At 61.0% G+C, this 454,222-nt stretch carries 429 protein-coding genes, 2 tRNA genes, 3 pseudogenes and 2 riboswitches (2 of these 436 cut by a window edge); of the genes and pseudogenes, 201 read left to right on the top strand and 233 right to left on the bottom strand.

The window, feature by feature from the left end:
- The 3 genes from PYR65_RS09895 to PYR65_RS09885 form a co-directional block, all read right to left on the bottom strand.
- Window positions 1–1,285, bottom strand: partial view of a glutamine synthetase family protein gene (locus tag PYR65_RS09895; RefSeq protein ID WP_276120843.1) — the 5' portion only. 86 nt of this gene lie to the left of the window's left edge; the window shows 1,285 of its 1,371 coding nt (coding positions 1–1,285); the start codon lies at window positions 1,283–1,285; its stop codon lies beyond the left edge, outside the window.
- A 102-nt stretch (window positions 1,286–1,387) separates the two neighbouring features.
- Window positions 1,388–2,935, bottom strand: coding sequence for an amino acid permease (locus PYR65_RS09890; RefSeq protein WP_276120842.1), 1,548 nt, complete (start codon window positions 2,933–2,935; stop codon window positions 1,388–1,390).
- 113 nt (window positions 2,936–3,048) lie between these two features.
- Window positions 3,049–3,816 carry an N-formylglutamate amidohydrolase gene (locus PYR65_RS09885; RefSeq protein WP_276120841.1) on the bottom strand — a complete coding sequence of 256 codons (768 nt, stop codon included), beginning with the start codon at window positions 3,814–3,816 and terminating at the stop codon, window positions 3,049–3,051.
- 291 nt (window positions 3,817–4,107) lie between these two features.
- Here PYR65_RS09885 and PYR65_RS09880 point away from each other — a divergent pair, with 291 nt between their 5' ends.
- The 6 genes from PYR65_RS09880 (at window position 4,108) to PYR65_RS09855 (ending at window position 9,977) form a co-directional block, all read left to right on the top strand.
- A complete protein-coding gene (locus PYR65_RS09880) occupies window positions 4,108–4,965 on the top strand; it encodes a MurR/RpiR family transcriptional regulator (RefSeq protein WP_060638771.1) in 858 nt (285 codons plus the stop codon).
- Between the two features lie 240 nt (window positions 4,966–5,205).
- Window positions 5,206–6,312 (top strand): ABC transporter substrate-binding protein, encoded by a 1,107-nt coding sequence (locus tag PYR65_RS09875; protein ID WP_060638770.1) that lies wholly within the window; start codon window positions 5,206–5,208, stop codon window positions 6,310–6,312.
- A gap of 75 nt (window positions 6,313–6,387) precedes the next feature.
- Window positions 6,388–7,260: an ABC transporter permease gene (locus PYR65_RS09870; protein ID WP_060638769.1), complete on the top strand. Its 873-nt coding sequence runs from the start codon at window positions 6,388–6,390 to the stop codon at window positions 7,258–7,260.
- Entirely contained in the window at window positions 7,257–8,042 is a 786-nt protein-coding gene (locus PYR65_RS09865) for an ABC transporter permease (protein ID WP_060638768.1), read from the top strand. Before PYR65_RS09870 ends, PYR65_RS09865 begins: the two co-directional genes overlap by 4 nt.
- 14 nt (window positions 8,043–8,056) lie before the next feature.
- Window positions 8,057–9,121, top strand: coding sequence for an ABC transporter ATP-binding protein (locus tag PYR65_RS09860; RefSeq protein ID WP_060638767.1), 1,065 nt, complete (start codon window positions 8,057–8,059; stop codon window positions 9,119–9,121).
- A gap of 122 nt (window positions 9,122–9,243) precedes the next feature.
- Window positions 9,244–9,408: riboswitch (FMN riboswitch) on the top strand.
- Window positions 9,409–9,503: 95 nt separating this feature from the next.
- The gene (locus PYR65_RS09855) at window positions 9,504–9,977 is read left to right on the top strand and encodes a 6,7-dimethyl-8-ribityllumazine synthase (RefSeq protein WP_276121026.1); all 474 of its coding nucleotides are present in this window, start codon (window positions 9,504–9,506) and stop codon (window positions 9,975–9,977) included.
- A 45-nt stretch (window positions 9,978–10,022) separates the two neighbouring features.
- On the opposite strand, the gene PYR65_RS09850 is transcribed toward PYR65_RS09855, so the two are convergent.
- The 6 genes from PYR65_RS09850 to PYR65_RS09825 all read right to left on the bottom strand — a co-directional run bounded on the left by PYR65_RS09850 (window position 10,023) and on the right by PYR65_RS09825 (window position 17,673).
- A complete protein-coding gene (locus tag PYR65_RS09850; protein WP_276120840.1) occupies window positions 10,023–10,400 on the bottom strand; it encodes a hypothetical protein in 378 nt (125 codons plus the stop codon).
- A gap of 135 nt (window positions 10,401–10,535) precedes the next feature.
- On the bottom strand, window positions 10,536–12,197 hold the full coding sequence (locus PYR65_RS09845; RefSeq protein ID WP_060638765.1) for a urocanate hydratase: 1,662 nt from the start codon (window positions 12,195–12,197) through the stop codon (window positions 10,536–10,538).
- Window positions 12,198–12,391: 194 nt separating this feature from the next.
- Window positions 12,392–13,480, bottom strand: coding sequence for a DUF917 domain-containing protein (locus tag PYR65_RS09840; RefSeq protein WP_276120839.1), 1,089 nt, complete (start codon window positions 13,478–13,480; stop codon window positions 12,392–12,394).
- Entirely contained in the window at window positions 13,480–14,748 is a 1,269-nt protein-coding gene (locus PYR65_RS09835; protein ID WP_276120838.1) for a Zn-dependent hydrolase, read from the bottom strand. The genes PYR65_RS09840 and PYR65_RS09835 overlap by 1 nt, the downstream gene beginning before the upstream one ends.
- Entirely contained in the window at window positions 14,748–16,127 is a 1,380-nt protein-coding gene (locus tag PYR65_RS09830) for a dihydroorotase (protein ID WP_276120837.1), read from the bottom strand. The genes PYR65_RS09835 and PYR65_RS09830 overlap by 1 nt, the downstream gene beginning before the upstream one ends.
- A 7-nt stretch (window positions 16,128–16,134) precedes the next feature.
- Window positions 16,135–17,673: an aromatic amino acid lyase gene (locus PYR65_RS09825; protein WP_276120836.1), complete on the bottom strand. Its 1,539-nt coding sequence runs from the start codon at window positions 17,671–17,673 to the stop codon at window positions 16,135–16,137.
- 138 nt (window positions 17,674–17,811) lie between these two features.
- Between PYR65_RS09825 and PYR65_RS09820 the strand changes: the two genes are divergently transcribed.
- Window positions 17,812–19,182, top strand: a complete 1,371-nt coding sequence (locus PYR65_RS09820) for a LysR family transcriptional regulator (RefSeq protein WP_276120835.1) — start codon at window positions 17,812–17,814, stop codon at window positions 19,180–19,182.
- An 83-nt stretch (window positions 19,183–19,265) separates the two neighbouring features.
- On the opposite strand, the gene PYR65_RS09815 is transcribed toward PYR65_RS09820, so the two are convergent.
- Complete coding sequence (locus tag PYR65_RS09815) at window positions 19,266–20,237, bottom strand: GlxA family transcriptional regulator (RefSeq protein ID WP_276120834.1); 972 nt, start codon at window positions 20,235–20,237, stop codon at window positions 19,266–19,268.
- A gap of 111 nt (window positions 20,238–20,348) precedes the next feature.
- Between PYR65_RS09815 and PYR65_RS09810 the strand changes: the two genes are divergently transcribed.
- The 9 genes from PYR65_RS09810 to PYR65_RS09770 all read left to right on the top strand — a co-directional run bounded on the left by PYR65_RS09810 (window position 20,349) and on the right by PYR65_RS09770 (window position 32,916).
- Window positions 20,349–21,251 (top strand): BKACE family enzyme, encoded by a 903-nt coding sequence (locus PYR65_RS09810; RefSeq protein ID WP_276120833.1) that lies wholly within the window; start codon window positions 20,349–20,351, stop codon window positions 21,249–21,251.
- A 284-nt stretch (window positions 21,252–21,535) separates the two neighbouring features.
- A complete protein-coding gene (locus PYR65_RS09805) occupies window positions 21,536–23,026 on the top strand; it encodes a carnitine 3-dehydrogenase (RefSeq protein WP_276120832.1) in 1,491 nt (496 codons plus the stop codon).
- A gap of 170 nt (window positions 23,027–23,196) precedes the next feature.
- Window positions 23,197–24,357, top strand: a complete 1,161-nt coding sequence (locus PYR65_RS09800; protein ID WP_060638756.1) for an acyl-CoA dehydrogenase family protein — start codon at window positions 23,197–23,199, stop codon at window positions 24,355–24,357.
- A gap of 241 nt (window positions 24,358–24,598) precedes the next feature.
- Window positions 24,599–26,653, top strand: a complete 2,055-nt coding sequence (locus PYR65_RS09795; RefSeq protein ID WP_276120831.1) for an acetate--CoA ligase family protein — start codon at window positions 24,599–24,601, stop codon at window positions 26,651–26,653.
- Window positions 26,654–26,658: 5 nt separating this feature from the next.
- The gene (locus tag PYR65_RS09790) at window positions 26,659–27,441 is read left to right on the top strand and encodes a carnitinyl-CoA dehydratase (RefSeq protein ID WP_060638754.1); all 783 of its coding nucleotides are present in this window, start codon (window positions 26,659–26,661) and stop codon (window positions 27,439–27,441) included.
- Between the two features lie 313 nt (window positions 27,442–27,754).
- A complete protein-coding gene (locus PYR65_RS09785; RefSeq protein WP_060638753.1) occupies window positions 27,755–29,344 on the top strand; it encodes an ABC transporter substrate-binding protein in 1,590 nt (529 codons plus the stop codon).
- 92 nt (window positions 29,345–29,436) lie between these two features.
- Entirely contained in the window at window positions 29,437–30,450 is a 1,014-nt protein-coding gene (locus PYR65_RS09780) for an ABC transporter permease (protein ID WP_276121025.1), read from the top strand.
- Window positions 30,447–31,274: an ABC transporter permease gene (locus tag PYR65_RS09775; RefSeq protein WP_060638751.1), complete on the top strand. Its 828-nt coding sequence runs from the start codon at window positions 30,447–30,449 to the stop codon at window positions 31,272–31,274. The genes PYR65_RS09780 and PYR65_RS09775 overlap by 4 nt, the downstream gene beginning before the upstream one ends.
- Window positions 31,267–32,916 (top strand): ABC transporter ATP-binding protein, encoded by a 1,650-nt coding sequence (locus PYR65_RS09770; protein ID WP_276120830.1) that lies wholly within the window; start codon window positions 31,267–31,269, stop codon window positions 32,914–32,916. The genes PYR65_RS09775 and PYR65_RS09770 overlap by 8 nt, the downstream gene beginning before the upstream one ends.
- Window positions 32,917–32,976: 60 nt before the next feature.
- Here PYR65_RS09770 and PYR65_RS09765 read toward each other — a convergent pair whose 3' ends face one another.
- Both PYR65_RS09765 and PYR65_RS09760 read right to left on the bottom strand, forming a co-directional pair.
- On the bottom strand, window positions 32,977–33,318 hold the full coding sequence (locus PYR65_RS09765; protein WP_276120829.1) for a PAAR domain-containing protein: 342 nt from the start codon (window positions 33,316–33,318) through the stop codon (window positions 32,977–32,979).
- A 63-nt stretch (window positions 33,319–33,381) separates the two neighbouring features.
- Window positions 33,382–34,167, bottom strand: a complete 786-nt coding sequence (locus PYR65_RS09760) for a helix-turn-helix domain-containing protein (RefSeq protein ID WP_407951321.1) — start codon at window positions 34,165–34,167, stop codon at window positions 33,382–33,384.
- A 135-nt stretch (window positions 34,168–34,302) separates the two neighbouring features.
- Between PYR65_RS09760 and PYR65_RS09755 the strand changes: the two genes are divergently transcribed.
- Both PYR65_RS09755 and PYR65_RS09750 read left to right on the top strand, forming a co-directional pair.
- On the top strand, window positions 34,303–35,892 hold the full coding sequence (locus tag PYR65_RS09755) for an ABC transporter substrate-binding protein (RefSeq protein WP_276120827.1): 1,590 nt from the start codon (window positions 34,303–34,305) through the stop codon (window positions 35,890–35,892).
- A gap of 26 nt (window positions 35,893–35,918) precedes the next feature.
- The gene (locus tag PYR65_RS09750) at window positions 35,919–37,922 is read left to right on the top strand and encodes a CocE/NonD family hydrolase (RefSeq protein ID WP_276121024.1); all 2,004 of its coding nucleotides are present in this window, start codon (window positions 35,919–35,921) and stop codon (window positions 37,920–37,922) included.
- Here the strand turns inward: PYR65_RS09750 and PYR65_RS09745 are convergent.
- Window positions 37,915–38,319, bottom strand: a complete 405-nt coding sequence (locus tag PYR65_RS09745; RefSeq protein WP_276120826.1) for an ACT domain-containing protein — start codon at window positions 38,317–38,319, stop codon at window positions 37,915–37,917. The genes PYR65_RS09750 and PYR65_RS09745 overlap by 8 nt on opposite strands.
- 295 nt (window positions 38,320–38,614) lie before the next feature.
- Here PYR65_RS09745 and msrA point away from each other — a divergent pair, with 295 nt between their 5' ends.
- Window positions 38,615–39,259: a peptide-methionine (S)-S-oxide reductase MsrA gene (msrA, locus tag PYR65_RS09740; protein WP_276121023.1), complete on the top strand. Its 645-nt coding sequence runs from the start codon at window positions 38,615–38,617 to the stop codon at window positions 39,257–39,259.
- On the opposite strand, the gene PYR65_RS09735 is transcribed toward msrA, so the two are convergent.
- Window positions 39,260–40,177 (bottom strand): alpha/beta hydrolase, encoded by a 918-nt coding sequence (locus tag PYR65_RS09735; RefSeq protein WP_276120825.1) that lies wholly within the window; start codon window positions 40,175–40,177, stop codon window positions 39,260–39,262.
- A gap of 69 nt (window positions 40,178–40,246) precedes the next feature.
- Between PYR65_RS09735 and lepB the strand changes: the two genes are divergently transcribed.
- The 10 genes from lepB (at window position 40,247) to PYR65_RS09685 (ending at window position 52,074) form a co-directional block, all read left to right on the top strand.
- Window positions 40,247–40,975, top strand: a complete 729-nt coding sequence (gene lepB, locus PYR65_RS09730) for a signal peptidase I (protein ID WP_276120824.1) — start codon at window positions 40,247–40,249, stop codon at window positions 40,973–40,975.
- Window positions 40,976–41,025: 50 nt separating this feature from the next.
- Window positions 41,026–41,937, top strand: coding sequence for a LysR family transcriptional regulator (locus PYR65_RS09725; protein WP_060638743.1), 912 nt, complete (start codon window positions 41,026–41,028; stop codon window positions 41,935–41,937).
- Between the two features lie 130 nt (window positions 41,938–42,067).
- Complete coding sequence (locus tag PYR65_RS09720) at window positions 42,068–43,228, top strand: ABC transporter substrate-binding protein (protein ID WP_060638742.1); 1,161 nt, start codon at window positions 42,068–42,070, stop codon at window positions 43,226–43,228.
- 170 nt (window positions 43,229–43,398) lie between these two features.
- On the top strand, window positions 43,399–44,397 hold the full coding sequence (locus tag PYR65_RS09715; RefSeq protein ID WP_276120823.1) for an ABC transporter ATP-binding protein: 999 nt from the start codon (window positions 43,399–43,401) through the stop codon (window positions 44,395–44,397).
- On the top strand, window positions 44,394–45,347 hold the full coding sequence (locus PYR65_RS09710) for an ABC transporter permease (RefSeq protein ID WP_276120822.1): 954 nt from the start codon (window positions 44,394–44,396) through the stop codon (window positions 45,345–45,347). The genes PYR65_RS09715 and PYR65_RS09710 overlap by 4 nt, the downstream gene beginning before the upstream one ends.
- Window positions 45,337–46,152: an ABC transporter permease gene (locus PYR65_RS09705; protein WP_060638739.1), complete on the top strand. Its 816-nt coding sequence runs from the start codon at window positions 45,337–45,339 to the stop codon at window positions 46,150–46,152. The genes PYR65_RS09710 and PYR65_RS09705 overlap by 11 nt, the downstream gene beginning before the upstream one ends.
- 190 nt (window positions 46,153–46,342) lie before the next feature.
- Window positions 46,343–47,770 (top strand): gamma-aminobutyraldehyde dehydrogenase, encoded by a 1,428-nt coding sequence (locus tag PYR65_RS09700; RefSeq protein ID WP_276120821.1) that lies wholly within the window; start codon window positions 46,343–46,345, stop codon window positions 47,768–47,770.
- Window positions 47,771–48,012: 242 nt separating this feature from the next.
- Window positions 48,013–50,196 carry a TonB-dependent siderophore receptor gene (locus tag PYR65_RS09695; RefSeq protein ID WP_276120820.1) on the top strand — a complete coding sequence of 728 codons (2,184 nt, stop codon included), beginning with the start codon at window positions 48,013–48,015 and terminating at the stop codon, window positions 50,194–50,196.
- A gap of 100 nt (window positions 50,197–50,296) precedes the next feature.
- Entirely contained in the window at window positions 50,297–50,965 is a 669-nt protein-coding gene (gene fhuF, locus PYR65_RS09690; protein ID WP_276121022.1) for a siderophore-iron reductase FhuF, read from the top strand.
- Complete coding sequence (locus PYR65_RS09685) at window positions 50,962–52,074, top strand: ABC transporter substrate-binding protein (protein WP_276120819.1); 1,113 nt, start codon at window positions 50,962–50,964, stop codon at window positions 52,072–52,074. Before fhuF ends, PYR65_RS09685 begins: the two co-directional genes overlap by 4 nt.
- 50 nt (window positions 52,075–52,124) lie before the next feature.
- Here PYR65_RS09685 and PYR65_RS09680 read toward each other — a convergent pair whose 3' ends face one another.
- The gene (locus PYR65_RS09680; protein ID WP_276120818.1) at window positions 52,125–52,625 is read right to left on the bottom strand and encodes a YciE/YciF ferroxidase family protein; all 501 of its coding nucleotides are present in this window, start codon (window positions 52,623–52,625) and stop codon (window positions 52,125–52,127) included.
- Between the two features lie 152 nt (window positions 52,626–52,777).
- Between PYR65_RS09680 and PYR65_RS09675 the strand changes: the two genes are divergently transcribed.
- Window positions 52,778–53,305: a hypothetical protein gene (locus PYR65_RS09675; protein WP_060638733.1), complete on the top strand. Its 528-nt coding sequence runs from the start codon at window positions 52,778–52,780 to the stop codon at window positions 53,303–53,305.
- Window positions 53,306–53,322: 17 nt separating this feature from the next.
- On the opposite strand, the gene PYR65_RS09670 is transcribed toward PYR65_RS09675, so the two are convergent.
- The 3 genes from PYR65_RS09670 to PYR65_RS09660 all read right to left on the bottom strand — a co-directional run bounded on the left by PYR65_RS09670 (window position 53,323) and on the right by PYR65_RS09660 (window position 59,802).
- Window positions 53,323–54,552 (bottom strand): aromatic ring-hydroxylating oxygenase subunit alpha, encoded by a 1,230-nt coding sequence (locus tag PYR65_RS09670; RefSeq protein ID WP_276120817.1) that lies wholly within the window; start codon window positions 54,550–54,552, stop codon window positions 53,323–53,325.
- Between the two features lie 358 nt (window positions 54,553–54,910).
- Window positions 54,911–57,358, bottom strand: a complete 2,448-nt coding sequence (locus PYR65_RS09665; RefSeq protein ID WP_276120816.1) for a GcvT family protein — start codon at window positions 57,356–57,358, stop codon at window positions 54,911–54,913.
- Window positions 57,355–59,802 (bottom strand): GcvT family protein, encoded by a 2,448-nt coding sequence (locus PYR65_RS09660; RefSeq protein WP_276120815.1) that lies wholly within the window; start codon window positions 59,800–59,802, stop codon window positions 57,355–57,357. Before PYR65_RS09660 ends, PYR65_RS09665 begins: the two co-directional genes overlap by 4 nt.
- A gap of 267 nt (window positions 59,803–60,069) precedes the next feature.
- Between PYR65_RS09660 and PYR65_RS09655 the strand changes: the two genes are divergently transcribed.
- Window positions 60,070–60,924, top strand: a complete 855-nt coding sequence (locus PYR65_RS09655; RefSeq protein ID WP_276120814.1) for a LysR family transcriptional regulator — start codon at window positions 60,070–60,072, stop codon at window positions 60,922–60,924.
- A gap of 15 nt (window positions 60,925–60,939) precedes the next feature.
- Here the strand turns inward: PYR65_RS09655 and PYR65_RS09650 are convergent, their stop codons facing one another.
- On the bottom strand, window positions 60,940–62,706 hold the full coding sequence (locus PYR65_RS09650) for a bifunctional diguanylate cyclase/phosphodiesterase (protein WP_276120813.1): 1,767 nt from the start codon (window positions 62,704–62,706) through the stop codon (window positions 60,940–60,942).
- A 265-nt stretch (window positions 62,707–62,971) separates the two neighbouring features.
- A riboswitch (cobalamin riboswitch) is annotated at window positions 62,972–63,241 on the top strand.
- 48 nt (window positions 63,242–63,289) lie between these two features.
- Between PYR65_RS09650 and PYR65_RS09645 the strand changes: the two genes are divergently transcribed.
- Window positions 63,290–63,466 (top strand): CbtB domain-containing protein, encoded by a 177-nt coding sequence (locus PYR65_RS09645; protein ID WP_082546776.1) that lies wholly within the window; start codon window positions 63,290–63,292, stop codon window positions 63,464–63,466.
- 192 nt (window positions 63,467–63,658) lie between these two features.
- Entirely contained in the window at window positions 63,659–64,435 is a 777-nt protein-coding gene (locus PYR65_RS09640) for a CbtA family protein (RefSeq protein ID WP_276120812.1), read from the top strand.
- A gap of 43 nt (window positions 64,436–64,478) precedes the next feature.
- On the opposite strand, the gene PYR65_RS09635 is transcribed toward PYR65_RS09640, so the two are convergent.
- Entirely contained in the window at window positions 64,479–65,330 is an 852-nt protein-coding gene (locus PYR65_RS09635) for a (2Fe-2S)-binding protein (RefSeq protein ID WP_276120811.1), read from the bottom strand.
- Window positions 65,331–65,412: 82 nt separating this feature from the next.
- The gene (locus PYR65_RS09630) at window positions 65,413–66,702 is read right to left on the bottom strand and encodes a glucoamylase family protein (protein ID WP_276120810.1); all 1,290 of its coding nucleotides are present in this window, start codon (window positions 66,700–66,702) and stop codon (window positions 65,413–65,415) included.
- Between the two features lie 151 nt (window positions 66,703–66,853).
- Between PYR65_RS09630 and PYR65_RS09625 the strand changes: the two genes are divergently transcribed.
- Window positions 66,854–67,645, top strand: a complete 792-nt coding sequence (locus tag PYR65_RS09625; RefSeq protein ID WP_276120809.1) for a DUF1194 domain-containing protein — start codon at window positions 66,854–66,856, stop codon at window positions 67,643–67,645.
- A 205-nt stretch (window positions 67,646–67,850) separates the two neighbouring features.
- Window positions 67,851–69,053, top strand: a complete 1,203-nt coding sequence (locus tag PYR65_RS09620; protein WP_276120808.1) for an aromatic ring-hydroxylating oxygenase subunit alpha — start codon at window positions 67,851–67,853, stop codon at window positions 69,051–69,053.
- A gap of 82 nt (window positions 69,054–69,135) precedes the next feature.
- Here PYR65_RS09620 and PYR65_RS09615 read toward each other — a convergent pair whose 3' ends face one another.
- Window positions 69,136–70,548, bottom strand: a complete 1,413-nt coding sequence (locus PYR65_RS09615; RefSeq protein WP_276120807.1) for an aminotransferase — start codon at window positions 70,546–70,548, stop codon at window positions 69,136–69,138.
- 217 nt (window positions 70,549–70,765) lie between these two features.
- On the opposite strand from PYR65_RS09615, the gene PYR65_RS09610 reads away from it, so the two are divergent.
- The 3 genes from PYR65_RS09610 to PYR65_RS09600 are packed head-to-tail and all read left to right on the top strand — an operon-like array spanning window position 70,766 to window position 73,621.
- Window positions 70,766–71,719: an ABC transporter permease gene (locus PYR65_RS09610; protein ID WP_407951292.1), complete on the top strand. Its 954-nt coding sequence runs from the start codon at window positions 70,766–70,768 to the stop codon at window positions 71,717–71,719.
- On the top strand, window positions 71,716–72,540 hold the full coding sequence (locus PYR65_RS09605) for an ABC transporter permease (RefSeq protein WP_276120806.1): 825 nt from the start codon (window positions 71,716–71,718) through the stop codon (window positions 72,538–72,540). Before PYR65_RS09610 ends, PYR65_RS09605 begins: the two co-directional genes overlap by 4 nt.
- Window positions 72,541–72,547: 7 nt before the next feature.
- Entirely contained in the window at window positions 72,548–73,621 is a 1,074-nt protein-coding gene (locus tag PYR65_RS09600) for an ABC transporter ATP-binding protein (RefSeq protein ID WP_276121021.1), read from the top strand.
- Here the strand turns inward: PYR65_RS09600 and PYR65_RS09595 are convergent.
- The 3 genes from PYR65_RS09595 to PYR65_RS09585 are packed head-to-tail and all read right to left on the bottom strand — an operon-like array spanning window position 73,585 to window position 76,650.
- Window positions 73,585–74,883 (bottom strand): flavin monoamine oxidase family protein, encoded by a 1,299-nt coding sequence (locus tag PYR65_RS09595; RefSeq protein WP_276120805.1) that lies wholly within the window; start codon window positions 74,881–74,883, stop codon window positions 73,585–73,587. The genes PYR65_RS09600 and PYR65_RS09595 overlap by 37 nt on opposite strands.
- Window positions 74,880–75,962 carry an extracellular solute-binding protein gene (locus tag PYR65_RS09590; RefSeq protein WP_407951291.1) on the bottom strand — a complete coding sequence of 361 codons (1,083 nt, stop codon included), beginning with the start codon at window positions 75,960–75,962 and terminating at the stop codon, window positions 74,880–74,882. Before PYR65_RS09590 ends, PYR65_RS09595 begins: the two co-directional genes overlap by 4 nt.
- Before the next feature lie 31 nt (window positions 75,963–75,993).
- Window positions 75,994–76,650: a TetR family transcriptional regulator C-terminal domain-containing protein gene (locus PYR65_RS09585; RefSeq protein WP_276121019.1), complete on the bottom strand. Its 657-nt coding sequence runs from the start codon at window positions 76,648–76,650 to the stop codon at window positions 75,994–75,996.
- A 430-nt stretch (window positions 76,651–77,080) separates the two neighbouring features.
- Here PYR65_RS09585 and PYR65_RS09580 point away from each other — a divergent pair, with 430 nt between their 5' ends.
- From PYR65_RS09580 to PYR65_RS09535, 10 genes are all read left to right on the top strand, one after another.
- Window positions 77,081–78,700 (top strand): phytoene desaturase family protein, encoded by a 1,620-nt coding sequence (locus tag PYR65_RS09580; RefSeq protein ID WP_276120804.1) that lies wholly within the window; start codon window positions 77,081–77,083, stop codon window positions 78,698–78,700.
- A complete protein-coding gene (locus PYR65_RS09575; protein ID WP_276120803.1) occupies window positions 78,687–80,282 on the top strand; it encodes a phytoene desaturase family protein in 1,596 nt (531 codons plus the stop codon). The genes PYR65_RS09580 and PYR65_RS09575 overlap by 14 nt, the downstream gene beginning before the upstream one ends.
- Window positions 80,279–81,499, top strand: a complete 1,221-nt coding sequence (locus PYR65_RS09570) for an aminomethyltransferase family protein (protein WP_407951290.1) — start codon at window positions 80,279–80,281, stop codon at window positions 81,497–81,499. The genes PYR65_RS09575 and PYR65_RS09570 overlap by 4 nt, the downstream gene beginning before the upstream one ends.
- Before the next feature lie 10 nt (window positions 81,500–81,509).
- Window positions 81,510–81,746 (top strand): hypothetical protein, encoded by a 237-nt coding sequence (locus PYR65_RS09565; protein WP_276120802.1) that lies wholly within the window; start codon window positions 81,510–81,512, stop codon window positions 81,744–81,746.
- Window positions 81,747–81,876: 130 nt separating this feature from the next.
- Window positions 81,877–82,125 (top strand): DUF982 domain-containing protein, encoded by a 249-nt coding sequence (locus PYR65_RS09560; RefSeq protein ID WP_200953602.1) that lies wholly within the window; start codon window positions 81,877–81,879, stop codon window positions 82,123–82,125.
- A gap of 281 nt (window positions 82,126–82,406) precedes the next feature.
- The gene (locus PYR65_RS09555; RefSeq protein ID WP_060638713.1) at window positions 82,407–83,540 is read left to right on the top strand and encodes an aminomethyltransferase family protein; all 1,134 of its coding nucleotides are present in this window, start codon (window positions 82,407–82,409) and stop codon (window positions 83,538–83,540) included.
- 4 nt (window positions 83,541–83,544) lie between these two features.
- Complete coding sequence (locus PYR65_RS09550; protein ID WP_276120801.1) at window positions 83,545–84,150, top strand: dimethylamine monooxygenase subunit DmmA family protein; 606 nt, start codon at window positions 83,545–83,547, stop codon at window positions 84,148–84,150.
- On the top strand, window positions 84,147–85,112 hold the full coding sequence (locus PYR65_RS09545; protein WP_276120800.1) for a PDR/VanB family oxidoreductase: 966 nt from the start codon (window positions 84,147–84,149) through the stop codon (window positions 85,110–85,112). Before PYR65_RS09550 ends, PYR65_RS09545 begins: the two co-directional genes overlap by 4 nt.
- 33 nt (window positions 85,113–85,145) lie before the next feature.
- On the top strand, window positions 85,146–86,186 hold the full coding sequence (locus PYR65_RS09540; protein WP_276120799.1) for a heme-dependent oxidative N-demethylase family protein: 1,041 nt from the start codon (window positions 85,146–85,148) through the stop codon (window positions 86,184–86,186).
- A 191-nt stretch (window positions 86,187–86,377) separates the two neighbouring features.
- Window positions 86,378–87,715, top strand: coding sequence for an NAD(P)-binding domain-containing protein (locus PYR65_RS09535; protein WP_276120798.1), 1,338 nt, complete (start codon window positions 86,378–86,380; stop codon window positions 87,713–87,715).
- A 40-nt stretch (window positions 87,716–87,755) separates the two neighbouring features.
- Here PYR65_RS09535 and PYR65_RS09530 read toward each other — a convergent pair whose 3' ends face one another.
- The 3 genes from PYR65_RS09530 to PYR65_RS09520 all read right to left on the bottom strand — a co-directional run bounded on the left by PYR65_RS09530 (window position 87,756) and on the right by PYR65_RS09520 (window position 90,929).
- Window positions 87,756–88,175 carry a type II toxin-antitoxin system MqsA family antitoxin gene (locus tag PYR65_RS09530; RefSeq protein WP_276120797.1) on the bottom strand — a complete coding sequence of 140 codons (420 nt, stop codon included), beginning with the start codon at window positions 88,173–88,175 and terminating at the stop codon, window positions 87,756–87,758.
- Window positions 88,175–88,483 carry a type II toxin-antitoxin system MqsR family toxin gene (locus PYR65_RS09525; RefSeq protein ID WP_276120796.1) on the bottom strand — a complete coding sequence of 103 codons (309 nt, stop codon included), beginning with the start codon at window positions 88,481–88,483 and terminating at the stop codon, window positions 88,175–88,177. The genes PYR65_RS09530 and PYR65_RS09525 overlap by 1 nt, the downstream gene beginning before the upstream one ends.
- A gap of 76 nt (window positions 88,484–88,559) precedes the next feature.
- Window positions 88,560–90,929, bottom strand: coding sequence for a DUF1989 domain-containing protein (locus tag PYR65_RS09520; protein ID WP_407951289.1), 2,370 nt, complete (start codon window positions 90,927–90,929; stop codon window positions 88,560–88,562).
- A 292-nt stretch (window positions 90,930–91,221) separates the two neighbouring features.
- Here PYR65_RS09520 and PYR65_RS09515 point away from each other — a divergent pair, with 292 nt between their 5' ends.
- Both PYR65_RS09515 and PYR65_RS09510 read left to right on the top strand, forming a co-directional pair.
- On the top strand, window positions 91,222–93,009 hold the full coding sequence (locus PYR65_RS09515; protein ID WP_276120795.1) for an APC family permease: 1,788 nt from the start codon (window positions 91,222–91,224) through the stop codon (window positions 93,007–93,009).
- A gap of 169 nt (window positions 93,010–93,178) precedes the next feature.
- Window positions 93,179–93,835, top strand: a complete 657-nt coding sequence (locus tag PYR65_RS09510) for a sulfite oxidase-like oxidoreductase (RefSeq protein WP_276120794.1) — start codon at window positions 93,179–93,181, stop codon at window positions 93,833–93,835.
- A 30-nt stretch (window positions 93,836–93,865) separates the two neighbouring features.
- On the opposite strand, the gene PYR65_RS09505 is transcribed toward PYR65_RS09510, so the two are convergent.
- A complete protein-coding gene (locus PYR65_RS09505; RefSeq protein WP_276120793.1) occupies window positions 93,866–95,851 on the bottom strand; it encodes an adenylate/guanylate cyclase domain-containing protein in 1,986 nt (661 codons plus the stop codon).
- 105 nt (window positions 95,852–95,956) lie between these two features.
- Complete coding sequence (gene pcaQ / locus PYR65_RS09500; RefSeq protein ID WP_276120792.1) at window positions 95,957–96,904, bottom strand: pca operon transcription factor PcaQ; 948 nt, start codon at window positions 96,902–96,904, stop codon at window positions 95,957–95,959.
- 93 nt (window positions 96,905–96,997) lie between these two features.
- On the opposite strand from pcaQ, the gene pcaD reads away from it, so the two are divergent.
- From pcaD to PYR65_RS09475, 5 genes are read left to right on the top strand one after another with little or no spacing between them, the layout of a single operon-like run.
- Window positions 96,998–97,810 (top strand): 3-oxoadipate enol-lactonase, encoded by an 813-nt coding sequence (pcaD, locus tag PYR65_RS09495; protein ID WP_276120791.1) that lies wholly within the window; start codon window positions 96,998–97,000, stop codon window positions 97,808–97,810.
- Window positions 97,803–98,207 carry a 4-carboxymuconolactone decarboxylase gene (pcaC, locus tag PYR65_RS09490; protein ID WP_060638699.1) on the top strand — a complete coding sequence of 135 codons (405 nt, stop codon included), beginning with the start codon at window positions 97,803–97,805 and terminating at the stop codon, window positions 98,205–98,207. Before pcaD ends, pcaC begins: the two co-directional genes overlap by 8 nt.
- 11 nt (window positions 98,208–98,218) lie before the next feature.
- Entirely contained in the window at window positions 98,219–98,968 is a 750-nt protein-coding gene (pcaH, locus tag PYR65_RS09485) for a protocatechuate 3,4-dioxygenase subunit beta (RefSeq protein WP_276120790.1), read from the top strand.
- Complete coding sequence (gene pcaG, locus PYR65_RS09480) at window positions 98,968–99,582, top strand: protocatechuate 3,4-dioxygenase subunit alpha (RefSeq protein WP_276120789.1); 615 nt, start codon at window positions 98,968–98,970, stop codon at window positions 99,580–99,582. Before pcaH ends, pcaG begins: the two co-directional genes overlap by 1 nt.
- Before the next feature lie 60 nt (window positions 99,583–99,642).
- A complete protein-coding gene (locus PYR65_RS09475; protein ID WP_276120788.1) occupies window positions 99,643–100,713 on the top strand; it encodes a 3-carboxy-cis,cis-muconate cycloisomerase in 1,071 nt (356 codons plus the stop codon).
- A gap of 193 nt (window positions 100,714–100,906) precedes the next feature.
- Here the strand turns inward: PYR65_RS09475 and PYR65_RS09470 are convergent, their stop codons facing one another.
- From PYR65_RS09470 to uxaC, 8 genes are all read right to left on the bottom strand, one after another.
- On the bottom strand, window positions 100,907–102,823 hold the full coding sequence (locus PYR65_RS09470; RefSeq protein WP_276120787.1) for a DEAD/DEAH box helicase: 1,917 nt from the start codon (window positions 102,821–102,823) through the stop codon (window positions 100,907–100,909).
- A gap of 264 nt (window positions 102,824–103,087) precedes the next feature.
- A complete protein-coding gene (locus PYR65_RS09465; protein WP_276121016.1) occupies window positions 103,088–104,449 on the bottom strand; it encodes a Tad domain-containing protein in 1,362 nt (453 codons plus the stop codon).
- A 386-nt stretch (window positions 104,450–104,835) separates the two neighbouring features.
- Window positions 104,836–106,296 (bottom strand): mannitol dehydrogenase family protein, encoded by a 1,461-nt coding sequence (locus PYR65_RS09460; protein WP_276120786.1) that lies wholly within the window; start codon window positions 106,294–106,296, stop codon window positions 104,836–104,838.
- Window positions 106,293–107,135, bottom strand: a complete 843-nt coding sequence (locus tag PYR65_RS09455; RefSeq protein WP_276120785.1) for an ABC transporter permease — start codon at window positions 107,133–107,135, stop codon at window positions 106,293–106,295. Before PYR65_RS09455 ends, PYR65_RS09460 begins: the two co-directional genes overlap by 4 nt.
- 52 nt (window positions 107,136–107,187) lie before the next feature.
- Window positions 107,188–108,066 carry an ABC transporter permease gene (locus PYR65_RS09450; protein WP_276120784.1) on the bottom strand — a complete coding sequence of 293 codons (879 nt, stop codon included), beginning with the start codon at window positions 108,064–108,066 and terminating at the stop codon, window positions 107,188–107,190.
- A complete protein-coding gene (locus tag PYR65_RS09445) occupies window positions 108,063–109,163 on the bottom strand; it encodes an ABC transporter ATP-binding protein (RefSeq protein ID WP_276120783.1) in 1,101 nt (366 codons plus the stop codon). Before PYR65_RS09445 ends, PYR65_RS09450 begins: the two co-directional genes overlap by 4 nt.
- 168 nt (window positions 109,164–109,331) lie before the next feature.
- On the bottom strand, window positions 109,332–110,507 hold the full coding sequence (locus PYR65_RS09440; protein WP_276120782.1) for an ABC transporter substrate-binding protein: 1,176 nt from the start codon (window positions 110,505–110,507) through the stop codon (window positions 109,332–109,334).
- A 59-nt stretch (window positions 110,508–110,566) separates the two neighbouring features.
- On the bottom strand, window positions 110,567–111,967 hold the full coding sequence (gene uxaC / locus PYR65_RS09435; protein ID WP_276120781.1) for a glucuronate isomerase: 1,401 nt from the start codon (window positions 111,965–111,967) through the stop codon (window positions 110,567–110,569).
- 90 nt (window positions 111,968–112,057) lie between these two features.
- On the opposite strand from uxaC, the gene PYR65_RS09430 reads away from it, so the two are divergent.
- The 3 genes from PYR65_RS09430 (at window position 112,058) to PYR65_RS09420 (ending at window position 115,056) form a co-directional block, all read left to right on the top strand.
- Window positions 112,058–112,780, top strand: coding sequence for a GntR family transcriptional regulator (locus tag PYR65_RS09430; RefSeq protein ID WP_276120780.1), 723 nt, complete (start codon window positions 112,058–112,060; stop codon window positions 112,778–112,780).
- Between the two features lie 39 nt (window positions 112,781–112,819).
- Window positions 112,820–114,007, top strand: coding sequence for a mannonate dehydratase (gene uxuA, locus PYR65_RS09425; protein ID WP_276120779.1), 1,188 nt, complete (start codon window positions 112,820–112,822; stop codon window positions 114,005–114,007).
- Between the two features lie 194 nt (window positions 114,008–114,201).
- The gene (locus tag PYR65_RS09420; RefSeq protein ID WP_276120778.1) at window positions 114,202–115,056 is read left to right on the top strand and encodes a DUF4238 domain-containing protein; all 855 of its coding nucleotides are present in this window, start codon (window positions 114,202–114,204) and stop codon (window positions 115,054–115,056) included.
- Window positions 115,057–115,146: 90 nt separating this feature from the next.
- On the opposite strand, the gene PYR65_RS09415 is transcribed toward PYR65_RS09420, so the two are convergent.
- Window positions 115,147–115,222: transfer RNA gene (locus tag PYR65_RS09415), tRNA-Ile, on the bottom strand.
- A gap of 158 nt (window positions 115,223–115,380) precedes the next feature.
- Between PYR65_RS09415 and PYR65_RS09410 the strand changes: the two genes are divergently transcribed.
- Complete coding sequence (locus PYR65_RS09410) at window positions 115,381–116,130, top strand: SIMPL domain-containing protein (protein WP_276120777.1); 750 nt, start codon at window positions 115,381–115,383, stop codon at window positions 116,128–116,130.
- Window positions 116,131–116,353: 223 nt separating this feature from the next.
- Here the strand turns inward: PYR65_RS09410 and PYR65_RS09405 are convergent, their stop codons facing one another.
- The 10 genes from PYR65_RS09405 to PYR65_RS09360 all read right to left on the bottom strand — a co-directional run bounded on the left by PYR65_RS09405 (window position 116,354) and on the right by PYR65_RS09360 (window position 124,492).
- Entirely contained in the window at window positions 116,354–116,740 is a 387-nt protein-coding gene (locus PYR65_RS09405; protein WP_276120776.1) for a hypothetical protein, read from the bottom strand.
- Window positions 116,741–116,942: 202 nt separating this feature from the next.
- Window positions 116,943–117,347 (bottom strand): nuclear transport factor 2 family protein, encoded by a 405-nt coding sequence (locus PYR65_RS09400; RefSeq protein ID WP_276120775.1) that lies wholly within the window; start codon window positions 117,345–117,347, stop codon window positions 116,943–116,945.
- A gap of 204 nt (window positions 117,348–117,551) precedes the next feature.
- On the bottom strand, window positions 117,552–117,974 hold the full coding sequence (locus tag PYR65_RS09395; protein ID WP_276120774.1) for a secondary thiamine-phosphate synthase enzyme YjbQ: 423 nt from the start codon (window positions 117,972–117,974) through the stop codon (window positions 117,552–117,554).
- Between the two features lie 37 nt (window positions 117,975–118,011).
- Entirely contained in the window at window positions 118,012–118,365 is a 354-nt protein-coding gene (locus PYR65_RS09390) for a DUF1428 domain-containing protein (protein ID WP_060638884.1), read from the bottom strand.
- 10 nt (window positions 118,366–118,375) lie between these two features.
- Window positions 118,376–118,861 (bottom strand): hypothetical protein, encoded by a 486-nt coding sequence (locus tag PYR65_RS09385; protein ID WP_276120773.1) that lies wholly within the window; start codon window positions 118,859–118,861, stop codon window positions 118,376–118,378.
- Window positions 118,862–119,809: 948 nt separating this feature from the next.
- Complete coding sequence (locus tag PYR65_RS09380; RefSeq protein ID WP_276120772.1) at window positions 119,810–120,568, bottom strand: hypothetical protein; 759 nt, start codon at window positions 120,566–120,568, stop codon at window positions 119,810–119,812.
- Window positions 120,569–121,093: 525 nt separating this feature from the next.
- On the bottom strand, window positions 121,094–122,335 hold the full coding sequence (locus PYR65_RS09375) for a GGDEF domain-containing protein (RefSeq protein WP_276120771.1): 1,242 nt from the start codon (window positions 122,333–122,335) through the stop codon (window positions 121,094–121,096).
- A gap of 235 nt (window positions 122,336–122,570) precedes the next feature.
- Window positions 122,571–123,383 carry a siderophore-interacting protein gene (locus PYR65_RS09370; protein WP_276120770.1) on the bottom strand — a complete coding sequence of 271 codons (813 nt, stop codon included), beginning with the start codon at window positions 123,381–123,383 and terminating at the stop codon, window positions 122,571–122,573.
- Between the two features lie 25 nt (window positions 123,384–123,408).
- Complete coding sequence (locus tag PYR65_RS09365; protein ID WP_276120769.1) at window positions 123,409–124,050, bottom strand: PadR family transcriptional regulator; 642 nt, start codon at window positions 124,048–124,050, stop codon at window positions 123,409–123,411.
- A 118-nt stretch (window positions 124,051–124,168) separates the two neighbouring features.
- Complete coding sequence (locus tag PYR65_RS09360) at window positions 124,169–124,492, bottom strand: ArsR/SmtB family transcription factor (protein ID WP_276120768.1); 324 nt, start codon at window positions 124,490–124,492, stop codon at window positions 124,169–124,171.
- A 56-nt stretch (window positions 124,493–124,548) separates the two neighbouring features.
- Here PYR65_RS09360 and PYR65_RS09355 point away from each other — a divergent pair, with 56 nt between their 5' ends.
- The gene (locus PYR65_RS09355) at window positions 124,549–125,010 is read left to right on the top strand and encodes an SRPBCC family protein (RefSeq protein WP_276120767.1); all 462 of its coding nucleotides are present in this window, start codon (window positions 124,549–124,551) and stop codon (window positions 125,008–125,010) included.
- A 20-nt stretch (window positions 125,011–125,030) separates the two neighbouring features.
- Here the strand turns inward: PYR65_RS09355 and PYR65_RS09350 are convergent, their stop codons facing one another.
- The 6 genes from PYR65_RS09350 to PYR65_RS09325 all read right to left on the bottom strand — a co-directional run bounded on the left by PYR65_RS09350 (window position 125,031) and on the right by PYR65_RS09325 (window position 131,500).
- Window positions 125,031–126,281, bottom strand: a complete 1,251-nt coding sequence (locus PYR65_RS09350) for a DUF930 domain-containing protein (protein WP_276120766.1) — start codon at window positions 126,279–126,281, stop codon at window positions 125,031–125,033.
- 615 nt (window positions 126,282–126,896) lie between these two features.
- Window positions 126,897–127,283, bottom strand: coding sequence for a DUF427 domain-containing protein (locus tag PYR65_RS09345; RefSeq protein WP_276121015.1), 387 nt, complete (start codon window positions 127,281–127,283; stop codon window positions 126,897–126,899).
- An 83-nt stretch (window positions 127,284–127,366) separates the two neighbouring features.
- Complete coding sequence (locus PYR65_RS09340; RefSeq protein WP_276120765.1) at window positions 127,367–127,660, bottom strand: GYD domain-containing protein; 294 nt, start codon at window positions 127,658–127,660, stop codon at window positions 127,367–127,369.
- Between the two features lie 209 nt (window positions 127,661–127,869).
- Window positions 127,870–129,921 (bottom strand): RNA polymerase sigma factor RpoD, encoded by a 2,052-nt coding sequence (gene rpoD / locus PYR65_RS09335; protein WP_060640702.1) that lies wholly within the window; start codon window positions 129,919–129,921, stop codon window positions 127,870–127,872.
- Window positions 129,922–130,372: 451 nt separating this feature from the next.
- Entirely contained in the window at window positions 130,373–130,717 is a 345-nt protein-coding gene (locus PYR65_RS09330) for a GFA family protein (protein ID WP_276120764.1), read from the bottom strand.
- A gap of 93 nt (window positions 130,718–130,810) precedes the next feature.
- The gene (locus tag PYR65_RS09325) at window positions 130,811–131,500 is read right to left on the bottom strand and encodes a L,D-transpeptidase family protein (protein WP_082546925.1); all 690 of its coding nucleotides are present in this window, start codon (window positions 131,498–131,500) and stop codon (window positions 130,811–130,813) included.
- A gap of 278 nt (window positions 131,501–131,778) precedes the next feature.
- Between PYR65_RS09325 and PYR65_RS09320 the strand changes: the two genes are divergently transcribed.
- Together PYR65_RS09320 and PYR65_RS09315 are read left to right on the top strand one after the other, a co-directional pair.
- Complete coding sequence (locus tag PYR65_RS09320; protein ID WP_276120763.1) at window positions 131,779–132,273, top strand: invasion associated locus B family protein; 495 nt, start codon at window positions 131,779–131,781, stop codon at window positions 132,271–132,273.
- Between the two features lie 4 nt (window positions 132,274–132,277).
- Complete coding sequence (locus tag PYR65_RS09315; protein ID WP_276120762.1) at window positions 132,278–132,883, top strand: SH3 domain-containing protein; 606 nt, start codon at window positions 132,278–132,280, stop codon at window positions 132,881–132,883.
- Window positions 132,884–132,944: 61 nt separating this feature from the next.
- On the opposite strand, the gene tdh is transcribed toward PYR65_RS09315, so the two are convergent.
- Together tdh and PYR65_RS09305 are read right to left on the bottom strand one after the other, a co-directional pair.
- Window positions 132,945–133,979: an L-threonine 3-dehydrogenase gene (gene tdh / locus PYR65_RS09310; RefSeq protein ID WP_276120761.1), complete on the bottom strand. Its 1,035-nt coding sequence runs from the start codon at window positions 133,977–133,979 to the stop codon at window positions 132,945–132,947.
- A gap of 189 nt (window positions 133,980–134,168) precedes the next feature.
- The gene (locus PYR65_RS09305) at window positions 134,169–135,356 is read right to left on the bottom strand and encodes a glycine C-acetyltransferase (RefSeq protein WP_276120760.1); all 1,188 of its coding nucleotides are present in this window, start codon (window positions 135,354–135,356) and stop codon (window positions 134,169–134,171) included.
- A gap of 339 nt (window positions 135,357–135,695) precedes the next feature.
- Here PYR65_RS09305 and PYR65_RS09300 point away from each other — a divergent pair, with 339 nt between their 5' ends.
- The 3 genes and pseudogenes from PYR65_RS09300 (at window position 135,696) to PYR65_RS09290 (ending at window position 138,103) form a co-directional block, all read left to right on the top strand.
- A complete protein-coding gene (locus PYR65_RS09300) occupies window positions 135,696–136,103 on the top strand; it encodes a lysozyme inhibitor LprI family protein (protein WP_276120759.1) in 408 nt (135 codons plus the stop codon).
- Window positions 136,104–136,217: 114 nt separating this feature from the next.
- Window positions 136,218–136,988 carry an SDR family oxidoreductase gene (locus tag PYR65_RS09295; protein WP_276120758.1) on the top strand — a complete coding sequence of 257 codons (771 nt, stop codon included), beginning with the start codon at window positions 136,218–136,220 and terminating at the stop codon, window positions 136,986–136,988.
- Between the two features lie 89 nt (window positions 136,989–137,077).
- Window positions 137,078–138,103: pseudogene (locus PYR65_RS09290) on the top strand (IS5 family transposase).
- 313 nt (window positions 138,104–138,416) lie between these two features.
- On the opposite strand, the gene recQ reads toward PYR65_RS09290, so the two are convergent.
- Entirely contained in the window at window positions 138,417–140,279 is a 1,863-nt protein-coding gene (recQ, locus tag PYR65_RS09285) for a DNA helicase RecQ (protein WP_276120757.1), read from the bottom strand.
- A 153-nt stretch (window positions 140,280–140,432) separates the two neighbouring features.
- Window positions 140,433–142,460 (bottom strand): DNA primase, encoded by a 2,028-nt coding sequence (gene dnaG, locus PYR65_RS09280; RefSeq protein WP_276120756.1) that lies wholly within the window; start codon window positions 142,458–142,460, stop codon window positions 140,433–140,435.
- A 155-nt stretch (window positions 142,461–142,615) separates the two neighbouring features.
- Here dnaG and PYR65_RS09275 point away from each other — a divergent pair, with 155 nt between their 5' ends.
- Window positions 142,616–142,906 (top strand): BrnT family toxin, encoded by a 291-nt coding sequence (locus PYR65_RS09275; protein WP_060638992.1) that lies wholly within the window; start codon window positions 142,616–142,618, stop codon window positions 142,904–142,906.
- A complete protein-coding gene (locus PYR65_RS09270) occupies window positions 142,869–143,204 on the top strand; it encodes a BrnA antitoxin family protein (RefSeq protein ID WP_060638969.1) in 336 nt (111 codons plus the stop codon). Before PYR65_RS09275 ends, PYR65_RS09270 begins: the two co-directional genes overlap by 38 nt.
- A gap of 89 nt (window positions 143,205–143,293) precedes the next feature.
- Here PYR65_RS09270 and PYR65_RS09265 read toward each other — a convergent pair whose 3' ends face one another.
- The gene (locus PYR65_RS09265; protein WP_276121014.1) at window positions 143,294–143,752 is read right to left on the bottom strand and encodes a GatB/YqeY domain-containing protein; all 459 of its coding nucleotides are present in this window, start codon (window positions 143,750–143,752) and stop codon (window positions 143,294–143,296) included.
- A 283-nt stretch (window positions 143,753–144,035) separates the two neighbouring features.
- Between PYR65_RS09265 and carA the strand changes: the two genes are divergently transcribed.
- Window positions 144,036–145,241, top strand: coding sequence for a glutamine-hydrolyzing carbamoyl-phosphate synthase small subunit (gene carA, locus PYR65_RS09260; protein ID WP_276120755.1), 1,206 nt, complete (start codon window positions 144,036–144,038; stop codon window positions 145,239–145,241).
- Between the two features lie 105 nt (window positions 145,242–145,346).
- On the opposite strand, the gene PYR65_RS09255 is transcribed toward carA, so the two are convergent.
- The 7 genes from PYR65_RS09255 to ypfJ form a co-directional block, all read right to left on the bottom strand.
- Window positions 145,347–145,901 (bottom strand): chloramphenicol phosphotransferase CPT family protein, encoded by a 555-nt coding sequence (locus tag PYR65_RS09255; protein WP_276120754.1) that lies wholly within the window; start codon window positions 145,899–145,901, stop codon window positions 145,347–145,349.
- Between the two features lie 35 nt (window positions 145,902–145,936).
- Window positions 145,937–146,494 carry a GNAT family N-acetyltransferase gene (locus PYR65_RS09250; RefSeq protein WP_276120753.1) on the bottom strand — a complete coding sequence of 186 codons (558 nt, stop codon included), beginning with the start codon at window positions 146,492–146,494 and terminating at the stop codon, window positions 145,937–145,939.
- A gap of 20 nt (window positions 146,495–146,514) precedes the next feature.
- Complete coding sequence (locus PYR65_RS09245; RefSeq protein WP_276120752.1) at window positions 146,515–147,918, bottom strand: MATE family efflux transporter; 1,404 nt, start codon at window positions 147,916–147,918, stop codon at window positions 146,515–146,517.
- Window positions 147,919–148,086: 168 nt separating this feature from the next.
- Window positions 148,087–149,343, bottom strand: coding sequence for a TCR/Tet family MFS transporter (locus PYR65_RS09240; protein WP_060638965.1), 1,257 nt, complete (start codon window positions 149,341–149,343; stop codon window positions 148,087–148,089).
- Between the two features lie 405 nt (window positions 149,344–149,748).
- Window positions 149,749–150,093, bottom strand: coding sequence for a hypothetical protein (locus PYR65_RS09235; protein WP_276120751.1), 345 nt, complete (start codon window positions 150,091–150,093; stop codon window positions 149,749–149,751).
- Window positions 150,094–150,145: 52 nt separating this feature from the next.
- Complete coding sequence (locus tag PYR65_RS09230; RefSeq protein WP_276120750.1) at window positions 150,146–150,478, bottom strand: hypothetical protein; 333 nt, start codon at window positions 150,476–150,478, stop codon at window positions 150,146–150,148.
- Window positions 150,479–150,652: 174 nt separating this feature from the next.
- Window positions 150,653–151,588, bottom strand: a complete 936-nt coding sequence (gene ypfJ, locus PYR65_RS09225) for a KPN_02809 family neutral zinc metallopeptidase (RefSeq protein WP_060638962.1) — start codon at window positions 151,586–151,588, stop codon at window positions 150,653–150,655.
- Window positions 151,589–151,773: 185 nt separating this feature from the next.
- Between ypfJ and PYR65_RS09220 the strand changes: the two genes are divergently transcribed.
- The 3 genes from PYR65_RS09220 to PYR65_RS09210 all read left to right on the top strand — a co-directional run bounded on the left by PYR65_RS09220 (window position 151,774) and on the right by PYR65_RS09210 (window position 157,005).
- Complete coding sequence (locus PYR65_RS09220) at window positions 151,774–152,802, top strand: zinc-dependent alcohol dehydrogenase family protein (protein ID WP_276120749.1); 1,029 nt, start codon at window positions 151,774–151,776, stop codon at window positions 152,800–152,802.
- Window positions 152,803–153,065: 263 nt separating this feature from the next.
- Entirely contained in the window at window positions 153,066–156,551 is a 3,486-nt protein-coding gene (gene carB, locus PYR65_RS09215) for a carbamoyl-phosphate synthase large subunit (RefSeq protein ID WP_060638960.1), read from the top strand.
- Window positions 156,552–156,810: 259 nt separating this feature from the next.
- Window positions 156,811–157,005 carry a DUF2283 domain-containing protein gene (locus PYR65_RS09210; protein WP_276120748.1) on the top strand — a complete coding sequence of 65 codons (195 nt, stop codon included), beginning with the start codon at window positions 156,811–156,813 and terminating at the stop codon, window positions 157,003–157,005.
- Window positions 157,006–157,049: 44 nt separating this feature from the next.
- On the opposite strand, the gene PYR65_RS09205 is transcribed toward PYR65_RS09210, so the two are convergent.
- Together PYR65_RS09205 and PYR65_RS09200 are read right to left on the bottom strand one after the other, a co-directional pair.
- A complete protein-coding gene (locus PYR65_RS09205; protein WP_276121013.1) occupies window positions 157,050–158,423 on the bottom strand; it encodes an MFS transporter in 1,374 nt (457 codons plus the stop codon).
- Between the two features lie 190 nt (window positions 158,424–158,613).
- The gene (locus tag PYR65_RS09200) at window positions 158,614–159,249 is read right to left on the bottom strand and encodes an NAD(P)H-dependent oxidoreductase (protein WP_276120747.1); all 636 of its coding nucleotides are present in this window, start codon (window positions 159,247–159,249) and stop codon (window positions 158,614–158,616) included.
- A 79-nt stretch (window positions 159,250–159,328) separates the two neighbouring features.
- On the opposite strand from PYR65_RS09200, the gene PYR65_RS09195 reads away from it, so the two are divergent.
- On the top strand, window positions 159,329–159,940 hold the full coding sequence (locus PYR65_RS09195) for a TetR/AcrR family transcriptional regulator (protein WP_276120746.1): 612 nt from the start codon (window positions 159,329–159,331) through the stop codon (window positions 159,938–159,940).
- Here the strand turns inward: PYR65_RS09195 and PYR65_RS09190 are convergent.
- Both PYR65_RS09190 and PYR65_RS09185 read right to left on the bottom strand, forming a co-directional pair.
- A complete protein-coding gene (locus PYR65_RS09190) occupies window positions 159,934–160,914 on the bottom strand; it encodes an SDR family oxidoreductase (RefSeq protein WP_276120745.1) in 981 nt (326 codons plus the stop codon). The two genes, PYR65_RS09195 and PYR65_RS09190, sit on opposite strands and share 7 nt — an antisense overlap.
- Window positions 160,915–160,951: 37 nt before the next feature.
- Entirely contained in the window at window positions 160,952–161,305 is a 354-nt protein-coding gene (locus PYR65_RS09185) for a hypothetical protein (protein WP_060638988.1), read from the bottom strand.
- Between the two features lie 301 nt (window positions 161,306–161,606).
- Here PYR65_RS09185 and greA point away from each other — a divergent pair, with 301 nt between their 5' ends.
- Together greA and PYR65_RS09175 are read left to right on the top strand one after the other, a co-directional pair.
- Entirely contained in the window at window positions 161,607–162,083 is a 477-nt protein-coding gene (greA, locus tag PYR65_RS09180) for a transcription elongation factor GreA (RefSeq protein ID WP_037098620.1), read from the top strand.
- 90 nt (window positions 162,084–162,173) lie between these two features.
- Window positions 162,174–163,235, top strand: a complete 1,062-nt coding sequence (locus PYR65_RS09175) for a glycosyltransferase family 4 protein (protein WP_276120744.1) — start codon at window positions 162,174–162,176, stop codon at window positions 163,233–163,235.
- Window positions 163,236–163,264: 29 nt separating this feature from the next.
- On the opposite strand, the gene PYR65_RS09170 is transcribed toward PYR65_RS09175, so the two are convergent.
- Complete coding sequence (locus PYR65_RS09170; RefSeq protein WP_081927807.1) at window positions 163,265–163,735, bottom strand: Lrp/AsnC family transcriptional regulator; 471 nt, start codon at window positions 163,733–163,735, stop codon at window positions 163,265–163,267.
- 324 nt (window positions 163,736–164,059) lie between these two features.
- Here PYR65_RS09170 and trxB point away from each other — a divergent pair, with 324 nt between their 5' ends.
- The 7 genes from trxB to PYR65_RS09135 all read left to right on the top strand — a co-directional run bounded on the left by trxB (window position 164,060) and on the right by PYR65_RS09135 (window position 170,759).
- Window positions 164,060–165,034, top strand: a complete 975-nt coding sequence (trxB, locus tag PYR65_RS09165; RefSeq protein ID WP_276120743.1) for a thioredoxin-disulfide reductase — start codon at window positions 164,060–164,062, stop codon at window positions 165,032–165,034.
- 113 nt (window positions 165,035–165,147) lie between these two features.
- Window positions 165,148–166,044 (top strand): LysR family transcriptional regulator VtlR, encoded by an 897-nt coding sequence (locus PYR65_RS09160; protein WP_060638987.1) that lies wholly within the window; start codon window positions 165,148–165,150, stop codon window positions 166,042–166,044.
- A gap of 636 nt (window positions 166,045–166,680) precedes the next feature.
- Window positions 166,681–166,974 carry an ArsR/SmtB family transcription factor gene (locus PYR65_RS09155; protein WP_060638986.1) on the top strand — a complete coding sequence of 98 codons (294 nt, stop codon included), beginning with the start codon at window positions 166,681–166,683 and terminating at the stop codon, window positions 166,972–166,974.
- Between the two features lie 62 nt (window positions 166,975–167,036).
- Window positions 167,037–168,161 (top strand): alkene reductase, encoded by a 1,125-nt coding sequence (locus PYR65_RS09150; RefSeq protein ID WP_276120742.1) that lies wholly within the window; start codon window positions 167,037–167,039, stop codon window positions 168,159–168,161.
- 206 nt (window positions 168,162–168,367) lie between these two features.
- The gene (locus PYR65_RS09145; RefSeq protein WP_276120741.1) at window positions 168,368–169,168 is read left to right on the top strand and encodes an aminoglycoside phosphotransferase family protein; all 801 of its coding nucleotides are present in this window, start codon (window positions 168,368–168,370) and stop codon (window positions 169,166–169,168) included.
- Between the two features lie 82 nt (window positions 169,169–169,250).
- On the top strand, window positions 169,251–169,754 hold the full coding sequence (locus PYR65_RS09140; protein ID WP_276120740.1) for a GNAT family N-acetyltransferase: 504 nt from the start codon (window positions 169,251–169,253) through the stop codon (window positions 169,752–169,754).
- A 63-nt stretch (window positions 169,755–169,817) separates the two neighbouring features.
- Window positions 169,818–170,759, top strand: a complete 942-nt coding sequence (locus PYR65_RS09135; protein ID WP_276120739.1) for a lytic transglycosylase domain-containing protein — start codon at window positions 169,818–169,820, stop codon at window positions 170,757–170,759.
- Between the two features lie 16 nt (window positions 170,760–170,775).
- Here the strand turns inward: PYR65_RS09135 and PYR65_RS09130 are convergent, their stop codons facing one another.
- Entirely contained in the window at window positions 170,776–171,804 is a 1,029-nt protein-coding gene (locus PYR65_RS09130) for an NAD(P)H-binding protein (protein WP_276120738.1), read from the bottom strand.
- Window positions 171,805–171,894: 90 nt separating this feature from the next.
- Here PYR65_RS09130 and PYR65_RS09125 point away from each other — a divergent pair, with 90 nt between their 5' ends.
- A complete protein-coding gene (locus PYR65_RS09125) occupies window positions 171,895–172,788 on the top strand; it encodes a LysR family transcriptional regulator (protein ID WP_276120737.1) in 894 nt (297 codons plus the stop codon).
- Here the strand turns inward: PYR65_RS09125 and PYR65_RS09120 are convergent.
- Complete coding sequence (locus PYR65_RS09120; protein WP_276120736.1) at window positions 172,773–173,972, bottom strand: MFS transporter; 1,200 nt, start codon at window positions 173,970–173,972, stop codon at window positions 172,773–172,775. The genes PYR65_RS09125 and PYR65_RS09120 overlap by 16 nt on opposite strands.
- 193 nt (window positions 173,973–174,165) lie before the next feature.
- A complete protein-coding gene (locus PYR65_RS09115) occupies window positions 174,166–175,368 on the bottom strand; it encodes a pyridoxal phosphate-dependent aminotransferase (RefSeq protein WP_060638985.1) in 1,203 nt (400 codons plus the stop codon).
- A 462-nt stretch (window positions 175,369–175,830) separates the two neighbouring features.
- Between PYR65_RS09115 and PYR65_RS09110 the strand changes: the two genes are divergently transcribed.
- The 5 genes from PYR65_RS09110 (at window position 175,831) to PYR65_RS09090 (ending at window position 181,607) form a co-directional block, all read left to right on the top strand.
- Window positions 175,831–178,206, top strand: coding sequence for a marine proteobacterial sortase target protein (locus tag PYR65_RS09110; RefSeq protein WP_276120735.1), 2,376 nt, complete (start codon window positions 175,831–175,833; stop codon window positions 178,204–178,206).
- Window positions 178,196–178,915, top strand: a complete 720-nt coding sequence (locus PYR65_RS09105) for a class GN sortase (RefSeq protein WP_407951288.1) — start codon at window positions 178,196–178,198, stop codon at window positions 178,913–178,915. The genes PYR65_RS09110 and PYR65_RS09105 overlap by 11 nt, the downstream gene beginning before the upstream one ends.
- A 90-nt stretch (window positions 178,916–179,005) precedes the next feature.
- Complete coding sequence (locus tag PYR65_RS09100) at window positions 179,006–180,154, top strand: PQQ-dependent sugar dehydrogenase (protein WP_276120734.1); 1,149 nt, start codon at window positions 179,006–179,008, stop codon at window positions 180,152–180,154.
- Between the two features lie 646 nt (window positions 180,155–180,800).
- Window positions 180,801–181,016, top strand: a complete 216-nt coding sequence (locus tag PYR65_RS09095) for a cold-shock protein (protein WP_060638944.1) — start codon at window positions 180,801–180,803, stop codon at window positions 181,014–181,016.
- A gap of 144 nt (window positions 181,017–181,160) precedes the next feature.
- On the top strand, window positions 181,161–181,607 hold the full coding sequence (locus PYR65_RS09090) for a BA14K family protein (RefSeq protein WP_276120733.1): 447 nt from the start codon (window positions 181,161–181,163) through the stop codon (window positions 181,605–181,607).
- A 60-nt stretch (window positions 181,608–181,667) separates the two neighbouring features.
- On the opposite strand, the gene PYR65_RS09085 is transcribed toward PYR65_RS09090, so the two are convergent.
- A complete protein-coding gene (locus tag PYR65_RS09085; protein ID WP_276120732.1) occupies window positions 181,668–182,309 on the bottom strand; it encodes an MBL fold metallo-hydrolase in 642 nt (213 codons plus the stop codon).
- Window positions 182,310–182,417: 108 nt separating this feature from the next.
- Entirely contained in the window at window positions 182,418–182,582 is a 165-nt protein-coding gene (locus PYR65_RS09080) for a hypothetical protein (protein WP_276120731.1), read from the bottom strand.
- Between the two features lie 319 nt (window positions 182,583–182,901).
- Here PYR65_RS09080 and PYR65_RS09075 point away from each other — a divergent pair, with 319 nt between their 5' ends.
- On the top strand, window positions 182,902–183,171 hold the full coding sequence (locus tag PYR65_RS09075) for a hypothetical protein (RefSeq protein ID WP_060638941.1): 270 nt from the start codon (window positions 182,902–182,904) through the stop codon (window positions 183,169–183,171).
- Window positions 183,172–183,273: 102 nt separating this feature from the next.
- Here PYR65_RS09075 and PYR65_RS09070 read toward each other — a convergent pair whose 3' ends face one another.
- On the bottom strand, window positions 183,274–184,164 hold the full coding sequence (locus PYR65_RS09070; RefSeq protein ID WP_276120730.1) for a branched-chain amino acid aminotransferase: 891 nt from the start codon (window positions 184,162–184,164) through the stop codon (window positions 183,274–183,276).
- Window positions 184,165–184,470: 306 nt separating this feature from the next.
- Here PYR65_RS09070 and PYR65_RS09065 point away from each other — a divergent pair, with 306 nt between their 5' ends.
- From PYR65_RS09065 to PYR65_RS09055, 3 genes are read left to right on the top strand one after another with little or no spacing between them, the layout of a single operon-like run.
- Entirely contained in the window at window positions 184,471–184,920 is a 450-nt protein-coding gene (locus PYR65_RS09065) for a MarR family winged helix-turn-helix transcriptional regulator (protein ID WP_060638983.1), read from the top strand.
- A 45-nt stretch (window positions 184,921–184,965) separates the two neighbouring features.
- Window positions 184,966–185,667: a response regulator gene (locus PYR65_RS09060; RefSeq protein WP_060638939.1), complete on the top strand. Its 702-nt coding sequence runs from the start codon at window positions 184,966–184,968 to the stop codon at window positions 185,665–185,667.
- 27 nt (window positions 185,668–185,694) lie between these two features.
- A complete protein-coding gene (locus PYR65_RS09055) occupies window positions 185,695–187,074 on the top strand; it encodes an ATP-binding protein (RefSeq protein ID WP_060638938.1) in 1,380 nt (459 codons plus the stop codon).
- A gap of 156 nt (window positions 187,075–187,230) precedes the next feature.
- Here the strand turns inward: PYR65_RS09055 and PYR65_RS09050 are convergent, their stop codons facing one another.
- From PYR65_RS09050 to PYR65_RS09035, 4 genes are all read right to left on the bottom strand, one after another.
- Window positions 187,231–187,572, bottom strand: a complete 342-nt coding sequence (locus tag PYR65_RS09050; RefSeq protein WP_060638937.1) for a tRNA-binding protein — start codon at window positions 187,570–187,572, stop codon at window positions 187,231–187,233.
- 15 nt (window positions 187,573–187,587) lie between these two features.
- Window positions 187,588–188,406, bottom strand: coding sequence for a pyrroline-5-carboxylate reductase (proC, locus tag PYR65_RS09045; protein ID WP_276120729.1), 819 nt, complete (start codon window positions 188,404–188,406; stop codon window positions 187,588–187,590).
- 2 nt (window positions 188,407–188,408) lie between these two features.
- Window positions 188,409–188,909 (bottom strand): type III secretion system chaperone family protein, encoded by a 501-nt coding sequence (locus tag PYR65_RS09040; RefSeq protein ID WP_037098689.1) that lies wholly within the window; start codon window positions 188,907–188,909, stop codon window positions 188,409–188,411.
- Between the two features lie 435 nt (window positions 188,910–189,344).
- Window positions 189,345–189,605 carry an accessory factor UbiK family protein gene (locus tag PYR65_RS09035; RefSeq protein ID WP_060638935.1) on the bottom strand — a complete coding sequence of 87 codons (261 nt, stop codon included), beginning with the start codon at window positions 189,603–189,605 and terminating at the stop codon, window positions 189,345–189,347.
- Window positions 189,606–189,795: 190 nt separating this feature from the next.
- Here PYR65_RS09035 and lgt point away from each other — a divergent pair, with 190 nt between their 5' ends.
- The 6 genes from lgt to PYR65_RS09005 all read left to right on the top strand — a co-directional run bounded on the left by lgt (window position 189,796) and on the right by PYR65_RS09005 (window position 196,074).
- On the top strand, window positions 189,796–190,641 hold the full coding sequence (lgt, locus tag PYR65_RS09030) for a prolipoprotein diacylglyceryl transferase (protein WP_060638934.1): 846 nt from the start codon (window positions 189,796–189,798) through the stop codon (window positions 190,639–190,641).
- A 12-nt stretch (window positions 190,642–190,653) separates the two neighbouring features.
- Window positions 190,654–191,748, top strand: a complete 1,095-nt coding sequence (locus PYR65_RS09025) for a class I SAM-dependent methyltransferase (RefSeq protein ID WP_276120728.1) — start codon at window positions 190,654–190,656, stop codon at window positions 191,746–191,748.
- A gap of 169 nt (window positions 191,749–191,917) precedes the next feature.
- A complete protein-coding gene (gene pgeF, locus PYR65_RS09020; protein ID WP_276121011.1) occupies window positions 191,918–192,712 on the top strand; it encodes a peptidoglycan editing factor PgeF in 795 nt (264 codons plus the stop codon).
- A 1-nt stretch (window position 192,713) separates the two neighbouring features.
- A complete protein-coding gene (locus tag PYR65_RS09015; RefSeq protein WP_276120727.1) occupies window positions 192,714–193,865 on the top strand; it encodes a M24 family metallopeptidase in 1,152 nt (383 codons plus the stop codon).
- Window positions 193,866–193,952: 87 nt separating this feature from the next.
- The gene (locus PYR65_RS09010) at window positions 193,953–194,831 is read left to right on the top strand and encodes a hypothetical protein (RefSeq protein ID WP_276120726.1); all 879 of its coding nucleotides are present in this window, start codon (window positions 193,953–193,955) and stop codon (window positions 194,829–194,831) included.
- Window positions 194,832–195,141: 310 nt separating this feature from the next.
- On the top strand, window positions 195,142–196,074 hold the full coding sequence (locus PYR65_RS09005) for a ribose-phosphate pyrophosphokinase (RefSeq protein WP_060638931.1): 933 nt from the start codon (window positions 195,142–195,144) through the stop codon (window positions 196,072–196,074).
- A gap of 47 nt (window positions 196,075–196,121) precedes the next feature.
- On the opposite strand, the gene PYR65_RS09000 is transcribed toward PYR65_RS09005, so the two are convergent.
- From PYR65_RS09000 to PYR65_RS08990, 3 genes are all read right to left on the bottom strand, one after another.
- Complete coding sequence (locus tag PYR65_RS09000; protein ID WP_060638930.1) at window positions 196,122–196,508, bottom strand: DUF779 domain-containing protein; 387 nt, start codon at window positions 196,506–196,508, stop codon at window positions 196,122–196,124.
- A 217-nt stretch (window positions 196,509–196,725) separates the two neighbouring features.
- A complete protein-coding gene (gene adh / locus PYR65_RS08995; protein ID WP_276120725.1) occupies window positions 196,726–198,234 on the bottom strand; it encodes an aldehyde dehydrogenase in 1,509 nt (502 codons plus the stop codon).
- A 179-nt stretch (window positions 198,235–198,413) separates the two neighbouring features.
- Window positions 198,414–199,361: a helix-turn-helix domain-containing protein gene (locus tag PYR65_RS08990; RefSeq protein WP_276120724.1), complete on the bottom strand. Its 948-nt coding sequence runs from the start codon at window positions 199,359–199,361 to the stop codon at window positions 198,414–198,416.
- A 213-nt stretch (window positions 199,362–199,574) separates the two neighbouring features.
- On the opposite strand from PYR65_RS08990, the gene PYR65_RS08985 reads away from it, so the two are divergent.
- Window positions 199,575–200,759 carry a benzoate/H(+) symporter BenE family transporter gene (locus PYR65_RS08985; protein WP_276120723.1) on the top strand — a complete coding sequence of 395 codons (1,185 nt, stop codon included), beginning with the start codon at window positions 199,575–199,577 and terminating at the stop codon, window positions 200,757–200,759.
- 6 nt (window positions 200,760–200,765) lie between these two features.
- Here the strand turns inward: PYR65_RS08985 and PYR65_RS08980 are convergent, their stop codons facing one another.
- On the bottom strand, window positions 200,766–202,859 hold the full coding sequence (locus tag PYR65_RS08980; RefSeq protein WP_276120722.1) for a putative bifunctional diguanylate cyclase/phosphodiesterase: 2,094 nt from the start codon (window positions 202,857–202,859) through the stop codon (window positions 200,766–200,768).
- Between the two features lie 343 nt (window positions 202,860–203,202).
- Between PYR65_RS08980 and PYR65_RS08975 the strand changes: the two genes are divergently transcribed.
- The 5 genes from PYR65_RS08975 to PYR65_RS08955 all read left to right on the top strand — a co-directional run bounded on the left by PYR65_RS08975 (window position 203,203) and on the right by PYR65_RS08955 (window position 208,506).
- Window positions 203,203–203,814 (top strand): 50S ribosomal protein L25/general stress protein Ctc, encoded by a 612-nt coding sequence (locus tag PYR65_RS08975; protein WP_276120721.1) that lies wholly within the window; start codon window positions 203,203–203,205, stop codon window positions 203,812–203,814.
- 235 nt (window positions 203,815–204,049) lie between these two features.
- The gene (locus tag PYR65_RS08970; protein ID WP_276120720.1) at window positions 204,050–206,431 is read left to right on the top strand and encodes a putative bifunctional diguanylate cyclase/phosphodiesterase; all 2,382 of its coding nucleotides are present in this window, start codon (window positions 204,050–204,052) and stop codon (window positions 206,429–206,431) included.
- Between the two features lie 22 nt (window positions 206,432–206,453).
- Window positions 206,454–207,194, top strand: coding sequence for a substrate-binding periplasmic protein (locus PYR65_RS08965; RefSeq protein ID WP_276120719.1), 741 nt, complete (start codon window positions 206,454–206,456; stop codon window positions 207,192–207,194).
- Between the two features lie 117 nt (window positions 207,195–207,311).
- Complete coding sequence (gene pth, locus PYR65_RS08960; protein ID WP_276120718.1) at window positions 207,312–208,040, top strand: aminoacyl-tRNA hydrolase; 729 nt, start codon at window positions 207,312–207,314, stop codon at window positions 208,038–208,040.
- Window positions 208,041–208,044: 4 nt separating this feature from the next.
- Window positions 208,045–208,506 carry a GNAT family N-acetyltransferase gene (locus tag PYR65_RS08955; protein WP_276120717.1) on the top strand — a complete coding sequence of 154 codons (462 nt, stop codon included), beginning with the start codon at window positions 208,045–208,047 and terminating at the stop codon, window positions 208,504–208,506.
- A 37-nt stretch (window positions 208,507–208,543) separates the two neighbouring features.
- Here the strand turns inward: PYR65_RS08955 and clpS are convergent, their stop codons facing one another.
- Window positions 208,544–208,855: an ATP-dependent Clp protease adapter ClpS gene (gene clpS / locus PYR65_RS08950; protein ID WP_060638925.1), complete on the bottom strand. Its 312-nt coding sequence runs from the start codon at window positions 208,853–208,855 to the stop codon at window positions 208,544–208,546.
- A gap of 189 nt (window positions 208,856–209,044) precedes the next feature.
- Between clpS and ychF the strand changes: the two genes are divergently transcribed.
- The 4 genes from ychF to PYR65_RS08930 all read left to right on the top strand — a co-directional run bounded on the left by ychF (window position 209,045) and on the right by PYR65_RS08930 (window position 212,780).
- Window positions 209,045–210,148, top strand: coding sequence for a redox-regulated ATPase YchF (gene ychF / locus PYR65_RS08945; protein WP_276121010.1), 1,104 nt, complete (start codon window positions 209,045–209,047; stop codon window positions 210,146–210,148).
- A 178-nt stretch (window positions 210,149–210,326) separates the two neighbouring features.
- Window positions 210,327–211,775, top strand: a complete 1,449-nt coding sequence (locus tag PYR65_RS08940) for a hypothetical protein (RefSeq protein WP_276120716.1) — start codon at window positions 210,327–210,329, stop codon at window positions 211,773–211,775.
- A gap of 85 nt (window positions 211,776–211,860) precedes the next feature.
- Entirely contained in the window at window positions 211,861–212,316 is a 456-nt protein-coding gene (locus PYR65_RS08935) for a MaoC family dehydratase (RefSeq protein ID WP_276120715.1), read from the top strand.
- Entirely contained in the window at window positions 212,313–212,780 is a 468-nt protein-coding gene (locus PYR65_RS08930; protein ID WP_060638922.1) for a MaoC family dehydratase, read from the top strand. Before PYR65_RS08935 ends, PYR65_RS08930 begins: the two co-directional genes overlap by 4 nt.
- 114 nt (window positions 212,781–212,894) lie before the next feature.
- Here the strand turns inward: PYR65_RS08930 and PYR65_RS08925 are convergent, their stop codons facing one another.
- Together PYR65_RS08925 and PYR65_RS08920 are read right to left on the bottom strand one after the other, a co-directional pair.
- Window positions 212,895–213,440, bottom strand: a complete 546-nt coding sequence (locus PYR65_RS08925) for an adenine phosphoribosyltransferase (protein ID WP_060638974.1) — start codon at window positions 213,438–213,440, stop codon at window positions 212,895–212,897.
- A gap of 143 nt (window positions 213,441–213,583) precedes the next feature.
- On the bottom strand, window positions 213,584–213,994 hold the full coding sequence (locus tag PYR65_RS08920) for a DUF4168 domain-containing protein (protein ID WP_060638921.1): 411 nt from the start codon (window positions 213,992–213,994) through the stop codon (window positions 213,584–213,586).
- A gap of 291 nt (window positions 213,995–214,285) precedes the next feature.
- Between PYR65_RS08920 and PYR65_RS08915 the strand changes: the two genes are divergently transcribed.
- Complete coding sequence (locus PYR65_RS08915; protein WP_276120714.1) at window positions 214,286–214,471, top strand: DUF1059 domain-containing protein; 186 nt, start codon at window positions 214,286–214,288, stop codon at window positions 214,469–214,471.
- 1 nt (window position 214,472) lies between these two features.
- On the opposite strand, the gene PYR65_RS08910 is transcribed toward PYR65_RS08915, so the two are convergent.
- From PYR65_RS08910 to PYR65_RS08900, 3 genes are read right to left on the bottom strand one after another with little or no spacing between them, the layout of a single operon-like run.
- Window positions 214,473–215,723, bottom strand: coding sequence for a CCA tRNA nucleotidyltransferase (locus tag PYR65_RS08910; protein ID WP_276120713.1), 1,251 nt, complete (start codon window positions 215,721–215,723; stop codon window positions 214,473–214,475).
- Window positions 215,720–216,352 carry a CoA pyrophosphatase gene (locus PYR65_RS08905; RefSeq protein WP_276120712.1) on the bottom strand — a complete coding sequence of 211 codons (633 nt, stop codon included), beginning with the start codon at window positions 216,350–216,352 and terminating at the stop codon, window positions 215,720–215,722. The genes PYR65_RS08910 and PYR65_RS08905 overlap by 4 nt, the downstream gene beginning before the upstream one ends.
- Window positions 216,349–216,972 (bottom strand): DUF1285 domain-containing protein, encoded by a 624-nt coding sequence (locus PYR65_RS08900; RefSeq protein ID WP_276120711.1) that lies wholly within the window; start codon window positions 216,970–216,972, stop codon window positions 216,349–216,351. Before PYR65_RS08900 ends, PYR65_RS08905 begins: the two co-directional genes overlap by 4 nt.
- 167 nt (window positions 216,973–217,139) lie before the next feature.
- Between PYR65_RS08900 and PYR65_RS08895 the strand changes: the two genes are divergently transcribed.
- Genes PYR65_RS08895 through PYR65_RS08880 form a run of 4 tightly spaced genes read left to right on the top strand, consistent with a single transcriptional unit; the run spans window position 217,140 to window position 223,961 of the window.
- Window positions 217,140–218,153: an AAA family ATPase gene (locus PYR65_RS08895; RefSeq protein ID WP_276120710.1), complete on the top strand. Its 1,014-nt coding sequence runs from the start codon at window positions 217,140–217,142 to the stop codon at window positions 218,151–218,153.
- Between the two features lie 3 nt (window positions 218,154–218,156).
- Window positions 218,157–219,077, top strand: a complete 921-nt coding sequence (locus PYR65_RS08890; RefSeq protein WP_060638916.1) for a DUF58 domain-containing protein — start codon at window positions 218,157–218,159, stop codon at window positions 219,075–219,077.
- Entirely contained in the window at window positions 219,074–221,881 is a 2,808-nt protein-coding gene (locus PYR65_RS08885) for a DUF4159 domain-containing protein (RefSeq protein ID WP_276120709.1), read from the top strand. Before PYR65_RS08890 ends, PYR65_RS08885 begins: the two co-directional genes overlap by 4 nt.
- A gap of 10 nt (window positions 221,882–221,891) precedes the next feature.
- Window positions 221,892–223,961, top strand: a complete 2,070-nt coding sequence (locus PYR65_RS08880) for a hypothetical protein (protein WP_276120708.1) — start codon at window positions 221,892–221,894, stop codon at window positions 223,959–223,961.
- Window positions 223,962–224,207: 246 nt separating this feature from the next.
- On the opposite strand, the gene PYR65_RS08875 is transcribed toward PYR65_RS08880, so the two are convergent.
- A complete protein-coding gene (locus PYR65_RS08875) occupies window positions 224,208–225,380 on the bottom strand; it encodes a glycoside hydrolase family 5 protein (protein WP_276120707.1) in 1,173 nt (390 codons plus the stop codon).
- A gap of 98 nt (window positions 225,381–225,478) precedes the next feature.
- A complete protein-coding gene (locus tag PYR65_RS08870) occupies window positions 225,479–225,979 on the bottom strand; it encodes a GNAT family N-acetyltransferase (protein ID WP_276120706.1) in 501 nt (166 codons plus the stop codon).
- A 274-nt stretch (window positions 225,980–226,253) separates the two neighbouring features.
- Here PYR65_RS08870 and PYR65_RS08865 point away from each other — a divergent pair, with 274 nt between their 5' ends.
- Window positions 226,254–227,237 carry a glutathione S-transferase family protein gene (locus tag PYR65_RS08865; RefSeq protein ID WP_276120705.1) on the top strand — a complete coding sequence of 328 codons (984 nt, stop codon included), beginning with the start codon at window positions 226,254–226,256 and terminating at the stop codon, window positions 227,235–227,237.
- Here PYR65_RS08865 and PYR65_RS08860 read toward each other — a convergent pair whose 3' ends face one another.
- Window positions 227,238–227,726 carry an NUDIX domain-containing protein gene (locus PYR65_RS08860; RefSeq protein WP_276120704.1) on the bottom strand — a complete coding sequence of 163 codons (489 nt, stop codon included), beginning with the start codon at window positions 227,724–227,726 and terminating at the stop codon, window positions 227,238–227,240.
- A gap of 88 nt (window positions 227,727–227,814) precedes the next feature.
- Here PYR65_RS08860 and PYR65_RS08855 point away from each other — a divergent pair, with 88 nt between their 5' ends.
- The 4 genes from PYR65_RS08855 to PYR65_RS08840 all read left to right on the top strand — a co-directional run bounded on the left by PYR65_RS08855 (window position 227,815) and on the right by PYR65_RS08840 (window position 230,988).
- Complete coding sequence (locus tag PYR65_RS08855) at window positions 227,815–228,717, top strand: metallophosphoesterase family protein (protein ID WP_276120703.1); 903 nt, start codon at window positions 227,815–227,817, stop codon at window positions 228,715–228,717.
- Between the two features lie 165 nt (window positions 228,718–228,882).
- Window positions 228,883–229,434, top strand: coding sequence for a tetratricopeptide repeat protein (locus PYR65_RS08850; protein ID WP_407951287.1), 552 nt, complete (start codon window positions 228,883–228,885; stop codon window positions 229,432–229,434).
- Window positions 229,435–229,632: 198 nt separating this feature from the next.
- Window positions 229,633–230,151: an RNA polymerase sigma factor gene (locus tag PYR65_RS08845; protein ID WP_060638908.1), complete on the top strand. Its 519-nt coding sequence runs from the start codon at window positions 229,633–229,635 to the stop codon at window positions 230,149–230,151.
- Between the two features lie 3 nt (window positions 230,152–230,154).
- Complete coding sequence (locus tag PYR65_RS08840) at window positions 230,155–230,988, top strand: anti-sigma factor family protein (RefSeq protein ID WP_276120702.1); 834 nt, start codon at window positions 230,155–230,157, stop codon at window positions 230,986–230,988.
- Between the two features lie 96 nt (window positions 230,989–231,084).
- On the opposite strand, the gene leuA is transcribed toward PYR65_RS08840, so the two are convergent.
- Both leuA and PYR65_RS08830 read right to left on the bottom strand, forming a co-directional pair.
- Complete coding sequence (leuA, locus tag PYR65_RS08835; protein ID WP_276120701.1) at window positions 231,085–232,794, bottom strand: 2-isopropylmalate synthase; 1,710 nt, start codon at window positions 232,792–232,794, stop codon at window positions 231,085–231,087.
- A 161-nt stretch (window positions 232,795–232,955) separates the two neighbouring features.
- A complete protein-coding gene (locus PYR65_RS08830; RefSeq protein ID WP_276120700.1) occupies window positions 232,956–233,081 on the bottom strand; it encodes a hypothetical protein in 126 nt (41 codons plus the stop codon).
- A gap of 97 nt (window positions 233,082–233,178) precedes the next feature.
- Between PYR65_RS08830 and PYR65_RS08825 the strand changes: the two genes are divergently transcribed.
- Both PYR65_RS08825 and PYR65_RS08820 read left to right on the top strand, forming a co-directional pair.
- Window positions 233,179–233,454: a type II toxin-antitoxin system Phd/YefM family antitoxin gene (locus tag PYR65_RS08825; protein ID WP_276120699.1), complete on the top strand. Its 276-nt coding sequence runs from the start codon at window positions 233,179–233,181 to the stop codon at window positions 233,452–233,454.
- Window positions 233,455–233,456: 2 nt separating this feature from the next.
- Window positions 233,457–233,852, top strand: a complete 396-nt coding sequence (locus tag PYR65_RS08820; protein WP_276120698.1) for a type II toxin-antitoxin system VapC family toxin — start codon at window positions 233,457–233,459, stop codon at window positions 233,850–233,852.
- A gap of 54 nt (window positions 233,853–233,906) precedes the next feature.
- Here PYR65_RS08820 and PYR65_RS08815 read toward each other — a convergent pair whose 3' ends face one another.
- Window positions 233,907–234,488, bottom strand: a complete 582-nt coding sequence (locus tag PYR65_RS08815) for an ATP-dependent Clp protease proteolytic subunit (protein WP_060637084.1) — start codon at window positions 234,486–234,488, stop codon at window positions 233,907–233,909.
- Between the two features lie 257 nt (window positions 234,489–234,745).
- Between PYR65_RS08815 and PYR65_RS08810 the strand changes: the two genes are divergently transcribed.
- Window positions 234,746–235,324, top strand: coding sequence for a HupE/UreJ family protein (locus PYR65_RS08810; protein WP_276120697.1), 579 nt, complete (start codon window positions 234,746–234,748; stop codon window positions 235,322–235,324).
- 43 nt (window positions 235,325–235,367) lie between these two features.
- Here the strand turns inward: PYR65_RS08810 and queF are convergent, their stop codons facing one another.
- From queF to PYR65_RS08780, 6 genes are all read right to left on the bottom strand, one after another.
- Entirely contained in the window at window positions 235,368–235,832 is a 465-nt protein-coding gene (queF, locus tag PYR65_RS08805; RefSeq protein ID WP_060637058.1) for a preQ(1) synthase, read from the bottom strand.
- A complete protein-coding gene (locus tag PYR65_RS08800; protein ID WP_060637057.1) occupies window positions 235,829–236,752 on the bottom strand; it encodes a cation diffusion facilitator family transporter in 924 nt (307 codons plus the stop codon). The genes queF and PYR65_RS08800 overlap by 4 nt, the downstream gene beginning before the upstream one ends.
- A 79-nt stretch (window positions 236,753–236,831) precedes the next feature.
- The gene (locus tag PYR65_RS08795; RefSeq protein ID WP_276120696.1) at window positions 236,832–239,021 is read right to left on the bottom strand and encodes an anthranilate synthase; all 2,190 of its coding nucleotides are present in this window, start codon (window positions 239,019–239,021) and stop codon (window positions 236,832–236,834) included.
- Between the two features lie 245 nt (window positions 239,022–239,266).
- A complete protein-coding gene (locus PYR65_RS08790) occupies window positions 239,267–240,010 on the bottom strand; it encodes an SDR family NAD(P)-dependent oxidoreductase (protein WP_276120695.1) in 744 nt (247 codons plus the stop codon).
- A gap of 335 nt (window positions 240,011–240,345) precedes the next feature.
- Window positions 240,346–240,780: a MarR family winged helix-turn-helix transcriptional regulator gene (locus PYR65_RS08785; protein ID WP_276120694.1), complete on the bottom strand. Its 435-nt coding sequence runs from the start codon at window positions 240,778–240,780 to the stop codon at window positions 240,346–240,348.
- A gap of 111 nt (window positions 240,781–240,891) precedes the next feature.
- Window positions 240,892–243,129, bottom strand: a complete 2,238-nt coding sequence (locus tag PYR65_RS08780; RefSeq protein ID WP_276120693.1) for a TonB-dependent hemoglobin/transferrin/lactoferrin family receptor — start codon at window positions 243,127–243,129, stop codon at window positions 240,892–240,894.
- A gap of 302 nt (window positions 243,130–243,431) precedes the next feature.
- Between PYR65_RS08780 and PYR65_RS08775 the strand changes: the two genes are divergently transcribed.
- Window positions 243,432–244,391, top strand: coding sequence for an extensin-like domain-containing protein (locus PYR65_RS08775; RefSeq protein WP_276120692.1), 960 nt, complete (start codon window positions 243,432–243,434; stop codon window positions 244,389–244,391).
- 117 nt (window positions 244,392–244,508) lie between these two features.
- On the top strand, window positions 244,509–245,018 hold the full coding sequence (locus PYR65_RS08770; RefSeq protein WP_060637051.1) for a DUF1993 domain-containing protein: 510 nt from the start codon (window positions 244,509–244,511) through the stop codon (window positions 245,016–245,018).
- A gap of 59 nt (window positions 245,019–245,077) precedes the next feature.
- Here PYR65_RS08770 and PYR65_RS08765 read toward each other — a convergent pair whose 3' ends face one another.
- The 10 genes from PYR65_RS08765 to PYR65_RS08720 all read right to left on the bottom strand — a co-directional run bounded on the left by PYR65_RS08765 (window position 245,078) and on the right by PYR65_RS08720 (window position 255,548).
- The gene (locus tag PYR65_RS08765) at window positions 245,078–246,757 is read right to left on the bottom strand and encodes a formate--tetrahydrofolate ligase (protein WP_276120691.1); all 1,680 of its coding nucleotides are present in this window, start codon (window positions 246,755–246,757) and stop codon (window positions 245,078–245,080) included.
- A gap of 183 nt (window positions 246,758–246,940) precedes the next feature.
- Window positions 246,941–248,068: a DUF2333 family protein gene (locus PYR65_RS08760; protein ID WP_276120690.1), complete on the bottom strand. Its 1,128-nt coding sequence runs from the start codon at window positions 248,066–248,068 to the stop codon at window positions 246,941–246,943.
- A complete protein-coding gene (locus PYR65_RS08755) occupies window positions 248,061–249,362 on the bottom strand; it encodes a DUF6638 family protein (RefSeq protein ID WP_276120689.1) in 1,302 nt (433 codons plus the stop codon). The genes PYR65_RS08760 and PYR65_RS08755 overlap by 8 nt, the downstream gene beginning before the upstream one ends.
- Before the next feature lie 30 nt (window positions 249,363–249,392).
- Complete coding sequence (locus PYR65_RS08750; RefSeq protein WP_407951286.1) at window positions 249,393–249,662, bottom strand: type II toxin-antitoxin system RelE family toxin; 270 nt, start codon at window positions 249,660–249,662, stop codon at window positions 249,393–249,395.
- A complete protein-coding gene (gene relB / locus PYR65_RS08745; RefSeq protein WP_276120688.1) occupies window positions 249,646–249,879 on the bottom strand; it encodes a type II toxin-antitoxin system RelB family antitoxin in 234 nt (77 codons plus the stop codon). Before relB ends, PYR65_RS08750 begins: the two co-directional genes overlap by 17 nt.
- 87 nt (window positions 249,880–249,966) lie before the next feature.
- Window positions 249,967–251,883: an AAA family ATPase gene (locus PYR65_RS08740; protein WP_276120687.1), complete on the bottom strand. Its 1,917-nt coding sequence runs from the start codon at window positions 251,881–251,883 to the stop codon at window positions 249,967–249,969.
- A gap of 3 nt (window positions 251,884–251,886) precedes the next feature.
- Window positions 251,887–253,035 (bottom strand): hypothetical protein, encoded by a 1,149-nt coding sequence (locus PYR65_RS08735; RefSeq protein WP_276120686.1) that lies wholly within the window; start codon window positions 253,033–253,035, stop codon window positions 251,887–251,889.
- Between the two features lie 196 nt (window positions 253,036–253,231).
- The gene (locus tag PYR65_RS08730; RefSeq protein ID WP_060637043.1) at window positions 253,232–254,320 is read right to left on the bottom strand and encodes a hypothetical protein; all 1,089 of its coding nucleotides are present in this window, start codon (window positions 254,318–254,320) and stop codon (window positions 253,232–253,234) included.
- Between the two features lie 166 nt (window positions 254,321–254,486).
- Window positions 254,487–254,894, bottom strand: coding sequence for a c-type cytochrome (locus PYR65_RS08725; protein WP_276120685.1), 408 nt, complete (start codon window positions 254,892–254,894; stop codon window positions 254,487–254,489).
- A 72-nt stretch (window positions 254,895–254,966) separates the two neighbouring features.
- Window positions 254,967–255,548, bottom strand: coding sequence for a thymidine kinase (locus tag PYR65_RS08720; protein WP_276120684.1), 582 nt, complete (start codon window positions 255,546–255,548; stop codon window positions 254,967–254,969).
- Between the two features lie 242 nt (window positions 255,549–255,790).
- Between PYR65_RS08720 and PYR65_RS08715 the strand changes: the two genes are divergently transcribed.
- The 6 genes from PYR65_RS08715 (at window position 255,791) to PYR65_RS08690 (ending at window position 261,243) form a co-directional block, all read left to right on the top strand.
- Window positions 255,791–256,738 carry a choline ABC transporter substrate-binding protein gene (locus tag PYR65_RS08715; protein ID WP_060637041.1) on the top strand — a complete coding sequence of 316 codons (948 nt, stop codon included), beginning with the start codon at window positions 255,791–255,793 and terminating at the stop codon, window positions 256,736–256,738.
- Window positions 256,739–256,850: 112 nt separating this feature from the next.
- Window positions 256,851–257,702 (top strand): choline ABC transporter permease subunit, encoded by an 852-nt coding sequence (gene choW / locus PYR65_RS08710; RefSeq protein WP_060637040.1) that lies wholly within the window; start codon window positions 256,851–256,853, stop codon window positions 257,700–257,702.
- Complete coding sequence (gene choV, locus PYR65_RS08705) at window positions 257,699–258,748, top strand: choline ABC transporter ATP-binding protein (protein ID WP_276120683.1); 1,050 nt, start codon at window positions 257,699–257,701, stop codon at window positions 258,746–258,748. The genes choW and choV overlap by 4 nt, the downstream gene beginning before the upstream one ends.
- Before the next feature lie 81 nt (window positions 258,749–258,829).
- Entirely contained in the window at window positions 258,830–259,573 is a 744-nt protein-coding gene (locus PYR65_RS08700; RefSeq protein WP_276120682.1) for a HugZ family pyridoxamine 5'-phosphate oxidase, read from the top strand.
- A 120-nt stretch (window positions 259,574–259,693) separates the two neighbouring features.
- Entirely contained in the window at window positions 259,694–260,035 is a 342-nt protein-coding gene (locus PYR65_RS08695) for an ArsR/SmtB family transcription factor (protein WP_060637037.1), read from the top strand.
- A 134-nt stretch (window positions 260,036–260,169) separates the two neighbouring features.
- Window positions 260,170–261,243, top strand: a complete 1,074-nt coding sequence (locus PYR65_RS08690; RefSeq protein ID WP_276120681.1) for a Gfo/Idh/MocA family protein — start codon at window positions 260,170–260,172, stop codon at window positions 261,241–261,243.
- Here PYR65_RS08690 and PYR65_RS08685 read toward each other — a convergent pair.
- Window positions 261,238–262,383 carry a Gfo/Idh/MocA family protein gene (locus tag PYR65_RS08685; protein ID WP_276120680.1) on the bottom strand — a complete coding sequence of 382 codons (1,146 nt, stop codon included), beginning with the start codon at window positions 262,381–262,383 and terminating at the stop codon, window positions 261,238–261,240. The genes PYR65_RS08690 and PYR65_RS08685 overlap by 6 nt on opposite strands.
- Window positions 262,380–264,707 (bottom strand): glycoside hydrolase family 9 protein, encoded by a 2,328-nt coding sequence (locus PYR65_RS08680; RefSeq protein WP_276120679.1) that lies wholly within the window; start codon window positions 264,705–264,707, stop codon window positions 262,380–262,382. Before PYR65_RS08680 ends, PYR65_RS08685 begins: the two co-directional genes overlap by 4 nt.
- Before the next feature lie 251 nt (window positions 264,708–264,958).
- Between PYR65_RS08680 and PYR65_RS08675 the strand changes: the two genes are divergently transcribed.
- The 3 genes from PYR65_RS08675 (at window position 264,959) to ade (ending at window position 269,563) form a co-directional block, all read left to right on the top strand.
- Complete coding sequence (locus tag PYR65_RS08675) at window positions 264,959–266,287, top strand: aspartate aminotransferase family protein (RefSeq protein WP_276120678.1); 1,329 nt, start codon at window positions 264,959–264,961, stop codon at window positions 266,285–266,287.
- Window positions 266,288–266,569: 282 nt separating this feature from the next.
- Complete coding sequence (locus tag PYR65_RS08670) at window positions 266,570–267,676, top strand: branched-chain amino acid ABC transporter substrate-binding protein (protein ID WP_060637033.1); 1,107 nt, start codon at window positions 266,570–266,572, stop codon at window positions 267,674–267,676.
- A gap of 189 nt (window positions 267,677–267,865) precedes the next feature.
- Window positions 267,866–269,563: an adenine deaminase gene (gene ade / locus PYR65_RS08665; protein ID WP_276120677.1), complete on the top strand. Its 1,698-nt coding sequence runs from the start codon at window positions 267,866–267,868 to the stop codon at window positions 269,561–269,563.
- A 16-nt stretch (window positions 269,564–269,579) separates the two neighbouring features.
- Here ade and PYR65_RS08660 read toward each other — a convergent pair whose 3' ends face one another.
- The 3 genes from PYR65_RS08660 to bglA all read right to left on the bottom strand — a co-directional run bounded on the left by PYR65_RS08660 (window position 269,580) and on the right by bglA (window position 271,855).
- On the bottom strand, window positions 269,580–269,876 hold the full coding sequence (locus PYR65_RS08660) for a type II toxin-antitoxin system RelE/ParE family toxin (RefSeq protein WP_276120676.1): 297 nt from the start codon (window positions 269,874–269,876) through the stop codon (window positions 269,580–269,582).
- A complete protein-coding gene (locus PYR65_RS08655) occupies window positions 269,866–270,132 on the bottom strand; it encodes a type II toxin-antitoxin system ParD family antitoxin (RefSeq protein WP_276120675.1) in 267 nt (88 codons plus the stop codon). The genes PYR65_RS08660 and PYR65_RS08655 overlap by 11 nt, the downstream gene beginning before the upstream one ends.
- Before the next feature lie 79 nt (window positions 270,133–270,211).
- Window positions 270,212–271,855, bottom strand: coding sequence for a beta-galactosidase BglA (gene bglA / locus PYR65_RS08650; protein WP_276120674.1), 1,644 nt, complete (start codon window positions 271,853–271,855; stop codon window positions 270,212–270,214).
- Here bglA and PYR65_RS08645 point away from each other — a divergent pair.
- The 5 genes from PYR65_RS08645 to PYR65_RS08625 all read left to right on the top strand — a co-directional run bounded on the left by PYR65_RS08645 (window position 271,849) and on the right by PYR65_RS08625 (window position 274,658).
- The gene (locus PYR65_RS08645) at window positions 271,849–272,013 is read left to right on the top strand and encodes a hypothetical protein (protein WP_276120673.1); all 165 of its coding nucleotides are present in this window, start codon (window positions 271,849–271,851) and stop codon (window positions 272,011–272,013) included. The genes bglA and PYR65_RS08645 overlap by 7 nt on opposite strands.
- On the top strand, window positions 272,010–273,020 hold the full coding sequence (locus PYR65_RS08640) for an Ldh family oxidoreductase (protein ID WP_276120672.1): 1,011 nt from the start codon (window positions 272,010–272,012) through the stop codon (window positions 273,018–273,020). Before PYR65_RS08645 ends, PYR65_RS08640 begins: the two co-directional genes overlap by 4 nt.
- 13 nt (window positions 273,021–273,033) lie before the next feature.
- Entirely contained in the window at window positions 273,034–273,954 is a 921-nt protein-coding gene (locus tag PYR65_RS08635; protein ID WP_276120671.1) for a sugar kinase, read from the top strand.
- A gap of 63 nt (window positions 273,955–274,017) precedes the next feature.
- Complete coding sequence (locus PYR65_RS08630; protein WP_060637027.1) at window positions 274,018–274,272, top strand: type II toxin-antitoxin system Phd/YefM family antitoxin; 255 nt, start codon at window positions 274,018–274,020, stop codon at window positions 274,270–274,272.
- A gap of 35 nt (window positions 274,273–274,307) precedes the next feature.
- Complete coding sequence (locus tag PYR65_RS08625; protein ID WP_276120670.1) at window positions 274,308–274,658, top strand: type II toxin-antitoxin system VapC family toxin; 351 nt, start codon at window positions 274,308–274,310, stop codon at window positions 274,656–274,658.
- Window positions 274,659–274,677: 19 nt separating this feature from the next.
- Here the strand turns inward: PYR65_RS08625 and der are convergent, their stop codons facing one another.
- From der to PYR65_RS08610, 3 genes are all read right to left on the bottom strand, one after another.
- Entirely contained in the window at window positions 274,678–276,099 is a 1,422-nt protein-coding gene (gene der, locus PYR65_RS08620) for a ribosome biogenesis GTPase Der (protein ID WP_060637025.1), read from the bottom strand.
- 68 nt (window positions 276,100–276,167) lie between these two features.
- Window positions 276,168–276,839: a tetratricopeptide repeat protein gene (locus PYR65_RS08615; protein WP_276120669.1), complete on the bottom strand. Its 672-nt coding sequence runs from the start codon at window positions 276,837–276,839 to the stop codon at window positions 276,168–276,170.
- 118 nt (window positions 276,840–276,957) lie between these two features.
- Window positions 276,958–277,545, bottom strand: a complete 588-nt coding sequence (locus tag PYR65_RS08610) for an NnrU family protein (RefSeq protein WP_276120668.1) — start codon at window positions 277,543–277,545, stop codon at window positions 276,958–276,960.
- 134 nt (window positions 277,546–277,679) lie between these two features.
- Here PYR65_RS08610 and PYR65_RS08605 point away from each other — a divergent pair, with 134 nt between their 5' ends.
- Window positions 277,680–278,687: a polysaccharide deacetylase family protein gene (locus PYR65_RS08605; RefSeq protein WP_276120667.1), complete on the top strand. Its 1,008-nt coding sequence runs from the start codon at window positions 277,680–277,682 to the stop codon at window positions 278,685–278,687.
- A 13-nt stretch (window positions 278,688–278,700) separates the two neighbouring features.
- On the opposite strand, the gene bacA is transcribed toward PYR65_RS08605, so the two are convergent.
- The 7 genes from bacA to glpK form a co-directional block, all read right to left on the bottom strand.
- Window positions 278,701–279,972, bottom strand: a complete 1,272-nt coding sequence (gene bacA / locus PYR65_RS08600) for a bacteroid development protein BacA (protein WP_060637021.1) — start codon at window positions 279,970–279,972, stop codon at window positions 278,701–278,703.
- A gap of 117 nt (window positions 279,973–280,089) precedes the next feature.
- Complete coding sequence (locus PYR65_RS08595) at window positions 280,090–281,289, bottom strand: MFS transporter (protein ID WP_276120666.1); 1,200 nt, start codon at window positions 281,287–281,289, stop codon at window positions 280,090–280,092.
- Window positions 281,290–281,372: 83 nt separating this feature from the next.
- Window positions 281,373–282,122, bottom strand: coding sequence for a type I methionyl aminopeptidase (gene map / locus PYR65_RS08590; protein ID WP_276120665.1), 750 nt, complete (start codon window positions 282,120–282,122; stop codon window positions 281,373–281,375).
- Between the two features lie 78 nt (window positions 282,123–282,200).
- The gene (locus PYR65_RS08585) at window positions 282,201–283,259 is read right to left on the bottom strand and encodes an LLM class flavin-dependent oxidoreductase (RefSeq protein ID WP_276120664.1); all 1,059 of its coding nucleotides are present in this window, start codon (window positions 283,257–283,259) and stop codon (window positions 282,201–282,203) included.
- A gap of 116 nt (window positions 283,260–283,375) precedes the next feature.
- The gene (locus PYR65_RS08580; protein WP_276120663.1) at window positions 283,376–283,798 is read right to left on the bottom strand and encodes a type II toxin-antitoxin system VapC family toxin; all 423 of its coding nucleotides are present in this window, start codon (window positions 283,796–283,798) and stop codon (window positions 283,376–283,378) included.
- Window positions 283,795–284,100, bottom strand: a complete 306-nt coding sequence (locus PYR65_RS08575) for a type II toxin-antitoxin system Phd/YefM family antitoxin (protein ID WP_060637017.1) — start codon at window positions 284,098–284,100, stop codon at window positions 283,795–283,797. The genes PYR65_RS08580 and PYR65_RS08575 overlap by 4 nt, the downstream gene beginning before the upstream one ends.
- Window positions 284,101–284,157: 57 nt before the next feature.
- On the bottom strand, window positions 284,158–285,651 hold the full coding sequence (gene glpK / locus PYR65_RS08570) for a glycerol kinase GlpK (RefSeq protein ID WP_276120662.1): 1,494 nt from the start codon (window positions 285,649–285,651) through the stop codon (window positions 284,158–284,160).
- Between the two features lie 217 nt (window positions 285,652–285,868).
- On the opposite strand from glpK, the gene xdhA reads away from it, so the two are divergent.
- The 3 genes from xdhA (at window position 285,869) to xdhC (ending at window position 290,675) form a co-directional block, all read left to right on the top strand.
- Window positions 285,869–287,344, top strand: coding sequence for a xanthine dehydrogenase small subunit (gene xdhA / locus PYR65_RS08565; RefSeq protein ID WP_276120661.1), 1,476 nt, complete (start codon window positions 285,869–285,871; stop codon window positions 287,342–287,344).
- 169 nt (window positions 287,345–287,513) lie between these two features.
- Window positions 287,514–289,856 (top strand): xanthine dehydrogenase molybdopterin binding subunit, encoded by a 2,343-nt coding sequence (xdhB, locus tag PYR65_RS08560; RefSeq protein ID WP_276121007.1) that lies wholly within the window; start codon window positions 287,514–287,516, stop codon window positions 289,854–289,856.
- Between the two features lie 24 nt (window positions 289,857–289,880).
- Window positions 289,881–290,675 (top strand): xanthine dehydrogenase accessory protein XdhC, encoded by a 795-nt coding sequence (gene xdhC / locus PYR65_RS08555; protein ID WP_407951319.1) that lies wholly within the window; start codon window positions 289,881–289,883, stop codon window positions 290,673–290,675.
- A gap of 4 nt (window positions 290,676–290,679) precedes the next feature.
- Here xdhC and PYR65_RS08550 read toward each other — a convergent pair whose 3' ends face one another.
- Window positions 290,680–291,264 carry a TetR/AcrR family transcriptional regulator gene (locus tag PYR65_RS08550; protein ID WP_276120659.1) on the bottom strand — a complete coding sequence of 195 codons (585 nt, stop codon included), beginning with the start codon at window positions 291,262–291,264 and terminating at the stop codon, window positions 290,680–290,682.
- An 83-nt stretch (window positions 291,265–291,347) separates the two neighbouring features.
- Between PYR65_RS08550 and PYR65_RS08545 the strand changes: the two genes are divergently transcribed.
- Window positions 291,348–292,316, top strand: coding sequence for an alpha/beta hydrolase family protein (locus PYR65_RS08545; protein ID WP_276120658.1), 969 nt, complete (start codon window positions 291,348–291,350; stop codon window positions 292,314–292,316).
- A gap of 46 nt (window positions 292,317–292,362) precedes the next feature.
- A complete protein-coding gene (locus PYR65_RS08540) occupies window positions 292,363–292,656 on the top strand; it encodes a putative quinol monooxygenase (protein ID WP_276120657.1) in 294 nt (97 codons plus the stop codon).
- A 46-nt stretch (window positions 292,657–292,702) separates the two neighbouring features.
- Here PYR65_RS08540 and PYR65_RS08535 read toward each other — a convergent pair whose 3' ends face one another.
- Complete coding sequence (locus tag PYR65_RS08535; RefSeq protein ID WP_276120656.1) at window positions 292,703–292,987, bottom strand: hypothetical protein; 285 nt, start codon at window positions 292,985–292,987, stop codon at window positions 292,703–292,705.
- Window positions 292,988–293,006: 19 nt separating this feature from the next.
- Here PYR65_RS08535 and PYR65_RS08530 point away from each other — a divergent pair, with 19 nt between their 5' ends.
- From PYR65_RS08530 to PYR65_RS08505, 6 genes are all read left to right on the top strand, one after another.
- The gene (locus PYR65_RS08530; RefSeq protein ID WP_276120655.1) at window positions 293,007–293,915 is read left to right on the top strand and encodes a LysR substrate-binding domain-containing protein; all 909 of its coding nucleotides are present in this window, start codon (window positions 293,007–293,009) and stop codon (window positions 293,913–293,915) included.
- Window positions 293,916–293,997: 82 nt separating this feature from the next.
- Window positions 293,998–295,236 carry a urate hydroxylase PuuD gene (gene puuD / locus PYR65_RS08525; RefSeq protein WP_276120654.1) on the top strand — a complete coding sequence of 413 codons (1,239 nt, stop codon included), beginning with the start codon at window positions 293,998–294,000 and terminating at the stop codon, window positions 295,234–295,236.
- Window positions 295,233–296,555 carry a guanine deaminase gene (guaD, locus tag PYR65_RS08520; RefSeq protein WP_276120653.1) on the top strand — a complete coding sequence of 441 codons (1,323 nt, stop codon included), beginning with the start codon at window positions 295,233–295,235 and terminating at the stop codon, window positions 296,553–296,555. The genes puuD and guaD overlap by 4 nt, the downstream gene beginning before the upstream one ends.
- 23 nt (window positions 296,556–296,578) lie before the next feature.
- Window positions 296,579–296,734, top strand: a complete 156-nt coding sequence (locus PYR65_RS08515; RefSeq protein WP_328518507.1) for a type II toxin-antitoxin system HigB family toxin — start codon at window positions 296,579–296,581, stop codon at window positions 296,732–296,734.
- On the top strand, window positions 296,727–297,137 hold the full coding sequence (locus PYR65_RS08510) for a hypothetical protein (protein WP_276120652.1): 411 nt from the start codon (window positions 296,727–296,729) through the stop codon (window positions 297,135–297,137). The genes PYR65_RS08515 and PYR65_RS08510 overlap by 8 nt, the downstream gene beginning before the upstream one ends.
- 103 nt (window positions 297,138–297,240) lie before the next feature.
- Window positions 297,241–298,377, top strand: coding sequence for an alpha-hydroxy acid oxidase (locus PYR65_RS08505; RefSeq protein ID WP_276120651.1), 1,137 nt, complete (start codon window positions 297,241–297,243; stop codon window positions 298,375–298,377).
- Here the strand turns inward: PYR65_RS08505 and PYR65_RS08500 are convergent, their stop codons facing one another.
- The 7 genes from PYR65_RS08500 to PYR65_RS08470 all read right to left on the bottom strand — a co-directional run bounded on the left by PYR65_RS08500 (window position 298,378) and on the right by PYR65_RS08470 (window position 302,291).
- Window positions 298,378–298,635, bottom strand: coding sequence for a Txe/YoeB family addiction module toxin (locus PYR65_RS08500; RefSeq protein WP_276120650.1), 258 nt, complete (start codon window positions 298,633–298,635; stop codon window positions 298,378–298,380).
- Between the two features lie 27 nt (window positions 298,636–298,662).
- Entirely contained in the window at window positions 298,663–298,947 is a 285-nt protein-coding gene (locus tag PYR65_RS08495; protein ID WP_276120649.1) for a type II toxin-antitoxin system Phd/YefM family antitoxin, read from the bottom strand.
- Window positions 298,948–299,017: 70 nt separating this feature from the next.
- A complete protein-coding gene (gene uraH, locus PYR65_RS08490; protein ID WP_276120648.1) occupies window positions 299,018–299,380 on the bottom strand; it encodes a hydroxyisourate hydrolase in 363 nt (120 codons plus the stop codon).
- 16 nt (window positions 299,381–299,396) lie between these two features.
- Window positions 299,397–299,894 carry an ureidoglycolate lyase gene (locus PYR65_RS08485; protein WP_276121005.1) on the bottom strand — a complete coding sequence of 166 codons (498 nt, stop codon included), beginning with the start codon at window positions 299,892–299,894 and terminating at the stop codon, window positions 299,397–299,399.
- Between the two features lie 36 nt (window positions 299,895–299,930).
- A complete protein-coding gene (gene uraD / locus PYR65_RS08480) occupies window positions 299,931–300,434 on the bottom strand; it encodes a 2-oxo-4-hydroxy-4-carboxy-5-ureidoimidazoline decarboxylase (protein ID WP_276120647.1) in 504 nt (167 codons plus the stop codon).
- On the bottom strand, window positions 300,434–301,363 hold the full coding sequence (gene puuE, locus PYR65_RS08475) for an allantoinase PuuE (RefSeq protein WP_276120646.1): 930 nt from the start codon (window positions 301,361–301,363) through the stop codon (window positions 300,434–300,436). Before puuE ends, uraD begins: the two co-directional genes overlap by 1 nt.
- A gap of 124 nt (window positions 301,364–301,487) precedes the next feature.
- Window positions 301,488–302,291 (bottom strand): DUF1045 domain-containing protein, encoded by an 804-nt coding sequence (locus tag PYR65_RS08470; protein ID WP_276120645.1) that lies wholly within the window; start codon window positions 302,289–302,291, stop codon window positions 301,488–301,490.
- A 202-nt stretch (window positions 302,292–302,493) separates the two neighbouring features.
- Here PYR65_RS08470 and PYR65_RS08465 point away from each other — a divergent pair, with 202 nt between their 5' ends.
- Window positions 302,494–302,883, top strand: coding sequence for a PRC-barrel domain-containing protein (locus tag PYR65_RS08465; RefSeq protein ID WP_060636998.1), 390 nt, complete (start codon window positions 302,494–302,496; stop codon window positions 302,881–302,883).
- 333 nt (window positions 302,884–303,216) lie between these two features.
- Here the strand turns inward: PYR65_RS08465 and PYR65_RS08460 are convergent, their stop codons facing one another.
- Window positions 303,217–304,359 carry an NAD(P)/FAD-dependent oxidoreductase gene (locus PYR65_RS08460; protein WP_276120644.1) on the bottom strand — a complete coding sequence of 381 codons (1,143 nt, stop codon included), beginning with the start codon at window positions 304,357–304,359 and terminating at the stop codon, window positions 303,217–303,219.
- 38 nt (window positions 304,360–304,397) lie between these two features.
- Here PYR65_RS08460 and mnmD point away from each other — a divergent pair, with 38 nt between their 5' ends.
- The 3 genes from mnmD to PYR65_RS08445 all read left to right on the top strand — a co-directional run bounded on the left by mnmD (window position 304,398) and on the right by PYR65_RS08445 (window position 307,261).
- Window positions 304,398–305,150 carry a tRNA (5-methylaminomethyl-2-thiouridine)(34)-methyltransferase MnmD gene (gene mnmD, locus PYR65_RS08455; RefSeq protein WP_276120643.1) on the top strand — a complete coding sequence of 251 codons (753 nt, stop codon included), beginning with the start codon at window positions 304,398–304,400 and terminating at the stop codon, window positions 305,148–305,150.
- 110 nt (window positions 305,151–305,260) lie between these two features.
- On the top strand, window positions 305,261–306,847 hold the full coding sequence (locus tag PYR65_RS08450; protein WP_276120642.1) for a trimethylamine methyltransferase family protein: 1,587 nt from the start codon (window positions 305,261–305,263) through the stop codon (window positions 306,845–306,847).
- A 114-nt stretch (window positions 306,848–306,961) separates the two neighbouring features.
- Entirely contained in the window at window positions 306,962–307,261 is a 300-nt protein-coding gene (locus tag PYR65_RS08445; protein WP_060636994.1) for a hypothetical protein, read from the top strand.
- Between the two features lie 50 nt (window positions 307,262–307,311).
- On the opposite strand, the gene PYR65_RS08440 is transcribed toward PYR65_RS08445, so the two are convergent.
- Window positions 307,312–307,758 carry a host attachment protein gene (locus PYR65_RS08440; RefSeq protein WP_060637077.1) on the bottom strand — a complete coding sequence of 149 codons (447 nt, stop codon included), beginning with the start codon at window positions 307,756–307,758 and terminating at the stop codon, window positions 307,312–307,314.
- Between the two features lie 245 nt (window positions 307,759–308,003).
- Here PYR65_RS08440 and PYR65_RS08435 point away from each other — a divergent pair, with 245 nt between their 5' ends.
- On the top strand, window positions 308,004–309,104 hold the full coding sequence (locus tag PYR65_RS08435) for a DNA alkylation repair protein (protein ID WP_276120641.1): 1,101 nt from the start codon (window positions 308,004–308,006) through the stop codon (window positions 309,102–309,104).
- 304 nt (window positions 309,105–309,408) lie between these two features.
- Complete coding sequence (locus PYR65_RS08430; RefSeq protein WP_276121004.1) at window positions 309,409–310,959, top strand: DEAD/DEAH box helicase; 1,551 nt, start codon at window positions 309,409–309,411, stop codon at window positions 310,957–310,959.
- A 146-nt stretch (window positions 310,960–311,105) separates the two neighbouring features.
- Here the strand turns inward: PYR65_RS08430 and PYR65_RS08425 are convergent, their stop codons facing one another.
- Complete coding sequence (locus PYR65_RS08425) at window positions 311,106–311,996, bottom strand: DMT family transporter (RefSeq protein ID WP_276120640.1); 891 nt, start codon at window positions 311,994–311,996, stop codon at window positions 311,106–311,108.
- A 362-nt stretch (window positions 311,997–312,358) separates the two neighbouring features.
- On the opposite strand from PYR65_RS08425, the gene PYR65_RS08420 reads away from it, so the two are divergent.
- Genes PYR65_RS08420 through PYR65_RS08410 form a run of 3 tightly spaced genes read left to right on the top strand, consistent with a single transcriptional unit; the run spans window position 312,359 to window position 315,547 of the window.
- Window positions 312,359–313,753 (top strand): circularly permuted type 2 ATP-grasp protein, encoded by a 1,395-nt coding sequence (locus PYR65_RS08420; protein WP_082546658.1) that lies wholly within the window; start codon window positions 312,359–312,361, stop codon window positions 313,751–313,753.
- Between the two features lie 6 nt (window positions 313,754–313,759).
- The gene (locus PYR65_RS08415; protein WP_060636991.1) at window positions 313,760–314,698 is read left to right on the top strand and encodes an alpha-E domain-containing protein; all 939 of its coding nucleotides are present in this window, start codon (window positions 313,760–313,762) and stop codon (window positions 314,696–314,698) included.
- Window positions 314,699–314,719: 21 nt separating this feature from the next.
- Window positions 314,720–315,547, top strand: a complete 828-nt coding sequence (locus PYR65_RS08410; RefSeq protein WP_276120639.1) for a transglutaminase family protein — start codon at window positions 314,720–314,722, stop codon at window positions 315,545–315,547.
- Window positions 315,548–315,638: 91 nt separating this feature from the next.
- Here PYR65_RS08410 and PYR65_RS08405 read toward each other — a convergent pair whose 3' ends face one another.
- The 9 genes from PYR65_RS08405 to chvE form a co-directional block, all read right to left on the bottom strand.
- The gene (locus PYR65_RS08405; protein ID WP_276120638.1) at window positions 315,639–316,373 is read right to left on the bottom strand and encodes a hypothetical protein; all 735 of its coding nucleotides are present in this window, start codon (window positions 316,371–316,373) and stop codon (window positions 315,639–315,641) included.
- A gap of 356 nt (window positions 316,374–316,729) precedes the next feature.
- Entirely contained in the window at window positions 316,730–317,143 is a 414-nt protein-coding gene (locus PYR65_RS08400; protein WP_328518506.1) for a type II toxin-antitoxin system VapC family toxin, read from the bottom strand.
- Window positions 317,140–317,385 carry a type II toxin-antitoxin system Phd/YefM family antitoxin gene (locus tag PYR65_RS08395; protein WP_276120636.1) on the bottom strand — a complete coding sequence of 82 codons (246 nt, stop codon included), beginning with the start codon at window positions 317,383–317,385 and terminating at the stop codon, window positions 317,140–317,142. The genes PYR65_RS08400 and PYR65_RS08395 overlap by 4 nt, the downstream gene beginning before the upstream one ends.
- Before the next feature lie 122 nt (window positions 317,386–317,507).
- Window positions 317,508–319,247, bottom strand: a complete 1,740-nt coding sequence (gene araD, locus PYR65_RS08390; protein WP_276120635.1) for an L-arabinonate dehydratase — start codon at window positions 319,245–319,247, stop codon at window positions 317,508–317,510.
- A 74-nt stretch (window positions 319,248–319,321) separates the two neighbouring features.
- Window positions 319,322–320,755: an aldehyde dehydrogenase family protein gene (locus PYR65_RS08385; RefSeq protein WP_276120634.1), complete on the bottom strand. Its 1,434-nt coding sequence runs from the start codon at window positions 320,753–320,755 to the stop codon at window positions 319,322–319,324.
- A gap of 66 nt (window positions 320,756–320,821) precedes the next feature.
- The gene (gene araD1, locus PYR65_RS08380) at window positions 320,822–321,814 is read right to left on the bottom strand and encodes an AraD1 family protein (RefSeq protein ID WP_276120633.1); all 993 of its coding nucleotides are present in this window, start codon (window positions 321,812–321,814) and stop codon (window positions 320,822–320,824) included.
- A 231-nt stretch (window positions 321,815–322,045) separates the two neighbouring features.
- Window positions 322,046–323,254 (bottom strand): multiple monosaccharide ABC transporter permease, encoded by a 1,209-nt coding sequence (mmsB, locus tag PYR65_RS08375; protein WP_276120632.1) that lies wholly within the window; start codon window positions 323,252–323,254, stop codon window positions 322,046–322,048.
- On the bottom strand, window positions 323,254–324,789 hold the full coding sequence (gene mmsA, locus PYR65_RS08370; RefSeq protein WP_060637073.1) for a multiple monosaccharide ABC transporter ATP-binding protein: 1,536 nt from the start codon (window positions 324,787–324,789) through the stop codon (window positions 323,254–323,256). Before mmsA ends, mmsB begins: the two co-directional genes overlap by 1 nt.
- 120 nt (window positions 324,790–324,909) lie before the next feature.
- Complete coding sequence (gene chvE, locus PYR65_RS08365; RefSeq protein ID WP_060636984.1) at window positions 324,910–325,977, bottom strand: multiple monosaccharide ABC transporter substrate-binding protein; 1,068 nt, start codon at window positions 325,975–325,977, stop codon at window positions 324,910–324,912.
- 292 nt (window positions 325,978–326,269) lie between these two features.
- On the opposite strand from chvE, the gene PYR65_RS08360 reads away from it, so the two are divergent.
- Together PYR65_RS08360 and PYR65_RS08355 are read left to right on the top strand one after the other, a co-directional pair.
- Window positions 326,270–327,247: a LysR family transcriptional regulator gene (locus PYR65_RS08360; RefSeq protein WP_276120631.1), complete on the top strand. Its 978-nt coding sequence runs from the start codon at window positions 326,270–326,272 to the stop codon at window positions 327,245–327,247.
- A 53-nt stretch (window positions 327,248–327,300) separates the two neighbouring features.
- Window positions 327,301–327,768: a hypothetical protein gene (locus tag PYR65_RS08355; RefSeq protein ID WP_276120630.1), complete on the top strand. Its 468-nt coding sequence runs from the start codon at window positions 327,301–327,303 to the stop codon at window positions 327,766–327,768.
- A 3-nt stretch (window positions 327,769–327,771) separates the two neighbouring features.
- Here PYR65_RS08355 and PYR65_RS08350 read toward each other — a convergent pair whose 3' ends face one another.
- A complete protein-coding gene (locus PYR65_RS08350) occupies window positions 327,772–327,999 on the bottom strand; it encodes a hypothetical protein (RefSeq protein ID WP_060636981.1) in 228 nt (75 codons plus the stop codon).
- A gap of 377 nt (window positions 328,000–328,376) precedes the next feature.
- On the opposite strand from PYR65_RS08350, the gene iolG reads away from it, so the two are divergent.
- Window positions 328,377–329,372 (top strand): inositol 2-dehydrogenase, encoded by a 996-nt coding sequence (iolG, locus tag PYR65_RS08345; protein ID WP_060637072.1) that lies wholly within the window; start codon window positions 328,377–328,379, stop codon window positions 329,370–329,372.
- Between the two features lie 66 nt (window positions 329,373–329,438).
- Here the strand turns inward: iolG and PYR65_RS08340 are convergent, their stop codons facing one another.
- Window positions 329,439–330,674 carry an ROK family transcriptional regulator gene (locus tag PYR65_RS08340; protein WP_276120629.1) on the bottom strand — a complete coding sequence of 412 codons (1,236 nt, stop codon included), beginning with the start codon at window positions 330,672–330,674 and terminating at the stop codon, window positions 329,439–329,441.
- A gap of 228 nt (window positions 330,675–330,902) precedes the next feature.
- Between PYR65_RS08340 and xylF the strand changes: the two genes are divergently transcribed.
- The 3 genes from xylF (at window position 330,903) to PYR65_RS08325 (ending at window position 334,184) form a co-directional block, all read left to right on the top strand.
- Entirely contained in the window at window positions 330,903–331,940 is a 1,038-nt protein-coding gene (xylF, locus tag PYR65_RS08335; RefSeq protein ID WP_060636979.1) for a D-xylose ABC transporter substrate-binding protein, read from the top strand.
- A 130-nt stretch (window positions 331,941–332,070) separates the two neighbouring features.
- A complete protein-coding gene (locus tag PYR65_RS08330; protein WP_060636978.1) occupies window positions 332,071–333,384 on the top strand; it encodes a sugar ABC transporter permease in 1,314 nt (437 codons plus the stop codon).
- 14 nt (window positions 333,385–333,398) lie between these two features.
- Window positions 333,399–334,184, top strand: a complete 786-nt coding sequence (locus PYR65_RS08325; protein ID WP_060636977.1) for an ATP-binding cassette domain-containing protein — start codon at window positions 333,399–333,401, stop codon at window positions 334,182–334,184.
- 50 nt (window positions 334,185–334,234) lie between these two features.
- On the opposite strand, the gene PYR65_RS08320 is transcribed toward PYR65_RS08325, so the two are convergent.
- Window positions 334,235–335,782 (bottom strand): cryptochrome/photolyase family protein, encoded by a 1,548-nt coding sequence (locus PYR65_RS08320; protein ID WP_276120628.1) that lies wholly within the window; start codon window positions 335,780–335,782, stop codon window positions 334,235–334,237.
- Window positions 335,779–336,474 carry an SDR family NAD(P)-dependent oxidoreductase gene (locus PYR65_RS08315; RefSeq protein ID WP_276120627.1) on the bottom strand — a complete coding sequence of 232 codons (696 nt, stop codon included), beginning with the start codon at window positions 336,472–336,474 and terminating at the stop codon, window positions 335,779–335,781. Before PYR65_RS08315 ends, PYR65_RS08320 begins: the two co-directional genes overlap by 4 nt.
- Window positions 336,475–336,670: 196 nt before the next feature.
- On the opposite strand from PYR65_RS08315, the gene PYR65_RS08310 reads away from it, so the two are divergent.
- Window positions 336,671–336,747: transfer RNA gene (locus PYR65_RS08310), tRNA-Arg, on the top strand.
- A gap of 119 nt (window positions 336,748–336,866) precedes the next feature.
- Here the strand turns inward: PYR65_RS08310 and PYR65_RS08305 are convergent.
- From PYR65_RS08305 to PYR65_RS08280, 6 genes are read right to left on the bottom strand one after another with little or no spacing between them, the layout of a single operon-like run.
- Window positions 336,867–337,631 (bottom strand): ABC transporter ATP-binding protein, encoded by a 765-nt coding sequence (locus PYR65_RS08305; RefSeq protein ID WP_276120626.1) that lies wholly within the window; start codon window positions 337,629–337,631, stop codon window positions 336,867–336,869.
- On the bottom strand, window positions 337,628–338,461 hold the full coding sequence (locus tag PYR65_RS08300; protein ID WP_276120625.1) for an ABC transporter ATP-binding protein: 834 nt from the start codon (window positions 338,459–338,461) through the stop codon (window positions 337,628–337,630). The genes PYR65_RS08305 and PYR65_RS08300 overlap by 4 nt, the downstream gene beginning before the upstream one ends.
- Window positions 338,458–339,363: an ABC transporter permease gene (locus tag PYR65_RS08295; RefSeq protein ID WP_407951318.1), complete on the bottom strand. Its 906-nt coding sequence runs from the start codon at window positions 339,361–339,363 to the stop codon at window positions 338,458–338,460. The genes PYR65_RS08300 and PYR65_RS08295 overlap by 4 nt, the downstream gene beginning before the upstream one ends.
- A 26-nt stretch (window positions 339,364–339,389) precedes the next feature.
- A complete protein-coding gene (locus PYR65_RS08290) occupies window positions 339,390–340,457 on the bottom strand; it encodes an ABC transporter permease (protein ID WP_407951285.1) in 1,068 nt (355 codons plus the stop codon).
- A 14-nt stretch (window positions 340,458–340,471) separates the two neighbouring features.
- On the bottom strand, window positions 340,472–342,115 hold the full coding sequence (locus PYR65_RS08285; RefSeq protein WP_276120624.1) for an ABC transporter substrate-binding protein: 1,644 nt from the start codon (window positions 342,113–342,115) through the stop codon (window positions 340,472–340,474).
- Between the two features lie 50 nt (window positions 342,116–342,165).
- Entirely contained in the window at window positions 342,166–343,221 is a 1,056-nt protein-coding gene (locus PYR65_RS08280; protein WP_276120623.1) for a dipeptidase, read from the bottom strand.
- A 364-nt stretch (window positions 343,222–343,585) separates the two neighbouring features.
- Here PYR65_RS08280 and PYR65_RS08275 point away from each other — a divergent pair, with 364 nt between their 5' ends.
- Both PYR65_RS08275 and PYR65_RS08270 read left to right on the top strand, forming a co-directional pair.
- On the top strand, window positions 343,586–344,629 hold the full coding sequence (locus PYR65_RS08275) for an Lnb N-terminal periplasmic domain-containing protein (RefSeq protein WP_276120622.1): 1,044 nt from the start codon (window positions 343,586–343,588) through the stop codon (window positions 344,627–344,629).
- Between the two features lie 40 nt (window positions 344,630–344,669).
- Window positions 344,670–345,689 carry a substrate-binding domain-containing protein gene (locus PYR65_RS08270; protein WP_276120621.1) on the top strand — a complete coding sequence of 340 codons (1,020 nt, stop codon included), beginning with the start codon at window positions 344,670–344,672 and terminating at the stop codon, window positions 345,687–345,689.
- Here the strand turns inward: PYR65_RS08270 and PYR65_RS08265 are convergent.
- The 4 genes from PYR65_RS08265 to PYR65_RS08250 all read right to left on the bottom strand — a co-directional run bounded on the left by PYR65_RS08265 (window position 345,686) and on the right by PYR65_RS08250 (window position 348,566).
- A complete protein-coding gene (locus tag PYR65_RS08265) occupies window positions 345,686–346,729 on the bottom strand; it encodes a Gfo/Idh/MocA family protein (RefSeq protein WP_276121002.1) in 1,044 nt (347 codons plus the stop codon). The genes PYR65_RS08270 and PYR65_RS08265 overlap by 4 nt on opposite strands.
- Window positions 346,730–346,737: 8 nt before the next feature.
- Entirely contained in the window at window positions 346,738–347,523 is a 786-nt protein-coding gene (locus PYR65_RS08260; protein WP_276120620.1) for a ThuA domain-containing protein, read from the bottom strand.
- A 121-nt stretch (window positions 347,524–347,644) separates the two neighbouring features.
- Window positions 347,645–347,986, bottom strand: a complete 342-nt coding sequence (locus PYR65_RS08255) for a DMT family transporter (protein ID WP_276120619.1) — start codon at window positions 347,984–347,986, stop codon at window positions 347,645–347,647.
- 19 nt (window positions 347,987–348,005) lie between these two features.
- A complete protein-coding gene (locus PYR65_RS08250) occupies window positions 348,006–348,566 on the bottom strand; it encodes a TetR/AcrR family transcriptional regulator (protein ID WP_276120618.1) in 561 nt (186 codons plus the stop codon).
- Between the two features lie 154 nt (window positions 348,567–348,720).
- On the opposite strand from PYR65_RS08250, the gene PYR65_RS08245 reads away from it, so the two are divergent.
- Together PYR65_RS08245 and PYR65_RS08240 are read left to right on the top strand one after the other, a co-directional pair.
- The gene (locus tag PYR65_RS08245) at window positions 348,721–349,116 is read left to right on the top strand and encodes a group II truncated hemoglobin (protein WP_276120617.1); all 396 of its coding nucleotides are present in this window, start codon (window positions 348,721–348,723) and stop codon (window positions 349,114–349,116) included.
- A gap of 2 nt (window positions 349,117–349,118) precedes the next feature.
- Window positions 349,119–349,487, top strand: coding sequence for a DUF423 domain-containing protein (locus PYR65_RS08240; protein WP_276120616.1), 369 nt, complete (start codon window positions 349,119–349,121; stop codon window positions 349,485–349,487).
- Here the strand turns inward: PYR65_RS08240 and PYR65_RS08235 are convergent.
- The 5 genes from PYR65_RS08235 to PYR65_RS08215 form a co-directional block, all read right to left on the bottom strand.
- The gene (locus PYR65_RS08235) at window positions 349,484–349,798 is read right to left on the bottom strand and encodes an antibiotic biosynthesis monooxygenase family protein (RefSeq protein ID WP_276120615.1); all 315 of its coding nucleotides are present in this window, start codon (window positions 349,796–349,798) and stop codon (window positions 349,484–349,486) included. The genes PYR65_RS08240 and PYR65_RS08235 overlap by 4 nt on opposite strands.
- A gap of 11 nt (window positions 349,799–349,809) precedes the next feature.
- A complete protein-coding gene (locus PYR65_RS08230) occupies window positions 349,810–350,073 on the bottom strand; it encodes a hypothetical protein (protein WP_276120614.1) in 264 nt (87 codons plus the stop codon).
- Window positions 350,074–350,134: 61 nt separating this feature from the next.
- Complete coding sequence (locus PYR65_RS08225) at window positions 350,135–350,554, bottom strand: DUF2325 domain-containing protein (protein ID WP_276120613.1); 420 nt, start codon at window positions 350,552–350,554, stop codon at window positions 350,135–350,137.
- A 180-nt stretch (window positions 350,555–350,734) separates the two neighbouring features.
- Window positions 350,735–351,649: an energy transducer TonB gene (locus PYR65_RS08220; protein WP_276120612.1), complete on the bottom strand. Its 915-nt coding sequence runs from the start codon at window positions 351,647–351,649 to the stop codon at window positions 350,735–350,737.
- A gap of 25 nt (window positions 351,650–351,674) precedes the next feature.
- Entirely contained in the window at window positions 351,675–352,112 is a 438-nt protein-coding gene (locus tag PYR65_RS08215; protein ID WP_407951284.1) for a hypothetical protein, read from the bottom strand.
- 226 nt (window positions 352,113–352,338) lie between these two features.
- Here PYR65_RS08215 and hemP point away from each other — a divergent pair, with 226 nt between their 5' ends.
- The 5 genes from hemP to PYR65_RS08190 are packed head-to-tail and all read left to right on the top strand — an operon-like array spanning window position 352,339 to window position 356,451.
- On the top strand, window positions 352,339–352,512 hold the full coding sequence (hemP, locus tag PYR65_RS08210) for a hemin uptake protein HemP (protein WP_082546650.1): 174 nt from the start codon (window positions 352,339–352,341) through the stop codon (window positions 352,510–352,512).
- Window positions 352,513–352,520: 8 nt separating this feature from the next.
- Window positions 352,521–353,579: a hemin-degrading factor gene (locus PYR65_RS08205; protein ID WP_276120611.1), complete on the top strand. Its 1,059-nt coding sequence runs from the start codon at window positions 352,521–352,523 to the stop codon at window positions 353,577–353,579.
- 21 nt (window positions 353,580–353,600) lie between these two features.
- Complete coding sequence (locus PYR65_RS08200; protein WP_276120610.1) at window positions 353,601–354,551, top strand: heme/hemin ABC transporter substrate-binding protein; 951 nt, start codon at window positions 353,601–353,603, stop codon at window positions 354,549–354,551.
- Window positions 354,538–355,662: a FecCD family ABC transporter permease gene (locus PYR65_RS08195; RefSeq protein WP_276120609.1), complete on the top strand. Its 1,125-nt coding sequence runs from the start codon at window positions 354,538–354,540 to the stop codon at window positions 355,660–355,662. The genes PYR65_RS08200 and PYR65_RS08195 overlap by 14 nt, the downstream gene beginning before the upstream one ends.
- A gap of 3 nt (window positions 355,663–355,665) precedes the next feature.
- On the top strand, window positions 355,666–356,451 hold the full coding sequence (locus PYR65_RS08190; protein ID WP_276120608.1) for a heme ABC transporter ATP-binding protein: 786 nt from the start codon (window positions 355,666–355,668) through the stop codon (window positions 356,449–356,451).
- 12 nt (window positions 356,452–356,463) lie between these two features.
- Here PYR65_RS08190 and PYR65_RS08185 read toward each other — a convergent pair whose 3' ends face one another.
- Both PYR65_RS08185 and PYR65_RS08180 read right to left on the bottom strand, forming a co-directional pair.
- On the bottom strand, window positions 356,464–356,880 hold the full coding sequence (locus PYR65_RS08185) for a carboxymuconolactone decarboxylase family protein (protein WP_276120607.1): 417 nt from the start codon (window positions 356,878–356,880) through the stop codon (window positions 356,464–356,466).
- Window positions 356,816–357,244: a MerR family transcriptional regulator gene (locus tag PYR65_RS08180; RefSeq protein WP_276120606.1), complete on the bottom strand. Its 429-nt coding sequence runs from the start codon at window positions 357,242–357,244 to the stop codon at window positions 356,816–356,818. Before PYR65_RS08180 ends, PYR65_RS08185 begins: the two co-directional genes overlap by 65 nt.
- A 267-nt stretch (window positions 357,245–357,511) precedes the next feature.
- On the opposite strand from PYR65_RS08180, the gene PYR65_RS08175 reads away from it, so the two are divergent.
- Window positions 357,512–357,901 carry a DUF883 family protein gene (locus PYR65_RS08175; RefSeq protein WP_060636953.1) on the top strand — a complete coding sequence of 130 codons (390 nt, stop codon included), beginning with the start codon at window positions 357,512–357,514 and terminating at the stop codon, window positions 357,899–357,901.
- A 114-nt stretch (window positions 357,902–358,015) separates the two neighbouring features.
- Window positions 358,016–358,447 carry a hypothetical protein gene (locus PYR65_RS08170; protein WP_276120605.1) on the top strand — a complete coding sequence of 144 codons (432 nt, stop codon included), beginning with the start codon at window positions 358,016–358,018 and terminating at the stop codon, window positions 358,445–358,447.
- Window positions 358,448–358,475: 28 nt separating this feature from the next.
- Here PYR65_RS08170 and PYR65_RS08165 read toward each other — a convergent pair whose 3' ends face one another.
- The 3 genes from PYR65_RS08165 to PYR65_RS08155 form a co-directional block, all read right to left on the bottom strand.
- Window positions 358,476–359,981, bottom strand: a complete 1,506-nt coding sequence (locus PYR65_RS08165) for a sensor histidine kinase (protein ID WP_276120604.1) — start codon at window positions 359,979–359,981, stop codon at window positions 358,476–358,478.
- Between the two features lie 178 nt (window positions 359,982–360,159).
- Window positions 360,160–360,711: an RNA polymerase sigma factor gene (locus PYR65_RS08160; RefSeq protein ID WP_060637066.1), complete on the bottom strand. Its 552-nt coding sequence runs from the start codon at window positions 360,709–360,711 to the stop codon at window positions 360,160–360,162.
- Window positions 360,712–360,719: 8 nt separating this feature from the next.
- Complete coding sequence (locus tag PYR65_RS08155; protein ID WP_060636951.1) at window positions 360,720–360,911, bottom strand: NepR family anti-sigma factor; 192 nt, start codon at window positions 360,909–360,911, stop codon at window positions 360,720–360,722.
- Window positions 360,912–361,053: 142 nt separating this feature from the next.
- Between PYR65_RS08155 and PYR65_RS08150 the strand changes: the two genes are divergently transcribed.
- Window positions 361,054–361,848 (top strand): response regulator, encoded by a 795-nt coding sequence (locus PYR65_RS08150; RefSeq protein WP_060636950.1) that lies wholly within the window; start codon window positions 361,054–361,056, stop codon window positions 361,846–361,848.
- A gap of 257 nt (window positions 361,849–362,105) precedes the next feature.
- A complete protein-coding gene (locus tag PYR65_RS08145) occupies window positions 362,106–363,059 on the top strand; it encodes a sensor histidine kinase (RefSeq protein WP_407951317.1) in 954 nt (317 codons plus the stop codon).
- Window positions 363,060–363,317: 258 nt separating this feature from the next.
- On the opposite strand, the gene PYR65_RS08140 is transcribed toward PYR65_RS08145, so the two are convergent.
- From PYR65_RS08140 to PYR65_RS08100, 9 genes are all read right to left on the bottom strand, one after another.
- Window positions 363,318–364,898, bottom strand: coding sequence for an FGGY-family carbohydrate kinase (locus PYR65_RS08140; protein WP_276120602.1), 1,581 nt, complete (start codon window positions 364,896–364,898; stop codon window positions 363,318–363,320).
- Window positions 364,898–365,593, bottom strand: coding sequence for an HAD family hydrolase (locus PYR65_RS08135; protein ID WP_276120601.1), 696 nt, complete (start codon window positions 365,591–365,593; stop codon window positions 364,898–364,900). The genes PYR65_RS08140 and PYR65_RS08135 overlap by 1 nt, the downstream gene beginning before the upstream one ends.
- Window positions 365,594–365,668: 75 nt before the next feature.
- Window positions 365,669–367,153 (bottom strand): mannitol dehydrogenase family protein, encoded by a 1,485-nt coding sequence (locus PYR65_RS08130; protein WP_276120600.1) that lies wholly within the window; start codon window positions 367,151–367,153, stop codon window positions 365,669–365,671.
- A gap of 27 nt (window positions 367,154–367,180) precedes the next feature.
- On the bottom strand, window positions 367,181–367,954 hold the full coding sequence (locus PYR65_RS08125; RefSeq protein ID WP_276120599.1) for an L-iditol 2-dehydrogenase: 774 nt from the start codon (window positions 367,952–367,954) through the stop codon (window positions 367,181–367,183).
- Window positions 367,951–368,952: an ABC transporter ATP-binding protein gene (locus PYR65_RS08120; RefSeq protein ID WP_276120598.1), complete on the bottom strand. Its 1,002-nt coding sequence runs from the start codon at window positions 368,950–368,952 to the stop codon at window positions 367,951–367,953. Before PYR65_RS08120 ends, PYR65_RS08125 begins: the two co-directional genes overlap by 4 nt.
- A 48-nt stretch (window positions 368,953–369,000) precedes the next feature.
- Window positions 369,001–369,825 (bottom strand): carbohydrate ABC transporter permease, encoded by an 825-nt coding sequence (locus PYR65_RS08115; protein WP_276120597.1) that lies wholly within the window; start codon window positions 369,823–369,825, stop codon window positions 369,001–369,003.
- Between the two features lie 11 nt (window positions 369,826–369,836).
- Window positions 369,837–370,709: a carbohydrate ABC transporter permease gene (locus PYR65_RS08110; protein WP_276120596.1), complete on the bottom strand. Its 873-nt coding sequence runs from the start codon at window positions 370,707–370,709 to the stop codon at window positions 369,837–369,839.
- Between the two features lie 235 nt (window positions 370,710–370,944).
- Entirely contained in the window at window positions 370,945–372,255 is a 1,311-nt protein-coding gene (locus PYR65_RS08105) for an ABC transporter substrate-binding protein (protein ID WP_276120595.1), read from the bottom strand.
- Between the two features lie 153 nt (window positions 372,256–372,408).
- Window positions 372,409–373,362, bottom strand: coding sequence for a sugar-binding transcriptional regulator (locus PYR65_RS08100; protein ID WP_276120594.1), 954 nt, complete (start codon window positions 373,360–373,362; stop codon window positions 372,409–372,411).
- A 204-nt stretch (window positions 373,363–373,566) separates the two neighbouring features.
- Between PYR65_RS08100 and PYR65_RS08095 the strand changes: the two genes are divergently transcribed.
- The 3 genes from PYR65_RS08095 to PYR65_RS08085 all read left to right on the top strand — a co-directional run bounded on the left by PYR65_RS08095 (window position 373,567) and on the right by PYR65_RS08085 (window position 378,145).
- Window positions 373,567–374,928, top strand: a complete 1,362-nt coding sequence (locus PYR65_RS08095) for an NAD(P)-dependent oxidoreductase (protein ID WP_276120593.1) — start codon at window positions 373,567–373,569, stop codon at window positions 374,926–374,928.
- 15 nt (window positions 374,929–374,943) lie between these two features.
- On the top strand, window positions 374,944–376,257 hold the full coding sequence (preA, locus tag PYR65_RS08090) for an NAD-dependent dihydropyrimidine dehydrogenase subunit PreA (RefSeq protein ID WP_060639746.1): 1,314 nt from the start codon (window positions 374,944–374,946) through the stop codon (window positions 376,255–376,257).
- A gap of 220 nt (window positions 376,258–376,477) precedes the next feature.
- On the top strand, window positions 376,478–378,145 hold the full coding sequence (locus tag PYR65_RS08085; RefSeq protein ID WP_276120592.1) for an adenylate/guanylate cyclase domain-containing protein: 1,668 nt from the start codon (window positions 376,478–376,480) through the stop codon (window positions 378,143–378,145).
- A 50-nt stretch (window positions 378,146–378,195) separates the two neighbouring features.
- Here the strand turns inward: PYR65_RS08085 and PYR65_RS08080 are convergent, their stop codons facing one another.
- Window positions 378,196–378,846 carry a TetR family transcriptional regulator C-terminal domain-containing protein gene (locus tag PYR65_RS08080; protein WP_060639744.1) on the bottom strand — a complete coding sequence of 217 codons (651 nt, stop codon included), beginning with the start codon at window positions 378,844–378,846 and terminating at the stop codon, window positions 378,196–378,198.
- Window positions 378,847–379,151: 305 nt separating this feature from the next.
- Between PYR65_RS08080 and PYR65_RS08075 the strand changes: the two genes are divergently transcribed.
- From PYR65_RS08075 to PYR65_RS08020, 12 genes and pseudogenes are all read left to right on the top strand, one after another.
- Complete coding sequence (locus PYR65_RS08075; RefSeq protein WP_060639743.1) at window positions 379,152–380,405, top strand: Zn-dependent hydrolase; 1,254 nt, start codon at window positions 379,152–379,154, stop codon at window positions 380,403–380,405.
- Between the two features lie 18 nt (window positions 380,406–380,423).
- Window positions 380,424–380,989: pseudogene (locus PYR65_RS08070) on the top strand (endonuclease domain-containing protein); the annotation flags it as partial.
- Window positions 380,986–382,440, top strand: a complete 1,455-nt coding sequence (hydA, locus tag PYR65_RS08065) for a dihydropyrimidinase (protein ID WP_276120590.1) — start codon at window positions 380,986–380,988, stop codon at window positions 382,438–382,440. The pseudogene PYR65_RS08070 and the gene hydA, both read left to right, overlap by 4 nt.
- Complete coding sequence (locus PYR65_RS08060; protein ID WP_276120589.1) at window positions 382,437–382,910, top strand: hypothetical protein; 474 nt, start codon at window positions 382,437–382,439, stop codon at window positions 382,908–382,910. The genes hydA and PYR65_RS08060 overlap by 4 nt, the downstream gene beginning before the upstream one ends.
- A gap of 449 nt (window positions 382,911–383,359) precedes the next feature.
- On the top strand, window positions 383,360–384,151 hold the full coding sequence (locus tag PYR65_RS08055; protein ID WP_276120588.1) for an ABC transporter ATP-binding protein: 792 nt from the start codon (window positions 383,360–383,362) through the stop codon (window positions 384,149–384,151).
- 217 nt (window positions 384,152–384,368) lie between these two features.
- Entirely contained in the window at window positions 384,369–384,782 is a 414-nt protein-coding gene (locus PYR65_RS08050; protein WP_276120587.1) for an endonuclease domain-containing protein, read from the top strand.
- Window positions 384,779–385,114, top strand: a complete 336-nt coding sequence (locus PYR65_RS08045) for a hypothetical protein (RefSeq protein ID WP_060639738.1) — start codon at window positions 384,779–384,781, stop codon at window positions 385,112–385,114. Before PYR65_RS08050 ends, PYR65_RS08045 begins: the two co-directional genes overlap by 4 nt.
- A gap of 35 nt (window positions 385,115–385,149) precedes the next feature.
- On the top strand, window positions 385,150–386,001 hold the full coding sequence (locus PYR65_RS08040) for an ABC transporter permease (protein WP_407951316.1): 852 nt from the start codon (window positions 385,150–385,152) through the stop codon (window positions 385,999–386,001).
- Window positions 385,998–386,870 (top strand): ABC transporter permease, encoded by an 873-nt coding sequence (locus PYR65_RS08035; RefSeq protein ID WP_060639736.1) that lies wholly within the window; start codon window positions 385,998–386,000, stop codon window positions 386,868–386,870. Before PYR65_RS08040 ends, PYR65_RS08035 begins: the two co-directional genes overlap by 4 nt.
- An 82-nt stretch (window positions 386,871–386,952) precedes the next feature.
- Entirely contained in the window at window positions 386,953–387,945 is a 993-nt protein-coding gene (locus tag PYR65_RS08030) for an ABC transporter substrate-binding protein (protein ID WP_060639735.1), read from the top strand.
- Between the two features lie 354 nt (window positions 387,946–388,299).
- Window positions 388,300–389,493: an efflux RND transporter periplasmic adaptor subunit gene (locus PYR65_RS08025; protein WP_276120585.1), complete on the top strand. Its 1,194-nt coding sequence runs from the start codon at window positions 388,300–388,302 to the stop codon at window positions 389,491–389,493.
- A gap of 15 nt (window positions 389,494–389,508) precedes the next feature.
- Window positions 389,509–392,802, top strand: a complete 3,294-nt coding sequence (locus PYR65_RS08020) for an efflux RND transporter permease subunit (RefSeq protein ID WP_060639733.1) — start codon at window positions 389,509–389,511, stop codon at window positions 392,800–392,802.
- 346 nt (window positions 392,803–393,148) lie between these two features.
- Here the strand turns inward: PYR65_RS08020 and ureG are convergent, their stop codons facing one another.
- From ureG to urtA, 19 genes are all read right to left on the bottom strand, one after another.
- Window positions 393,149–393,760, bottom strand: coding sequence for an urease accessory protein UreG (ureG, locus tag PYR65_RS08015; protein ID WP_060639732.1), 612 nt, complete (start codon window positions 393,758–393,760; stop codon window positions 393,149–393,151).
- 38 nt (window positions 393,761–393,798) lie between these two features.
- The gene (locus PYR65_RS08010) at window positions 393,799–394,470 is read right to left on the bottom strand and encodes an urease accessory protein UreF (protein WP_276120584.1); all 672 of its coding nucleotides are present in this window, start codon (window positions 394,468–394,470) and stop codon (window positions 393,799–393,801) included.
- On the bottom strand, window positions 394,463–394,939 hold the full coding sequence (gene ureE, locus PYR65_RS08005) for an urease accessory protein UreE (RefSeq protein WP_276120583.1): 477 nt from the start codon (window positions 394,937–394,939) through the stop codon (window positions 394,463–394,465). The genes PYR65_RS08010 and ureE overlap by 8 nt, the downstream gene beginning before the upstream one ends.
- A gap of 106 nt (window positions 394,940–395,045) precedes the next feature.
- Window positions 395,046–395,585 carry a peroxiredoxin gene (locus tag PYR65_RS08000; protein WP_276121000.1) on the bottom strand — a complete coding sequence of 180 codons (540 nt, stop codon included), beginning with the start codon at window positions 395,583–395,585 and terminating at the stop codon, window positions 395,046–395,048.
- Between the two features lie 187 nt (window positions 395,586–395,772).
- Window positions 395,773–396,453, bottom strand: a complete 681-nt coding sequence (locus PYR65_RS07995; RefSeq protein WP_276120582.1) for a TIGR02117 family protein — start codon at window positions 396,451–396,453, stop codon at window positions 395,773–395,775.
- Between the two features lie 28 nt (window positions 396,454–396,481).
- Window positions 396,482–398,191 (bottom strand): urease subunit alpha, encoded by a 1,710-nt coding sequence (ureC, locus tag PYR65_RS07990; RefSeq protein ID WP_276120581.1) that lies wholly within the window; start codon window positions 398,189–398,191, stop codon window positions 396,482–396,484.
- A gap of 3 nt (window positions 398,192–398,194) precedes the next feature.
- Window positions 398,195–398,602 carry a PIN domain-containing protein gene (locus PYR65_RS07985; protein WP_276120580.1) on the bottom strand — a complete coding sequence of 136 codons (408 nt, stop codon included), beginning with the start codon at window positions 398,600–398,602 and terminating at the stop codon, window positions 398,195–398,197.
- Entirely contained in the window at window positions 398,589–398,852 is a 264-nt protein-coding gene (locus PYR65_RS07980; RefSeq protein ID WP_060639727.1) for an AbrB/MazE/SpoVT family DNA-binding domain-containing protein, read from the bottom strand. The genes PYR65_RS07985 and PYR65_RS07980 overlap by 14 nt, the downstream gene beginning before the upstream one ends.
- A gap of 10 nt (window positions 398,853–398,862) precedes the next feature.
- Window positions 398,863–399,528, bottom strand: a complete 666-nt coding sequence (locus PYR65_RS07975; protein WP_276120999.1) for a Urease operon accessory protein — start codon at window positions 399,526–399,528, stop codon at window positions 398,863–398,865.
- A 38-nt stretch (window positions 399,529–399,566) separates the two neighbouring features.
- Window positions 399,567–400,001: a lysozyme inhibitor LprI family protein gene (locus PYR65_RS07970; RefSeq protein ID WP_276120579.1), complete on the bottom strand. Its 435-nt coding sequence runs from the start codon at window positions 399,999–400,001 to the stop codon at window positions 399,567–399,569.
- Complete coding sequence (locus PYR65_RS07965; protein WP_276120578.1) at window positions 399,998–400,303, bottom strand: urease subunit beta; 306 nt, start codon at window positions 400,301–400,303, stop codon at window positions 399,998–400,000. Before PYR65_RS07965 ends, PYR65_RS07970 begins: the two co-directional genes overlap by 4 nt.
- A 17-nt stretch (window positions 400,304–400,320) precedes the next feature.
- Window positions 400,321–400,575: a DUF1272 domain-containing protein gene (locus PYR65_RS07960; RefSeq protein ID WP_276120577.1), complete on the bottom strand. Its 255-nt coding sequence runs from the start codon at window positions 400,573–400,575 to the stop codon at window positions 400,321–400,323.
- 10 nt (window positions 400,576–400,585) lie between these two features.
- A complete protein-coding gene (locus PYR65_RS07955; protein ID WP_037099076.1) occupies window positions 400,586–400,888 on the bottom strand; it encodes an urease subunit gamma in 303 nt (100 codons plus the stop codon).
- 25 nt (window positions 400,889–400,913) lie between these two features.
- Complete coding sequence (locus tag PYR65_RS07950) at window positions 400,914–401,744, bottom strand: urease accessory protein UreD (protein WP_276120576.1); 831 nt, start codon at window positions 401,742–401,744, stop codon at window positions 400,914–400,916.
- 12 nt (window positions 401,745–401,756) lie between these two features.
- The gene (gene urtE, locus PYR65_RS07945) at window positions 401,757–402,452 is read right to left on the bottom strand and encodes an urea ABC transporter ATP-binding subunit UrtE (RefSeq protein ID WP_060639723.1); all 696 of its coding nucleotides are present in this window, start codon (window positions 402,450–402,452) and stop codon (window positions 401,757–401,759) included.
- 185 nt (window positions 402,453–402,637) lie between these two features.
- Window positions 402,638–403,390: an urea ABC transporter ATP-binding protein UrtD gene (gene urtD / locus PYR65_RS07940; RefSeq protein ID WP_276120575.1), complete on the bottom strand. Its 753-nt coding sequence runs from the start codon at window positions 403,388–403,390 to the stop codon at window positions 402,638–402,640.
- Between the two features lie 5 nt (window positions 403,391–403,395).
- Entirely contained in the window at window positions 403,396–404,577 is a 1,182-nt protein-coding gene (gene urtC / locus PYR65_RS07935; protein WP_407951315.1) for an urea ABC transporter permease subunit UrtC, read from the bottom strand.
- Between the two features lie 8 nt (window positions 404,578–404,585).
- Window positions 404,586–406,193 (bottom strand): urea ABC transporter permease subunit UrtB, encoded by a 1,608-nt coding sequence (urtB, locus tag PYR65_RS07930; protein ID WP_276120573.1) that lies wholly within the window; start codon window positions 406,191–406,193, stop codon window positions 404,586–404,588.
- Window positions 406,194–406,528: 335 nt separating this feature from the next.
- Window positions 406,529–407,818, bottom strand: coding sequence for an urea ABC transporter substrate-binding protein (urtA, locus tag PYR65_RS07925; protein ID WP_060639719.1), 1,290 nt, complete (start codon window positions 407,816–407,818; stop codon window positions 406,529–406,531).
- A 315-nt stretch (window positions 407,819–408,133) separates the two neighbouring features.
- On the opposite strand from urtA, the gene PYR65_RS07920 reads away from it, so the two are divergent.
- Both PYR65_RS07920 and PYR65_RS07915 read left to right on the top strand, forming a co-directional pair.
- A complete protein-coding gene (locus PYR65_RS07920; RefSeq protein ID WP_276120572.1) occupies window positions 408,134–411,523 on the top strand; it encodes a hybrid sensor histidine kinase/response regulator in 3,390 nt (1,129 codons plus the stop codon).
- Window positions 411,471–412,439, top strand: a complete 969-nt coding sequence (locus PYR65_RS07915) for a response regulator (protein WP_407951283.1) — start codon at window positions 411,471–411,473, stop codon at window positions 412,437–412,439. Before PYR65_RS07920 ends, PYR65_RS07915 begins: the two co-directional genes overlap by 53 nt.
- A 239-nt stretch (window positions 412,440–412,678) precedes the next feature.
- Here PYR65_RS07915 and PYR65_RS07910 read toward each other — a convergent pair whose 3' ends face one another.
- From PYR65_RS07910 to PYR65_RS07860, 11 genes are all read right to left on the bottom strand, one after another.
- A complete protein-coding gene (locus tag PYR65_RS07910) occupies window positions 412,679–413,800 on the bottom strand; it encodes a branched-chain amino acid ABC transporter substrate-binding protein (RefSeq protein WP_060639716.1) in 1,122 nt (373 codons plus the stop codon).
- A 122-nt stretch (window positions 413,801–413,922) separates the two neighbouring features.
- Complete coding sequence (locus PYR65_RS07905) at window positions 413,923–414,267, bottom strand: DUF6867 family protein (protein WP_060639715.1); 345 nt, start codon at window positions 414,265–414,267, stop codon at window positions 413,923–413,925.
- A gap of 118 nt (window positions 414,268–414,385) precedes the next feature.
- Window positions 414,386–415,111, bottom strand: coding sequence for an ABC transporter ATP-binding protein (locus PYR65_RS07900; protein ID WP_060639714.1), 726 nt, complete (start codon window positions 415,109–415,111; stop codon window positions 414,386–414,388).
- On the bottom strand, window positions 415,108–415,995 hold the full coding sequence (locus PYR65_RS07895) for an ABC transporter ATP-binding protein (protein ID WP_060639713.1): 888 nt from the start codon (window positions 415,993–415,995) through the stop codon (window positions 415,108–415,110). The genes PYR65_RS07900 and PYR65_RS07895 overlap by 4 nt, the downstream gene beginning before the upstream one ends.
- 2 nt (window positions 415,996–415,997) lie before the next feature.
- On the bottom strand, window positions 415,998–417,383 hold the full coding sequence (gene livM / locus PYR65_RS07890; protein ID WP_276120570.1) for a high-affinity branched-chain amino acid ABC transporter permease LivM: 1,386 nt from the start codon (window positions 417,381–417,383) through the stop codon (window positions 415,998–416,000).
- A 4-nt stretch (window positions 417,384–417,387) separates the two neighbouring features.
- The gene (locus PYR65_RS07885; RefSeq protein WP_060639711.1) at window positions 417,388–418,290 is read right to left on the bottom strand and encodes a branched-chain amino acid ABC transporter permease; all 903 of its coding nucleotides are present in this window, start codon (window positions 418,288–418,290) and stop codon (window positions 417,388–417,390) included.
- Between the two features lie 309 nt (window positions 418,291–418,599).
- Entirely contained in the window at window positions 418,600–421,026 is a 2,427-nt protein-coding gene (locus tag PYR65_RS07880) for a GcvT family protein (protein ID WP_276120569.1), read from the bottom strand.
- A gap of 180 nt (window positions 421,027–421,206) precedes the next feature.
- Complete coding sequence (locus tag PYR65_RS07875) at window positions 421,207–421,767, bottom strand: sarcosine oxidase subunit gamma (RefSeq protein WP_276120568.1); 561 nt, start codon at window positions 421,765–421,767, stop codon at window positions 421,207–421,209.
- Between the two features lie 7 nt (window positions 421,768–421,774).
- Complete coding sequence (locus PYR65_RS07870; protein WP_276120567.1) at window positions 421,775–424,732, bottom strand: sarcosine oxidase subunit alpha family protein; 2,958 nt, start codon at window positions 424,730–424,732, stop codon at window positions 421,775–421,777.
- Complete coding sequence (locus PYR65_RS07865) at window positions 424,729–425,004, bottom strand: sarcosine oxidase subunit delta (protein ID WP_276120566.1); 276 nt, start codon at window positions 425,002–425,004, stop codon at window positions 424,729–424,731. Before PYR65_RS07865 ends, PYR65_RS07870 begins: the two co-directional genes overlap by 4 nt.
- An 8-nt stretch (window positions 425,005–425,012) precedes the next feature.
- Entirely contained in the window at window positions 425,013–426,263 is a 1,251-nt protein-coding gene (locus tag PYR65_RS07860) for a sarcosine oxidase subunit beta family protein (RefSeq protein WP_276120565.1), read from the bottom strand.
- A gap of 298 nt (window positions 426,264–426,561) precedes the next feature.
- Between PYR65_RS07860 and cysQ the strand changes: the two genes are divergently transcribed.
- Both cysQ and PYR65_RS07850 read left to right on the top strand, forming a co-directional pair.
- On the top strand, window positions 426,562–427,338 hold the full coding sequence (cysQ, locus tag PYR65_RS07855) for a 3'(2'),5'-bisphosphate nucleotidase CysQ (RefSeq protein ID WP_060639761.1): 777 nt from the start codon (window positions 426,562–426,564) through the stop codon (window positions 427,336–427,338).
- A gap of 153 nt (window positions 427,339–427,491) precedes the next feature.
- Window positions 427,492–428,523, top strand: coding sequence for a DUF2793 domain-containing protein (locus tag PYR65_RS07850; protein WP_276120564.1), 1,032 nt, complete (start codon window positions 427,492–427,494; stop codon window positions 428,521–428,523).
- A gap of 112 nt (window positions 428,524–428,635) precedes the next feature.
- Here the strand turns inward: PYR65_RS07850 and PYR65_RS07845 are convergent, their stop codons facing one another.
- The 5 genes from PYR65_RS07845 to PYR65_RS07825 all read right to left on the bottom strand — a co-directional run bounded on the left by PYR65_RS07845 (window position 428,636) and on the right by PYR65_RS07825 (window position 435,471).
- On the bottom strand, window positions 428,636–431,740 hold the full coding sequence (locus tag PYR65_RS07845; protein ID WP_276120563.1) for an efflux RND transporter permease subunit: 3,105 nt from the start codon (window positions 431,738–431,740) through the stop codon (window positions 428,636–428,638).
- Window positions 431,737–432,816: an efflux RND transporter periplasmic adaptor subunit gene (locus PYR65_RS07840; protein WP_276120562.1), complete on the bottom strand. Its 1,080-nt coding sequence runs from the start codon at window positions 432,814–432,816 to the stop codon at window positions 431,737–431,739. Before PYR65_RS07840 ends, PYR65_RS07845 begins: the two co-directional genes overlap by 4 nt.
- On the bottom strand, window positions 432,813–433,910 hold the full coding sequence (locus PYR65_RS07835; protein WP_276120561.1) for an efflux RND transporter periplasmic adaptor subunit: 1,098 nt from the start codon (window positions 433,908–433,910) through the stop codon (window positions 432,813–432,815). The genes PYR65_RS07840 and PYR65_RS07835 overlap by 4 nt, the downstream gene beginning before the upstream one ends.
- A gap of 265 nt (window positions 433,911–434,175) precedes the next feature.
- On the bottom strand, window positions 434,176–434,559 hold the full coding sequence (locus PYR65_RS07830; protein ID WP_276120560.1) for a response regulator: 384 nt from the start codon (window positions 434,557–434,559) through the stop codon (window positions 434,176–434,178).
- 156 nt (window positions 434,560–434,715) lie between these two features.
- Window positions 434,716–435,471, bottom strand: coding sequence for a Crp/Fnr family transcriptional regulator (locus tag PYR65_RS07825; RefSeq protein WP_060639699.1), 756 nt, complete (start codon window positions 435,469–435,471; stop codon window positions 434,716–434,718).
- A 191-nt stretch (window positions 435,472–435,662) separates the two neighbouring features.
- On the opposite strand from PYR65_RS07825, the gene PYR65_RS07820 reads away from it, so the two are divergent.
- The 3 genes and pseudogenes from PYR65_RS07820 to PYR65_RS07810 form a co-directional block, all read left to right on the top strand.
- Window positions 435,663–436,529: an SDR family NAD(P)-dependent oxidoreductase gene (locus PYR65_RS07820; RefSeq protein ID WP_276120559.1), complete on the top strand. Its 867-nt coding sequence runs from the start codon at window positions 435,663–435,665 to the stop codon at window positions 436,527–436,529.
- Between the two features lie 140 nt (window positions 436,530–436,669).
- Entirely contained in the window at window positions 436,670–438,226 is a 1,557-nt protein-coding gene (locus PYR65_RS07815) for a VOC family protein (RefSeq protein WP_276120558.1), read from the top strand.
- Window positions 438,227–438,474: 248 nt separating this feature from the next.
- Window positions 438,475–439,646: pseudogene (locus PYR65_RS07810) on the top strand (IS481 family transposase); the annotation flags it as partial.
- Window positions 439,647–439,748: 102 nt separating this feature from the next.
- On the opposite strand, the gene PYR65_RS07805 reads toward PYR65_RS07810, so the two are convergent.
- The 13 genes from PYR65_RS07805 to speB form a co-directional block, all read right to left on the bottom strand.
- Entirely contained in the window at window positions 439,749–440,306 is a 558-nt protein-coding gene (locus tag PYR65_RS07805; RefSeq protein ID WP_276120557.1) for an NADPH-dependent FMN reductase, read from the bottom strand.
- A 98-nt stretch (window positions 440,307–440,404) separates the two neighbouring features.
- Complete coding sequence (locus PYR65_RS07800; protein WP_276120556.1) at window positions 440,405–441,358, bottom strand: ring-cleaving dioxygenase; 954 nt, start codon at window positions 441,356–441,358, stop codon at window positions 440,405–440,407.
- A gap of 113 nt (window positions 441,359–441,471) precedes the next feature.
- Window positions 441,472–441,972 (bottom strand): DUF3833 family protein, encoded by a 501-nt coding sequence (locus PYR65_RS07795; RefSeq protein ID WP_276120555.1) that lies wholly within the window; start codon window positions 441,970–441,972, stop codon window positions 441,472–441,474.
- 116 nt (window positions 441,973–442,088) lie between these two features.
- Window positions 442,089–442,427, bottom strand: coding sequence for a GFA family protein (locus PYR65_RS07790; RefSeq protein ID WP_276120554.1), 339 nt, complete (start codon window positions 442,425–442,427; stop codon window positions 442,089–442,091).
- A gap of 54 nt (window positions 442,428–442,481) precedes the next feature.
- Complete coding sequence (locus PYR65_RS07785) at window positions 442,482–443,258, bottom strand: carbon-nitrogen hydrolase family protein (RefSeq protein ID WP_276120553.1); 777 nt, start codon at window positions 443,256–443,258, stop codon at window positions 442,482–442,484.
- Window positions 443,255–444,055, bottom strand: coding sequence for an ABC transporter permease (locus tag PYR65_RS07780; protein ID WP_276120552.1), 801 nt, complete (start codon window positions 444,053–444,055; stop codon window positions 443,255–443,257). The genes PYR65_RS07785 and PYR65_RS07780 overlap by 4 nt, the downstream gene beginning before the upstream one ends.
- Window positions 444,052–444,906, bottom strand: a complete 855-nt coding sequence (locus tag PYR65_RS07775) for an ABC transporter permease (protein ID WP_276120551.1) — start codon at window positions 444,904–444,906, stop codon at window positions 444,052–444,054. Before PYR65_RS07775 ends, PYR65_RS07780 begins: the two co-directional genes overlap by 4 nt.
- A complete protein-coding gene (locus PYR65_RS07770) occupies window positions 444,903–445,940 on the bottom strand; it encodes an ABC transporter ATP-binding protein (RefSeq protein WP_276120550.1) in 1,038 nt (345 codons plus the stop codon). Before PYR65_RS07770 ends, PYR65_RS07775 begins: the two co-directional genes overlap by 4 nt.
- Window positions 445,941–446,173: 233 nt before the next feature.
- The gene (locus PYR65_RS07765) at window positions 446,174–447,262 is read right to left on the bottom strand and encodes an ABC transporter substrate-binding protein (RefSeq protein WP_276120549.1); all 1,089 of its coding nucleotides are present in this window, start codon (window positions 447,260–447,262) and stop codon (window positions 446,174–446,176) included.
- A 94-nt stretch (window positions 447,263–447,356) separates the two neighbouring features.
- Complete coding sequence (locus PYR65_RS07760; RefSeq protein WP_276120548.1) at window positions 447,357–448,004, bottom strand: amino acid ABC transporter permease; 648 nt, start codon at window positions 448,002–448,004, stop codon at window positions 447,357–447,359.
- Entirely contained in the window at window positions 448,001–448,669 is a 669-nt protein-coding gene (locus PYR65_RS07755; protein ID WP_060639685.1) for an amino acid ABC transporter permease, read from the bottom strand. Before PYR65_RS07755 ends, PYR65_RS07760 begins: the two co-directional genes overlap by 4 nt.
- Window positions 448,670–448,673: 4 nt before the next feature.
- The gene (locus tag PYR65_RS07750; RefSeq protein WP_276120547.1) at window positions 448,674–449,480 is read right to left on the bottom strand and encodes a transporter substrate-binding domain-containing protein; all 807 of its coding nucleotides are present in this window, start codon (window positions 449,478–449,480) and stop codon (window positions 448,674–448,676) included.
- A 294-nt stretch (window positions 449,481–449,774) separates the two neighbouring features.
- Window positions 449,775–450,836: an agmatinase gene (gene speB, locus PYR65_RS07745; RefSeq protein WP_276120546.1), complete on the bottom strand. Its 1,062-nt coding sequence runs from the start codon at window positions 450,834–450,836 to the stop codon at window positions 449,775–449,777.
- A gap of 255 nt (window positions 450,837–451,091) precedes the next feature.
- Here speB and PYR65_RS07740 point away from each other — a divergent pair, with 255 nt between their 5' ends.
- Together PYR65_RS07740 and PYR65_RS07735 are read left to right on the top strand one after the other, a co-directional pair.
- Window positions 451,092–452,138 carry a LysR substrate-binding domain-containing protein gene (locus tag PYR65_RS07740; RefSeq protein WP_060639682.1) on the top strand — a complete coding sequence of 349 codons (1,047 nt, stop codon included), beginning with the start codon at window positions 451,092–451,094 and terminating at the stop codon, window positions 452,136–452,138.
- Window positions 452,139–452,186: 48 nt separating this feature from the next.
- Entirely contained in the window at window positions 452,187–453,365 is a 1,179-nt protein-coding gene (locus PYR65_RS07735; RefSeq protein ID WP_276120545.1) for an aminotransferase, read from the top strand.
- Between the two features lie 31 nt (window positions 453,366–453,396).
- Here PYR65_RS07735 and PYR65_RS07730 read toward each other — a convergent pair whose 3' ends face one another.
- Window positions 453,397–454,222, bottom strand: the 3' portion of a protein-coding gene (locus PYR65_RS07730; RefSeq protein WP_276120544.1) for a DMT family transporter. 83 nt of this gene lie beyond the right edge of the window; 826 of the gene's 909 nt are visible here — the last part of the coding sequence; its start codon lies beyond the right edge, outside the window — the gene reads right to left on this strand; it ends in the stop codon at window positions 453,397–453,399.

Below are 454,222 nucleotides of genomic sequence, written 5' to 3'. Positions count from 1 at the left end.
AGTGCTCGATGACATCCTCGCCGAATGCGTCGATCAGCATCGTCGAGCTGCGCATCACCGCCGTGGCGTCGCGCAGCGTTGCGGGAATTTCGCGGATATCCTTGCCGCCATAGGCATCGCCGACGAAAGCCGGTTCCAGTTCCATCTTGCCCTCGATCCCGGCAATACCCGCCGCAATCAGCGCTGCCATGGCGAGATACGGATTGATATCGGAGCCGCCGACGCGGCATTCGATGCGGATCGCCTTGGTGCCTTCGCCGCAAAGGCGGTATCCGGCCGTGCGGTTATCCTTTGACCAGACGGCCTTGGTGGGCGCGAAGGTGCCGGCCATGAAGCGCTTGTAGGAATTGATGTAGGGCGCAAGGAAATAGGTGATCTCGCTCGCATGCGTCAAAAGCCCGGCGACGTAATGGCGCATCGTCTCCGACATGCCGTGTTGTGCTTTTTTGTCGAAGAATTGCGGCACCTTGCCATCCGTGCTCCAGAGCGACTGATGGATATGCGAGGAGGAACCGGCGGCATTGTAGTTCCACTTGGCCAGGAAGGTGATCGCCTTGCCCTTGCTCCAGGCGATTTCCTTGCAGCCGTTCTTGATGATCACATGCCTGTCGGCCATGGTCAGCGCATCGGCATAGCGGACGTTGATTTCCTCCTGGCCGGCGGAGGCCTCGCCCTTGGAGTTTTCAACCGGAATGCCCGCCCCCTGCAGGCCGTTGCGGATCGCCCGCATTACATCTTCTTCCTTGGTCGTCTGGAAGATGTGGTAATCCTCGTTATAGCCGCTGGCGAGCTTAAGGTTGCGATAGCCGCTTTCGCGGGCAGTGTCATAGCTCTGGTCGAACAGGAAGAATTCGAGCTCGGTCGCCATATAGGCCTTGAGGCCCATGGCCTCCAGCCGGGCGATCTGGCGCTTCAGGATGGCGCGCGGCGAATGCGGCACTTCCTTGTGGGTGTGATGGTCGAGCATGTCGCAGAGAACCAGCGCCGTGCCTTCGAGCCATGGAATGCGGCGAAGCGTCGTCAGATCCGGCTTCATCGTATAGTCGCCGTAACCGCTCTCCCAGCTTGTCGATTTGTAGCCGTTGACCGTTTCCATCTCCAGATCGGTCGCAAGAAGATAGTTGCAGCTATGGGTCTCCTCCCAGGCGCTATCGACGAAGAACTGCGCGTGAAAACGCTTTCCCATCAGCCGTCCCTGCATATCGACCTGGCAGGCCAGAACCGTATCGATGCGGCCCTCGGCGACATCCTTCTTCAACTCTTCAAACGAATAGCTCGCGCTCATTGCAAAAATCCCGTGCTTGATCGTAACGCGGCCTTACCGGCTGCGTCTCGTGGACGTCCGGTGGAAGCCGCAGACACGCGGCTTCCACCTTGTCTTATTGGATCACTTCTGCCCAACGGCCTTTTCGGCCGCTGCAATTTCAGCGGAACGGCGCGCAACTTCGTCGCCGATCGGCGGGCCCTTGAAGCGGCGGCGTTCAAAGCCGAACCAGACGATACCGGTCAGGATCAGGAAGCCGACGGTGACATAAAGAGCCGGCGTATTTGGAGGCTGGACGCCGAGCACGAAGATCAGGATCATCGCCAGGATCGTCAGCACGGCAAACAGCTTGAAGACGCCCTCGCCGAGGTTCCACGGACCCATCTTGTCCCATTTCGACGTTCCCCAGGCAAAGAGGCCAAGCGTAATGGGGATCGCGAAGGAGAAGAACAGGAAGATGACGGTGCAGGACACGACGATCGTATAGACCGGCGTCTCGCCGATCGTGACCAGCGACGAGCCCCAGACGAACAGAACGGCGAGGATCGAGCCGGTCCAGATTGCGGCAACCGGGGTGCGGTAGGTCGGGCTGACCTTGGCCAGAGCCTTGGATGCCGGAAGACCGCCATCCCGCGAGAAGGCGAAGATCATGCGCGATACGGACGTCACCGTGGCCAGGCCGCACAGCCATTGGCTAACGAGGATGGCGAGGTAGAGAATGTCCTTCACGGTCGAATTGACCTGCGTGTCCATCGCCCAGAAGAATACGTTCCAGCCCTGCTTGGCGGCCTCGTCCATGCTGGGGAGCAGCAGAACGAAGCTGCACAGCATGATGTAGCCGAACAGAGCCGACCACAGAACCGACGAGATCATGCCGCGCGGAACCGAGGTTGCCGCCTTGACGGTTTCTTCCGACGTATGGGCGGAAGCATCGTAGCCGGTGATCGTGTAGATCGGCAGGAGCAGGCCAAGCAGGAACACCCACGTGCCGGATGTTGCCGGCCAGACATTGCCGCCGGCCTCGCCCGAATAGTTGGAAAAGGTGAACAGGCGGCCGAACTCGTAGGTGTCAGCGGCAGCCAGGCACACGACCGACAGCGCGATCGCGGTTGCAAAGATCAGATAGCCGGAAAAGTCCGTGAGCTTGGCCGTCAGGCCGATGCCCATATGGTTGACGATCGCCTGCGCGCCGGTAATGACCACCAGGAACAGGATACGGATGGTCGTCGTGTCTTCCAGGCCGAAATAGGGTGTGCCGAACGAGCCCATGAAGAAGTAATAGGTGCCGACATTGATGGCGCCGAGAACCGTAACGAGACCGAGCAGGTTGAACCAGGCGGTGACCCAGCCGGTGAAACGGTTGCCCAAAATGGAGCCCCAGTGATAGAGGCCGCCGGCGGTCGGATAGGCGGAGCTGATCTGCGCCATGCCGACGGCAAAGACGAGAGAAACGAAGCAGCCGAGCGGCCAGCCGATGCCGATCGCGGCACCGCCTGCCCCCGATGTCGCCTGCGCAAGCGAGTTGATGCCGCCCGACAGAATGCAGATGATCGAGAAGGAAACGGCAAAGTTCGAGAAGGAGCTCATGCGCCGTTCGAGTTCCTGCGCATAGCCCATCGAATGGAGGACCTTCATGTCCTCGTGTTTATCGGTATCTGAATAGTCTGACATGTTTATCCCCTGTATCAGCCAGCCTCCAGCGGTATTGCCGGATGCCGAAATGCCAGTTCGTCCATGGAATTCCATGGACCAGTCTCCGCGGACATGCCGCTCCCCAGGTCTTTTTATTGCGACAGTGCATCAAGGCTTTCGCCCAGGATGCCTGTCAGATAATCGGCCATGACCTTTTGGCCGATTTCATTTGTAACGAGATCATTGCGGATCTCGATCATTACGTTGAGCAGGCCATTCTTCAAGCCATGCTCGATCAGAGTATGCGTGACGCCATCGGCCGGTCCATAGGGCTCGTTACGGCGCACCACGTGGCCAGCGGTTTTTCCGGCAGCCGCCAGCATCGCATCCGCCAGCCGGCTATCTTCGTCATGCAGGATACCGATTTCGACGTCGCGCTGCTTGCCGTGATAAACCGGCGTGAACGTGTGCATCGTCACCAGGACCGGCGGGCGTCCATCAGCCTTTCGCGTGGCGATGAAATCTGACAGCGCGTTGGTGAACGGCACATAGAGTGCCTGCGTGCGGGATAGCCGCTCGGCAGCAGAGATCGCTGCATTACCGGGAATCTCAAAGATTTCGCTGACCGGCGGCATGGCGGCTTCGGCTTCCGGCGGCCGGTTGCAGTCATAGACGAGACGCGAAAAACGCTGATAGATCAACGCGGCATCCAGGCTGCGCACCAGAAGTTGCGACACGGCGAGCGCGCCCGGATCCCAGGCGATGTGGCTTTCGAGAGCGTCGTCTGAGAGCCCCAGTGAACCCATTTTTTCCGGAAGACGGCGCGAGGCGTGTTCGCAGACCAGCAGCACCGGGCTCAGCGCCTCCAGGTTTTCCACTGCGACCGGCGATCCATCCGCCTCTGTCAAAAGTCCCGTCAACTCCGGTCCCCTTCCGGTTGCCTGATCGGCACCACGCATGTCCAGATCGGGCTGGAAGCCCCTGAAATCATGTGTGGAAGCAAGAATCGGTCAGCCGGTACATTGTCTCGACACAGGCGTGACTGCCGATACTGAAAAGAATTCTTCACGTTTTGACCCATGTCAATCGGAATCTGAAACGATCTCTTCAAAAAATCAATTGACTCGAATTGTGACAGCGATGTTTACTCTGTCACAAAGCTGGCAGAGACCGGTTTAGGGGATGAAAATTTGACCAGTACCGCAGGCACCATGACGGTGTCGGATGTGATCAACGCCCACTTTGCCGTGCTCACCCGCGCGGAAAAGCAGTTGGCAGCGATGCTTCTCGACAACTATCCGGTTTCCGGACTCGGCAGCATCACGACTGTGGCCGAGAATGCCGGCGTATCGACGCCGACGGTCGCCCGCATGGTGCAGAAGATCGGCTTTCGCGGCTTTCCGGATTTTCAATCGCGTCTGCACCAGGAACTCGAAGCGACGATTTCCAATCCGATCAGCAAGCACGACCGTTGGGCCGCCAATGCGCCGGGCACGCATATTCTCAACCGCTTCGCCGATGCGACGATGAACAATATGCGCGCAACGCTGGCTCAGCTCGAAACCGCCGAATTCGACGGCGCCGCCGCGATGATTGCCGACCGCAAGCGCAACATCTATCTCGTCGGCGGCCGCATCACCCGCGCCCTTGCCGATTATTTCTTCACCCATCTCCAGGTCATCCGCTCCGGCGTCACCCAGATCGCCTCCAATTCCTCTTCTTGGCCGCATTATGTGCTCGACATGAAGAAGGGCGACGTCCTGATCATGTTCGACATCCGCCGTTACGAGCAGGAGATGGAAACGCTGTCGCGCATCGCCCGCGAGCGCGGCGTCGAGATCATCCTGTTCACCGACCAGTGGAGCTCGCCCATCGCCAAATCGGCGCGGCGCGTCTTTCGCATCCAGATCGAGGCGCCCTCGGCCTGGGACAGTTCGGTCGTCACCCTGTTTGCCGTCGAAGCGCTGATCGAGGCCGTGCAGAGTTCCATCTGGGACGAGACGCATGACCGCATGAAAACGCTGGAGGGACTGTTCGATTCAACGAGGCTTTTTCGAAAGCCGCTTTAGGAGGAGCAAGTGGGAGGAAACGTGGCGCCGGGCAACCGGTGCGGGGATGCAACGTTTTTCAATTCAATCGACAGACGAACACGCCGGCATCCGGCCGGAAGGAAATTTAGAAAATGAAATGAAGGTGTTCCGCCTGCGAACCTTCGGTCGCAAAGGAGACAACACCTGTCACATAAGCTTCATCGGACCCCAGTATCAGCTTCCTCGAAGTTGACTGATATAACCACAAGGAGAAGACCAGTGATTTCACATATGCGCCGCCTGCTCTCGCTTTCGACCGCCATGGTCATGGCATCGACTGCCATCGCTGCTGCCGAACCGAGCGCCGAACTGATCGCTGCTGCCAAGGCAGAAGGCACCCTGACGACGATCGCCCTGCCCCATTCGTGGTGCGGTTACGGCGATGTCATCGCCGGCTTCAAGGCCAAGTATCCCGAAATTACCATCAACGAACTCAACCCGGATGCCGGCTCGGGCGACGAAATCGAAGCGATCAAGGCCAACAAGGGCAATACCGGCGCACAGGCACCTGACGTGATCGACGTCGGCCTGTCCTTTGGCCCGTCGGCCAAGGCTGAAGGCCTGATCCAGCCTTACAAGGTTTCCACTTGGGACTCGATCCCCGATAGCGCCAAGGATGCCGAAGGCTACTGGTACGGCGATTATTACGGCGTTCTCTCCTTCCTCGTGAACAAGGACATCGTCAAGGAAGCGCCGAAGGATTGGGCCGACCTGCTGAAGCCAGAATTTGCCAATGCCGTTTCGCTTGCAGGCGATCCGCGCACGTCCAACCAGGCCATCTCCGGCGTTTATGCAGCCGGTCTTGCTGCCTCGGGCGGCGATGCCTCCAAGGCTGGAGACGCTGGTCTCAACTTCTTCAAGGACCTCAATGCCAAGGGCAATTTCGTTCCGGTCATCGGCAAGTCCGCTTCGCTGGCACAGGGTACGACCCCGATCATCGTTTCCTGGGACTATAATGCGCTGAGCTGGGGCAACAGCCTGAACGGCAACCCGCCATACGAAGTCGTCGTACCGGCAACCGGCGTTGTCGCCGGCGTCTACGTCCAGGCGATTTCGGCCTTCGCCCCGCATCCGAACGCTGCAAAGCTGTGGATGGAATATCTGTATTCCGACGAAGGTCAGCTCGGCTGGCTGAAGGGCTTCTGCCACCCGATCCGCTTCAACGATCTTGCCAAGAACAACAAGATCCCGAAGGAACTGCTCGACGCCCTGCCGCCGGCCGCTGCCTATGAAAAGGCCGTGTTCCCGACGCTCGCCGAACAGGATGCCTACAAGGAAGTCATCACCAAGGGCTGGGATACAGTCGTTGGCGCCAACGTCCAGTAAGACTGCCGTATCAAGGCCTTCCCGCGACCGCGCGGGAAGGCTATTTCTCAATTTTTCACACAAGACGGTTTCGCGATGAGCGCCAACAGGGCCATTGATTTGAAAAGGACGGCCATCGACTGGCTCGGCATAACGCCGTTCCTGTTGTTTGCCGTGATGTTCCTGATTGCCCCGACGCTCTATCTCGTCACCGGTGCATTCCTCAATCCGGCAGGCGAATTCACGTTTGAGAACATTGCCGGGCTCTTCACCGACAAGATTCTCGCCTCCTACTGGATTTCCATCAAGATCAGCCTGGCGTCCTCGATCGGCGGTGCCCTGATCGGCTTCTGGCTCGCCTGGGCGGTGGTGCTCGGCGGCCTGCCCTCGTGGATCCGCTCGTCGCTCCTGACATTCTCCGGCGTCGCCTCCAATTTTGCCGGCGTGCCGCTTGCCTTCGCCTTTCTGGCGACGCTTGGCCGCACCGGCCTTGTCACCATGATCCTGCGCGACTGGTTCGGCATCAATCTCTATGCGTCCGGCTTCAATCTCTTGAGCTTTCTCGGCCTGACACTGACCTATATGTATTTCCAGATCCCGCTGATGGTGCTGATCATCACCCCGGCGCTGGACGGCCTGAAGAAGGAATGGCGCGAAGCTGCCGAAATCCTCGGCGCCACCAACCGCCAATACTGGACCAAGGTCGCCCTGCCGATCCTGTTTCCGAGCATCCTCGGCACGACGCTGCTTCTGTTTGCCAACGCATTCGGCGCCATCGCCACCGCCTATTCGCTGACCGGCTCGACCTTCAACATCGTCCCGATCCAGCTCTACGCCCAGATCCGTGGCGACGTTTTGCACAATCCCAATCTCGGTTATGCCCTGGCGCTCGGGATGATCGTCATCACCGGTATTTCCAACCTCATCTATATCTTGCTCCGCATGCGCGCCGAACGGTGGCAAAAATGAAAACACAAAAAATCGGTGCCTGGCTCGCGATTTTCTTCGGTGCCTCCTATTTCATCGTACCGCTGATCGCCACGTTCGAATTCTCGCTGCGCATGCGCCGCGGCGAATATTCCTTCGATGCCTATCGCTCGGTCTTTTCCGACATCCAGTTCCGCGAATCCTTCAGCTATTCCATCGTCATGGCCATCCTGACGATCGTCTTCGGGGTGCTGCTCGTCGTACCGACCGCCTATTGGGTTCGCCTGCGCCTGCCGCAGATGCGCCCCGTGGTCGAGTTCATCACGCTGATGCCGCTGGTCATTCCCGCCATCGTCATCGTCTTCGGCTATCTCAGGCTCTACAATTCCTCGTCCTACATCCCGTTCACCGGCTCGACGCGCGGCACCGATGCGCTTTTGATGTTCTCGTTCATGACGCTGTCGCTGCCCTATATGTACCGTTCGGTCGATACGGCCATGCGCACCATCGACGTCGGCACGTTGACCGAGGCCGCCCAGAGCCTTGGTGCGTCCTGGCCGACCATCATGTTCAAGTGCATCTTTCCCAATGTCATGAGCGGCGTCCTCTCCGGCGCCTTCATCACCTTTGCCATCGTCATCGGCGAGTTCACCATGCCGTCGCTGCTCAACCGCCCGGCGTTCGGTCCCTACCTGCAGCTGATCGGCGCCAACCGCGCCTATGAGCCGCCGGCGCTCGCGGTCATTGCGTTCGCCATCACCTGGGGATGCATGGTTCTTCTGCAGCTCGTCTCCCGTTTCAGCAAATCGGCTTCCAAGCCCTGAGGTATTGATCGTCCATGTCCTTTCTCGAACTCTCAGGCATTCAAAAAAGCTTTGGCCCCGTGCAGGTGGTCAAGGATTTCGACATGGCCATCGAAAAGGGAGAATTCGTCTCCTTTCTCGGACCGTCAGGCTGCGGCAAGACGACGATCCTGCGCATGATCGCCGGCTTCGAGACGCCGTCCGCCGGAACGGTCGTTATCAACGGCCGCAACCAGAATGAGCTGAAGCCGAACCAGCGCAATATCGGCATGGTCTTCCAGGCCTATGCGCTGTTTCCCAACATGACCGTGCACGAGAATGTCGCCTTCGGCTTGAAGATCGCCGGCATGGAGAAAACCGCCGTCGATGCCCGCGTCAAGGAGATGCTCGGCCTCATCCATCTCGACCATCTGGCCGACCGCTATCCTTACCAGATGTCCGGCGGCCAGCAGCAGCGCGTGGCGCTCGCCCGTGCGCTGGCGCCCAAGCCGCAGGTCCTGTTGCTCGACGAGCCGCTGTCGGCGCTCGACGCCAAGATCCGCGTGTCGCTGCGCGAGGAAATCCGCATGATCCAGCAGCAGCTCGGCATCACCACGGTCTTCGTCACCCACGATCAGGAAGAGGCCCTGTCCATCTCCGACCGTATCGTCGTCATGAATGCCGGCCGCGCCGACCAGATCGGCACCCCGTTCGACATCTACAACAAGCCAGCCACCCGCTTCGTGGCCTCCTTCGTCGGCACGCTCAACCTGATCGAAGCCAAGGTCGTCGATCCCGCAACCAACCGGATCATCATCGGTGATCAGCAGATCACCTTGCGCGAACCGCTGGGTACAGTGGCCAAGGCCGGCGACAAGGTTTCGTTGGCGCTGCGCCCGGAAGCAGGATCGATCGCCGAAGGCGCCAAGGGCGACACGGCGCTGACCGGCACCGTTGCCTCCTCGAATTTCCTGGGCTCGGTCATCCGCACCCGCATGAAGGTCGGCGATGCCCTGATCTCGTTCGACATGTTCAACGCGCCGGGCCTGACGCCACCGGCCGTCGGCGAAATCGCCACATTGCGGTTCACCGCCAGCGACCTTTTGATCATCCGCGAATAGCGGCGACACCTGGAAAAATATGTTTCAGGCGACAGATTTTGAGAAAAAATCTGTCGCCTTTTGCGTTGCACGCGTCGCACAGCGCATTTGACGGCGGCGCACCAATCCTTATAGTTGGCCTCGCACGTTCTCAGGGCGGGGTGAAACTCCCCACCGGCGGTAACGGGAAGCAATTCCTGGAGCCCGCGAGCGCTTCCCAGCCGGATGCATGTATCTGGATGGGAAGGTCAGCAGATCCGGTTGAATTCCGGAGCCGACGGTTAAAGTCCGGATGAAAGAGAGCAAGCAGACCAAGTGGCACCTTGTTATGGGGAGCCTCCGCGCCTGCGTGTTCGCCCAAGGGGATCATTGAAAAATGGCAACCTTGAAAGGCCAGACTGACATGACAATCGCTTCCCATCCGACCCAGAAAATCGCCATCATCCGCGCGCGCTGGCACGCCGATATCGTCGATCAATGCGTCAATTCCTTCGTCGCCCATTGGCAAAAGCTTGGCGGCAACGCATCCGACGTCGAGATCTTCGACGTTCCCGGCGCACTCGAAATCCCGCTGCATGCCCAGACGCTCGCCAGGACCGGCCGCTTCTCGGCGATTATCGGCTCGGCCTTCGTCGTCGATGGCGGCATCTACCGCCATGATTTCGTCGCGGGAACGGTGCTTGACGGCATGATGCGCGTCCAGCTCGACACCGGCGTGCCCGTTTTGTCGACGGTGCTCACGCCGCACAATTTCCAGGAATCCGAACAGCATATCCGCTTCTTCACCGACCATTTCGTCGTCAAGGGCGTGGAAGCCGCCAATGCCTGCTCGCAGATCCTGGCCGCTCGTGCGCAATTGGCGCTGATCAACGCCTGACCCGGCTTGTTCGGAAGGGCAGGCTATCCTGCCCTTCCGCGACCGTCACTCATCCAGCCAATATTTCTGGGAACACCCGAATCGGCGCGCAACGCGATCGTTACGGATAGCCGCAGACGCCCGCTGTTGCTTGCGGGCGCCGGTGGATGCGCGGCCTGGAACGATGGTGTAGCCACTGCTTGCGAGCTGCAGCTTAAATTCGTCGAAATGGCGCTTGAATCCACGTTTCACCCGGCTCAACGGATATCGCCATCCGCTCCTGCAGGCGTTGATCAGAATGGCCGAGTAAAGCCGCGCACTGATCATCCGCGCATCGTCCTCAAAGATCACTTTGTGAGGAGCGACCGCGTCACCCGGCAAACTCCCCGGAACATGCGACAAGAGCAGAGCAAGTGCGATACATCCGCCCAATGTCGCCTTCACCGTACCCTCCCTCGCAGTCTCAAACCGGCCGCATCATGAGCCTGTCTAACCAGGGACAGAACGGTCAGCCGTAGCTGGAGTATAGGTCTTTATTTTAGAAAAACAAAATATACAGATCTGAAGAAGGCTCGGTCGCTAGTCGAGCGCGATATACCCGATCCCCTTCGTCTCGATCTCATCGGCCGATTCCTCATAACCGGCATCGGCATAGCGGATGACACCGAGCGATGTGTCGTTGGTCAGCGCATGGCTGAGCCGTTCCGCCCCACCTTCCGTGCCGTCGGCAATCACGGTGACGCCGCAGCTGGTCATGTAACCGGCATAGCCGCCGCCGCCGGAATGGACGACGACGAGATCGGCCATGGAAGAGCAGAGCAGCATGGCGTCGAGCAGCGGCCAGTCGGCAATGGCGTCGGAACCGTCCTTCATCCGCTCGGTCATGATATTCGGATGCGCCATGGCGCCCGCATCGAGATGGTCGCGGGAAAACGCGATCGGCCCCTTGAGGTCTCCGGACGCGACCAGCGCATTGACGGCGACCGCAAGCTGCGTGCGCTCGCCATGGCCAAGCCAGGCAATACGGGCGGGCAGTCCTTCGAACGGCACGTTTTCGCGCGCCAGCTTGATCCAGTTGGTGACGATCCTGTTATCGGGAAACATCTCCAGCAAGAGATCGTCGATGCGGGCGATATCGCTCTCCTCGCCCGACAGCGCCATCCAGCGGAAGGGCCCGATGGCACGCGCAAACAGCGGCCGCAGATAGGCCTCGGTAAAGATACGGATGTCGAACGCATTGGTGACGCCGCCCTCGCGCGCCTGGGTGCGGATCAGGTTGCCATTGTCGAAAACTTCCGAGCCCTTGGCCTGGAATTCGAGCATCGCCTTGACATGATCGACGATAGAGGCGCGGCTGGCGGCCATCAGTTGCCCCTGCCCGTCGACCCTCAGCCTCTTGACCTCCTCGATGCTCATGCCCTTCGGCACATAGCCATAGACGAGGTCATGGGCAGACGTCTGGTCGGTGACGATATCCGGCACGATGCCGCGCCTGGCGATTTCCGGATAAAGGGCCGCCGCATTGCCGACAAGGCCGATGGAGGTGGCGCGCTTTTCCCTGACGGCCTGGTCGATCATCGCCAGCGCGGTATCAAGATCTGGTGCCACATGTTCGAGATAGCCGATGTCCCTGCGCTTTTCAGCGCGTACCGGGTCGATATCGATGCAGAGGATCGCCGCCCCCGCCATGCGCCCGGCCAGCGGCTGCGCCCCGCCCATGCCGCCCAGCCCGGCCGTCAGGATGAACCGTCCGGCAAGATCGCCGCCGAACCGGTTTTCGGCGATGCGCATGAAGATTTCATAGGTGCCCTGGATGACGCCTTGGCTGCCGATATATTGCCACGCGCCCGCCGTCAGCCCGCCCCAGCAGATCAGCCCCTGCTTTTCCAGCTCGTAGAACACTTCGGCCTTTGCCCATTGGCCGACGATATTGCAATTGGCCATGATCACCAGCGGCGCCTTGGCATGGGTCTTGAGCAGCCCGACCGGCTTTCCGGACTGGATCACCAGCGTCTGGTCCTCGTCCATCTCAAGCAATGTCTTGACGATTGCCCTGTGGGAAGCCCAGTTGCGCGCCGCCTTTCCGAGCGCCGCATAGACGATCAGATTGTCCGGATCCTCGCCAACCGACAGCACATTTTCCAAAAGCCTGAGCAACGCCTCCTGCCGCCACCCCTTGGCGCGCAGCTCCGGCCCGCCGGGGATGGGGAAATTGGGGTGACGAGGGTTTGGTTTGGGCATGGTGTTGTCCTCTTTAAAGACTTTTCCGGGGAGGCTTCACCCCCCTCTGTCACTCCGTGACATCTCCCCCTCAAGGGGGAGATCATTCTTTTTCCCTACTCCTGTTTGTAGGGTGGCACCGACGATGCGGCCAATCTCCCCCCTTGAGGGGGAGATGTCCCGGAGGGAAAGAGGGGGGTGATGCCCCAAGCGCCTCAGCCCAATGCATACCGCGCCAATTCAATCCCCATCGCCTTCTCCACCGGAGGATAGACGCTCGGATCAAGCACGCTCGATGCCAGCGGAATGACCGACTTCGGCACATGCAGCACGAAGATCCGCATCCCCACCTGCAACTGCCCCACACTCAGCGGCTCGCCGTCTTCAGACAGCGTCGTGATGACGTCCGGGAAGGTCGCAAGCCGTGTGCCTGCGGCATCCTCGACGGCCATGTACTCGTTCATGACGTTAAGGACCGTTGCGTCATCACCCGTGCCGAGCGTCACCGTACCGATGTCGAAGGCTTCCCTGGTATAGACGACGGATTTGTCAGTGATGACGCCTTCCGAAAGGATCGTGCCGTTGGTGGTTTTGGCGATCGTGTCGATGATGGCGCTGCCGCCCTTGCCTTCCGCAGCGATGATCGCCTCGCCGAGCAAAAGCGCCAGCGAAATGCCGCCGAGCGCTGCATTCTTGCGGACATAGGACGCGCGCAGCGGATTGCGGCACGATGCGATGAAGCCGCCGGACATGTCGGACGCGGTGCGCAGGATCGGCGACACCTTGGCGGTTGCGCCGCGCACCACAAGCTCGATATAGCGGTTCTCGTCGCGATTGCCGCCGGCTGCCGTCTGGATCATCTGCTCGGGCGACCCCGCCATGCCGATCGATCCCATGTCGCCGGTCGGATGCGCCCGCATGTCGCCGACGGCATCGAGAACCTTGGTGCCGAGGATCGCCGAAGGCAGCCAGCCGTTCAGCGTCGAGGACTTGCCGTTCTGCCCGACCATCAGCGCGGAAACCTTTTCGCCCAAGGCCTCCTGCAGCAATTGCACCGCCTTGACATAATCGACCCCGCGCATTTCCCAAGGCGTCGTCGAGGCCGGCGCACCGATGGCGGCCGCCGTCGCCACCCATTCGTCATCGGAAAGCTCATCGATCGAGACCAGTTCCGGCTTGCCGATCGAGACCGCAGCATAACCCAGCATGCGGCCATGATCGGCCCAGCCGCCGCCGCCGGCCGCATAGACCGAGCCGCCCTTGACGGCCGCTTCGACGTCCTTTTCCGTGAGTATCCGGCCCATCACTGCTCTCCCTGTAGATCACTATCGAGTTTGCGCACAGCCTCGAACAGAACCGCAGCACCGAGCGCGATATCGTCGTTTTCAGCCCATTCGTCCGGCGTGTGCGAACGCCCGTCGCGGCAGGCGATGAAGATCATCGCGGCCTTGGAAATCCGCGCCATCCAGGCGGTGTCATGCCCGGCACCCGACGCCATGCGGCGGCGTCTTGCACCCACACGGTCGGATGCCTGTTCCAGATTGGCCATGACGAGCGGATCGGCGGGTGTTGGAAAATTATCAGAAATCAGTTTCGGCGACGCGATCGACACACCGGTCTCGCGCTGGATATCGACGGCGAGCTGATCGATCCCGGCGATGAACCGCTCCATGTCCGGCCGCAGCTCGGCACGCGCATCGATCAGGATGCGGGCGCGTGACGGCACGACATTGGCGGCATTCGGCTCGATGGAAAATTCCCCGACCGTCGCGGTAAAATGCCCCTCGCCCTTCGCATAGTCCGTGGCGAGCCGCTCGACCTCGCCAACCAAACGAGCCGCCGCCACCAGCGCATCGCGCCTGTGGCCCATCGGCGTGGTTCCGGCATGATCGGCCTGGCCGTCGAAGAGGATTTCGATGCGGGTAATCCCGGCAATCGCCGTGACGATGCCGATATCGCAGCGCTCCGTTTCAAGGACTGGCCCCTGCTCGATATGCAGCTCCAGAAAAGCCCGGATATCCGAGCGTTTTTGCCGCGCCAGCCGCGAGGGGTCGCCACCGGCATCGATAATCCCTTGCCGTAGCGTCAGCTCCTCGTGCGTCCGGCTCAGCCACCCATCCGGGAGCAATCCCGCAAGGCCACGGCTGCCGACGCAGGAGACGCCGAAAATCGACACTTCCTCGGCCAGGAAATCGACGATCTCCAGATCGTGATCGAGCCGGATACCGGCATCGTTCAAAGCCTGGGCAACTTCAAGCGCTGCGGCAACGCCGGCAATGCCGTCGAAACGGCCGCCTTCCGGCACCGTATCGGAATGCGATCCCAGCATGATCGTCCCGAGCGCCGACTTGCGCCCCTTGCGGCGGCCGATCAGGTTTCCCGAAGCATCAATCCGGGTTTCGAGCCCTGCAGCCCTGAGGCGCTGCTCCAGAAACGCGCGGCCGTTCAGAAACAGCGGCGTAAACGCCCGCCGCGTATAGGGCTTGTCCGGCTCGGTGATGCGGGCAAGGCCCTTGACGATATCGGCGATGCGCACGGGATCGACGGGAAGGTTGGTATCGGCAACAGCCATCAGACGGCCTCGCGCAGCGGCAGGCTGGCAAGCGGCCGGATGAATTGACCGCTGCCCGGCGCGGCCAGAACCGCCCTACCGTCGAAAACCTGCACGCCCCGGTTATAGGTCGCCGCCACCCGGAAGGGCAAACGGATGCCGTTATAGGGCGACCAGCCGACGACATTGTTGCCACTATCAGCTGCGTTGTAGTCATAGGGTTCGGCCGTCAGCACGGTGATATCCGCATCCTTGCCTTCCTCCAGCGAGCCCTTCTGGTGATCAAGGCGGAAATGGCGGGCGGGATTGAGCGACATCAGTTCGGCGGCACGCGTCAAGGAAATGCCGCGCTCGAGGAGCCCCTTGACGAACAGCGGGATCATCACCTCCAGCCCCGGAACACCGGATGCATTGGCGAGCATATCGGGATTGGTCTTGCGGTTTTCCGACCAGCTGACGTGATCGGTGGAAACCATGGTCACCTTGCCATCGGCCACATGGCGCCAGAGTTTTTCCACCTCGGCGCGCGGCCGGATCGGCGGATTGATCTTGGCCTTGCCACCCAGCCGCTTCACGTCGTTTTCCTCGTCGAGAACGAGATAGTGGATGCAGCATTCGATGGTGGCGCGAAAACCCTGGGCACGGTAGGCGCTGGCAATATCGTAGCCGCGCCCGACCGAGCAATGCACGACATGGGCCGGGCAGCCGGTCGCCGCCCCCGTCTCATAGATCTGGTTGGTGGCAAGCAGCTCCGTCAGCGGCGGACGCGACAGGCCATGGGCCCGGTAATCGGTGATACCCGCAGCCTTCACCTTGCCGATCGCAGCCCGCACCGCCTCGTCATCCTCATTGTGCACACCGGCCGCCAGCCCGGTCGGCGCGATCGCTGCAAAACAATCTTCCAAGAGCCCGGCCGGAATGCGCGGAAACCGTTTCGGGTCCGTTCCGAATGTGGAAAACTTGAAGGCGGCAACGCCGGCCTCGACCATTTCGCCGATCCGCGCCGGGCCTTCTTCCGGGTCGATCGTGCCGTAGAGCGCGAAATCAACGCGCGCCTGTTTCCCGGCGTGATCGATCTTGCGCCGGACGGCATCGGCCGAGCAGACCAGATCGCCTTCATCATAGGGCATATCGACAATGGTGGTGACTCCGCCTGCCGCAGCCGAACGCGTCGACCAGATGAAATCCTCCTGGTCCTTTTGCGACAGCGAATGCACCTGCGCATCGATGGCGCCGGGCAGGATCAGAGCGCTGCCGAGATCATGGCGCTCGCGTGCCTCAGGCATTGCGCCCTGCCCGACGAACGCCACCTTGCCTTCGCGCACGGCAACAAATCCGCCTTCGACGACGCGGTCGGCCAGAACCACCATGCCTTTCAAAACCAGATCGAAGTCGGACATCCGTGTCTCACTTTGCGAGCGCGAAGAAATCGTCAAATTCGGGCATGGGTGCTGCCGCCACGATCGCCTCCAGCAGGCGGCCGCAGGCAAATTCATGATGGAGATGCTCGATCTCCTTGGAAAGCGGCCGGTCCTTCAGGTAGATCGGGCTGACGGCCCGCACCCGCTCATAGGCAATCTGCGTAACGCCCTGCGGCGTATCGCCCAGAAGATCGACAGCCTGGGCCGACAGCATCGCCTCGATCGCCGCCATCTGCCGGAGATCGCGCACCTGCGTTTCCATGCGCTCGACGATCAGCGGCAGGAAGGTCGCCTCCTCCTCCAGCCCGCCGGCAACCACGATCGACTGCGCCGAAAGCGGCACCGCCAGCGACTGGACGCGCATGTAGAGTTCCACCACCAGCTTCATCAGCGGCCCAAGCCCGCTGGCAATCTCGCCCGGCGCGACCAGATTGACCGGCAGGTTTCGCCGCACACCATTGGAAAGCAGGATGCAACGGTTCAAGACATTGCGCGCCACATGCGAAAAGGCGATCTGCGCCGTCTCGATATAGAGCGTCGTGGTCAAGGGCAGCGAGGCGCCGGACGCATGTACCTGTCCGCCCAGCACCACCGGATTGTCATCCGACAGATAGGTCGCATCGACCAGCCGTTCGGCCGCCACCAGCAGCGTATCGACGGCGGCGCCGAAGACCTGCGCGGTCATGCGCAGGCTGAGCGGATCATGGATCGCCGTCGGCAGCGGCCAGTCGACGCAATCGGACTGGCCGTAAAGCCAGGACCCAACCAGCGCCTCGCCGCGCGTCCCCAAAGTCGCCGCCACCCGCCACGGATCGGCCGAGGCCCCGAGCGCCAGCGACGACATCAGCCCGGTGGTCATCAGCACGCGCACGGCCGAGGCTGCTTCGCGCAGCACGTCGGCAGCCGCCGCAAAGGCCGTTGCGTTGACGCTCAGCGCCGCCAGCGCGTCGCGCGGCAGCATGACGAAGGGTTGAAGCCCTGCACGTTGCAAAGCTTCGCCGGCGCTCAGCAGCTCGCCCTCGAAAAAGGCTTCGCCGGTGCCCGTCAAAACCGAGGCAACCTGCCCCATCAACCCGATATCGGCGCAGCCGATCGAGCCATGCCGGTGCACGGCGGGCACGACGCCGCGCTCCAAAAGCGCCAGGAACGCCTTGATAAGATCGACGCTGCAGCCGGTATGGCCGCCGAGCGCCGTGTTGATGCGGATGGCGATGGCCTTGCGCACGATGGACTTGGAAAACAGCGGGCCGGTGCCGAAATGATGGGCCTTGACCAGCGCCGTGTTGAATTCTGCGAGATCATCCACCGTCCACAGCCGGTCCTTCATCGAGCCGACGCCGGTATTGGCGCCGTAGACCGGCAGGCCCATGGCGATGCGATCGGCAATCACCTTATGCGCCACCTCCACCCGTTCGAACGACTGCTCGGCAACGGCGGGCACGAACAGTCCGGAGCCGATTCTCTCCAATGTGGAGAAATCCAGCGGATTGCCGTTGAGGACGATGGCTTTCACCGATGCATGCATGCTTTGACTCACCTTGTTGGCGCCATGCTATGCCCAATATCGAGCTTTGTGTTATATCCCAAAAATGAAACACAAGATGCCGGTAGCCGTACATTGCGGTCTCAGCCGTCATTTCCCCTGCAGGGATCAAAACCGCCCATGGACATTGCCACCCTTGCCCTTGTCCACGCGATCCTTGCAGAGCGCGGAATCCGGCGCGCCGCAAAGGCAAGCGGCAGGCCGCCCGCCAGCGTCAGCGCGGCACTGAAACGCTTCGAAGCCGCCATCGCCGTCCCGCTCGTGCGGCGCGAACGCGGCAATCTCGTGCCGACGCTGGAAGCGCAAAGCCGGATGGCCGACCTTGCGGCGGCGACCGAGGCGATCCAATCCCTCTTACAGCCCAGAACCCCATTGTGGCCCGAGGCCCATCGGCAGGCTCCCTCTTCTCCCCAGCGGGGAGAAGGTGGCCCGCAGGGCCGGATAAGGGGGACGGCAAACTCCGAACGCGCCGGAACACCCCCCTCATCGCCTCGCATTCGCCCGGCACTTCTTCCTGTCGTGGAGAAGACGGAGCCCATCGCCAACGCTCAGACTCCCTGTCCCTCGATCAGCCTCATCGCACTCGAACGCTTCATCGCTGTCGCCCGCAGCGGCAGCATTCGCGCCGCCGCCAAGGCATCGGCGACCGGCCAACCCCAACTGACGCGGCAGATGAACGACCTGGAACGCGACCTCGGATACACGCTGCTTGCCCGTTCGCCATCCGGCATCACCTGCACGGCGGAAGGACTGGCGGCGATCCCCACCGTCGAAAACCTGCTGGAGATCTGGCGCAGGCTGTCGCGCGCATCCGGCGACCGGTTCCGCCGCGCGGCCGCCACCTGGCGGTTCGGCTCGGTCATGCCGCTCGGGCCCGAAAGCGAGATCGCCCGCATGCTGGCGGCGCTGACCGCCAAGTGGCATCGCGCCCGCCCGCGCCAGCCGCTGTTCGTGTCCAGCACCACCGCCGACGAACTGATCGCCGGGCTGAAAAACCGCCGCTTCGACGTGGTGCTGCTCGATCTTGAAACCTTCCCGTCCGAGTTCGAAGGCAGCCTGATCTCACGCACGCCGCTGGCGCTAGCCGGTCATCCCGCGCTCTTTGCCAAACACGGCAACGACATCGCCGCATTGCTGCAATCGCATCCGATTGCCGTGCCCAGCCTGAAAAGCGGCCTGCGCCAGCAGGCAGCGCATTTCATCGAGGCGACGCTCACCGAACAGGAGCGCAACCGGCTGACATTGACGGAAGTCGATTCGATCCCGGTCATCCTCAATCTGGTGATGGACCACGGTTATCTTTCGGTCTTGCCGGAGAGCTCCGCCGCCCGCGTGCGAAATCCCCCTGCCATGCGCCGGCTGGGGGACAGCTATATGCAGAGCCTGTCGCTGGCATGGCAGAAGAACGCGCTTTCCCGGCAGGTGGCGGAAGCGATGCTCGGCATGATGCTTGCAGATGAGATATCCGGCAGCACCGATCCGCGCGATTGAATCACTTTGTGCACGGCGAACGCCAAATCCTTGACCGGACTCGCAAATCCACCACCCGTTGAATCAGCACATGAACTTGCGCCTCACCCTTTCAGCTTGACCCGCCTGCGCGTTTCGCTCGGGCTTTCGCGGTAATGGGCGCGATAGCTGCGCGAGAAGGCGGAAGACGAATTGAAGCCGGTGGCCGCAGCAATATCGGCAAAATCGGCCCGGGTCTCGATCACGTTGCGCCGGGCTGCATTCAGCCTGAGCGCCAGGTAATGGGCATGCGGCGCCACACCCATCGTCTCCTGAAACAGGTCCTGCAGATGGCGGGCGCTGACCCCCGCCCGGCGCGCAAGACGGCTGAGCGTGAGGGGCGCATCGACGGTCTCTTCCATCAGCTTCACCGCCGCCCCGACACGGGCATCGACGATCCGCATATTGCCGATGGCCGGCATCTGCAAAAGGTCGCCGCGCGTGCGCTCCTGCTCGTAGATGAACAGGCGCGACACTTCGAGCGCCAAAGAATAGCTGTGCTGGCGGCGGATCAGCTCCAGCATCAGGTCGAGTGTCGGCAAAGACCCGCCGGTGGTCATCCGCTTGCCATCGATGACGAAACGCTCGCGCACCATGTTGATCTGCGGATAGGCGGCGGCAAAATCCTCGAAATCCTCCCAGTGATTGGTGGCTGAAAAATTGTCGAGCAGACTGGTTTCCGCCAGAAACCAGCTGCCGGCCTCGATGCCCGCCATGACCTCGCGATGCCGGGCGGTTCGAGACAGGAGGATTTTCAGCTGCGTCGTCGCGTAAGCCCGCCAGTTATAGCTCGACAGCACAAACAGCGGCGCCGTCTCGTTTTGCGGCCGGAACGGCCCGGCAACCGGGATCGGGATGCCGCTTTTGGTCTCGATCGCCTGGCCGTCCGGGCTGAAGATCGCCCAGTCGTAGAGCGCTTTTCCGGCAATGCGGTTTGCGGCGCGAAGCGGCTCGATCACCGAGGCGACGAGGATCAGATTGGTCTCCGGCAACACCAGCAGATCGATATGCTGGGTCCCTTCGCTTGGCGCGAGCATTCGTTGATCTCCGGCCTATGGTTCCGAAAATGTATAATAAACATCCGCAAAAGGAAAGCAGAGCGGTCCTTCTTGGCTCGTAATGGCCACCAATAACAAGGGGAGGCTTTTATGCCACTGAGCATGAACCGCGACGTTTTCATCACCTGTGCAGTCACCGGCTCCGGCGATACCGCCGGCAAGTCGCCGCATGTGCCAAGATCGCCGAAACAGATCGCAGCCTCGGCCATCGATGCGGCCAAGGCCGGTGCCGCCATCGTGCATTGTCACGTGCGCGATCCCGAGACCGGCGCACCGAGCCGCCGCAACGACCTCTACAAGGAAGTGACCGACCTCATCCGCTCCGCCGATGTCGATGTGGTGCTCAACCTCACGGCCGGCATGGGCGGCGACATGATTTTCGGCAATGTGGAAAGCCCGCTGCCGCTCAATCCCAACGGCACCGACATGGCGGGCGCGACGGAGCGCGTTTCCCACATCGCCGAATGCCTGCCGGAAATCTGCACGCTCGATTGCGGCACGATGAACTTCTCGCTCGGCGACTACGTCATGACCAACACGCCCTCGATGCTGCGCGCCATGGCCAAGATGATGACCGATCTCGGCGTGCGCCCGGAAATCGAAGCCTTCGATACCGGCCATCTATGGTTTGCCAAGCAACTCGTTGAAGAAGGCCTGATCGAGGATCCGGTTTTGATCCAGCTCTGCATGGGCATTCCGTGGGGCGCGCCGGATGACCTCAACACCTTCATGGCGATGGTCAACAACGTGCCATCAAACTGGACCTTCTCGGCCTTCTCGATCGGCCGCAACGCCCTCGCCTATCCCGCCGCAGCCGTTCTCGCCGGCGGCAATGTCCGCGTCGGCCTGGAAGACAATCTCTACGTCGGCAAGGGCCAGCTCGCCACCAACGCCCAGCTCGTCGAAAAAGCCGTCGGCGTCATCGAAGGCATGGGCGCAAAGATCATCGGCCCGGCCGAAGTGCGTGAAAAGCTGAAGCTGACGAAGCGGTAGGAATTGCGTTTTGGGGGTGGGGTTTTACCCCTCACCAAGCGCGCCCAGGCACTCAGCTCCGCTTCGTGCGGGCTTGCTATCCTCTCCCGCAAGGGGAGAGGTAGGAACCGCGGCAACACCTTGCTTTACGGCGGACCGGGAGCTTGCGGCACGTTTCCTCTCCCCTTGCGGGAGAGGATAGTTCATCCCCGGGAGGCGCAGCCGATCGGCTGGATGAACTTGGTGAGGGGTATCACGCGCACCGCCCAATGACAGACCGAATTTTGAAAGAGGGTAGAACACCAATGACCAAAATCACCAAGGCAGCCTGTATCGGCGGCGGCGTTATCGGCGGGGCCTGGGCGGCGCGCTTTCTTCTGGCCGGCATCGACGTCAATATGTTCGATCCGCATCCGGAAGCCGAACGCATCGTCGGTGAAGTGCTCGCCAATGCCGAGCGCGCCTATGCCATGCTGACCATGGCGCCGCTGCCTGCAAAGGGAAAACTCACCTTCGTCAAAAGCGTTGAGGAAGCGGTTGAAGGTGCTGACTGGATTCAGGAAAGCGTGCCCGAGCGGGTCGATCTGAAGCGCAACGTCATCACCCAGATCGATGCCGCCGCCTCGCCAACAGCCCTGATCGGCTCGTCCACGTCGGGCATCATGCCGACGGACCTGCAGCGCGACATGAAGCATCCCGAGCGCATGTTCGTCGCCCATCCCTATAACCCGGTCTACCTGTTGCCGCTCGCCGAACTGGTCGGCGGCGAAAAGACCAGCAAGGCGACGCTGCAGGACGCAAAAGCCAAGCTTGCGCCGATCGGCATGAAGGGCGTCATCATCAACAAAGAGATCGAGGCGTTCGTCGGCGACCGTCTTCTCGAAGCCGTCTGGCGCGAAGGTCTGTGGCTGATCAAGGACGATATCTGCGATACCGAAACGCTCGACGACGTCATCCGTTATTCCTTCGGCATGCGCTGGGCGCAGATGGGCATGTTCGAAACGTACCGCATTGCCGGTGGCGAAGCCGGTATGCGCCATTTCCTCGCCCAGTTCGGCCCCTGCCTCTCCTGGCCCTGGACCAAGCTGATGGACGTTGTCGATCTCGACGACGAACTGGTCAACAAGATTGCCGGCCAGTCGGACGCGCAATCCGGCGCCCGCGGTATCCGCGATCTTGAGCGCATCCGCGACGAAAACCTCGTCGGCATCATGCATGCGCTGAAAAGCGGCGATGGCGGCAAGGGCTGGGGTGCAGGCAAACTGCTCGCCGATTTCGAAGACAGCCTCTGGGCCAACGCTGAAAAGCCGCAGACCGATCTGGGCGAGGCCAAGCCGATCCGCATCCTCGATACCAAGGTCAACGCCGCCTGGGTCGATTACAACGGCCACATGACCGAGCACCGCTACCTGCAGGTGTTCGGCGACACGTCCGACGGCATCCTGCGCCTGATCGGCGTCGATCTGGACTATGTCAAGAACGGCCACAGCTACTACACGGTCGAGACCCACATCCGCAATCTCGGCGAAGCCAAGCTGGGCGATGCCTTGTACTCGACCTGCCAGATCCTCTCCTATGACGAGAAGCGCCTGCACATCTTCTCGACCATCTACAACGCCGCCACCAACGAGGCAGTGGCGACAGCCGAACAGATGATGCTGCATGTCTCCTCCAAGGAGAGCAAGGCCGTGCCCGCCCCGGCTGCCGTGCTCGACCGGGTGAAGGCGATTGCGCAGGCGCATGCGGGACTGGCGAAGCCGGACGGTACCGGGCGCGCCGTGGGGCAGAAGCGGTAACCTTACTCTTCTCCCCAGCGGGGAGAAGTGCCGAACAAAGCGAGGCGATGAGGGGGTGGTGCCACAAACTCTCAGGGCGTGGCTCCCCCTCATCCGGCCCTCCGGGCCACCTTCTCCCCGCTGGGGAGAAGAGGCGGATACCCCAGAACAAGAATAAGAGGGAACACATCATGAATTTCGCACTGACCGAAGAACAGCAAATGATCGTCGATACCGTTCGCGGCTTCGTCGAGACCGAGATCTATCCGCATGAGAACGAGGTGGAGCGCACCGGCATCGTGCCGCAGGAACTCGGCCAGGAGATTGCGCAAAAGTGCAAGGATCTCGGCTTCTTCGCCTGCAACATGCCGGAGGAAGTGGGTGGCGCCGGGCTCGATCACCAGACCTTTACGCTGGTCGAGCGCGAGCTTGGCCGGGGCTCGATGGGCCTCACCGTGTTTTTCGGCCGTCCCTCCGGCATTCTCATGGCCTGCAACGATGAGCAGCGCGAGAAATACCTGATCCCGGCCGTCAAGGGCGAGAAATTCGATGCGCTTGCCATGACCGAGCCGGATGCCGGTTCCGACGTGCGCGGCATGAAATGTTTTGCCAAGCCCGATGGCGACGACTGGATCGTCAACGGCACCAAGCATTTCATTTCGCATGCCAATATCGCCGATTTCGTCATCGTCTTCATCGCTACCGGCGAGGAGGAAACGCCGCGCGGCCCGAAGAAGAAGATCACCTGCTTCCTCGTCGATCGCGGCACGCCGGGTTTTGAAATCCGCAACGGCTACGATTCGGTTTCCCATCGCGGCTACAAGAACTGCATCCTCTCGTTCGACGATTGCCGCCTGCCCTCGTCCGCCATTCTCGGCGAAGTGCACAAGGGTTTCGACATTGCCAATGACTGGCTCTACGCCACCCGCATCACCGTTGCCGCAACCTGCGTCGGCCGCGCCCGCCGGGTGTTCGACTATGCCCTGCCCTATGCCGCCGAGCGCAAACAGTTCGGCAAGCCGATCGGCGCCAACCAGGGCGTTTCCTTCAAGCTCGCCGACATGATCACCGAGATCGACGCCGCCGATTATCTGACGCTCGCAGCCGCCTGGCGGCTCGACCAGAAGCTTCCGGCCAACCGCGAGATTGCCTCCGCCAAGCTCTACGCCTCCGAAATGCTCGCCCGTGTCACCGACCAGGCAATCCAGATCTATGGCGGCATGGGATTGATGGACGACCTGCCGCTTGCCCGCTTCTGGCGCGATGCCCGCGTCGAGCGCATCTGGGACGGCACCTCGGAAATCCAGCGGCACATCATCAGCCGCGACCTCCTGCGGCCGCTGGGGGCATGAGGATGATCATATTTTCCATGTCTCCGTTTCAGACGACGCGGCAGCCTCCCTCTTCTCCCCAGCGGGGAGAAGGTGGCGCAACGCGCCGGATGAGGGGGGCGAAGCCATCGCCCTTTGCCGGGAATTATAACTCCCAGGCTCAATCCCCCGATTTCTGCGCTATGCGCTCCCCTCATCCGGCCCTCTCGGGCCACTTTCTCCCCGCTGGGGAGAAGAGGAACGGCATGTTCGGAGCAAGATCATGACCCGCAGCCTTGACCGCCTGATCCGGCCGCAATCCATCGCCGTTTTCGGCGGCAAGGAAGCGCGCCGGGTGATCGAACAATGCGACAAGATGGGCTTCACCGGCGATATCTGGCCGGTGCATCCCAAGCAGGACGACATCCTTGGCCGCCGCTGCTACCGCTCGGTGGCCGAACTGCCGCAAGCACCGGACGCATCCTTTGTCGGCGTCAACCGCCAGCTCACCGTCGAGATCATCCGCGGCCTGTCCGCCCGCGGTGCAGGCGGCGCCATCTGCTATGCCTCCGGGTTCCGCGAGGCCGTCAGCGAACTGGCCGATGGCAACGACCTGCAGGATGCGCTGGTTGCAGCCGCCGGTGACATGCCGATCGTCGGCCCCAATTGCTACGGCTTCATCAACGCGCTCGACGGCGCCCTGCTCTGGCCCGACCAGCATGGCATGCAGCGTGTCGAACGCGGCGTCGCCGTCCTCACCCAGTCCTCCAACATTGCCTGCAATATTTCCATGCAGATGCGTGGCCTGCCGCTTGCCTATATCATGACGGCGGGAAATCAGGCGCAGACGGGCTTGTCCGAACTGGCCATCGCCGCGCTCGAAGACCCGCGCGTCACCGCCGTCGGCCTGCATATCGAAGGCTTCGACAGTATCGAAGCGCTGCAACGCCTGGCAACGCGGGCACGCGAACTGAAAAAACCGGTTGTCACCCTCAAGGTCGGCAAATCCGAAGCCGCCCAGCTGGCGACCGTGTCGCATACGGCATCGCTGGCCGGCAACGACGCCGTGTCCGGTGCCCTCCTCGAGCGCCTCGGCATCGGCCGGGTCGATACGCTGCCGGAACTGTTGGAGACGCTGAAACTACTCCACCTGCATCCGCCGCTGAAAAACTATGACATCTCCTCGATGAGCTGCTCCGGCGGCGAGGCCTCGTTGATGGCGGATGCCGGAGTGAAGCGGAAGACGGTGTTCCGGGCGCTGAAGGACGAACAGCGCCAGCCCTTGCGCGAAAGCCTCGGCGACATGGTCACCATTGCCAATCCGCTTGATTACCACACCTTCGTCTGGGGCAATCTGGAAAAGCAGACGACGGCATTTACGGCAATGATGAAGGGCGATTATGCGCTCAACCTCATCGTTCTCGACTTCCCCCGCCAGGACCGGTGCGATGCCACCGACTGGAACAGCACCTGCGAGGCCGTCATCGCATCCGCCAACGCGACCGGCGCCGTTGCCGGCATCGTCGCAAGCCTCGGTGAAAACATGCCGGAGGAAACGGCGCTGTCGCTGATGTCAGCCGGTGTCGTTGCCTTTTCCGGCATCGACGAGGCGCTGGCGGCAGCCGAGATTTCGGCCGGCATCGGCGCCATCTGGGCAAAACCCATTCCGGCGCCTTTGTTGTCCGCACAGGTGAAAGACGGCGAAATCCTGACCATCACGGAGAACGAGGCGAAGGCCGAACTGGCGAAATTCGGCCTCGTGGTGCCCATGGGCAAGACAGCGCAAACTGCGCAGGAGGCCGCCGATGCAGCCGAGACGCTGGGATTTCCGGTGGTTCTCAAGGGCCTCGGCGTCGCTCACAAGACCGAGGCCGGTGCCGTCAGGCTCAATCTGGGCGACCGGCAGGCGGTTCTCGATGCGGCAGACGCCATGAAAGACGTCGCATCGGGCTATCTCGTCGAAAAAATGATTGCAAAACCCGTTGCGGAAATCATCGTCGGGGCGCTGCGCGATCCCGTGGCCGGCCTGGTGCTGACCATCGGCGCCGGTGGTATTCTGGTGGAATTGCTCGAAGATTCGGCGATTTTGACCCTTCCGACGACGCCCGAAGCCATTACCGGGGCGATTTCCGGCCTGAAAATCAAGAAACTGCTCGATGGCTATCGTGGCGGGCCGAAGGGCGACATTGACGCGTTGACGGCCTCTGTCGCTGCCGTCGCATCCTATGTCGCAGCAAACGCTACAATACTCGAAGAACTCGATATCAATCCTATCATGGTCTTGCCGCAAGGGTCTGGAACCGTTGCGGCCGATGCCCTGATCCGTCGGAGGAAATGACGCCTATGACCGGACCTATCCGAACGCGCCGCGAAGGCGGCATTCTCGAAGTCACCATCGACCGGCCGAAGGCCAACGCGATCGATCTGGTGACGAGCCGCATCATGGGCGAAATCTTTGCCGGTTTTCGCGACGACGACACGTTGCGCGTCGCCATCATCACCGGCGCGGGTGAAAAATTCTTCTGTCCGGGATGGGATCTGAAGGCGGCTGCCGGCGGCGACGCTGTCGATGGCGACTATGGCATTGGCGGCTTTGGCGGCCTGCAGGAACTGCGCGATCTCAACAAGCCGGTGATTGCAGCGATCAACGGCATCTGCTGCGGCGGCGGGCTGGAAATCGCGCTGTCCGCCGACATGATCCTGGCTGCCGAGCACGCGAGTTTTGCGCTGCCGGAAATCCGCTCGGGCACCGTTGCCGACGCTGCCTCGATCAAATTGCCCAAGCGTATCCCCTATCATATCGCCATGGACATGCTCTTTACCGGCCGCTGGCTGGATGCGGCGGAAGCCCATCGCTGGGGCTTCGTCAACGAGATCATCGCCGCTGACACATTGATGGAGCGCGCCTGGGAGCTCGCCCGTCTGCTCGAAAGCGGCCCGCCGCTGGTCTATGCTGCCATCAAGGAAGTGGTGCGCGCGGCCGAAGGCGAAGATTTCCAGACGACGATGAACAAGATCACCAAGCGCCAATTCAAGACGGTCGACATCCTCTATTCGAGCGACGACCAGCTGGAGGGCGCACGGGCCTTTTCGGAAAAGCGCGACCCGGTCTGGAAGGGAAAATAACGGCTGGGCACCGCGCAAAGGCAAAGGGAGAGCCGGAAGACAAGGTCGTTCGGCTCCCATCATAAGCCAGACTTATGAAAACTGAGCATTTTTTAGATGAATACAGACCCTCTCTCACGAGATACCATTAATTTTAACAGGGTTTTCGGCATCAGAAACACCCATTTTACGAAAGGCGCGATCGCGGCAAACCACGCCGCATAAGTGATGGCCTACCTGCCTTCAGGCATGCATTCTAGGAACACACGATCGGCAACGATTGAAAACAATAAAGAAAACGGCGCAAAGCCATTCAACAAAAAGGAACAGGGGAATGAGTGATTACAAGAACTACCTCGCCAATCAGGTCATGATGGGCAAGATGAACCGGCGTGAATTCATCGGCCGCACTGTGGCCGCCGGTGTCGCGCTCTCCAGCGCCAGCACCTTGTTTGCCTCAAGCGCTGCGGCGCAGGAGCCCAAGCGCGGCGGCCATCTCAAGCTTGGTCTCGAAGGCGCAGCCGCCACCGATTCGAAGGATCCGGCCAAGGCGCTCTCGCAGTTCATGTTCGTCGTCGGCCGCAACTGGGGCGACATGCTCGTCGAATCCGATCCGCTGACCGGCCAGCCCGTTGCAGCACTCGCCGAATCCTGGGAGCCGTCGGCAGATGCGTCCACCTGGACGTTCACGATCCGCAAGGGCGTGAAATTCCACGACGGCAAGGAACTGACCGTCGAGGATGTCATCAAGACCCTGCAGCGTCATACCGACGAGAAATCGGAATCGGGCGCTCTCGGCGTCATGAAATCGATCAAGGAAATCAAGGCTGACGGCGACAAGCTGGTGCTGGTGCTGACGGAAGGCAATGCCGACCTGCCGCTGCTCCTCACCGACTACCATCTCGTCATCCAGCCGAATGGCGGCCTCGACGATCCAAACGCAATGATCGGCACCGGCCCCTTCAAGGTCGCGAGCTTCGAGGCCGGCGTGCGCGCCACCTTCGAGCGCAACAAGGATGACTGGCGCCAGGACCGTGGCTACGTTGATTCCGTCGAGATGATTGCGATGAACGACGCGACAGCGCGTATCGCCGCCCTCTCCTCCGGCCAGGTGCATTACATCAACCGCGTCAGCCCGAAGACGGTCGATCTCCTGAAGCGGGCGCCGACCGTCGATATTCTCTCGACGTCGGGACGCGGTCACTACGTCTTCATCATGCATTGCAACACCGCACCGTTCGACAATAACGACCTGCGGCTCGCCTTGAAATATGCGATGGACCGCGAAGCGATGCTGGAAAAGGTGCTGGGCGGCTTCGGCAAGGTCGGCAACGACTTCCCGATCAACTCGACTTACGCCCTCTTCCCCGAAGGCATCGAGCAGCGCGCCTATGACCCTGACAAGGCCGCCTTCCATTACAAGAAGTCCGGCCATAGCGGTCAGGTTCTGCTGCGCACGTCGGATGTCGCCTTCCCGGGCGCCGTCGATGCGGCAGTGCTTTATCAGGAAAGCGCCAAGAAGGCCGGTATCGGCATCGAGGTGAAGCGTGAACCAGGCGACGGCTATTGGTCGAATGTCTGGAATGTCCAGCCGTTCTCGACCTCCTATTGGGGCGGCCGGCCGACCCAGGACCAGATGTACTCGACGGCTTACCTTTCAAGCGCCGACTGGAACGACACACGCTTCCTGCGTCCCGACTTCGACAAGGTTCTGCTCGAAGCCCGCTCCGAACTGGATGAGGCCAAGCGCAAGGAAATGTACCGCTCCATGGCCATGATGGTTCGCGACGAAGGCGGCCTGATCCTGCCGATGTTCAACGATTTCGTGAATGCCTCCTCCAAGAAGGTGAAGGGCTACGTCCACGATATCGGCAACGACATGTCGAACGGCTACGTTGCAACTCGCGTCTGGCTCGACGCCTGATGGCGGGCGGACCGGTCACGGGTCCGGCGCACACAACGGGACCTGCTGCGGGAGGCGAAGGCCTCTCGCAGCAGGCATCCGTTTCCGGAACCATGGTGACGCCCCCAACCGGGGCCGTCACCGGCACGTTCTGGCGCCGTTTCACCTTTCGCCGCCCTTTGGCGGCGCTCATCCTCCAACGGCTGGGTCTCAGCGTTGGTCTCCTTTTTGCCGTGTCGCTGATGATCTTCGGCGGCGTCGAAGCGCTGCCCGGTGACTTTGCCACGACCTATCTCGGTCAGTCGGCAACGCCGCAGGCCGTGGAAAACATCCGCAAGGATCTCGGCCTCGACCGTCCGGTGACGGAACGCTATGTCAGTTGGCTGGGCAACGCGTTGCAGGGCGATTTCGGGAAATCCTGGGCAAGCCGCAATTCCGTCAGCGAGCAGATCGGCAACCGGCTTGGCAACTCGCTGTTTCTCGCCTTCTTCGCCGCGATCATCTCGGTTCCGCTGGCGGTCGGGCTTGGCATGCTCGCCGTGCAATATCGAAACCGGCTGCCTGACAAGATCATCAACGTGATCTCGCTCGCGGCGATCTCGTTGCCCGAATTCTTTGTCGGCTATCTGCTGATCCTGTTCTTTGCGGTGCAGATGGGGGTCGCAACCTTCCCTGCCACCGTCTATGACGGCATGACCTTCGCCGAGCGGCTCTCGGCCATCGCGCTGCCGGTGGCAACGCTGGTGCTGGTCGTTCTCGCCCATATGATGCGCATGACCCGCGCCGCCATCCTCAACGTCATGGCATCCGCCTATGTCGAGACGGCGGAACTGAAGGGGCTCAGCGCCTTCCGCATCATTGCCAGGCACGCCGCTCCCAACGCCGTCGCTCCCGTCATCAATGTCATTGCACTCAACCTTGCCTATCTCGTGGTCGGTGTCGTCGTGGTGGAAGTGGTGTTCGTCTATCCGGGCATGGGCCAGTACATGGTCGATGCGGTCACGGTGCGCGACATGCCGGTGGTGCAGGCCTGCGGCCTGATCTTCGCCGCCTTCTACATTTTCCTCAACATGGCTGCGGATATTCTCGCCATCCTCGCCAATCCGAGATTGAGGCATCCACGATGAGATTGAGCTCCATTCCCCTCAGCGCCTGGGTCGGGCTGATCGGCATTGCCGTGGCCCTGTTCTGCGCCATTTTCGCGCCCTGGATCGCGCCGTTCGGCGAACGCGATGTCGTCGGCGATATCTGGCTTCCAATGGGCGGCGACTTCCTGCTCGGCACCGACAATCTCGGCCGGGACCTTTTGTCCCGCCTGATTTTTGGCGCGCGAACCACGATCTTTGTCGCCCTTGCGGCCACCGTCATCTCGTTTTCGCTCGGCATGCTCCTGTCGTTCACGGCAGCCGTCACCGGCGGCCTTGTCGACCAGATATTCTCGCGCTTCAACGACCTGATGATGGCAATCCCAACGCTGATCTTTGCGCTGGTCGTGCTCGCCGTGCTGCCGCAGCAGCTGTGGATCCTGATCCTCGTCATGGCCATCCTCGACAGTACCCGCGTCTTCCGCATCGGCCGGGCCGTGGCGCTGGATGTGGCGGTCATGGAATTCGTCGAGGCGGCGCGGCTTCGCGGCGAAGGCACGCGCTGGATCATCTTCCGGGAAATCCTGCCCAATACGCTCTCGCCGCTTCTGGCCGAATTCGGCCTGCGCTTTGCCTTTTCCATCCTGTTTCTCTCCACCCTCTCCTTCCTCGGCCTCGGCATCCAGCCGCCGGCCGCCGACTGGGGCGGCATGGTCAAGGACAACAAGGACGGCATCATCTTCGGCATCTCGGCAGCCCTTGTGCCGGGCGGCGCCATCGCCGGTCTTGCCATCTGCGTCAATCTTGTCGTCGATTGGCTGATGAAGCGTACCTCGAGCCTCAAGGGAGGGCGCGGCGATGCCTGAATCTTTGCCCAATAACGGTCTGCTGTCTGTCAAGAATCTCAAGATCGAAGCAACCAGCTATCCGCCGGGCGAGCCGCCCAAAACCGTGACCCTGGTCGAAAACGTCTCCTTCGATGTTGAGAAGGGCAAGGTGCTCGGCCTGATCGGCGAAAGCGGTGCAGGCAAGTCCACCATCGGCCTGTCTGCGCTCGCCTATGGCCGCGGCGGTGCCGCCATTACCGGCGGTCAGGTGCTGATCAACGGCAAGGACATCCTGACGCTTGGCCGCGACGGCGTGCGCACCATCCGCGGCTGCAAGGTCTGCTATGTCGCGCAATCGGCGGCAGCCGCCTTCAATCCGGCCCACAAGCTTGGCGAACAGGTGATCGAGGCGGCCCTGCGCCACAAGATCATGACCCGGCCGGAAGCGGAAAAGCGGGCGCTTTATCTGTTCCAGGTGCTCGGCCTGCCCAATCCCGAAACATTCGGCGACCGCTATCCGCATCAGGTCTCCGGTGGCCAGTTGCAACGCGCCATGACCGCCATGGCGCTCTGCCCCAACCCGGAACTGATCGTCTTCGACGAGCCGACCACGGCACTTGACGTCACCACCCAGATCGATGTGCTGGCCGCCATCAAGCACGCGATCGAGGAGACGCATACGGCGGCTCTTTACATCACCCATGACCTTGCCGTCGTCGCCCAGATTTCCGACGACATCATGGTGCTGCGCCACGGCAAGACCATCGAATACGGCACGACCAAGCAGATCATCGAGGCCCCCAACGAGGACTATACCCGCGCACTCGTCAGTGTCCGCCAGACCAAGCGCGAGGAGGCCCGTGACCAGACCAACACGCTTTTGAAGATCGAGCATATAAGCGCCGGTTACGCCAATGGCTTCAAGGTGCTGCACGACGTGTCCATGCATCTGCCCAAGGGCCAGACGCTGGCGATCGTCGGGGAAAGCGGCTCCGGCAAGTCGACGCTGGCGCGCGTCATCACCGGCCTCCTGCCGCCTTCAGAGGGCACAATCACCTTCGATGGCAAGGAGCTTCCAAAGGCGCTGAGAAGCCGCACCAAGGAAGAGCTGCGCCGGGTGCAGATGATCTACCAGATGGCCGACACCGCGATGAACCCGCGCCAGACGGTGCGCGACATCATCGGCCGTCCGATCTCCTTCTACTATGGCCTGCATGGGGCGAAGAAGACGGAGCGGGTGAAACAGCTGCTCGACCAGATCGAAATGGGCGACCGTTTCCTCGACCGCTATCCGGCCGAACTGTCGGGTGGCCAGAAGCAGCGCGTGGCGATCGCAAGGGCGCTGGCGGCAAAGCCGGAACTGATCCTGTGCGACGAGCCGACCTCCGCGCTCGACCCGCTGGTGGCTGAAGGCATCTTGAATCTGCTTCTGAGGCTTCAGGAGGAAACCGCTGTTTCCTATGTCTTTATCACCCATGACATCGCCATCGTCCGGGCGATTGCAGACTCCGTCGCCGTCATGCATCGCGGCAAGCTCGTGCGCTTCGGTCCGAAGTCGAAAGTGCTCTCGCCACCATTCGACGACTATACCGACCTGTTGTTGAAATCGGTTCCGGAGATGGAAATCGGCTGGTTGGAAAAAGTCCTGACCACCCGCCGGATGGCAAGCGCCGGCAACTGACGAAACGAAAACCGCCTTCCCTTCGCGCATCCGCGAAGGGAAGAAACGGCGATCAGCCGGTCATTTCGTGGTGCACCTGACATCGCCGAGCCGCTGCATCGGCTGGCCGTTCGCCGTTACCGTCATCTCGCCCTTGGCGGCGCAATCGGCTTTTTCAGACGATCCCGAACGAACGCGGACAAGCGGTTGCCCCTCGATCATAATACCTGGAACGACTTCGTAGAGATCAGCCGGGCAATTGACCACGTCCGACAACCTCAAAGCCGGCGCACCGCCGATGAAGACGCTGGACGCCCCCGATAGCGCGCAACCGGCCAGCGGCGAAGGTGGTGCATCTTCGGCAAGACCCGGCACAGCGGAAAAGCCAAGCAGCACCCATCCGGCAATAACGGCCCTCGACATCCTGATCTCCTCTCCACTTCGATCGCCCAAACTCTATGCTGAAACGCACGCCAATGCGAAGGCTTAGAAATTCTCCGGGACCGACAGGATGCTAAACGGCGGTGCTTCGAGATAGCCGCGCACGGTTGCCGGCAATTGCCGTGAATGTTCCGGCAGCACGCCGCAGCGGGACAAGACCTGCCGCTTGTCGGGATTGGTCCCCAGGTAGCGCCAGATGACACGCGAAGCATAAGGCAGGTTTTCCTTGCGCCACGAAACCCCCATCGTCACCCCGCGCAGATAGACCCGCTGGTGCACTTCGAACGGCACCAGGATGGTCTGCGACATCATCGGCTGCCGGCTGACGCTGCGCTCGGTGATGAAGATGCGGTTTCGCAGATAGGCCGCCAGCCCGATATATTTCGAATACTGCCGGATTTCATGGGCCGCGTCGCGGATGCGCTCGATCGATTTGACCTGAACCGAACCGTTGTCTTCCATCAGCCTTGCACAGGAACAGACGACCAGCCCAGGCCAGGAAGGCGAAAGATGGTAGGTCTGATAATAACCCAGATGCCTTCGAAGCGACGGCAGATCGCCAGGAAGCCCTTCCAGCAACAGTCCGCCATCGACCCTGCGCTGATCCGGGCGCGTCATGCGTGTCTGGAAGGCGGCCGCGGCCAGAAAGAAGTCCTGCGAACCGACGCCGAAGAAGGCGGCGATGCGGGAAAGATTGTGCGCCGATGGCCGCGCCTCGCCGGAAATATAGCGGTTGAACTGCTGGCGGTTGATGCCGATCTTCCGGCAGATCTGCGAAATCGATGGCCGCGTGGCGCAGGCAAAGCGCAGATTTTCGGTAAAGGCATCGATCTCGGGCAAGGGACAGCTCCATTAGCAAGTCACCCTAGCGTAAAGTCGCGTCAACCAGCGTCAAGTCGCGAAATTGTACAGTCCGCCATTCGCGCTACGCTTCCGGACGAAAACCAGCCTCAAAGGGAACAGCAAATGCGCGACGTCACCAAGAAGCCCGACAGCCTGATCGGCAGCAACGAGGTCAACCGCCGGACCTTCCTCGGCGGCACCGTGGCACTGGGCCTTGCGGCCGGTTTCTCCGGCACGCTGATCGCAGGCAAGGCGCGGGCTGAGGAGCCTAAACGCGGCGGCCACCTCAAGCTTGGCCTCAAGGGCGGCGCCACCACCGATTCTCTTGATCCGGCCACCTATAGCGGCTCCGTCCTGTTCACCATCGGCCATCTCTGGGGCGATACGCTGGTGGAGTCTGATCCGAAGACGGGTGCTGCACTTCCCTCCCTTGCCGAATCCTGGACGCCATCTCCCGATGCGTCGGTGTGGACGTTCAAGCTGCGCAGCGGCGTCACCTTCCATGATGGCAGCCCGCTGACCATGGCCGATGTCATCGCCACCCTGAAGCGCCATGCCGACGAAGGCTCGAAATCCGGTGCACTCGGCCTGATGCGCTCGATCAAGACGATCGAGGACAAGGGCGACGAACTCGTGCTGACGCTGACCGAGGGCAATGCCGACCTGCCGCTGATCTTGACCGACTACCACCTGATCATCCAGCCGGGCGGCGGCGTCAGCGATCCAACTTCCACGGTCGGCACCGGCCCCTACAAGCTGACCAGCTATGAAGCCGGCCTGCGCGCCACATTCGAAAAGAACGCTGCCGACTGGCGCTCCGATCGTGGTTTCGTCGATAGTGTCGAGATCATCGTGATGAACGACAACACCGCGCGCGTCGCGGCACTCGCCTCCGGCCAGGTGCATTTCATCAACAATATCGATCCGAAAACTGTGCCGATGCTGAAGCGCGCGCCCAAAGTCGAGATCCTCAAGACCGCAGGCAAGGGTTTCTACAGCTTCCTGATGCATTGCGACACCGCGCCCTTCGACAATAACGACCTGCGTCTGGCGCTGAAATACGCGATCGACCGCCAGGCCATTCTCGACCGCATCCTCGGCGGCTACGGCAAGATCGGCAACGACTATCCGGTCAACGAGAACTATGCGCTGGCCCCCGAGGGGATCGAACAGCGCGCTTACGATCCGGACAAGGCAGCCTTCCACTACAAGAAATCCGGCCATGACCGCCCGATCCCGCTGCGCACCTCCGACGCCGCCTTTGCCGGCGCCGTCGATGCCGCCGTGCTGTTTCAGGAAAGTGCCCGCAAAGCCGGTATCCAGATCGAGGTCCAGCGCGAGCCGGAAGACGGTTACTGGACGAATGTCTGGAACATCCAGCCGTTCTGCGCCTCCTACTGGGGCGGCCGTCCGACGCAGGATTCGCGCTACTCGACCTCCTACCTCTCGACGGCCGAATGGAACGATACCCGTTTCAAGCGCGAGGATTTCGACAAGCTTCTGCTGCAGGCACGCTCCGAGCTCGACGAAACCAAGCGCAAGGACCTTTACCACACCATGGCGCTGACGGTCCGGGACGAAGGCGGCCTGATCCTGCCGGTCTTCAACGATTATGTGAACGCCGCCTCCACATCGGTGAAGGGTTTCGTCCATGATATCGGCAACGACCTTTCGAACGGCTATGTGGCAAGCCGCGTCTGGTTCGACAATTAAAAAGCGGAATGACGAAAATGGATAGCATGTCGAAACGCAGCTTTACCCTGATCGAGAACGAGTGGATCACTCTGTCCGATGGCACCCGGCTTTCCGCCCGCATCTGGATGCCGGATGGCGCTGAGGCAAACCCGGTCCCCGCAGTTCTCGAATACCTGCCCTATCGCAAGCGCGGCGGCACCAATGCCCGCGACGAATCCACTTACCCGGTCTTTGCGGCCGCCGGAATTGCCGGCGTGCGTGTCGATATCCGTGGCTCCGGCGAAAGCGATGGCGTCATCGATGGCGAGTACACGCCGCGTGAACTGAGCGACGGTTGCGAGCTGATCGCCTGGATTGCCGCCCAGCCCTGGTCGAACGGCAATGTCGGCATGATGGGCATTTCCTGGGGCGGCTTCAACTGCCTGCAGGTCGCAGCCCTGAAGCCCCCGGCGCTGAAAGCGGTGATCTCGATTGCCTCCACCGTCGATCGCTACAATGACGACATCCACTACAAGAACGGCACGCATCTGTCCGCGCAGCTCTCCTGGGCTGCAACCATGCTTGCCTATCAGTCGCGCTCCCCCGACCCGGCGCTGGTCGGCGACAGATGGAAGGACATGTGGCTGGAGCGGCTGGAAAACGAGCCCTATTTCATGGAGGAATGGCTTGAGCACCAGCGCCGTGACGCCTTTTGGGAACATGGCTCGATCTGCGAGGATTTCGAAGGCTTTCCGGTTCCGGCCATGGTCATCGCCGGCTGGGCCGACGGGTACCGCAACACGCCGATGAAGGCATCCGAAGGTCTGGGCGGCAAGGTCAAGGCCTTGATCGGCCCCTGGGTGCACAAATATCCGCATTTCGCCTGGCCGAAACCGCGCGCCGATTTCCATGGCGAGGCGATTGCCTGGTGGAACCATTGGCTGCGCGGCGAAGAAACCGGCGCCGAGGCCCTGCCGCAGATGCGCGCCTTCATCCTCGACGGTCCGAAGCCAGCGTTGCGCCGCAATGCCGATCCCGGTTTCTGGGTGGCGAAGGATACGTGGTCGCAGCCGGACATGCAGACCTTCTATATCGACCAGTTCGGCAGCCTCAACGAGGGCATGCCGATCGCCGGCGCCCATGACCATAACGCCTATCTGAAATCGCCGCTCGACACGGGAACGGCGTCCGGCGAATGGTTTACGTTGAAGCCCGACGCCGAAATGGCCGGCGACCAGCGCATCGACGATGCCGGTTCGCTGACATTCGAAACCGCGCCGCTGACGCAGGCCCTCGATTATCTCGGCCAGCCGGTGCTGACGGTCGAACTCGCCTGCGATGCCGATTGGGCCAATCTTGCCGTCCGCCTTGTCGATATCCATCCGGATGGCAGCGCCACCCGCGTGACCTTCGGTGTTTTGAATCTTGCCCATCGCGACGGCAATGCCGAGCCGAAGCCGATGGAAAAGGGCAAGAAGACCACGGTCGAACTGGTGCTCGACGCCTGCGGTTACCGTTTCGGCGCCGGTCATCGCATCCGGCTGTCGCTCTCGACCGCCTACTGGCCGATGATCCTGCCCGCTCCGTCAGATCCGGGCCTGACGCTCGATCTTGCCTCGCTGGGGCTCGCCTTGCCCAAGCTTGGCGACCACAAGCGCATTACCATGCCGGAGCCTGCCAATCCCGATCCGCTGCCGAAATATATCGAGCACACGTCCGGCAGCACCAGCCGCCGGGTCGAGCGCGATATGACGACCGGCCAGACGCACTACCATATCTACGAGGATGGTGGCCTGACCGAACATCCCGATAGCGGTCTTGCCACGCAGGACATCCGCGACGAAACCTGGACGATCGCTGCGGACGATCCGCTGTCGATGACGGGCATCTCGACCTGGACCTGCATCGCCAAACGCGAAAACTGGTCGGTGAAGACCGTGTCGGTCTCGCGGATCGCCTGTACGGCAACCGAATGGCTGACCTCGGCGTCGGTGACAGCCTTCGAAGGGGAGACGCAGATCTTCGAAAAGACCTTCGAAGAAACGCGCGTGCCACGCGACTTCATGTGAGAACGGGGGCAGCCTCTGCCAGGGCTGCCAAGGCCCGTTCCGCATCGTCTGCAGGCACGAAAATGTGGTCGTGGTGATAGGCCGCGACCACATTGGCGCTGATGCCATGCCGCGTCAGCGCCACCGCAACCGCCGCCGTCAGCCCGACGGCCTCAAGCGCGGAATGGACCGTCAGCGTGATGCAGCGCATCACCGGGCCATAGCTGAGCCCGGCCTTGTCGGCTTCCGTCTTTTCGACAATCAGCGTCAGCCCTTCATCCTCGCGAAAGAAGCCAAGCGGCTTCAGCGAAAGCCACCCGGGCGCATCCGCCGGTACGCTGCAATAGACATATTCGCCCGCACGCAAATCCGGACGCATCTCGCGCAACAGCGTTTCCAGATCGGTAATACCGCTCATCCCCAACTCCCACCTCAATTCCATCGGATCACAAGCCCGTGTATCCCGCCGCAAAGCCTGTCACATTGGCGTTACGCACGCATTTGCGATTTGACCAGCCCGTGTCTGTTGGTCACAGTTTGCTCATAAAGCAAGGGCGCATATCGCTGCGATCGGCAGCGGATGTCTGTGACCAAAGCATCGATGGAGGATTACCATGCCGCAGCCTGAAAAAGACAGGATTTCGAACACGGCCAGACGGCCGTTCATTTTCGGGCTTGCCGGCGTGACGGCCATTGCCGCCGGCCTGTTTGCCATGTCCTCGACATTTAGCAATGCAGCCGAAGAAGCCGTGGTCATTCCGCCTCCGGCCATCGATGAGACAGCGGCCACCACTACCGAAAAAGCCGTGTTTGCGGGCGGCTGCTTCTGGGGCGTGCAAGGCGTGTTCCAGCATGTGAAGGGTGTCAAGAACGCCGTCTCCGGCTATTCCGGCGGCGCCAAGGATACCGCCATCTACGAAACCGTCAGCGGCGGCGATACGGGCCACGCCGAGGCCGTCGAAGTCACGTATAATCCGAAGATGGTCACCTATGGCCAGCTGCTACAGATCTATTTCTCGGTGGCGCATAACCCGACGCAGCTGAACTATCAGGGCCCCGACCACGGCACGCAATACCGCTCGGAAATCTTTGCGACCAACAGCGAGCAGAAGAAGATCGCTCAGAGCTATATCGCCCAGCTCGACAAGGCGAAGGTCTACGGCGAGCCCGTCGTGACCAAAGTGTCCGATATCAGCGCCTTCTACCCTGCCGAGGAATACCACCAGGATTTCCTGACGCTCAACCCGACCTATCCCTATATCGTCTACAACGACATGCCGAAGATCGAGAACCTCAAGGCGCTGTTCCCGACGGAGTTCAGCGCCAAGCCGGTCCTCGTCCTCAAGGCCAAGAGCTGATCAGAGCGTTCCGACAAGATCGCTGACAGCGCGGCACAACCGCACGAAACCGTCGCGCGCGCCCTCACTCATCTGACGGGCGCGCAACCATGCATGGATCATCTGCGGCTCGTCGCGATAGGTAACGTTAACACCGGCAGCGATCAGCCGCTGCGCATAGAGAGCGGCATCATCGCGCAGCGGATCAAAATGCGCCGATGTGATATAGGCAGGCGGCAGGCCGGAAAAATCGCCGGCCTTCAAGGGATGCGCAAACACGTTTTCCGCAGGCGCCTTCAGCACGTCCCGGTAATAGGCGACATCAGCCGTCGTCAGGCCCGGTGCCTCGGCCATCTCAATATAGGAGCCGGACACGAGATCGCCGCCCAGCCCCGGATAGATCAGCACTTGCCCGGCAATGCCCGTGATGTCCTCAGCCCTTGCTTTCAGCGCCATGCCCGCAGCCAGGTTACCCCCGGCACTGTCACCCGCAACGACCAGCGGCCTCCCATCGGCCAGAAGCCATTGCAGCACCTTAAAACAGTCGTCGAACGCCGCCGGCCAGACATGCTCCGGCGCCAGCCGGTAGTCGATCGACACCAGCTCGGCCTTTGCCGCATGCGCAATCTCGGCGCAGATCGCATCATGGCTTTCCAGCGATCCAACGACAAAACCGCCGCCATGAATGTAGAAAATCCGCGTTTGCGTGGCGATAGCGGCGGGCCGGTACCGGCGCACCGGAATACGCCCGCCAACCGCCTCGTCCTGCCGCGTCAGTTTATCCGGCGATGGCGCATCGAACTCGGCGCAGAGCGCATCATACCAGGCACGCTGCTGCTCGATCGGCGCATCGACCGCATCGGCGGGATAGAAGGCCTCGCAACGGTGGTGGAAGGCGAGGATACCGCGTTCGGTGGGAATTTGGTTGTTCGTGCCCATCACTATACAACCATAAAACAGTTTGTTATTTGGGAGCGAAATGACGCAAGCTGACCCACTAGGTTTCCTATGTATCCAGAGTTAAGAAAAATCAGATACATCGCAACCGTACTTCTGATCATCCTCCTTACGCCTCCTCTTTTCGTCATTGGAATAGCGACTATCGCGGCGACCCCCGTGGTTCTCGCAGGAACGATCAGAACATTCATTGTTCAGCCATTCGCCATACCTGGAAGCTCGATGTTTCCAACGCTTGAAAAAGGCGACCGTCTGCTCGCGAACAAATTCGCCTACGGATATAAAAGGTTTTCCTATCCGTTCGATACAGGGCCGGAGTTTCGGACCTTCGGCGTTCAGCCCAAAAGGGGAGACGTTGTCATTTTTCGTTACCCGCCAGATCCGGCGATCGACTATGTCAAACGCATCATCGGTGAACCAGGGGATCGCATCCGGCTATTGGCAGGACGCCTTTACATTAATGACGAAATCGTACCCCGGGAAAAACGCGGCATCAACCCGGCGTTAGGAGATAGCGGCCAAAATCTTATCGAGTATTTGGAAACGCTTCCGGGCGGAAAAACGCATCCGATCACGGAAGTGTCTGATGACGAAGCATCTGATAACACTGACGAGTTCTTGGTTCCGCCAAAACACTATTTTATGATGGGAGATAACAGGGACAATAGTGCGGACAGCCGATATGATGTGGGCTTCGTACCGGAAGAAAACATCTATGCGAAAGCATCGCTCGTTTTTACCAACGACGACGACCCAAATCGAAGTGGCTGGATAAATTGATATCGTCAGGCCCTTGCGTGACCCGTTGAGATTGCGTTTGACTGGCAGCCATGGCCTTCACCCTCCGTCAGCTCCAGTATTTCATCGCCGTCGCCGAGCAGGGGTCCGTCACCCGGGCGGCGCAGAACCTGTCGATTTCGCAATCGTCGATCACCGAAGCGGTCAAGGAGCTGGAAACCGATCTGGGCGTGGAACTGTTCGAGCGCCATCCGCGCGGGCTGCACATCACCCATAACGGCCATCAGTTCCTGCGCCACGCAACCAAAATCCTCGCCGGTGTCTCCGATGCCCGCCGCTCGTTTTCGCAGGAGCGGGAGGAGCGCACCGGCGGCAAGCTCAATCTCGGCGTTACCTCGCTGGTTGCGGGTTATGTTCTCTCCGATCTCCTCGCCCGCTACCGCCGCGCCTGCCCCGGCGTCGAGGTCAGCGCCATCGAGGACAACGGCTCCTATCTCGAACATCTTCTGGTCGGCGGCGAACTGGATGTCGCCGTCATGGTCATTTCCAATCTGCGCGACCGCATGGCGCTGCAGGCGGAGATCATCGAGACCTCGCCCTACCGGCTCTGGCTGCCGCTCGGCCACCCACTGGTGTCGGCCGATATCATCTCTGTGGCCGATATCGCCAAGGAACCGCTGATCATGCTGACAGTGGATGAAATCGAGGAAAATACCGGCAAGCTTCTGACGGCACTGGGCGCCCGTCCGCATGTCGCCTTCCGCACACGGTCGGTGGAAGCGGTGCGCAGCCTGGTCGCCACCGGTGCCGGCATCGCGCTTTTGCCCGATCTGGTCTACCGGCCCTGGTCGCTGGAAGGCGACCGCATTGAAAGCCGCGACGTCTCCGGCGCCCTGCCCGTCGTCCAGGTCGGCATGGTCTGGCGCAAGGGTTCCGGCCTGCCGCAATCGGCCAAGGATTTCATCGGGGTCGCAGAGGCCCTTCGCAGCGGCCGTTCGCGGTGACCATCGCATGATATCGGAAAAACCGATAGCGACATTCTGATTAATGAATTTGCGAAAGCGGCGAAATCGAGGCACCTTTCCTTCCGGGAACACAACCGAAAAATTCGGATACCAAACCGGGAGACTGAAGATGAAGCAGATTCTGAAATCCTGCACCGCGCTCACCCTTGTCCTCGCTTTCGCCACCCACGCTTTCGCGCAGGAACCTCTGAAGGAACTCGGCAAGGGCGAAGGCGAACTGTCGATCGTCGCCTGGGCCGGCTATATCGAGCGCGGCGAGACCGACAAGGCCTATGACTGGGTCACCGGCTTTGAAAAACAGACCGGTTGCAAGGTCAGCGTCAAGACGGCGGCGACATCCGATGAAATGGTCGCGCTGATGAACGAAGGCGGTTTCGACCTCGTCACCGCATCCGGCGACGCCTCGCTGCGGCTGGTGGCCGGCAAGCGCGTCCAGCCGATCAACACCGACCTGATCCCGAGCTTCAAGACGGTCGATGAGCGCATGCAGTCGTCGCCCTGGTACACCGTCAACGGCGTGCATTACGGCGTGCCCTATGTCTGGGGCCCGAACGTGCTGATGTACAATACCGAAGCCTTCAAGGGCGAGGCGCCGAAGAGCTGGGACGTCGTGTTCAAGGAAATGACCCTGCCGGACGGCAAGTCCAACAAGGGCCGCGTCCAGGCCTATGACGGGCCGATCCATGTGGCCGACGCTGCCAACTACCTGATGTTCCACAACAAGGAACTCGCCATCAAGGACCCCTACGAGCTCAACGAAGATCAGTACAAAGCAGCGCTCGACGTGCTGCGCACCCAGCGCACGCTTGCCAGCCGCTATTGGCACGATGCGATGATCCAGATTGACGATTTCAAGAACGAAGGCGTCGTTGCGTCGGGCTCCTGGCCGTTCCAGGTCAACCTGCTGCAATCGGAAAAGCTGCCGATCGCCTCGACCATCCCCGAGGAAGGCGTCACCGGCTGGGCCGATACGACCATGCTGCATGCCGAAAGCGCCCATCCGAACTGCGCCTATATGTGGATGGAACATTCGCTGTCGCCGAAGGTGCAAGGCGATGTCTCCGCCTGGTTCGGCGCCAACCCGTCTGTCGCTGCCGCCTGCAAGGGCAACGAGCTTTTGACCGATGGCGGCTGCAAGGCCAACGGCTATGACGATTTCGCCAAGGTGAAGTTCTGGAAGACCCCAACCTCGAAATGCGCCAGTGAGAGCGAGTGCGTCCCCTATCACCGCTGGGTCTCCGACTATATCGGCGTCATCGGCGGACGTTGATTTCCACCTCCCCCTTGAGGGGGGAGGTCGCGCGAATGCGCGGGTGGGGTGACCCACCGCATCCACAAGGGATCACCCCACCCCGGAGCTACGCTCCGACCCTCCCCCTCAAGGGGAGGGTATTGAACCGCCATGCCCGGTTCGCCACACGCCAATTTCCGGAGTCCCCCATGACCGCCGCCGTCCTGTTCCAAAACGTCTCGCGCCATTTCGGTGCCGTCAAAGCGGTCGATGCGGTCGATCTTGAAATCGCGGCCGGCGAGTTCTTTGCGATGCTAGGGCCGTCCGGCTCCGGCAAGACCACCTGCCTGCGCCTGATGGCCGGGTTCGAGCAGCCGACCGGCGGCCATATCGAGATTTTTGGAGAAACCGCCGAAGGCGTGCCGCCCTACCGGCGCAGCGTCAACACGGTGTTCCAGGACTATGCCCTCTTCCCGCATCTCTCCATCCTCGACAATGTCGCCTATGGCCTGATGGTCAAGGGCGTCGGCAAGGCGGAACGCCGCAAGGCAGCCGAAGACGCGCTTGCCATGGTCAAGCTGCCCGGTTATGGCCAGCGCCGCCCGGGCCAGCTCTCCGGCGGCCAGCGCCAGCGTGTTGCGCTCGCCCGCGCGCTGGTCAACAAGCCCAAGGTGCTTCTGCTGGACGAGCCGCTCGGCGCGCTTGACCTCAAACTGCGCGAGCAGATGCAGGAGGAGCTGAAAACCCTGCAGAAATCGCTCGGCATCACCTTCGTTTTCGTCACCCACGATCAGGGCGAGGCACTCTCGATGGCCGACCGGATCGCCGTCTTCAACGACGGCCGGATCCAGCAGCTCGGCACCCCGGAAGATATCTACAAGCGGCCGCAGACCCGTTTCGTCGCCGATTTCGTCGGCTCGTCCAATGTGCTCTCCAGCGCGCTCTGCGCGCGGCTCGGGCTTCCGGCGAAAGCCGCCAGCCTGCGCCCGGAAGCCATCGTTATCGGCACCGCGTCTGCTGGACAGCTGACCCTGCCCGGCACCGTCACCGCCCGCAGTTTTTTGGGCGCGACCAACCGTGTCAGTGTCGATTGCAGCGGCGAAAAAATCATCGTCGCCAGCCCCGCCGCCCTGCCGGTTCCCGAGATCGGCACCGATGTGCAGCTCGGCTTTTCGCGCAATGACCTTCACCTGATGGAGGACGCATGAGCGCGCTCGTCACAACCGAAACCATTTTGCCGAACAGGCCCGGCCTGATGGGACGGCTGTCGGACTTCCTGTGGAAGCACCCGCAGGTGCTTCTCGCCATCCTGCTCGGCCCCCCGGTACTCTGGCTCGGCATCATCTATCTCGGCTCGCTGTTTGCCCTTCTGCTGCAGAGCTTTTTCTCGATCGATGATTTCTCCGGCCTGATCAATTACGAGTTCACGTTCGCCACCTACAGGCAGCTGCTGTCGGACGCCAATTTCGACATCATCGTCCGCACCGTGACGATGGCGGCCGTGGTCACGATTTTCTCGGCGCTGATCGCCTTCCCGATCGCCTATTATGCGGCCCGCTATGCCAAGGGAAAATGGAAGGCCGTCTTTTATCTCGGCATCATGCTGCCGCTCTGGTCGAGCTATCTGGTCAAGATCTACGCCTGGAAGCTGATCCTCGCCAAGGAAGGCATCCTCACCTGGGCCTTCACCAAGCTTCACCTGCTCTGGCTGCTCGACGGCTGGCTGTCGCTTCCCATCATCGGCGGCAATTCGCTTTCGGTGAGCTATACCGGCACCTTCCTGGTCTTCGTCTATGTCTGGATGCCCTTCATGATCCTGCCGATCCAGGCGGCACTCGAGCGCGTGCCCGGCAACCTGATCGAGGCTTCCTCCGACCTGGGAGGCACGCCGCAGCAGACCTTCCGCCACGTGCTGTTTCCGCTGGCGCTTCCCGGCATCGTCGCCGGCTCGATCTTCACCTTTTCGCTGACGCTGGGCGACTACATCATCCCGCAGATCGTCGGCTCGTCGCGGCTGTTCATCGGCCAGGCCGTCTATGCACAGCAGGGCACCGCCGGCAATATCCCGCTCGCCGCCGCCTTCACCGTCGTGCCGATCGTCATCATGGGCCTCTATCTCTTCATGGCCAAACGTATGGGAGCCTTCGATGCGCTCTGACCGCTCCACCTCCGCGCCGCTGCCCTTGAAGATCGCCGCCATCGGCGGCCTCGCCTTCCTGCATATCCCGATCCTGCTGATCTTCCTCTATGCCTTCACGACGGAAGAAAAGAGCTATCAGTTCCCGCCGCCCGGCCTGACGCTGCAATGGTTCGCCGTCACCTGGAACCGGCCGGATGTCTGGGCCGCTCTCACCCTGTCGGTCAAGGTCGCAACCATCGCCACGGCGATAGCGCTTGTCCTTGGCACGCTCTGTGCCGCCGCCGTCAGCCAGACCCGCTTCTTCGGCCGCGAGACCATTTCGCTGCTGGTCATCCTGCCGATCGCCCTTCCCGGCATCATCACCGGCATTGCGCTACGCTCGGCCTTTTCGATGGCCGATATTCCCTTCTCGTTCTGGACGATCGTGCTCGGCCACGCCACTTTCTGCATCGTCGTCGTCTACAACAATGCCGTTGCCCGCTTCCGGCGCGTGTCCGGTTCGCTGATCGAGGCGTCGATGGATCTCGGCGCCGACGGCTTCCAGACCTTCCGCCATATCATCCTGCCGAATATCGGCACCGCGCTTCTCGCCGGCGGCATGCTCGCCTTCGCGCTCTCTTTCGATGAAGTCATCGTCACCACCTTCACCGGCGGCCAGCAATCGACACTGCCGATCTGGATGCTCGAAGAACTCATCCGCCCGCGCCAAAGACCCGTCACCAACGTCGTCGCCATGGTGGTCATGCTCGTCACCTTCCTGCCCATCCTCGCCGCCTATTACCTGACGCGCGACGGGGATCAGATTGCGGGAGGGGGGAAATGAAGGAGTGATTAGGGGGTAGCGAATAGTCGGTAGTCGGTAGTCGGTAGTCGGTAGTGAACAAAGCAGCTTCACTGCACTTTTTCCTAATGCCTACTGCCTACTGCCTACTGCCTAATCACTACTCACTATTCGCTACTCACTATTCGCTAATCGCTACTCACCACTTCGATCCAAAACCGGAGAACAAAAAATGGACACCCAATTGCTGATCGGATCGACATTCGAGGCCGGAACGGAGGCCGAGGAGCTGATCCTCAATCCGCGTACCGGCGCCCGGATCATCGATCTTGCCGAAGCCTCGCAATCGCAGATCGAGCGCGCCGTCGATGCCGCCGAAAAGGCGTTTGTCACCTGGTCGATGACGACACCCGGCGAGCGCTCCGGCTATCTCCTGAAAATCGCCGATGCGATCGAGAAGGATGCCGATGCCTTTGCGGCGCTGGAAGCCTTGAACTGTGGCAAGCCGATCAATGCGGTGCGCAATGACGAACTGCCGGCCATCGTCGATTGCTGGCGCTTCTTTGCCGGCGCGATCCGCAACTTGCATGCGACGGTCGCCGGCGAATATCTGCCCGGCCATACCTCGATGATCCGCCGCGATCCCGTTGGCATTATCGGTTCGATCGCGCCATGGAACTATCCGCTGATGATGATGGCCTGGAAGCTGGCACCGGCGATTGCCGGGGGCAATACCGTCGTCTTCAAGCCGTCGGAACAGACGCCGCTGACAGCGTTGAAGATGGCCCGCCTGCTCGCCGATATCCTGCCGGAAGGCGTCGTCAACGTCGTCCTTGGGCGCGGCGACACGGTCGGCAACACGCTGATCAACCATCCGAAGATCGGCATGGTCTCGATCACCGGCGATATCGCCACCGGCAAGAAGGTGCTGCAGGCGGCTGCAAAAACCGTCAAGCGCACCCATCTGGAACTCGGCGGCAAGGCCCCGGTCATCGTCTACGACGACGCCGACCTCGAAGCCGTCGTCAACGGCATCCGCACCTTCGGCTATTACAATGCCGGCCAGGACTGCACCGCCGCCTGCCGCATCTACGCGCAGGACGGCATCTATGAAAAGCTGGTCGCCGACCTCACCTCCGCTGTCTCGACCATCAAGTACAATTTGGCTGATGACACGGAAAACGAAATCGGCCCGCTGATCTCCAAGCGCCAGCGCGACCGGGTGGCAAGCTTCGTCGAGCGCGCCACCGAGCAGAAACATATCGAGATCACCACAGGCGGTAATCCCGGCAGCAAGGACGGCTTCTTCTTCCAGCCGACCGTCGTTGCCGGCGCCACCCAGGAAGACGAGATCGTCCGCCGCGAAGTCTTCGGCCCGGTCGTCTCCGTCACCCGCTTCACCGAAAACGACCAGGCGGTCACCTGGGCCAATGACAGCGATTACGGCCTTGCCTCCTCCGTCTGGACCAAGGATATTTCCAAGGCGATGAAGGCGGCGTCGCGCCTGCAATATGGCTGTACCTGGATCAACACCCACTTCATGCTGACCAACGAGATGCCGCATGGCGGCGTCAAGCAGTCCGGCTATGGCAAGGATATGTCGATCTACGCCCTGGAGGACTACACGGCCGTGCGCCACGTGATGATCAATCACGGATAAGCACCTTCTGCGGGATAGGCGAGGCACAATAAAAGGTCGCGTTCATAACGCGGCCTTTTGCAATTTATGCGCTAACCAGCGGAAAGAATTCGATATTCCGCCGGAAAACGTTGCACAAATCCCACACCATTTAAAACATGAGTATTTTGCTCATAGATTCCGCTTTTCCGGCGACATAATCTTGATAGAACGGGTCATCTTATCGTCCGCCTATCCAGCCAGTCTACCAGAAAGTGCATGACATGCCTCTGCTTCGCCACGCCCGGTTCACCACTCGCCTTGCCCTTGCCGGCACCTCGCTGCTCGCGCTGTCGCTGACGGCTTTTGCCCAGGACGCAGCGCCAATCACGACGGGCACGGACGGCGCGACCGAGCTTGAGACCCTGACCGTCACCGGCGGCAGCGGCGGCGTCATCACCGCAGACGGCTATGTCGGCACCAGCAGCGCCACCGGCGCCAAGGTCGACACACCGTTCCTGCAGACACCGCAATCGATTTCGTCGGTTACGGAACAGCAGCTGAAGGATCGCAATCCGCAGACGCTGCTCGAAACGCTCGCGTACACACCGGGCTCGCGCGTCGGCGCCTACGGTTTCGATCCGCGGTTTGATTCCTTCACGGTGCGCGGTTTCGACGTGACCTATAACGGCATGTTCCGCGATAACCTGCGCCAGCCCGGCGCCAGCTCCTCGCTGTTCAAGAACGAACCCTATGGCCTGGAAGGCGTCTCGATCCTGCGCGGCCCCTCCTCGGCGCTCTATGGTGCATCGGGTGCCGGCGGCCTGTTCAACCTGATCACCAAGCGCCCGACCGAAGAACCGCTGCGCGAGCTTCAGCTGCAATACGGCACGAATAACCGCTACCAGGGCCAGTTCGATTTCTCCGGCCCGATCAACGAGACCGATCCGTTGTACTACCGCATGACCGGCCTTTTGCGCAGCGCCGATACCGAGCAGGTCAGCGTTCCCGACGACCGCGCCTATATCGCGCCCGCCTTTACCTGGAAGCCGGACGAAGACACCAAGCTTACCATCCTTGGTGAATATTCCCGCACCAAGACCGGCGGCTCGGCAGCCTATTACAATGACCCGACCGGCAAGGTCACCGACATTTTCGCCGGCAATCCCGACTTCAACGATTCGGTCCAGACACAGGCCCGCGTCGGCTACGAATTCGAGCACCGCCTCAACGACGTCTTCACCTTCCGGCAGAACCTGCGCGTCTCGACGCTCAACGTCGATGCCGACTGGGCCTTTGCCTATGCGCCGAACGCTATCGATCCAACCTTGCTCGACAGCAGCGCAGGAACATTCGACGAGCGCCTGAGCGCCATCGTCATCGACAACCAGATGGAGGCGAAGTTCGATACCGGCGCGCTCGATCACACCCTGCTCGCAGGCGTCGATTATACGAAATTGCGGTTCAAGTCCCTGGCTGGCACCGGCTTTACTCCGCCGCTCGACACCAACAATCCGACGCAGGGCCGCCCCACGGACCCCATTCCCTTCAGCGAGCGCGTCGTCCAGGACCAATGGCAGCTCGGCACCTATCTCCAGGACCAGATCCGCTACGATGCCTGGACGCTGACCGCCGGCGCCCGCTATGACTGGGTTTCGACCGACACGGACAATACCGATCTGACCACCGGTTTGACGGACCCGATCGCGCAGAAGGACAAGGCCTTTTCCGGCCGCATCGGCCTGACCTACGAGACCGATTTCGGCCTGGCGCCCTATATCAGCTATTCCACCGCGTTCTCGCCCAATGCCGGCTTCAACAAGGAAACAAACCAGCCGTTCAAGCCGACCGAAAGCCAGCAGGAAGAGATCGGCATCAAATATCTGCTGCCAAGCAGCAATACGATGATCACGGCCGCCCTCTTCAATATCGACCAGAAGAACAGCCTTTATTACGAGGTCGTCGATCTGCCGACAGGCCCGGAAAACATCCAGGTCCAGCGTGGCAAGGTGCGGTCGCGCGGCTTCGAGCTGGAGGCCAATACCAGCCTCGACAACGGTCTTTCGCTGATCGCGTCCTATACCTATACCGACATCAAGATCACCGAGGGCCCCGCCGATACGGTCGGCAACTATGTCTCTTCCGTGCCGCGTCACATGGCATCGCTCTGGGCAGACTATACGATGCCGGAGGACGGTCCTGCGGCCGGCCTCGGTTTTGGCGCCGGCGCCCGGTTCTTGGGCTCAAGCTACGGCAACGACCAGAACACGACGCGGAACGGCGCCCGCATCCTCTTCGATGCCGCCGCGCACTACGACTTTGCAGCCATCGACAAGAAATACGAGGGCCTGCGGCTGCAGGTCAACGCCACCAACGTCTTCGACAAGCGCGACACCGTATGCTCGGCCGGCTTCTGCTACCGCGACCAGGGCCGCGCCGTCATCGGCTCGCTGAAATACAGCTGGTGATCCGTTGAGCCTCTCCACCACCCACGACACGAACACCGCCTTCCGGCCATCTGGGCTGAAGGCGGTGTTTGCCGGTGAGCATGCCTGGTGCGGCGAAAAGATGATGCTGTCTTCGGAGCTGGAAGACGGCATTCCGCTTTCGGAGTTCTTCGGCTCCGGCGGTTTTTCCGCAGCCCTTGATACCTACGCGCGCACCCACGGCGGCACCGACCGGCGCGCCGTCGCTTCCATGTGGTCGCTCTATTATTTCTCGATGCTGACCATCCCCTATATCGTTGCGCGAAGGGCCGATCATGTTTTGCCGGTTGTTCCCGCCGAGATGACGATCGCCCTTGCCGAGGACGGGCTGCCGCGCGCCCTCGGTCTGGCCCGCGAAGGCGACTGGAGCGAGGGCGGGCAGGCCGATCTCCTGTCTTTCGTCATGCCGCTTATCAGCCAGCACCTCACCGAAATCGTTGCGCAACTGAAGGCGCTCGGCGGCATCGCGCCAAAACTCGCCTGGAACAACGCGGCCGTCTATCTCGACTATGCCTTCAACGCGACCGAACGGGAGCGCCCGGCAGATGGCGATGCCTGGGCCTCACGCGCGCTTTTTTCGCAAAGCCACCTGCCGGATGGAAGCGCCAACCCCTTTCTCGGCTGCCTGCGCCACGACGTCGAAGGCGAGGAAACCGTCTGCCGCCGCAAGGTCTGTTGCCTGCGCTACCTCTTGCCGGGTATTCCCAGCTGCGGCGAACTCTGCGCCCTGCCCGCCCAAAGAAAGCAATGATCGTGAAACGCCTTCTTCTCTTGACCCTCTGTCTGTTTCTGGCCTGCACCGCTATCTCGAACGCGCAGGAACGCTGGCCGCTGACGTTGACCGACGCGATCGGCCGGCAGGTGACGATCAAGGCAAAGCCCAAGGCCATCCTGCTTGGCAGCGGCTTCAACCTGGTGGCGCTATCGCTTATTCACCCCGATCCCGTCAGCCTGCTGGCCGGCTGGTCGGGAGACCTCAAGGGCGACAACCCGGAAATCTACAAGGATTTCGTCGGAAAGTTTCCAAGCCTTGCGCATGTGCCGATCATCGGCAATGGCACCGGCGACGGCCTGTCCTTCGAAACCATTCTGTCGCTGAAAGCCGATCTGGCCATCATGGCCAACTGGCAGGCCGATACCGATCTCGGCAAGCGCGCGATCGACTATCTCGAGAGCACCGGCGTTCCGGTCTTCGTCGTCGATTTCAACAGCGATCCCTTGAAGAACACGCCGGACAACATGCGCCTGCTCGGCAAGATCCTGGAGCGGGAAGAACAGGCAAACGCCTTTGCCGATTTCTATATAGAACACCTCAAGCGCATCACCGATCGCGTCGCCGCCAATCCGCAGCCCGGCCCGACCGTGCTGATGGACGCGTTCCCCAATCCGGACCGCTGCTGCTTTGCCTATGGCACAGGAGGCCTTGGCGAATTCATCGGCATCACCGGCAGCCGCAATATCGCGGACAAAAACCTGCCGCGCCAGGGCGGCATTGTCAGCAGCGAATATCTGATCGAGGCCGATCCGGAGGTCTATATTGCCACCGCCTCGCCGGGCGGTACCTACAGCGTCTTTTCCATCGGCCCCGGAGTTCCCACAGACGAGGCCCGCCGAACATTGGGCGAAGCCGTTAAAAATCCGGTTCTCGCCAACCTGTCGGGCGTCCAGAACGGACGGGTGCACGGCGTCTGGAATTTCTTCAATGCCGTACCGCTGAATATTCTGGCAGCGGAGGCCTTTGCCCACTGGCTACGGCCGGACATCTTTGCCGATATCGACCCGGATCAATCTTTGAAGGAAATCAACGCGCGCTTTGCGGCCGTTCCATTCCGGGGCTCCTACTGGATCAGCCTGAAATAGAATTGGCCGGAGACACGGTCTCCGGCCAATGTGATCATGAAACAATGGTGTTAGGCGGCTTTTTTCATCGCCGAAGCATTGACCGAGGCCTCTGCCAGTGCCGTCAGCGCGTGGTCTGTGGCGCCTTCCTGCTGCAGGGTCTCGTCGAGCAGCTTGACCGCATCGTTCAGGCCAAGCATGCCCGCCCAGGTCTTCAGCGTGCCGTAACGGGCCATTTCATAGTGTTCAACAGCCTGCGCCGTAGCCAGAAGGCCGGCATCAAGCGCTGGCGAACCCTTGAATTCTTCGAGGATTTCCTCGCCTTCCTCGACAATGCCGTCGATCGCCGGGCAGGTCTTGCCGACTGCGCGCTTGCCGAAAATTTCAAACACCTGCTGCAGGCGCTCGATCTGGCCTTCAGTTTCATCGCGGTGCTTTTCGAATGCTGCCTTCAGCTGCGGGCTCTGCGCGCCCTTGGCCATTTTCGGCAAGGTTTTCAGGATCTTGCGCTCAGCATAATAGACGTCCTTGAGCATATCATAGAACAGGTCTTGCAGGGCTTTCTCGGCCATTGGTTTCTTCCTTTTCCGCAATTGGAACATGTCGGGGGTGACGAGCAGGTAACGGGTTGGTGATGTGTTTGTTCCGCAACCTCGGCCGGATCGTCCCCGGCGCGCTTCCATCCCGTCAATGCCCTGTCTATATAGGGGACTGGAGGACTTTGATGATTTGGATATTTCCTGCGATTGCAGGCCTGCTGATCGTATATTTCGCCATGCGCTCATCGCGCTTCCGGCGTTTTGCCGAACCGGTGCTGAGCATACTCGTCGCTTTGGGGCTTGTTTCGGCCTTCGTGGTCTGGATGAAAGATGGCAGCGGCGACAGCAATGAGACCGACCCACCGCCGTTTACCCAGAGCCGTCCGGCCATCACACCGGAAGAGCTCGTCTTGGAAGGGCTGACATTCACCCGCAACCGCCCGGATACGAGCTACCGGGTCACCGGCACGATCGTCAACAGGAGCGCTGCCAATCTCACCAATTTCAACCTGACCGTCACGCTTCAGGATTGCCCCGGCAACGTCTGCACGACGGTCGGCGAAGACACGGCGCTGATCCTTGCCCGCGTTCCCGCCGGGCGGGAGCAGACGTTCGAAACCTTCTTCACCTTCCCCGCCCGCTTCGGTGTCGAACCCGCAGCGCCGAAATGGACGACGCAGATCTCCAATATCCGTGGCGTGGCAGCGCAGTAAACTGCGCCGCCGTTTTGTCAGGCCCGGCTGATCTCGTCGAGATACCAGTTGATATAGCGCAACTCGTTCTGCTCCATCGGGGCGATGGGGCCGGGCACGAAATAGTGCGAGCGCACGCCGCGCGACGTATGCTCGATGATCGACTTGTCCTCGTCGGTGGTCACCGTCCAGAGCCATTTCAGCTTTTCGAGGTCGTAATCGACGCCCTCTTCCGCCGCGCCATTGACCAGCCAGATCAGCTCCATCTCGCAGGCTTCCGGCCCCTTCGGAATGAAGCGGTAGATCATGCCGTGGTCGGGATAGCAGACAAGGAATGATGTGCCGCCGAGATGGACGGAGGTGACGCCGCCATCGAATTCGGTAAACCGGCCCATCAATGGCGCAAGCGGCGAACCGTCCTGGCTGCCGGTCTTGACGCCGTCATACAGGGCGTAGCGGAAGGCATGAATGGTTTCCTTGCCGTTTTCGGAGGTCTGCCAGTGATCGCCGGAACCAACCTGGATGCCGAGCGCGCAGGTCCGCTCCTCCATCGCCGCATTCAGCGCCTCGATCATGTGCAGCGGCTGTTCCAGCGCATGGGTCTGCGAATATTCCGGATGCGCCGGGCCGCAATGATAGCACTCGACATAATTTTCGACCGCCAGTTTCCAGTTGGCATCGACCGGATAGCTCTGCCGGTGGGCGACCTTGGCCTGTCCCCAGCCATATTGGCCGCAGGTGGCGTGCAGCAGGTTTTCGACCTCGGTGAAATCCAGCGGATTTTCCGCAAAGGAAATGAAGACGAGGCCTTCGACGACGCGCACATGCAGCTTCTTCAGTCCATGATCTTCCCGCTTGAAATCCTTCGGCATCAGCCGGGCGGCCTTGAGCGCCCCGTCATTGCCATAGGTCCAGGCATGATAGGGACAGACGAAAACACGGGCATTGCCCTTGTCCTTGGTACAGACCTCGGCGCCACGATGGCGGCAGACATTGAGGATGGCATGAACCGTCCCATCCGCATGCCGCGTCAGGATCACCTGCTCGGACGCCATGCGAAACACCTCGAAATCGTTCGGTTTCGGGATGACGCTCTCATGCGCGACGCAATGCCAATGGCGGCGGAAGACACGCTCCAGATCCCGCTCATAGATATCCTCGTCGCGGTAGAACGGCCGGGCGAGACCATGGCCGGGCTTGTGGGCAGCGACGAGCTGGTCGATGCGGTCGGCGGGCTTCTCGATCGTCTTTGTGTCTGGCGCGAGCATGGCTTTCATCTCCTTGAAAACATCCGGAAAAATCGCGTTCCGGCGCGCGCACTCAATTCTGGCGGAGCCGTATGGCTCCCTCTTCTCCCCAACGGGGAGAAGGTGGCCCGAAGGGCCGGATGAGGGGGAGCCACAAATCCGACATCTGCCGAACCGCCCCCTCATCGCCTCGTTTCACTCGGCACTTCTCCCCGCTGGGGAGAAGAGAAACCGCCCCTCACCCCAACCCTCTCCCCGCAAACGGGGAGAGGGAACGACGGAGGCTGCCGCATATCGCTTCTCCCCCGTTTACGGGGAGAAGGTGCCCGACAGGGCGGATGAGGGGCGCCTCTGGTTTGAGACCAGAGAGTGAGAAGGGCTAAACCCTCACCCGCTCCGACTTCGGATCATACATCGGCGCAAGCGACACATCCGCCTTCACCCGCGTCCCGGCAATCTCGATCTCGTAGGCCGAACCCAGCACATCCGCCTCGCTCTCGCCCTTGCACGGCACGTAGCCGAGCCCGATCGCACCGCCGAGATGGTGGCCGTAATTGCCAGAGGTGATCGTGCCGACGATTTTGCCGTCGCGCACCACCGCCTCGTTGTGGAACAGAAGCGGCTCCGGGTCGGTCAGCCGGAACTGCACCAGCCGGCGCGACAGCCCTTCATCCTGCTTCTTCAACACCGCGTCACGGCCGATGAAATCGCCCTTTCCTGCCTTTACCGCAAACCCAAGCCCGGCCTCCAGCACATGATCCTCGTCGGTGATATCATGGCCAAAATGGCGGAAGGCCTTTTCGATCCGGCAACTGTCGAGCGTATGGATGCCGCAGAGTTTCAGGCCGATCTCCGCTCCCGCTGCTTCGAGCGTCTCGAACACATGCGCCGTCTGATCGCTGGAGACATAAAGCTCCCAGCCGAGTTCGCCGACATAGGTGACGCGGTGCGCGCGTGCCAGCCCCATGCCGATCTCGATCTCCCGTGCCGACCCGAACGGATGCGCGGCATTGGAAAAATCGTTGGGGCTGACTTTTTGCATGAGATCACGCGCCTTCGGCCCCATGACGCAAAGCACCGATTCCGCCGCAGTCACGTCGGTGACGACAGCGAATTCATCGGCCAGATGCTTGCGCAGCCAGGCAAGGTCGCGCTGCAGCGTGGCGCCGGGAACGACCAGCAGGAAAGCGGTTTCCGAAAGGCGCGTGACCGTCAGGTCGCTCTCGATGCCGCCACGGGCATTCAGCATCTGGGTATAAACGATGCGGTTTGTGGCGACATCCAGCTGGTTGGCACAGAGCTTTTGCAGGAAGGCCAAAGCATCGCGGCCCTCGACACGGATCTTGCCGAACGAGGTCATGTCGATCAAACCGGCGCCATTGCGGATCGCCAGATGTTCATCGCGCTGGTTGTCGAACCAGTTCTGCCGTTTCCAGCTATATTTATATTCCCGCTCCTGGCCGTCCCTGGCAAACCAGTTGGCCCGCTCCCAGCCCGCCACTTCGCCGAACACGGCACCGCGTGCCTTCAGATGTTCATGCAAAGGCGTGCGCCGCACGCCGCGTGCCGTCGCCATCTGGCGATAGGGGAAATGGTCGGCATAGAGAAGGCCAAGCGTTTCGGTGACCCGTTCCTTGAGATAGGTGCGGTTCTTCTGAAACGGCTGCGCCCGGCGGATATCCACTTCCCAGAGATCAAACGGCGGCTCGCCGTCATTCATCCATTGCGCCAGCGCCATGCCGGCGCCGCCGGAGGAGACGATGCCGATCGAATTGTACCCGGCCGCGACCCAATATCCCTTCAGCTCCGGCGCTTCGCCCAGATAGTAGCGGTCGTCGGGCGTAAAGCTTTCCGGGCCGTTGAAGAACGTGTGGATCCCCGCCGTTTCCAGCATCGGCATGCGGCCGACCGCCTTTTCGAGGATCGGCGCGAAATGGTCGAAATCCTCCGGCAGCTGGTCGAAGCAGAAATCCTCGCTGATCCCATCCATGCCCCAGGGCTTGGCCTTCAGCTCGAAGGCACCGACCAGCATCTTGCCGGCATCCTCCTTGTAATAGGTGCACTCGTCCGGCACGCGCAGCACCGGCAGACGCTGCAATCCGGCGACCGGCTCGGTGACGATATAGAAGTGCTCGCAGGCATGCAGCGGCACGGTGACCCCCGACATGTTGGCAAGCTCCCTGCCCCACATGCCGGCGGCATTGACGACGTTCTCGGTCTCGATCGTAAACATCTCGCCATTTTGCTCGCAGGTGACGCCGGACACCCGGCCGTCCTTCTTGTGAACCGCCGTGACCTTGACGCCTTCCAGGATCGTCGCGCCGTTCTGGCGGGCACCCTTGGCAAGCGCCATCGCAATATTGGCGGGATCGCACTGTCCGTCGAGCGGCAGATGCACGGCGGCAACCACATCCGAAACGTTCAGATGCGGATACATCGCCTTCACTTCATCGGGGGAAATTTCGCGCACATCGACATCGAAGGCGCGGGCAAGCGAGGCCTGCCGGTAGATTTCCTGCTTGCGCTCTTCGGTGAGTGCAACGGTGATCGAACCGCATTGGCGCATGCCTGTGCCGATGCCGGTTTCGGCCTCCAGCCTGGTGTAGAGATCGGCCGAATATTTGGCGAGACGCGTCATGTTCTGCGAGGCGCGCAACTGCCCGATCAGGCCTGCCGCATGCCAGGTCGTGCCCGATGTCAGCTGCTTGCGCTCCAGCAGGACCACGTCCGTCCAGCCGAGCTTCGCCAGATGATAGGCGACCGAACAGCCGGAGACGCCGCCGCCGATTATGACCGCGCGGGCCTTTTTGGGGATGGGCTTGCTCATGCGCGCAGTCTCTCATTCTTGGGATCAAACAGCGGCTCGTCCGCTTGCACCACCGCCTTGAAGCGGTCGCCGTAAATCTCGACCTCGACCTCGGTTCCGGGCTCGGCCAGATCGGCACGCAGCATGCCGAGCGCCACCGATTTGCCGATCCGGTAACCCCAGTTGCCGGACGTCGTTTCGCCGACCACTTTTCCGCCATGCCAGAGCGTCGACATATAGGGCGCGTCGCAATCTGCAGCGTCCACCACCAGCGTCACGAAGCGCTTCGTCACGCCCTGCTGCTTCTCGCGCTCCAGCGCCGCCTTGCCCTTGAAGTCGGGCTTGGCCCAATCGACGAAGCGCTCAAGGCCACCCTGCAGAATGGTGTAGTCGGTCGAAAGATCGCCCTTCCACGCACGGTATCCTTTCTCGATACGCAGGCTGTCCAGCGCCTCCATGCCGAAAGGCTTTAACCCATGCTTTTGACCGGCCGCCCAGACGGCATCGAAGATTGCAGCGGTATCCTCGATCTTGGTGTGGATTTCCCAGCCGAGTTCACCGGCAAAGGACACGCGCACCAGCTGGCACCACAGTCCGGCGATCTGCACCGGCTGATGCGTCAGCCAGCCTTTGGTAAGATCGGCGCCGGAAACCTCGGCCAGAATATCCCGCGACTTCGGACCGGACAGAATCTGGCAGGTGAAGCTTTCAGTGACATCATCCAGCGTAAACGCCGCGTCCTTCGGCAGATGCTTTTGCAGCCACTCGAAATCATGCCATTGCGCGGTCGCCGCCGTGATCAGGAAGAAGAAATCCTCCTCCAGCGCCATGACCGACATTTCAGTGACGATGCGGCCCTTGTCGTCGGAGAAATAGGCCAGACCGATGCGGCCGGGCTTTGGCACCTTGCCGGTGGTCAGACCCAGCAGCCAGTCGCGCGCACCCTCGCCCTTCAGGCGGAAACGGGAAAATCCGGGCAGATCGAGAATGCCGGCAGCATCGCGCACCGCAAGGCATTCCTCCTCGATGCGCTTCTGCCAGGGGCCCGCCCGGTTCCAGGTCTGGGTCGCCGCCTCGGAAAGATCGTCGCCCGGCTTGGCGTACCAGTTGGCGCGCTCCCAGCCATTATAGGGCTTGAACTGCGCGCCCAGCGCTGCAATCCGGTCGTGGATCGGCGATAGCTTCTTGTTGCGTCCGGCCGGCCAGGCGTGTTTCGGAAAATGCATGGCATATTCATGGCCATAAATTTCCATGCCCTTGGCGATGCAGTAATCCTGATCCGTGTAGCTGGTAAAGCGGCGCGGATCGCAGGACCACATGTCCCATTCCGTCTGCCCCTCGGTCACCCATTCGGCCAAAACCTTGCCCGCACCACCCGCCTGGCAGATGCCGAAGGTAAAGACACAGGCCTCGAATGCATTGGGAACGCCCGGCATCGGCCCGATCAGCGGATTGCCGTCCGGCGCATAGGGGATCGGTCCATTGATCATCCGCGACAGTCCGGCAGTGCCGAGGATGGGCACGCGCTCGACGGCGTCGTTCAGATACCATTCCAGCCGCTCGAGATCATCGGGGAACAGCTGGAACGAGAAATCCTCCGGCATGGGATCATCGGGCGTGATCCAGTGCGCCTTGCAGTTTTTCTCGTAAGGCCCGAGATTCATCCCGGACTTTTCCTGGCGCAGGTAATAGGAACTATCGACATCGCGCAGAAGCGGCAATTTGTGCCCGGCTTCCTTCGACCAGGCCGCCAGCTCCGGAATTTCCTCAAACAGCATATATTGATGGCTCATCACCATCATCGGCACATCGCGGCCGAACCATTTGCCGACCTCGCGGGCATAATAACCGGCGGCATTGACGACATAATCGCACCGGATGTCGCCCTGCGGCGTCGAAATGATCCATTCGTCGTTGTCCCGGCGGGCGCCGGTGGCGGGACAGAAGCGGAAGATCTTCGCACCCAGGTCGCGGGCACCCTTCGCAAGAGCCTGCGTCAGCTGCGCCGGATCGATATCGCCGTCATAGGGATCGTAGAGCGCGCCGGTCAGGTCGTGGGTTTCCAAAAACGGATATTTCGACTTGATCTGATCGGGCGACAGAATGTCGAGGTCCATGCCCTGATAGCGGCCCATGCCGACGACGCGCTTGAATTCCTGCAGCCGTTCCTTCGAATGGCCGAGCCGGATCGAGCCGGTGACATGATAGTTCATCGGATAATCGACGAGATCGCCAAGTTCGCGGTAAAGCGACGCCGAATAGCGCTGCATGTTCATGATCGACCAGGACGAGGAGAATGTCGGCACATTGCCCGCCGCATGCCATGTCGATCCGGCCGTCAGCTCGTTCTTTTCCAGAAGCACGCAGTCGGTCCAGCCGGCCTTGGCCAGATGGTAGAGACAGGACGCGCCGACAGCACCTCCCCCGATGATCACGACGCGTGCATGAGACGGCAAATTCGACATGTCTGTTCCCTTGTTTTGGGACAAGTTTTCGCAACGAAGCACTCCCGCATCAAGCGGCCAGAATTCGCTTTATTGATCGAAGAATTCGATTAGATTGGAGATGAAGAAAACCCCTCCCCGACCCTCCCCACAAGGGGGAGGGAGTATACAGAGTATGCCTCGCCGCTGTGGCTGCTCTGCAAAGGGCGAACGACATCCCCCGTAAACCCCCTCCCCCTTGTGGGGAGGGTTGGGGAGGGGTTTGTACCACAACACACCGGACACCCCATGCAGATCGACCTCATCGAAACCTTCCTCGACCTGATGGAAACCCGTAGCTTCAACCGTACGGCCGAGCGGCTGAACATCACGCAATCGACCGTCTCCCACCGCGTCAAGGCATTGGAGGCACAGTTCAACCGCAAGCTCTTTACCCGCAACAAGGGCGGCACTGCGCCGACGGCATCCGGCCTGCGGTTCCTCGACCATGCCAAGGCGCTGCAGCATCAATGGCACGAGGCGACGCGGGCGGTCGAAAATGCCGGAACCTATGAGCGCTCCATGCGGCTGGGCATCCAGCATGATCTGGCCGAAGCCTTTGCCGGGAAATGGCTGTCCGCCGTCCGCACTGATCTGCCGACCACCTCGATCTATATGGAAGCCGATTATTCCAACCAGATGAACCGCGATCTGGCCGCCGGCGATCTCGATCTCGCCATCCTCTATACGCCGCACTACCTGCCCGACCTGCACTACGAGCGCATCGGCGACATGACCTATACGCTGGTCGCCACAACAGTGAAAACGGTCGCCGAATTGCAGCCGGAGACCTATATCCAGGCCGTCTATTCCCCGGCATTCGACCGTGCGCACCGCCTCGCCCTGCCGCAACTGTCCTCCGCACCGCTGGCGTCAGGACAGAACATCGCCATCACCGGCCTGTTGAAAACGCTTGCCGGCGCAGCCTATGTGACGCGCGCCACCGCAATGAAGCTTGCGGATGAAGGCACCGCCTTTCCGATTGAGGATGCACCCCTCATCCAGCAGGCGATCTATGCGGCGACCAGCATCCGCACACGCCACGCCCACCAGCACCGGCGCATCATCGCCGTCATGCAGGATCTGTTGGGAAAGCAGGAATAAGGACGGGAAACGCCGTCAGTGCTGGACGGCAAGGGCTTGCGGGTCATCCTCCGTCAGCCGGGCCAGCATGTCGGCGGCCGGGGCCGGATAGGCTATAGCATAGCCCTGCAGGATATCGCAGCCAAGCCGCGTCAACAGCTTGGCGTGTTCCTGTGTCTCCACCCCTTCGGCAATCACTTCGATATTCAGCGCCTTGGCAATATCGATGATCGAGCGCAGCAGCCGTTTCTGCTCACGCGATGTGGTGATCGGCAAGACCAGCTGCCGGTCGATCTTCATCCGCCGTGGTTTCAGCTTGACCAGCCCGATAATCGACGCGTGGCCGGAGCCGAAATCATCGATCTCGATATCGATGCCCATGGCCTTCAGCCCGGCAACATTGGCAAACACATCATCCTCGCTGTCGTCGAGGAAAATGGTTTCCAGCAATTCGAAGGACAGCATGTCCGGCTGAACGCCGAGACGCTTGAGTTCGTCGATCAACAATGGATCCGACAGGCGGGCGGCCGACACATTGACGGAGATGCGCGGAACATCCACGCCCCGGCGCGTCCAGGCCTCGCGATCCCTGAGCGCCGCTTTAAGGATGGCGGCATCAAGATCGTCCAGCCGGCCAAGACCCGCCGCAACCTTGATGAATTCCCCCGGCATGATCAATCCACGCTTGGGATGGCGCCAGCGCGCCAGAACTTCCATCCCGACGACGCGCCGGGTCCGTGCATCGACCTGCGCCTGATAGAAGGGAACGAACTCGCCTTTCTCCAGACCATGCGAAAACTGACGGCCGATCCGCTGCTCGGCGTTGAGCTGCGCTTTCAGCTGTGCGGAATAGACTTCGACACGTCCCCTGCCGAGCTTTTTCGCCCGGTTGAGCGCAATGTCGGACTGCGCCAGAAGGCTTGCAATATTGCGTCCGCTGGCTGCGGCGACGCCGATGGAGCCGCCGGTGTGCAGGACCTCGTCATTGTGCCAGACCGACTGCTTCAGCCCCTGTGTCAGCCGCTCGGCCCGGGCTTTGAGGTCTTCCAGGGAGACGAAGTTTGCGATCAGAACGGCAAATTCATCACCGCTGACGCGGGCGATGAACGAGTTTTTCGGAACGCCGGCCTCAATACGCCGCGCGCAGGACCGCAGGACATCGTCGCCCGCCGCATGGCCGGCCGCGTCGTTGATCTGTTTGAACCGGTCGAGACCAATATGCAGGATCGCCAGCTTCTCCGGGCCCTCCCCCTCGGCAAGCTCCGCCAGCCGACGGTCGAAAAAGCGGCGGTTTGGAAGCCCTGTCAGGGAATCGTGCTCGGCGGCATGCTGTATCCGCTCGGAGCTCACTTCCAGCGCAACGGCGCGCGCTTCGGCAATCGCCTTCTGCCGCCGCAATTCGCGATTGAGCAGCACATCCGCCGTCACGTCCCACTCGGCACCGATGAAGGTGATGTGGCCGTCTTCCTCGAAACAATAGGCACGCGAGCGCAGATGGCGGGTTTCGCCGTCCGGCAGGATGATCCGGTATTCCGACGAATAAACGTCGCCTGTTGCAATCGCGAGATCGAAATCCGCTTGCGCTTGCACAAAATCATCGGGATGAATCGCATTCATCCACACCGCCGCCTTGACGCGCTTCTGTGTCTTGCCCGTTGCGTAGAGCCGATGCATTTGCAGGTCCCAGACGACTTCGTCCTTCTGCGTATCGTGCTCCCACACCCCGATCTGAGAAGCGTCGAGCGCAATTCCCAAGCGGCGAAGAATATTCTGAAATTCCTGTTCGGACCTCGCCGCTTTCATGGTCTTCTCTGTGGGTGATGCTTCGCGTGTCAGCGCCGCCGCATTCTACACCAAGATTGCTAAAGAACTATTGTTCCGGTGAATAAGAAGAGTATCTTTCAATTCAAACAACCATTGAGTGTTTCTTGAAAAAACCGGGTTGCAACTTGAGCGCATACCAGGTTGTACTACATATCCAATTTAGACATTGCGGGGAAAAATCAAGAGCTGCAATACGTCATTGGAGGTCGCAGCGCCGAATTGACATGCATGATACGACGGCATAATCATTGCGGGATCAATTGGTTCCCTGGGGGCGAGGCGCTTTCGGGGAGTAAATGGGAACGTGACGGGTGGACCCATTCTGGGCATCTTCATCACGGCCGACCCCGCGACTGTAGAGCGGTCAGAGTTTGTCATGCCGGTTTGTTCAGCCGGTAAAAGCCACTAGGGCGACGGGATTTCAAGCCCTGCCCCGGGAAGGTGAGACAGGCTCCTTGGCGCGAAAGCGCCTGACGCCGCGAGCCAGGAAACCTGCCGGTTGATGAAGGGCATGGTGCCCAATTGAGTGGGATATATTCCACGCGCCATCACGGAGGTTGTCATGGCTACGACTACAGTTTCAAGCATTCCGCTTTCTCTCAGCGACCGCATCACGACGGCCGTTCTCGCCCTGTTGATCGGTGGTTTCCTGGTCTTCGGTGCAGGCCTTGCCAATTCTGCAGTGCTGCACGACACCGCCCACGACGTCCGCCACTCCTACGGCTTCCCTTGCCATTGATGAACGGTGGAAGGCTTTGCGCTTTCCGCACCTGATCGATGAGAGGGATCGCCGATTTCCGACAGGACATCGCGCGGCCCTGGATTGCGCCCATGCTTTTGCATCGGGCGGTTTTTGCCGTGGGGAATTGAAACACAGCAAGCGTTGAGCACGACAGATCGATCAGTTCCGCTTGATTTTTGGGGGTATCACATGATTGTCAAAACACTTCTGGCCGCATTGGTGGCTGGGTTGATCGCGGGCGTCTTCATGACGGCGGCACAGGAATTGCGGGTTGTCCCGCTCATCCTTCATGCCGAGGAATTCGAAGTCAAGGAACCCGCAGCCGAGCCGCCTGCCACGACCGAAGGTCAGCAGCAGCAACAGTCCTCGCTCAACCGGTCCTCGGTCATTGGCGAGATGTTGTCCGCACTCTCGCCGGTCACGCCGGCCTATGCCCATGAGGGCGAGCATGAGGAAGAAGGCGGCATCATGTTCGGCATGAGCCGTTTCTCCGGCACGCTGCTTGCCAATCTGGTGGCCGGTGCCGGTTTCGGCCTGCTGCTTGCCGGAGCAAGCCTGGTGTTCAACCAGCCGATTACGTTGCGCAACGGCGCGATCTGGGGCATTTGCGGCTGGCTTGCGGTGCATCTCCTGCCGGCCGTCGGCCTGCCGCCGGAACTTCCGGGCTTTCCTGCAGCCGATCTGCAAGACCGCAAAATCTGGTGGCTCGCGGCGATCGTTCTCTCTGTGGCCGGACTTTATCTCATCGTGCTGCGTGGCGAGATCGTCGCCAAGATCGCCGGTCTTGTCCTGATCGCTGCGCCGCATGCCTATGGCGCGCCACAGCCGTCGGATTTGTCGAGCCCGGTTCCTGCCGTGCTTGGCGCCGAATTCGCCGTTGCCGCCTTGGCCACGACGCTGGCCTTCTGGCTCGTGCTCGGCGTCATCTCGGGCTATCTGAACGAACGGTTTTTGAAATCGGCCTGAGCCATAAAGTTGCCGCGGGGTTTTGTCCGTGCGGCAACCGTGATCAGAGGCCGCCGGTGCGCTCGACATGGGCGCGCAGGCGGCTTTTTTTGCTCTCGTCATCCAGGAGAACGCAGACATCGCAAAAATCACCGCCCTGCGTCCGGTAGTAGAGACAGCAGCCGCTTCGCAAGCGGAATAAGCGCTCGACGGCAACCCCATTGCAGACGGCGCTGATCCGCTGATAGCGCATCGCATCAAAAGACAGCGGCGAGCCGGCTCCGTTGATGACAGCAAGTGCCGCAGCCATCGCCCGTTCCGCCTCGCCCAGCGCCAGACCGGCCTCCAGAAACGCCCCTGCAATACCATCGGCCACCAGCCGCCATTGCGCAACGGGCGAAAGGCCGGTGCGCGCCTGCAGCGCATCGATCATGGGCGTGAAATTTTCGACGAAACCATCATGCAACAACGTCGCCCAATCATGCCCGCGCGCAAAATTCTCGACGCGAAAATGAAAGCGGCAGGCATCGGCTGGCTGGGGGGCATTGACTGAACCGCAGTCGTTGGGAACGGCAGGTTCAAACCGGAATGCCAGGCGATCCTTGCCGGGGACCAGTCCCGCGCGCAGATAGACTGCCGCCACCGCAACACTGAGGTGATGGCTGTAAAAGGACACGAGATGAGCGCCCCTGACGCGATCATCCATTCCGGACGCGAAACGGTTCTGATAGGCGAGCAGGCGTTCGATCATCTCCCCGTCACGGCGCCACGCCCGATCGACGGAAACAAAGTCGCCACTTGGCAAACCTTGCGACATCGCGACATGTGGAAAATACTGTGCCTGCCAGACGATGGCATCAGCCACCTGCCCTGCATCACCGTCTCGAAACCTGCCGTGATCCCTATTGTCGTCCAAGGGGCCGCCTCAAATGTTCTGACGGTCCGTTTACCTCATGATGGAGACTGATGATAGGACCCCAAAAGCACGATCCCTGATCTCAAAGCCAGCCGCCGGAAAAACCCGCCCGTCTCAGGCCGCGCCGTATCACCACCGTTTCGCGCAGCATGGACCAATAGAGCCCAGTGCGGTGGTTTTCGATCATCATGACCAGCAATCCCTGGTCAAGGCCGACGCTGCGATTGTTGAGCCACCCTTCCGCCGTCTTGCCCGGAACGCTCGGATTGAAACTGCCGATAAACCGCCCATCCGCCATGACATCCGGATAGCTCGACAGGATATGGCGTGTGCCTGATATGGCGGCCTGAGGCTCGAATGGCAAGCATGCCAGGGGCGCCCAGGGCGCAAGCGTGCCGTCGTCGGGGCCATTTGGCGCGCCGCGCGCGGCATAACCGGCAAATTGCTGGCGCCGTCCATCCTGCAGGCGGCGCGGACGCTGCGGGCCATCGCATGAGGTCAGCCCCCATGTATCGGCACCATAGCCCGTGAAGCCACCCGGATTGGCCGTCGCATAATCACGCTGAACGGCAATCGCGCGCCGGGTATTTTCGAAATAATCCGTATCATGGGCCGCCACGGCCTCATCGCGGATTCCGCGAAAATCGATCCAGGCATGCGAGAACAGGTGGATGAACAAGGGACCGGCATAGAGGAACGGCTTGCCCTTCACCGTCATCCAGTCGAATTTCGCGGCAAACGCATCATAGCTGTCCTTGCCGATCGGATAGGAGGGCGAAGCGAGCGCCAGCGTATAGAGGATGATCGCCTCGCTATAGGATTCCCAGTGATAGGGCAGAAAGCCGCTGCGCGGTTTCCATCCGAGCCACAGAGCGCCGTCACCGTCCAGCGCCCAGGCCCAGTTTGCCCTTGCATAGAGCATATCGACGTGAGAGCGGATTTCCTTTTCGACTTCGTCATCCCGGTTGAAATACGCAGCTGACGTGATCATGCCGGCGATCAGAAGCGCGCTGTCAATCAGGGACAATTCGCTGCGCCACGTTCTAAGCCCGGTCTTCATGTCCAGGAAATGATAATAGAGCCCCTTGTAACCGGTGGCATCCTTGCTGCGGCTTTGCGGACTTTTGGCGAAGAAGCGCAAGGTGGTCAGCGTGATCGCCGCAGCCTCCTCCCGGCTCATCCAGCCTCTCTCGACGCCGGTGGGATAGGCGGACAGGGCAAAGCCGGTCGCAGCGATGCTCGAAGGCGCGCCAGGGAGTGACGTGTCGGCAATCAAACCATTTTCCGGATTGACGAAATCGAGAAAGTAGCTGAACGCCGCTCGCTGCAAACGGTCGAGAATAACCGTGTCGGTTTCGTTTTTCAGAAGCATTACAGGCTAACTCCAGTCGATCGGTCGAAAAAGTGACCGCAGGTACAAATCACTGATTGTTGAAGCCGCCGGCTTCCCGGACGGTCGCCTAACCAACGATTTGTGTTACATTTTAGTTTCATACGATCCTGAGCGCCGATTGGATGACCTGATGTTTTCAGCACTTGCGATGTTTCTGACGATTGCAGCCACGCCAGTGGCGACGCCGGTGGCAGATTCCGTTCCGGTCGATGTAGCGCTGGTGCTCGCGGTCGATATGTCGGGCTCGATGGATATCGAAGAGGCGCAGGTTCAGCGCATGGGCTATGTCGAGGCGCTGCGTCATCCCGACTTCATCAACGCGGTGACCGCAGGCCTGAATGGCCGCATCGCCATCAGCTATTTCGAATGGGCGGGCAGCGTCAACGAAACCTCCGTCATCGGCTGGCAGGTGATTGACGACGCGCAGGACGCCGCTAGCCTCGCTGAACATCTCGCCTCACGGCCGGTCTTCACCCGCCGCGGCACCTCCATTTCCAATGCCATCACCTTTGCATCGAAACTGATGGCGGCAAGCCCTTATGATGCCATGCGCCGGGTGGTCGATATTTCCGGCGACGGGCCGAACAATCTGGGCCCTCCGGTCGATCCTGCCCGCGATGCCGCCATTGAAAGCGGCATCATCATCAATGGCCTTGCCATTCTCATCCGCCCCTCCGGCGGGCCGGTTTCGCTTGACCGCTACTATGCCGATTGCGTCATCGGCGGCCCCGGCTCCTTCGTGCTGCCGGTGCATCAGCCGGAAGATTTTGCCGTCGCCATCCGCCAGAAGCTGGTCCTTGAGGTCAGCCAGGCGCGACTGCCGGCCATTCCCGTTCAGATCAAACCGCCCACCGATTGCCTGATGGGCGAAAAACTTCGGCCGGGTTTTCTCGACCGGGTCTACCCGGAACTGGAAAGATAGGCCCGGACACGACTGCGGTTCCTTTGACGCAACATACTCCCGTCCCCTGGCAAATGCCGAAGGACCGGACGGCGGCGGCCGCAATTTCCGTGCAAATCCGAAAATTCCAAAAAATTTCGTAGAGGCACCAATCCCTCAACCTATTCCTATTCATGGAGAAATGTGATTATATTGAATGAACGTTCAGCAAGATATGGGGAAATTCATGAACGAAATGACCCGAAACATCAACGTTCCCAACGACTGGGACCGCAGCGGCTTGCCCGGCTGGTGCTATCACAGCGACGCGCTGCTGGAGCTTGAAAAACAGCATGTCTTCCGCGAGCACTGGCAGATCGCCTGCCATGTTTCCGATGTGCCGGAGCCCGGCAATTACATCACGATGGATGTCGTCGGCGAGCGCGCGCTGATCCTGCGCGACCAGGACGGCACCGTGCGCGGCTTCCACAATATCTGCCGCCACCGCGGCTCGCGCGTCGTGGCCGATGACAAGGGAACCTGCCGCAATGCGCTGGTCTGTCCGTTCCACGGCTGGGTCTATAATCTCGACGGAACGTTGCGGGGCGCCGCCCGCCCCCGCTCCTTCCCGCCGCTCGACAAGCAGGAATTCGGGCTGATCGCACTGGATCTCGAAGTCTGGATGGGCTTCGTCTTCATCCGTTTTGCACCCGGGCCCCAGCCGTCCGTTGCCGAACTGATGCAGCCCTTCGCGGCCGAACTCAGCGAATACAAAACGCAGGACATGGTTGCCGCCGGCAATCTCTGGACGCAGACCTCGCCGGTCAACTGGAAATCCGTCCGCGATGTCGACAACGAGGGTTACCACGTGGCGATGGCCCATCCGGCGCTGCAGGACCTCTATGGCTCGACCTATTATGACGAACCCTTCGTCAACGGACTCTGCCGCTCGTTCGCCACCTATAATCCGCATGCCGGCCGACGCTGGAGCGTGCGCAATTATGTCAGAATCGCCCCGGAAGCCACCCACCTGCCACAGCACCTGCGCAAGGCCTGGATCTATTACGGCATCTTCGCCAATGCGGTGATCGCCGTGACGCCGGAAGCCGTGCAGTTCTATCAGGAATTTCCGCTTTCCACCGGCCAAACCATGCTGCGCGGCGGCGTCTACCGCCATCGCGACGAAAGCCGCCGGGAACGCGCCGCCCGCTACCTTGCCCAGCGCATCGACCGCGATACGCAGTCCGAGGACGTGCAACTGACCATCTGGTCCAACGAATCGATGACCTCCAAGGCCTTCAGCGGGTTCTACCTGTCCGATCTCGAATATGGCGTGCGCACCCACCACGACCACCTTCGCGCCATCCTGCCGGTCATGACCCTGCCCGCCGCCCCGGACGAGCGGGAAATGGCCGGCATGAACAGCCGGCTGCGTTTTGCCGCAGTCTGACAAGCCATAAAGAAAGGGCCGGGAAAACCGGCCCTTTAAAAATGAGCATGGCGGGGAATGGATGCCATGCCCAAGACAAAACTCAGCCGTGCCACAACCCTTCGCGCACCAGTTCATCCATCGTCCGGCGGATGCTGGTGCGCAGGATCGTGGTCATCTCGTCGATCTGCGGCAGGGTGATCGTCAGCGGTGGTGACATCACGCACATGTTGATCAGCGGCCGCACCAGGAGACCGAGGTCCTGGCAATGCCTGTCGATGCGCTTGCCGACGTCGAGATCAAGCGTCAGCGGATTGTTGTGCACGCGGTCGGCGACACATTCGACGCAGGCCATCAGCCCGACCCCGCGCACTTCGCCGACCAGCGGCAGGTCTTCAAGCGTCTTCAGGCTCGCCTGGAAATGGCCGGAAATGGCGCGCGTATGCTCAAGCAGACCCTCTTCCAGGATATCGAGGTTTTTCAGCGCCACGGCGCAGCCGATCGGGTGGCTGGAATAGGTTAGCCCATGGGCAAACATCGCATCGGGATGGTTGGAGCGGCGCAATTCCTCAAACAGGCGCGACGAAATCATCACGCCGCCAAGCGGAAAGTAACCGGAGGTCACACCCTTGGCGAAGGTGATCATATCAGGCTCGATGCCGAAGACATCGCTGGAGGCAAAGACATGCCCCAGCCGCCCGAAGGCCGTCACCACCTCGTCGGCGATGAACAGGATGTCGTTGTCGGTGCAAAGCTGCCGCATCCGGCTGAGATAACCGTCCGGCGGCACGATGACCCCGCCGGACGCCATCACCGGCTCGGCAATGAAGGCACCGATGCGGTCGGCCCCCCGCGCCTCGATGACCGCGCGGAATTCCGCGACGAGCCCATCGCAGAACGCAGCCTCGCTCATCCCTTCCGGCCGCCGGAACGGATTGGGACAGGAGAGTTTCACCACCTGCTCGCCGGCACTGTCCATCCAGTCGTGATCGCGCGGACGGCCGTTCAGCGAGGCCGACAGATAGGTCGAGCCGTGATAGCCGCCTTGCCGCGACACCATCAGCTTCTTGTCCGGGCGCCCCTTCACATTGTTGGAAAACTGCATGAAGCGCAGTGCGGTCTCGACCGCAGAGGAGCCGCCGGTCGTGTAGAAGACATGATTGAGATCGCCCGGCGCATGACCGGCAAGCCGGGCGGACAGCGTCACCGACGGCGCGTTCATCGTGTACCAGGGCGAATTGTAGGAGAGGTCCATGGCCTGATCATAGAGCACGTCGGCGAGCTCCTTTCGCCGATGCCCGGCATTGACGCACCACATGCCGGCGGGGCCATCGATCAGCTTTCGCCCCTCGCCGTCGATCACATAGATACCGTCACCGCTGACGATACCGCCGCGCGCCTCCGCGCCGATCTCGCCCGCCGTCGGCCAGGGCTGGACGAGATGATCTCTGGCCAGAGCCACCATGCTGTCTGAAGCCTCCAAAGAGCTGATCGCGTCTTCACGTTTGGCCGCCATTTTTTCGCCTCCACAGATAATTTATGGACATTATTTCAAATCAAATAACTGATATAAAACATCAATTACTTCTATTTTGAATGTCCGTTCAATCAATATTGGCAGAAAAAACACTTGCGTTCAATCCCGTTTTGCGCTCATTCTCTCTGCGGGAACCAAAGAATGGCGGAAAACCGCCCGGGACGGACGGCATGATACGATCCCTGCATTTTCACTGTTGTCACGGCACCGCGCCGCACGGGTGGCGCTGATGGTGGCGTTGCCGGGCGCAATCGGCGTGGAGAGCAAACCGCCTCTTGCCGGCAGCCGCCGCTGGGCGGCAAGCGACGAGGCAAAAGGCCTGACGCTGATCTCGCCGACCCTGCTTTACGCGCTGGCGCTGCTCTTCCTGCCGGTCCTCATCGTCATCGCCTACAGCTTCTGGTCCCAGGATTACCTGACCATCGACCGCAGCTTCACGCTTGAGAATTATCGCGTCGCCCTGACAGAACCGATCTACCGCGACCTGCTCTGGCGCTCGCTCACCATCTCGCTCGCCGTCAGCCTCATCACCGTCACCTTTTCCTATCCGGTCGCCTGGTTCATCTCCTTCCATGGCGGCGTTCACAAGAACCTCTGGCTGTTCCTGATCACCGTGCCCTGCTGGACCAGCTACCTCCTGCGCGTCATGTCCTGGAAGGTCATCCTCGGCTATCAGGGCGTGCTGAATACCGGCTTGATGTCCACCGGACTGATCGATCAGCCGGTGACCACATTGCTCTACAATTCCAACGCCGTGATCATCACGCTCGTCCATAGCTGGGCGGCCTTTGCCATCCTGCCGATCTATGTCTCCCTGGAAAAGATCGACCGCTCGCTGATCGAGGCGGCGCATGATCTCGGCGACAACAAGGTCTGGAGCTTTCTGCGCGTCACGCTGCCGCTGTCGCTGCCGGGCGTCATTTCCGCCTTCCTGATCGTGATGATCCCGACCGTCGGCGATTACGTGACGCCCAAGCTGGTTGGCGGCAAGGACGGCGTGATGATCGCCACCGCCATCCAGGCGCAGTTCGGCAAGGGGGCCAACTGGCCGCTTGGCGCAGCCCTTTCTGTCACAACGATGGTGATCGTTTCGGCCATGGCCGGCTGCATGGTGCTGGCGCTGAAGCTATTCGTGAGGCGGATCAAATGAGCGGCCGTCACGGCATTCGAAAATCCCGCTGGCTGCCGGTCTATGTGTCGGCTTACCTTGTCTTTCTCTATCTGCCGATCCTGCTTTTGCCGATCTTCTCGTTCAACAATGCGGCCTCCACCACCTTCCCGCTCGCCGGCTTCACCACCAAATGGTACGCCTCGCTCTGGGGCAATGCGGCGATGCTGGCGGCCGCGCGCAACAGCCTGATCGTCGGCATCTGCGTCTCAATCCTGTCAACCGGTCTTGCCATCTGCGCCGCCCGCGCCGTCACCCGCTACAAGTTCCGCGGCCAGCGCGCAGCGACAGGCCTGTTGATGGCGCCGCTGTTTCTGCCCGAGATCATCGTGGCCGTATCGCTGCTGATGATCGTGCTGCAGCTCGGCCTGGAACTGTCGCTGGTCACGGTCATTCTCGGCCAGACGGTGTTTTGCCTGCCCTATGCGCTGTCGGTGCTGATTTCCGGCTTTGATGGCTTCGACCGTTCGCTGGAGGAAGCCTCGCTCGACCTCGGGGAAACCGCCATCGGCACCTTCCGCCGGGTGACGCTGCCGGTGGTGGCGCCGGCCATCATCTCCAGCCTGCTCGTCTCCTTCACCATTTCGCTCGACGAGTTCATCCTCGCCTTCTTCCTGTCGGGCACGGAGCCGACGCTGCCGGTCTATATCTGGGGACAGCTGCGCTTTGCCGCCAAGCTGCCAAGCGTGCTGGCGCTCGGAAGCCTGATGATCGCCCTGTCGATCCTCCTGGTCGCCACCGCCGAAATCCTGCGCCGCCGCGCGGAAAACCGCCTCAAAGCTGGAGCCGCCGCCCATGGCTGATACACCCATGATCGAGATCGATGACGTCAGCCGCTATTACGGCATCTATCGCGCGCTCGACAATGTCAGCCTCGACATTGCCGCCGGCGAATTCTTCTCCCTGCTGGGACCATCCGGCTGCGGCAAGACCACCCTTTTGCGCTCGATCGCCGGCTTCGACACGCCGACATCAGGAGACATCCGCATCGACGGCCATTCGGCCATCGACCTGCCGCCCAACAAGCGGCCGACCAACATGGTCTTCCAGAACTATGCGATCTTCCCGCATCTGAATGTCGAGGATAATGTCGGCTACGGCCTCAAGCGCCTGAAACTGAACGCAAGCGACGAACGCCAGCGTGTCGGCAATGCACTGGAACAGGTGCGGCTTTCGCATCTTGGCAAACGCAAAGCCCATGAACTGTCCGGCGGCCAGCGCCAGCGCGTCGCGCTTGCACGGGCGCTGGTGATGCGGCCGAAGGTGCTTTTGCTCGACGAGCCGCTGTCGGCGCTCGACAAGAAGCTGCGCGAGGAAATGCAGGTCGAGCTGCGCACCTTGCAAAAAGCCGTGGGCATCACCTTCGTTCTGGTCACCCATGATCAATACGAAGCGCTCGCCATGTCGGACCGGATCGCCGTGATGTTCGGCGGCAAGATTGCCCAGGTGGCGACGCCCAAGGAAATCTACCAGCGTCCCCTCACCCGGCAGGTCGCGGATTTTCTCGGCGGCATGAATTTCATGCGGGCGAAGATCACCGGTGAAAGCGCTCTCAACCTCTCCGTCGAGACCACCCGTTTCGGCAATGTCACCATCGCCAAGCCCAAGGGTTTTACCGCTGAGAACGGTGAGGCCACCATCGGCATTCGCCCGGAACGCCTGCGGGTGCTGTGGGACGATGCCAAGGCCGATTGCGAGGTGACCGGCCATGTGGTGGACCGTCATTACTTTGGCGAGATCACCCACCTGATCGTCGATGTGCCGGGCCTCGAAAAACCGCTATCCGTGTCGGAAACTAATAATTTCGGCGCGGACGATATTCCGGTCGGCGCGCCGATCCGCCTTGCCTATGATCCGGATGCGCTGGTGGCGATGGCCGATTGATGCGCTGCAATCACCCGCATGGCGGCGTCCCGTCCGGCAACGATGGCGCCCTCGATATAGGCGGGGAATGACGGGGATAGCTCCGACGAGGCAAAATGCACCGGCGGCGCACCGGCGCGCAGAATGTCTTCGGCATCATAGGCCTGGAGATCCGTGATCACATCGCTATAGCCACCGCCGCTCCAGGGATCGCCGACCCAATCGCGGATCAACAGCCCCGTCACCGCAGCGGCCTGCGGACCCAGCGCCGCCACCAGCCGGCGGCGGATTTCCGCCTCGATGAAGGCGTGTCCCTTCGCGCTCCATTCGACGGCAACCGGCCCACCGGCAAACATCACCAGCGCCGACGCCTGCCGGCTGCTGACATCGCAGGCGAAAAGCCCCAGCGTATCGCGCCACATCACCATGCCGCTCAGTCCGCGATCACGCCAGAACGGCCGCTCAAAGCGCACCAGCGCCTTGATCACCGTGCCGCTTTTCCAGGCGCTCAGAGCGCCGTTCAGCGCATGGGGGAGATCGGGCACATGCGCGATGCGCGAAGCCATCACCGGCGGCACGGCAATGATCACCTGCCGCGCGGTTAAGACGCCGCCCGCGCCTGTTGTCACCGACACCGAACCCTCGCTGCGGCCTATGCGAAACACCGGCGCCTCAAGCCGCAGGCGCTTGCCCAGCGTTGCCGCCAGTGCTTCGGCCGCAGCATGGATCGTACCCTCGGCGAAATATTGCAGCTCGTTGCCGTTGCTGATCGTACGCCTGTCATTGTCGATCAGGTACCAGAGCGGGATTTCGCTCATCGACCGGCACCAGAGGCCCTCGACCATCGCCTGATAGCTGGCTTTTGCGCCGGGCGGATCGCTCTGGCGCGCCAGCCATTCCCCCGCCGTGAGCCCCGAAATAGCGGGATCGCGCGGATCGATCCGGTTGGCACGGGCGCGGATGCGGCCGGATTCCGCAAAGGACGACCCGGCCTCAAACGGTTGCGGCTCAACGAGAAAGGCGCCGTCCAGCGGCGTCTCCGCCAAAGGCAAGTTGAACCGCCGCGTCAAGGCCATGACATTCGGCATCTCGTCGCAGATAAACTGCCCGCCGGTATCCATCGCAACGCCATCGGCAAACGCCGAGGCCTCCACCCTGCCGCCAACACGATCACGGGCTTCCAGCACGATCACATCGAGACCGGCCGACACCAGGGCATCGGCCGCCGAAAGGCCGGCAAAACCGGCCCCGGCGACAATCACATCTGCATCATATCCGCTCAATAGCCCGCCTTGATCTTCTCGAATTCGGCAATCATCTTCTGACGCAGCTCGATCGGCATCGGCGACTGGAACAGCGTCTTGTCGACGAATTTATCGACATCCGCATATCCTTTCGCCACAAGGATCTTCGGGTCCACCGCAGCCATGCCCTTGGCATTGGCATGGCCGTAACCCCAGTCATTGACGAGGTACGTACTGATGGCCGGATCGCTGATCGAATTCAGGAAATCATATTGTTTGTCCGCGTCGCCCTCCGCCCCCTTCAGGCGGACATAGCCGCAGACCCAGGTGGACAGCCCTTCCGTCGTGTCCCGCTTGACGTCGGCCGGCACGCCATCTTTTTGCAGCGTCGTCACGGTCTCGTTCCAGGCCCAGGCGAGATCGACCTCGCCGCTCGCCATCGCCTGGCTGACTTCGGTATTGTCGGTCCAGTAGAGGCGGACATTTTTGTGCACCTCGCGCAGAAAAGCGGAAGCTTCCGCAAACTGCGCATCGGTCATCTTCGTCCAGTCCTTGAGGCCAATCGCAAGGCTCGCCAGCGCATAGGCATCATCGACATTGTCGCCGATCGAAACGCGGTCCTTGAATTTCGGGTCGGCAAACGCCTTCAGCGACTGGACTTCTTCCGGCTTCACCGTGTCGGTGCGATAGGTCAGAACCGTATTGCCCCACTCGAACGGCAGGAACCAGGCCGTGCCGTCATCAGAGGTCATCAGGCCCTTCATCGCCTTGATGCCGGGCAGGATATCGTTCCACCCGGTCAGCTTGGACGTATCGAGCGGCTCGATCAGCCCTGCCTCACGCCACTTGTTGACACTCTGCGAACAGGGATGGGCAAGGTCGGCCTTGAAGCCGGAGCGCAACTTCTGGAACGCCTCTTCCTCATCGCCGAAGAAGCTGAAATCCGGTTCCGTGCCGTGCTTTGCGGTATAGGCCGGGTGGAAGGCCGGATCCTCGTAGCCGGACCAATCAAAGACGGTGATATTGTCGGCGGCGCGCGCCGTAAACGCCGCGCCGGACAGCAGCGAGGCCAGCAACGCGGCCCTGCCCAAATCCCTGACCATTCCCATTATCCGCATGCCGGTCTCCTTTGCCGTTTTCAGCTGTTCCCTATTTCGGACCCTGATGGGTCATATGGCCCGGAAAGACCGAGACCAGATATTCGATTGCCGCCGCATGGGCCTTTTCGCGCGTCAGCCCATCGCCCATCATCAGCCGGAACCACAGGCCTTCCATCATGGCGCTGAGCGCCAGCGCGATGGTTTCGGCGTCATATGTATAGGATGCCTCGGCCTTCATCTGCGCGCAGAGCGCCACGAACAGCTCCTGGTACTTGGTGTCGCGGGCGCCGCAGAGCGCCTGATAGGTCGGCCGCGATTTCGCCTCGCCCCAGAAGGCGCACCAGGCGGCCAGCTTGCGCTTGGTGCAGATCTTGCGGTCGAAATCGGCCGCCACCAGCGCCCAGAGCTGCGAGGATGCCGCCGCGCCCGCTTTATCGAGTGCCGCGCCCCAATGCGCCGCATATTCGTCGGCCATGAATTGCAGCGTGGCAATCAAGAGCTTTTCCTTGCTCTCGAAATGAAAATTGACGATGCCGCGCGACAGGCCGGCGCCATCGGCGACATCGGCCAGCGTCGTTTCGGAATAGCCGCGCTTGGCAAGCGAATCGATCGTTGCCTCGACCAGCTGCTGGCGCCGTGTTTCCTTCGAAGCCTTGCGGCCACGCCTTTCGTTTTCGCCGGTTTCAGCCGCAGACACTGCCTTCATTCTCACCGTTACCTTCTTGCCCTTCAGGCTGAGAACGACGCTCATGATGCGCTCCCGCCCGGTTTTTCACCGGGCAGATGAGCGCGACAATGCGGCCCGGTGTCAAGAACCTTCTGCTTGGCTTTGAAGCTGCGGATGCCCGTTCCAGGATAGCCCGTGCGCGCCGTCTTCACGGTCACGGAGCCGCATGCCTGCCCGGACGCAGACAGTCGCGCGATCACCAAACCGGAGCCCGATGCGCCTGCCTGGCCATATCCCGTTTCCCGCATCGAGGTTTCGATCATCCCGTCATGTCCACCGCATGGCCTTTGACACGAAATCCTATCGCATTATCAGAGGATTGCAACATACTTGCTGAATATTCATTCAATATAACTGGACAACATTCTGCTTTTCATGCCAGATTTTTCGCAATGAGGGAGACAGAGGCATGAAGAAATACGATGTGGTGATGATCGGAGGCGGCCATAACGGCCTGGTCGCGGCCTGCTATCTGCAGCGCGCCGGGCTTGATGTGCTGGTGCTCGAAAAGAACGATTGGGTGGGCGGTGCGGCCACCAGCCGCGAGTTGACGCCGGGCTTCCTCTACTCCAACTGCTCCTATGTCTGCTCGCTGTTTCGCCCAGAAATCATGCGCGACCTCGAGCTGCCGAAACACGGGCTGCAGGTCATCGCCTATGAAGGCGGCGCGGTCTTTACCCGCGACGGCGACTATATCGCCTCCTACCGCGACCATGACAGCCACCGCCGCGAATTCGCCCGCTATTCCAAGCGCGATGCCGAAGCCTATGACCGCTACGCCCGCGACGTCACCCGCCAATGCCGTTTCATCCAGCCGCTATTGATGCGCACCGCACCGGACCCGTTTTCCTTCAAGCCGCGCGACATTTCCGAGCTGCTCTATCTCGGCAAAAAACTCGGCGAATTCTCCGCCCATGACATGGCGCAGACATTGCGCTTCTGGACCATGTCGATCTCTGACTTCCTCGACGAATATTTTGAGACCGACGTCATCAAGGCCTATCTGGCGTTGTCGGGCATTATCGGCACGGCGCTTGGGCCGATGTCGCCCGGCACGGCTTACGTGCTCCTGCATCACTACATGGGCGAAGTCGATGGCTCCGTCGGCGCCTGGGGCTATGCGCGCGGCGGCATGGGCGCGGTGACGCAGGCGCTTGCCTCCTCCTTCAAGGCATCGGGCGGCACGATCCGCACCGGCGCCGATGTCGCCCGCGTCATGACCCGCAGCGGCCGCGCCACCGGCGTCGTGCTGGCCGATGGCGAGGAGGTGCGCGGCAATCTCGTGGTCTCCAATGCCGACGTCAAGCGCACCTTCCTCAAGCTGGTCGAGGAGGATGCCCTGCCCGAAGCCTTCGTCCACCGCGTCAAGCACTTCAAAATGCGCGGCTCGTCCGGCAAGCTCAATATCGCACTCGACAGCCTGCCCGAATTTCCGGCGCTGCCGAAGAATTCCTCCTGCATTCGCGGCGATCTGCATTTCACCGATTCGATGGAGCGGATGGAACGCGCCTATGACGACTGGAAGGCTGGCCGCTATTCCGCCGATCCCTTCGTCGATATGGTCATCCCGACGACGCTCGATCCGACCATGGCGCCGCCGGGCAAGCATTTCATGAGCTGTTTCGTGCAATATTGCCCGCCGCAACTGGAAGGCCGCGACTGGACCGATGCCGACCGCGACGCCTTTGCCGAGACCGTCGTCAGCCAGATCGCCGATTATTCCCCCGGCTTCCGCGACCGCATCCTGCATATGGAAGTGCGCACGCCGCGCGAGATCGAGGCGGAGGTTGGCCTCACCGAAGGCAATATCTTCCAAGGGGAGCTGACCTTCGATCAGTTGCTGTTCAACCGCCCGGTGCCCGGTTACGCGCAATACCGCACGCCGGTGCCTGGCCTCTATCTCTGCGGCTCCTCCACCCATCCCGGCGGCGGCGTCATGGGAGCGCCCGGCCGCAATGCCGCCGCGGAAATCCTGCGCGACCTGAAACTGAAACCTTCAGAAATGAGCCCGGCCCATGACGTCATCTGATCTCGCCCGGACCACGGATTTCAACGCCGCAGACTTCGATGCCATCGTCATCGGCGGCGGCCATAACGGCCTGACGGCGGCCACGCTGCTGGCGCAGAACGGCCGCAGGGTCGTCGTTCTCGAAGCCGCCGACAGCACCGGCGGCGCGATGCGCGGCTTTGAATTCCATCCCGGCTACCGCTCCGCCGGCCTCGCCCATATCGTCAACCGGCTCGATCCGGAGGTCGAGGACCTGCTGAAGCTGAAGGCCGCCAAAACCTCCGGCGCGTCCCTGCCGACCGTGGCGCTCTCGCCGGATGGCAGGCACGCCGTCCTGCGTGGTGCCTATGGCGAGACAGTCGACGGCGTCAGCCCGGCAGAAGCGAAGGCCTTTGCGGCCATGCGCAAGAAGCTGATGTTCCAGGCGGGCATTCTCAAACGCTTCCTCAAGCGCCGGCCGCCGGAGATCGGCCATGTCGGGATGCGTGACCTCGGCGCCTTTGCAGGCGCGGGCCTCAGCCTCATTACCAAAGGCCGCGAGGAAGGCCGCGACTTCCTGCGCATGCTCCTGATGAATGTCGCCGATGTCGCCGACGAATATCTGAGCGACGACCGCCTCAAAGGTCTCGTTGCCTTCGACGCCACGCTCGGCATCCATCTCGGGCCGCGATCACCGACCTCTCTTCTCGGCCTCTATTACCGTCTGACCGGCGAAACGGGCGGCAAGACGGGCGCGCAATGCGTGCCGCAGGGTGGCATGAGCATCCTTGCCCCGGCGTTCGAAAAGGCCGCAACCGCTGCCGGAGCCGTCATCCGCACGGGCGCCCATGCCGCGCACATCCTCGCCGATCGCGGCACCGCAACCGGCGTCGTGCTCGCCAACGGCGAACAGCTGAATGCACCCGTTATCATCTGCGCCATCCATCCGCAGGCGACATTCCTGAACCTCTGCGACGCAGCCGAACTCGGCACAGGCTTTGTCCGCGCCGTCGGCAATATCCGCTCGAAAGGCAATGTCGCCAAGCTCGATCTGGCGCTCGACCGGCAGCCCGCCTTCACCGGCGTTTCGCCGGATGACCATCGCGGCCGGCTGGTCATCGCCCGCTCCATCGCCCATGTCGAAAATGCCTTCAACCCGGCCAAATATGGTGAATTCTCTCCCGATCCCGTGATGGAGATCACCCTGCCGAGCCTTGCCGATCCCGCACTCGCGCCCCCCGGCGGCGCGACGCTGTCCGCCCTGGTGGAATTTGCGCCCTATGATCTGAAGGGCGGCTGGGACAATGGCAAACCGGCCTTCGAAAAGATCATCCTCGACACGCTGGAGCGCTACGCGCCGGGCTTGAGCAAGAGCATCACCGGACGCCAGCTGATGACACCGGCCGATATGGAAACCCAGTATCATCTGCCCGGCGGCCACTGGCATCATGGCGAACTGCAGGCCGATCAGCTGCTGGTCAACCGCCCGGTCAATGCGGCGGCCGGCTATTCGACGCCGCTGTCCGGCCTCTACCTCGCCAGTGCCGGTTCGCATCCTGGCGGCGGCATTTCCGGCCTGCCGGGACTGCTCGCCGCGCGCCACATTCTTTCGGAGAGATCATGATGCTGGAGATCAACACTCGCCGCGCCCTGCAGAGCCATATTGCCACGCCACGCTTCGAGACCCCGTTTCATCCGCGCATCGCAGCCCTCAGCGAAACCAGCGACTGGTACACCTGGTCCGGCTACAAGGCGCCGCATTCGGTCTTCGACGAGGAACTGGAATATTTCGCCATCCGCTCGACATCGGCGCTGTTCGATATTTCGCCGATGGTGAAATACCGCATCGCCGGGCCGGATGCCGAGCGCTATCTCAACCGGCTGACCGTGCGCGATGTCTCAAAGCTCGGCACCGGCCGCGTCCACTACACCGCCTGGTGCGACGACCACGGTCATGTGCTTGATGATGGCACGCTGTTCCGGCTCGCGCCCGATACGTTTCGCCTCTGCTGCCAGGAGCGCCACCTGCCCTGGCTGCTCGACAGCGCCATCGGCTTTGACGTTACCGTCGCGGAAGAAACGGCTGAGATCGCCGGGCTTGCCCTGCAGGGCCCAACGTCATTCGCGGTCCTGTCCAAAGCCGGCTTCGACGGCATCGAACGGCTGAAACCCTTCCAGCTCGCAGACTTCACGCATGAGGGCGGCACGGTCACCATCTCGCGCACCGGCTTTACCGGCGATCTCGGCTACGAACTGTTCGTCCCCGCTGATGCCGCGCTCAGCCTGTGGGATCGCCTCTGGACGGCAGGACAGCTTCACGGCATCCGCGCCATCGGCTATGCCGCACTCAACCGCGCCCGCATCGAAGCGGGATTCATCGTCGCCAATGCCGATTTCATGACGGCGGAGACGGCGCTGCGCGCCGACCGCGCCCGCATGCCCGACGAGATCGGGCTGGACTGGCTGGTCGATGCGCAAAAAATCACCTTCAACGGACGTCAAGCGATACTTGAAGCCAGGCGGAATCAATCTCTCAAACATGTGCTCGTCGGCCTTGAAATTGAAGGCAATATTCCGGCTGACGGCGCCATCCTCTATCACCGGAAAAAGCATGAGGCCGGCCTCGTCAGTGCCGCAATCTGGTCGCCGCTTGCCAAGCGCAACATCGCCATCGCCAGCCTGACCCGGCCCTATGGCACGCGTCTGACCGAAGATCTCTGGGTGGAAATCTACGCGTCGCGCGAACTGCAATATCAAAAGATGATGAAACGCGCCCGCATCGTGCCGCGCCCTTTCATCAAGCTCGACCGCCGTGCCGCTTCCCCGCCCGCTCAGTTCTGACGGTTGCGATATGGACGAGGAAACACGCCAGAACTGGGATTTGATTAAAACTCCGCTGGGCATCGCATGGTCCGGCCGCACCCGCTATGCCGCCGCCACCTTTATCTATCATCGCGGCGAGATGAGTGCCGAGGTTCTGGAGGTCTATCGCATCTGTTCGCGGCTTGATGCGGAGGACCCGCTGGATGTGCTGACGCGATGGCAGATCGGGGCTGACTGGGTCGAGCGGATGCGCGCGATGCGCTGATCCCGTGGTTCATCAAAGACGCCTCAGCCGTGGTTCAGAACATGCTTTCACAAGCAGATTCCAAAATGAATCCGCCGTTGGAACCTTCTTGAATCCCGCACGTTTGAGTGCTGCAATTTCAAGAAGCAGCATGAGGACGACGTTGAGTTACAAACGCTTTCCAACCCCCGTCAGAGTGGTCATCCAGCAGAGCCAGGAAAACATCATCGCGACCGCCTGGGACGCCGTGGAATTCCTGCGCCGCTGGACCGGCAAGCGTGGCCTTGCCTATCGCCGCGCCCTGCAACATTGCCTGGACGCCCTCGACGGCATCCGCAGCCCGCAGAAAGCCTGGGCCTCGTTCATCGCCGCCATGAAGGAAGAAGGCCTGCTCGCCTGATTCCCGTTTCATCTTAGAATGTCCCCGGTGCCCGGATCCCTGATCCGGGCATTTTCGTGTGTGCTCGCCTTCCCAGATTACGCCACTTGAAAAGTCCGCTTTTCCGGCGTTGAATGCTCCAACTGGAGGCTCCTGAAGAAGCAAAAGCGGCACGTCTTTTACCATCCGCGACACCGCACTTTCCGGCGAGAAATCCACATCGCGGGCTTGCCGTTCCCGAAAACGCGAATATACTCAGGAATAATTATTTCCACAGAGTGAAATAAATAAGGGAACAAATCATGGCACTTAGCTGGCGTTTCTCCGCCCTGGGCGATCGGCATCGGGCATTGGGGTCCAATCTTGAAGACTGGAGCGGCATGGGAACCGCCTGGACCTATGACAAGGATATTTCCGAAGAACACATTGCCGTGCGCACCAAGGCCGGCATCATGGATGTTTCCGGCCTGAAGAAGGTGCATCTGGTCGGCCCGCATGCGATTGCCATCCTGGAATATATCACCACCCGCGACATGACGAAGGTCTATCCCGGCAAGTCCGTCTATGCCTGCATGCTGAACGATCGCGGCCATTTTACCGACGATTGCATCGTCTACCGCACCGGCCCGAATTCCTGGATGCTGGTGCATGGCTCGGGCTCCGGTTTTGAGGAAATCGTCAAGCAGGCACAGGGCCGCAATTGCGCCGTGCTGTTCGACGACGACCTGCATGACCTGTCACTGCAGGGACCGCTTGCCGTCGATTATCTCGAAAAATACGTGCCCGGCATCCGCGACCTCAAATATTTCCACCATATGCAGACGACCCTGTTCGGCGCCCCGGTGATGATCTCGCGCACCGGCTATACCGGCGAACGCGGCTACGAAATCTTCGTGCGCGGCCAGGATGCCGGCATGGTCTGGGACCGGATCGTCGATGAAGGCAAGGAGATGGGCATCATCCCCGTCTGCTTCAGCGTTCTCGACATGCTGCGGGTCGAAAGCTACCTGCTGTTCTATCCCTACGACAATTCGCAGATGTATCCGTTCGCCAACGAGCAGCCCGGCGACAGCCTGTGGGAACTCGGCCTCGATTTCACCGTCAGCCCCGGTAAGACCGGTTTTCGCGGCGCCGAGGAACATGCCCGCCTCAAAGGCAAGGAGCGCTTCAAGATCTTCGGCCTGCTGATCGAGGCCGACGGACCGGCCGATCTCGGCGACGAAGTCTGGGATGGCGACAAAAAAGTCGGCGTCATCACCTGCCCGTCCTATTCCAAGCTCACCAACCGCTCGATGGCGATCATGCGCGTCGAGGTTCCCTATGCCGTCCAGGGCACCAAGCTCCAGGTGAAGGGAAAGACGGTCAACGCACCGGCGATCGCCCACACGATCACCTTCGATGATCCGAAAAAGACGAAACGGACGGCGCAAGGCTGACGGCATGCTCGTAAAAGGGATCAAAAGTAGGCCGGAATATAAGGGGCTCGACATCGATCCCCACGCAAAGCGCCACCTCTTCGTCCTCGAGGGCGAAGGGGCGGCCGCCCTCACCGGCCAGGTGGACCTGAAGGGCAAGGATTTTCTGGCAAAATCGGAAATCCTCTATCTGGCCGCAGGCGCTGCACCGAAAGCCTATGACGTGGTTCTTTCGGCTCTGTCGCCCGACATCTTCTGGCAGGCGCCGACACTTCAGCCGTTGTTGTTTCGCCTGCGCGCCTGTCTGGAGCAGGCCCGGATGGGAACGCGGCTCTACATCGCCGGCACAGAAGGCTTTATCGGCCAGATCATGCAGGTGGCGCTGGAATTCGGCATCGATTTCAACTCGATCCATACCGAACATCGCGGCTCGACGGCGCGCCGGGTGCAATGCGTGCATTGCAAGGGCATCACCGATAACGTCACCACCAGCCCCTTTGCCTGCAGCCATTGCGGCTTGCCGCTCCTGGTGCGCGACCACTATTCCAGACGTCTCGGCGCCTTCCAGGGCGTCAACATCGATGCAGAAGAACCGGGTACGGCGCCTGCCCCTGAGGAGATGTTCCCGTGAGCCTCAACACCGACATGCCCGTCCGGGTCGCTGACGTCACTGCGGTGACCGATCTCGTCAAACGCTTCCGCTTCGAGCGGCTGGACGGTCATCCCATGCCGTTCTTTTCCGGCGGTGCCCACGTCGTCGTCTCGATGAACGACAATGGCCTTTTACGCCGCAATCCCTACTCGCTGATGTCCAATCCCGACGACAACAGCGCCTATGAAATCAGCGTGCTCAGGGTGCCCAATTCCCGCGGCGGCTCGGTCTTCATGCATGAACAGGTTAAGCCCGGCGATCAGCTGACCGTCAGCCAACCGGTCAATCTCTTTGCGCCGGATCATCGCGGCCGCAAGCATATCCTGATTGCCGGTGGCATCGGCATCACCCCGTTCATCGCGATGATGGAGCAGTTCAGCCGCGACAACATCGCCTTCGAACTGCACTACGCCATTCGCTCGCGCTCGCACGGCGCCTATTGGCAGCACCTCATCGACCGCTACGGCCCGCGCCGCATCAAGGTCTATGTGGATGAGGAAAAGAGCTATATCCCCGTGGCCGCCATCACCGACAACCAGCCGCTGGGCACGCATCTCTATGTCTGCGGCCCGGCCGGCATGATCGACGGTGTGCTGATGACGGCGCTGAAAGCCGGATGGCCGAAGGAAAACCTGCATTCGGAACGCTTCCTGGCGCCACCCGCCGGCCTGCCGTTCCAGGTCTTCCTCGAAAAATCCGGCATCCACATGACCGTTGGCGAACACCAGAGCATTCTGGAGGCGGCCGAAGCGCATGGCTGCGACGCCCCCTACATGTGCCGTGGCGGCGCCTGCGGCCAGTGCGAAACCGCAGTCTCGTCCTGCGACGGAACGCTGGAACACAATGATATCTACCTGTCGGACGAGGAAAAAGCGTCCGGCAGAAAGGTCATGATCTGCGTCTCGCGGTTCAAAGGCCAGCAACTCGTTCTTCAACTCTAGCAATCTTTTACAGATAGAAGGGGGACCGGACAGATGACCATCACGTTCAGGAACGAAACGTTCCGCGACGACTTCACCTTCCGCAACAGCCTTACCAATATCAGGCGCTTTCCCTTCCCCTTCGACCGCGACGAATACATGTATTCCGTCAACATGGAGCCGCATATCCGCGGCAAGGCCGATAGCGTTTTTGAAAACCTCATCGACGTTGACGAGCACTATGTCGCCGAGATGCAGGACCGGGAGATGGTGCTGAAGGAAGACCCGCTGCGCTGCCAGGCCCTGCCGCATATGATGGCGGCGCAATGGGACGTGCTGGAACTCTTGATGGAGCATCAGGCGCAGGACTATCCCGATCATTTCACGCTGACAAAGACCGGCGACCGCTGGCGCTGGATCAACCGCCCGCTGGGTATCGACGACACCTTCACCTTCGGCGATCCCTCCACGCTTCCCTACCCGCCGATGGAATATATCACCCGCCAGGCGCAGGGCGATTTCTGCATCGTGGACCAGCGCGACAACAATCTGTGGATGGATGCCGGCATGGTCACCACCCAGGCCGACTGGTCGCTCGATTTCGATATCGGCATGAACTTCATGGAATGGCACGGCCCGGTGCCGCTCGCCCACCAGATCGGCGTCTTCGACCGGGCGCTGAAATTCCTGCTCAACCTGCAGCAGGGAAAGCCGACCCGGCGCCTCAACTGGACCATGACCGTCAATCCGAGGCTCGATACCTCTCCGGAAAACTACCACAAATGGGGTCCCGACCGCCTGACCGTGACGCCGGAGAATGTCGGCGAAAAAATGCACCTGCGCGTCGAACTGCAGAGCCTGTGGCGCCTGCCGCGTTCCAACGCCATCCTCTTCGTCATCCGCTGCTACCTGATCAGCCTCGACGAACTGGTCACCGTGCCGAAATGGGCCCGCCGCCTGCCGCGCGTACTGAAAAGCCTGCCCCCTGAAATCATCGACTACAAGGGCCTGACCCGCAACCGCCCGATCATGATCGACTGGCTGGCGAAATATGACGACGGCGCGCCGACAAGCGCGGGGATCTATCCGGATTAGACTGAAAAAGCCCCTCATCCGGCCTGTCAGCCACCTTCTCCCCGTGCACGGGGAGAAGGGACAAGCGGCAACCTCTGTCGTCCCCTCTCCCCGCCTGCGGGGAGAGGGCTAGGGTGAGGGGCAAACGGCATAAAGACATTCGGCAACGACCGAATAAACTGACCATGACATAACAAAGGGAACAGACAGACATGACCAGAGTAGCCGTGATCGGCGCGGGGCCATCGGGCCTTGCCCAGTTGAGAGCCTTCCAGTCCGCCGCCCAGAAGGGTGCTGAAATCCCCGAAGTGGTCTGCTTCGAAAAACAGGCCGACTGGGGCGGCCTTTGGAACTATACCTGGCGCACCGGGCTCGACGAATATGGCGAACCCGTCCATGGCAGTATGTACCGCTATCTCTGGTCGAACGGCCCCAAGGAATGCCTGGAATTCGCCGATTATTCCTTCGAGGAGCATTTCGGCAAGCCGATCGGCTCCTATCCGCCCCGCGCGGTGCTGTGGGACTATATCAAGGGCCGCGTCGAAAAGGCCGACGTGCGCAAATGGGTGCGCTTCTCCACACCGGTGCGCATGGTGCGGTTCGACGAGGCAACGAAGAAGTTCACAGTGACGGCACATAATCGCGTCGAGGACCGGATGTATGACGAGGAGTTCGACTATGTCGTCGTCGCCTCCGGCCATTTCTCGACACCGAACGTCCCCTATTTCGAAGGCGTGAAAACCTTCGGCGGCCGCGTCCTGCACGCCCATGATTTCCGCGATGCGCTGGAATTCAAGGACAAGGACGTGCTGATCGTCGGCCGCAGCTATTCCGCAGAAGATATCGGCTCGCAATGCTGGAAATATGGCGCGAAATCCGTAACCACCAGCTACCGCTCCAAGCCGATGGGCTTCAAATGGCCGGAACGCTTCGAGGAACGGCCGCTCCTGCAGAAGCTTGTCAACAAGACGGCGCATTTCGCCGACGGATCGACCAAGGAGGTCGATGCGCTGATCCTGTGCACCGGTTACCTTCACCATTTCCCGTTCCTGCCAGACGACCTGCGCCTGAAGACCGCCAACCGGCTCTGGTCCGACAATCTCTACAAGGGCGTCGTCTACGAGGACAATCCGCAGCTGATGTATATCGGCATGCAGGACCAGTTCTACACCTTCAACATGTTCGACGCCCAGGCCTGGTTTGCCCGCGACGTCATCATGGACCGCATCAAGCTGCCCTCCAAGGACGAAATGAAGGCGCATTTCGACACTTGGCGCGCCCGCGAGGAAACGCTTGAAGACGCCGAACAGATGATCTGGTTCCAGGGCGATTACGTCATCGAACTGCTTGCAGACACCGACTATCCGAAGTTCGACGTCGAGGGCACCAACAAGACCTTCATGGAATGGGAACACCACAAGGGCGAAAACATCATGGGCTTCCGCGATAACGCCTATGCATCGCTGATGACCGGGACGATGGCCCCCAAGCATCATACGCCGTGGCTGGAAGCGATGGACGATACGCTGGAGGTTTATCTGAAAAACTGATGGTCATGGCGTAGGAGAGGCATCCGTCTCTTCTACGCCATCAAAACGACCGGAGATCCTCGACGAGCTCCGGATGACGGTCCAACATTCTGAAAAGCTGAATCGTTGGGCCGCTTGGTTCGATAAGCCCGCGCTCATATTTGTCGAAAGCGCTTTCACCGACCCGAAAAATCTGCCCAGCCTCCCTCTGCGAAAGCTTGAGCTTGGTACGGATGCGACGGATCGTTGCGGGAGATGGAAGTCCATCGACTTCCTCCTTGATCTCCCTGAGAGCCTGGTCCACGACGTCCATATCCTTGCCGACATGCACACCGTCCCCATCTCCGGCTGGATAATATCCAGGAAGATCCACCAGGCGGCTTTTGCCCTTGTACGATACGGTGAAAGGGCGAACGCTTCGTTTCAACATTTCTCCGTTTTCCGGCGAAGGCATTTGGCCGGCAAGCTTTTCAACCGACATTACGATTTCTCCTTGAAGGACATGACCGTAAACTCCGTTACGACATTCGCCTGGAATTTGACGTAGAGAACAAAACCCCGCGCCGGCACGTGATAAACATCCTGCCAAACCCGATGATCAGCGAAAGTCGTCATCGATTTATAAAACATTCTCGGCTCGACCAGCTCAATCGTTTCAACAATGGCCGCGCGATCGAAACCGATCGCGACGGCATCCCGAAGCGCAGACGTCGTTATGGACAGTTGCTCGACCGATGCGAGCGCACGCTGTATCGCCTTGAGATCGTAAGACGGGCGCTTCTTTTCCATGGCAGCAATCATGCCACCATAAAGGTGGCATTTCAAGATGCTAAGATGAGCGCTGCTCTGCTAAAAGCCATCGCCCTCACGACCGCGGCTTCAGCTTTTGCGGATCGTAATGCGCAAACGGCACGATCCGCCCCGGCAGCCGCTTTTGCTGGCCATCGAGCTTGCCGATTTCAACCTCGGTGCCGACATCCGAATGCAGCACATCCATCCGCGCCAGCGCGATCGTCTTCTTCAGCAGCGGCGAGCGTGTCGCGCTGGTGATGACGCCGACCTGTGCCCGGCCGATATGGACGGGGTCACCATGGCCGACGGCGTCATTGGCGTCGATATCGAGCCCGACCAGCTTGTAGCGCGGGTTTTCCTTGCGTTTGATCAGCGCGTCGCGGCCGATGAAATCCTCGGTCTTTGATTTCAGCGGCACGGTGAAGCCGATACCGGCCTCGAACGGGTCGGTCTGGTCGGAAAAGTCATAATGGGCAAAGACCAGCCCCGCCTCGATGCGCACCATGTCGAGCGCCTCCAGCCCCATCGGCTTCAGCCCATGCTTTTGCCCCGTCTCCCAGACGGCATCGAACACGGCAAGCGCGTCCTTCGGATGACAGAAGATTTCGTAGCCGAGTTCGCCGGTATAGCCGGTGCGCGAGACGACGACCGGCGCGCCCTCGAAATGACCGATACGGCCGACGGCAAAACGGAACCATTCAAGTTCCGCGATCGACGGTTGCGATGGTGCCGTCCAGATGATCTCCTTGATGATCTCGCGGCTATTGGGGCCCTGGACGGCGAGATTGTGCATCTGGTCGGTGGAGGAGCGGACCCAGGCCTTGTAGCCCATCTTTTCCGCCTGCTCGCGCAGCCAGATGCCGCTGACATCGTCGCCGCCGATCCAGCGGAAATTGTTCTCGCCCAGCCGGAACACCGTGCCGTCGTCGATCATGCCGCCATTCTCGTAGCACATTGCCGTATAGACCACCTGCCCCGGCGACAGCTTGCGGATATCGCGGGTACAGCAATATTGCAAAAGCGCCTCCGCGTCCGGGCCGGTCACCTCGAATTTGCGCAGCGGCGACAGGTCCATGACCACGGCCTTTTCCCGGCAGGCCCAATATTCCTCGATCGGCCCCTCATTGTTGAAGCGGTTCGGCAACCAGTAGCCGCGATATTCGGTATGATTGCGCGTCAGTGCCGACAGGCGCGGATGAAAGGCGGTTTCCTGGGTCATTTCGGGCTCTGCATCAGGGGTCATTCGGATGGCGACGGCGCGCGAGAATTTTTCCGTGTTCGAATAGGTGCGGACATGAATGTCGGTCGGGTTCCAGGCATTGGCCGCATCGATATCGTCGGGGCAGGACGAGGAAACGCAGACAAGATCGGTCAGCGCCCGCATCAGCACATAGTCGCCCGGCCGCGACCAGGGCTCGTCGAGATCGAGCTGGTTGTGATGATCGACATTGGTATTGTAGAAATAATTGAGCGCTTCCCAGCCCTTGCGCGGCGCAATGCCGTAGGGCGCCAGCGCATGGTTGAAATTATCCGTGCAATTGACGTGCCCCGGATAGCCCATGTCGTCGTAATAGCGCGAATTGCAGGCGGTGGCGAAGGCATCGTGACGGCCGACCGTATCCTGGACGATCTCCACCAGCGGCTCAAAATCCCGGTCGAACGCCTTGGACGGCAGGCCGGGGGTCGGGTAGCTGCGTCCGAGAAGCGTGCGCGTCACCGTCGCATCGAGTGCCAGATCCAGTCCCTTATCGACCTTGCGGGCCGAAAACGCCTGGAAATCGGTGCATTGCCGTCCAGACACGTCGATGACCTGGATGAATTCGCCCGCCCGCACGAAATAGGCCGATGCCCGCGCCGCCTTGATGCGCAGATCCTGCACGGGATCGGCCATCGGTTCCGGCAGCAAGTCCTCATAGGTCCGCTCGATCTTCGAGCGGGTGACGCGCAGTTCGAGTGCTGTTGCCGTATTTTGCGTCTCCGCATCCATCGGCGGCGCCGGTGCCGCGACAACCAGCAAGCCGTCCAGCGCCATCGTCAGATCGGCCGAGGAGCCCGGCGAGGACTTTTCCCCAAACAGGACCAGCGCCTGCGCATCCGCGGGATCGACGTTGCGCCGCCTCAAAGCTGACAGTGTGCGCCGCGCGCTCTCTTCGTCCCGCGCAAGGATTTCCTGCAGCCCGAACGCAGGACGCGAGAACCCAGTGCCAAGACCGGCCGCATTGAACCGCCCTTTTGCATCGATGAAGCTGACCTCGCAAAGCTGGCCACCCTCGATATCCTTGATCGTGATCCGGTCACCGGCCGTGACTTTAACCACAGTCGTTCCACGTCCCTTAACGCGGTAGCGCTCGACGCCCGCGGCAAGTGCTGGCATCCCAGGCCGTAGAATCGTGCTCGGGCGTGGTGGCATCAATGTGCCGGTAAATTGTCCGGAATCGCTCATCTCGGCTCCCGCCCGAAGGCATAGTCGGCTCAGGTGTCTATAAGCACCACTTTATGCACCGGCAATATGGCCAAACTATCCTATGGGAGGCCGTCGAAAGTAAAGAGAGACTTGACCGAGAAGAAAAAAAATTCACTATGAAGATAAGTTGCGGTCGCGAAATTCAAACGGGAACAGGTGGTGACACTGCGAAAACGCAGGCGCCATCCAGCACAGCCGCCGCAGCGAAAACCATCCTAAAGGGGACGCGCGGCATCGCGCTTCAAGACAAAACTGGTCGAGGAGACTGTTTATGGCATCTATCGTTGAGACCGACGAATCGGCCGCTGCGCCCGGCACCGGCCTGATCCGCGCGCTGGACTGGAAAGGGGCATTCTGGGTCGCTGCCGGCGTACCGCCGCTGGTGCTCTTCTCCATCGGCGGCATTGCCGGCACGACCGGCAAGCTCGCCTTCGTGGTCTGGATCATTTCCATGGTGATGGGTTTCCTGCAATCCTTCACTTACGCCGAAATCGCCGGCATGTTCGGCAACAAGTCCGGCGGCGCGTCGATCTATGGCGCCACCGCCTGGCTGCGCTATTCGAAATTCATCGCGCCGCTTTCGGTCTGGTGCAACTGGTTCGCCTGGTCGCCGGTTCTGTCGCTCGGCTGCGCCATTGCGGCAGGCTATATCCTCAACGCCCTCTTCCCCATTCCCGGCGCCGATAGCCCGGCCGTGATGGAATGGATCAACGCCAATATGGCGACGCTCACGGCGGACAGCCCGCGCGTGGCGGAATGGCTTGCGGCCAATGCCGGCAAGGCACCGCAGGACGCAATCTCCGCCCTCCTGTCCAGCGATGCGATCACGGCCTTGACGCCGGCGATCCGCAACTGGTCGCTGATCACCTTCGACATTCCTTTCCTCGCCAAGGCCAACCTTAACGCCACCTTCGTCATCGGCGGCATCCTGATGCTCATCATCTTCGCGATCCAGCATCGCGGCATCCAGGGAACGGCCAGCGTCCAGAAATGGCTCGCCATCATCGTCCTCCTGCCGCTCTTGATCATCGGCCTTTATCCGATCTTCTCCGGCCAGATCGATAGCGCCAATATCACCAATCTCGTTCCGCCCACCGCCGGCTATTCCGGCATTGACGGCGTCTGGAGCAATGGCGGCTGGACGCTGTTCCTCGGCGGCCTCTATATCGCCGCCTGGTCCACCTACGGCTTTGAAACGGCGGTCTGCTATACCCGCGAACTGAAGAACCCGAAGACCGATACGTTCAAGGCCATCTTCTATTCCGGCCTGCTCTGCTGCCTGTTCTTCTTCCTCATCCCCTTCACCTTCCAGGGCGTTCTCGGTCATGCCGGCATGCTCGCACCCGGCATCGTCGATGGAACGGGTGTCGCGGAAGCCTTGGCAAGCCTCGTTCATGGCGGCCGCATGGTCACCCAGATCCTCGTCATCCTGATGATCATGGCGCTGTTCCTGGCCATCATGACCGCCATGGCCGGTTCGTCGCGCACGCTCTACCAGGGCTCCAAGGATGGCTGGCTGCCGAAATATCTCGACCACGTCAACGAACATGGCGCCCCCACCCGCGCCATGTGGACGGACTTCGCCTTCAACCTCATACTCCTGGCCATCGCCTCGGATGTCGCCGGCTACTTCTTCGTGCTGGCCGTCTCCAATGTCGGCTATATCATCTTCAACTTCCTCAATCTCAATGCCGGCTGGATCCACCGCATGGATTCCAGCCAAATCCAGCGTCCCTGGAAGGCACCGACCTGGCTGATCGGCCTCAACACGGTTCTTGCCTTCGTCAACGCGCTGTTCCTCGGCGCCGGCGCCAAGGTCTGGGGTTATTCCAACGCGCTCTGGGTCGGCTTCATCTTTGCCGCCCTCATCCTGCCGGTCTTTGCCTATCGCCACTATGTGCGCGACGGCGGAAAGTTCCCGGCCGGTGCCATGGAAGACCTCGGCCTCGTCGGCCAGGATCTCGGCGTGAAGAAGGCCGGCATCCTGCCCTATGTGGCGCTCGCCGGCGGCCTTGCCGTCGTTCTCGCTGCCAACGCGTATTTCCAGCTGCCCGCCTGATCGGGTTCTGACACAACAAAACAAGGCCCGCGCATTGAGAAATGCGCGGGCCTTGTCCGTTCGAAATGCCGATGCCTCACCGTAGTGCTTGACACATGGATCGATTGAAACTGTACTTCCGCTTCGCGATGCCGCCCCACCGGCAGAAAACAACCAGCGAGGTTCGATCATGACCGATGCAGGCCCGGAGACGAAACTGACGGCCTCCAAGCGGCGCTGGGCCGAGCAAGGCAAGTTCCTGACCGGCCGGATCACCCGTCCGCAAACCGACCGCCTGCCGCCTGGCCAGCATCTGGTCAAGAACTGGCCGGTGCTTGATCTCGGCCAGCAGCCGATGATCCAGCCATCGGAATGGAGTTTACACATCGTCGGCGGCGTCGAAAATCCCGTCAAACTCGATTGGGACGCGTTCCACCGCCTGCCGCAGAGCAACAAACTGTCCGACATCCATTGCGTGACGACATGGTCGCGCTACGACAACCGCTGGCAGGGTGTCTCGACCCATGATCTGCTCGATCTCGTCATGCCGATGCGCGACGCCAATTTCGTCCTGCTGACCAGCTATGACGGCTATACCACCAACCTGCCGCTTGCCGATTTTGCGTCCGAAGACGCCATTCTCGCCACCGCCTGGGAAGGCGAGCCGTTGACGCGCGCTCACGGCGGCCCGATGCGCCTGATCGTTCCGCACCTCTATCTCTGGAAAAGCGCCAAATGGCTGCGCCGCATCGAATTCCTGGTGGGCGATCAGGCCGGGTTCTGGGAGAAGAACGGCTATCACATGCTCGGCGATCCCTGGCGCGAGCAGCGGTATTCGGAGGATTAGAGCCTCGTACGGGCAATGAGGCTCAAACCGTCAGCTTGGCACCTTTGCCTGCGTCTCCAGACAATCCGCCTGCAAGGCCGGCCGGTCCCTTGCGCTGACGACTTCGAACAGCTGCAGCACCGTCGCCCGGCCCTTGACCTGCGCCTCGCCGAGCGGGCGAAAGATGATCGCATCGCCGCACAAGGCGACCACGGCGCTGCTGGCCAGAATGGCCGTGCCATAGACCTTGTTCATGCCCTCAAGCCGCGATGCCACATTCACCGTGTCGCCCATCGCCGTATATTGCAGCCGGTCGCGGGCGCCGACGCTTCCGACGACCGCCGTGCCGGTATGAATGCCAAACCGGGTGCGCAATTCCGGCAGCCTTTTCGCCTTCAACTCAGCATTGAAAACGTTGAGTTTTCTTTCCACCGCCAGCGCGCAGCGGCAGGCGTTTTCCGCATGGCGCTCGTCGGCAACCGGCGCGTTCCACATGGCAAAAACGGAATCGCCGAGAAACTGGATGATCTCGCCGCCATGGGCGCTGACGGTCTCGTTGAAAATGTCGAAATAGTCCGACAGCAGCGCCACCACCTCTTCGGGCGTCCGCTGCTCGCTGAGCGTCGTGAAATCGTAGATATCGGTAAACCAGGCCGTCACCTCCTGGCGCCGTGCGCTCCTGCCCGCAAACTGTCCGGATTCGATGCCCTTTCGCACCAGTTCCTTCGGCACATAGAGCGCGAAGGTGAAGATTGCGTCGCGCGCCCGGTTCATCGCCCGCCCCAGTGTCGATATCTCCGTCACATGCGAGGTGACCTGGCTTGGCGCGGTAAAATCGAGATCCTGCAGCCGGTTGGCATTGGCGGTCAGCTGGCTCAGCGACTGTGTAATCAGCCGCGCCATGAACAGCGCCGCCAGCAGGCCGAGAATGACGATGGCGGCAGCAATGGCGAGCCCCTGATAAAGGTTGCGATTGGCAGCCGCCGTCAGCTCGTCGAGGGGTGCCGCCACCACCGTGCGGTGCCCGGCCAGCAACAGCACCGATTTCACCGACGTCGCCAGGATGATATAGGTGCGGCCGTCGATATCGGCGAACCCCACTCCGTTGCCAGCTGGAAGATTGGCCTTGATGCCGGTCAAAAGCGGATCGACCGGTTTTGAAACGTCGAGTTCCCCCTTGTCCTTTCCCGTTGCCATGCGGGCCATCAGCCCGCGATCGGAATGCATGATCGGCTTTCCCGCCGCATCCATCACGAAGGCGACGCTATCGGCGGTCAGGCGTTCGCGCGCCATGAAGTCGGTAATGGTGCCAAGGTCGATATCCGCACCGATGACGATACCGCCATTGCCGGTATGCGCCTGCGAAATGCTCATGCCGAGCGCGCCCGTCGTCACCATCGTATAGGGGCCGATCGCGGCCGGCATCGTGCCGTTGACCGCCGCCTGATACCAGGGCCGCTTCCTCGGATCAAAGCCGGTCGATAGAAGACGCCGCTCCAGGAGCTGGTTGCCGTCCTTGTCGAGGAAGATCAGCCGGTTGCTCCGGTCGCCTGTCTGCTCCGTTTGCATCGAGCGGACGGCAATCGCCGCTGCATCCGGCGCATTCAGCGCTTTGCGCCAGGCCTCTGCTCTCAGGTCCACCGCCTGGATGAATTCGCCATTGGGGTATCCTGCATAAATGCCATCCAGATTGGCGGATTGCGCGATGATCTCGCGCAGCAGCTTGATCTTGTCGTTCATCCGCTCCGGCGGCGGCACCAGGAAGGAATTGGCGATCGACGCGGTAAACCCCACCAGCGCCGTCGTCCGTCCCGAAAGAATGCCGAGCCGGTCGATCAGCCGCTCGGAAAAGGCGCGCATGTCCGCCTCGGCACGGATGAGCGCCGCCTCGCGCGCCCGCACATAACCGAGGCCGATCAGCGTGCCGGACACGGCAATCAGCAGCGCCGCCATGGCAAGCCCCAGAAGCGATCTCAGCGGCTTGGTCCAGACCGCAGGCTGGCCGTTTGCGCCAGGCCCTCCCGTTACATGCGACATGCTTTGCCTCTGACCCAGAATACGCCAATGAAATCCAAAACTTGGAGTTGAACACAGATTATCAGCCGCAGGTAATTTCGTACAGGCTCCTGGCGCTTCGCTGCGCTACCGGCGCTCGGCAAGGCCGGCTGACGCGGCCGACACCTCGGCCGCAGCCTCGCGGATCGTCTGCATCAGGATCGCCAGCGGCATCGAGGGAATGGCATTGGCCCGCATTGTCAACCCGACCGGCCCCTTCGTCTCGCTGGTATCGATCGGCAAAGCCGCAAGCACCCCATCCTCGATATCGCCCGCCACCACCCCCGCCGAAATGATCCAGATCGCGTCGCTTGCGCGCACGAAGGCACGGCCGAAGGAATCGGACACGGTTTCGATCTGGTTGGGCAGGCTGGCGATGCCGTTGGTGATCAGGAACCGTTCGACGAAGGGGCGGATGATCGAGGCGCCGGTCGGCATCAGCACCGGATAGACGCCGAGATTGTCAAACACCGGCTGCTGTGCCGGCAACAGCGGATGGCCGCTGCGCACGGCGAAAACGACCTGCTCGGAATAGAGATGTTCGAAGGAAAACCCTTTCATCTGTTCGGGCGCCGCGAGCCGCCCCACCACCAGATCGAGATCGCCGACCCGCAACTGCTCCAGAAGCACGGCATTCTCGCCGGTGACGATCTTGATGCGGCTTCCGGTTTCTTCCTTGAGAAAATTCGCCATGGCCTGCGGCATGATCCGGGTCGATACCGTCGGCAGTGCGCCGATCCGCACCGGCGGCCCGTCGCCGGAGCGCTCCTGCGACACCGAATCCAGCCCCTGTCTCAACGCCGTCAGCGCGGCGCCTGCATGCCGCAGAAAGGCCTCGCCATAGCGGGTGATCTTGATGCCACGACCATCCCGCTCGAAGACGGAGACGCCCAGCACCTCCTCGAGCTCGCGTATGGTCTTGGTCACCGCCGGCTGGCTGACATGCAAAAGATCGGCCGCCTTCATCACGCTCTTCTGGCGGGCGACCTCGACAAAGGTCTGCAAATGGCGGAATTTCACGCGGGCGTCGATCATGAGAACTCATAACTTGGGGGTTAATGATAGGCAATAAAATGTCATTTTACCGAACCAGATTAAAGTTCCAATCTGCAATCGAGGAGAATTTTCGTGCAATTTGCCCGCATCAACGACGTCACGCTTCACTATCAGGTCATCGGCGCTGCCAATGACAAGCCGGTGCTGGTTTTTGCCAATTCGCTCGGCACGGATTTCCGCATCTGGCGCGACGTGATCGTGCGGTTTGCAGGCGACTTTGCCATGGTTCTCTACGACAAGCGCGGCCACGGCCTCTCCGATGTCGGCGACATGCCCTATTCGATGGACCTGCACGTCGCCGATCTCGCCGGCCTGCTCGACCTCCTGGCCGTCAAGCAGGCGATCATCTGCGGCCTCTCGGTCGGCGGCCTGATCGCGCAGGGTCTCTATGCCGCCCGGCCAGACCTTGTGCGCGCATTGATCCTTTGCGACACCGCCCACAAGATCGGCACGGCCGATCAGTGGAACGCCCGTATTGCCGCCGTCGATGAGGACGGCATCGCCGGCATGACCGGCAGCATCCTCGAACGCTGGTTCACCCCTGCCTTCCGCCGCCCGGAAAACAACGCCCTGCATGGCTATCGCAACATGCTCGCCCGCCAGCCGGCCGCCGGTTATGCCGGCACCTGCGCTGCGATCCGCGATGCCGATTTCACCGAAGCGGCCAAGCATATAACGGTTCCAACCCTCTGCATCGTCGGCGACCAGGACGGATCGACGCCGCCGGATCTGGTTCTCTCGACTGCCAAACTGATCCCCGGCGCCCGCTACGAAGTCATCAAGGATGCAGGCCACATCCCTTGCGTCGAGCAGCCGGAGGCCCTGACCGCCGTGCTGCGCGCTTTTATCGATATCGTCCTGTCTGGAGAAAAAGCCCATGAGTGACGCCGCAGTTCCGACCGAACGTTACCGTCAGGGCCTGGCCACCCGCCGTGCCGTGCTCGGCGACCGTCACGTCGACCGGGCACAATCCGCCACCACCGATTTCGACCAGCCGTTTCAGGAATTGATCACCGAAGCCGCCTGGGGCAACCTCTGGTCGCGGCCGGCCTGGACGAAACGCGAGCGCTCGATCGTTACCATCGCCCTGCTGGCAGCGCTTGGCCATGACGAGGAAGTGGCGATGCATGTGCGCGCCACCGCCAATACCGGCGCCAGCCGCGAGGATATCGGTGAAGCCCTGTTGCATGTGGCGATCTATGCCGGCGTTCCCGCCGCCAACCGCGCGATCAAGATCGCCAAGCAGGTCTTCGAACAGATGGACGCCGAACAGGCGGCATGAGGCGTAGAGACATGTCCGATCGTTCCAACACCAAGCCGGAGACCGGCGCTTTCTTCCAGCGCGACCGCGCCTGGCATGCCCCGGCCCTGACGCCGGGCTACAAGACCTCGGTGCTGCGCTCCCCGCAAAAGGCGCTGCTGTCGCTGGACGGCACGATCTCCGAGATCACCGGGCCGGTCTTTGGCCATTCCCTGCTCGGCGAACTCGATAACGACCTCATCCACAATTTCGCCAAGCCCGGCGAAAGCGCCATCGGCGAACGCATCATCGTCCATGGCCGCGTGCTGGACGAGCGCGGCCATCCCGTTGCGGGAGCGCTGCTGGAATTCTGGCAGGCCAATGCCGGCGGCCGCTATCGCCATAAAAAGGAAAGCTATCTCGCCGCGCTCGACCCCAATTTTGGCGGGTGCGGCCGCACGATTACCGGTGAGGACGGCACCTACCGCTTCCGCACCGTCCGGCCCGGCGCCTATCCCTGGCCGAACGGCGTCAACGACTGGCGCCCGGCCCATATTCATTTCTCCATCTTCGGCCATGGCTTTGCCCAGCGGCTGATCACCCAGATGTATTTCGAGGGCGATCCGATGATCTGGAAGTGTCCGATCGTCACGACCATCCCGGACAAACGCGCCATCGAACAGCTGATCGCACCGCTGGACTGGGGCAATACCATCCCCATGGACGCGCGTGCCTACAAGTTCGACATCGTCCTGCGCGGCCGACGCTCGACGCTGTTTGAAAACCGGATGGAGGGCAACTGATGGTCCAGGATCTCGGCTACCTGAAGGAATCGCCGTCGCAGACCGCCGGCCCCTACGTCCATATCGGCTGCACGCCGAATTTCGCTGGAATTACCGGCGTCTACGACACCGATCTGGGCAGCGCCATGGTCAACGGCCGCACGCTCGGCGAACGCATCACGGTGCGCGGGCGGGTGATCGATGGCGCAGGCACACCGCTCAAAGACGCGCTCGTCGAAATCTGGCAGGCCGACGCTGCAGGGTTCTATAACAGCCCCTCGGAACTGCGCGGCACCGCCGATCCGAATTTCACCGGCTGGGGCCGCTGTCCGACCAGCCCCGACGACGGCATCTTCACCTTCGACACCATCAAGCCCGGCCGCGTCCCCTACAAGGACGGACGCAGGATGGCTCCGCATATCACAGTCTGGATCGTCGCCCGGGGCATCAATACCGGCCTGCACACCCGCCTGTATTTTGGCGACGAACAGGACGCCAATGCGGAAGATCCGCTGCTTGCCCGCATCGAACACCGCCAGCGCGCCGCAACTCTTGTCGCGCCGCGCGAAGGATCGGTTTATACATTCGACATCCATCTGCAGGGCGAGAAGGAAACCGTGTTCCTCGATATCTAGAGCCTTGCTCGATCAATGAGGTTTCAAGCAGCGGCCCCCACCCTTTGACCAAGGACAGACATGACCGCTTCGCCCTTCGACCATCCCTATCTCTCAGGCCTTCTCGGCGACACGGAAATCTCCGCGTTCTTCTCGGCGGAAGCGGATATCCGCGCGATGCTGTCCTTCGAGGCAGCGTTAGCGCAAGCGCAGGCGGATCACGCTGTCGTCTCAAAAGAAACGTCTCTTCGCATCGCCGAAGTCTGCGCCACATTTCAACCCGACGTCCTGGCGCTGCGCCACGCAGTGGCGACGGACGGCGTAGTCATCCCCGAACTGGTCCGGCAACTGCGCAAGGCAATCGGCGGTGAAGCGGCAGACAAGGTTCATTTCGGCGCCACCAGCCAGGATGTCATCGACACCAGCCTGATGCTGCGGCTGAAGGCCGCTTCGAATATACTGTCCAAGCGGCTGGCGAACCTTATCGGTTCGTTCGATCACCTGGTGGGCACTGAGGGCGCCAACCGCCTGATGGGCCACACCCGGATGCAGGCCGCCATCCCGATCACCGTCGCTGATCGCATTTCCTCCTGGTCTTCGCCGCTGACCAATTATCGCGACAGGCTGGATCAGCTGCAAAAAACCGCGTTCCCGATCCAATTCGGCGGAGCCGCCGGAACGCTTGAAAAACTGGACGGCAAGGCATCGGCCGTACGATCGGCACTCGCCGAAAGCCTCAAGCTCTCCAACCACCCGCAATGGCATTGTCAGCGCGCAACCATTGCCGACTTCGCCCATCTCCTGTCGCTGATCTCGGGCAGTCTTGGAAAATTCGGCCAGGATATCGCCCTGCTCGCTCAATCCGGCACCGAAATCGAACTTTCCGGTGGTGGCGGCTCCTCAGCCATGCCGCACAAGCAGAACCCGGTCGCGGCGGAAACGCTGGTCGCGCTCGCCCGCTTCAACGCCGTCCAGCTCTCCGGCATTCACCAGTCGATGGTGCATGAACAGGAACGCTCGGGCGCCGCCTGGACGCTCGAATGGATGATACTTCCGCATATGGTCATCGCCTGTGGCGCGAGTTTGCGTTTGGCTGGGGAGTTGACGGGCAAGATCGAGCGGCTTGGCAGCCGAAACAGTGGTCAGGGGTGACCAGGACAGACATTTTCCAGCGCACGGCCTGCACCTCCACCGCCACCGCTATCCGGGAACAATGGCGGGCACCTTGTCCCGGTAAACGGGCGAAGGGATATACGGCAAACTCCGTCATCCCCTCTCCCCGCAAGCGGGGAGAGGGTTAGGGTGAGGGGCAACCGCCCCCATGAAGATTATTACGAAACCCGCCTCAGTTCGTCTTGTTCTTGAACGGCTTGCGCTTGACGCCTTCGGTGCCGGGCTTGTCGAACTTCGGCTTGTCAAACTTGGGCTTGTCGAATTTCGGCTTGTCGAAAGCCGGCTTGCCGGCGGCCTTCTTCGTCCAGGGTTTGCTGTCGGTCTTTTCAGCCGGGCGGTTGTCGGCGGCGAAATCAGGCTTGCCCTCAAACTTGCGCTTCGGCTTGCCGTCGCCCTTGTAGTCCGGCTTGGCCGGATAGGGCTTCTTGCCGGCAAAACCGCCGGAAAGGTTCGGCATGCCGTCAAGCTGCGTCACGGTAATGCCCTTTTCGAGCGCCCGCTTCGGGCCGATCGCCTCCACGAAACGGTCAACCCATTCGCGCGCGATCTCGACATAGGTTTCTTCAGTCTGCATCTTGATCGCACCGATTTCCTGCTTGGTGATCTTGCCGATGCGGCACAGCATCGGGATCAGCCAGCGCGGCTCGACATTCTGCTTGCGGCCGGCCGAAAGCGAGAACCAGACGCTATCGCCGAAATCGCCACGCGGCGCCCTTGGTTCGCTGCGGTCCGGACGGTCGCCACGGTCGGGGCGGTCACTGGAGGGTGTGTAGGATGGTGTATCCATCAGATCTTCCGGCGCGGAACGGCCGGCACGGGCCTGGCGCAGGAACGCGGCGGCAACCTGTTCGGCACCGTGCTTTTCCAGCAGTTCGCGGATGAAATCGGCCTCATCAGGCGTGATCGCTTCAGTCAGCGCCGGATCGGCCAGAACCCGCTCGTCATCGCGGCGGCTGACCTCGTCGGCCGAAGGCGGACGGCCCCAGTCGGCATTGATATTGGCATCGCGCAGCAGGCGTTCGGCCTTGCGGCGCGCGCTGTTGGGCACGATCAGCGCGCTGACGCCCTTGCGTCCGGCGCGGCCGGTGCGGCCGCTGCGGTGCAGCAGCGTATCGGGATTGGTCGGCAGATCGGCATGGACGACCAGTTCGAGACCCGGCAGATCGATGCCGCGCGCGGCAACGTCGGTGGCGATGCAGACACGGGCGCGTCCGTCGCGCATCGCCTGCAGCGCATGGGTGCGCTCGTTCTGGCTGAGTTCGCCGGACATCGCAACGACGGAGAAACCGCGATTGTTGAAGCGTGCGGTCAGATGGTTGACGGCAGCGCGCGTCGAGCAGAACACCAGGGCGTTCTTGGCTTCATAGAAGCGCAGAACGTTGATGATCGCGTTCTCGCGGTCGGATGGCGCAACGGTCAGCGCCCGGTATTCGATGTCGAGATGCTGCTTCTGCTCGGCCTGCGTGGTGATGCGCACGGCGTCGCGCTGATAACTTTTCGCCAGGTTGGCGATCGAGCGCGGCACGGTTGCCGAAAACATCAGGGTACGGCGTTCGGCCGGCGCTGCCTCGAGGATGAATTCGAGATCTTCGCGGAAACCGAGATCGAGCATCTCGTCGGCCTCGTCGAGAACGACAGCCTTCAGCTTCGTCATATCCAGACCGCTGCGGCGGATATGGTCGCAGAGACGGCCGGGCGTACCGACGACGATATGGGCGCCGCGATCGAGCGCGCGCCGTTCGCTGCGCATGTCCATGCCCCCAACGCAGGAGGCGACAGTCGCGCCGGTCAGTTCATAGAGCCATTCCAGTTCGCGCTTGACCTGCAAGGCCAGTTCGCGGGTCGGTGCAACGGCAAGCGCCAGCGGCGCGCCGGCCTGGCCGAACCGGTCCTTGCCGTCGAGCAGCGTCGAGGCGAGCGCCAGGCCGAAGGCGACGGTCTTGCCCGAGCCGGTCTGTGCCGAGACCAGCGCATCCCTGCCTTCCAGTTCAGGACCCAACACGGCCTTCTGAACCGGCGTCAACTCGGAATAACCGCGCTTGCTCAATGCCTGGGCGATCGCCGGAGCGATGCCGTCTAACTCTACCATATGCTTATCTTTCGGAATTCGGATGTCATGCGCTTCTCGGTCGATGAGTGTAAGCGCAGTCTCCGCAGCCGGCACGTCGCCAGCCAATACATGCGCGCCCTCATACTGCGCTTAAGGACAATTGTACAGAGCATCACGATACCGCAGTGCAAAAACGCGCGAAACCGCAAGTCTGTCCGGGCATGGACATGGCAAAACGGCATGCGTCCGTGTTGGACGCATGCCGTTCAGTCTGGAAACAAAAGCGTCAGAGGAAGGCTCGGCTCAACTGGTCAGCCGCGGCGTATGCACGACCTTATTGAAGAGGATCTTCATCGCCCCCTCCAGGTTCTGCGACGGCGGCACTTCGAAATAGAAGCCGGGAGACGCACATTCCTGCATCTTCGTGCCGATCGTCGTCTGGAACGGCTTGATCCACTGGTTGTACCAGTCATTGTTCGGAAGCGGCAGATAGGTCGTGTAGAGAACCGCGATCTTGATCCCGCGCGCCTTCAAGGCCGTGCAGCTTTTCGTATCGATCGGCTCCTGGCAGCGGCTGCCGCTCAGTTTCGCCGTGCAACCCTTCGGCTTGTAGCTATCGCCGACGCCATCGGAGACGAAGAAGACGAACTTTTCCGGGCTGGTTGCCGTCAGACCGGTGCCGACGGCGGTAATTTCGTCGCCGATCTTCTTCAGCGCATTGTCGAAGTCGGTCTGCTGGTCGTTATTGTAGCCCTGCTTGGGAATGCTCATCAGCTTGATGCCCTCGGCAGTCTTCTTCACCTTGGAGAGATCGCCGGTCAAACCCTCCACCTTGAACAGCTTTGTATCCATCGCGGTCTCACCGAACGTGTAGGTGGCCATGCGGAACTGATCGGGATAGCTTTGCTGGGCTTCGGCTTCCTTGGTCAGTTCCACCACAGCCTTCGCCACCGCATCGATACGGATGGAGATGCCGTTCGCCTTGGCGACGGCATAATTGCTTCCGGTGTCGACCACGCCTTTTTCCGAGACGATATGACAGGCGAATGCACAATTCCTTGAGCCGGAATCGGCAACGTTCTTCGTCGCCTTGATCATCTTTTCGATATCGGCGGTCGTGGAGGCCACGCCCATCGACGGCGTATTGTCGAGCAGCAGGTAGAAATCCATGAAGGACTCGGATTGAAACACCGCATTGGCGCTGCCTGAAACGGTAATCGAATCCTTGCCGAGAACGCGCAGGAACGAGGTCTTCAAGGTCGCCTGATAGGTGAGGTTGGCCTTGATGTCCTTGCCAGCCTTGGTGACCTTCACCTGGACGAGATCAAGCTTCACATCCTGGGAGAAGTTGTCCTCGCTGTCGGTCCCCTGTTCCTTCGTGGATTTCTTGTTGCTTTTCATTTGGGCATCGAAGAAAAACTTGGCTTCCGCCTCGCTGATCGACACGCGGCCATCATTGGTCATGCCGACGGCCTGCGTGACACCGGCAGATTTTTCCGAAATCGCTGCGAGCACCGCACCATCGGCCGCAATCTGCAGCCTCGATCTCAGCTCCATCGCACGGCTGAAATCGACAGCCATCCCGGCAGCGCCCAGAATGGGGACGATGGCAATGGCACCCAGGATACCGAAATTGCCCGCGCGATCGGAAAAAAACGTCTTCAAAATGCCCACTGCCGTTCCCCTTGTCTGCACCAGATCCCGCTGGCGGAGAGGTATTCCTCAGGAGTTAGACAGTATTGATGAATCTCTAAATGGAGGTAAAAAGCGGTAGTTAATCGAGTCGTAATGAATCAAAGCATTAGTTTAACGAAAAGCTGGCGAAAACAGCCAATGTTCAATCCGAACGCAAATCTAATGTGTTGCCGACCGTACCAAGACTCAACCAAGTAAAAAGAATACACAGCTCAACAATATACACTAATAGATATACATTAAATAAAAGCTACAATCATAGATTTAGTCACTTCTCAATTAGAAGTAACCAAGATCTTTCATTGCAATCTTTCAGTCCGTGAAATCTAGAAAAACTGCGTCTATCCGCGCGCCTCTCACCAAGCTGAAACTTCGGCCTTGGCCCCCGTTGAAAACAGCCGCGACAGGGCATCGACAAGCTTCGCCCTGAACCCGGCATCGCCGCTGAGATCGCCGCCGAATACTTCCGTGAGGCTCAGCAACGCTACGACGATCTCTTCGGGATCATCCAGGCCTTGCGTCATTGCGGCGATGCGCCCGGCCAGAGGATCGCGAACGTCGATCGCCTGTCGCGCCTCATCAAGCCCGCGCGCGTAAACCATCCAGGCGGCAACCCCGAGCACCAGACGGTCATAGGACGCCCCTGCCCGCATGCGGTCGCGGATTGTTGCGAGCAGCCGTTGCGGCAGTTTTTGCGATCCGTCCATGGCGATCTGCCAGGTGCGATGGCGTAGCGACGGATTGTTGAAGCGGGCGATCAGCGCATCGCGATACGCAGACAGATCAAACCCCGCAAGCGCCGGCAGCGTCGGCGAGACCTCGTCGCGCATCAGCCCTTCGATCAGCGGCTGCATGCCCGGCAGAGCCATGGCCTGCGCCACGGTTTCAGCCCCGGCCAGATAGCCGAGATAGGCCAATGTCGAATGGCTGCCGTTGAGAAGCCGCAACTTCATCGTCTCGAAAGCCGAAACCTCGGGCACGAAGACCGCACCCGCCGCCTCCCATTGCGGCCGCCCCAGCGGAAAATCATCCTCGATCACCCATTGCCGGAACGGCTCGGTGACGACAGGCCAGGCATCCTCGACGCCGAGTGCTAATGCAATCGCAGCGCGGTCACTCTCCGCCGTTGCCGGCACGATCCGGTCGATCATGGTGGATGGGCAGGCGACACCGCCAACGAAGACCGCCAGCCCCGGATCGCGCAATTCCGCAAAGCGGCTGACAACACGTTTCAAGACATCGCCGTTGGACGGAAGATTGTCGCAGGACAAAAGCGTAAAGGCTTCGACGCCCGCCGCCTGCCTGAGAGCCAGTGCCTCGACGATGAAGCCGACGGCCGATCTCGGTTTTCCCGGATTTTGCAGGTCGTGGAGAACGTCCGGATGGGTTTCATCCAGCGTGCCCGTCGCCGGATTGTGGCAATAGCCCTTTTCGGTGACCGTCAAAGACACGATCCGGGTCGCCGGATCAGCCATCCGCACCAGAACAGTCTGTGGGTCCTCCGGCGCAACAAGGGTTTCGACAACGCTGCCGATGATCCGCAGCGTCTCGCCCAAGCCATCCTGAACCTTCAGCGTGTAAAGCCCGTCCTGCGGCTGAAGCGCATCTCGGGTATCGGCACTGCGCAGCGAAACGCCGCAAATCCCCCAGGAGGGGTCGCGTGCCAAAACCTCGTCGGTAAACACCGCCTGATGGGCACGGTGAAAGGCGCCGATGCCCAGATGCACGATCCCGACCGTCACCTTGCCCCCGTCATAACCCGGTCTTGCGATTGTTTCCGGCAGATGCGGCAGGGTTGCGTTGGATAATCTGGTCATGATGCGGGCTGCTGTTTGGCGCGGGCGACGATCTGCGAGGGATTGACGAATTGCAGCGCCAGGATCAGCCAGAACAGCGTCGTCACCATGTAGATCACCGCCATGGCGTCGATCGACTGCCCGGCCCTGACGCCGGAGGCAAACACGGCGTAATAGAGCGAAACCACCAGCGTCTGGCTTGTTGGTCCGGCGATGAGAAAGGTCAGCTCGAACATCGCGATGGTGCGCACCAGCACCAGAAGCAGCGCCGCCAGCATGCCGGGCAGCAAAAGCGGCAAGAGGATGCGCAGAAACAGGCTGCCGGTCCCGGCCCCGAAGACGCGCGCCGCCGCCTCGATGCGCGGATCGATCTGCTCGATGAAGGGGATCATCACCAGAACGACGAAGGGCAGCGAGGGCACGAGATTGATCAGCACGACGCCCCAGAAGGAGCCGCCAAGACCAAGCTGGTAAAGCACGGTGGCCAGCGGAATGCCGTAGGTCAGCGGCGGAATGAGCAAAGGCAGAAGGAACAGCAGCACGACGACGCGCTTGCCCGGAAAATCCCGCCGCGCCAGCGCATAGGCCGTGGTTACCCCAAGCACCCCGGAAATCAGCACCACCGTGAAGACGATCTGGAAGGTCACGAGCACGACGCTCGACAGCTGGAATTCCTTCCAGGCGCTGAAATACCATTTCGTCGTCAGGCCGATCGGCAGCCAGGTGCCGAGCCAGCGCGTGGCAAAGGAATTCACCACCACGGCGGCAATCACGCCGATGAGGTTGAGAATGAACAGGCCGGCAACCGCCCAGACGGCAAAACGCCAGATTTTCGATACGAGGCCCTGATCACGGATCATAGCGGCTTCTCCTGGAAGAATGAGGGATCGGGCGCAGGATGTGTCACGATCGTCATCCCTTCGTCCCCCCGGTCGGCCCGCGATAGAAAAACGAGCGCGCGCCCAAAACGATCAGCACCACGACCAGCTCCACCGCCCCCATGACCATCGCAATCGCCGTTCCCAGCGAATGGTCATATTGCTCGAAGGCTGCTTGATAGGCGGCAATCGAGATCACCCGCGTCGGGCCTGCCGGAGCACCGAGCAGCACGGCTGAGGGAAAGACCGCAAAGGCCTGCACGAAAGCCAGACAGAAGGTGACGGCAAGTCCCGGCACCAGAAGCGGCAGGAAGACTTTCATGAACCGCTGGCGGGCATTGGCGCCGAGCGTTGCGGCGGCCTGTTCGATCGCCGGGTCGATGCCGGTCACGTAGGACAGCGTCAAAAGGAAAGCGAAGGGAAAGCCGGTGATGACCAGCGAGGCAAACACGCCCCAATAGTTGTTGGTCAGCTTCATCGGCGCATCCAGAAGACCGATCAGCACCAGCACGCGGTTGAACCAGCCCTGCGGCCCCAGAAACGTCAAAAGCCCGTCGGCCACGAACACCGTGCCGAGCGTGATCGGCAGCACCAGGATCGTGGTCAGCAGCCTTTGGCGCGTCATCAGCCGGACGCGAAATGCGATCGGCACGGCAAAGGCGAGATTGACGATCGTGACCGGCAGCGCCAGCCAGAGCGTCGAGGCAATCGTGCGGTACTGGAAAGGGTCGCTGAAGAAGGTGACGTAATTGGCATACCAGGGGCCTTCCTTCGGCATGACCGAATCGGCAAGTCCGTAGAGGAACGGATAGATGAACAGCCCGAGCATGACCGCAAGCCCCGGCAGGATCAGCAGCGTCGTGCCGTCGAAACCGCGCGCAGCAAGCCGGTAGCGAAGCGACGGCGTGCTCATGCGCCCGTTCCCTTGAACAGCAGCGCCCGGCCCGGCGCCGGCTGCAATGTCGCTTGCGCGCCGCGCGGCAAAGCCTGTTCGGCGCGAAAATAGAGATCGGACCCATCCGCCGACTTGGCGAGCCCGAAAAAGGCCCGGCCGCGATATTCCATGTTGACGACGGTGGCGGGCACGCCGCTGCCATCCTCGACGGCGACGAGGTCTTCCGGCCGCACCGACAGCACCGCCGCATTGCCGATGGCAAGCGGCTCGCGCATCGTGCCTGTCAGCTGCGCTCCGGCCACTTCGATCCGGGCTTCCTCCCCCGACACAGCCGTCACCCGGCCCTTGATGCGCGTGCGAAAACCCATGAAATCGGCGACGTCGATATGATTGGGGCGCTGGTAGAGATCCTGCGGCGAGCCGATCTGCATGATCCGGCCCTGGTTCATCACCACGATCCGGTCGGCCAGCGACAGTGCCTCGTCCTGATCATGCGTCACGTAAATGGTCGTCGAGCCGATCTGATCGTGGATGCCGCGGATTTCGGCGCGCATCTCAAGCCGCAGCTTGGCATCGAGATTGGACAGCGGCTCGTCCATCAAGACGACAGGCGGCCGGATGACGATGGCGCGGGCAATCGCCACGCGCTGCTGCTGTCCGCCCGACAGCTGACCCGGCAGCTTGTCGATCTGGCTTTCCAGCCGCACGAGCGCCAGCGCCTGTTCGATGCGCCGGTCGGCCTCCGCACCGCCAATGCCCTGCATGGTCAGCCCGAAACCGACATTGCGGCGCACGCTCATATGCGGAAACAGGGCATAGCTCTGGAACACCATGCCAAAGCCGCGCTTTTCCGGCTCCAGCTGGTCAATGCGTTTTCCCCCCAGCCGGATTTCGCCGCCCGACAGGGCGAGAAGTCCCGCGACACAATTCAGCGCCGTCGATTTGCCGCAACCGGATGGCCCCAGAAGCGCGATGAATTCGCCGGGCTCGATGGCAAGATCGATGCCGTCAAGCGCTGTATAGGCGCCAAACGAACGGCGCAGGCCATCAAGCTCGAGGCGGGCCGTCTGTTTGGGCGAAAGCACCGCCGCTGCGGTCTGAACCGGCAAATTCAAGGTCGTCTCCTTCAAGTCTCGTGCAACGGCAAGGGGCATGTATGGATGGGGCAAAGCCTGGGTTTGCCACGCCACTGTCAGTCCGTGATATCTCCCCCTCAATGGGGGAGATCATTTCGTTTGCGCATTTGCCCGGAGCGTCCAGGCAAATTACCAAGGCGCTAGCGCTCAGCCCTTGGATGCGCCGATCTGCTCGTCCCAGATGCGGAACGCATCGACGATCCTTGCAGGGTCCAGCGGCACTTCCAGCGGATTGTTGGCGATCCAGTCGGCATATTCCGGACGGCCGAACTCCTTGATGGCGTCCTGGCTTTCCTGTGGCGCCATGTCGATCGTCACGTCCTTCACCGCCGGGCCCGGATAGAAATAGCCCTGGTCATAGGCGATTGCCTGCTGCTGTGGCTGCAGCATGAAGTTGATGATATCGAGCAGGACAGCGACCTTCTCCTCGGACACGCCCTTGGGAATGACGGCGTAATGGGCGTCCGTCACCCAGTGGAAACCGTCGAGCTTGCCGACCTTGGCCTCGGCCGGAACGATGCCGAGCGCACGCGGGTTGATATCCCAGCCGGTCGTCGAGACGACGATGTCGCGGGTGCCCTCGCCCAGTTCCTTCATCACCTGCGTCGTGCCGGTGCCGTAATATTCGATATTTTCACCCATGGCCTTCAGATAGTCCCAGGTCTTTGCCCAGCCATTGACCGGATCGTGCGGATCGCTGTCGCCGAGAATATAGGGAAGCCCCATCAGGAAGGTGCGGCCGGGACCGGAATTGGCCGGACGGGCGTACATGAACTTGTTGGGATTGGCCTTTGACCAGTCCAGCAGTTCCTGAGCCGTCGTTGGCGGCGTCGCCACCCGGTCCGGCATATATTCGATCAGCGGTCCCGATGGATAATAGGTGACGACGACGCCCTGGTCCTTGGCGAGCGCCTGCATCTTGAACGCCTGCGGCAACAGAATGCTTTCCAGGTTGGGCAGCTCGCCCTTATGGGCTGACAGATCGACCCAGAGCCCCTGGTCCAGACCGGCCGCAAGCACGTCGGTTCCGGTCAGCACGAGGTCGATATCGACCTTGCCGGCAGCCTGCTGCGCCTTCAGCTTGGCGGGCAGTTCCGGTGCCGGGGCCTTGGTGAAGGCAAAGCTCGATACCCATTCCGGCTTGGCCGCCGCATAGGCCTCCAGCATGCCCTGTGTCAAAGCCAGATTGCCGGCAACATCGACCACGGTGATCGCGACCGGGCTTGCCGGCGCCTTGATCTGTGCAAAAAGCCGGCCGGGCAAAAGGCCAAGCCCCGTCAAGCCGGCAACTCCGCCGACAAAAGTCCTGCGCGTAACGTTCATGTCGTTCTCCTCCCTTGTTGTGCAGCGGGCGCCTCCTGCGCCGCCCGTCTGCCAGATAGTCACAGTCGATAGGCTCTCTTTGCCAGCCCGTAGGCGAGTTCGTGCGCCAGACCGGATGCCTCTTCCTCGTCAAGGCGGTGGTCTGCCACGAGCCGGGCGAGATAGGCGCAGTCCACCCGCCGCGCCATGTCGTGGCGGGCCGGGATCGACAGATAGGCGCGGGTGTCGTCGTTGAACCCGACCGTGTTGTAGAACCCGGCGGTCTCCGTCGTTGTCTCACGGTAGCGGCGCATGCCTTCCGGGCTGTCGAAAAACCACCAGGCGGGGCCAAGCTTGAGCGCCGGATAATGGCCGGCAAGCGGCGCAAGCTCGCGCGAATAGGCGGTTTCATCGAGCGTGAAGAGGATGACCGTCAGCTCCGGATCATTGCCGGCAACGTCGAGCAACGGCTTCAAAGCCTGCACATAGCTGGTGGCAGAGGGAATATCCGCCCCCTTGTCGGGACCGAAATCCGCAAACAGCGACGGATTATGGTTGCGGTATGACCCAGGATGGATCTGCATCACCAGCCCATCATCTCGGCTCATCCGCGCCATTTCCGTCAACATCTGCCCCCGGAAGGCATCGGCCTCTCCCGCGTCCGCCCGGCCGGCCAACACTGTGTCGAACAACCGCGCCGCCTCGTCTGGCGCAAGATTCTCGGTGCGGGCGGTGGCATGGCCATGATCGGTGGCCGTGGCCCCGCGCGCCTTGAAGAAGGCACGCCGCGCCCGGTGCGCATTCAGATAGCCGGCAAACGTCGCCTGCTCCCCGGTCATGCCCAGGAACCGCTCGAGGTTTCCGGCAAATCCTGATGCCTGCGGATCGACCACCGCATCCGGCCGATAGGTCGGCACCACGCGCCCATGCCACCCCGAAGCGCGTACGGCATCATGATGGCTGAGATCATCAAGCGCGCTGTCGGTGGTGGCGATCACTTCCATATTGAAGCGGTCAAACAGCGCACGCGGCCGCATCTGCGGCGTTGGGATAGCCGCTTCGATCTGGTCGAACAGGGCATCGGCGGTTTCAATTGACAGGCGCTCGGTAATCCCGAATACGGTCTCCATCGAATGCTCGAACCAGATGCGCGTCGGCGTTCCCGCAAACAGATGAAAATGCCTGGCAAACAGCCGCCATATCGTGCGCGGGTCCGTCTCGACCGCCGCACCGTCACGCCGCGCAACACCGAGATCCTCCAGCCGCACACCCTGCGAATAAAGCATGCGCGTCGCATAGTGATCGGGCGTGATGAACAGCGCCGCCGGGTCTGGAAACGGCTTGTCTTGCGCATACCAGGACGGGTCCGTATGGCCATGCGGCGATACGATCGGCAGTGACTGAACCGTCTGATAAAGCTGCCTTGCGATCGCCCGCGTACCGGGGTCGGCAGGAAACAGCCTGTCGGGGTGCAATGCCATTCCTTGTCGCTCCTCCCGCTTCACGTCTTGGCAACGTTGAGAAACTGATATACTAGTATTCACAACAGTGTCAACGCTTCGAGAGCTTTCATGTCATCAGCGCCCCTCAGCACCATCGCCGCGTCCCGCATCGCAGAGCCGTCCGCTGCAAAGCTTCGGCGCGTCACGGCGGGATCGGCGATCTATGACCGGCTGCACGCGGCCATCTCCTCTTTGCAGATGCCGCCCGGCATGCCACTGCAGGAAAAGCGGATTGCCGAGGAGTTCGGCGTCAGCCGCACCCCGGTGCGCGAAGCGCTGCTGCGGCTGGCCGAAGCCGGGCTTGTCGACATCTTCCCGCAGTCGGGCACCTTCGTGTCGCTGGTTCCGGTCTCAGCCATTCCCGAGGCGGTGGTGATCCGCAAGTCGCTGGAGGGAACGACGGTGGAATCGGCGACAGCGATTGCCACGCAAACCGACATTGCCAAGCTGGACGCGATCATCGCCCGCCAGCGCCTGCATGCCGCCCATAACGAGACCTCGCTTTTCCACGAGCAGGACGAGGCCTTTCACGAGACGATCGCCGGGATCGCCGGCTATCCCGGCATCTGGGCCATCTTGAAGACAGTGAAGATCCAGATCGACCGCGCCCGCCGCCTGACCTTGCCGGCGCTTGGACGCATGGAAAGCGTGATCGAAGAGCATGTGACGATCCGCAATGCCATCGCCGCCCATGACGTTGATGGCGCCCGCGCGGCCATGATGCACCATCTGAGCGCCGTCATCCCCGATGTCGCCGAATTGCGGGTCATGCACCCCGATTATTTTTGCTGAACACCAAGAAACTGAATAAAACCGGAGGAAGAAGCAGGCATGCGTCAGGGATGGAGATGGTTCGGGCCGGATGCACCGGTGACGCTGGATGATGTGCGCCAGACCGGGGCGACCAATATCGTCTCGGCGCTGCACCATGTGCCGATCGGGCGCGCCTGGACGCAGAGCGAGGTGCGCGAGCGCCAAAACCTCATCGAAACCACGCCCGCCGGGCGCTCGCCGCTCACCTGGTCGGTCGTCGAAAGCATCCCCATCCCCGATGCCGTCAAGCGCACGGGCGGCAAGGCCAAAGCCGAGATCGACGCCTGGATTGCCAGCCTCGAGGCGGTCGCCGCCTGCGGCATCAAGATCATCTGCTACAATTTCATGCCGGTGGTCGACTGGACGCGCACCGAACTGGATTTCGTCACTCCGACCGGTGCCACCGCCATGCGCTTCGACCACGAGCGCTTTGCCGCCTTCGACCTGTTCGTGCTGAAGCGACAGGGCGCCGAAAACGACTATTCGGACGAAGACCGTGAACGCGCCAAAACCGTGTTCGAGGCGATGCCGGAAGAAGAGATGGCGGAGATCACCCGTATCATCACCTCGGCCCTGCCCGGCTCCACCACCGAACCGATGACGGTTCCCGGATTTCGCGAACGGCTCGCCGCCTATAGAGGGGTCGATGCCAGCCGCTTCCGCCAGCATCTGGTCGAATTTCTTGAAGCCGTGACCCCCGCCGCAGAAGCGCTCGGCGTCAAGCTGACCCTGCATCCAGACGATCCGCCACGCCCGCTCTTCGGCCTGCCCCGCATCGCCTCGACCGCCGACGATTACGCCGCCCTGTTTGACGCCGTGCCCTCACAAGCCAACGGCATGTGCTTTTGCACCGGCAGCCTTGGCGTGCGCGAAGACAACGACCTGCCGGCCATTGCCCGGCGCTTTGCCGGCCGCATCCATTTCGCCCATCTGCGCGCCACGGCACGGGAAAAGGACGGCCGCAGCTTCCACGAAAGCGCCCATCTGGAGGGCGATGTCGATATGGTCGCGGTGCTGAAGGAACTCGTCACCGAAGACCGCCGCCGCTCAGGCGAAAACACCATCGTCTTCCGCTCCGACCACGGCCACCGCATGCTCGACGACCTCGAAAAAACCGTCACCCCCGGCTACCCCGCCATAGGCCGCCTCCGCGGCCTGGCCGAACTGCGCGGGATCCTGCATGCGCTTGGTGCGAAGCCGGGGTGAGTTGGAGGCTATGACGGGAGATGGGGCGGGAGGCCCCATGTAAGTCGGTTAGATATTGTAATTGCTAGTTTTATCACGTCAATTTGGGTGTGGCATCAACACTGATGCCAACATATATTGGGCTGCTGGGGCTTCTGTAGACATTTCCCAAGTCACGTGAGTATGTTTGCAGAGTAACTCCACGAGGGCGACGATTGAGCAAAGCTGGCGATCATCACTACGTGCCCCAGTTCCACTTGGGTAAGTGGAGAGATCAACAGGGCAAAATCAGCCGGTGGGGGCGCATCCCGTTCCACAACAAGCTCGTCTGCAAACCGGTCACCACCGCTGCCACCGCATACGTCCCCGGCCTGTACTCGCTCACTCATGTTAGCGACGAAGAGGCACAGCAAATTGAAATCAAGCTGTTCGGGAAAATCGAAACAGCAGCGAAGCCGGTTTTGGACAAACTCATTGGCAAAGGGCCTGCCAAGCTGTCGCTTGAAGAGCGATACTGGTGGACCATCTACCTTAACGCCTCACTGTTGCGCGTCCCTCATATCGTGGAGATGGTCACAGCGAGAGTGCAAGAGCACATAGCTCAAGACCTGTCCCAACCGATCCCTGAGTTCGACGCGGTGAAAAGCGATAGTGCAGAAAACACGCTGTACGAGTGGGCTTCTAAGCACGCGCCTGCCCGTGTCGCCAATTCGGGACTGAAGGTCCTGGTTGATCTGATCCAAAGCGAAAAGGCCATTGACCGTATCATTCATCTGCGCTGGCTCGTCAAAGACGTCTCAGTAGGACCGAGGCGGTTGCTCCTCGGGGACAATCCCTTCGAACGAGTTGGCGACCTCTACAAGCCACGCACCACCATCTCGATACCGTTGTCTCCGACGCACCTTTTCATCGCCAGTGATGCGCCGGATGTCATCGACCACTTTGCCCGGATGCCCGCTCGCGATGTGGTCAAGGCGAACAACCAATCGTCCCTCATCAACGCGAAGAAGTTCGTTTATGGAGGTGCGGAGCGTGACTTTATCGAGCGTTATCTACCTAGGCACGCATAGCACGCGGCTGTAGGTGCAGGCAGATTCAATCGCAGCCCCAAAAGCATATTCAATTATTTGGGAGACGACTGTGGGCGGTATAGACAAATATGGTGGGCCCGGAGGGACTCGAACCCCCAACCAAGCGGTTATGAGCCGCCGGCTCTAACCATTGAGCTACAGGCCCTTCCGGAGGTGTCCGGGGTGCCGCGGGCCAATGGCAGGCCGCGGGTGGGATTGGCTCTAGCGGAAAACTGATTTTCCCACAAGACGTTGCCGCAATCCCTACACAATCAATCCGCAATAAGGTGGCAGGGACGAAACACAACTGGAGAGAAACTGTCCATGACATCCACCTATTTGCCCCGCAGCCTCAAGATCGCCGTTCTGGCCGCCGCTTTTGCGGGGATTGCCGGGGCTTCGGCCTTTGCGCAGGATACCGCCACGCCGCGCGAAGCCGTGATCACCGTATCGGGCGAAGGCCGCGCCAGCGTTGCTCCGGATCTGGCGATCCTGTCGTTCAGCGTCGTCAAGGATGCCAAGACTGCAAAAGAAGCGCTCGACGCCAATAACAAGGCGATGGCCGATGTGCTGAACGCGCTGAAAACATCCGGCATTGCCGATCGCGACCTGCAGACCTCCGGTTTCGCTGTCAATCCGCAATACCAGTATCCGGACAATAGCGACGGCGGCAACCGCCAGCCGGTGCTGACGGGATACCAGGTGGCCAATTCGCTGACCATCAAGGTGCGCGACCTTGCCAAGCTCGGCGAGATCATTGATCAGTCGGTAACGCTCGGCGTCAACCAGGGCGGTTCGATCCAGTTTTCCAACGACAAGCCGGAAGCAACGATCACCGAAGCCCGCAAATCGGCGGTGACGGATGCCGTTGCCAAGGCCAAGGTCCTGTCGGAAGCCGCCGGCGTTTCGATCGGCCGTATTGTTGAAATTTCAGAGAACTCATCCCGGCCCGAACCAATGCCGATGATGCGCGCCATGGCAAAGGAATATGCCGCCGATGCCGTGCCGATCGCCACGGGAGAAAACAGCTATAACGTCACCGTCAACGTCACCTTCGCGATCAAGCAAGAATAGCCCACTGCCAACAACCGTGGACGATCAAATCCCGCTTCGGCGGGATTTTTTTTATGGGCTTGATGGGAGTGGCGACACAGCCTGCGTTGCGCTCTGCGCCCAAAACAAAGCACCCCCCGCAGTAAAACCGCGAGGGGCTAGACTTTCCGCCGGCCGGGGGAGACAAGACGGAAAGAATCGATATCGCTGTATCAGCGGCCGATGACTTTAACGGCCGATGACTTTAACGGCCGATGACTGGGCAACCGCGGGCATTGGCGAATACCAAGGTACGGTAATTGCCACGGCGCATGCCTTCGACGACGACGCGGCGGGGCGAGACGTCAACCACGCGGGCCCGGCGCATGCCGAAATCGCGGGCCTTTTCCTGGGCAAGCCAGGGATCGCAGCGGCCACGGCGCTCATGGCCCCAGCCCGGACGATGACGGCGGTCGCGGTCCCAGTCGCGTTCGTCGCCATAACGGTCGCGATCACGATACTGGACATCGACGATGCCGCCGGAACTCAGGCCGAGCGTGATCGTGTCGGCTGCAGCCGGGGTCAGCGTGGCACCAAGGCCGGTCAAACCGATCATGCCGGCAAGGGCGAGCTTTGCAAAAATCTGTTTCATGACTGTTTCTCCTTCAAGAATCCAAACCCTAAAATGTTTGCCCACCTTGTTTTTGCGGCCGCCTTGTTTTGGCGCCGCCTTGTTCTGGGGCATTGAGAAAACCCTAATCCGGCCTGGCTGAACGAAACCCGAATCCGCCGTTCATCCGGCGTTCAGGCTGAAAAAGAAGCGTGCCTGAGTGGCCAGAAAAAGGCAGAAGGAATCAGCGGGACAGAATCTCTTCGAAAACGCGGATATTGCGGTAATGGCTGAGCCGGGTCACCGCGCCGTTTTCGAACTCGAAGACGAAGACGCTCGGGATCGAATAGGACTGGCCGTTCGCCTCGGCAAAGCCCGGCATGCTCTCGCGGTAATGGCCGCGCGCCGTCAAATCGACAGCGACGCGCTGGCCGAACGCATCGTGCATCAGCACCATATCGCTGAAACTCTCGTCGAAATGACGGAAATAGCTCATGACCGCCATGCGCAGGGGACCGGCACCGATGGTGCGCTGGCCCGTCAGCGTATCCAGCGCCACATCCTCGTCGAGGAATGTGCCGATCGTGTCGAAATCCCGCTCGTTCAGGGCCTGCATGAAGCGGCTGGCAATGGTCTGCGCGTCGGTCAATGTTGGTCCTCGTGTCTGTGTGGCGGTGCGCGGCACCGGGAAACGGTAACAATTCGGGATGAAACCCCAGCGATATGCGGATGTTCAGCGGCGTATAAACCTTGGATGAAGCCGCGCTTGCGTTGAAACTGTAACAACACCAAACATTTGTTTTTGTTCCCGTAATTTCAATCATGCAGCCTGTTGAACGTCGCGATGTCTTCGTCATCCACCCAGATGCAGCACAACCTCGCGGCGGTGCGGCCGGTCGCGGTGTTCAAAGAGGTAAAGGCCCTGCCAGGTGCCGAGCATCAGGCCGCGCGCTCCGACGGGAATGCCGATCGATACCTGCGTCAGCGCCGCCTTGATATGGGCCGGCATATCGTCAGGACCTTCGGCAGTGTGGATGATCCAACCCATCGAGGGATCGTCAGACGGCGGCACTAGGCGCTTGAAGAAGGCATCGAGATCGCGCTGGACGTCCGGATCGGCATTTTCCTGGATGAGCAGCGAGCAGGACGTGTGGCGCACGAACACGGTCAAAAGCCCCTCCTCCAGACCAGCGCTGCGCACGAACGCTTGCGCCTCGCCGGTAAATTCGTAGAGACCGGCACCACGGGTCTGAAGGGTGATGATCGTCTGGGGCATGATATCCTTTCAAGCCGCCACCCGCTTGGCGCTTCAATTACAGGTCCAGAAAACTTTTGAAGCCGCCATAGATCATCCGCTTGCCATCGAACGGCATGGAAAAATTGTCCATGCTCAGGCGCGGATCGGCCATCACCTTTTTGTTGATCTCGTCACGCTCTTCGCGTGAGGGGTAGGTGATCCAGGAAAAGACCACGACCTCGTCATCGGTCGCCTGCACGGCGCGCGGGAACGAGGTGAGCTCGCCATAGGGCACATCGTCGCCGATGCATTCGACATAGGAGAGCGCGCCATATTCCTTCCAGACCTCGCCTGCCGTGCGGGCCAGATCCTTGTAGGCCTCGATATTGTCCTTCGGAACGGCGACGATGAATCCATCAACATAGGGCATGTCCGTCTCCTCAAAGAGATGCGCCTTTTTGAACATCTGAAGACTTGCTTTCCAGGGAAGCCTTCAGAGCGTCGAGCAATATCTGCAACTCGCCGGTCAAGGCGCTTACGGCGGCAGGTATTTTCACTTGCTCGTCCATATAGATGGAAACCGGCCACTGCTCGTCAAGGGCAAGCAGGCTGCGAACCGCTTCGGGCGGGCGGACGCGGCCGAGATAATCCTCCCGGCACAGGATCCATTGAAGGACGAATTCACGGAACCACGCATCATCGGCATTGGCTATGCATAGCGGCAGCAGCGCATCGACATCGGCCAGGCCGCGAAACCAATGCGGGATTTCCCGCAGCTTCAGCGTGCCGGTGCATTCCTCCTCCCGGCCGCATTTGCGCAGCCGGCAGAAGGAGGGAACTCCCATTCTCGCGACAGCCGTGCGGCACAGCAACTCGAACAAATCGGGGTGAAGCGGGAGTTTTTCAGGATCGCAGGCCGGCAGCATGTCTTTCTCCTTTTCCGGATGGATGCAGGCGATCAAAATGATGAATACCGTTTTCCATCACGCGGCGCGGTTTTCGCCCGTGGCTTGCGTCATCTGCAATCTCTGCCGGCTTTTGGCGCGGCAGGGTCGGCCGGGGCACATCGGGTGCCTCAGTGTAATAAGTGTAGGTGACACGCGATGTGCCCCGTTTCGGTGTCTTTTGCCGCGCTTCTCAGGTTCTTCTGCGCCTCTCTTTTGACGGAGAGGCCTCCAATGCCCCAGCCCGGCCGCTTATCCGCCAGGCTTTTCAATAAGGCGGGGTTTCGCCCTGGGCCGTCCTAAGACGGCGTGACGAACCCGGCACGCCCGGTTCATTAACGAACCGGAGGAGAACCACCTTTCACGCAGCCCCGGGGATCTTGCGCGCGTTCCGCAAAACCGTCCGGGCACCGACCCCATCTCGCCGGCAACGCAAACCGGTGTATCCGTGATGGGACGCAAAGATTATGGCACGGGGGACGATGGCGGGGATTTGCGGGGATGATGTCAGGCCAGGGAAGAAAAAGGCGTCTCGCTTCGGCCAAGCGAAGTCCAGAAGTTTCAGCTGGTTAGCGGCAGCGTCTGGCTGGCGGGCGCTTCGGCACCATCCCCGCGTGATGCACGTGTTCATGGCCGTGCGGAGATATCGGGCAGCGTATCGGGATCTGCGCTCTTTTCGACGAGCGAGCGCAGGTTCGTCATGCCGTTGGTCATCGAGGGTCTTCCGATCAGCTTGGCCTTCAACCACCCGACCCTACCGGAAAACACGGGTGACCACACGGCAGCTGCACAAGGCAATGGAACAAGATTAGCGTTCGGCCCTAAAATTTTGCGGGCGTTTTCATGGTAGCCTGAATTTGCGTCTGCTTTGCGCCAGAAGCAGACGTCGATGATTCTGACCAGGCGGATATTCTTTGGGCCGCACCATCATTATCTGCTCGCTTCCAAAATTCGATTGCTGGCGTCTAGGGAAATCCTCGCCACGGTGCGCAACCATGCGGATGCAGGGCTCCCGTAAAGGGTTTTCGAAGGGTTTAAATTGGCTTGTTTGCACCGGTGGTAGGCGTGCGCTTCATACGCTAGGCGGCACACTATCCAAACCAGCCGCAGGCGCAGTCGCCCCAGGTCATCGAGTTGTGCAATGCGACCTTTGAACTGCTCATGTTCGGCCATGTAAATTTCCACAGGCTGAATGGTTGTGAGTTTGCTGTCGCGGAAAAGGACACTAAAGTCAGCGGTGTCCCAAGAATGGGAGACCTTATTCCGAACACTACGCACCTTATCCAGTTCCAACGGCAAGTCAGGCGACACCACGTTGAAGGCCGCTGCAAGCTTGATGCGCTGGGAAAAACTTGAAAGAGGGCCGTAGGCACCGAACAGATCTTTTTTTCCACCTGGCACGTAATCAGGGATAGCATGCCTGTGTGCGACCACCAGAAGGTCATCTGCAAAGGCGCAAGTGATTATTGGAAGAAAACGCGGTTCTTCACTCACCAAAAGTGACGTGAATCGCTCTAGTTCCGCAGTGTCAAATGGGAGTTCATCAAGCGCTGTTACAAATAGCTCAATAGCCCGCTTTTCGAAGGACCGGGTATAGTTCCGATAAATTTGAAGGCCGGCCTTCTCGCCATAGCCAAGGGCCATGGCCGCGATGTCAGGGTCAAACCAGTCAGCGTCGTTCTCAATCATCACCGCACGATATACAAATCTTTGCCGCTTCACAGAGGGTCGTCACTACTTTCTCGTCACGAGCCGTGACGGGCGTAATCAGGTAAACCTCCCATCGATTAAACCGAATTCGTCCGCTTAGGGCCGAAAGCCGACCTATCAGGATGCTGACAAACCCTGGAATGGGATTATTCGCAAGAGCGAGACCTCATCCTCCCTCCTCCCCGCCCTTGTGGCGGGGATCCAGCCAGCTCAAGTCCTTGAGCTGAAAGAGTCTTTTGACCCGACAGACGTCGGGTCACTGGATCCCCGCCACAAGGGCGAGGATGAGGGGAAGTGGGGTATCGCCCTCGCAAAACAATCTCAATTCATATTTTTTTCAACAACCGGCCAAATCGCGCGGGCCTTCGGCAACTGAAGAGGCTGGCCCCTCATCCTCCCAGGCGACAAGTATGTTGGGCGGGTCTTGGGCGCACTCCTCAAATAAGATTGGAGAGGCTGCTCCGCAAAAAACGCTCCACGTCCCGGTGGAGCGCGGCATCCGGCTTAGCGAAACGCCACTTCGAGATTTTGCCGGTCTTGCGCGATCACCCGGCAGCGGGTCTCGAAGCCTTCGCCCTTGATCGACAGCAGGAATTCGGCGGGAATGCCGGCGGAATTGGAAACCGACAGGCCGGCGCTGTCGCTGCCGAGCGATCGCACGGTGCAGTCGATGGTCGAGCGCCGGTCGTTGAAGACGATCGAGCCCGCTTTCAGCACCCGGCGCCGTGTCCCCTCCGTCTGCTCCGCCTGCAGCGAACTCCAGGAGACGCAGCGGTTGCGGCCGGTATGCTTGGCCTTGTACATGGCGGCATCTGCCTGGGCGAGCAGGGTCTCGATATCCTTGCCGACGATCGACAGCGCCGAGATGCCGAAGCTTGCGGTAACCTTCAACGCCTGTTCGCCGACGTGATGTCCGGCTATCAGCGCCCGGACCTTTTCGGCGGCGGCCACCGCGCCCTCCCGGTCCACATGCGGCAGGAGGATGGCGAATTCCTCGCCGCCGAGACGCCCGAACAGATCCCCTGCCCGCAGCGCCGCCTTGCAGGTGGCAGCGACGCTTTTCAAGACCTCGTCGCCGGCGGCATGACCATGGGTGTCGTTGACCCGTTTGAAATGATCGACATCGAGCACGATGCAGGACAGGTCGTGCTGGTGGCGAAGGGCAAGCGAAATCAGCTGGTCGGCCTCCTGCTTGAAGGCGCGCCGCGTCAGCGCCTCGGTCAGGCTGTCGGTGGCGGCCGACTGCATCAGCGCAATCCGGTCCATCGCGACGCCGGACAATTCCGTGAGAATAGTCAGGTCGCGGTTGCCAAACGATCGCGGCCGCCGGTCGATGGCGCAGACCGTTCCGATAGTGTGCCCCGTTTTGGTCTTCAAGGGAACACCGGCATAGAAGCGGATATGGCCCTCGCCGGTGACAGCGGGGTGCTGTGAAAACCGGATATCACGGGTGGCATCCTGAACGATGATGGGTTCTTCGCTGTCGACGACATAACGGCAGAACGTGTCCTGGCGCGGCATCTCATCGACGGGCATGCCCGCGCAGGACTTGTACCATTGCCGGTGGGCATCGATCAGCGAGACGATGCCGATCTCGACGGTGAAGATCTCCTTGATCAGCCCGACCACCCGGTCGAGGCCCTCGTCATGCGGCGTGTCGAGCAGGTCGAAAGCGTCCAGCGCCGCCAGCCGGTCGATTTCCCGCTGATCGGCGGATGATTGTCCGAATGCCCGTACGACCGCCATGTCAACTTGTCTCCTTGCCCAGGTTTCCTCGTCTAGGTCTCGTTGCACAGGCCGATCGGAACCGTTCCGGCCGAAGACCTGACTACATGGCTGATGGTACGGCTGCAATTCGTAAAAAGTTGCCCTTGAATCTCTTCGACCCCTCGCAGAGATCAGGATCAACGGCGAAAAACACGATCGCGGCCACGGACATCTTGCCTGTCCGTGGCCGCTGCAGCGTTGGTTTCAAGGCGTCTCAGCCTTCGTTATGGTTCTCGTGGAAGCCGGCACTGCCTTTGCGCCAATAGCCGGCCGCCTTGATCCAGGCACGGTTATGGCCGCGCTCTTCGACGAAAAACCGGCGCAGGAGCTTTACCGTGTCGTTTTCGCCGGCAATCCAGATATAGCCATCTCCGTCCGGCAGCGGCATCGATCTTGCCGCCTCAAGCAGGAAGGCGGGGTCACTGGCGTGATTAAGCGGACGGTGGATCCAGCGGGTTTCAAGCCGGGTTTGCGTTTCGAACACCTGCTCCTCCTCTGCGCCCGCGACGGTGGCGATGACGAATGCCGGAACACCGGCGCGAAGCTCCTCCAGCCTACGGCCGATGGCGGGAAGTGCGGTTTCGTCGCCGATCAGAAGGTACCAGTCGAAATCATCGCTGACGACGAAGGACCCGCGCGGGCCGCCGACGCCGAGCCTGCTGCCGGGCCGGGCGGCTGATGCCCATTGCGTGGCGGGGCCGGCCGCGTGGATGGCGAAATCGACCACCAGCTCGCGCTGTTCCGCATCATGGCGGCGTGGCGTAAAATCGCGCATCGGCGACGCCACGATGCCATCCGGTAAAGCGGGCGCATCGGGTCCAACCGGCCAGACGGGGCTGTCCTGCCCGTCAAGCGGCAGGCACAGCTTGACGTGGTCGTCGTAACCGGCGCTGACGAAACCTTCGAGGTCGTCGCCGGTCAGCGTGACGCGGACCATCTGCGGGGTGAGCCGCTCGGCCGTCTTGACGGTGAGAAGACGGCGGCGCAACTCATGGCGGACGCGCGCGACGGCGTGTCTTTCAGTCATGGAAAATCCTTCGAACTGTGCGGTTTCAGCCGCGATTGATCTCGTCCACGGCGCGCCGCAGGATATCCGCAAGCCGCGCGGCTTCTTCAGACGAACAGCCGCGCTTGTGAAACAAAGAGGCCTTGATCGCCTGGCGGGCGACTTCCAGCGCGTGATGGCCGTGCGCCTCCGGATCTTCGCCCGGCTCCCGGCCCTCGAAGACATCGCGCACGGCATCCATCTTGGCGCCGATGCGGCCAAGGCCTTCGATGATGCGATCGGCGGCCGCCCGGCCCTCTTCGAGCGCGGCACGTCCGGCATCGGTGATGCTGAAAAGCTTCTTGTTGCCATCGGCCTCGGCCACCGCATGGCCGATTTCATCGAGATAGGTCAAGGCCGGATAGATCATGCCGGGGCTCGGCACATAAAAGCCGCCGGAGATTTCCTCGATGGTGCGGATCAGCTCGTAGCCATGGGCGGGCTGGCGGGCAAGGAGCGACAGGATCAGCAATTGTAGATCGATGGAGGACAATTTGCGCCCGGCGCGAAACCCGTCGCGCGAGGCAAAGCCGCCTTCGAACCGGCCGGGCCCGTGACGGCCATGGCCGCCGTGACCTCCATGGGCGTGCCGCTCGCGGCAGGTTTCATCGTGATGGCGCGGCCCGTGACCGCGATGACGTCCAAACATGGGAAACTTCCTTCGTAAGATATAACACTAGATATATCTTACGATATATTTTTCATTTGGCAAGCCTTTTCTGCGCGCCGGTGACGCACCGGTGGAAAGCGCTGGCGCAGGACGCGCCCTACCCTTCCAGATCGTCCTTCAGGCGGCCGAGCAGAGTAACGGCCTGGGCAGCATAGGGCCCGATCCAGCGGTCGTGAATGTCCTTGATTGGCAGCGGGTTGAGATAGTTCCACCGCTCGCGGCCCTCGCGCTTGACGATAATGAGATCGGCCGCCTCCAGAACCTTGAGGTGCTGCATCACCGTGCAGCGGTCGAGCGCGGGAAAGCGCGCGCAGAGCTCCCCCGTCGTCTGCGGCTGATCCTTCAGCATATCCAGCATGGCGCGCCGGCTGGATGCGGCCAAAGCCTTGAAGATTCTATCGTTTTTTTCATCTGTTGACATGTTATATTTTTATAACATAATGAGCCCCAGAACAAGCAAAAACAGGAGGAAAAGCGATGGAACTGAAATTCAGGGTCGCAGGCCGGATCGCCAAACCGGTATCGGAGGTCTTCGAGGCGGTGGTCAATCCGGAGCAATTGTCCCGCTATTTCACCACCGGCGGTGCCAAGGGAAGGCTCAAAACCGGCGCCACCGTCAGCTGGGATTTTCACGATTTTCCCGGCGCCTTTCCGGTTGAGGTGATCGAGGTGGTGAAGGACGAAAAGATCGTCCTTCAATGGGCCGCCTATGAGGGGCCAGGCTCGGACACGCCGAAATACGACACGACGGTAACCATGACCTTCGAGCCTGCCGATACGGGCCGCACGCTGGTGACCATTTCGGAAGAAGGCTGGCATCAGACAGAAGGCGGGCTGAAAGGCTCCTACGGCAATTGCGAGGGCTGGACCGGCGCGCTCTGCGCCATGAAAGCCTGGCTGGAGCACGGCATCAATCTGCGCGAGGGGTTTTACAAGTAGGGGAGACGGAGGGGCTGCGCTCAGTTTTTCGGAAACCGCCGCGCCTCCCACTGGCTTTTCGGCACCGGACTGCCGACCGCAAAACGGAAAGCGGTGATGCCATCGGTGCCGGCATTGACCGTGCATTGGAAATCGACATCGATCCAGCCCTGCGCGGTCTTGTAGGCCGCACCACCGGCCGTCATCACCTGCCCGGCGATGGGGGAGCCATTGCGCGGATCAAAGAACAAGCCCTGCGGCACGGAATCCGGACGGGCACGGCGAACCTGTTCCAGCGTCTCGATCATGCACATCTGCGCGATCCGCCGGTCCTTGGGCAGCTTGCCCAGCGCCTGACGCACGCGCGGATGGGACAAGGTATCGGCCGAATAAAGCTCGCTCGCCTGCTTCAGATCCGATGCCGGGCGGCTGGGTCTGGCATCGGCGCCATCGGCCGATGCGGATGTTTGCGGATCAGACGTTGCCACATCCACCGGCTGCTCCTGCGGCTTGGCTTTCGGGACCGGGACCGTCTCGATCAGCGCTTCGCCCTCATTGAGCACAGGATTGGCACTGGATGATTGCGGCAGATCGACCTCCGGCAACTTGGCGGCCGCCGGAGTGTCCGCCTGCATATCCAGCGGCTTTCGCACCTGCGGATTGTCGTCGGGCACCTTGTCGTTTGCCAGCGGCGCCGCCCGCTCCGTGCGCGGCTCAGTCCCGGCCGTCTTCTCCGGTTCGGACGGACGGTCGCCCCCCGCCTCCTTGCCGCCGTCTTTGGACGCGGATTCAAAGGCTTGCGGCTGCATCGGCTGCGCCGCAGGTTTCTGCGCTTCCGCCTTTGCGGCCTCCGATGTCTGGGTTTCGGCCTTCTGGACTTCCGATTTCTGGGCTTCCGCCTTCTGAGTCTCGGCCTTCTCAGCCTCGGCCTTTTGGGCTTGCGCCTTTTCGGCTTCGGCCTTCTTCGCGTCCGCCTGCTCCTTGACAACCTGCTCGGCCTGCTGTTGCTGCTTGGCCTTTGGCGCCTGCTCGCCTCCGTCCTTGGTAACCGGCTTTTCGAGCGGCTTGACGTCTTCCTGCGGCTTCGGCTCCTTCATCGGCTCCGGCTTCTTTTCGGGCTCCGGCTTCTTCTCCGGATCAGGCACCATCTCGACCTTGACCGCCTCCGGCTCGTCCGGCTGCTGCGGCGCCAGATCGAAAATCAGGAAGCCTGCGGCAATCACATGCACGGCCACGGAGGCAACCAGCGCCGTCTTGAATGTCCCCCACCGTGTTTCCGAATTCTGCTGCATGGACTGTGGATAGAACCGGATACTGACCGGATCGTGACCGGTGGACAATGAACGGGAAAACGGCAGCCGGGCTGAACGGATGACGGGAGATGCCGAGTGTATAGCATGTTTGCAGCGGAATCGATCCAGGGTAAAATTCTGAAGCGAGGAGCTGTTGCTTGTTGCGACTGCAAAAGCCCCTCATCGGTGCCGCAAAAACCCCTCATCCGCCCTTCGGGCACCTTCTCCCCGTAAACGGGGCGAAGGGATGTGCGGCACGCTCCGTGGCCCCTCTTCTCCCCAGCGGGGAGAAGGTGGCGCGAAGCGCCGGATGAGGGGGCCACACGCTCAGAATGCGCCGAACCACCCCCTCATCGCCTCGCATCCGCTCGGCACTTCTCCCCGCTGGGGAGAAGGGGGAGATCATGCGCAGGCTCGGTCATCCGTTGAACCTGCAAGCAGGAAAAACTATGCGGCACACTCCGGAACCCTCTTCTCCCCGCCGGGGAGAAGGTGCCCGAAGGGCGGATGAGGGGGCTGAGTGCTCGGAATTTGCCGAACCACCCCCTCATTACCTCGCATCCGCTCGGCACTTCTCCCCGCTGGGAAGAAGTGGGAGATCGGTCGCAGGCCCGGTCATTCCGTTGGCCCGTCAACCACCGTAATCTCCACGCGGTCGGGATAGAAAGCCAAATGATCCCTGATGCCGGCAACCGCGTCATAGGGCGCCTCGTAGGACCAGACGGCATTGTCGAGCCGGGCACCGTCGGTTTCGATGCTGAAATAGGATGCCTCGCCCTTATAGGGGCAATAGCTGCCGTGGTCCGTGCGCTGGAGCAACGCAATATCGGCGTCAGTGCGGGGAATATACTGCACCGGCGGATAGGCAGCCTCGCGCAGGGTCAGGGCATTTTGGCTATCGGCAATGACCTTGCCGCCCAGCCGCACGATGACGCGGGCCGGATTGACCGTGACGGTGATCGGATGATCGGGACCGGGGATTTTCATCGGCTTTTCGGACATTGGCTTTTCGGACATGGAGCGCTCCTTATGCGGGCTCGATCGTGGCTGCACTATCGCTGATACCAGCGAACCGGCAATGCCGCTTATCCCAGCGAACTGACAAGCTCGCGGTAGGCGGCTTCCGGGAAGGCCTTCAAGGTCTGGGTGCGCACGTTGCCGGTCATGCCGAGCGACAGGGCAAACCGCGCCATCACCGCATCATCCGGCGCTTCGCAGACGGCCACCATATCATATTCGCCCATGGTCAGGTAAAACGCCGTGAACGAACCGCCCATATCTTTCAGCAATTGCTTGGCGCCGTCGAGCCGCTTGGGGGTATCGCGGACATTCCTTGCCCCCTGCTCCGTCCAGTTGATCAGCATGACATAGGTGGTCATAAAAACCCCTCCTGCAGCGCGAGCGTCAAGGCAGCGTTGCGCCAGATCGCCCAAGGCCTGAAGTATAAACCCGGCAAGGCAACAAGGACATGGAAAAGTGTCGCGGATCAGGAACGCCTGTCTGAACGAAAATGCCGGTTGCACAAACGAAAAACCCGGTCAGCTTGCACTGACCGGGTTCGTTTTCTTCATTGCGCAGATGCGACCGCCTAGCTGTCCAGGAAGCTGCGCAGCTTGCGCGAGCGGCTGGGGTGTTTCAGCTTGCGCAGCGCCTTGGCTTCGATCTGGCGGATACGTTCGCGGGTGACCGAGAACTGCTGGCCGACTTCTTCGAGCGTGTGGTCGGTGTTCATGCCGATGCCGAAGCGCATGCGCAGAACGCGTTCTTCGCGCGGCGTCAGCGAAGCGAGAACGCGGGTCGTCGTTTCGCGCAGGTTCGCCTGGATGGCGGCGTCGATCGGCAGAAGTGCGTTCTTGTCCTCGATGAAATCGCCGAGGTGACTGTCTTCTTCGTCGCCCACCGGGGTTTCGAGCGAGATCGGCTCCTTGGCGATCTTCAGGACCTTGCGGACCTTTTCAAGCGGCATGGCCAGCTTCTCGGCCAGCTCTTCCGGGGTCGGCTCGCGGCCGATCTCGTGCAGCATCTGGCGCGAGGTGCGCACGATCTTGTTGATCGTCTCGATCATGTGCACGGGGATACGGATCGTGCGGGCCTGGTCGGCGATCGAGCGGGTGATCGCCTGCCGGATCCACCATGTGGCATAGGTCGAGAACTTGTAACCGCGGCGGTATTCGAACTTATCGACCGCCTTCATCAGGCCGATATTGCCTTCCTGGATGAGGTCGAGGAACTGCAGGCCGCGATTGGTGTATTTCTTGGCGATCGAGATGACGAGGCGAAGGTTGGCCTCGACCATTTCCTTCTTGGCGATGCGGGCTTCGCGCTCGCCCTTCTGCACCATCGAGACGATGCGGCGGAATTCGAAGATCGAAATGCCGGTTTCCGTGGCCAGATTCTGGATCTCGCCGCGAATATTGCGGATCATCGTGCCTTCGTTCTTGGCGAATTCCTTCCAGCCCTTGGCGGCCAGATTGGCGATCGACTTCATCCAGTTCGGATCAAGCTCGGCGCCGGAATACTGTTCCAGGAAACTGTCGCGCTTGACGCCGTAGGATTCGGCAAGCCGCAGCAGACGGCCCTCGTTCTGCATCAGGCGCTTGGAAATGTCGTAGAGCTGCTCGACCAGGCTATCGACGCGGTTCTGGTTGAGCGACAGCGACTTCACAGCCGTGATCAGCTCGTCCTTCAGCTCCTTGTAGCGGCGCTCCTGGGCGGGAGACAGCGTGCCGGTCGCAGCCAGGCGGGCTTCGACCTGCTGGTCCTGCAGCTTGCGCAGCTTCTTGTAGGTCTCGGCGATGATGTCGAGCGTTTCCATGACCTGCGGGCGCAGTTCCGCTTCCATGGCGGCAAGCGACAGGTTGGACTCGTCGTCGTCCTCTTCCTCTTCCTCGGCCGGCAGGCCTTCGCCGCCGACATTGGTGACGTCGTCGTCGCCGGCGCGCGGCTTGCGGTTCTTTTCCTTTTCCTCGGCAGCCTTGCGGTCGGCCTCGATCTTTTCAGGACTTTGGAACTGCGGTGCTGCCTTGGCTTCCGGACCGGAATAGGTGGTTTCGAGATCGATGATCTCGCGCAGAAGCGTATTGCCTTCGTTGAGTTCGTCGCGCCAGATGATGATGGCCTGGAACGTCAACGGGCTCTCACAGAGGCCGGCGATCATCGTTTCGCGGCCAGCCTCGATGCGCTTGGCAATGGCGATTTCGCCCTCGCGCGACAACAGCTCCACCGAGCCCATTTCGCGCAGGTACATGCGCACCGGATCGTCGGTGCGGTCGGTCGGTTCTTTCTTCTTGGCGGTTGCCAGCGCCGTGCCGCTCGACGGGGCAAGCTCGCCGCCCTCGCTCTCGCCATCGGCGTCGTTGTCTTCTTCCTCGGCGGCCGCGGTGCCCTCGTCGGCTTCCTCGTCCTCGACGACATTGATGCCCATTTCGCTGAGCATCGCCATGATGTCTTCGATGCGGTCGGGGTCAACCTGATCGGACGGCAGAACCTCGTTCAGCTCGTCCATGGTCACATAGCCGCGCTTCTTGGCGGCCTTGATCATCTTCTTGACCGCGTCATCCGAGAGGTCAAGAAGCGGGCCGTCGGGTGCGCCTTCGCGTTCGGCTTCTGCTTCTTCGTTCTCTTTGACTTTGGTTGCCATTTATATCGTCGCTTTCCTTGGACAGCACTCAGCGCGGGCGCGGTGCAAAACTCTCTCGAGGCTTGGGTGCGTCAATCGCTCCCACCGCGAATCATTACCCCTGACGTAACGGGATGATCTTTAATTCCTGATTAACCACGGCAGTCACCGCAGTTAAACCGGCAGACTGCGACAGCAGCGCCGTTTCGACATCACTTGCATAATGGATCTGTCCGCCGTACCCATTTCACTCACTGTATCAGAAATGGTGATTCCCACAATTTTCGGTCCCGTCAAGCATTTCCGGTGAAAAACCGTTCAAATCGGCAAAAAAGACTGAATCCGACTTCAGGCTTCAAAGATTCAAGTCCATGGCCGAAATGTAGGAACTGTTGATGGAAAGACAAGGGCCAAAGGAATCTCCGCTTGCACCTGTCCCGGGGCTTCAACCCGCAAGACCGCCTCGTTCCCTTTAGAAACTGCGCCCATCGACCTTGGTGATGGTCAGGGTTTCCAGATCGACATCCGGCAGGCAACGGACATTGACGGCGGCCATCGGACCGGTCTTGCTCTCGCCATCCGCATAGGGGGCAATTCCACAGGTGGCACAGAAATGATGCTGAATGACGTGCCTGTTGAATTGATAGGTGGACACGGCCGACGCCGGCGTCGTGAGCTTGAACTTGTCACGCGGCACGAAGGCGAGAAGACCGCCGCGCCGCCTGCACATCGAACAGTTGCAGTCCATTGCCTGCGTAATCTCCGCCTCAACCTCAAAGGCGATGGCGCCGCAATGGCAGCTTCCCGAATAGATCATCAAACCCTCCCAAGTCTGCAGCTGTGAGAGATGATGCGCCGGCCGGCGATGTCAAGGCCCGGCCGTCATCGACGTCTGAAAGAGCGCGTCCGGTCAGACCATCCCGCCGCCTGTCACCAGGATTTCGGTGCGGTTGGGCACCCGGTCATGCAGATCGATCACATCCTGGTTGAGCATGCGCACGCAGCCCGACGATACCGATTTGCCGATCGTCCACCATTCCGGCGAGCCGTGGATGCGGTAGATCGTGTCTTCGCCATTGCTGAAAATATAGAGCGCGCGGGCGCCGAGCGGGTTGGTGAGGCCCGGATCCATGCCGCCATTGGCGATGCTGTAGGGTTCGAGATCGGGGCGGCGCGCCACCATTTCATCGGGCGGCGTCCAGCGCGGCCATTTGCGCTTGTACTGGATGACGCCGCGGCCCGCCCATTCGAAACCGGCGCGGCCAAGCCCGACGCCATAGCGCATCGCCTTGCCATTCTCATAGGTGAGGTAGAGGAAATGATTGGCGGTATCGACGACCAGCGTGCCGGGACGCTCGCCGGTTATGTTGTCGACCCACTGGCGGCGGAAGCGCGACGGGATCCTCTGATAAGGAATGGCCGGCAACGGAAACAGCTCGTCGGGGCGCGCGCCATACATCAGGCTTTCGGCCGGGTTCAGCACGACGGGTTCGGCCACCGCGACCGGACGGGCGGTGGTGGCGCAGCCGGTCAGGCCGAGCGCTGCAAAAGCGCCGCCCGCCTGAAGGAAGGTTCGGCGGGACACATTCAAATCAGTCAATCTTGAACCTCATCAGCTTGTCGAAGGCCCCCGATTGCCACGCGCGGGCGCGCATGGGAAGCCACCTAACACAAACGTGAACGCCTTGTGATCCTGCAGCCCCACATCCTGTAATACCCTTGCAGGCACCGGCTGATGTGCCGATCCGGCACGGTCCGGCCGGGTGCAGGCGGGCTCGCAGCAGCCTCCTGTTTACCTTCTGATAACTTTCGGACGGTTGACTAAGGCGGCACGGCCGCCTGCCGGTCAGCCCATTCCCCTTCAAAGACGGAGATCAGATGTCCCTGAACCGACATATCCTCGCCGCCCTGGCCCTTGCCATCACCATCCTGCCTGCAAACGCGCAGCCGGTGATGGTCCAGACCTTTGGCCATTGGGGTGTTTATTCCTACGATAATAACGGCCAGACCGCCTGCTACGCGCTCACCATGCCGCGCCAGATGCAGCCGGCCGAGGTCAATCACGGCAACAATTTCCTGCTGGTCGCGCCGAAGGGCGCTGGCGGCTACATGCCGCAAGCCCAGATGGGCTACGGCCTCAAGGAGGGGTCGGACGTCACCGCCAGGGTCGGCAACGAAGCCTTTGCCATGACGCCGCGCGGAAACGTCGCCTGGTCGAGCCGCGAAAACCGCGACAATGCGCTGGTCGCCGCCATGAAATCCGGATCGGTGCTGACGCTCGAGGCAACCTCCAGCCGTGGCACCAGCACCCACTATAACTTTTCGCTGAACGGCATCACCGCCGCTCTGCAACGCGCAAGCGCGTGCCAGTGAGGGCGTGCCGGGCAGCGGCGATAGCCGGGAGACGGGGCTTGTGAAGGCGGCGATGATGGCCGTTGCCTCATTCGCCGCGATGGCGCACCCGGCGGAGGCCTCGTCCGCGCACCAGCCCGCGCCGGTGCCGGTGCTGGTGCCGGTGGCTGAGAGCAGCGGCGGCCGCAACACCGGCCGTGTCACCGGCCTGAAACTGCCGCGTTTCGTGTCGCTGAAAAGCGAGAAGGCGCGGATGCGCATCGGCCCCTCCACCGATTACGCCGTGCGTTTCGTCTATATGGTCGCAGGGCTGCCGCTGGAACTGATCGAGGAATGGGGTAACTGGCGGCTGGTGCGCGACCACGACGGATCGTCGGGCTGGATGCACGCGGCGCTGTTATCGGGCCAGCGCACCGCCATGATCGCGCCATGGCTGAAACAGGGTGCCGCCTTGCGAAACCGTCCCTCCCCGAATGCTGCCGTCACCGCCAGCATGCAGCCGGGCGTGCTCGTAAAGATCGAAAGCTGCGGCGGAAGCTGGTGTGCGGCGGCCGTGCAAAAGCCGCGCCTCGCCGGCTATGTGGCGCAGACGGCCCTGTGGGGCGTCTATCCGCATGAGGTGGTGAACTAGAGCCTCGGACGATCAGTGAGGCGCATTCTCTTGCCTCATTGATCGTACGAGGCTCTGGGCCTTACCAGTCCATGACCACCTTGCCGGAATTGCCGGAGCGCATGGCCTCGAACCCCTCGCGGAAATCGTCGATGCCGATGCGGTGGGTGATGATGGGAGTGAGATCGAGGCCGCCCTGCACGAAGGCGATCATCTTGTACCAGGTCTCGAACATCTCGCGGCCGTAAATGCCCTTCAGGTTGAGCATCTTGAAGATCACCTTGTTCCAGTCGATCTCGAAACCGGTGGATGCAATGCCGAGAATGGCGATCTTGCCGCCATTGTTCATCTTGTCGATCATGTCGCGAAACGCAGGCGCTGCCCCCGACATTTCCAGGCCGACATCGAACCCCTCGGTCATGCCGATGCGTGTCATCACATCCGACAGGTTTTCCCTTGACGCATCGACGACGTAATCGATGCCCATCGTTTCGGCGAGCGCGAGGCGCACCGGGTTGATGTCGGTAATCACCACCTTACGGGCACCGGAGCGCTTGGCGACCAGCGCGCCCATGATGCCGATCGGCCCGGCGCCGGTGACCAGCACGTCCTCGCCGACCACATCGAAGGACAGCGCCGTGTGCACGGCATTGCCAAACGGATCAAAGATTGCCGCGACCTCGTCGGGCACTTCGTCGGGGATGGCAACGACATTATATTCGGGAATGCAGACATATTCGCCGAACGAGCCCGGCCGGTGCACGCCGACACCCAGCGTGTTGCGGCACAGATGCCCCCGGCCCGCCCGGCAATTGCGGCACTTGCCGCAGACGATATGCCCCTCGCCCGAGACGCGTTCGCCAACATGGTATTTGGTCACGGCCGAACCAATCTCAGCAATCACGCCGACAAATTCATGGCCGACGACCATCGGCACCGGAATGGTCTTTTGCGCCCATTGGTCCCAGTTCCAGATATGCACGTCGGTGCCGCAGATCGCCGATTTCCTCACCTTGATCAAAACGTCGTTGGGACCGGGTTCGGGCACCGGAACATGCTCCATCCACAGGCCGGGTTCGGCTCTGGATTTGACGAGGGCTTTCATCATGTTGGTCATCGGTGGTTCCTTGGACTATTCTTGTCAGCGGCGACAGGTGTCTTCCACCCTCCCCTTGAGGGGGAGGGTCGGCGCGCAGCGGCGGGGTGGGGTGATCTGCGGCCCACGCAAACGGACCTTCGTGTTCGCGGTGGTCACCCCCACCCGCAGCTGCGCTGCGACCTCCCCCCTCAAGGGGGAGGTCAAGGTTCAGATCACACCCAGCTCCCGCCCGACCTCTTCGAATACGGCAATCGCGCGGCGCACATCGGCCTCGCTATGGGATGCCGACATCTGGGTGCGGATGCGGGCCTGGTCCTTGGGCACGACCGGGAAGGCGAAGCCGACGACGTAGACGCCCTTTTCCAGCATTCTCGCCGCAAAGGCCTGCGCCAGCGACGCATCGCCCAGCATCACCGGAATGATCGGATGGCCCTCGCCGGCCAGCGTAAAGCCGAGCCTCCTCATCTCAGTGCGAAACAGTGTTGCATTGGCTTGCAGGCGATCACGCAGTGCATCGCCATGGTCGATCAGGTCGAACACTTTCAGCGATGCCGCCGCAATCACCGGCGCCAGCGTGTTGGAAAACAGATAGGGACGCGAGCGCTGCCGCAGCCAGTCCACCACCTCGGTTTTCGCCGACGTATAACCACCGGAGGCGCCGCCCAGCGCCTTGCCGAGTGTGCCGGTGATGATATCCACCCGGCCCTCGACGCCGCAATATTCGGCCGAGCCGCGCCCATGCTTGCCGACAAATCCGACCGCATGGCTGTCATCGACCATGACCATGGCGCCATATTGGTCGGCGAGATCGCAGACGCCCTGCAGATTGGCGATGATGCCGTCCATCGAAAACACGCCGTCGGTGGCGATCAGCTTGAAGCGCGCGCCTTCCGCCTTCTTCAGTTCCTCCTCCAGCGCGCCCATGTCATTATTGGCATAGCGGAAGCGTTTGGCCTTGGAGAGCCGCACGCCATCGATGATCGAGGCATGGTTGAGCGCATCGGAAATGATCGCGTCCTCCTCGCCCAGCAATGTCTCGAACAGGCCGCCATTGGCATCGAAACAGGAGGAATAGAGGATCGTGTCTTCCATCCCCAGGAAAGACGAGATGCGCGCCTCCAGCTGCTTGTGCTCCTCCTGCGTGCCGCAGATGAAGCGCACCGAGGCCATGCCGTAGCCGTAGCGGTCCAGCGCCCGTTTGCCCGCCTCGATCAGCTCGGCGTGATCGGCAAGACCGAGATAATTGTTGGCGCAAAAGTTCAAAACCTTCGCCCCCGACGCAACCTCGATTTCCCCCGCCTGCATCGACACGATCACCCGCTCGGTCTTGTAAAGACCGGACGATTTCAACCCGGAAAGCTCGGTGGAGAGATGGGTGAGGAAGGCTGATGTCATGATGGGCGCTTTCCTAAATTGGCTGTCGCCCAGAAGGGCTTTGGCCGGAATGAGCTTTGGCCAGGATGAAACTCGGCTGGCGATCAAGACCTATCATAATCCGATAGGGATGACAGCGGAAGACAGCGCCAGCGTGCGCCGCAGGCAGGACAGGCCTCGCCTTGCCGCCAGCCCATCTGCGACGCGCGATGTTTCAAACAGGCGAGCCTGATTCATCGGCACGGGATGGTCTGAGCGCCATTATCCTGCCGCTGTCTTGCATGCGGGACCGCAGCCTCTATCCTAAAGACTTCTGATTGCGGCCGATAGTCACGCGCCGCGCCGCGCTGGAGACTTCCAATGATACGCCTGTTCCTCATCGCTTCTCTGGCAATGTTTGCCACGACACCAGCATACGCCGCCGGCGATTGCGCCAATGCGCAGGACCAGACGACGATGGATGTCTGCGCCAGTGAAGCTTTCAAAAAGTCCGACAAGCAGTTGAACGAACTCTACAAACAGATCAGCACGCGGCTGACGGACGATGCGGACAAAACCAAGCTTCTGGTAACGGCGCAGCGCGCCTGGGTCGCTTTCCGCGATGCCGAATGCGCCTTCTCGGCCTCGGGCGTGGCGGAGGGCAGCGCCTATCCAATGATCCATTCCATGTGCCTTGACGGCCTGACACAGACCAGGACCAAGGATCTGCAGACCTACCTGGCCTGCGAGGAAGGTGATCTGAGTTGCCCGGTTCCCTCCGCGCAATAGCGCCCGAAACCAGCCGCGACCCCCGGCGAAAAGTTCGGTCGCATCGAGAAAATAGTTGACTAGGTCAAGTATTTTGGTGTCGATGGGCAATCTCTTCTCCACGGCGAGGACGCCATGACCATCTTCGACAGATTTTCCCTGAACGGCCGTGTCGCGCTGGTGACCGGCGGGGGGCGCGGGCTCGGGCTGGAAATCGCCAGGGCGCTTTGCGAGGCCGGAGCGCATGTGGTCATCACCGGGCGCACGGCGGCGACCCTGGACACCGCCGTTTCCGCCCTCACGCAGGCCGGCGGCAGCGCTAGCACGGCGGCCTTCGATATCGCCGACCGCCATGCCCAGCGCGAGACGCTGGCCCTGATCGAACAACAGCACGGACGGCTCGACATCCTCGTCAACAATGTCGGCGCCCGCGACCGGCGGCCGCTATCGGCCTTCGACGATGACGCGGCGATCGATCTCATCCAGACCGACCTGATCGCCGCACTGACCCTATCGCGCGATGCGGCCGCGATCATGATGAAGAACGGGCACGGGCGGCTGATCTCGATCACCTCGATCAACGGCCAGGTGTCGATGCCGGGCGACGGCATCTATCCGGTTGCCAAGCAGGGGCTGACCGGCCTGATGCGCGCGATGGCGGTCGAATTCGGTCCGCACGGGATCACCAGCAATGCAATCGCACCCGGCTGGTTTGCCACCGAGACCAACGCGGCAATGGCCGCCGACGAGGACCTGATGCCCTTCGTGCGCCAGCGCATCCCGGCCCAACGCTGGGGCCGCCCGGACGAGATCGCCGGCGCCGCCCTGTTCCTGGCCAGCGACGCCGCATCGTTTGTTAACGGCCATGTGCTGACGGTGGATGGCGGCATGACGGTCAGGATGTAAGGGGGGCTCTTTCCCTTCTCCCCAGCGGGAACCGTTGCAAAATTCTGTGGTTGTGATTCTCTGTTGTTACGAGCAGCGGAGATGGTGCGATGTCGGTTCGGAATGGCGGCCAGTTCAGTTTTGTGGATGCGCTGATGCCGCAGGGCAAGGGTGCCGGTCGTCTGGAGCGGCTGTCGTCGCTGGTGAAGTGGTATCGTTTCGAGAAGCATCTCAACCATCTGCGTGACGACAAGAGCGCCGGCCGTCCGGCCTACAAGCCGATTGTGATGTTCAAGGCGCTTTTGCTGCAGTCGCTTTACGGATTGTCCGACATGGAACTTGAGGAGGCGTTGTGCGACCGGCTGTCGTTCAAGCGTTTCGTCGGCCTTGCGCTGGATGAGACGGTTCCCGATCATTCGACGCTTTGCCGCTTCCGCAACCTTTTGGTCAGCCAAGCGCTGCTTGACACGCTGTTTGCCGAACTCGACAGGCAACTGGATGCCGCCGGCCTGATCCTGCGGCGCGGCACGATGCTGGATGCGACCGTTATCGAAACGACGGCGGCAAGGCCGCCCGAAGGCCGCAATCGCGACTTCGATGCCGCGATCTCCGGCATGGACCGCGACGATCCTACCGGCCGGTTGAAGCGTGCGGCGCCGAGCGATCCGGATGCCCGCTTCACCCTGCGCAAGGGCAAGGCCGGTTCGGCCTATGGCTACAAGGCCCATGTCGGTGTCGATGAAGGCTCAGGCCTGATCCGCAGGGTTGTCACCACGCCGGCCAATGTCAACGACACCGTCGTCGCTGACCGCCTGATCATCGGCGACGAGGCCTGCGTGATGGCCGACAGCGCCTATCATACCCATGCCCGCGCACAGACCTTGAAGGACAAAGGCATCAAGCCACGGCTGATGCGCCGGCCCAACCGTCACCATCGCGTTCTGCCGCCGCGGCTTGAACAGTTCAACCGGCTGATATAGCGGCGGCGAGCGGCCGTCGAGACGACGTTCGCCACGCTCAAGCATCGCATGGGTCTTGGCCTGATCCGCTATCGTGGCCTTGCCAAGGCAGAAGCGCAGGTGCTGATGGCGGCCATTGCCTTCAACATGCGCCGCTGGGTGACAATGGCCACCTGACCAAGGCCGCACTGCGCCCAGAAACTGAAAAAACCACCCCTAACCGGCCCAGAACCTGCTCAGGAGACTGAGCCAGGGCAAAAGAACTCGCTTATCCTGCGGCCACATCAGTCAATTCGACGATTATGCAACGGTTCCCAGCGGGGAGAAGTGCCGAGCGCATGCGAGGCGATGAGGGGGCGGTTCGGCACATTCTGAGCGTATCGCCCCCTCATCCGCCCTTCGGGCACCTTCTCCCCGCCGGGGAGAAGAGGAAGAGGCCGTCATCCGCGCTTCTGGCCATCTTTTCTCTCGGGAGAAGAGGAACCCGAGGTCAATCAAATCCCCGGATCACATCCAGGAACGCGTCACCGTAACGCTCGAGTTTCGACTGGCCGACGCCGGAAATGCCGAGAAGTGAGTCGTGATCCTGCGGGCGGGCGGTGGCGAAGGCGATGAGGGTGGTGTCGGGGAAGACGACATAGGGCGGCACGCCGAGTTCCTTGGCGATGCCGGAGCGGGCCCGGCGCAAGGCCTCGAACAGCTCGGCATCCGAACCCGCCAAAGCCGACCTGGCGCCCGATGCGGCCGATTGCCGGGCATTCTTGCCCTTGCCTTTGCCCGAAACCGGGCGGTCCTTGCGGAAGCGGACCTCGCGTTCGCGTTTGAAGACGGCGCGCGCTTCCGGCTCCAGCTTCAGCGCGCCGAACGCTTCGTGATCGACGCTGATCAGACCGGCGGCGAGAAGCTGGCGATAGACCGACTGCCAGGTTTTCGAGGCGATATCCTTGCCGGCCCCGAAGACCGGCATCTTGCTGTGGCCGAAGCGTTCGGTCTTTTCGTTTTCAGTGCCGAGCAGCACATCGATCAGATGGCCGGTGCCGAACCGCTCGCCGGTGCGGTAGATCGCCGCCAGCGCCTTGATCGCAGCATCGGTCCCGTCCCAGGTTTCGACCGGATTGATGCAGGTATCGCAATTGCCGCACTGCCCGCCATGCGCCTCGCCGAAATGCGCAAGGATCGATTGGCGGCGGCAGCCGGGGGTTTCGCAGATGGCCAGAAGTGCATTCAGCTTGGCGCGCTCGACCCGCTTGATATCGTCGCCCGAGGTGCCGCCATCAATCATCCGGCCGCGCTGGATGACATCGGCCATGCCATAGGCCATCCACACGTCCGAAGGCAGCCCGTCGCGTCCGGCACGGCCGGTTTCCTGATAATAGGCCTCGACCGAACCCGGCAGATCGAGATGGGCGACATAGCGCACGTTCGGCTTGTCGATGCCCATGCCGAAGGCGACCGTCGCCACCAGGCAAAGATCCTCTTCCTTGAGGAAGGCATCCTGATTGGCATCGCGCACGGCGCGGTCCATGCCGGCATGATAGGCGAGCGCGCGGATCCCCTGCCCGTTCAGCCATTCGGCCGTGTCCTCCACCTTGGCGCGCGACAGGCAATAGACGATGCCGCTGGAGCCGGTATGGCGCGACAGGAAGCGCAGAAGCTGCTGGCGCGGCTGGTCGCGCTCGACGATTTCATAGGCGATGTTGGGCCGGTCGAACGAGGTTGTGAAGACTTCGGCGGAGCGCAGGCCGAGCTTGTCGATAATGTCTTCGCGCGTGTGCGGATCGGCCGTGGCCGTCAGCGCCATGCGCGGCACGCCGGGATAATGATCGCCAAGCTGCCCCAATTCCCGGTATTCCGGGCGAAAATCATGGCCCCATTGCGAGACGCAATGCGCCTCGTCGATGGCAAACAGCGAAATCTTCGCAGAGCCGATCATCTCCTTGAAGGCGGGCGTCACGATGCGCTCCGGCGTCACATAAAGAAGATCGAGCCCGCCATTGGCGATGGCGCGGCGGACATCGAGGAATTCCTCGCGCGACAGCGAGGAATTGAGCGCAGCCGCCCGCACCCCCAGCTGCTTCAGCGCCTCTACCTGATCGCGCATCAGCGCAATCAGCGGCGATACGACAATGCCGACGCCATCACGGCAGAGCGCCGGGATCTGGAAGCAGAGCGATTTACCGGCCCCGGTCGGAAACAGCACCACGGCATCGCCGCCCGACACCACGCGCTCCACCACCGCCGCCTGCTTGCCGCGAAAGGCAGGATAACCATAGACCCTCTTCAGCACGGATAACGGGTTTTGCACGCCGTCAGCGTCAAAGATCGGATCGATACGGTTCTGGGTCTGCGGCATGGAATCGCTTTCGTGGGGGAAGCCGACTATGGCACAGGTGCGGGGATGGGGGCGAGGGTTTTGCCACGTTTCCAACGGTGACCCGGATCAGCGGCACCCATCCCTAGATTAAATGCGCAGCCGGATGGGTCATCTCCAACCCTGTCGCTGCCGCTACTTCCCCGCAGGCCCCTTCACACGCCCCGACAGCACGCCAAAACCATCGATGATCGCTTCCTGGTTTTCGAGCCGGGTGACTTCCAGCTGGACTTCCTGCAGATTGCGCAGAATCTGGCTGACGGTGTCGTCGTCGCCTTCTTCGGTGGCGTAGGCGAGTTCGCTTTCCAGTTCGCGGCGTTGCCACAGGAGCGCCTTGGTGCGCTGATGCAGGGCGAGCGCCTGCAGGTAGCCTTCGCGGGCGTCCTCGGGTGCGGCGGCCGTGGTTGCGGTCCACAGGCGGGCAAAGCGGATCTGCTGGTCGAGCGATTTCAGCAGCGTATCGAAGCCTTCGGCCTCGAGCTGCTCGATGAGGATTTCGCGCGACAGGCGCGGGCCTTTGGCAGCGGCGGCGTTGAGCACCGACGACCAGAAGCGCTGCAGATCGCGATTATCGTATTCGATCGCGGAAATCTCGTCATATTCTTCAAACAGCAATTGCGGATGGTTGACGATGGTGAGCGCCAGCACGCTTTCGCGCAAGGGCGGTAGGGCCTGATGGCCGCTGACCAGCGACGAGCGCGCAAGCCGGTCGGAAATGCCCGAGCGTTCCTGCATGCGCCCGCCCTGCTGTGCGCCGCGGCCCTGGCCACCCCCGCGGTTTGCGCCCTGCCGCTGGTTGCGGTCGAAGCCGCCGCGCTGGCCGTTATGCTGGCGGGATGCCCCTTGGAAAAACTGGTTCAGCCGGTCACGGACATCCTGGCCATAATGGCGGCGGACATTTTCGTCCGATATGACCGACACGACCTGTTTCAGGGTCGCTTCCAGCTGGGCGCGGCTTTCCGGCGTATCGAACGACCCTGCCTGAGCCTCGCGCAGCCAGACCATTTCCGACAGCGAGCGGGCCGATGCCATCACCTTGTCGAACGGCGCCCTGCCCTCGTTGCGCACGAGATCGTCGGGATCCTTGCCATCCGGCAGCATGGCGAAGCGGACGGAAAAGCCGGGTTTCAGATGCGGCAGCGCCAGATCGACGGCGCGGTTGGCCGCACGGATACCGGCGCCATCGCCATCAAAGCAGAGCACCGGCTGTGGTGTGAGCTTCCACAACAGCGCCATCTGGTTTTCGGTGAGCGCGGTCCCGAGCGGCGCCACGGCATTTTCGATGCCGGCCTGATGCAGCGCAATCACGTCCATATAGCCTTCAACGGCAATGATCGTGCCTGCAGCATTTTCGCTTTGCGCGGCTTTGCCATCGCGGCCAGTACCGGACATCGCCTTGCGGGCGCGTGAAAAATTGTAGAGCACGTTGCCCTTGTGGAAGAGCTCGGTCTCGTTGGAATTGAGGTACTTGGCCGGCGCATCCGGCGACATGGCGCGGCCGCCAAAGGCGATGACCTTTTCGCGCGACGACAGGATCGGGAACATGATGCGATCACGGAACCGGTCGTAGGAGACGGGAATATCGGCACCGTGAACGACCAGGCCGCAGGCCTCGATCTGATCCTTCGGCACACCCTTTCCGGCCAGAAACTCCTTCAGCGCATTGCGGCTTTCCGGCGCATAACCCAGGCGGAACGTCTCGATCGTGCGCCCGGCCAGGCCCCGGTCGCGCAAGTAAGCGCGCGCCTTGGCGCCGTTTGCGGTCTGCAGCTGATCCTGGAAGAACTGCGTCGCCACTTCCATGACGTCCTGCAGGCCGATGCGCTGGCGGTCGCGCTTTTCCGCCTCGGCATCCGGCTGCGGCATGGCGATGCCGGCGAGATCGGCGATCTGCTGCACGGCTTCGGGAAAGGCCATGCCGTCGAGATCGGTGAGGAACCGGAAATGATCGCCCGACACGCCGCAGCCGAAGCAATGGTAACGGCCCTTGCGATCCTCGCAATGGAAGCTCGGCGATTTCTCGCCGTGAAACGGGCAGCAGGCCCAATAGTCGCCGCGCGAGGCGTTGGTTTTCTTGCGATCCCAGGTGACGCGTTTGCCGATCACGTCCGAAATGGGAACGCGGTCGCGGATCTCGTCAAGGAAAGAGTTGGAAAATCGCATGAATACCTCTGGGCTGGCTTTCATATAGGCGGCAATCGCCGGCCGCGCTACAGAGTGGACAGATCATACCCGCAATTCACAGGTTGACGGGTTTCTTTTCTGTATATACAATCTGTATTGGTATAAAGGGTCTGATTACGGTGGTAAGCATTTTCATGTTGGACCCACAACCGTTGGCGTTTTTTGAGTGGGATAACCAAAAGCGGCTCGGCAATATGGCAAAGCACGGCATCGACTTTGAAGATGCCGTGCTCGCTCTGCAAGAATTCAGGATCGAGTTTCAAACCATCAGAAACGGAGAAGTCCGGACGTTGGCGATCTGCCCAGAGACCAACCGCATCATCACTGTCGTCTACACGATGCGAGGGGAAATTTGCAGGATCATCTCCGCCCGGCCGGCACATAAAAATGAGCAAAGAATCTATCACCAGAATTTCCCTCGATGAAATACTCGAAAAGCGGGCGCGTGGCGAAAAAACACTGACCGATTGGGCGCGCGTCGCCGCCATGACGGATGAGGACATTATGGCGGCCATGCGGGACGATCCCGACTGGGCAGAATTCATGGATGTCGACTGGTCGAAGGCCACGATCGTCTACCCGACCCCGAAGAAGGCCGTTTCGATCCGGCTCGACGAGGACGTCATCGATTTCTTCAAGAAGAGCGGCAAGGGCTATCAGACCCGCATGAACGCGGTGCTGCGGCATTTCATGACCGAGCAGAAGAACCGCAAGAACGGATAGCGGCACTGCCAAGCGGAAAAATTTGCGATCATCGACGCGGCCTTTCATGCGCAGACCGCGCCGGAAAATACGGCAGGCGAAATCAGCGGTCAGGCAGCTGTCAGCAGTTCCTTGAGCACTGCCGAGGCCTTGGCGAAATCCATCTGGCCGGCATAGCGCTCTTTCAGCACCGCCATGACCTTGCCCATGTCTTTAAGCCCGCTGGCGCCGGCTTCCGTGATCGCGGCAGCGACATTGGCGCGGACATCCGCTTCGCTGAGCTGCTTGGGCATGAAGTCCTGCACCACGACGATTTCGGCACGTTCCTTGGCGGCCAGTTCCGGGCGGGCATTGTCCTCGTAGATCTTGGCTGATTCCTCGCGCTGCTTGACCATCTTGGCCATGATCTGCAGGATTTCGTCGTCGCTGGCGTCGCCTTTGCCGGCACCCCGATTGGCGATATCGCGGGTCTTAATCTCCGACTGGATGAGACGGATGGTGGAAAGGCGCGGCGCATCCTTCGATTTCATCGCATCCTTGAGGGCGGCAGCGAGTTGATCGCGCATGATTGTCTTACTCCTGTTTGATGGCGTTTCTTAAACCAGCGGCACGAGCCGGAGCAAACGAAATGCGAGAATTCGCGGTAAAAGCCGCAGGAAAAGCCCGATCGGCCCGTCTTCAAGATTGACCTTGCCGGATGCTCCAGTTATTGACCGTCACCTGCACCAACATCGTGACCAGGCCTGACAGCGCGCGCCCATCGCCCGCATCTGCCCGCCTGCGAACCATATCGGCCGGGCGGCATTCCCCTGAGGAGTGTCCGCGCCGCGCCGCCTGAACGGGATGAAGACAATGACCGCGACAGCCCCCTGGACATCAGCAAAACCCACCGCCCTGCTCGTTTTGGCCGACGGCACCGTGATCGAAGGCAAGGGCATCGGCGCCACCGGCAAGGTGCAGGCCGAAGTGGTGTTCAACACCGCGCTGACCGGCTACCAGGAGATCATGACCGACCCCTCCTATCTCGGCCAGATCGTCACCTTCACCTTCCCGCATATCGGCAATATCGGCGCCAATGACGAGGATATCGAAGACCTGACGCCGGCTGCCCGCCACGGCGCGGTCGGCGTCATCTTCAAGGCCGATATCACCGACCCGTCCAGCTACCGCGCCGCAAAGGACCTCGACACCTGGCTGAAGGCCCGTGGCATCATCGGCATGTGCGGCATCGATACCCGCGCGCTCACCGCCTGGATCCGCGAGAACGGCGCGCCGAACGCGGTGATCGCCCACGACCCGAACGGCGTTTTCGATATCGAGGCGCTGAAGGCGGAAGCCAAGGCCTGGAGCGGGCTTGAAGGTCTCGACCTTGCCAAGGTCGCCTCCTCCGGCCAGACCTCGCGCTGGAGCGAAAAGCCCTGGGTGTGGAACGAAGGCTATGATGAACTGGCGGACGCCGACACCACACATCATGTCGTGGCGCTCGACTATGGCGTCAAGCGCAACATCCTGCGCCTGTTCACGGGCCTTGGCTGCAAGGTCACCGTCATGCCAGCAACGACTTCAGCCGAGGATGTTCTGGCGCAAAAGCCCGACGGCATCTTCCTGTCGAACGGTCCGGGCGACCCGGCGGCCACCGGCGAATATGCGGTTCCGGTGATCCAGGAGCTGATCAAGAGCGATATCCCGCTGTTCGGCATCTGCCTTGGCCACCAGATGCTCGGCCTGGCACTGGGCGCCACCACCGAAAAGATGCACCAGGGCCATCACGGCGCCAACCATCCGGTCAAGGACCACACGACGGGCAAGGTCGAGATCGTCTCGATGAATCACGGCTTCGCGGTGGATTCGAAGTCCCTGCCGGAAGGCGTTGAAGAGACTCATATTTCCCTGTTCGACGGCACCAATTGCGGCCTGCGCCTCACCGGCAAGCCGGTTTTTTCGGTCCAGCATCACCCGGAAGCCTCGCCCGGCCCGCAGGACAGCCACTATCTCTTCCGCCGCTTCATCAATCTGGTGCGCGAAAAGAAGGGCGAACCGGTGCTGGCCGAACGCTGATCGTCACCATCGTGACATGCCAAAAGCCCTGGTCTCCCAACGGAGTACCGGGGCTTTTGCATCCGGGCTTCGAAATTAGCCGAACGCTTCCTGCTACCACACACGTCAGGCGCGGTTTGGCGCCCTGCGATGGGTCCATGCCGCGACGATACGCTCGGCCAACTGATCGATCGGTTCGCTGGTATCGACTTCAAGATCATATGTGCAGAAGCCGTGGGTTTTCAGGTGATAGCGGGCTTCGCCGATCTGCCGGTTGCCCCTATCCCTCTCCCGCCGTTCGATCTCCTCGATCGGCGCATGCACGCCGATCCGGAACACGTCGAGATCACCCAACAGGATGTTCAGCTTGTCCGCCCAGCTCTGTTCTTCGATAATGTGTTCGACGATCAGGTCGTTTCCCGCTTGCGCGAATGCGGCGATGGAGCGGTGAAAACCGTCGAAAAACCTTTGGCGTTCGCCCGAGGCGGGATCGTGCCGGACGCGGCGTTTAGAGTCTCGTACGATAAATGAGGCTCTAATCGTCCGAAATCCGGCATCGGCCAGCTGGTCCGACGCATAGAAGCAGAACGGCGCGTCAAGCGCTTCGCGAAGCGCCGTGGCCAGCGTCGTCTTGCCGCTGCTCGACGTGCCGTTCAGAAAAATGATCCGCCCAGTTCCCATTTGCTCTTCCTTGCGCGGCAGGAAAGGATTCCCGGTCAGCGCCGGTGTGCGGATCTGACGTTGGCCCAGGCATCCCGGGTCAAGCGGAAGCACATCCAGTTCACCGGTGAACCGGAAATATCCAGCACCGCATCATAGGCATGCACCGCCCCGAGTTTGGCGGTCGCCTTTTGCGAGCGGATATTGGTGGGATCGATATGGAACCACACGTCATCGACACTCTCAAAGGCATGATCGAGCATCAGACGCTTGATCTCGAAATTGGTGGTGCCACCCCAATAAGCATTGTTGAGGAAGGTGAAACCGATCGCGACAGCCTGCGGCTGGTCCGGCGCCACATAGTAGCGCGAGCAGCCAATCAGTTTCCCGGTCTCCCGCTCGATGAAGACCAGCGTGCTCTTGCTGGCCATCTGGGCATCGAAATATTGGCGAAAGATTTCCGGCTTGTAACGCTCTTTGGCCGGGTGCCCAGCCCAAACTGCCGGATCGCTGCCAGCGGTAAAAAGCCCGTCGAAATCCCCGGCCTTCAAAGGGCGTAGATACAGCGTTTCACCGGTCAACTCCGGCTGAAAGTTCAATTCTCTGTCCGGCATATCCATCTCCATGTTTCACCCTATTTGGCCGCCAGAAGCTTGCGCTCCCGCGACAGGAAGATGAAGAAGCGCCAGGTCAGCGAGATGCTGGCGGCGGCAAGGCCGAGCACGAAGCCATACCAGACGCCGACACCGCCGAAGCCGAAATGGAAGGCCAGAAAATAGGCGGCGACGAAGCCGATCGCCCAATAGGAGACCAGCGCAAGAACCATCGGCACGGTCGTGTCCTTCAGGCCGCGCAGCATGCCGGCGGCCAGCGCCTGGACGCCATCGACCAGCTGGAACGCACCGGCAATGACGATCAGCGGTCCGGCATAGGCGAGAACCTGGGCCGCATCCGGCCGTCTTGTATCGAGATACATCGCGGCCAGCTCATGCGAAAATATCGCAAAAACCAGGCTGCCGATGACGGCGAAGCCGCAGCCGATGACGAAAACGGCAATCGCCGCCCGCTTGATGCCCTCGGCGTCGCGGCGGCCGTGGGCAAGGCCGATGCGGACGGTCGCAACCTGCGCCAGCCCGAGCGGCACCATGAAGGCGACCGAGGCAAACTGCAGCGCAATACCATGGGCGGCAAGCTCGACAGTGCCGATCATCCCCATCAGCAGCGAGGCGACGGTAAACAGGCTGACTTCCGCCAGGATGGTAACGGCGATCGGCAGGCCGAGCTTGACGACCTCCTTCAGCACGGGCCAGTCCGGCCGCCAGAAGCGCACGAAAATCTCGTAGGACCGGGTCAGCGGCTGCGCCTGGATATAGATGTAGAGCAGGACAAAGCTCAGCGTATTGACGATCAGCGCCGAAATACCGGCACCGACAATGCCAAGCGCCGGCGCGCCGAAATGACCATAGATGAACACATAGCAAAGTGCGGCATTGGCGAGCAACACGATGATTGTCACATAAAGGATGATGCCGGCACGCTCGAGCGAGCTCAAAAAGCCGCGCAGGACCATGAACAGCAGCGCCGGGAACATGCCCCACAGGGCGACATTCAGATAATGTCCGGCAAGGGTGGCGACCTCCGGCTTCTGGCCAAGCAGCAGCAGAACATGTTCGGCCTGCCACAGAACCGGCGCCATGATGACCCCGTAGCCGAGCACCGCCCACATGCCCATGCGCACGGCCCGGCGCACGGCGACGCGGTCACCCCGGCCTTCGGCCTGCGCCACGATCGGCACGACGGCATTTGCAAAGCCCGAGCCGAAAATGAAGATGGTGAAAAACATCTGCGCGGCCAGAACCATCGCCGCAAGCTCGGTCGTGCCAAGGCGGCCGACCATCAGCACGTCGGTGGCATGGATAGCGAACTGCGCCAGCTGGGCGCCGACGAAGGGCAGCCCGAGCGCGATGGTGGCGCGGTAATGTGCCGGCCAGGAATTATCGGTGCGGACGCCCGTATCGACAGGGTTTGAAGTCAGCATGTGAGGAAAGGCCTTTGGCTTCGTCGCTACCGGTATGGGCCGCAAGACGGAAGATTGGGAAATAGAACAACCGATTGAAAAGCGCCAGCCAGAACGGCAAGAGTGCTTATTTTTTCATCGAAACATCACAAAACTTGATCATTTTTTGCACTGAAATGCGAGACACTCTCAATTCGCTTGTGAGGCAACACGATCACCATCAACGGCGGCCGGGGCCGGTTGCACTTTCAGAATATAGACGGCAATGGCGAGGGCGACGAAGACGGCGCCGAGAATATAGGGCGCTCCGGCGAAGGTAACGGGGGCTTGCGGTGCGGTGAAAATGCTGAAGATCTGCGCGAACATCAGCGGTCCAAGGATCGTCGTGAAGCTCGAAATGCTCGACAGGGCGCCCTGCAACTCGCCCTGCGCCGAGGGCGGAACCTTGGCCGAGGCGATGCTGCGCAGCGGCGGATCGGCGAGCGCTTCCAAACAGGTGACGATGATGACGGCATAGATCATCCAGCCCTGCACGGCCAACGCATAACCGGCAAGCCCGAGCCCGGTGAAGATCAGCCCGACGGCGCCGGTTTTCCATTCGCCCAAGCGCGGAATGATCTTGGGCAGGACAAAGCCCATCACCAGGGCGCCGCAGATCCCGAAGACACCGAGCGACAGGCCGATCTGCCCCTCGCTCCAGCCGTAACGATAGGCACCGACGAACGACCAGACGGCGGGATAAACCGCATGCGCCTGCCAGAACAGGAAGAAGACGAGGAGAACCCAACCGATGCCGGGATAATTGCGCATCTGCCGGATCGCCCCCAGCGGATTGGCGCGCTTTAATTCGAACCGGCGGCGGTTGTGGCTTTCCAGCGTTTCGGGCAACAGGAACCAGGCGAGAACGAAATTGACGAAGGACAGGGCGGCTGCGCCGTAAAAGGGAATGCGCGGGCCGAATTCGCCAAGCAGACCGCCGAGCACAGGCCCGAGCGCAAAGCCGGTGCCAAAGGCGATGCCGATCAGGCCGAAATTCTTGGCGCGGTTCGTGTCGTCGCTGACATCGGCAATATAGGCGGCGGCGGTGGAAAAACTGGCGCCGCTGATGCCGGCCAGCACCCGCCCGACAAACAGCATCCAGTAGGTCGTCGCCAGCGCACAGATCAGATTGTCGAGCGCAAACGTCAGCACGGAGGCGAGCAGGACCGGACGGCGGCCGAAACGGTCGGACAGATTGCCGATCAGCGGCGCGAAGAGGAACTGCATGCCGGAATAGACGAGAAGCAGCCAGCCGCCATCGACCGCCGCCTGGCTGATCGTGTCGCCGGTCAACTCCTCCAGATAGGCAGGCAGCACCGGCACGATGATGGCGATGCCCATAATATCGAGGAACAGGATGAGAAAAACCAGAGACAGGCCACGCCGCGCTGACTTCGGATCGATCATCGAACAAACCTCATTGGGCATCCGGCGGCACGCGGATACAGAACGCAAACATGACAGGCAAATCGTCTGTACCGGAAAATTTTAGCCGAAACAATACGTGAACATTTCAATGTTCTTGATGATTGGTTCGGGAACATTGATGAGCAGCGGCGAACGATGACAGCCGCCGCGAAGATTGAAGGGGTTCGGAAATCTTGCGCTCCGCCCCTCATGGCGAAGAAGGCAGGCCAAGCTCTCGAAAAATCACCTTTTGACGTGCCGGCGCGGCGTCGCGGTTAACCCAAAGACCTCTGGTTAAACTCAAGGAGAAGGTCACAAGAGAATGGCGGGAATCAAACAGGGATCACCCGGCGTGGAGATGGTCTCAAGACACGCCGGGATGTTGCGCGGCAGGCGACCGCCGCATCACCTCACGTAAACGATCTTGCCGCCGTTCAAGGCGGTCTGGACGCCGTTGACGTTGCGCGCCGGAATGCCGCGCCGCTGCAGGATGGCGCGGATACCGGGCGTGTTGCGGATTTCTTCCTGACCCTCGGCAAAGGTTTGTGGCGATGGATCGCGGTACTTGCGCGGTATGTGCCAGGAATTGTCGGGATCGTAGAAGTCGCCGACAATCACCACCGTAATCCCCGGATGGGCGGCCTGGCGGCTGGAAAGCGCCTGCTGGGCAAAGGCGGGTGCGGACGTAAGACCCGCACCAAGGGGTGCCAGAAGGGCCGCAGCGAGAACGAGCGTAACGAGCTTTTTCAATGTCTTTCTCCTTCAGGCGGCTGCAGGCGGATGCACCGCAGGCGACGGGTGGTCAACGTGCGTAAATGATCTTGCCGCCATTCAGCGCGGTCTGGATGGCAAGAACATTGTGCGGCTGGATATTGCGCCGCTCCAGCGTCGCCCGGATGCCGGGATTGGAGGCGATTTCGGCTTGCGCCTCAGCGCGGGTTTCTGCGGATGGATTCCGGTAATTGGCCGCCCGCTTGTCGTCGTGGTCGCTGACCGGGATCCAGACGATGGCGAAGCCTGGCTCCAAGGGGTGACCGAACAGAATGATGCTGAGCGTTTCGTTCGCCGCCACCGGCGCTGCCGCAGACAGGGCAAGCGCTGCAGCGGTGACTGTCAGGGTGAGGATTTTCCGCATGCTCTTCTCCTTCGCTGGCGTCCGGCATGTCCGGCAGCATCCGCTTGATAGAAGAGATATAGGGTATCCCGCAGCATTTGCGATTGGCGGGCGGGTTCAACTTTTTGAGATTGAACTTTTTGAGACCGGATAGGAAATTGCGGCGCGCCCGATCAGGGACGCGCCGTCAGCTGTTCAGATATTGCTGTTGAACGTATCGCAGGCATCAAGCTTGCCACTGTCGAAGCCGCGCTTGAACCAGGTGGCGCGCTGCGCCGAGGTGCCGTGGTTGAAGCTTTCCGGCACGACATAGCCTTGGGTGCGCTTTTGCAGCGTATCGTCGCCGATCTGGGTCGCGGCATTCAGCGCCTCTTCCAGGTCGCCCTGCTCGAGAAGGCCCTTCTGCTGGGTATATTTGCCCCAGATGCCGGCAAAGCAATCCGCCTGCAGCTCCACCCGCACCGACATCTGGTTGGAATCGGCCTCGCTCATGCGCTGGCGCTGCTCATTCACCTTCGGCAGAATGCCAAGCAGGTTCTGGACGTGATGGCCGACTTCGTGGGCAATCACATAGGCCTCGGCGAAATCGCCGGACGCGTTGAATTTCTGCGACAGTTCATCGAAGAAGGCCATGTCGAGATAGACCTTCTGGTCGCCCGGGCAATAGAACGGGCCGCTCGCCGACGACGCAGAACCGCAGGCCGAATTGATGCCATCGCGGAAGAGGACAAGCTTGGGCTCTACATAGGTCTCGCCGTTGGCCTGGAAGATGCCGTTCCAGGTGTCTTCGGTTTCGGCGAGCACGGTCGAAACGAAAGCCTTGGTCTCTTCCTCGGCGGCAGACCCCTGCGGCGCCGGCGATTGCGACTGCTCATAGCCGGACTGGCCGGTCGATTGGCCGCCGCCGTCGAGCACCTGGAGCATGTCGATGCCCATCATCTTCAGGACGAAATAGATGACGACGAGGAAGATGATCGTGCCGATGCTCATGCCGCCGCCACGGCCGCCACCTGTGGGAAGGCGGAAACCACCGCCCCTGCCAAACGGATTGCCGCCCATGCCGCCCCGCACCGGACCCGATCCGCGTGCGTCCTCGACATTGCCCGATTGGCGCCGGCCCTTCCATTCCATGATGTTCTCCCCGTCTTAGCCGCTGCGGCTATCATGCCTTTGCAAGTTCATATAACGCGCCAGATGCGATTTTGTACAAGTGCAAAACGACAAAGTTTTTCGGTTGCTAAAATTCCGGCAAAGCGTTGGCAGCGGATAGCGGCGCATGCCAGTATGACCTCCATTGTTTTGGGAGGAACGAGACTATGAAAGCCATGCGCCTGGAATCGATCGGCAATCTCTTCGTGCGCGAGATCGAGACGCCCGTTCCGGGGCCGGACGACCTCCTGGTGCGCGTGGAAGCCGGCGGCATCTGCGGCACCGACCGCCATCTGCTGCACGGCGAATTTCCCTCGACGCCGCCCGTGACGCTCGGCCACGAATTCTGCGGCATCGTCGAGGCCGTGGGCGCCGACGTGAAGGGCTTCAAACTCGGCGCCCGCATCACCGGCGATCCCAATATTTCCTGTGGCCGCTGCCCGCAATGCCAGGCAGGCAGGATCAATCTCTGCCGCAACCTGAAGGCCATCGGCATCAGCCGCGATGGCGGCTTTGCCGATTATGTGATCGTGCCGCAAAAGCAGGCCTTCGAAATCCCGCTGGATATGCCGGCAGCGCACGGCGCCTTCTGCGAGCCGCTCGCCTGCTGCCTGCACGGCATTGACATGGCCGGGATCAAGGCCGGCGCCTCCGTCGTCGTGCTCGGCGGCGGCGTCATCGGGCTGTTGACGGTGCAGCTGGCGAAGCTTGCCGGCGCCACTACTGTCATCCTTTCGACCCGCCAGGAAGCCAAGCGCAAGCTGGCGGAAGAACTGGGCGCGACCGCCAGCATCGATCCGTCGGAGCGCGATCTCATCGCTGCGATCACCGGGCCGGACGGCCTTGTCCCCGGCGGCGTCGATGTGGTCATCGAATGCGCCGGGGTCGCCGCGACGGTCGAGCAATCGACCCGGCTTGCCAAGGCCGGCGGCACCGTGGTGATCCTCGGCGTGATGGCGCAGGGCGAAACGGTGCGGATCGAGCCGTTCGATATTCTCTTCCGGGAACTCAGGGTTCTCGGCTCCTTCATCAACCCCTTTACCCACCGCCGCGCCGCCGACCTCGTCGCCTCCGGCATCATCAATGTGGAAAAGCTGATCTCCCGGAAAATCACGCTGGAGGAAGCGCCTGACGTGATCCGCAATCCACCGGCTGTAGGAGAAGTGAAGGTGCTGGTGATGGCATCGCGCAACTAGTCCGTCGCAGGATCAGGGAAGCCTCGAATCGGGTGTTTTCCGGCATGCCTGCGGGCGCAGCCGGGAACAGGGCCTGTTTCACAGGTATCACGGCCTTTTCGCCGGTCATTTTCCTGTCGATTCCATAATTTTCGGGGTTTCGCTACGGGCCACATTTCCCTATAAGCCGCTTCTAGCCTGAAAAGACCAAGCCTGCGCGCCCCGACCGGTGATCTCCCACCCTGGCCGGTTTTTTGCGCAGCCGGAAAAAGCGGATAGAGACCATGCCAAAGCGCCAAGACATCAAATCGATCCTCATCATCGGTGCGGGACCGATTGTCATCGGCCAGGCCTGCGAATTCGATTATTCCGGGACGCAAGCGTGCAAGGCGCTGAAGGAAGAGGGTTACCGGGTCATCCTGGTCAACTCCAACCCCGCCACGATCATGACCGACCCCGACATGGCGGATGCGACCTATGTCGAGCCGATCACGCCGGAGGTCGTCGCCAAGATCATCGCCAAGGAACGCCCGGACGCGCTTCTGCCGACCATGGGCGGCCAGACCGCGCTCAACACCGCACTTTCCTTGAAGCGCATGGGCGTGCTCGACCGCTACAATGTCGAAATGATCGGCGCCAAGCCGGAAGCCATCGACATGGCCGAAGACCGGGCGCTGTTTCGCGAGGCCATGTCGCGCATCGGGCTCGAAACCCCGAAATCGCTGCTCGCCAACGCCACCGAAATCAAGGATGTCGATCGCAAGCTGCACGTTGCCGAACGCGACAAGCTGAAGGCACAGCTTTCGGGCGCCGACCTCGACAAGGCGCTCGACGCGCTGGAAAACACCTGGAACCTCGGCGAGACCGACCGCAAGCAGCGCTATATGAGCCATGCCATGGCGATCGGCGCGCAGGCGCTCGACACCATTGGTTTGCCTGCGATCATCCGCCCGTCCTTCACCATGGGCGGCACCGGCGGCGGCATTGCCTATAACCGCTCGGAATTCTTCGAGATCGTCAATTCCGGCCTCGATGCCTCGCCGACGACGGAAGTGCTGATCGAAGAATCGGTGCTCGGCTGGAAGGAATACGAGATGGAAGTGGTCCGCGACACTGCGGACAACTGCATCATCATCTGCTCGATCGAAAACATCGATCCGATGGGCGTGCATACCGGTGACAGCATCACGGTCGCCCCTGCCCTGACGCTGACCGACAAAGAATACCAGATCATGCGCAACGCCTCGATCGCGGTTCTGCGCGAGATCGGCGTCGAGACCGGCGGCTCGAACGTGCAGTTTGCCGTCAATCCCGAGAATGGACGCCTCGTCGTCATCGAGATGAACCCGCGCGTGTCGCGCTCGTCGGCGCTCGCCTCGAAGGCCACCGGCTTTCCGATCGCCAAGATCGCCGCCAAGCTTGCCGTCGGCTATACGCTGGACGAACTCGACAACGACATTACCGGCGGCGCAACGCCCGCTTCGTTCGAACCGTCGATCGACTATGTCGTCACCAAGATCCCGCGCTTTGCCTTTGAAAAATTCCCCGGCGCCGGCACGACGCTGACGACGGCGATGAAGTCTGTCGGCGAAGTCATGGCGATCGGCCGTACCTTTGCCGAATCGCTGCAGAAGGCGCTGCGCGGCCTTGAAACCGGCTTGACCGGCCTCGACGAGATCGAGATCCCCGGCCTTGAAGATTCCGGCGACAACCACAACGCCATCCGCGCCGCCATCGGCACGCCGACGCCGGACCGGCTGCGCATGGTCGCCCAGGCGCTGCGCATGGGCATGTCGGAAGCCGATGTGCATGACGGCTCCAAGATCGATCCGTGGTTCATCGCCCAGTTCAAGGCGATCGTCGACATGGAAGCCCGGGTGCGCGAGCACGGCCTGCCCGAGGATGCCGAAAACCTGCGCATGCTGAAGGCCATGGGCTTTTCCGACGCCCGCCTTGCGACGCTGTCGAAGAGCCGCCCCAAGGAAGTGGCCGAGCTGCGCAACCGGCTGAACGTGCGTCCGGTCTTCAAGCGCATCGACACCTGCGCTGCCGAATTCGCCTCGCCGACCGCCTATATGTATTCGACCTACGAGACGCCGTTCAACGGCGCTGCCCGCTCGGAAGCCCAGATTTCCGGCCGCAAGAAGGTCGTCATCCTCGGCGGCGGTCCCAACCGCATCGGCCAGGGCATCGAGTTCGACTATTGCTGCTGCCACGCCGCCTTCGCGTTGAAGGATGCCGGCTATGAAGCGATCATGATCAACTGCAACCCGGAAACCGTATCGACCGATTACGATACGTCCGACCGGCTCTATTTCGAGCCGCTGACGGCCGAAGACGTGATCGAGATCCTGCGGGCCGAACAGGAAAACGGCGAGTTGCATGGCGTCATCGTGCAGTTCGGCGGCCAGACGCCGCTGAAGCTGGCCGAAGCTTTGGAAAAGAACGGCATCCCGATCCTCGGCACAGCCCCTGATATGATCGATCTGGCCGAAGACCGCGACCGGTTCCAGAAGCTTCTGATGAAGCTCGATCTCAACCAGCCGAACAACGGCATCGCCTATTCGGTCGAACAGGCCCGCCTCGTGGCGTCGGAAATCGGCTTCCCGCTGGTCGTGCGCCCGTCCTATGTTCTGGGCGGCCGTGCCATGCAGATCATCCATTCGGAATCGATGCTGCAGACCTACCTGCTCGACACGGTGCCGGAACTGGTGCCTGAGGATATCAAGCAGCGCTATCCCAACGACAAGACCGGCCAGATCAACACCCTGCTCGGCAAGAACCCGCTTCTGTTCGACAGCTACCTGACCAACGCCGTCGAAGTCGATGTCGATGCCCTGTCGGATGGCGAGAACGTCTTCGTTTCCGGCATCATGGAGCATATCGAGGAAGCCGGCATTCACTCCGGCGACAGCGCCTGCTCGCTGCCGGTCTACACGCTGTCGGACGAGATCGTCGACGAGCTGGAGCGCCAGACCAAGGCGATGGCGAAGGCCCTGAAGGTCGGCGGCCTGATGAACGTGCAATATGCCATCAAGGACGGCACGATCTACGTGCTCGAAGTCAACCCGCGCGCCTCGCGCACCGTGCCCTTCGTCGCCAAGACCATCGGCGCGCCGATCGCCAAGATCGCCGCCCGCATCATGGCCGGTGAAAAGCTCGATGACGCCATTGCCGCCTATGGCAAGAAGCCGGATCCGCGCAACCTCAACCATATCGCCGTCAAGGAAGCCGTCTTCCCGTTTGCCCGCTTCCCCGGCGTCGATATCCTGCTCGGCCCGGAAATGCGCTCGACCGGCGAAGTCATCGGCCTCGACACCGATTTTGCGCTGGCCTTTGCCAAGGCCCAGCTTGGCGCCGGCGTCGATCTGCCACGCGAAGGCACGGTCTTCGTTTCGGTGCGCGACGAGGACAAGGAACGGGTCCTGCCCGCCATCAGAATCCTCACCGAGATCGGCTTCAAAGTCATGGCAACCGGCGGCACTGCCCGTTTCCTTGGCGAAAACGGTATCACGGCCATCAAGATCAACAAGGTCCAGGAAGGCCGTCCGCATATCGAGGACGCCATCCGCAACCGCCAGGTCCATCTCGTCATCAACACGACGGACAGCAACAAGGCGATCTCGGACTCAAAATCGCTGCGCCGCGCGACGCTGATGCAGAAAGTGCCGTATTATACGACGATGGCAGGCGCGGAAGCGGCAGCCCGCGCGATCAAGGCGCTCAAGGCCGGCAGTTTGGAAGTGCGCACGCTGCAGAGCTATTTCTGAGACGAAATGCAAAAGCCCCTACGCTTTCCGCACATGCTTTGACAGTGATGCGGGAGCGTGGGCTTGATGCAACTTGGGTGGAAACTGTTGCTCGCACGCCCTTGTGGACGGCGCCGGATCCGCGAGATCCGGCGGTGGAACGGCGTTTTGGCCCGGTTCCTCAGCGCGGCTCGCGCATGATGCGGGTTGCGTGCGTTGAAGACGACTTTGAAATCCGTATAATATCGGCATTTCTGGACCGTGGAGCTATCAAGCCAGCATGAAACCCGTGATCGAATATGATGCGGCGGCAAACGCGGCCTATATCCGTTTCTCCAGCGAGACAATTCTGGAAAGCGAAGAGATTTCTGCCGGTATCATCATGGATTACGATGAGCACGGCCATATTGTCGGCATGGAAGTGCTCGACGCCCGCCAGCATCTTTCACCAAAGACGTTGAACGAAGCGGCCTGAGGGCGCCCGATCCAGGGGCGCCGCTCTTTTCATACTTCCCAAAATCAAACCGGCTGCTGCGCTCGCGCCAACCCCGCCGTGCGCATCGCCAGGACGACGGCCAAGACAGCCACCACGCAGCCGCTGCCGAAGACGACGAGCATGGCGTGGCGCATGGTTTCGGCCGGTGCGGCGGCGCCGAAGCCCATGACATTGGCGGCAAGGCCGAAGACGGCGGCGCCGATGGCGTAGCCGGCTGATTGCAGGGTCGGCAGCATGGCCGAGGTCCGGTCGCGTTCGCCGTCGGTGGAGACGTCCATCATCAGCTGGCTGAGCGTGCCCCAGGAGATGCCGAACCCGGCGCCGATCATTGCCTGCCCCGGCAGGATGAACCAGATCATGTCCGTGCCGATGGCGATGACCACGAAGGCGAGCCCGATCGTCAGCAGCACCGGGCCTGCCAGCATGATGCGGTTGCGCAATGCCAGCGACCTGAGGCTCGCAACGCCGATGGCAGACAGGCTCCAGGATATCGCCATGACGGCGCTGAGCGCACCGGCGGCAGTCGGGCCGAGATGCCAGAGATGCTGCAGGCTATAGACGAGGAAGACCGAGCCTGCCGCCTGCGACAGCGGCATCAGCAGGATCACCCATAATCCCGTGCCAATCGCCTTGTTCGCGGTGAAGGCGGCCCTTGGCAGAACCGGGTTGGGCGCGCGCCGGTCGAGGTAAACCACCGTCACCAGAACCACGGCCGCCCCGGCCAGGAGCGCCGACATTGGCAGGATGCCACCGGCAATGCCCGACAGCGAAATCATCAGGATGCCCGCGCCTGCGGCCATCAGGCGCGCGAACGGAATGGCCGGCGCCTGGGTCCCGCCGGCCACGCCGCGCGGCACGATGGCAAGAACGAGGATGATGAAAATGGCGGCAGCGGGAATGCTGACGAAGAAGGCGGCGCGCCAGGAGAAATGCTCGGTCAGCCCGCCCGCGACCAGAGGTCCGGAAAACGCCGCCATGGCCCAGACGATTGCCTCCGCGCCAAACACTTTCGGCACGAGGCGCGACGGGAAAAGTTCGGGGATCAGCGCGTAGCACAAGGCGGCGACAACGCCCTCGCCTGCACCCTGCAGCAACCGTCCGGCCAAAACCTCGGTCATCGCGGTGGCGGAGGTGGCGAGAACGGTGCCGGCAACGAAGATGGCGGCTGCGGCGAGCAGCGTGTTGCGGGCGCCGAACCGCTGCTTGAGATTGGCAGAGACAAGGCCGCCGATGATCGCAAAGACCAGATAGAGGGTGAAGGCCCAGGACAGGAGGGAGGCGCCGCCAAGTTCCTCCACCGCCGTCGGCAAGGCCGTGGAGATGAAGAACTCATTGAAGGCAAACAGAGCGACGCCCAGGCACAGCGTTATCGTCGAGACCAGATAGCGCGGCCGCATCAGCTCGCCCCATCCGCCAGCCAGTTCAGCGCCCCCTGCCGATGCCGCGCTGCCTTCAAATACGCCGGATATATCGCCCGCCAGTTCGTCTCCCAGTTCGTCTCTATGAGGGATCGTGTCAGTCGTCATGCTTTCGTCTCCAGTCAGAAAGCACGACTGTTACAACCTCAAGCGCTGTTGAGGTAAAGCGCTATTTTGCGCCGGCGGACACATTTTTGGCCTTGGCTTCACCCGCGCTGTCCTTGAAAACGTTGCGGCCGATGCGGCCAGCTGTCTGCAGATGCAGCGCCCCATCCGGGCCGTCCGATTGCAGCAAAAGCTCTGAGGTCACGACGGGCGCGCCGCAATAGTCGAAAATGCCGTGGTCGATCTGCGTCTTCATGGCGGTATCGTAACCGCGCCGCGCATAGGTCTGAGCGTCGGCACCGCCGATGCTGACGAGATGGACATTCAGGTGCTGCAGTTTCTTGACGACCTTGTCACCCTGGCTGTCATCATAGGCCCAGCCATTGGAAAAGACCCGGTCGATCCACCCCTTCAAAAGTCCCGGCATTGCCCACCAATAGACGGGATAGACCAGCACAAGCGCATCGGCTCGGTCGATCCTCGCTTGTTCGGCCGTAATTTGCGGCGCGATCGGCGCCCGGCCGCGATGCGAGGCGATATCGGTCATCTGGAACCGCGGATCGAAACCTTCGGCGGTGAGATCGGCGATCTCATAGGAATGTCCCTCGCCCGCCTGTGTGATCCCTTCGGCCAGATGCCGGGCGACACTGTGGGTCAGCGACTCTGGATCGGGATGGGCGACAACGATGAGTGCATGCATGTCGAAAACTCCTGTTCAGCAGTTGCGGGCGAAAGCCGCTCACTATATACTTTTAGTAAGTTACTTTTGGTATATAGCGATGTCAAGCATGGAAAATGGAACCTCGCCCACACGCCGCCGCCTGACGCGCGATGACCGGCAGCGTCAGCTGTTGGATGTTGCCTGGACAATCATCCGCAACGAGGGAACGGAAGCGTTGACGCTTGGGCACCTGGCGGAACAGGCCGGGGTGACCAAGCCCGTGGTCTACGATCATTTTATCACACGCGCTGGCCTGCTCGCCGCGCTCTATAGGGATTACGACATTCGCCAGACGGCGCTGATGGAGGAGGCCCTCGACAAGAGCGAGCCCACGCTCAAAGGCAAGGCAGAGGTGATTGCATCCGCCTATGTCGCCTGCGTACTCAAGCAGGGCTGCGAAATTCCGGGGATCAGCGCGGCTCTCGCGGGCTCGCCGGAGCTTGAAAAGGTCAAGCGCGACTATGAAACGGTGTTCATCGAGAAATGCCGCGCAACACTTGCGCCCTTTTCCAGCAGCGGCACGATCGCATCTGCCGGTCTCTGGGGGATGCTCGGCGCGGCCGAGTCGCTTTCCTTTGCTGCCGCGACCGGCGATATCACCGCCGGTCAGGCCGAAGACGAGCTTTATGAGACCATCCTGTCGATGGTGGGCCGCAATGCCGGTCAGTAACCGCCAATGATCGGCAGGATCTCGCCGGTAATATAGCTGGAGCATTGCGGCGAGGCGAGGAAGACATAGGCCGGTGCAATCTCCTCCGGCTGGGCCGGCCGCTTCATCGGCGTATCGGCTCCGAACGTTGCGACATCGTCAGCCTCCTTGTCGGAGGGATTGAGCGGTGTCCACACGGGACCGGGCGCCACGGCATTGACGCGGATACCCTTGTCAATGAGCTGAGCCGACAGGGCCTTGGTGAAGGCATGAATGCCGCCCTTGGTCATCGAATAATCCAGGAGCTGCTTGCTGCCGTCGATCCCCGTGATCGAGCCGGTATTGACGATCGCGCTGCCCTCTTTCATGTGCGGCACCGCTGCCTGCGCCATGAAGAAGTAGCCATAGAGATTGGTCTTCAGCGTCTCGTCGAAATGCTCTTCCGTCAAATCCAGCACATCGGCGGTATGGACCTGAAAGGCGGCATTGTTGACGAGGATATCGAGCTTTCCAAACACCTCGACCACGGCGGCAACCGCCTTTTGGCAAAACACCCGGTCTTTCACATCGCCGGCGAAGGTCATGGCCTTGCGTCCTTCCGCCTCGATGGCCTTGACGGTATCGTCGGCATCCCTGCCTTCGGCCAGATGCAGGATTGCGACATCGGCGCCCTCGCGGGCAAACAAAACGGCAACCGCACGCCCGATGCCGCTGTCGCCACCGGTGATCAACGCCACCTTGCCCTCAAGCTTTCCAGACCCCTTGTAATAGGGCGCCTCGTAGAGCGGGGCCGGATCGAGCTTGTGCTCGGCGCCGGGCTTGGGCTGATGCTGTTTGGGAAACGGCGGGACAGGATAGACCCGCGCACCGGCCTGCATGGCTTTCGATTTCTTCGGCTTTTGCGCCTTGTCCCCGGCATCGGCCTTGGCGACCTGGTCCTGGATATCACGCTGCTTTTCCGCAGTCGTGGCGGCTGGGCTGGGCCGTGCGGCCATGGTCATTCTCCTTGTTTGTCTCTGAAATTGGTTGTCTTTAGGAAATCTGGGTTGGCTTGATTGTGCCGACAGACACGATACCTTCCACCACGCCGCGCGGGCCGGAGGCGGCCACTCCGTTTTGATCGAGCATTTCGACCACGGCATACAGCCGCTCGTTGCGGAAGGCGCTGGCATCGCGCGTTGAATTGCCCTCTGCGGGGCTAGCATCGATCTCGGTGAAATCAAGCTCTGCCTCGGCCGCCGTAATCCGCGCGTCGGCGGGCGACAGCGCGCGTACGATAATCTCTCCCTGATTGTCAGCGCTGTCCCAATTCGGATCGCCGGCACGGGCAACCGGCACCAGCCGGTAAAGCTTCAATCGCTCCTGTGGATGGTTGTTTTCCTGCATCATCTGGTCCTCGCTTGTCTGCCCTGATCCACGGCACTTTGACGGCCGCTTCATCTGGCTTTCGTCTCCAAGACCGAACGGAGCCACCGGTGAATTGTTCCGCTTTCTTCGCGGCCAGCGCCGCAGAGACGCTGCGGCACTTGCGGCGAGCGCCGATTAATCTGGCTTTTGCACCGCGCTATCTGCTATAAGCGTTGTTCAAATGTTTCCGACGGTTCCGGGGTTAACGCTCCGGTGACCGTTTTCTTTTGTGCTGATGCCTGCCTAAGCGGGCCATGCATGGACTATGAAGGACAGTGAAATGGTCGAAAAAGTACCGATGACTCAAAGCGGATTCGCCAAGTTGCAGGAAGAACTGCGGTGGCGTCAGCAGGAAGAGCGCCCGCGGATCATCGAAGCGATTTCCGAAGCGCGCGCCCATGGCGACCTCTCGGAAAACGCCGAATATCATGCGGCCAAGGAAGCCCAGAGCCACAATGAAGGCCGGATCGGCGAAGTCGAGGATTACGTCGCGCGCGCCGAAGTCATCGACCTGTCGAAGATGTCCGGCTCCAAGATCAAGTTTGGCGCCACCGTCAAGCTGATCGACGAAGACACCGAAGAAAACAAGACCTACCAGATCGTCGGCGACCAGGAAGCCGACGTGAAGCAGGGCCGGATCTCGATCTCCTCGCCGATTGCCCGCGCGCTGATCGGCAAGGAAGTCGGCGATTCCATCGAAGTCGTCGCGCCCGGCGGCTCGAAGGCCTACGAAATCCTCGCCATTAACTGGGGCTGATCCCCGGCCTGTTGCTATTGAAAAGCCCGGACGGCGCGCAAAGCTGCCTCCGGGCTTTTTCTGTGAGATGAAGAACGGGAGCTGGCAAGCGTGGACGATATCAGCGACGTCGAGATCATAGCGCCGAACTTCAAGCACCGCCTGTCCGGCGTGACCTCGACCATCATCCAGTTGATCCCGGTGCAGCGCGCACTCGGCCAGAAGGTCGCGGTCCTTGGCCCTGGCCTTCCCGCCAGCCTGCCGCATATCGGCTACACCGCGCTCGCTGCCCTCTGGCGCCGCCCGAAAAACCGGGCGCTGCGCGTCTGGCATGCGCGGCGCAACATCGAGATGCTGCCGGCGATCGTGCTACGCGATCTCCTGCGGATGAAACTCAAGATCGTCTTCACCTCCGCCTCGCAGCGCAAGCATTCCGGCTGGACCAAATTCCTTGTGCGGAAGATGGACGCGGTGATCGCCACCAGCAACCGCACGGCGGCCTATCTGGAGGTGGCGAGCACCACCATCATGCACGGCATCGACACGCAGCGGTTCTTTCCGGCCGAAGACAAGGCCAATGCCAAGACGGCGCTCGGCCTGCCGGCGGACAAAAAGATCGCCGGCTGCTTTGGCCGCGTGCGCCACCAGAAGGGCACCGACCTCTTCGTCGACAGCATGATTGCCCTTTTGCCGCAGCGGCCGGACTGGATCGCCATCATCGCCGGCCGCGCCACGCCGTCGCATCAGGCCTTCGAGACCGAACTGAAGGACAGGGTGAAATCGGCAGGCCTTGCCGGACGCATCCTGTTTGTCGGCGAACATACGAATATTCCCGACTGGTACCGGGCCCTCGACCTCTTTGTCGCCCCGCAGCGCTGGGAAGGTTTCGGCCTCACCCCGCTGGAGGCAATGGCAACGCAGGTACCGGTCGTGGCAACCGATGTCGGCGCCTTTTCCGAACTGCTCGTCACCGGTGCGGACGAGACCGGCATTCTCATTCCGGCAGGGTCCCTTGCCGAGATGACGGAGGCTTCGGCTCTGTTCATGGACGATCCGGAACGGACGCAGCGCGCCGGCGAGCGCGGGCTTTTGCGCGCCGTTGAAAGCTTCAGCATCAAGGGTGAAGCGGAGAAGATCGGCGCGGTGTACGAGACGCTTCTGTCTAAGAGTTAGAACCTCGTACGATCAATGAGGCTCCACATCTAGATCTCGATCAGGCTGACATCCTTGACCTGGCGGATGGTCAGCATGGTGCGGACCGTATCCACATTCTCGGTGGCCGTGAGTTCCTCGATGACAAAATCCTGGAAGCCTGCCAGGTTTTCAGCCACACATTGCAGCAGGAAATCGGATTCTCCCGACACCATCCAGGCTTCGCGCACCAGCGGCCAGTTGGCCGTCTGCTTGGCAAATGCCTTCAGATTGGCATCCGACTGATGTTTCAGGCCGACCATGCAAAACGCGACCAGATCGTAACCCAGCGCCGGGGCATTCAAAAGGGCGCGATAGCCGCGGATGATGCCGGCCTCTTCCAGCTTGCGCACGCGCCGCAGGCAGGGCGGTGCCGAGATGCCAACACGCTCGGCCAGCTCGACATTGGTCATGCGTCCGTCATTTTGCAGTTCGCGCAGAATTTTCATATCGATAGCATCAAGTTCGACGCGTATCACCATGGTAGAGCTTCCCGTTGTTCTTCTCGTTATATTGGATCAAAGCTGTTATTGCGAAGAGGCCCGGCACGCCAGAAACCAGACGGCGGGTCTAGCCGGATGAAAGGCTCGTCGGTAACACGTATTGAGATGGAAAAACGAGAGCGAGTTTGTGTGTCATGCACAAAAACCTCGTTAAATCGGGGCAATGGAGCAACACATCTGTGTGTATCGGCCACCCTGCCCTTGAAACAAGGCCGCCAGAATCCCTAGACTAGAGGGGATTTTCTCAACGAAGGACGATGCTGCGCGGCTTTATACCGCTGTGGTGATCGAAGGACCCGGACCATGACTGCCCGACACACCAAAGTTCTCATCATCGGCTCAGGACCTGCCGGTTATACCGCCGCCATCTATTCGGCGCGCGCGCTGCTCAATCCGGTTCTGATCGCCGGCATGGAACAGGGCGGCCAGCTGATGATCACCACAGATGTCGAGAACTATCCGGGCTATGCCGATCCGGTCCAGGGCCCGTGGATGATGGAGCAGATGCTCAAGCAGGCGCAGCATGTCGGCGCCGAGATCGTCAACGACCTCGTCACCGATGTCGATATGTCGGTGCGCCCCTTCAAGCTCAAGACCGACAGCGGCACCGACTGGACCGCAGACGTCCTGATCATCGCCACCGGCGCCAAGGCGAAATGGCTGGGCATCGAAAGCGAACCGGCCTTCCAGGGCTTTGGCGTTTCGGCCTGCGCCACCTGCGACGGCTTCTTCTATCGCAACAAGGACGTGATCGTGGTCGGCGGTGGCAATTCGGCCGTCGAGGAAGCGCTCTACCTGTCCAACCTTGCGAAGACCGTGACGGTGGTGCATCGCCGTGATCATTTCCGCGCCGAAAAGATCCTGCAGGAGCGGCTGTTTGCCAAACCGAACGTGAAGATCATCTGGGATCATGAAGTGACGGAATATACAGGTAGCCCGGCCAAGCCCCCGATGCCGGCTTCCGTCAGCGGCGTCAAGCTGCGCAACACCAGGACGGGTGCCGTCAGCGACATGCCGATCGACGGCGTGTTCGTGGCAATCGGACATGCGCCGGCAGTCGAGCTCTTCAAGGACAAGCTGCGCCTGAAGCCGAACGGTTACCTGTGGACGGCGCCGGATTCGACGGCCACCGACGTGGCTGGCGTTTACGCCGCCGGCGACGTGACCGACGATATCTACCGCCAGGCGATCACCGCTGCCGGAATGGGCTGCATGGCCGCTCTTGAAGCCGAAAAATATCTGGCGGGCCATATGCCTGTCGCAATTGCGGCCGAATAGAAGCCGCGAAGAATGGGAGTGGTTAAAGCCGCTCCTGAGTGGGAACAGACAATCAGCCTTATGGCGGAAAACACGAGGCCGTTTTCCGCCACGAGCACCTATTGGGGGACACCATGCCGCTAGACTGGGACAAACTGCGCATTTTCCATGCGGCGGCGGAAGCGGGATCGTTCACCCATGCGGCCGACAAGCTGCACCTTTCCCAATCGGCCATCAGCCGCCAGGTCTCGTCGCTGGAGCAGGATGTCGGCATCAAGCTGTTCCATCGCCATGCCCGCGGCCTGATCCTCACCGAACAGGGCGAAATCCTCTATCGCACCGCCCATGAAGTTCTGATGAAGCTGGAAAGCGTCAAGGTCCAGCTGACCGAGAACACCGACAAGCCGTCCGGCAAGCTGCGCATCACCACGACGGTGGGTCTCGGCCAGGGCTGGCTGACCGACAAGGTGCAGGAATTCCTGTCGCTCTATCCCGACATGCAGGTCCAGCTGATCCTCGACAACGAGGAGCTGGACGTGAACATGCGCCATGCCGACTGCGCCATCCGGCTGCGCCAGCCGCAGCAGTCCGATCTCATCCAGCGCAAGCTGTTCACCGTGCACATGCATGTCTACGCGGCCCCCTCCTATATCAACAAGTATGGCGAGCCGCAGTCGATCGAGGATCTCGACAACCACCGCATCATCACCTTCGGCGAACCGGCACCCAACTATCTGCTCGACGTCAACTGGCTGGAGATTGCCGGCCGGGATTCCGACAATCCCCGCCCCTCGCACCTGCAGATCAACAGCCAGACCTCGATCAAGCGCGCCTGCCTGCTCGGCATCGGCATTGCCATGATGCCGGACTATATCGTCGGCCGCGATCCCGGTTTGATTCAACTTCCGATCGGTGCGGAGATTCCGTCTTTCGACACCTATTTCTGCTATCCCGACGAGATGAAGAACGCCGCCAAGCTGAAAGTCTTCCGTGATTTCATCGTTGCAAAGGCCCGCAACTGGGCCTTCTGATACGGCCTTCGCACCTGCACAAAAAATGCTCTTCACTTTTCTTCTAGACAAACTGTTGTTTTAACTGATTTTTTGCCAAATCCCCAGTTTTGCGGGGGATGCAACAACCTGAAATCGCCTGAAAATTGCGCAGGGGTGCGTACGGCACATGGCTGTCATGCATATTAAATGATTGCGAACGGCCCAAAAAACCATCATACCGACTGCAGCTGATGCATCTTGGTGGCTTTTTTCCTCCCAGTGCCACCGCAGCAGCTGTTCCCCTCTGGAGGTTTAATTACCTTCATAACTATAAAGGGCCCAAGTTTTTCTTGTGGCCCTCTTTTTTTGCCCAGATTTCAAAGACATACCTATAGTTGCAATAATTCTTGGCGCGAGCCATTGAAGTTTCGGCGGCGCTTTCCCATATCCAATCCAGCTGATGCACATGATGGTCTTCTTCCTCCCAGTACCATCGCAGCAGCTGTTCCCCTCTGGAGGTTTTAACCTTCACATCTCAAAGGGCCCTGTTCTTCAGTGGCCCTCTTTTTTTGCCCAGATTTTCCATGATGCATTTTTTACGAAGTCGTGACTTGAATATCGGCTTTGGCCGATTTACATATCGGTACATCGGAATTTAGCGATACAGAAACGGCAATGGATAAAGACGAAATCCTCAAAGCCCTGGCACATCCCAAGCGCATCGAGATGCTTGGCTGGATGAAGGAGCCGGAAGCGCATTTTTCCACCCAGCATCATCCGCTGGACATGGGGGTCTGCGCCAGCCAGTTCGAACGCTGCGGCCTGTCGCAATCGACGGTTTCGGGCCATCTGTCGATCCTGCAGCGCGCCGATCTCGTCACCACCAAACGTGTTGGCCAGTGGATTTTCTACAAGCGGAACGAAGACACGATCGCCGCGTTCCTGACCGATATCGGCAAGACGCTCTGACAGCCACATTGCCTGAACCCATCCTCCCAAGACATAAACGCAGTCATTGAAAAGGACTTCCCATGACTTCCCTCTTCGACCCGATCAAGATCGGCGACATCGAGCTTGCCAACCGCATCGTGATGGCGCCGCTGACGCGCAACCGTTCGCCGGGCGCCGTGCCGAACACGCTCAACGTCACCTATTATGAACAGCGCGCATCGGCCGGTCTTTTGATCACCGAGGCGACCGCGATCACCCATCAGGGCCAGGGTTATGCCGATGTTCCCGGCCTCTACACCGCAGAAGCCCTCGACGGCTGGAAAAAGGTGACCGACGCCGTGCATTCGGCCGGCGGCAAGATCGTCGTGCAGATGTGGCATGTCGGGCGTATCTCCCACACCACGCTGCAGCCGGACGGCGGCAAGCCGGTCTCGGCATCGGCCATCCAGGCGAAATCGAAGACCTATCTGGTCAATGCCGACGGTACCGGCACCTTTGCCGAAACCTCCGAGCCGCGCGCGCTGGAACTTTTCGAAATCCCCGGCATCATCGAGGACTATCGCAAGGGCGCCCGCGCCGCTGTCGATGCCGGCTTTGACGGTGTCGAGATCCATGCCGCCAACGGTTACCTGATCGACCAGTTCCTGCGGTCGGGCTCCAATGTCCGCACCGACGCCTATGGCGGCCCGATCGAAAACCGCGCCCGCTTCCTGTTCGAGGTCGTCGATGCCATCACCAAGGAAATCGGCGAGGGCCGCACCGGCATCCGTATTTCCCCGGTCACCCCCGCCAACGATTCGTCCGACCCGGATGCGCAGACGCTCTTCACCTCTGTCGTCGAGGGCCTCGCCAGGTACAAGCTGTCCTATATTCACGTCATCGAGGGTGCCACCGGCGGCCCGCGCGACTTCCAGCAGGGCGACACGCCGTTCGACTACGCAGCTTTGCGCGCAGCCTATGAAAAGGCCGGCGGCAAGGCCGCCTGGATGACCAATAACGGCTACGACCGCGACCTCGCCATCGAGGCCGTCAAGGACGGCAAGACCGACCTCGTCGCCTTCGGCAAGCCGTTCATCGCCAATCCGGACCTGGTCCAGCGTCTGAAAGACAATGCCCCGCTCAACACCCCGGACCAGGCAACCTTCTACGGCGGCGGCGCCAAGGGCTACACGGATTACCCGGTCTTGGAACAGCAGGTAGCGTGACCATCCACCCTCCCCTCGAGGGGGAGGGTCGGAGCAAAGCTCCGGGGTGGGGTGACCTGCGGCATATACAATAGGCCATGGCGCTCGCAGTCGGTCGCCCCCACCCGCCGCGTTGCGGCGACCTCCCCCCTCAAGGGGGAGGTGAAAGGGCAGGTGCCGTGAGCGTCCACCCTCCCCTTGAGGGGGAGGTGAACGAAAGAGGCACAATGTTTGACCGCTACATACAGGCCTTTGAGCTCGTGCCAGACGGAAGTCCTGTCGTCACGCATTCCAGCCATCTCCTTCCTGTCCGCTGGCGGGGCCTGCCTGCGATGCTGAAGGTTGCCACCGTAAGCGAGGAGAAGCGCGGTGCATTGCTGATGCGGTGGTGGGATGGGTTAGGTGCGGCCAAGGTCTATGCAAAGGACGGTGATGCCGTTCTGCTTGAGCGGGCGCACGGCACGCGGTCGCTGCTCACCATGGCGATGAGCGGCGGCGATGATGCCGCAAGCCGGATCATCTGCGGTACGGTGCAAACCCTGCACCGGCCACGCACGAAACCCTATCCCGAGCTTGTTCCCCTCGACATCTGGTTTCGCGCCCTTGAGTCGGCATCCACAATCCATGGCGGAGCCTTCGCCACCGCGCATGCGGTTGCCAAAACCCTGCTTGCCGCGCCGCTTGAGACCGGCGCCCTGCACGGCGATATCCACCACAGCAATATTCTCGACTTCGAAGACCGGGGCTGGCTGGCGATCGACCCGAAGGGGCTGCTCGGCGAGCGCGGCTATGACTATGCCAACCTGTTTTGCAATCCGGACCTGCCCGCAACAAAAGACGCTGCAAGGCTTCGCCGCCAGCTTGCCATCGTGGCGCAGGAATCGGGGCTTGCACCGGAACGGCTGCTGCGCTGGATCATCGCCTATGCCGGACTGTCCGCAGCCTGGTTCCTCGAGGATGACGGCGATCCGGCGCCCGCACTTCATGTCGCCGAAATCGCCGCTGCAGAGCTTGGCGGCGGCATCTGAACCGTTTTTCCGATCGATGATTTACGCGCTGTACAACGCCTTTTGCACGGCTTAGAGCTTCGGCACACTGCTGGAGACATTGATGCATTTGCGCGACGCCGAAGAGACCGACCTGCCCGCCATCCGCGATATCTACAATGACGCCGTGCTCAACACGACGGCGATCTGGAACGACACGCAGGTGGATCTGGAAAACCGTGCCGCATGGTTTGCAGATCGCAGGCGTCTCGGCTATCCGGTCCTGGTTGCGGTGACCGGTGACGGCACCATTGCCGGCTATGCCTCTTTCGGCGACTGGCGCGCTTTCGACGGCTATCGCCACACTGTCGAACATTCCGTCTATGTCGAAAAGAACCAGCGCGGCGGCGGGATTGGCAAGCTCTTGATGCAGGCCCTGATCGAGCGGGCGGCCGCCTGCGGCAAGCATGTGATGGTGGCGGGCATAGAGGCCAACAATGCAGCCTCGATCCGGCTGCATGAAAAGCTCGGCTTCGAGATCACCGGCCAGATGAAGGAAGTCGGCACCAAGTTCGGACGCTGGCTGGACCTCACCTTCATGCAGCTGACCCTGCCGGAAAAACCATAGGTCCTCCCGGTTTCACCCGATCGATGCTATCAAGGGCCTCATGAAATATATGGTCCTGAACGCATGAAACATCAAACACGGCGGCATTGCGGGGCTTGGGTTGCGGCATTGGCTGTCACCGTCCTGCTCGCCGGACTGGTTTCGCAAGGCGCCATCGCCCGTGCACAGCCGGAATGGCGCGCGCCGCCCTGCGTCTATTCGGCCAGCACTGCAGACACGACGCTTTGCGTGCGGGCGCGCAGCTATAGCCGCGATATCTGCACCGCCCTTGGCCATTTTGCTGAAACCAACGCCCTGCCGCCCGATTTCTTTGCCCGGCTGATCTGGAAGGAAAGCCTGTTCCGGCCAAATGCGGTCAGCCCCAAAGGTGCTGAGGGCATTGCGCAGTTCATCCCCTCGACCGCCAGGCTGCGCGGCTTGAACAACAGTTTCGATGCGCTGGAGGCACTTGGAAAATCCGCCGAGTATCTCGATGCGCTGCGCGACCGATTCGGCAATCTCGGTTTTGCCGCAGCCGCTTACAATGCCGGTGAAGGCGGGCTGAGCAGCTTTCTGGCAACCGGAAACCTGCCGTCCGAGACCCGCGCCTATGTGCTTGCCATTACCGCCCACTCGATCGAGGAATGGAAGGACAATCCGCCGGAGGCGCTTGATCTCAGGCTCGACAAGGAGAAATCCTTCTACGATGCCTGCACCGCCCTTGCCGACAAGCGGCGCCTGAACGAGGTCGAGTTCGAAGGCGAAGGCACCTTTGCGCCCTGGGGCGCGCAGCTCTCGGCGCATTTTCAAAAGAGCGTGGCGCAGCGGTTGTTTTTGGCGACGGTGAGCCGCATGCCCGCGCCGCTCAATGCGGAAAAGCCGCTGATCCAGCGCGAGCGCAACCGCGCCTTCGGCAACCGGCTGCGCTACACTGCCCGCATCGGCCGCGAGACGCGGGCCGAGGCCGATGCGGTCTGCACGCAGGTCCGCAAAACCGGCGGCGCCTGCATCGTCTTCAAGAACTGAGGGACGGCCGAACGCTTCACGCCGTCACGCCACCGGCATCGTTTTGCCGGGGTGCCGGCAGAGCCCGTTTTGCCGGCTCTGCGGCCATGCAGCCGAGGTCGACAAGCGAGGCGCGTACGGCCTCGTCGATCGGTGTCCACGGTTCGGCACCGATTGCGGCGACCAGCCTGTCATTGGGCATGCGCAGCGGCTCCTGCCAGAGATAGCGCATTTCTCTGAGTTCCCTGAAGAACGGCACGAAGGGGGCGGCGAAGGGCAAAAGCCACCACGGAAAGGACCTGACCTTGACGCCCGGATTGCCGCTGGCGCGGCGGATCGCAGCGGCCAGACGCGTGCCGTCCTCATCCCAGAACCCCTGCATATGGAACACGGCGAATGCCGGAAGCGCCGCGCGGCGATCGACAAGGCGCGCCATCGTCTCGGCCACATCGGGCAGATAGGCCCATTGATGGCCGATGCCCCTGGCGCCCGGATAGGTGATGCTGGTCACCGGCTTGCCGGCTGTCACCATGCCTTGCGAAAACCAGCTATTGGCGGCCCCCGGACCGAAGAAATCCCCTGCCCTCACGATGATGACACGCACGCCCTCCTGCGACGCTGCCTCCAGGCGGCGCTCCATATCGGCGCGGATCTTGCCCTTGGCGGTCACCGGGTTCTGCGGCGATTTTTCATGCAGCAGCGGAAAAGCATCCGGACCAAAATTGTAGATCGTGCCGGGCAGCAGCACCGTTGCTCCGCTGGCCTTGGCCGCCGCAATCGTATTGCCGATCATCGGCAGCACCAGCGTGCCCCAGTTGCGGTATCCCGGCGGGTTGACGGCGTGCACGATCAGGCTTGCTCCCTCAGCTGCGGCAAGCACATCGTTTGCCTTCATGGCATCGCCCGATACCCAGTCGAAATCCGGGTTTTTCGCACGCACCCTGGCAGGATCACGATGAAGCGCGCGGATCGTCCAGCCGCGGGCTTTGAGGTTTCCAGCCACCGCGCCGCCAATACCGCCGGTGGCGCCGAGGATGAGAGCGATCTGTTTTGCCTGTTCGGTCATGTCTGATCTCCTGTTTCGTTGGAGATCATTGTGAACGCTTTCCAATTAAACGGAATTGAGGAAATTGATATACCTGCTATACAAAAATAGATGAACAAGAGTGAACCAAGCTGGGATTTCTACCGGACTTTCCTCGCCGTGCTGCGGGAGGGCTCCCTTTCCGCTGCCGCGCGCGATCTGGGACTGACGCAGCCGACCATTGGCCGGCATATCGATGCGCTGGAGACCATGATCGGTTTCCAGCTCTTCATCCGCTCGCCGCAGGGGCTGATGCCGACGGAAGCGGCCGCCGATCTGAAACCGCATGCCGAGCAGCTGGCCTCCAATGCCGCCGCGCTTTTACGGGCGGCGACCGGACAGGGCGGCGGTGTGCGCGGCACGGTGCGCATCAGCGCCAGCGAGGTGATCGGCATCGAGGTGCTGCCGCCCATGCTGACGGCGCTTGCCGACCGGCACCCGGACCTCGTCATCGAGCTGTCGCTGTCGGATGCCGTCGAGGACCTTTTGCGCCAGGAAGCCGATATCGCCGTGCGCATGGTGGCGCCCGAGCAGGACGCTCTGATCACCCGCCGGATCGGCGGCATACCGCTCGGGCTCTACGCGCACCGGCGCTATCTCGACACGCACGGCACGCCGGAAACGCTGGAGGAGTTGAGCCAGCACCGCACCATCGGCTTTGACCGCGAAAGCGCCTTCGTGCGGTCCGTGCGCAAGCGCGTACCGCTGATCGACCTGATGCGGCCCTCCTTCCGCGCCGACAGCAATCTGGCGCAGCTGGCGGCCATTCGCGCAGGCTTCGGCATCGGCGTCTGCCAGGTGGCGCTTGCAAAGCGCGACCCAGATCTCATGCGGCTGTTCGAAACCGAGTTCGAGCTGCCGCTCGAAACCTTCGTGGTCATGCACGAGAACCTGAAGACCACGCCGCGCTGCCGGGTCGCTTACGATGCGCTGGTGGAGGGATTGCTCGCCTACATCGGCAGGTGATCGGACGGCATGCCGCCGGCGGGCGCCGGTACGGCATCGCGCGCATCCCGCCGTGGCGCCAGCGCCTTGACGGAAAACAGCGCATAGAGAATGAGCGGCAGGCAGACGAGATAAGATGTGCGGATGCCCAGATGCTCGGCCACGAAGCCGAGCAGCGGCGGCGCCAGAAAGAACACGATGAACGTCACCTGCCCAAGCGCCGCGACATTGACCTGCGCCGGCCGGTCGACGCGCTGCGCGGCGGCCGAGACCGCCAGCGGATAGACAGCGCTGCATCCGCCCCCCATCAGCGCAAAGCCAAACAGGGCGACATAGGCATGCGGCGCCAGCCAGACGGCCGTCAGCCCGATGGCCGACAGCACCAGCAGGACCGAGGCGACATGGCGGGCGCCGAAGCGATCGACCACCGGATCGATGAACAGCCGCGCCATCGCCATGAAGAAGGTGAACAGCGTCAGCCCGAGGCCACCGATGAAGGGCTCGACCGCAAACACGTCGCGCATATAGATCGCCGACCAGTCGATCCCCGCACCTTCGACCAGAAAGGCGGCGACGCCGATAATGCAGAGCGGCAGGAGGCCCAGCGTCGGCACCGCCAGAAGCGGCGCTTTTGCCTCATGCGACACGGCGCGGGCGGGCGCATTGCGGATACCCGAAATGGCGATAAGGCCGACCGCAAGCACCACGGCGAAGGTCACGGCCAGATGCAGCTGCATCGAGATTTGCCCCTGGCGCACGAACGAGGCAATCAGCGCGGTCACGAAAAAGCCGAGGCTCCAGAAACCATGCGCCCGGTTCATGATCCCCCGCCCAAGCCGCGCCTCCAGCCGGTCGATCTCCACATTGAGATTGATTTCGAGCGCACCGGCAAGCAGGCCCGCAATGAACAGAACGCAGAAAACCAGCGGTGCCGCCCCGACCCACGGAACGACAGCAAAGGCGGCAGCCGTGCCGAGAATGGTGATGAAGGCTGTCGTGCGCGCACCCAGATGCGCAATCAGCGGCGAGGAAAATGTCAGCGAAATCAGCGCCCCGATCGCCATGCCGATCAGCGTCAGCCCCAGCTCCGACTTATTGACCCCCAGCGTCACCTGCAGATCCGGCATGCGGGCGAGCAGCGCACCGAGCGACACGGCAAACAGGAAGAAACAGGTATAGATCCTGTGATGCGGCGCAATGATCATGGCTGGCTCCTCGAAAGGCCGTTGTGTACCGGCATTTGCGTGAGAGCGGAAGCCGTCCGGCGTGATCGACGCCGTGATTTTCAGCCGCTGGCTAGATGTCGCTACTTGGGGGCGTGGACATGCAATGCAAGATTTTAGAGCCCAAACGAAACCCGCCGTTTCCGGCGGGCTCGTCAAGTTCAATCGCGCGACCTTACTTGCAGGCGCCGCAGAAGCGTTGGATGCGTTTGCAGGCTTCCTCGAGCAGGGCTTCCGAGGTGGCGTAGGAGATGCGGAAGTTGGGGCCGAGGCCGAAGGCGGAGCCGTGGACGACGGCGACGCCTTCGGTCTCGAGCAGTTCGGACACGAAATCCTCATCCGTCTCGATGACCTTGCCCGAGGGTGCGGTCTTGCCGATCAGGCCCTTGCAGGACGGATAGACGTAGAACGCACCTTCCGGCGACGGGCACTCGATGCCCTTGGCCTGGTTGAGCATCGACACGACCAGATCGCGGCGGCCCTCGAAGATCCGCTTGTTTTCCGGAATGAAATCCTGCGTGCCGTTCAGCGCCTCGACGGCCGCCCACTGGGCGATCGAGCAGGCGCCCGAGGTCTGCTGACCCTGGATCATGTCCATCGCCTTGATCAGCGACAGCGGGCCGGCCGCATAGCCGATGCGCCAGCCGGTCATGGCATAGGCCTTGGAGACGCCGTTCATGGTCAGCGTGCGATCGTAAAGCTTCGGCTCGACCTCCACCGGGGTGGCAAACTTGAAGTCGCCATAGGTCAGGTGCTCGTACATGTCGTCGGTCAGGACCCAGACATGCGGATGCTTGAGCAGCACATCGGTGAGCGCCTTGAGTTCGGCATGGCTATAGGCCGCACCCGACGGGTTGGATGGCGAGTTGAAGATGAACCACTTGGTCTTGTCCGTGATCGCCTTGTCGAGATCCTCGGCGGTCAGCTTGAAATTGTTGGCCTGGGTCGCTTCGACAAAGACCGGCGTGCCGCCGCAGATCGACACCATTTCCGGATAGGACACCCAGTAAGGGGCCGGGATAACGACTTCATCGCCCGGATTGATCGTCGCCATGAAGGCGTTGAAAAGAATCTGCTTTCCACCGGTGCCAACGATCGTCTGGGCGGCCGTGTAGTCGAGATTGTTTTCGCGCTTGAACTTCCTGGCGATTGCCTCGCGCAATTCCGGGATGCCCGAAACCGGCGTGTACTTCGTCTCGCCGCGGTTGATCGCGTCGATGGCGGCTTTCTTGATATTGTCCGGCGTATCGAAATCCGGCTCCCCGGCGCCAAGCCCGATGACATCGCGGCCCTTGGCTTTCAGTTCCCGGGCTTTCTGGGAAACGGCGATGGTGGCGGATGGCTTTACACGGGAAAGGGCGTCGGCAAGAAAGGCCATGATATGTTTGTCCTGATCAGGTTGAAACAGCATGCGGCCAATGGAGCGGGCTCTGCCTGGCTCCATAGCGGTTAGGTGTATGTCGAAAGACCGCCCCGGTTTCAAGCGCAAAGAGCCAAGAAACGCGGCAAAATGCGTACCCATGACAATGTTTCATCAGTGACATCACCGGATCGGATGAATCACTTTGTGGGCTTTGCTGCGCAGAGGGCTGAAACGACTCTGCTTTTTCGAACCCGGCTCATGAAAAATGCTTGATCCCGCCAGGCGCCGGAGAACGACGGCCAAGAACGTTTCTCCATGTGGATTTATTCATCAAAAACAAAGGTTTTGGCTGATTTCCGCAACGCCTTGATTTGGTCACAACAAATGCCTTGGCCTGCCGCAATTCTGTCCTTGTGCGGCCGATTTCGGAGCCTTTTCTGGCATCACACGAATCCATGTGCGCCGAGGGGGCCTGCAATGCTTCTGAACACCGAAAACACGGCCAAGCCGGTCAGCCGCATGAGCGGGCGGCAGATCGAATATCTGATCGTCGCCGCACTCATCGCGGTCACGCTTTCCCTCCTGTTCTTCATGGGCTTCTTTTCCCATGCGATGGCGGAGACCAACGGCAGCAAGCCGCAGCGTTTTGCCGGTTACGTCCGCCCCAACGACATGGGCACAGGCGCCCTGCTCTTCCCATCCAAGGAGCCCGGTTCCTTCGTGGAAGCGCCAAGGCTTGCGACCGATGTCGTCATCGACGTCAACGGCCCGATCATCCGCACCCGCGTCACCCAGCGCTTCGAGAACCCGAGCAAGGGCTGGGTCGAGGGCACCTATGTGTTCCCACTGCCGGAAAATTCCGCCGTCGATACGCTGAAGATGCAGATCGGCGACCGTTTCATCGAGGGCGAGATCAAGGCGCGCGAAGAGGCCCGCAAGGTCTATGAGCAGGCGAAAGCCGAAGGCAAGAAGACAGCCCTTCTCGAACAGCAGCGCCCCAACATCTTCACCAACCAGGTCGCCAATATCGGTCCCGGCGAAACCATTGTCGTGCAGATCGAGTATCAGAGCAGCGTGCATCAGTCGGGCGGCGAATTCTCGCTGCGCTTCCCCATGGTAGTGGCGCCGCGCTACAATCCCGATCCGATCGTCCAGACCGTCGATCTCGATCCGAAGTCCGGTTATGCCGTCAACGATCCGGTTCCCGACCGCGACAAGATCACGTCCCCTGTACTGAACCCGGCCGAAAACGCCAAAATCAATCCGGTGACGCTGACGGTCAATCTCAGTGCCGGCTTCCCGCTCGGCACCGTCACCTCCCCGTTTCATCAAATCGACATGCAAACGGTCGATGACACCGCGCGCAAGATTTCGCTGAAGAGCGCCAGCGTGCCGGCGCTCGAGGGCGCCAGCGTGCCGGCTGACAAGGATTTCGAGCTGAGCTGGAACGCTGTTGCCGGCGCGATGCCGAATGCGGGGCTTTTCCGCGAAACCCAGAACGGCAAGACCTATCTGCTCGGCTTCGTCACGCCGCCGGCGCAGGGCGACACAAACGGAACCGCTCAGGACCGTGAGGTCGTCTTCGTCATCGACAATTCCGGCTCGATGGCCGGACCCTCGATCGAGCAGGCGCGCGACAGCCTGGCGCTGGCCATCTCGAAGCTGCGGCCGCAGGACAAGTTCAATGTCGTGCGCTTCGACGACACGATGGAGGTGCATTTCCCGACGCTGGTTCAGGCAACGCCGGACCGGCGCGAGGATGCTATTGCTTTCGTTCGCGGGCTCACCGCCGATGGCGGCACCGAAATGCTGCCGGCGCTGGAAGCGGCTCTGCGCACCCAGGGGCCGGTGGCCTCCGGCGCCCTGCGGCAGGTGGTGTTCCTCACCGACGGCGCGATCGGCAACGAGGCGCAGCTGTTTGAGGAAATCTCCAGCAACCGTGGCGACGCCCGCGTCTTCACCGTCGGCATCGGCTCGGCCCCCAACACCCATTTCATGACCAAGGCCGCCGAAATCGGCCGGGGCACCTTCACGCTGATCGGCTCTGAAGATCAGGTGGCGGTGCGGATGGGCGAATTGTTCGCCAAGCTGGAAAATCCTGTCATGACCGATATCGCCGTCTCATTCGACGGCGCCAATGCGCAGGATATCACGCCAAACCCGATGCCGGACCTTTATCGCGGCGAGCCGGTGGTGCTGACGGCGCAGCTCGAGGGCGCAACGCCGACAGGCAAGCTGCAGATCACCGGCAAGAGCGGCACTCAGCCCTGGCGCATCGAGATGGACGTGGCCAAGGCCTCACAGGGCAAGGGTATCGCCAAGCTCTGGGCCCGCCGCAAGATCGACGACCTGGAAGCCAATGCCTATGCGGTGAACGATGCCGCAGCGCTCGACAAGCAGATCGAGGCGGTGGCGCTCGACAATCACCTCGTCTCCCGCGTCACCAGCCTGGTGGCCGTCGATGTGACGCCGTCGCGCCCGGCGGGTGAACCCGTTGTCAGCACCGATCTGCCGCTCAACTTGCCTGAGGGCTGGGATTTCGAGAAGGTGTTCGGCGAAGAGCCGCAGCCAACGATGCCGCAAGGGGAGCGCAAGGCGCAGCTGCAACAGAGCGAGCAGCAGGCCATGCTGGTCGCCGACCGGATGGCCGCAGCCCCGACGGCGCGTGCTGCCAGCATGATCGCCGACGCCGGCAAGCAGGTCAATCTGCCGCAAACGGCCACGCTCGCCGACCGGCATATTCTGATCGGCCTGATGCTACTTGCCTTTGCCGTGATGGCGGCGACCACATTCAGCCTGTGGCGCTGGCAGCTGCGCGGCCTGGTTTTGGAGGCCCGCAACCGTGTCCGATAAGCCCGGCAATGAAACCAGCCTGGACATTCCAGATCAGGACAAGGAAGGACGCGCCGGATTTCTGGCGCGTCTCAATGCGCTGGAAACGGTGGTTCTGGCCGGAATTCTTCTGGTGGCACTTGCCGGCGTCATGCTGGTCGGCAAAGGCTTTTACATGAAGGCCAAGGCCGAGGTGTCACAGGTGCTGTTGAAGCGCAGCTTTGCAGCGCAGCTGCACGGCGAGACCAATGCCAAACCCTGGCCCTGGGCAGACTTTTCCACCGAAGCCGAAATCACCGCCCTGCGGATCGGCAAAACCGCAGTCGTGCTGTCCGGCGCAAGCGGCGAGGCCCTGGCTTTCGGCCCGGCGCGTCTCGCCAACACGCCGGCACCGGGCGAACCCGGCACGTCCGTCATCGCCGCCCATCGCGATACGCATTTCCGCTGGCTGAAGGACGTCAAACAAGGCGATCTTCTGGTCATCACCCGCAAGGACGGAACGAACCTCACCTTCCGGGCCGGCACCAGCCGCATCGCGCGCTGGGACGAGAGCGGCATCAACGCCGATGCGCCCGGCCGCCATCTGGCGCTCGCCACCTGCTGGCCGTTCGACGCCACCGAGCAAGGCCCGCTGCGCTACATCGTCAATGCCGAACTTGTTGACGATGCAGGCCCATCGACGCTCGCCGCGCAAGATATGTCCGGTAAACTCCCGGTCAAATCCTTTTGATCGCAAAAGCACGTTCTGAGCCTTGATACGCAGCCTTCAACACCCAGCTTCCATGGGTATGCGCTGATCGGCATGCTCTGGGAGAACGCGATGACGACGACATTTTCAAACCTGTTGAAATCCGCCGGACTGCTATCGGCCTTGACTGCCGCCCCTGCCCTTGGGCAGGACGCCAAACAGTTTGCGACCGAGAAAGCTGCCGTACAGGTGGATACGATCGCATCCGGCCTCGACAATCCCTGGTCCGTCGAAGTGCTTCCGGATGGCGCTTACATCGTCACCGAGCTTGGCGGCACGCTGCGCATTATTCGGGACGGCACAGCGTCGGAGCCGATCAGCGGCGTACCGGAGGTGGCGCGCCAGGGCCAGGGCGGCCTGCTCGATGTGGCGCTCGACCCGAAATTTGCTGAAAACCGCACGCTGTTCCTCTCCATGTCCGTGGCGGATGGCAACGGCAACGGAACGGCGATCGTGCGCGCGGCACTCTCGGACGATGGACAGAGTCTGGCGCAGGTTCAGGAAATCTTCCGGATGAACAAGTTTACCGGCAAGGGCCAGCATTTCGGCTCGCGGATCGTGATTGCGCCGGATGGCAACCTGTTCTTCGGCATCGGTGATCGCGGCGAACGCGACCGGGCGCAGGACATGCAGGACCATGCGGGCGCCGTCTTGCGTATTAAGCCGGATGGCAGCATCCCCGCAGACAATCCCTATGCCGACGGCAAGGCCGGGCTTGCCGAGCTCTGGTCGAAAGGTCACCGTAATCCGCAGGGCATTATCATCGATCCCGAGAATGGCCATCTCCTGACCGTCGAACATGGCGCGCGTGGCGGCGACGAGATCAACGCGCCGGAGCCGGGCAAGAACTACGGCTGGCCGGTCATCACCTTCGGCAAGGATTATTCCGGCGCGGCAATCGGCGTCGGACAGAGCGCCGATGGCTACGAGCAACCCCTCCACTATTGGGATCCCTCGATCGCGCCCGGCGCCCTCGACGTCTATCGCGGCGATATGTTTCCGCAATGGAACGGCAGCGTGCTGGTCGCAGCCTTGAAATTCGAGCTTCTGTCACGGCTGGAGCGGGATCAGAGCGGCGCCGTCACCGCCGAGGAGCGGCTGTTTGAAGGCGAGTTCGGACGCATCCGCGATGTGAAGGTTGCCCCTGATGGCGCAATCCTGATGGTCACCGACGGAGACGACGGGGCGCTGTTGCGGGTGTCCGCATCGAACCGGAGCTGACATCGCGTCAAGCGCACGACTGCCGCAGATTGATACAGATGTCCCCCGGTTTTGATGACTATTGGCGCGCTGCTGCAAGTTCCCGGTGCAATATCAGGGGTAATCCTTGGCAACGGAACTTCGCGACCGGCATCCCTGCCCGTTGCATTCTCATTGCGGCCAGCGCCAAGTTTTATCAAACGGTTAATATTTAAAGCACGCAGTGCAACGCGCCGGCGTTGCCTTGGCATTCTCAGGCACTCGCAGCCACAAATGGCTCCAAAATCGGTGCACAGCAGGCGAAATCCAGTATTTTCAATAGCTTACAGTATATCAGCTGAACAACGACATTTTTCGGCAGTTGATTGCTTTTTAAACAAACCAAAACGGCACACTTGTTTCAAAAAACTTTTGCTTGCCAATTTAAAATAAACACAGCAAGCTTACTGTGTTCGGGCAATTTGCGAACACGGGAAGACCTTTATATCAATGCGCGCCGGACACGCAAAATGTTCCGGGCAGTCGGGCAAAGACGGAGTTTTTCGATGACTGGCTGCAATAACAGGACCCTTTCCTCATAGTCGAGAACTGCCTGCCGCACGCTCCATGGAGCAAAATATTGTAATGCTGCCCGCCGCATCCGGGCAGAGGAAAAAGGACCTGACGCATGGCCGAGACTGGCATTGTTAAATTCTTCAACACCGACAAGGGCTTTGGTTTCATCAAGCCGGACAATGGTGGCGCCGACATCTTCGTGCATATTTCCGCAGTCCAGGCCTCGGGCCTGAACGGACTATCCGAAAATCAGAAGGTCAGCTTCGACACCGAACCGGATCGCCGCGGCAAAGGGCCCAAGGCCGTCAACCTGCAGGTTTCCAGCTAAGCCGCCGCAGTTTCTGCAAACCGATTGACGTTGAAGCCCGGCCCCGTTGCCGGGTTTTTCATTCAGCCTGCGTTCAGTTTCGCCATATTAATCTGTCTTCATCATCAAGGACTAAATTGTCCGGCCGAAAACAGGATCGAATCAATGAACAAGGTTATCAAAGCTGCCGTTCTTGCCCTCGCTACCGCAGCGACGGTCATCCCGACAGTCTCGTTCGCCCAGGCTGAAAACTGGGGCCGCCGCGGCTATTATCGCCATGGCGGTCACGACAGGGACTATCGCCGCCACAACAATGGCGACGCCGTCGCGCTTGGCGCGCTGGGTCTTGCCACCGGCGTCATCATCGGCGGCGCAATCGCCAACCAGCCGCGCTATCAGGAACGGGTCTATATTGATCCGGAGCCCGAATATTACGAGCCGCGCCCGGTCTATCGCCGTCCCCGTCCCGTCGTCGTGCAGAATTACGGCGGCCTGGAGCCCTGGACACCCGGCTGGTACCGTTATTGCTCGCAGCGTTACCGCTCGTTCGATGCCCAGTCCGGCACATTCCGTGGCTATGACGGCCGCGACTATTTCTGCCAGGCAGGCTGAGGCGAACAGTCAGACTTCATGGAAAAAGGCACGTGCCCACCGGCACATGCCTTTTTTTAATTACAAGCCGCGCAGGTAAGGGTTCGTGCGGCGCTCCTCGCCGATCTGCCCGCCGGGTCCATGGCCGCAGATGAAGCCGACGGTATCGCCGAGCGGCAGGATCTTGTCGCGGATCGAATCCAAGAGCTGCTGATGGTTGCCGCCGGGCAGATCGGTGCGCCCGATCGAGCCGCGAAACAGCACATCGCCGACATGGGCAAAACTCTGGGCGCGGTTGAAATAGACGACATGGCCGGGTGCGTGGCCGGGGCAATGCAGGACCTCGAACACATGCGCGCCGAAGGATACGGTGTCGCCGTCCTCCAGCCACTGATCCGGCACGACATTGTCGACCTTCATCGCCAGACCAAATTTTTCAGCCTGGGTCTCCAGCTTTTCCAGCAGCGGCAGGTCATCCCTGTGCGGGCCGATAATGTCGAGGTTGAGCGCTTCCTTGAGTTCCTTGGCGCCGCCGGCATGGTCGATATGGCCATGGGTCAGCCAGATCGCCTTCAGCGTGATGCCGTTTTCCTTGATGGTCTGCAGGATCACATCGACATCGCCACCGGGATCGACGATCACGCCTTCCTTGGTGTCGGTATCGAACAAAACCGTGCAATTCTGCTGGAAATGGGTAACCGGGATAATGCCCGCCTGTAACATATGGCCCTGCCTCGCTGTCTCACTCACTGGACAGCATATAGGATGGACGCAGGACAATGAAAACGGCAAAAGGCAATTGAAACAGAAAGCTGCGGCGGGATGCGCGGCTTATCGGATGTCTGCTAGTTCCACGGCTGCCGGTACCGGCACCTGGAAATTGATCGTCGTCATCAGGAGAGCAAAGACCGCAAGCTTGGCGGCGACAACGGTGATGACGACAGGACGCAATTGGCGTGCTGTCGAATAGGAATCCTCGGAAATCGTCGTCTGCATGGTCGTAATCCCTCTCTGTTGGCGTCTAAACACCGGAATTGTCCAAAAGTTCCGGGAAGCGAAACGAATTCAGTATTTTACAATTTCCAGATATTCGCTGTTCCAGCGGGAACAACAGGGCGACCGCCAATCGACTGGATGGAACGTCGATAACGGCCCCTTCTCTCCACTATGCCGCGATACCTAGGCTCTTGATCGTTTCGCAGTTGCGAAATTGACTCATATGAATTTTCGTCTCACCCTGCATAGGCCGCACGAGCGGCGTGCCAGGTGAGTCCGGGGGGCCGGACGCTGATGGCGGACAGGGGAGCAGCGAGCAATGGAAGCATTATTGCCTATCATTACGCAGTTGATTGCCGGCGCGGCGGGTGGAAACGCGGTGGGTGCGGTTCTCAAGCAACAGGCGCTGAGCGTCGTCGCGCGCACGATTGTCGGCGCGATCGGCGGCCTGGGCGGCGGGTTTCTCGTTCAGATGCTGGGCGGCGACGCCGCAGCCGCCGGACTGATCGCACAAGCCATCGGCGGGATTGCCGGCGGTGGCGTGCTGGCCGGCCTTGCCGGCCTCGTCGTGGGCGCACGCAAAGCCTGAAAAACGGAATGCGGCCGGGACCCGGTCGCATGAAGCCAGTGAACCCAACAATAAAAAAGGCGGCTCACCGGCCGCCTTTCTCATATGGGTCTTAGCCGCCGGTTATTCGGCAGCTGCCGCGACCGGATACACTTCCTTCATGTAGTCGTTCATCAGCGTCTCGGAGATCGTCGCCGGCTTGAACGTATAGGGGCCGATCTCGGAGACCGGCGTGACTTCGGCGGCCGACCCCGTGAGGAAGCACTCGGAGAAGTCCGGGAGTTCTTCCGGCATGATGACACGCTCGACCACCTGGTAACCGCGGCGCTTGGCAAGTTCGATCACCGTCTGGCGGGTGATACCGTTGAGGAAGCAGTCCGGTACCGGCGTGTGGATCACGCCGTCCTTGACGAAGAAGATGTTGGCGCCGGTCGCCTCCGCCACCTGGCCGCGATAATCCAGCATCATGGCATCAGCGTAACCCTTGGCTTCCGCAGCATGCTTGGAAATGGTGCAGATCATGTAGAGGCCGGCGGCCTTGGAGGCACATGGGGCGGTCTTCGGATCGGGCCTACGGTATTCGGCGATATCGAGGCGGATGCCCTTCAGCTTTTCGGCCGGATTGAAATAGCTGCCCCATTGCCAGATGGCGATGGCGACATTGATGCGGTTGTTCTGGGCCGAAACGCCCATCATTTCCGAGCCGCGCCAAGCGATCGGCCGGACATAGGCCTCCGAAAAGCCCTGCCGCTTCAAAAGCTCGATCGTCGCGGCATCCAGCTCATCAACGGAATAGGGAATGGTGAAGCCGAGGATTTCGGCCGACTTGTGCAGACGCTGATTGTGTTCGGTCAGCTTGAAAACCCGGCCGCCATAGGCGCGCTCGCCTTCAAAGACGGCGCTGGCATAGTGCAGTCCGTGGGTCAGCACATGGATCTTTGCGTCTTTCCAATCGACAAATTCGCCGTTGAACCAGATCTGACCGTCCAACTGATCAAAAGGAACTGCTGCCATCGTCTCATCCCTTGGCGTCCACGCGCCATTCTTATGTTGATTGTCTCCCCTGCTCCCATTTATCGGCAAACGTGAACGAGGGAAATCCGCTATGGTGATTTTGAATTGGCGATCGGCGCGGCGCGGCCTATCTTCAAGGACAGGACTAGCGTCGGGTGTTCGCCCTTCTGCAGTTAAAGACTTACCAACCGCGAAAAAATATGTCAATATAGCTGACATATTTTTTCGAATGTTTCGTAGAATGCACCGGAATTGAAAGGAAAAGACTGCGTGGCAGGACAGGCGAACCAGAAAGCCGGAAACGACATGGCGTCTGCGACTGCAGACAACACGGACGCGGTTGATTTCGAGATCATCGAGCTGTTCTTCTTTGCCTATCGGGATTTCACCTCCGACCCCGATGTGATTCTCGAAAAGCGCGGTTTCGGGCGTGCGCATCACCGGGTTCTGCATTTTGTCGATCGCGAACCGGGCATGACGGTGGCGGATCTGCTCGAAACGCTGCGCATCACCAAGCAGAGCCTGGCGCGTGTTTTGAAACAGCTCATCGATTCAGGGTATATTCATCAAGTTGCCGGGCCGGAGGATCGCAGGCAGCGCATGCTCTATACAACGAAGGAAGGCAAGACGCTCGCAAGAGCCTTGGCCGAGCCACAATCGCGGCGCATCGCCGAGGCCATGGAAAAAACCGGGCCTGGCGCACGCGAACTGGTCAAACGCTTCCTTTCCGGCATGAAGAATGCCGGCGATAATTGACACCCGGCAGACACGGCCGGCACTGCGAGATGACAGGGCCTACGAATGACGAAGACGATCAGGATCGATGACGATGCCGCCCATCTGCTGGTCGTGGATGACGACCGCCGGATCCGTGATCTTCTCAATCGCTATCTGATGGAAAAGGGATTTCGCGTCACCACGGCTGCCGATGCCGATGAAGCGCGGCGCAAGCTTGAAGGCATCGACTACGATCTTCTGATCGTCGATGTGATGATGCCGGGCGAGACCGGCATTTCGCTGACCCAGAGCCTGCGCAAGATCAAGACCGTGCCGGTGATCATGCTAACCGCACTTGCCGAATCCAATGCCCGTATCGAGGGCCTGGAGGCGGGCGCCGATGATTATCTGCCCAAGCCGTTTGATCCGCGCGAACTGGTGCTGCGCATCAACAACATCCTCAGGCGCAATGCGCCGGCAAAGGCCCCCAAGGTGGAACAGGTCATTTTCGGACCCTTCACATTCTCTGTGGTGCGCAAGGAACTGCGGCGCGGCGCCGACCATATCCGGCTGACGGACCGCGAGCAGGAAATCATGATGCTGTTTTCGCAGCGCGCCGGCGAAACCATTCCGCGCCATGAGCTGGTCAGCGACGAGGCCGAGGTCGGCGAACGGACGATCGACGTGCAGATCAACCGCCTGCGCCGCAAGATCGAGGACGATCCCTCCAATCCCGTCTTCCTGCAGACCGTGCGCGGCATCGGCTACCGGCTGAGCGTGGATTAGTCCCTATGAGCATCCGGCTGGATATCCATGGCAAGCTTTGACATCCTGCGGCGCAGCCGCGCGCCGGCGGCCGATACGGCCTGGAAACGCACGGCCCGCTGGCTGCGGCGGCGCTTGCCGATGGGGCTCTACGCCCGCTCGCTGCTGATTGTCATCATCCCCATGGTGCTCCTGCAGTCGGTCGTCGCCTTCGTCTTCATGGAGCGCCACTGGCAACTGGTGACGCAACGGCTGTCGGCGGCCGTGACCGGCGATATCGCCGCCGTCATCGATCTCATCGATAAAATGCCCGCCAGCGATTATGACGATGTCATCCAGATCGCCCGCGACCGGCTCAACCTGCGCATTTCCATCGAGCCCGACGGCGAGCTGCCGGCGCCGCGCCCGAAACCCTTCTTCGAAATCCTCGACCAGATCCTCAGCGAGGAGATTTCCCAGCAGATCCGCAAGCCGTTCTGGATCGACACCGTCGGCAATTCCGATCTTGTCGAAGTCCGCATCAAGCTCGATGACCAGCGCATCCTGAGGGTCTATGCGCGCCGCAGCCAGGCCTATGCCTCCAATACCCATATCTTCATCGTCTGGATGGTCGGCGCCTCGCTGGTCCTGCTCACCATCGCCATCCTGTTCCTGCGCGGCCAGATCCGGCCGATCCTCGCGCTTGCCAAGGCTGCCGAGAGTTTCGGCAAGGGCCAGAAGATCGATGATTTTTCCCCGCGCGGGGCCGAGGAAGTCCGCCGCGCCGGCCTCGCCTTCATCCAGATGCGCGAGCGCATCGAGCGCCAGATCGAGCAGCGCACGGCGATGCTGACCGGCGTCAGCCACGATCTGCGAACCATCCTCACCCGCTTCAAGCTGCAACTGGCGCTGGCCGGCGACAGCGCCGATCTCGACAGTCTCAACCAGGATGTCGAGGACATGCAGAGCATGCTGGAGGGCTATCTCGCCTTCGCGCGCGGCGAAGCGGAGGAAGATGTCGGGCAGCTGAAGCTCAGCGACCTGATGAACCGGCTGACGCTCGAGGGCGAACTGCACGAAAAGACGGTCACGACATCGGTCGAGGGCAACGACAATATTCGCGTGCGCCCGAATGCCTTTACGAGGCTGATCGCCAATCTCGCCTCCAACGCCTACCGCTATGCCAACACCGTCCATATCGATGCCAGGCACAGCAACAAATGGCTGACGATCACCGTCGATGACGATGGCCCCGGCATTCCCGAACGCTCGCGCGAGGATGTGTTCAAGCCGTTCTTCCGGCTCGACGAGGCCCGCAATCTCGACAGCTCCGGCACCGGCCTCGGCCTCGCCATCGCGCTCGACATCGCCAGAAGCCATGGCGGCAATGTCACATTGTCGGATAGCCCGATGGGCGGCCTGCGGGCGGTGGTCCGGGTTCCCGCTTGATCAGCGAAGTCCACTCCCCCTCCTCCCCGCCCTTGTGGCGGGGATCCAGCCAGCTCAAGTCCTTGAGCTGAAAGAGTCTTTTGACCCGACGGACGTCGGGTCACTGGATCCCCGCCACAAGGGCGAGGATGAGGGAAAGTGGGGTATCGCTCTTTTCTAAAGAAGCCTTTTGCCGTTCGGCACCGGCTTGTCCGTGGCGGCCAGCACGATCGCGCCGGCCTCGTCCTCGAAGCCGAGCGTCAGCACTTCAGAGCGGAACGGACCGATCTGGCGCGGCGGGAAATTGACGACGCCGAGCACCTGACGGCCGACGAGGCTTTCCGGCGTGTAATGGGTGGTGATCTGCGCCGATGACTTCTTGAGGCCGATTTCCGGGCCGAAATCGATGACGATCTTGATTGCCGGCTTACGCGCTTCGGGAAAAGGCGACGCCTCGATGATCGTGCCGGTCCGAATATCGACGCGCTCGAAATCGGCGTAGGTGATAGTCTCGGTCATGGAAAAGGTCCCGAATTATCCGGCCAGTTCTTCCGCCCGCTTGCGGGCTGCGGCAATCGCCTTGTCGAACAGAGGCTGCATGCCATCATCGGCCATGAGAATGTTGAGCGCTGCCGCCGTGGTGCCGCCCGGAGACGTCACGTTCTGGCGAAGCTTCGAAGCGTCATCGGGGGACTGGTGCAGGAGTTCACCAGCCCCCGCGACGGTTTCCCGTGCGAGCCGCATGGCAAGGTCCGCCTGAAGACCGGCCTTGCGGCCAGCTTCTGCCATGCACTCGACGAGATAAAAGACATAGGCCGGGCCGCTGCCCGACACGGCGGTGACGGCATCGATATCGGCTTCGGTTTCCACCCATTCGACCGGGCCGGAAACTTTCAAAAGATTATGGACGAGATCGCGCTGCGCATTCGAGACCGAACCATTGGCAAAGGCGCCGGTCACGCCACGGCCGATCATCGCCGGCGTATTCGGCATCGCCCGCACCATGGCGGCATCGCCCAGATGCGATTGCATGAAGGACAGCGTGGTTCCGGCTGCAACCGACACAACCACCGTTTCGGGGCCGACAAGCCCCTTCAGAGGCGGTAGCACCGTGGCCATCATCTGCGGCTTGACCGCGAGAAACAGAACGCCGGCTTTGAGATCTGCGGGCGCTGATGTTGCGTGGCGCGCGCCGTTATCGGCAATCAGCTTGGCCATAACAGGTGGCGGACCGGGATCGATCACCAGCAGATCGGCACCGGAAATGCCGCTCTTCAGCCAGCCGGCAAGCATGGCGCCGCCCATATTGCCTGCACCGATCAGAACGATCGGACCCGATGCCTGCACAGCCATCGTCACGCCTCTCCGACGGTTTCAAACATCACGGCTTCGACCGCGCTCTGCGCGTCGACACCGGACCAGACAACGAACTGGAAAGCCTGGAAATAGGATTCGCATGCTTCAAGCGCGCTGGACAGAAGCACTTCGACCTGCTGGTTGGTCGGCTCGGCGCCACCGGCCAAGAGCAGCGACTGGCGGAAGATCACAACGTCTTCCTGGCGCCAGAGATCGAAATGGCCCATCAGCACCTGGCCGTTGATATGCGAGAGCAGCCGGATCACTTCGTTGACGCGGCTTTCGGGAACCTTGATGTCGAAGGCGCAGGCCAGATGCAGCGCTTCGAACTCCTCCATCCAGGAGAAGGAGACGTGGTAATCGGTCCACTTCCCTTCCACCGTCATGGCGATTTCATCCTCGCCAGAGCGCTCGAAGGACCAATCATTGTTGGCAGCGACGAACTCGATCATATCGACCGGGTTCGATTGGCGCTCAAGTTCCAGTTCCATCAGGCTCATGCATCACCCCAAAAGTCCTGGCGCAGACATGCGACATCGTGTTCACACACAAGGCTGCAAACTCAAACACCAGAAACAAACACTTATGATTACCGGAAACACGACCATCCTGGCTGACATACCCTGCCTGGAGCTTGCGTGATCCGTTTCGAATCATCATTTAAAATCAGTGTATAATGCCCGAGTCCGCATGAAAGCCCCCTGCGTGAAAAATAGCGCCGGTGGTTGTGGATAGGCTCTCTCAAATTGATTCAGCACCCGTTCTTAAACGACTCTGCCATAAGCGTTTTTCGCCAGTGTCCACAGGGTGAAAGATTTATGAAAACTGCCGTCCTTGAGCGCCTGAAATTCAGCGCTCCTGTACCGTCCCGGGACACCTGCCCCAAAACCCGGTCAAACACGGCGGCGCGGCATGCGCCACCGCGTTGATTCTCTTTACTTGCCGGTTTCGGCGAGCCGCGCCTCAAGCGCTGCAATCCGGGCCAGAAGCGCGTCGTTTTCGTCGCGCGCCTTCAGCGCCATTTCACGCACGGCTTCGAATTCCTCGCGCTTGACGATGTCCATGGAATTCAACAGGCGTTCGCCCTGGGCGCGAAATACCGTTTCCATTTCCTTGCGCACGCCCTGGGCTGCACCCGCCGCGTCCGTCATCAACTTGGCAAAATCATCCAGAATGCGGTTTGCACCTGTGCTCATCGTTTCGGTCTCCGGTCTCAAGCGTCCAATGCCCGTCATCACGGGCTTGACAGAGGAGGTAGGAGCACAGGCGGGCCGATGCAAGGAAAAATACCGGTGATGTCAGCCTTTCGTGACCGCCGCTTGCCTTGACCCTGCCTTGCCGCAGCGTCATGTTCCGGCAAACAACCGGCGGAAATGAAGCAAGACCTTGGAAACAATAGCGACCCTCTTTTCGATCATGCCTTTTCCGGAAATCGATCCGGTGCTCCTTTCCATTGGACCCCTGCAGATCCATTGGTATGGCCTGGCCTATGTGGCGGGCATCCTGATCGGCTGGCAATATGCCCGCAGGATTGCGCGCAACACGGCGCTGTGGCGCAACGGATCGCCTGCCGTCACAGAAGCGCAGCTCGATGACTTCCTGCTCTGGGTGGCAGCCGGCATCGTCGGCGGCGGACGCATCGGCTATATCCTGTTCTACGACCTGCAAAGCGTGATCGCCAACCCGCTGCGCGCGCTGGAAATCTGGAACGGCGGCATGTCCTTCCATGGCGGCCTGATCGGCACGATGATCGCCATGCTGATCTTTGCGAAGCGCAACCGGATCGCAATCTGGAGCCTGTTCGACATCGTCGCCGCCGTCGTGCCCATCGGCCTGTTCTTCGGCCGTGTCGCCAATTTCATCAATGCCGAACTCTGGGGCCGCCTGTCGTCCATGCCCTGGGCGGTGATCTTTCCGACCGGCGGCCCTTTTGCCCGCCACCCGAGCCAACTGTATGAGGCAGCGCTCGAAGGTCTCGTGCTGCTGACGGTGCTGGCCGTTCTGATCTATTACCGCCATGCGCTGAAAACCCCGGGCCTGGTCTGCGGCGTCTTCGTCACCGGCTACGGCCTGGCGCGCATTTTCGTAGAATTCTTCCGCGAACCGGATGCGCAGCTCGGCTACTTGCTCGGCGGCTGGCTGACCATGGGCATGCTCCTGTCGGTGCCCATGGTGCTGATCGGCCTCTGGGCTATCCAGCGCGCCCGCCGCGCAGCGCCTGCAGCCGCGTGATGAGGCTCTAAGATGAGCACCCCGCTTGCCGACAAGATCAAGGCCATCATTCTCGCCAACGGCCCGATCAGCGTGACCGACTATTTTTCCCTGTGCCTGGCCGATCCGGAACATGGATATTACAAGACCCGCGAGCCCTTCGGCCAATCCGGCGACTTCATCACCGCACCGGAGATCAGCCAGCTGTTCGGCGAGATGCTCGGCATCTTCCTCGTCCAGGCCTGGCAGCGGCATGGCGAGCCAAGCCCGGTCCATATCGCCGAAATCGGCCCCGGCCGTGGCACGATGATGGCCGATATCCTGCGCGTCATCGCCAAGCTGTCACCGGCCCTCTATGAAGCCGCAAGCGTGCATCTGGTCGAGACCAGCGAGCGTCTGCAGAAAGTGCAGCAGCAAACGCTGATTGCCCACAAGTTCAAGATCACCTGGCACGACAGCTTCGAAAGCCTGCCGGACGGCTTTCTGCTGCTGGCAGCCAACGAACTGTTCGACGCCATCCCCATCCGCCAGTTCGTCAAGACGGCGCAGGGCTTCAGAGAGCGGCTGGTCGGGCTCGATGCGGCCGGAGCGCTCTCCTTCGCAGCCGGTGTCGCGGGCATCGATCCGGACCTGCTTCCGGCATCCGCCCCGGCGGCACCGCTGGGAACGGTGTTCGAACTTGCCCCCGCCCGCGATGCGGTGATGGCCGCACTCAGCGAACGGATCCGCACCCATGGCGGAACCGCCGTCATCATCGACTACGGCCATATGGCAACGGGTCTTGGCGACACGCTGCAGGCGGTGCGCGATCACCAGTTCGATCCGCCGCTGGCCCATCCCGGCTTTGCCGATATCACCAGCCATGTGGATTTCGAGCAGCTGGCCCGGCGTGCGGTGGCGGAACGGCTGCAGATCAACGGGCTGACCTATCAGGGCGATTTTCTGATCGCGCTTGGCCTTGCCGAACGCGCCGCAGCCCTTGGCCGCGACAAGAGCCGCGAAACGCAAGAAAACATCCGTGCGGACGCCGAACGGCTGGCCGGTGCGGGCGAGGGAAAAATGGGCGAACTGTTCAAGGTTCTGGTTGTCAGCAGCCCGAATGTGGCGCTGGTGCCGTTCCAGAAATAGCGTCTCCCGAGAGACAGCGGCGACGCCACCTGTCGTTTCGGTGGATTGACACGGACCCGCCCTTAAGGCCAACATCCGGCCAAATCACTCATAAGCTGCCACTGGGCTGCCACAGCCGCCCGCCCGGAAAACCCTCGCATTGCAGCATATCGAAAAGGCAAAACAACCGATGAAGGATGATGCCTTGCTCTCCCCTGTGCAAAGCCCTCTTCTCAACGCTCGCGCGGGAAACGCCGTCCAACACGGTTATTTCACCCGTGAAGGCGGCGTCTCGGACGGCATCTATCGCGGCCTCAATGTCGGGCTCGGATCACGCGATGACCGTGCCCGCGTCGAGGAGAACCGTGCCCGCGTCAGCGCCTGGTTCGGTGCCGCGCCGCAAAAACTGGCGACCGTCAACCAGGTCCATTCGCCCGACGCCATCATCGTCGATGCCGGCTATGACGGCACGCGCGCTGAGGCCGACGCGCTGGTGACGGCCACGCCCGGCCTCGTCATCGGCGTGCTGTCGGCCGATTGCGGCCCCGTCCTGTTTGCCGATGCGCAAGCGGGCGTGATCGGCGCGGCACATGCCGGCTGGAAAGGCGCGCTGACCGGCGTGCTGGAAAGCACGATTGACGCGATGATCTCGCTTGGCGCGCGGCGCGACCATATCACGGCCAGTCTCGGCCCCTCGATCAGCCGCCGCAACTACGAGGTCGGCACCGAATTCGTCGAGCGGTTTATCGAGAAAGACGCACGCTACGCGGCCTTCTTCACGCCGTCTGCACGCGCGGGTCACGCCATGTTCGACCTGCCGGGACTGACGACCAGGCGGCTGACGGAGGCGGGCGTGACGGCGGAAAATCTCGACCTTTGCACCTATGCGGACGAGGAGCGCTTTTTCTCCTACCGCCGGACAACCCATCGCAGCGAGCCGGATTATGGCCGGCAGATTTCTGCAATATCCTTACGGGAGGCATGACATGGCACTGCATTTTACGCAGGACGAATTTTCGGCGCGGCTGGAACGGCTGACGGCCAAGATGAAGGAAGAGAAGCTTGCGGCCATGCTGCTGTTTGCGCAGGAAAGCATGTACTGGCTGACGGGCTACGACACGTTCGGCTACTGCTTCTTCCAGACGCTGGTGGTCAAGGCCGACGGCTCGATGGTCCTGCTTACCCGTTCGGCCGATCTGCGCCAGGCCAAGCATACATCCAATATCGAGCGCGTCGAGGTCTGGGTCGACCGGGTCAATGCCGATCCGACGATGGACCTGAAGAACCTGCTCAGCGATCTCGACCTGCTGGGTGCGCGCATCGGCATCGAATATGACACCCATGGCATGACCGGCCGCATTGCCCGGTTGCTGGACCAGCAGCTGACGAGCTTCGGCGAACTGGTCGACGCCTCGCTGCTCGTCAGCCGCCTGCGCCTGGTCAAGAGCGCCGCCGAGATCGTCTATGTCGAACAGGCCGCAAGCCTAGCCGACGACGCGCTGGATGCGGCTATTCCGCTGATCCATGCCGGCGGCAGCGAAGCCGCCATTCTGGCCGCAATGCAAGGGGCGGTTTTTGCCGGCGGCGGCGATTATCCGGCCAATGAATTCATCATCGGCTCCGGCGCCGACGCGCTGCTCTGCCGCTACAAGGCGGGCCGCCGTACTTTGGACCCGCAGGACCAGCTGACGCTGGAATGGGCGGGTGTCAGCGCACACTATCATGCCGCGATGATGCGCACGGTCGTGATCGGCGAGCCGACCAACCGCCACCGCGAACTCTACAGCGCCTGCCGCGACACCATCCAGGCCATCGAAATGGTCCTTCGCCCCGGCAATACGTTCGGTACCGTGTTCGACGTGCATTCCAAGATCATGGACGAGCGCGGCCTGACCCGGCACCGGCTGAACGCCTGCGGCTATTCGCTCGGCGCCCGCTTCTCGCCGTCCTGGATGGAGCACCAGATGTTCCACATGGGCAATCCCCAGGAGATCGCGCCTGACATGTCGCTGTTCGTCCACATGATCATCATGGATTCTGACAGCGGCACGGCGATGACGCTCGGCCAGACCTACCTGACGACGGACGGCGCGCCAAAGGCGTTGTCGCGCTATGGGCTGGACTTCATCTCTGCTTAGGAAAATTGATCTATCGTCCTTGTGAACGGCGGAAAGGAGGTGGGGGCCTTCAGGCATTCCGTCATCGAAGAACCGGACGGTAGGACGATGCACAAGCTGATCATGCTTTTTGCGAGCCTTGGAATGATTGCAGCCCTGACGGGCTGCAACAGCATGGATGACCTGACCCCGCAGGTCGATGTCGGCGCCGGCACGTTCACATCGCCGCCGGTCAACCAGGCCGATCTCGATTCCATGCAGACGGTCGATGTCGCGCCGCAGGCCTCGACACCCGTCCAGAGCACGCAGCTCGCAGCCCCAGAACGCGGTGCACCTGAACAGGAAAGCTTTTCGGAAGGCCCGAGCGGCACGGTGATGGCGCAGGGCGATACCGATTATACCGACCCGGCGGGTTCGCTGGAGGCGCAGGCCAACCGCCTGCAGCAAGGCCAGATCCCGGTCCAGGAACGGCAGGTCTCGCGCCGCCAGGCCATTGAGCCCGCAGACACCGATGACCAGGATACCGCCGTCCGCGAACAGCCAAGCGAACAGCAGGCGACGGAGCAGGAACCGCAGGAACAGCCGCCGCAGAAGTCTGCGGCCATCGCCCCTGCGGCAACCGCCGGCACCATCCGCTTCCTGCCGATCATCGGCGCTCCGGTCGAGGTCGTGACCCCGCTCTCCAAACAGCTGGGCGCCGAGGCGCGCTCGCACGGCCTGACGATCAAGGCCGCATCCGACACCAGCAGCCAGCATATCCTGAAAGGTTACTTCTCTGCGCTGAACGATGGCGGCAAGACAACAGTCGTCTATGTCTGGGATGTGCTCGACGGCTCCGGCAACCGGCTGCACCGTATCCAGGGCCAGGACACGGTGAACGCGACCGCCCCCAATCTCTGGTCGGTCGTGCCAGCGCAGACGATGCAGTCGATCGCCACAAAGACTATCAACGAATATATGAGCTGGCGCGACGCCAACGCCGGGTAGGCGCGCTGGCGACGCCGGAACGGCGCGCTGGCGACGCCGGAACGGCGCGCTGGCGACGCCGGAACGGCGCGCTGGCGACGCCGGTTGGGCTTGCAGCCTGTGGGAGAATCCGCGCTTCGAGGCGAAATGTTCCCAGTTCGACACGTTTGGGCAAATCTTTTTAGGATAAACTACGCTGCAACGCGGCAATGCTCTTGCATTCAAAGTCAAGGACGTTATGAAGCGCGCATAAGCTTGGGACGATCGAGACCCCGGCTGGCTTACGGAATTGCGCGGACGAAAAACCCGCGCCAGCACAGGCGGACCATCGATGAAGGTTTTCGCAGGCAACTCGAACCGGCTCCTGGCCGAAGCGATCTGCAATTATCTCAACCTGCCCCTGGGCAAAGCAACCGTCAGACGGTTTGCCGACCAGGAAATTTTCGTGGAAATACAGGAAAACGTGCGCGGCGAGGATGTCTTCCTCGTCCAGTCGACCTCGTTTCCGACCAATGACCACCTGATGGAACTGCTGATCATGATCGACGCCATGCGCCGGTCCTCAGCCCGCCGCATCACGGCCGTCATTCCCTATTTCGGCTATGCCCGCCAGGACCGCAAACCCGGTCCGCGCACGCCGATCTCGGCCAAGCTGGTGGCCAACCTGATCACCGAGGCCGGTGCCGACCGCGTCCTGACGCTCGACCTGCATGCCGGTCAGATCCAGGGCTTCTTCGATATCCCGACCGACAACCTCTACGCCGTGCCGATCCTGTCGCGCGACGTCAAGGAAAACTACAATCTTGAAAACGTCATGGTCGTTTCGCCCGACGTCGGCGGCGTGGTCCGCGCAAGGGCGCTGGCCAAGCGTCTCGACTGCCAGCTCGCCATCGTTGACAAGCGCCGCGAGCGCGCCGGTGAATCCGAAGTCATGAACGTGATTGGTGATGTCACCGGCAAGGACTGTCTGCTGATCGACGATATCGTCGATTCCGGCGGAACGCTCTGCAATGCCGCCGAGGCCCTGTTGAAGAACGGCGCGACCAGCGTCACGGCCTATATCACCCACGGCGTCCTGTCCGGCGGTGCCGTGGCCCGCGTGACCTCGTCGAAGCTGAAGGAACTGGTGATCACCGACTCGATCCAGCCGACCACGGCGGTTCAGTCGGCCCACAATATCCGCGTCATCTCGACCGCCAGCCTGATCGGCGAAGCGATCAACCGCACCAGCCAAGAAGAATCGGTTTCCAGCCTGTTCGATTGATCCGCTGATCAACTTGATGGGCGGCCAGACCAGACGCTTGGACCGCCCTATGCCCGTTTGACGATCGGAATGGCGCAGGCCTCACCGCCGGCAAACAGCTTTGAGCGGGTGAGAAACCGCCGTTCGCGGCCATTATCGAGCGAGAACATCCCGCCCCTTCCCGGCACGACGTCGATGATCAGCTGGGTATGTTTCCAGACCTCGAACTGGCTGGCGCTGATATAGACGGGCACGCCGCCAATCTCCCCCAGCTTGATGTCGTTATCGCCGACGATGTAATCATCGGCCGGATAACACATCGGCGACGACCCGTCGCAACAGCCACCGGACTGATGAAACAGCACGTCGGGATGATCCTGCTGGATTTCCTTGATGAAGGCGAGCGCTGCATCGGTGGCCAGCACCCGCGGTTCGCCGTTGATCGTGTCGGTCATGCGCTTACCCTCCCCTTGAGGGGGAGGGTCGGCGCGAAGCGGCGGGGTGGGGTGACCCGGCCGCGCATACGGTCATCCAGAGCGGCGCTTTCATCGGCAGCCATCTCCTTTCCTTGGAGAAATAATGCGTGGGGGCAATGTTCGGCGCGAGCCGATTGATCACCCCCACCCGCAGCTTCGCTGCGACCTCCCCCCTCAAGGGGGAGGTCAAGCGGCATCAAAAGAAGCCCAGCGCTTTCGGGCTGTAGCTCACCAGCATGTTCTTGGTCTGCTGGTAGTGGTCGAGCATCATCTTGTGGGTTTCGCGGCCGATGCCGGATTGCTTGTAGCCGCCGAAGGCAGCGCCGGCCGGATAGGCGTGGTAGCAATTGGTCCAGACGCGGCCGGCCTGGATGTTGCGGCCGAAATTGTAGCAGCGGTTGGCATCGCGGCTCCACACGCCGGACCCCAGGCCATAGAGCGTGTCGTTGGCGATTTCCAAAGCTTCCTCGTCGGTCTTGAAGGTCGTCACCGACACGACCGGCCCGAAGATTTCTTCCTGGAACACCCGCATCTTGTTATGGCCCTTGAACACCGTCGGCTTGACATAGAAGCCGCCGGAAAGCTCGCCGTCCAGCGTGTTGCGCTCGCCGCCGATCAGAACTTCGGCACCTTCCTGACGGCCGATATCCATATAGGACATGATCTTTTCCAGCTGTTCGCTGGAGGCCTGGGCGCCGATCATCGTCGACATATCCAGCGGATTGCCCTGCTTGATGGCGGCGACGCGCTTGATCGCCTTTTCCATGAAGCGGTCGTAGATCTTCTCATGGACCAGCGCGCGGCTGGGGCATGTGCAGACTTCGCCCTGGTTCAGCGCGAACATCGCAAAGCCTTCAAGCGCTTTGTCGAGATAATCGTCATCCTCGCGCATGACGTCTTCAAAGAAGATGTTCGGCGACTTGCCGCCGAGTTCCAGCGTGACCGGGATGAGGTTCTGGCTGGCATATTGCATGATCAGCCGGCCGGTGGAGGTTTCACCGGTGAAGGCCACCTTGTTGATGCGCGGGTTGGTGGCAAGCGGTTTGCCGGCTTCGAGACCAAACCCGTTGACGATGTTGAGCACGCCAGGCGGCAACAGGTCGCCCACCAGTTCGATCCACACGAGGATCGATGCCGGCGTCTGTTCCGCGGGCTTCAGGATGACGCAATTGCCAGCCGCCAGTGCCGGAGCCAGCTTCCATGCGGCCATCAGGATCGGGAAATTCCAGGGAATGATCTGGCCGACGACGCCGAGCGGCTCATGGAAATGATAGGCGACCGTGTCGTGGTCGATCTCGCCGATCGTGCCTTCCTGGGCGCGGACACAGGAGGCGAAATAGCGGAAATGGTCGATGGCGAGCGGCATGTCGGCGGCCATGGTTTCGCGCAGCGGCTTGCCGTTGTCCCAGGTCTCGGCCTTGGCCAGAAGCTCGATATTGTCTTCCATCCGCTGGGCGATCTTCATCAGGATATTGGCGCGCTCTGTCGAGGACGTGCGGCCCCATTTTTCCTTGGCGGCATGGGCGGCATCCAGCGCCAGCTCGATATCGGCAGCCTCAGATCGGGCGATCTGGCACAACACGCCGCCGGTGACCGGGGTGGTGTTGTCGAAATAGCGGCCGCTGACGGGTTCGCGCCAATCACCACCGATATAGTTGCCATATTTCTGCTTGAACGGGTTCTCGACAATCTTTTGATGCAACATGTGATTTCTCCTCCTGAACAGACTCCAACATCTGCTGGCAAGGAAGGTGCGCCAGAATGCCTGGAACGCGTAGAGCCACCCTGCCCGCGCAGGCTGCCAAGTGTTTCAGATGTGCGACAGGTGAATGGCAGCAAACATGCTGCAGCGCGGCAAACAGCGCCACGCCGCACACATCCTCGTCAATTGACGGAGAGCTTCTTCATTTTCCGGTATAGCGTCGCCCGGCTGATCCCCAGCGTATCGGCAGCCAGAGACACATTTCCCTGCGCCCGCGACAGAACGCGGCGAAGGGCGGCGCGTTCGGCGTCGAGAAGGTCCTCGCCCTGCCCCACCGCCGTCTCGTTGAGGAGATCGGCGGCCGGGACGCCGTTGGCAATGCGCCGGTCGTCGAGGTTGAGCTTCAACCGGGCTGCGCGGGTCGCACCCAGCACAAGATCGTCGCGGTCGACAGCGATCATCGCCGGCGTGCTTTTGCCGTCGGCCGGTACCAGAAGGATGCGTGCGCCGTTGAAGGCGCGGTGGAACAGGTTGGCCTCGATGCGGGCTGCGGCATCGCGCACGGCCTGCGACAACAGCAGCATCGCCATTTCCCCGGCATCGTCGCGGCAGGTGGAAATATCGATGGCGGCGGCGACGCGTCCGAGATGATCGCGGATCGGCGCGGTCACACAGGAAAGCCCGGTATTGCAGCTGAGAAAATGCTGGTCGCGCTGGATCACGACGGCGCGCTCGTCGGCGATCGCCGTGCCGATGCCGTTGGTGCCGACGCTGGCCTCGCTCCACACGGTGCCCGACCAGAGGCCAAGCCCGCGAAAATCGTGGTCGTCTCCCGGTGCGCCGCGGCGCTCCAGTGCAATGCCGTTTTCGTCGGTCAGGAGCAGGCAGCATCCAGCCTTGCCCACAGTCGAAAACAGCCGGTCCAGCTCGCCCTGCGCTTCCTCGATCAGATGCCCTGATTTTTCGCGCGCAGCCCGGAACTCCTGTTCCGATAGTCTGAGCGGCGAGCGGGCATCCTCGGGCGAAAGCCCGTGCACGGTCAGGCAACGGCGCCAGGACGCGGCAACCGGCGAACTGGCGGCTGCCGATACGTGATGCGCAACGGCTTGAACATGGTCTGAATGTTTCATCGGCTCTCCTCCCTGAGGGCAGACGCAAACCTCATCATAGATGCAAAGGCAGCAATATCAAGGTTCGATGACAGGCGTCCAGTTGAACAAAGGTCAAAGACGCGTCAGGACCCGATGACCGGCGGTGCAAGGTCCATGCTATTGCACGAATATGACGATATGATAGGCAAATCGTCTGATCGAAATTCCCGCATCCAGCATGGTCCCCGCGCAATGTTACGTGACTTCTCCCTTCAGAGCCTGTTCATGGGCCTGCTTACCGCGTTTGTCGGCTTTGCCAGTTCCTTTGCCGTCGTGCTGCACGGACTGACCGGCGTTGGCGCAAGCGAGGCGCAGGCGGCATCTGGCCTGATGGCGCTGTCGGTGGCGATGGGCGTGTGCGCGATCGTGCTCAGCCTTGCCACGCGCATGCCGGTCTCCATTGCCTGGTCGACGCCGGGCGGTGCATTGCTCGCAAGTTCCGGCACTGTTGCCGGCGGCTTCAACACGGCAGTCGGCGGCTTCCTGATCTGCGGCGCACTGATCGTCGTTGCCGGCCTGTGGAAACCGCTGGGCCGGGCCGTTGCCGCAATCCCCGCGGCTCTCGCCAATGCGATGCTGGCGGGGGTGCTGATCGGGCTGTGCTTTGCGCCGGTCAAGGCCATCGCGTTCAATCCGCTGTTCGGCCTGCCGATCGTGCTCGCCTGGGCCGTCGTCGGCAGCATCAACCGGCTCTTTGCCGTGCCCGCCGCCCTTCTCGCTTTCATTCTGGTTCTGGCCTTCGGGGTCGAGATGCCGGCCGATGCGATGACGCGGCTTTCGGCAACGCTCGTGCCGCATATCGAATGGGTCACGCCGGCGTTTACGGTCGCGGGCCTCGTCAGCATCGGCCTGCCGCTGTTCATCGTCACCATGGCCTCCCAGAATATTCCGGGCATTGCCGTGTTGAAGGTCAACGGCTACGAGCCGCAGCCGGGGCCGCTCTTTGCCGCGACCGGCCTCTTTTCGGTTCTGAGCGCGCCGTTCGGCGGCCATGCCGTCAATCTGGCAGCAATCACCGCTGCCATGTGCGCGGGCGAAGACGCACATCGCGATCCGGCCCGGCGTTACTGGTCGGCAATCGTTGCCGGTGCCGGTTATATCGTCTTCGGACTTCTGGCGGCGACGGTGACGGCCTTTGTCAGCCTTGCGCCGCCGGTCCTGATCCAGGCCGTCGCAGGCCTTGCCCTGATCAGCGCCTTTGCCGGATCGGCCATGGCCGCCTTCAAGGAGGCAGACGGCCGCGAGGCCGCCGCCGTGACATTTCTGGTCACCGCATCCGGGGTCAGTTTCGCAGGCGTCTCCGGCGCATTCTGGGGTTTGCTGGCGGGGGGACTGATGCTGGCTCTCGCCCGCTTCACCAAATCACGCAGACGCTGACAGGCCTCAGGCCGCTTCGGACTGCCCGCCGCGCACTGCGTCATCATCCGCTGCCACCGGGGCTGCAAGCACCGGCGGCGTATTGTTGACGACATGATCGATGGCGCTCAGCGGCATCGGCTTTCCAAACAGATATCCCTGCACCTGCAGGCAGCCTTCGCTGCGCAGGAAATCCATATGTTCCTCGTTCTCCACCCCTTCCGCCAGCACCGGGATGTCCAGGCTCTGAGCGAGAATGATGGTCGAGCGGACGATCGCAGCCGATTGCCGGTTGCTGGTGACGCCATCGATGAAGGCGCGGTCGATCTTGATCTTGTCGAACGGGAAGTTCTGCAGGGTCGAGAGCGACGAATAGCCGGTTCCATAGTCGTCCATGGCGATCTTGACGCCGAGCAGCTTCAGCTGACGGATGATGTGAAGCGCATGCTGCTGGTCGGCGATGATGCCGGATTCGGTGATTTCCAGTTCGAGACGGCCAGCATCGAGCCCGGTTTCCTTCAGGATTTCGCTGACACGGGTGGGGAAATTCGTATCGGCCAGCTGCGCGGGTGCGACATTAACGGCGATCTTGATCGGATTATCCCAGGACGCCGCCTGACGGCAGGCATTCAAAATCACCCAGTCACCGAGTTCGTGGATGAAGCCGTTCTTCTCGGCGATTGGGATGAACTCCATCGGCGGCACCATGCCGCGCACCGGATGTTTCCAGCGCAACAGCACTTCGAACCCGATGACGTCGCGCGTCAGCGAGTTATTCTGATATTGATAATAGAGTTCGAATTCGTTGCGTTCGATCCCCTGGCGCATATCCATGGCCAGCACGCTGCGGCTGCGGGCCGCATCGTCCATCGAAGGCTCGTAGAACCGGATCGAGTTCGAGCCGGCCGCCTTGGCGCGGTACATGGCAAGATCCGCCTGCGCCAAAAGCTCTTCCGGCGTGCGGGCATTGACGGGAAACAGCGAGATGCCGACGCTGGTCCCGACCAGAAGCGTCGTGCCTTGCCATTCGACGGGCTTGCCGATCTCGGCAACCAACCGCGCGGCAAATGCCTTGGCATCGCTTTTCATGAAGAAATTGGACGTCAGCGCCACGAACTCGTCGCCGCCGATGCGGGCGACATATTCGCCGTCCCCCAGAACCTTGGCCATCCGTCCGGAAATCGTCCGCAAAACCGCATCGCCGGCCGCATGCCCGTGGACGTCGTTGACATCCTTGAACCGGTCCAGATCGAAGGACAGCACCGCAACGCGGGCCGTATCGTCCTTCTGCCGCCGGATGATGTCGTCCAGATGTTCGCCGAAGGCAACCCGGTTCGGCAGGGCCGTCAGCGGATCGTGCAGCGACAGGTGGCGGAAACGTTCGGCAGCCAGATGGCTGGAATGCAGGTCGATAATATAGGTCGAGGCGCCAAGGCCAAGCATCAGGCACATCATCGCCATGACCATGATGATCAGCAGATTGTCGGGGATGAGAGCCGCCGAGGGCTGGATCATCGGATCGGGAATGATGGTGATGGCCGCCATGCCGGTGAAATGCATGCTGACGATCGCAAGAATAAGCGCAATGGCGCCGCCATATTTGCAAAACCGCGTGACCGGGCGCGCAACCCGGCTGGTGGCCAGGGCACCGAAACCGACGCCCAGCAGAATGGACGCGGCATAATAGGTGAAATCCCATTCCACCCGCCCGCCGATCTGATAGGCCATCATGCCCATGTAATGCATGATGGCGATGCCGGCACCGACGATTGCGCCGCCCAGCTCGATGGCCGGACCCGTCTTGCGCATGGCCGTGACCGAAAAGCCCAATGTCGTGATGACGATCGCAGCACCCAGCGATACCAGGGTCAAGATCGGCTCGTAAGCATGCGGCAGCGAGGGCCTGAAGCTCAGCATGGCGATGAAATGTGTCGTCCAGATCGTCGAGCCGCCAATGGTTCCGCCCAGAAACAGCCAGTTCAGCTTCTGCACGCCGACCGTGCGCCGGACACGGGCAAACAGCCGCATGGTCAAGACAGAGCCGAGAATGCAGACGAGAGTTGCAAGCGCCAGCAGACCGTAATGATGGTCAATGGCGATGCAGGAGAGGACCTTGATCATGGAACACCTGATTTAAACGTGGGCGCAATCTGCCATGCAAGAATAAAAAGAGATTAACATCGCGTGTTTTCATTGATTCGACGGTTATCAAGTTCTGTAGGGTATCACGCTCCGCGTGCAGGTCGAGTTGCAATGCTACCTTTGGGCGGGTTTTCAAACGAATTCTCCGTTTGTGCCGCAAAACCCGGCTTTACTTGCAATTGCGGGCGTTCTCGGTTATGGACGCGCGTCCGCGCAGACACCCTTGGAGGCAAACGCGGATGAGACGGTCAAACGTCTCGGTTCATCCTGTCTTTGTAAATTGCCGGATGAGCTCTCCAAAAACACCAGAAAGGTTAAGACCATGAGCCACGCATCCTATGAGCTCAAGGCCGAAACGCGCGAACGGGTTGGTAAGGGGTCCTCCCGTGAACTTCGCCGCAACGGTCTTATTCCTGCAGTCATCTATGGTGACAAGCAGGCTCCGATTTCCATCGCCCTCTCCACGAAGGAAGTCACCAAGAAGATTCACGCCGGTGGTTTCATGACCACCATCGCCACGATCGACGTTGGCGGCGAGAAGATCCGCGTCCTGCCGAAGGACTACCAGCTGGATCCGGTCCGTGACTTCACCATGCATGTCGACTTCCTTCGCGTTTCGAAGGGCAGCGTCGTTACCGTTGAAGTTCCGGTTCACTTCGTCAACGAAGAAAAGTCCCCGGGCATCAAGATCGGCGGCGTTCTGAACATCGTTCGTCACGAAGTCGAACTGGTTGTTCCGGCCGACGACATTCCGGAGTTCCTGACGGCAGACCTGTCGGGCCTGAAGATCGGCGACGGCATCCACATCTCGAACATCACGCTGCCTGAAAACGCGACACCGGTTATCGCCGACCGCGACTTCACGATTGCGACGATCGCGCAGCCGGCTGGCGGGACGTCGGAAGAAGAAGAAGAAGCACCCGCTTCCGAATAAGGATTCCGGCCTGACGGCCTGGATTTCAAGCCCGCTTCACCCGGTGAAGCGGGCTTTTTGCTGCCAAAGGCACTAGCGGCCGCCCAAGGGCGTCCTTCCGCTCGCTTATTTTCGTCTCAAGGTTTCAACAACATTTAAGATTTTCGTGATGTGTTGTCCGCTGGGGGATTGCCCGGCTTCAGTGTACGAGAATCCTAATGAGACTTGAAAGTGGTGACACAACCGGGGGCATCGCGTGATGCACTCTGTTGAAAATCGTTTTATTGCGATCGTCTGCGGTGCGATGCTTGTCTTCATCGCGCCCTTGATCGTGCTGTTTTTGACCCTGTCGTCGGAACGTGTGGCGCGTGAAAGCCTGCAGAACACGCAGGTTCTCATGGAGGCCGGTGCGCAGGCGCTTGCCAAGCCGCTGTGGGATTTCGATACGGATGGTGTCGAGCAGATTGTAAAATCGCTGATCGGCGATGCCGCCATCATGTCCGTCAAGGTCAAAGACAGTTCCCACTCGATTTCCGTCACGCTGCCGAAAGGTCCCGTGGATGCCAGCCTGCCGCACACGGTTCTGACCAGGGACATTCTCTATAATTCGCAGGACGGCCAAAAATCCGTCGGCACTCTGGAACTCTGGGTCGCCACGCCGGGCCTTTTGTCGCGTTTCAGCAAGGATGAGCTGAGCATCTTCTTCATACTGATCGTCGCCGTCGCCATCGTCTTTGCGGCGGCCATCCTCGGCAACCGGCTGACCGTCATCCGGCCGCTGATGCGGCTGACGGCAGCCATCGAGGCCACGCGCCGGCTCGGCTCGCGCCATCATGTCGATTGGACCTCGGACGACGAGATGGGCACGCTCGCCCATAATTTCAACGAGATGCAGAGCAAGCTCGAGCGCGAGGAAACCGAGCTGAAGCTTGCCCATAGCCGCGCCACCGACATCTACAATCTCACCCCTTCCATGCTGTTTTCGCTGGATCCGGCCAATTGCCTGACTGCCGTCAGCGACTACTGGCTGACCGCCACCGGCTATGCCCGCGCCGACGTCATCGGCCGCGTCTTTACCGATTTTGTCGACGAGCATTGGCACGAAACCTACCGGGCACGCCGCCGCAACGGCAACACCCACCATGCCAATATCTGCGAAGTCACCGTTCCGTTCATCAGGGCGGACGGCGAAACCATGACCGTTCTTATCCTTGAGATGAAAAGTGCGGCGAGCGGCGAGCGCGGCGGCCTGTCCCTCTCCGTCATGACCGACGTGACCGAACTGAAGCAGGCCGAAAGCCGCAACCACGCGCAGGCGATCACCGATCACCTGACCGGCCTTCTCAACCGCCAGGGTTTTGAAGCCGCCCTCGACGAGGGCATCCATCAGGCCGACGAGACCATGGTGCAGCTCGCCTGCCTGTTCATCGATCTCGACCGTTTCAAATGGATCAACGACAATTTCGGCCATGCTGCCGGCGATGAAGTGCTGCGCCAGGTGGTTGCCCGTATCCGCACCACGCTGCGCCCCGGCGATACGATGTCGAGGCTCGGCGGCGACGAATTTGCCATCCTGGTCAGCGCCGAGGATGTCGGGGCGCTGGCAAGCGAAATCGGCGACCGCATCTGCGCCAGCCTGCGCCAGCCGATCCTGGTCGAGGGTGCCGAGCTTTCGGTCAGCGCCAGCGTCGGCATCGCGCTCTATCCGGATCACGCCGCAAACGCGGCGGAACTGCTGTTGAAATCCGACATGGCCATGTATGCGCGCAAGCGCGACGGCAAGAACGGCATGCTGCTCTTTGATACCAGCATGCTCGACACCGCCCGCGAACGTCATGAAATGGAACAGAATATCGAGGCCGGCCTCAAGGAAGACTGGTTCGAAGCCTATCTGCAGCCGATCGTCAGCCTCAGCGATGGCCGCATTGCAGGCTTTGAGGCGCTGATGCGCTTGAACCACCCGGAAAAGGGCATATTGCCGCCTGCCAAGATTATCGGCATTGCCGAGGAAACCGGTTCGATCGCCCGCATCGGCGAGCGCGTGCTGGAAAAGGCGATCAGCCACCTCGCCCGCCTGACGAAGCTGGAGGGAACGGAGACAACCTATCTCGCCGTCAACTTCTCGCCGCTGCAGTTCGAAGAGACCTTGCCGCACAAGCTGGCGGCGCTGCTGCTCAAGCATCATATCTCGCCCGCCCGCATCGTCATCGAAATCACCGAAGCAGTCTTGATGCTCGACAATCCCGATGTGCATGCCGTGCTGAAGCAGCTCAGCGAATTCGGCTGCCGTATCGCGCTCGACGATTTCGGCACCGGCTATTCGTCGCTGAGCTATCTCAACCGGTTCCCGGTCGATATCGTCAAGGTCGATCAGTCCTTCACCCGCTCCCTGACGACCGGGACGGCCGATGTGCGCCGCAAGAGCCGCATGCTGATCAAGGGCATCCGGACGATTTCCCACCAGATGGGCTGCACCGTGGTGGCCGAAGGCATCGAGACCAAGGAGCAGTGGGAACTGCTGCGCAAGCTCGGCCTCGACTATGGCCAAGGCTATCTCTTCAGCCGGCCGATGCCGATCGAGAACATGCTGCTGATGCTGGAAATGGAATCGGAAGCAAAGGCCACCAGCCTCGCATGACGATCATGACGGGAGAACGGACATGAAACACATCGCGTTCGCACTCGCTCTCCTTCTATCGGGCACGGCTCTGTCTTGCACAGCCGGCGCGGCGAATGCACAAGTGCTGACCTTGCTGACCGAGGAATACCCGCCCTATAATTTCACCAGGGACGGCGTGATCACCGGCGCCGCCGTCGAGCAGGCCGAACTGATCATGAAGGCGCTCGGCACGCCCTACGCGCTGGACATCCTCCCCTGGGCGCGGGCGCTGTCACTGGCTGAAAGCCAGCCCTGGACCTGCGTCTTCACGACGGGGCATGACGAGGAGCGGCACAAGCGCTTCAAATGGGTGGAGCCGCTGCTGGTCGATCGCATGGTCATGCTGCGCAAGATCGGCTCGGGCATCAATCCCGCCGGTATCGAAGAGGCCAAGCGCTTCACCATCGGAACGCAGCGCGGCGATTTCTCCAGCACTTTTCTCGAGAACCATGCCTTTCCGAAGATCGACCTGGCGACCGATATCGAAACGACGCTCAGGAAGCTGCTCGCAGACCGTATCGATCTGATGGTGACCTCCGAAAAGACCTTCGAGGCGATGCGCGACGAGGGCAAGGCGGTCGAACCCGCCCTCCTGCTTGAGGGCAAGCTCTACGGCTTTGCCTGCAACCTTGCCCTGCCGGATACCGTGGTAAACGGCATGCAGACGCAGCTGGAAAAGCTCATTGCCGACGGCACCCAGGACCGGATCTTCGCCAAATACGGAATTCGCTCGCACCGCTGATATCAGAAGGCGACGGGCGAAACCCGCCCATAAAACAGCGCATGCCTCAGCCAGACGGTTGACATCCGCGTGACAACGCGGTGCAAGACGGGTCTGTCCGACTGTAGAGATATGTCCATGCTGATTTTCGCAGGTCTTGGTAATCCCGGCGCCGACTATGCCGGCAACCGCCACAATATCGGCTTCATGGCCGTCGATGCGATCCAGCGGCGCCACAATTTCTCGCCCTGGTCGAAGAAATTCAAGGCACTGATCTCGGAGGGCGAGATCGGCGGTGAACGCGTGCTGCTGATGAAGCCGCAGACCTTCATGAACCTGTCGGGCGAGGCCGTCGGCGAAGCCATGCGCTTTTTCAAGCTGGAGCCGAAGCATGTTCTGGCGATCTACGACGAACTCGATCTGATCGAGGGCAAGGCGCGGATCAAGACCGGCGGCGGCCATGGCGGCCATAACGGCATCAAGTCGCTGGATGCCCATTGCGGCCGCGAATACCGCCGCCTGCGCCTCGGCATCGGCCATCCGGGATCCAAGGAAAGGGTTCACAATCATGTGCTCGGCGACTTTTCCAAGGCCGACAGGGTTTGGCTGGAGCCGCTGCTGGAGGCGCTTGCCGACAATGCGGAGATGCTGGTGAAAGCGGAGGATTCGCAGTTTTTGAACAAGCTGACGCTTGCCACCGGCGGCAAGCCGGACCCTGAACCGGCAGCAGCGAAACCGGCCTCCACCAAACCAGCGGGAAACTCCCATATCCGCCAGGCCCGCAACAACGCCCAGCCGAAAATCCTGCCGGCGACCGGCCCGATGGCCGACATGCTGAAGAAGCTGTTCGGCAACAAGGACGAGTAGACAGATGCAAGCAGGCGCCCTCGACATCCGCCCGGCAGCACCGGCCGATCTGCAGGCATTGCTGGCGCTCTACCGCCATCTCAATGCGGATGACCCGGAGATTGCGCCCGATATCGCCATCGAGCGTTTTGCCGCAATCACAGCCCAGCCCGGCATGACCATGCTGATCGGCCTCCTGGACGGCGTCCTGACCTCATCCGTGACGCTGGTGGTGATCCCGAACCTGACGCGTGGCGGCGCGCCCTATGCGCTGATCGAAAATGTCGTCACCCACGCGGATTACCGCAAGCGCGGCCATGCGGGGGCGCTCATCCGTCACGCGTGCGCATCGGCCTGGCAACAGGGCTGTTACAAGGTCATGCTGCTGTCCGGCTCGAAGGACGCAGCGACGCTGGCATTCTACAGGGGATGCGGGTTCTTGCAGGACAAGACCGGCTTTCAGATCAGACGGCCAGCCGGTCTTTAGAGCCTCGTACGATAAATGAGGCTCTAAGGCCGCCCCCCTATTCTTCAGGCTCCGTGGTGAACATCAGCGGAAAGCCCGCCTCCTTGCCGAGATCGGTGGCTTCCTTGGCCTTGCTCTCGGCAATATCCCGGGCACAAACGACGATGACGCAGACGCCCATCTTGTGGGCCGTCAACATCATCCGGTAGCCGGTCTCCTCGCTCATATGGAACACCGCCTTCAAAACCATGATGACGAATTCGCGCGGCGTATAGTCGTCGTTGATCAGAATGACCTTGTAGAGCTTCGGCCTTTCGAGCTTCGGCTTGGTCACGGTTTTGGGTTTGAGACTGGTATCGTTGTCCGCCATCGGAAATCCGCCCGTTCGATCACAGGAGTGGAGGAAAGACCCATTGTGCATCGCAAGCCGCCCTCAAACAAGATGCGCTGCGCCGCGATCTCCCCTATAAAGCCTGCAAAACCGGACTGAGGCTTGACCTTGGCCGAAGTTTCCGCAAAAGGCACTGCAACAGAATTCGATCGGACAGGTTTCAAGACCATGGGTTTCAAATGCGGTATCGTCGGACTGCCGAATGTCGGCAAGTCCACTCTCTTCAACGCGCTGACCAAGACGGCGCAGGCGCAGGCCGCGAACTATCCGTTCTGCACCATCGAGCCGAACACGGGCGAAGTCGCCGTACCCGATCCGCGCATGCGCAAGCTGGCCGATATCGCCAAGTCCAAGGAACTGATCCCGACCCGCATCTCCTTCGTCGATATTGCCGGCCTCGTGCGTGGCGCATCGAAGGGTGAAGGCCTCGGCAACAAGTTCCTGGCCAATATCCGCGAAGTCGATGCGACCGTGCATGTGCTGCGCTGCTTCGAAGACGACGACATCACCCATGTCGAAGGCCGCATCAACCCGGTCGGCGATGCCGAAACGATCGAGACCGAGCTGATGCTCGCCGACCTTGAAAGCCTGGAGCGCCGCACCGAACAGACGCGCAAGCGCGCAGCCTCGAAGGACAAGGAATCCGTCGCCCTGCTGCCGGTGATGGACGCGGCCCTGAAGCTGCTCCAGGATGGCAAGCCGGTGCGCACTCTGCTGCCGACGCTGGATGCGGAGGAAAAGCTGGTGCTGCAGGGCCTCAATCTGCTCACCGCTCATCCGGTTCTCTATGTCTGCAACGTCGCCGAAGCCGATGCCGTGTCCGGCAATGCCCATACCAAGGCCGTTGAAGACATGGCCAAGGCGCAAGGCGCCGAAACCGTCGTGATCTCGGCGGCGATCGAATCCGAAGTCGCCCAGCTGCCGGAAGAGGAAGCCAAGGAATTCCTGGAGGCGCTCGGCCTGCACGAAGCCGGCCTCGACCAGCTGATCCGCGCCGGCTACAAGCTGCTCGATCTCATCACCTATTTCACCGTGGGCCCCAAGGAAACACGCGCCTGGACCATTCCGCGCGGCACCAAGGCACCGGCCGCCGCCGGCGTCATCCATACGGATTTCGAACGCGGCTTCATCCGCGCCTTCACCATCGCCTATGAGGATTACATCGCCTTCAACGGCGAAACCGGCGCCAAGGAAGCCGGCAAGGCGCGCGACGAAGGCAAGGAATATGTCGTCCAGGACGGCGACGTCATCCATTTCCGCTTCAACACCTAAGGACGTCGCTGGGCTGTCTGAAAGATTTGACAGAGCACACCGAATAAAAGACCGGGCAACGCCGTTCGTTCACTGTGACGGGCGGCGTTTGCGTTTGTGGCGATTTGCGGCCGCCACGGTGCTTGCCCTTCGGCCGATCGGCTATATGTTTGCCTCGCAATCACTTGAGGAGTCTTCGATGCGCCTGATCCCTGCCCTTCTGCTTTCGACCGCCCTCGTCACCCAATCGGCGCAGGCTGCGGATATCAGCCATCAGGGCGCGCAGGAACTCGAGCAGAAATTCACCTCCTACCTGCCGGAAAACCTGGCAAAGTCCGGCCTGATCAAGGTCCGCCCTGGCACCGCCGACTATGAGGTGACGTTCGACCCGACAGTTCTTCTCAAGGATGTCGATCCAAAAAACTTCAGCATTTCAGGCCTTAAACCCTTCCTGTCGCTGATCCGGCCGATGGAAGACGGTCTCTGGCACTTTTCCCAGTCCGCCGATCTCGATGTGAAGGGGCAGTTCACCGCAGGAGCCGAAAAGGCCGATTTCACCTACAAGATCGATGCGATGCGTGCCGAAGGCATTGTCGATCCCGATCTGCTCTATTTCAAATCCGCAGACATGTCGGCAAACGGCCTGTTCATGACGTCGAAGACACCGCAGCAATCGGTCGAAGCGCGGTTCGGGTCGATGACATCGACGATGAATGCGACGCGGGCAACGCCTGACACGATCGACATCCGCTCCAACATGGCGATGAACGGCTTTACCGAAACGATCATCGATCCCGCCAAGATGAAGGTCGATATAACCGCCGACACCGTGACGGCGGATGTCGCGTTCAACGGTCTTAGCTATCGCCCGGTGCAGGATCTCGTCTTCTTCATCCTCGACAATGTGAAGAAGGACAAGCTGCTGCCGACCGAGCAGGTGCGTCTCAAGTCTCTGGTCCGCGCCAATCTGCCGATGTTCGAGAACCTTTTGGAATCGATCGAGGTCGCCAACCTGAAGGTTGCCACTCCGACCGGCACCTATGGCGCCGAAGCCCTGCGCTACACGATCGACACCAACGGCCTCAAGGACGACGCGAAGGTCGGCTTCGGCGTCACCATCGACAAGCCGTCGCTGCCGCCGGGCCTGGTTCCGCTGGCCTTCAGCTCGGCGCTGCCGGACACCGTGACCACCCGCATCTCGCTGGAAAAGCTCAACCTGGCAAGCGGCATCACTTATCTGATCGACCGTGCCAATTTCGACGCCGAAAAGCCGCTGACCGACGAACAGTCGGCAGAAGCCGGCCGCATCTTCCTGCCCGGCGGCGCAATGACGATCAAATATGACGAGGTCTCGGCCCGCTCCGCCGTCTACGACTTCAGCCTGTCGGGCACCACCACCGTCTATCCCGACCAGCAGGGCCGCCAGACCACCGACCTGACGCTCTATGCCAAAGATTTCGGCAAGACGATTTCATATTTGCAGGACAATGCCGCCACCGTGCCGGAATTCGGCCAGGCCGCATTCATGCTGCTGATGGTCAAGGGCTTTGCCAAACAGGCACAGGATGGCCGCGACATGTGGAATATCGTCGTCGACGAAAACAAGAAAGTGAAGATCAACGGCCAGGACCTGCCCTTCCAGCCGTGATCTGATCGCACGTCAAAACATCGACGTTTCCATTTCCCAGAACAGGCCCGGATGCTAGAAAGGGCCTGTTGGAGGGCATTATACCATGCTTCATTTCGAGGATTTTCCAGCCGGCAAACGGTTCGACTTCAAACCGGTCGAGGTCAAGGCCGATGACGTCATCGCCTTTGCGTCCGAATTCGATCCGCAGCCGATGCACCTGTCGCAGGAGGGCGGCAAGGAGAGCATTCTCGGCGGGCTGGCGGCGTCCGGCTGGCACACCAGCGCGCTGATGATGCGCGCACTCTGCGACAGCTACATCCACGAAACGGCATCGGAAGGTTCTCCCGGTGTCGACAGCATGGAATGGAAGAAGGCGGTGCTTGCCGGCGATACGCTGTCTGGCAGCTGCACGGTCATCGAGGCGCGGGTTTCCCGCTCGCGACCGGAAATCGGCATCGTCAAGTTTAGAGCCGTCGTCACCAACCAGCGCGGCGAGACCGTGGCGATCTGCGATTATGCCAACATGATCCGCTGCCAAAAGGCGGGAGAGACGGCATGAAACTGTCGGAACTCCATCCTGAAGGAACACGGGAAACCATCGGCACGGTGACCTTCACCGCCGAAGACATCATCCGTTTCGCTGGAAAATTCGATCCGCAGCCGTTTCATCTCGATGCGGAGCTTGCGAAGCAATCGCTGTTCGGCGGGCTTTGCGCTTCGGGCTGGCATACCTGCGCCGGCTGGATGAAATGTTTTGTGCCCTACTGGCTGGGGGAAGCCAAGCGGCTTGCCGCCGAAGGCATCACCGCACCAAAACTCGGACCCTCGCCCGGCTTTCGCGACATGCGCTGGCTGCGCCCGGTTTTTGCCGGCGACACGATCACCTATTTCGTCACCTTCGTTGCGGCAAAGGATCTGGAATCGCGGCCGGGATGGCGGATCAACACCATCCTGTGCGAGGGCGAAAACCAGGACGGCCAGCCGGTGATCCGGTTCGAAAGCAAGGTCATCGAGTTTCCCTAATCTGTCCTGATCAGGGCTTGAGGCGGTAGACCGGATGCAGGCGGGAGGTGATGGCTTCGGGCAGGACCGAAGCCATTGCGAGCAGCACCTGCCAGGAGCACTTATCCCGCGCTATCAGTGGCCGTCGAATTCGATCAGCGTCAGCACCTTGACGCCCAGCGCCTCGATCTTCTTTCGGCCGCCCAGTTCCGGCAGGTCGATGATGAAGCAGGCGGCGACGATATCGGCACCCATCTGCTGCAAAAGTTTGGTCGCGCCTTCGGCTGTGCCACCGGTGGCGATGAGGTCATCGACCAGAATGACCTTTTCACCGGGCTTGATGGCATCGCGATGCATTTCCATCTCATCGACGCCGTATTCCAGGCTGTAGGCGATGCGCACCGTATCGTGCGGCAGCTTGCCCTTCTTGCGGATCGGCACGAAACCGGCCGACATCTGGTGCGCCATGGCGCCACCGATGATGAAGCCGCGTGCCTCGACGCCCGCGACCTTGTCGATCTTGGTTCCGGCAAAGGGATGCACGAGCTCGTCGATGGCCCGGCGAAAGGCGCGCGGATTGCCCAGCAGCGTGGTGATATCGCGGAACATGATGCCGGGTTTCGGATAATCCGCGATGTTGCGGATCGAATCGATCAGTTCCTGCTGAAGAGAAGAGCTCATGATGGAAGGCATGCCTTTGCGGACGTCTCAGGGAGACGAAGGCATAGCATTAAAGCCGGGATTTTCTATAGGGCTTTCTGATGGAAATCCGCTGGAAGCAGGACCCGACCTGCCCTGCCCCAAACCCCGGCCTCTTGACGCCGCTACTGGGCGGTATCGCTGGTCTTGAGCTTATCCTGCACCTTCTTGGCCACATCCGGATTGGTCTGTGCGGCGGTGATGATGGTCTTGTATTCGTCAAGCGACATGTCCGGCGACTTCTCGACCGCATTGATCATCTGCTTGTTGGCTTCGTTCTGAAGCTTCTGCTTGTTGACGGCATCCTTTTCGGCGCCGATCTTGGCGGCATAGTCCTGGCGCACCTTGTCCACCTGCAGATAGGCGACGGCGAAGGCTTCGATCTTCTGGTCGCTGATGGCAGCCGGTGCCGTGCCCTGCATCGGCTGGGTGCCCTGGGGTTCGGCAGCGCTTTGTGCAAAAGCGGGCGAGCTGATGACGATCAGGCTGAGAGCGGCAGCGGTCAGCGCTGCAACGGGCATGTGGCGAATGGTCATATGCGTGTCCTTCCTTAAGTCAGTCTCAAGACGATTTGCACCGTCCTTTCCGAAAGGGGCGAACCCCGGCCTTAAGGGTTGCGGACGGATCGGGCGACAATGTGACCCTGAAAAGGAAGCTTCGTGGCCATGTCGCGTTCAGAACACGGGTATCGCGTCGCCATCTCCACCCTTATTGTGAACGCGATCCGGCTATCGGCGGAACCATCGAGTGCAATTTTCGGTTATAGTCGCAGCGTCCCGCTGGGCAATTCAGGCCAAGGGGAACGTGCAAACGCAAGGAGGAGCATCATGCGATTGTTTGAATGCGGGACCCTCGTGCCCGGCTGCGAATGGCACACCCACGCCGACAGCGACGCCGAAGTCGTTCGCCGCGCCGTGGAGCATATGCGCTCGACGCATGGAGAAACGCTGATTCGCGAAAATATGGTCGATAATATCAAGGCGCGCATCGTCGATGAGGCGAAGGTCGCCTAAATCAGATCATCGATTGAAGCCGGGCAACCAGCGTTGCCCGGTCGGCGTTGAAATTCCCATCCACCCATTTGTCTTCCAGCTGCGCCAAAATCTCGCCCACACGCGGTCCGGCCGCAACGCCGGTTGCCAGTACATCCGCGCCCGTCAGCGGAAAGCTCGGCTTTTGCCATTTTTCCGCCCGTGTCAGCAGGCGTTGCAGCCTTGCCGTCTCCGGTAGCAGCGACGGATCGCTTTCGGATTTCTGCCGCGACGAGGCCAGCGCCAGCCGCAGCGCGGTCGCCAATCCCTTTTCGCCATTGCGGTAAAGCAGCCTGTCAAATGCCGTATCGGCAATCTCGGCCGGCAGGCGCGGCGCCTTGGTCCAGGCGGAATAATAAGCGGCTTCGGCCTTCGACAGCCGCAGCCGCTTGGCCATGGTCTCCAGCCGTTCGGTATCCGGCGGAACGATCGATGCCAGCCTCAGCAGCGGATCGGGCTGCCAGCCGAAAGCCTGCTCGGCCGCAATCAGGCCGGGGATCGCATCGATGCCCCATTTTTCGCTTTCCGGCAGAATCTCCGTCAGCACGCCGGAGGTGCGCATCCACAGCAGGGCCCGGCCAGGATTTTCAGCCGATAGCAGCTTTTTCAATTCCGACCAGACGCGCTCGGCGGACAAGGTCGACAGCTTCGAGCGGGCCTGCGCGCAGGCGCGAAGACCATCGGCATCCGGGCGGCCCGAGCCGTAAAAGGCAAAGAACCGGAAGAACCGCAGCACCCGCAGATAGTCTTCCGCCACCCGCTCGCTGGCATTGCCGATGAAGCGGATATTGCGTTTTTCGATATCGGCGAGACCGCCGACGAGATCGATCACCTCGCCCCTGGCATCGGCATAGAGCGCATTGACCGTCAGGTCGCGCCGCTCGGCATCCACCGTCCAGTCGGTGCCAAATGCAACCTCGGCATGGCGGCCATCCGTTTCCACGTCCCGGCGCAGCGTCGTCACTTCGTAAGGCTTGCCGTCAATGACCAGCGTCACCGTTCCGTGTTCGATGCCGGTCGGCACCGCCTTGATGCCAGCGGCTTTTGCACGTGCCACCACCACATCCGGCAAAAGCGTGGTCGCCATGTCGATATCGGCGACGGCAAGCCCCATCAGGCTGTTGCGCACGGCGCCCCCCACGACGCGGACCTCGCCGCCATCGGCATTGAGGAGTTCAAAGACGCGTGTCAGCGCCGGCGCCGAAAACCAGGCCTCGGTGGCAACGGAGGTCATGCGTAAAGCCTTTCATACAACATGCGGACGATGCCCGCAGTAATGCCCCAGATATGCTGCTCGCCATAGGGCATGCTGTAAAAATACCGCTCGGCACCCTTCCAGGTCGCCTGGCCAAGGCCGTGATTGTCGGGGTTCATCAGGAAGGAGAGCGGCACATCGAAGACCGCAGCGACCTCCGCAGGATTGGGAATGAGATCGTAACCGGGCTGGACCACGGCCAGAATGGGGGTGATGCGAAAGCCCGACATCGCCATATAATAGGGCAGCCTGCCAACGGTCTCGACAAAGCGGCGGTCCAGGCCGATTTCCTCTTCCGTTTCGCGCAGCGCCGCGCGCTCGGGTGTGTCATCCTCCGGATCGATCGCGCCGCCGGGAAACGACACCTGGCCGGAATGCTTGCGCAGCGTTGCCGTGCGCCGGGTAAAAATCACCCGCGCCTCGTCGCCATCGTCGATGACAGGCACGAGAACGGCGGCATCCCTCAGCTTCAAAGTTTCCAGATAGGGAACCGTATCCGGATTGAGCAGGAAGTCGCCGTGATCGCGCCACGCCTCCTCATCCGGACTGCCCGATTGCTGCAGCGCGCGGCGGCGAAAGTCATCGGCTGAAAACAGTGGCCCGGTCATTCAGACAAAGCTTCAAGTTCTTGCGCCGGCATGATGGCAAAGGTCACACCGCCGGAGCGCACGGCAAACATCGCGGTGCCATCGATCTCGACCGTCTCGCCGAGCGCCACCAGATCATACATCACCGCGCGCGACACCAGCGCCTCCAGCCTGCCCCGCACGTGCAGATAGGGCTTCAACTCACGGTTTTCGCCATGCACGACGAACCGCAAGGCATGGTCCGGCCCCGCCTCGACGACATCGCCGACATTGGTGCGAAAGGTCAGGACGGGTGCGCCATCATGGTCCGTCACATTCATTTCGACGGCGATAAAAGGAGCATCGGCGATGCGAATGCCTAGTTTTTCCACAGGAGTTACGAGATAGGTCTTGCCGTCCTCATCCTTGCGCAGGACCGTGGAAAACAGCCTCACTAAAGGCTGCCGGCCGATCGGCGTTCCCATGTAGAACCAGGTACCGTCAGCCCGGATTTCCATGTCGATATCGCCGCAAAAGGGCGGATTCCACCGCTCAACCGGGGGTAATCCCTTTGTTTGGCCGTTGGTCTGGCCGGCCGCGCGCGCAATCAGCGCCGCAAGTCCCGCCGCGTCACCCGCCTGATCTATTTCCGCATCCGCCATCGTTCCGTCCCGTTTGGCCCTATTCTTGCTTTTTATCGAGCACTTGCTCACGAGATAGTGCGTTGCCCCCGTCTTGTCAGCCACCGCGCAGTGCATAGATTGAAAAACTGAGACGAAAAGCGCGTTTTTCGCGAATCGGCACCGTTGCCGGCCACTGGAGACAGACAATGGGTGTGATGAAAACGACAGACGGCGCGACCGACGACAAGGCGATCATTGCTGCCGCTGAAAAGGCGCTGAACGAGATCGCTTTGATCCGCAAGGAAGTCGGCAAGGTGATCTTCGGCCAGGAAAGCGTCGTCGAGCAGACGCTGCTGGCGGTGCTGTCGGGCGGCCACGCGCTGCTGGTCGGCGTTCCCGGCCTTGCCAAGACCAAGCTCGTCTCGACGCTCGGCACAGTTCTCGGCCTCAATTCCAGCCGCATCCAGTTCACGCCCGACCTGATGCCCTCGGATATTCTCGGATCCGAAGTCATGGACCAGGATGAAAACGGCCGCCGGTCCTTCCGCTTCGTGCCCGGCCCGATCTTCACGCAGCTTTTGATGGCCGACGAAATCAACCGCGCCAGCCCGCGCACCCAGTCGGCTTTGCTGCAGGCCATGCAGGAATATCACGTCACCGTGGCCGGCCAGCGCAACGACCTGCCGCAGCCCTTCCATGTGCTGGCGACGCAGAACCCGCTGGAGCAGGAGGGCACCTATCCGCTGCCCGAGGCCCAGCTCGACCGCTTTTTGATGCAGGTCGATGTCGGCTATCCCGAGCTTGCGGCCGAACGGCAGATCCTGCTTGAAACCACCGGCACGCATGAATCCGAGGCGCAGGGCGTCATCGATGCCGCCAAGCTGCGCGAAATCCAGCAGCTCATCCGGCAGATGCCGGTCAGCGAAAAGGTGGTCGATGCCATTCTGGCGCTGGTGCGCTCGGCCCGCCCCGGCAACGGCAATGCCGGCACCGACAAGAACGTCGCCTGGGGCCCCGGCCCGCGCGCCGGCCAGTCGCTGATGCTGTGCGCGCGTGCCCGTGCGCTCTATGACGGCAGACTGGCACCCTCCATCGATGATATCATGGCGCTGGCCGAACCGGTGCTGCAGCACCGCATGGCGCTGACATTTGCCGCCCGCGCCGAAGGCATGTCGGTCCGCGACGTGATCACCGGCCTGGTCAAGCAAGCCAAGGGATAATGAATGGCTGCCATAGGCCAAATCGTTGAGCCAACGCCATCCGGAGAAGTCCTGTCCCGTGCGCAGAGCCGTGCCCGGCTAATCCCGGACTGCATGGTCGAGGCAAAGCGCATCGCCAACACGGTGATTTCCGGCTGGCACGGCCGCCGCAAGCGCGGCATCGGCGAGAATTTCTGGCAGTTCCGGCCCTACAGCGATGGCGAAAGCCTGTCGCGCATCGACTGGCGCCGGTCCGCCCGCGACGATCATACCTATGTGCGCGACCGCGAATGGGAGGCGGCCCACACGATCTGGCTCTGGGCCGATCTCTCGCCGTCGATGATGTACAAGTCGAAATTCGGCTCGGTCTCCAAGGAAAGCCGGGCGCTGGTGCTGATGCTCGCCCTGGCCGAGATTCTCGCCCGCTCCGGCGAGCGGATCGGCTGCCCCGGTGTGATGGAGCCGGTTTCGGCCAGAAACGCGGCCGAACGGCTGGCGACGGCCCTGATGCATACGCCGCTTTCGGGCGGCCTGCCGCAGACGCAGATGATCCGCGGCGCAAGCGACCTGGTACTGATCGGCGATTTTCTGGATCCCGCCGATACGATCATGGCGCAGCTCGGCCCGCTCGCACGGCGCGGATTGCGCGGCCATGTCATCGAGATTGCCGATCCTGCGGAGGAAAGCTTTCCCTATGCGGGCCGCACCGAATTCACTGATCCGGAAACCGGCGAGAAACTGACGGCCGGGCGCGCCGAGATTATCCGCGACGACTATCGCCGCGCCTATATCGCACGGCGTGACAGCCTGGGCGAAAACCTGCGCCATCTCGGCTGGACGTTTACGCCGCACCGCACCGACCATCTCGCCTCCGAAGCGCTGGTGGCCGTGCATATGTATCTGTCCGGCATGCCCGGACGCGCCACCCATGGAGGCCAGCTGTGAGCTTCCTGCCGTTCATCTTCGCCAACCCGCTGATGCTGGCCGCGCTTGTTGCGCTTCCGGCCATCTGGTGGCTGTTGCGCATGACGCCGCCAAAGCCGGTCACGGAAGTTTTTCCGCCGCTGCGCATTCTGGCCAGCGTGCTGAAACGCGAGGAAACGCCCTCGAAAAGCCCGTGGTGGCTGACGCTTTTGCGCATGCTGATGGCCGCCGCCATCATTCTCGCCATCGCCGACCCCGTATTCAATCCACGCTCCAACACGCTCGCCGGCAACGGCCCGCTGGCTTTGGTGATCGACAACAGCTGGGCCACATCGACCGATTGGCAACGCCGAGTCGAGACCGCCGATGCGCTGATCAGCGATGCGGAGGAACGCGACCTGCCGGTCTCCGTCGTCTTCACGGCCGATCAGGACCACAACGCCGTGCCCGGATCGGCCGTCAGCGCCCGCAATCGCCTGGCCGCTGCAGCACCGCAGCCGCTGCGCCCCGACCGCGCCGCAGCCGTCAACGCGCTGAGGACTGCGCTGGATGGAACAGCACCTGGAACGCTGGCTTTCCTGTCCGATGGCATCGAGGCGGCGGGCGATAAGGTCATGACCGAGCTTGCAGCGCTGTCGCCGCAAAATTTCAGGCTGATCGAAGGCGGCAAGGATCAGGCCGTGGCCATCAGCAATTCCGCCAATGACGCCGAATCGATGGTGGTGAGCGCCACCCGTCTCGATACGGCCGCGGCCCGCACAGTGCCGGTCACCGCCTATGACACGCGCGGGCGTGCGATCGCCAACGGCTCCGTAGCCTTTGCCGCCGGCGAAGGCGTGGCCCGGGGCACGCTCGCCGCCCCGTTCGAACTGCGCAACGATTTTGCCCGCATCGCCATCGACGGCCAGGCCACGGCCGGCGCCACCTTCCTGCTGGACGACGGCTTTCGCCGCCGCCGCGTCGCGCTTTTGAGCGGCGAGGCCCGCGACCAGTCGCAGCCGCTTTTGTCACCGCTCTACTATATCAACCGGGCGCTTGCCCCCTATGCGGATCTGATCCAGCCGAACGAAGCCGATATGGCGGTCTCGATCCCCGAGCTTCTGGCGCAAAAGCCGTCCATGCTGATCATGGCCGATATCGGCCGCCTGCCGGAAGAAACCTATGCGCCGATCACCAAATGGATCGAAAACGGCGGCACGTTGGTGCGGTTTGCCGGTCCGCGTCTGGCTGCCGCTCCCGCCGACGATCCGCTGGTTCCGGTGACGCTGCGCCAGGGCGAGCGCGCGCTGGGCGGCGCCCTCTCCTGGTCCGAGCCGCAGCCACTTGCCGATTATCCGGCGCTCAGCCCATTTGCCGGCATGCCGCGCCCGGAGGGCATCCTCGTCAAGCGGCAGGTGCTGGCCGAGCCGACCGCCGACCTGTCGTCGCGCACTTGGGCAAGCCTTGCCGATGGTACGCCGCTGGTGACTACGCGAACGCAAGGCTCAGGCCGCATCATCCTGTTTCATGTCAGCGCCGAAGCAACCTGGTCGAACCTGCCGATCTCCGGCGATTTCGTCGAGATGCTGCGCCGGAGCGTGCAACTGTCACGCAGCGGCGGCGTGGCCAGCGAAGGCGCGGCAACCGGCCAGACGCTGGCGCCCTACCGCCTGCTCAATGCCGATGGCGTGCTGATCAGCGAGACCGGCAAGGCGCGGCCTCTGGATATTGCCGCTGGAATCACCCCTATCTCCAGCACCGAGCACCCGCCCGGTCTCTATGGTTCGGAAGAAGGATTTACCGCGCTGAACCTTTTGCCCCGCGACACCACGCTGACGCCGATCGATGCCAGCGGCCTGTCCATTCCCTACACATCCGAGCCGCTGATCGGCGCCGAGGCCTGGTCGCTGAAACCGTCGCTGTTTGCCGCAGCCCTCATTCTGCTGCTGATCGATTCCGCCATCGTCCTGTTCATGGGCGGCGCCTTTGCCCGCTGGAAAATGCCGGCCGCTGCCGCCGTCGTCCTGGCCATCGCCGCAGCCGCGCTGATGGTAATGCCCGGCCAGTCGCTGGCCGATGACAGCAAGCCCGGCGACGACCTTATCATGCGGCAGCTGGACAAGACCCATCTTGCCTATGTCATCACCGGCGAGGCCGAGGTCGATCGTCTTTCCGAACGCGGGCTGGCGGGCCTGACCGACTTCCTCACCTATCGCACGACACTGGAACCCGGCCCGCCGATCGGTCTCGACATTGCCGCCGACGAATTGTCGTTCTACTCGCTGATCTACTGGCCGATTTCAGCCAATGCGCCGATGCCGAGCCAGGCGGCGATCAGCCGGGTTGATGCCTATATGCGCTCGGGCGGCACCGTGCTGTTCGACACACGCGACCAGTTCTCCTCGCTCTCGTCGGCCTCCGGCAGCAGCCCCAACTCCGAGCGGCTGCAGGCGATCCTGGCCGATCTCGACATCCCGCCGCTGGAGCCCGTGCCGACCGACAACGTGCTGACCAAGTCTTTCTATCTTTTGTCGAATTTTCCCGGCCGCTACAATGGCAGTCCATTGTGGATCGAGGCTCAGCCCGACAATGGCGCGCAACCGACCGGCAGGCCGGCGCGGTCCGGCGATGGCGTTTCGCCGATCATGATCACCGGCAACGACTTTGCCGGCGCCTGGGCGATCGACGCCAATGGCATGCCGCTTCTGCCGACTGTGCCGCCGGACGAGCAGCAGCGCGAACTTGCCTTCCGCTCCGGCGTCAACATCATGATGTATATGCTGACCGGCAACTACAAGGCCGACCAGGTGCACATTCCTGCTCTGCTCGAACGGCTTGGCCAGTGAGGGTGCGCAAATGACACTCGATTTCCAGCCCCTACTCCCCTGGCCCTTCATTGCCGGACTGGCGCTTGCCGCCGTGCTTCTGTCAGCGCTCGGCTTCTGGCGCGGCGTGCGGGGCGCCACTTTGCGCACCGCAGCGCTTGCCGCGCTCTGCCTTGCCATAGCCAATCCGGTGTTCTTCCAGGAGGAGCGCGAACCGCTCTCCACCATCGTCGGTGTCGTCGTCGATCGCAGCCAGAGCCAGGACAATGCCGGCCGCCGCGCCATGACCGACCAGGCGCTGGCGACGCTGAAAGAGCGGCTGGCCAAATTCCCGCAGATCGAGGCGCGCATCGTCGAAGCCGCCGATGACGAAAATACCGAAACGCCATCGACCAAGCTGTTCACGGCCCTGCAGACGGCATTGGCAGACGTGCCGCCTGCCCGCGTCGGCGGCGCGATCTTCATCACCGACGGCCAGATCCATGACGTTCCCGATATCAACCAGCCGCTCGGCTTCGATGCGCCGATCCATGGCCTGATCACCGGCAGGCCCGACGAATTCGACCGGCGCGTCGAGATCGTCAGCGGGCCGCGCTTCGGCATTGTCGGCGAGGAACAGAAGGTGACGTTCCGCATCGCCGATGACGGCCAGGCGCCCGGCGGCACGGCGGAAGTGACCGTCAGCCTCAACGGCAACCAGATCGCCACCGAAATGGCTGAGCCCGGCACCGATGTGCCCTTCGCGTTCACGGTGCCGCGCGGTGGCAACAATATCCTCGAATTTGCCGTGGCGCCGGTGGATGGTGAAGTAACCCAGGCCAATAACCGCGCCGTGCACGTCATCGACGGCATCCGGGAAAACCTGCGCGTGCTGCTTGTTTCGGGCGAGCCGCATTCCGGCGAACGCGCCTGGCGCAACCTGTTGAAATCCGACGCCGCCGTCGATCTCGTGCATTTCACCATTCTGCGGCCGCCGGAAAAGCAGGACGGTACGCCGATCAACGAATTGTCGCTGATCGCGTTTCCAACCCGCGAACTGTTCGTCGACAAGATCCAGGAATTCGACCTGATCATCTTCGACCGCTACCAGCATCGCGGCGTGCTGCCGATCCTCTACTATGACAATATCGCCCAATATGTCGAAAACGGCGGCGCGCTCTTGATTGCCGCTGGACCTGAACATGCCGGCGATGACTCCATCGCGACGACGCCTCTGTCGGCCGTTCTCCCCGCAAGCCCGACCGGCTTTATGAACGAAAAGGCCTTCTATCCGCGCCTGTCGGACGAAGGCAAGAAACACCCGGTCACTCGTGGGCTCGAAGGTGCGGATAGCGAACCGCCGCATTGGGGCCGCTGGTTCCGTACGGTGGATGTCGCACCGCCGCTCGGCCAAACGGTGATGCAGGCGGCCGACGGCAAGCCTTTGCTCGTCTTGAACCGCGTCGGAAAGGGCCGCGTCGCCATGCTGCTTTCCGATCAGGGCTGGCTCTGGGCACGCGGCTTTGAGGGCGGCGGCCCGAGCGTTTCGCTCTATCGCCGCACCGCCCACTGGCTGATGCAGGAACCGGCGCTGGAGGAAGAGGCCCTGACGGCGCATGCGCGCGGCCGCACGCTCGAAATCGCCCGGCAGACGATTGCCGGCGATCCGGGCCTGGCAACGCTCACCTATCCGTCCGGCAAGACCGAGGAGATCACGCTGGCGGAGGGCGAACCGGGTCTCTACAAGGCCAGCGTGCGCACCACCGAGACCGGGCTTTTCGATATCACCAATGGCGAACTGAACACGCTGGTTCATGTCGGCAGCGTCGATGCGCCCGAATTCAAGGCGACGATCTCGACCACGCAGACGCTTGCCCCTTGGGCGGAAAAGACCAAGGGCTTGGTCCAGCGCCTCGCCAGCGCGGATGGCCCGGTCGATGTGCCGCAGATCCTGCCGGTACGCGGCACCGTCCGCGTCGCTGATGATCAGCGCATGTCGCTGCGCATGACCGACGAAACGGTGCTGAAAGGCATCAATTCGCTGTCGCTGTTCGCCGGCTTCCTCGGCCTGGCCGCCCTGCTGTTCGTGCTCTCGGCCACGTGGCACCGTGAGGGGCGGTAGGAAATTGGGGCTGAGGTTCGCCTCGGCTTGCCGCATCGAGAGCCTCAACGCCTCCGTCATTCCTGTGCTTGTCGCAGCAATCCAGTGCGCCGCGTCCGTGGCGCGCAAGACCCTTCCGGAAAGCGGAGTAACTATCCCCTCACGGCGCAGACGCGCCGTGGCTGGATTCCTGTGACAGACACAGGAATGACGGAGAGTTTTCACAGGCCGTCATTCACACTGATTTTAAGCGAAGAGCGGCACCCCTTACAACCTCTTCCGGATCGGCTCGAATTCCGGTCCAGCCTTGCGCTTGACCGGATCTGGCTTGCCCTCGTCGATCGCCTCCCAGTACTTCCAGTTGACCTTCTGCGAGCCCAGCTCGTAGTCCATGCCGTCCCAGCTGTCCTCCCGAAAGCTGTAGAAGGCCCAGTGCAGTTTGCTGTTATCGAGCGACGTCAGCACATCTTCGAGATAGGTCTTGCAGCCGTCCCAGCGGCGCATGCAGCCGAATTCTCCGGCGACCATGCGGTTGCGCGGGATGCCATGGCTGTCGGCCCAATCGACCGGCTGTTGAAGATAGGCGGCGACGCGGTCCCGGTTCCAGGTTTCCTCCGTCTCTGCGAACGGGACCTTGCCGGGATAGGCATAGGGCTTGTCGCGCTTCATGTTCGGCGCGCTGGTGGCGGCATAGGGCTCATACATATGGAAGCTGTAGAGCACCTTGCCGTCGGCAAGCGCTCCCGGCCAATAGCTGAAAGCGTCGGCTGCGGCATACCAGCCGGCATCCGCCATGACGGGCGTTACCGGATCGGCTTCGCGGATAGCCTTGATGACGGTGTCGTAGAAGGCCGGCAGGTCGCGTGCGGTACCGGCCTGTTTGCCGTACCAGGCCTTCATAGCTTCACGGCTGCCGTGCTCGGCAACGCCATTGTTCTTTTCCGGAGCCGGTTCGTTGATGATGTTGTAGGCCGCGACAGCCGGGTGATCCTTCAGGGCTGCGGCCAGATCCGTCCAGAAGGCGGCAGATTGCGCCCAGAACGCCTTGTCCTGCCAGAGGCGGCCGTCGAATCGATCGCCGTTATTCTGTGCCCAGCGCATGCCCGGCAGCGACAGCGGCGTAATCACCACCTTCAGCCCCGCCTTGTCAGCCCGGTCGAGCGCCGCCTTCAGCACGGCGAGATCGCCCGCCGGAATGCCCTCATATTTGTCGGCATCGCCGATCAGGAAATCGCGTTTTTCCGGTTTCCACTTGTCGTAGGACAACCGCACCCAGCTGGCGCCATAGCCTTTCAGAGCTTCGAAATAGGCCTCGTCCGGTGGCAGCCGGTTGAAGCTGTTGCCGCCATGCTGCGGCTCGTCCCAGAAATGCATCAGATCGGCCGCAGAGGCGGACGTGGCAAGGAGAAGCGAGGCGAGGACGGAGGGCAGCAGGCGCATTCAAAATATCCCGGTTGTGATGACCGGGATATTCGCAGGCACTGTGGCGGAATTGGGAAACAGGCGGCGTTATCCGCCGGAAACACCCGCCGGGCACATCATGCCCGCCAGTGGATATCACCCTTCAGGCCGGCATGGACGTCCTCAGCCATCGGCACGACCAGGACCCGGTTGGGATCGACCGGCCCCGGAAATGTCAGCGCGCCATAGGCGACCTTTTCGAAACCAAGCGGCTGGTAATAGGGCGGATCGCCGACGAGGATGACGCAGTGCGAGCCCTTGCGCCGGGCCGCCTCGACCGCAATGCGCACCAGCTCGCGGCCGATGCCGCGGTTCTTGTGCGACGGACGAACGGCGAGCGGTCCGAGCAGATGCCCCTTGACCGATCCCGCCATGACCGGCGTCATCCGCACGGAGGCGATCGTTTCGCCATCGTCGGCGCAGACGAAGGATAGCGCCAGATCGTGCGGCCCCTGCTCGCGGATGCGGGCGGCTGCACGCGCAAACCGGCCGGGGCCGAAAGCTTCTTCATTGATGATTTCGATGGCTGCGTCGTGGGAAGCGTCTTCGGTGAGATAGACGAGATCGTGCTTTTTCATGAACATCGGAAAACCGGGCCTACGAGACAAAAATATGATGGCGTCGCCCTCAAGGGCGTTTGCAGCATCAGCGTCGTCGTGGGCTTCCCGGGAAAAACATCAGCTTTGATCCGTGTTCAGAAAAATTCTGCTTGGCCGGATAGCAGAAAAATGCGCCGCGTCAAAGCCTAAAACGCACTGTTCAGCTTTTGCGGACTATATGCGCCGGCCGGTTGTACTATCTATGGATCATGAATTCACGAAAAGGCGGCGCTCTGGCCGCAGGAGATCGATAATGGGCATGCTGGTTGACGGCGTCTGGCAGGACGTCTGGTACGACACGAAGGAAACCAAGGGACATTTCAAGCGGGCGGCCTCGCAGTTCCGCAACTGGATTACCGCCGACGGCGCGGCCGGTCCGACCGGCGAAGCCGGCTTCAAGGCGGAGGCCGGGCGCTACCATCTCTACGTCTCGCTCGCCTGTCCCTGGGCGCACCGCACGCTGATTTTCCGCAAGTTGAAGAAGCTGGAAGACCTGATCACCGTCTCCATCGTCGATCCGCTGATGCTGTCAAAGGGCTGGGAATTCAAGAATGAGATCGGCGGCACCGTCGATCATCTGTTTGGCGCGCAAGCGCTCTGGCAGGTCTATGTGAAGGCCGATCCGCATTATTCCGGCCGTGTCACCGTGCCCGTTCTCTGGGACAAAAAAGAAAACAGGATGGTGTCCAACGAATCCTCGGAAATCATCCGCATGTTCAATTCGGCCTTCGACGGATTGACGGGATCGAACGACGATTTCTATCCGCAGGACCTGCGCGCCGATATCGACGGGTTGAACGAGCGCATCTACGATGCGGTCAACAACGGTGTCTACAAGGCAGGTTTTGCCACCACGCAGGATGCCTATGCGGATAATGTCACGACGCTGTTCGAGGTTCTGGACGAACTGGAAGAGCGCCTGTCCACCCGCCGTTACCTGACCGGCGACCGGATCACCGAGGCCGACTGGCGGCTGTTTACAACACTGGTGCGCTTCGATCCGGTCTATGTCGGCCACTTTAAGTGCAACATCCGCCGCATTGCCGATTATCCCAGCCTGCAGGCCTATCTGCAGGATCTCTACCAGGTGCCGGGCGTCGCAGAGACGGTCGATATGCGCCATATCAAGGAGCATTATTACCGCAGCCACACGATGATCAATCCGACCGGGGTCGTGCCGTTAGGGCCGGTGCTCGATCTTGATGCGCCGCATGGCCGGGAAAAACTGGCCGCCTGATTACCAGAAGTCGGCTGGCGGCGTGCTCCCTGAAAGCTCCGCCAGCCGCCTGCGTGTCGCAGGGGTTGTTGCCTCGGGCAGGTCATCCAGCGCAAAGAAGCCGCTCTCGACGATTTCCATGTCCGGTTTCTTCGGCGAAACCTGGCGCACATTGCGGCAGCGATAGAACACCACATGGTCGCGATTGCTGGTCTGCCGGTTGAAATAGACATGGAAAAGTTCTGGCGGGCCGCTCATTTCAAGATTGCCCTCCTCGCGCAATTCCTTGACGAGTGCCTGCAGGGCCGTCTCGCGCCGCTCCAGCCCGCCGCCCGGCATATGCCAGCCCGGCACATAGGAATGCCGCACCAGAAACACCCGGCCTTCGGCATCGAAACAGGCAGCGCGAACCCCCATGGTCATGCCCCGCGCGAACGCGAAATAGCTGTGCACCACGCGGGTGATCAGCCTGGATTTCCAGCTGCGCATTTCCGGCGGCGCTTCGCTCATGCGGGTCCTGTCCCTTTCGTGATCGGCCAATCTGGATAAAACACCCGGAATGATTCCCTTTTTCAAGAATATGCTCTAGGTACCAGGGATGTTCAAACTCGCCCATATTTCCGATATCCATCTCGGCCCCCTGCCCGACCTTTCTTTCCGCGAACTTGCATCCAAACGCATTACCGGCTTCGTCAACTGGCACCGCAACCGCCGCAATCACTTGGTCGGCAATACGCTGAACCTGCTGATGGACGAAATCGAGCGGATCGATCCGGATCATCTGGCGATCACCGGCGATCTGGTCAACCTTGCCTCCTCGCGCGAGATAGAGGTGGTGACGGAATGGCTGCACGAGGCGGGCAAGCCGGAAAACATCTCGATCGTGCCCGGCAATCACGACGCCTATGTGCCGGGTGCCTACGAGAAAACGACGCGCGCCTGGTACCCCTATATGCGCGGCGAGCGCGGACCGGTGGAATGGAACGAGGATTTTCACTGCTTTCCCTATCTGAGGGTGCGCGGCCCCGTGGCGCTGATCGGCTGTTCGACAGCCGTCGCCACGCCGCCTTTTGCAGCCAGCGGCTATTTCGGCAGCCGCCAGGCGCGCGAGACGGTCAATCTCCTGCGTGCGGCAGGTGAAGCGGGTCTGTTCCGCGTCGTGATGATCCATCATCCGCCGATCCACGGCGCTACATCCATGCACAAGCGCATGCTCGGCATTCGCCGCTTCGCCGCAACGATCACAGCGGGTGGCGCCGAGCTCGTACTGCACGGGCATACCCATCTTAACACGGTCTATTCGCTCAAAGGCCAGGTCAAACCCGTGCCGGTCGTCGGCATCGCATCGGCCTCGCAGGGGCGCGGCGGCAAGAAACCGCCGGCGGGGTTCAACCTGTTTTCGGTCTCCGGCAGTCCGGGACAATGGAACGTCATCCGCGAACGCTTCGAACTGACGATGGACAGCCGCTCGGTGACGTTGGCAGAGACCACCCGGCTCTGATCGCGCACGCGTTACTCGCCACGCACCGAAAAAAGCCTATGCTTGCGAAATAATTGGTGCCGGTCATCCGTCCCATAGGGCTGACCGTAAGAAGGACGGTGCTGACATCGCAGATGTCATGCGCAATCCGGCTTGCCGGTATCAGTTTCAGCCAGGGAGATGACCATGATCCATAGCAAGACCGCCATGATTGCCTTGTTCTCAGCCGCCTCGTTCTTTGCGGTGAGTGAGACGGCCTTTGCCGCCGGCGAGGATACGACCGCGCCGCCGGAAAAGACCAAGACCACCACCGAATGCAAGGACGGCAAGGTCTGGGACAAGACTAGGAAGGAATGCGTCGATGCCAAGAAGAGCGGGCTTGACGACGACATCCTCTTCAAGGCCGCCCGCGAACTGGCTTATGACGGCCAGTACGAAAACTCCTTGACGGTCCTCGACGCCGTGAAAGACCAGAACAGCGCCCGCATTCTCAACTATCGCGGCTATTCCAACCGCAAGGCCGGACGTATGGAACTGGGCATGAGCTTTTACAAGCGTGCGCTGCAGGCGGATGAAAACTATATCCTGGCGCGCTCCTACATGGGCCAGGCGCTGCTCGAACAGGGCAAGGTCGAGGAAGCCAAGGCGCAGCTGATCGAAATTCGCGACCGCGGCGGCGAAAACAACTGGGCTTACCAGGCCCTGCTGCAATCGCTCGGCGGCGTACGCCAATATTGATCATACTAAGATCGGGCCGGGCTAACATATTGCCCGGCCTGACATTTGACGTTGAGAAACGTCGCCCGAGTGGCAAAATCTGCCCTTCCATTCCGCTCCCGGCTTGCAGACCAAGGGTCAAATGTTTCATATCAACCGGCGTGTATTTTGACCCGGACGAATAAAGTCTCGATCCGGAACGTTTTCTTTGGAAGAGCAATGCGTCCAGCGGCAGACTCGAACGAATTCAGACGGGACTTGGTCGGTGTGCTGCCCAAGTTGCGCCGTTTCGCGATGACACTGACGCGCAATGCAGCTGATGCCGATGACCTGGTTCAAGAGGTTTGCGAGCGTGCGATCACCCGCAATCATCTCTGGAACGGCGAAGGGCGGCTGGAAAGCTGGATATACGCAATGACACGCAATCTATGGATCGACGAGATCAGAAAGCGCCGGGTGCGCACCGGCGGCGGTACCGTCGATGCCGCAGAGCAGGACGAGCTTTCGATCGAGGCATCCGGCGAAAAGGCTGTTTACGCCAACCAGCTGCAAAAAATGATCCTCTCCATGCCGGAAGGCCTGGCGAGCGTTTTCCTTCTGGTCAACATCGAAGGCCACAGCTACCGGGAAGCTGCTGATATCCTCAAAATACCGATCGGAACGGTGATGAGCAGGCTGTCGACCGCGCGCCTGCGTCTTGCCGCGATGATTTCAGAGACGACGGAAAGGAGGGCCTGAACGTTGCAGAACACGAAAGGGCTCCCGCTCGATATTCGCCTGTCGGCCTATCTTGACGGCGAAGTCAGCGATGCGGAACGCAAGGAACTGGAACAGCTGATCGCGCGCGATGACGAGGCACGCCGGCTGTTGGAAATGCTGCAGGCCGGAAATGCTTTCGGCAACAAGGCGTTCGAGGAATTTCTTCACGATCCGGTACCGCTGTCGCTGGTGCGCCGGATCAAGCAGGGACCGGGCGTCAACCCAAAGACCGAACGCGTCGTGACCGCCACGCCGCGCCAGGCAAAACAGCGCCTGTGGCCGCGTGCCCTCGCCGCCTCCCTGGTTCTGCTTCTGGTCGGCGGCTCCACCGGTTTCATCATCGGCAAGACCAGCCAGGACAATGTCCCGCAGTTGGAAGTGGCGGCTGCCCGCACCTGGCTCGACGATATCGCCGATTATCACCGCGTCTATGCCCGGCAGACGGCGGAACATCTGGTCGAAGTTCCAGCATCCGCCGGAAACCGGATCGAAGGCTGGCTGGCGTCGAATGTCGGCGTGAGTTTTGCGCTGCCGGACCTGAGCAGCAAGGGCCTGACATTCCAGGGCGCCCGCCTGCTTGTCGCGGCCGGAAAGCCCGTGGCACAGCTGATGTACAAGGATCAGGACGGCGACGTGTTTGCGATCTGTTTCCTGAAAAGCACGCCGGGTACCACCGACGGCAAGCTGACCGAAAGCATGCGCGACGATATCGCGATGATTTCCTGGCAGAAGCGCGCCGCATCCTATGTCGTGGTCGGCCCATCGTCCGACCCATCGCTCCAGCAGCTTGCCGAGGCGATCTCAACCGAAATCTGAGGTCCTGGCTGACTTATTAAAAAGGGCCGCATCCTTCGAGGACGCGGCCCTTTTTGTTTGAATCAGTTCCTTTAAAGAATCTCGTAAGCGATTCTATTACCGGCCCTTTTGCTCCAGAACCCGGTTGGCGGCGGATACGATGGCTTCGAGGGAGGCTGCGACGATATTGGTGTTGATCCCGACGCCGAACAGCTTTCCGCCCGGATATTCCACCTCGACATAGGCGATAGCAGCCGCATTCGAGCCATGCTGCAGCGAATGTTCCGAATAGTCGGCAACCGACATATCGATGCCGAGATAGATCGACAGGGCATTGATGAAGCCGTCGATCGGGCCTGTCCCCTTGCCTTCGATCCGTTTGGTTTCGCCATTGTCGGTAATCTCGGCCGCAACGACGCGCACGCCCTTGTGCTCGCCCACCGGATAGGTGTGATGATCGACGAAGCGGATGCGCGCATCCGGCTGATCGACATAACGCTCGATGAAGCGGCCGTGGATAGCCTTTGAGGGCAGTTCCTTGCCGAACTCGTCGGTGATCCTCTGGATATCCTCGCGGAACTCCACCTGCAGGTTGCGCGGCAGGTTGATGCCGTAATCCTGCTGCAGGATATAGGCGATGCCGCCCTTGCCTGACTGCGAGTTGATGCGGATGATCGCCTCGTAGGAGCGGCCGACATCCTGCGGATCGATCGGCAGATAGGGCACTTCCCATTGCGGCTTGTTGGCAACCTTGATCGCCTTCATGCCCTTGTTGATGGCGTCCTGATGCGATCCGGAAAACGCCGTATAGACCAGTTCGCCGACATAAGGATGGCGCTCGGGAATGACCATCTGGTTGGAATATTCGTAGACGTCCTTGATCCGCTCGATATCGGAGCAATCCAGCTCCGGATCGATCCCTTGCGTGAACATGTTGAGCGCCAACGTCACCACATCGACATTGCCGGTCCGCTCGCCATTGCCAAACAGCGTGCCCTCGACACGGTCGGCGCCGGCCATCAGCGCCAACTCGGTCGCGGCGATGCCCGTGCCGCGGTCATTGTGCGGATGCAGCGAGATGATCAGGTTTTCGCGATTGTCGAGATTGCGGCACATCCACTCGATCTGGTCGGCATAGACATTCGGCGTCGCCATCTCGACCGTGGAAGGCAGGTTCAGGATCAGCTTGTTGTCGGCGGTCGGCTGGATGATCTCGGAGACTGCGTTGCAGATTTCCAGGGCCACGTCCAGCTCCGTGCCGGTGAAGCTCTCGGGCGAATATTCGAACCGGAAACCGCCACCGGCCTTGGCCGCCATGTCGGCAATCATCTTTGCAGCGTCGGTTGCGATCTGCTTGATGCCCTTGACGTCCTTGGCAAACACCACGCGGCGCTGCAATTCGCTGGTCGAATTGTAGAAATGCACGATCGGCTTGGTGGCGCCCTGCAGCGATTCAAACGTGCGGGTGATCAGCTCGGGACGGCACTGGACCAGGACCTGCAAGGAGACGTCGGCGGGAACATTGCCCTCTTCCACGCACCAGCGGGCAAAGTCGAAGTCCGTCTGCGATGCCGACGGAAAACCGATCTCGATTTCCTTAAAACCCATGTCGAGCAGCAGCTGGAACATCCGGGCCTTGCGGTCGTGGCCCATCGGATCGACCAGCGACTGGTTGCCGTCGCGCAAATCCACCGAGCACCAGATCGGCGCCTTGGTGATGGTTTTGCCCGGCCAGGTGCGGTCGGGAATATTGATCTGCGGATAGGGCTGATATTTGACCGCCGCTTCAGGCATGCCTTGCTTGACGGTGTGGGACTTCATGATCATTGCGGCTTCTCTTCATCTGTGAGGCGCATGGCCCGCATGCAATAACCGATCGACGGTCGCATTGCGACGGCAAAATGCTGGCTCTCGGGTTCTTTTCGTATCTGGAATTCAGGAAAGGCAAGGAGCTGGGGCCGGTGGGCTTTCGGCCACCGGGCGCTCCTTCAAAGAACCCGGCAACCGCGTGTAAGGCCGAGAAGAAGAAGCGAGGTCAAGGCGCGCGAACGCTCCGCAAAGGCGATCTGCCCGCGGGTTGCCTGTTCGACGATGATGGCGCCTGTCTTCAACATGAGGTTTGTATAGCTGCGCGTTGACGGGAGGGCAAGTGCGGGAAAGCTCAAATCCCTTCACATTGAAAAAGTAGCCACATGCAGCTACATTATCATCATGACCCAGATCCCGATCCGCGACGCCAAGAACAAGCTGACCGAACTCGCCCGCCGTGTCGAAGCAGGCGAAACCATCACCGTGACCCGCAACGGCAAGGCGGTGATGGACCTCGTGCCCTCAACGAAGAAGGGCGGGATCGATTGGGAAGCGGGCAAAGCCTATAAAAAGAAACTCGGCATAGACAGTTTCTTTGGCGAAATCCCGGCAGATTTCGATGACCCGTTGCCCGAAGACATTCTGATCACGCCTCTACCGCCTGTTCGCGGAGAATAAGCGTGGCTAGACTGCTGGACACGCACATCTTTCTGGCAATTATTGAAGACCGTGTCGCCGTACTTCCCGTGGCAATCCGCAGGATCCTTACCGATCCTGAGGAGCAATACTATCTCAGCGTTGCAAGCCTCTGGGAAATTGCCATCAAGAATCGTTTGGGCAAACTTCCGCTGCAAAATCGATTGGAAGAGTTGCCTGATATAGCGAGGCATTACAGCCTCACGCTCATTTCGATCCATGAGGATCATGTTCTGCCGAGCGTCAAGCCCGAGCCACCGACACGCGATCCGTTCGACAGGCTTCTGCTCGCCCAATGCCTGGTCGAAAACATGAAGCTCATCACCATCGACACGGCACTCATCGATCATCCCCTCTCCGCCACGGCGAGCCGGCCATAAAAAACCCCGCTGGCGGACCAGCGGGGTCGGGATGTGCCGGGGATTTGCAAATCCTCAGATATCGGCAGCCGATGTGACGATGCGCGATACGAGGCCGTACGCCTTGGCATCCTCGGCCGACAGCCAATAGTCACGGTCCGTGTCCTTGGCGATCTTTTCGACCGGCTGGCCGGTGGCTTCTGCGAAGATCCGGTTCAGGCGCTCGTTCATCTTGATGATTTCACGGGCCTGGATCTCGATGTCGGACGCCATGCCGCGCGTACCGCCGGAGGGTTGATGAAGCAGGAAGCGGGTGTTCGGCAGGCAAATGCGCCGTTCCTTGGGAGCTGACACATAGATCAGCGCGCCGGCGGAAGCGACCCAGCCGGTTCCGATCATCCAGACCTTCGGCTTGATGAACTTGATCATGTCATGGATCGAATCACCGGATTCGACATGTCCGCCAGGCGAGCTGACGAAGATGCGGATATCCTCATCACTGGCAGCGGAAAGCGCCACGAGCTGCGAGCAGACCTTCTGCGCCAATTCCTGATTGATCGGGCCGTAGATGAAAATCGAGCGCGACTTGAAAAGGTTCGCCTCGGTCTCCTTGCCCAAAGGCAATTCCTTTGCCTTGTCGTCGTCTTCTTCGTTCATCATGCGAACTCTCCCGCGAAATAAAATCAAATGTCCTGCCGCTGTCAGATAAGGCGACTCGACTGCGAAAACAATGCAACAAAAGCGGTTGCCGTTGAAAGCGCAATCGGCACCTGCCTGCAGCTATGGTAAAGATGAAGCGCTCTAAGGCAATTGCCGTATGGACAGCGCGCCATCCCCACATAAAATGCAGATGTCATGAATTCGCATCCGGCGGGTCTGCCTCCCACAGATCCCGCCCTCCAATGGGGACACCAATGAAAACACGCCTTCTTCTGACGGCCGCAAGCCTTGCCGCCTCGACCATGCCCGCCTTTGCCCATCTCGATCCCGCCGAACATGGATCGTTGCTGGCGGGCTTTACCCATCCGCTTTCGGGTCTCGACCATATTCTGGTCATGATCGCCGTTGGCCTTTGGGCAGCGCAGATCGGCGGACGCGCGCTGTGGGTCGTCCCCACAGCCTTTGTCGGCACGATGGCGTTTGGTTTTGCGCTGGCAATAGCCGGTGTGCACCTGCCCTTCGTCGAGCCCGCCATTCTCGCCTCCGTCGTCGCCCTTGGCCTGCTGGTCGCCATGGCCGTTCGCATGGAAACCGGAGCTTGCGCCGCCGTCGTCGGCATCTTCGCCCTGTTCCATGGCTACGCCCATGGCGGTGAACTGGGGGCCGCCGGCGCCCTGCCCTTCAGCGCCGGTTTCGTGGTTGCGACCGCGCTCCTGCATATCGCGGGCATCGGCCTTGGGCTCGGCATCGGCCGCCTGTCATCGGGCCGGATCATCTCGCGTATGATCGGCGGCCTCACCGCCTTTGCCGGACTGGCGCTGATCTTTGCTTGATCAATAAAAAACGGCGGATCAAAAATCCGCCGTTTGTCTTGTATCAGCCGCGTCCGCGATAGGGCTGCACGCCCTGATCCGGCAGCCACAGCCCCGCAGGCGGTGCGCCGGTCTGCCAGAAGACGTCGATCGGGATGCCGCCGCGCGGATACCAATAGGCGCCGATCCGCAGCCATTTCGGAGAAAGCAGATCGACCAGCCGCTTGGCGATATCGAGCGTGCAATCCTCGTGGAACGCACCGTGATTGCGGAACGAGTGCAGGTAGAGTTTCAGCGATTTCGATTCGACCAGCCAGCCATCCGGCACATAGTCGATGACGATATGGGCGAAATCCGGTTGGCCCGTCATCGGGCAGAGCGAGGTGAATTCCGGCGCCGTGAAGCGGACGACGAAATCAGTCCCGGCATGACTGGTCGGCACGCGCTCCAGCACGGCCTCTTCAGGGTTCTGCGGCGCGGTCACATTTTGCCCGAGCTGCGACAGACCCGAAACGTCTGTTATGGTCATGATCTCAATCCTTCGATGACTTTGACGCGAATGCCGTGGGCCTTTTCGCCCTCCGGCTCGACATGAATGGCAATCTTGGCGCCTGCGTGAACCTCGCGGATGGCATCTTCAAGACGGTCGCAGATATCATGCGCATCGCCAACCGGCATATCGGCGGGCACGACCATATGGAAATCGACAAAGATCGCCGCCCCCGCCTCGCGGGTCTTCAAGTCATGCACGCCGAGCGACCCCATCGCGTTGGCGGCAATCGCCTTCTTGATCGCCTCTTCCTCTTCGGCTGGAACCGCCCGGTCCATCAGCCCATCAACGGAGCGGGCAATCACCTTCCAGCCCTGATAGAGAATGTTGCAGGCAACAATGACGGCAAGCAGCGGGTCGAGCACGGCGTAGCCGGTAAGAATAGCGAGCACCAGACCGATGAGCACGCCGATGGAGGTGACGACATCCGACAGGATGTGATGTCCATCGGCCGTCAATGCGGGCGAGCGCAGGGACGCGCCGGCGCGGATCAGCGTATAGGCCCAGATCGCGTTGATGACCCCGGCCACAAGGTTGATCGCCAGGCCAAGCGCCGGTGTTTCCGGCAGGCGTGGCGCGAAAATGGCAGGCACGGCTTCGGCAACGATCAGGAGAGCCGCAACCACGATCAGGACGCCTTCAATGACCGCAGAGAAATATTCGGCCTTGTAATGGCCGAACGGATGATCGGCATCGGCAGGCTTGGCGGCATAGCCGATAACGGCGAATGCGACGATGGCGGCGACCACGTTGACGATCGATTCCAGACCGTCGGACAGCAACGCCACCGAGCCGGTCACCCACCAGGCGAGCATTTTCAGCCCCAGCACCAGAATGGCGAGCGGAATGCCCCAGAATGCCAGGCGCTGCGCCTTGTTTCCCTGAATTTCAGTGGCCATTGCCGATTCCGTTTCCCAATAAAAAGAACCGCCGCGCCTTGTCGGGCGCGGCGGTTGTCAACCCTGCGTCCATGCGCGGTCAGGCGGCCTTGATCTTTGCCCGCTTGGCCAGATGCGCCACCACGTTTTCGATCATCCGCATGCCGGCATCGCCGCCCAGCGTCATGATCGATTCCGGGTGGAACTGCACCGCTGCGATCGGTTCCTTTGTATGCTCGATGCCCATGATCGTGCCGTCGTCGCTCTCGGCCGTGATCATGAAATCGCGCGGCAAGGTCGAAGGATCGGCAAAGATCGAGTGGTAGCGGCCGACCGTCACTTCCTTGCCGAGACCGGAAAACACGATGCCGGGCTCAAGCACGCGGATGCGCGAGGGCTTGCCATGCATCGGCACTGCCAGCTGGCGCAGATCGCCGCCATAGGCTTCGGCCAGGGCCTGCAGCCCCAGGCACACGCCGAAGATCGGCAGATCATGGGCGCGCGCTTTCTTGATCGTCGCCTTGCAATCGAAATCCTTTGGTCTGCCCGGACCGGGCGAAAGGACGACGAGATCGGGCTTCACCCGGTCGAACACCTCGTCGGAAACCGGCGAACGCACCGTCGTCACCGTTGCGCCCGTCTGGCGGAAATAGTTGGCCAGCGTATGGACGAAACTGTCTTCGTGATCGACGAGCAGGATCTTGACGCCGGTGCCGACCGGCGCGACATCGCGGCCGGTACCACGGCTGTTGGCGGACTTTGCGTCGCGGATCGCTGCGATCATGGCGGAGGCCTTCAGTTCGGTTTCGGCTTCTTCTTCTTCCGGATTGCTGTCGTTGAGCAATGTGGCACCGGCGCGCACCTCGGCAATGCCGTCCTTGATGCGGATGGTGCGCAACGTCAAGCCGGTGTTCATGTCGCCATTGAAGCCGACCATGCCGATCGCGCCACCATACCAGAGCCGGGCGCTTTTTTCATGGCTTTCGATGAAGCGCATGGCCCATAGTTTCGGCGCACCGGTCACGGTGACGGCCCAGGCATGCGACAGGAAGCCGTCAAAGGCATCCATGTCGTCGCGCAGGCGTCCCTCAATGTGATCGACCGTGTGGATCAGCCGCGAATACATCTCGATCTGCCGCCGGCCGATGACCTTGACGGAACCGGGCACGCAGACGCGGCTCTTGTCGTTGCGGTCCACGTCCGAGCACATGGTCAGCTCGGATTCGTCCTTCTTGGAATTCAGGAGCTTCAGGATCTGTTCGCTATCGGCGATCGGATCGTCGCCGCGTTTGATCGTGCCGGAAATCGGGCAGGTCTCGATGCGGCGGCCGGAGACGCGCACGAACATTTCGGGCGACGCACCGACCAGATATTCCTGGTTGCCGAGATTGATGAAGAAGGAATAGGGCGATGGGTTGATCGCCTTCAGCCGGTTGGAAATCTCCGACGGCTTACTTTCGCAGCGCTCGTAAAATTTCTGGCCCGGAACCACCTCGAACAGATCGCCGCGGCGGAAGCTTTCCTTGGCCTTGGTGACCAATTCGGCATATTCGCCGGGACGGTGGTCGCCATGCGGCGGAATGCTGTCGACGGTCTGGAAGGGCTCGGGCGCGATATCGCCAGCCTTGCCGTCCGTCGTCTTTCCGTCCTTTTCAAAGTCATAGCGGTCGATCCAGGCCTTGGCGGCATAGTGATCGACGACCAGAATTTCATCCGGCAGGAACAGCACCATGTCGCGCTGGTCGTCTGGACGCTTCAGCTTCAGCTCGATCGCATCGAACTGGAAGGCGAGGTCGTAGCCGAAGGCACCGTAAAGGCCGAGATTGGCATCTTCCTGCGAGAAGAACAGGTTGGTAACGGCGCGAAGGACAGTGAACACCGTCGGCATCTTCGAGCGTTCTTCTTCGGTGAACACCCGGTCCGGCATGTTGATGGTCAGATCGAGACGCCGCGCCGTCGCCGTGCCAAGCGTGATATCGGCAACACCGGCCAGATGCGCTGCGACCATCTCCAGCAGCGCTTCGCCGCGCTCGTTATAGGCCTCGATCCACAGTGAGCGGCCGAAGGAGGAAATCGCAAGCGGCGGATCGATGATGGCCGTATCCCAGCGCGTGTAGCGGCCCGGATATTCATAGTTCGAGGAAAACACCGCACCCCGGCGCTCGTCGAGCCTGTCGACATAGCTGGAGATCGCTTCACCATAAGGGGCCTCGCGCCGCCGGCGGGTGACGGAAATGCCGCCCTTGGTGGTATAGGCTTCCGCACCGTCTGCAAGAATTGTCGTCGCCATCTGTCGCTCCGTTCAGGCCCGTCATTCCTGCGGCCCGAATACAAAAAAGCCGCCTCGAAACTTCCGGGCGGCTTATCGTCTCAATCACGCATGACTGGTCAAGGCCGCTTTAGCGAGCCCACCACCAGATTGCAATGTTGCGTGACTGTGTCATGGCGGAATTGTTAGCGTGAGAGAGAGAATTGTGCAAGCGGGCGCCGGCGGAAAAATGGAGATGCAATTTCCGCCGTACCCTTCGGGCGATGTCAGGCCGGCAGCCGGGTGGACATGTGTGCCTGTACGCCCTTCGGGTCGGCGGCGAAGGCGGCTGCGACAGTGCGGGTCAGTTCGCCGGGGAAAACCTCCTCGACACCGGCCTCGACGGCATCGAGCGTTTCGCTGACGACATCCAGCGGCTGCAGGCGCGGCTCCGGCAGGCTGCGGCCCATGTCGGTCTCGACCTGCACCGGCATGGTGACGACGACCTGCGTGCCCTGCGCAAGCAGTTCCGCCCGGATGGAACGGCTGGCAGCAAGACCCGCCGCCTTCGAGGCCGAATAGGTTCCGGCCGACGGCAGCGTCACCAGCGACAGGAAAGACAGGACATTGACGATGCTGCTTTCAGAAACCTTGGCAAGAACAGGCGCGAACGCCTTCGACAGTGACAGCACGCCGAAATAGTTGACGTCCATTTCCTGGCGGGCGATCGACAGATCCGGCGCGGAAATGACCCCCTGCCCGCCGGCAAAACCGGCATTGTTGATCAGCAGCGTCACATCATTCGCCACCGTGGCCGCCTCCGCGACATCGGCCGCGTCGGTCACATCCAGCTTCAGGGGCACGAGGCGCGTGGGATCGAGCGCGACAAGACCGGCCAGCGACGCGGGATCGCGGGCGCCGAGATAGATTTTACGGGCGCCGCGGCGCAACAGCTCGGCCACGAATTCCCGGCCAATCCCGCGATTGGCGCCGGTGACGAGAGCAACGGCATTTTCGATTGTCTGCGACATGATGATTTCCTGGTTGAAGTGCATATGCACTATTTTGAGTGTTGAAAAAGCTGGGGAATGATCCGGCTCAGACTGCGGACAAACCCTACGATAATCGCGAGAGCGACACCTCATCCTCCCTCATCCCCGCCCCTGTGGCGGGGATCCAGTGACCCGACGTCCGTCGGGTCAAAAGATTCTCTTAACTCAATGACTTGATCTGACTGGATCCCCACCACAAGGGCGGGGATGAGGGGAGTTTGGCAACCGGTTCAGTTCCCCAGCGACCTGCAGGATTGTTAGAAAATACTTTTATCAGCAGGTAAGGCGGTCGAGCTCGACTTTGGTCGATCATATCAGGCCGCCTTGCCGGTTGGGATGGCAAGAAGCATGTCGCGAAGGGTGTCGGCACGCTCGGCGCCGACAAGCTCCACATATTCGGCCTGCGCCGCTTTCCAGCATTCGACGCCTTCCGACAGTTTATGCTGGCCACTGGCCGACAGCGTCAAAAGCAGCTTGCGCGATCCCTTGCCTTCCGGCTCGCTCACTACGTAACCGTCGCGCTCCAGCGGCTTCAGCGCCCGCACCAATGTCGTGCGGTCCATGACCATCGCCTCGGCAATTTCAGCCATCCCGGCCTTTCCCGCTTCGGCGATAGCGACCAGCAATGAAAACTGCGCCGCCGTGATCCCTGCCCGCGCATAATGCCGCTCGTAAAGCTGCGACACGAAGCGGGCAGCCTGGCGGATGGCAAAGCAGTTGCAGGTGGTGATGGACGATTGCGTTGTCATAGGTTGGATATAAATGTGCATATGCACTTTGTCAACTGGGATTTGGCACGAAAAAGGGAGCGGCCTTGATTGGCCGCTCCCGGAACACACGCTTTGATGAGCACCTAAAGGTTAGAAGCGCTGCGTCAGCGACACCTTGAAGGTCCGGCCCGGCTCGGAATAATAAGCCTTACCCGGCGATGACGCTGTAAACGTAACGTCACGCACGCTGATCGCGTCGTAATATTCCTTGTCGAAGAGATTGTAGACACCGGCGCGCACCGTCAGGCCTTCAGTCACTTCCGGCTTCCACCAGCCGGTGAGATCAACCAGACCATAACCGGGCACGTTGCCGAAGGTCGAATCCGACTTGCTGGAACTTCCTTTGGCTGCGATGAAAGCAACATCTGCTCCCCATGTTTCGGCAGCATAGCCAGCCCCCAAGACACCCTTCAGCGGTGCGACGGACGCGAGCCGATTGTTTTCGATCGACGGATCCAAGTTTTTGCCATTGGCGTAGGTCAGCGAGCCATTGACATGAAAGCCGCTGTCGAATTGCTTGTGAGCCGAAAGCTCGATGCCGTAGATGCGCACGCGATCAAGATTGACAGCCTGCGTCACGCCGAAGGGATAGGTGGGATCGAAACCGGCAGTGGCAGTATCGATGAAGTTGCGATAGCGATTGTGGAACGCGGTGATGCGGCCACCGAAATCCTCGTCGCCCAGATTAGCACCGACTTCAAAACCATTGCTGGTTTCCGGCTTCAGGTCAGGATTGCCAAGCCGCAGATAGGTGCCGGGTGCGCCATAGTCGAGATAAAGTTCGTTGGCTGTCGGCGAGCGGAAGGCCATTGCCCATTGGGCAAACAGCTCGACATTCGGCGCTGCCTGATATTTTGCCAGCAACTTCGGCGAAAAAGCGTCGTTGCTCTGGCCGGGCGGCATGCCGTTGAAGTTGGGATTGGCTGTATAGGCAGCCGTTTCCTGCGGCGACTGATCGTACCAGTCATAGCGCAGACCAGGCGTCAGCGAGAAACCGCTATCCCCAAAACCGAGTTCATCTTCCACATAGATGCCGAATTTCTTGGTATCGACATCAGGCATATCCGCCTGGTTGGTGTGCAGAAAATTGCAGGGGTCAAAGGGAGAGTATGGCCCACCCGAGCAACTGTCGTCACCGGAGGAATATTGCGATGTCTTGCCGATGGCAAAATCGCCGCCGAGACGGACCGTGTGGGACAGCCGTCCGGTGTCAAATTTCTTTTCCAGATACCCAGCACCGCCAACGGAGCGATTTTCGACTTCGCTGTTGCGCCAGTAGTCACCGATTACCGATGTGTAACGATATCCCGACTTGCCGCTTTCGCGTGTCAAATCCTGCCAGTAGATGACCGCATTGGCAGCATCAAACCAGGCGTTGTCGTCGACGGCTTCGAATTCATAGTTCAATGAAATACGATCACGTTTGACCGCCTCATCGCCATCCCAATTACCAGGACGGAAGTTGCCAAGTGGCGTCTGCTCCAAGCGCAGGTCGATATCCTTGTCACGGTCGAAACGCTCGCCGGTGAAAGTGAAGGTATGGCCGGTATCAGTATATTGCTTGAGCTTCACCAATACGTTGTTCTGGTCGAAATCAGCCGGATTGGGTTCCGTACGGCCTGGACCGTAGATGCCTGATTTACCGGAATTGTCCTGCTCGTGGCCGCGCTTATAGCCCCCCTGAAACAGAACCGCCGTATTGTTGTAACGTGCAGCGGCAGCCGCAGACGTTCCCCAGCTCTCGTCCTCGCTGTCATAGGTGAACTTGAAGATACCGCCCCAGGTCTTGCCCTCGCCGATCAGGTCCTCCGGCTGCAACGTGCGAAGAACAACGGCGCCTCCCAGAGCACCATCGCCGGCGCGGCTCGAATCCGCACCTCGAACGACATCGGCGGCCGAAAGGGCATCGAAATCGAAACTGTCGATGCCACCATCGGCATCGCGGGCCCCGTCGTCGAGATACGGGATCACAATACCGTCGATCGTTGTCTGCACCCGAGCTCCGTCGAGACCGCGAATGTTGACGCTGCCATTGGAACGATTGAAGCCGACACCCGGCTGTAAGGTGCGGCCAAGATCGTTGAACGAGGAGACCTGCTCGTCCTGAATTTCCTCAGCCGTCGTCTCCGTTGCAAGGGGTGTATCCGCCACACCCTTGACCGCGTCTCCCTTCACCGTCAGCTTTTTCAGCTTTGTACCAGCCTCCTCCGCATCCGCTGCCGTCGTCGTAGCGGCGGCGTCCTGCGCAAACGAAACATGGGGAAGAAGGGTGACGGAAGAAAACGCCGCGCATGCCAAAAGCGCCGCGCAGTGATGCCGGGTAATCATGGATCAATCCTTTGATGATTTTACCGGGCTGGCTGCTGAGGCGATCTGCTCAAGGGGCTGGCTGGGCAACGAAGCATTCTGGGAGCAGCCGCAAAGAACTGCCTGTCAGCATCGGTTAGAAAACATGACACTCATTGTCAACAAATAATTGTCTCAGTTTTGTCAGATTTCCCCTCTCTGCGCAGGATGTGTTTCGATTTGGCAACGATCCGGCATCCTGCAGCAAGGATGCAACCCTTTCCTGCCCGAATGCGTTGTGAATTCGAACCCCTGCCGCCCCCGGCAGAACCGGAGACTGTTTCATGACTCTTCGATTGCTTGCCCCCTTGCTTTCCCTCCTCCTCCTGGCGGGTGCCGGCCTTCCTGAAAACGGACCCCTACCGGAAAAAAAGCCCGCCGCAGTTGAACCGGACCAGGGAACGACGGTCGCAACGCCCCAGGAAAAGCCAGACGTCAAACCGGAGGACGCAAAGCCTGAGGTCAAACCGGAGGCGGTCAAGCCAGAGGTCAAGCCAGAAGAAGGAAAGCCAGAAGAAGGAAAGCCAGAAGGCGTAACGCCCGACATCAAACCAGACGAAAAGCCGCAGACGAAGGAAGACGGAAAGGCGCCAGCAAGCGAGGCAAAGCCTGAAAACCCGGTGGACGCAAAGCCTGCGGCTGATCAGAAGCCGCCGGAACCGGTGCTGACGATCAAGCCCGAGGACGGGAAGGACTATGCCGCTTGTCTGGTAGACCTGAAGGCGATCGGCGCTGTGTTCAAGGAAGTGCCGCGGATCGATGACGGCAGAGGGTGCGGCATCGACAAGCCATTGACGTTATCGACCGTCCTGCCCGGCATCACGCTGAAGCCAGAAGGCACAATGCGATGCGAGACGGCGCTGGAACTGGCACGCTGGACCAAGGATGCGGTTCTGCCGGCAGCCAAGGTTGCGCTTGAAAGCGAGGGGGAACTCACCACGATCAACCAGGCATCGAGCTATATCTGCCGCCTGCGCAACAACGCCAAGACCGGCAAAATTTCCGAGCATGCGCGCGGCAACGCCATCGACATCGCCTCCTTCACCTTCAAGAACGGCAAGTCGATCGAAATCCAGCCGCGCGACGAGGATTCGACTTTGGCCGGAGCCTTTCAGCGCGCGGTGACGGCAACGGGCTGCCTCTATTTCGAAACCGTGCTCGATCCCGGCAGCGATGAGGCCCATGAAAACCATCTGCATTTCGACGTGATCGAGCGCAAGGGCGGGTACAGGTATTGCCGCTAGCGGCTTAGACTAGCCGTGGCCGCAGAAAACGAGTGATGCATCTTGCCCAAGGCCTGGCGACGTCCCACTTGCTGAGGACATCCGGGCCACCCACGGCCTCCGTTCAAAGGATTTTCAATGTCCGTCTCCATGTTCAAACTCTCGGTCCCCGTCTTCATCCGCGGCCTCAACATCCTCGCCGGCCTGCTCGACAAGGCCGAATCGCACGCGGCCAAGCAGAAAATTCCGCTGGACGACCTGTTCAACGCGCGGCTTGCGCCGGATATGCTGCCATTGTCAGCCCAGATCCAGCGCGTCAGCGACACGTCGAAAAACACCATCGGCCGCCTCACCGGCGTCGCAGCACCCGGCTTTCCGGATGACGAGAAGAATTTTTCCGAACTGCGCGAACGCATCGCCAAGACGATCGCCTATCTGGAGACTGTCAAACCGTCCGATCTGGAGGGTAGCGACACCAGGGATGTTGCGGTCACCTTCGGCAAGCTCAGCTTCACCTTTGCCGGCGATGACTACGTCTTGAAATTCGCCCTGCCTAACTTCTTCTTCCATGTCACAACGGCGCACGACATCCTGCGCAACCAGGGCGTCGCCGTTGGCAAGATCGATTATCTCGGCCCCTATGGCTGAGCGCCGCGTTACACCCGGAGGAACCGGCATTCGCCGGCCCTCCGGGTGTCTCGCTAGTGCTAAAAGAGCCCCTCGATAAACCCATCCGCGTTGAGGAAGATTTTCTCCGACGACGGCACCCGTGGCAGGCCCGGCATGGTCATGATCTCGCCGGTGATGACAACGATGAAGCCAGCCCCGGCCGATAGCCGCACCTCGCGGATCGGAACGGTGTGGCCAGTCGGCGCGCCGCGCAGGTTCGGGTCGGTCGAGAACGAATACTGGGTCTTGGCCATGCAGACCGGCAGATGGCCGTAACCCTGCTCCTCCCAGGTCCGCAATTGATCGCGCACCGACTTGTCAGCGATGACGGCGTCGGCGTGATAGATATCCTTGGCGATCGTCTCGATCTTCTTGAACAGCGGCATCTCGTCGGGATAAAGCGGCGAGAACTGCGAGCGGCCGCTTTCAGCCAGTGCCACCACCTTGCGGGCCAGTTCCTCGATCCCGGCCGACCCCTCCGCCCAATGCCGGCATAAGATCGCTTCCGCGCCAAGCGTGGCGACATAGTCCTTGATTGCCTTGATCTCGGCTTCCGTATCCAGCGTGAAATGGTTGATCGCCACAACGACGGGCACGCCGAACTTCTTGACGTTTTGAATATGGCGGCCGAGATTGGAGCAGCCCTTGCGGACGGCATCGACATTCTCCTGGGCAAGATCCTCCTTCTTGACGCCGCCATTCATCTTCATCGCCCTGGCGGTGGCGACGATCACAGCCGCATCCGGCTTCAGCCCTGCCTTGCGGCACTTGATGTCGAAGAATTTTTCCGCGCCGAGATCGGCCCCGAAACCGGCTTCGGTCACGACATAATCGGCCAGCTTCAGCGCCGTCGTCGTCGCCACCACCGAATTGCAGCCATGGGCAATATTGGCAAACGGGCCGCCATGCACGAAGGCAGGGTTGTTTTCCAGCGTCTGGACGATATTCGGCTGCATCGCATCCTTGAGCAAAACGGTCATCGCCCCATCCGCCTTGATGTCGCGGGCAAAGACCGGCGTCTTGTCGCGGCGGTAGGCGATGATGATATCGCCGAGGCGCTTTTCAAGATCCTTGAGATCGGTGGCCAGACACAGGATCGCCATCACTTCGGATGCAACGGTGATATCGAACCCGGTTTCGCGCGGAAAACCATTGGCCACACCGCCGAGCGAGCCGACAATATGGCGAAGGCCGCGGTCGTTCATGTCCATCACCCGGCGCCAGGCGACACGGCGGATGTCGATATTCTGCTCGTTGCCCCAGTAGATATGATTGTCGATCAGCGCCGACAACAGATTGTGCGCGGACGTGATCGCATGAAAATCGCCGGTGAAATGCAGGTTGATGTCCTCCATCGGCACCACCTGCGCATAACCGCCGCCGGCTGCCCCGCCCTTGACGCCGAAACAGGGGCCAAGCGACGCCTCACGGATGCAGACGACCGCCTTCTTGCCGATGCGGTTGAGGCCATCACCAAGGCCGACCGTGGTGGTCGTCTTGCCTTCACCGGCCGGCGTCGGATTGATCGCAGTCACCAGGATCAGCCGCCCGTCAGGCCGGCCCTTCTGCTGCGCGATGAAGTCGGCGCTGATCTTGGCCTTGTCATGGCCGTAGGGAAGCAGATGTTCGGGTGGAATTCCAAGCTTGGCACCGACCTCCAGGATCGGCTTTTTCGTCGCTGCGCGGGCAATTTCGATATCGGATTTCACGTCGGCCATATGGTGTCTCTCCCGTTCCACCTTTTTCTTGGTCTGAGAGCATATGAGCGCGAAGCGGCGGCGCTTTCCATCATTTTGTTCAGAAGTGAAGCGGGAAAACGCAGAAAATCGGTGATTTTCTCGAAAAATCAGACAAAAAGACGGAGGAACGTGGTCCCTCCGTCTCCAAGATGCTGTCTGGACTTAGCGGGCGAGGATGTCGCGCATTTCGACAAGGTTCGAGCGCACCCTGAGAACGTAAAAGCCGAGCGTTGCCAGATGCGTCGGCATGATCCAGCCGTCTTCCTGGCCATTGGAAATGATAAGCGGCTGAATGCGCAGGGCAGCGCGCATCTGCTTGATGCTCTCGTTCCAGATCGGCGCCAGACCGCGCTGGTTGATGACGCCGTCAAAATCGGCACCGGTGGCCGTCAGGATGCCGTAATAGCCGTAGAGCTGGCCATAGGCGAACCAGAAGCGGTCATCCGCACGCGTATCGAACCAGCCGCCATTATAATTCTCGGAACGCTCGCGCAACATGGCAGACGTGCTGCCGATCGAGCTCGACACGCGGTCCATGAATTCCAGGAAATTGTCGGCGCGGGCGTCGAAGGTGGCAGCACAGGTGGCCAGCTGGTCGTTGAAGCTGCGAAGATCTGCCAATGCGGCACGATATTGCGTCGGCGTCGGCGTCAGGAAGCCGAAGGGCGACAGGCCGAAATACCAGTTGGTTTCCTCATACTGCATCTTGCTGCGCACGCTCTGCAGCTGCGGATTGATGCCGGAGGTTCCGCGCATGCGCACCAGCGAATCGACGAGTTCGACCGTCGTGCGGCGCACTGCCTCGTTGACGCCCCGCTGGAACGACGCCTTGTTGTCGAGCCATGGCGTGCGATCCCAGTCCATCCCGAAAAGCCCGGCCTTAAACAGCACCATCGATGAGACCCAGGCGTTCTGATTGACATTGTAATCGATCAGATCGGCGGTGACATCGACGATCGCCGAACGCTCGCAGGCATTGGCCGGCGCCGTCTGGCCGGCCGCCACCTTGACAGGAAGACCCGCATCATTCTTGCGCTCGGCAAGATTATAGCGGTTCGGGTAATCCGGATCGAAATTGGTCCAGACCTGCGTCTGCCAGATGAAATAGCCGTAGAGGGCGATCAACAGAAGCAGGCCAAGGCCGATCGGCCCCTTGATGATCCAGGCCCGCCCGCCATACCAGTTAGCCAGCGTGACGAAGGGAAACAGTATCCAGGACACCACCAGGCCAATGCCCCGGCCGATCGCTGCAAACAGACGCTGAAAAAACGCGACGATCGGATCAAGCATTCGTATTATCCTCCTTGAGGCCATAAAGGCGTTTGCGGAACGCCAGCTTGTCCCTGAGATATGTGCTGGTCAGCGTTGCCACAACATATTCCCTGAACTTTTCGCTGTATTGTTCATAGGCTGCATAAAACCCCTGCTTGTCAAAGACGAAGCGGGAGACGAAATCGCTGGGGCAAAGCTGCGCGATCAGCCGGTTTGTCAGCCACTGATCGGGATGATCGGGGGCGGCGCGCACCAGGAGAAAGCGGTTTTCCGGCCCAACGTCCTGCATCTTGATGCTGCCCGATGCCGCAATCGTGCGGATCATCGTCTGCAGGAACGGATAGACGCCATCCGCAGAGACCAGCGCGGAATTGCGGTGTATCCAGGTCTGCAGCCAGATCGCATCGATCGCGTTGAGATCCGTCGTCGGGTCCGCCTGATTGACCAGGGCTCGCAACGCCATGTCGGCACGGTGCTGATAAAGGCCCGAATCCTGCACCCAGGACGCCTGCGGCAATTGCAACCGGTTGGTCGAGGCCAGGAACTCGTAGATGCGCTGATGGTCGGACAGGCTGATATAACCGACCTGCCACGGTCTAGAGCGCCGGAAACCCGGCACCGAGGGATCGCAGATTACCGTCGTGGTCTTTTCGTCCAGAAACACATAGACGCCACCGAAATGATTGGCCCAGAAGGCATCGTGGCGAAAGACCAGCTTGTCCGGCACCAGCGCATTTTCGCGGATATCGCCGGTGACCTTTGCCAGATCGACCATCCGGTTCAACAGTGCATCATCAGCCCAGGCCGCCGGCACCGTCTTCAACCGGTCGACAAGCGAGCGCAGTTCGGCAGCCTTGCCAAGCATGTCCTCGGCCGACAAAACACGAAACCGCACCTCGTTGATCGAGAGCAGATCATCGATATCGTTGACGACAGAGACGGAATCCTCGATCTCGCCGTAAAGCGCATCCTTGATCGTCACCGCATTGATTGCCCGCCTGTTGGCACCGAAGAATTCGTGCATCAGGGCGGCGGTGTTGGAAAAGCTGGTATGAACAACCGGCAGCTCTTCCTGATCCGGCGTCATGATGATGAAGCGGCGGTTGACACGGTTGGGATCGAGATAATCGCGATCGCCCAGTTCATCTGCGATTTCAGGCGAAAACCCCGTCATGTCGATCTGAAAGGACGCAAGCGCCGTCGGGCGCAGGCCGAACCCCTGCAGCGCCTTGTTGTAGCGCGCAATCAGATGCGGCTCGGAAATATCGAGCAGGCGGCCATAGATCAGTTCGGCTTCGAGGAGGCGTTTCATGCGGTTTGGCTGGGCCTTAGAGGAGTTTCGTTATCTGTAGATATCGCGGCGATGCCCGATTTCGATAACCAGAACAACCAGACGGCTGTCCTGGATTTTGCAAAGAACTCGAAAATCTCCAACTCTATAGCGCCACAGATCGCCCAGTTTCGAACCTTGCAAAGCCTGGCCAAGTTGCCGGGGATTGTCGAGTGCCGTCACCCGCTGGTAGAGAAAGCCCGCAATCCGTTTTGCGTCGGATTTGCTGATTTTCCGCAATGTTTTATCGGCAGCGTCGGAAAGATCAATCGTCCAGGCCAAGTTCTTCCATCGCCTCTTTGAGCGGCCGCGTGCCCATTTCGCCTCTCTGGATTTTCTCCAAGACACTCTCGGCAAGATAGATGTCTTCAAGATCTTCCAGATGCTCTTCGATCGCCTGGCGAATATAGAATGTCGCCGTCCGTCCGGTGCGCGCGGCGAGAGCCTGCAATCTTTCATAGGTCTCGTCGGAAAGACGGATTGCTGTTTGCTTGGCCATGACAATTTTCCATCTGGGATACGTGTGTACCCTATAACACGGCTTCAGCGTCATTTCCATAACAGCTAGGGAATGGCAGCATTCGCCCTAACCCTGCCACCGCCCGTCCGCCTTCATCGCCTCGATCTCTCGCACCGCCTTCTCGCGCTGGCGTTCGCGGCGGATGATCTCGGTGACGGCTGCATCGTCGGATTTGTCGGTGTAGCGGAACTCGCTGTCGGCGTAGCGGTTGATTTCCTGCAGGACCATCTCCAGCGTGATCGGGCCGCGCAGGGTCTCGATCATGGCTTTCTTCTCGTCATAGGTCTTGTGCATGAAGGCTTGCGGCGTCGCAAACCAGTCATCCGGCAGATCGACGTCCATGGCCCGCATCTTGACCGCGTCGGTGATATTCTTGATCGCCCGGCCGGTAAAGCGCGGCTCGGCCTCCTTGATCCGATGCAGGTAGGCGCCGACATCGGCCAGCGTCCCGATCTTTCCCTCTTCCTTTTCATGCCGCTCCCAAACGGAAAGCAGCCCCTCTTCTTTCGGGCGGGCGTGTTCGGCATAGGATTGCGATACGGCCTGCTTGATCTCCTGCCCGGCAAACAGTTGATGTTCGCCAAGCGGGATTTTGTGGTTCTTGCCGACCAGCATGGCGAAGATGTCGATATAGTCTGCTTCTGACTGCGGCCCATCGACCAGCCAGCGGGCGCCGGCGCGCTGGCGCAGCGCATCATCGACATTTTCCGGATAGTTGGAGAACATGCCGAAGGTGCAATTGCCGCGGATCACCGTCGAAGCCCCGGCAAAGCTTTCCATCAGCACCGCCGTCACCTCGTGCTGACCAGCCGACGCACGGTCGTCGGAGCGCTTGGCCGCGACCTGATCGACATCGTCGATCGTGCCGAAACCGACGGCGCGCGGGTTGATGACATTGTTGACGAAGGCCTTGCAGTTCTGGCCGGATTTGCCCTGATAGGAGGAAATCTGATCGACGCCGAAATTCTCGTAGTGAAAGGCGTAACCGGCGATCTCGCAGTAATCGTTGAGCAGACCCGCCAGCATCTGGATGAGGATCGTCTTGCCGGTGCCCGGCATGCCGTCGCCGATGAAGGTGAACAGAAAGCCGCCAAGCTCGACGAACGGGTTCATCTGCCGGTCGAAATCATAGGCCATCAGCATCTTGGCGAGCTTCAGCGCCTGATATTTGGCAATATGGTTGCCGATGATCTCTTCCGGCTTCTTGAACGTCATCACCAGCGGCGCACGCTTGGCGCCGGGCGCAACATCGAAACCATTCAGCGTGAAATCGTCCTGATCGGTACGGATATGGACGTTCTCGAAGCTGGAAAGCCCGGTGAACCGCGCCTTGCGGCCGATCAAACCTTCGATCGCAAGCCTTGCAAAGGCGCGGGCGCGGCTGGTCAGGGCGCTATCGTCGGGCGCCCCGGCAATCGTCTTGTCGAGCGCCGAGATCATGCCTTTGAGCGCATCCTGCGGCGTATCGAACAGGAAATCCGGCTCGCTGCCATCCTCAACAGGTTCGCCATCGCCGGCAAGCGTCGCGCCGAGATAGGCGGCGAAGGTGAAGGCGGCGATATAGGCGGATGCCGACAGAAGCGCCTTGAACTGGCTCGCATCCTCGCCCGAGAGCGGCGCTGCCGCATTGCGCGATTGCAAGCTTTCCAGATTGGTCTGGCGGGCAAAGACATCGGCCACCGCCAGCGCCACCTGCAAGCCGCGCCGCGAACGGTAAAGCAGGGCATGCTGGGCGGGCGACATCAGCGGATCGGCTAAGCGTACGGACTGGATCGTTTTTACCAGCTCCACCTCGCGGGTGCGGCGCTGACCGCCGGTCGAAACGGTGGAAACGAAACGGCGGCCGGTTCCGGCAAGTGCCGTTCCCGCAGACGGATCGTCGGCCTCCAGCAGGATCAGCCGGGTGACAAGCCCCTGCGCGACCGCCTGATGCTTGGCAATGTCGTCCTCGTGCAGCGTCGTCAAGCCTGCGTTCAGTGACATATCCTAGACCTCGCTGATGACCTGGTTTCCGGAGATGACATGCACCTTGTAGTCGCCGAAGATGGCTGCCGCATCGCCGGCGGCATAGAGCGCCTGATAGGCGTCATGCGGCACCAGCGCGTGTTTCTCATAGGAACTCACGCCCATACGCGTCGCCTCCAGATTATCGGTATCAATATGGAATTCTTCCGAGGCCGGCGTCGAGGAGAAGAAGCCGCGCTGGGCTGGCCGCTCCGCCTTGGAGAAGACCTCCTGTACGGTCCAGGTCAGCAGCCAGGCATTCTCGGTCTTGCGCACCTTCGACAGGATCTCGTTGATCTTGGCATTGTTCTCGGTAATCCCGGCGGAATAGAAGGGACCCAGCACGATCCGCCGCATCTGCTTGGGATGCAGGTCCTCGAAATCCTTGTCGAGATTGGTCGCGATCGTCACCGGCGTCAGCGAATAGGCGCTGTTCTTCAGCGCAAAATCATCAAAACGGCTGGCGAGATCCGGATTGAGCAGACCACCGACGGGCAGCGGAATATCCGTTTCAGGGTTGAGCTTGCCATCCGGCGTCACCAGAAGCTTGACGATCTTTTCGGAGGAATCCTCAATAACGGACATATACACCATCGGCAGCGTGCTGGCGCCGTCGAAGGCACCCCAGCAGACGACATAATAGGGCCGCATGGTCTTCTGATTGACGCCGACACGGATGGTCTCGGGCATGATGAAAGGCGAGAAAATATCGCCCTTGCCGATCTGCTCAAGATAGAGCCGCTCGGCCATGCGCGATTGCAGTTCGGCCGGAAACGCCTTCTGCCGCAGGATGAAATCGGCCATTTCCTGGCGCAGCGCATCGGCCAGCGGAATTCCGGCCAGCCGCTTTTCCGCCGATTGCCGGTCGTTTTCCAGCTCCAGCACATTCTGGAACACCGGAAAGCCGCTCTCGGCCCGAGAGATGCGGAACTGCTCGATAAAGCCGATCCGGTTTTCCCAGCATGAAAACGACGCCTTCAGCCGCGAGAGATAGGGAACAACGACTTCGCCCACCACGGTATCGCGGTACAGCGGCGAATTGCGATCACCGAGGAAAATCTCGAGACCACCGAGCGCTGCCCGGATGGAGGCGAAATACTGGCCGACCGCGCCTTCGGATGCGGCGTTCATGATCTCCACCCTCCCCTTGAGGGGGAGGGTCGGAGCGGAGCTCCGGGGTGGGGTGACCTTGCTGCGTCCCTGACGATCACCCCCACCCGCGCGTTCCGCGCGACCTCCCCCCTCAAGGGGGAGGTGCGGACCCGCCAACGGCTATCGTAGCCTGGCAAATCGGATATTTTCGCGCGTAATGGCATTGCGAGTGCAATCACTGCTTCACATAATTCGCCGAATTATGCTTATCCATCACCGCCTGGAAGCGCCGGGCAAACGCATCGTCCGCAAGCTTCTTGCGGCGCTGGATGTCCTGGGTGGAGAGCATGTTTTTCTCGTGCATCTCCAGAAGATCGCCGATATGGCGCTGCGAGGCCGAGCCGATGCCGGCCATGGTTTCCTCCGCTGCGGTATCGACCTGGCTGCCCAGCGTGTTGATCTTGTGGGCCACATCCTGCTGCGCTGCGGTCTTCAAGGAATCCTCCAGCGCCTTGTAGAGCACGATGCGCTGTTCGGTATCGATGGTCAGCTTGTTGATCAGCGTGTTCTGCGCCGCGATCTGGTTGTTCAGCGAATCGACGAACGTCTGGAACATCGAGGTGTAGCGCTCGTAGGTCTGGCTCTCCGCCAGCAGTTCCTGTTCCTTGGCCTGCTTCTCGTTATATTCCGTCGCCAGCACCGACCGCTCGCCCTCAAGCTGGGTGCGGGAAATCTGGTCGGTCGAGGCGGCGATCCGGTTTTCGATGTCCATCAGCATCGGATTGAGTTCCTCGATGCGCTTCTGCGTCTGCTGCAGGTTGGCAATCGTCGCCTTGCGCCGCTCGATGACCTGGAGCAGGCTCGCCTCCGAGGTCTTGTAGCGCTGGTCGAGAACGCCCTTCTGCTCTTTCAGGATGCCGACGATCGTGTCGGATTTGGAAAGAAGCTCCTGCAGGTTGCCGGCAAGCGACATGTTGCGGACGCGGTCTGTGCGCATGCGCTGCGCGCTCTGCTTGGAGAAGATGCCGATGAATTTCTCGTAGCCGGTATAGTTCTTCATGCTCTCGAATTCGGAGCCGAATACGTTCGTGGCGTCTTCCAGGCCGATGATCAGGTCGGCAATATTGCCTTCCATGACCTTCTGCTGGTTGATGACGTCCTGGATGCGGGCATTCTCGATGTCGAAATTCGCATCGCCCAGCTTGGTGTCGGATTTTGCGAACTGGTCGAGCACGACGGCAGACTGGTTCATCTTGCCGCGCATCTGTTCGACGATGCCGCGGGTTTTTTCGATTTCGCTCTCAAAATTCTGAAGTGTCGCCATCGTTTTTCCCCCTGTTGCTCCGGTGCAGACGCGCCGCGCAGCCAAATTATTCAGTCCTGACATCAGCTTATATAATGGGAGCAGCAATTTGAAGAACAAGTGCGCAATCTGCGGATTTTAAACCCTGGATCGCCTCGGCAGAACTGTAACGGCCGCGATTGCGCTCTTACGGCGCGGCTTTCGTCTTCAGATAGGCAAGGACATTCTCGATCTCCTGCGGCTTTCTAAGGCCTGGAAAAGACATTTTGGTGCCGGGAACCATGGCCTTGGGGCTCATCAGATATTCCGACAAACGCTCCTCGTCCCAGACCTTGCCATCCTCACCGAACACCGCCATTGCGCTGGAATAATTGTATCCAGTGAAGGTCGCGACCGGACGCCCAACAATACCCATCAGGCTCGGGCCGACACGGTTCATCGGCTCGGTCGCGGTATGGCAGGCGCCGCATTTCTTGAAGACCTGCGCGCCCGCCTCGGCATTACCGGCTGCATGCGAAAGATCCGCACCCAGACTGATGGAAAGACAGAGAAAAAGGCCGAAAGAGGCAGGACGGTGAGACAAGGAGAAGGGCATGGCGGGTTTCCCGGAAGGTGGCGGCAGGCACGCCATCATGGCACGGCGCAGATATCCGGCGATAGCCCGCCCTCACGCTTCGTTCATCTGGTCTTCCCAGTGACGGCGGCAATAGACCACGTATTTCTCGTTGCCGCCGACTTCGACCTGCGCCCCTTCCCGCACGACATTTCCGTCCGCGTCCATCCGCGCCACCATGGTCGCCTTTCGGCCGCAATGGCAGATGGTGCGCACTTCCCGCATCTCGTCGGCAATGGCGAGCAGCGCCATCGAGCCTGGAAAGAGCTTGCCCTGGAAATCCGTGCGCAGACCGTAGGCCATCACCGGAATGCCGATGCGATCGGCGACGCGGGCCAGCTGCCAGACCTGATCTTCGCCCAGAAACTGTGCTTCATCGACAAAGACGCAGGCGATCGTCTCTTCGCCGTGCAGGCGCTCGACCAGCGCATAGAGGTCGTCGGCATGCGTAAAGGCGATGCCGTCTTCGCTCAATCCGATGCGCGAGGACACGCGCCCCATGCCCGCCCGGTCGTCAAAGGCCGCAATCAGGATGACCGTACGCATACCGCGTTCGCGATAATTGTACGACGCCTGCAAAAGCATGGTCGATTTGCCTGCGTTCATCGTGGCGTAGCTGAAATACAGTTTTGCCATGGCGTCCTCTTCTGTATGCTGTTGATTGTTCATGAACAGACCAAGCGAGGAAGGCCAGAGCGCAAGCGCGAAAGTCACAGAAAATCGACGGCAGATGCCAGAACATGAGCAATGCGACATCTCACGTCGCTTTAGGCGGGCGTGTCCGGCAAATGTCCCAATACACTCAAGGCAACACCAGGGCGCTTGAATTGGCGGACATTTGGTGATTGGCTAAAATCAAAAGGCAGGGGAATATCACGATGACCAGACTGACACTCAAATTCATGCTGACTGCAGCGGTATCGCTGGCAGCCCTGACATCCGCCCATGCCGCCGAGCCTGAAAGCTGTGGCACCGTCCGCTTCGCGGATGTCGGCTGGACCGATATCACCGCAACGACGGCGACCGTTTCCTCGATCCTCAAAGGTCTTGGCTATCAGACGGATATCAAGGTTCTGTCCGTTCCCGTCACCTACCAGTCGTTGAAGAACAAGGATATCGACGTGTTCCTCGGCAATTGGATGCCGACGCAGGAAGCCGACGTCCGCCCGTTCCTCAACGACAAGTCGGTCGAATCGTTCGGCCCGAACCTGGAAGGCGCCAAGTACACGCTGGCGACCAATGCCAAGGGTGCCGAACTCGGCATCAAGGACTTCAAGGACATCGCCGCGCACAAGGATGAGCTCGAAGGCAAGATCTACGGCATCGAGCCCGGCAATGACGGCAATCGCCTGATCATCGACATGACGGATAAGGACACGTTCGGCCTCAAGGGCTTCGAAGTGGTCGAATCTTCCGAACAGGGCATGCTGGCGCAGGTCGCCCGCGCTGAAAAGGACGGCCAGCCGGTCATCTTCCTCGGCTGGGAACCGCATCCGATGAACGCCAACTTCAAGCTGACCTACCTGACCGGCGGCGACGACATCTTCGGACCCAATCTGGGCGGCGCCACAATCTTCACCAATGTCCGCGCCGGTTATACCGCCGAGTGCCCGAATGTCGGCAAGCTGATCACCAACCTGAAATTCTCGCTCCCGATGGAAAACGAGATCATGGGCAAGATCCTCAACGACGGCAAGGATCCGGAAGTGGCTGCCAACGAGTGGCTGAAGGCCAATCCGGCGGCAATCGATCCCTGGCTTGCAGGCGTCACCACCAAGGACGGCGCCGAAGGGTTGCCAGCCGTCAAGACCGCGCTCGGTCTTTGACCGGCCTATCAAGGCGGGGCTCAGTCCCCGCCTTTTTTAAGCGCAACGCCCGTCAGCAGATGGCACGCGCTTCCGCTCCTATGATTGGCTCCAAGAACCAGGCGATTTTCCCGTGGAATGGCTAACCAACCCTGATCGACGCATACCCATTGGCGGCTGGGCGAAGAGTTTCTTCACCTGGCTGACCACCAATTTCACCGGCTTTTTCGACCAGGTGTCGGCAATCCTGGCCGGTGTCGTCAATGCGATCCTCTGGGTCCTGCAAACGCCGCATCCGCTGATCGTGGTCGCCATCGTCACGGCACTATCCTATTGGTTCCGCCGCTCGGTCGGCGTCACCCTGTTCACGCTGTTCGGCCTGCTCCTGATCATCAATCTCGGCTACTGGAAGGCAACGACGGAGACGCTGGCGCTGGTTCTGGCGGCAAGCTTCGTCTCGATGGCCGTCGGCATTCCACTTGGGATCGCCGCTGCCCGCCGTGCCTGGGTCTATGCCGTGATGCGGCCGATCCTGGACCTGATGCAGACCATCCCGACCTTCGTTTATCTTATCCCGGCCCTCGTGCTCTTCGGTCTTGGCATGGTGCCCGGCCTGATCGCCACCGTGATTTTCGCCATTCCCGCCCCGATCCGCCTCACCCGCCTTGGCATCATCTCCACCCCGCCCTCGCTGGTGGAAGCTGCCGTTTCCTTTGGCGCGACGCCGGCGCAGGTGCTGCGCAAGATCGAACTGCCCTTCGCCACGCCGCAGATCATGGCCGGGTTAACCCAGACCATCATGCTGTCGCTGTCGATGGTGGTCATTTCGGCGCTGGTGGGGGCTGCCGGTCTCGGCGTACCCGTCGTGCGGGCGCTGAATACGGTCAACATCGCCATGGGTTTTGAATCCGGCCTCTGTATCGTCATCCTCGCGATCATTCTCGACCGCCTGTTCCGCTCGTCCGATGAAGGAGAAGGCGCATGACCGATGCGGTGATTTTCAAGAATGTCGATATCATCTTCGGCAACAAGCCGGAAACCGCCATCGCCATGGTCGACCAGGGCAAGACCCGCGACGAAATCGGGGCTGCGACGGGTCTGGTGCTCGGCGTCGCCGATGCATCGCTGACCATAACAGAGGGCGAAATCCTCGTTCTGATGGGACTGTCGGGCTCGGGCAAATCGACCCTCTTGCGCGCCGTCAACGGCTTGGCGCCGGTGGTGCGCGGCGAAGTGCAGGTCAAGACCCGCCACGGCGTCATCAACCCCTACAAGACATCGGCCAAATCGCTGCGCGATTTCCGCATGCACGACGTCTCCATGGTGTTCCAGCAATTCGCGCTCTTGCCCTGGCGCACGGTCGAGGACAATGTCGGCTTCGGACTGGAACTGGCCGGCGTCCCGGACAAGGAGCGCAAGGACCGCGTCGCCGAGCAGCTGGAACTGGTCAACCTGACGAAATGGGCGGGACGCCAGGTCAAGGAACTGTCCGGCGGCATGCAGCAGCGTGTGGGTCTTGCCCGCGCCTTTGCCACCGGCGCGCCGATCCTTCTGATGGACGAGCCGTTCTCGGCGCTCGATCCCCTGATCCGCACCCGGTTGCAGGACGAACTGCTTGAATTCCAGCGGCGGCTCAAAAAGACCATCCTGTTCGTCAGCCACGACCTCGACGAAGCCTTCCGCATCGGCAACCGCATCGCCATCATGGAAGGCGGCCGGATCATCCAGTGCGGCACGCCGCAGGATATCGTCAAGACCCCAGCCAACCAGTATGTGGCCGATTTCGTCCAGCACATGAACCCGATCACCATGCTGACGGCGATGGACGTGATGAGCCAGGGCGTCAATCGCGGCGAAGCCCCGGCCGGCGTTTCGGCAACCGCCAAGCCGACGACGCCGCTGATCGACATTCTCGATGCCATGTCGCGCCAGCCGGGCAGCATCGGCGTCGTCGATAATGGCGCGATCGTCGGCACGATCAACGCACAGAACGTCGTGGAAGGCCTGACGCGGCATCGCAACAAAAGTTGACGATGATGGTCAAGATGACATTATAAAGGACGCCCGGACAATTTGCGCCGGGCGTTTGGCATTTTGACGAGAGGCAACCCGATGGCCGATAAACCCTCTGTTCTGCGCGAAACCGACGATGAAGCGCGCAAGCTGGCCCGCATCATCCTCCGGTCGGCACGCAGCGCAGCCATAGCGGTGATCAAACCGAACAGCGGCGGGTTCCCCTTTGTCAGCCGCGTGCTGATCGGCATCGATACCGATGGCACGCCGGTGATCCTGGTCTCTGCCCTATCCGTCCACACGCAGGCCCTGTCGAAGGACCAGCGCTGCTCCCTGCTCACAGGCGAGATCGGCAAGGGCGACCCGCTCGCTCATGCGCGGCTCACCGTGCAATGCGAGGCACAAAAGGTGGAGCGCGGCAGCGACGCGCATGCGCGGATCCGCGAACGCTTCATCCGGCGTCACCCGAAAGCCAAGCTCTATGCCGATTTTCCCGACTTCGCCTTCTTCCGGCTGACGCCGCTGAAGGCGAACATGAACGGCGGCTTTGGCCGGGCCTACATTCTTAACGGCGAGGACCTGATGATCCGCTCGGTAGCGATAGGTGACATCGCGGAGATGGAGACGGGCGCGATCGACCACATGAATTCCGACCATGCCGATGCGGCGAGCACGTACGCAAAACTCTATTGCAAGGGCAAGGGAACTGGCTGGCGAATCTCCGGGCTCGATGCCAGCGGGGTTGATTTGACGCTCGGCGATCAACTCAAACGGCTGGAATATGACGCGCCACTGCAATCAAAAGGGGAATTACGGTCTGCACTGGTAAAACTTTACCGTTAAATAAGGGCATTTTTACCCCGATTTCTTGCTGTAGCCAGTTGTCCTTTTATTCATCACGGCTAATTATCACTTATTCACATTCATAACCAAGCGTGATGTGAACTTCGCATGGAGTATGGAATGCAAACGATCTCTCCCCAGAAACACGGCAAGGCTGAAATAGCTGCGGAGTTTCTTTCGGCCATGGCCAACCCAAAGCGTCTGCTGATTCTTAGTTCACTCGTGAACGAAGAAATGGCTGTCGGCGCCTTGGCAAACCAGGTCGGCCTCAGCCAATCTGCCCTGTCGCAACATCTCTCGAAGCTGCGTGCCCAAAATCTCGTGACCACCCGCAGAGATGCCCAGACGATTTATTATTCAAGTTCTTCGGATGCAGTACTGAAAGTTCTGAAAACTCTGAAAGAAATCTACGGCGAAGAAACAAGCGCGGTCGAAAAAGTCGCACAGCGCCGTACCGCCTGACATGGATCGGGCCGATACGGATCGGGGCCGCTGGCCGGCCCCGGTCTGACCCCCGTTTCCGGCCCGCATCTCTTGAAGCCCTCTTCGTATGACGTTTACGCGGCTTTGAGACTTGGCGTTGCATTATCGCCGCCATGACGATGACAGCCCCAGATCAGCCTCTTGCAAAACCCGTCCAATGGGCCGTGCTCGGAACCGGTGCCATCGCCGCGACCTTTGCAAAAGACATCCGGCTGACGGACAATGCCGTTCTGGTTGCCGTCTGTTCCCGCACGCTCGAGGCAGCCACTGCCTTCTCAGACCGTTTCGGCGGCCTTCGCATCATTGCCGATATTGAGACCCTGGCTGCCGATCCGCAGATAGACGCCGTCTATCTCGCCACCCCGAATACCGCCCATTATGGCCAGGCGAAAACGCTGCTGAGCGCCGGAAAGCCGCTGCTTATTGAAAAACCGCTGGTCATGACGGCGGCGCAGGCGCAGGCGCTCGAAAGCCTGGCTGCGCAAAAGCAGACCTTTGCGATGGAAGGTCTCTGGACCGTTTTCCTGCCCGCGATCGATCATCTCAGGCAGCTTCTCACCGGCAATACGATCGGCGCCATTACCCGCGTTCGCGGCGAACTGGCCTATGCCAAGACCTTCGACGGCAACAGCCGGTTTTTTGCACCGGCGCTCGGCGGCGGTTCGCTGCTGGATCTCGGCGTCTATCCGATCGCGCTGACGCTCTCGCTGTTCGGCTCACCCCGTACAATAGCAGGCCGCTGGTCGGCGGCCCCCACCGGCGTTGATATGGCGGCGGATGTTACGCTCGGCTATGACGGTTTCCAGGCCGAACTGTCCGTCGGTTTCGATCGGAATGGGAACAACCGCTTCATCATCGAGGGGGAGACCGGCAGCCTGATCATCGACGCACCATTTTTGCGGGCAAGCCGTATCATCCTGACGCGCAACCGCGTTGTTCACCAGCTTGTGGCCGCATCTGGCTCCGGCCCCCTGTCGCGCCTTGCCGGAAAGATTGCGCGGCGGCTGCCCCTGCCCGGCCTTGCTGTTTATGCGCATGGCTTTCCCGGCGATGGCCTGCAGTTCGAGATCGCGGCGGCAAGCACGGCGATACGGGACGGCCAGCATCAGCAACCGCGCATGCCGCTCAGCGCCAGCATCGAAGCGCTGGGGATTATCGAGACCGTCCGGGCGCTGCCGCCGTCATAGCGGCGTTGGCGTGTGATCCCGCTTGCCGGCGTTGAGCGCGAGCACGATGTCGGTCAGATGCAGAGCCGTCTCACCGGAAAACACCGGCCGGGTGCCGGCCTTGATCGCATCGGCCTGCGCTGCAATCCCGCGTACGAAGTCGATCTGTGACGGATATTTCGGCAGGCTGTTTTTCGGTGCTGCCTGCGGATAGGCCACCGGCTTGCCTGCGGTAAGGCGAAACGGAAACTTCTGCTGGAACTGCCACTCGACGCGCTCGATCAGCCGATGCACCAAGGGCCGCCTCGTGCCGCTGAGTTCCACATGGATCGGCGAGCGGTTGTCCCAGAGATCGCGCACGACGAGCGTGCCCTTGTCGCCGGCGATCGTCAGCGACCGGTCGCGCGGCGCCGCCAGCCCGCTGGTCAGGCGCGCCACAAGGCCGGACTTGAACGTCAGGCAACCGACGGAAAAATCCGGGCCCAGCGCAAGGTTCTCGGTCCCCGGCCCCTTGGTGGGAAAGGTCAGCGCGGAAAAGGCCGCCACATTCGAGACAGGTCCGAACAGGGACACCAGCCAGCTTGCCGCATAGCCGGCATGCTCCAGCGTGCAACCGATTTCGAATTCGTGCACAGCCGGCCATTTCGCACCCGAACGGCTGCGCCAGTCCTGCCATTTATCACGGAAGACCGGTCCGTCCTCCATCTCGGCATAGGCCAGGCGCGGCGTACCGATGACGCCGGAGCGCAGGATATCGGCGCAGTGGCCGCAGGCATCGCTGAGCGCATTGGCCGGCGCACCCGCAAGGGTCAGGCCACGCTCTGCGGCAAGCGACACCAGTTCGCGCGCCTCATCCACCGTCATGGCCAGCGGCTTTTCGCAATAGACATGCTTGTCCGCCAGCAAAGCAGCGCGGTTGACGGCCTGGTGGCTTTCCGGCGGCGTCAGGTTGACGACGATGCCAATCGCCGGATCGGCCAGCAGGTCCATTTCAGATGCGTAGGCCTTGACCTTCCAATAGTCGCAGAACTGCTGCAAACGCGAGGGGTCGATGTCCCAGACGCCTCTTAAGTGCAATTGCGGATGGTTGGCCAATGTCGTCACGTAATAGTCGGAGACGAAGCCCGTGCCGATGAACGCGATGCCGGTACCGCTTGTCATCGCGCATCCGCCAGGAACGACGCGATGTAGACCAGCGGCGCGTTCCAGTTGATCGTCATTTCGTTGGTGCCCCAGGCCATGATGTCGTCGATATAGCAGGTCTGCGGCGCGCAGCCCTGCAGACGCGCTCGCGCGACATCATCCACCAGCGTCGAATTCGGCCCGCCGGCCAGCGTGCCCACCGGCGGATTGGGCAACGTGCTGTCGGTCTGATGGGCATACCAGCGGCTATGCTGGTTCTTGGCAAAGACGCTGCCATATCCCGTCACATAGGACATGTTCATCGCGTTGCGCCCGAAGATGTAATCGATGCTTTCCCGCACGCCGTTCAGAAACGGCAACTCGCCGGTCAGGTCATAGCCTGCGGAAACCACGATCATGTTTTGCAGGATCAGCTGGTTCGAGCCCCAGTCATAACGGTTGCTGGCCGGCCTGTAGATATGACCGAACGGCTCCTTGGCCTGCAGGCTGAGAAAATTCCGGCCGGCGGATACGACCGAGGCCATGATCATCGCCTTGTCATCCGGCGCAAGATTGTCGCCATAGAGCGCCAGATCGAGACGGCCGAGACCCGCAACGCTGCGCCAATCAAACGCACCGGCCGGAGAAAACACCGGCCCTGCCCAATGCGGCGAGGCTTTCAGCGCCGCAAGAAAACGGGCTTCTCCCGTCGTGATGTAAAGCTCGGCGGCTGCCCAATAGGTTTCATCGGAGATATCGTCATCGCCATAATCGCCGCCGCCCTGCAGACCGTCCGAATCCGGCGCGAACAGCATGGGATTGGCGGCAGCCGCCAGCCACGCCTTCTGGCTCGCGACCAGCAGGCGCTGTGCAAATTCCCGGTCATAGGGCGCAAACAGCCGGGCGCCTTGCGCGGCCGCGGCCGCAAGATTGAGCGTTGCGGCCGTCGATGGCCGGTGCAGCGCACGCAATTGCGGATCGAGATGCGGCAGCATCGGCACCCCGGTCCATTTGATGTCATGCACCTTGTGATGCACCATGCCGGCCAGCGGCTGGCCATCCGGCACCATCATCTTCATCAGGAATTCCAGTTCCCAGCGCGCCTCGTCGAGAATATCGGGCACGCCATTGCCGTTTTCCGGAATACGCGACAGGCTGTCGCTCAAAACAGGCGAAGCGCCGTCGCCATAGACCAGGCCGCGTTCGAACGTGCTGAGCAGCTGCGACACGGCAATGCCGCCATTGACCACATATTTGCCCTGGTCCCCAGCATCGTACCATCCCCCGGACACATCGAGCGTATAGCCGCAGGTCCAGTCCTTGCCATAGAGTTTGGCAGCGACCTTGCCGGTGAGGCAGGTGACATTCGTATCGCCCTGGTTGGGGTTTTCCTGCACATGTCCGGCAGGCCTTGCATAGGCCTGGCCTGCAATATCGCCCTTGATTTCAATACCGCTGCGCTGCGGATAAAACCAGGACAGTGCATCGACGCGCAATTTGCCATAGATGTCGTGGCCGACCGAAAACGGCAGGCTCGTCTTGTCCCCGACCACCAGCCGGTATCCCTCCCCGGCCGTCGCAAAGGCGGAAAAATCGGCGATCTGCGTGTTCGCCTCGACGGTCGGGTCGAACCCGGCGGGTGCCGTCATCCCCTCGCCGATGGCAATACCATCAGCGTCTTCCAGCTTGAAGGGCAGCGGACCGGTAGCATCCGACAGGATCGTCGCCCGTTTCGGGCCATCGAGAAAATAGCCGGCCTGATTGACCAGCGCCGGGAGCGCCGTCATCCTCTTTCGAGCTGCCGCCTCTGCCGCCACCGCCTGAGCGTCGCTGGCCTTGGTATCACTTGCCTTGGTGCCGCTGGTCTTTGTGTCGCCGGCTTTCGCTTCCTGCAATGCCACGTCGTCCAGGCAAACGCGCCAGGGCTTCTTTGCCCCGCCCAACTGGAAGATGATCTGGGCCGGATCGGTCTCCGTCGCCGTAAATACGGACGAAAACTCGATCTTCCCGGCCTTGGTCGCTGCCTCGAAAGATGCCTGCGGCGTCCAGGGTTCGGCATTGCGCTGGATGGTCACGGGGAACCTGTGCACCTCCCCGGCCTCAAGCGTCATTGTCAGGCGGTAGGACTTGCCCGGCTCAAACTGCAGATCGTTGAGACCGAGCAGACGCTCCCAGGGGCTCCCGCCCGCTTCGACACTGAGGCAGAGCTTGCCGCGTTGGCGCGTCAGCGCGACGCCGCCCGCCGCCCAGAAGCCGTCCTGCCCCTTCTCGAAAGTGCCATCGGCAATCATGTCGGCCGCGCCTGCCTGCGCTGGAAGACTGACGAAAAGCGCAAGCACCAGGCTGGCTGCAGATTTTAGCAAGGTCTCTATCCTGAGCGCGTGTTGCGGGCCTGAGCGCGTGTTACGGGTACGCGGCGCCACTCTGATGTAAACAGGTTAACCTTCGGAAAAGAATGGATGCAAGCTTGTAGCGATGCACGAATCTGGGTCTTGCCGATATAGGCTGCAAGGCTTGACCGCAAAAAGCGCCCTGATAGTTTGACCATCAGGTTAAAACTCCTATCGAAACCACTGGATTTGGCCGCCAGACAGCACGTGCCACGGAGAATATAATGTCAAACCGCCTCAATGCCGCGCCGAACGATCTGAGCGCTTTCTGGATGCCCTTCACGGCCAACCGGCAGTACAAGAAAGAACCGCGCATGTTCGTCAAGGCGAAGGACATGCATTACACGACCCATGACGGCCGCCAGGTTCTGGATGGCACGGCGGGTCTCTGGTGCGTCAATGCCGGCCACTGCCGTCCGCTGATCACCGAGGCGATTCGCGAACAGGCCGGCGAGCTCGATTATGCCCCCGCCTTCCAGCTGGGCCATCCCAAGGCCTTCGAGCTGGCAAACCGCCTGATCGACATCGCGCCCGACGGCATGGAGCACGTGCTCTACACCAATTCCGGTTCGGAATCGGTCGAGACGGCGCTGAAGGTGGCGCTCGCCTATCACAAGGTGAAGGGCCAGGGGTCGCGCACCCGCCTGATCGGCCGCGAGCGCGGTTATCATGGCGTCAATTTCGGCGGCATCTCGGTCGGCGGCATCGTGTCCAACCGCAAGATGTTCGGCACGCTCCTGTCTGGCGTCGATCACATGCCGCACACCCATCTGCCGGAAAAGAACGCCTTCACCAAGGGCGAGCCGGAACACGGCGCCGATCTCGCATCCGAACTCGAACGCATCGTCACGCTGCATGATGCCTCCACCATCGCCGCCGTGATCGTCGAGCCGGTTGCAGGCTCCACCGGCGTGCTCATCCCGCCGAAGGGTTATCTGCAGAAGCTGCGCGACATCTGCACCAAGCACGGCATCCTGTTGATCTTCGACGAAGTCATCACCGGTTACGGCCGCCTCGGCACGCCGTTTGCGGCGCAGTATTTCGACGTCAAGCCAGACATGATCGTCACCGCCAAGGGCTTGACCAACGGTGTCATCCCGATGGGTGCCGTGTTCGTCACCGGAGAAATCCACGACGCGTTCATGACCGGCCCGGAACACATGATCGAGTTCTTCCATGGCTACACCTATTCCGGCAACCCGATCGCCTGCGCTGCAGCGCTCGGCACACTCGACACCTATCGCGACGAAGGCCTGCTCACGCGCGGTGCAGAGCTTGCCTCCTATTGGGGTGATGCGCTGCATTCACTGCACGATTGCCCGCATGTGATCGATATCCGCAATATCGGCCTGATCGGCGCGATCGAGCTGGCGCCGATTGCCGGCGAACCGACGAAACGCGCCTTCTCGGCCTTCCTCAAGGCCTATGAAAGCGGATACCTGATCCGCACCACCGGCGATATCATCGCGCTGTCGCCACCACTGATCATCTCGAAGGCCGAGATCGACGAGCTGATCGACGGCATCCGCAAGGTGCTGATCGCCAACGCATAATCGGGCAGGATTCATTCGTGAACACGCCGCAAGCGGGGCCGAGGCACATGCCACGGCCCCGTTTGGCGCAATATCTGAATAATTATTTTGCACTTTGCCTAAAAAATCGCCTTGCGGAATCGTGGGGAGCTTCATAGACGAGAAGCATGGGATCGATCCGTTCACAGAAGGCGGACACTCAACGGAACTGGAGTTGCTTTTCGACTGGCAGGTTTCACCCTCCCGGCCCAGCAACCGAAGCGCTGGCACTGCGGGGAACCAACCCAACCAAGGAGAAGCAAGATGAACTTCAAGACATTGACGGGCGCCACGTTCGCAGCCTCGCTGGCCTTTGCGCCGCTGGCGCATGCGGAGATCGTGATCGGCCTGATCGCGCCGCTGACCGGCCCCGTCGCCGCCTATGGCGACCAGGTGAAGAACGGCGCGCAGGTTGCCGTCGATCAGATCAACAAGAACGGCGGCATTCTCGGCGAACAGGTCGTGCTGAAGCTGGCCGACGACGCCGGCGAACCCAAGCAAGGTGTCTCGGCAGCAAACCAGATCGTCGGCGAAGGCATCCGCTTTGTCGTCGGCCCGGTCACGTCAGGCGTTGCCATGCCGGCATCCGACGTTCTGGCTGAAAACGGCGTCCTGATGGTCACCCCGACCGCAACGACACCGGACCTCACCAAGCGTGGCCTTGCCACCGTGCTGCGCACCTGCGGCCGCGACGACCAGCAGGCCGAAGTGGCAGCCGCCTATGTCCTGAAGCAGTTCAAGGACAAGCGCATCGGCATCCTCAACGACAAGGGCGCCTACGGCAAAGGTCTGGCAGACGCGTTCAAGGCAACGCTGAACGCCGGTGGCGTCACCGAAGTCTTCAACGATTCCCTCACACCCGGCGACAAGGACCTGAGCGCGCTCACCACCCGCCTGAAGGCTGAAAAGGTCGATGTGCTCTATTTCGGCGGCTACCACCCCGAAGCGGGCCTTCTGGTGCGCCAGTTGCATGATATCGGCACTCCGATCCAGATCATCGGCGGCGACGGCCTGTCTAACACCGAATTCTGGGCCATCGGCGCGGACGCAGGTGCAGGCACCGTCTTCACCAATGCAGCCGATGCCCTGAAGAACGACGCCTCGAAGGCCGCCGTTGCTGCCCTTCAGGCAGCCAACATCCCGCCGGAAGCCTTCACCATCAACGCCTATGCAGCCGTTGAAGTGATCAAGGCCGGCATCGAAAAGGCCGGAAGTGCCGAAGACGCCGCAGCTGTTGCCGCCGCGCTAAAGACCGGCGAGCCGGTCAAGACCGCCATCGGCGACGTCACCTATGGCGAAACCGGCGATCTCACCTCGCAGAGCTTCTCGCTCTACAAGTGGGAAGACGGCAAGATCGTTTCCGCCGAGTAAGCAGAACATTGGATTGACGGATCGGGCGCTTCGGCGCCCGATTTCATTTGTGGCGGATCTCCAAAGGCTCGCCAGCCATCCCCCACCCCCATCCACTGATTTTCCAAGTCGCGGGTATGCAATGACGGTCATCAGCCTCTATGCTCCGGACAACCGTATTTTCAGGTGATATCAAAGAGGCAGAACCCCGTGAGCGAAAAACTTGAACAGCTGATCGACCAGGGCACCGGCCGCATTCCCGCCGATATCGTTCTCAAGGGCGGCCGCTTCTTCGATCTGGTGACCGGCGACCTCGTCGCCTCCGATATCGCCATCTGCGGCGACCGCATCGTCGGCACCTATGGAGATTACACGGGCACTGAAGAAATCGACATTACCGGCAGGATTGTCGTTCCCGGCTTCATCGATACGCACCTGCATATCGAATCCTCGCTGGTGACGCCGCATGAATTCGACCGCTGTGTCCTGCCCTATGGCGTCACCACGGTCATCTGCGATCCGCACGAGATCGCCAATGTGCTGGGCACAGACGGCATCCAGTTCTTCCTCGATTGCGCCCGCGAGACGATCATGGACATCCGCGTGCAGCTCTCAAGCTGCGTCCCGGCCACCCATCTGGAAACCTCGGGCGCCAGCCTGCCGATCGAAAAGCTCTTGCCCTTCCGCGACCACGAGAAGGTCATCGGCCTGGCGGAATTCATGAATTTCCCCGGCGTCATTCACAAGGATCCGGTCTGCCTTGCCAAGCTCGACGCCTTTCAGGACGGCCATATCGACGGCCATGCGCCGCTGTTGCGCGGCCTTGATCTCAACGGCTATCTGTCTGCCGGTATCCGCACCGACCACGAATGCACGACAGCGGAAGAAGCGCTCGAAAAAATCCGCAAGGGCATGCATATCCTGGTGCGCGAAGGCTCGGTTTCCAAGGATCTGCATGCGCTGATGCCGATCCTTACCGAGCGCCTGTCACCGTTCCTGGCGCTCTGCACCGACGACCGCAACCCCCTTGATATCGCCGAGCAAGGCCATCTCGATTACATGATCCGCGAAGCGATCGCCAACGGGGTCGAGCCGCTCGCCGTCTACCGCGCTGCCTCGATCTCGGCCGCCCGCGCCTTTGGTCTTCGCGACCGTGGCCTGGTCGCACCCGGCTGGCGCGCCGACTTGGTCGTCATCGACAGTCTCGAAAACTGCAAAGCCGAGATGGTGTTTTCGGGCGGACGCCGCGTCGATGACGCGCTGTTTGCCACCCGCCGCGCGGTTGCCCCCGTCGGGCTCGACAGCGTCAAGGCAGGCCATGTCAACGCGGCCGATTTCGGCGTGCCCTATGCCGAGGGCGAAACCTCCGTCATCGGCGTTCTGCCCGGCAAGATCATCACGGAACACCGCCGCTACAAGCTCCCCGCATCCGGCAATCAGGCCGGTGTCGACCTTGGCCGCGACATCATCAAGGTCGCCGTCATCGAGCGCCACGGCGTCAACGGCAACCATGCCAACGGCTTTGTTCAGGGCTTCGGATTGAAGACGGGCGCTATTGCCTCCACCGTCGGCCATGACAGCCACAATATCTGCGTCGTCGGCGTCAACGAGGACGACATGGCACTGGCCGCCAACCGGCTCGGCCAGATCAAAGGCGGCTTCGTCGTCGTGGAGGATGGCAAGGTCACCGGCGAAATCTCGCTGCCGGTCGCCGGCCTGATGAGCCTTGAACCCTATGAAAACGTGCGCGACACCCTGCATCACCTGCGCCAGGCAGCCTTCGCGCTCGGAGCAACGCTGCAGGAGCCATTCTTGCAGCTCGCCTTCCTGCCACTCCCGGTCATCCCGCATCTGAAGATTTCGGATATGGGGCTGGTCGATGTCGATCAATTTGCGCTGATCGGGTGAAAGGGTGCTCGATCGCCTAACGCATCATGTCCTCTGAGATATCACGAAACCGGCTGAGCACGCGGACCACGGTCAAAGCCGTTTCATCAGAGGTATAGAACACAATGTAATTGCCAATCGGAAAGCTGCGCAGACCCTCGTGAAGTTCAAGCCTCAGGCGCCCCGCATCCGGTTGCGCTGCAAGAGTGGCGAGAACAGACTGAATGCGATCCAGCACCCTGTCTGCAGCAGGTTCGTTGTCACGCGCGATATAGAGCCAGATATCAGTCAGGTCGGCTTTCGCCTTGGGTTGACTGCGGATCTCAAGCGCCACGGGCGGATTTCGCAAAGGCCAACCGTGCCTCCGCCTTTATCGAATCCATATCGAGGGGCTCCGATTCGCCGCTGGCGAAACCCTCATCGATCGCCGCTTTCAACACCTGCATCTTAGCAGCGCGAACTTGCTCCCGCTCCTCCAGGGCACGCAGGCCGTCGCGCACGATTTCGCTGGCGCTGGCATAACGGCCGCTTTCGAGAAGATCGCGAATGAACCCTTCGTAATGGGTGCCCAAGGTATAACTGGATGCCATCTTGCCGCTCCTGAAAACAGTCATAGGCCAATCTATATCATTTTATGATAGTTTTCGACCCCCCAGCCGGTCGCGGACTTCATCCAACACGCCCGCAAAACACGTCCATCGCCTCCAGCACGATCTGTCCATCAACCGTCTGAGGGGAAAAGCTCGGCATCGGCACCGCCTCCGTAATTACCAAACCTTTCGGCAGATCGACGGTCTGCGGACCGCGGTGCAGGTTGAAAATGAACAGCAGCTTTTCACCGGCCTTTTCACGCGTGAACGCCAGGATGTCCTGGTTTGTGTCGAGGAAGGTCATCGTGCCGTCCAAAAGCGGTGTATGCGCCTTTCTGAAGGCCAGGGTCTGACGATAGTGATCAAGCACCGAGCCAGCGTCCTGCTGCTGGTCTGCAGCCAGGGGAAAGTGTTCCGCCGGCACCGGCAGCCATGGCTTGGCGCTGGAAAAACCGGCATGATCGGTCTTCTTTTCCCAGACCATTGGCGTGCGGCATCCGTCGCGGCCCTTGAAGGCCGGCCAGAAGCGGATGCCGTAGGGATCGCGCAGATCTTCTACCTGCAAGTCCGCCTCCGGCAAAGCCAGTTCCTCACCCTGATAAAGGCAGATCGAACCGCGCAGCGCTGACAGTACCGAGATCGCCAGCTTGGCCACCCGTTCGCGCTCCTCAACCGTGTGCGTGAACCGGCTGATATGACGCGTCACGTCATGGTTGGAAAATGCCCAGCAGACCCAGCCATCGGTGACGGCGTCCTGAAACGCCTGGACACAGCGGCGGATATGGCTGGCGGTAAAATCGGGGCCCAAGAGGTCGAACGTGTAGCACATGTGCAGCTTGTCGCCGCCGCCGGTATAGGCCGCCACGGTCTTCAGCGAGCGCGCCCCATCGCCGACTTCGCCGACCGAAGCCCGATCGCCGAATTCGTCGAGCAAGGCGCGAAACCGCTGCAGGAAGCCGACATTTTCAGGCTGCGTCTTGTCGTAGAGATGGTTCTGCATGCCGTAAGGGTTGACGTCGGGAGCGTCCAAGCCGATCGCGTCGGGATCGTAAACCAGCGGCGGATTATCGCGCAGTTCCTTGTCGTGAAAATAGAAGTTCACGGTGTCGAGCCGAAAGCCATCGACGCCGCGCTTCAACCAGAAACGCACGGTTTCAAGCAGCGCTTCCTGCACATCCGGATTGTGGAAGTTAAGGTCCGGCTGCGAGCCCAGGAAATTGTGCATGTAATATTGCTTGCGCACGCCGTCCCATTCCCAGCCCGGACCGCCGAAGATCGACATCCAGTTGTTCGGCGCGGTTCCATCCGGCTTCGGGTCGGCCCAGACATACCAGTCGGCTTTCGCGTTGGTGCGATCAGAGCGGCTTTCCTTGAACCAAGGGTGCTGGTCGGAGGTATGCGAGATCACCTGGTCGATGATGACCCGGATGCCGAGCTGATGCGCGGTCTTCAGCAGACTATCGAAATCGGCAAGCGTTCCGAACATCGGATCGACATCGCAATAATCCGAGACGTCATAGCCCATGTCGGCCATTGGCGAGGTGAAGAATGGCGACAGCCAGATCGCATCGACACCAAGGCTGGCAATATGCGCCAGCCGCTGCGTCACCCCCTTGAGGTCGCCCAGCCCATCCCCCGTCGTATCCTGGAAAGAGCGTGGATAGACCTGGTAGATCACCGCGCCACGCCACCAATCGGGATTGGACTTCAAGGGAGATGCCATCAAAAAAGCTCCGCGATCACAAGGATATGCTGCAAGATGTATCGTTGCTGCAGGTGCGAGTAAACGGCCTTTCCGGCCGTTTGCGGCAATTGACCAACGGCGATGCAAAAATGATGATGGCAAGGTTGGAGTATCACCGCCACTTGGAGACGGAATGACCGGGGACATCGTTACGACAAGCCTTTCGGACGCGCACGCGCTGGCGGTCGCCGCCGTTAAGGGTGCCGGAGGCAGTGCTGCCATGGCAGCTTCGCTGGCCCGCGCCACCGTCGATGCCGAGGCACGCGGCTCCGCTGCCGTCGGCTTTTCCCATCTGGCCGACTATCTCGAAGCGCTTTGCGCAGGCCGCATTCATGGCGGCGCAGAACCGAAAAGAACCGATCCCGCGCCAGCCCTGATCCGCATCGATGCCGATGGCGGCATCGCGCAGACCGGTTTCGATCGCGCCCTGGACGATCTGGTCAGCAAGGCCAAAACCTACGGCATCGCGCTTTTCGCCCAGTTCAACAGCTACACATCCGGCGAACTGGGAGACTATGTCTTGCGGCTGGCAGAGCACGGCCTCGTCGGCATTGCCGCCACCAACGGTCCGGCACTTCTGACAGGATCCGGCGGCTCCAAACCGGTCTATTGCACCAATCCACTTGCCTTTGGCGCTCCCCGCAGCAATGGCGCGCCGCTGGTGATCGACCAATCTTCAAGCGCCACCGCATTCGTCAATATTCGCGGAGCCGCCGAGCGTGGCGAGCCTATTCCGCAAGGGTGGGCTGTCGATATGGCGGGACAGCCGACAACCGATGCGGCAGCGGCGATCAGGGGCGCGATGCTCGCCTTCGGCGGATCGCGCGGCGCCAATATCGCGCTGATGGTGGAGATGCTGTCTGCCGGGCTGAGCGGTGCCAACTGGTCACTCGATGCACCCGATTTTGCCAGTGGCAACGCCTCGCCCGGCAGCGGCCTGACGGTGATCGCCATTTCCCCCTCTCTGCTGGACGCAAACTTTGAAGACAGGCTGGACGCACAGTTGATGCGGCTTTCCAGCGGCTACGGGATCCATATTCCCGGCGCATCCAAATACGAGAACTGGGTGCAGGCCCGCCGGGACGGCATCCGCTTGCCTTCCGCGCTGGTAAGACGTATCTCCGCCTTCGCAAAACATGAATAAGGGGGAGAATTTCATGGCGGGCAGGCTGCTTTCGATCGGCGAATGCATGGTGGAACTGATGCAGGCTGAGGACGATCTGCTGCGCAAGGGCTATGCCGGCGACACGTTCAACACCGCCTATTATGCCCGGCTCTTCCTGCCCCACGACTGGAAGGTTGATTACCTTACCGCCGTCGGCACCGATACAGTGTCCGGCGAGATGCTGGCCTTCATCGAAAAGACCGGCGTCGGCACGGGCTTTATCCGCCGCGTCGAGGGCCGTTCGCCCGGGCTCTATATGATCCACCTGAAAGACGGCGAGCGCAGCTTCTCCTATTGGCGCTCGGCGTCCGCGGCCAAGACCCTGGCCGACGATGCCGCCCATCTGCGCGCCGCCATCGAAGCCTGCGATATCATCGTCTTTTCCGGCATCACGCTTGCCATTCTGGCGCCCTCTGCCGTCGAAACCCTGCTTTTGGAACTGCGCCGCGCCAAGGCTGCGGGCAAACGCGTCGTCTTCGATCCCAACATCCGCCCGCGTCTGTGGGATGACAAGCATCATATGCTGGAAACCATCTCGGCCGGTGCCCGCGCCGCTAGCCTTGTCATGCCGAGTTTTGATGACGAAGCCGCACATTTTGGCGACGCCGATATCGCAGCGACCATCGCGCGTTATCGCGCTCTCGGCGTCGAAAATATTGTCGTCAAGGACGGACCAAAGGGCGTGACGCTGAGTTTTGGCGATGCACCGCTCCAGTTCGCTCCCTCTGCCACGGTCGACCGGATCGTCGATACCACAAGTGCCGGCGACAGTTTCAACGGTGCATTCCTCGCCCGCTACGCCATCGATGGCGACGCCGGCAAAGCGGCACGATTTGCAGCGGAGACGGCAGCAACAGTCATCCAGCATCATGGCGCCCTTGTCTCCAGGGACAAACTGAACGGCACCGCGTAGACGATCTTGCAATTTTCCGGCAGCAGCCTTACCCTTGGTCAACCTTAGCCAAGGAAAATTGTGATGACCACCGTCAACATGCTGGAAGCCAAGACGCGCCTTTCCCAACTTGTCAGTGCCGTTGAGAGCGGCGCGGAAGACGAGATCATCATCGCGCGCGACGGCAAGCCGGCGGCGCGGCTGGTAGCGATCGCAACTGACGAAAAGCCGCCAAGACGATTGGGCCTTCTTGAAGGGCAGTTTCCGGACATGTCTCTCGAAGACTTCAACGCTTTGGATGACGAAATTGCCGAACTCTTCGGCGTCAAGCCGGAATGAGGCTGCTTCTCGACACACATGTGGCGATATGGAGTTTGACTGCCGTCCATCGCCTGCCGGTCGATATCAGGCAAATACTAGCGAGCCGAAGCAATGACGTTTTCGTCTCGGCCGCAAGTATCTGGGAAATTGCGATAAAATTCCGGCTCGGCCGAAAGGATAGCCCGCCCTTCGATGCCCAAGAGGCGATCCGGCATTTTACCAGTGTCGGGTATGATTTCCTGGACATCTCGATTGCTCATGCCGCCGCCGTCGGGCATCTGAGCACCACGCATGCCGACCCGTTCGACCGCCTGCTGATCGCTCAATCCATTACCGAGCCGCTGATCCTCGTCACCCGCGATAGCAAGATCGCCGCCTATAGCCCGACCTTCATCACCTGGTAGGGCAACGCCCTACCAAGCCTTACCGCTTCTTCTTGCGGTTCTCGAACGGGTTTTCGGACGCCCGCAGATGGATGCGGATGGGAACGCCCGGCATTTCGAAATCGGCGCGAAGGCCGTTAGTCAAATAGCGGATATAGCTTTCCGGAACGGATTCCGGCCGCGTGCAGGAGATCATGAAACCCGGCGGGCGGGCCTTGACCTGGGTCATGTATTTCAGCTTCAGGCGGCGGCCGGACACGGCCGGCGGCGGATGCTGGATCTGCTGCGATTCCAGCCACTTGTTGAGTTTGGCGGTGGAGATGCGGCGGTTCCAGGTCTTGTCGGTATCGATGATCGACTGCATCAGCTTGTCGAGACCGTAGCCGGTCTGGCCGGAGATCGGCACAGCGCGGATGCCGCGCACCTGCGGCAGCAGGCGTTCGGTCTTTTCGCGCAGATCAGCCAGCAGCGCCTGGGTGTCCTCGACCAGATCCCATTTGTTGAAGGCAAGGATCGCGGCGCGGCCTTCGCGGGCGACGAGATCGACCAGTTGCAGGTCCTGCTTCTCGAACGGAATCGTCGCGTCAAAGACGATCACGACGGATTCGGCAAAGCGGATGGAGCGCAGGCTGTCGGCGACGGAGAGCTTTTCGAGCTTTTCCTGCACCCGCGCCTTCTTGCGCATGCCGGCGGTGTCGAACATCTTGATGGTGCGGCCGCGCCAGTCCCATTCGACCGAAATGCTGTCGCGGGTGATGCCTGCTTCCGGGCCGGTCAAAAGCCGGTCTTCGCCGAGGAAGCGGTTGATCAGCGTCGATTTGCCGGCGTTCGGGCGGCCGATGATCGCCACGCGCAACGGCTTGGTATCATCATATTCCGGCTCGTAATCGTCGTCTTCCAGGTCTTCTTCGCCGCGAAGATCGACATTGGTCTCAGGCTCGTCAATTTCGGGCGGAAAGGCGCGGTCTTCGCCAAGTGCCGCAACGATCGCGTCGCGCAGGTCGATCATGCCCTGGCCGTGTTCGGCGGAGATGGCGACGGGTTCGCCGAGCCCCAGCGTGAACGCATCGTAATAGCCGCCGTCCGAGCCCTTGGCTTCCGACTTGTTGGCAACCAGCACGACCGGCTTGCCGCGGCGGCGCAGCATTTTGCCGAGCGTCTCGTCGGCCGGCGTCAGGCCGTATTTGGCGTCGACCACGAACAGCGTCAGGTCGGCCTCTTCAATGGCAGCTTCCGTCTGCAGCCACATGCGGCCCTGCAGGGTTTCCGGTCCGGATTGCTCAAGACCAGCGGTATCGATGATGGTGAAACGCAGATCGACGAGCTTGGCGTCGCCCGGACGGCGGTCGCGGGTCACACCCGGTGTATCATCGACAAGCGCCAGCTTCTTGCCAACCAGACGGTTGAAAAGCGTCGACTTTCCGACATTGGGGCGCCCAACGATGGCGACGGTGAAGTTCATCGAATAATCCTGTCCTCAGAGCGGCCGCAAACCGGTCACGCTCCAATGTTGTTTTCTGAAGCGCCCGTTCAGGACGCCTTTCCGCTGGCGGCAATCAGATCAAGCAGCATCTGGGCGCGGTTTGCCAGATTGCGCGGCGTTTCGGCATCATCGGTAATCTGCTGGAACCAGGTCTTCGCCTTGGCCATGTCACCGGCCTTGTAGGCGGCAAGCCCAAGCGCTTCGCGGGCGGAGTGGCGCAGGCCGTTGCCAGGCACGGCCAGTTGTTCGGCCTCGGCCGAAACCTGCTCATACGTGCCGGTATCGACCAGAAGATAGGCGCCACGCATGCGGGCGGCATCGCGCATCGCCTGCGGCAAGGAGGCATCCTTGGCAATATCGGAGAACGCGGTGATGGCACCTGGCGTATCGCCCTTCTGCACCTGCAGGGTTGCAGCCCGCATTTTTGCCAGAACCGGATAGGCGCCGTAGCCGTCCTTTTCGAGCGTTGCCAGAGCGGTCAGCGCTTCATCGGTCTTGTTTTCGCGTGACAGCGTCAAGGCCGCCAGGAATTCGTCGCCGGACTGCGAGGCCGATGTCTCATGCCAGTATTCATATCCAACCTTGCCGATCGTGCCGGCAACGATGAGAATTGCGATCCCGATGATGACGCTGCCAAACCGGGTCCAGACGGCTTTCACCTGTTCGGAGCGCAGTTCTTCGTTGACTTCGCGGATAAAGCTTTCGTCCTGGTTCGCCATTCCTAAGTTCCGGTTGCCCGGCCTTCCCTGCAAAGATGAATGTAAAGATTTCCGCGCTTCTACCGTATTTTGGCGCCGTTGTAAGGGGGCAGCGCGATTTAGCGCCCGTTCGAGCCGTTTAGCCCATGACAATCGGTGCAACGCCGATCAAAAGCTCATGCAACTTCCAGACAAACAGGACGTAGACGGCAAGAGCGATAAGGACCGCGATCACATCATATTTGTAGGAAACGAAGACCGGATGCGTGACATGGCCGGCGCGCCAGCGGCGCTTCATCGAGATGCGCAAAAGCACGCCCCAGACGAGGAACGTGCTAAACAGCAGCACTGAATTGACCTCGCCATTGGCCATCAGATGTGCCAGCGCCCAGATCTTGATGGCGAGAACCGCCGGATGTTTCGTCACAGCCCTGATCTTGCCGGCAGGCAGGAAGGCCGCCGCCAGACAGATGAAGGCAATCAGCATCAGCGTCAGGGCGATATGGGTCATGAATTTCGGCGGCGTATAGAGAATGCCGGTCGTCGCGCGCGACACGTCGAAGCCGTAGGCGATGAGACAGAGGCCCAGAAGCGCGCAGAAACCGTGAATGGCATGCCAGAGCCCGGTGCCGCCCTGTTCGACGACCGCAGCGCGAACGCCGGGCGCAAAACTTTTGATAAAATGGATGCCGAGAAAAATGATGATACCGAGAATGAGAAAGGCCATGAAGGACACCCGTGACTGTTTGAAGCGCGTCCTACCGCATAGCGGTAACACCGTCTCTTTTCCAGTGTGATCAAAGGATTGCCGCATTCCTGGCTAAAAGGTCGCAATCCCGCATTTGCCGCCAAGGTTTCCGCATGCCCAGATTTCCCGCCGCGACCGGTCTTGCTCTCGCATTGACCCTGGCTCCCGCTTTTGCCCAGGCTGAGCAGCCACCGGAACCTGCCGGGCGCAAGCAGCTGGTCATCATTTCCTTCGATGGCGCCCACGACAACAAGCTCTGGGAAAAGAGCCTGGAGATGGGCAAGCGCACCGGCGCGCATTTCACCTATTTCCTCTCCTGCACCTTTTTGATGACGAGGGCTGAAGGCGGCAAGTCCTACCGGGCGCCGGGCCACAAGGCCGCGCGTTCCAATGTCGGCTTTGCCCAGAGCCGCGAAGAGATCCAGGCCCGCGTGCGCCATATCTGGCAGGCACATCAGGCCGGGCACGACATCGGCAGCCATGCCTGCGGCCATTTCGACGGCAAGGGCTGGAGCGCTGCCGACTGGAAGCAGGAATTTACCGCATTCAACACAGCGCTCGCCAACGCCTGGAAGGCCGGCGGCATTGCCGGCGAAGAGCCGCAAGGCTGGGCCGATTTCGCCGCACACGGCATCGAGGGTTTTCGCGCGCCGTATCTGTCGCTGAGCGACGGTCTGCTGCCAGCGCTGAAACAGGACGGCTTCACCTATGATGCCAGCCTTGTCACCAAGGGGCCGGGCTGGCCGACAGACGCCGACGGCCTGCCGCGCTTCGGGCTGCCGCTCATTCCGGAAGGGCCGCAGCAGCGCCGGGTGATCGGCATGGATTACAATCTCTTCGTTCGCCATTCCATGGGTATCGAAAACCGCAAGGACAGCGCCCTCTTCGAAGAACGCGCGCTCGATGCCTACCGCAAGGCCTTTGAAAAGGAATATGACGGCAGCCGCATTCCACTGCAGCTCGGCTTCCATTTCGTCGAGATGAACGGCGGCGCCTATTGGCGCGCGCTTGACCGGTTCTTAAGCGAAACCTGCACCAAAACGGATGTTGCCTGCGTCAGCTATGCTGAGGCGCTACCGATGATCGCGGAACAGAAAAAGGCGGATCGCTCCGCCTTTTGAGTGTCACCCTACCTTAGACTTTGACAGGTTCGTCATCTTCGGCCTGCCGCTGAAGATATTTTTGGTCGATCACCGGAAGAGGCTCGTCGTAGATGGCGGCCTCGAAAGCTTTCAGACGCTTGTAGATCGACAACAGTTCCACGATCGTTGTCCAGGAGTTTACGAGATACTGGAATGAGTCCCTGACCTGTCCAAACACATTCTGGATTTGCCCCATAACGCCGAGCGTCAACTTGCCGGCGACGATAGAGGGAACCAAGACGAATGTTCCAAACAGATTGTCCGCTTGGAGATAGAAAATACGGGCGATGTTGAAGTACATGTAATGGAAATACAGGCGGAAATAATTCTTCCTGACATTCCCGAAGAGCTGTGCGACGGTCGGCGGCTGCGCACGATCGGCATGGTCTTCCCCGTAGACCAGCTCTTTACGATAGGCCGCCTCGACCCGCTGGTTGCGAAATTCGAGCCCCGGCAGCTTGATACCGACGAGCGCCAGAAAGAATGTCCCGAACAGCGACCAACCGATCGCAGCCCAGACGAGTGCATGCGGCACTTCGCCAACGAAAGGCAGGACTGTCACAGTGGTTGAAAACTTAAACAGCACGGGAAGAAAGGCGACGAGGGTCATGATCGAGCTGACAAAGCTGACGCCAAGACCTTCCATTGTTCGTGAAAAGCGCATCGTGTCGTCCTGAACACGCTGCGAGGCACCTTCAATATGACGCAGCTTGTCCCAATGGGACATGTAGAAATTGTTCATCGCAGTGCGCCAGCGAAAGACATAATGGCTGACGAAAAACAGGTTGAGCGTGCCGATGGTGATCGCAACGAAGGCGATCCCCGCAAATCCGATCATGCCGACATAGATATCCATCTCGGTGGGGATCGGGTCGGTCCGGGCAAGAGCCCGCTGGATCATATCGTAGAACGGGCCGTACCAGGCATTGAGGGCTACACTGACCTGCACTGAAAAATAGGTGTTGAAGATGATAAATGCCGATCCGAGCACCGACCACATCTGCCAGGGATGCGGCCTGAAGGTCATCCAGAATGCGGCAAACAAGGCGACCATCAACGCGTAATAGATATAGAACCAGAGGAACGGCGCCGACCAGAAGACCGAAACCCCGATGACCGCGTCCTTTCCCGGTTCCAGGGGCGGAAGCCCGACCAGAGCACCGAACTGCTCGCCGCCGCCATACCAGACGGCCATGGCAAGCAAAGACCATATGATAGCGGACGGAAAGAAAAGTCGTGGATTGGGAAAGAAGGAGATGAACAAATCGGACGCTTTCGTTTGACGAAGGTTCAGATGGCTAGCGCGCTGGAACCTAAGGCAAAAGCCCTCACCTGCCAATCACGTCAAGCTAATGTTACCGTTATTTAATCGGAAGGCTAATCAGGCGCCGGCAGCGGCCACGATTCGGCGCATTTCAAGGCCTGTCAGGATGGCACAGAACAGAAGTACGGCGGCAGCGACAAGCGTCGGCGCGTTGAAACTGCCGCTGCCTTCCGCCAGCCAGCCGGCCACCAGAGGGCCGACGATCTGGCCGACGCCGAAGGCGGCGGTCATGAAGGCGAGCGCCTTGCGCGGGCTTTGCGGCGCCAGCGCCCGGCCGATCTGCAGGCCATAGGCCGTGACCATGATGAAGGTGAGCCCGAGCAGAAGGCCGCCAATCAGCGGCGCATAGGGCGACGGCAAGGTGACGACGAGGATGAGACCGGCAGCCTCCACCAGAAGACCCGCCAGATAGACGCCGACGATGCCGAGCCGCGGCACCGCGCGCCGCCACAGGTGCACGGAGATGGCGGCGCTGAGACCGGTGATCAGCCAGGCGAGAAATTCAACGGTATGATCGCTTGCCCCCTGCCGCGCCATGGCCACCAGAAATGTCGCGGTGATGACATAGCCGAAGCCGAACAGGCCGTAGGTCAGGGTCATGACAAACAGCGGCCGGGTCCAGACCAGCGGTTTTTCCCGCTCCGTGCTTTTGCCGGACGCCGCGCCGGACGGCAACAGCGCCGCCACGAGAACCGTGCCGACCAGGGCGATGACGGCGCCGCCGAACCACGCGGCCTGCCAGTTGGCGATGAGACCGAACCCCTCGGCAGGCAGAAGAAACACCATCAGCGAGGACACCGCGATACCGATGCCGACGCCGCCGAAATGGACGGACTGCACATGCGGATTGCCGGTCGCGTGGCCTCTGCTCAGCACGATCGCGGAGGTGAAGATCATCGTAAACGCGCTGGCAACGCCAGCCAGAAACCGGATCACGGAAAACAGCGCGATCGACGAGGTCAGCCCCATGGCCAGCAGCAGAACCGTGGTCGCCACCAGCGCCGACAGGCTGACCATCCGCTCGCGCCCGGCCGCCCAGCCATAGCCCGCCAGAACGGCACCAGCGAGATAACCGACGAAATTGGCCGAGGCGATCAACCCGGCGTCGGCGGGCGTCAGACCAAGTCCCGTCATCATGCCGGGCAGGATCGGCGTATAGGAAAACCGCCCGAAACCCATGGCCACCGCCATGGCGATGGCGCCGGCAAGGGCGGTGGGGACAAGGTTCTGGGACAGCGCGGAATCGGGTCTGGTCATGGCCTACCTATCGCAATGCAGCATGGCGATGACAAATGACAAAATCTGATGGTGCCGTTCAGCCGCGTGAATGGAACGGGACTTTAGCCCGGCAGCGTGATGACAAGCGGTCCGTTGCGGGTCACGATCACGGTATGCTCGTATTGCACCGTCGGGGCGCGCGGTTCGCTATAGAGCGTCCATTCGTCATCGCCGCCCTCGGCCCATTGCGCGCCGAGCGATAAAAACGGCTCGACGGTAAAGACCATGCCCTCGGTCATCCGCCGCTTTTCATGCTTGTCCGGCCAGGTGGCAATCTCGGTCGGCTCCTCGTGGAGCGAGCGGCCGACGCCGTGGCTGGCGAGGTTGGTGATCAGCGAGTAGCGGTTCTTCTTGGCAAAGGCGCCGATGGCATTGCCGATCGCCGCCAGCGGCTTTCCCGATTTGACCTCGTTCAAGCCCACCCACATGGCGCGCTTGCCATCGCGGCAGAGGCGCTCGATCTGCGGTTTTATGGGCGGAACGGCAAAGGACGATCCGGTATCGGCAAACAGACCGTTCTTTTCGGCGGAAACATCGATATTGACGAGATCGCCGGCCTGAATGACGCGCGTGCCGGGAATGCCATGGGCCACTTCCTCGTTGACGCTGATGCAGGTGGCGCCTGGAAAATTATAGGTCAGTTCGGGCGCGGACCGGGCGCCTGATTCCTCCAGCACCTTGCGGCCGATGGCGTCCAGCTCCGCCGTGGTGATGCCCGGCTCAAGTGCCGCCGCCATGATCTGGATCGTATTGGCGCAGATGCGGCCGATTTCCTTCAGCCGCTCCAGGTCTTCATCATTGTTCAGTGTCATCGTCTCTCGCTTTCGGCTGTTTATGTAACAAGCCGAAAGCGCCCAATCCAGACAGGCATGACAGGAAAATCGCTGCCGTCAGGCGGTTTGCGTCTGTTTCTTCTCATCCGCCAGCGCCGCGCGCACCAGCGGCGCAACTTTCGTGCCGTAGAGTTCGATGCCGCGCAGGATCTGGTCATGCGGCATCAGGCCGATCGCCATCTGTAGAAGAAACCGGTCGTTCTTGAAGATCTTCTGGTGCCGGATGATTTTTTCCGCCACCGTATCGGGATCGCCGAGGAACAGGTTGCCGTCCGGTCCGATCGCCTGGTTGAAATGCGCCCGGCTGGTCGGTCCCCAGCCACGCTCGCGGCCGATGCGGTTCATGACCTCTGCCTGCGGACCGTAGAACTGGTCGCCGGCCTTGTCATTGGTATCGGCAATGAAACCATGGACATTGATGCTGGTCTTCAGCTTCGATGCATCCTGCCCGGCCCGGCGTGCGGCCTCGCGGTAGAGATCAAACAGCGGCGCATACCGCGCCGGTTCGCCGCCGATGATCGCAAGCGCCACCGGCAGAACGAGCGCTCCCGCCCGCGCCACCGATTGCGGCGTGCCGCCAACGGCAATCCACACCGGCAGCGGATCATTGACCGGACGCGGATAGACCCCACGGCCGTTGATCGGCGCGCGTTTTTCGCCTGACCAAGTGACCACCTCGCCATCGCGGATCGCCAGAAGCAGGTCCAGCTTTTCCGAAAACAGCTGATCGTAATCCTCCAGATCATAACCGAACAGCGGGAAGGATTCGATGAAGGAGCCCCGCCCCGCCATGATTTCGGCGCGGCCATTCGAGATCAGATCAAGCGTTGAAAACTGCTGGAAAACCCGCACGGGATCCTCTGAGCTGAGCACGGTGACGGCGCTGGTCAGCTTGATGGTTTTCGTGCGCGCAGCTGCCGCAGCAAGGATCATCGCCGGAGCGGACGCAACATAATCCGGCCGGTGATGCTCGCCCAGACCAAAGACATCGAGCCCGACCTGATCGGCGAGTTCGATTTCCTCGATCAGATGCCGCACCCGCTCCTCGCCCTCCCGCCCGCGCCCCTGCGGCGCCTCGGGATGAACGTCGCCAAATGTGTAAAGACCAAGTTCCATGGGGTCCTGCCTGTCTCAAAAGCCCTGAGGGCAAAATGAATGTTTCGATAGTTCAGATAATCAACGTTGCAGGCAGATCCCAGCGTGGCGGTTGAAACAGTGCGTTTCCAGTTGGCTCAGGATTCCCAGGGATTGAGGAGAGGCACCCCCGTATCCGTGAAATCCCGGATATTGCGGGTTACCACCGTCAGGCCGTAAAGGAGCGCGGTGGCGGCAATGATCGCATCCCGCTCCGGCCGCTTGTCGGAAACATGCAATCCGGCACAGGCAAGCGCCACCGCATTGTCAAACGCGAGAATGCGATCTTCAAAGACCCTGGGAATATAATCGGATATCCAGGCTTTGACATGCGCAGCCTGCAGCGGGTCACGTCGCTTCAACGACAGATAACCGACCTCCAGCTCCATGATCGTGATAACCGAGAGATACATTGCTTGCGGATCGACGGTCTCGACCCAAGCTATAACGCCCGGGTGACATCTGCCGCCGGCAGCCTTGCGAAACTCTGAGATAACGTTGGTATCCAGAATAAACTTCACGAGAAGTCCGGAGTCTTAAGGCCCCAGTCCCCCTTCATTTCCGGAAACTCGAAATCGTCATCCACCTTATCCAATCCCGGCATGGCGAGAAGTTCGAGGATGTTTTTCCTGTGGTTTCGGCCGGAAGCGTTGGAATCCGTGAGATCGTTTCCGTCGCGTGTCAGCTTCTGGTAGTCCTCGATCGACAAGAGCACATGCGCCGGCCGCCCCCGGTCGGTGATGAACACCGGCCCATCCGCTGCAGCTTTCTTCGCCCGGCCTGTATCCTGATTGAACTCCCGGCTGGAAAATGTGGTGCTCATCGGCGCCTCCATGGATGTAGCAACGTTACTACAGGTGGCGATCGGGGACAATATTATCTAGGCGTCGCTCAGCGTTCGCTTCACCGCATTGCGCCAACCCTTCAGCTTTCCGGCCCGCGTCTTCTCATCCATCGTGGGCTCAAACCGCTGATCTCTCGCCCAGGATTTGGCGAACTGCTTCTGGTTTGGCCAGACCCCTGCCCGGCTGCCGGCAAGCCAGGCGACGCCGAGTGCAGTGGTTTCGAGAATGGTCGGCCGGTCGACGGGTGCGTCGAGCAGATCGGACAGACGCTGCATCGTCCAGTCGGAGGCGACCATGCCGCCATCGACGCGCAGCACGGTTTCCCGTCCGTCGCTCTTCCAGTCCTTGTGCATGGCATCAAGCAGGTCGCGCGTCTGATAGCAGACGGCCTCGAGCGCTGCGCGGGCGAACTCGGCCGGGCCGGTATTGCGCGTCATGCCGAAAATGGCACCGCGTGCATCCGGATCCCAATGCGGCGCGCCAAGGCCGGTAAAGGCCGGCACGAGATAGACCTCCTGCGACGGATCGGCGCTCTCAGCCAATGTGCCGGTATCGGGGGCGGCCTTGATGACCTTCAGCCCATCGCGCAGCCACTGCACTGCGGCACCGGCGACAAAGATCGAGCCTTCCAGCGCATAGGTGGTTTCGCCATCAAGGCGGTAGGCAATCGTCGTCAAGAGGCGGTTTTTCGAGCGGACGATATCCTTACCCGTGTTCAAAAGCGCAAAGCAGCCCGTGCCGTAGGTCGATTTCATCATACCCGGCTCGAAGCAGGCCTGGCCGATGGTGGCCGCCTGCTGATCGCCGGCAACGCCGAGGATGGGGATTTCAGCGCCGAAAACCGACGCATCGGTGACACCGAAATCGGCAGCGCAATCGAGAACCTGTGGCAGCATCGCCTCGGGAACCCGCAGGATTTCGAGCAGGTCGCGGTCCCAGTCATTGGTGGCGATGTTGAACATCAGCGTCCGCGAAGCGTTGGTCGCATCGGTGACGAAGGATTTGCCGCCGGTCAGCCGCCAGATCAGGAATGTATCGACCGTCCCGAAGCAAAGCTCGCCCTTGGCGCCGCGGGTGCGCGCGCCTTTGACATTGGCCAGCATCCAGGACAGTTTCGTGCCGGAAAAATACGGATCGAGCAGCAGGCCGGTCTTCTTGGTGAAGGTCTTTTCCAGCCCCTGGCGTTTCAGCTTGTCGCAATAGGAGGCGGTGCGCCGGTCCTGCCAGACGATGGCATTGTGGATCGCCTTGCCGCTATCGCGCTCCCAGACGACCACCGTCTCGCGCTGGTTGGTGATGCCGATGGCCGAAAGGTCGCTCGCCTTGATGCCGGCCTTGCGGATGGCTTCCTTGATCGCCCAGACGACCGTCTCCCAGATTTCCTCCGGATCGTGCTCGACCCAGCCGGATTTCGGAAAATGCTGCTTGAATTCCTTCTGGCCGGACCCGGCGATCTTCTGGTCCTTGTCGAAGACGATCGCGCGGCTCGATGTCGTGCCCTGATCGATTGCGAGAACATATCCGCTCATCTTGCCCCTCCCAACGTTTCTTCTGTTCGCGGTCTCTCCTCCGCGCGCATGTCAAAAACTTCAATACGATACAAAAACGAATGTCAAACGAAAACAAAACGCAAGTAAATCTCCTCCAAACTGCGTGAAAAAGCCGGGATGCCATGGCAGAAACACAATTGTCACGGTGCCGGTTTTGGGCATAGTTTCAAGAGTCGAAATGAAAAGAAGAGACAGCATGACACAGTCCGCCGGCGGCATCCGTTTTATCCTGAACGATCGGGAGATTGCGCTGGACACTCTGCAGCCGACCGCGACGCTGCTCGATTTCCTGCGGCTCGAAAAGCGGCTGACCGGAACCAAGGAAGGCTGCGCCGAAGGTGACTGCGGCGCCTGCACCGTGCTGGTCGGGCGGCTTGCCGGCAATGATCTGGTTTATGAAAGCGTCAATGCCTGCATCCGTTTCACCGGCTCGCTGAACGCAACCCATGTCGTCACTGTCGAGCACCTGGCGGCAAGCGACGGAACGCTGCATCCGGTGCAGCAGGCAATGGTGGATTATCACGGCTCGCAATGCGGCTTTTGCACGCCCGGCTTCGTCATGTCGCTCTATGGCCTGTGGCTGTCGAAGGACAATCCCAGCCGCGCCGATATCGAAAAGACGCTGCAAGGCAACCTCTGTCGATGCACGGGCTACGAGCCGATCGTCAAGGCGGCGGAAGCCGTGGCAGCGGCGAGGCCCGACGCCGTGTTCGACCCGATCGTCAAAGTCCGCAAAGACATCATCGCCAGGCTGTCTGCGATCCGCTCGACGCAGACGATCCGCATGGGAAGCGAAGATGCCACCCTGATCGTGCCCGGCACGGCCGCCGATCTCGCCGAGGCGCTTTTCGATCACCCGCAGGCGACAATTATTGCCGGCTCCACCGATGTCGGGCTCTGGGTCACCAAGCAGATGCGGGCGCTCAACCCGGTGATCTTCATCAATGGATTGGAAGACCTGCAGTTCATCCGGGAGATGGACGGCGGCATCCTGATCGGCGCAGGCGTCAGCTATTCCGCCGCCTTTTCCGCCATCTCCGCCCGCTATCCCGCCTTTGGCCGCATGCTCGACCGTCTGGGCGGCGAGCAGGTGCGCAACATGGGCACGATCGGCGGCAATGTCGCCAACGGCTCGCCGATCGGCGATACGCCGCCGCCCCTGATCGCGCTGGGGGCGAGCGTCAATCTGCGTTCGAAAGCGGGTGAGCGCACCGTGCCGCTTGAGAGCTATTTCATCGACTATGGCCGCCAGGACCGCAGGCCCGGCGAATTCGTCGAGAGCATTTTCGTGCCTGATCTGCCGACCGGCGATCATTTCGCCGTCTACAAGATTTCCAAACGCCGCGACGAGGACATTTCCGCGCTCTGCGGCGCTTTCCGCATTGCGCTCGATAGCTTCAACATCGTCACCTCAGCCCGGATCGCCTTTGGCGGCATGGCCGGGACGCCGAAGCGGGCTGAACATGTCGAGGCGGCGCTGATCGGTAAGCCGTGGACCGAGGAAACGGTCCAGGCGGCTCAGGCGGCCTTCGACCTGGATTACCAGCCGCTCACCGACTGGCGCGCCACGGCAGAATACCGGATTTTGACGGCGAAGAATTTGCTGTTGCGGTTCTTGCTGGAGACGGCGGGACAACAGGCGGAACTCGTCCGCTTCGAGGTGACGGCATGAGCGCAGGCGGCGGCTTTCTTCTTCTCCCCAGCGGGGAGAAGTGCCGAGTGAAACGAGGCGATGAGGGGGTCTTGCGGCAAACTCCGGTTTGCGTGGCTCCCCTTCATCCGGCCCTTCGGGCCACCTTCTCCCCGCTGGGGAGAAAAGACAGATGCGAAGGACCCTGCTGATGGACAATTCCACCTTCGAGGAACGCAAGACCATCGCCGGCTCCATGCATTCGACCCTGCGCCATGACAGCGCCCACAAGCATGTGTCGGGCACCGCTGATTATATCGACGACATCCCGGAACCGGCAGGGACGCTGCACGGAGCGCTGGGGATGACCGACCGTGCGCATGCACAGATCGTCGACATGGACCTGTCCGATGTCAAAGCCACGCCCGGCGTCGTCTGCGTGCTGACGGCCAAGGACATGCCGCATTCCAACGATATCAGCCCCAGCCATCTCGACGACGAACCGGTGCTGGCAGACGGCCTTGTGCAGTTTCATGGCCAGCCGGCATTCGCCGTCATCGCCGAAACCCGCGACATTGCGCGGCGCGCTGCCCGCAAGGCGAAGATCACCTATCGCGACCTGCCGCATTACACGGACATCCTCGACGCTCTGGAAAACGGCGCCGAAGTCGTCACCAAGCCGCTGACCTTGTCGCGGGGCGATGCAGAGGCGGAGTTGGAGCTTGCGCCGCGCCGCCTCACCGGCCGGATGCGGATCGGCGGGCAGGAGCATTTCTACCTCGAAAGCCATATCGCCATGGCCATTCCCGGCGAGGACGACGACATCACCGTCTGGTCTTCCACCCAGCATCCAAGCGAAGTGCAGCACATGGTCGGCCATGTCCTGGGCGTTCCATCCAATGCGGTCACCGTGCAGGTGCGGCGGATGGGCGGCGGTTTCGGCGGCAAGGAAACGCAAGGCAACCAGTTTGCCGCTCTCGCCGCCGTCGCCGCCAAGAAACTGAAGCGCGCCGTCAAGTTCCGTCCCGACCGCGACGAAGACATGACCGCGACCGGAAAGCGTCACGACTTCCTCGTCGATTACGATGTCGGCTTCGATAACGACGGCCGCATTCATGCGGTGAAGGCCAATTATGCAGCGCGCTGCGGCTATTCTTCCGACCTCTCCGGCCCGGTCACCGACCGCGCCCTCTTCCATGCCGACAGCTCCTATTTCTATCCGCATGTGAAACTGACCTCGCAGCCCTTGAAGACCCATACCGTCTCCAACACCGCCTATCGCGGTTTCGGCGGGCCGCAGGGCATGGTGGGCGGCGAGAGGATCATCGAGGAGATCGCCTATGCGCTGGGCAAGGACCCGCTGGAGATCCGCAAGCTGAATTTCTATGGCGAGAAAGGCTCCGGCCGCGACCTCACGCCCTATCACCAGCAGGTGGAAGACAATATCATCCAGCGCATTGTCGCAGAGCTGGAAGAAAGCGCCCATTATCAGGCGCGGCGTCAAGCGGTCATCGATTTCAACGAGACCAGCCGCATCATCCGCAAGGGCATCGCGCTGACGCCGGTCAAATTCGGCATCTCGTTCACCATGACCGCCTTCAACCAGGCGGGCGCGCTGGTGCATGTCTATCAGGACGGATCGATCCATCTCAACCATGGCGGCACCGAGATGGGCCAGGGGCTCTATACCAAGGTGGCGCAGGTTCTGGCCGACAGTTTCCAGGTCGATATCACCCACGTCAAGATCACCGCGACCACCACCGGCAAGGTGCCCAACACGTCGGCCACCGCCGCCTCCTCCGGCTCCGACCTGAATGGCATGGCCGCCCATGACGCCGCCCGGCAGATCAAGGAACGCCTCGTCGAGTTTGCCGCCGAACGCTGGCAGACCGATGCCGGAAATATCAGCTTCGTGCCGAACCATGTGAAGATCGGCGAGGAACTGGTGCCCTTCCCCGATTTCATCAAGCAGGCCTATTTCGCCCGCGTACAGCTGTCGGCCGCCGGGTTCTACAAGACCCCGAAAATCCATTGGGACCGCAATACCGGCCGTGGCACGCCGTTCTATTATTTCGCCTATGGCGCCTCCGTCTCCGAGGTTTCGATCGACACGCTGACCGGCGAATACATGGTGGACCAGGTCGATGTGCTGCACGATGTCGGCAAGTCTCTCAATCCGGCGATCGATATCGGCCAGGTCGAAGGCGCCTTCGTGCAGGGCATGGGCTGGCTGACGACGGAGGAATTGTGGTGGGACGCCAAGGGGCGGCTGCGCACCCATGCGCCCTCCACCTACAAGATCCCGCTCGCCTCCGACCGGCCGAAGATCTTCAACGTCAAGCTGGCGGAATGGGCCGAGAATGCCGAAATGACCATCGGCCGCTCGAAAGCGGTCGGAGAGCCGCCGTTCATGCTGCCGATCTCGGTGCTGGAAGCCCTGTCGATGGCGGTTGCCAGCGTCGCCGGTTACCGTGAGTGCCCGCGGCTCGACACCCCGGCAACGCCCGAACGCATCCTGATGGCCGTCGAGCGCCTGCGCACGGGACAAGCGTGAAGAGCCTTTGACATGAACTTTGCAATCGATAGCCTCGAAGCGTTCCTTGAGCGCGAATACAAGCTGGTCATCGTCGAGATCAAGGAGACGTTCGGATCGGCGCCCCGCGAAGCCGGCACCTTCATGCTGGTCTCGCCGACCGGCGCGCACGGCACGATCGGCGGCGGCCAGATGGAGCATATGGCGATCGACCACGCCCGCGCGCTTCTGGCCGGCGTCAGCGATGCGGTCGAGATGGACATTCCGCTCGGCCCCGATATCGGCCAATGCTGCGGCGGCCGCATGGTGCTGACATTCCGCATCGGCGATGACGCCGCGCGCGCAGCACTCGACCTGAAACTCAAGGAGAAGCTGAAGGCATTGCCGCAGGTCTGGTTGTTTGGCGCTGGCCATGTCGGCCGGGCGCTGGCCGATGCGCTTTTGCTCCTGCCGCTGAAAATCTTTGCGGTGGAAACGCGAAAGAACGAGCTCGACCTGATGTCGGCCGGTGCCAGCCACCGGCTGGTCGCCATGCCCGAGGCGGTCGTCAAGGATATCGCGCCAGGGTCCGCCGTCGTCATCCTGACGCATGACCATGCTCTCGATTTCCTGATTGCCAGGCAAGCGCTGGCCCGGAACGACCTTGCCTATATCGGCATGATCGGCTCGAAGACCAAGCGCGCAACATTTGCAAGCTGGGCAAGGCAGGAAGGCCTGACGCATGATGCGATCGGAAGGCTCATCCTGCCCATTGGCGGCAAGACCGTCAGCGACAAGCGCCCCGCAGTGATTGCCGCCATGACTGCAGCCGAGATCCTTGCCGCGCTGAATGCGCAGTAAACGTCTAGGCGGACGCCGCACGCGCGCGGATCAGCGCATGCGCGGCCTCGCCTGCCGTTTCCATATAGGAGGGGTCGCGGTGCAACAGGACGACGGCAAAGGACCCGTCGAGCAGCAGGACTGTCTGGCGGGCCAGCGTCCGGGAATGCGCCTTAAGGTCCGCCGCCTCGAAAACGCCGCTCAACCAATCCTCGACCCGCCGCTTGTGCGCAGCGCCGATCTTCATCGCCGGATGGCCGGGCATATTGGCAAGTTCGGCGGATGTGCGCAGAAAGCCGCATCCCTTCCAGCGCGGATGCCGGGCCGCTCGCGCCAGGTTGAAAAACACGCCCCGCACCTTGTCGGCGGCATCGCCTTCCGTTTCCGCAAACCACCGTTTGAACAGAGCAAGGTTGGGCTGGTCGCGCATCTCCAGATAGGCGGCGATCAGATCATCCTTGCTGTCGAAATGATAGTAGATCGTGCGCTTGGTGATCCCCGCCTTTTCCGCCACCGCATCGACGCTGACGGCGCGGATTCCCTCGCTGTAGAACAGCTTGGAGGCAGCAGATACAATGCGGTCGCGGGTGGAAAGAGCCGGGTTTGCCATGGCTGAATGTATACTGACCAGTGAATATACACAAGCGGCAGCCGGGCCTATGCTCATCCCAGCAAAACCGCCGGAGAAAGAGCATGCTGGAGATGGAGGCAAGACCGGTCGCAATCGTCTGTGAGGACGGTGTGCGGCTTGGCGGCCATCTCTGGAAAGGCTTGGGCAACAGCGCATGCGGCGCCGTGGTCATCAATCCCGCAACCGGCGTTTTGGCGCGCTACTATCATCCCTATGCGCGGTTTCTGGCCGGTCACGGCTTCACCGTGCTGACCTATGACTATCGCGGCATCGGCCAATCCCGGCCCGCAACATTGCGCGGCTTTCACGTTCGCTGGGCCGACTGGGGCAAACAGGATTTTGCCGCTGTGCTGGACTATCTCCATGCCCATGCGCCGGATGGCCCAAGGCTCGTGGCCGGCCACAGCATCGGTGGTTTCCTGCCAGGCTTTGCCCGCAATGCACCGCTGATCGACCGCATGCTCACCATTGGCGCCCAATATGCCTATTGGCGGGATTACGCCCCTGCCCGGCGCCTGCGGCTACTATTCAAATGGCACATCGTCATGCCGCTCCTGACAGCGCTCTGCGGATATTTTCCCGGCAAAGCGCTCGGCTGGCTGGAAGACCTTCCGGCGGGCGTGGCGAATGACTGGAGCTTCCGGCGGGCGCGGATTGAACTGAGCCATCCCGATCAAGACCGGGCGGATATCCTGAAGCGTTTCGCGGATGTCACCGCCGAGATTCTGGCTATCGGCGTCACGGATGACGAGATCGCAACCCTAAAAGCCATCCGCCGGGCGCTCGCGTATTACGGCAATGCCAATTCCGTCGAAGCCGCCTTGTCGCCCGCCGATCTCGGCGTGGATCGGCTTGGCCATTTCAGCCTCTTTCACAAGCGCCATGCCGCCGGGTTCTGGCTGGATAGCCTCATCTGGCTGCGCGACGGTATCAATCCCTGGCCGGGAAAACCTTTCGAGAGCCTGATTGACAAAGGCAAGGACGAAGCATTCGCCAACCGCTGCTACATTAAAACCAAGGGCATGATGTGACGCGGCACATCCAGCGTAAATGCCTTCCAACTCTTCAAGGGAAACCATGCCTTACGTCCTGATCATCCACGAGGTCGCCGACTATTGCGCCTGGAAATCCGTCTTCGACGCCGCTGCCGGCATTCGCCGCGAGGCCGGAGAAATCGCCTATCAGGTGCTGAAATATGACACCGATCCCAACCGGATCGTTCACTTCTCGCAATGGCGATCGTTGAGAGCCGCCAGAGACTTCTTCGAGTCGCAGAAGCTGATCGAAATCCGCGCGAAGGCTGGGGTCAAGGCGCCGGAATTCATCTATCTCGACCAGATGGAAAGCGGTGTCCTGGACGGATCCTACTAAAATCCCGCCGCCAGACCATCGGACATGCTCCGGCGGCGAACGGCTCTTACCGGGTCAAATCCGAATCCGCGCGCGAATCCCGCCCGTCTAGAAAACCCAGGTCTCTTTTCATGTATTCCGACATGACTTCGAGATCGAGCGTGGGATGCCTGGATGCTGGCCGGCGCAGCAGCCCGCCCAGCCAAAAAAGCCATCCGGCCTTGCGCGTTTGCGCTATTGGTTGATATTTTTCAATTGCTTGGCAATCCATGACGGCACCTGTCGTTTTCGTGAATGTGATTGCAGCATGCGCGCAAACATGCTCCAATTCCAATCGAACAACCGTCTGCATGCATCAAGAGAACTTATCCATGAAAATGTCGAAACAGTTTCCGTTGAATGCCCTGCGCGTGTTTGAGGCGGCAGCCAGGCTCGGAAGCTTCACCAAGGCGGGCGCCGAGCTGGGCATGACCCAGACGGCGGTGAGTTACCAGATCAAGCTGATCGAGGAGAATGTCGGCGAGCCGCTCTTCCTCAGACGCCCGCGCCAGATCGTGCTGACCGACGTCGGCCAGCAGCTCGCGCCGCGTGTCAGCGAAGCTTTCGAGATGCTGCAGGAGGCGGTCTCCTCCGCCCGGGGCGATATCAACAGCGCGCTTCTGATCAACTCCACGCCGACTTTCGCCTCGCAATGGCTTGCCCGCAACATTGGCAGCTTTCAGCTCGCGCATCCCAACATCGCGGTGCGGCTGACCACCACCGACAAGGTGATCGACCTCATCGCCGAATCGACCGATCTTGCCATCCGCGCCGGCATTGGCGTCTGGCCGGGGCTCGACTGCCACCCTCTGATGCAAATCGAGTTCTCGCCGATGCTCAGCCCGGCGCTCGCCGAGACGATCGGCGGCATCCACGAACCGCGCGATCTGTTGAAACTGCGCATCATCGATGCCGCCGACCCCTGGTGGCGCTTATGGTTTGCGGCAGCGGGGGTCAGCGATCCGGACCTTGAAGGGCGGCCGACCAGCCGGCTCGGAGCACAGAGTTTTGAGGCGCGCGCAGCGGTCGCGGGGCAAGGCGTTGCCATTCTGACGCCGGATTTCTATCCCGACGACATTGCCCTTGGCAGGCTCTATCAGCCGTTCGAACTGCGCTGCAATGATGGCCACAATTATTGGCTCGCTTATCCGCATGCACGCCGCAACACGCCGAAAATCCGCATGTTCCGCGATTGGATTCTGGGCGAACTCAACCCCAACGCCAACACCTTCGCCAAATAGCGCGTGACGATCAAAACGGGGCCTTCCCCCACCGGGGATTTTTGCGCAAGGTGTGCGGACGAAGCATGGAAGGGGACCCCGTATGTATGAATTCGCCATCGCCTGGGAATGGCTGGCTTTTGCCGTTCGCTGGCTGCATGTGATCACGGCGATTGCCTGGATCGGCTCGTCCTTCTATTTCATCGCGCTCGATCTTGGCCTGGTGAAGCGTGATCATCTGCCCGCCGGCGCCTATGGCGAGGAGTGGCAGGTGCATGGCGGCGGCTTCTATCAAATCCAGAAATACCTGGTCGCGCCCGCCACCATGCCGGAGCACCTGACCTGGTTCAAATGGGAGAGCTATGCCACTTGGCTGTCCGGCTTTGCCATGCTCTGTCTCGTCTATTATGGCGGCGCCGATCTCTTTCTGGTGGACCGGCATGTGCTGGATATTTCCTCGACCACCGCCATTGCGATCTCGCTTGCCTCGCTTGCCATCGGCTGGCTCTTCTACGATCTGCTGTGCAAGTCGCCGCTCGGCAGGAACACCTGGACGCTGATGGGCATTCTCTACGTCGCTCTCGTCCTCATGGCCTGGGGCTATACGCAGGTCTTTACCGGCCGCGCCGCCTTCCTGCATCTGGGCGCTTTTACGGCGACCATCATGTCGGCCAATGTCTTCTTCATCATTATGCCGAACCAGCGCGTCGTCGTCGCCGACCTCATTGCCGGGCGCACGCCGGACCCGAAATATGGCGTCATTGCCAAGCAGCGCTCGCTGCACAACAACTACCTGACCCTGCCCGTCATTTTCTTCATGCTGTCCAACCATTATCCGCTGGCCTTCGCCACCGCCTATAACTGGGTGATTGCAGCACTGGTCTTTCTGATGGGCGTCACCATCCGGCACTGGTTCAACACCACCCATGCCCGGAAGGGCCGGCCGACCTGGACCTGGATCGTCACCCTCATTATTTTCATCGTCATCATCTGGCTATCGACGGTGCCGAAAGTGCTGACCGGCGAGAACACGGCCGAGGTTTCGCCCGCCTTCCAGCAATTTGCCGCCAATGCGCATTTCCCGGCGGTTAAGGACGCGATTTCGACGCGCTGTTCCATGTGTCATGCGGCCGAGCCGGTCTATGAGGGCATCAACCGCGCGCCAAAAGGCGTGATGCTGGAAAACGACGCCGAGATTGCAGCCCATGCCCGCGAAATCTATATCCAGGCCGGACGCAGCCATGCGATGCCGCCCGGCAACATCACCGACATGACAAACGACGAACGCAAGCTTGTGACCGCATGGTTTGAAAGCGCTGTTTCGGAAGGCAAGACTGAATGACCGCCACCCTTATTCGCGCCCGCACCCTCAGTTTCAGCCGTGCCCCGATCAGCCTCGACGATACCGGCGCTTTTTCCTACCAGGCCGACGGTGCGCTGCTGGTCGAAGATGGACTGATCCTTGCCAGCGGCAGCTATGCGGCGGTGAAGGCGCAAGCGGCCGAAGACGTCCTGGAAATCGACCACCGCCCGCATCTCATCCTGCCGGGCTTCATCGACACCCACCTGCATTTCCCGCAGATGCAGGTGATCGGCTCCTATGCCGCCAATCTCCTGGAATGGCTGAACACCTACACGTTTCCGGAGGAATGCCGTTTCGTCGAGACGGCGCATGCCGAGCGGATCGCCGGAAAATTCTTCGACGAGATGGTCCGCCACGGCACGACGACCGCGGTTGCCTATTGCTCCGTGCACAAGGCGTCTGCCGATGCCTTTTTTGCCGAAGCGCTTGATCGCAACATGCGCATGATCGCCGGCAAGGTGATGATGGACCGCAATGCGCCGCAGGGCCTGCTCGACACGCCGGAAATGGGCTATGACGAAACCCGCGCCGTCATCGAACAGTGGCACGGCAAGGGCCGCAATCACGTCGCCATCACACCGCGCTTTGCCATCACCTCGACGCCGGAACAGATGTCGGCGGCGGAAGCCCTGGTGCGCGAGTTTCCGGATCTGCACGTGCAGACGCATCTCTCGGAAAACCGCGACGAGATCGATTTCACCTGCACCCTCTACCCGGATGCCATCGACTATACCGACGTCTATGCCCGCTACGGCCTGCTCGGTCCAAAGACGCTGTTTGGCCACGCGATCCATCTATCGGACCGGGAAATGGATGCGATGAGCGAAACGGGTTCGGTTGCCGTGCACTGCCCGACCTCCAACCTCTTCCTCGGCTCCGGCCTTTTTCCGCTGCGGCGGCTGATGAACCGGCAAAAACCCGTGCGCATCTCCTTCGCCACCGATATCGGCGGCGGCACCAGCTATTCGATGCTGCGCACCATGGACGAGGCCTACAAGATCCAGCAATTGCAGGGCGAACGCCTGAATCCGTTCGAAAGCACCTATTTCATGACGCTCGGCAATGCGCAGGCTCTGTCGCTCGAAGACAGGATCGGCACGCTCGACCCCGGTACCGATGCCGATTTCATCGTGCTCAACATGGCAGCGACCCCGGCCATGGCGCTGAAGGCAGAAGTGGTGACCTCGCTCGCCGACGAACTGTTCTTGCTGCAGACCATGGGGGACGACCGGGCGATCGTCGAAACCTATGTGGCGGGCGTCGCGGCAAAGACGGAACTCAATAGAGTGCTGATGTAAAACAGACATTTGCGACGGCAAGTATCGTCAACTCTGAGCGCATCGTCTTCAATATCAAGGGAAACGACTACCGGCTCATTGTTGCCATCGACTTCGAAAAGTCGATCATATGGATTAAATGGATCGGCAGTCACAAGGACTACGACCAACTGGACGCCGCAAGGGTGCGCTATGATTGAGATAAAGCCTATTCGATCTAAAGAGGATTATGAGCTGGCTCTGAACTCCATCGCAGAACTCTGGGGCGCGCCTTCGGGGACACCGCAGGGCGATCAGCTCGATGTTATCGCGACGCTGGTAGACGCCTATGAGCGCGAACATTTTCCTATCGGCAAGCCGAGTGCCGAAGCGATTGCGGCTTTCGACGAGGAGCAGAATCAAGCCAGACATACGACTGTCGAACCGCAGCTGAAATTTCAGATTTTGAAAGATCCAGCCGGGCTTTTCTCATTCCGCCTGCTGCGGGCAACCGAGATCGTACTTCATTCCGAAACGTTCGCAACAAAGGACGATGCGATCCGCACCATTAAGCTTTTGCAACAGGACGCAGCCCATTCGGAAATCATCGACATTGCTGCCTGAGCACAAGAGGTAAAATAATTTTACCTCTTGTCATTTCTGCCCTTAACATCGGTTTCTAAAACATGGTATGGCCGGACCATCCCTTGAGCTGGAAATCTGCGCCATGTCCAAAATCCTCGAAATCAGCGACCTGAAGGCGATTGCCAAGCGCCGCGTGCCGAAGATGTTCTTCGACTATGCCGATAGCGGCGCCTGGACGGAGGGCACCTACCGCGCCAACGAGGAGGATTTCCGCAAGGTGAAGCTGCGCCAAAGGGTGCTGGTCGATATGACCAACCGCTCGCTGGAAAGCACGATGATCGGTCAGACAGTCTCGATGCCTGTCGCATTGGCTCCGACCGGATTGACCGGCATGCAGCACGCCGATGGCGAGATGCTGGCAGCAAAAGCAGCCGAGGAGTTCGGCGTTCCCTTCACGCTCTCAACGATGAGCATCTGCTCGATCGAGGATGTCGCCTCGGTGACCAGCAAGCCGTTCTGGTTCCAGCTCTATGTCATGCGCGACCGGGAATTCGTGAAAAACCTGATCGAACGCGCCAAGGCCGCCAAATGCTCGGCGCTGGTCCTGACGCTCGATCTGCAGATCCTTGGCCAGCGCCACAAGGACCTGCGCAATGGCCTTTCGGCCCCACCCAAGTTTACGCCAAAACATATCTGGCAGATGGCGACACGGCCGCTCTGGTGCCTGCAGATGCTCAAGACCCAGCGCCGCAGCTTCGGCAATATTGTTGGCCATGCCAAGAACGTCTCGGATCTCTCCTCCCTTTCCTCCTGGACCGCCGAACAGTTCGATCCGCAGCTCTCCTGGGAAAATGTCGAGGAGATTCGCAAGATGTGGGGCGGGCCGCTGATCCTGAAGGGCATTCTCGACGTCGAAGACGCCAGGATGGCGGCGCGCACCGGCGCTGATGCGATCATCGTTTCCAATCACGGCGGCCGCCAGCTCGACGGCGCACCTTCCTCGATCAGCATGCTGCCCAAAATCGTCGATGCTGTCGGCCACCAGATCGAGGTTCATGTCGATGGCGGCATCCGTTCCGGCCAGGATGTGCTGAAGGCGGTGGCGCTCGGCGCCAAGGGCACCTATATCGGCCGCCCCTTCCTCTACGGCCTCGGCGCCGGCGGCAAGGCCGGCGTCACGACGGCGCTCGATATCATTCGCAAGGAACTCGACATCACCATGGCGCTCTGCGGCAAACGGGATATCCGCGATATCAACCGGGATGTGATTGCGGAGTGATCAGTAGTGCGACCTGCACTGCACGATGATCAAAACGCGCTTGCCGGCTGGTCCCTCGACTTTATAGACCAAACGATGCTCTTGCGTTATGCGGCGCGACCAATAGCCTTTGAGTTGATTTCGCAAGGGCTCCGGCTTGCCAATGCCTTCAAAAGGGTGGCGAAGCATATCCTTCACGAGTTCGTTGATACGCAAGACGACTTTCGGATCGGTCTCCTGCCAAAAAATATACTCGCTCCACCCAGCCGCTTCCCACATGAGTGACGTGCCGGAACTCACGGGCTGTTAACGCGATGCTTTGGAGGGCGCGTGGTCCCCCGGTTCGATCAGGTCGTGGGCTTCGTATTTGCCCGCCTCGACATTCTCAACGGCTTCCATCAGGCGTTTTGCATTGGCTGGCGTAGACAGCAAATAAAGCGTCTCCATCATACCGTCATACTCTCGCTTATCGATGAGGATTGCCGAGGCCTTGTCGCGCCGCATGATCTCGACGGCTGTTCGATCGTTCGCCACTTCATCCAGCAGGCTGGCCAGCTCGTCTCTCGCTTTTGAAAACATAACCGTGCGCATGTGCATCTCCATCCCAACAAGGACTTGTACGATATGTCGTACAAGTCTCGTGTTTTGTCAAGATTCCAGCTCAACTCCCCCGATAGGTCGAATAGCTGAACGGCGAAAGGAGGAGCGGCACATGATAGTGGCTGGTCTGATCGGCAATGCCGAAGCGGAGCGGAATGAGATCGAGGAAAGCGGGTTCCGAAAGGCCGGTGCCGGTCGCCCTCAGATAATCGCCGGCGTGGAACAGCAGCTCATAGGTTCCGGCTAAGAAAGCGTCGCCCTCCAGCATCGGCCCATCGACGCGGCCATCGCTGTTGGTTTCGACCGTGCGCAGCAGGCGGCGGCCCCCGCCTTCGATGCGGAAGAGATCGATCTTTAAGCCCTTGGCCGGCTTGCCCAGCGCGGTATCAAGGACGTGGGTGGTCAGGCGGCCGGACGTGCTCATAAAAACCTCGTTCAGTTCAGAAGGGATTGGCGATGACGAAAGGCGCGTCGTAAAAGACCTCTTCCAGATTGTTGCCCGGGCCGTCGCGATCGACAACCAGGAAATCGCTCACCGCGCCCACGGCCATCAGCGGATGATGCCAGACATTGCGGCCGTAATTGACGCCCTGTGCGCCCGTTGCCAGAAAAACACGCGGCAATCCCGGCTGTCCGCCCTCATCCGGCGCAACCACCGCAAGCCATGCCCGGCCACTCAGCGGCGAGAAGCTCTGCGAACCCAGCGGATGGCGTTCCATCATCGTCACGGAATAGGGAAAGATGCGCGGCTGGCCGCGAAAAATATTGATGATCACACTGGCGTCCTCGCCGCTGACATCGGCGCGCCCCAGCGCATGAAAACGCTCGGTCGAGCCGCCGTTGATCAGCCGCATCGTTTCCGGATCAGCTTCTATAACAGTGCCGAAAGGTGCAAAAGCCGCCTGCGTCAGCGGTTCGATCGTCAGGAACTGTGGCATCAGGTCGCCGCTGCCGCATGGCATGGCGGTATCGTCTCAGGCATTGTCTTCTCCCGGAAGCAGTGAACGCAAACGCAACAGCGCGATCTTTTCGACCTGCGCTGCCGCCGTTTCAAATTCCTCTTCCCGGCTATTGTCAATCCGCCTTTCGAAGGCAGCAAGAATATCGTCCTTGGTCAGCCCCTTGACCGCAATGATGAAAGGAAAACCGAACTTCTCCGTATAGCCGGTGTTGAGCGCGGTAAACCGCGCATGCTCGGTCGCGCTTAAGCGGTCGAGCCCGGCACCCGCCTGCTCCGCCTTGGAATCCTGTGTCAGCCCCCCGGCGATCGCCAGTTTTCCGGCAAGATCCGGATGAGCCCGGAGAACGGCAAGGCGCTCGGCATGCGAGGCCGCTCGGAATGCCGCAACGAGCGCCTCATGTACGCCGTCCGACGTCAGCGAAATCTCCAGGGTCGCGTCAAAAGCCCGCTCCGCTACCCAGGGCGAATGCTCGAACACGCCGCCGAACCGCGCAACGAATTCATCCCGCGCCGCCATCACAGGCCACCTTCCGGCTTGTGATGTTCATGCCAGTGCCGGGCGATATCGATGCGCTTGGGCGTCCAGACCTTTTCATGGCTGAGGACGTAATCGAGGAAACGCGCAAGGGCTGCGGCCCGGCCGGGGCGGCCGACAAGGCGGCAATGCAGGCCGACATTCATCATCTTCGGGCTGCCATCCTTGCCCTCGGCATAGAGCACGTCGAACGTGTCTTTCAGATAGGAAAAGAACTGATCGCCGGAATTGAACCCCTGCGGCGTTGCAAAACGCATGTCGTTGGCATCGAGCGTATAGGGAATGATCAGGTGCGGCTTGTCCTTGGTGAGGCCCGGCACCCAATAGGGCAACTCATCGGCATAGCTGTCGGAGGAATAGACAAAGCCCCCCTCTTCGATGACAAGCTTCAACGTATTGTCCGAGGGCTTGCCCTGATACATGCCGAGCGGATGCGAACCCGTCAGTTCGGTATGCAGCCGCACGGCATCGCGGATATGCTTGCGCTCTTCGTCCTCAGAAAAATCCTTGTATTCCAGCCAGCGATAGCCGTGGCTGGCGATTTCCCAGCCGGCCTCCTTCATGGCGGCAACGGCTTCCGGATTGCGTGCCATGGCAAGCGTCACGCCATAGACGGTGACATCGACATTGCGGCTGGTAAACATCCGCCACAGCCGCCAGAAACCGGCGCGCGCGCCATATTCGTAGATCGATTCCATGTTGAGATTGCGCTGTCCGGCCCAGGGCTGCGCGCCGACGATCTCGGACAGAAGCGATTCGGACGCCTTGTCGCTGTCGAGAATGCAGCTCTCGCCGCCCTCTTCATAATTGACCACGAACTGCACCGCGATGCGCGCATCGCCCGGCCAGCGCACCTGCGGCGGATTGCGGCCGTAGCCGACGAGATCTCGTGGATAGGCAAGGTCTGTCATCAAATCACCCTTCGAATGTGCCGGAACGGTAGCATCCGCAACCGGAAAATCGAAGTCAAAATGGTAACGGCTTGTGCCCAGATTTGAAGACCTGACTGCCAGGACGAAGTCCGGTATCGACCGCTCAGCAGCTAGCCTGAAGCAGCCGTGCGGCGACCGCCGCTTTCGATTCGGCGATGCGCGATGCGCTGGCGAGTGCATTGGCGCTGGCTTTTGCATTCGGCACCGGCCGATGCGCCGAGAGCTTGCCGAGCGGATGCTGCGAATGCACGCGCAAGGGTGCACCGGGCTCCGGCTCGATGAACAGGGCAATGCTGGAAATTTTCAGCGGCTCGGCGATGACGGGATCGAAGAAATCGCGCAATGCCGTCTCGAAGCGGGCATTGAGATTGGAATTCACCGGCCCCGTCAACATCATGTGAAAGCGAAATTCCTCCATCACATAGGGGTAGCCCCAGCGGTGAAGATTGGAAAACTGCGGTGCCGTCAGCCGGTCCGGGTCCCGCCGCTCGATTTCTATATCGCTCAAGGGCGCGCGAAATTGATCGAAAGCCTGCAGGACGGATGCGGCCAGATGGCTCATCTGTTCGCAAGGGGAAGACGGCGCAAGCCCGAAAAATTCGCCCAGCCGCGCGATTTCCATCTTCGGAATTTCAAAGGGGCTCATCGTGTTGGCAAAATGCATCAGCGATTTCAACAACACCGGCTCGCTGGTTTCATCATGCAGCCGGAACGGCGCCTTGATCGTTCCATGAAACCCATAGCGGCGCGGCACGGCCGTATGAAACGCCAGCTCCTGGCGGCTGAAACCGGCAATTGAAGGCGCCTCCGGAGCTTCGCCGGAATAGACGTTGCGGCCAAGCCAGCTTGCGGCGGCAACCGACAGGGGATCGTATATCGACGGCGTGAAATAGATGGCGTACCGCATCGGCCCGGCTCCGGTGAAACTCGTTCTGGAAGCGGGAGTTAAGTGATTTGCATGACACAATGACGAATAGTCGCGCGCGAAATCCGCCGTGCACACGGTTTCCCAAAAATGTGATCGGATGCGCAACCTGCGGTTCACAAGCGGAACCAACCGGCCTTTCCGCCGTTATCTCACCGGTAGCATTAAAAAATGGAGACGAACCATGACTTACCAGGACAGCACTCTCAAGGATGCCAGCATCAAGGAAACGCATGACCTGATCGCGAGCGACAAGGTCGAAGGCACGCGCGTTTATGGCCAGGATGGAAAACACATCGGTACGATCGAACGTGTGATCCTGGAAAAGCGCAGCGGCCGCGTCTCCTATGCGGTGCTTGGCTTTGGCGGCTTCCTCGGTATCGGCGAAGATCACTACCCGCTTCCGTGGCAAAAGCTGAGTTATGACGAGAGCCTGGGCGGCTATCGCACCGATATCACCCGCGAACAGGTCGAAAGCGCGCCGAAATATCATGGCGACGATGAGTATGACTGGAACAAGGAAAACGGCCGCCGCGTCTATGACTATTACGGCGTGCCCCCGTACTGGATGTAATTTTTTCTGACAAATATGTGTGAAGCCCTGCTCACCGAGCAGGGCTTTTTGCTGTCCGACAAAGGTGTTTACTGACAGTGCCGCAGGCCACTTGGTAAATTGGGTGGGTTGCCAAATTCCCTTCATCCCCACCCTGGTGGGGATCCAGTCAGCTCAAGGACTTGAGCTGAGCGAGTCTTTTGACCCGACGGACGTCGGGTCGCTGGATTCCCGCCACAGGGGCGAGAGTGGAGTATCGCTCTCACCAGACAATCCGATTCCAGGTTTGTCAGCGGCCTGAGCCCTGCTCACCGAGCGAAGCCTTGGCGTTGCAGCTTCTGTTCCCGGACACTTTTACGGCGCCCGCAACAAGGAAAAGTGGCTGCTGCATCGGAACGAATCCGGCAATGATTCGTCCGGCTGTCCTGCCATTTCCGCAATGACGCTTGCCGCCAGCCGGTGCGCCAGCCCAAAGCTGATCTTGAAGCCGCCGGTGAGGGTGTAGAGGCGGGGATAATTCGGATGGCGGCCGGTCATCGGGTCTCGGCCGATCGCTTTGGGGCGCAAGCCGGCCCAGCGTTCGACCACGGGCGCTCCTCCCAGCAACGGAACGACCGCGCGCGCACGATGAAGCAGATCATCGAGCAGATGGTCGTTTGACAGCGGATCGGAAAAGCTGTTTTCGCTGGTGCTGCCGACTGCAACGAGCCCGTTGTCATGCGGCACAATATAGAGGCCGTCCATGAAAATGACCGGCAAGGCGGGATCGAGATCGGCTTTCAACACGGCCGCCTGCCCCTTGACGGCGGTTCCGCTCGATCCGGAAACAGGTGGCTGCTCCAGCCCATCCAGATGCCGGAACGTCTCGGCGCCGGCCGCCAGAATGCACGCGCCGAAGGCAAGCGAGCGGCCATCTGCAAACGTCGCCTGACCGGCAACCGGATCAAGCGCTGCAAGTGCCTGCCCCTCCTCGATCCGCACATGAGGGGACAACCGCAGCGAAGCCGTCAAGACCTGGAGGAAGCGGCGGGGATCGACCCGTGCGGCAAGGGTATCGAACACCAGACCGCTGGCCATGGCCTCGCTTTCCGGCCACCCCTTCGCTGCCGGATCATCCTGGACATGCCAGAAGAACTGCTTTCCTGCCTGCGCCCAGTTGACCAGCGCATCCTGCTCATGGCGAAGGGCGATTTTGCGCAGATGCGGCTTGGGCAGAGGCATCAACCGGCCCGAACGGCGGTAGCCGGCCGACATCCCCGTTTGCGCCTCAAGACCCGCGATCTCCTGCTCGAGTGTGACCAGCGCATCAAACTGAAACTGCTTTTTCACGTCCCACCGGTCCGGCATATACGGCATCAAGGCGCCAAGCACGCCGCCACTGGCACCCGCGCCGATCCGGTCGCGCTCGACAAGCACCGTTTTCAGCCCGGCCCGGTCGGCCATGACGGCCGCCCAGAGCCCCATGATGCCGCCGCCGACAATCAGCAGATCCACCATCGATTGACCTTCTTGCCCGTGGAGATTATCGGTTTGCCATGCCCACCAGAAACCCTGACATTGCGATCACGCCTGAACCCGTTCTTCCGGAGCGGCAGACATTGGAATGGCACGAGGGCGATATGCCCTATTCGCAGGAATTTGGCGACCATTTTTATTGCCGCAAAGACGGACGGCTGGAATGCGGCTATGTGTTTCTGGAGGGCAACGGCCTGCCAGAACGCTGGCGCAAATCAGGGCTTTTCACGATCGGCGAGCTCGGTTTCGGCACCGGGCTGAATTTCTGCGAAACATGGCGGCAATGGAAGCAAACGCGTGATCACGGGGCAAAGCTTCATTTCGTCTCGTTCGAGCGGTTTGCAATGCGGGCTGACGATATTGACCGGGCGCTCTCCCATTGGCGCGAGATCGAACCTGAGCGCCTGGCTTTGTGTGCCCGCTGGCCGGAGGATCCGAAGGGCCGCATCGACATCGATTTTTCGGACGGGATGCATCTGACCGTCATCTGCGGCACCGCATTCGAAACCCTTCGCAACACCCTGGAAAGATTCGACGCCTGGTATTTTGACGGCTTCGCGCCCCGGCGCAATCCCGACATGTGGTCGCAGGAGCTGATGCAGCTTGCCCATGACAAGAGCGTGGATGGCGGCACGTTCGCGACCTATGCCGCGGCTGGTTTCGTCCGGCGCAACCTGCAAGCGGCGGGCTTTGCCGTCGAGCGCAGGCCGGGTTACGGCAACAAGCGCGAAATGCTCTGCGGCGTGAAATCGACATCCGGCGTCGCGGATTAACCGGCCCTTCCAATCCTCTTCTCTTTGAAGGAAATTTGCTGTCGCAAATGGTGGCGCCTTTCCGATGCCGGATATGCAACATGCCTGTCTGTCCAACCGATGGAAAAATCATGAGCGAGAACCCATTTCCGCAAGCCGCCCCGATCGACGCAGACGCGCCTGTGGAACGGCGGCGGCGCACCGGCGGACGTGGCGCGGATCGCTCCCGCAAAGGTTTAAGCAGCTCGAAATATCTCAATCTCGTCAACACGATGGCGAAATCCGTTGTGCTCTCAGACGATGCGCTGGAGGCCATTCACAACGCCTCGCTCACCATCCTGGAAGAAATCGGCATGGATGTGATCCTGCCGGAAGCGCGCGACCGGATGAAGGCTGCCGGCGCTGATGTCACGCCCGGCACCGACCGGGTGCGCTTCGATCGCGGCCTGATCATGGACATGATCGCGTCGGTTCCGCGGGCCTTCACCATGCATGCCAGGAATCCACTGCGCAATGTTGAGATCGGCGGCAACAATCTGGTCTTTGCGCAGATCGCATCGGCACCCTTCGTGGCCGATCGCGAAGGCGGGCGCCGCGCCGGCAACCAGGAGGATTTCCGCAAGCTGGTCAAGCTTGCCCAATCCTATGACATCATCCACACGACCGGCGGCTACCCGGTCGAGCCGATCGATATCCATGCGTCCGTGCGCCATCTCGACTGCCTCTCCGACATGGTGAAGCTGACCGACAAGGTGTTTCACTGCTATTCGCTTGGCCAGCAGCGCAATATCGACGCCATCGAGATCGCCCGGATCGGGCGGGGCATTTCAGCCGCGCAGATGGAAACCGAGCCGTCGCTCTTTACGATCATCAACACCTCGTCGCCGCTGCGCCTGGATGGCCCGATGCTGCAGGGCATTATCGAAATGTCCTCGCGCAACCAGGTCGTCGTCGTCACGCCGTTTACGCTGGCGGGCGCCATGGCGCCTGTGACGATTGCCGGGGCTGTCGTGCAGCAGAATGCCGAGGCTCTGGCCGGTATCGCCTTTACCCAGATGGTGCGGCGTGGCGCGCCGGCCATGTATGGCGGCTTCACCTCGAACGTGGACATGAAAACCGGCGCACCGGCCTTCGGCACGCCGGAATATATGAAGGCCGTCATTGCCGGCGGCCAGCTCGCGCGCCGCTACAACATTCCCTACCGCACCTCCAACACCAATGCCTCCAACACGCTGGATGCGCAGGCAGCCTACGAATCGGCGCTCTCCCTCTGGGCACTAACGCAAGGCGGCGGCAATTTCATCATGCATTCGGCCGGCTGGAGCGAGGGCGGCCTGACGGCCTCCTTCGAAAAATTCATCCTCGACGTCGATATGCTGCAGATGGTGGCCGAATTCCTCACCCCGCTCGACGTCAGCGAGGATGCGCTCGGTCTGGACGCCGTGCGCGATGTCGGCCCCGGTGGCCATTATTTCGGCACCGCCCATACGCTCGCCCGCTACGAGACCGCCTTCTATTCGCCGATCCTGTCGGACTGGCGCAATTTCGAAACCTGGACCGAGGCCGGGCGGCCAACGACGTACGATCATGCCAACCGCGTCTTCAAGGAAAAACTGAACGAATACGAGAAGCCACCGCTCGATCCGGCCATCGAGGAAGAGCTTGACGCCTTTGTTGCCAAGCGCAAGGCAGAAGGCGGCGTTTCGACTGATTTCTAACGGAAATTTAATGAAACTCTAAGGCAACAAAGCCACATTTCAGCGCATTACTATCCTTGTTCGAGCAAGACATGACCGGCAGGCGGCCATCGCCCGAGCATAGGGAACAAGACCATGTTTTCGTTGAGAACAGCACTTTCCACCGGTCTGATTGCCTTGACAATTGCGGGCACCACAATTGCCACCGCCTCTGAGGCCAATGCCCATAACCGTTTCTGGCCGGGGCTCGCCACCGGCGTGGTCGGTGGAGCGATCCTTGGCAGCGCGCTCAGCCAACCGCGCTACTATGCGCCTCCGGCCTATTACGGTCCGGTCTATAATCCGTATGTGGTGGTTGGTGGCTATCCAAGCTGCCACATCGTCTGGCGCCAGAATGGCTGGGGCGATCAATACAGGGTGCGTGTCTGCTCCTGATATCACCCGGATGGCAAGGGGCAGGCTTTGCGCCTGCCCCTTCCGCTAAATTAGTTCTGCATTGCAGCCCGCACCGACGAGATCAGTTTTTCCGTCGGCAGATTGCTATAATCCTTGCTGATTTCGGCAGTGGTCTTTGCCCGCGTTGCGGTTGACAGCATCGAACGCAGATCGCCCAGCGTCTGCGGTGCCGCACACACGACCAGACGGTCGAACGCACCCTCCTGTTCATAACCATCGATCTTGCTGGCGACATCGGCCGTGAACTTCTGCTGCTCCTCGCGCACCGGATCGCTGGAATATTCCATGGCCGAACGGCCGGGTCCCGATGAGGAATGACTGCGGCCCGGCTTGTCGCTCATGATGTCCTGGACACGCTTGGTATCCATTTGAAAAACCTCCTGCTCGGGGCTCTGGGGTCCATCTTTGAGGAAATTCACCCCCTTCAAGAGGCGGGCCTGGTTTCCATCAGCGGCAAGAATCCATGTGGTTGTCATGATCAACTCCTCGAGCAATGTTCATCAAGGCGCCCAGATGTCACCGCACCGGCGGCGGGGTGACTGGACGCCACACGCAACCCGGTCGCCCAAGGCGCGCGACATCTCCAACGCTGCTTGAAAAAGGAAGGTTCCGAAATAAACGCTGGAAAATCCAGCGGATGAGACCGGCATCGGCACGCCGATATCCATGTTCTCGACAGAAAAGGCTAAGCTCCGCCGGGAATCAACACTGGATGATCGCCATGGCCGAACCCTTGAAAAACCTGCTGCACCCGGCCCTGGTGAAAACCATGGCGGACCAAATCGGCGCCCATTCCACAGGATTCGACACACAACGCTTCACCAATCTCGCAACCGAAGACATGCAGCAACTGGAACTGATGCAGCGCGCCATCCAGATCCGCGACGCACTTGCCGCCACATTGCCGCAGGATTTTGAACAGGCGGCCGCCCTCCTCTCCGCCAGCCTTCCCAATGGTGGCCGCACCGGCATGACCGGCTGGGCGCTTTTGCCCGTCAGCCAATTCGTGGCGCAGCACGGTCTTGGCCATTTCGATCTGTCGCTCAGCCTGCTCAAGCAGCTCACGCCGCATTTCACCGCCGAGTTCGGCATCCGGCCCTTCATTCATGCGGAGCAAGACCGGGCGCTGGCCACGATCGGCACCTGGACCACGGACGACAACCATCACGTCCGCCGGCTGGCAAGCGAGGGCACCCGCCCGCGCCTGCCCTGGGCAATCCGCCTGCCCTCGCTGATGCGCGATCCGCAGCCCATCCTGCCAATCCTCACCGCACTTCTGGACGACCCGGAAGACTACGTGCGCCGTTCCGTCGCCAACAGTCTCAACGATATCGCCAAGGATCATCCCGATCTGGTCGCAGCCTTTGTCGGCGGGCATATCGGTGCGGCTTCGCCACAACGCCGCCAGCTGCTGCGCCATGCCTCACGCACGCTTTTGAAGAAGGGCCATGCGGACGCCCTTGCCAATTTCGGCTTTGCACCGCTCTTAGGCATTGCTGCCACGCTTTCAATCGAAACCGGACATGTGAATTTCGGCGACGCGCTCGCCTTCACCATGACCATCGTCAACGAGGGTACGGCGGCGCAAAAGGTGATGATCGACTATGCGGTCCACCACCGCAAAGCCAATGGCAGCCTTGCCCCGAAGGTTTTCAAATGGAAGAGCCTGGAACTTGCCCCCGGCGAGCGCGTGACGATGACGCGAAAGCATGCGATGCGCGCCATCACCACTCGGCAATATTATCCCGGCGGCCACCGGCTGGACATTCTCGTCAATGGCGCGGTGCTTGCGGGCGCGGATTTCCAGCTCGTCATGGCGTGATCCACCATTCTCTTCGCAGCTGCAAAAAACAATCCCTTGACTTTTGGCGGCAAAACAACGACATGAGGCGCAGCGTCACCTTCCGGCCGCCGCGTGAGCGAGCCCTGCGGGATCCAACCGATCCGTAACGAAGGATAAGCGCAACACAGACTGTCTTGCCAAACGTGGCAGGATGCATGCGCTAGACGATTTTAATCAACCCACAAGTTCCCAAATCACGCGGGGTTCTTGACGCGAAGCGAAACCGGAACCGCATGGTGCAGTTCCGGCAAATCTCGTTTTGCGCCCCCGAAAAGGTATGACATTGACCACTTTCAAAGACCTTGGCCTCTCCGAGCACGTGCTTTCGACCCTCGCCTCCCTGGGCTTCGAAACGCCGACGCCGATCCAGGCCGAAGCAATCCCGCTGGTGATGGAAGGCCATGACCTGATCGGTCTTGCGCAGACCGGTACCGGCAAGACGGCCGCCTTCGGCCTGCCGATGATCGAAAAGATGATGGCCGACGGCAAGCGCCCCGACCCGCGCAACATCCGCGCGCTGGTTCTGGCGCCAACCCGCGAACTGGTGAACCAGATCGCCTCCAACCTGAAGGACTTCGTCAAGAAGACCCCGATCAAGATCGGCCTCGTCGTCGGCGGCGCTTCGATCAACAAGCAGTCCGAACAGCTGTCGCGCGGCGTCGATATCCTCGTTGCTACGCCCGGCCGTCTCCTCGACCTCATTGCCCGCAAGGCCGTGACGCTCACCCAGGCCCGCTACCTCGTTCTCGACGAAGCCGACCAGATGCTGGACCTTGGCTTCATCCACGACCTGCGCAAGATTTCCAAGCTGGTGCCGAAGAACCGCCAGACGCTGCTGTTTTCGGCCACCATGCCGAAGGCGATCGCCGATCTGTCGGCCGAATATCTGAGCAACCCGAAGCGCGTCGAAGTTTCGCCTCCGGGCAAGGCTGCCGACAAGGTCGAGCAGTTCGTCCACTTCGTCCAGGGCGCCAGCCAGAAGACCGAAATCCTCAAGAAGACGCTGACCGAAAATCCGGATGGCCGCGCCATGGTCTTTTCCCGCACCAAGCACGGCGCCGAAAAGCTGATGAAGCATCTGGAACATGTCGGCTTCTCCGTCGCCTCGATCCACGGCAACAAGAGCCAGGGCCAGCGCGAACGTGCGCTGAAGGCTTTCCGTGACGGCGAAACCCGCGTTCTCGTTGCAACCGACGTTGCGGCCCGCGGCATCGACATTCCCGGCGTCACCCATGTCTATAACTACGACCTGCCGGAAGTGCCCGATGCATACGTTCACCGGATCGGCCGTACCGCCCGCGCCGGCCGCGACGGCATTGCCATCGCCTTTTGCGCACCGGACGAAATCCGCCTGCTGCGCGACATCGAACGCCTGATGAAGATCGACATCGCTGTTGCCAGCGGCGAAATCCCGGCCGACCGTGCCCGCCCGAAGGGTGCACGCGGCGGCAATGGTGCCCGCAACGCCGGACGCCCGGCCGGCAACGGCCATGCCGAACGCCGTCCGCGCCCGCAGGGTGGCAGTGACAACGTGCACCGCGCCGAGCGCTCAGTGCCGAGCCCGTTTGCCGGTGACGATCTCTTGGCAAGCGGCGAACCGAAGAAGCAGCACCGCAAGGGTCAGGGCCCGGCCGCACAGGCCGCCCATGAAAACGCCCTTGCCAAGCGCCCCGGCGGCAACCGCAATGGACGCCCCGGTCAGAAGCAGGGCGAATGGCGCAACCGCAACCACGGCGGCGGCAACCCCGCCGGCGGCCAGAACCGCGAGGCCGGGGCCGGCGCCCAGGGCCAGCGCAAACGCGCCAGCGCAGCCCCGCGCCGCGACGAAGCATAAGCTTTTACACAATAAGAGCGGGGTCCGCCCCGCTCCGGTTTTAAAACCGCTCGCAACAGATGTTGCGGGCGGTTTTTGTTTGTGGGGGATGGCGGATTTTGGCGGCTATCGCTCAAGTCAACCAAACTTGATGTAAATGGCACCTTCTACGCCACAACCGCGACCGGCTTGCGGTTGGTGAGGTAAACCCCGGCCACCGCGATCACCGTGCCGGCGATCATCGGCAGTGTCAGGGCTTCGTCAAACAGCAGCCAGGCTTGCACTGCGGCGAGCGGGGGCACGAGGTAGATGAGCGAGGCGGCCTTGGAGACCTGGCCGCGGCGGATGAGGTAGAGCAGAAGTGCGATCGCGCCCATCGATAGGCCGAGCACCGCCCAGGCAAGAGCCGCAAATAGCTGCACGCTCCAGATGATCCGCATCTCCTCCAGCAGGAAGGCGGCGGGGATGGTGACGATCAGGGCGCCGACATATTGCAGCGCCGCCGTCGAGCGGATGTCGCCGTCCTGCAGATACTGTTTCTGATAGATCGTGCCGTAGGTGGCGGCTGCCATGCCGAGGACGTTGATAAAAACCGGAAACAGCTGGATCGGCGTCATGCCGGTATCGATCGTCAGCACCTTGGGTATGACGGCAAGCGCGATGCCGAGAAAGCCGAGTGTCAATCCTATCTTCTGCTGGCCAGACAGCTTTTCGCCGATCAGGGCGGGTGCTGCAACCGCCGTCATCAGCGGCTGCAGGCCGGCGATGATGCCGGAAATTGCTGCCGGAACGCCCTGCCCGATCGCCCACCAGACCGCGCCCAGATAGAGCCCGTGCAAAAACACGCCGGAGATGACGGCATGTCCGGCCATCCCCCATGTCTTTGGCCATACGGCGCCGGTAACGAAACAGAAGCCGATGAACAGTACCGTTGCAAAGAGGTAGCGCAACACCAGGAATGTCAGCGGATCGGCATAGATGTCGGCATATTTCGCCATCACCCATCCGGTCGACCAGAGCAGAACGAAAATGGCCGGAGCCAGGCGGTCAAGGGTCATGGGGGCTTCCTGATGGGATCCGTTCGTCAACCGAATGCGATAGGGCCGCATCCGGCGATGGTCAAAGCAAAATTCCTGATGTTTATCTTCAGCGGCGGCGCCGGATGGGTGCGTAAATTTTAAGCATTGTCACAGTTCCCCAAGCGATAACTTCTCCCGTCATTGAGGCGCAGCGTGCAAGTTGCAGTGCTTCATGATGAAAACCGCGCCATGACCAACCATAGATAGCGGCCAAAAGCCCAAAAAAGCAGCGATCTTGCGCCGCAATTTCTTTTGACTTCCATCGAGCATGCTTCTTGCATTGCCCTTGCTGTTGGTCTCAAATGACAAAAAAGGGGATCACACCGTTGGCATTTGACGAAATGATGAATGCGGACAATAGCCCGCGCCAGCCTTACACGACTTACAATGATTGGTACGCAGCCCAGGACAAGGCCCGCCTGATCGCCAAATCGAGGGAGGCCGAAAACATATTCCGCAAGACGGGCATTACCTTTGCTGTCTACGGACATGCAGACAGCTCCGAAAAGCTCATCCCCTTCGATCTCATCCCGCGCATTATTTCCGGCCGCGAATGGCGCAAGCTGGCGCAAGGCATCGAACAGCGGGTCATCGCGCTGAACGCCTTCCTCGACGACATCTACCACAAGCAGGAAATCATCAAGGCCGGCCGCGTTCCGCGCGAGCTGATCGAGCGCAATGTCGCCTTCCTGCCGCAGATGATCGGCTTTCGGCCGCCGGGCGGCGTCTATACCCATATTGTCGGCACCGACATCGTGCGCACCGGCGAGGATCAGTTCTACGTCCTCGAAGACAATGCCCGCACGCCCTCCGGCGTCAGCTACATGCTGGAAAACCGCGAAACGATGATGCAGATGTTCCCGGAACTCTTCCATCAGAACCGCGTCCGCCCGGTCGAGAACTATCCGTATCTGCTGCGCCATTCGCTGGCGTCTCTTGCGCCTCCCGGATGCGAAGGAAAGCCGCGCGTCGCGGTTCTCACCCCCGGCATCTACAATTCGGCCTATTACGAACATGCGTTCCTGGCCGACATGATGGGTGTCGAACTGGTCGAGGGATCGGACCTGCGCGTCATCGACGGCAAGGTGAAGATGCGCACCACACGCGGCTACGAGGCGATCGATGTTCTCTACCGCCGCGTCGATGACGATTATCTCGATCCGCTGACCTTCAAGCCCGAATCGGCGCTTGGCGTTCCCGGCATCATGGATGTCTACCGCGCCGGCAATATCACCATCGCCAATGCGCCGGGCACCGGCATCTGCGACGACAAGGCGATCTATTCCTATATGCCCGAAATCGTCGAATTCTATACCGGCCGCAAGGCGCTGCTGGAAAACGTGCCGACCTGGCGCTGTTCGGAAGCCGACAGTTTGAAATATGTGCTGGAAAACCTCGCCGACCTCGTCGTCAAGGAAGTGCATGGGTCCGGCGGCTACGGCATGCTGGTCGGGCCGACGGCCTCCAAGAAGGAACGCGCCCTGTTTGCCGAAAAGCTGAAGGCGCGCCCTGCCAACTATATCGCCCAGCCGACGCTTTCGCTTTCGACAGTGCCGATCCTCGTCAACAAGGGCATTGCACCACGCCATGTGGATCTGCGCCCTTATGTCCTCGTCTCCGACAAGGTGCAGATCATTCCGGGCGGGCTCACCCGCGTGGCTTTGAAGGCCGGCTCGCTGGTGGTGAATTCCAGCCAGGGCGGCGGCACGAAGGATACCTGGGTTCTGGAGGACTGATACGCAATGCTTGGAAGAACCGCAAACGGCCTCTACTGGATGTTCCGCTATATCGAGCGGGCCGAAAACAGCGCCCGGCTGATCGATGCCGGCCTGCGCATGTCGCTGACCCGTTCGGAGGCAACCGAAAACGATTGGGACGGCGTCCTGCAAAGCTCCGGCGTCCGCGACATCTACGACGACCTCTATCCGGCGCTCACCAGCGCCGACGCCATCGATTTCCTGCTGCGCGACAAGTCCAACCCCTCCAGCGTGATGTCCTGCATCGATTCCGGCCGCAACAATGCCCGCATGGTGCGCACCGCGCTGACGCGCGAAACCTGGGAAGCCACCAATGAATGCTGGCTGGATCTGAAGACGATGCTGGCAAGGCGCGTCAAGCCGGCGGACCTGCCGGAAGCCATCGACGCGATCAAACAGAAGACCGCGCTGATCCGTGGCGCTTTCCACGGCACGATGCTGCGCAACGAGATCTTCAACTTCTCGCGCATCGGCACCTTCATCGAACGGGCCGACAATACCGCCCGCATTCTCGACGTGAAATATTACGTGCTGCTTCCGGCGGTGTCGCAGGTCGGCTCCTCGATCGACAATGTGCAATGGGAATCGATCCTGCGCTCGGTCTCGGCGCACCGGTCCTACGGCTGGGTCTACGAGGCGGAATACAAGCCGTCGAACATTGCCGACTTCCTGATCCTCAACGGCCGCATGCCGCGCTCGCTTGCCTATTGCTACGACAAGATCGTCAGCAATCTCGGCTATCTCGCGCGCGAATATGGCGAAGCGCACGCCGCCCACGCAACGGCTGAGGGAACACTCTCCTCGCTGCGCAGCCATTCGATCAAGGATGTGATGGACCAGGGGCTGCACGAATATATCGAGAACTTTATCAGCCACAACAACCGTCTGGGACAGGAAATCTCCGATGGTTACCGGTTCAACTGAGATTCGGATGGGAGAGACCGCATGCGTCTGAAGATCAGCCACACCACCGAATATACCTATGCCGAACCGGTGCAATATTCGCTGCAACGGCTGCGCCTGACACCGCTGACGCAGACCGGGCAGACCGTCATCAGCTGGGAAACCTCCGTCGAGGGCGCCAAGATGGAGGTCGGCTATGACGACCATTTCGGCAACCGCGTCAATCTCGTCAGCGTCAACGGCGACCAGACATCGATTCGCATCGTCGCGTGCGGCGAAGTGGAAACCGAGGACAAGGCCGGCGTCTACGGCGCGCACCAGGCCTATGCGCCGCTCTGGCTCTATCTGCGCGAAACGCCGCTGACCAAGATGACCAAGCCGATCCGCAATCTCGCCAAGGCGATGGTTGGCGACACGGACCTTGCCAAGATGCACGCGCTGATGGGCACAATCGCCGAAACGGTGGAATACAGGCAGGGCGAGACTGGAACGGAAACGACGGCCGAACAGGCGCTTTTGCAAAAAAGCGGCGTCTGCCAGGACCACGCCCATATCATGATCGCCGCTGCGCGCACGCTGGGGCTGCCTGCCCGCTATGTGTCGGGATATCTGATGATGGAGGATCATCCCGAGCAGACGGCGAGCCACGCCTGGGCCGAAGTGCATCTCACCGGCCTCGGCTGGGTCGGCTTCGACGCCGCCAACAAGATGTGCCCCGACGACCGCTATGTGCGCATCGCTTGCGGGCTGGACTACCGGGACGCAGCGCCGATCTCCGGCCTGATCCATGGCGCCTCCAGCGAAGCGCTCAAGGTTTCGGTGACGGTCGAGCAGCAGGGCCAGAGCCAAAGCCAGACGCAGAGCCAGTAATCTCCTGACGAATGACAGCATGGAAAATCCCGCCATCATCAAAGCTGGCGGGATTTTCCGTTTTACAATTCCCAATTATCGCGCGGCCCAATTAACGCGCGGCGCTGGCCTGCAGCAGACGACAGAGGCTGACGAGGCTCGCATCATAGCCGCCCGAACCGGTGACATCGCGGCAACGGCGGATGAGACGGCGCTGCTCTGCGGACGACAGATTGTTGAATGCGGCTACCGAGGCCATTCCGGGTTTCGTGACACCATTGCCCGGGTTGACGCCAGTGCCGGGATTGCCAGTGCCGGGATTGGACGTCACCGGCGTATTGCCGCCGACACCTACGCCGACGCCAACGCCAACACCGTTGCCGCCGCCGATGCCGACCCCAACGCCCGCATTGACGCCGCGCGATCCGCCAAGGCCAAGGCCGGCACCGGCATTGACGCCGTTGCGTCCACCCGCACTGGCCGCAACGCCGGCGGACAAGCCGCGGCTGCCGCCAACATTGGCACCCACGCCTGCGTTAACGCCAGACCTGCCGCCCACAGACGCGGTCGCCCCGGCAGAAACGCCCTTGTTTCCGCCGACCGATGCACCTGCGCCGGCGTTGACACCCTTGCTGCCGCCGACAGAGGCGCCGACACCAGCATTGACACCTTTGCTGCCGCCAAGCGACGCTCCGACATTGGCGTTGATCCCGCCCTTTCCGCCGATCGATGCGCTGACACCGAGACCACCACGGTTGCCGTTCTTGTCGCGGGCCTCAGCGATTGGCGCGAGCGCCGCGGCTGCGGCAAACATGCCGAGAGACAGGCTTACGATTGTGATTTTCATAACGTTCTCCTTCCCTTAAGCCGAAACCGGAGCGGCTCGGCACTGAAGAAGCAACCGGTTGAACCTACCTTCGTTCCACACGCTATGCGGCTTCACGCAAGCCGGGTCAACGCGGCATAAGCACGTTATCTTGCAGTTTAATCAACTGTGCCAAAATGGAGCAGACTTGGATGTTCTGTGCTGTTGGTCCCAGGAAAACACGCCCACCATACGGCAACATGGCGAAGTGTTCGCACATCGAACTCGGTCAAAGTCGGGAACCTTGACGGCGGCGAGAGTGCAGCATCACAGCTTCGCATGGCCGTTACACAGGCCGGTGCAGCCTGCGGCAACGGGGCTATGCGGCCATTGATGCGTCAAGCCTGTGCGGGCAGAACATTAACATGGCCCTTTGCCCCGTAATCCAGGATCGCATGATCCGCTGTCATCAACGGTGCCTGATGAAAACGGGCTGTGGCGACGATCATTCTATCGGCGGGATCGGCGTGCAAATCTCCAGGAAGACGGACGCTACCCACGGCGATGGGCGCGTCCAGAGGGGCAAGTTGCACACCGGGCAAGGCCAGAGCCCGGTCGATCCAGCGGCCGACATCGTCCCCGAGCGCAATGCGTCCCTTCTCCGCCAGCATGGCGATTTCCCAGGGCGTGATCGCCGAAACCAGAATGCGGCTATGCTTCGTGGTGTGATCGATGATCTGCCGTGCCTTCGGGCCCAGCCTTGGATCGTCCTGCACGGCCCAGATCAACACATGCGTATCGACGACGATCACCGGTTCGCGTCCCATTCCCCCGTCTCGACCGCCGGTGAAAACGGATCCTCATAGGTCAGGACACTGCCCTTCATCGCGCCGATAATGCTGGTGAAAACAGCGGCGTCCGGAACCGGCGAGAGAATGGCTACGGGCTTTCCCCGCTTGGTGATGGTGATCGGTTCGCCATCGCCGCCCATCTCCTCGATCAGATGCAGGCACTTTGCCTTGAATTCAGCCGCACCGACTGCCTTGCCTGACATGACCATATCTCCTGTACATCTGACCAAATATATAGTCCTTTTCTGTCTTTGCTGCAACGTTCCCTCAGAAACAGAAAAGGCGGAGCAAATGCCCCGCCTTTTCGATTTTAAACTCATACAGATCAGTGGCTATCCTTGCCGACAGCACTTCCACGACATCCCTTGAGGAAGTCGAGGTCGGCGCCGGTATCTGCGCCTTCGACATGCTGCTGATGCAGGAAGGCATAACCCGATGTCGGCAGGTCGTGATGCGGCTTCCATTGGGACAGGCGCTCTGCCAGTTCCTGTTCGGAAATATCGAGATGCAGGCGGCGATTGGGCACGTCGAGCTCGATAAAGTCACCATTCCTGACCACGGCGAGCGGCCCGCCGACGGCAGCTTCCGGCGAGGTATGCAGTACGACCGTGCCATAGGCCGTACCGGACATGCGGGCATCGGAAATGCGCACCATGTCGGTAATGCCCTTTTTCAGCACTTTGGGCGGAAGACCCATATTGCCGACTTCGGCCATGCCCGGATAGCCCTTCGGTCCACAGTTCTTCATGACCATGATGCAGGTCTCGTCGATATCGAGATTGTCATCGTTGATCTTGGCCTTGTAGTCGTCGATATCCTCGAACACCACCGCCCGGCCGCGATGCATCAACAGATGCGGCGACGCTGCCGATGGCTTCAAAACTGCGCCCTTCGGCGCCAGATTGCCGCGCACCACGACGATGCCGCCCGATTGGGTCAGCGCCTTGTCGGTTGGCAGGATGACGTCCTCGTTCCAGTTGACGACGTCCTTGACCTCGTCCCACATGGTTTCGCCCGACACCGTCAGCGCATCCTTGTGCAGCAGGCCCGCTTCGCCCAGACGCTTGATGACGACAGGCAGGCCACCGGCATAGAAGAACTCTTCCATCAGGTACTTGCCGGACGGCATGAGGTTGACGATGGTCGGCACGTCGCGGCCGCAACGGTCCCAGTCGTCGAGCGTCAGGTCGATGCCGACCCGGCCGGCCATGGCGAGCAGATGGATGACGGCATTGGTCGATCCGCCGATGGCCGCATTGGTGCGGATGGCGTTTTCGAAGGCCTGTTTCGTCATGATGTCGGAAGGCTTCAGGTCGTCCTTGACCATCTGCACGATCCGGCGGCCGGTGAGCTGCGCCATCACCTTGCGGCGGCTATCGACGCCTGGGATCGCGGCATTGCCGGAAAGAGCCATGCCGAGCGCTTCGGCCATGGAGGCCATGGTGGAGGCGGTGCCCATCGTGTTGCAGGTGCCGGACGAACGGCTCATCGAGGCTTCCGCCTCCAGGAACTCGTCCTGCGTCATCTCGCCGGCTTTCACCATTTCGGAGAATTTCCACAGATGCGTACCGGAGCCGACGCGCTCGCCGCGGAAATAACCGTTCAACATCGGGCCGCCGGTGACGACGATCGACGGCAGATCGACGGAGGCCGCAGCCATGATCAGCGACGGCGTGGTCTTGTCGCAGCCGACGAGAAGCACGCAGCCATCCATCGGCTGGCCACGGATCGTCTCCTCGATCGCGAGAGCCGCAAGGTTGCGGTACATCATTGCGGTCGGACGGAAGGTGTTTTCGGATGCCGAGAACACCGGCACTTCCATCGGGAAGCCGCCGGCCTCCCAGACGCCCGCCTTCACCTTTTCGGCAAGCTCGCGCAAATGGCCGTTGCACGGCGTCATATCCGACCAGGTGTTGAGGATGCCGATCACCGGGCGTCCGTCGAACAGGTCGTGAGGATACCCCTGGTTCTTCATCCAGCCGCGATGGTAGATCACGTCGCGGCTCGTGCCGCCGTACCATTCCTGGGACCGCAGCCTGCGCGGCCATTCCGCTTTCTTCGTCATAGTCCTTGTCCTTTAAGAGGGAGCGGACCGGGCCTTGCCCGGTCCTGAAATGTCTTCACGCCGGCGTAACGTCTTTACGCCAGCGTGTAGGCCGTCTTCACCACGGTGAAGAACTCGGCCGCATATTTGCCCTGCTCGCGCGAGCCGAAGGAGGAAGCCTTGCGACCGCCGAACGGCACATGGAAATCGACACCGGCTGTCGGCAGGTTGACCATGACCATGCCGGCTTCCGAATTGCGCTTGAAATGCGTCGCGTGCTTGAGGCTCGTCGTGGCGATCCCGGCCGACAGACCGAATGGCGTGTCATTGGCGACGCTGAGCGCCTCGTCGTAATCCTTGACCCGGATGACCGAGGCAACGGGGCCAAAAATCTCTTCGCGCGAGATACGCATCTGGTTGGTGGCTTCGGTAAACAGCGTCGGCTGCAGGTAGAAGCCCGGATTGTCGCGGGTGATCGTCTCGCCGCCGAAGGCAAGCTTGGCGCCTTCCTGCTTGCCGATCGCGATATAGTCGGTATCGGTTGCCAGCTGCCGTTCATCGACCACAGGACCGATATGGGTGCCAGCCTTCAGCGCATCATCGACCACAAGCGTCTTCAGCTTTTCGGTCAGAGCCGCCACGAACGTGTCGTGGATGCCTTCGGTGACGATCAGACGCGACGATGCGGTGCAGCGCTGGCCGGTCGAAAAGAAGCCGGAATTGGCAGCGGCTTCGACGGCGACGGTGAGGTCGGCATCGTCAAGCACGACCATCGGGTTCTTGCCGCCCATTTCCAGCTGGAACTTGCGGTTATGCTCGATCGAAGCGGCAGCGACGCGCTTGCCGGTCCCGGTCGAGCCGGTAAACGTGATACCGGCCAGATCAGGACTGTCGAGCATTGCCTGACCGACGACCGAACCCTTGCCCATGACGAGGTTGAGCACGCCCTTCGGAAGACCGGCGCGATGCAGGATATCGACGATGGCCCAGGAGCAGCCCGGCACCAGTTCGGCCGGCTTGAAGACGATGGTGTTGCCGTAGCACAGCGCCGGCGCGATCTTCCAGGCGGGAATGGCAATCGGAAAGTTCCACGGCGTGATGATGCCGATGACGCCGATCGGCTCGCGGGTGATCTCGACGCCGATATTGGGGCGCACCGACGGCAGCACTTCGCCTGCCAATCGCAAGGCTTCTCCGGCAAAGAAATCGAAAATTTGCGCCGAACGGATGGTCTCGCCGATCGCTTCCGGCAGGGTCTTGCCTTCTTCGCGAGCCAGAAGCTTGCCCAGTTCGTCCTTGCGGGCGAGGATTTCGTCGGCGGTCTTCTTCAGGATAGCGTGACGTTCGAGAATGCCCGAGCGCGACCAGGCCGGAAATGCAGCCTTGGCAGCCGCGATTGCGGTCTTGGCATCGTCGGCGCTCGCCGTCGCGTAAAGTCCGACCACTTCATTGGTGTTGGAGGGGTTGATGTTCTCGACACCGTTGCTGCCGACCCATTCGCCGGCGATCAGGTTGTGATGGAGTGTCATAGGCTTGAAGCCTCCTTGGTTGCACAGGCGCCCTCAAACAGGCGCCCGCAGTCAAATCCATAGAAATCAGAGCTGGCCGATCGTCACGTCGTCTTCGCCTGCAATCGCCAGCGTGTTGCGCAACGGCAGGCCGAATTCGGCGGCCTCTATTTCAAAGACATCGCCCGCCTCGGTCTTGATGCCGTCACCGAAGGACAGCGTCGCCGTGCCGAACATATGGACATGGACATCGCCCGGCGCACGGAACAGTCCGTATTTGAAGTGGTGATACTCCAGATTGGCGAAAGTATGGGACATGTTGGCTTCGCCCGACAGGAACGGCTTTTCCCAAAGGACGGCACCATTGCGGAGGATGCGCGAGGTTCCGCGGATATCGCTGGGCGCTTCGCCGACCCGGATTTCCGGGCCAAAGCTTGCCGGCCGCAGCTTGGAATGGGCGAGATAGAGATAGTTGACGCGCTCGGTCACATGATCGGAGAATTCGTTGGCGACGGCAAAGCCGATGCGGAAGGGAGCGCCCGTGTCGGAGATCACGTAGATGCCGGCCATTTCCGGCTCTTCGCCGCCATCCTGCGCAAAGGAGGGCGAGACGAGATCGCCGCCGGGGGCGACCGTCTGGCTGCCATTGCCCTTGTAAAACCATTCGGGCTGAACGCCCTTTTCGCCGGGCTTCGGCTTGCCGCCTTCCAGGCCCATCTTGAACATCTTCATCGTGTCTGTGGCGCCCTCTTCTACCTTGGACACCGCAGCGTGCATCGCATCACGCGTCGAGGCCGAGCCCAGATGCGTCAGGCCGGTGCCGGTCAGGTGCAGATGCGCGTCATCGGGATGGGTGATCGGCGGCAGGAAATTGCCCTTGGCATAGGCGTCCTGCAAATCGACATCAGCGCCAAAACCATAGGTCTCGACGACCGCCTTGAGGCTTTTACCGGAATTGGCCGCTTCCATCGCCAGTGCGTAGACGCTTGCGGCGTTATTGACCGCGCGTGCGGCCTGGCCTTCTTCGCGGACGGCGACCGTGATCGATCCGTCATTGTTCTTCACCTGGGAAATCAGCACAGCACTATCCTTTTTTCGATCCGGGCTGTCGTTTCGGTGTCCAGCGGCTGGCTTCCGGCAATGACAACCCATTGGGAGGCATGGCGCATGCTCCCGTGGGTGGCGGCAGGGCCGCCGTTCTCTTTATGATGCGTGGGCCGGAGCATCCCGCCAAATGTCAGCGCGGGACGCGCTCCGGCACCCATTTTCGCCGCCGGACAAGGCCCGGCGCGCGGGACGGACCGGAACCGGTCAGCCCTTGTTCTTGTTGTAGACGTCGAAGAAGACCGCAGCCAGAAGCACGAGGCCCTTGACCAGCTGCTGGTAGTCGATGCCGAGACCCATGATCGACATGCCGTTGTTCATCACGCCCATGATCAGCGCGCCGATGACAGCGCCGGTGATCTTGCCAACGCCGCCCGATGCAGACGCGCCGCCGATGAAGCAGGCCGCGATCACGTCGAGCTCAAAGCCGACGCCGGCCTTCGGCGTTGCCGAATTCAGGCGGGCCGCTATGATCATGCCGGCAAGAGCCGCCAGAACGCCCATGTTGACGAAGGTATAGAACGTCAGCCGCTCGGTGTTGATACCGGAGAGCTTTGCCGCCTTCTCGTTGCCGCCCATCGCATAGATGCGGCGGCCGATCGTCGAGCGTGTGGTGATGAACGTGTAGAGCGCGATCAGGAGCCCCATGACGATCAGGACGTTCGGAAAGCCCTTGTAGGTCGAGAGCTGGAAGCCGAGGAAGATCGCCACGCCGGCAATGATGGCCATCTGACCGGCAAAGAACGCGAAAGGCTCGTTCTCGGTGCCGTGCTTGTCATTGTTGCGGCGGTCGCGCACGCCGTAATAGATGGCAAGCGCAATCAGGGCGACGACGACGACAAGCGCGAAGAAGTTGGTGATCGTGCCCGGCAGCGGATTGAGGAAATACAGGAAGTCGGGGACGAAGCCGGTCGACAGCGACTGGAAATCCTTCGGGAATGGGCCAATCGGCCGGTTCTGCAGGATGAGATAGGTCAGGCCGCGGAAGACGAGCATGCCCGCCAGCGTCACGATGAAGGCCGGGATCTTCTGGTAGGCGACCCAGTATCCCTGCGCCGCCCCCACCAGACCGCCGAGGATGAGGCAGACCGGCACGACGATGGAGTAATGAATGCCCCACTTTACCAGCATGATGGCCGACAGGCCGCCGGTAAACGCCACGATCGACCCGACCGACAGGTCGATATGACCGGCCACGATGATCAGCAGCATGCCCAGCGCCATGATGACGATGAAGGAGTTCTGCAGGATCAGGTTGGTGATGTTGACGGGGCGGAACAGAACGCCGCCGGTCATGAACTGGAAAAACAGCATGATGACGACGAGGGCGATGAGCAGGCCGTATTCCCGGATATTGCTTCTGAAGTAATCGCCAAGGGATGGTGTGGTTTTCTGAACGCTTTTTTCGGCGGCCATTAGTGTTTCTCCCCGGAGCGCATGATGGCGCGCATGATGGATTCTTGACTTGCTTCCGCTTTCGAAAGCTCGGCGACGATGCGTCCTTCGTTCATGACGTAGACACGATCGCATGTTCCGAGCAGTTCCGGCATTTCCGACGAGATCATCAGAATGCCTTTTCCTTCGGCCGCAAGCTGGTTGATGATGGAGTAGATTTCATATTTCGCACCGACGTCGATGCCGCGCGTCGGTTCGTCGAGAATGAGAACCTCCGGGTTGGTGAACAGCCATTTTGACAGCACGACCTTCTGCTGGTTGCCGCCCGACAGATTGACGGCTTCCTGATAGATCGAGTGCGACCGGATGCGCAGCTTGGTGCGGTAGTCGGTGGCGACCTTGGCTTCCCGGTGGCCGTCAATGACACCGCCATTGGCCACGGCATCGAGATTTGCCAGCGTCGTGTTGTGCATGATGTTGTTGTTGAGCACCAGGCCGAGATGCTTGCGGTCTTCCGTCACATAGGCAAGACCGGCATCGATGGCGCGCGGAATGGTGCTGACATCGACGGTCTTGCCGTGCATCAGCACTTCGCCGGTGATCTTGTGACCCCAGGACTTGCCGAAGATGCTCATCGCCGTTTCGGTGCGCCCTGCCCCCATCAGGCCGGCAATACCGACGACTTCGCCGGCCCGCACGGTGAAATTGATATCGTGCAGGAACTGCCGGTCGCGGTGATGCTGGTGGAAGACGTTCCAGTTCTTCACTTCCAGAAGCGTTTCGCCGATCTTGGGCTCGCGCGCCGGGTAGCGGTCTTCCATATCGCGGCCGACCATGCCCTTGATGATCCGGTCTTCGCTGATATCCTCGTTATGACAGTCGAGCGTTTCGACAGTTCCGCCGTCGCGGATGATGGTGATCTTGTCGGCGACCTTCTTGATCTCGTTCAACTTGTGCGAAATGATGATCGAGGTCATGCCCTGTTTGCGGAACTCCATCAGGAGCTTCAACAGCGCGTCGGAATCGGTTTCGTTGAGCGATGCGGTCGGCTCGTCGAGGATGAGCAACCGGACCTTCTTGGACAGCGCCTTGGCGATTTCGACCAGTTGCTGCTTGCCGATGCCGATATCGGTGATGCGTGCCGTCGGCGGTTCTCTCAGGCCCACTTTGTCGAGCAGTTCCTGGGTGCGCGAAAAGGTCTGCTTCCAGTCGATGACGCCGTTTGTGGCGAGTTCGTTGCCGAGGAAGATGTTTTCGGCGATCGACAGAAGCGGCACGAGCGCCAGTTCCTGGTGGATGATGATGATGCCCAGATGCTCGCTGTCGGAGATCGTTGAGAAGTTGCGAACTTCATTGTCGTAGTGAATTTCGCCGTCATAGGTTCCGGCGGGATAGACACCGCTCAGCACCTTCATCAGCGTCGATTTTCCGGCGCCGTTTTCGCCGACCAATGCGTGAATTTCACCTTCGCGAACCTTGAGGTTGACGTTGTCCAAGGCCTTTACGCCCGGAAACGTCTTGGTGATGCCCCGCATTTCAAGAATGATGTTGTCCATGTTCGGGTATTCCTGCGGCAGTCCGTGGATGATGAGGCCAGACACAGCGACAATACAAGTGTCTCATCAAGATAAAAGGGCCCGCAAATCAATCGCGGGCCCAGGATGGAACAGATGGGATCAGTTGTTGATCTGGTCTTCCGTGTAGTAACCAGCGCCGACCAGGACATCCTTGACGTTGGTCTTGTCAACAGCGACCGGCTTCAGGAGGTAGGACGGGATAACCTTGACGCCGTTGTCGTAGGTCTTGGTGTCGTTGATTTCCGGCTCCTTGCCGCCAATGATGGCGTCCGTCATCGAGACGGCAACCTTGGCAAGCTCGCGGGTATCCTTGAAGATCGAAGAATACTGTTCGCCAGCGAGGATCGACTTGACCGACGGAAGTTCGGCGTCCTGGCCGGTGACGATCGGCATCGGCATGTCGCCGGAACCGTAGCCAACGCCCTTCAGGGCCGAAATGATGCCGATGGAGAGACCATCGTAAGGCGACAGAACGCCGTCAACCTTGGCATCGGTATAGGTCGAGGACAGAAGGTTTTCCATGCGGGCCTGTGCAACGGCACCGTCCCAACGCAGCGTGCCGACCGTTTCCATGCCGGTCTGGCCGGACTTGATGACGATCTTCTTGGCATCGATCAGCGGCTGCAGAACCGACATTGCGCCGTCGTAGAAGAAGAAGGCGTTGTTATCATCCGGCGAACCGCCGAACAGTTCGACATTCTTCGGCTCGGTTGCGCCGTCAAGCTTCAGGCCCTGGACGAGGGTCGTTGCCTGCAGAACGCCAACCTGGAAGTTGTCGAACGTTGCGTAATAGTCGACATTGCCGGAATCGCGGATCAGACGGTCGTAAGCGATGACCTTGACGCCGGCTTCGTGCGCCTTGGCCAGGATGTCGGAGAGCGTCGTGCCGTCGATGGCGCCGATGATCAGAACCTTGGCACCCTTGGTGACCATGTTCTCGATCTGGGCCAGCTGGTTTGGAATGTCGTCGTCAGCAAACTGCAGGTCCGCCGTGTAGCCGGCTTCCTTGAACAGCTTTTCCATGGTCTCGCCGTCGGAAATCCAGCGGGTCGAGGTCTTGGTGGGCATCGAGATGCCAACGGTGCCCTTGTCCTGGGCAATCGCCGGAACGACGAACGACGCCACGCTGAGCGCTGCGGCGGCGAGAAGCGAAGTAACTAATCTCATGTATCTCTCCCTGAGTGTTGATCCAGGCGGCGACCGGCCGGCCTCGATATGTGCAGCGCTTCGCATGCCGAGAGATCAGAATCTCTTGGCGGAAGTTTAAGGGGTGAAAGAAAGCCCTCCCAGGCCTTAACGCTCCCGAGCACGCTGGCGCACATCGTCGCAAACTGGAATCAAACATCATAACTGTCAAATACAATATGGGTGCATACTTATAACAATTTAGATATAGTAGGGCGCAACAGTGTGATTTTTCGCAGATGCGAAGGCATTTTTCTCGGAAGGTGGGCAAAATATGGACGATTCGATACCGGCGTTGACCGGTGCGGTGGATTATTCCGAGCGGGGAATTTTTCGCTTAGGCTTAAAAATGAGTCACCTGCAACTGATTTTGGCCATCGAAGAGCATGGCCAGATCAGTGCGGCGGCTGATTCTCTCAGCATCTCGCAGCCGGCGGCGTCGCGCATGCTCAGCGAAATCGAGACGATCCTGAAGGCTCCGCTCTGTGCCCGCGTCGCCCGCGGCGTCGAGCTGACGCAATATGGCCGGGCACTGGCGCGCCGCGCCCGCACCATCTTCCTGGAACTGCGCGAAACGACGCGCGAGATCAACGAACTGAAAACCGGAAGCGGCGGCTCGGTCTCGCTGGGCTCCGTTACCGGTCCGGCCCTCAACCTCGCCGTCCCCGCCATCCGCCAAGTATCGACCGCCTATCCCGGCATCGAGATCAACATCCAGATCGAAAACAGCAACGTGCTGGTGCGCGAATTGCTGGCGGCACGGCACGACTTCATCATCGGCCGCATCCCCGACGACACGGATCCGCGCCAGTTCAACCTGATCGAACTCGGCGAGGAGGATGTTTGCCTGATCGTGCGCACCGGTCATCCGCTGCTGGAAAAAGACAGTGTGAGCTCCGCCGATCTGCCCGGTTACGACTGGGTGTTCCAGCCGTCGGGAACGCTCTTGCGGCGTGCCGTCGAGGACAGCTTCCTGTCGGCCGGAACGCCCCTGCCCGCGACCATCATCAACACCTCCTCGACCATCCTGACGGTATCCATCGTCCGCCACACCAATGCGATTGCGCCGGTTGCCCGCGACGTCGCCACGCTGATTGCCGGAAGCGGCAGCCAGGCGGGCGAAATCCGAGTTCTTCCAACCGATTTCGATATCAAGATCCGCCCCTACAGCCTGATCACCGCGCGTGGCCGCGCGCTGCCGCCCAGCGCCAAGCTGCTTTACGACCTGATCCTGAAACAGAGCTCCGCCTGATCAGGCCCGCAAAACCTTGACATGCTATGTGACCCCGCAAAGCGGAGAGACAGATGTTCGGGATGTCGGTGTTCCAGTCGGTTCTGGAGCGGTTGAAGGCGGAAGAAGACGGCGTTGAAGCTACTGAGGATGAGCAGGCGCCGGCGGCCCATATCCGTGGCCTGAACGGCGGCTTCGTCGGCGACCTTCCAGCATCGGGTTTTTCCGGCAGAGCCACGGTTCAGCGCGCCTATTTCGACACGGCCAGCGACGAGATGCTGGCCCCGGCAAAACCTCTCCCAAAGCCCGTCATGCCGCAGCATCTCGCCCGCATCCGTCCCGACGAGATCGCCGCCGATCTGGGGCTGACGGACGCCGAGAGCGTGCAAAGCCTCGCCGACAAACGCCGCCGTTTTGCCTCGGAAAACCATCCGGACCTGCACGATCCGGACTTTCGCAACAACGCGACCATGCGGATGAAAATCGCCAACATGCTGATCGACGAGGCGCAACGGCGCCTGCGGCTGATGCAGCGGCGCTGACCGTCAGGCCGGATCGTCGGTTTTGACCTCTTCGGCAATCTCGGTTTTCGGCTTGAAGAAGATGATCAGCACGCAGGCCGTATAGGCAGAAACCGCAAGAAAGATCATGCCCCAGGTGTTGGCACCGTTCCAGAACTCGACGGCCGTCCACGCTGAGCACAGCACCACGATCAAAAGCCTGACCCAAAGCGGCCTGTAAAACGGGTGGTCGGGGTCGATGAGCTTTATCATGCAAACTGTCCTTGAGGGTCCGGCCGGCCATGCGGGCCGCCTATCAAAGGCCACAGCTTTATGGCCAAAAGCATATTTGCCGCAAGAGGTGGTGGCTTAACAGCTTGACGGCGCCGCCTCAAATAGAATAAATATTCCGAAAATCACGTTTGTTACGTTTTTATTCCGATTTTCGATTTACCGGAGGAGTGAGGCGGTGATCGGTATGGAGAAAACAGGGAGAGAGAGTGCGCCCGCCCGCCAAACGCGACCGGCAGGCGCCTGAGACTGTCTTCACACGCATCAGCGCGGATCTGTCTTCCGCAACGCCTGTCCGGAGTGAGCGTCATCACCCCGTCCCTTCGCGGCGCTGTGCCGCTCGTCAAAAAGAGATGAACATGACCGTCAGATTTGGTCTTCTCGGCGCCGGCCGTATCGGCAAGGTCCACGCTAAAGCCGTCAGCGGCAATCCGGATGCCATCCTCGTCGCCGTTGCCGATGCCTTTCCAGAGGCCGCCAACGCCATTGCCAAGCAATATGGCTGCGCGGTCCGCACCATCGAAGAGATCGAAACATCGGCGGATATCGACGCCGTGGTCATCTGCACCCCGACGGACACCCATGCCGACCTGATCGAGCGCTTTGCCCGCGCCGGCAAGGCGATCTTCTGCGAAAAGCCGATCGATCTCGACGTCACCCGCGTGCGCGAATGCATGAAGGTCGTCGAGGAGACCAAGGGCAAGCTGATGGTCGGCTTCAACCGCCGCTTCGATCCGCATTTCATGGCCGTGCGCAAGGCGATCGACGACGGTAAGATCGGCGATGTGGAAATGGTGACGATCATTTCGCGCGATCCCGGCGCTCCGCCGGTCGATTACATCAAGCGGTCGGGCGGCATTTTCCGCGACATGACCATCCATGATTTCGACATGGCGCGCTTCCTGCTCGGCGAGGAGCCGGTCGCCGTCACCGCACATGCGGCCGTGCTGGTCGATCCGGAAATCGGCAAGGCTGGCGATTATGACAGCGTCTCGGTCATTCTGGAGACGGCATCCGGCAAGCAGGCGATCATCTCGAACTCGCGCCGCGCCACCTATGGCTACGACCAGCGCATCGAAGTGCACGGCTCCAAGGGCGTCGTCTCCGCCGAAAACCAGCGCGCCGTCTCGATCGAAATCGCCAATGGCGACGGCTATACCCGCCCGCCGCTGCATGATTTCTTCATGACCCGCTACACCGAAGCCTATGCCAACGAAATCGCCGGCTTCATTTCCGCGATCGAAAAGGGCACCAAGATCACCCCATCGGGCGCCGACGGCCTCGCGGCCCTGGCGCTGGCCGACGCCGCCGTCAAGTCCGTCACCGAAAAACGCCAGATCCGCGTCGGGGAATAACGGCTGGGCGCAGTCACGAGAGGCCGGGGTTCGCCCCGGCCTTTCTCGTATCCGGCCGTTTTCGTATCAAGCCTGGTCTGCCGATGCCGGCAAGGGCCGGAAGGCGGCGATGTCGTGGTCCATGTCGGTCAGGGCCCGGTCCAGATGTCCGTCGAAGACCAGCCGCTGCTCATCGACAATCACCGAAATGTCGGGCCTTCCTTGCAGACGCACCTCATGCGACTGCTCGAGCCCCTCGTCGATGCCACGTTGCAGAAGGTCGAAATAGCGCGTTCCCGGCCCCGTAATATGGATCGGCATGCGGCCGTAAAGGCTGAGCAGCCGGGAAAGACCGTTGCCGAGCGCAATGCCGGCCTGGCGGAAGGCGTAGCCCGCCATGCGGTTTCCCTGGCGCGCGCTCAAAGCGATCTTGTCCATTTCCGCCAGCGGCACGAACTTGGCCGGGATCGTATCGGGCGGCACTTCAAAGGCGGTGCGCAAAATTCCGTAAAAGCCTGCCGAGGCCTCGATGCAGCCAAACGCGCCGCAGCGGCACAGGCAACCATTGGCCGCATGCAGCATATGGCCGAAATTGGGGGCCGTCACTTCCAGTTCGCCGAACCGGTCCTTGCGGGCAACGCCGAGCCCAATGCTGTGGCCAAGCGACAGGGCGGCAAGCGCGCGAAACGCGCCGGACTGGCTGGCATCCGCCTTCATCCCCAGCGCCTGCGCGACCAGAAGCGTCTCGTTGTTTAAGGTGACTTTCGCGCGCCATTCCGGCTGCAGCAGCGAAACGAAATCGATCTGTTCCCCACCAAAGACCGGCGACCACAACAGCCGCTTGCCGTCGGCATCGACGGTGCCCTTGCTGGAAATCGACACGGCAAGGATCTGCGCCTTTTCCAGCCGCGACCGGTGAATGAGGCGGGCCAGCGCATCGAGGAATTCATCGGCAAAATGCTGCGTGCCGGCAACCTTGTGATTGCGCGGTTCCTCGAACCGGTCGATCAACCGGCCGGAATAATCGACCAGCGAATATTGCACCACATCCGAGGAGATCCGCACGGCGATGAGAAAGCCGCTGTCGCGGCGCTGCGCAAACAGCACGCGCGGCCGCCCGCGGCCCGACGGCACCTGCTGCTCCGCCTTTTCGATGACCCCTGCCCGTTCCAGCTCGGCTGTGATCGCCGACACCGTCGCGGACGCAAGGCCCGTATGCTCGGATATATCGGTATGGGAGAGCGGCCCAAGGCGGCGCAAGGTCGCAAGCACGAGGGCGCTGTTTTGCTGACGCACCAGTTCGGTGCTGGATTTGATCAGCATTGAGCGTCCCTGTTATTCACGAATTCCCCACACACATGCCCCTCCCAAAGCATCTGCCCTATGTCAAACGGCCTGTCCAGAGCCGTGTTGACAGGCTTGGAAAACTCTGACATCTATTTTCTCGACTGTCGAGAAAAAACTCTTTCGGGTTTGCGGCAGGCAAATTTGCTGGCCGGGGGCCGTGCGGGAGGTTCGCGCGGACGGTCAGCGGCCACTTGGGAGGACTTCATGAAATCAGTTTTGACACTGATGGCAGGCGCTGCCATCATCGTATCCCTGCACACGGCAGCCATGGCCAAGGATCTGGTCGTCGGCGTTTCCTGGTCGAACTTCCAGGAAGAGCGCTGGAAGACCGACGAAGCCGCAATCAAGACAGCACTCGAAGCATCCGGCGACAAGTATATCTCCGCCGACGCCCAGTCTTCGGCTGCCAAGCAGCTGACCGACGTGGAATCGCTGATCTCGCAGGGCGCCAATGCGCTGATCATTCTTGCGCAAGACAGCGACGCGATCGGCCCGGCCATCGAAAAGGCCGCCGCAGAAGGCATTCCCGTCGTCGGCTATGACCGCCTGATCGAAAATCCGGCCGCGTTCTACATCACCTTCGACAACAAGGAAGTCGGCCGCCTGCAGGCGCAGGAAGTCTTCAAGGCAAAGCCTGAAGGCAACTACGTCTTCATCAAGGGCTCGTCTTCCGATCCGAACGCAGACTTCCTCTTCGCCGGTCAGCAAGAAGTGCTGAAGGCTGCGATCGATGCAGGCAAGATCAAGAATGTCGGCGAAGCCTATACAGACGGCTGGAAGCCAGAAAATGCCCAGAAGAACATGGAGCAGTTCCTGACCGCCAACGACAATAAGGTCGATGCTGTCGTCGCCTCCAATGACGGTACTGCCGGTGGCGCGATCGCGGCACTCGACGCACAGGGTCTCGCCGGTTCCGTGCCGGTGTCCGGCCAGGATGCCGACAAGGCCGCGCTTAACCGCGTTGCTCTCGGCACCCAGACGGTCTCCGTCTGGAAGGACAGCCGTGAACTCGGCAAGCGCGCGGCTGAAATCGCCGCTTCGCTCGCGGCTGGCAAGACCATGGACGAGATTGAAGGCGTCGCAGCTTTCAAGGGCGGTCCGAAGGGCGTCGAAATGAAATCGGTCTTCCTCGCTCCGCTGCCAATCACCAAGGACAATCTCAACGTCGTCATCGACGCCGGCTGGATTTCCAAGGAAGAAGCCTGCCAGGGCGTCAAGGGCGACGTCGCAGCGTGCAAGTAATCACGCGCAGATTTTGCTAGACTGACCTGATTGTAACGCCGCAACGCGACACGTTGCGGCGTTTACGCAGGTGGATGGCGCCTGCACACGCGCAAATCAAGATATAGACCGGTGGGGGAGCGGCAACACCATGGCCAACACGACACATACCGCACACGTAAGCAGTGCCCGGAATACGACGGAAAATCCGTTGCGGCGCTTCTTCCGGGCAACCGAGCTCGACACCCGCCTTCTGGGTATGATCGGCGCCCTGCTGATCATCTGGATCGGCTTCCAGATCATGACCGACGGCCTCTTCCTGACGCCGCGCAATCTGTGGAACCTGTCGGTACAGACAGCGTCCGTCGCCGTCATGGCAACCGGCATGGTGCTGGTCATCGTGACGCGCAACATCGACCTTTCCGTCGGATCCATTCTCGGCTTCGTGGGGATGTTCATGGGCGTGCTGCAGGCGGAAATCCTGCCGCAGATCATCGGCTTCAACAATCCGGCAACCTGGATCATCACGCTGCTGGCCGGCATCCTGCTCGGCGCGTCCATTGGCGCATTCCACGGCGTCATCATCGCCTTCCTCAACGTGCCCTCGTTCATCGTCACGCTGGGCGGCCTGCTGGTCTGGCGCGGCGCGACCTGGTTTGTCACCAGCGGCCGCACCGTTGCGCCCATGGACGTCAATTTCCGCCTGATGGGCGGCGGCACGGAAGGTTCGATCGGCGCCACGGCAAGTTGGATCGTGGCCGTGCTTGCCTGCATCGCCATTGTCGCGACGATCATCAATTCGCGCAAGCAGCGCAAGCGCTTCGGCTTTCCGCGCCGCCCGGTCTGGGCTGAATATTTCCTCTCCGTGCTCGGCTGTGCGCTGGTCATCGGCGCCGTGGCCGTCGCCAACCACTATTACTGGCCGACCAATATCGCCCGCAAATATGCCGATGCCAACGGCATTGCCTGGCCTGAAGGCGGTCTGCAGATCCCACACGGCATCGCCATTCCCGTGCTGATGGCCGTCGTCGTCGGCATCGTCATGACCTTCATCTCGACACGCCTGCGCTTTGGCCGCTACGTCTTTGCCATCGGCGGCAATCCGGAGGCAGCCGAACTTGCCGGGATCAAGACGCGCTGGGTCACGGTGCGGATTTTTGCGCTGATGGGCATGCTCTGCGCCATCGCGGCCGCTATCTCCACCGCCCGCCTGAACGCAGCCACCAATGCGCAGGGCGAGCTCGACGAACTCTATACTATCGCGGCTGCCGTGATCGGCGGCACGTCGCTTGCCGGCGGCACCGGCACCATCGCCGGCGCCATGCTCGGCGCCTTTGTCATGCAATCGCTGCAATCGGGCATGGTGCTTCTGGGCATCGACAGCCCGCTGCAACGCATCGTCGTCGGTATCGTCCTGGTCGTGGCCGTTTGGCTCGATACGGTCTATCGCGGCCGGGCCAAGTAAGAGGAGGCCGAACAATGACGGACACCCGCACTCCACTTGTGGAAATGAAGAATATTTCCATCTCCTTCGGCGGCATCCATGCTGTCGACAATGCCTCGATCGACCTTTACCCCGGCGAAGTCGTGGCCCTTCTCGGCCATAATGGTGCCGGCAAATCGACGCTGATCAAGATCCTGTCGGGCGCCTACAAGCGCGATGCCGGCGAAATCCTGATTAATGGCGAAGCCGCTGCAATCAGCAATCCGCGCGACGCCAAGAAATACGGTATCGAGACGATCTACCAGACGCTTGCCGTCGCCGACAATGTCGATGCGGCCGCCAACCTCTATCTCGGCCGCGAGCTGCGCACCCCCTGGGGCACGCTCGACGATGTGGCGATGGAAGCCAAGGCGCGCGAAGTGATGGGGCGGCTCAACCCGAACTTCCGCCGTTTCAAGGAACCCGTGAAGGCTCTGTCGGGCGGCCAGCGCCAGTCGGTGGCCATCGCCCGCGCCATCCTGTTCGATGCCCGCATCCTGATCATGGACGAGCCGACGGCGGCACTGGGGCCACAGGAAACGGCGCAGGTCGGCGAACTGATCAAGCAGCTGAAGCGCGAAGGCATCGGCATCTTCCTGATCAGTCACGATATCCACGACGTCTTCGACCTTGCCGACCGCGTCTCGGTGATGAAGAACGGCCAGGTCGTCGGCCATGCCCGCACCGAGGACGTCACCAAGGACGAGGTCCTGGGCATGATCATCCTCGGCAAGGTTCCGCCGAAGGCTATTGCCGGCCCCGGCGCCATGCAGACTGCATAACTGAAAATTGCGCCGTTCCGGGGAGGCGCCCCCTCCCCGGACCGGTCAGCTCAATAGGTGCTGACCGCGCTGTCCAGCTTGGCCAGAAATGCGGCAGCGCTGTGCCGGTAATCATTCCTCTGCGCCTCGGTCATCTTGCTCCAGGCGGCATAGACCGGCCCCAGCCGCTGGTTGCGCTTCAGCTTGCCGCTGTTGCGATCGAGAAAATCCCAGTAGAGCGCGTTGAACGGACAGGCTTTTTCGCCGGTCTTCTTCTTCACGTCATAGCGGCATGTCGCACAATAATCCGACATCCGGTGAATGTAATTGCCGCCGGCGGCATAGGGTTTCGACCCCAGAAATCCGCCGTCTGCAAACTGGCTCATGCCGATCACATTGGGCAGCTCCACCCATTCATAGGCATCCGCATAGACTTCCAGATACCATTCGTGCACAGCCTGCGGCCGGATACCGGCCAGCAGCGCGAAATTCCCGGTGATCATCAGCCGCTGGATATGATGGGCATAGGCATTGTCGCGGGTCTCCGACACGACGGTGTGCACGCAGTTCATGTCCGTCTCGCCCGTCCAGTAGAAATCCGGCAGCGGCCGCTCGGCATCGAGGAAATTGGCGTCGCGGTAATCCGGCATCTTCAGCCAATAGACCCCACGCATATATTCGCGCCAGCCGATGATCTGGCGAATGAACCCTTCGGCGGAATTGAGCGGGACATTGCCGGCGAGATAGGCGGTCTCGACACGGCGGCAAACATCGAGCGGATCGAGCAATCCGGCATTGATATAGAAGGACAGCAGCGAATGGCTGAGAAACGGATCCGACGACAGCATCGCGTCCTGCCTCTCGCCAAAGGTCGCAAGCTGATCCGCGATGAAGCTCTCAAGCAGAATGTCGGCGTCCGTCGCCGTCACCGCAAAATTGAAATTTGCCAGCGAACCGAAATGCGCCTTGAAGCGGCGCCCGACGAGATCGAGCACCTCTTTCGTAATGTGATCCGGCGCAACCCCTTGCCGCTTGGGCGCAAACAGGTCGGGTGACGCAGGTTTGCGGTTCTCCGCATCAAAATTCCAGCGCCCACCTTCCGGATCGTCTCCACGCATCAACAGGCCGGTCTTGCGGCGCATGTCCCGATAGAAAAACTCCATGCGCAATTGCTGGCGATTTTTAGCCCAGGCGGCAAATTCGCTGCGCGAACTGAGAAACCGCGTGTCCTCAAGGATATCAACCGGACAGGGCAGAATGCCAGCCCAAGCCTCGATCATCTGCAGGACCCGCCATTCGCCGGGCTCGGTGATCCGCACCGTCTGCGGCTCGAAACGCGTGATTGCGCGTTGCAGCTCGCCCGTGAACGATCCGGTATTCCCGGGCGCATCCAGCCTCTGATAATCGACGGTAAATCCTTTTTGCCGCAAGTCTTCGGCGAAATGGCGCATGGCCGAGAAAATGAAGGCGATCTTCTTCGGATGATGGCGCACATAGGTCGCCTCCTCCATCACCTCGCACATCAGCACCGCATCGCGCTTTGGATCAGCACCCTCAAGGCTGCTGATCCCGGCGGAAAGCTGATCACCCAGAATGAAAATCAGATGACGCGCCTTCACCAGTCCACCGCCTGACCGTCATAGGCGAAGAACCCGCCCGTCGATGCGCTCTGAAGATGATCAAGCACGCCAAGCAACTGCCGTGCCGCATCAATCGGCGCGATGGCCTCGCCATGGCGGAAGGGCGCGGTGAGCGCGGTCGCGACAGTGCCAGGATGAAGAGCGGTGACGATCGCCTGCGGATGGGTCCGGGCGATCTCGATCGAAGCGGTCTTGACGATCTGGTTGAGAGCCGCCTTGGCAGCCCGGTAGGATATCCAGCCACCCAGCCTATTATCGCCGATCGAGCCGACGCGTGCAGACAGCGTCGCAAGAAGGGCGCGGCGTGCCCGCGGCATCAGCGGCGAGAAATGCTTGAGGATCAGCGCCGGCCCGATGGCATTGACCGCAAACTGCCGCGCCATTACGGCGGGATCGATCGCACGCAGGCTTTTTTCAGGACCGGTGCCGTCGATCTCCAGCGCGCCGGTCGCGTCAAACACCAGATCCATGTCGCCATGCGCATCCTTGATGCCGGCGGCGGCCCGCTCGATCGACGCTTCGTCGCCAAGATCAAAACCGGTCTGACTGCGCGATAGCCTGACGACCACGGCGCAATTCGGATCCTCCTCCAGAACATCCGCAAGCGCATGCCCGATGCCGCCGGTCGAACCGATGATGGTTGCCTTATAGGCCCCGCCCAGAGAATCCATATCCGCCTCCCCGCCAGCCACCGCACCTGCGGATCGCCTTTCAATACAGGGATGTCTACGCAGGCGGACGCGGGACGGATCGATGCCGCCACCATCCTGGTGAAATTCGGCTGGCGATGCGTATTGACCATTGATGCGCCGTGCGTCCTGGGCTATGAACCGGGCACAGCCTGCTTCGACGCTTGCCGTCGCGGATGCACCCGTAGCTCAGCTGGATAGAGTACTGCCCTCCGAAGGCAGGGGTCACTGGTTCGAATCCAGTCGGGTGCACCAATTTTCTCCGTCATGTCACCGACATAGCAACCGTCTTGACGGCCGCGCTCCATCAGAGCCTTGCATGGCCTCCCCGGCGCAACTTTGCGCAAGTTCCTATGAACGGAATTAAAGTGGCGTTACGGCGCGGCAACCGCCTCGCGCACGAACCCCTTGCTCGCCACCATCAGGTTCTTGGTATAATCCTCTTTCAGCCGCCCTGCCACGAGATCGTCGGAGGACAGGCGTTCGACGACTTTACCGTTTTTCATCACCGCCAGGCGTTCGCACATATGGGTGACGACGCCGAGGTCGTGGCTGACCATGATATAGGTGAGCTTGCGGTCGCGCCGGACCTGTTCGAGCAGATTGAGGACTTCGGCCTGAACCGAGGCATCCAGAGCCGAGGTCGGCTCGTCGAGCAGCATGATCTGCGGCTCGATGATCAGCGCCCTTGCAATGGCGATGCGCTGGCGCTGGCCGCCCGACAGCTGGTGCGAATAGCGGAAGCGGAAGGACGAGCCGAGACCCACCTCGTCGAGCGCCCGCAGGATGCGGCGTTCGGCGTCTTCAATGCCATGGATCGCCAGCGGCTCCTGGAGCAGCCGGTCGACGGTCTGGCGCGGATGCAGCGAACCGTAGGGATCCTGGAACACCATCTGGACCTTGCGGTAGAACGGCTTTTCGCGGTGTTTCACATCCAGCGGCTTGCCATCCAGCACGATCCTGCCGGCCGAGACCGGCGACAGGCCGGCGATGGCGCGCAGAAGCGTCGATTTGCCGGAACCGGATTCGCCGACGAGGCCGAAGGATTCTCCCGGCGCGACAGCGATGCTGACATCGTCCAGCGCCAGGAAATCGTCATAGGCGACGGTGAGGTTTTCAACAGAGACAATGGCCGTCATAGCGCCCACTCCGGCTGGCGGTCGAGCACGGGCAACGGGTGCCGGTTCGTGCCGAGCGTCGGCATGCAGTTGAGCAGGCCTTGGGTATAGGGATGTTTGGCATTGCCGAGATCGGATGCCGCCAGTTCCTCGACGATCTTGCCGGCATACATGACGATGACCCGGTCGCAGAAGGACGAAACCAGCCGCAGATCATGCGAGATGAAGATCAGGCCCATGCCGCGATCGGCCACCAGTTTGTCGAGAATACCGAGCACTTCGAGCTGCACCGTGACGTCGAGCGCCGAGGTCGGCTCGTCGGCAACCAGGAGTTCGGGCCCTGCAATCAGCATCATCGCGATCATCGCCCGCTGGCCCATGCCGCCGGAAACCTCATGCGGATGCAGGTCGAAGACCCGGCCGGCATCGCGGATCTGCACAGCCTCGAGCATGGCGATGGCGCGGTCGCGGGCCTCGCTCTTGCCGACATTTTCATGGGTGCGCAACGTTTCGACGATCTGGCGGCCGATGCTCATTACCGGATTGAGCGAATATTTCGGGTCCTGCAGGATCATCGCGATGCGGCTGCCGCGCAGGGACCGCCTGACTTTCGCCGGTGCCGTCAGGAGATCGATACCGTCGAAATTCAGGGTCTTGGCCGAAATCCTTGCATGCGCCGGCGTCAGGCCCATGATCGCCCTGCCCGTCTGCGATTTTCCCGAGCCGCTTTCGCCGACAATGCCGAGCCGCTCGCGCCCCAGCGTGAAGGAAACGCCGCGCACCGCCTCGATCAGGCCGGTGCGTGTCGGAAACGAGACCCGCAGATCATCGACATTCAGCATGGTGCTCATTGGCCGCTCTCCCGTGGGTCGAGCGCATCGCGCAGGCCGTCGCCAAGCAGGTTGAAACCGAGGCTGACAATCAGGATGGCAATGCCGGGCATGGTGGCGACCCACCATTGATCGAGAATGAAGCGGCGTCCCGACGCAATCATCGCGCCCCATTCCGGCAGCGGCGGCTGGGCGCCGAGACCGAGGAAACCGAGACCGGCAGCCGTGAGAATGATGCCGGCCATATCCAGCGTGACGCGCACGATCAGCGACGACATGCACATCGGCATGACATGTCTGAGCACGATGCGGAACGGCGAAGCGCCCATCAGCCGGACGGCGGCGATATAATCGGAATTGCGCACGCTCAGCGTTTCAGCCCGGGCGATGCGCGCATAGGGCGGCCAGGAGGTGATGGCGATGGCGATGATCGCATTCTGGATGCCCGGCCCCATGGCCGCCACGAAGGCCAGCGCCAGCACCAGCTTGGGGAAGGCGAGGAAGATATCGGTGATGCGCATCAGGACCGCATCGACCCAGCCGCCGGCATAGCCGGAGACGGCCCCGACCAGAAGGCCGATGGGCGCCGCGATGATCGCCACCAGCACGATGACCAGCAGCGTCAGCCGCGATCCATGCAGCAGGCGCGAAAGGATATCCCGGCCCTGGTCGTCGGTGCCGAGCAGATAGCCGGGGCTTCCGGGCGGCAAAAGGCGTGCGCCGCCGAGATCGCCAATGACGGGCGAATGCGGTGCAAGCACATCGGCAAAGATGGCAATCAGGATGAGGAGCAGGATGATGCACAGACCGGCAACGGCGAGCCGGTTGGCCGAGAACCGCTGCCAGGTCATGTAGGCACGGCCAAGCCGCGCCTGCAGCCGCGATTGCGGCCTGTCGGACATCAGCCATTGGCGGCGGGTCATCGGGGTGGCTTGAAGGCTGGACTGGCTCATCGCGCGCGCGTCCTCGGGTCAAGTGTCCGGTAGAGAAGATCGGACAGGATATTGATGGCGATGAAGACGGAACCGATGACGATGGTGCCGCCCAGAACCGCGTTCATGTCGGCATTCTGCAGGGAATTGGTGATGTAGAGCCCCAGTCCCGGCCAGGCAAACACGGTCTCCGTCAGGACGGACCCTTCCAGAAGCCCGGCATAGGAGAGCGCAATCACGGTGACCAGCGGCACTGCGGCATTGCGCAGCGCATGCCCCCAGATGATCCGGGTTTCCGACAGGCCCTTGGCGCGCGCCGCGACGATATATTCCTGGCCGAGCTCGTTGAGCATGAAGCTGCGGGTCATGCGGCTGATATAGGCGAGCGAGAAATACCCGAGCAGGCCTGCCGGCAGGATGATGTGGCGGAACACGTCGCGGAACACGTCCCACTGCCCCTGCCAGAGCGAATCCAGCAGAAAAAGACCTGTGACGGGCGTGAAACTATATTCATAGACGATATCGATGCGGCCGGGATAGGCGACCCAGCGCAGCTTGGCATAGAAGAACAACAGCGACAAAAGCGCTAGCCAGAAGATCGGCACGGAATAGCCGACAAGCCCGACGACGCGCACGATCTGGTCAGCGATCGAGCCGCGCTTGACGGCAGCGAGAACGCCAAGCGGCACGCCGATCAGGCTGCCGATGATGGTGCCGAGCGTTGCCAGTTCCAGCGTTGCGGGAAAGACGCGGCGGATATCGCTCATGACGGGATTGGTGGTCAGCACCGACGTGCCGAAATTGCCCGTCAGCGCATCGCGCACATAGATGAAAAACTGCTCATAGAGCGGCTTGTTGAAGCCCATCAGCTCGCGGGTGCGCTCCACGACATGGGCGGGCGCCCGGTCGCCGAGAACGGCAAGCACCGGATCGATCGGTATGACGCGGCCGATGAAGAATGTCACGGCCAGGAGACCGAGATAGGTCGTGACGATGATGACCAGGAAGCGCAGGATGCTCTTGGCCCAGCCGTTGGCACGGGCGCGTGAGCGCCCGGCCGTTGGTGCTGTTTCGGGAATGCTCACCGGCTATCTCCGGCTCAATCCTTGGAAACCGTGAAGACATAGTTGGTGTCGAAGCTCGGACCGAGCTTGAAGCCCTTCAGATTGGCGCGCGTGCCGGCAACTTCCGTCTGCTGGAAGATGATCACGAACGGGCTCTTCTCAAGCACTTTCTTCTGGAGGTCCTTGTACATATCGGCGCGCTTGGTCGCATCCTTCTCGAGCAGGGCAGCCTTGCTCTCCTCGGTCCATTCCTTCGGAACGTCCCAGGTGTTGCGCCAGGCGAGCGTCTTGTTCTTGCCCTCGTCGGAATTGTCGGGATTGACGGTAAAGGTTTCGGCATTCGAGTTTGGATCGAAGTAATCCTGGCCCCACTGGCCGATATAGATGTCATGCGTGCGGTTGCGGTATTTGGTCAGCGTCTGCTTACCATCGCCCGGAATGATTTCCATCTTGATATTGGCCTGCGCCAGCGTCTGCTGGACGGATTCGGCAATACCTGTGATCGGCTGGGTGTTGCGCACGTCCATGGTCACCGAGAACCCGTCGGCAAGACCGGCCTTGGCGAGCAGTTCCTTGGCCTTGGCGACGTCGAGCTTGTAGGGGTTTTCCGGCAGTTCGCCGAGAACACCCTTCGGCAGGAAGGTCTGGTGAACCTCGCCGATGCCCTTGATCAGGGTCGAGCCGATTGCATCATAATCGACCAGGTACTTGAAGGCTTCGGCCACTTCAGGCTTTGCCAGATTGGCGTTCTTCTGGTTGAGGCTGAAATAATAGACGGTGCCCTTCGGCGCGCTGGTGGTGGCAAGATCGGCATTCTTCGAAACAGCGTCGAAATCGCCCGGCTCGAGATTGCGCGCCACATCGATGTCACCGGCTTCCAGCGCCAGCCGCTGGCCGGAGCTTTCCTTCATGTGACGGTAGATGACGCGGGCGAGCGGCGTCTTGTCGCCATAATAATTGTCGTTGCGCTCCATCACGACGACTTCGTTGGCGCGCCATTCGCGCAGCTTGAAGGCACCCGAACCGGCATAACCGGTCTTCAGCCATTCATTGCCGAAATCGTTGTCGTACTTGTATTCCGCCGATGGCGTGACGGCGGCGACATGCTCAAGCACGAGCTTCTTGTCGACGACGGCACCGACCGTTGCGGTCAGGCAGTTGAGCACGAAGCTCGGCGCATAGGCCTTGTCGACGGTGAAGGTGAAGGTGCCGGCATCCGTCGCCTTGGCTTTTTCGGTGACATTGTCGCCGGTCAGGCCGAACTGGGTGAGGATGAAGGCGGGGCTCTTGTCGAGCTTGACGACGCGCTCGATCGAGTAGGCCACATCATCAGCCGTTACCGGATTGCCGGAGGCAAACTTGGTGCCGGGCTTCAGCTTGAACGTGTAGGTCAGGCCATCGTCGGAAACGGTCCAGCTTTCTGCGAGATCGCCGACGACCTTGGACGTGTCGTTGATGTCGAGGCGGACGAGATAGCTATAGGTATTGGCCGTCACTTCGGCGGTGGACAGCTCGAACGCTTCACCCGGGTCCATCGTGATGATGTCGTCGATTGCCCAGCCTTCGACCAGCGTATCGGCCGGCGTTTCGGCAAATGCCGGTGCTGCCGCCATCAAGATCAGCGACATTGCGGCGCCAGCCGTCAACATGCGGACATGCTTGTTCAGTGAATGCATCATCTCTCTGTTCCCTTTTTTTTCAGGCCCGCGACGGGCCTTCTATTCCCGGCTCAAGCGGCTTCGTGCCAGGCCTGCGCCAAAACCCTCAGCCAGTTTTCCCGGCATATTTTGATCAATTCCGCATCACCATATCCGGCGTCCCGCAGAGCGGCAATCAGGTTCTGGTTGCCGGCCGCATCGGTGATCCCCTCCGGAATGGTTGCACCATCGAAGTCGGAGCCGAGCGCCACGCAATCGATGCCCATGCGCTCCACCATGTAATCGATATGACGGACCATGTCGGAGATCGGCGTATGGGCATTTTCCAGCCCGTCGGGCCGCAGCATCGTCGTCGCATAGTTCAAGCCCGCCAGCCCCTTGCTGTCGCGGATCGCATCGAGCTGGCGATCCGTGAGGTTGCGGGCAACAGTGGTCAGGGAATGGGCGTTGGAATGGCTGGCGATCAGCGGCTGGTCGGTAGTCTTTGCCACATCCCAGAAACCCTTTTCGGTGATATGGGCGAGGTCGATGAGGATGCCGAGGCGGTTGCATTCGCGCACCAGGTCAAAGCCCGCAGCCGTCAGGCCCGGCCCGGTGTCCGGCCCCATCGGAAAGGCGAAGGGCACGCCATGGCCAAAGATGTTGTTGCGGCTCCAGACCGGACCAAGCGACCGCAAGCCGGCAGCATAGAATGTTTCCAGCGCGGTCAGATCAGCACCGATCGCCTCGCAGCCTTCCATGTGAAGCACGGCGGCAAAGACGTCGTTTTCCATGGCCGCACGGATATCGGCGGTCGAGCGGCAAAGCTTCCAGGCCCCGGCGCGATCAAGCCGCAGCGCGATGGCGGCGAATTCCAAGGCGATATCGAGCGATGGCTGCCGCTCCAGCGGCTCGGACAGCTCCGTCGCATAATGGCCGTTCTCGTCAGGGGTCTTCAACACGAGATGGTCGGACGGGATATAGATCGCCGACAGCCCGCCGATGAGGCCGCCCTTCCTGGCACGCGGGCCATCAATATGGCCTTCCGCCGTTCCTTCCGAAAATTCAATGACCGGGTCAGCGCCATTTTTGGCTTTGCTCCACAATCTCAGCAACACATCGTTGTGGCCGTCGAAAACCGCCTGCATTCGAAAAATTCCTGTCCTGCCTGATCCATATGGTGGCGCCAGACAATTTTGTCCGGTTGGTCAAGATCGGGATGCTAGTCAATCATATGATAAATAACAATGCGCCTTCTTCGAATTTCAACAGCCGAAAAAACAATGATGATAGAAAGGCTTACTGGATTGCTAACCTTCGGGTGCGCAATATTTACAACGGTGCAGGACTGGACGCATTGACTGTTTGATCATTTATAAAAGCAAAAAATCGAATGTCCTCCGGCCGGAAAATCTGGCATTGCAGGGCATGAAAACGAAGGAGGCCTTGGATGGTCACGCAAGGGCAAACAGCGCGGGCAGCAACGGCATTCAAGCACGCAGGCATTGATCGATGAGCGATCCCACCCAGACCCGCCGCTTCCGTTTCTTCATCATCACCGTCCGCGTGATTTCGACGCTGGCCATTCTGGGCTTTACGGCATGGGGGGCGATGGCGCTTTTCTACCAGGCGCCCGGCCCCGCGCCCGTCAAGATCCTCTGCGCGGCACTTTGGGCAATCCTCTCACTTACGGCGCTCTATGCCTATCTGCGCTGGCGTTCGCGTGTTGTCACGCTGCTTTATCCCTTCATGATTGCCGCACTGCTGTTCTGGTGGAATGCCATACCGGCAAACAACAATCGCGACTGGGCCGACGAGGTCGCGCATATCGTTGCCGGTGTTGTCAACGGCCCCGAAGTCACCCTGGCCAATGTCCGCAATTTCGACTGGCGGTCACCCACGGATTACACAGTGCGCTGGGAAAACCGCACATATGATCTCGACAAGCTCGCCTCGGTCGATCTGCTCCTGTCCTATTGGGCGGGGCCAGCGATTGCCCATACGCTGGTCTCGTTCGGCTTTGACGACGGCCAGTTCGTCACGTTTTCGGTTGAGATCCGCAAGGAGAAAACCGAGAGCTTCTCCGAGATCGGCGGGTTCTTCAAGCAATTCGAGATGAGCGTTATTGCCGCCGACGAACGCGATATCGTCCGGGTGCGCACCAATATCCGCAAGGAAGATGTGCATCTCTACCGCCTAGCCATTCCCAAGCCCGCGATGCGATCGCTGTTCCTGTCCTATGTCGATACGGCCAACGGCCTCAACGAGACGCCGCAATATTACAATACGATCACCGCCAATTGCACGACGATCGTGTTTGCCATGATCAACCAGATCGTCTCCGGCGCCTTGCCGCTGGATTACCGGCTGATCCTGTCAGGCTATCTGCCCTCCTACATCATCGACGTGAAAGGCTTCACGCCCGGCTTTACCCTGGAGCAACTCGAAAACGGCGGCGCCATCAGCGCCCGCGCGCAGGCAGCGGACAATTCCGGCGATTTCTCGCAGAAAATCCGCGAGGGCGTGCCGGGCATCGCCCCTTTGCCGCAGCCGTGATGCGCCTTACACTGGCACCGCAGACAACAGGGATACAGGCATGAACCTCAAGGAGTTCGCAAACCGGCTCGAACTGTCGCAGACGACGGTCAGCCGTGCCTTGAGCGGCTATCCGGAGGTGAAGCAGGCAACCCGCGAACGGGTGCTGAAGGCGGCACTCGAATATGGCTACCGGCCGAATACCAGCGCGCTCGGGCTTGCCACCGGCCGGGTCGGCGCCATCGGCATCGTCTTGAAGGGCGGCGGCGAGTTTGGGCCGCATACCAGCGAATTCATGGGCGGACTGGGCGGACGGCTGCAGCAGGAGGAAATCGACATCCTCGTCTCGACGGTGGATTCGCAGGAAGCCGAGCTTGCCACCTACCGGCGTCTCGCCGCCAGCAAGCGCGTCGATGCCGTCATTTTGCATTCGCCCTTTCTCGACGATCCGCGCATCGCGCTGCTCAATTCGCTGCGCCTGCCCTTCATCGTCCATGGACGCACCAATACCGGCGGCAATTTCGGCTGGCTGGATATCGACAATTTCGGCGCGGTTCGCCAATCCACCAGCCACCTGCTCGATCTCGGCCATCGCCGCATCGCGCTGCTCAACGGCTATCGCGGCCGCATCTTTGCCGAGCACCGGCAGGATGGCTATCAGACGGCGCTCAGCGCGCGCGGCGTCACGCCGGACGCCGCACTCTGCGGGCATGGCGAATTCACCGACGAGATGGGCTTTCGGCTGACGCAGGGCTTTTTGAAGCTGGAAAACCGGCCGACTGCCGTCGTCGCCGGCTCGATGATGTCGGCGCTGGGCGCCATGCGGGCAATCCGCATCGCCGGCCTGACCGTCGGCGAGGACATCTCGCTGATCGCCCATGACGACGTCTTTCCCTATATCAGCCCCGACCATCTGTCGCCGACACTCTCGACGACGCGCTCATCAATCCGCGCGGCGGGCGCGCGGATCGGCGAAATGGTCCTGGACATGCTGCAGGGAACGCCGGCCGAAAACCTGCGCGAGGTCTGGCCGGTGGAACTGGTCATCCGCAACTCGACGGCTGCGGTAAAAAAAGCCTAAACCGAAAGCTCGCGGCGTTCCTTCTCGGTGACCATGGCGAGATCCAGCACCTTCTGCAGATCGGCGGCATGGCGGAAGCCGGGCTCGACCGTCTTGCCTTCCCGCACCGCGTCGATGAAGCGCTGGTAGTTGGTCTGCACCTCGCCCGCATCCACATCCCTCCAGATGCCCTTTTCGATATCGTCGCCCAGGCAAGCCTTGAGCGTCGATCCGTCGGGCGTATGGATCACCTCGATCGCCCCCTTGTCGCCATGCATGCGCAGCCGCAACTCGTTGAGATGGCCGACCGCCCAGCGGCTGGCATGGATGACGCCCATGGCGCCATTGTCGAACTCGGCCGTCATGGTGAAGCTGTCATTGGCATCGAGGTCATATTCGCCGATCCGGTTTCCGGGTGCCTTGTCAAAGGTCTTCAACCGCGCAAAAATATGCTCCACATCGGCAGCCGCGCCATAGCCGGCGAAATCGAGAATATGAATGCCGACATCGCCGAGCACGCCGTTCGAACCATGCTTGGTCGAGAGCCGCCAGAGCCATTGCGATTCCGTCGCCCAGTCGCCCCAGGCCTTGGAGACCAGCCAGCTCTGCAGGTAGGACGCCTCGATATGGCGGACCTTGCCGATCTCGCCCGAAAGCACCATCAGCCGCGCCTTCTGCACCTCGGCAACATTGCGGTAGGTCAGGTTGACCATCGTCACCAGTCCGGATTTTTCCGCGGCTGCCGCCATCTCGTCGGCCTTGGCATAGTCCTCGGCCAGCGGCTTTTCGCAGAGCACATGCTTGCCGGCAGCCAAAAGCTTCAGCGTCGTCGGATAGTGGATCTTGTCCGGCGTCACATTGGTGACGGCATCGAATTGCCCCCACGCAATCGCGTCGTCGAGCGAGGTGAAGGTCTTGGCGATGTCATGGCGCAGCGCAAAGGACTGCACCCGGATCTGATCGACATCAACGGCGGCCACGAGTTCGACGCCGGCGATGGTGGAAAAGTTCATCGCATGGGTATTGGCCATGCCGCCGGTACCAAGAACCAGAAGACGGATCGGCGTCATCACTTGTACCCCGCTTCGCCAGCCTGATGCAGCCGCGGCCCGCGCTCGACGATCGGCTCCAGCGCCTTTTCGACCGGCACGTTGGGCGCATCATGGATCGCGCTATAGGTACCCTGGGGGTTATAGGCCCACTTCACCGAGTTGCGCAGAACCTTGTGCACATTGGCGTCATGATAGGTCGGATAGGTTTCGTGGCCGGGGCGGAAATAGAAGATATTGCCGGCACCGCGCCGCCAGGTCAGACCCGAGCGGAACACCTCGCCACCGGCAAACCAGGAGATGAACACCGTTTCCAGCGGCTCCGGCACGGAGAACTGCTCACCGTACATTTCCTCGTTTTCAAGCACGAAATTCCCGTCCAGGCCGTCGGCGATCGGATGGCGCGGATTGATGACCCACAGCCGCTCGCGCTCCCCTGCCTCGCGCCATTTCAGCGCGCAGGGCGTGCCCATCAGCCGTTTGAACGGCTTGGAGAAATGGCCAGAATGCAGAACGATCAGCCCCATGCCCTCCCAGACGCGCTTGGCAACCCGCTCGACGATGTCGTCCGATACCGCGCCGTGATCTTTGTGACCCCACCAGAGCAGAACGTCGGTTTTAGCCAGGCGCTCGACGCTCAAGCCATGCTCCGGCTCCTGCAACGTCGCTGTGGTGGCTTCGATCGACGGATCCGTGTTCAGCGCTGCGGCAATCGTATTGTGCATGCCGTTCGGATAAATATTGCGCACGACCTCGTTGGTCTGCTCATGGATATTTTCGCCCCAGACAACTGCCTTGATGGTCATGACCAATCCTTCTTTCGATGCCGCATGCATCCGCATCCGATAAAATTGAAACCGCTTTCAATTTCCAGCGATAGAATCGACGCGGCCCTTTTGCAAGTGAAAATCGGGCGGCGGGGCCGGTTTAATGAAAGGTGGATTTGGAAAAGACGTTGAGCACGACGACGCCGGCAATGATCAGCCCGAGCCCGAGAATGGCGGCCAGATCAAGCTTCTGTCCGAACACGAGATAGCCGACGAGCGAAATCAGCACGATGCCGAGCCCGCTCCAGATCGCATAGGCGATCCCGACAGGAATGACCCGCAAGGTGTAGGACAGGAAATAGAAAGCGATGGCATAGCAGACCACCATGATCACCGTCGGCACCAGTTTCGTAAAATGCTGGGCGGCCTGCATGGCCGATGTGCCGAGCACCTCGAAAACAATGGCGAGCACGAGCACGGCGTAGAGCATTGCGGGGTTCATATGAGGCTCCGATAGCCGGTTATTGCAGGGAAAGTGCGAAGAGTTGCGCCTGCATCACTTGGCGCGTTGGCTGATCGACATCGTGGCTTTTGAGGATGTCGGCCAACCAGAGGCCATCGGCTGCAAACCGCGCCAAAAGGCATCCGGCGGACGAATCGGTGCCAACGAATTCATCGGCGTGATCGGCCACCCACAACCGCCAGCGATCACGCAATTGCGGCTCCGACAGAAGTGCCGCAGTCAGCACCTGCCAGCCCCGCGCGTCCGCATTCTCCTCCAGCGCAAAGACCACGGACAGATAGGCCCGGGTAAACCGGCCGTGAGCAACGGGGTCGTTGCGCATCTCCTCCTCGATCGCCCGGTCCAATTGTGCAGTGAGATCATCGAACAGGCCGTTCAGCAGCGCGATCTTGTTGGGAAAATGATGCAGCAGCCCGCCTTTGCTCACACCGGCCGCCTGCGACACCGCATCCAGCGTCACGCCCGCCGCCCCCTGCTCCAAAGACAGGCGCGCGGCCACCTCCAGAAGCTGTTGGCGGACCAATTCCGGTTGCTTGCGGCGATGATGAGCGATGGACATGCCGTATTAAGATACCGGCTGGACGGTTTGTCAAGATGAGAGTGACGCTTTGACAGCCGGCGCGGTCAATCGACGCAACTGCGGCGACCCTTTGAAAAACGGTTGGAACGGCGAAGCGCGACGCGCTAGAACATCACCAAGCAGGAAAGCCACGATGACGGACGGCCAGACGGAAACACTTTACAACGCGATCGGCGGCGACAGGACCGTGCGGGCACTCACCCATCGTTTCTACCAGTTGATGGATACGCTGCCGCAGGCTGCCCGCTGCCGCGCGGTCCACCCCGCCGATCTGTCCGGAAGCGAAGAGAAATTCTACGAATACCTGACCGGCTGGCTCGGCGGACCGCCGCTCTACACCGACAAACGCGGCCATCCACGCCTCAGGAGCCGCCATTTCGGCGCAGCGATCGGCGCGGCAGAACGCGACGAGTGGCTGCTCTGTTTCACCCAGGCGCTGGAAGAGACCGTGCCGCATCCGCAATTGCGGTCGATCATTCTGGAGCCGGTGACGCGGCTTGCCCATCACATGCAGAACAAGGACGAATAAAGATGCAAAACGGGCAGTTGCGGGCCGTGACCCTTTTCATTGCCGGCCTGATGGGCCTGTTCGGCGTCATCAGCGCGGCGGCTGCGTCCCACGGGGCTGATCCGCGCCTGCTCGGTGGCGCTTCGGCCATGTGCCTGGCGCATGCCCCTGCCCTCATCGCGCTTTATGCCGCCTGGCCGGTCATGCGCACGGCAGCGATTGCAGCTCTGCTGCTGTCAACCGGAACCGCCCTGTTCGCCGCCGATCTGACGGCGCGGCATTTCCTCGGCCAAGGGCTGTTTCCGATGTCGGCACCGGCAGGCGGTGTCTTGATGATGCTCGGCTGGCTTTCTGTCGCTGCCGGCGCTTTCTTCATGCGCAAGGACGCTTAGGCGCCTTCGACGACCGAGAAACCTTCGAATTTCGGCGGTCCCAGATACATCGCCCGGTTATCGCCGGCATTCTTGTGGGCTGCGCGGAAATTCTCGGACTTTGTCCAGGCCAGAAAAGCGTCCCGGCTTTCCCAGATCGAGCTCGAGACGAACAGCGTATAGCCTTCGTCGGCGACGGTCTCACCGCGCAACAGCTTGAACTCCTTGAAACCCGGATTTTCCGCAAGACTGGAATCGCGGTTCTTCCAGACGTCTTCGAACGCCGTTTCATGGCCGATCGCGATTTTGAACCTGTTCATTGCGAAAAACATGCGGGATACCTTCAAGCTTGATCTTTGGCCGTAGCCGCAGCGATGGCCGGAAACGGCAGGATATTGTCTCTCGCCGTCCGCGCAAGCCCCAAAACGGCGCGCGCCGGCGGCCGCGCCTGCCAGACCGGAAATTCCGCCACATTCGGATTGTCCTCGACCATGCGCGCCCGGCGCGACATCAGTTCATACAGTTCCGGCACCAGACCGTCGCCCGATTGCGCGGCCAGCTTGTGCAGTCCGATCATCGTGTAGGGATCGGGACGCTCATTGTTCATGTCATTATCTCCAGAAAAATCGCGCTGCGGAGTAAGCCCGCATCCCGGCGCGGCCGGCAGATCAACTGGCGTTGCTGCGGCTTGCCTTCAGATCGAGGAAGGCGCGTTCCAGGCTCGACTTGCTGCCATTGCGCAAGGGCACGAAGGCCTTGCCCCACTTCTTGCAGCCGGTCTTTACCCGCAGACACGCATCATGGCTGATACAGTCGATCGGGCAGAAAACGCAGTCGACGGAGGGGAGGATATTGTCGATGCGCGACACCGCCTCGCGCAGGCCGCCATCGTGATGGATGAGTTCGGCGCCGTGCGAACTGGCGATCTGGCGCAGATGCGCCACCTGGCAATCGCGGCCGCCGACATAGAGGAAGCTGCGGCCCTCAAGCTTCGTTTCCCGCGTTTTTGCGGAAACCGGCGCAGCGCGCGTTTCCGCCTCGCGGCCCTGCTTCTGCTTCGGCTTCAGCTGCTGCCGTTTGTCACCCATGTCAGTCTCCGCGTGTTCGGAATCGGCCGTCCGGCTGATCGTGCGGGAACCCTATTAAACCTGATTAAAAGAGTAAAGTATAAACATGAGTTTTTTTATCATATTATCGAGGAACGTTTCGCCGCAACGACGGATCGCGGCTCAAACTCTCGATATTGGCAGGGAAACGGGTCCCGCTTCCTACCGGGCAAACTGCAGTGGAATGGTAAAAAGCCAGCTGGTGCGATTGGCAGCCTCTGGAATCTTCGGGAAAGGTTCCGCCTTGCGCACCGCATTGATAGCAGCCTCGTCAAGAACCGGTGATCCGGATCCCTTGACGATCCGCACACCGGAGACACCACCAACGGTCGATACGGTGAAGCTCACGGTAACCGTTCCACCAAGACCTGCCCGATCAGCCGATCTGGGAAACCGGAAATATCGCTGCACGCGTGAACGGACCTTGCCCTTGTAATTGCTTTCTGCCGCATTGCCGAATGCCTGGGCGACCTTGCCCTTTTTACCCGTGCTTGCCGTAGCGGCAGCGCCTTCAACACCATCAGCCTGGCCCTTGACCGCAGTTTCCACCTGCTTACCGGCATCGCCAGCCCGTTTCTTGACAACCTTCTTCTTCGGCTTTTCCTTTTCCGGCTCTTTCTTCGGCTCGGCTTTCTTCTCGGGCTCCGGCTTGATGTCCGGCTTTTCCTGAGGCACCACGGTCTCTACCGCAGCAACGGTTGCGGTGATCTCCGGCTGTGCCGTCACTGCTTCCACGATCTCTTCGGCGGGAAGAATGACATCGGCTTCAGTTGGAACGATGTCGGACGGCGTCTCGGCCGTCACTTCGGATTGCACGGGCGGCACCTCCGCCACCTCCGTCGGCTCCGGCACGATCTCCTCGGGCTCCGCCTCGTCCGGCTCGATCGCTTCTGTAGGATCGCCCGAAAGCACGGTCTCTTCGAACGCATTGCCCAGCACAGCCACTTCCATGGCTTCGCCACCCGCCACGAGTGCCAGCTCCTGCGGCTCTTCGTTCGGTTCAAACAGTTGCGTTGCGCCCGCATGCGCCAGGAGCGAAAGGAGGATCGCCCCGGTCCATTTGAGAATAGTGTTCATCACAGATACCGATGCAAAAACCGCATCAGCCCTTCAGTTCGACGGGTGACTTTGAACCTGTCTTCAGCGCCTTCATGCAGGCATCCTTGGCAACGCCCTCACCGGCGCAAACAGGAGCGTCGTTGATCAACAGGCTCTTCACAGCCTCGCATTTCGTCCCCGGCAGATCGAACTGCCGGACCTTCGTCTTGCCGGCGGGCAGATCGCGGAAGTCGAGAACCGCCATGCGCTCGACCAAACCCTTCTCATCAAACAGCACGAATTCGAAGGAAGCCTTCGACAGCGATTGCGGCAGCGCGTTTGCCGCCACGAATGTCAATTTGCAGCCCTTCTCGGATGGCGTGAGATCGTTGATCTCGATCGACAGCGTGCCGGTTGCAGCGGCATCCTGCGCCAGTGCCGGTGCAGCCGTGGAAAGTGCTGTCAAAACAGTCAGAGACAAAAGGCGAGAAAATTTCATCATGGTCTATCCATTCCCACGGAGTGGCACATTGGCAAGGCGGCATCGGCGTCTTGGGAGCCCCCGCTTGCTGCACATTACAGCTTGGTAATTAAACTGGACTGTAAAATCCTGTATTGCGTCCATAAAGAAAGATGAGTAATGAAGTCAAGATACTAATCGCAATGACCCGGCCGCAGAAGGGGAAAAATCCCCTGTTTTCGGCCGCCATGACCAGGACCGCAAGCCGGTGACACCGAACGAACCAGATACCGCTCAGGTTGCCTTACCGGCAGGACAAACACAACGAATCGTTGAAAGCCGCGAGCTTTTCCGGGGCGGAAATGAAATCCTTATTGCGCATGAAGGGGCGATCTACCGCATGAAGATCACCCGCCAAGGCAAACTTATTCTGAACAAATAGGCCAGACAATGACTGAGACATCCTCCCCGACCCCGTCCGAAATCCGCGCCTACCGGGCCGCCAATCCGAAAATGCGCGAGCGCGACATTGCCGCCCAGCTCGGCGTTTCAGAAGCAGCCCTGGTTGCCGCCGAATGCGGCCTGACCAGCATTCGTATCGATGGTAGCGCCAATCGTTTTCTGGAACGGGCCGCTGAACTTGGCGAAGTGATGGCGCTGACCCGCAACGAAAGTGCGGTTCACGAAAAGATCGGCGTTTTTGAAAACATCACCCCCGGCAAGCATGCCTCGATCGTGCTTGGTGAAAATATCGACCTGCGCATCTTCCCCGGCGCCTGGTCGCATGGCTTTGCCGTGACCAAGACCGATGGCGACACTGTCCGCCGCAGCCTGCAATTCTTCGACAAGCAGGGCACCGCCGTCCACAAGGTGCATCTGCGCCCGGCGTCCAATCTCGATGCCTATAACAGCATTGTCGAGGCGTTCCGGCTGGAAGACCAGTCGCAGGAATTTGCAGCCGAGCCGAAGATCGAAAGCATCGCCGATGGCGACGTTGTTCCCGTCGATGTGGCGGCGCTGCGCGACGAATGGAGCAAGATGACGGACACGCATCAGTTCCACGGTTTGCTGCGCAAGCTGAAGGTCGGCCGCCGCGAAGCGCTGCAGTCGGTTGGCGAGGATTACGCCTGGAAGCTGCAGCCGCAAGCCGTCGAGGACATGCTGCGCCAATCGGCAAGCATTCAGGTGCCGATCATGTGCTTTGTCGGCAATCACGGCATCATCCAGATCCACTCCGGTCCGGTCGACAATATCCAGACCATGGGTCCCTGGCTCAATATCATGGATCCAACATTGCATCTGCACCTGCGCAGCGATCACCTTGCCGAGATCTGGGCCGTTCGCAAGCCGACAGCCGATGGCCACGTCACCTCGCTCGAGGCGCTCGACGCCAAGGGCGACATGGTCATCCAGTTCTTTGGCAAGCGCAAGGAAGGCTTTGCCGAGCGCGAGGAATGGCGCTCCGTCATGGAAAACCTCGCCCGGCTCGATATCATTGAAGCGGCCTGAAACGGGCTCAAAGGAACGGTCATGAAAGCACCCTATGATGTCCGCCGGCTCCGTTCCTGGGAACTGGCGCTCGCGATCTTCGCGGTTTCCACCCCCTTCGTGCTGCCGGCAGCCCTGCCCGGCGGCACATCCTTCGTGCGCACAGCCGTGGCGCAGGAGATGCAAAAGCCCGATACGTCCCGTCTCGTTTCCGTCGGCGGCGCCATCACCGAGATCATCTATGCGCTCGGCGAAGACGGAAGGCTTGTCGGCCGCGATTCGACCAGCCTGTATCCGGAAGCCGCCACCAAGCTGCCGGATGTCGGCTATATGCGGCAATTGTCGCCGGAAGGCGTGATCGGCATCAATCCGAGCGCCATCATCGCCGTCGAAGGCAGCGGCCCGCCCGAGACGCTTGCGGTTTTGAAAGAGGCAAAGATCCCGTTCCAGACCATTCCGGAAACCTATGATCGCGACGGCATTCTTTCAAAGATCCGCGCCGTCGGCGATTTCCTCGGCGTCCCCGAAAAGGCAGCCGTGCTTGCTGATCAGGTCAAGGCCGATCTCGATGCGGCCGTGGCCGATGCGGCCAAGCGCCCGGAAAGCGAGCGCAAGCGCGTCCTCTTCATCTTGAGCACGCAGGGCGGCAAGATCATGGCGTCCGGCGACGGCACCGCTGCAGGCGGTATCATCACCCTTTCCGGCGCCGTCAATGCCACCGGCACCTTTTCCGGCTACAAACCGCTGACCGACGAAGCGATCATCGAAGCCAGGCCCGATGTCGTCCTGATGATGACCCGCAGCGGCAGCCATGCCATCAGCGACGACGACCTGTTTGCCCATCCGGCTCTGAGCCTGACGCCGGCGGCAAAGAACAGGGCGATCATCCGCATGGATGGCCTGCATATGCTCGGCTTTGGGCCGCGCACGGCCAGCACGGTGCGCGAACTCAACGCCGCCATCTACGGAAAAAACCCGAATGCCTCGCAGTGAAATGGCCGTGGGTGATGGCCGGTCGCCGTCCTTTGCGGCACGCTTGAAATCCGAATGGCACCTGGGCGACCGCTCGCGGCTCGCCCGCTTGCTCATCCTCCTCCTCATCGTGATCGCCGCCGCAATGTTTGCGGCCTCGATCATGACAGGAGCTGCCGATGCATCGCTTTTCAATGTGCTGCGCTGGCTGGTCGGCATGGAGGGTGCCGAGCAGGCATTGAGCGTGCGCGACCGCATCATCATCCTGGATATCCGCCTGCCGCGCGCCGTGCTCGGCCTGATGGTCGGCGCCTCGCTTGCCGTCTCCGGCGCTGTCATGCAGGGCCTGTTCCGCAATCCGCTGGCAGATCCCGGCCTTGTCGGCGTCTCCTCCGGCGCGAGCCTCGGCGCTGTCTTGCTCATCGTGCTCGGCAGTTCGTTTTTCGGCCCGCTCTTTGCCGTCTTCGGTTTTTATGCCCTTCCGGTTGCAGCTTTTGCCGGTGGCCTCGTCACCACCTTGCTGCTCTACAAGATCGCCACCCGCAGCGGCCAGACATCGGTCGCCACCATGCTTCTGGCCGGTATTGCGCTCGGGGCGCTCGCGGGCGCCGTCACCGGCGTGCTGATCTTCATGGCCGACGACAAGCAATTGCGTGACCTTACCTTCTGGGGCCTGGGATCACTGGCCGGCGCCAACTGGATGAAGATCCTGTCGGCAGGGCCGATCATTCTCGTTTCGCTTGCGGTCGTTCCTTTTCTCGCGCGCGGCCTCAACGCACTGACACTGGGAGAGGCCGCAGCCTTCCATATGGGCATCCCGGTTCAGCGCCTGAAGAATATCGCCATCGTCAGCGTCGCCGCCTCGACCGGTGCTTCGGTCGCCGTCAGCGGCGGCATCGGCTTTGTCGGCATCGTCGTTCCGCATGTGCTGCGGATGCTGATCGGCCCCGACCACCGGTATCTTCTGCCCGCATCGGCGCTGCTTGGTGGCACCCTGCTGATCTTTGCCGATATGATCGCCCGCACCATCGTTCCGCCGGCCGAATTGCCGATCGGCATCATCACTGCCTTTGCCGGCGCGCCGTTCTTCCTGTGGATCCTGCTGCGCGGGCGCTCCCATATGGGACTTTAGACCATGATCAAGGCGAGCAATCTTTCTGTCCGGCTGTCCGGCACGCAGGTCCTGCACGGCGTCAGCATCGAGGCTGCGGCCGGACAATTAACCGCAATCGTCGGCCCCAACGGCTCCGGCAAGACCACCAGCCTCAAGGCGATAGCCGGCGAACTGTCCTATGACGGCAGCGTCCGCATCAACGGCCACGACATCGCGACGCTAAAACCCTGGGAACTGGCCTTGAAACGGGCTGTGCTGCCGCAATCCACCGTCATTTCCTTTCCCTTCACCGTGCGCGAAATCGTCCGCATGGGCCTTTCGGTCGGAGCCAAGGCCGATGCGGCCGATACCGACCGGATTGCCCGCGACGCGCTCGAAGCCGTCGATCTCTCCGGATTTGCGGGCCGTTTCTATCAGGAACTATCGGGCGGCGAACAGCAGCGGGTTCAGCTTGCGCGCGCACTCTGCCAGATCTGGGAACCGGTGCAGCACGGCGAACCCGCCTTCCTGCTCCTGGACGAACCGGTATCGAGCCTCGACATCCGCCACCAGCTGACCATCATGCGGCTCGCCCGCAATTTCTGCGAACGTGGCGGCGGCGTCATCGCCATCATGCATGACCTCAATCTGACGGCGATGTTCGCCGATCAGATGGTCATGATGAAGGCCGGCCGCGTCAAGGCCGCCGGCCATCCCCGTGAGGTGATGACCGACGAAGTGATGGAAGCCGTCTTCGGCTGCGCCATGCGGGTCAATGCAACACCGGCCGGCAACACCCCCTTCGTCCTGCCGCATACGGCGGCCTGACGCGCGACGGCATCACTTACCCTCCTCTTTCCGGGGAGGCAGACCCGCAAACACCGCCTTGGCGGCGAACAGGCCGTTGAGCGCGGCGGGAAATCCGGCATAGACAGCCATCTGCATGATCACCTCGGTGATTTCATCACGCGACAGCCCCACATTGAGGCCCGCCTCGATATGCACTTTCAATTGCGGGGCTGCATTGCCCAGCGCCGTTAATGCGGCGATGGTGGCGATCTCGCGGGCGCGCAGGTCAAGGCCGGGGCGGCTATAGATGTCGCCGAACGGAAACTCGATGAGATAGGTTGCAAAGTCCGGCGCGATATCGGCCAGCGCGGCGACAACCTTCTCCCCGGCTTGGCCGTCAATATCAGCGAGCGCGCGCCGCCCGCGTTCCAGCCGGCTTTCGCCGGCGCTCTGGTGGTGCTGTATCATAGTCCTTTATCCTCTGTTCCTGGCCAGCGTAACCGGCGATCTTGGTGTCGAGGACAAGAAGAGCGGCCTGAAGTTCGGCTGCATGGATGCGAACGCGCGCGCGATGCTGTTCCAGCATGTCGCGCCGTTCCGTCTCCGTGTTGACGCCGCGCTCCCGCAAGGCTGCATAGCGCAGCATCTCCCGGATCGGCATTCCGGTTGTGCGCAGACGCCCGAGGAATTCGATCCAGACGAGGATTGATGCGTCGTAGTCCCGTTGGCTCGATTGATCCCTGTCCGCGTAGGGAAGCAGCCCGATCCGCTCATAATAGCGGATGGTGTGGGCCGACAATCCCGAACGCTTAGCCAGTTCGCCAATCTTCATGAGCACCTGTTCCCGTCACGACGCAGCAAGAGATACAAGTTGGAGTGCGCTCTAAGTCAAGGGCATTTCTTGGTGTCAGTGACAGCCGGCGTTTGCAGCAAGGCAAGCCAAGGCCGGACGACACTGATAGCCTCTCCCAATGGAACCAAACCGCTTTCCATGCGTTGTTGGGGCGAACCGCTGACGGTGACCATGTCACCTGCCGGCACTACCGCACACCGGGAACAGGCTTTGAGCCGCAGCCCGACGCATGAAGGAGCTTCCCCCATGGCCACCGGTCTTTTTTCCAGCGCCAAGAAACGCAATGGCAGCCTTCTCGATGCCCCGATCGAGGACCAGATCAGCGAAATCCGCGATGATATCGCCTCGCTGGCAAAGCTCCTGTCGAAGCGCGGCGCCGATGCGTCGAAGGATGTACGGGCCCGGGCATCGGAAGCATCCAAAGACGTTCGCAGCCGCGCCTATGACGTGCGCGACCAGGCTGAATCGGGCCTCCAGGACCTTCTGGAAAATGGCGAGGCGCTAATTGCCGAACTGCGCAGCCGCTATTCCTCGACTGAAAAGCAGGTCCGCCAGACCGTGCGCCAGCATCCCATCGCGACGCTGGGTGCAGCGGCCGCTGTCGGTATCCTGGTTGCAGCACTGCTGCGCCGATAATCCAATCGATCCAGCAGGCGGCGGTCGGACCGTTCGCCTGCATTCCTGTCAAAGGCTGGCGAAGCAACGAAGTTGTCAGCCGGCCTTTGTGTCATCCGCTTCCTGGAGAAAAAAATGGGTCCTCTGGTCTCGATGCTGTCGGCTCTTGTCGTGACGGATATGGGCGGTACCGTCTCGCGCTATAAGCGCAACGGCGCCCTGTGGGCCGTCGCATCGCTGTTCTTTGCAACAGCCTATATCTTCGCGCTGATCGCTGGCGCCATCTATCTGAGCATGCTGTACACGCCGCTGAAGGCCACGATCATCCTCGCAGCCGCCTCCATCGTCATCGGCCTTGTCATCATCGGTATCATGTATGCCCTGAATGCGCGCGATAAGCGCCTGGCAGCCGAAAAACGGCGCCGGTCGCAGGCGCAGACAACATTTGCCATTGCCACGGCAATGACGCTGTTCCGCCGCAAGCCGCTTCTTGCCGCAGGCCTTGCGGTCGGCGTGGGCACGGTTCTGGGACTGCTGCGCAAACCGGGTGGCAGCGACCACGCCTAACGCGGACGATCGCAGGATCTAAAGGATTTCAGAGCGGCAGGCGGACGATCGCAGTCAGGCCTGCCGGCAGATATTCCACCTTCACCGAACTGCCCATCACCTTATCCAGGCTTCGCTCGATCAGGATCGACCCGAAACCGCGCCGCGACGGCTCCTCCACCGGTGGCCCATCCACCTCGGTCCAGGTCATGTGCAGCACACGGCGGCCGTCTTCATCGACGCTGCGCGCGGTCAGGACAACGCGGCCGCGATAGACCGAGAGCGACCCGTATTTCGCGGCATTGGTCGCCAGTTCGTGGAGGACGAGCCCCAGACCCACGGCCTGGTCCGGGCCGAGCAGGATCTCGTCCTTGTGAATTTCGATCTGGGTTTCATAGTCCCGCACATGCGGCGCCAATTGCTTGGCCAGAAGGGCCGACAGCCGGATTTCACCCCATTCATGATCCGAAAGCAGCCCATGCGCCTCGGAAATCGCCTGCAGCCTTCCGGCAAAGGCGGTCATGAACTCCTGCGGGTCGCTGGTCTGACGCAATGTCTGACGGGCGAGCGATTGCAGCATCGCAAGCGTGTTCTTCACCCGGTGATTAAGTTCGCGCAGCAAAAGCCTGGTGCGCTGGGTTGCGCCCTGCTGCTCCGTCACATCGATATTGATACCGAGAAAAACCGTTGGCTTGCCCTTCGCATCCCGCTCGTAGACACGGCCCCGGCCGAGCAGCCAGCGTCCTGTCGCGCCGACGCGGAATGTGCCGTCATATTCCTGGTCCTGGGCCATCGCGGCGCGCAGTTTGGCGAGCGTCGCCACACGGTCTTCCGGATGAATGGCGCTGAAGATATCGCGGGCATGGACGCTTTTGGCGGACGGCATGCCGAACATCCGCATCATCGGCTCATTGCAGGAGACCGTGCCAGAGCGGATATCCCAGAGCCAGCTGCCAATATTGGCAGCATCAAGCGCATGTGCATGCCGCTGCTCCTCGCGCGACAGTGCCGCCTCCTTCAAGGCCCGCTGGCGAGCGTCGTGCTTCAAGACGAAAAGTGAAGAAGCCACGCGTGACAGCCGTTGCAGTTGGGCCACCAGTTGCGGCGGCAGATCGTGACGCGGCTGCACGTCGAAAACGCAGATCGTGCCTACCGGTTGACTGTCGATAACCAGCGGAACGCCCGCGTAAAACCGCAGGAACGGCGAACCGGCAACGCGTGGCTGGTTGGCAAACCGGGGATCGGCCGTGGCATCGGCAACGACAAGCGCGCCGTCCTGAGATCCGGCAATGGTGTGCACGCAAAAGGAATCGGCGGAGGGCGCCTGCGTTTCAGTGATGCCGCTCGCGGCCTTGAACCACTGGTTTTCAGCATCGACAAGCGTCACCAATGCGACGGGGGCATCAAACAAATTGGCAGCCATATCCGCCAGATCGCGAAAATCGGCATCGGGCTCGGCCATGTCGGGAATAACAGCGCGCAGGACATCGAGCCGTTGGGCCGACGTCAGAGCAGCCGTCACCACCGGCTGCAGATCGCTCGTCTTATCGCTCATGAATTCCATACCCGGCCAAGGTGACACCAAACATTGTACAACCTTGGCACTGCAAAGTGCCCGTCATAGTTTCTGCACGAATGCAGCCTGCGATGCAATCTCATCTCAAGCTGCCTGCCAACAGCAACGCCCGCCAGACCGTGCATGCACGGTTTGGCGGGCGCCGAAGGTAAAGGCATCAGGAGATGAAGGCACGGGAGGTCATCGGTGCCGAGGTGGCATCCGGACCATATTCGTTTTCACCTGTGACCTGGAGAATATCCTGAAGCCGTTGCCGGGCGCGGTTGACGCGGCTCTTGATCGTACCGAGTGCGCAACCGCAGATCTCAGCCGCTTCCTCATAGGAAAAGCCGGAGGCTCCAACAAGAATGATCGCCTCGCGCTGATCGGGAGGAAGCGTGTCGAGTGCCCGCTTGAAATCCTGCAGATCGAGCGAGCCATACTGGGCCGGGTGCTGGGCAAGCGATTCGGTGAAGTACCCGTCACTATCCTGAACCTCGCGGCCGCGTTTGCGCATCTGGCTGTAAAGCTCGTTACGAAGGATGGTGAAAAGCCACGCCTTCATGTTGGTGCCCATCTCGAAATGGTCCTGTTTGGCCCAGGCCTTCATGATGGTGTCCTGAACCAGATCGTCAGCGCGGTCGTGACGGCCGATCAGGGACATGGCAAAGGCGCGCAGGCTCGGAAGAGCCGCCAGCATTTCGCGCTTGAAACTGGGTTCTTCAGACATACCGCCGCTCATTCTGTCGCATCCGTCATCGACGACTGGCGCTCGACCGCGTCGAGCTGCTCAAGCAGATCGAGAAAGCGGTCCGGAATAGCTTCTTCCTGTACAGAGAGATAAAGCGCGCGGAGCTTTGTTGCAATCTGCGCGTTAGGATTGTCGGTGCGAGAAGGTCTCTCGCGCCCTGCCCCAAGTTTGTCCGTCATCAATGCCAAATACCTTCAATATTCATCTGGCGGCATAATGCGTGGCGGAAAAAAATGTTCCGTCGAAAGGAACCTTTTTTTTCGCATCGCGTTCTTGGGCTGTCATGGCCTTGAACCTCGGCCAGATTGAGGGAGTTTTTATATGTCACTTTCCACCCGGATCGCTCCGTTCCTGCCCTATCTGCGCCGGTATTCGCGCGCATTGACCGGATCGCAGACCTCGGGCGACGCCTATGTCGCAGCCGTTCTGGAAGCGCTTATCACAGATGTCAGCATTTTCCCGGAAGCCAGCAATGACAGGGTTGCCCTGTTCCAGCTCTATACAAAGCTGTTCGGCTCGTCTTCCGTCCTCATCCCGGAACCGGTTTCGCCCTTTGCCTGGGAAAAGCGCGCATCGATCAACCTTGCCTCGGTTTCGCCGCTTGCCCGTCAGGCTTTCCTCCTGGTGTCGGTCGAAGGCTTCCGTACCAGCGAAGCGGCCGAAGTTCTCGATACGACTGAAAGCGGCATGAACCAGCTGCTCGAGCGCGCATCGGAAGAGATTTCGCGCCAGGTTGCAACCGATATCATGATCATCGAGGACGAGCCCCTGATCGCGATCGATATCGAGCAGATGGTTGAAAGCCTCGGCCATAATGTGACCGGCATCGCCCGCACCCGTGACGAGGCGGTCGCGCTGTTCAAGGCGACACAGCCGAGCATGGTGCTTGCCGATATTCAGCTTGCTGATGGCAGCTCCGGCATCGATGCCGTCAACGACATCCTGAAAAACACAGCCATCCCGGTGATCTTCATCACCGCGTTCCCCGAGCGTCTCTTGACTGGCGAACGCCCCGAACCGACCTTCCTGGTCACCAAGCCGTTCAATCCGGACATGGTCAAGGCACTCATCAGCCAGGCCCTGTTCTTCAATGAATCGACCAAGGCTGCCGCCTGAGAAGTCAGCCCATATTTTGGGCCGGATCGTCCATTGAAACGGAAACAAACCGGGCGCCGCTTGCAGCGGCGCTCCGGGACAGGGCGCATCGCATTCGAACCGGCGCCAAATCCGGTTTGAAGACCGTCCGAAAGTCTGCTTTTTCCCCCGCGCGGGAACTGCGCAGACGACAGATGAAAACATGGAAGGCGCTTCGCGTGGGCAATGCAGGCAACTCAGCCTCAAACGAGACCGGCGCCGATACCAGCAAGATCCTGATGGAACTGGTTTTGCGCAAGTCAGGGGCTGGCTATGTTTACCAGTCCGACGATCTCTTCACTGTTCTATCGGGAAACCTGCCTGAGGGATTGCAGCAGCTCGCAACGGAAGAACAGGCGGAACAGGCAGTGTTTGGCGCGGACGATGGCGCACGGCTGATCGCCTTGAAACGCAATGTCATCTCCACGAATACCTCCACATCGACCGAGATCGACATGGCGTCCGCCACGGGCGTCTTGACATACCGGATCGATATCGAGCGTGTTGATGCCACCGGGATGACCGGCATCCTCAGCGTCATCACCGACATCTCCGAAACCCGGCATCGCGAGCGAATTTTAAAGACGCTGCTGCGCGAACTCAGCCACCGCTCCAAAAACCTGCTAGCAATCATCCAGGGCATCGCCACCCAGACGGCGCGGCAAGCGCTGTCGCTGGATTATTTTCTCATCAAGTTTCGCGGGCGTATCCAGTCCCTTGCCTATTCGCAGGACCTGGTCACCGATTCCAGCTGGCGCGGTGCCTATCTGTTCGAGTTGGCCAAGCGGCAGTTCAGCGCCTATTGGCCGGATTCCGAAACACCGATTTCGGTCAAAGGCATCAATGCCCATCTTTCCCCCAATGCCGCCCTGCATATTGGCCTTGCACTGCACGAACTGATCGTCAATTCGGCATCGCATGGTGCGATATCGGCGGGCATGAATGCGCTGACGATCGAGTGTTTCGACACCATCCTTGACGGACATCCGGCCATCGAACTGGCCTGGGTGGAGCACCTGCCGCCCGCCGCTGCCCAGCGGGAAGTGGACGAACATACGTTTGCGCGCACGGTGCTGGAACGGGTGGTGCCGGTGGCAATCGGCGGCAAGGCGCAATACCTGCAGGCGCCGGACCGGATCGAATACCGTTTGACCGTCCCGTCGCGGGAATATGAAATCATCAACGAAGCGTGATGCGGCGGGGCTGATAGGAGTGCCCTTCCCGCAAATTTTTGGCGCTGAACTTTAGACAAAAAAACAGCCAGCGCCGGGGGAAGGCACTGGCTGATATTGCAACTCACCGAGGGGGCGTGTGAGTTGGGTACCGGATATTAAATTGTGGTTCCCATTGGGGGCGATGTGAACCGCTATCCAGACATCATAAAAACGGACGGACGAACAAATAGTTCCGGGCTTTTCTGATTTTTTTTGGTGGATGAAAGGCCGTTGTTTTTACAGCGTTTCCAGCTCGGCGCGATGCCGGTAGAGGCTCAGGAACTTCCGGTAATCGCTGTCATAGGTTTCCCGCAGAGCGGGGTTCGGATATTGCGCATGACCGCCGGGAGACATGGCCGGTCCAGCCGCACGCAAATCCGGATAAAGGCCACCGGCAACCGACGCGACCATGGCCGTCCCGAGCAGGACGGCATCATTGGTTTCCGGCACAACGACCGTGCAGCCGGTGACGTCGGAGTAAAGCTCCATCAATAATACGTTGCGGACATGGCCACCGGTCACATGCAGCGTGTCGAGATCGTAGCCCGCCTGTTTCATCATTTCGAGAATGTGGCGGATACCAAGCGCGATGGCGACGCAGGTGCGCCAGTAGAGCCGGCAGAGCGCGTCGAACGAACTGTCCAGCGTCAGGCCGCTGATGACCCCCAGCGCATGCGGATCGGCAAGCGGCGAGCGGTTTCCGTGGAAATCGGGCAGAACGTGCAGGCGCGCCGCAAACTCGGTGCCGTAGGCCGCGCGCAATTCCTGAATGCGCAGAACGATCCGCTGGTGAATTTCCGCATCGGGCTCGCCGCCGGCACTGTGGCTGCGCACCACATGATCCAGCAGCGCGCCGGTTGCCGATTGCCCACCCTCGATCAGCCAGCTGCCGGCAAAGGCCGCCTCGAAATAGGGTCCCCACATGCCAAAACCCGGCTTCATGTCTTTTGAAAAGGCAACGATGCAGCTGGAGGTCCCGGCGATCAGGGCCAGTTGCCGCTCCAGCGTCTCCGGTTCTCCGGCAAAGCCGCCGAGAACGCCAATGGCCCCGGCATAGGCATCGATCAGCCCCGTCGCCACCGCGCAATCCTCGTGCAGGCCGAGTTCGGCCGCAGCCGCAGCCGTCAGGTGCCCGGCCGATTGCCCGACCGGCAGCGTCTTTTCCGGCAGGCCGCCGCGCACGCGCAGGTCTTCCAGTCCGATTGCGTCGAGAAATTCGTCCTGCCAGCCGTGTTCCTTGTGCGATAGATAGTTCCACTTGGCCGTCAGCGTGCAGCGCGAGCGTGCGGCATTGCCGGTTGCCCGCCAGGACATGAAATCGGCGAGATCGAAGAAGAAACCGGTCTTTTCCCATTGCTGCGGCAGGTTCTGCTTCAGCCACATCAGCTTGGGCATTTCCATTTCCGGCGACATGACGCGGCCGGAATGGTTGAGGACCGGATGCTGCGTGGCCGTGCAGAAATCCGCCTGCTTCAACGCGCGGTGATCGAGCCAGACGATCGTATCCCAGCGCGGATCGCCCTTGCGATTGACCGATAAGGGGGCTCCGTCCCGGTCGCGCACCACAAGCGAGCAGGTCGCGTCAAACCCGATCGCGGCGATCGCTTCGGCGGGAACGCCTGCCTTGGCACGCGCGGTCTTGACGGCGATACAGACGGCGGACCAGATATTTTCGGAATCATGTTCGGCGTGATTTTCCTCAGGCCGGTTCATCGCGATCGGATAATCCGCGCGCGCCAGCTGCTTGCCATGCCGATCGAAAATGCCAGCGCGAGCGCTGCCGGTTCCGACATCGACCGCAACGATCAAATCAGCCATCAGAGACCTGCGTTCCCATCCCTTTGTTCTTTACGGACAAAATGGATCAATTCACGCATGTCGTCAAACAGCACGTCAGGCGAAAGCCGCCGCAAAGTCTCCAGATGGCGCTCGGACCGTGCATGCGAGGCGCCGGCAAAGGCAAAAACCCGCATGCCCGCAGCCTTTGCCGCCTCGATGCCGGCCGGGCTGTCTTCGACGACGATGCAGTTTTCCGGCGGCGTCGCCATTTCGGCTGCGGCATGCAGAAAGAGGTCCGGGGCCGGCTTGCCGTGCTTGACCATGCTGGAGCTGAACAGATGCGGTTCGAGCTTGCCGATCAGCCCGGTAATGGTCAGCGATAGCCTTATGCGCTCCATCTGGCTGGAAGAGGCCACGCATCTGGGAAGATCGAGCTCGTCGAGCGCCGTGGCGATCCCGGCGACCGGCTGCAATTCCTGCCGGAAGCGCTGGTAGAGGTCGAGGCGCATCTGCTCCAGAAAATGATCGTCCACCGCAAGACCGTAATCGTCATGCAGGATATCCGACATGGTCTTCAGGCTCTTGCCAAGAAACCGCTCGGTCGCCTCCTCGGCGTCCATATCGACACCGGCATTGCGCAGCACCCGGACCAGGACATCGAGCGACAAGGGCTCGCTATCGACGAGAACGCCGTCGCAATCGAAAATCACCAATTTGGGCGGATGCATCGTCATCAGGCCACCGCTTGCCCGCCAGAGTGGCCGCATCCTGCGGCCACGACGTTACGCGGAAGCTGAAGCGTCATGAGATCATTCTCCAAGTTTTCCGTCGAGATAAAGCTGCAGCGTGGCCCGCGTGCCCTTGTCCCAGAGCGTGCGCAGCGCATGTGCGAACCGTTTCTGGAACAGCGTTGATTGCGCAACATCGCCGAAGATATCCGAAAGCGCAAGAAAGGCCTGTGGATCGTCCTTGGCTTTTACGGCTGCGGCATGCAGCCGGTCGGCGCTGCCATCGTTGAAGGTGATCGCTTTGCCACTGTCGGTGGTTCCGGCAAAATACCGGCACCAGAGCGCAGACACCAGCGACAGGCCGACGACATCCTCGCCGCGCCGCAGCCGGTCCGCCGTCGTCGGCAGGATGAATTTTGGCTGGCGGTTGGACCCGTCCTGCGCCAGGCGCGGAATGGTGTCGGCGATCTTCGGGTTGAACAGCCGCGATTCCACCTTTTTGAAATAGGCATTGAGATCGGTATCGGGCACGGGCGGAACGACCGGGATGATCTCGTCTTCCTCCAGCTTTGCCAGGAAGGCGCACACCGTCTTGTCCTCCATCGCCTCATGGACGAAATGGATATCGAGCAGGGCTGCCGGATAGGCAATCGCCGCATGGCCGCCGTTGAGAATGCGGATCTTCATATGCTCGTAGGGTGCGACATCCGGCACGAACTGGACGCCGACCTTTTCGAGCGCGGGACGGCCGGCTGGAAAATGATCCTCCAGCACCCATTGCTTGAACTCTTCGCAAAAGACCGGCCAATTGTCGTCGATACCATAGTCATCGGCAACGATGCCGACTTCGCGCGGACCGGTCGCCGGTGTGATGCGATCGACCATGCCGTTCGGAAACGCGACATTGGCCTCGATCCATTCGGCAAAAGCCGGATCGGAAAGCCGTGCCAGACCGGACACGGCCGCATGCGTGACTTCGCCATTGCCCGGAATATTATCGCAGGACATCACCGTAAACGGCACGATGCCCTTGTCCTTGCGCGCCTTCAAACCGGCAATGATCAGACCGAACACGGTCTTCGGATCGCCGGGATTGTTGCCATCGGCGGCGATGGCGGGGTGTTGCGGATTGAACATGCCGGAGGCCGGGTCGAGAAAATAACCGCCCTCGGTGATCGTCAGCGACACGATGCGGATGGCAGGGTCGGCAAGCCGGGCGATGGTCGCCGCCGCATTGCCGGGCCGCAAATAGTCGATCATCGGTGCCGTGACACGGGCCGCACTCTTGTTGTTATCCTGCTCGACAACCGTGGTCAGGAAGTCCTGTGCTTCGAGCTTGGCCCGCATCGCTTCATCGGACGGCAAGACCCCTGCCCCGACGATCGCCCAGTCGTGGTCGCTGCCGGTGTTGAACAGATCGTCGAGATAGATGGCCTGATGGGCGCGGTGGAAATTGCCGACACCGAAATGGACGATGCCTGCCGTCAATGCGGACCGTTCATAGGCCGGGATCGCGGCAGTTGCCTTGATGGCATCCAGATTGGCGAGCGAGAGTTTGGTCGTCATGTTCATTCCTTTCGACGAGCTGTGTGCTCAGCTCATCCAGTTGCCGCCATCGACATTGTAAGTCTGCGAAACGACATAGTTGCTCTCAGCGGAGGCGAGGAAGATCGCCATTCCGGTCAGGTCTTCCGCCGTGCCCATGCGCCCGAAGGGAACTTCTGCGCCGGCAAGCTTCTTCTTTTCGCCCAGCGGACGATTTTCATATTTGGCAAACATCGCATCGACGCCGTCCCAATGCTCGCCATCGACAACGCCGGGCGCAATCGCATTGACGTTGATGCCGTGCTTGATGAGATCAAGCCCTGCCGACTGGGTGAGGCTGATCACCGCCGCCTTGGTGGCGCAATAAACAGCGACGAGCGGTTCGCCCCGGCGGCCCGCCTGGCTCGCCATATTGATGATCTTGCCGCCGCGCCCCTGCGCAATCATCTGTTTTGCAGCGGCCTGAAGGGTAAACAGCGTGCCGGACACGTTGATCGAAAACAGCCTGTCATAGCTTTCCCGGGTGATCTCGACGATCGGGGCGAGATCGAACAGGGCGGCATTGTTGACGAGGATATCGAGGCCACCGGCTTTTGCCGTGACAGCGGCAATCGCGTCATCGATCGAGACCTGGCTGGTTACATCCATTTCGACGGCATAGGCCGATGGGCCAAGCTCGCCCGCCGTGGTTTTCGCCCGCTCAAGATTGATATCGGCAATCGCAACGGTTGCCCCCTCGCGGATATAGGCTTCCGCAAATGCGCGTCCGATACCGCGCGCCGATCCCGTGATCAGCGCGCTTTTCCCCGTGAGCCGTGTCATCGGATTGCCAGTCCCTTGTCGTTGAACTTGTGCACGCGGCCTTGTTCGGGGGTGAGGAAGACCTGGTCGCCGTGTTTGACGGCGAAGTCGCCGCCGACGCGGGCGGTGACGAGGCCGATGCCGTCGACATGGATGTGCAGGAACGTGTCGGAGCCGAGATGCTCGGCAACGCCGACCGTGCCGCGCCAGGTGCCGGCTTCGGTGGACAGCTGCAGATGTTCGGGGCGCACGCCGATCGTATGGGCATCGTGCGGCTTGGCAAACGCGCCGGTGGCAAAGTTCATGCGCGGCGAGCCGATGAAGCCGGCGACGAAGATATTGTCGGGCCGGTGGTAGAGATCGAGCGGCGAGCCGACCTGCTCGATATTGCCGGCGTTCAACACGACGATCTTGTCGGCCATGGTCATGGCTTCGACCTGGTCATGGGTGACGTAGATCATCGTCGTCTTCAGCTGGTGATGCAGCTCGCTGATCTCCAGCCGCATTGTGCCGCGCAGCGCCGCATCGAGGTTGGACAGCGGCTCGTCGAACAGGAAGGCCGAGGGTTCGCGCACGATGGCGCGGCCGATGGCGACACGCTGGCGCTGGCCGCCCGACAGCTGGCCGGGACGCCGGTCGAGATAGTTGGTGAGGTTGAGCACGCGGGCTGCCTCCGCCACCTTCTTGTCGATCCCCGCCTGGTCCATCTTCGCCATCTTCAACGGGAAGGCGATATTGTTGCGCACCGTCATATGCGGATAGAGCGCATAGGACTGGAACACCATGGCAAGCCCCCGCTTGGCCGGAGCCGCGCCGGTGACGTCGCGCCCGTCGATCTCGATCGTGCCGGAGGTCGTGTCCTCAAGGCCGGCGATCAGCCGCAGAAGCGTCGATTTCCCGCAGCCCGAGGGGCCGACGAAGACGACGAACTCGCCCTCGTTGATGGTCAGGTCGATGCCGGGAATGACCTGCGTCGCGCCAAAGCTCTTGTTGACTTTTTTCAGTTGGATATTGCCCATGCGTGCCTCCCAAGACTTTGTTTTTGCGTTCAAGTCTTTTCTTTTGCGTTATTTCACGGCGCCGAAGGTCAGGCCGCGGACAAGTTGTTTCTGTGAGAACCAGCCCATGATCAGGATCGGGGCGATGGCCAGCGTCGAGGCGGCCGAAAGCTTGGCCCAGAACAGGCCCTGCGGCGAGGAGAAGGACGCGATGAAGGCCGTCAGCGGTGCGGCATTGGTGGTGGTCAGCCGGATCGTCCAGAAGGCCTCGTTCCAGGCGAGAATGATGTTGAGCAGCATGGTCGACGCAATGCCGGGCACCGCCATCGGCGTCAGCACGTACCAGATCTCGCCCCACAGCGATGCGCCGTCCATGCGCGAGGCTTCGAGGATCTCGCCGGGGATTTCGCGAAAGTAGGTGTAAAGCATCCACACCACGATCGGCAGGTTGATCATCGTCAGCATGATGGTGAGGCCAAAGCGGCTGTCGAGCAGGCCGAAGTCGCGGAACAGAAGATAGATCGGCACCATGACGGCGGCCGCCGGCATCATCTTAGTGGAGAGCATCCACATCAGGATGTCCTTGGTCCTGTTGGTCGGCGAAAACGCCATCGACCAGGCGGCCGGCACCGAGATCAACAGCGCAATCAGCGTCGAGCCGACCGAGATGATCACGGAGTTCAAAAAGAACTTGAAGTAATTGCTCTGCGCCTGCACGGCGGCATAGCTTTCCACCGTGCCCGACGGAATGAGGTTGAACCCCTGGATCGCCTCGGTCTCGGACTTGAACGAGGTGATGATCGTGTAGAGGATCGGAAAGAAGATCACCAGCGCGATGACCCAGGCAACGATGGTGAAGAAGACGGTTCTTCTGGTCGAAACGGCTCTGGCCATGGTCTTCTCCCTTATTTGTCGAGGTTCTTGCCGACGGCGCGCATCAGGAAGAAGGCGACGATATTGGCAAGGATGACGGCGATGATACCGCCTGCCGACGCACCGCCGACATCGTAGCCGAGCAGGGCCGTGCGGTAGATCAGGAACGGCAGGTTGGTCGAGGCATAGCCCGGGCCGCCATTGGTGGTGACGAGGATTTCGGCGTAGACGCCCAGCAGAAAGATCGTCTGGATCAGGATGACGACGGTGATCGAGCGGGCGAGATGCGGCACGGTCAGATAGATGAAACGGTTGGCAAAGCCGGCGCCATCCATTTCGGCTGCCTCCTTCTGCTCGCCATCCAGCGATTGCAGCGCAGTCAAAAGGATCAGCGTGGCAAATGGCAGCCATTGCCAGGCGACGATGATGATGATCGAAAACAGCGGATATTGCCCGAACCAGTCGACCGGCTGCAGCCCGAAGAAGCGGCTGATATCGGCAAACACGCCATATTGCGGATGCATGATCATGTTCTTCCACACCAAGGCTGCCACCGGCGGCATGACGAAGAACGGCGAGATCACCAGGATGCGCACCAGCCCCTGGCCCCACATCGGCTGATCAAGCAACAGCGCAATCGAGATACCGCCGATGACGGTGATCAAAAGCACGCCGACCACGATGACCAGCGTGTTCCAGATCGACTGAAAAAACGCGGGATCCGAATAGAAATACTGGTAGTTGAACAGGCCAGCGAAACTGACATTGCCCGGATTGAGCAGATTGTAGTTCTGGAACGAAAACCACAGCGTCATCGCCAAAGGCACGATCATCCAGATCAGCAAAAGCCCAACCGACGGGGCCATCATCCAGCGCGCAAGCACGCGCGTATTCTGCGTAGCCATTTCAACACCCTCCCTTTGACGCCCGTATTTTGAATGCCGGTCCTTGCGATACCGGTCCTTGCGGTGCCGGTATGGGCACCCGCCCCGCCGGGAGGGCAGCAAGCCGGCCGCCTTGGTCTTCTTTTTAAAAAAGCCTGACGTCAGACGCAGCGACAATAGACTTCACCGTGTCTGGCGTCAGGTAAAAAGTGGCAACCCGGATGGTAGTCCGGGCCGCCTGTCCTTGGGAAGGAACCTACTTGATGTAACCGCCGCGTGTCATTTCGCGAGTGGTGACCTGCTGTGCCTGCGCCAGCGCATCGTCAACCGTCATCTGACCGGCAAGAGCTGCCGAGAACAGCTGGCCGACCGTCGTGCCGAGACCCTGGAATTCCGGGATGGCGACGAACTGAACACCGACGTAAGGCACGGGCTTTACGGACGGGTTCTTCGGATCGGCGGCATTGATGCTTTCGAGGGTCATCTTGGCGAACGGAGCCGCCTTCTGATACTCGGGATTATTGTAGAGCGAGGTGCGCGTGCCCGGAGGAACGTTGGCCCAGCCTTCCTTGGCCGCAACGATGTCGAGATAGTGCTTGCTGGTTGCCCAGGACACGAACTTCTCGGCCGCTTCCGCTTTCTGGGTGCCTGCCGGGATGGCCAGGTTCCAGGCCCACAGCCAGTTGCCGCGCTTGCCAAGACCCGTGTCGGGCGCCAGAGCGAAACCGACCTTGTCGGCAACGGTGGAATCCTTCGGGTTGGTCACGAAGGACGCTGCCACCGTGGCATCGATCCACATGCCGCACTTGCCCTGCTGGAACAGCGCCAGGTTTTCATTGAAGCCGTTGGACGAGGCGCCCTGCGGGCCTGCATCGTTCATCAGCTTGACATACATGTCGAGCGTTGCCTTCCATTCCGGCTGATCGAACTGGGGTTTCCAGTTTTCGTCAAACCAGCGGGCGCCAAAAGCGTTGGACGTGGCGGTCAGGAACGCCATGTTCTCGCCCCAGCCGGCCTTGCCGCGAAGGCAGATGCCGTTGATGCCGGCCGCACGGTCGGTCATCTTGCGGGCAGCCTCACCGATGAACTCCCAGGTCGGAGCATCCGGCATGGTCAGGCCAGCCTTTTCGATCAGGTCCTTGCGGTACATGACCATCGAGCTTTCGCCGTAGAACGGCGCCGCATAGAGCTTGTCGTCCATGGTCAGGCCCGAGCGGATGGCCGGAAGCAGGTCATCGACGTCATAATCGGTGCCGAGCTTGTCGAGCGGCAGAAGCCAGCCCTGCTTGGCCCAGATCGGAACTTCATAGGTGCCGATCGTCAGAACGTCGTACTGGCCGCCCTTGGTGGCGATATCCGTGGTGACGCGTTCGCGCAGCACGTTTTCTTCAAGGGTGACCCATTCGAGCTGAATGTCGGGATTGGCTTTGGTGAAATCGTCCGTCAGCGTCTGCATGCGGACCATGTCGCCATTGTTCACCGTGGCAATGGTGAGGGTTTCTGCCTGTGCGAAACCCGCGATGACGATTGCCGAGCACGTGCCCAGCAGGAAAGTTTTCAAGTTCATATATCTTCCTCCCAGAAGAGTTATGAGCATTTGCCTTGCTCGTGGGCAATTACTCACACATTCACAAAAAATGTCAATCGGCATTCGTTGCTGCAGTGCAGAAACGAAACCGCATTGTTTTGATTTTGCTAATGAAAATTTATGGGGGTTCGCTCAATCCTTGAGCAGAAACTGCGCCGTCGTCTCATCGGTGATCAGACCGTTGATCACCCGGCCGCGCAATGCTGCCCTCAGCGCGATATATTTTCGCCTGCCCTTGGCCATGCCGATCACCGTCGCCGAATCGCGTGACGGCAAGGGCACGCTGGCGACGCGCTGGTTGATCGTGCCGGACATCATCCGCCCGTCACCATCAAACATCCAGCCGCAGATTTCCCCTGCGGCCCCCTCGTCCATCAACCGGGCCATCTCGTCTGCCGCCAGGAAACCGTCCTCGCAAAGCGGCGCCTGCTGACCAAGCTCACCCACGCCGACAAAGGCGACATTGGCTTCCGACCCGAGCTGCAGCGCCGATTTGACCAGCGCCTGATTGTGGAGCAGCGCCCGCTCTTCCGGTGACGAGACCAGAACCGGCAAGGGCATTGGAAAATGCCGCGCCTTGACCGCATCCGCCATCGAGAAGATGACGTTGTAATAGGCCGCCGACCCATCCAGGCCGATATTGCCGGTTAGAGAGACGATGCGGTGCTGGGGACATTCCATCGCTGGCAGCTGGTCGATCGCCGCCTTCAGCGTTCGCCCCGTGCCGATCGCCAGGATGATCGGATCGGCCGATTTCAGCCAGCGCTCGATCTCGGCTGCCCCCGCCTCGGCAATGCCGACCGTGGTCGATGACGATCCAGGGTCGCTCGGCACGATATCCACTTGCCTAAGGTCGAACTTCTCCTTGAGGCGCAGCCCAAGCTCGAGACAGGCTGCGATCGGGTGGTCGAGGCGAACCTTGATCAGCCGCTCGGCCATGGCCAGCGACACCAGGCGCTGCGCCGACTGGCGCGAGATGCCCATGGCGGCGGCAATTTCGTCCTGCGTGCGCCCGGCGACATAGTAGAGCCAGCCTGCACGCGCGGCATCATCGAGCCTGTTATTGCCTTCCGGTCTGCGCGCCATTGTCCGTACTCCCTGAACGATGTGCTGACACTTTTTCCCGGCTTCTGTCAAACACAGACGATCGCAGCGTCGCATCGAAAGCCCTTCAAACGCCCAGCACACCGGGACTCCTGCAATTTTCATTTTAAAATTTTTACCGTTTGATAAATAAATAAAGCGTGGTACCGTTCCGACATCCTGAGGCACGACATTTGGGAGCAAAAAATGGGAACGACTGACACTGGAATACTGGGCGGGCGCCTGTCTCCCGTCGAATACGAACATAATTTTTCCGATCTGCATCCGCCGCTCGACGACCATGAAGCTCTGGTCGCCTCCGACCGCTGTTACTTCTGCTATGACGCGCCCTGCATGACGGCCTGTCCCACCTCCATCGATATCCCGCTGTTCATCCGGCAGATATCGACCGGAAACCCGATCGGGTCGGCCAACACCATTTTCGACCAAAACATTCTGGGGGGCATGTGCGCCCGCGTCTGTCCCACCGAAACGCTGTGTGAACAGGCCTGCGTGCGCAACGAGGCGGAACACCGGCCGGTCGAGATCGGACGGCTGCAGCGTTATGCGACCGATATCGCCATGCGCGAAAACCGGCAATTCTACCAGCGCGCCGAACCGACGGGCAAATCCATCGCCGTCATCGGCGCCGGCCCGGCCGGTCTCGCCTGCGCCCACCGTCTCGCCGTCAAGGGCCATGAGGTCACCATCTACGATGCGCGCGAAAAGGCCGGCGGCCTCAACGAATATGGTATCGCCACCTACAAGGCGGTCGATGATTTCGCCCAGGCCGAAGTCGATTATGTGCTGTCAATCGGCGGCATCGACATCCGCAACCGCATGATGCTCGGCCGTGACTTTTCGCTGAGCGACATGCTGGCCAAGCATGATGCCGTCTTTCTCGGCTTGGGCCTTGCCGGCGTCAATGCGCTGAGGGCTGAGGGAGAGACTGCCGAAGGCGTTGAGGATGCCGTCGATTTCATCGCCGCGCTGCGCCAGTCGGCAACCAAGTCCGACATCGCCATCGGCCGCCGCGTCGTGGTGCTCGGCGGCGGCATGACTGCCGTCGACGCGGCCGTGCAGGCCAAGCTGCTTGGCGCCGAGGAAGTGACCATCTGCTACCGCCGCGGCAAGGAGCACATGAATGCGTCCGTGTTCGAACAGGATCTTGCCGCCGCCAAGGGCGTGACCATCCGCCACTGGCTGCAGCCCAAGCGCATCATTTCCCGCGATGGCAAGGTGGCCGGGATCGAACTCGACTATACCACCCTTGCCGACGGCCGCCTGACCACAACCGGCGAAACCGGCGTCATCACCGCCGACCATGTGCTGAAAGCCATCGGCCAGACGTTCGAGGCCGACGGCCTCGGCATCATCACCCTGCAATCCGGCCGCATCGTCGTCGATGCCGAAGGCCGCACATCGCTCGACCGTGTCTGGGCGGGTGGCGACTGTGTGCTTGGCGGCGAAGACCTGACGGTCTCGGCCGTGGCACATGGCCGCGATGCCGCCGAATCGATCAACCATATGCTCGCCGCTGCGTCGCAGCCGGCCGTTGCCGTCGCGTGAAGGGGAGAATGAACCATGGCTGATCTGCGCAACAACTTCGTCGGCATCAAGTCCCCGAACCCCTTCTGGCTGGCTTCGGCGCCGCCGACCGACAAGGCCTACAATGTCGAGCGCGCCTTCAAGGCGGGCTGGGGCGGCGTCGTCTGGAAGACGCTGGGCGAGGAAGGCCCGCCCGTCGTCAACGTCAACGGTCCGCGCTACGGCGCGATCTGGGGCGCCGACCGCCGTCTGCTGGGCCTCAACAATATCGAACTGATCACCGACCGCGACCTCTACACCAACCTGCGCGAAATGAAGCAGGTGAAGATGAACTGGCCGGACCGGGCACTGATCGCCTCGATCATGGTGCCTTGCGAGGAAAACGCCTGGAAATCGATCCTGCCGCTGGTCGAGGAAACCGGCGCCGATGGCATCGAGCTCAATTTCGGCTGTCCGCACGGCATGTCGGAACGCGGCATGGGCGCTGCGGTCGGACAGGTGCCGGAATATATCGAAATGGTCGTGCGCTGGTGCAAGCAATATACCCGCATGCCGGTCATCACCAAGCTGACGCCGAACATCACCGATGTGCGCAAGCCCGCCCGCGCCGCCAAATCCGGCGGCACCGATGCCGTATCGCTGATCAACACGATCAATTCGATCACTTCGGTCAATCTCGACACGTTCTCGCCGGAACCCTCGATCGACGGCAAGGGCAGCCATGGCGGCTATTGCGGCCCGGCGGTCAAGCCGATCGCGCTCAACATGGTGGCGGAAATCGCCCGCGATCCGGAAACCTACGGCCTGCCGATCTCCGGCATTGGCGGGATCACCACCTGGCGGGATGCGGCCGAATTCCTCGTGCTTGGCGCCGGCAATGTCCAGGTCTGCACGGCTGCGATGACCTATGGCTTCAAGATCGTCCAGGAGATGATCACCGGCCTATCCAGCTGGATGGACGCCAAGGGCCATCGCACCCTCGACGACATCTGCGGGCGCGCCGTGCCCAACGTCTCCGACTGGCAATATCTCAACCTCAACTATATCGCCAAGGCGCGCATCGACCAGGATGCCTGCATCAAATGCGGCCGCTGCCACATCGCCTGCGAGGACACCTCGCACCAGGCGATCACCCAATATGTCGATGGCAAAAGGCATTTCGAGGTGATGGAAGACGAATGCGTCGGCTGCAATCTCTGCGTCAATGTCTGTCCCGTACAGGATTGCATCACCATGGTCGGCCTTGAGCCGGGTGTGCTGGATGAACGCACCGGCAAGACGGTCGATCCGAACTACGCCAACTGGACGACACACCCGAACAACCCGATGGCCCGCCAGGCCGCCGAATAATATCTTCACGGGAAGACCAGATATCAGCCGCTTCGCCGCACACGCGAGGCGGCTGATTGCATTTGCGACAGCGGAAAACCCCGTTGATCCCCGTGCAAAGCCCATTGGACACGAAATCACGACGATGCGTCTACAAAACGTGCGTTGCCCCTCACCGCGAACTCGTCAATAACAGGCAGGAAAACAAGACGCGGCCAGGCCGCCAACACCGGATGTCTGCTTGAAGATCGCCTCCCCACGTACGCGCAAAAGGCTGCATCTCCTGACGGGCGTTTGCCTGGGCCTATTCCTGCTCACGCATTTCTTAAACCACGCGCTTGGCCTCGTCTCTGTCGAGGCGATGGAAGGCGCGCGCCGGATCTTCAATATGGTCTGGCGCACCTGGCTGGGCACGGTGCTGCTCTACGGATCGCTTCTCGTGCACTTCGTGCTGGCGCTCGAAAGCCTCTACCGCCGGCAGACCCTGCGCATGCCGGTGCGCGAGATGCTGAAGATCGTCTTCGGCCTGTCCTTTCCGTTCCTGCTTGTCAGCCATGTCATCAACACACGCATCGAATCAGCGCTGACCGGGTTTGGCGACGGCTATTACGAAGTCCTGTCACGGCTTTGGGCGAGCCCCTTCTCTGCCAGCACGCAATCGATAGCACTTGTCTTGGCCTGGGCGCATGGCTGTCTCGGCTTCTGGTTCTGGATGCGCGGCCGGGACTGGTATCCGAAATACTTTCTGCTGATCTATTCCTTCGCCCTGCTCGTTCCGCTTCTCGCCCTGCTCGGCTTCGTCGTTGGCGCACGGTCTATTCCGGCAATGGCCTCCGATACCTGGTTCAAACCGGTTCACACGCCGCCCGAAATCCTGTCGGATATCCGCCGCATCATCTTCGCCACGCTGATCACGGCAGTCGGCGGCACCCTCCTCCTGCGCGCCATTCCGGTCAGGGGAAAAATCCGTGTCACCTATCCCGATCGGGCAATTTCCGTTGCAAAAGGGTTCAGCGTGCTGGAAGCAAGCCGTGCCGCAGGGATCCCGCATCTGTCGGTATGCGGCGGACGCGGACGCTGCTCGACCTGCCGGGTCCGGGTGACGGAGGGGCTGGAACGCCAGCCTGGCCCCAGCGATGCCGAGCGCACGACGCTGACGCGTATCCGCGCACCCGACAATGTGCGTCTTGCCTGCCAGTTGCGGCCGATCCACAATCTGTCGATCTCGCCCATTCTCGGCGGCGACAATATTGGCCTGAGGGCCCAGCCAACGGAACAGCAGGCGGCCGGACGCGAACGCCACATCGCCGTGCTGTTTTGCGACCTGCGCGATTTCACGCTACTGGCGCAAAAGCAGCTCCCCTTCGACACGGTCTTCCTGCTCAACCGCTATTTCGAGACCATCGGAGAAGCGGTGGAGGAATCGGGCGGCGTGATCGACAAATTCATCGGCGACGGGGCACTCGCACTGTTCGGACTGAACAACCGCATCGAAGATGCCTGCGCGCAAGCGCTGACAGCAACGGCGCGCATTGCGAAGGGCATCGATGTGCTCAACCGCAATTTCCTGAGCGAACTCGACAAACCCCTGCGCATCGCCATGGGTATGCATGCCGGGCCGGCCATTATCGGCCAGATCGGCTATGGCAAGGCCTCGGCGCTGACCGCCGTCGGCGACACGATCAATGCGGCCAGCCGCCTGGAAGGCTTCGCCAAGGAATACGATGCGCAGCTCGCCGTCTCCGCCGATGTCGTCCGCTACGCCGGGCTGAAAGTCGATGACCGGGAAAGCTACAATATCTCGATCCGCGGCCGCACCGGCACGCTTGAAACCCTGATCGTTTATGATGCCGCCGAAATCGGGGCTATGATCGAAGCGGAAAAACGCGAGACACGCCCGTTGGCCTGACAGGAGTGCTGCACGCTAAGCAGAAAGATTGCGAAGCGTTTGAGAGCCGGTCAGGCGCCGCCGTCCCTGATTTCCAGGCCGCTGACGAACAATTGCTCGAGAAACCGCGCCGCGTCCTCAAAACGCCCGTCGCCGGAGCGCCCGTCACCCAGCACTGCGCGCACCTGCACATCGAAATCGGCGTAATGCTGCGTCGTCGACCAGATGGCGAAAATCAGGTGATACGGATCGCATTTAGCGATCTTGCCGGCTTTGGCCCAGCTGCGGATCACCTCGGCCTTCTCATCGACCAGCGATTTCAAAGGCCCCTTCAACTCGTCCTCGATATGGGGCGCGCTTTGCAGGATCTCATTGGCGAACAGCCGGCTTTCGCGTGGAAAATCCCGTGCCATCTCCAGTTTGCGGCGGATATAGCTGCGGATTTCCGACACCGGGTTTCCCTCCGCATCGAATTCGCGCAGCGGATCCAGCCAACTGTCGAGCACGCGGTCGATCAGCGCCCGGTGCATCGCCTCCTTGGTGCGGAAATAATAGAGCAGATTGGGTTTGGACATGCCCGCCACATCGGCGATCTGATCGATGGTGCTGCCGCGAAAGCCGTGAATGGCAAACACGTCCAGCGCCGCCTCCAGAATCAGTTCTTCCTTCTCCTCCTGGATGCGGGTTCGCCTTTGCGTTCGGGCTGCCCTCGGAAGTACCATTTTTCCCCCAGTCTTCTCACAACGTCTTCTCACCAATCGCCGCCTGCGCGCGGCCTCAAAAACATCCGAAAACCGCATGATCCAAAAATTCGGACGGCACTAACGTTTTTTCTGTTTTTCACCTTGAGTGCGGCAAAGGAAGTTGTAATGTTTTACCAACCGGTCAAATTATCAGTCAGTTCAAACACAAACGCAACGGCTGATCGCAGGGCAATCGAAAAAACCAGATCGCCCCGATTTGATCAAGGGAACGGCGGGATGCGCACCATAATGCGCTTCCCTTAAAAAGAATGAGGAGAACCGTCATGGCTCATGCACCGGGCGAGAACATGCGCGTCAATGCCGACCGTCTGTGGGATTCACTGATGGACATGGCGAAAATCGGCCCCGGCATTGCCGGCGGCAACAACCGCCAGACATTGACCGACGAGGACGGCGAAGGCCGCCACCTGTTTCAAAAATGGTGCGAAGACGCCGGCATGACGATGGGCGTCGACAAGATGGGCACGATGTTTGCCACCCGCCCCGGCACCGATCCCGATGCGCTGCCCGTCTATGTCGGCAGCCATCTCGACACCCAGCCGACCGGCGGCAAATATGACGGCGTGCTCGGCGTGCTCGGCGCGCTGGAAGTCGTGCGCACCATGAACGATCTCGGCATCAAGACCAAACATCCGATCGTCGTCACCAACTGGGCCAACGAGGAAGGTGCGCGCTTTGCACCCGCCATGCTCGCCTCCGGCGTCTTTGCCGGCATTCACGAGCTCGACTACGCCTATGGCCGCAAGGACCCCGAGGGCAAGACCTACGGCGACGAGTTGAAGCGGATAGGCTGGCAAGGCGAAGAAGAGGTCGGCGCCCGCAAAATGCACGCCTATTTCGAATATCATATCGAGCAGGGCCCGATTCTTGAGGCGGAGGAAAAGACCATCGGCGTGGTGACGCATTGTCAGGGCCTGTGGTGGCTGGAATTCACGCTGACCGGCCGCGAGGCCCATACCGGCTCGACGCCGATGAACCTGCGCGTCAATGCCGGCCTTGCCATGGCGCGGATCGTCGAAATGGTCCAGGGCGTTGCCATGGAAAACCAGCCGGGTGCCGTCGGCGGCGTCGGCCAGGTGTTCTTCTCGCCCAATTCCCGCAACGTGCTGCCGGGCAAGGTCGTCTTTACCGTCGATATCCGCTCTCCCGACAAGGCCAAGCTCGACCGCATGCGCGCCAAGATCGAGGCCGAAGCCCCCAGGATCACCGAGGCGCTCGGCGTCGGCTGTTCCGTTGAAGCCATCGGCCATTTCGAGCCGGTCACCTTCGACCCGGCCCTGGTCACCGCAGTGCGCTCCGCCGCCGAACGGCTCGGCTACAGCCACATGAACCTCATCTCCGGCGCCGGCCACGACGCCTGCTGGGCCGCCAAGGTCGCCCCCGCCACCATGGTCATGTGCCCCTGCGTCGGCGGCCTCAGCCACAACGAGGCGGAGGAAATATCCAAGGAATGGGCCTCGGCCGGGTGCGACGTGCTGTTTCATGCGGTGGTGGAGACGGCGGGGATTGTGGGGTAATGCCAAACGCAGTGCGCTTCACCCCCTCATCCGCCCTGCGGGCACCTTCTCCCCAAGGGGAGAAGGGAGGGAGGACGCCGCCAGCGGTTTTTCCCTTCTCCCCCACGGGGAGAAGGTGGCCCGAAGGGTCGGATGAGGGGGCGCCGCGCATGCCGAAGAACGATGCAACCAAACGCCGTTCGGGCAAGACCGCCTTTGCAAGACACCTGCGGCAAAATGAGACCGAGGAAGAATACAATCTCTGGAGCGATCTGCGCGCCCGGCGGCTGAACGGCTTCAAGTTTGCACGGCAAATTCCGCTGGGACCCTACATCGTCGATTTCGTGTGCCGAGAGCGTCGGCTCGTCGTCGAGATCGATGGATTTCATCATGCCGAAAGCCGCTATGATGCCGCCCGAACGGTGTGGCTCAACACACAGGGCTATTCCGTGTTGCGGTTTTGGAACCATGACATTTCCAAGGGACGCACATCCGTCCTCGAAACCATTCTGGCCGCCCTTGACGGAGCGCTGGAAGAAGACCCAGCCTCGGGCTTCTACTCGCCGGCCGCTACCGTAAAAAACAGAAGGAAATCCGATCCATGACCACAGTCATCAAAAACGGAACCATCGTCACCGCCGACCTCACCTACAAGGCCGACGTCAAGATCGATGGTGGCAGGATCGTGGAGATCGGGCCTGATCTCACTGGTGATGAGACGCTGGATGCGACCGGCTGTTATGTCATGCCCGGCGGCATCGATCCGCATACGCATCTCGAAATGCCGTTCATGGGCACCTATTCCTCCGACGATTTCGAGAGCGGCACGCGCGCGGCACTGTCCGGCGGCACGACCATGGTCGTCGATTTCGCGCTGCCGGCGCCTGGCCAGTCGCTGCTCGAAGCGCTCACCATGTGGGACAACAAGACGTCGCGGGCCAATTGCGATTTCTCCTTCCACATGGCGATCACCTGGTGGGGCGAGCAGGTCTTCAACGAGATGCAGACGATCGTAGAGGACAAGGGCATCAACTCGTTCAAGCACTTCATGGCCTACAAGGGCGCGCTGATGGTGGATGACGACGAGATGTTCCACTCGTTCCAGCGCTGCGCCGAGCTTGGCGCACTGCCGATGGTGCACGCCGAAAACGGCGATATCGTCGCGCAGATGCAGGCAAAGCTGCTGGCGGACGGCAATAATGGCCCCGAGGCCCACGCCTATTCGCGCCCGGCCGCCGTCGAGGGCGAAGCCACCAACCGCGCCATCATCATCGCCGATATGGCCGGCAGCCCGCTCTATGTGGTGCACACGTCCTGCGAACAGGCGCATGAGGCCATCCGCCGCGCCCGTCAAAACGGCATGCGCGTCTATGGCGAGCCGCTGATCCAGCACCTGACGCTGGATGAAAGCGAATATGCCAATCCCGATTGGGACCATGCCGCGCGCCGCGTGATGTCGCCGCCGTTCCGCAACAAGCAGCATCAGGACAGTCTCTGGGCTGGACTTTCAGCCGGGTCCCTACAGGTGGTCGCTACCGATCACTGCGCCTTCACCACGGCGCAGAAACGCTTCGGCGCCGGTGATTTCACCAAGATCCCCAACGGCACCGGCGGGCTTGAAGACCGCATGCCGATGCTGTGGACGCACGGCGTCGCCACCGGCCGCATCACCATGAACGAGTTCGTGGCCGTTACCTCGACCAATATCGCCAAGATCCTCAACATCTATCCGAAGAAGGGCGCGATCCTGGTCGGCGCCGATGCCGATCTCGTCGTCTGGGACCCGAAGCGCGAAAAGACCATTTCGGCCGCAACCCAGCAATCGGCGATCGATTACAACGTCTTCGAGGGCAAACAGGTCACCGGCCTGCCGCGCTACACGCTGACCGCCGGCATTGTCGCCATCGAGGAATCGACGGTGAAGACCCGCGAAGGCCAGGGCAAATTCGTCAAACGCGAGCCCTACACCGCCGTCAACAAGGCGCTCTCGACCTGGAAGGACATTACCGCACCCCGCAAGGTGCAGCGGACCGGCATCCCGGCCAGCGGGGTGTGATCATCGTGGGGGCAGGTCCAGTTGATGTGTGGCAGGTGATGTACGGCTACATACTGGCCGTGCCCGCAGGTTTTGTCGCATGGTTGGTGACGAGGATCGTGGCCGCAGAACTCTTTTTCTTCCCCACGCCGATCGGTGTGGGCATCTTCTCTGTATTTCATCTTCCTTTCGCGCTGGCGGCGCTGATCGTTCTCGGTCTGCCGTTTACTTTGGCTTTCCTTTGGGTGATGCGATATTTCCGCATTCGCAGCCTGACAGTGCTTCTGCTAGGCGGAGCGGTCGCACCATCGGTCGCAATATTTTTGGCCAAGTCGCTCATAGGCATGTTTTCAAACTTGACCACAGGACGGTCGAACAACAGTGCTTCGTTCGTTCTGTCATTTGACACCATTCCCGCAGGAATGGTCACGTTCTACATTCTCTATCGCATGAGTCTAAAGCCATGTTTTGAGCGGGAGATTGATCGTTGAAAACCCAGGATTGCGCAGCATTTGATAGCGGTGGCCGTATCTCTAATGATACCGGGCACTTCGGCTGCACCGGAAATAATTCGCTTCAAAACAAACACGCTGGGGACCGCTGAAAAAATGCAGATGAGCCGCTGCCTTCCATCAACCCGGTCGCTCTGTCCCCCGCCGGCGGGCAAGAGGCGGCTCCATGGGCCAGCCAACGCGGCACCGATAACGAACCTCCCGTTCAGACATTGGGATGACACTTCCCTGTTTGCGCGGCGCCGCTCTGGGGAAATCCGCCGGCGAGAACTGACCCCGCAGGCATGTCCACATCTGCGTGACAACGATATCGCCAACGGCATACCGCGTTGGAAAAATATGCAGTACGACTATCGCAAGCAGGGGGCGGGATGACATCACATCAACTTTCCCAGCAATGGCATTCAGGGCGGAGCGCATCGGATACAATGACAACAACACCAGCATCCGTCGTTTCGGCGCGCGATCTCGGCCTGACCTTTGAGACCAATGACGGCCCGGTCAACGCCCTGACAGGCGTCAATCTCGACGTCAACAAAGGCGATTTCGTCTCCTTCATCGGCCCCTCCGGCTGCGGCAAGACCACCTTCCTGCGCGTCATCGCCGATCTTGAAAAGCCTACCTCCGGCTCGATCACCGTCAATGGCACCACACCGCAGGACGCCCGCAAGAACCGCTCCTATGGCTATGTCTTCCAGGCGGCGGCATTGTACCCCTGGCGCACCATCGAAAAGAACATCGCCCTGCCGCTGGAGATCATGGGCTATAGCGCAGCCGACCAGAAGGCGCGGATCGAGCGCACGCTGGACCTGGTCAACCTGACGGGCTTTGGCAAGAAATTCCCCTGGCAACTGTCCGGCGGCATGCAGCAGCGCGCCTCGATCGCCAGAGCCCTTGCCTTCGATGCCGATCTTCTGCTGATGGACGAACCATTCGGCGCACTCGATGAAATCGTCCGCGATCACCTCAACGAACAATTGCTGAAACTGTGGGACCGCACCAACAAGACCATCTGCTTCGTCACCCACTCGATCCCGGAAGCGGTCTACCTCTCCACCAAGATCGTCGTCATGAGCCCCCGCCCCGGCCGCGTCACCGACATCATCGAATCCACCCTGCCCCGCGAGCGCCCGCTCGGTATCCGCGAAACCCCGGAATTCCTTGCGATTGCGCACCGGGTGCGTGAAGGATTGAGAGCGGGGCATAGTTATGACGAGTAGGATGATTGGGATTGTGGCGAAGACCCCTCCCCAACCCCTCCCCACAAGGGGGAGGGGCTCGACCGCGCTTGCCGCAGCTTCTTCTTTTGACAAGGCAACAGCCAGGACGCGGAGTACTCGCTATCCAGCAAGTTTCAAAGTGTGGCAGCAGCCTGGAAAATTGATGGTGGCCGATGTGGGGGCCGCAGGTTCCTCCCTCCCCCTTGTGGGGAGGGTGGTGAGCGCAGCGAACCGGGAGGGGTCTTTCTTGCCGCACTCGAATATCGACCCCAAAACCCGCACCAGAGCAAAAAAACTCCGCACCGAGTTGACCAAGGCCGAAGCGAGAATGTGGAACATGCTGCGGGATTTTCGTGCGCGCGGCGGCCGGTTCCGTCGGGAAACGCCAATTGGCCCATACATCGCTGACTTCGCCTGGCTGTCAGCCCGGATTGTCATCGAAGTCGATGGTGATAGCCATGAGACACCGGAGGGGCGAAAACACGACAGGCAGAGAGACGGGTTCCTGAAGGCCCAGGGCTTCACCGTCCTGCGCTTCGACAATGCGGATGTCATCGACGCTCCAGACTATGTTTTCCTGACGATAGAGCGCGCCATTTCGCAATTTCTGCAGAGCGAGCCGAATCCATGAACCTCTCCTTCATCCTCTGGCTCTCCGCCTCCATGGCCATCTTCCTCAGCGCCGCCACCGCATCGCGCTATTATGTGTCCACCAACAACATCCTGATCCTTCTCCTGTCACTCGGCCTTTACTGCCTCGGCAATCTGATGATGGTGCGGCTGATGCGCGAGGGCGGGCTGGGGCTGGCTATTTCGGCCTCGGCGATTGCGCAGCTGCTGCTGGTCAATTTCATCGCCTTTGCCGTCTTCGGCGAACGAATGACCCTGCCGCAGATGGCAGGTGTCGCCCTTGGGGTCGTGGCGATGGGGCTGATGCTGATGCCTGCCGGCGGGAAGGCTTAAGCATGGAAAAGCCAAATATCATCAAAGACAGGATCATGCCGGTGGGCGTCATCCTCCTTGCCGTGCTCGTCATCTGGTATCTGGCGGTGGTGTTTCTCAATGCGCCGTTCGAGCGCGATACGGCGGCGCGCGCCGGATCTGAGATCACCTTCTCGGAAATCCTGCCGAAAACCATGTTCCAGCAGCGGCCGGTGCTTCCTGCCCCGCATCAGGTGATCGCCGAGATCTGGAACACGACCTTCCTGATGCCGATCACCTCCAAGCGCAGCCTTGTCTATCATGCCTGGATCACGCTTTCGGCGACCCTGCTCGGCTTTGGCATCGGCACCGTGCTCGGCATTCTGCTTGCCGTCGGCATCGTCCACAACCGGGCGATGGACCGCTCGCTGATGCCCTGGGTCATCGCCAGCCAGACCATCCCGATCCTGGCCATCGCGCCGATGATCATCGTCGTGCTCAATGCCATCGGCATATCCGGGCTTTTGCCCAAGGCGCTGATCTCCACCTATCTCAGCTTCTTCCCGATCGTCGTCGGCATGGTGAAGGGGCTGCGCAGTCCCGAGCAGATCCAGCTTGACCTGATGCACACCTATTATGCCAGCCCGGCGCAAACCTTCTGGAAGCTGCGCTGGCCGTCGTCCATGCCCTATCTGTTCGCCTCGCTGAAGGTTGCCATCGCCATTTCGCTCGTCGGTGCGATCGTCGGCGAGCTGCCGACCGGGGCCGTCTCCGGTCTTGGCGCCCGGCTGCTTGCCGGCTCCTATTACGGCCAGACGGTGCAGATCTGGTCGGCCCTGTTCATGGCGGCAGCGCTTGCGGCAACCCTGGTGATCATCGTCGGCTTTGCCCATACCGCCGTCCTCAAACGCATGGGGGTCAAGCCATGAATTCCGGTATTCTGTTCAGCGCCATCGCCTTCTGGATTGCAGCCTGGGCCACCAATGAATGGCTGGTGCGCCAGAATTTCAGAAACGTGCCCGCCAACCGGGCGGTTCGCCTTGCAGTGCCCTTGCTGTTCGGCGTCAGCATCCTGGTTCTGTGGGAAGGCGTCGTGCGGGGGTTTAACGTACCGTCCGTCCTCCTGCCGCCGCCCTCGATGATCTGGACGCGGCTGATCAATTCCGTGCCGACGCTCTGGGCCGATTTCCAGCAGACGTTCCTCAAGGCGGTGATCATCGGCTATACATTGGGCTGCAGCCTGGGTTTCCTTGTGGCCGTTGCCATCGACCGCTCGCCCTTCCTGCAGAAGGGGTTGCTGCCGCTTGGCAATTTCGTCTCCGCCCTGCCCGTCATCGGCGTCGCGCCGATCATGGTCATGTGGTTCGGCTTCGACTGGCAGTCGAAGGTCGCCGTTGTCGTCATCATGACCTTCTTCCCGATGCTGGTGAACACGGTTTCCGGCCTGTCTGCGGCCAGTTCGATGGAGCGCGACCTGATGCATACCTATGCCGCCAGCTGGTTTCAGACGTTGATCAAGCTGCGCCTGCCGGCGGCCTGGCCTTTCATTTTCAATGCGCTCAAGATCAACTCCACCTTGGCGCTGATCGGCGCCATCGTCGCCGAATTCTTCGGCACGCCGATCGTCGGCATGGGGTTCCGGATCTCCACCGAAGTGGGGCGCATGAATGTCGATATGGTTTGGGCCGAAATCGCTGTCGCGGCAGTGGCAGGCTCGGCGTTTTACGGGATAGTGGCGCTGATCGAGCGGGCTGTCACGTTCTGGCATCCGTCCGTGCGCAATTCGCGGACGGCCTGAGAAATGCCTGTCCGTGGTGGGCAGGCACCATAAAAAAGCCGCCGGCCCGCGTCGGGCCGGCACAACAAAAAAGGGAACTGACATGAAGACGAGACTTGCATCATTGCTGCTGGCAAGCGCTTTTTCGCTGTCCGCATTCCATGCCATGGCCGCCGACAAGGTGGTGCTGCAGCTGAAATGGGTCACGCAGGCCCAGTTCGCTGGCTATTACGTCGCCAAGGACAAGGGCTTTTATGAAGCCGAAGGCCTCGATGTCGAAATCAAGCCGGGCGGCCCTGATATCGCACCGCCGCAGGTGATCGCCGGTGGCGGCGCCGATGTGGTCGTCGACTGGATGCCGTCGGCACTTGCAACCCGCGAAAAGGGCGTTGCCCTCGTCAACATCGCCCAGCCGTTCAAGGCCTCGGGCATGATGCTGACCTGCCTGAAGGAATCCGGCGTCGCCTCGCCTGCCGATTTCAAGGGCAAGACGCTCGGCGTCTGGTTCTTCGGCAATGAATATCCGTTCCTCTCCTGGATGAGCCAGCTCGGTCTGAAGACCGATGGCGGCCCGGATGGCGTCACGGTCCTCAAGCAGGGCTTCAACGTCGATCCGCTGATCCAGAAGCAGGCAGCCTGCATCTCCACCATGACCTATAACGAATATTGGCAGGTGATCGACGCCGGCATCAAGCCGGAAGACCTGACCGTCTTCAAATATCAGGATCAGGGTGTAGCCACGCTGGAAGACGGGCTCTACGTGCTGGAGGACAAGCTCAAGGACCCGGCCTTCAAGGAAAAGATGGTCAAGTTCGTCCGCGCTTCGATGAAGGGCTGGAAATATGCCGAGGAGCATACCGACGAAGCCGCCGGGATCGTTCTGGAGAACGACGCAACCGGCGCCCAGACGGAAGAACACCAGAAGCGCATGATGAGCGAAGTCGCCAAACTGACGGCGGGCTCGAACGGCGCGCTGGATGACGCCGACTACAAACGCACCGTTGCCTCGCTGCTGAAGGGCGGCTCCGATCCCGTCATCAGCAAGGAGCCGACAGGCGCTTTCACCCACGAGATCACCGACGCCGCCCTCAAGTAGGCGGTTTTACATCTGTTTTCGCTTTGGAAACGCGCGGGCTGGTCCCGCGCGTTTCGCATTTAAGACACAGGAAAAACACGGATGCGCAACAAAAGGACATAAAACAGAAGTTGCGTTGATGGGTCTCAACAAATAAAATAATGAGGAACCATTCTTTATTTCTATCATCTTGCATCGCCTGATGGGCCTGACTAAATACGGCCCGAGGCATCTTGAGGAGGATGCGGGGGAACATTTGCTCAACACGGTTGAAGCGGCATTCCCTTCCTTCCGGCAGACGGCGGCAGCGAACCTTCCATGAAGGCGGGCAGCGTCAGGAAACAGACTTAACTGGAATTTTAGGAAAGTGAGCCGATGGCCCGTTACACGACGTTTGCGTTTGGAATGTCCGCTGCCCTGCTCCTGACGCTATCGTCGGGTACCGCATTGGCGCAGGCCGCAGCTCCCCAAAAAACCGAACAGGCATTGCCGTCGATCGTCGTCAGCCAGGTCGAGACAAGGCTGATCGTTGACCGGGTTATGGCAACCGGCGCCGTCAAGGCCGTGGACGAAACCTATGTGTCCCCGCTTGTCGATGGCCTTTCCATTCGCACGCTGAATGCCGATGTCGGCGACCGGGTCGAGGCTGAAAGCACGCTGGCGACCCTCAACCCGGATATGCTGGTGCTACAGAAGAGCCAGTATGCCGCAAGCCTAGCCAAGGCCGAGGCCGCCTTTGCCCAATATGAGGCGCAGCTCGCCGAAGCGCAGGCCAATGCCGACGAAGCGGTCCGGGTCAGCGACCGCTCGAAAAAGCTCGCCGAGGCGGGATCGATGTCGACGGCGCAGCGCGACCAGGAAAAGGCCTCCGCAACCGCAGCACTTGCGCGCGTTCGCTCGGCCGATCAGCTGGTCTCCGTTGCCAAGGCCGATATCAAGGTCGTCGAAGCGCAGATTTCCGATGTCGACCTGCGCCTGGTGCGCACGGATGTGAAAACGCCGGTCGCCGGCGTGGTCTCGGCCCGCACAGCAAAGGTCGGCGCCATCGCAAACGGCACGGGCGAGCCGCTGTTCACCATCATCCGCGACGGCGCCGTCGAGATGAAGGCCGATATTATCGAAGCCGACCTGCCGAAGCTGGAGATCGGCCAGAAGGCAAAGGTGACGCTAGCCGACGGCAAGACTCAGGTCGATGGGCAAATCCGGCTGATCTCGCCGGTGGTCGATAGCCAGACACGCCTCGGCAATGTCTATATCACCCTGCTGGAACCTGAAAAAGCCAGAGTGGGCATGTATGCCCGGGCACAGATCATCGTCACGGAAAAGCAGGCGCTGGTCCTGCCGCTTTCGGCGGTCACCAATACCAAGGACGGCATGGTCGCCCGCAAGGTCGAGGACGACGTCGCCCATGTGGCTCAGGTTGAAACCGGCATACAGGATAACGGCTTGATCGAAATCCGGACCGGCCTGAAGGAGGGCGACCGCGTGATCACCAAAGCAGGCGCCTTCGTGCGCGATGGCGATCGCATCAAGCCGGTGCCTGCAGTCGCCGAAACAGTATCGAACTGATCGAGGTCATTCGCGATGAACTTTTCCGCCTGGTCCATCCGCAATCCGATCGCACCGATCCTGGGTTTTGCGCTGCTGCTCTACCTCGGCATTCAATCCTTCTATGCCTTGCCGATCACCAAGTTTCCCAACATCGACGTTCCGGTGGTGGCCATAACCGTGACCCAGAACGGCGCGTCGCCGTCGGAACTGGAAATGCAGGTGACCAAGGAGGTCGAGGACGCTGTCGCCTCGATCGCCGGCGTCGATGAAATCCAGTCCACGGTGACCGACGGACAATCGCTCACCAGCGTTGTTTTCCGCATCGAAAAGCCGACGGAAGAAGCCGTTCAGGACACCAAGGACGCCATCGACCGCATCCGCAGCGACCTGCCCGCCGATGTCGAAGAACCGGTCGTCACCAAGATCGATGTCGAAGGCCAGGCGATCCAGACCTTCTCGGTCACCTCGCCGGACATGACGCTCGAAGAGCTGTCCTGGTTTGTCGATGACACGATCAAGCGCGCGCTGCAGGGCCAGGTCGGTGTCGGCCGGATCGACCGCTACGGCGGCTCCGACCGCGAGATCAAGGTAGAGCTCGATCCGAGCAAGCTCGATTCCTTCGGCATCACCGCGCCTGACGTCAACAACCAGCTGCGCAGCACCAATGTCGATCTTGGCTCGGGCCGCAGCCAGATCGGCGGCAACGAGCAGACCATCCGCACGCTGGGCGACGCCCGCAACGTCGCCGAGCTGGCCAATACGACGATCGCGCTTCCCAATGGCCGGTTTGTCAAACTCTCCAATCTGGGCACCGTCACCGATACCTACGAGGAGCAGAAATCCTTCTCGCGCTTCAATGGCGATGCATCGGTCACCTTCGCGGTGTTCCGGTCCAAGGGCGCCAGCGAAGTCTCGGTCGCCGAAACGGTGGCAAAAAGCCTTGAAACCGTCCGCGCGGCCCATCCCGAGGTCAACATCGCGATGGTGGACGACGCCGTCTATTTCACCTACGGCAACTATGAAGCAGCCCTGCATACGCTGCTCGAAGGCTCGATCCTCGCCGTCATCGTCGTGCTTCTGTTCCTCAGAAACTGGCGTGCCACGCTGATCGCCGCCGTCGCTCTTCCCCTGTCTGCGATCCCGACATTCTGGATCATGGACCTGATGGGCTTCTCGCTCAATCTCGTCAGCTTCCTGGCATTGACGCTGGCGACGGGTATTCTCGTCGATGACGCCATCGTCGAAATCGAGAACATCGCCCGGCATATCAAGATGGGCAAGACGCCGTACCGGGCGTCGCTCGATGCCGCCGATGAAATCGGTCTGGCGGTTATTGCCACCAGCTTCACGATCATCGCGGTCTTCGTGCCGGTCTCGTTCATGCCGGGTGTTGCCGGGCAATATTTCATCCAGTTCGGCCTGACCGTCGCCTTCTCCGTGTTCTTCTCGTTGATGGTGGCGCGCCTGATCACGCCGCTGATGGCAGCCTATCTGATGAAGCCCGAGGATGGCGTCGACGACCATCACGACAATGACGGCCGCCTGATGAAGGGCTATACCTGGCTGGTCAGCGCCACGACCCGGCGCTGGTACATGCGCTATGCCACGATGCTGGCCGCTTTCGCGTTCCTGGCCGGCTCGCTTTTCCTGATGGCGCAGGTCCCCGGCAGCTTCATGCCGCCGGACGATGCTTCGCGTGTCGTGCTTTCGGTCGAATTGCCCCCCAACGCGACGCTGGTTGAAACCGACAACACGACCGAGCAGATCTACAATGCGGTCCGTGGTATCGATGGCGTCGAGAGCGTCTTCATTCTCGGCGGTGCGTCTCCGAAGGGCGATCTCGAACTGCGCCGCGCCACCGTCCGCATCATTCTCGGCACGATCGATCACTCGCTGGTGAAAACCCTTGTCAACAAGGGCCTCGGCAATCTTCCGCTGATCGGGCAATATATGCCGAAAATGCAGATGGATGGCCGCACGCGTCCGCAGTGGGATGTCGAGAAGGATATTTTCGCCAACCTGCGCGGCATCCCGGATGTGCGCATCACCAAGCTCAACGATCGCGGCGAGCGTGAATTGACCTTCAATTTCCTGTCATCCAACGAGGACGACCTGAATGAAGCCATCGGCCTCTTGGAAGGCAAGCTGCGCGCCTCACCCATCCTGTCCAATGTCAGTTCCGAAGGGGCCCTGCCCCGGCCGGAATTGCAGATCCATCCGCGCAAGGATGAAATCGCCCGTCTCGGCATCACGCCACAGCAGATCTCGCAGACCATCCGCGTTGCCACGACAGGCGATGTCGATGCAGCCCTGACCAAGATCTCGCTCGATAACCGGCTGATCCCGATCCGCGTCCAGACGTCGCTCGACGTCCGCCGTGATCTGCAGTCGATCGGTGCCCTGAAGGTGAAGACCGCATCGGGGGCGACTGTTCCGATCGATAGTGTCGCTGATATCAGCTACTCGGAAGGACCGAGCTCGATTCTGCGCAATGCGCGTAATCGTGTCGCCTCGATCGGTTCCGACGTGCCGCAGGGCACGGCACTCGATACCTCGACAGCCGAGTTCAAGCGGATCGTCGATGAAACGCAGCTGCCCTCGACCGTGCGGCTTGCCGAAAGCGGCGATGCCAAGATCCAGAGCGAGATGATGCAGAGCTTCGGCAACGCCATGCTGCTTGGCCTGCTGATGGTTCTGGTGGTGCTCATCCTGTTGTTCAAGGATGTGATCCAGCCGTTCACCATCCTGTTGTCGCTGCCGCTGGCGATTGGCGGCGTCGCGGTGGCGCTGATCCTGACACGCAACGCGTTTTCGATGCCGGTCATGATCGGGGTGCTGATGCTGATGGGGATCGTCACCAAGAATGCCATTCTTCTCGTCGATTTCGCCGTCGAGATGAAGCGCCATGGCATGGAGCGGGTCCAGGCCATGATCGAAGCCGGCCGCAAGCGCGCCCAGCCGATCATCATGACGTCGATCGCCATGTCGGCCGGCATGATCCCTTCAGCACTTGGCGTCGGCGAAGGCGGTTCGTTCCGCGCGCCGATGGCAATTGCCGTGATCGGCGGCATCATCGTTTCCACCGTGCTGTCGCTTCTCGTGGTTCCGTCGTTCTTTCTTATCATGGACGACGTCTCGCGCCTGATCGGCTGGCTGTTCGGCCGCTTCGTCGGCAAGAAGGACGACGAACTGGATGTTCTTGAAAACGAAGCTTTGACCGGCATCGTCACCGATCAGGCCAAGACGATCGACGCGTTGGAAAAACGGCTCGACAAGCTGGAAGGCCCCAAACGCAGCGGCAACGTCATCCATCTCGCAGCCGAATAGGGGTGCGGGCCTGCCTTATAAAAAAGCCCGGCCGCATCGTGGATGCGGCCGGGCTTTTTTGTTTGGACGGCAAAGCTTAGAGCGCTTCATCTTTAAACGGAAGCATTCTGCCGGAAGGAATTTCGGCCAGAACCAAGGTGGCTGGCGAAGAGCGCAGCAGAAGCTGCGGTCGAGACGGGCGCAGCCGGTCATGGCCGAAATTCATCCGGCCCTCCGGGTTGGCTGAAAACGGCCGTCCACTGTGTCGGATGGCTGGCCCGATGGGTCGGCATCGCTCTGCGCCATCCTTCGTGTGGAACGGCCGTTTTGAGCCAACAGAATCGCTTCCGTTTAAAGATGAAGCGCTCTAAAGCCCGCCTTCGACCCGCAAAAATTCGACGATCGTCTCGATACCATCGCCGCGCTTCATATCGGAAAACACGAAGGGCCGCTCGGCGCGCATGCGGTTGGCATCGCGCTCCATCACATCGAGATCGGCGCCGACATAGGGTGCCAGATCCTTCTTGTTGATCACCAGCAGATCCGAGCGGGTGATGCCCGGCCCGCCCTTGCGCGGGATTTCCTCGCCTTGGCAGACCGAAATCACATAGATGGTGATATCGGCCAGATCGGGCGAAAACGTCGCGGCCAGATTGTCGCCGCCGGATTCGATGAAGATCACATCGAGATCGGGAATGCGGCGGTTGAGATCGGCGATCGCCTGCAGGTTGATCGTCGCGTCCTCGCGGATGGCCGTATGCGGACAACCGCCGGTCTCGACGCCGACGATCCTGTCGGAGGGCAGCGCCTGCATGCGCACCAGCGCCTCGGCATCTTCCTTGGTGTAGATGTCGTTGGTGACGACGGCGACCGAATATTGCGCGCGCATCGCCTTGCAGAGCTTGTCCGTCAGCGCCGTCTTGCCGGAGCCGACCGGGCCGCCGATACCGACGCGAAGGGGACCATTGGCAGATTTCATCGCAATATTCCTTTCAAGAAAGCGGGCGCTCGAAACCGTCAGGACCGGAAGAGCCGCGAATGCAATGTCTCATGGCGCAGGGCCGAAATATCGGCCGTGATGGTGGCAGAGCCGAGATCGTCCAGCGTCGTGGCTGCGGCCCGCGCCGCCGTCGCGGAGATCACCGGCTCGAGCTTGACCAGCACGCCGAGACCATGCGTTTGCCCGGTAACGCCACACCGGATCGCCACCGAAACGAGATTGGAGGCACTTGCATGCAGGTAGGCCGCAAGCGCTGCCTCCAGCCCCGTTCCATGGATGCCCGCAACCGCACCGACGGCAACGGGATAGGCGATAGCACCGTGGAGCGTTTCAAGGCCCGGATGCGGCCAATGGGCTGCGGCCGTCAGGAACGCCTCGCCCTGCAGCATCGTTTCCATGTGCCGCTCGCGCGATCCGGCCAAAGCTTCCGCCAGTTCCCGCACCGCCGCCAATCTTGGCGCATCGCCACAGGCACGGTAGCTCTCGGCCAACAGCACGGCGTCATTCCAGGCAGAACCATGCTCGATCAGCGCCTGCAGCCATGCCGCAAGCCCTGGCGCATCGGTCACCAGACCATCGTGCACCGCCTGTTCGAGCCCGCCGGAATAGGAGAACGCGCCGACCGGAAAAGCCGGCGACAACCATGTCACCAACCGCAAAAGCGCCTGCGTCCCGGCCAGATCAGTCATGGGCGTGATGATGGCCGCCGTGCGAATGCCCGCCGGACCCGTGATAGGCGCCGCGCATCGGCTGGAACGGTTCCGTGACCTCGCCGATCGTCGCGCCCAAACCTTCCAGCATCGCCTTGATGACGGGATCGCGCAGGATCAAAATCCGGTCCGGCCGGATTTCGGCGGCCAGATGCCGGTTGCCCAGATGCCAGGCGAGTTCGATCAGGTGGAGCGGATCGCGCGGGCGGATATCGTAAAGCGGCTCGGAGATGGCTGCGATGCGCACATGATCGCCGCTATCGAGCACCAGAAGATCACCGTCAGCCAGCATGACGGCTTCCTTGAGATCGAGCATCACCACATCGTCATTGTCGAGATGCAGCAGTTTGCGGCGCAGATGGCGCTGATCGTGGGCAAGCGCAATGGTGTGCAGCGGTATGATGCCGGCCGGGCCGGGCGACAGGATTTCGGTCGAGCGATAGGGCATTCAGCAAGCCTTCAAATTCATTCATGCCACTGTAACAACAAAAAAATCCGGCGCCAGACCAAAGAAACCCGGCGCCGGATGTCATGGAAAGGACATAGGCCTGAGATCAGGCCGCGATCTTTTCCGACTGCAACGCGCCAAGAATGTTCTGCGGCGCGGAAACGCCATAGGGATCGCTGTCGGCATTGTCGCAATAGCCGTCTTCTTCGAACCACTGCTCGACGACACCATCATTGATGACGGCAGCATAACGCCAGGAGCGCATGCCGAAGCCGAGATTGTCCTTGGACACGAGCATGCCCATCTTGCGGGTGAACTCGCCGGACCCATCCGGGATCAGCTTGACGTTTTCAAGGTTCTGCGACTTGCCCCAGGCATTCATGACGAAGGCGTCGTTGACGGAAATGCAGTAGATCTCGTCAATGCCCTCTGCGCGGAAATCAGCCGCCAGCTTTTCGAAATCGGGAAGCTGGAAGGTCGAGCAGGTCGGCGTGAAGGCGCCCGGCAGCGAGAACAGGATGACGCGCTTGCCGCCGAAATAATCCGCCGACGAAACATCCTGCCAACGGAATGGATTGGCACCACCAACGGCTTCGTCGCGAACGCGCGTACGGAAGGTAACGGACGGCACTTTTCTGCCAATGATCATGATAAACTCCTTGAAAGACAGACGCCCCCGCGCGGCAGGTCTTGGGAGGAACAAGGCACAGGAGGTCACCTGTTTTCTACAGCAAGTCCTGTTGCGATGCAGCACAAAGGGCACGAAAAACATGCCGCGCATGGCTGACCTGCACCGCGCGCATGTCTATGCCTGCGGCGAAAAGCCAATGAATTCAGTTATACAGCGTCAGCGATGCCGACAGCAAAACCGGCAATGGGTTCCACCAGCCGGTCTGCAACCCAGCCTCGCGCAGGGCCTTCGCCGTCCAGGTATTGCAACCTCTCAAAGCGCTGAACCAGCCATTGGCTTCGAAGAAACGGTCGTTTTCTCCGTAACCTGCATCCGGTATCGCCGCGATGCGCCCATCCACCGTCGCGAAGCTGGCCTCGATGAAAGACAGCAGGCGTTGATATCCCTCCGTGCCGATCTCGAAACTGGCAATATGATCGGCAGGCTCGATGATCTCGCCGGCAACATCGGCGTGGACGACGGAGCGGTCCAGCGTCAATCCCTTGAACAACGGCACCGGCTTCAGATCCGACCAGGCCGGCGTTTCCATATAAAAGGCCCGCCCGCCCCAGCCAAAAATCAGCCAGCGCGCATCCGGATGCGCAACCGGCATGCCGCTTTCCGACAGAAACGGAAACCGGGCCAGCGTCTCAGCGGTGACCGGAATGGCGATATCCGTGTGGATGGGATTGGAGAGCACGAGGATCCGGTGCGTTTCGCCCACAGCCGTTCCGGCCTTCGCCACAGGCCACAGGGGACGCGGCACGAATGTCCCGGCGGCAACGCACAGGATTGCCGTGAGCAGGACGGCCGCCAGCCAGCGCAAGGGCCTTCTCCAGGACATCGGCATTCTTTCTTGATGAGCAACTATTCTAGAACATGAAGTAGCGTTGCGCCATCGGCAAGACGGTTGCCGGTTCGCAGGTCAAAAGCTCGCCATCGGCGCGCACCTCGTAGGTTTCGGGATCGACCTCGATATGCGGCGTCAGGCTATTGTGGATCATCGAGGCCTTGCTGATGCCGCCACGGGTGTTTTTCACCGCGATCAACTGCTTGGCAACACCAAGGCGCGCCTGCAGGCCGCCGTCCAGCGAGGCCTGCGACACGAAGGTGACCGAGGAATTCGTCCGTGCCTTGCCAAAAGCGCCGAACATCTGCCGGTAATGCACCGGTTGCGGCGTCGGGATGGAGGCGTTGGGATCGCCCATCGGAGCGGCCGCGATCATGCCGCCGAGAAGGACCATGTCGGGCTTCACGCCGAAGAAGGCAGGGTTCCACAGCACCAGATCGGCGCGTTTGCCCGGTTCGATCGAGCCGATCTCATGGGAAAGACCCTGGGCGATGGCGGGATTGATGGTGTATTTGGCGATATAGCGGCGCACCCGGAAATTATCGTTGTCGCCGGTCTCCTGAGCCAGCCTTCCCCGCTGCCGCTTCATCTTGTCGGCGGTCTGCCAGGTGCGGATCGCCACCTCGCCGACCCGGCCCATCGCCTGGCTATCGGAGGAAATGATCGAGAAGGCGCCGATATCGTGGAGAATGTCTTCGGCCGCAATGGTTTCCTTGCGGATCCGGCTTTCGGCAAAGGCGATATCTTCAGGAATGGACGGCGACAGGTGATGGCAGACCATCAGCATGTCGAGATGTTCGGCCAAGGTGTTGATCGTGTAGGGCCGGGTCGGGTTGGTCGAGGACGGGATGACGTTCGACTGGCCGCAGATCTTGATGATGTCAGGCGCATGACCGCCGCCTGCCCCTTCGGTGTGGAAGGCATGGATCGTGCGGCCCTTGATGGCGTCGATCGTATCCTCGACGAAGCCGCTTTCGTTCAGCGTGTCGGTGTGGATCATCACCTGAACGTCAAAGGCATCGGCGACCGACAGGCAATTGTCGATGGCGGCAGGCGTCGTGCCCCAGTCCTCGTGCAGCTTCAGGCTGGACGCGCCGGCAAGGATCATCTCCTCCAGCGGCGCCGGCAGCGAGGCATTGCCCTTGCCGGCCAGCGCCAGATTCATCGGAAAGCCGTCAAAGCTCTCGATCATCCGCTCGATATGCCAGGCGCCCGTGCAGGTTGTCGCCAGCGTGCCATGCGCAGGGCCGGAACCGCCGCCGAGCATCGTGGTGATCCCCGACATCAGCGCTTCCTCGATCTGCTGCGGGCAGATGAAATGGATATGGGCGTCCATGCCGCCTGCCGTGACGATCTTGCCCTCGCCCGCAATCACCTCGGTGGACGGGCCGACGATGATGGTCACGCCCGGCTGCGTATCCGGATTGCCAGCCTTGCCGATCGCCGCGATCCGGCCGTTCTTCAAACCGATATCGGCCTTGACGATGCCGGTGTGGTCAACGATCAGCGCATTTGTGATGACGGTATCGACAGCGCCTTGAGCCCGCGTTGCCTGGCTCTGGCCCATGCCGTCGCGAATGACCTTGCCGCCGCCGAATTTCACCTCGTCACCATAGGTGGTGAAATCCTTCTCCACCTCGATGAACAATTCGGTATCCGCCAGCCGAACCTTGTCGCCGGTGGTGGGACCAAACATGCTGGCATAGGCCGCGCGCGACATTTTGTAGGACATGGTCTACCTCTGAAGTTCGGAAAAATTGGGAGATTTCGATGCTGCCTTGTCGAACGTCATCGTCATTCGGCAACCGTTTTTCCTGTTGACCTCTCCGATGAGATGGTCAGAGTAATCACCGGGATAGTTCAAAAAGCTGTTCAGAGCGCTGCTGACACTGTCGGGATCGAGAACGGTCACATTGGCCGCGTGCAAGATGCGCTCGATGATGTCGCGAATGATCGTCTTCTTTTGGCCCATTCTGTTTCGCAACACCCATATCGTTTCCGCAATGACGATATGATTGACGAAAAACTGCTCCTCACTGTGAAGGATCAGGTCTTCAACGACGCATGTCTGATCCGGCGCGTCATCCATCGTCCCGGCATCGACAAGCCAGCGCAGCAGGACGTTGGTATCAATTCCAATCATCGCTGACTTTCCCGCCCGCCGAGCGCGCGTCCTGTATCCAGCTGTCGATGTCCCCATCCGATATCGTCTGGCCGGGTTTGATCGCGCCGCGCAGACCGGCCAGCGTCTCCTTGCGGGACCTCAGTTCGAACGTGCCATTGGCTGTGGCAACAAAATCCACCTTGTCGCCCACGCCGATCCCCAGCGTTTTGCGGACCCGCGCAGGCAGCGTGATCTGATTCTTCGACGTGATTTTTGCAGATTCAGCCATAATTATTTCCTTACCTTTCTGCCAAAATGTAAGGATTTTCTGACGACTTAGCAATGGAAGGTTCGAGCCTCTCCAGCTTCCCTTCGCGAATAAAGTCTTCGACCATTTCCCTTTCCGCCGCAAACGGATGCCCCTCCCAGCCCGCATGGCCGAAACCGGCAAGCACCACGCGGTCGCCCGGCTGGCGCCAATGTGCGAGGATTTCGGCGATGACGATCAGGCCGCTGCTCGGCACGACATAGGCACCCGGATCGAACCGCTCCAGCGCCGCATCGACGCTCTCATGCGTCAAGGCCGGAACCGTATGGAAGCCCCGCCCGGTCGCCTGCGCAAAGGCGAAAAAACCATCGGTATAGTCGTCGCAGAGATCGCCGAGATCCGGATGCGTGACATTAAGTTTCCCGCGCAGAGCCTGGAACTTGGCGCCATCACGGACACACCAGATCGAAGCCGCCTGCCGAACGGCCGCATGGCTCTTCCAGACACCGCCACCCAGCATGGAAAGCGCCGGACGCCCGGTGTTGCAGACGGCGACAATATCCGTCTTCTCGCCGCCCGCGCCACAGGAGCGGCAATCATTGAAGCGGATCACCAGGTCGGCAGCGTCGATAACAGCGGCCGCGCCTTTTGGCATCGTCCCGTTTCCAACAATCATGATGGTCCGGCGCGCGGTCACGGGCAATTCGGTTTCCCTATCGCTCGGTTTCCCATCTTTCAGTTTCCAAATCTTTCGGTAAAGCCCTTCAGTTCCTCGCTACGCTTCTTCGTCAGGCCGGCAAGACAGACGGATACCAGCATCGGCTCAAGCGATCCTCCCCGCGCTTCAAACCCGGCCAGCTCACACTGCCCGTCACGATAATCGATCCAGGCCCGCTGCGCTTTCTTCAGGGCATCGACGGCGCCGGGATAATTTGCGTCGATCTCACCAAGGTCCTTATCGGCATTCTTCATCGCCGCCATGGCCTTCTTATAGACCGCGTTCAGCTCGGTATCGGCCGCCTCATAATCCTTGTTGGCGCAGATCGTCATGTCAGTTTGGGTCTCGGCATTGGCGCAATCGACATTCGGTTGGTCTTGCGCCTGCGCAGAAACAATGCCTTGAAAAAGCGTGGCGGTAATCAGGCCTGATACGAAGAAAAAACGCCTCATAACTTACCCATCACCTTCTGGCGGAAACCATAGACCTCGCGCTTTCCGGCAAAGGGAATGAGCGTGACGCTGCGGGTCTGCCCGGGCTCGAAACGCACGGCCGTTCCGGCCGGGATATCGAGCCGCCTGCCATGCGCCACCGGGCGGTCGAACAGAAGGGCCGCATTCGTCTCGGCGAAGTGATAATGGCTGCCCACCTGCACCGGCCGGTCGCCGCTGTTGGAGACCTCCAGCGACACGGTTTCCAGCCCTGCATTCAGCTCGATATCACCGCTTGCCGCAATAATTTCACCGGGGATCATCGTATCATCTCTCCTGTTCAGGCAGCCTTGATCGGCGCACAGCCTTCGGCCTTCAAGACCCGCTCTGTGGAGGCCGGGAACTTGCCGAGCTTGGCGGCAGGGCGAACCGGGCGGCGCACAAGTTCGCCGCTGCAGTTCGGGCATTGTCCGTCGAGAACCTCGGAAACACACTGGGTGCAGAAGGTGCATTCGAAACTGCAGATCATCGCCTCGCGGCTGCCGGGCGGCAGGTCCTTGTTGCAGCATTCGCAATTGGGTCTCAGTTGCAGCACGGCCGTTCCCTCAGCGAATGGGTTCGTGAACGGTGACCAGCTTGGTCCCGTCCGGAAAGGTCGCCTCGATCTGGATGTCGTGGATCATCTCGGGGATGCCCTCCATCACCTGGGCGCGGGTGATGACATGCGCCCCCGCTTCCATCAGATCCGGCACCGAGCGGCCGTCGCGGGCGCCCTCGACGACAAAATCGGTGATCAGCGCGATCGCTTCAGGATGATTGAGCTTGACGCCGCGCTCCAGCCGCCGGCGGGCGACCATCGCTGCCATCGAAATCAGCAGTTTGTCTTTTTCACGGGGTGTCAGGTTCATGCGCGGTCACCAGATTGCGGGTCGATTACAGGTTCCAGACTTTCGGCACAGAGGCGCCCTTGCGCAAGTGCGAAATGACCGGGATGAGGATTTTTCTCAAGGCGAAACCATCCGGCGCAACGAGGCGGGCAATCAGCTTGTCCTTGCCAACAACCTGATAATGGCTCACCCCGCCGGCAATGCCGCCGATCAGGCCGCGCAGAGTATCGACGTGCCGCTCGCAATCGGCGCCGGTGTAAAACAGTGTCGCAAAAGCCACCTGCCCGCCGAGCACCGCGCTCTCGCGCGTCAGGCCGGTGATATCACCGTTCAGCCTGAGGTTTTCCGCATGCAGCAGCGCGCCGTTGCTGCGGATGCGCCAGCGGTCCTGAAACAGGCCTTCGCGCATTGCCTCGCCCATCGCCTTGCGGCCGAGAAGCACGGCCTCGACCGCCAGAAATTCCGCCCCTTCGGCCAGATCGACCTCCAGCTTGCGTGACAGCGAGGCGCGGTCGAACAGGATGGTTTCCTGCGGCAGCCAATGGACAGTGGCCCCCGCGCCAACCGAAATCTGCGCGGTCACATCAGCGGTGCCGGCGCTTGCCCTGTAGATCTTCTCGCAGGCCTGGGTGGTCAGGGTGAGATGCGTGCCCTCGCCGGCCACGAACGACCACTCCATATGGTCGCCACCGGTCAGGCCGCCGGAACTGTTGATCAGCACCGCTTCCATCGTCGTGTCGAACGTATCGGGCAGCCTGATCTTGGCGCAGCCCTCCTGGTAGAATTCGCAAAGCCGGGTACGCCCCGCAAATGGCTTTGCCACCAGCCGCCCTTTGCCCCATGCCCTTTGCGGAGCGATCCCTGCTGCCTCAGCCATTGCCATCCGATGTCACACTGTGAGGTGGCGGCGCGCTTCCGGCGTATCCAGCGTTTCGGCCGGGCCTTCATGCACGATCTCGCCGCGGTCCATGATATAGACATGGTCTGCAAGCTCACGGCAGAAGTCAAGATATTGTTCCACAAGCAGAATTGCCATCCCGGTGGAATCGCGCAGATACTGGATCGCCCGGCCGATATCCTTGATGATCGACGGCTGGATGCCCTCGGTCGGCTCGTCCAGAACCAGGATTTTCGGCCGCGTCACCAGCGCCCGGCCAATCGCCAGCTGCTGCTGCTGCCCGCCCGACAAATCACCGCCGCGGCGGCCAAGCATCGAGCGCAGGATCGGAAACAGGTTGAAAATATCCTCGGGAATGTACCGGTCCTTGCGTGCCACCGGCGCATAGCCCGATTCCAGGTTTTCCTTGACCGTCAAAAGCGGAAAGACTTCGCGGCCCTGCGGCACGAACCCAATACCGTGCTTGGCCCGGTTATAGGGCGCCATGCCGTTCAGCACCGTGCCGTTAAAGGCGATGGTGCCGGCGCTCGGCCCATGCTGGCCGGTGATCGCGCGCAACAGGCTGGTCTTGCCGACACCGTTGCGGCCGAGCACGCAGGTGATCTTACCCATCGGCGCAGTAATGGAGACGCCACGAAGGGCCTGGGCCGCGCCGTAGTGCAGATTGATGTTGTCGACGGTCAGCATGCTCTTCTTCCTTCTGTCCATCCCGGCGATCTGGGTGGTGGCGTTGTCTCGGTAACACCTCCCCCTTGAGGGGGGAGGTCGCAGCAACGCTGCGGGTGGGGGTGACCCATTGTTTGACGCTGAAAATCACCCCACCCCGCCGCTTCGCGCCGACCCTCCCCCTCAAGGGGAGGGTAAACGCATCCTCACCGCCCCAAATAGTTCTCGATCACTTTCGGATCGTTGCTGACGAAATCGATCGAGCCTTCGGCGAGCACCGAGCCCTCGGCAAGGCAGGTCACTTTGACGCCGAGATCCCGGATGAAGCCCATGTCATGTTCGACGACGACGACCGAGCGGGTCTTGGCGATTTCTTTGAGCAGGATGGCGGTCTCGGCCGTTTCCGCGTCGGTCATGCCGGCCACCGGTTCATCGACCAGAAGCAGTTTTGGCTCCTGCGCCAGAAGCATGCCGATTTCCAGCCACTGTTTTTGCCCATGCGAGAGATTGGCGGCGAGGTCGTCCTTGCGGGACGTCATGCGCACCGTTTCGAGGATCTCCTCGATGCGCGCCTTGTCGGCCGGTGTCAGGCGGTAGAACAGCGTTGAAAACACCCCGCGTTTCCGGTTGAGCGCCAGTTCGATATTGTCCCAGACCGTATGGCTTTCAAACACCGTCGGTTTCTGGAACTTGCGGCCAATACCCAGCTGGGCAATATCAGCCTCGTCCTTCTTGGTCAGATCGATATCGCCGTTGAAGAACACCTGGCCGCTATCGGGCCGGGTCTTGCCGGTGATGATATCCATCATCGTCGTCTTGCCGGCCCCGTTCGGCCCGATGATCGCCCGGAGCTCGCCGGGTTCGACCACGAAGGACAGCGAATTCAGCGCCTTGAACCCATCAAACGAGACCGAAACGCCATCGAGATACAGCAGGCTGCGGGAGGTCTTTTCATCCATCGGTTCTACTCCGCAGCCTGGGGTTTCAGTGTCGCAAGCTGGCTGTCCGCCTTGGCAGCCGCCTTGTCCTGGTAGGCCTGCTCCACGGCATCCGCTTTTTTCTGCTCCTTGCGCCGGGCAAGGAACTGCTGGACGGTCCCGACCACGCCCTTGGGCAGGAACAGCGTGGTCGCCACAAACAGCGCGCCGAGCGCAAACAGCCAGAATTCCGGGAAGGCGGCCGTGAAGATGCTCTTGCCGAAATTGACGAGGATGGCGCCGATGATCGGTCCGATCAGCGTGCCGCGCCCGCCGACCGCCGTCCAGATCACCACTTCGATCGAGTTTGCCGGGGCGAATTCGCCGGGGTTGATAATGCCGACCTGCGGCACGTAGAGCGCACCGGCCACACCGGCCATCATCGCCGAGACGGTGAAGATGAACAGCTTCATGTTCTCGACGCGGTAACCCAGAAACCGGGTCCGGCTTTCGGCATCGCGCACGCCGACCAGCACCTTGCCGTATTTCGAGCGGACGATGGCGGAACTGAGCAGCAGAGCCAGCGCCAAGGCGATAGCGGTTGCGGCAAACAATGCGGCCCGCGTACCCCCCGCCTGGACGTTGAAGCCGAGGATTTCCTTGAAGTCGGTGAGGCCGTTATTGCCGCCAAAGCCCATTTCGTTGCGGAAGAAGGCAAGCAGCAGCGCGTAGGTCATGGCCTGGGTGATGATCGACAGATAGACGCCGGTGACGCGCGAGCGGAAGGCGAACCAGCCGAAAACGAAGGCAAGCAGTCCCGGCACCAGGAGCACCATCAGCGCCGCAAAGGCGAAATGGTTGAAGCCGTACCAGTACCAGGGCAATTCCTGCCAATTCAGAAAGACCATGAAATCCGGCAGCAGCGGATTGGCATAGACGCCGCGATCACCGATCTGACGCATCAGATACATGCCCATGGCATATCCGCCGAGCGCAAAAAATGCGCCATGGCCGAGCGAAAGAATGCCGCAATAGCCCCAGACGAGATCCAGTGCGAGCGCAAGAAGCGCGTAGCAGAGATATTTCCCAAGCAACGGCACGAGATAGCCGGGCACATGGAAGGCGCTGTCTTGCGGGATGAGCAGATTGGCAAGCGGCACCAGGGCTGCGGCCAGCAGGATCAGGAACACGGCCCAGAGCGTCTTTTTCTCGTGCCGCATGAACAGCATTTGCGCAATCATTGTTCGACCGCCCTTCCCTTGAGCGCGAACAGGCCACGAGGCCGCCGCTGGATGAATAGGATGATGAAGACGAGGATGAGGATCTTGCCGAGCACCGCGCCGGCATAGGGCTCAAGGAACTTGTTGGCGATCCCGAGCGTCAAGGCGCCGACCAGCGTGCCCCAGAGATTGCCGACGCCGCCGAACACCACGACCATGAAACTGTCGATAATGTAGTTCTGGCCGAGATTGGGCGAGACATTGTCGATCTGGCTGAGCGCCACGCCCGCCATGCCGGCAATACCGGAACCGAGGCCAAAGGTCAGCGCATCGACCCAAGGGGTGCGAATGCCCATCGACGACGCCATGCGCCGGTTCTGCGTGACCGCGCGCATCTGCAGGCCGAACTTGGAGCGCTTGAGCAGCAGGAGCAGCGCCACGAAGACACCGAGCGAGAAGACGATGATCCACATACGGTTATAGGTGATGGCGAGACCACCGGCCTCAAAGACGCCGGACATCCAGCTGGGATTGTCCACCTGCCGGTTTGTCGGGCCGAAAATGGTGCGGATCGCCTGCTGCAGGATCAGCGAAATACCCCAGGTGGCGAGCAGCGTTTCGAGCGGCCGGCCGTAGAGCCAGCGGATGACGCTGCGCTCGATGCCGACCCCGACCAGGCCGGTAAACAGGAATGCGGCGGGAACGGCAAAAGCCAGCGAATAATCGGTCATGCCGGGGGCGACGGCCGCCACCGTCTGCTGCACCACATAGGTCGTATAGGCGCCGAGCATGACCATTTCGCCATGCGCCATGTTGATGATGCCCATGACGCCGAAGATAATGGCAAGGCCGATTGCCGCCAGCAAAAGCACCGAGCCGAGCGACAGGCCGTACCAGACGTTCTGCGCCACATCCCAGGCGGCAAGGCTGCGGTTGATGGTGTCAATATGCGCCTCGATCGCCGGCCTCAGATCATCCGGCGCAGTCGCCATTGCAGCCGTCAGGATTGTCAGCGCATCGCGATTGCCGCGTGCCGCGATCGTGTCGATGGCGGACTTCTTGTCCGCAGCGCTGGCATCGGTCTTGAGCAGGATAACGGCGCGCGCGGCCTCCATCGTCGCCTTGACCTCGGTATCCTGCTCCTGCGAAAGCGCGGAATTCAACAGCGCGAGATTATCTGGATGGGCACTCTTGAGCAGGTCCTGCGCGGCCGCAAGGCGTGCCGGGCGCTCGGGGCTTAAAAGGGTCAACTGGCTGAGCGCCGCGCCGATGGCACCGCGCAAACCATTGTTCAGCCGGATCTTGGCCAGGTTCCCCGGCACCCCGGCGGCGGCAACGCCGGTCAGCACATCGAGATAGGTGCCGTCAGACGGGCCTTCGAGAAAGACCGGGCCGCCGGTCCTTGGCGCATAGAGTTTGCCGTCGCTGAGATTTTGCAGGATTTCGCCGGTTTTCGGATTGCCCGATGCGGCCAGCGCCTTGACGGCCTCGATCTTCTGCGGGAACGCGGTTGCCCCCAGTGCATCGACCAGCGGCCGGATATCTTCCTGCGCACGCAGGCCCGTTGCAAGGCAACTGACCAGCAGGCAGAGGGCAACAAGAAAGGTCTGGAGGGCGCGATACATGAGCTCTTCTTGTCCGTTCGCTTGGGTTGTTCGTCGGCTTGGGCACCGCGCATTGACGGGAGATGCTTGATGCCGGCGCTGTTGCTTAAGATTTCCGCAATCCGCTCGCCCGGCGATCACATCGAACAGGGACCGGCCCCGCAACCGCATCCTTAAGCTCAGCCATGCAGAAACCATGCCACATGGGGGCGGGATCAGGTCCCTCCGCCCAGACGGGTCTGAGCGGAGGGTATTCGCATTTTAATCAGGACGTTCTGAAAATGGACTTCGGGAAACGGCGGTCAGGCCATTGCCGGATTATGCTGATCTTGATGAAACAGCCGGTATGCGTCGAATCAGGAACCCTTGCCGCCGCACTTGCCCGTTGCAACGTTGAAGTTGCCGCAGGACATCGGCTTGCGCCAATCGGAAATCAGATCCTTGGAGTCCGGCAGGAAGTCCGACCATTCGTCGCCAACGACCTGCGGGGTCTGCTGGACGATTTCAAACTGGCCGTCCGCCTGGATTTCGCCGATCAGAACGGGCTTGGTGATGTGGTGGTTCGGCATCACGGTGGAGTAGCCACCCGAAAGGTTGGGAACGCTGGTGCCGATGATCGTGTCGAGAACGGCGTCCGTTTCGGTGGTTCCGGCCGCTTCGACCGCCTTTACCCAGGCATTGAAGCCGATATAGGCGGCTTCCATCGGATCATTGGTGACGCGCTTGTCGTTCTTGGTGAAGGCATGCCACTGCTTGATGAACTCGGCATTGGCCGGGGCATCGACGGACTGGAAATAGTTCCAGGCAGCGAGATGGCCGACCAGCGGCTTGGTGTCGAGACCGGCAAGCTCTTCTTCGCCGACCGAGAAAGCGACGACCGGAATATCGGTGGCCTTGATGCCCTTGTTGCCAAGTTCCTTGTAGAACGGCACGTTGGCATCGCCATTGATGGTCGAGACGACGGCGGTCTTCTTGCCGGCCGAACCGAATTCCTTGATCTTGGCCACTTCCGTCTGCCAGTCGGAGAAACCGAACGGCGTGTAGTTGATCAGGATGTCTTCCTTCGGAATGCCCTTGGCAATCAGGTAGGCTTCCAGAATCTTGTTGGTCGTGCGCGGATAGACATAGTCGGTGCCTTCAAGCACGAAACGCTCGACGCCTTCGGTGTTCATCAGATAATCGACGGCCGGGATGGCCTGTTGGTTCGGGGCAGCACCGGTATAGAAGATGTTGCGCGAGGATTCCTCACCCTCGTACTGGACCGGGTAAAACAGGATCGAATTCAGCTCTTCGAACACCGGCAGGACCGACTTGCGCGACGACGACGTCCAGCAACCGAACACGGCTGCGACCTTGTTGACGGAGATCAGTTCACGGGCCTTTTCGGCAAAGAGCGGCCAGTCGGAGGCGGGATCGACAACGACGGCCTCAAGCTTCTTGCCGAGAAGGCCGCCCTTCTTGTTCTGCTCTTCGATGAGCATCAGCATGGCATCCTTGAGCGTCGTCTCGGAGATGGCCATGGTGCCGGACAGCGAATGCAGAACGCCGACCTTGATCGTGTCTTCGGCAGCCTGGACGCTGGAAAATGCTGTCGTGGCCAGCGCGCCAGCCAGGAACGCGCCCAGGATCTGGGATTTGTATGTCATGTGTGAACCCCTCTCGTTCTTTTGACGACGGCTTTTGCGGATGCCGTTCGTGCTGGAACTATCCGTTGAGGGTGCCGGATTCTGTATACGTCAATTGACGTAGTGACCGGGGCGAACTGTGCACTGCAGCACACATCATCGTCCCTTTGACCGGACGCAAGGCCCTAACTTGCGGGCATGGGAGCGCAACGCCGCACTTGCGCAAACAATAATGCCACTCCCGAGGCGAACCGATTCTCGCACTTGCAAAAAATCCTTGACCGGAGGACATTGCCTAATCATTGATCACATTGAAAATGGGAATATAAATTAGGCATGACGGCACGCCAGCGCATCATTCCGGTCCGGCGCGAATATAACCGCTGGGTCGCCAACCAAACGCTGGAAGACTATGCCTTGCGCTTCACGGCCAAGAGCGCCCGGCAATTCTCCTCGCAGCGCATCTCGCAGACCGCGATTGGGGCGATCTCCTTCCTGGCGCTCGAGGCGATCGGCGGCGCCATCACGCTGTCCTATGGCACCACCAACGCCATCATCGCCATTCTCGCAGCCAGCCTCGTCATGCTCGGCGTCGGCCTGCCGATCAGCCGCTATGCCATCCGCCACGGCGTCGATATCGACCTTTTGACGCGCGGCGCGAGCTTCGGCTATATCGGCTCCACCGTTACCTCGCTGATCTATGCGAGCTTCACCTTCATGCTGTTTGCCATTGAGGCATCCATCATGTCGGCAGCGCTGGAACTGGCGCTCGGCATCCCCGTCTGGATCGGCTATATCATCAGCGCCGTCATGGTCATTCCGCTGGTCACTCACGGCGTGCGGCTGATCAGCAAATTCCAGCTTCTGACCCAGCCGTTCTGGATCATCCTCAACATAGCCCCGTTCATTTTCATCGCGCTCGCGGACTGGAGCAAGTTCGACCTGTGGCTTGCCTTTCCCGGTACCGGCAAGCCGATGGGCGAGCCCGGCGCACTGGCGCCATTCTCGCTGCTGGAGTTCGGCGCTGCCTCCGCCGTCATTCTCGCCCTGATGGCGCAGATCGGCGAGCAGGTGGATTTCCTGCGCTTTCTGCCGCCGGAGGGCCAGCGCAAGCTGCATCACCGGGTTGCCGTGTTCCTCGCCGGCGCCGGCTGGGTGATCGTCGGGGCGCCAAAACTGCTGGCGGGCTCGTTCCTCGTGGTTCTGTGCTTGAGCGCCGGGGTGCCTGTCGAACATGCCGCCGATCCCGCGCATATGTACCTGACCGCGTTTGGCTACATGATCCCCTGGCACAATGCCGCGCTTTTGCTGATGGCCGCCTTCGTCGTCGTGTCGCAGTTGAAGATCAACGTGATGAATGCCTATGCCGGTTCGCTCGCCTGGTCGAACTTCTTCTCCCGCCTCACCCACAGCCATCCCGGCCGCGTCGTCTGGCTGATGTTCAACGTGGCGATCGCGCTTCTCCTGATGGAGCTGGGCATCTACAAGCTGCTTGAGGAAACGCTCGGCATTTTCTCCATCATCGCCATGGCCTGGCTCTGCACCATCTCGGCCGATCTGTTCATCAACAAGCCGCTGGGGCTGGCGCCGCCCAATATCGAGTTCAAGCGCGCCCATCTCTACGATATCAACCCGGTCGGCACCGGCGCCATGACGGCATCGGCGCTGATTGCGCTGACCGCCCATTTCGGCGTGTTCGGCGCCATGGCCGCCTCACTTGCGCCCTATATCGCGCTGATCACCGCCTTTATCGTCTCCCCCGCCATCGCCTGGGCGACGAAGGGCAAATATTACCTCGCCCGCAAGCCCCGCCAGAGCTGGAAGAAACTCTCGACCGTCACCTGCTCGATCTGCGAACATCCGTTCGAGCCCGAGGACATGGCCTGGTGCCCGGCCTATTCCGCGCCGATCTGTTCGCTCTGCTGCTCGCTGGACAGCCGCTGCCACGACATGTGCAAACCGCACGCGAGCTTCAACGCCCAGACAGCCGTGGTGGCCAAAGCTTTGCTGCCGCAAAAGGTGATGGAGACGCTGTCCACGCGGCTCGGCCGCTATGGCATCGCCGTCGTGCTGTCGGTTGCCTGTATCGGCATCATCCTGGCGATGATCGCCCACCAGACCGGCACCGCCTCGCCCGAAACCGCATCGGTGATCAACCGGACAGTCGGCGTGGTCTTCTTCGTCTTTGCCGTCGTGACCGGCGTCGTCTGCTGGTTCTATGTGCTCGCCCATGACAGCCGGCTGGTGGCGGAAGAGGAATCCTCGCGCCAGAATACCCTGCTCCTGAAGGAAATCGCCGCGCACAAGAAAACCGACGCCGCCCTGCAATATGCCAAGGAGACCGCCGAGGCCGCCAACCGGGCCAAAAGCCGCTATGTCGTCGGCCTCAGCCACGAATTGCGCACCCCGCTCAACGCCGTACTCGGCTATGCCCAGATCCTTGAGCGCGACGAGACCATCCCGGCACCCCGGCAATCCGCCATCAAGGTCATCAAGCGCAGCGCCGACCACCTCTCCGGCCTGATCGACGGCCTTCTCGACATTTCCAAGATCGAGGCCGGCCGCCTGCAGGTCTATTCCAACGAGATCAACATCCAGGATTTCCTCGACCAGATCACCGACATGTTCCGCCCGCAGGCGCAGGCCAAGGGCCTCATTTTCGAGCATGACCGGGCAAGCGCCCTGCCGCAATATGTCCGCACCGACGAGAAGCGCCTGCGCCAGATCCTCGTCAATCTCTTGTCCAATGCCATCAAGTTCACCGATACCGGCAAAATCCGCTTCGACGTCACCTATCGCAGCCAGGTTGCGACCTTCACCGTCTCCGATACCGGCCGCGGCATTTCTCAGGCCGACCTGCCGCGCATCTTCGAGCCCTTCCAGCGCGGCGAGGCCGAGCATATCCGGCCGATGCCAGGGCTTGGCCTGGGGCTCACCATCACCCAGCTTCTCACCCAGACGCTCGGCGGCGAGATCGTCGTCGAGAGCGAGCGCGACCGGGGCTCCACCTTTCGCGTCCGGCTGATGCTGTCGGCGATCAGCCGGCCGACCGCGTCGCTTCCCTCCATCCGCAAGATCGCCGGTTATGCCGGCCCGCGCCGCACCATCGTCGTCGTCGATGACAACGAGGACCATCGCGACCTGATGCGCGAAGTGCTGATGCCGCTCGATTTCGTGGTTTTGACGGCTGCAGGCGGTATGGAATGCGTCACCCTGATCGAGGGCATCAAGCCCGATCTTTTCCTCATCGATATCTCGATGCCGGGCATGAACGGCTGGCAGCTGGTGACGCGGCTGCGCGACCACGGCCAGACGGCGCCGGTCATCATGCTGTCGGCCAATATCGGTGACGGGACCGCGGCAGATACCCATACCGGCCATAACGACACGCTCGCCAAGCCCTTCGATATCCGCCAGCTGCAGGACAAGCTGGCGGTGCATCTGGCGCTGGAATGGATCTATAGCGACACGGTGCAGCCGGTGCAGACGGCCAAACCCCGGCGCACCATGACCAACCCCGGCGCCGCCCATATCGAGGAATTGATCCGGCTCGGCGAAATCGGCTATGTCCGCGGCATCGAGGCCAAGCTCGCCGATCTCGCCCGCCTTGAGGAGAACCAGCCCTTTACCGACGCGGTCAAGACCTACGTCCAGGCTTTCGACCTTGCCGGCTATGCCGACTTCCTGCAGAACATCAACAAACAGGGGAGACCGGCTGGTGAATGAAGCAGTGCATCCGCGCGACATCGTGCTCATCGTGGACGATTCCCCGGAAACGCTGGGCTTTCTCACCGACGCGCTGGAGCAATCCGGCTTTTCCGTACTGATCGCCACCTCCGGCAATGCCGCCATCAATGTCGTCGATCGCATCACGCCGGACGTAATTTTGATGGATGCCGTCATGCCCGGCATGGACGGTTTTGAAACCTGCCGGACGCTGAAGACCAATCCGGCCGTGGCGCAGGTGCCGGTGATCTTCATGACCGGGCTGACCGAGACCGAACATATCGTCCACGCGCTCGAATCCGGCGGCGTCGATTATCTCTCCAAGCCGATCAACATCGACGAACTGCGCGCCCGCATCCGGGTGCATCTGGCCAATGCGCGTTCGGCGCAAAGTGCACGCGTGGCGCTCGACGCGGCAGGACGGCATCTGCTCGCCGTGCGCAGCAATGGCACCATCCAATGGTCGACACCGCAGGCAACCCGGCTCGTCAACGCGGCGACCGGCCGCGACGACGGCCTGGACACGCTCGCGGACCATATTCGCGGCTGGCTGCAGGAGCGCGCAAAACATGGCGTCTCCAAGGACGGCCCGCTGATGATCCACCAGAACGGCCAGCCGGTGCTGCAACTCGCCTATCTCGGCGCGATCGGCGGCGACGAATACCTGTTCCGTCTGACCGGCGTCAGCCAGACCAGCGACGACGAGGTTTTGCGCCAAAACTTTGCCCTGACGGTGCGCGAAGGCCAGGTTCTGCTCTGGATCGCCAAGGGCAAATCCAATCGCGACATCGGCGAAATCCTCGGCCTCAGCGCCCGAACGGTCAACAAGCACCTGGAACAGATCTACGTCAAACTCGGCGTCGAAAACCGCGCCTCCGCCGCCGTCAAGGCGGCGAATGCGTTGCGGCAGGAATAGTCACCTCACCCTGCCAAATGGCTCTTGGCGATCGAAAAACGCGGTGATCTTGTCCACCACCCGTCATGCCCACGGCGTTGCGCGCTCATTGAGCTTATTGCTCGAATGCGGCAGGAGGAGAACATTTTTCGAGCCCGCATCCCTGTTTGGAAGATTGAACTCCGCCACGCAAAAAGGCCCGGACATACCGGGCCTTTCGCGGTCCACAAGGACCCATTCACACTGACATCGAAAAACGATTACTTGTCGTTTTCGAAGTAGCTGAACTTGCCGTCGTCACCCTTCTTCCAGGTGTACATGACGTAGTCCGGGCGGGTGATGTCGCCCTTTTCGTCATAGCCGAACTCGCCGATAACGGTCTTGAACGGACCCTTGCCCTTGATGTTTTCGGCAACAGCCTGCGGGTCGTTGCCGCCGGTTGTCTTGGCAGCTTCTGCGATGACCTGGAGGGCTGCGTAGGAGTAGAGCGTGTAGGCTTCCGGCTCAAAGCCGTTTGCGCGGAACTTTTCGACCAGTTCCTTTGCAGCCGGGTTCTTGCGCGGATCCGGAGCGAACGTCATCAGCGTGCCGTCAACAGCGTCGCCAGCGATCGAAGCCAGTTCGTTCGAAACGATACCGTCGCCCGACATCAGGGTTGCCTTCAGGCCCTGGTCAGCCATCTGGCGCATGATGAGGCCAGCTTCCGTGTGCAGGCCGCCGTAGTAAACCAGCGTGACGCCGGCTTCCTTCATCTTGGCGATCAGCGCCGAGAAGTCCTTGTCGCCAGCCGTAATACCTTCGTAGACGGCTTCCTTGACGCCGGCTTCGTTCATGGCAGCCTTGGTCAGGTCAGCCAGGCCCTGGCCGTAAGGTGTCTTGTCGTGAACGACGGCAACCTTGGCGTCCTTGAAGTTTGCAGCAATATAGGCACCGGCAACAGCGCCCTGCTGGTCGTCACGGCCGCAGGTACGGAAGGTGTTCCACAGGCCACGCTCGGTAAAGACCGGGTTTGTGGATGCAGGAGTGATCTGCAAGATGCCGTTTTCAGCATAGACTTCCGAAGCCGGGATCGAAACGCCGGAGTTGAAGTGGCCGATCACGAACTTGACGCCGTCGGCAACGAACTTGTTGGCAACGGAAACGCCCTGCTTCGGATCGGAAACGTCGTCGCCGAGCACGATCTTGATCTGCTCGCCGTTGATGCCGCCGGCAGCATTGATGTCAGCTGCGGCCTGCTCGGCACCCTTCTGGAGCTGCGCGCCGAAAGCGGCGTTCGGGCCTGTCAGCGGGCCACCAACACCAACCAGCAGATCAGCCCATGCAGTGCCGCTGAAAGCGACCATTGCAGTCAGCGCAACAGCTGACAAAAGTGACTTTTTCATCTTGTTACTCCCAAAAAAATTGAGCGGGTGCATTTTAAACCAGTCACGATACCCACCATAATCGCGCCGGTATTCTTATCTCCGCATCAAGCCTTAACGACTTATATGCGGGGTTCCCTCTGTCATTTGGACTTCCACGAAAAGGGTGTCACCTTCTCATAGAGCCAGTAGTAATTGTTGGTCATCTGCTGCGTGCGGTAGTAACGGTAACCTGCCGTAGCAAACAGCAAAAGAATGATCGTGTCCACGACATAGTACTGCAAAACCAGCATGCTGCCGTTGAAAAGCGCGTGGTGAATGAAGCGGATCGCCACGCCAAGAAGCAGCGTGTAGACGACCAGAACGCCGTAGCTGCTCCAGCCTTCGGCAGCGCTCTTTCCAGTGCGCCAGGCCGTCCATCCGCCCATCACGATGGTGATGAGCGCAAAGTATAGAACCGAAGGTTCTTCGTAGAGAATGCCTTGCATTCCGTTTCTCCCCTTCAAAGCGCCGGGCGGTTTTCAAACCGCGTGCGAACGCCCCAACGTGTCGGATGGGCAAACCGGCCCCGGCGCAGAAATACCTTTGCCATGAGCCGGTCTGCCATCAATGATGACCGCCTTCGAGATAGGCCGCGCGCACTTCTGGATTGGCGAGCAATTCCTTGCCCGTCCCGCTCATCGTCACCTTGCCATTGACCATGACATAGCCGCGATGGGACAGTTTCAGGGCTGCGAACGCATTCTGCTCGACGAGGAAGACGGTAAGCCCTTCCTCTTCATTGAGCTTCTTGATCGCCGCAAAGATGCCCTTGACGATCAAGGGCGCCAGACCGAGTGACGGCTCGTCGAGAAGCAGCAGCTTCGGGCGCGCCATCAGCGCGCGGCCGATCGACAGCATCTGCTGTTCGCCGCCCGAAAGCGTTCCGCCGCGCTGCGCCTGGCGTTCCTTCAGGCGCGGAAAGAGCGTGAAGATCTTTTCCACGTCCTCGTTGAAATATTTCAGATTGTCGAGGCTGGCGCCCATCTGAAGATTTTCATAGACGGTCATGCGCGGAAAGATCCGGCGGCCTTCCGGCGACTGGGCGATGCGCAGACGCGCGATCTCGTGCGTCGGCATCCGGGTAATGTCCTGGCCGTCAAACGTGACGGAGCCGGTCTTTGCCTGCGGGCTGCCGCAGATCGTCATCATCAGCGTCGATTTGCCGGCGCCATTGGCACCGATCATGCAGACGATTTCGCCGCGCTTGACTTCGACTTCGACGCCGCCAAGCGCCCGGATATTGCCGTAATATGTCTCGACGTCTTTGACATGCAGAAGGTTATCGCTCATTTGGGCGTATCTCCCGGCGCAGCGACAGCGATTTCCTCGATCTCTTCGAACACCTCTTCGACCTCATCATCTTCCACACCGAGATAGGCCGCAATAACCTTCGGATCGTTCTTCACATGGTCCGGATTGCCATCCGAAATCTTCTGGCCGTATTCCAGAACCACGACATGGTCGGAAATTTCCATGACCACCGACATGTCATGCTCGATCAAAAGGATCGAGGTGCCGGTATCCTGGCGGATGCTGCGCAACAATTCGTTGAGCGCCAGCGATTCGCGCGGGTTGAGACCGGCCGCCGGCTCGTCGAGGCAGAGAAATTCCGGGCCGGTGCACATGGCGCGGGCAATTTCCAGACGGCGCTGGGCGCCGTAAGGCAGATCGCCGGCCGGATCGTCGGCGCGGTCGGTCAGGTTTGCCTTGTCGAGCCAGTATTTTGCCTGCTCGATCGACTGCGCCGCAGCCTTCTTGTAGGCCGGAAAGCCCAAGAGACCGAGGATCGTATAGCCCGATGCCAGCATCAGCTTGTTGTGCTGTGCCACCAGAAGGTTTTCCAGCACCGTCAGACCTGAGAAAAGCCGGATGTTCTGGAACGTCCGGGCGACCTTGGCGTCGCGGTTGACCTCGAAATCCGACATGCGTTCGAGCAGATATTCCTTGCCCGCCTTCTGCCGCATCGTGATCATGCCCATCGTCGGCTTGTAGAAGCCGGTGATGCAGTTGAACACCGTGGTCTTGCCGGCCCCGTTCGGGCCGATCAGTGCAGTGATGTCGCCGCGATAGGCTTCGAACGACAGGTCGTTGATGGCCATCAGGCCGCCGAAGCGCATCGACAGATGGTCGACCTTGAGGATTGGATCTTTCGTCATCGTATTCGTTCCGGCCATGATCAACCGTGACCTTCCTTGGTGAAGCTGCCGGAGACACTCTTGCGTTCGCGCAGGAATGCTGTGGGTTCGCGCGAGCCGACAAAGCCGCGTGGTTTCCACACCATGACAATGATCATGGCCAGACCGAAGATCAGCATGCGGTACAGTTCCGGGGTGAAATCGGGGCCGAAGATGTGCTTCAGGAATTCCATTTCACGCAACAGCTCGGTGCCGCCGATCATCAGCGTCGCCGCAACGGCGATACCGATCAGCGACCCCATGCCGCCGAGAACCACGATGGCAAGGATGATGGCCGATTCCAGGAAGACGAAGGATTCCGGCGAGACGAAGCCCTGGCGCACGGCAAAGAAGGAGCCTGCAAACCCGCCGAACATCGCCCCTGTTGCAAATGCGGTAAGCTTGGTCGTCACCGTATTGATGCCGAGCGAGCGGCAGGCGATTTCGTCTTCGCGCAACGCTTCCCAGGCACGGCCGATCGGCATGCGGCGCAGGCGGATGGTGACGAACGCCGTCAGCAGGCAGAGCGCGAGGATCAGATAGAACAGGAAGATCTTGTAATAGGACGACGACATCGGCAGCGCGAAGGCCTTGGCAAAGTTGTTCGGCGCGCTGACATCGAAAGACCAGATGCCGAAGACCGATGCCTTTGCAATGCCCGAGATCCCGAATGTGCCCTTGGTGACGGCCGTCCAGTTGATCAGCACCAGCCGGATGATTTCCCCGAAGGCCAGCGTCACGATTGCCAGGTAGTCACCCTTGAGCCGCAGAACCGGGAAGCCGAGGATCATGCCCCAAAGGGCGGCGAAGATGCCGGCCAAAGGCAGGAGGATCCAGAAGGACAGGCCGAAATGCGACGATAGCAATGCGTAGGAATAGGCACCCACCGCATAGAAGGCGACATAGCCCAGGTCGAGCAGGCCGGCGAGACCGACGACGATGTTCAAACCCCAGGCCAGCATCACATAAATCAGGATCTGGATGCCGAAATTATCCACCCATTTCAACGAGCCCTGGAAGCCGAACAGTCCGACCATGATGGGCGGATAGACGATCAGGACCGCAATGGCGATCAGGCTGAAATTGCGCACGAAGAAGTTGGCGTCCTTGACCGGCGCGGCGGCTTTTTCAGCCTTTCGCGCGGCCAGGTAAGGCCGGATGAAGGCGACCGACAGGAAACGGCCGACTGCGGCAATGACGACGAAGATTGCGAGCAATCCCCAGCGCTGAACGAGGATCAATTCGTTGAGAATGTTCTGGTCGGTCTTCAGACCGACGAACAGCACGAAGAGACCGAGAGCGACGAGGCCGGCATAAAAACCCTCGCGCAGAGCCCGCGCCATCAGGTTGCTGCCGGCGCTCTCAGGTGTGTTGGTGATGTTTGCCATGGATTTATACCTTCTCGACTTCCGGCCGACCCAAAATACCCGACGGCTTGAAAATCAGCACGATGGCGAGGATCGAGAATGTCGCGACATCCTTGTAGTCGATGGTGAAATAGGCGGACCAGAGGGACTCGATCAGACCGATCATCAGACCGCCCAGCACAGCGCCCGGCAGCGAGCCGATACCGCCCAGAACAGCGGCCGTGAAGGCCTTGACGCCCGGCGTGAAGCCGTCGGTAAAGACGATGACGCCGTAATACATCAGGTACATGGTACCGGCGACGGCAGCCAGTGCCGCACCCATGATGAAGGTGATCGAGATTGTCTTGTCGACATCGATGCCGAGCAACGCGGCCATCTTGCGGTCCTGCTCGGTGGCGCGCTGCGCCCGGCCCAGCGGCGTGTAGTTGACGATATACCAGAAGATCGTCAACAGAACCGCCGTCACGACAACGATGATGATCTGTTTCAGCGAGATCGAGATGCCGAACACGTCGTAGACCGACGACACCATGGACGGGATCGGCTTGTTGCGCGGACCTTGCGTCACCTGGATGAAGTTTGACAGCGCGATCGACATGCCGATCGCGGTGATCAGCGGCGCAAGGCGGAAGGAGCCGCGAAGCGGCCGGTAGGCCATCTTTTCAATGACCCAGTTCCACAAACCCGTCATCACCATCGCCACGATGAGCATGATGAACAGGGCAAGTGCAATCGGAACACCGCCGAACAACCCGACCAGAATAAGATAGACAATCAGTGCTGCAAAACCGCCCAGCATGAAGATATCGCCGTGGGCGAAGTTCACCATGCCGATAATGCCGTAAACCATTGTATAACCAATGGCAATCAAACCGTAAATCGAGCCAAGAGTCAGCCCATTGACGAGCTGCTGGACAAAATACTCCATCAATATCCCCCGGGTCTGATCCTAGTAAGGTCAGACCTCTTCTTTTCGCGGCTCTTTTTGAGCCTTTTCGATAGAGGATTCCATAATGCTTTCGGATCAAAAGTGAAGCGCAAAATGATGCTTTGCCGAATTTCTTTCCCATTTTAGTGATATTGACGCTTAAACAGCCGAAAAATCAAAATTGGTGCAGTTTAGGCCCTGTTTTTGGGCATCAGACCGTGATTTCTACGGTGGACAATGCGCAAGCCCCGTAGCGCCTGTTCGGCACCATCCGGGGCTTGCAAAAACGCGTGATCAGGAGCGCCGCGGTCAGGAGCGCATGCGCGAACCGTTGGCATCGAAAAGCGGCTGTGACTGCAGGCGGGCAGACAGCATTTCGCCCAAAAGTTCGACCTGCCATCCCTCGGTTTCGTCCGCAACCTCCTTTGGCACATAGCCGATCGCCACCGAAACGCCGGATGTGTGCGCATAGCCACCGGAAGTGACCCAGCCGCAAACCTTGCCGTTCAGCGAGATCGGTTCGTCGCCGATAACGTCCGCATCCCTCGCCTCGATGATGAAAGTTCTCAGCCGCAAAGTGCCACCTTCGGCCTTTTCCTTCACGGCCGCCTGCTTGCCGATGAAGTCCGTTTCCTTCTTCAAGGCCACGAATCGCCCGAGCCCAGCTTCGAACGGACCGTAGAGCGGCCGGTATTCCCGCGACCAGCTGCCGAACGATTTCTCGACGCGCAGCGCGTTGAGCGCCCGCAGGCCGAACGGCGTGATGGAAAACTCGGCGCCGGCCTCCATGATCAGGTCGTACAGATAGCGCTGATATTCCGGCTTCATCCAGATTTCATAGCCGAGATCGCCGGTATAGCTGACACGGCCGACGATCGCCGGTGCCATGCCAAGATCCATGCGGCGGATGTCCATGAAGGCAAATGCCGCGTCGGACATATCCAGATGCGTCAGCTTGGAGATCAATGCGCGCGAATTGGGTCCTGCGATCGACAAGCCGACCAGCTGCAGGTTCAGCGCCTTCAGCGTCACCGAGCCGTCCTTGGGCAGGTGGCTCTCGAACCAGCGCATGTGATAGTCCTCGGCAATGCCCGAGCCGATCAAAAGGAAATCCCCCTCGCCGAGCTTTGCCAGCGTAAAATCGCCGATCAGCTTGCCGTCATCCTTGAGCATCGGCGCCAGCGCCATGCGTCCTTCAGCCGGGATGCGGCAGGTCAGCATCCGGTCGAGCCAGGCTTCGGCCCCTTTGCCTGTGATCGTGTATTTGGCAAAGCCCGATGTTTCCATCAGACCCACGCTGTCGCGCACGGCCTTTGCTTCCGCCCCGACGACATCGAAATCGTTGGAACGGCGCCAGGAAAACGTGTCTTCCTCGCCCTTTGGCGCAAACCACAGCGGCGCTTCCAGCCCATAGGACGCGCCGAACACGGCGCCCGCGTCCTTCAGCTTGTCATAGATCGGCGTGGTCAGGAACGGGCGCGCGCCGGGCAGTTCCTCGTTCGGATAGCGGATGGAGAAGCGGCGGGAATAGTTTTCGCGCACCTTGGCATTGGTAAAGCCGAGCGTCGCAAAATCGCCGTAGCGCGATACGTCCATGGCAAAGACGTCAAAGCCCGGATCGCCGTAGATGATCCAGTTGGCAAGGGCCAGGCCAACGCCGCCGCCCTGGCTGAAACCGGCCATGACAGCGCAGGCCGACCAGTAATTGGTGAGCCCGCGCACCGGCCCGACCAGCGGATTGCCATCCGGCGAGAAGGTGAAGGGGCCGTTGATAATCTTCTTGATGCCGGCCTTGTTGAAGGCTGGGAAGTGGCGGAAGCCGACTTCGAGTTCCGGGGTGATCCGCTCGATATCCTCGGCCAGCAGTTCATGGCCGAAATCCCAGGGCGTCGTGATCGGCGACCACGGACGGCAGGCCTTTTCATAGGTGCCCATCAGCATGCCGTTGCGCTCCTGGCGCAAATAGATCTCGCCGTCGAAATCGACGCAGTGCATCAGCTCCTTGCCGCGCGTCTGGTTGAATTCGATGACTTCGGGCATGTCCTCGGTGATAAGATACATGTGCTCCATGGCAAGCACCGGCAGCTCGAGCCCGGTCATGCGGCCGACTTCGCGCGCCCAGAGACCGGCGGCATTGACCACATGCTCGGCAATGATCTCGCCCTTGTTGGTAATCACCCGCCATGAGCCGTCCTCCAGCTGGACAAGGTCTTCCACCTTGGTGTGCAGGTAGATATCGGCGCCGTTCTTCTTGGCCGATTTCGCATAGGCATGGGTGGTGCCATAGGGGTCGAGATGACCTTCGACCGGATCGAACACGGCGCCAACGAACTGCGTGGGATCAAGCAGCGGCATCAGTTCATGCGCTTCCTTCGGCGTCAAAAGCTCGGCTTCGAGCCCCATATAGCGGCCCTTGGCAAGGATCGACTTCATCCAGTCGAACCGTTCCTTGGTCGCCGCCAGCATCATGCCGGAGGTCATGTGCAGGCCGATGTCCTGGCCGGAATAGTCCTGAATTTCCTTGTAGAGCTCGACGGTGTATTTCTGCAGCTTGGCAACGTTCGGATCGCCATTGATCGTGTGCATGCCGCCGGCCGCATGCCAGGTGGAGCCGGAGGTGAGCTCCGAACGCTCCAGAAGAACCACATCGGTCCAGCCGAATTTCGTCAGGTGATAAAGGATCGAACAACCGACGACGCCGCCGCCGATAACGACGACCCTGGCATGGCTTTTCATGGATATTCTCCGGTTCCGGGATCGCTCGTCAAAGAGCATCCCGCGTTTAAGCGAAATCTTGGGCATGGAAACCGTAGCCGCAAAGCCGGTGCGGATAAAGACATCTGCGCGAACAGGTCTTGCCCAATCCCGCCATTGCCAGCTTCAGCCGCGCCATAAAAGCGGCACGCGATGACGCATTTACCCTTGCGCGGAGAAATCGGCGGAGAGATCGAATTCCCGGCCCATTCGTCTCAAATCGTCAAAAAGCGCCACCGCGAAACTGCGCATGACGATCAATTCGAACTCGTTTTCACCGGTGCGCGCCAGATTGACGCTGATATGGCCGCACAGAACGTTGGACGAGGTGCCGATGTCAAACATGGCCGGGTGCAGGTCGGTGGCAATGCCCTTGGCAAGGATACGCCGGATATTGGGGCCTGACAGCCTGAAAACGACACGGCCATCGCTCTGGTCGATGATATAGGCTGTCTCGGCCAGAAGCAGCGAAAGAGAGCGGTGCAGGCTATCGGGCGTTTCCGTTTGCGACAGGACCAGCCATTCGCCGGGGCTTGCAAACCGGATGGAGACGTCGCCCGATGCCGCCAGCCCCGCCGTCACATCGGCCTCTTCACCGGGAACGGCCAGCACCGAGACGATCGCCTGAAAGCGCGGAATGTCCAGGTGATCGACAGCGCGAATGCCGGGCTCCAGCGGCAGGAGATCGTTGAGCGGATGGCGGGAAATATAGGTTCTGGTCATATCCGCCTCACGAGTTCAGCTTCACATTGCCGGGATCGACGAAGACCGGGTTGCAGACCTCGGCGACGACCTCCGCGCCTGCCAGCTTGTCCCAGACGACGACGCGCTCGCCATAGCGCTCGCGCCCGGATTTCAGAAAGGCGAGTGCGATATCGTGGCCCAGCGTTGGCGAAAAGCAGGCGGAGCTGACATAGCCCTGATCGTTCAGCGTCGAGGGCTTCGCCCCTTCGCGCAAAAGATGGGCGCCGGCGCGGATATGCTGGTCCGTTTCCACCGGCTTCAGCCCGACCATCTGCATGCGGTCGGCAGCGGTCAGCCCATAGCGGGTGGAAAGCCGCTTGCCGATGAAATCCGGCTTTTGCGCCGACACCATACGCCCGAAACCCGCATCGTCCGGTGTCACCCGGCCATCGAATTCGGCATGGGTGACATGACCCTTCTCGATACGCAGCACATTCAGCGCCTCAAGCCCATAGGCGCAGATCCCGTGCGCCCGGCCCTCGTCCATGACGGCGTCCGCAACCGCCTCGCCAAGGCTTGCCGGCACCGCCAGCTCATAGGCCAGTTCGCCGGAAAACGAAATCCGGAACAGCCGCGCCGTGACGCCACCCTTCAGTGTGACGATCCCGGCGGCAAGGAACGGGAATGCGGCATCGGACAGATCGTCCTCGACAAGCGCCTGCATGACGAGCCGGGCTTTTGGTCCGGCAATCGCCATCTGCGCCCATTGATCGCTCGACGAACAGAAACGCACCTTCAGATCCGGCCACAGCACCTGCGCGCAATATTCCATATGGGACATCACCCCGCCGGCAAGCGCCGTGGTGGTGGTCATGACGAAATGGCCGGGCGACAGACGGCTGGTGGTGCCATCGTCATAGACCATGCCGTCTTCGCGCAGCATCAGACCATAGCGCGCCTTGCCGGCGGGCAGTTTCAGGAAAGGATTGCAATAGAGGCGGTTCAGGAACTCCGCAGCATCCGGCCCGAAAATTTCGATCTTGCCGAGCGTCGAAACATCGCAGATGCCGACGTTTTCCCTGACGTTGCGGACTTCGCGGTCCGTGCTGTCACGCCACATCTTTTCGCCGCCGCGCACAAAATAGGCAGGGCGGAACCAGAGACCGGAATCGACGAAGACAGCGCCGTTTCGCTGCGCCCAGCCATGCAGCGGCGATTTGCGCACCGGGGCCGCATGCTCGTCGCGCGATGACCCTGCCAAAGCCCCGAAGGCAACCGGCGTGTAGAACGGCCGGAATGTGGTGGTGCCGACATCGGCCGGGCTGATGCCCTGCATGGCGGCCAGAAGTCCGGTCGCATTGATGCCGGAAAGCTTGCCCTGATCGGTCGCCATGCCGTTCGTCGTATAGCGCTTGGCATGTTCGACATGGCCAAAGCCTTCGCGCAGGGCAAGCCCGATATCCTTCACATGCACATCGTTCTGGAAATCGACAAAGGCCTTGCCCCGCGCGCCCGGCGCATACCAGAGCGCGGTAAAGGAGGGATCGATCTCGCCTTCGACGGTGGGCAATGGTGCGGCAGCAACGGAAAACCCGAGATCAGTGGCGATCGCAGCCGCCTTTTGCGCGCCATCCTTGAGGCAATCGGCCAGACTGTAGCGCCCCGCCGCCGAGCCTGCGGCAACGAGCCCGCCACCCACATCCGGGGCGAGGAATGTCTGCAACTGCGCCGACCAGACGGCCTTGCCGCCGCGCTGACAGGCAAGATGGATGACGGGGTTCCAGCCGCCGGACATGCCGATCGCATCGCAGACGATCGTCTCCTCGAAACCCGAACGCTCGACCACCAGCCCGGACACCCGCTGGCGTCCCTTTGTGTCGATGACGGATGCCGACCGGATGACGCGGACGCCGTCTGGGGCACGATCGGCGGCATCGGCGCGGCTGTCTATGATGGCAGCGATCTCGACGCCATGAACAGCCAGATCCGAGGCGGTGCGGTAACCGGCGCTGCCATTGGTAAAGATCGCCACCGACTTTCCGCCGGCGACGCCGAACCGGTTGGCATAGGTGCGCATGGCACCTGCCATCATCACGCCCGGACGGTCATTGCCGCCAAACACCAGCGGCCGCTCCTCGGCACCGGTCGCCATCAGCGCCCGCCTGGCCACGATGCGCCACAGCCGCTCGACAGGCAGCTTCGCCTGCGGCACCGCCACATGCTTTTGCACCCGATCGACCGCGCCAAATACATTGTCGTCGTACCAGCCGAACACGGTGGTGCGCGCCATGATCGTCACATTCGGCAGGGACCGCAGTTCCGAAAGCGCCGTCTCGGCAAAATCCGGGGCGGAAACTCCATCGATGCGCGTGGTGTCGCCCAGCAGCGACCCGCCCAGCCTGAAATCCTCGTCCGCAAGGATGACCCGCAGACCCGCCCGGCCCGCCGTCAGCGCCGCCATCAGCCCCGTCGGGCCGGAGCCGGCAACCAGAAGGTCGCAATGCGCCCAGCATTTCTCGTAGGTGTCCGGATCCCGCTCCAGCACGGCGCGCCCAAGCCCCGCCGCTCTGCGGATGATCGGTTCATAGACCTTTTCCCAGAAGGCGGCCGGCCACATGAAGGTCTTGTAGTAGAACCCGGCCCCGAGAAAAGGGGACAAAAGACCATTCATCGCGCCAAAATCATACTTCAGCGACGGAAAGCGGTTCTGGCTGCGGGCATCGAGGCCGGAATAGAGCTCAGTCACCGTTGCCTTGGTGTTGGGATCGCTGCCCGCACCCTTGCCGATCGTGACCAGCGCGTTCGGCTCGGACGCCCCGGCGGTGACGATGCCGCGCGGCCGGTGATATTTGAAGCTGCGGCCGACAAGCAGCTGATCATTGGCAAGCAGCGCGGAGGCCAGCGTATCGCCGGAAAATCCCGTCAGGTTGCGGTGGTCGAAGCGGAAATCAAGCGGCGCGCTGCGATCGACCAGACCGCCGGTGGTGAGACGATAGGCCGTCATCGCAAAACCTCCCGCGCGGCGGCGGCATCGGTGACCGAAAACACCTCATGGGTAAACGTATCGCGTTCGACCACCAGGAAGCGGCGGCAACCGGCAACATGCTGCCAATGTTCGCGGTAAGCCCCGCGCGGATTGGCACGGATATGAACGTAGTCGTTCCAGGCCTCGTCCGAAGCGTCGGGATCGGGGCGAATGAGCGATGCATCGCCGCGGATCGAAAATTCTTCCTTGGGCCGGATGCCGCAATGCGGACAGGGGATGAGGCTTGCCATTCAAGATCTCAATGCAGGTTGGGCTGGGGACCAGCGCCGTGTTCGTCGATCGGATAACCGCGCTCGAAGCGATCGAGGCGCAAGAAGCGCGCAACAGGATGGGTTTCGTTCTTGGCGATCAGATGCGCAAAACAGAAGCCGGAGGCCGGTGTCGCCTTGAAGCCGCCGTAACACCAGCCGCAGTTCAAATAGAGATTGTCGATCGGCGTATGGCTGATGATCGGCGAGCCGTCCATGCTCATGTCCATGACGCCGCCCCAGGAGCGCAGCACCCGCACGCGCGACAGGCCGGGGATCATCGTCACCCCCTCTTCCATCACATGCTCGACGGTCGCCAGGTTGCCGCGCTGGGCATAGGAATTATAGCCGTCGATCTCGGCGCCGAAGACCAGGCCGCCCTTGTCCGACTGGGAAATGTAGAAATGCCCGGCGCCATAGGTGATGACGTGATCGATGGCCGGCTTCAGCCCCTCGGTGACGAAGGCCTGCAGCACATGGCTTTCGATCGGCAGTTTCAGATCGGCCATCTGCCCGACGCGCGACGTATTACCGGCGGCCGCCAGCCCGAGCTTGCCGCAGCCGATGAACCCTCTCGAAGTCTCGACGCCGGTCACGACGCCGTTTTCGCGGCGAATGCCGGTGACCTCGCAATTCTGGATGAGATCGACGCCGAGCCGGTCGGCGGCGCGGGCATAGCCCCAGGCAACCGCATCGTGGCGCGCCGTGCCGCCGCGCTTCTGCAACAGGCCACCCATGATCGGAAACCGGGCATGGGCGAAATTCAAAAATGGCAGCATCTTCTTCAAGGCCGCTCGGTCCAGAAGCTCGGCCGCGACGCCTTCCATCCACATGGCGTTGCCACGGCGGATATAGGCATCGCGCTGGCCGTCATTATGGTAGAGATTGATGATGCCGCGCTGCGACAGCATGGCATTGTAGTTGAGATCCTGCTCCATGCGCTCCCAGAGCTTCATCGAGAACTCGTAGAACGGCTCGTTGCCCGGCAGCATGTAATTGGAGCGCACGATCGTGGTGTTGCGGCCGACATTGCCGGAGCCGAGATAGCCCTTTTCCAGGACGGCGATGTTTTTGAGGCCGAATTCCTTGGCGAGATAATAGGCCGTCGCCAGCCCATGGCCGCCGCCACCGACGATGATTACATCGTAAAACGGCTTCGGTTCCGGCTGGCGCCAAGCCGGCTTCCAGTTGACGTTGCCCGTCAGCGCGTTTTTGACGATGGAAAATGCCGAATACCGCATGCCAGTCCCGTTTAACGATCGATGTTGCAACGCACATTTGCATATGCCGGCACGAGCGCAAAGACTGCGCGGGCAAAGAGGGCCGGAATATGCTGCGCCGTGCTGTCGCAGCTCTATCCGAACGCAGCGCAAGACACAGTGCCAAATGCAGCACAGTCGAGAAAATTTCACACGCAAATCTTGCAAAGAGCGGTAAGGAATGCGGATGTATGATGCTCGCGCAGGATGTTGGCATTCAACACCGGCGCGACATCTGAAAACCGTGGCCGTGGACGGCGGAAAGGCACAGGAAGCAACCATGCTCGACATTCTGGAACAGGCGGCGGTGGCTGCGGGGAAAGCGATCCTCGGCGTCTATCATGCCGGACCGGAAGTCAGCTACAAGGCCGACTGTTCCCCCGTCACCGATGCCGACGAGTGCGCCGAAAAGATCATCCTCGATGTTCTGGCATCAGCGTTTCCCGATATTCCGGTGGTTGCCGAAGAAGCCGTGGCTGCCGGCCATATTCCCGATATCCAGGGCAAATCGTTCTTTCTGGTCGATCCGCTCGACGGCACCAAGGAATTTGTTGCCCGCAACGACGATTTCACCGTCAATATCGCGTTGATCGAAAAAGGCGAGCCGGTCGTCGGCGTCGTCTATGCGCCGGCCATCGGCATTCTCTATGCAGCCACCCGCAACAAGGCCAAGAAATCCGTGGTGTCCGGCCAGCATGTGATCGGCCCGCCGACGATCATCGGCTGCCGCAGCCGTGGCGACCGGCTGGTGGCGCTGGCCAGCCGCTCGCATAACAGCCAGGAAACCATGACCTATCTGGCCGAACACGGGATCACCGACTACGAATCGATCGGCTCTTCCCTGAAATTCTGCCTTCTGGCCGAGGGTCTCGCCGATATCTATCCGCGCCTCAGCCGGACGATGGAATGGGATACGGCAGCGGGCGACGCCGTGCTGCGGGCCGCGGGCGGCGAAACCCTGACGATGGATGGCAATGCGCTGATCTACGGAAAGCGCAACCAGACATCCGACGTCGATTTCGCCAATCCGTTTTTCGTCTCGCGCGGCAAGGATTGATGTTTTCGCGCAGGCGCTGAATGTTGCCCCGTGAATTGACGGGCAAATATCACCGGCATTTCCCTTTACAAACAATCGAACTACCCAGCGCCCGTCCCCGCTTATCGATCAACGGATACCCTTCTCCTGACCCGCAAAGGAGAACGCAACCCGATGAGCGAAGCAACCATCAACCTGGAACTGCCCTATATCCTGCCCTCGCAGGCGCAAAAGCACGTCACCCACAATGAAGCCCTGCAGCGCCTCGACGCGCTCACCCAACTGACGATTACCGCTTCGCTGGCGACCCCGCCATCCGATCCGCAGGAGGGAACCTGTTTCCACGTCACGGCACCGGCAGCGGCGGCCTTTGCCGGAAAGGACGGCAAGCTTGCCTTGCGCCAGGACGGCGACTGGATCTTCATTACGCCACGGGAAGGCTGGCATGGCTGGTTCATGGCTGAAGACCGGATGAAAATTCACGACGGCAGCGGCTGGATCATCTTCGACCCCATTGGAACGCCGCCCTTTTTCGGCGTTAACACCACCGCCGACAGCACCAACCGGCTGGCGGTCGCAGCCGGCGCCACATTGCTGACGCATGAGGGCAGCGGACATCAGATCAAAGTCAACAAGGCGGCAGCAGGCGATACGGCGAGCCTGCTGTTCCAGACGAACTGGTCCGGCCGGGCGGAAATGGGGCTGACCGGCTCAGACGAATTCGCCGTCAAGGTGAGCGCCAATGGCAGCACCTGGCTATCGGCGTTGAGCATCACCGGACAGGGCCAGGTCCGCATGCCGCAGCGGCCATTGGTGCGCGCAACGCGCGGCGGCGGCGTGCTGACACCGGCATCGGGATCGCAAACCGGCTTTTCTACCCTCAGCGTCAACCAGGGCGGCTTTACGCTCGGTGCCGCCGTTGCTGGTGGTGGCAGCCGCCTGATCGTGCCGGTCACAGGCCCCTATCTCATCTGTCTCGGCGTCGAAGCCAATCCGGCCGGCGCTTTTTCCGTGACCGTCAAGGTCAATGGCACCACCGTCATCGCCAGCATGAACGATAATGACGCAGCCTCGGCATCCTACGGCAATTGCGCCATCGGCATGGCGATCCTGACTGCCGGCAACTGGCTGGTGCTGGAGCATACCGGCACCACGCCGCTCGACTTCAACTATGACAAGACCGAGCTGACGGCGGTGATGCTGTGACGGCAACGATCATGCCGATTCATCCACGGCAAGCCAGTTTTCTGTGTCCTCCCCGCCCTATGGCTGGAAGGACACTGGCTGAGCCCGAACGCCATCACCCGAAACACCAATCCTAAACGGGAACGGCATCGTCCGTCGTCACGACTGGCGCCCCCTCCAGCGTCACCTCTTTGGTTTTTTCCGGCGGCTTGATGCGGAACCAGGCGAGGTAGAGCGCCGGCAGGAACAGCAGCGTCAGAACTGTGCCGACGATGATGCCACCCATCATGGCATAGGCCATCGGCCCCCAGAAGATTTCCCGGGCGATCGGGATCAGCGCCAGACTGGCGGCAGCTGCCGTCAGCATGATCGGCCGCATCCGGTGCTCGGTCGCCTCCTGCACCGCGTCGTAGGGCGCAACGCCTTCGCTGCGCAGATGCTCGATCTGCACCACCAGGATCACCGAGTTTCGGATGAGAATGCCGATCAGCGCCAGGATGCCGAGAATGGCAACGAAGCCCATGGGCGAATTGCTGGAGAGCAAGGCCACCACCACCCCGATCAGCGCCAGCGGTGCAACGGCAAAGACGAGGAACAACCGCGAGAAACTCTGCAGCTGGATCATCAGGATCGTGGCCATCACGAACAGCATCAGCGGCACGACAGCGGCGATCGGCGCCTGGCTCTTGCCGCTTTCCTCGACGCTGCCGCCGACCTCGATCTTGTATCCGGGCGGCAGTTTTTCCGCAAAAGCGTTCACGTCCCTGGACAGCTGCGCGACGATCGTCGCCGGCTGCGTCGCATCGACAATACCCGCCTTGACTGTCAGCGTCGGCAGGCGCGAGCGGCGCCAGACGACCGGCTGCTCCATTTCGTAGCGGAAGCTGGCGACGGCGGCGAGCGGCACGGAGTTGCCGTTGGTTCCCGGCAGCTGCAGATCGCGCAACAGCTCGATCGACTGCCGCTCGGACGCCTTGGCCCGGGCAACGACGTTGATGAGATAAATATCGTCACGCACCTGCGTCACGGTCGTTCCGCCGACAATGCCGTTGAGCGCAGAGGCGATATCCTGCGAGGTGACGCCCAGCTGGCGAGCCTTGTCCTGCAGGACATCGACCTTGATCACGCGCGCCGGCTCGTTCCAGTCGTAGACCACGTCGCCCAGCAGCGGATTGCGGCCAAGAACGCTGCCGAATTCCAGCGCTTGCTCGCGCACCTTGCCGATATCCGGACCGCTCACCCGGTATTGCACGGGACGGCCGACCGGCGGACCGATGTCGAGCAGCTTCACATAGGCATCCGTGCCGACGAAGGTTTCCTTCAGATATTTCTGCAGGTCGGCACGCAGCTTATCGCGGACCTCCAGGCTCTTGGTGACGATGATCGTCTGGCCGAACGACGTATCCGGCGGCTGCACATCGAAGGAGAGAACGAAGCGGACCGCGCCCTGCCCCACATAGGTGGACCAGCGCTCGACATCGGGATTGCCGGCCAGCTTGTCCTGCTCGAACTTCGCCATCTGCGCATTGGTATCGGTAATCGAGGCGTTCTGCGGCAGCGACCAATCGACGATCAGCTCAAGCCGGTCCGAGGATGGGAAGAACTGCTGCTGGACATGGGTCATGCCGAACAGCGAGAGGGCAAAGACCACGACCGTCAAGCCAATGGTCGTCCATTTCCAGCGCATGCACCAGGCAAGCACGCGGGAAAAGACGCGTGCAACACGGCCTTTTTCGTCATGGTGCTGCTTCATGGTTTTGGGCAGGATGGTCACCCCGAGCAGCGGCGCAAACACCACCGCGACGATCCAGGACACAACCAGCGAAACCGCGATGACGACGAAGAGCGTGAAGGTGAATTCGCCGGCAGCACTGTTGTTGAGGCCGACGGGAATGAAGCTGGCGACGGTAACCAGCGTGCCTGTCAGCATCGGAAACGCCGTGGACGTATAGACATAGGTCGCCGCCTTGCGCAGCGAATCGCCCGCCTCCAGCCGCGCCACCATCATTTCCACGGCAATCATCGCGTCATCGACCAGAAGTCCCAGCGCGATGATTAACGCCCCCAGCGAAATCCGCTGCAGCGATATGCCGAAATAGGACATGACGACGAAGGTGATCGCCAGCGTCAGCGGGATCGACAGGGCAACGACAAGCCCTGCCCGCACGCCCAGGCTGACGAAGCTGACGAGAAGGACGATCACCACGGCCTCTGCCAGGCCCCGCGTAAAGCCCGACACCGCCTCCTCGACGATCAGCGGCTGGTCGGAGACCAGATGCACGCCGACGCCGACCGGAAGCTCCGCTTCCACCTGGCTGATCTTTTCCTCGACGTGATCGCCGAATTCCAGAAGATTGGCGCCCTGCTTCATGCCGATGGCAAGGCCGATCGCAGACTGGCCGTTATAGCGGAACAAAGCCGACGGCGGATCGGTATAGCCCCGGCTGATGCTGGCAATGTCCGTGAGGCGGAAGAACCGGTTGTTGACCTGCAGATTGACGGCCCGCAGACTGTCTTCGGACGAGAACTGGCCGTTGACGCGCACACTGACGCGCTCGCCCTCCGCCTGCACGACGCCGGAGGGCGCAATGGCATTCTGGGCCTGCAAGGTGGCAATGACTTCGTTCTGGTTGATCCCGAGCGCCGCCAGCTGCCGCGTCGAAAACTCCAGATAGATCACCTCGTCCTGCGCTCCGACGATATCGACCTTGCCGACATTCGGGACCGTCAGGATCTCGCGCCGCGCCGTCTCGACATAGTCGCGCAACTGCCGCTGCGTCAGGCCATCGGCGGTAAATGCGTAGATATTGCCGAACACGTCGCCGAAACGGTCGTTGAAGGACGGACCGACAACGCCGGAGGGAAACTGCCCCTGAATATCGCCGATCATGTTGCGCACGGTCAGCCAGATCGAGGGCACATCGCGTGCTTTGGTCGTATCCTTCAGATTGACGAAAACAAGCGTCTGTCCGGGCGTGGTGATGCTGCGGGTATAATCGAGCGATTCCAGCTCCTCGAGCTTGCGCTCGATCCGCTCGGTCACCTGCAGCGTGGTCTCCTCGACCGAGGCGCCGGGCCATTGCGCCGAGATCGTCATGGTCTTGATGGTAAAGGAGGGATCCTCCTCGCGGCCAAGGCTCAGATACGAGAAGAAACCGAGCAGGCCGAAGACGATCATGAAATACCAGACCATCGATGCGTGATCGAGCGCCCAGTCCGACAGGTTGAACTTCTTCATGACTGCGCCTCGTCTTCAACTTTGATCTTCTGGCCGTCCTCAAGGCTGTGCACACCGGCCGTCACCACCCGCAGGCCGGGCTCGATGCCCGAGGTGATAACGATCCCGTTGGCAGCCTGCGCGCCGGTCACCACTTCACGGGTCTTGACCGTCGCGCCGCCCTCATCGACCACCCAGACATAGGATTTGCCGTCACGCTCCAGGATCGCGGTTGCCGGCAGCACCAGCTGTTCAACAATGGCTTCCTTCAGCGTGGCGGTGATCGTGGTTCCCAGCCGGAAGGCGGCCGGTGGATTGTCCAGCGCGATCTTGACGCGGCGCGTGCGCGTTGCCGGATCGGCTGCCGGCGCCACCTCACGCACCGTCCCGCCGACCATGATCGCCGGGTCGATCTGCAGGGACACCAGGAATGGCGTGCCCACCGGCAAGAGCGCGTTGCCATCGGGAACATCGACCACGGCATCGCGCGCATCCGGGCGGGCGACGGTAACGACAGCGGCACCGGCGGCAACCACCTGGCCGACCTCCGCGCCGGTCTGCGTCACCACACCGTCGAATGCCGCCTTGATCTGCGCATAGGAAAGCTGTTCTTCGGCCTTGGAGAGGGACGCACGCGCCTGGACGACCGAGGCATCCGCCGCAGCACTCGCCTGTTCGGTGCTCTCAACCGAAGCCTGCGTTTCGGTACCGATCTTGAACAGCGCTTTCGTACGCCGCTCGACGGAAACCGCGTTTGCAAGCGTCGCTTCTGCATTTGCAAGATCGGCCCGTGCCGATCCGACGGCCAGTTCAAGCGAAGTCGGATCGAGCGCCGCCAGAAGCTGGCCCTGTGTCACCGTATCGCCGGTATCGACATCGCGGGCGACGAGCAGGCCAGTCACACGCGGCCCGAAATCGGTCTGGATTTTCGGCTGCACGGTGCCCGCAAAACTGGGGGCCGGCAGCTGTTGGGCAACCACGATCTGCGACAGCACCGGGCGGGCGGCCTTTTCCGCCGGCTCTTCCTTTTTCTGGCAACCGGCGAGAACGAGGAGCGTGATGGGTGCAAACAGCAGTCCGAGCAATATCCGGTTCATGGCGCCTGCTCCTTGATGACATCGACCGACTGGCCGGGACGCAGCATCTTCGCCCCTTCGACCACCACGTTCTCGCCTTTCTCAATCCCCTCGGAAATCAGCACCCGTCCCGTCTCGTAGGACGCGACCTTCACCGGCTTGCGGCTGACCGTGCCATCCTTGCCATCGACCACCCAGACGGCCGGCTGGCCATCCAGGGCAGACAGCGAGGTCCAGGGCAGGTTGATCAGTTTGGCCGGTTTCGAGCTGGCAAATCCGATCACCGGAGCGCCGAGCGTCATGCGGTCGGGCGTCGTATCCATGGCGATCTTGACGCGCACGGTTCCCGTCGCCGTATCCATGGTCGGCGAGACCTCGCTGATCACGCCTTCCGTCTTGACCGAGGGATCGCTGACCAGCGACAGCTGAATTTTCGGCTCGGAGGGTTTTTCAAACAACAGCGATTCGTAAACGTCGAAGATCGCATCGCGCGGGCCGTCGCGGGCCACGGAAAACATCGTTTGCGCAGCCTGAACCACCTGGCCTGTCTCGGCATTGCGCACGGTGATGATGCCATCGGCATCCGCCTTCAGTTCCGTGTAGGACAGCGCATCACGCGACGTGCCCAGCAACGCCTTGGACGAATCGAGCGACCCTTGAGCCGTCTGCAAGGCCGTCTGTGCCTGATCGAAGGTTTCCTGTGTGGTGGAGTTCTTCGCCAAAAGGGACTTCTGCCGCTCAAACGCTGACGATGCCTGCCGGACCTGCGCTTCGGCTGCCCGCACCGCCGCCTCGGCCGCCTCGACATCCGCTTTCTGTTCGCTGGGATCGATGCGGGCCAGAACCTCGCCGGCCGTCACATGCGAACCGACATCCGCCAGCCATTCGGTGATCTGGCCGCTGACGCGAAAGGAGAGATTGGTCTGCACATGGGCGACGACCTCGCCGGTCAGCGTCACGGTCTGCCGGTGATCGGCGAATTCGGCGCTCTGCGTCCGCACCGCCATCTTTGCCGTTTCCCGCGGCTTGGTTTCGCCCTCGCAGGACGTCAGAACCAAGGCTGCAAGCGGCACCAGCCACCAGCCGCGCCAGGGGAATTTCCGTTGTTTACTCATCTGCGCCCGCTCATTCCGATATTCAAGCCGAACCATTTATTGTGGCCCCTCAATATACGCGGCCCGCATCCATGACAAGCGGATGGGATCGACGGAAATCATTCGTTACACGATAAGCTGATATGCCCCTCATACCCGTGACGGCCACGCAGTGACGGTCAAAGAGAAGGTATGCGGATTTTTAGGACAAGCATAGAAAAAACCGCCGGTTGAGCTTCTCAAAGCTCAAACAGGACGCGGGAGACAAAACATCGTGAGACTAGGCTTACGAACCGCTGGCAACGGCAGTGGCGAGAAGCCCTGCCACCGAGCTTTCGTTGAACGGTTTGGTGATGCGGGAAATGTCGCGCAATGCCGGCGGAAAGACGAAATCGTCGCCGTAACCGCTGACAAAACCGAAGGCGATGCCGCGCTCGATCAGGATGGCGGCAAAGTCGAAACTCGTTTGCGAACCCAGATTGACGTCAAGAAGGGCAAAATCGAAGGACTGCTCCGCGATCAGAGCCTCTGCCTCGGCTACATTTCCGGCAATCTCGACATAATCGACGCCGATCGACTTCAAAATGTCTTCGGCTTCCATGGCGATGATGAAATTGTCTTCCAGCACCAGCACACGTTTGATCGACACTGGAATTTCCGTGGGCGTCACCGATAAGGGTCCTGTCTGCAAATCACCCAGCGCTGGTCGAGCGCAGGCTTGAAACCGACAAGTAGGACAAGAAAGCCGCGACGGCATTTAAATAAGACACGTAGCGGCGCAATTCCGCACCGGCAGCTTTGAGACCGGTATCGACGAAATCAGCCTTCAGATGAACGGGCGATGCTGCTCGCGATAGCCTTCCCAACCCGAAATCTTCATCAATCCCTCGTCGTCGAGAATATCGCAGCCGCGATCCGCCCAGCGGATGAGCTTGCGCTCGCCGAGCTTTTTCAGCGTCTTGTTGGTATGGACGATCGACAATCCCAGCGTATCGGCGACGTGCTGCTGCGTGATCGGAATGGACACGCGTTCGCCCTTGAAAAGATTGCTGGCCTTGGCGCGCTGATAGAGGAAAGCCAGCAGATAGGCCGCCCGCTCCAGCGCCGAACGCCGCCCGATACTCAGGAGGTTTTCATCGAGAATGCGTTCCTCCTGTGCGGCAATCCAGGTGAGATCATAGGCAAGATCGGGATAGTTGCGGTAGAGCGTGCCGAGCTTGTCGCGCTCGAAGACACAGAGGGTCACCGGCGAAAGCGCCTCGACCGAATGCTGCATCTCTCCCATCAGGCTGCCCTGCAGGCCGATCAGGTCGCCCGGCATCATATAGTTCAGGATCTGCCGGCGCCCGTCATCGAGCATCTTGTAGCGGAACCCCCAGCCCGACAGCACGGTGAAGAGATGGGCGCTGTGCGATCCCTCCACCAGGATCGTGGTGCCGGCATCGACAGCCAGTTCGCCAGTCTTGAAGTTGGACACGAATTCAAGCTCCTCCGGCTGGAATTCGCGGAAATGCGGGAGTGACCGCAAGGGACATTGTTCGCATGGCGTCTGTCGGTTGTTCCGGGTTTTCGGCGCAGCCATTCGGGTCCTCTAAGCGTTGTCCGGCGGGAGACCAGGTCATTGATTCCCGCTGAAAATTAGAGCCTTTCCAGGTTCGGGCAAGAGGCGTTTTAAGCGCAAGTGTGGACTTCTCCACACCGCGCGCCTAGTTTTCCGCTCAAGCTCGGGCCGGTAAGCCCGATCATCAGCGCATGAACGAGACGGAAGAGCAAATGAATCATCCAGCCTTCGCCAATCATCACGTTGCCGTCGTCACCGGCGCCGCCTCCGGGATCGGCCTTGCCGCAGCCAAACGCTTCGCTGGCCTCGGCATGAAGGTCGTCCTGGCCGACCTGCCCGGCGAGCGGCTGGACACGGCAGCGCGCGAGACGTCGGCGCTCTCCCCGCACGGGCCCGCCAATGCCGTCGCGATCGCCACGGATGTGGCAGATATCGAATCGCTGAAGGCGCTCGAACAGGCAGCCGTCCAACATTTCGGCCGGGTGCATGTGCTGATGAACAATGCGGGCATCCAGCCCGGCAGCGCGATTTTCGGCGGCCAGGAAGCCTGGGAAAAGGTGTTCGCGGTCAATCTCTGGGGCGTGATCAACGGCGCGCGCATCTTTGCGCCCGCCATGATCGCCCATGGCCAGAGCGGGCTGATCATCAATACCGGCTCCAAGCAGGGCATCACCACCCCACCCGGCGACCCCGCCTACAATGTCGCAAAATCCGGCGTCAAAACCTTTACCGAAGCGCTTCAGCATGAACTGCGCAACACCGCCGATTGCAACATCACGGCGCATCTGCTGATCCCCGGCTTCGTCTATACCGGGCTCACCGCAAACGGCCGCACGGAAAAGCCGGATGCCGCCTGGACGTCGCAGGAGACGGTCGATTTCATGATGCAGAGCCTGGAAGGGGGCGATTTCTATATTCTGTGCCCCGACAATGACGTGGCCCGTCCGACCGATGAAAAACGCATCCTTTGGGCGGCCGGCGATATCGTCGAAAACCGCCCGCCATTGTCGCGCTGGCATCCGGACTATGCCGATGCCTTCAAGGCGTTCCTGGCGAAGGACCGGCCGGATATCGCTTAGGACGGCGGCGAACGTTGGCAGTCCGCGTGTTCATGCGGTGGACAATCTGTTTCCTCAGAAGTGCTGGCTGTTTCCGCAGAAGTGCTGGCGCCGTACTCTGTTTGCTGCTTTTGTGCGGTCAAAGCAATGGATCGGAAGACATGACAAGCGGCATTCACCATATTACCCTGATCACGCGCAAAGTTCAGCCCAACGTCGATTTCTATACGGGCTTTCTCGGCCTGCGCCTCGTGAAGCGGACGGCAGGTTTCGAGGATGCGGCACAGTTGCATCTGATCTACGGCGACGAGACCGGATCACCGGGATCGCTGGTGACATTTCTCGTCTGGGAGGACGGCGCGCCCGGCCGTGTCGGACATGGCCAGCCCAGCGAGATCGCCTTTGCCATCGCCCCGGACAGCCTCGGTTTCTGGCTCACCCGGGCGCTTCGCTACAATGTGGCGGCAACCGGACCGACGCATGAATTCGGCGAGCCGGTGATCCGGCTGAAGGATCCGGATGGCGTTATCGTCAAGCTTGTCGGCAGCGAGGCCGTGACCGGCCCGGCCACGCATGTCACATCCGATATTCCGCAGCAAGACGCAATCCGGCGGCTGCGCGGCGCAACGATCCTGACGGCGACGCCCGATGGCACCGCCGCGTTCGTCGCCCGCCATTTCGATTATGCCGAGGCTGACAGGACCGACGCGATCCGGCGCCTTGTCTCAGATTCCGGCGATATCATCGATGTGCGCGATGCCGGCGGCTTCTGGACGGCGGCGCCCGGCACCGGAACGATCGACCATATCGCCTTTCGCGCCGGAAGCGAGGATGCGGTCAAGGCCTTGCGCGTGCAGCTCGAGGCGGAGGATGCCGGTGAAATCAACGCCCATGACCGCAAATATTTCTATTCGCTCTATGTCCGCGAGCCCGGCGGAACGCTGTTCGAATTCGCCACCGATGCGCCGGGCATGACGGTGGACGAAAGCCTGCAGACGCTCGGAACCAAACTGTTCGTTCCCGAACATTTCGGCGGAAATCAACAGGACAGCCTTGTCATGCTGCCGCAATTCGGACTGCCCGGCGAGGAACGCTTCACGGAGCGCGACCTGCCGTTCATCCACCGCCTGCACCAGGCGGACCATCCCGATGGCACGACCTTGGTGCTGTTGCACGGCAGCGGCGCCAACGAAACCAGCCTGTTGCCGCTTGGCCGCCGGATTGCCCCGAACGCGCTGCTTCTCAGCCTCAGAGGCCGCAGCACCGAGGAAGGCCACCCGCGCTTCTTCCGCAGGCTGACGCCCTTCACCTTCGACCAGAAGGACATCGCCTCGGAAGTCGAAGCGTTCGTCGCGATGATCGATGGAGCCGTCTCAGCCTATGGCCTCGATCGCAAAAAGATGGTGTTCGTCGGCTATTCCAACGGCGCCAACATGCTGATCGCCACCATGCTGCTGCACCCCGGACTGATCCACAAGGCAGCACTTCTGCGCATGATGAACCCGCTCGACACGGTGCCGCACGCGGATCTTTCCGGCACCGAAATCCTGACGGTGACCGGCAAGACCGATGGCTATTCCCGCTACGCCGCGCCGCTGGAGGACGTCCTGCGCAAGGCGGGCGCGACGCTCACGACCGTCACGCTGAAGGCCGGCCACGAGATCGGCCCGATGGATGCTGAGGCCGTTCGCGATTGGCTGGAATTGCCCGGGAACTGATGCCCCTTGTAAAGGCCAGCGCCGATCCCTGAAATAATGATCTGCGAGAGCGATACCCCACTCTCCGTCATCCTCGCCCCTGTGGCGGGGATCCAGCGACCCGACGTCCGTCGGGTCAAAAGACCCTTTCAGCTCAAGGACTTGAGCTGGCTGGATGCCCGCCACACGTGTATGGCCTTGAGACATAGTTGACATGTGTTCGGAGACATCCCTGACACTTTTGCCGTTTGGCAAAGGAGGTCGGGCGGATGGTTTGGCGGGATGTGTCGATTGTGGATCAGCGGCAGGACTTTGTGATGCTTGCGTCCTGTGAGGGGGCCAATGTGGCCGAGCTTTGCCGGCGCTTTGATATCAGCCGGCAGACCGGTTACCTCTGGCTGAGGCGGTTTTCCGGTCTGGAGGCGCTGGCGGACCGGTCCCGGCGGCCTCTCACAAGTCCGCGCCGTTCGCCCTTTGAGATCGAAACGGCCGTGCTTTCGGTGCGTGATGCGCATCCCGCCTGGGGCGCGCGCAAGATCTGGGCCTGCTTGCGCCAGGCCGGAATGTCTGGCGTACCGGCGGCATCCACCGTGCATGCCGTGCTCAAGCGGCACGGGCGCATTGCCCCCGATGCCGGTCCGGGCAAGGCCTATGAGCGCTTCGAGAAGGAGGTGCCAAACCTGTTGTGGCAGATGGACTTCAAGGGCCGGCTGAAGCTTTCCTGCGGCCGCTGGTGCCACACGCTGACGGTTATCGACGATCATTCCCGCTTTGCCGTGGCGCTGGAAGCCTGTGGCGACGAACGCGCTGACACTGTCCAGGCGCGGCTGGAAAAAGCATTCCGGCACAATGGCTTGCCCTGCGCGATCTATGTCGACAACGGTTCGCCCTGGGGCTGTGCCGTCCCCGGGCGATGGACATGCCTGACCGTCTGGCTGCTCAAGCTGGGCATCCACACCCTGCACGCCCGCCCATATCATCCGCAGGCGCGCGGCAAGAACGAGCGATTCCACAGGACGCTGAAGGCCGAAGTGTTCTCGCTGGCAACCCTTCATGGCCTTGACCAGGCACAACAGGCGCTGGATCGCTGGCGGCATGTCTATAATCGCGAGCGTCCCCATCAGGCCCTCGACTTCAAGGTCCCGGCCAGCCGCTACACGCCCTCGGCGCGCAGCTTTCCAAAAACCCTGCCGCAGCCGGACTATGCGGCGGGCGAAATCCTGCGCCGGGTTGGCACCACGAAAGCTTACATATCCTTCAAGGACCGCCTCTGGCCCGTGCCTTCGGCCTTCCTCGGCGAGACCGTCGCACTCAGGCCGCGCGCAAGAGACGGACGTTACAGCGTCTGTTTCGGCGCCACCCAGATCGCGACCATCGACCTCAATGCCCAGCCAAATGTGTAAAGCATGTCTCCGAACACCTGTCAGGGATGTCTCCGGGCTTTACAACACGGGCGGGCATGACGGAAGAAATGAAGGCTTTAAAACGATCAAAAAAAGCAAATATGTTAGCCTTCAGCGAGGATTGATGTTCCCGCGAAACCTTACGCCGGTTTCGCAGCCACATAGGCCGCAAAAGCCTCGACAAACCCTTTCAGCCTTGCCGTGGCCTCTTCGTCGGTCAGTTGGCCGTCCTTGTCGAACAGCGACCCCGCCTTCGGCAGCATCAGCCGCTTGCCCGACCAGAGGTCGGCGCCGAGCGTGCGCAGGACCGGCAACCAGGCGTTCTGGCTGAGCAGGGTTCCGAACGGCCCGGGCGATGTCCCGGCAAGGGCAAAGGCGCGGCCGGCAAAGATGTTGGGCGCACCCGTCATCGACGAACTCACCCAGTCGATGGCGTTCTTGAAGACACCGGGAATGGAATTGTTATATTCCGGCGTGAACAGGATGACGCCATCGGCAGCGGCAATCTGGTCCTTCAACGCTTGCACGGCCTGCGGTACGCCTTCGCGCTCGATATCGGCATTATAGAGCGGAATGCCCTCGATCGTGCCGGATGTAAACGTCACACCCTCGGGCGCAAGCGGGATCGCCGCGTTCAAGAGAGCGGTGTTGAACGAGCCCTTTCGCAGGCTTCCGGAAATGCCGATCAGTTTTGTCATGCGCACGATTCCTTTTTACTCTTGCCGGAAGCATGCTGCGAAACCGGCAAAAGTACAGACACAAAAGCCGGGAATATTGTTCCCGGCTGTTGACGATATCAGACCAGCGGCTTCAGCCGGGCCTCGATCTGGGAGCGTTTGTGCTCCAGGAAGGGCGGCAGCGACAGGCCCTCGCCCATGGTCTCCATCGGCTCGTCCACGGCAAAACCGGGTCCGTCTGTGGCGATTTCGAACAGGACGCCGTTCGGCTCGCGGAAATAGAGCGACCGGAAATAAAACCGTTCGACCTCGCCGCTCGACGGTAGGCGGAACTCCTGCAGCCGTTCGGTCCATGCGTGCAGCGCAGCCTCATCCGGCGCGCGGAACGCGACATGATGAACGGCACCGGCACCCTGGCGGGCGGTCGGCAGGCCGGGCTGAACGGCCACATGCAGTTCGGCAGCCGGTCCACCCTCACCCATGGAAAACACATGCACCTCGCCCTTGCCATCCGGTGACGGATATTGGCGCTGTCTGGTCATGTTCATCACCTGCTCGAGAACCAGCTGCGTATTGGTAATATCCGGAACGCTCATGGTGATGGGGCCAAGCCCCTTGATCTGATGTTCGGCGGGAACCGGGCTGCGGTCCCAGGGATGCGACGGCGCAAGGCCGCCATCGTCGATCAGCCGGAACCGCTGGCCCTCGCCATCTTCAAAATCAAGCGACAGGCGGCCGTCGATCTCGCCGATATCTTCGGACGCGATGCTCAGTTCGCCGAAGCGGGCCTTCCACCATTCGATGCTTTCCGGACTGCCGACACGAAGCCCGGTGCGCGAAACGCTATGGGTGCCACGGGTCTCGCGGTTGACCGGCCAGTCGAAGAAGGTCAGGTCCGTTCCCGGCGTCGCCTCGCCGTCGGCATAAAACAGGTGATAGGCGGTGGTATCGTCCTGGTTCACGGTCTTCTTGACCAGCCGCATGCCGAGAACCTGCGTGTAGAAACGCAGGTTTTCCTTGGCGTTCGCGGTGATCGCGGTCAGATGATGAATTCCGGTCAGTTGCAAGCTCATGGCTCTCGCCTCCATTCGTGACTGTGTGAAGGCAATATCGGCCTGCGCGCCCGTTTAATAAAGAGGCCCGGCACGGACAGATTGTTCACCATTCATGAACGAACCCAGAGAGTTTAGCGCTTGAAATCGACCTTCACACGCGCCACCGGGAAGATATATTTCCAGACGGTCGCGGTATTGGCGATCGTGGCGCCATCCCCGGCCAGAACCATCTTGTCGTAGAAACGCACGACATTCTTCTTAGGGCCTGGATCGAGATCAACGAGATAGTTAAAGCGCGCTGTGTTGCTATCGACACGCACTGTCGTCTTGCCGATCACGTCCTCGCGCGTTCCGGAATAGGTCGAAGGCCCCGTGCGAACGAAACGCCAGGTCTTGCGGTCTTTTTCACCGTCGGAATAGACGAAATCCTCCCGCACGGTCAGCACGTCGCCACGCAGCCTGCCGGTGAGCACGACGTCGAACTGGCGGTTGACGCCGTTGATGGCGGAAAAGGAACCCTTCGCGGTGGTTTTTCCGCGAAAGAACGTCTCCATCATCGTGTCTTTGGCGAAGGCCGGCAATGGAGCGGATAGAAGGGCAAGAGCGGTCAGCGAAAACAGGATGCGTTTCATGTCTTTCTCCTCTGTTGAGAAGAATACGGACGGAAAGCACCGATGGTTCCGCAACCGATGCCGATTCCATGTTTTCATCGCTTTTGCAGGCTGGTGGCGTCTGAAGATGAAGCGCTTTAGACCGAGGAATCCTCTTCCACAATCAGCGTGACTGCGCGGAGATCAAAGCCATCGAGCATGCGCGCGTTGATGCCGCATTCGGGGTAATCACCGCGCGGCATCCAGGCCATCACGCAACCACACTGGCGGCAGCGGTGAAAGTCGATATGCTGTCTGCCCCAGCGGTAAATATCGGTCGGGCCGCTCAACTGGACGTCGCCCGTCTGGTAGTAGGCCCAGAGCGGTGCGTAGCGGCGGCAGATCGAGCAATGGCACTCGGTTACCTCAGCGGGCGCTGAGATCACCGACACCTGAACTTCACCGCAATGGCAGCGTCCCGTCACCCTTCCGGTCATGGCGGCTCCTCAACACGCGCAATGAAGCACCCTACCATCCGCACCGGTTGCTGGTCACGCCCGCCTGTCGGCCAGATAGGTATTCTCGCTTCTGGACTCCTTGAAGGCGGCCGGATCGAGCACTGCCACCATCAGCACTTCGCCCTGCGGTGCTGCGCTGGCAAGCAAAGTGCCATCGGGTGCCGCGACCCGCGACGATCCGGCAAAGCTGAAGCGCTCGTCAGCGCCGCTATGGTTGATATAGGCGACGAAAACCTGGTTTTCGAAAGCGCGGGTCTGGATCATGTGATCGGCAATGAACGTGCCGGAATAGCCGGCAGGCAGCGCCGTCGGCACCAGAACCGCATCGGCACCGGCAAGCGCCAGGCGCCGGACATTTTCCGGGAATTCGACATCGTAGCAGATCAGCATGCCGCATCTGACGCCGCGGTGATCAAACAGCACCGTGCCCGGCGCGGCAGCGGAAAACAGCCCCCGCTCGTAATCGCCGTAAAGATTGGATTTCCGGTAGATGACGGGGGCGGCCGCACCATCGGCATAGACGCAACTGTTGAAGACGGTGTCTTCGGCCTTTTCGGCAAAACCGGCGATGATGGCAATGCCAAGCTTAACCGAAATCGCCTGCAGTTGCCGCACCAGCGGCCCGTCGGCAGGCTCCGCCAGTTCGCTGATGACATCGCCGGCGCCATAGCCGGTCAGCCCGAGTTCCGGCGTGATCAAGAGGCTCGCACCCTTGGCCGCAGCCTCACGCGCTGCGTCTTCGACGCGGGCGAGATTGGCGGCGGTATCGCCGCTTTTCGATTTCATCTGCAAGGCGGCGAGCGTGATCATGTGTCGTCCGATGACATGGCGCCGAGCAGCTTGGGCAGATCACCAAACCGCGCGACAAGGGAGAAGATGACCGCCGCCGTTGCGACGAACAGGATGGTGACCGACGCCATGGTCGGCGTATAGCCGTAGCGCAGCGCGTTGAAAATCTTGATCGGCAGCGTTTCCATGGTGAAGCCGACGGTCATATAGGCAATGATATATTCGTTAAGCGACAGCACGAAGGCAAATGCATAGCCCGAAACGATATAGGGCAGGATCAGCGGCAGCACGACGGTGCGGAAGATCGTCCGGTCATCGGCGCCCATGGTCGCCGCAGCCTCGACCAGCGAGCGGTCGATCGCGGTAAAGCCGAGCGACAGCGTCACCAGCGGCAGCGTCACGAAAAAGATCGCGTGGCTGACAACGGCGGTCCAGGGCTGGCCATAGAAACCGGTCGTTGCCCAGAAGGTCAAAAGGCCAAGCGCCGTGATGACGGGCGGCAGCGTGAACGGCGCGATGCCGAGAAGCTGGAAAATGTTGGCCCAGGGCGCAACCCGCCGCCACAGGAACCAGGCAAGCGGCAGCGCGATGGCAACCGCCAGGGCGGCCGACAGGACGGCGAGCGTCAGCGAGGCAAACAGCGCATTGCGCCATTCCGGATTAAGGAAAATCTCGCCGTACCAGGAGAGCGAAAATCCCTTGGGCGGAAAGGCGAGCGTCTGCCGGGCATTCACTGACACGCCGGCAACGACGATCATGGGCGCAGCCAGGAACAGGCCGATCAGGAAGAAATAGACTTTGCTCAGCGCCCCCGTCATGCCGCTTCTCCCTTGCGTCCGGCAAGCACGGTCAAAGCGACCAGCCCCAGCGTCACCAGCACCAGAAACACCGCCATTGCTGCGGCAAACGGCATGTTCGACTGGTAGATCGCCTGGTCGGTGATCAGCACCGACAGCGTCCAGTGCTGCGGCCGGCCGAGAAGCTGCGGCAGGAGATAGGAGCCGAGCGCGAAGATGAACACCATGATCAGCGTCGCCGTAATCGTATTGCGAAGGGCTGGAATGACGACCGTGAAGAACGCCTTGATAGGCGACGCGCCGAGCGTTCTCGCCGCTTCGGTGAGTGTTGGATCAAGCCGCACCAGTGCGGGATAAAGCACGAGGACCGTGTAGGGAAAGGCCTGGTAGACCATGCCGGTCAGCACCGCGCCGAAGCTCGGCAACAGCGCCTTGGCCTCGCTCATGATACCGGCCATGACCAGAAGATTGGTGATCCCGGCCGTGCGCGAAAACAGCGTTGACCAGGCAAAACCGATAATAACCTCGGACAGCGACAGAACCGACAGCAGCGCCACCAGCCAGATGATCTGCACCTTCCGGGCCATGCGGGTCAGGAGATAGGTGAAGGGAACGGCGAGCACGACGCAGCAGATCGCCACCGTGACCGCGAGCATCAGCGAGAAGCCCAGCACATTGGCAAAGAACAGGCTGAGGAAGCGCTGGTAATTGGCGAGCTCGAACGCCGGCACGTAGAAGCCGCCCTGCTGGCGCTGGAAGAAGGAGACGGCGATCATCGTCGCAAACGGCACGACGAAGAAGACGATGAGCATCATCGCCGGAAAGAACAGCGGTCCGTAATCGCCGAGTTTTTGCGGGGCTTCGCGTCTCATTTGGCCAGCACCACGCAAACATCGGGAAGCAACACCACGCCGACCGGCTGGCCGACGGTAACATCCGGCCGGGCGCGCGGCGTCGAGACCGCAACGATCTGGCGGCCGGCGATATCGACGAAGGTTTCGATCGTGCCGCCGAGGTCACGCACGAAGGTGACGGTGCCGGACAGCGCGCCATCGCCAGGCGCCGTCAGATGCACGTCTTCCGGCCGGATCGACAGCGTCGCCTTGCTGGTAGCGGCACCGAGAGACACGCCGGACACCGGCTGGCCGAGCACGGTGACGCGGCCGGCGCTGTCGGCTTCGGCCTCGAGCAGATTGGTCGAGCCGATGAAATCGGCAACGAACGTATCGGCCGGGCGGCGGTATATCTCGATCGGCGACGCGGCCTGGCGGATTTCGCCGCCCTTCATGACAACGACCGTATCGGCCATGGTCATCGCCTCGCGCTGGTCATGGGTGACGACGATGGTGGTGATGCCGAGCTGCTGCTGCAGCTGGCGCAACTCCACCTGCATCGCCTCGCGCAATTTCGCGTCGAGTGCGGAGAGCGGCTCGTCGAGCAGGAACAGTTTCGGCGAGATCGCCAGCGCCCGGGCAATCGCCACGCGCTGCCGCTGGCCGCCGGACAGTTTCGACACCGGCCGGTCGGAATAGCCGCTCAGATGGATCATCGACAGGAGTTCATCGACCCGCTTCTTCTGATCCTCCTTCGGTGCGCCGCGAATGCGCAAGGGATAGGCGATGTTTTCACCGACTGTCAGATGCGGAAACAGCGCCAGCGACTGGAACACCATGCCGAGATTGCGCTTGTGGGTGGGAACATGGGTGATGTCCTCGCCATCAAGCCGGATCGCACCGCCGGTTGGCAGGTCGAGCCCGGCGATCATCCTGAGCAGCGTGGTCTTGCCGCAACCGGACGGTCCCAGCATGCAGACAAACGTACCATGCGGCACCGTCAGCTCGACATTGTTGACCGCAGTGAAAGTCCCGAATTCCTTCGTGACGTTGTTAAGGACGAGGCCTGACATCGTGTTCCTTTTAAAAAACTTCGGGGCATCGCGGCACGCATTCAATACAGCATATGCCGCCTTCACCCCCCTCTGTCCCTTCGGGACATCTCCCCCTCAAGGGGGGAGATCATTCTTTTCCCTTATCTTTGCTGAGACAAGGGACGCACAGTGCCAGCGGCCAATCTCCCCCCTTGAGGGGGAGATGTCGGCGTCGCCGACAGAGGGGGGTAAATCCACCCTCCGAGCCCAAATCAACCGACGATCAGTTCCGTCCATTTCTGGTTCAGCCAGTCCGACTTCGTCTGGTAGAGATCGTAGCGCGGAATGATCGGTTCGATATCGGAGGAGACGGCGGAAAATTCCGCGTCCGTCAGGTCGGTCAGCTCGCGCTTGACCGTCGGCGAGGTGCCGACCTTGCGCGACAGGATCGCCTGGATCGACGGCTGGCTCATGTAGTTGATGAATTCATGGGCCTCATCGACCTTCGTCGATGCGCGCGACAGCGCCCAGCAGCCACTGTCCTGAATGCCGCCTTCCTTGGGAAAGGTCGAGCGGACGGGATTGCCGTCGGCAGCGGCAAGGCCGGTGACGTCGTGATAATACTGGCCCATCGGGATTTCGCCCGACTTCAGCGCCTGTTCGAACTGGGCCTCGTCGCGGTACCACAGGCGCACGTTCGGCTTGACCTCGGCCAGCTTGTCGAAGGCCTTCTGGACGCCCTCTTCCGTATCCAGCGCTTTGGTGCCGCCAAAGAAGGTCTTGGCGGTCACTTCGAGCAGGAAGGAATTGGACACCAGCGCCAGGAGACCGAGCTTGTCGGCATTTGCCGGATCCCAGAACGCCTGCCAGGATGTCGGGGCTTCCTTGTAGACGTCGGTATTGGTGACGAGCGTAATGTACCAGGACACGGCACCGATGCCGGCGACGCGGCCGTCCGGATACTTGTTGACGAAACGCTCGATGAGGTTTGCGCCATTCGGGATCTTCGCCATGTCGAGCGGCGCCCACAGGTCGGTCGCCTGACCCTTCAGCATCGCCACCTGCGACATCATCGAGACGTCGGCCGGAGCCTGTCCTGCCTTGGCAGCCTGATCGAGCTGCACCAGCCAGGCTTCGCCGGTCGGCTCCGCAATCGCCTCGACGGCAATGCCGGTCGCCTTGGTGAAATCCGGAAAAATGTTCTTGTCGAAGGAATCCTTGAAATAGCCGCCATAGACGCCGACCTTCAGCGACTTTTCCTGAGCGCGCAGGATGGACGGCATGGCCAGCATGGATGCACCGGCAAGGCCGGCACCGAGCACGGCGCGGCGGCCGATCTTCTGTTTGAGAAAGTCTGTCATCCTTGTTCTCCTGTTCTATGCCGGTGCCGTCTTTGTGGCTTCCGGTCTGTTCCCAATTTTTGGTCCGGCTTGCAAGCCCCGGACCACGGATTGATCAGTGTTTTAGCGCGCGAAGCTCCAGCATCTTGGCGTAGCGCGTCAGCGGAAAACACAAGGCGAAATAGATCAGCGCCACGAAGCCATAAACCTTGAACGGCTCGAAGGTCGCATTGTTGATCGCATTCGAGGTCCTGACCAGTTCCTCAAATCCGATGATCGATGTCAAGGCCGTGCTCTTGATCAGCTGCACCAGAAAGCCGACCGTCGGCGCCCGCGTCATCGCAAAGGCCTGCGGCAGGATGATCAGCCGCAACTGCTTAAGATAATGCAATCCCAGGCTGCTGCCGGCATCCCATTGCCCAAGCGGCACCGCCTGCACGCCGCCGCGCCAGATTTCCGCCAGAAACGCGCTGGCGCACAGCGTCAGGCCCAGTACCGCAGCCGTCCAGGGCTCGATGCGCAGGCCGATCAGCGGCAGGCCGAAGAACAGCAGGAAGAGCTGCATCAACAGCGGCGTGCCCTGAAACAGGCCGATATAATATTCGGCAAAGCGCTGCACCCAGCGCCGCTTGGAAATGCGCATGAACAGGATGACAAGGCCGACGATCGTGCCGCCCACGAAGGCGACGGCCGACAGAAGGATGGTCCAGCGCGCCGCCAGAAGCAGATTGCGGACGATGTCCCAAAGGGTGAATTCGATCACGACACGCCTCCCGCCAGAAAGCGGTTGCCGCCGGCGACGAGCAAACGGCGCAGGCCGATGCTCATGGCGAGATAGACGAGGGTCACGATGAAATAGGTCTCGAACGCCCGGAACGTGCGGGCCTGCAGGAGATCTGCCTCATAGGTGAGCTCGCGCACGGCGATCTGCGAGACGACGGCCGATTCCAGCATCATGATGACGATCTGGCTGGTCAGCGCCGGGAAGATCACCTTCAGCGCCTGCGGCAGCACGATCTTGATGAACACCAGGCGGGGCCGCAGGCCAAGCGCAAGCGCCGCCTCCTTCTGTCCCTTGGGCACCGCATCGAGACCGGCGCCAACGATCTCCGTCGTATAGGCCGTCATGTTCAGGGTCATTGCCAGGATCGCGGCGACCACCGGATCGAGGCGGATGCCGAGGCTGGGCAGCCCGAAGAAGATGAAGAACAGCTGCACCAGAAACGGCGTGTTGCGGATAAGCTCGACATAAGCGGCAATCGCGCGGCGCAACAGAGCGTAGCGGCTGCGCCGCGCTGCTGCACCCAGAACACTGAGCACGATGCCGGCAACAGCCGACACCGCGATCAGGAACATCGTCATGGCCGCACCGCTTGCGATCAGGGAGACCGCATCGCTCAGCCAGCCGAAGTCGAGCACATAGCCCAAAGGATCAATCCTTCAGGTTTTCAGGATTGAGCGGCACTTTCAGCCAGGCTTGCGAACTCGCATCCAGCTTGCCATCGGCCAGCATCTTGGCAACGGCATCGTTGACAGCGGCCTTCAGCCGGTCTTCGCCCTTGTTCAGCGCCAGGTGCGACGGCGAGGTCATGAGCTGGAACTTCTGTTCCGGCTTCAAGGCTTCCTGACGGGCCAGAACCTGGGCACCGACATCATTGCCGACAACCATCAGTTCCGTCTGGCCGGAGATGAACGCCTGGATTACCGAGTTGTAATTGTCGAAACGCTTGATATCGGCATCCTTGGGGGCGGCTTCCGTCAGCGAGGTGTCTTCCAGCGTGCCGCGGTTTACGGCGATGGACTTTCCGGAAAGGTCGTCCTTGCCTTTGACGTCCATGGCGGCCGGGCCGATCACGGCGATGTAATAGGGCGCGTAGGCTGCGGCAAAATCGATGACTTCGGCGCGCTCCTTGCTGTAGCCGACGCTGACAAGCAGATCGACGCGCTTTTCAGTGAGATACGGGATGCGGTTCTGGCCGGTGACCGGCACGGGAACCAGCTTCACCTTCAGGCTATCGGCAATATATTGCGCAACGTCGATGTCGTAGCCCTTCAGGCTCATGTCGGCGCTGGCAGACGAAAAGGGCGGAAAATCGGCAAAGACGCCGACATTCAGCACGCCCGCCTTGGTGATGTCGTCGATCGCATCGGCATTGGCGGCGGATGCGAAACCGAGCACGGCACCGCTCAGCATCAGCGCGGCGGTAAGACCGGATTTAAAGGTTGAGAGTGTGGTCATGGTATTCCCCTTTGTGATTTTTGTTTGTGGCAGGCACGGTATCGGGAGGAGGCTTTTGCCCCTCACCCTAGCCCTCTCCCCGTAAACGGGGAGAGGGGACGATCGAATTTGCCGTTAGCTCCCCAAAACGTCCGGGAGAAACGGCGCTTGCCGCATGTCCCTTCTCCCCCGCGGGGAGAAGTGCCGAGCGCAGGCGAGGCGATGAGGGGGTCTTCCCGCAAATTCTGTGCGAGCCGCCCCCTCATCCGGCCCTGCGGGCCACCTTCTCCCCGCTGGGGAGAAGAGGAAACGCCCTCAATCCCTTGTCCCGTTGACGAACGGGCTGAACACCATGAGGCTCAGGATTTCGAACAGGACCTGCGAGCCGACATGCGCTGTGTTGGTGGTCGAATCATATTGCGGCGCGACTTCGACGACATCGCCGCCGACGAGGTTCAACCCCTTCAGGCCGCGGATCAACTCCAGCACTTCGCGGGTGGTGAGACCGCCGATTTCGGGGGTGCCCGTGCCCGGCGCAAAGCTTGGATCGACGCTGTCAATATCGAAGGACAAATAGGTCGGGCCGTCGCCGACGATCGCCTTCGCCTTCTCGATGATAGCCGGAATGCCCATGCCGGTCACGTCCTCGGCATGAATGACGGTCATGCCGGACTCGTAGGAGAATTCCCAAAGATATTCGGAGGAGCCGCGAATGCCGATCTGGATCGTGCGGGTCGGATCGAGCACGCCGTCCAGTACCGCGTTGCGGAACGGACCGCCATGATGGAACTTGGTGAGGTCATAGGCGCCGCCGGTATCGCAATGGGCGTCGATATGGATCATGCCGACCGGGCGCTTCTTGCCGACGGCTTTCAGGATCGGATGGCTGATCGAGTGGTCGCCGCCGACAGAAAGAGGAACCACGCCGGCCTCGACGATCTGGTTGATGCGCTTTTCGATATCGTCATGGCTGAGTTCGAGCCGGTAGCGGCTCTGGAACGGCACGTCGCCGATATCGGCCACGCGCAGGTCATGCACGGGCGCGCAGCCGAGCACGTGATTATAGGGGCCGATGCGCTCGATGGTGCGCATGGCGCGCGGCCCGAAACGCGAGCCCGGACGGTTGGTAACGCCAAGATCCATCGGCACGCCGACAATGGCGACCTGCAGATTGCCGAAATCCGGCTCGTTGGCATCGACAGGCACATAGGGCGCCATCAGGAAGGTCGGAACGCCGGAGTACGGCGCAAGGCGCGTGCCGTTCTTGGAGAAGATCTTGTCGGCAACCTTGCGGAAGGTCGGGTCGAACATCTCGCCGCCATGAGCTTCGCCATACTTCGCCTTCAGTTCGTTTAGCTTGCTGTCATCCCACGCCATATCCGCTTGACCTCGTGTTGGGCCTGGAAAACCGTGCGATTCTAATGGTTATCGAGCGTGAAATGCGCTGCTCGTGCCGCCAAAAGCCGGAAAACCGCCCCTGTTTGCCAGAGACGCGTCCGGATGCATGTTCCCCAGGCTTTTGCCTTTGTTGATCACATTAGGAAACAATTTGATTGGAAAATCAATTGACATTGTTATAGCGTTTGATGTGAGAAAAACTAACATCATGATCGACGCCCCGGAGCGTACCTCTTGTCCAGCCGCCTGCCCCCGCTGAACCCCTTGCGCGCCTTCGAGGCGACCGCCCGGCGTGGTTCGGTTTCGGCCGCCGCCCGCGAGCTGAACGTCACCCATGGCGCAATCAGCCATCAGATAAGAGCGCTCGAACTCTCCTTCAACGCCGCCCTGTTCGAACGCGGCGGCAAGCGGTTGAAACTCACCTCGCAGGGCGCGCTGCTCCTGCCCGCCGTCACCCACGCCTTTGAAGGCATCGCCGCCGCCACCGCCGCGATGACGCGGCCGACCACCAGCGGCGAGCTGCGCATCGTCTGCGTGCCGGCGCTTTTGTCCTTCTGGATGATCCCGCGCCTGCATCAGTTCACCGAACAGTTCCCCGACGTGCAGCTGACGCTGATCGCCTCCAACGATGCCGCCAATCTTTTTTCTGCCGATGTCGATATCTGCCTGCTTTATGGTGACGGCAACTGGCCCGATTGCTGGGCGCGGCTGTGGAGCCGGCTGGAGCTGTTTCCGGTCGTCAGCCCCACCCTCCTCAATATGCGGCCGTTGAGATCGCTGCGCGACCTGCGCGATCATGTCATCCTGCATGGCGATGACGGGCGCGAATGGAACACCTGGCTTGCGGCTGCCGATGGCATCGACATCCAGCGCGGCCGCCAGCACTTCATGAGCGACGCCCGGCTTTCGACGGAAGCGGCGCTGCACAATCAGGGCGTGGCGCTTGGGGATACCATTACGGCCGGCAGCCTGATTGCCAAGGGCGAGCTGATCGCCCCCTTCGATCTCACCGTTCCGGCCAACGATGCCTTCTATGTCGCCTGCCGCAACGAAAACCGCGCGGCGCCGATCGTCAAGGTCTTCATCGACTGGCTGTTTTCGGCCCTTGAAAACGACCCCATGCCGGAGCTACAGACCTCGGCACGCACCATCATTCGCGCCCGCACCCACAAGGTGAGCGCGCCCGAACGCCTCCCCGCCAAGGACAGCTTTCAGCCCGTCTCCTCGCCCGCCCGCAGCAGGCGTCCGGAGCCGACGCCGAAACGGCGGGCCAAATCGTAAGAACCGCAAGATTAATCAGTCACGTCTTAGGAACCACAGGACAATCCGATGCCGCATTTCAATCCGCTGATCGCCAAGCTCTCGCCGCCGCCCGTGCCGTCCGTTCTGGCCTGGGCCAAGGACTATGACGGCGCGCGCGGACCGCTGATTGATCTCAGCCAGGCCGTGCCCGGCTATCCCGCCCATCCCGACATGCTGACCTGGCTGGGCGAGGCCGCCGCCTCCCCCGCTTTCACCGGTTATGGCGCCATCGAAGGCGAGGATGTCCTGCGCAGCGCCTATGCGCAGCATGTTTCCGGCCTCTACGACGCCAAGATCGGACGTGAAAACATCCACATCACCTCCGGCTGCAACCAGGCCTTCATCTGCACCGCCATGGCGATTGCCGGTGCAGGCGATACGATCCTGATGACCAATCCCTTCTACTTCAACCAGCAGACGACGCTGGCAATGCTCGGCATCGGCGTCGAACTGGTACCGTGCGATGCGGGCAGCGGCTTCCTGCCGGATGTCGATGCCATTGCCGCAGCGCTGAAACCTGGCATCCGCGCGCTGGCGCTGGTAACGCCCAACAATCCGACCGGCGCCGTCTATCCACCGGCGCTTCTGCACCGGATCTACGATCTTTGCCGCGCCAACCGCACCTGGCTGATCCTCGACGAGACCTATCGCGACTTCCTGCCCGAAGGCAGCGGCGCGCCGCATGATCTCCTGTCGATCAAGGGCTGGCAGAACAGTCTCGTCTGCCTCTACAGCTTCTCAAAATCTTTCTGCATTCCCGGCCACCGTCTGGGCGCCATCACCGCGGGACCGGCCATGGTCGAGCAGGTTGCCAAGATCATGGACAATCTGCAGATCTGCGCCCCGCGCTCGGCGCAATCGGCCGTCGCCAAGGCCATTCCCGCGCTGGCAGACTGGCGAGCGGGCAACCGGGCCGAAATTGCCACGCGCGCCGACGCGCTCCGCCACGTCATGGGCAAGCTCAAGGGCTGGAAATTGCAGGCGATCGGCGCCTATTTCGCCTATATCCGCCATCCCTATCCGGATATCCGCTCGGAATTCGTCGCCGAAAAGCTGGCAAAGATCGCCGGCATCGTCTGCCTGCCCGGCGACTATTTCGGCGAGGGCCAGGAAGGCTATCTGCGCTTTGCCTTCGCCAATGCGGATGCGCAGACCATCCTGAAGCTTGAGGAACGGCTTTCGGGATTCAATCTGCCCGGGATCTGATCAGGAAATCTGATCCCCAGGTCAAGCAACATCAGCCGCGGCGGGCGATCAGGATGCCCGCCAGCACGATCGCGCCGCCAATGGCCTGCATCAGGCCGACGGGTTCGCTGAGCAGCAGCCATGCGAGGATTGCCGCCACGACCGGCTGCAACAGCAGCGTCAGCGACGAAAATGCCGGCGGCAGGAAAGCGAGCGCATAGATGATCAGCCCCTGCCCGCCGGCATGGCTGATGAAGGCAAGCCCGAACAGGATGGCCCAGCCGAACAAAGAGGTGGGCATGAAGCTCGCCTCGAAGAAGAAGGCGATCGGCAACATGCAGAGCGCGGCCGATGCCGTGCTCCAGATCATGATACGGTTGGTGGAAAAGCGGCTGCGGAGCCGGCCGATCGACAGGATGTAGCCGGCGTAAAACACCGCCGCCAGCGCCGCCGTGGCATCGCCGGCCAGCTGGCCGTCTCCCAGCGCCATTGGCCCGCCCTTCAGGATGACGACGCCCGCCAGCGCCGTCGCAAGGCCGGCAATGAACACGCCGCTGACACGGGCGCGAAACAACAGCCATGAGCCAAGCGTCACGAAGATCGGCGCCAGATTGGCAAGCAGGGTCGCGTTGGCAACCGAGGTCATGTGCAGTGCCAGATGCCAGGCCGCGAGATCGACGGCAAGGAAGATGCCGGGCAGCACCAGCAGGCCGTAATCGGTAAATCCCGCCGGCCGCTGATCGGTGACGGTATGCCCCGCCGTTTTCGACCAGATGACGAGCGGCAGAAGCGCCAGCGCCACCCGCCAGAATGCCGTTGCCATCGGCCCGACTTCCGACAGCCGCACGAAAATGGGCGAACCGCCGATCGCAGCACCG

The organism is Pararhizobium qamdonense, from assembly GCF_029277445.1.
Classification (GTDB): Bacteria; Pseudomonadota; Alphaproteobacteria; order Rhizobiales; family Rhizobiaceae; genus Pararhizobium; species Pararhizobium qamdonense.
This window is presented reverse-complemented; position numbering and strand designations above follow the sequence as displayed.

Excerpts from the sequence above, each read along its gene's own strand:
- PYR65_RS08190 (WP_276120608.1), top strand. The coding sequence starts at position 355,666 with ATGATCAAGGCGAGCAATCTTTCTGTCCGGCTGTCCGGCACGCAGGTC.
- PYR65_RS08460 (WP_276120644.1), bottom strand. The coding sequence starts at position 304,359 with ATGGTGGATCTGCTGATTGTCGGCGGCGGCATCATGGGGCTCTGGGCG.
- PYR65_RS08920 (WP_060638921.1), bottom strand. The coding sequence starts at position 213,994 with ATGACCATTCGCCACATGCCCGTTGCAGCGCTGACCGCTGCCGCTCTC.
- PYR65_RS08145 (WP_407951317.1), top strand. The coding sequence starts at position 362,106 with ATGGAACTGGTTTTGCGCAAGTCAGGGGCTGGCTATGTTTACCAGTCC.
- PYR65_RS08935 (WP_276120715.1), top strand. The coding sequence starts at position 211,861 with ATGCTTCATTTCGAGGATTTTCCAGCCGGCAAACGGTTCGACTTCAAA.
- PYR65_RS08260 (WP_276120620.1), bottom strand. The coding sequence starts at position 347,523 with ATGACCATCAAGGCAGTTGTCTGGGGCGAAAATATCCATGAGCAGACC.
- PYR65_RS08685 (WP_276120680.1), bottom strand. The coding sequence starts at position 262,383 with ATGACAAGCGGTACCGGCATCGCGTTCATCGGCACGGGCTTCGTCTCC.
- PYR65_RS08790 (WP_276120695.1), bottom strand. The coding sequence starts at position 240,010 with ATGTCGCAGACAATCGAAAATGCCGTTGCTCTCGTCACCGGCGCCAAT.
- PYR65_RS08230 (WP_276120614.1), bottom strand. The coding sequence starts at position 350,073 with ATGAACAATGAGCGTCCCGATCCCTACACGATGATCGGACTGCACAAG.
- PYR65_RS08100 (WP_276120594.1), bottom strand. The coding sequence starts at position 373,362 with ATGGCGCGCAGACCGGAAGGCAATAACAGGCTCGATGATGCCGCGCGT.
- PYR65_RS08655 (WP_276120675.1), bottom strand. The coding sequence starts at position 270,132 with ATGGCATCCAGTTATACCTTGGGCACCCATTACGAAGGGTTCATTCGC.
- PYR65_RS07995 (WP_276120582.1), bottom strand. The coding sequence starts at position 396,453 with ATGTCCTGGAGAAGGCCCTTGCGCTGGCTGGCGGCCGTCCTGCTCACG.
- PYR65_RS09345 (WP_276121015.1), bottom strand. The coding sequence starts at position 127,283 with ATGTCCGAAAAGCCGATGAAAATCCCCGGTCCCGATCATCCGATCACC.
- PYR65_RS09170 (WP_081927807.1), bottom strand. The coding sequence starts at position 163,735 with ATGGTGATACGCGTCGAACTTGATGCTATCGATATGAAAATTCTGCGC.
- PYR65_RS08875 (WP_276120707.1), bottom strand. The coding sequence starts at position 225,380 with ATGCGCCTGCTGCCCTCCGTCCTCGCCTCGCTTCTCCTTGCCACGTCC.
- PYR65_RS08900 (WP_276120711.1), bottom strand. The coding sequence starts at position 216,972 with ATGGCGGATGCGGAAATAGATCAGGCGGGTGACGCGGCGGGACTTGCG.
- PYR65_RS09505 (WP_276120793.1), bottom strand. The coding sequence starts at position 95,851 with ATGTCGCATGTAACGGGAGGGCCTGGCGCAAACGGCCAGCCTGCGGTC.
- PYR65_RS08285 (WP_276120624.1), bottom strand. The coding sequence starts at position 342,115 with ATGATGCATTCACTGAACAAGCATGTCCGCATGTTGACGGCTGGCGCC.
- PYR65_RS09090 (WP_276120733.1), top strand. The coding sequence starts at position 181,161 with ATGAACAAGGTTATCAAAGCTGCCGTTCTTGCCCTCGCTACCGCAGCG.
- araD (WP_276120635.1), bottom strand. The coding sequence starts at position 319,247 with ATGACGAAGAAAGCGGAATGGCCGCGCAGGCTGCGGTCCCAGGAATGG.
- urtB (WP_276120573.1), bottom strand. The coding sequence starts at position 406,193 with ATGTATCGCGCCCTCCAGACCTTTCTTGTTGCCCTCTGCCTGCTGGTC.
- PYR65_RS09440 (WP_276120782.1), bottom strand. The coding sequence starts at position 110,507 with ATGAACGTTACGCGCAGGACTTTTGTCGGCGGAGTTGCCGGCTTGACG.
- PYR65_RS07985 (WP_276120580.1), bottom strand. The coding sequence starts at position 398,602 with ATGATTGGAATTGATACCAACGTCCTGCTGCGCTGGCTTGTCGATGCC.
- PYR65_RS08140 (WP_276120602.1), bottom strand. The coding sequence starts at position 364,898 with ATGGCTGATTTGATCGTTGCGGTCGATGTCGGAACCGGCAGCGCTCGC.
- PYR65_RS09845 (WP_060638765.1), bottom strand. The coding sequence starts at position 12,197 with ATGCCCAAACCAAACCCTCGTCACCCCAATTTCCCCATCCCCGGCGGG.
- uraD (WP_276120647.1), bottom strand. The coding sequence starts at position 300,434 with ATGGCGGCGCGGGATGAATTCGTTGCGCGGTTCGGCGGCGTGTTCGAG.
- recQ (WP_276120757.1), bottom strand. The coding sequence starts at position 140,279 with ATGCCGCAGACCCAGAACCGTATCGATCCGATCTTTGACGCTGACGGC.
- PYR65_RS08845 (WP_060638908.1), top strand. The coding sequence starts at position 229,633 with ATGCGTCCAGCGGCAGACTCGAACGAATTCAGACGGGACTTGGTCGGT.
- PYR65_RS09330 (WP_276120764.1), bottom strand. The coding sequence starts at position 130,717 with ATGATCTATTCGGGAAGCTGCCATTGCGGCGCCATCGCCTTTGAGGTT.
- PYR65_RS09050 (WP_060638937.1), bottom strand. The coding sequence starts at position 187,572 with ATGACCGAGACTATCACCTACGCCGATTTCGAGCGCGTCGATATTCGG.
- PYR65_RS07915 (WP_407951283.1), top strand. The coding sequence starts at position 411,471 with ATGCCGACTTCCTGCAGAACATCAACAAACAGGGGAGACCGGCTGGTG.
- PYR65_RS08470 (WP_276120645.1), bottom strand. The coding sequence starts at position 302,291 with ATGCGGTACGCCATCTATTTCACGCCGTCGATATACGATCCCCTGTCG.
- PYR65_RS08825 (WP_276120699.1), top strand. The coding sequence starts at position 233,179 with ATGACCCAGATCCCGATCCGCGACGCCAAGAACAAGCTGACCGAACTC.
- PYR65_RS09870 (WP_060638769.1), top strand. The coding sequence starts at position 6,388 with ATGAGCGCCAACAGGGCCATTGATTTGAAAAGGACGGCCATCGACTGG.
- PYR65_RS09080 (WP_276120731.1), bottom strand. The coding sequence starts at position 182,582 with ATGCAGACGACGATTTCCGAGGATTCCTATTCGACAGCACGCCAATTG.
- PYR65_RS09110 (WP_276120735.1), top strand. The coding sequence starts at position 175,831 with ATGCTTCTGAACACCGAAAACACGGCCAAGCCGGTCAGCCGCATGAGC.
- livM (WP_276120570.1), bottom strand. The coding sequence starts at position 417,383 with ATGGCAAACATCACCAACACACCTGAGAGCGCCGGCAGCAACCTGATG.
- PYR65_RS08120 (WP_276120598.1), bottom strand. The coding sequence starts at position 368,952 with ATGGGCAATATCCAACTGAAAAAAGTCAACAAGAGCTTTGGCGCGACG.
- PYR65_RS08170 (WP_276120605.1), top strand. The coding sequence starts at position 358,016 with ATGGGTCCTCTGGTCTCGATGCTGTCGGCTCTTGTCGTGACGGATATG.
- PYR65_RS09625 (WP_276120809.1), top strand. The coding sequence starts at position 66,854 with ATGTTTTCAGCACTTGCGATGTTTCTGACGATTGCAGCCACGCCAGTG.
- PYR65_RS08215 (WP_407951284.1), bottom strand. The coding sequence starts at position 352,112 with ATGATGAAATTTTCTCGCCTTTTGTCTCTGACTGTTTTGACAGCACTT.
- PYR65_RS09615 (WP_276120807.1), bottom strand. The coding sequence starts at position 70,548 with ATGGCGGCCAAACGTGAAGACGCGATCAGCTCTTTGGAGGCTTCAGAC.
- PYR65_RS08250 (WP_276120618.1), bottom strand. The coding sequence starts at position 348,566 with ATGTCCATCGCTCATCATCGCCGCAAGCAACCGGAATTGGTCCGCCAA.
- PYR65_RS09600 (WP_276121021.1), top strand. The coding sequence starts at position 72,548 with ATGATCGAGATCGATGACGTCAGCCGCTATTACGGCATCTATCGCGCG.
- PYR65_RS08410 (WP_276120639.1), top strand. The coding sequence starts at position 314,720 with ATGCGTCTGAAGATCAGCCACACCACCGAATATACCTATGCCGAACCG.
- PYR65_RS08395 (WP_276120636.1), bottom strand. The coding sequence starts at position 317,385 with ATGTCAGGCAAGGCAGTCGGTGCGGCTGAATTCAAGGCAAAGTGCCTG.
- PYR65_RS09275 (WP_060638992.1), top strand. The coding sequence starts at position 142,616 with ATGTTGGACCCACAACCGTTGGCGTTTTTTGAGTGGGATAACCAAAAG.
- PYR65_RS09660 (WP_276120815.1), bottom strand. The coding sequence starts at position 59,802 with ATGTCGAATTTGCCGTCTCATGCACGCGTCGTGATCATCGGGGGAGGT.
- PYR65_RS08275 (WP_276120622.1), top strand. The coding sequence starts at position 343,586 with ATGAGCGATCCCACCCAGACCCGCCGCTTCCGTTTCTTCATCATCACC.
- PYR65_RS09605 (WP_276120806.1), top strand. The coding sequence starts at position 71,716 with ATGAGCGGCCGTCACGGCATTCGAAAATCCCGCTGGCTGCCGGTCTAT.
- PYR65_RS09655 (WP_276120814.1), top strand. The coding sequence starts at position 60,070 with ATGCAGATCGACCTCATCGAAACCTTCCTCGACCTGATGGAAACCCGT.
- PYR65_RS09770 (WP_276120830.1), top strand. The coding sequence starts at position 31,267 with ATGCCTGAATCTTTGCCCAATAACGGTCTGCTGTCTGTCAAGAATCTC.
- PYR65_RS09825 (WP_276120836.1), bottom strand. The coding sequence starts at position 17,673 with ATGCATGCATCGGTGAAAGCCATCGTCCTCAACGGCAATCCGCTGGAT.
- PYR65_RS09865 (WP_060638768.1), top strand. The coding sequence starts at position 7,257 with ATGAAAACACAAAAAATCGGTGCCTGGCTCGCGATTTTCTTCGGTGCC.
- PYR65_RS08305 (WP_276120626.1), bottom strand. The coding sequence starts at position 337,631 with ATGACGGCCATTGTCTCTGTTGAAAACCTCACCGTCGCCTATGACGAT.
- PYR65_RS08180 (WP_276120606.1), bottom strand. The coding sequence starts at position 357,244 with ATGAAGATTGGCGAACTGGCTAAGCGTTCGGGATTGTCGGCCCACACC.
- der (WP_060637025.1), bottom strand. The coding sequence starts at position 276,099 with ATGAACTTCACCGTCGCCATCGTTGGGCGCCCCAATGTCGGAAAGTCG.
- PYR65_RS09135 (WP_276120739.1), top strand. The coding sequence starts at position 169,818 with ATGAAACATCAAACACGGCGGCATTGCGGGGCTTGGGTTGCGGCATTG.
- PYR65_RS09650 (WP_276120813.1), bottom strand. The coding sequence starts at position 62,706 with ATGAAAGCGGCGAGGTCCGAACAGGAATTTCAGAATATTCTTCGCCGC.
- queF (WP_060637058.1), bottom strand. The coding sequence starts at position 235,832 with ATGACCATAACAGACGTTTCGGGTCTGTCGCAGCTCGGGCAAAATGTG.
- PYR65_RS09085 (WP_276120732.1), bottom strand. The coding sequence starts at position 182,309 with ATGTTACAGGCGGGCATTATCCCGGTTACCCATTTCCAGCAGAATTGC.
- PYR65_RS09370 (WP_276120770.1), bottom strand. The coding sequence starts at position 123,383 with ATGACTGAAAGACACGCCGTCGCGCGCGTCCGCCATGAGTTGCGCCGC.
- PYR65_RS08240 (WP_276120616.1), top strand. The coding sequence starts at position 349,119 with ATGCAAAACGGGCAGTTGCGGGCCGTGACCCTTTTCATTGCCGGCCTG.
- PYR65_RS08465 (WP_060636998.1), top strand. The coding sequence starts at position 302,494 with ATGACTTACCAGGACAGCACTCTCAAGGATGCCAGCATCAAGGAAACG.
- PYR65_RS08895 (WP_276120710.1), top strand. The coding sequence starts at position 217,140 with ATGGGTGTGATGAAAACGACAGACGGCGCGACCGACGACAAGGCGATC.
- PYR65_RS09640 (WP_276120812.1), top strand. The coding sequence starts at position 63,659 with ATGATTGTCAAAACACTTCTGGCCGCATTGGTGGCTGGGTTGATCGCG.
- PYR65_RS08045 (WP_060639738.1), top strand. The coding sequence starts at position 384,779 with ATGAACCTCTCCTTCATCCTCTGGCTCTCCGCCTCCATGGCCATCTTC.
- PYR65_RS07875 (WP_276120568.1), bottom strand. The coding sequence starts at position 421,767 with ATGACCAGAACCTATATTTCCCGCCATCCGCTCAACGATCTCCTGCCG.
- PYR65_RS08675 (WP_276120678.1), top strand. The coding sequence starts at position 264,959 with ATGTCAAACCGCCTCAATGCCGCGCCGAACGATCTGAGCGCTTTCTGG.
- xdhA (WP_276120661.1), top strand. The coding sequence starts at position 285,869 with ATGACACAGTCCGCCGGCGGCATCCGTTTTATCCTGAACGATCGGGAG.
- PYR65_RS09140 (WP_276120740.1), top strand. The coding sequence starts at position 169,251 with ATGCATTTGCGCGACGCCGAAGAGACCGACCTGCCCGCCATCCGCGAT.
- PYR65_RS09305 (WP_276120760.1), bottom strand. The coding sequence starts at position 135,356 with ATGACATCAGCCTTCCTCACCCATCTCTCCACCGAGCTTTCCGGGTTG.
- PYR65_RS08955 (WP_276120717.1), top strand. The coding sequence starts at position 208,045 with ATGCAAGCAGGCGCCCTCGACATCCGCCCGGCAGCACCGGCCGATCTG.
- PYR65_RS08695 (WP_060637037.1), top strand. The coding sequence starts at position 259,694 with ATGCAAACGATCTCTCCCCAGAAACACGGCAAGGCTGAAATAGCTGCG.
- PYR65_RS08535 (WP_276120656.1), bottom strand. The coding sequence starts at position 292,987 with ATGCAGACGGTTGTTCGATTGGAATTGGAGCATGTTTGCGCGCATGCT.
- PYR65_RS09475 (WP_276120788.1), top strand. The coding sequence starts at position 99,643 with ATGACCGCTTCGCCCTTCGACCATCCCTATCTCTCAGGCCTTCTCGGC.
- PYR65_RS09710 (WP_276120822.1), top strand. The coding sequence starts at position 44,394 with ATGAGCGCGCTCGTCACAACCGAAACCATTTTGCCGAACAGGCCCGGC.
- PYR65_RS08605 (WP_276120667.1), top strand. The coding sequence starts at position 277,680 with ATGCCCAGATTTCCCGCCGCGACCGGTCTTGCTCTCGCATTGACCCTG.
- PYR65_RS08985 (WP_276120723.1), top strand. The coding sequence starts at position 199,575 with ATGTTACGTGACTTCTCCCTTCAGAGCCTGTTCATGGGCCTGCTTACC.
- PYR65_RS09035 (WP_060638935.1), bottom strand. The coding sequence starts at position 189,605 with ATGAGCACAGGTGCAAACCGCATTCTGGATGATTTTGCCAAGTTGATG.
- map (WP_276120665.1), bottom strand. The coding sequence starts at position 282,122 with ATGACACTGAACAATGATGAAGACCTGGAGCGGCTGAAGGAAATCGGC.
- PYR65_RS09450 (WP_276120784.1), bottom strand. The coding sequence starts at position 108,066 with ATGAGCACGCCGTCGCTTCGCTACCGGCTTGCTGCGCGCGGTTTCGAC.
- PYR65_RS08965 (WP_276120719.1), top strand. The coding sequence starts at position 206,454 with ATGAAACACATCGCGTTCGCACTCGCTCTCCTTCTATCGGGCACGGCT.
- PYR65_RS09230 (WP_276120750.1), bottom strand. The coding sequence starts at position 150,478 with ATGCGGAAAATCCTCACCCTGACAGTCACCGCTGCAGCGCTTGCCCTG.
- PYR65_RS08130 (WP_276120600.1), bottom strand. The coding sequence starts at position 367,153 with ATGACGACCAAACTCTCGCTCGCCAATCTGGATGCCATCAAGGCAACT.
- preA (WP_060639746.1), top strand. The coding sequence starts at position 374,944 with ATGGCTGATCTGCGCAACAACTTCGTCGGCATCAAGTCCCCGAACCCC.
- PYR65_RS08870 (WP_276120706.1), bottom strand. The coding sequence starts at position 225,979 with ATGAAAAAGCACGATCTCGTCTATCTCACCGAAGACGCTTCCCACGAC.
- PYR65_RS07845 (WP_276120563.1), bottom strand. The coding sequence starts at position 431,740 with ATGAAGAAGTTCAACCTGTCGGACTGGGCGCTCGATCACGCATCGATG.
- PYR65_RS09430 (WP_276120780.1), top strand. The coding sequence starts at position 112,058 with ATGTCATCAGCGCCCCTCAGCACCATCGCCGCGTCCCGCATCGCAGAG.
- PYR65_RS08075 (WP_060639743.1), top strand. The coding sequence starts at position 379,152 with ATGGCTCATGCACCGGGCGAGAACATGCGCGTCAATGCCGACCGTCTG.
- PYR65_RS08915 (WP_276120714.1), top strand. The coding sequence starts at position 214,286 with ATGCGATTGTTTGAATGCGGGACCCTCGTGCCCGGCTGCGAATGGCAC.
- PYR65_RS08300 (WP_276120625.1), bottom strand. The coding sequence starts at position 338,461 with ATGAGCACCATGCTGAATGTCGATGATCTGCGGGTCTCGTTTCCGACA.
- PYR65_RS09510 (WP_276120794.1), top strand. The coding sequence starts at position 93,179 with ATGACCGATGCAGGCCCGGAGACGAAACTGACGGCCTCCAAGCGGCGC.
- PYR65_RS09815 (WP_276120834.1), bottom strand. The coding sequence starts at position 20,237 with ATGCTCGCGCCAAGCGAAGGGACCCAGCATATCGATCTGCTGGTGTTG.
- PYR65_RS09630 (WP_276120810.1), bottom strand. The coding sequence starts at position 66,702 with ATGCTTCTGAAAAACGAAACCGACACGGTTATTCTCGACCGTTTGCAG.
- PYR65_RS08330 (WP_060636978.1), top strand. The coding sequence starts at position 332,071 with ATGGCCAACACGACACATACCGCACACGTAAGCAGTGCCCGGAATACG.
- PYR65_RS07835 (WP_276120561.1), bottom strand. The coding sequence starts at position 433,910 with ATGAGTAAACAACGGAAATTCCCCTGGCGCGGCTGGTGGCTGGTGCCG.
- PYR65_RS08610 (WP_276120668.1), bottom strand. The coding sequence starts at position 277,545 with ATGGCCTTTCTCATTCTCGGTATCATCATTTTTCTCGGCATCCATTTT.
- PYR65_RS09680 (WP_276120818.1), bottom strand. The coding sequence starts at position 52,625 with ATGGCCGAGAAAGCCCTGCAAGACCTGTTCTATGATATGCTCAAGGAC.
- PYR65_RS08175 (WP_060636953.1), top strand. The coding sequence starts at position 357,512 with ATGGCCACCGGTCTTTTTTCCAGCGCCAAGAAACGCAATGGCAGCCTT.
- PYR65_RS08445 (WP_060636994.1), top strand. The coding sequence starts at position 306,962 with ATGTTTTCGTTGAGAACAGCACTTTCCACCGGTCTGATTGCCTTGACA.
- PYR65_RS09700 (WP_276120821.1), top strand. The coding sequence starts at position 46,343 with ATGGACACCCAATTGCTGATCGGATCGACATTCGAGGCCGGAACGGAG.
- PYR65_RS08235 (WP_276120615.1), bottom strand. The coding sequence starts at position 349,798 with ATGTTTTTCGCAATGAACAGGTTCAAAATCGCGATCGGCCATGAAACG.
- PYR65_RS08770 (WP_060637051.1), top strand. The coding sequence starts at position 244,509 with ATGTCCGTCTCCATGTTCAAACTCTCGGTCCCCGTCTTCATCCGCGGC.
- PYR65_RS08485 (WP_276121005.1), bottom strand. The coding sequence starts at position 299,894 with ATGCCACAGTTCCTGACGATCGAACCGCTGACGCAGGCGGCTTTTGCA.
- pth (WP_276120718.1), top strand. The coding sequence starts at position 207,312 with ATGCTGATTTTCGCAGGTCTTGGTAATCCCGGCGCCGACTATGCCGGC.
- pcaC (WP_060638699.1), top strand. The coding sequence starts at position 97,803 with ATGAGTGACGCCGCAGTTCCGACCGAACGTTACCGTCAGGGCCTGGCC.
- proC (WP_276120729.1), bottom strand. The coding sequence starts at position 188,406 with ATGGCTGTGCAGGCATCGGGTCCGATCGTTCTGATCGGTGCAGGCAAT.
- PYR65_RS09365 (WP_276120769.1), bottom strand. The coding sequence starts at position 124,050 with ATGTTTGGACGTCATCGCGGTCACGGGCCGCGCCATCACGATGAAACC.
- PYR65_RS07850 (WP_276120564.1), top strand. The coding sequence starts at position 427,492 with ATGAGCGAAGCAACCATCAACCTGGAACTGCCCTATATCCTGCCCTCG.
- PYR65_RS09675 (WP_060638733.1), top strand. The coding sequence starts at position 52,778 with ATGATTTGGATATTTCCTGCGATTGCAGGCCTGCTGATCGTATATTTC.
- PYR65_RS09820 (WP_276120835.1), top strand. The coding sequence starts at position 17,812 with ATGGACATTGCCACCCTTGCCCTTGTCCACGCGATCCTTGCAGAGCGC.
- PYR65_RS09590 (WP_407951291.1), bottom strand. The coding sequence starts at position 75,962 with ATGCGGATAATGGGAATGGTCAGGGATTTGGGCAGGGCCGCGTTGCTG.
- PYR65_RS07965 (WP_276120578.1), bottom strand. The coding sequence starts at position 400,303 with ATGATCCCCGGTGAAATTATTGCGGCAAGCGGTGATATCGAGCTGAAT.
- PYR65_RS09530 (WP_276120797.1), bottom strand. The coding sequence starts at position 88,175 with ATGTCGGTTGAAAAGCTTGCCGGCCAAATGCCTTCGCCGGAAAACGGA.
- PYR65_RS09120 (WP_276120736.1), bottom strand. The coding sequence starts at position 173,972 with ATGATCATTGCGCCGCATCACAGGATCTATACCTGTTTCTTCCTGTTT.
- guaD (WP_276120653.1), top strand. The coding sequence starts at position 295,233 with ATGACCGCCACCCTTATTCGCGCCCGCACCCTCAGTTTCAGCCGTGCC.
- PYR65_RS08150 (WP_060636950.1), top strand. The coding sequence starts at position 361,054 with ATGTCACTTTCCACCCGGATCGCTCCGTTCCTGCCCTATCTGCGCCGG.
- PYR65_RS07920 (WP_276120572.1), top strand. The coding sequence starts at position 408,134 with ATGACGGCACGCCAGCGCATCATTCCGGTCCGGCGCGAATATAACCGC.
- PYR65_RS09410 (WP_276120777.1), top strand. The coding sequence starts at position 115,381 with ATGACATCCACCTATTTGCCCCGCAGCCTCAAGATCGCCGTTCTGGCC.
- PYR65_RS09100 (WP_276120734.1), top strand. The coding sequence starts at position 179,006 with ATGACGACGACATTTTCAAACCTGTTGAAATCCGCCGGACTGCTATCG.
- mmsA (WP_060637073.1), bottom strand. The coding sequence starts at position 324,789 with ATGGACAACATCATTCTTGAAATGCGGGGCATCACCAAGACGTTTCCG.
- PYR65_RS08910 (WP_276120713.1), bottom strand. The coding sequence starts at position 215,723 with ATGACCTCCGTTGCCACCGAGGCCTGGTTTTCGGCGCCGGCGCTGACA.
- tdh (WP_276120761.1), bottom strand. The coding sequence starts at position 133,979 with ATGACCAACATGATGAAAGCCCTCGTCAAATCCAGAGCCGAACCCGGC.
- PYR65_RS09070 (WP_276120730.1), bottom strand. The coding sequence starts at position 184,164 with ATGGCAGCAGTTCCTTTTGATCAGTTGGACGGTCAGATCTGGTTCAAC.
- PYR65_RS08765 (WP_276120691.1), bottom strand. The coding sequence starts at position 246,757 with ATGGCCGACGTGAAATCCGATATCGAAATTGCCCGCGCAGCGACGAAA.
- PYR65_RS09320 (WP_276120763.1), top strand. The coding sequence starts at position 131,779 with ATGTCCCTGAACCGACATATCCTCGCCGCCCTGGCCCTTGCCATCACC.
- urtA (WP_060639719.1), bottom strand. The coding sequence starts at position 407,818 with ATGACATACAAATCCCAGATCCTGGGCGCGTTCCTGGCTGGCGCGCTG.
- mmsB (WP_276120632.1), bottom strand. The coding sequence starts at position 323,254 with ATGGCCGCCGAAAAAAGCGTTCAGAAAACCACACCATCCCTTGGCGAT.
- PYR65_RS09040 (WP_037098689.1), bottom strand. The coding sequence starts at position 188,909 with ATGAGCCTGATGGAACTGGAACTTGAGCGCCAATCGAACCCGGTCGAT.
- PYR65_RS08810 (WP_276120697.1), top strand. The coding sequence starts at position 234,746 with ATGAAAACACGCCTTCTTCTGACGGCCGCAAGCCTTGCCGCCTCGACC.
- PYR65_RS08255 (WP_276120619.1), bottom strand. The coding sequence starts at position 347,986 with ATGAACCCCGCAATGCTCTACGCCGTGCTCGTGCTCGCCATTGTTTTC.
- PYR65_RS09525 (WP_276120796.1), bottom strand. The coding sequence starts at position 88,483 with ATGGAAAAGAAGCGCCCGTCTTACGATCTCAAGGCGATACAGCGTGCG.
- PYR65_RS09645 (WP_082546776.1), top strand. The coding sequence starts at position 63,290 with ATGGCTACGACTACAGTTTCAAGCATTCCGCTTTCTCTCAGCGACCGC.
- PYR65_RS09115 (WP_060638985.1), bottom strand. The coding sequence starts at position 175,368 with ATGGCCTTTCTTGCCGACGCCCTTTCCCGTGTAAAGCCATCCGCCACC.
- PYR65_RS08360 (WP_276120631.1), top strand. The coding sequence starts at position 326,270 with ATGGACGATTCGATACCGGCGTTGACCGGTGCGGTGGATTATTCCGAG.
- trxB (WP_276120743.1), top strand. The coding sequence starts at position 164,060 with ATGACTGCCCGACACACCAAAGTTCTCATCATCGGCTCAGGACCTGCC.
- PYR65_RS07790 (WP_276120554.1), bottom strand. The coding sequence starts at position 442,427 with ATGACCGGAAGGGTGACGGGACGCTGCCATTGCGGTGAAGTTCAGGTG.
- PYR65_RS07895 (WP_060639713.1), bottom strand. The coding sequence starts at position 415,995 with ATGGCCGGAACGAATACGATGACGAAAGATCCAATCCTCAAGGTCGAC.
- PYR65_RS08325 (WP_060636977.1), top strand. The coding sequence starts at position 333,399 with ATGACGGACACCCGCACTCCACTTGTGGAAATGAAGAATATTTCCATC.
- PYR65_RS08355 (WP_276120630.1), top strand. The coding sequence starts at position 327,301 with ATGTTCGGGATGTCGGTGTTCCAGTCGGTTCTGGAGCGGTTGAAGGCG.
- glpK (WP_276120662.1), bottom strand. The coding sequence starts at position 285,651 with ATGAGCGGATATGTTCTCGCAATCGATCAGGGCACGACATCGAGCCGC.
- PYR65_RS08270 (WP_276120621.1), top strand. The coding sequence starts at position 344,670 with ATGAACCTCAAGGAGTTCGCAAACCGGCTCGAACTGTCGCAGACGACG.
- PYR65_RS08350 (WP_060636981.1), bottom strand. The coding sequence starts at position 327,999 with ATGATAAAGCTCATCGACCCCGACCACCCGTTTTACAGGCCGCTTTGG.
- PYR65_RS08865 (WP_276120705.1), top strand. The coding sequence starts at position 226,254 with ATGGGCATGCTGGTTGACGGCGTCTGGCAGGACGTCTGGTACGACACG.
- PYR65_RS08340 (WP_276120629.1), bottom strand. The coding sequence starts at position 330,674 with ATGCTGATCAAATCCAGCACCGAACTGGTGCGTCAGCAAAACAGCGCC.
- PYR65_RS09550 (WP_276120801.1), top strand. The coding sequence starts at position 83,545 with ATGCTCGTAAAAGGGATCAAAAGTAGGCCGGAATATAAGGGGCTCGAC.
- PYR65_RS08585 (WP_276120664.1), bottom strand. The coding sequence starts at position 283,259 with ATGGAACTTGGTCTTTACACATTTGGCGACGTTCATCCCGAGGCGCCG.
- PYR65_RS08645 (WP_276120673.1), top strand. The coding sequence starts at position 271,849 with ATGCCATCAAAAAAGCTCCGCGATCACAAGGATATGCTGCAAGATGTA.
- cysQ (WP_060639761.1), top strand. The coding sequence starts at position 426,562 with ATGCTCGACATTCTGGAACAGGCGGCGGTGGCTGCGGGGAAAGCGATC.
- PYR65_RS09880 (WP_060638771.1), top strand. The coding sequence starts at position 4,108 with ATGACGGTGTCGGATGTGATCAACGCCCACTTTGCCGTGCTCACCCGC.
- PYR65_RS09785 (WP_060638753.1), top strand. The coding sequence starts at position 27,755 with ATGAGTGATTACAAGAACTACCTCGCCAATCAGGTCATGATGGGCAAG.
- PYR65_RS09560 (WP_200953602.1), top strand. The coding sequence starts at position 81,877 with ATGAGGACGACGTTGAGTTACAAACGCTTTCCAACCCCCGTCAGAGTG.
- PYR65_RS08815 (WP_060637084.1), bottom strand. The coding sequence starts at position 234,488 with ATGAACGAAGAAGACGACGACAAGGCAAAGGAATTGCCTTTGGGCAAG.
- PYR65_RS07885 (WP_060639711.1), bottom strand. The coding sequence starts at position 418,290 with ATGGAGTATTTTGTCCAGCAGCTCGTCAATGGGCTGACTCTTGGCTCG.
- PYR65_RS08755 (WP_276120689.1), bottom strand. The coding sequence starts at position 249,362 with ATGAAACGCCTCCTCGAAGCCGAACTGATCTATGGCCGCCTGCTCGAT.
- mnmD (WP_276120643.1), top strand. The coding sequence starts at position 304,398 with ATGCCCACCAGAAACCCTGACATTGCGATCACGCCTGAACCCGTTCTT.
- PYR65_RS08125 (WP_276120599.1), bottom strand. The coding sequence starts at position 367,954 with ATGACACGGCTCACGGGGAAAAGCGCGCTGATCACGGGATCGGCGCGC.
- PYR65_RS09065 (WP_060638983.1), top strand. The coding sequence starts at position 184,471 with ATGGCGTCTGCGACTGCAGACAACACGGACGCGGTTGATTTCGAGATC.
- PYR65_RS08780 (WP_276120693.1), bottom strand. The coding sequence starts at position 243,129 with ATGATTACCCGGCATCACTGCGCGGCGCTTTTGGCATGCGCGGCGTTT.
- PYR65_RS07870 (WP_276120567.1), bottom strand. The coding sequence starts at position 424,732 with ATGACGGCCTATCGTCTCACCACCGGCGGTCTGGTCGATCGCAGCGCG.
- PYR65_RS07750 (WP_276120547.1), bottom strand. The coding sequence starts at position 449,480 with ATGACCACACTCTCAACCTTTAAATCCGGTCTTACCGCCGCGCTGATG.
- PYR65_RS09540 (WP_276120799.1), top strand. The coding sequence starts at position 85,146 with ATGACCATCACGTTCAGGAACGAAACGTTCCGCGACGACTTCACCTTC.
- PYR65_RS08775 (WP_276120692.1), top strand. The coding sequence starts at position 243,432 with ATGACTCTTCGATTGCTTGCCCCCTTGCTTTCCCTCCTCCTCCTGGCG.
- PYR65_RS08160 (WP_060637066.1), bottom strand. The coding sequence starts at position 360,711 with ATGTCTGAAGAACCCAGTTTCAAGCGCGAAATGCTGGCGGCTCTTCCG.
- PYR65_RS08975 (WP_276120721.1), top strand. The coding sequence starts at position 203,203 with ATGAGCCACGCATCCTATGAGCTCAAGGCCGAAACGCGCGAACGGGTT.
- uxaC (WP_276120781.1), bottom strand. The coding sequence starts at position 111,967 with ATGGCATTGCACCCCGACAGGCTGTTTCCTGCCGACCCCGGTACGCGG.
- PYR65_RS08630 (WP_060637027.1), top strand. The coding sequence starts at position 274,018 with ATGACCACCGTCAACATGCTGGAAGCCAAGACGCGCCTTTCCCAACTT.
- PYR65_RS07780 (WP_276120552.1), bottom strand. The coding sequence starts at position 444,055 with ATGACGGGGGCGCTGAGCAAAGTCTATTTCTTCCTGATCGGCCTGTTC.
- PYR65_RS08760 (WP_276120690.1), bottom strand. The coding sequence starts at position 248,068 with ATGCTTGATCCGATCGTCGCGTTTTTTCAGCGTCTGTTTGCAGCGATC.
- PYR65_RS09565 (WP_276120802.1), top strand. The coding sequence starts at position 81,510 with ATGGACGAGGAAACACGCCAGAACTGGGATTTGATTAAAACTCCGCTG.
- PYR65_RS08095 (WP_276120593.1), top strand. The coding sequence starts at position 373,567 with ATGGGAACGACTGACACTGGAATACTGGGCGGGCGCCTGTCTCCCGTC.
- uraH (WP_276120648.1), bottom strand. The coding sequence starts at position 299,380 with ATGAGCACGTCCGGCCGCCTGACCACCCACGTCCTTGATACCGCGCTG.
- PYR65_RS09145 (WP_276120741.1), top strand. The coding sequence starts at position 168,368 with ATGTTTGACCGCTACATACAGGCCTTTGAGCTCGTGCCAGACGGAAGT.
- PYR65_RS08420 (WP_082546658.1), top strand. The coding sequence starts at position 312,359 with ATGATGAATGCGGACAATAGCCCGCGCCAGCCTTACACGACTTACAAT.
- PYR65_RS07880 (WP_276120569.1), bottom strand. The coding sequence starts at position 421,026 with ATGAAAAGCCATGCCAGGGTCGTCGTTATCGGCGGCGGCGTCGTCGGT.
- PYR65_RS09385 (WP_276120773.1), bottom strand. The coding sequence starts at position 118,861 with ATGCTGCCGGCCTGCGATCCTGAAAAACTCCCGCTTCACCCCGATTTG.
- PYR65_RS08940 (WP_276120716.1), top strand. The coding sequence starts at position 210,327 with ATGCGCCTGATCCCTGCCCTTCTGCTTTCGACCGCCCTCGTCACCCAA.
- PYR65_RS07775 (WP_276120551.1), bottom strand. The coding sequence starts at position 444,906 with ATGAGACGCGAAGCCCCGCAAAAACTCGGCGATTACGGACCGCTGTTC.
- PYR65_RS09835 (WP_276120838.1), bottom strand. The coding sequence starts at position 14,748 with ATGGCTGTTGCCGATACCAACCTTCCCGTCGATCCCGTGCGCATCGCC.
- PYR65_RS09375 (WP_276120771.1), bottom strand. The coding sequence starts at position 122,335 with ATGGCGGTCGTACGGGCATTCGGACAATCATCCGCCGATCAGCGGGAA.
- PYR65_RS09570 (WP_407951290.1), top strand. The coding sequence starts at position 80,279 with ATGATGCTGGAGATCAACACTCGCCGCGCCCTGCAGAGCCATATTGCC.
- PYR65_RS07785 (WP_276120553.1), bottom strand. The coding sequence starts at position 443,258 with ATGATCACGCTCGCCGCCTTGCAGATGAAATCGAAAAGCGGCGATACC.
- PYR65_RS08730 (WP_060637043.1), bottom strand. The coding sequence starts at position 254,320 with ATGGCGACACTTCAGAATTTTGAGAGCGAAATCGAAAAAACCCGCGGC.
- PYR65_RS08505 (WP_276120651.1), top strand. The coding sequence starts at position 297,241 with ATGTCCAAAATCCTCGAAATCAGCGACCTGAAGGCGATTGCCAAGCGC.
- PYR65_RS09685 (WP_276120819.1), top strand. The coding sequence starts at position 50,962 with ATGATCGTGAAACGCCTTCTTCTCTTGACCCTCTGTCTGTTTCTGGCC.
- PYR65_RS08450 (WP_276120642.1), top strand. The coding sequence starts at position 305,261 with ATGAGCGAGAACCCATTTCCGCAAGCCGCCCCGATCGACGCAGACGCG.
- PYR65_RS09205 (WP_276121013.1), bottom strand. The coding sequence starts at position 158,423 with ATGCGGCCGCGCTATCTGGTCTCGACGATAACGCTGTGCCTGGGCGTC.
- PYR65_RS08890 (WP_060638916.1), top strand. The coding sequence starts at position 218,157 with ATGGCTGCCATAGGCCAAATCGTTGAGCCAACGCCATCCGGAGAAGTC.
- PYR65_RS08850 (WP_407951287.1), top strand. The coding sequence starts at position 228,883 with ATGATCCATAGCAAGACCGCCATGATTGCCTTGTTCTCAGCCGCCTCG.
- bglA (WP_276120674.1), bottom strand. The coding sequence starts at position 271,855 with ATGGCATCTCCCTTGAAGTCCAATCCCGATTGGTGGCGTGGCGCGGTG.
- fhuF (WP_276121022.1), top strand. The coding sequence starts at position 50,297 with ATGATGCTGTCTTCGGAGCTGGAAGACGGCATTCCGCTTTCGGAGTTC.
- PYR65_RS07910 (WP_060639716.1), bottom strand. The coding sequence starts at position 413,800 with ATGAAAAAGTCACTTTTGTCAGCTGTTGCGCTGACTGCAATGGTCGCT.
- PYR65_RS08830 (WP_276120700.1), bottom strand. The coding sequence starts at position 233,081 with ATGTTGAAGACAGGCGCCATCATCGTCGAACAGGCAACCCGCGGGCAG.
- PYR65_RS08640 (WP_276120672.1), top strand. The coding sequence starts at position 272,010 with ATGACCGGGGACATCGTTACGACAAGCCTTTCGGACGCGCACGCGCTG.
- PYR65_RS09220 (WP_276120749.1), top strand. The coding sequence starts at position 151,774 with ATGAAAGCCATGCGCCTGGAATCGATCGGCAATCTCTTCGTGCGCGAG.
- PYR65_RS09380 (WP_276120772.1), bottom strand. The coding sequence starts at position 120,568 with ATGATTGAGAACGACGCTGACTGGTTTGACCCTGACATCGCGGCCATG.
- PYR65_RS08135 (WP_276120601.1), bottom strand. The coding sequence starts at position 365,593 with ATGACGATGCATCCGCCCAAATTGGTGATTTTCGATTGCGACGGCGTT.
- PYR65_RS07865 (WP_276120566.1), bottom strand. The coding sequence starts at position 425,004 with ATGGCAAGCCTCATCCCCTGTCCGCATTGCGGCATCCGGCCCAAGGAA.
- greA (WP_037098620.1), top strand. The coding sequence starts at position 161,607 with ATGGTCGAAAAAGTACCGATGACTCAAAGCGGATTCGCCAAGTTGCAG.
- PYR65_RS09725 (WP_060638743.1), top strand. The coding sequence starts at position 41,026 with ATGGCCTTCACCCTCCGTCAGCTCCAGTATTTCATCGCCGTCGCCGAG.
- PYR65_RS08795 (WP_276120696.1), bottom strand. The coding sequence starts at position 239,021 with ATGGCGACGACAATTCTTGCAGACGGTGCGGAAGCCTATACCACCAAG.
- urtC (WP_407951315.1), bottom strand. The coding sequence starts at position 404,577 with ATGCTGTTCATGCGGCACGAGAAAAAGACGCTCTGGGCCGTGTTCCTG.
- ureE (WP_276120583.1), bottom strand. The coding sequence starts at position 394,939 with ATGCCCTATCGCTCGACCGAAATCCTGTCGCCCGGCCCGGCCGGCATC.
- PYR65_RS09150 (WP_276120742.1), top strand. The coding sequence starts at position 167,037 with ATGACTTCCCTCTTCGACCCGATCAAGATCGGCGACATCGAGCTTGCC.
- PYR65_RS07765 (WP_276120549.1), bottom strand. The coding sequence starts at position 447,262 with ATGACAGACTTTCTCAAACAGAAGATCGGCCGCCGCGCCGTGCTCGGT.
- PYR65_RS09095 (WP_060638944.1), top strand. The coding sequence starts at position 180,801 with ATGGCCGAGACTGGCATTGTTAAATTCTTCAACACCGACAAGGGCTTT.
- PYR65_RS08435 (WP_276120641.1), top strand. The coding sequence starts at position 308,004 with ATGGCCGAACCCTTGAAAAACCTGCTGCACCCGGCCCTGGTGAAAACC.
- PYR65_RS08405 (WP_276120638.1), bottom strand. The coding sequence starts at position 316,373 with ATGAAAATCACAATCGTAAGCCTGTCTCTCGGCATGTTTGCCGCAGCC.
- PYR65_RS09185 (WP_060638988.1), bottom strand. The coding sequence starts at position 161,305 with ATGCAGGAAAACAACCATCCACAGGAGCGATTGAAGCTTTACCGGCTG.
- leuA (WP_276120701.1), bottom strand. The coding sequence starts at position 232,794 with ATGATCATGAAGTCCCACACCGTCAAGCAAGGCATGCCTGAAGCGGCG.
- PYR65_RS08200 (WP_276120610.1), top strand. The coding sequence starts at position 353,601 with ATGAAAGCACCCTATGATGTCCGCCGGCTCCGTTCCTGGGAACTGGCG.
- PYR65_RS08155 (WP_060636951.1), bottom strand. The coding sequence starts at position 360,911 with ATGACGGACAAACTTGGGGCAGGGCGCGAGAGACCTTCTCGCACCGAC.
- msrA (WP_276121023.1), top strand. The coding sequence starts at position 38,615 with ATGTCCTCGACATTTAGCAATGCAGCCGAAGAAGCCGTGGTCATTCCG.
- PYR65_RS08715 (WP_060637041.1), top strand. The coding sequence starts at position 255,791 with ATGACCAGACTGACACTCAAATTCATGCTGACTGCAGCGGTATCGCTG.
- clpS (WP_060638925.1), bottom strand. The coding sequence starts at position 208,855 with ATGGCGGACAACGATACCAGTCTCAAACCCAAAACCGTGACCAAGCCG.
- PYR65_RS09240 (WP_060638965.1), bottom strand. The coding sequence starts at position 149,343 with ATGATCGATCCGAAGTCAGCGCGGCGTGGCCTGTCTCTGGTTTTTCTC.
- PYR65_RS09025 (WP_276120728.1), top strand. The coding sequence starts at position 190,654 with ATGAGCACCCCGCTTGCCGACAAGATCAAGGCCATCATTCTCGCCAAC.
- PYR65_RS08205 (WP_276120611.1), top strand. The coding sequence starts at position 352,521 with ATGACTGAGACATCCTCCCCGACCCCGTCCGAAATCCGCGCCTACCGG.
- PYR65_RS07825 (WP_060639699.1), bottom strand. The coding sequence starts at position 435,471 with ATGGCTGCGCCGAAAACCCGGAACAACCGACAGACGCCATGCGAACAA.
- PYR65_RS09755 (WP_276120827.1), top strand. The coding sequence starts at position 34,303 with ATGCGCGACGTCACCAAGAAGCCCGACAGCCTGATCGGCAGCAACGAG.
- PYR65_RS09890 (WP_276120842.1), bottom strand. The coding sequence starts at position 2,935 with ATGTCAGACTATTCAGATACCGATAAACACGAGGACATGAAGGTCCTC.
- PYR65_RS08615 (WP_276120669.1), bottom strand. The coding sequence starts at position 276,839 with ATGGCGAACCAGGACGAAAGCTTTATCCGCGAAGTCAACGAAGAACTG.
- puuD (WP_276120654.1), top strand. The coding sequence starts at position 293,998 with ATGTATGAATTCGCCATCGCCTGGGAATGGCTGGCTTTTGCCGTTCGC.
- PYR65_RS08030 (WP_060639735.1), top strand. The coding sequence starts at position 386,953 with ATGAAGACGAGACTTGCATCATTGCTGCTGGCAAGCGCTTTTTCGCTG.
- lepB (WP_276120824.1), top strand. The coding sequence starts at position 40,247 with ATGTATCCAGAGTTAAGAAAAATCAGATACATCGCAACCGTACTTCTG.
- relB (WP_276120688.1), bottom strand. The coding sequence starts at position 249,879 with ATGGCCAAGCAAACAGCAATCCGTCTTTCCGACGAGACCTATGAAAGA.
- PYR65_RS09270 (WP_060638969.1), top strand. The coding sequence starts at position 142,869 with ATGAGCAAAGAATCTATCACCAGAATTTCCCTCGATGAAATACTCGAA.
- PYR65_RS07815 (WP_276120558.1), top strand. The coding sequence starts at position 436,670 with ATGACAAGCGGCATTCACCATATTACCCTGATCACGCGCAAAGTTCAG.
- PYR65_RS07860 (WP_276120565.1), bottom strand. The coding sequence starts at position 426,263 with ATGCGGTATTCGGCATTTTCCATCGTCAAAAACGCGCTGACGGGCAAC.
- PYR65_RS07805 (WP_276120557.1), bottom strand. The coding sequence starts at position 440,306 with ATGACAAAACTGATCGGCATTTCCGGAAGCCTGCGAAAGGGCTCGTTC.
- PYR65_RS09830 (WP_276120837.1), bottom strand. The coding sequence starts at position 16,127 with ATGTCCGACTTCGATCTGGTTTTGAAAGGCATGGTGGTTCTGGCCGAC.
- PYR65_RS08080 (WP_060639744.1), bottom strand. The coding sequence starts at position 378,846 with ATGGTACTTCCGAGGGCAGCCCGAACGCAAAGGCGAACCCGCATCCAG.
- PYR65_RS09705 (WP_060638739.1), top strand. The coding sequence starts at position 45,337 with ATGCGCTCTGACCGCTCCACCTCCGCGCCGCTGCCCTTGAAGATCGCC.
- PYR65_RS08280 (WP_276120623.1), bottom strand. The coding sequence starts at position 343,221 with ATGCAGGCGGTTTTCGACGGCCACAACGATGTGTTGCTGAGATTGTGG.
- PYR65_RS09735 (WP_276120825.1), bottom strand. The coding sequence starts at position 40,177 with ATGGGCACGAACAACCAAATTCCCACCGAACGCGGTATCCTCGCCTTC.
- PYR65_RS08720 (WP_276120684.1), bottom strand. The coding sequence starts at position 255,548 with ATGGCAAAACTGTATTTCAGCTACGCCACGATGAACGCAGGCAAATCG.
- PYR65_RS08020 (WP_060639733.1), top strand. The coding sequence starts at position 389,509 with ATGAACTTTTCCGCCTGGTCCATCCGCAATCCGATCGCACCGATCCTG.
- PYR65_RS09300 (WP_276120759.1), top strand. The coding sequence starts at position 135,696 with ATGATACGCCTGTTCCTCATCGCTTCTCTGGCAATGTTTGCCACGACA.
- PYR65_RS09245 (WP_276120752.1), bottom strand. The coding sequence starts at position 147,918 with ATGCTGACTTCAAACCCTGTCGATACGGGCGTCCGCACCGATAATTCC.
- PYR65_RS09015 (WP_276120727.1), top strand. The coding sequence starts at position 192,714 with ATGGCACTGCATTTTACGCAGGACGAATTTTCGGCGCGGCTGGAACGG.
- pcaG (WP_276120789.1), top strand. The coding sequence starts at position 98,968 with ATGGTCCAGGATCTCGGCTACCTGAAGGAATCGCCGTCGCAGACCGCC.
- adh (WP_276120725.1), bottom strand. The coding sequence starts at position 198,234 with ATGTTGCATCAAAAGATTGTCGAGAACCCGTTCAAGCAGAAATATGGC.
- PYR65_RS08425 (WP_276120640.1), bottom strand. The coding sequence starts at position 311,996 with ATGACCCTTGACCGCCTGGCTCCGGCCATTTTCGTTCTGCTCTGGTCG.
- PYR65_RS09775 (WP_060638751.1), top strand. The coding sequence starts at position 30,447 with ATGAGATTGAGCTCCATTCCCCTCAGCGCCTGGGTCGGGCTGATCGGC.
- PYR65_RS08545 (WP_276120658.1), top strand. The coding sequence starts at position 291,348 with ATGCTGGAGATGGAGGCAAGACCGGTCGCAATCGTCTGTGAGGACGGT.
- PYR65_RS09665 (WP_276120816.1), bottom strand. The coding sequence starts at position 57,358 with ATGAGCAAGCCCATCCCCAAAAAGGCCCGCGCGGTCATAATCGGCGGC.
- PYR65_RS08635 (WP_276120671.1), top strand. The coding sequence starts at position 273,034 with ATGGCGGGCAGGCTGCTTTCGATCGGCGAATGCATGGTGGAACTGATG.
- PYR65_RS08880 (WP_276120708.1), top strand. The coding sequence starts at position 221,892 with ATGACACTCGATTTCCAGCCCCTACTCCCCTGGCCCTTCATTGCCGGA.
- PYR65_RS08925 (WP_060638974.1), bottom strand. The coding sequence starts at position 213,440 with ATGAGCTCTTCTCTTCAGCAGGAACTGATCGATTCGATCCGCAACATC.
- pcaH (WP_276120790.1), top strand. The coding sequence starts at position 98,219 with ATGTCCGATCGTTCCAACACCAAGCCGGAGACCGGCGCTTTCTTCCAG.
- PYR65_RS08185 (WP_276120607.1), bottom strand. The coding sequence starts at position 356,880 with ATGATACAGCACCACCAGAGCGCCGGCGAAAGCCGGCTGGAACGCGGG.
- xdhB (WP_276121007.1), top strand. The coding sequence starts at position 287,514 with ATGGACAATTCCACCTTCGAGGAACGCAAGACCATCGCCGGCTCCATG.
- PYR65_RS09470 (WP_276120787.1), bottom strand. The coding sequence starts at position 102,823 with ATGGTAGAGTTAGACGGCATCGCTCCGGCGATCGCCCAGGCATTGAGC.
- PYR65_RS09355 (WP_276120767.1), top strand. The coding sequence starts at position 124,549 with ATGGAACTGAAATTCAGGGTCGCAGGCCGGATCGCCAAACCGGTATCG.
- PYR65_RS08725 (WP_276120685.1), bottom strand. The coding sequence starts at position 254,894 with ATGCCCTTCTCCTTGTCTCACCGTCCTGCCTCTTTCGGCCTTTTTCTC.
- pcaQ (WP_276120792.1), bottom strand. The coding sequence starts at position 96,904 with ATGATCGACGCCCGCGTGAAATTCCGCCATTTGCAGACCTTTGTCGAG.
- PYR65_RS09360 (WP_276120768.1), bottom strand. The coding sequence starts at position 124,492 with ATGTCAACAGATGAAAAAAACGATAGAATCTTCAAGGCTTTGGCCGCA.
- PYR65_RS08105 (WP_276120595.1), bottom strand. The coding sequence starts at position 372,255 with ATGAACTTGAAAACTTTCCTGCTGGGCACGTGCTCGGCAATCGTCATC.
- PYR65_RS08010 (WP_276120584.1), bottom strand. The coding sequence starts at position 394,470 with ATGACTGATCTGGCCGGGACGCAGGCGCTTTTGCGGTTGGTGACATGG.
- PYR65_RS08510 (WP_276120652.1), top strand. The coding sequence starts at position 296,727 with ATGATTGAGATAAAGCCTATTCGATCTAAAGAGGATTATGAGCTGGCT.
- PYR65_RS09580 (WP_276120804.1), top strand. The coding sequence starts at position 77,081 with ATGAAGAAATACGATGTGGTGATGATCGGAGGCGGCCATAACGGCCTG.
- PYR65_RS08415 (WP_060636991.1), top strand. The coding sequence starts at position 313,760 with ATGCTTGGAAGAACCGCAAACGGCCTCTACTGGATGTTCCGCTATATC.
- PYR65_RS07820 (WP_276120559.1), top strand. The coding sequence starts at position 435,663 with ATGAATCATCCAGCCTTCGCCAATCATCACGTTGCCGTCGTCACCGGC.
- PYR65_RS08195 (WP_276120609.1), top strand. The coding sequence starts at position 354,538 with ATGCCTCGCAGTGAAATGGCCGTGGGTGATGGCCGGTCGCCGTCCTTT.
- PYR65_RS09405 (WP_276120776.1), bottom strand. The coding sequence starts at position 116,740 with ATGAAACAGATTTTTGCAAAGCTCGCCCTTGCCGGCATGATCGGTTTG.
- PYR65_RS09670 (WP_276120817.1), bottom strand. The coding sequence starts at position 54,552 with ATGCTCGCGCCAGACACAAAGACGATCGAGAAGCCCGCCGACCGCATC.
- PYR65_RS07770 (WP_276120550.1), bottom strand. The coding sequence starts at position 445,940 with ATGTCAGGCCTCGTCCTTAACAACGTCACGAAGGAATTCGGGACTTTC.
- PYR65_RS08990 (WP_276120724.1), bottom strand. The coding sequence starts at position 199,361 with ATGAAACATTCAGACCATGTTCAAGCCGTTGCGCATCACGTATCGGCA.
- PYR65_RS07900 (WP_060639714.1), bottom strand. The coding sequence starts at position 415,111 with ATGAGCGATAACCTTCTGCATGTCAAAGACGTCGAGACATATTACGGC.
- PYR65_RS09715 (WP_276120823.1), top strand. The coding sequence starts at position 43,399 with ATGACCGCCGCCGTCCTGTTCCAAAACGTCTCGCGCCATTTCGGTGCC.
- PYR65_RS09750 (WP_276121024.1), top strand. The coding sequence starts at position 35,919 with ATGTCGAAACGCAGCTTTACCCTGATCGAGAACGAGTGGATCACTCTG.
- PYR65_RS09520 (WP_407951289.1), bottom strand. The coding sequence starts at position 90,929 with ATGAGCGATTCCGGACAATTTACCGGCACATTGATGCCACCACGCCCG.
- PYR65_RS07905 (WP_060639715.1), bottom strand. The coding sequence starts at position 414,267 with ATGCAAGGCATTCTCTACGAAGAACCTTCGGTTCTATACTTTGCGCTC.
- PYR65_RS09295 (WP_276120758.1), top strand. The coding sequence starts at position 136,218 with ATGACCATCTTCGACAGATTTTCCCTGAACGGCCGTGTCGCGCTGGTG.
- PYR65_RS08800 (WP_060637057.1), bottom strand. The coding sequence starts at position 236,752 with ATGGCCACTGAAATTCAGGGAAACAAGGCGCAGCGCCTGGCATTCTGG.
- PYR65_RS08495 (WP_276120649.1), bottom strand. The coding sequence starts at position 298,947 with ATGCGCACGGTTATGTTTTCAAAAGCGAGAGACGAGCTGGCCAGCCTG.
- hydA (WP_276120590.1), top strand. The coding sequence starts at position 380,986 with ATGACCACAGTCATCAAAAACGGAACCATCGTCACCGCCGACCTCACC.
- iolG (WP_060637072.1), top strand. The coding sequence starts at position 328,377 with ATGACCGTCAGATTTGGTCTTCTCGGCGCCGGCCGTATCGGCAAGGTC.
- PYR65_RS08055 (WP_276120588.1), top strand. The coding sequence starts at position 383,360 with ATGACAACAACACCAGCATCCGTCGTTTCGGCGCGCGATCTCGGCCTG.
- PYR65_RS08040 (WP_407951316.1), top strand. The coding sequence starts at position 385,150 with ATGCCGGTGGGCGTCATCCTCCTTGCCGTGCTCGTCATCTGGTATCTG.
- ychF (WP_276121010.1), top strand. The coding sequence starts at position 209,045 with ATGGGTTTCAAATGCGGTATCGTCGGACTGCCGAATGTCGGCAAGTCC.
- PYR65_RS09350 (WP_276120766.1), bottom strand. The coding sequence starts at position 126,281 with ATGCAGCAGAATTCGGAAACACGGTGGGGGACATTCAAGACGGCGCTG.
- PYR65_RS07795 (WP_276120555.1), bottom strand. The coding sequence starts at position 441,972 with ATGAAACGCATCCTGTTTTCGCTGACCGCTCTTGCCCTTCTATCCGCT.
- PYR65_RS09000 (WP_060638930.1), bottom strand. The coding sequence starts at position 196,508 with ATGACCGACACGATCAACGGCGAACCGCGGGTGCTGGCCACCGATGCA.
- PYR65_RS09060 (WP_060638939.1), top strand. The coding sequence starts at position 184,966 with ATGACGAAGACGATCAGGATCGATGACGATGCCGCCCATCTGCTGGTC.
- PYR65_RS09200 (WP_276120747.1), bottom strand. The coding sequence starts at position 159,249 with ATGCATGCACTCATCGTTGTCGCCCATCCCGATCCAGAGTCGCTGACC.
- carA (WP_276120755.1), top strand. The coding sequence starts at position 144,036 with ATGACCGCGACAGCCCCCTGGACATCAGCAAAACCCACCGCCCTGCTC.
- PYR65_RS09695 (WP_276120820.1), top strand. The coding sequence starts at position 48,013 with ATGCCTCTGCTTCGCCACGCCCGGTTCACCACTCGCCTTGCCCTTGCC.
- ureC (WP_276120581.1), bottom strand. The coding sequence starts at position 398,191 with ATGTCCTACAAAATGTCGCGCGCGGCCTATGCCAGCATGTTTGGTCCC.
- PYR65_RS08670 (WP_060637033.1), top strand. The coding sequence starts at position 266,570 with ATGAACTTCAAGACATTGACGGGCGCCACGTTCGCAGCCTCGCTGGCC.
- PYR65_RS07950 (WP_276120576.1), bottom strand. The coding sequence starts at position 401,744 with ATGGCTGAGGCAGCAGGGATCGCTCCGCAAAGGGCATGGGGCAAAGGG.
- choV (WP_276120683.1), top strand. The coding sequence starts at position 257,699 with ATGACCGATGCGGTGATTTTCAAGAATGTCGATATCATCTTCGGCAAC.
- pgeF (WP_276121011.1), top strand. The coding sequence starts at position 191,918 with ATGAAGGATGATGCCTTGCTCTCCCCTGTGCAAAGCCCTCTTCTCAAC.
- PYR65_RS08550 (WP_276120659.1), bottom strand. The coding sequence starts at position 291,264 with ATGGCAAACCCGGCTCTTTCCACCCGCGACCGCATTGTATCTGCTGCC.
- puuE (WP_276120646.1), bottom strand. The coding sequence starts at position 301,363 with ATGACAGACCTTGCCTATCCACGAGATCTCGTCGGCTACGGCCGCAAT.
- PYR65_RS08980 (WP_276120722.1), bottom strand. The coding sequence starts at position 202,859 with ATGATCAAGGTCCTCTCCTGCATCGCCATTGACCATCATTACGGTCTG.
- PYR65_RS09460 (WP_276120786.1), bottom strand. The coding sequence starts at position 106,296 with ATGACCAGATTATCCAACGCAACCCTGCCGCATCTGCCGGAAACAATC.
- PYR65_RS09130 (WP_276120738.1), bottom strand. The coding sequence starts at position 171,804 with ATGACCGAACAGGCAAAACAGATCGCTCTCATCCTCGGCGCCACCGGC.
- PYR65_RS07970 (WP_276120579.1), bottom strand. The coding sequence starts at position 400,001 with ATGAGGCGTTTTTTCTTCGTATCAGGCCTGATTACCGCCACGCTTTTT.
- urtD (WP_276120575.1), bottom strand. The coding sequence starts at position 403,390 with ATGGATGAAAAGACCTCCCGCAGCCTGCTGTATCTCGATGGCGTTTCG.
- PYR65_RS09160 (WP_060638987.1), top strand. The coding sequence starts at position 165,148 with ATGCCGCTAGACTGGGACAAACTGCGCATTTTCCATGCGGCGGCGGAA.
- PYR65_RS08905 (WP_276120712.1), bottom strand. The coding sequence starts at position 216,352 with ATGACCGGGCCACTGTTTTCAGCCGATGACTTTCGCCGCCGCGCGCTG.
- PYR65_RS08540 (WP_276120657.1), top strand. The coding sequence starts at position 292,363 with ATGCCTTACGTCCTGATCATCCACGAGGTCGCCGACTATTGCGCCTGG.
- PYR65_RS09210 (WP_276120748.1), top strand. The coding sequence starts at position 156,811 with ATGAAACCCGTGATCGAATATGATGCGGCGGCAAACGCGGCCTATATC.
- PYR65_RS07955 (WP_037099076.1), bottom strand. The coding sequence starts at position 400,888 with ATGAACCTGACACCCCGTGAAAAAGACAAACTGCTGATTTCGATGGCA.
- PYR65_RS09055 (WP_060638938.1), top strand. The coding sequence starts at position 185,695 with ATGGCAAGCTTTGACATCCTGCGGCGCAGCCGCGCGCCGGCGGCCGAT.
- PYR65_RS08165 (WP_276120604.1), bottom strand. The coding sequence starts at position 359,981 with ATGAGCGATAAGACGAGCGATCTGCAGCCGGTGGTGACGGCTGCTCTG.
- chvE (WP_060636984.1), bottom strand. The coding sequence starts at position 325,977 with ATGAGATTAGTTACTTCGCTTCTCGCCGCCGCAGCGCTCAGCGTGGCG.
- PYR65_RS09765 (WP_276120829.1), bottom strand. The coding sequence starts at position 33,318 with ATGTCGAGGGCCGTTATTGCCGGATGGGTGCTGCTTGGCTTTTCCGCT.
- speB (WP_276120546.1), bottom strand. The coding sequence starts at position 450,836 with ATGGCGTGGGATGACAGCAAGCTAAACGAACTGAAGGCGAAGTATGGC.
- PYR65_RS09800 (WP_060638756.1), top strand. The coding sequence starts at position 23,197 with ATGAATTTCGCACTGACCGAAGAACAGCAAATGATCGTCGATACCGTT.
- dnaG (WP_276120756.1), bottom strand. The coding sequence starts at position 142,460 with ATGCGATTTTCCAACTCTTTCCTTGACGAGATCCGCGACCGCGTTCCC.
- PYR65_RS08735 (WP_276120686.1), bottom strand. The coding sequence starts at position 253,035 with ATGAACGCCGCATCCGAAGGCGCGGTCGGCCAGTATTTCGCCTCCATC.
- PYR65_RS09535 (WP_276120798.1), top strand. The coding sequence starts at position 86,378 with ATGACCAGAGTAGCCGTGATCGGCGCGGGGCCATCGGGCCTTGCCCAG.
- PYR65_RS09790 (WP_060638754.1), top strand. The coding sequence starts at position 26,659 with ATGACCGGACCTATCCGAACGCGCCGCGAAGGCGGCATTCTCGAAGTC.
- PYR65_RS08025 (WP_276120585.1), top strand. The coding sequence starts at position 388,300 with ATGGCCCGTTACACGACGTTTGCGTTTGGAATGTCCGCTGCCCTGCTC.
- PYR65_RS09515 (WP_276120795.1), top strand. The coding sequence starts at position 91,222 with ATGGCATCTATCGTTGAGACCGACGAATCGGCCGCTGCGCCCGGCACC.
- PYR65_RS08690 (WP_276120681.1), top strand. The coding sequence starts at position 260,170 with ATGACGATGACAGCCCCAGATCAGCCTCTTGCAAAACCCGTCCAATGG.
- PYR65_RS09620 (WP_276120808.1), top strand. The coding sequence starts at position 67,851 with ATGAACGAAATGACCCGAAACATCAACGTTCCCAACGACTGGGACCGC.
- PYR65_RS08530 (WP_276120655.1), top strand. The coding sequence starts at position 293,007 with ATGAAAATGTCGAAACAGTTTCCGTTGAATGCCCTGCGCGTGTTTGAG.
- PYR65_RS09250 (WP_276120753.1), bottom strand. The coding sequence starts at position 146,494 with ATGCCGGACAGAGAATTGAACTTTCAGCCGGAGTTGACCGGTGAAACG.
- PYR65_RS08855 (WP_276120703.1), top strand. The coding sequence starts at position 227,815 with ATGTTCAAACTCGCCCATATTTCCGATATCCATCTCGGCCCCCTGCCC.
- PYR65_RS08225 (WP_276120613.1), bottom strand. The coding sequence starts at position 350,554 with ATGGGTGACAAACGGCAGCAGCTGAAGCCGAAGCAGAAGCAGGGCCGC.
- PYR65_RS09860 (WP_060638767.1), top strand. The coding sequence starts at position 8,057 with ATGTCCTTTCTCGAACTCTCAGGCATTCAAAAAAGCTTTGGCCCCGTG.
- PYR65_RS09840 (WP_276120839.1), bottom strand. The coding sequence starts at position 13,480 with ATGGGCCGGATACTCACGGAAAAGGACGTCGAAGCGGCCGTCAAGGGC.
- PYR65_RS09005 (WP_060638931.1), top strand. The coding sequence starts at position 195,142 with ATGAAGGTTTTCGCAGGCAACTCGAACCGGCTCCTGGCCGAAGCGATC.
- PYR65_RS09455 (WP_276120785.1), bottom strand. The coding sequence starts at position 107,135 with ATGATCCGTGATCAGGGCCTCGTATCGAAAATCTGGCGTTTTGCCGTC.
- PYR65_RS07735 (WP_276120545.1), top strand. The coding sequence starts at position 452,187 with ATGCCGCATTTCAATCCGCTGATCGCCAAGCTCTCGCCGCCGCCCGTG.
- PYR65_RS08385 (WP_276120634.1), bottom strand. The coding sequence starts at position 320,755 with ATGACACTCCATCACAACCTGATCGCCGGCGAATGGGTCGGCAGCAAC.
- PYR65_RS09810 (WP_276120833.1), top strand. The coding sequence starts at position 20,349 with ATGCCACTGAGCATGAACCGCGACGTTTTCATCACCTGTGCAGTCACC.
- PYR65_RS08595 (WP_276120666.1), bottom strand. The coding sequence starts at position 281,289 with ATGACCAGACCCGATTCCGCGCTGTCCCAGAACCTTGTCCCCACCGCC.
- PYR65_RS09125 (WP_276120737.1), top strand. The coding sequence starts at position 171,895 with ATGAACAAGAGTGAACCAAGCTGGGATTTCTACCGGACTTTCCTCGCC.
- PYR65_RS09855 (WP_276121026.1), top strand. The coding sequence starts at position 9,504 with ATGACAATCGCTTCCCATCCGACCCAGAAAATCGCCATCATCCGCGCG.
- PYR65_RS09805 (WP_276120832.1), top strand. The coding sequence starts at position 21,536 with ATGACCAAAATCACCAAGGCAGCCTGTATCGGCGGCGGCGTTATCGGC.
- PYR65_RS08315 (WP_276120627.1), bottom strand. The coding sequence starts at position 336,474 with ATGGATTCTCTGGGCGGGGCCTATAAGGCAACCATCATCGGTTCGACC.
- PYR65_RS09390 (WP_060638884.1), bottom strand. The coding sequence starts at position 118,365 with ATGCCCTATGTTGATGGATTCATCGTCGCCGTTCCGAAGGACAATATC.
- PYR65_RS08740 (WP_276120687.1), bottom strand. The coding sequence starts at position 251,883 with ATGTCACTGAACGCAGGCTTGACGACGCTGCACGAGGACGACATTGCC.
- PYR65_RS08700 (WP_276120682.1), top strand. The coding sequence starts at position 258,830 with ATGGCCGATAAACCCTCTGTTCTGCGCGAAACCGACGATGAAGCGCGC.
- PYR65_RS09585 (WP_276121019.1), bottom strand. The coding sequence starts at position 76,650 with ATGAAGGCAGTGTCTGCGGCTGAAACCGGCGAAAACGAAAGGCGTGGC.
- PYR65_RS09575 (WP_276120803.1), top strand. The coding sequence starts at position 78,687 with ATGACGTCATCTGATCTCGCCCGGACCACGGATTTCAACGCCGCAGAC.
- PYR65_RS07800 (WP_276120556.1), bottom strand. The coding sequence starts at position 441,358 with ATGAGCTTGCAACTGACCGGAATTCATCATCTGACCGCGATCACCGCG.
- xylF (WP_060636979.1), top strand. The coding sequence starts at position 330,903 with ATGAAATCAGTTTTGACACTGATGGCAGGCGCTGCCATCATCGTATCC.
- ureG (WP_060639732.1), bottom strand. The coding sequence starts at position 393,760 with ATGAAATCTGCCAATGGTCCCCTTCGCGTCGGTATCGGCGGCCCGGTC.
- PYR65_RS08785 (WP_276120694.1), bottom strand. The coding sequence starts at position 240,780 with ATGACAACGCAATCGTCCATCACCACCTGCAACTGCTTTGCCATCCGC.
- PYR65_RS07980 (WP_060639727.1), bottom strand. The coding sequence starts at position 398,852 with ATGGCTGAATCTGCAAAAATCACGTCGAAGAATCAGATCACGCTGCCT.
- PYR65_RS08440 (WP_060637077.1), bottom strand. The coding sequence starts at position 307,758 with ATGACAACCACATGGATTCTTGCCGCTGATGGAAACCAGGCCCGCCTC.
- PYR65_RS07840 (WP_276120562.1), bottom strand. The coding sequence starts at position 432,816 with ATGAACCGGATATTGCTCGGACTGCTGTTTGCACCCATCACGCTCCTC.
- PYR65_RS08035 (WP_060639736.1), top strand. The coding sequence starts at position 385,998 with ATGAATTCCGGTATTCTGTTCAGCGCCATCGCCTTCTGGATTGCAGCC.
- PYR65_RS08295 (WP_407951318.1), bottom strand. The coding sequence starts at position 339,363 with ATGACCCGCCGCCAATGGCTGATGTCCGACAGGCCGCAATCGCGGCTG.
- PYR65_RS08220 (WP_276120612.1), bottom strand. The coding sequence starts at position 351,649 with ATGAACACTATTCTCAAATGGACCGGGGCGATCCTCCTTTCGCTCCTG.
- PYR65_RS08500 (WP_276120650.1), bottom strand. The coding sequence starts at position 298,635 with ATGTGGGAAGCGGCTGGGTGGAGCGAGTATATTTTTTGGCAGGAGACC.
- PYR65_RS09255 (WP_276120754.1), bottom strand. The coding sequence starts at position 145,901 with ATGGGAACTGGGCGGATCATTTTTCTGAACGGCACGTCGAGCAGCGGC.
- PYR65_RS09155 (WP_060638986.1), top strand. The coding sequence starts at position 166,681 with ATGGATAAAGACGAAATCCTCAAAGCCCTGGCACATCCCAAGCGCATC.
- ypfJ (WP_060638962.1), bottom strand. The coding sequence starts at position 151,588 with ATGGAATGGAAGGGCCGGCGCCAATCGGGCAATGTCGAGGACGCACGC.
- rpoD (WP_060640702.1), bottom strand. The coding sequence starts at position 129,921 with ATGGCAACCAAAGTCAAAGAGAACGAAGAAGCAGAAGCCGAACGCGAA.
- PYR65_RS08115 (WP_276120597.1), bottom strand. The coding sequence starts at position 369,825 with ATGGCCAGAGCCGTTTCGACCAGAAGAACCGTCTTCTTCACCATCGTT.
- PYR65_RS09075 (WP_060638941.1), top strand. The coding sequence starts at position 182,902 with ATGGAAGCATTATTGCCTATCATTACGCAGTTGATTGCCGGCGCGGCG.
- PYR65_RS09195 (WP_276120746.1), top strand. The coding sequence starts at position 159,329 with ATGTCAAGCATGGAAAATGGAACCTCGCCCACACGCCGCCGCCTGACG.
- PYR65_RS08110 (WP_276120596.1), bottom strand. The coding sequence starts at position 370,709 with ATGGCTACGCAGAATACGCGCGTGCTTGCGCGCTGGATGATGGCCCCG.
- PYR65_RS08575 (WP_060637017.1), bottom strand. The coding sequence starts at position 284,100 with ATGAGCACCACATTTTCCAGCCGGGAGTTCAATCAGGATACAGGCCGG.
- PYR65_RS09720 (WP_060638742.1), top strand. The coding sequence starts at position 42,068 with ATGAAGCAGATTCTGAAATCCTGCACCGCGCTCACCCTTGTCCTCGCT.
- PYR65_RS09395 (WP_276120774.1), bottom strand. The coding sequence starts at position 117,974 with ATGCCCCAGACGATCATCACCCTTCAGACCCGTGGTGCCGGTCTCTAC.
- PYR65_RS09190 (WP_276120745.1), bottom strand. The coding sequence starts at position 160,914 with ATGGCCGCACGGCCCAGCCCAGCCGCCACGACTGCGGAAAAGCAGCGT.
- PYR65_RS08860 (WP_276120704.1), bottom strand. The coding sequence starts at position 227,726 with ATGAGCGAAGCGCCGCCGGAAATGCGCAGCTGGAAATCCAGGCTGATC.
- PYR65_RS08245 (WP_276120617.1), top strand. The coding sequence starts at position 348,721 with ATGACGGACGGCCAGACGGAAACACTTTACAACGCGATCGGCGGCGAC.
- PYR65_RS09555 (WP_060638713.1), top strand. The coding sequence starts at position 82,407 with ATGGCACTTAGCTGGCGTTTCTCCGCCCTGGGCGATCGGCATCGGGCA.
- PYR65_RS09795 (WP_276120831.1), top strand. The coding sequence starts at position 24,599 with ATGACCCGCAGCCTTGACCGCCTGATCCGGCCGCAATCCATCGCCGTT.
- urtE (WP_060639723.1), bottom strand. The coding sequence starts at position 402,452 with ATGCTGACCGTCGACAACATCAATCTGCACTACGGCGCGGCCCAGGCC.
- PYR65_RS08930 (WP_060638922.1), top strand. The coding sequence starts at position 212,313 with ATGAAACTGTCGGAACTCCATCCTGAAGGAACACGGGAAACCATCGGC.
- PYR65_RS09010 (WP_276120726.1), top strand. The coding sequence starts at position 193,953 with ATGCACAAGCTGATCATGCTTTTTGCGAGCCTTGGAATGATTGCAGCC.
- uxuA (WP_276120779.1), top strand. The coding sequence starts at position 112,820 with ATGCGTCAGGGATGGAGATGGTTCGGGCCGGATGCACCGGTGACGCTG.
- carB (WP_060638960.1), top strand. The coding sequence starts at position 153,066 with ATGCCAAAGCGCCAAGACATCAAATCGATCCTCATCATCGGTGCGGGA.
- PYR65_RS09340 (WP_276120765.1), bottom strand. The coding sequence starts at position 127,660 with ATGACCACCTATGTCATGCTGATCAACTGGACGGAGCAGGGGGCAAGG.
- PYR65_RS09780 (WP_276121025.1), top strand. The coding sequence starts at position 29,437 with ATGGTGACGCCCCCAACCGGGGCCGTCACCGGCACGTTCTGGCGCCGT.
- PYR65_RS09745 (WP_276120826.1), bottom strand. The coding sequence starts at position 38,319 with ATGAGCGGTATTACCGATCTGGAAACGCTGTTGCGCGAGATGCGTCCG.